Source organism: Erwinia sp. BNK-24-b (assembly GCF_047456155.1).
Classification (GTDB): Bacteria; Pseudomonadota; Gammaproteobacteria; order Enterobacterales; family Enterobacteriaceae; genus Erwinia; species Erwinia phyllosphaerae.
On record NZ_CP179901.1, the window covers coordinates 2,067,390 to 2,528,762 of the forward strand.

398 protein-coding genes, 3 tRNA genes, 1 other RNA gene, 6 pseudogenes, 1 riboswitch and 1 other annotated feature (2 of these 410 running past the window's edge) are annotated in these 461,373 nt (G+C 54.4%); of the genes and pseudogenes, 188 read left to right on the forward strand and 220 right to left on the reverse strand.

The genetic code is table 11. The annotated features are described in order from the left end of the window. Positions 1–170: the beginning of a glycoside hydrolase family 19 protein gene (locus ACMGGR_RS09260; protein WP_414148710.1), read on the reverse strand. It extends 415 nt beyond the left edge of the window; only the first 170 of its 585 coding nucleotides appear in the window; the start codon lies at positions 168–170; the stop codon falls past the left edge of the window. Between the two features lie 430 nt (positions 171–600). On the opposite strand from ACMGGR_RS09260, the gene ACMGGR_RS09265 reads away from it, so the two are divergent. Continuing rightward, entirely contained in the window at positions 601–705 is a 105-nt protein-coding gene (locus tag ACMGGR_RS09265) for a phage holin family protein (protein WP_414148711.1), read from the forward strand. Positions 706–716: 11 nt separating this feature from the next. Here the strand turns inward: ACMGGR_RS09265 and ACMGGR_RS09270 are convergent. The 4 genes and pseudogenes from ACMGGR_RS09270 to ACMGGR_RS09285 all read right to left on the reverse strand — a co-directional run. After that, positions 717–1,683: pseudogene (locus ACMGGR_RS09270) on the reverse strand (IS3 family transposase); the annotation flags it as partial. Positions 1,684–2,283: 600 nt separating this feature from the next. Then, positions 2,284–2,979: a hypothetical protein gene (locus tag ACMGGR_RS09275; RefSeq protein ID WP_414148712.1), complete on the reverse strand. Its 696-nt coding sequence runs from the start codon at positions 2,977–2,979 to the stop codon at positions 2,284–2,286. Positions 2,980–3,132: 153 nt separating this feature from the next. Continuing rightward, positions 3,133–3,711 carry a tyrosine-type recombinase/integrase gene (locus ACMGGR_RS09280; protein ID WP_414148938.1) on the reverse strand — a complete coding sequence of 193 codons (579 nt, stop codon included), beginning with the start codon at positions 3,709–3,711 and terminating at the stop codon, positions 3,133–3,135. A 51-nt stretch (positions 3,712–3,762) separates the two neighbouring features. After that, positions 3,763–4,002: pseudogene (locus ACMGGR_RS09285) on the reverse strand (phage integrase central domain-containing protein); the annotation flags it as partial. A gap of 81 nt (positions 4,003–4,083) precedes the next feature. Between ACMGGR_RS09285 and hrpA the strand changes: the two are divergent. Beyond that, positions 4,084–7,980 carry an ATP-dependent RNA helicase HrpA gene (gene hrpA / locus ACMGGR_RS09290; RefSeq protein ID WP_414148713.1) on the forward strand — a complete coding sequence of 1,299 codons (3,897 nt, stop codon included), beginning with the start codon at positions 4,084–4,086 and terminating at the stop codon, positions 7,978–7,980. Between the two features lie 135 nt (positions 7,981–8,115). On the opposite strand, the gene ACMGGR_RS09295 is transcribed toward hrpA, so the two are convergent. The 6 genes from ACMGGR_RS09295 to ydfG form a co-directional block, all read right to left on the reverse strand. Beyond that, the gene (locus tag ACMGGR_RS09295) at positions 8,116–8,790 is read right to left on the reverse strand and encodes a hypothetical protein (protein ID WP_414148714.1); all 675 of its coding nucleotides are present in this window, start codon (positions 8,788–8,790) and stop codon (positions 8,116–8,118) included. Between the two features lie 396 nt (positions 8,791–9,186). Then, positions 9,187–9,987 carry a trypsin-like serine peptidase gene (locus ACMGGR_RS09300; RefSeq protein WP_414148715.1) on the reverse strand — a complete coding sequence of 267 codons (801 nt, stop codon included), beginning with the start codon at positions 9,985–9,987 and terminating at the stop codon, positions 9,187–9,189. Between the two features lie 260 nt (positions 9,988–10,247). Further along, entirely contained in the window at positions 10,248–10,769 is a 522-nt protein-coding gene (gene asr, locus ACMGGR_RS09305; RefSeq protein ID WP_246759754.1) for an acid resistance repetitive basic protein Asr, read from the reverse strand. A 160-nt stretch (positions 10,770–10,929) separates the two neighbouring features. Continuing rightward, positions 10,930–12,417 (reverse strand): carboxypeptidase M32, encoded by a 1,488-nt coding sequence (locus ACMGGR_RS09310; protein WP_414148716.1) that lies wholly within the window; start codon positions 12,415–12,417, stop codon positions 10,930–10,932. Positions 12,418–12,445: 28 nt separating this feature from the next. Next, positions 12,446–13,747 (reverse strand): two-component system sensor histidine kinase RstB, encoded by a 1,302-nt coding sequence (gene rstB, locus ACMGGR_RS09315; RefSeq protein ID WP_246759591.1) that lies wholly within the window; start codon positions 13,745–13,747, stop codon positions 12,446–12,448. A gap of 245 nt (positions 13,748–13,992) precedes the next feature. Further along, positions 13,993–14,739 (reverse strand): bifunctional NADP-dependent 3-hydroxy acid dehydrogenase/3-hydroxypropionate dehydrogenase YdfG, encoded by a 747-nt coding sequence (ydfG, locus tag ACMGGR_RS09320; RefSeq protein WP_246759590.1) that lies wholly within the window; start codon positions 14,737–14,739, stop codon positions 13,993–13,995. Positions 14,740–15,121: 382 nt separating this feature from the next. Here ydfG and guaD point away from each other — a divergent pair, with 382 nt between their 5' ends. From guaD to xdhC, 4 genes are read left to right on the forward strand one after another with little or no spacing between them, the layout of a single operon-like run. Beyond that, positions 15,122–16,468, forward strand: coding sequence for a guanine deaminase (gene guaD / locus ACMGGR_RS09325; protein WP_414148717.1), 1,347 nt, complete (start codon positions 15,122–15,124; stop codon positions 16,466–16,468). Next, on the forward strand, positions 16,449–17,894 hold the full coding sequence (gene xdhA / locus ACMGGR_RS09330; RefSeq protein ID WP_414148718.1) for a xanthine dehydrogenase small subunit: 1,446 nt from the start codon (positions 16,449–16,451) through the stop codon (positions 17,892–17,894). The genes guaD and xdhA overlap by 20 nt, the downstream gene beginning before the upstream one ends. Beyond that, positions 17,884–20,238 (forward strand): xanthine dehydrogenase molybdopterin binding subunit, encoded by a 2,355-nt coding sequence (gene xdhB, locus ACMGGR_RS09335; RefSeq protein ID WP_414148719.1) that lies wholly within the window; start codon positions 17,884–17,886, stop codon positions 20,236–20,238. The genes xdhA and xdhB overlap by 11 nt, the downstream gene beginning before the upstream one ends. After that, positions 20,235–21,014: a xanthine dehydrogenase accessory protein XdhC gene (gene xdhC / locus ACMGGR_RS09340; RefSeq protein WP_246759586.1), complete on the forward strand. Its 780-nt coding sequence runs from the start codon at positions 20,235–20,237 to the stop codon at positions 21,012–21,014. The genes xdhB and xdhC overlap by 4 nt, the downstream gene beginning before the upstream one ends. 12 nt (positions 21,015–21,026) lie before the next feature. Here the strand turns inward: xdhC and ACMGGR_RS09345 are convergent, their stop codons facing one another. Further along, positions 21,027–21,512 (reverse strand): DUF3237 family protein, encoded by a 486-nt coding sequence (locus tag ACMGGR_RS09345; RefSeq protein WP_246759585.1) that lies wholly within the window; start codon positions 21,510–21,512, stop codon positions 21,027–21,029. Between the two features lie 34 nt (positions 21,513–21,546). Continuing rightward, positions 21,547–22,053: a phenolic acid decarboxylase gene (locus tag ACMGGR_RS09350; protein ID WP_246759584.1), complete on the reverse strand. Its 507-nt coding sequence runs from the start codon at positions 22,051–22,053 to the stop codon at positions 21,547–21,549. An 89-nt stretch (positions 22,054–22,142) separates the two neighbouring features. Here ACMGGR_RS09350 and ACMGGR_RS09355 point away from each other — a divergent pair, with 89 nt between their 5' ends. From ACMGGR_RS09355 to bla, 3 genes are read left to right on the forward strand one after another with little or no spacing between them, the layout of a single operon-like run. After that, on the forward strand, positions 22,143–23,003 hold the full coding sequence (locus tag ACMGGR_RS09355; protein WP_414148720.1) for a LysR family transcriptional regulator: 861 nt from the start codon (positions 22,143–22,145) through the stop codon (positions 23,001–23,003). Positions 23,004–23,040: 37 nt separating this feature from the next. Next, positions 23,041–25,083, forward strand: a complete 2,043-nt coding sequence (gene dcp / locus ACMGGR_RS09360; RefSeq protein ID WP_414148721.1) for a peptidyl-dipeptidase Dcp — start codon at positions 23,041–23,043, stop codon at positions 25,081–25,083. Next, the gene (bla, locus tag ACMGGR_RS09365) at positions 25,080–26,000 is read left to right on the forward strand and encodes a class A beta-lactamase (RefSeq protein WP_414148722.1); all 921 of its coding nucleotides are present in this window, start codon (positions 25,080–25,082) and stop codon (positions 25,998–26,000) included. Before dcp ends, bla begins: the two co-directional genes overlap by 4 nt. On the opposite strand, the gene hpxO is transcribed toward bla, so the two are convergent. After that, positions 25,979–27,136 (reverse strand): FAD-dependent urate hydroxylase HpxO, encoded by a 1,158-nt coding sequence (hpxO, locus tag ACMGGR_RS09370; protein WP_414148723.1) that lies wholly within the window; start codon positions 27,134–27,136, stop codon positions 25,979–25,981. The two genes, bla and hpxO, sit on opposite strands and share 22 nt — an antisense overlap. Positions 27,137–27,375: 239 nt before the next feature. Here hpxO and ACMGGR_RS09375 point away from each other — a divergent pair, with 239 nt between their 5' ends. The 3 genes from ACMGGR_RS09375 (at position 27,376) to ACMGGR_RS09385 (ending at position 28,998) form a co-directional block, all read left to right on the forward strand. After that, a complete protein-coding gene (locus ACMGGR_RS09375) occupies positions 27,376–28,011 on the forward strand; it encodes a hypothetical protein (protein ID WP_414148724.1) in 636 nt (211 codons plus the stop codon). 76 nt (positions 28,012–28,087) lie between these two features. Continuing rightward, positions 28,088–28,534 carry a DUF441 domain-containing protein gene (locus ACMGGR_RS09380; protein WP_414148725.1) on the forward strand — a complete coding sequence of 149 codons (447 nt, stop codon included), beginning with the start codon at positions 28,088–28,090 and terminating at the stop codon, positions 28,532–28,534. Between the two features lie 59 nt (positions 28,535–28,593). Further along, entirely contained in the window at positions 28,594–28,998 is a 405-nt protein-coding gene (locus ACMGGR_RS09385; protein ID WP_414148726.1) for a hypothetical protein, read from the forward strand. Here the strand turns inward: ACMGGR_RS09385 and ACMGGR_RS09390 are convergent, their stop codons facing one another. Continuing rightward, the gene (locus tag ACMGGR_RS09390) at positions 28,999–29,913 is read right to left on the reverse strand and encodes a TIM barrel protein (RefSeq protein WP_414148727.1); all 915 of its coding nucleotides are present in this window, start codon (positions 29,911–29,913) and stop codon (positions 28,999–29,001) included. It lies immediately after the preceding gene. Positions 29,914–29,952: 39 nt separating this feature from the next. Further along, entirely contained in the window at positions 29,953–30,978 is a 1,026-nt protein-coding gene (locus ACMGGR_RS09395) for a LacI family DNA-binding transcriptional regulator (RefSeq protein ID WP_414148728.1), read from the reverse strand. Between the two features lie 228 nt (positions 30,979–31,206). Here ACMGGR_RS09395 and ACMGGR_RS09400 point away from each other — a divergent pair, with 228 nt between their 5' ends. From ACMGGR_RS09400 to ACMGGR_RS09415, 4 genes are all read left to right on the forward strand, one after another. After that, on the forward strand, positions 31,207–32,382 hold the full coding sequence (locus ACMGGR_RS09400; protein WP_414148729.1) for a Gfo/Idh/MocA family protein: 1,176 nt from the start codon (positions 31,207–31,209) through the stop codon (positions 32,380–32,382). Between the two features lie 288 nt (positions 32,383–32,670). Next, positions 32,671–33,039: a putative holin gene (locus tag ACMGGR_RS09405; RefSeq protein WP_414148730.1), complete on the forward strand. Its 369-nt coding sequence runs from the start codon at positions 32,671–32,673 to the stop codon at positions 33,037–33,039. Next, on the forward strand, positions 33,036–33,338 hold the full coding sequence (locus ACMGGR_RS09410; RefSeq protein ID WP_414148731.1) for a phage holin family protein: 303 nt from the start codon (positions 33,036–33,038) through the stop codon (positions 33,336–33,338). Before ACMGGR_RS09405 ends, ACMGGR_RS09410 begins: the two co-directional genes overlap by 4 nt. Positions 33,339–33,421: 83 nt before the next feature. Then, entirely contained in the window at positions 33,422–34,309 is an 888-nt protein-coding gene (locus ACMGGR_RS09415; protein ID WP_414148732.1) for an N-acetylmuramoyl-L-alanine amidase, read from the forward strand. A gap of 194 nt (positions 34,310–34,503) precedes the next feature. Here ACMGGR_RS09415 and ACMGGR_RS09420 read toward each other — a convergent pair whose 3' ends face one another. Beyond that, the gene (locus ACMGGR_RS09420; RefSeq protein WP_414148733.1) at positions 34,504–35,778 is read right to left on the reverse strand and encodes a Glu/Leu/Phe/Val family dehydrogenase; all 1,275 of its coding nucleotides are present in this window, start codon (positions 35,776–35,778) and stop codon (positions 34,504–34,506) included. Between the two features lie 480 nt (positions 35,779–36,258). Between ACMGGR_RS09420 and eptB the strand changes: the two genes are divergently transcribed. Together eptB and fabV are read left to right on the forward strand one after the other, a co-directional pair. Further along, positions 36,259–37,917, forward strand: coding sequence for a kdo(2)-lipid A phosphoethanolamine 7''-transferase (gene eptB, locus ACMGGR_RS09425; RefSeq protein WP_414148734.1), 1,659 nt, complete (start codon positions 36,259–36,261; stop codon positions 37,915–37,917). A 211-nt stretch (positions 37,918–38,128) separates the two neighbouring features. After that, the gene (gene fabV, locus ACMGGR_RS09430) at positions 38,129–39,325 is read left to right on the forward strand and encodes an enoyl-ACP reductase FabV (protein ID WP_246759562.1); all 1,197 of its coding nucleotides are present in this window, start codon (positions 38,129–38,131) and stop codon (positions 39,323–39,325) included. A 162-nt stretch (positions 39,326–39,487) separates the two neighbouring features. On the opposite strand, the gene ACMGGR_RS09435 is transcribed toward fabV, so the two are convergent. Beyond that, entirely contained in the window at positions 39,488–40,945 is a 1,458-nt protein-coding gene (locus ACMGGR_RS09435; RefSeq protein WP_246759561.1) for a pyridoxal phosphate-dependent decarboxylase family protein, read from the reverse strand. Positions 40,946–40,949: 4 nt separating this feature from the next. Continuing rightward, on the reverse strand, positions 40,950–42,341 hold the full coding sequence (locus ACMGGR_RS09440; protein ID WP_246759559.1) for a diaminobutyrate--2-oxoglutarate transaminase: 1,392 nt from the start codon (positions 42,339–42,341) through the stop codon (positions 40,950–40,952). A gap of 577 nt (positions 42,342–42,918) precedes the next feature. Here ACMGGR_RS09440 and ACMGGR_RS09445 point away from each other — a divergent pair. Together ACMGGR_RS09445 and ACMGGR_RS09450 are read left to right on the forward strand one after the other, a co-directional pair. Beyond that, complete coding sequence (locus ACMGGR_RS09445; protein WP_414148735.1) at positions 42,919–43,392, forward strand: hypothetical protein; 474 nt, start codon at positions 42,919–42,921, stop codon at positions 43,390–43,392. Positions 43,393–43,498: 106 nt separating this feature from the next. Further along, a complete protein-coding gene (locus tag ACMGGR_RS09450) occupies positions 43,499–44,386 on the forward strand; it encodes a benzoate transporter (protein WP_414148736.1) in 888 nt (295 codons plus the stop codon). Between the two features lie 34 nt (positions 44,387–44,420). Here ACMGGR_RS09450 and ACMGGR_RS09455 read toward each other — a convergent pair whose 3' ends face one another. The 3 genes from ACMGGR_RS09455 to ACMGGR_RS09465 all read right to left on the reverse strand — a co-directional run bounded on the left by ACMGGR_RS09455 (position 44,421) and on the right by ACMGGR_RS09465 (position 46,075). Continuing rightward, positions 44,421–45,167 carry an SDR family oxidoreductase gene (locus ACMGGR_RS09455; RefSeq protein WP_414148737.1) on the reverse strand — a complete coding sequence of 249 codons (747 nt, stop codon included), beginning with the start codon at positions 45,165–45,167 and terminating at the stop codon, positions 44,421–44,423. After that, positions 45,164–45,568, reverse strand: coding sequence for a cupin domain-containing protein (locus ACMGGR_RS09460; protein WP_414148738.1), 405 nt, complete (start codon positions 45,566–45,568; stop codon positions 45,164–45,166). Before ACMGGR_RS09460 ends, ACMGGR_RS09455 begins: the two co-directional genes overlap by 4 nt. A 129-nt stretch (positions 45,569–45,697) precedes the next feature. Beyond that, entirely contained in the window at positions 45,698–46,075 is a 378-nt protein-coding gene (locus ACMGGR_RS09465; RefSeq protein ID WP_414148739.1) for a hypothetical protein, read from the reverse strand. A gap of 330 nt (positions 46,076–46,405) precedes the next feature. On the opposite strand from ACMGGR_RS09465, the gene ACMGGR_RS09470 reads away from it, so the two are divergent. Together ACMGGR_RS09470 and ACMGGR_RS09475 are read left to right on the forward strand one after the other, a co-directional pair. Then, the gene (locus ACMGGR_RS09470) at positions 46,406–48,472 is read left to right on the forward strand and encodes an FUSC family protein (protein ID WP_414148740.1); all 2,067 of its coding nucleotides are present in this window, start codon (positions 46,406–46,408) and stop codon (positions 48,470–48,472) included. Between the two features lie 328 nt (positions 48,473–48,800). Continuing rightward, a complete protein-coding gene (locus tag ACMGGR_RS09475) occupies positions 48,801–49,757 on the forward strand; it encodes a D-2-hydroxyacid dehydrogenase family protein (protein WP_414148741.1) in 957 nt (318 codons plus the stop codon). Here ACMGGR_RS09475 and ACMGGR_RS09480 read toward each other — a convergent pair. After that, positions 49,752–51,068: a D-serine ammonia-lyase gene (locus ACMGGR_RS09480; protein ID WP_414148742.1), complete on the reverse strand. Its 1,317-nt coding sequence runs from the start codon at positions 51,066–51,068 to the stop codon at positions 49,752–49,754. The genes ACMGGR_RS09475 and ACMGGR_RS09480 overlap by 6 nt on opposite strands. An 87-nt stretch (positions 51,069–51,155) precedes the next feature. Here ACMGGR_RS09480 and ACMGGR_RS09485 point away from each other — a divergent pair, with 87 nt between their 5' ends. Continuing rightward, positions 51,156–51,713 carry a YtfJ family protein gene (locus ACMGGR_RS09485; protein WP_246759547.1) on the forward strand — a complete coding sequence of 186 codons (558 nt, stop codon included), beginning with the start codon at positions 51,156–51,158 and terminating at the stop codon, positions 51,711–51,713. Positions 51,714–51,726: 13 nt separating this feature from the next. Here the strand turns inward: ACMGGR_RS09485 and ACMGGR_RS09490 are convergent, their stop codons facing one another. Then, positions 51,727–52,635 carry an AraC family transcriptional regulator gene (locus ACMGGR_RS09490; protein WP_414148743.1) on the reverse strand — a complete coding sequence of 303 codons (909 nt, stop codon included), beginning with the start codon at positions 52,633–52,635 and terminating at the stop codon, positions 51,727–51,729. Positions 52,636–52,755: 120 nt separating this feature from the next. Here ACMGGR_RS09490 and ACMGGR_RS09495 point away from each other — a divergent pair, with 120 nt between their 5' ends. The 7 genes from ACMGGR_RS09495 (at position 52,756) to crtB (ending at position 60,813) form a co-directional block, all read left to right on the forward strand. Then, positions 52,756–53,652, forward strand: coding sequence for an SDR family oxidoreductase (locus ACMGGR_RS09495; protein WP_414148744.1), 897 nt, complete (start codon positions 52,756–52,758; stop codon positions 53,650–53,652). A 316-nt stretch (positions 53,653–53,968) separates the two neighbouring features. Beyond that, positions 53,969–54,871, forward strand: coding sequence for a polyprenyl synthetase family protein (locus ACMGGR_RS09500; protein ID WP_414148939.1), 903 nt, complete (start codon positions 53,969–53,971; stop codon positions 54,869–54,871). A 21-nt stretch (positions 54,872–54,892) separates the two neighbouring features. Continuing rightward, the gene (gene fni / locus ACMGGR_RS09505; RefSeq protein ID WP_246759544.1) at positions 54,893–55,936 is read left to right on the forward strand and encodes a type 2 isopentenyl-diphosphate Delta-isomerase; all 1,044 of its coding nucleotides are present in this window, start codon (positions 54,893–54,895) and stop codon (positions 55,934–55,936) included. After that, positions 55,933–57,204 (forward strand): glycosyltransferase, encoded by a 1,272-nt coding sequence (locus tag ACMGGR_RS09510; RefSeq protein WP_246759543.1) that lies wholly within the window; start codon positions 55,933–55,935, stop codon positions 57,202–57,204. The genes fni and ACMGGR_RS09510 overlap by 4 nt, the downstream gene beginning before the upstream one ends. Continuing rightward, entirely contained in the window at positions 57,201–58,364 is a 1,164-nt protein-coding gene (gene crtY, locus ACMGGR_RS09515) for a lycopene beta-cyclase CrtY (RefSeq protein WP_414148745.1), read from the forward strand. Before ACMGGR_RS09510 ends, crtY begins: the two co-directional genes overlap by 4 nt. After that, on the forward strand, positions 58,364–59,845 hold the full coding sequence (locus ACMGGR_RS09520) for a phytoene desaturase (protein WP_414148746.1): 1,482 nt from the start codon (positions 58,364–58,366) through the stop codon (positions 59,843–59,845). Before crtY ends, ACMGGR_RS09520 begins: the two co-directional genes overlap by 1 nt. Further along, positions 59,842–60,813, forward strand: coding sequence for a 15-cis-phytoene synthase CrtB (crtB, locus tag ACMGGR_RS09525; RefSeq protein ID WP_414148747.1), 972 nt, complete (start codon positions 59,842–59,844; stop codon positions 60,811–60,813). Before ACMGGR_RS09520 ends, crtB begins: the two co-directional genes overlap by 4 nt. Here the strand turns inward: crtB and ACMGGR_RS09530 are convergent. After that, positions 60,704–61,243, reverse strand: a complete 540-nt coding sequence (locus tag ACMGGR_RS09530) for a sterol desaturase family protein (RefSeq protein WP_414148748.1) — start codon at positions 61,241–61,243, stop codon at positions 60,704–60,706. The two genes, crtB and ACMGGR_RS09530, sit on opposite strands and share 110 nt — an antisense overlap. Positions 61,244–61,291: 48 nt before the next feature. Then, positions 61,292–62,152: a putrescine utilization regulator PtrR gene (gene ptrR, locus ACMGGR_RS09535; RefSeq protein ID WP_246759538.1), complete on the reverse strand. Its 861-nt coding sequence runs from the start codon at positions 62,150–62,152 to the stop codon at positions 61,292–61,294. Between the two features lie 122 nt (positions 62,153–62,274). On the opposite strand from ptrR, the gene ACMGGR_RS09540 reads away from it, so the two are divergent. Further along, positions 62,275–63,666 carry an NAD-dependent succinate-semialdehyde dehydrogenase gene (locus ACMGGR_RS09540; RefSeq protein ID WP_414148749.1) on the forward strand — a complete coding sequence of 464 codons (1,392 nt, stop codon included), beginning with the start codon at positions 62,275–62,277 and terminating at the stop codon, positions 63,664–63,666. Positions 63,667–63,861: 195 nt separating this feature from the next. Here ACMGGR_RS09540 and rstA read toward each other — a convergent pair whose 3' ends face one another. Continuing rightward, positions 63,862–64,590 carry a two-component system response regulator RstA gene (gene rstA / locus ACMGGR_RS09545; RefSeq protein WP_246759536.1) on the reverse strand — a complete coding sequence of 243 codons (729 nt, stop codon included), beginning with the start codon at positions 64,588–64,590 and terminating at the stop codon, positions 63,862–63,864. A 178-nt stretch (positions 64,591–64,768) separates the two neighbouring features. Between rstA and ACMGGR_RS09550 the strand changes: the two genes are divergently transcribed. Continuing rightward, positions 64,769–65,182 carry a hypothetical protein gene (locus ACMGGR_RS09550; RefSeq protein ID WP_414148750.1) on the forward strand — a complete coding sequence of 138 codons (414 nt, stop codon included), beginning with the start codon at positions 64,769–64,771 and terminating at the stop codon, positions 65,180–65,182. Here ACMGGR_RS09550 and ACMGGR_RS09555 read toward each other — a convergent pair. Together ACMGGR_RS09555 and ydgH are read right to left on the reverse strand one after the other, a co-directional pair. Further along, on the reverse strand, positions 65,179–66,570 hold the full coding sequence (locus ACMGGR_RS09555; RefSeq protein ID WP_414148751.1) for an amino acid permease: 1,392 nt from the start codon (positions 66,568–66,570) through the stop codon (positions 65,179–65,181). The two genes, ACMGGR_RS09550 and ACMGGR_RS09555, sit on opposite strands and share 4 nt — an antisense overlap. A gap of 223 nt (positions 66,571–66,793) precedes the next feature. Then, entirely contained in the window at positions 66,794–67,744 is a 951-nt protein-coding gene (gene ydgH / locus ACMGGR_RS09560; RefSeq protein WP_246759532.1) for a DUF1471 family protein YdgH, read from the reverse strand. Positions 67,745–68,255: 511 nt separating this feature from the next. Between ydgH and pntA the strand changes: the two genes are divergently transcribed. Further along, on the forward strand, positions 68,256–69,788 hold the full coding sequence (gene pntA / locus ACMGGR_RS09565) for a Re/Si-specific NAD(P)(+) transhydrogenase subunit alpha (RefSeq protein WP_414148752.1): 1,533 nt from the start codon (positions 68,256–68,258) through the stop codon (positions 69,786–69,788). Between the two features lie 10 nt (positions 69,789–69,798). Further along, the gene (gene pntB, locus ACMGGR_RS09570) at positions 69,799–71,187 is read left to right on the forward strand and encodes a Re/Si-specific NAD(P)(+) transhydrogenase subunit beta (RefSeq protein WP_414148753.1); all 1,389 of its coding nucleotides are present in this window, start codon (positions 69,799–69,801) and stop codon (positions 71,185–71,187) included. A gap of 68 nt (positions 71,188–71,255) precedes the next feature. On the opposite strand, the gene uspE is transcribed toward pntB, so the two are convergent. The 5 genes from uspE to dalD form a co-directional block, all read right to left on the reverse strand. After that, positions 71,256–72,206 carry a universal stress protein UspE gene (gene uspE, locus ACMGGR_RS09575; RefSeq protein WP_246759528.1) on the reverse strand — a complete coding sequence of 317 codons (951 nt, stop codon included), beginning with the start codon at positions 72,204–72,206 and terminating at the stop codon, positions 71,256–71,258. Between the two features lie 192 nt (positions 72,207–72,398). Next, positions 72,399–73,154 (reverse strand): FNR family transcription factor, encoded by a 756-nt coding sequence (locus ACMGGR_RS09580; RefSeq protein ID WP_246759527.1) that lies wholly within the window; start codon positions 73,152–73,154, stop codon positions 72,399–72,401. Between the two features lie 140 nt (positions 73,155–73,294). Continuing rightward, positions 73,295–74,593: an MFS transporter gene (locus tag ACMGGR_RS09585; RefSeq protein ID WP_246759526.1), complete on the reverse strand. Its 1,299-nt coding sequence runs from the start codon at positions 74,591–74,593 to the stop codon at positions 73,295–73,297. 52 nt (positions 74,594–74,645) lie between these two features. Then, complete coding sequence (gene xylB, locus ACMGGR_RS09590; protein WP_414148940.1) at positions 74,646–76,109, reverse strand: xylulokinase; 1,464 nt, start codon at positions 76,107–76,109, stop codon at positions 74,646–74,648. Between the two features lie 10 nt (positions 76,110–76,119). Continuing rightward, positions 76,120–77,514: a D-arabinitol 4-dehydrogenase gene (gene dalD, locus ACMGGR_RS09595; protein ID WP_246759525.1), complete on the reverse strand. Its 1,395-nt coding sequence runs from the start codon at positions 77,512–77,514 to the stop codon at positions 76,120–76,122. Between the two features lie 170 nt (positions 77,515–77,684). On the opposite strand from dalD, the gene ACMGGR_RS09600 reads away from it, so the two are divergent. Together ACMGGR_RS09600 and smrA are read left to right on the forward strand one after the other, a co-directional pair. Next, entirely contained in the window at positions 77,685–78,638 is a 954-nt protein-coding gene (locus tag ACMGGR_RS09600) for a sugar-binding transcriptional regulator (RefSeq protein ID WP_246759748.1), read from the forward strand. 87 nt (positions 78,639–78,725) lie between these two features. After that, positions 78,726–79,292 (forward strand): DNA endonuclease SmrA, encoded by a 567-nt coding sequence (gene smrA / locus ACMGGR_RS09605; RefSeq protein WP_246759746.1) that lies wholly within the window; start codon positions 78,726–78,728, stop codon positions 79,290–79,292. On the opposite strand, the gene ACMGGR_RS09610 is transcribed toward smrA, so the two are convergent. Beyond that, complete coding sequence (locus ACMGGR_RS09610) at positions 79,289–80,212, reverse strand: LysR substrate-binding domain-containing protein (RefSeq protein ID WP_246759523.1); 924 nt, start codon at positions 80,210–80,212, stop codon at positions 79,289–79,291. The genes smrA and ACMGGR_RS09610 overlap by 4 nt on opposite strands. A gap of 311 nt (positions 80,213–80,523) precedes the next feature. Between ACMGGR_RS09610 and ACMGGR_RS09615 the strand changes: the two genes are divergently transcribed. From ACMGGR_RS09615 to ACMGGR_RS09625, 3 genes are all read left to right on the forward strand, one after another. Beyond that, a complete protein-coding gene (locus tag ACMGGR_RS09615) occupies positions 80,524–81,852 on the forward strand; it encodes an MFS transporter (RefSeq protein ID WP_246759522.1) in 1,329 nt (442 codons plus the stop codon). A gap of 221 nt (positions 81,853–82,073) precedes the next feature. Continuing rightward, positions 82,074–83,603: a carboxylesterase/lipase family protein gene (locus ACMGGR_RS09620; RefSeq protein ID WP_414148754.1), complete on the forward strand. Its 1,530-nt coding sequence runs from the start codon at positions 82,074–82,076 to the stop codon at positions 83,601–83,603. Positions 83,604–83,808: 205 nt separating this feature from the next. Next, on the forward strand, positions 83,809–85,464 hold the full coding sequence (locus tag ACMGGR_RS09625; protein WP_414148755.1) for a methyl-accepting chemotaxis protein: 1,656 nt from the start codon (positions 83,809–83,811) through the stop codon (positions 85,462–85,464). Positions 85,465–85,592: 128 nt separating this feature from the next. Here the strand turns inward: ACMGGR_RS09625 and pepT are convergent, their stop codons facing one another. Both pepT and ACMGGR_RS09635 read right to left on the reverse strand, forming a co-directional pair. Next, positions 85,593–86,825, reverse strand: a complete 1,233-nt coding sequence (gene pepT / locus ACMGGR_RS09630; protein ID WP_414148756.1) for a peptidase T — start codon at positions 86,823–86,825, stop codon at positions 85,593–85,595. A gap of 33 nt (positions 86,826–86,858) precedes the next feature. Beyond that, the gene (locus ACMGGR_RS09635; RefSeq protein ID WP_414148757.1) at positions 86,859–87,038 is read right to left on the reverse strand and encodes a DUF2158 domain-containing protein; all 180 of its coding nucleotides are present in this window, start codon (positions 87,036–87,038) and stop codon (positions 86,859–86,861) included. A gap of 122 nt (positions 87,039–87,160) precedes the next feature. Here ACMGGR_RS09635 and ACMGGR_RS09640 point away from each other — a divergent pair, with 122 nt between their 5' ends. Next, the gene (locus ACMGGR_RS09640) at positions 87,161–87,589 is read left to right on the forward strand and encodes an OsmC family protein (protein ID WP_414148758.1); all 429 of its coding nucleotides are present in this window, start codon (positions 87,161–87,163) and stop codon (positions 87,587–87,589) included. A 136-nt stretch (positions 87,590–87,725) separates the two neighbouring features. Then, positions 87,726–89,318: an ABC transporter substrate-binding protein gene (locus ACMGGR_RS09645; protein ID WP_246759515.1), complete on the forward strand. Its 1,593-nt coding sequence runs from the start codon at positions 87,726–87,728 to the stop codon at positions 89,316–89,318. A 27-nt stretch (positions 89,319–89,345) separates the two neighbouring features. Here ACMGGR_RS09645 and ACMGGR_RS09650 read toward each other — a convergent pair whose 3' ends face one another. Beyond that, positions 89,346–90,281 carry a LysR family transcriptional regulator gene (locus ACMGGR_RS09650; protein ID WP_414148759.1) on the reverse strand — a complete coding sequence of 312 codons (936 nt, stop codon included), beginning with the start codon at positions 90,279–90,281 and terminating at the stop codon, positions 89,346–89,348. Positions 90,282–90,434: 153 nt separating this feature from the next. On the opposite strand from ACMGGR_RS09650, the gene ACMGGR_RS09655 reads away from it, so the two are divergent. Together ACMGGR_RS09655 and ACMGGR_RS09660 are read left to right on the forward strand one after the other, a co-directional pair. Next, positions 90,435–91,865, forward strand: a complete 1,431-nt coding sequence (locus ACMGGR_RS09655) for a M20 family metallopeptidase (RefSeq protein WP_414148760.1) — start codon at positions 90,435–90,437, stop codon at positions 91,863–91,865. Then, the gene (locus ACMGGR_RS09660; RefSeq protein ID WP_246759511.1) at positions 91,862–93,139 is read left to right on the forward strand and encodes an MFS transporter; all 1,278 of its coding nucleotides are present in this window, start codon (positions 91,862–91,864) and stop codon (positions 93,137–93,139) included. Before ACMGGR_RS09655 ends, ACMGGR_RS09660 begins: the two co-directional genes overlap by 4 nt. A 106-nt stretch (positions 93,140–93,245) precedes the next feature. Here the strand turns inward: ACMGGR_RS09660 and aldA are convergent, their stop codons facing one another. Then, a complete protein-coding gene (aldA, locus tag ACMGGR_RS09665) occupies positions 93,246–94,685 on the reverse strand; it encodes an aldehyde dehydrogenase (protein ID WP_414148761.1) in 1,440 nt (479 codons plus the stop codon). 351 nt (positions 94,686–95,036) lie between these two features. On the opposite strand from aldA, the gene rhaT reads away from it, so the two are divergent. Beyond that, a complete protein-coding gene (gene rhaT, locus ACMGGR_RS09670; RefSeq protein WP_414148762.1) occupies positions 95,037–96,071 on the forward strand; it encodes an L-rhamnose/proton symporter RhaT in 1,035 nt (344 codons plus the stop codon). 29 nt (positions 96,072–96,100) lie between these two features. Here rhaT and rhaR read toward each other — a convergent pair whose 3' ends face one another. Then, positions 96,101–96,955 (reverse strand): HTH-type transcriptional activator RhaR, encoded by an 855-nt coding sequence (gene rhaR / locus ACMGGR_RS09675; protein WP_414148763.1) that lies wholly within the window; start codon positions 96,953–96,955, stop codon positions 96,101–96,103. 8 nt (positions 96,956–96,963) lie between these two features. Then, on the reverse strand, positions 96,964–97,791 hold the full coding sequence (rhaS, locus tag ACMGGR_RS09680) for an HTH-type transcriptional activator RhaS (protein WP_414148764.1): 828 nt from the start codon (positions 97,789–97,791) through the stop codon (positions 96,964–96,966). 297 nt (positions 97,792–98,088) lie between these two features. Here rhaS and rhaB point away from each other — a divergent pair, with 297 nt between their 5' ends. From rhaB to rhaM, 4 genes are read left to right on the forward strand one after another with little or no spacing between them, the layout of a single operon-like run. After that, positions 98,089–99,558, forward strand: a complete 1,470-nt coding sequence (gene rhaB / locus ACMGGR_RS09685; RefSeq protein ID WP_414148765.1) for a rhamnulokinase — start codon at positions 98,089–98,091, stop codon at positions 99,556–99,558. Further along, complete coding sequence (locus tag ACMGGR_RS09690) at positions 99,555–100,811, forward strand: L-rhamnose isomerase (protein WP_414148766.1); 1,257 nt, start codon at positions 99,555–99,557, stop codon at positions 100,809–100,811. The genes rhaB and ACMGGR_RS09690 overlap by 4 nt, the downstream gene beginning before the upstream one ends. Before the next feature lie 9 nt (positions 100,812–100,820). Then, complete coding sequence (rhaD, locus tag ACMGGR_RS09695) at positions 100,821–101,663, forward strand: rhamnulose-1-phosphate aldolase (RefSeq protein ID WP_246759504.1); 843 nt, start codon at positions 100,821–100,823, stop codon at positions 101,661–101,663. Continuing rightward, positions 101,653–101,967 (forward strand): L-rhamnose mutarotase, encoded by a 315-nt coding sequence (gene rhaM / locus ACMGGR_RS09700; RefSeq protein ID WP_414148941.1) that lies wholly within the window; start codon positions 101,653–101,655, stop codon positions 101,965–101,967. The genes rhaD and rhaM overlap by 11 nt, the downstream gene beginning before the upstream one ends. Positions 101,968–102,000: 33 nt before the next feature. Here rhaM and ACMGGR_RS09705 read toward each other — a convergent pair whose 3' ends face one another. After that, a complete protein-coding gene (locus ACMGGR_RS09705; protein WP_246759503.1) occupies positions 102,001–103,182 on the reverse strand; it encodes a sugar transporter in 1,182 nt (393 codons plus the stop codon). Between the two features lie 286 nt (positions 103,183–103,468). After that, the gene (locus tag ACMGGR_RS09710) at positions 103,469–104,026 is read right to left on the reverse strand and encodes a flavin reductase family protein (RefSeq protein ID WP_246759502.1); all 558 of its coding nucleotides are present in this window, start codon (positions 104,024–104,026) and stop codon (positions 103,469–103,471) included. Between the two features lie 146 nt (positions 104,027–104,172). Between ACMGGR_RS09710 and ACMGGR_RS09715 the strand changes: the two genes are divergently transcribed. The 5 genes from ACMGGR_RS09715 (at position 104,173) to ACMGGR_RS09735 (ending at position 110,575) form a co-directional block, all read left to right on the forward strand. Further along, positions 104,173–105,045, forward strand: coding sequence for an NAD(P)-dependent oxidoreductase (locus ACMGGR_RS09715; RefSeq protein WP_414148767.1), 873 nt, complete (start codon positions 104,173–104,175; stop codon positions 105,043–105,045). A gap of 213 nt (positions 105,046–105,258) precedes the next feature. Beyond that, on the forward strand, positions 105,259–105,741 hold the full coding sequence (locus tag ACMGGR_RS09720; protein WP_246759500.1) for an RrF2 family transcriptional regulator: 483 nt from the start codon (positions 105,259–105,261) through the stop codon (positions 105,739–105,741). A 307-nt stretch (positions 105,742–106,048) separates the two neighbouring features. Then, positions 106,049–106,384, forward strand: coding sequence for a helix-turn-helix domain-containing protein (locus ACMGGR_RS09725; protein ID WP_246759499.1), 336 nt, complete (start codon positions 106,049–106,051; stop codon positions 106,382–106,384). Between the two features lie 165 nt (positions 106,385–106,549). Next, complete coding sequence (locus ACMGGR_RS09730; protein ID WP_246759497.1) at positions 106,550–107,569, forward strand: AI-2E family transporter; 1,020 nt, start codon at positions 106,550–106,552, stop codon at positions 107,567–107,569. Between the two features lie 444 nt (positions 107,570–108,013). Further along, complete coding sequence (locus ACMGGR_RS09735; protein ID WP_414148768.1) at positions 108,014–110,575, forward strand: putative mucin/carbohydrate-binding domain-containing protein; 2,562 nt, start codon at positions 108,014–108,016, stop codon at positions 110,573–110,575. A gap of 143 nt (positions 110,576–110,718) precedes the next feature. Here ACMGGR_RS09735 and ACMGGR_RS09740 read toward each other — a convergent pair whose 3' ends face one another. From ACMGGR_RS09740 to ACMGGR_RS09750, 3 genes are read right to left on the reverse strand one after another with little or no spacing between them, the layout of a single operon-like run. Further along, positions 110,719–113,103, reverse strand: a complete 2,385-nt coding sequence (locus ACMGGR_RS09740) for a virulence factor SrfC family protein (protein ID WP_414148769.1) — start codon at positions 113,101–113,103, stop codon at positions 110,719–110,721. Continuing rightward, a complete protein-coding gene (locus tag ACMGGR_RS09745; protein ID WP_414148942.1) occupies positions 113,100–116,084 on the reverse strand; it encodes a virulence factor SrfB in 2,985 nt (994 codons plus the stop codon). Before ACMGGR_RS09745 ends, ACMGGR_RS09740 begins: the two co-directional genes overlap by 4 nt. Further along, on the reverse strand, positions 116,084–117,529 hold the full coding sequence (locus ACMGGR_RS09750) for an SrfA family protein (RefSeq protein ID WP_414148770.1): 1,446 nt from the start codon (positions 117,527–117,529) through the stop codon (positions 116,084–116,086). Before ACMGGR_RS09750 ends, ACMGGR_RS09745 begins: the two co-directional genes overlap by 1 nt. A gap of 437 nt (positions 117,530–117,966) precedes the next feature. Between ACMGGR_RS09750 and ahr the strand changes: the two genes are divergently transcribed. Next, on the forward strand, positions 117,967–118,983 hold the full coding sequence (gene ahr, locus ACMGGR_RS09755; RefSeq protein WP_414148771.1) for an NADPH-dependent aldehyde reductase Ahr: 1,017 nt from the start codon (positions 117,967–117,969) through the stop codon (positions 118,981–118,983). A 152-nt stretch (positions 118,984–119,135) separates the two neighbouring features. Here the strand turns inward: ahr and ACMGGR_RS09760 are convergent, their stop codons facing one another. Next, positions 119,136–119,594: a hypothetical protein gene (locus ACMGGR_RS09760; protein ID WP_246759492.1), complete on the reverse strand. Its 459-nt coding sequence runs from the start codon at positions 119,592–119,594 to the stop codon at positions 119,136–119,138. A gap of 290 nt (positions 119,595–119,884) precedes the next feature. Beyond that, complete coding sequence (locus ACMGGR_RS09765) at positions 119,885–121,069, reverse strand: CynX/NimT family MFS transporter (protein WP_414148772.1); 1,185 nt, start codon at positions 121,067–121,069, stop codon at positions 119,885–119,887. 400 nt (positions 121,070–121,469) lie between these two features. Here ACMGGR_RS09765 and fhuE (ACMGGR_RS09770) point away from each other — a divergent pair, with 400 nt between their 5' ends. Together fhuE (ACMGGR_RS09770) and ACMGGR_RS09775 are read left to right on the forward strand one after the other, a co-directional pair. Continuing rightward, positions 121,470–123,662: a ferric-rhodotorulic acid/ferric-coprogen receptor FhuE gene (fhuE, locus tag ACMGGR_RS09770; protein ID WP_414148773.1), complete on the forward strand. Its 2,193-nt coding sequence runs from the start codon at positions 121,470–121,472 to the stop codon at positions 123,660–123,662. 427 nt (positions 123,663–124,089) lie between these two features. Continuing rightward, the gene (locus ACMGGR_RS09775) at positions 124,090–124,551 is read left to right on the forward strand and encodes a PHP domain-containing protein (RefSeq protein ID WP_414148774.1); all 462 of its coding nucleotides are present in this window, start codon (positions 124,090–124,092) and stop codon (positions 124,549–124,551) included. A 40-nt stretch (positions 124,552–124,591) separates the two neighbouring features. On the opposite strand, the gene fhuE (ACMGGR_RS09780) is transcribed toward ACMGGR_RS09775, so the two are convergent. Continuing rightward, a complete protein-coding gene (gene fhuE / locus ACMGGR_RS09780; RefSeq protein WP_414148775.1) occupies positions 124,592–126,754 on the reverse strand; it encodes a ferric-rhodotorulic acid/ferric-coprogen receptor FhuE in 2,163 nt (720 codons plus the stop codon). Positions 126,755–127,061: 307 nt separating this feature from the next. On the opposite strand from fhuE (ACMGGR_RS09780), the gene ACMGGR_RS09785 reads away from it, so the two are divergent. Next, positions 127,062–128,132 carry a YncE family protein gene (locus ACMGGR_RS09785; protein WP_414148776.1) on the forward strand — a complete coding sequence of 357 codons (1,071 nt, stop codon included), beginning with the start codon at positions 127,062–127,064 and terminating at the stop codon, positions 128,130–128,132. A gap of 93 nt (positions 128,133–128,225) precedes the next feature. On the opposite strand, the gene ACMGGR_RS09790 is transcribed toward ACMGGR_RS09785, so the two are convergent. Next, complete coding sequence (locus tag ACMGGR_RS09790; protein WP_246759484.1) at positions 128,226–128,972, reverse strand: SDR family NAD(P)-dependent oxidoreductase; 747 nt, start codon at positions 128,970–128,972, stop codon at positions 128,226–128,228. A gap of 131 nt (positions 128,973–129,103) precedes the next feature. Here ACMGGR_RS09790 and ACMGGR_RS09795 point away from each other — a divergent pair, with 131 nt between their 5' ends. Together ACMGGR_RS09795 and ACMGGR_RS09800 are read left to right on the forward strand one after the other, a co-directional pair. Then, a complete protein-coding gene (locus ACMGGR_RS09795) occupies positions 129,104–130,018 on the forward strand; it encodes a LysR family transcriptional regulator (RefSeq protein ID WP_414148777.1) in 915 nt (304 codons plus the stop codon). Positions 130,019–130,296: 278 nt separating this feature from the next. Continuing rightward, the gene (locus tag ACMGGR_RS09800; RefSeq protein ID WP_414148778.1) at positions 130,297–131,541 is read left to right on the forward strand and encodes an aromatic amino acid transporter; all 1,245 of its coding nucleotides are present in this window, start codon (positions 130,297–130,299) and stop codon (positions 131,539–131,541) included. A gap of 65 nt (positions 131,542–131,606) precedes the next feature. Here the strand turns inward: ACMGGR_RS09800 and ACMGGR_RS09805 are convergent, their stop codons facing one another. The 4 genes from ACMGGR_RS09805 to ACMGGR_RS09820 form a co-directional block, all read right to left on the reverse strand. Beyond that, a complete protein-coding gene (locus ACMGGR_RS09805; protein ID WP_414148779.1) occupies positions 131,607–133,271 on the reverse strand; it encodes a DUF2534 family protein in 1,665 nt (554 codons plus the stop codon). A gap of 141 nt (positions 133,272–133,412) precedes the next feature. Next, positions 133,413–133,847 (reverse strand): DUF2946 domain-containing protein, encoded by a 435-nt coding sequence (locus ACMGGR_RS09810; RefSeq protein WP_414148780.1) that lies wholly within the window; start codon positions 133,845–133,847, stop codon positions 133,413–133,415. Between the two features lie 159 nt (positions 133,848–134,006). Then, positions 134,007–135,149 carry an acyltransferase family protein gene (locus ACMGGR_RS09815; RefSeq protein WP_414148781.1) on the reverse strand — a complete coding sequence of 381 codons (1,143 nt, stop codon included), beginning with the start codon at positions 135,147–135,149 and terminating at the stop codon, positions 134,007–134,009. A gap of 620 nt (positions 135,150–135,769) precedes the next feature. After that, positions 135,770–137,098 carry an aspartate aminotransferase family protein gene (locus ACMGGR_RS09820; RefSeq protein WP_414148782.1) on the reverse strand — a complete coding sequence of 443 codons (1,329 nt, stop codon included), beginning with the start codon at positions 137,096–137,098 and terminating at the stop codon, positions 135,770–135,772. A 98-nt stretch (positions 137,099–137,196) separates the two neighbouring features. Here ACMGGR_RS09820 and ACMGGR_RS09825 point away from each other — a divergent pair, with 98 nt between their 5' ends. Further along, positions 137,197–138,099, forward strand: a complete 903-nt coding sequence (locus ACMGGR_RS09825) for a LysR family transcriptional regulator (RefSeq protein WP_414148783.1) — start codon at positions 137,197–137,199, stop codon at positions 138,097–138,099. Positions 138,100–138,130: 31 nt separating this feature from the next. On the opposite strand, the pseudogene ACMGGR_RS09830 reads toward ACMGGR_RS09825, so the two are convergent. Together ACMGGR_RS09830 and ACMGGR_RS09835 are read right to left on the reverse strand one after the other, a co-directional pair. Then, a pseudogene (locus ACMGGR_RS09830) lies at positions 138,131–138,517 on the reverse strand (DeoR family transcriptional regulator); the annotation flags it as partial. Beyond that, the gene (locus tag ACMGGR_RS09835; RefSeq protein WP_414148784.1) at positions 138,518–139,444 is read right to left on the reverse strand and encodes a LysR family transcriptional regulator; all 927 of its coding nucleotides are present in this window, start codon (positions 139,442–139,444) and stop codon (positions 138,518–138,520) included. 123 nt (positions 139,445–139,567) lie between these two features. On the opposite strand from ACMGGR_RS09835, the gene ACMGGR_RS09840 reads away from it, so the two are divergent. Both ACMGGR_RS09840 and ACMGGR_RS09845 read left to right on the forward strand, forming a co-directional pair. Next, positions 139,568–140,944 (forward strand): MFS transporter, encoded by a 1,377-nt coding sequence (locus ACMGGR_RS09840; protein WP_414148785.1) that lies wholly within the window; start codon positions 139,568–139,570, stop codon positions 140,942–140,944. Beyond that, the gene (locus ACMGGR_RS09845; protein ID WP_414148786.1) at positions 140,941–141,339 is read left to right on the forward strand and encodes a DUF4440 domain-containing protein; all 399 of its coding nucleotides are present in this window, start codon (positions 140,941–140,943) and stop codon (positions 141,337–141,339) included. Before ACMGGR_RS09840 ends, ACMGGR_RS09845 begins: the two co-directional genes overlap by 4 nt. A 4-nt stretch (positions 141,340–141,343) precedes the next feature. On the opposite strand, the gene ACMGGR_RS09850 is transcribed toward ACMGGR_RS09845, so the two are convergent. After that, entirely contained in the window at positions 141,344–141,751 is a 408-nt protein-coding gene (locus tag ACMGGR_RS09850; protein ID WP_414148787.1) for a RidA family protein, read from the reverse strand. A gap of 145 nt (positions 141,752–141,896) precedes the next feature. Here ACMGGR_RS09850 and ACMGGR_RS09855 point away from each other — a divergent pair, with 145 nt between their 5' ends. After that, positions 141,897–142,490, forward strand: a complete 594-nt coding sequence (locus ACMGGR_RS09855; RefSeq protein ID WP_414148788.1) for a TetR/AcrR family transcriptional regulator — start codon at positions 141,897–141,899, stop codon at positions 142,488–142,490. A 91-nt stretch (positions 142,491–142,581) separates the two neighbouring features. Here ACMGGR_RS09855 and nudI read toward each other — a convergent pair whose 3' ends face one another. The 6 genes from nudI to ACMGGR_RS09885 form a co-directional block, all read right to left on the reverse strand. Continuing rightward, positions 142,582–143,007, reverse strand: a complete 426-nt coding sequence (gene nudI, locus ACMGGR_RS09860) for a nucleoside triphosphatase NudI (RefSeq protein ID WP_414148789.1) — start codon at positions 143,005–143,007, stop codon at positions 142,582–142,584. 1 nt (position 143,008) lies between these two features. After that, entirely contained in the window at positions 143,009–143,716 is a 708-nt protein-coding gene (locus ACMGGR_RS09865; protein ID WP_414148790.1) for a deoxynucleoside kinase, read from the reverse strand. Beyond that, a complete protein-coding gene (locus ACMGGR_RS09870; protein WP_414148791.1) occupies positions 143,713–144,579 on the reverse strand; it encodes a radical SAM protein in 867 nt (288 codons plus the stop codon). Before ACMGGR_RS09870 ends, ACMGGR_RS09865 begins: the two co-directional genes overlap by 4 nt. A 490-nt stretch (positions 144,580–145,069) precedes the next feature. Then, complete coding sequence (locus ACMGGR_RS09875; RefSeq protein ID WP_246759464.1) at positions 145,070–146,449, reverse strand: sugar porter family MFS transporter; 1,380 nt, start codon at positions 146,447–146,449, stop codon at positions 145,070–145,072. Positions 146,450–146,609: 160 nt separating this feature from the next. Then, complete coding sequence (locus ACMGGR_RS09880; RefSeq protein ID WP_414148792.1) at positions 146,610–146,900, reverse strand: VF530 family DNA-binding protein; 291 nt, start codon at positions 146,898–146,900, stop codon at positions 146,610–146,612. Between the two features lie 119 nt (positions 146,901–147,019). Further along, positions 147,020–148,228, reverse strand: coding sequence for a pyridoxal phosphate-dependent aminotransferase (locus tag ACMGGR_RS09885; protein WP_246759462.1), 1,209 nt, complete (start codon positions 148,226–148,228; stop codon positions 147,020–147,022). A 68-nt stretch (positions 148,229–148,296) separates the two neighbouring features. On the opposite strand from ACMGGR_RS09885, the gene ACMGGR_RS09890 reads away from it, so the two are divergent. After that, positions 148,297–149,352 carry a glutamine amidotransferase-related protein gene (locus tag ACMGGR_RS09890; RefSeq protein ID WP_414148793.1) on the forward strand — a complete coding sequence of 352 codons (1,056 nt, stop codon included), beginning with the start codon at positions 148,297–148,299 and terminating at the stop codon, positions 149,350–149,352. On the opposite strand, the gene ACMGGR_RS09895 is transcribed toward ACMGGR_RS09890, so the two are convergent. The 7 genes from ACMGGR_RS09895 to ACMGGR_RS09925 are packed head-to-tail and all read right to left on the reverse strand — an operon-like array spanning position 149,321 to position 155,961. Then, positions 149,321–150,259 (reverse strand): dihydrodipicolinate synthase family protein, encoded by a 939-nt coding sequence (locus ACMGGR_RS09895; RefSeq protein ID WP_414148794.1) that lies wholly within the window; start codon positions 150,257–150,259, stop codon positions 149,321–149,323. The genes ACMGGR_RS09890 and ACMGGR_RS09895 overlap by 32 nt on opposite strands. Before the next feature lie 9 nt (positions 150,260–150,268). Then, positions 150,269–151,438, reverse strand: coding sequence for a M24 family metallopeptidase (locus ACMGGR_RS09900; protein WP_414148795.1), 1,170 nt, complete (start codon positions 151,436–151,438; stop codon positions 150,269–150,271). Then, positions 151,422–152,525, reverse strand: coding sequence for a mandelate racemase/muconate lactonizing enzyme family protein (locus tag ACMGGR_RS09905; protein ID WP_246759457.1), 1,104 nt, complete (start codon positions 152,523–152,525; stop codon positions 151,422–151,424). Before ACMGGR_RS09905 ends, ACMGGR_RS09900 begins: the two co-directional genes overlap by 17 nt. Further along, a complete protein-coding gene (locus ACMGGR_RS09910) occupies positions 152,522–153,697 on the reverse strand; it encodes a M20 family metallopeptidase (protein WP_414148796.1) in 1,176 nt (391 codons plus the stop codon). Before ACMGGR_RS09910 ends, ACMGGR_RS09905 begins: the two co-directional genes overlap by 4 nt. Positions 153,698–153,710: 13 nt before the next feature. After that, a complete protein-coding gene (locus tag ACMGGR_RS09915; protein ID WP_281434551.1) occupies positions 153,711–154,457 on the reverse strand; it encodes an amino acid ABC transporter ATP-binding protein in 747 nt (248 codons plus the stop codon). Beyond that, a complete protein-coding gene (locus ACMGGR_RS09920) occupies positions 154,454–155,188 on the reverse strand; it encodes an amino acid ABC transporter permease (RefSeq protein WP_414148797.1) in 735 nt (244 codons plus the stop codon). The genes ACMGGR_RS09915 and ACMGGR_RS09920 overlap by 4 nt, the downstream gene beginning before the upstream one ends. 20 nt (positions 155,189–155,208) lie before the next feature. After that, positions 155,209–155,961 carry an ABC transporter substrate-binding protein gene (locus tag ACMGGR_RS09925; protein WP_414148943.1) on the reverse strand — a complete coding sequence of 251 codons (753 nt, stop codon included), beginning with the start codon at positions 155,959–155,961 and terminating at the stop codon, positions 155,209–155,211. A 248-nt stretch (positions 155,962–156,209) separates the two neighbouring features. On the opposite strand from ACMGGR_RS09925, the gene ACMGGR_RS09930 reads away from it, so the two are divergent. Together ACMGGR_RS09930 and ACMGGR_RS09935 are read left to right on the forward strand one after the other, a co-directional pair. After that, the gene (locus ACMGGR_RS09930) at positions 156,210–157,106 is read left to right on the forward strand and encodes a GntR family transcriptional regulator (RefSeq protein WP_414148798.1); all 897 of its coding nucleotides are present in this window, start codon (positions 156,210–156,212) and stop codon (positions 157,104–157,106) included. A 52-nt stretch (positions 157,107–157,158) separates the two neighbouring features. Beyond that, entirely contained in the window at positions 157,159–157,944 is a 786-nt protein-coding gene (locus tag ACMGGR_RS09935) for an SDR family oxidoreductase (RefSeq protein ID WP_414148799.1), read from the forward strand. A gap of 53 nt (positions 157,945–157,997) precedes the next feature. Here the strand turns inward: ACMGGR_RS09935 and ACMGGR_RS09940 are convergent, their stop codons facing one another. From ACMGGR_RS09940 to ACMGGR_RS09955, 4 genes and pseudogenes are all read right to left on the reverse strand, one after another. Next, positions 157,998–159,326 (reverse strand): NAD(P)/FAD-dependent oxidoreductase, encoded by a 1,329-nt coding sequence (locus ACMGGR_RS09940; RefSeq protein ID WP_246759451.1) that lies wholly within the window; start codon positions 159,324–159,326, stop codon positions 157,998–158,000. Positions 159,327–159,354: 28 nt separating this feature from the next. Continuing rightward, positions 159,355–159,474 (reverse strand): cupin domain-containing protein, encoded by a 120-nt coding sequence (locus ACMGGR_RS09945; RefSeq protein WP_414148944.1) that lies wholly within the window; start codon positions 159,472–159,474, stop codon positions 159,355–159,357. A gap of 314 nt (positions 159,475–159,788) precedes the next feature. Continuing rightward, positions 159,789–160,010, reverse strand: a pseudogene (locus ACMGGR_RS09950) (helix-turn-helix domain-containing protein); the annotation flags it as partial. Continuing rightward, positions 159,995–160,759, reverse strand: coding sequence for an ABC transporter substrate-binding protein (locus ACMGGR_RS09955; protein WP_246759449.1), 765 nt, complete (start codon positions 160,757–160,759; stop codon positions 159,995–159,997). The gene ACMGGR_RS09955 and the pseudogene ACMGGR_RS09950, both read right to left, overlap by 16 nt. 285 nt (positions 160,760–161,044) lie before the next feature. Here ACMGGR_RS09955 and ACMGGR_RS09960 point away from each other — a divergent pair, with 285 nt between their 5' ends. The 7 genes from ACMGGR_RS09960 (at position 161,045) to ACMGGR_RS09990 (ending at position 167,724) form a co-directional block, all read left to right on the forward strand. Continuing rightward, entirely contained in the window at positions 161,045–161,695 is a 651-nt protein-coding gene (locus ACMGGR_RS09960) for an amino acid ABC transporter permease (RefSeq protein ID WP_246759448.1), read from the forward strand. A gap of 1 nt (position 161,696) precedes the next feature. Beyond that, positions 161,697–162,464: an amino acid ABC transporter ATP-binding protein gene (locus tag ACMGGR_RS09965; protein ID WP_246759447.1), complete on the forward strand. Its 768-nt coding sequence runs from the start codon at positions 161,697–161,699 to the stop codon at positions 162,462–162,464. A 392-nt stretch (positions 162,465–162,856) separates the two neighbouring features. Then, entirely contained in the window at positions 162,857–164,143 is a 1,287-nt protein-coding gene (locus tag ACMGGR_RS09970; protein ID WP_246759446.1) for a methyl-accepting chemotaxis protein, read from the forward strand. A gap of 313 nt (positions 164,144–164,456) precedes the next feature. After that, the gene (locus tag ACMGGR_RS09975; protein ID WP_414148800.1) at positions 164,457–165,464 is read left to right on the forward strand and encodes an isopenicillin N synthase family dioxygenase; all 1,008 of its coding nucleotides are present in this window, start codon (positions 164,457–164,459) and stop codon (positions 165,462–165,464) included. 25 nt (positions 165,465–165,489) lie between these two features. Further along, positions 165,490–166,290, forward strand: a complete 801-nt coding sequence (locus ACMGGR_RS09980) for a MetQ/NlpA family ABC transporter substrate-binding protein (RefSeq protein ID WP_414148801.1) — start codon at positions 165,490–165,492, stop codon at positions 166,288–166,290. Beyond that, entirely contained in the window at positions 166,283–167,068 is a 786-nt protein-coding gene (locus tag ACMGGR_RS09985) for a methionine ABC transporter ATP-binding protein (protein ID WP_414148802.1), read from the forward strand. The genes ACMGGR_RS09980 and ACMGGR_RS09985 overlap by 8 nt, the downstream gene beginning before the upstream one ends. After that, a complete protein-coding gene (locus tag ACMGGR_RS09990) occupies positions 167,056–167,724 on the forward strand; it encodes a methionine ABC transporter permease (protein ID WP_414148803.1) in 669 nt (222 codons plus the stop codon). Before ACMGGR_RS09985 ends, ACMGGR_RS09990 begins: the two co-directional genes overlap by 13 nt. 52 nt (positions 167,725–167,776) lie before the next feature. Here the strand turns inward: ACMGGR_RS09990 and ACMGGR_RS09995 are convergent, their stop codons facing one another. From ACMGGR_RS09995 to ltnD, 5 genes are all read right to left on the reverse strand, one after another. Then, positions 167,777–169,132 carry a GntP family transporter gene (locus ACMGGR_RS09995; protein ID WP_246759440.1) on the reverse strand — a complete coding sequence of 452 codons (1,356 nt, stop codon included), beginning with the start codon at positions 169,130–169,132 and terminating at the stop codon, positions 167,777–167,779. A gap of 76 nt (positions 169,133–169,208) precedes the next feature. After that, complete coding sequence (locus ACMGGR_RS10000; protein ID WP_414148804.1) at positions 169,209–169,994, reverse strand: HPr family phosphocarrier protein; 786 nt, start codon at positions 169,992–169,994, stop codon at positions 169,209–169,211. Next, on the reverse strand, positions 169,994–170,620 hold the full coding sequence (locus tag ACMGGR_RS10005) for an aldolase (protein ID WP_414148945.1): 627 nt from the start codon (positions 170,618–170,620) through the stop codon (positions 169,994–169,996). Before ACMGGR_RS10005 ends, ACMGGR_RS10000 begins: the two co-directional genes overlap by 1 nt. Further along, positions 170,620–171,876, reverse strand: coding sequence for a 3-oxo-tetronate kinase (gene otnK / locus ACMGGR_RS10010; RefSeq protein ID WP_414148805.1), 1,257 nt, complete (start codon positions 171,874–171,876; stop codon positions 170,620–170,622). The genes ACMGGR_RS10005 and otnK (ACMGGR_RS10010) overlap by 1 nt, the downstream gene beginning before the upstream one ends. Then, positions 171,873–172,778, reverse strand: coding sequence for an L-threonate dehydrogenase (ltnD, locus tag ACMGGR_RS10015; protein WP_246759437.1), 906 nt, complete (start codon positions 172,776–172,778; stop codon positions 171,873–171,875). Before ltnD ends, otnK (ACMGGR_RS10010) begins: the two co-directional genes overlap by 4 nt. A 245-nt stretch (positions 172,779–173,023) precedes the next feature. Here ltnD and ygbI point away from each other — a divergent pair, with 245 nt between their 5' ends. After that, entirely contained in the window at positions 173,024–173,785 is a 762-nt protein-coding gene (gene ygbI, locus ACMGGR_RS10020) for a DNA-binding transcriptional repressor YgbI (RefSeq protein ID WP_414148806.1), read from the forward strand. Positions 173,786–173,825: 40 nt separating this feature from the next. On the opposite strand, the gene ACMGGR_RS10025 is transcribed toward ygbI, so the two are convergent. Then, complete coding sequence (locus tag ACMGGR_RS10025; protein ID WP_414148807.1) at positions 173,826–174,449, reverse strand: hypothetical protein; 624 nt, start codon at positions 174,447–174,449, stop codon at positions 173,826–173,828. Between the two features lie 210 nt (positions 174,450–174,659). On the opposite strand from ACMGGR_RS10025, the gene treZ reads away from it, so the two are divergent. The 3 genes from treZ to mqo all read left to right on the forward strand — a co-directional run bounded on the left by treZ (position 174,660) and on the right by mqo (position 180,910). After that, positions 174,660–176,441, forward strand: coding sequence for a malto-oligosyltrehalose trehalohydrolase (gene treZ, locus ACMGGR_RS10030; protein WP_414148808.1), 1,782 nt, complete (start codon positions 174,660–174,662; stop codon positions 176,439–176,441). Beyond that, positions 176,438–178,939, forward strand: a complete 2,502-nt coding sequence (gene treY, locus ACMGGR_RS10035; protein ID WP_414148809.1) for a malto-oligosyltrehalose synthase — start codon at positions 176,438–176,440, stop codon at positions 178,937–178,939. Before treZ ends, treY begins: the two co-directional genes overlap by 4 nt. A 318-nt stretch (positions 178,940–179,257) precedes the next feature. Continuing rightward, on the forward strand, positions 179,258–180,910 hold the full coding sequence (gene mqo, locus ACMGGR_RS10040; RefSeq protein WP_246759431.1) for a malate dehydrogenase (quinone): 1,653 nt from the start codon (positions 179,258–179,260) through the stop codon (positions 180,908–180,910). A 133-nt stretch (positions 180,911–181,043) separates the two neighbouring features. On the opposite strand, the gene ACMGGR_RS10045 is transcribed toward mqo, so the two are convergent. The 18 genes from ACMGGR_RS10045 to tssB all read right to left on the reverse strand — a co-directional run bounded on the left by ACMGGR_RS10045 (position 181,044) and on the right by tssB (position 202,621). After that, the gene (locus tag ACMGGR_RS10045; RefSeq protein WP_414148810.1) at positions 181,044–183,365 is read right to left on the reverse strand and encodes an FdhF/YdeP family oxidoreductase; all 2,322 of its coding nucleotides are present in this window, start codon (positions 183,363–183,365) and stop codon (positions 181,044–181,046) included. Between the two features lie 98 nt (positions 183,366–183,463). Further along, a complete protein-coding gene (locus tag ACMGGR_RS10050) occupies positions 183,464–184,549 on the reverse strand; it encodes a VasL domain-containing protein (RefSeq protein ID WP_414148811.1) in 1,086 nt (361 codons plus the stop codon). Further along, complete coding sequence (gene tssH, locus ACMGGR_RS10055; protein ID WP_414148812.1) at positions 184,542–187,082, reverse strand: type VI secretion system ATPase TssH; 2,541 nt, start codon at positions 187,080–187,082, stop codon at positions 184,542–184,544. Before tssH ends, ACMGGR_RS10050 begins: the two co-directional genes overlap by 8 nt. Then, positions 187,079–188,098 (reverse strand): hypothetical protein, encoded by a 1,020-nt coding sequence (locus ACMGGR_RS10060; RefSeq protein WP_414148813.1) that lies wholly within the window; start codon positions 188,096–188,098, stop codon positions 187,079–187,081. Before ACMGGR_RS10060 ends, tssH begins: the two co-directional genes overlap by 4 nt. Positions 188,099–188,155: 57 nt before the next feature. Next, a complete protein-coding gene (locus ACMGGR_RS10065) occupies positions 188,156–190,279 on the reverse strand; it encodes a type VI secretion protein IcmF/TssM N-terminal domain-containing protein (RefSeq protein WP_414148814.1) in 2,124 nt (707 codons plus the stop codon). 193 nt (positions 190,280–190,472) lie between these two features. Continuing rightward, the gene (locus tag ACMGGR_RS10070; protein WP_414148815.1) at positions 190,473–191,096 is read right to left on the reverse strand and encodes a DotU family type IV/VI secretion system protein; all 624 of its coding nucleotides are present in this window, start codon (positions 191,094–191,096) and stop codon (positions 190,473–190,475) included. Then, positions 191,093–192,484 carry a type VI secretion system baseplate subunit TssK gene (gene tssK, locus ACMGGR_RS10075; protein ID WP_414148816.1) on the reverse strand — a complete coding sequence of 464 codons (1,392 nt, stop codon included), beginning with the start codon at positions 192,482–192,484 and terminating at the stop codon, positions 191,093–191,095. The genes ACMGGR_RS10070 and tssK overlap by 4 nt, the downstream gene beginning before the upstream one ends. Continuing rightward, complete coding sequence (gene tssJ / locus ACMGGR_RS10080) at positions 192,484–193,050, reverse strand: type VI secretion system lipoprotein TssJ (protein WP_414148817.1); 567 nt, start codon at positions 193,048–193,050, stop codon at positions 192,484–192,486. Before tssJ ends, tssK begins: the two co-directional genes overlap by 1 nt. Beyond that, entirely contained in the window at positions 193,047–194,111 is a 1,065-nt protein-coding gene (gene tssA / locus ACMGGR_RS10085; RefSeq protein WP_414148818.1) for a type VI secretion system protein TssA, read from the reverse strand. Before tssA ends, tssJ begins: the two co-directional genes overlap by 4 nt. A 10-nt stretch (positions 194,112–194,121) precedes the next feature. Next, positions 194,122–194,421: a PAAR domain-containing protein gene (locus ACMGGR_RS10090; protein WP_414148819.1), complete on the reverse strand. Its 300-nt coding sequence runs from the start codon at positions 194,419–194,421 to the stop codon at positions 194,122–194,124. Beyond that, positions 194,421–194,918 carry a DUF6931 family protein gene (locus ACMGGR_RS10095; RefSeq protein WP_414148820.1) on the reverse strand — a complete coding sequence of 166 codons (498 nt, stop codon included), beginning with the start codon at positions 194,916–194,918 and terminating at the stop codon, positions 194,421–194,423. Before ACMGGR_RS10095 ends, ACMGGR_RS10090 begins: the two co-directional genes overlap by 1 nt. 10 nt (positions 194,919–194,928) lie before the next feature. Beyond that, on the reverse strand, positions 194,929–196,911 hold the full coding sequence (locus tag ACMGGR_RS10100) for a type VI secretion system Vgr family protein (protein WP_414148821.1): 1,983 nt from the start codon (positions 196,909–196,911) through the stop codon (positions 194,929–194,931). Continuing rightward, positions 196,902–197,852, reverse strand: coding sequence for a type VI secretion system baseplate subunit TssG (gene tssG, locus ACMGGR_RS10105; RefSeq protein WP_414148822.1), 951 nt, complete (start codon positions 197,850–197,852; stop codon positions 196,902–196,904). The genes ACMGGR_RS10100 and tssG overlap by 10 nt, the downstream gene beginning before the upstream one ends. Beyond that, a complete protein-coding gene (gene tssF, locus ACMGGR_RS10110) occupies positions 197,843–199,645 on the reverse strand; it encodes a type VI secretion system baseplate subunit TssF (protein ID WP_414148823.1) in 1,803 nt (600 codons plus the stop codon). The genes tssG and tssF overlap by 10 nt, the downstream gene beginning before the upstream one ends. Before the next feature lie 11 nt (positions 199,646–199,656). Next, complete coding sequence (locus ACMGGR_RS10115; protein ID WP_414148824.1) at positions 199,657–200,061, reverse strand: GPW/gp25 family protein; 405 nt, start codon at positions 200,059–200,061, stop codon at positions 199,657–199,659. Between the two features lie 29 nt (positions 200,062–200,090). After that, positions 200,091–200,585 carry an Hcp family type VI secretion system effector gene (locus ACMGGR_RS10120; RefSeq protein WP_414148825.1) on the reverse strand — a complete coding sequence of 165 codons (495 nt, stop codon included), beginning with the start codon at positions 200,583–200,585 and terminating at the stop codon, positions 200,091–200,093. Between the two features lie 69 nt (positions 200,586–200,654). Beyond that, positions 200,655–202,133: a type VI secretion system contractile sheath large subunit gene (tssC, locus tag ACMGGR_RS10125; RefSeq protein ID WP_246759412.1), complete on the reverse strand. Its 1,479-nt coding sequence runs from the start codon at positions 202,131–202,133 to the stop codon at positions 200,655–200,657. After that, the gene (gene tssB / locus ACMGGR_RS10130; RefSeq protein WP_246759411.1) at positions 202,133–202,621 is read right to left on the reverse strand and encodes a type VI secretion system contractile sheath small subunit; all 489 of its coding nucleotides are present in this window, start codon (positions 202,619–202,621) and stop codon (positions 202,133–202,135) included. The genes tssC and tssB overlap by 1 nt, the downstream gene beginning before the upstream one ends. A gap of 525 nt (positions 202,622–203,146) precedes the next feature. After that, positions 203,147–203,249, forward strand: a riboswitch (TPP riboswitch). A 56-nt stretch (positions 203,250–203,305) separates the two neighbouring features. Here tssB and tenA point away from each other — a divergent pair. The 5 genes from tenA to ACMGGR_RS10155 all read left to right on the forward strand — a co-directional run bounded on the left by tenA (position 203,306) and on the right by ACMGGR_RS10155 (position 207,716). Beyond that, on the forward strand, positions 203,306–203,983 hold the full coding sequence (gene tenA, locus ACMGGR_RS10135) for a thiaminase II (RefSeq protein WP_246759410.1): 678 nt from the start codon (positions 203,306–203,308) through the stop codon (positions 203,981–203,983). Next, positions 203,980–204,699, forward strand: coding sequence for an ABC transporter ATP-binding protein (locus tag ACMGGR_RS10140; protein WP_414148826.1), 720 nt, complete (start codon positions 203,980–203,982; stop codon positions 204,697–204,699). Before tenA ends, ACMGGR_RS10140 begins: the two co-directional genes overlap by 4 nt. Beyond that, on the forward strand, positions 204,696–205,442 hold the full coding sequence (locus tag ACMGGR_RS10145; RefSeq protein WP_414148827.1) for an ABC transporter permease: 747 nt from the start codon (positions 204,696–204,698) through the stop codon (positions 205,440–205,442). Before ACMGGR_RS10140 ends, ACMGGR_RS10145 begins: the two co-directional genes overlap by 4 nt. A gap of 18 nt (positions 205,443–205,460) precedes the next feature. Next, positions 205,461–206,396 (forward strand): ABC transporter substrate-binding protein, encoded by a 936-nt coding sequence (locus tag ACMGGR_RS10150; RefSeq protein ID WP_414148946.1) that lies wholly within the window; start codon positions 205,461–205,463, stop codon positions 206,394–206,396. Positions 206,397–206,498: 102 nt separating this feature from the next. Continuing rightward, on the forward strand, positions 206,499–207,716 hold the full coding sequence (locus ACMGGR_RS10155; RefSeq protein WP_414148947.1) for a diguanylate phosphodiesterase: 1,218 nt from the start codon (positions 206,499–206,501) through the stop codon (positions 207,714–207,716). A 67-nt stretch (positions 207,717–207,783) separates the two neighbouring features. Here the strand turns inward: ACMGGR_RS10155 and ACMGGR_RS10160 are convergent, their stop codons facing one another. Both ACMGGR_RS10160 and ACMGGR_RS10165 read right to left on the reverse strand, forming a co-directional pair. After that, positions 207,784–208,755 (reverse strand): Rpn family recombination-promoting nuclease/putative transposase, encoded by a 972-nt coding sequence (locus tag ACMGGR_RS10160; protein ID WP_246759405.1) that lies wholly within the window; start codon positions 208,753–208,755, stop codon positions 207,784–207,786. 228 nt (positions 208,756–208,983) lie between these two features. Continuing rightward, positions 208,984–209,757 (reverse strand): ABC transporter ATP-binding protein, encoded by a 774-nt coding sequence (locus ACMGGR_RS10165; protein ID WP_414148828.1) that lies wholly within the window; start codon positions 209,755–209,757, stop codon positions 208,984–208,986. Between the two features lie 193 nt (positions 209,758–209,950). Between ACMGGR_RS10165 and ACMGGR_RS10170 the strand changes: the two genes are divergently transcribed. Both ACMGGR_RS10170 and ACMGGR_RS10175 read left to right on the forward strand, forming a co-directional pair. Further along, positions 209,951–210,955, forward strand: coding sequence for an ABC transporter permease (locus ACMGGR_RS10170; RefSeq protein ID WP_414148829.1), 1,005 nt, complete (start codon positions 209,951–209,953; stop codon positions 210,953–210,955). A gap of 48 nt (positions 210,956–211,003) precedes the next feature. Beyond that, on the forward strand, positions 211,004–212,053 hold the full coding sequence (locus tag ACMGGR_RS10175; protein ID WP_414148830.1) for a PLP-dependent cysteine synthase family protein: 1,050 nt from the start codon (positions 211,004–211,006) through the stop codon (positions 212,051–212,053). Between the two features lie 69 nt (positions 212,054–212,122). Here ACMGGR_RS10175 and ACMGGR_RS10180 read toward each other — a convergent pair whose 3' ends face one another. Further along, a complete protein-coding gene (locus ACMGGR_RS10180; RefSeq protein ID WP_246759398.1) occupies positions 212,123–213,178 on the reverse strand; it encodes an ABC transporter substrate-binding protein in 1,056 nt (351 codons plus the stop codon). 215 nt (positions 213,179–213,393) lie between these two features. On the opposite strand from ACMGGR_RS10180, the gene ACMGGR_RS10185 reads away from it, so the two are divergent. Beyond that, entirely contained in the window at positions 213,394–214,611 is a 1,218-nt protein-coding gene (locus ACMGGR_RS10185) for an acyl-CoA dehydrogenase family protein (protein WP_414148831.1), read from the forward strand. A 5-nt stretch (positions 214,612–214,616) separates the two neighbouring features. On the opposite strand, the gene ACMGGR_RS10190 is transcribed toward ACMGGR_RS10185, so the two are convergent. Continuing rightward, the gene (locus ACMGGR_RS10190; RefSeq protein ID WP_414148832.1) at positions 214,617–214,787 is read right to left on the reverse strand and encodes a hypothetical protein; all 171 of its coding nucleotides are present in this window, start codon (positions 214,785–214,787) and stop codon (positions 214,617–214,619) included. A 474-nt stretch (positions 214,788–215,261) separates the two neighbouring features. Between ACMGGR_RS10190 and ACMGGR_RS10195 the strand changes: the two genes are divergently transcribed. Then, positions 215,262–215,579 carry a DUF1471 domain-containing protein gene (locus ACMGGR_RS10195; RefSeq protein ID WP_246759395.1) on the forward strand — a complete coding sequence of 106 codons (318 nt, stop codon included), beginning with the start codon at positions 215,262–215,264 and terminating at the stop codon, positions 215,577–215,579. A 335-nt stretch (positions 215,580–215,914) separates the two neighbouring features. Beyond that, positions 215,915–217,069 carry an amidohydrolase gene (locus ACMGGR_RS10200; protein ID WP_414148833.1) on the forward strand — a complete coding sequence of 385 codons (1,155 nt, stop codon included), beginning with the start codon at positions 215,915–215,917 and terminating at the stop codon, positions 217,067–217,069. A gap of 78 nt (positions 217,070–217,147) precedes the next feature. Here ACMGGR_RS10200 and ACMGGR_RS10205 read toward each other — a convergent pair whose 3' ends face one another. After that, complete coding sequence (locus ACMGGR_RS10205; protein ID WP_414148834.1) at positions 217,148–218,041, reverse strand: dihydrodipicolinate synthase family protein; 894 nt, start codon at positions 218,039–218,041, stop codon at positions 217,148–217,150. A gap of 36 nt (positions 218,042–218,077) precedes the next feature. Continuing rightward, positions 218,078–218,965, reverse strand: a complete 888-nt coding sequence (locus ACMGGR_RS10210) for a DMT family transporter (RefSeq protein WP_414148835.1) — start codon at positions 218,963–218,965, stop codon at positions 218,078–218,080. Between the two features lie 99 nt (positions 218,966–219,064). Between ACMGGR_RS10210 and ACMGGR_RS10215 the strand changes: the two are divergent. From ACMGGR_RS10215 to ACMGGR_RS10255, 9 genes and pseudogenes are all read left to right on the forward strand, one after another. Next, positions 219,065–220,402: pseudogene (locus ACMGGR_RS10215) on the forward strand (PLP-dependent aminotransferase family protein). A gap of 105 nt (positions 220,403–220,507) precedes the next feature. Next, entirely contained in the window at positions 220,508–222,595 is a 2,088-nt protein-coding gene (locus tag ACMGGR_RS10220; RefSeq protein ID WP_414148836.1) for a TonB-dependent receptor, read from the forward strand. Positions 222,596–222,710: 115 nt separating this feature from the next. Beyond that, positions 222,711–223,691, forward strand: coding sequence for an Rpn family recombination-promoting nuclease/putative transposase (locus tag ACMGGR_RS10225; RefSeq protein WP_414148837.1), 981 nt, complete (start codon positions 222,711–222,713; stop codon positions 223,689–223,691). A 155-nt stretch (positions 223,692–223,846) separates the two neighbouring features. Continuing rightward, complete coding sequence (locus tag ACMGGR_RS10230) at positions 223,847–224,410, forward strand: peroxiredoxin (protein WP_414148838.1); 564 nt, start codon at positions 223,847–223,849, stop codon at positions 224,408–224,410. 80 nt (positions 224,411–224,490) lie between these two features. After that, entirely contained in the window at positions 224,491–225,723 is a 1,233-nt protein-coding gene (locus tag ACMGGR_RS10235) for a protein-disulfide reductase DsbD family protein (RefSeq protein WP_414148839.1), read from the forward strand. Positions 225,724–225,763: 40 nt separating this feature from the next. Continuing rightward, positions 225,764–226,312: a sigma-70 family RNA polymerase sigma factor gene (locus ACMGGR_RS10240; protein WP_246759386.1), complete on the forward strand. Its 549-nt coding sequence runs from the start codon at positions 225,764–225,766 to the stop codon at positions 226,310–226,312. Continuing rightward, on the forward strand, positions 226,299–226,934 hold the full coding sequence (locus ACMGGR_RS10245) for a DUF1109 domain-containing protein (protein WP_246759385.1): 636 nt from the start codon (positions 226,299–226,301) through the stop codon (positions 226,932–226,934). The genes ACMGGR_RS10240 and ACMGGR_RS10245 overlap by 14 nt, the downstream gene beginning before the upstream one ends. A gap of 218 nt (positions 226,935–227,152) precedes the next feature. Then, the gene (locus ACMGGR_RS10250) at positions 227,153–227,512 is read left to right on the forward strand and encodes a DUF6404 family protein (RefSeq protein WP_246759383.1); all 360 of its coding nucleotides are present in this window, start codon (positions 227,153–227,155) and stop codon (positions 227,510–227,512) included. Between the two features lie 291 nt (positions 227,513–227,803). Further along, on the forward strand, positions 227,804–228,790 hold the full coding sequence (locus tag ACMGGR_RS10255) for a LysR family transcriptional regulator (RefSeq protein ID WP_414148840.1): 987 nt from the start codon (positions 227,804–227,806) through the stop codon (positions 228,788–228,790). Here the strand turns inward: ACMGGR_RS10255 and ACMGGR_RS10260 are convergent. Continuing rightward, entirely contained in the window at positions 228,787–229,719 is a 933-nt protein-coding gene (locus ACMGGR_RS10260; protein ID WP_414148841.1) for an ABC transporter substrate-binding protein, read from the reverse strand. The two genes, ACMGGR_RS10255 and ACMGGR_RS10260, sit on opposite strands and share 4 nt — an antisense overlap. A gap of 843 nt (positions 229,720–230,562) precedes the next feature. Between ACMGGR_RS10260 and ACMGGR_RS10265 the strand changes: the two genes are divergently transcribed. Continuing rightward, a complete protein-coding gene (locus ACMGGR_RS10265; RefSeq protein ID WP_414148842.1) occupies positions 230,563–231,858 on the forward strand; it encodes a glycoside hydrolase family 10 protein in 1,296 nt (431 codons plus the stop codon). Between the two features lie 200 nt (positions 231,859–232,058). Here the strand turns inward: ACMGGR_RS10265 and ACMGGR_RS10270 are convergent, their stop codons facing one another. After that, positions 232,059–233,081, reverse strand: a complete 1,023-nt coding sequence (locus ACMGGR_RS10270) for an LLM class flavin-dependent oxidoreductase (protein ID WP_246759379.1) — start codon at positions 233,079–233,081, stop codon at positions 232,059–232,061. A gap of 2 nt (positions 233,082–233,083) precedes the next feature. Beyond that, the gene (locus ACMGGR_RS10275; protein WP_414148948.1) at positions 233,084–233,434 is read right to left on the reverse strand and encodes a cupin domain-containing protein; all 351 of its coding nucleotides are present in this window, start codon (positions 233,432–233,434) and stop codon (positions 233,084–233,086) included. A 199-nt stretch (positions 233,435–233,633) separates the two neighbouring features. Between ACMGGR_RS10275 and ACMGGR_RS10280 the strand changes: the two genes are divergently transcribed. Continuing rightward, the gene (locus ACMGGR_RS10280) at positions 233,634–234,419 is read left to right on the forward strand and encodes an OBAP family protein (protein WP_414148949.1); all 786 of its coding nucleotides are present in this window, start codon (positions 233,634–233,636) and stop codon (positions 234,417–234,419) included. A gap of 64 nt (positions 234,420–234,483) precedes the next feature. On the opposite strand, the gene ACMGGR_RS10285 is transcribed toward ACMGGR_RS10280, so the two are convergent. The 4 genes from ACMGGR_RS10285 to ACMGGR_RS10300 all read right to left on the reverse strand — a co-directional run bounded on the left by ACMGGR_RS10285 (position 234,484) and on the right by ACMGGR_RS10300 (position 239,530). Next, positions 234,484–235,443 carry a UV damage endonuclease UvsE gene (locus ACMGGR_RS10285; protein ID WP_414148843.1) on the reverse strand — a complete coding sequence of 320 codons (960 nt, stop codon included), beginning with the start codon at positions 235,441–235,443 and terminating at the stop codon, positions 234,484–234,486. Between the two features lie 270 nt (positions 235,444–235,713). Next, a complete protein-coding gene (locus tag ACMGGR_RS10290; protein WP_246759376.1) occupies positions 235,714–237,024 on the reverse strand; it encodes a c-type cytochrome in 1,311 nt (436 codons plus the stop codon). A gap of 1 nt (position 237,025) precedes the next feature. Next, entirely contained in the window at positions 237,026–238,798 is a 1,773-nt protein-coding gene (locus ACMGGR_RS10295) for a GMC family oxidoreductase (RefSeq protein ID WP_414148844.1), read from the reverse strand. Between the two features lie 15 nt (positions 238,799–238,813). Next, positions 238,814–239,530, reverse strand: coding sequence for a gluconate 2-dehydrogenase subunit 3 family protein (locus tag ACMGGR_RS10300; RefSeq protein WP_246759374.1), 717 nt, complete (start codon positions 239,528–239,530; stop codon positions 238,814–238,816). Positions 239,531–239,937: 407 nt separating this feature from the next. Here ACMGGR_RS10300 and ACMGGR_RS10305 point away from each other — a divergent pair, with 407 nt between their 5' ends. The 4 genes from ACMGGR_RS10305 (at position 239,938) to ACMGGR_RS10320 (ending at position 245,464) form a co-directional block, all read left to right on the forward strand. Further along, positions 239,938–240,966, forward strand: a complete 1,029-nt coding sequence (locus tag ACMGGR_RS10305; RefSeq protein ID WP_246759373.1) for a LacI family DNA-binding transcriptional regulator — start codon at positions 239,938–239,940, stop codon at positions 240,964–240,966. Positions 240,967–241,099: 133 nt separating this feature from the next. After that, positions 241,100–241,327 (forward strand): helix-turn-helix domain-containing protein, encoded by a 228-nt coding sequence (locus ACMGGR_RS10310; protein ID WP_246759371.1) that lies wholly within the window; start codon positions 241,100–241,102, stop codon positions 241,325–241,327. 171 nt (positions 241,328–241,498) lie between these two features. Next, positions 241,499–243,316 carry a glycoside hydrolase family 15 protein gene (locus tag ACMGGR_RS10315; protein WP_414148845.1) on the forward strand — a complete coding sequence of 606 codons (1,818 nt, stop codon included), beginning with the start codon at positions 241,499–241,501 and terminating at the stop codon, positions 243,314–243,316. Between the two features lie 9 nt (positions 243,317–243,325). Then, on the forward strand, positions 243,326–245,464 hold the full coding sequence (locus ACMGGR_RS10320; protein WP_414148846.1) for a beta-glucosidase: 2,139 nt from the start codon (positions 243,326–243,328) through the stop codon (positions 245,462–245,464). 102 nt (positions 245,465–245,566) lie between these two features. Here the strand turns inward: ACMGGR_RS10320 and ACMGGR_RS10325 are convergent, their stop codons facing one another. After that, complete coding sequence (locus ACMGGR_RS10325; RefSeq protein ID WP_414148847.1) at positions 245,567–245,977, reverse strand: Exc2 family lipoprotein; 411 nt, start codon at positions 245,975–245,977, stop codon at positions 245,567–245,569. Positions 245,978–246,291: 314 nt separating this feature from the next. Between ACMGGR_RS10325 and ACMGGR_RS10330 the strand changes: the two genes are divergently transcribed. Then, entirely contained in the window at positions 246,292–247,239 is a 948-nt protein-coding gene (locus ACMGGR_RS10330; protein WP_246759367.1) for a sulfonate ABC transporter substrate-binding protein, read from the forward strand. 245 nt (positions 247,240–247,484) lie between these two features. On the opposite strand, the gene ACMGGR_RS10335 is transcribed toward ACMGGR_RS10330, so the two are convergent. Together ACMGGR_RS10335 and ACMGGR_RS10340 are read right to left on the reverse strand one after the other, a co-directional pair. After that, positions 247,485–248,804, reverse strand: a complete 1,320-nt coding sequence (locus tag ACMGGR_RS10335; protein WP_414148848.1) for an LLM class flavin-dependent oxidoreductase — start codon at positions 248,802–248,804, stop codon at positions 247,485–247,487. A gap of 9 nt (positions 248,805–248,813) precedes the next feature. Further along, positions 248,814–249,788 (reverse strand): MsnO8 family LLM class oxidoreductase, encoded by a 975-nt coding sequence (locus ACMGGR_RS10340; protein ID WP_414148849.1) that lies wholly within the window; start codon positions 249,786–249,788, stop codon positions 248,814–248,816. Positions 249,789–250,018: 230 nt separating this feature from the next. On the opposite strand from ACMGGR_RS10340, the gene ACMGGR_RS10345 reads away from it, so the two are divergent. Genes ACMGGR_RS10345 through ACMGGR_RS10370 form a run of 6 tightly spaced genes read left to right on the forward strand, consistent with a single transcriptional unit; the run spans position 250,019 to position 255,462 of the window. Continuing rightward, positions 250,019–250,939 carry an ABC transporter substrate-binding protein gene (locus ACMGGR_RS10345; RefSeq protein WP_414148850.1) on the forward strand — a complete coding sequence of 307 codons (921 nt, stop codon included), beginning with the start codon at positions 250,019–250,021 and terminating at the stop codon, positions 250,937–250,939. 15 nt (positions 250,940–250,954) lie between these two features. Continuing rightward, complete coding sequence (locus ACMGGR_RS10350; protein ID WP_246759362.1) at positions 250,955–251,464, forward strand: GNAT family N-acetyltransferase; 510 nt, start codon at positions 250,955–250,957, stop codon at positions 251,462–251,464. Positions 251,465–251,472: 8 nt separating this feature from the next. After that, positions 251,473–252,420, forward strand: coding sequence for an amino acid ABC transporter permease (locus tag ACMGGR_RS10355; protein WP_414148851.1), 948 nt, complete (start codon positions 251,473–251,475; stop codon positions 252,418–252,420). Next, entirely contained in the window at positions 252,420–253,229 is an 810-nt protein-coding gene (locus ACMGGR_RS10360) for an amino acid ABC transporter ATP-binding protein (protein ID WP_414148852.1), read from the forward strand. Before ACMGGR_RS10355 ends, ACMGGR_RS10360 begins: the two co-directional genes overlap by 1 nt. 9 nt (positions 253,230–253,238) lie before the next feature. Next, a complete protein-coding gene (locus tag ACMGGR_RS10365; protein WP_414148853.1) occupies positions 253,239–254,390 on the forward strand; it encodes an amidohydrolase in 1,152 nt (383 codons plus the stop codon). Between the two features lie 34 nt (positions 254,391–254,424). Further along, positions 254,425–255,462, forward strand: a complete 1,038-nt coding sequence (locus ACMGGR_RS10370) for an ABC transporter substrate-binding protein (RefSeq protein ID WP_414148854.1) — start codon at positions 254,425–254,427, stop codon at positions 255,460–255,462. A 37-nt stretch (positions 255,463–255,499) separates the two neighbouring features. Here the strand turns inward: ACMGGR_RS10370 and ACMGGR_RS10375 are convergent, their stop codons facing one another. Then, on the reverse strand, positions 255,500–256,105 hold the full coding sequence (locus tag ACMGGR_RS10375) for a helix-turn-helix domain-containing protein (RefSeq protein WP_246759356.1): 606 nt from the start codon (positions 256,103–256,105) through the stop codon (positions 255,500–255,502). A gap of 43 nt (positions 256,106–256,148) precedes the next feature. Between ACMGGR_RS10375 and ACMGGR_RS10380 the strand changes: the two genes are divergently transcribed. The 3 genes from ACMGGR_RS10380 (at position 256,149) to ACMGGR_RS10390 (ending at position 258,026) form a co-directional block, all read left to right on the forward strand. Then, positions 256,149–256,844, forward strand: a complete 696-nt coding sequence (locus tag ACMGGR_RS10380; protein ID WP_246759355.1) for a B3/4 domain-containing protein — start codon at positions 256,149–256,151, stop codon at positions 256,842–256,844. A 42-nt stretch (positions 256,845–256,886) separates the two neighbouring features. Then, on the forward strand, positions 256,887–257,570 hold the full coding sequence (locus tag ACMGGR_RS10385) for a helix-turn-helix transcriptional regulator (protein WP_246759354.1): 684 nt from the start codon (positions 256,887–256,889) through the stop codon (positions 257,568–257,570). 87 nt (positions 257,571–257,657) lie between these two features. Beyond that, a complete protein-coding gene (locus ACMGGR_RS10390) occupies positions 257,658–258,026 on the forward strand; it encodes a drug:proton antiporter (RefSeq protein WP_246759353.1) in 369 nt (122 codons plus the stop codon). A gap of 63 nt (positions 258,027–258,089) precedes the next feature. On the opposite strand, the gene ACMGGR_RS10395 is transcribed toward ACMGGR_RS10390, so the two are convergent. From ACMGGR_RS10395 to ACMGGR_RS10405, 3 genes are read right to left on the reverse strand one after another with little or no spacing between them, the layout of a single operon-like run. Next, positions 258,090–258,902 (reverse strand): MetQ/NlpA family ABC transporter substrate-binding protein, encoded by an 813-nt coding sequence (locus tag ACMGGR_RS10395; protein ID WP_246759352.1) that lies wholly within the window; start codon positions 258,900–258,902, stop codon positions 258,090–258,092. An 18-nt stretch (positions 258,903–258,920) separates the two neighbouring features. Then, entirely contained in the window at positions 258,921–259,589 is a 669-nt protein-coding gene (locus ACMGGR_RS10400; protein WP_246759351.1) for a methionine ABC transporter permease, read from the reverse strand. Then, positions 259,582–260,604 (reverse strand): methionine ABC transporter ATP-binding protein, encoded by a 1,023-nt coding sequence (locus ACMGGR_RS10405; RefSeq protein ID WP_246759350.1) that lies wholly within the window; start codon positions 260,602–260,604, stop codon positions 259,582–259,584. Before ACMGGR_RS10405 ends, ACMGGR_RS10400 begins: the two co-directional genes overlap by 8 nt. Positions 260,605–261,218: 614 nt before the next feature. Here ACMGGR_RS10405 and ACMGGR_RS10410 point away from each other — a divergent pair. After that, complete coding sequence (locus ACMGGR_RS10410; protein WP_414148855.1) at positions 261,219–263,621, forward strand: membrane-bound PQQ-dependent dehydrogenase, glucose/quinate/shikimate family; 2,403 nt, start codon at positions 261,219–261,221, stop codon at positions 263,619–263,621. A 384-nt stretch (positions 263,622–264,005) separates the two neighbouring features. On the opposite strand, the gene ACMGGR_RS10415 is transcribed toward ACMGGR_RS10410, so the two are convergent. Both ACMGGR_RS10415 and ACMGGR_RS10420 read right to left on the reverse strand, forming a co-directional pair. Further along, entirely contained in the window at positions 264,006–264,245 is a 240-nt protein-coding gene (locus ACMGGR_RS10415) for a hypothetical protein (RefSeq protein ID WP_414148856.1), read from the reverse strand. Between the two features lie 601 nt (positions 264,246–264,846). Further along, entirely contained in the window at positions 264,847–265,020 is a 174-nt protein-coding gene (locus ACMGGR_RS10420; RefSeq protein WP_246759345.1) for a general stress protein, read from the reverse strand. Positions 265,021–265,640: 620 nt separating this feature from the next. Here ACMGGR_RS10420 and ACMGGR_RS10425 point away from each other — a divergent pair. Continuing rightward, positions 265,641–265,964: a hypothetical protein gene (locus ACMGGR_RS10425; RefSeq protein ID WP_414148857.1), complete on the forward strand. Its 324-nt coding sequence runs from the start codon at positions 265,641–265,643 to the stop codon at positions 265,962–265,964. A gap of 96 nt (positions 265,965–266,060) precedes the next feature. After that, positions 266,061–266,561, forward strand: a complete 501-nt coding sequence (locus ACMGGR_RS10430) for a CinA family protein (protein WP_414148858.1) — start codon at positions 266,061–266,063, stop codon at positions 266,559–266,561. A gap of 135 nt (positions 266,562–266,696) precedes the next feature. Here ACMGGR_RS10430 and ACMGGR_RS10435 read toward each other — a convergent pair whose 3' ends face one another. The 3 genes from ACMGGR_RS10435 to ACMGGR_RS10445 all read right to left on the reverse strand — a co-directional run bounded on the left by ACMGGR_RS10435 (position 266,697) and on the right by ACMGGR_RS10445 (position 268,900). Further along, positions 266,697–267,092 (reverse strand): YgiW/YdeI family stress tolerance OB fold protein, encoded by a 396-nt coding sequence (locus ACMGGR_RS10435; protein WP_246759342.1) that lies wholly within the window; start codon positions 267,090–267,092, stop codon positions 266,697–266,699. Positions 267,093–267,190: 98 nt separating this feature from the next. Then, positions 267,191–267,400: a DUF2767 family protein gene (locus tag ACMGGR_RS10440; RefSeq protein WP_246759341.1), complete on the reverse strand. Its 210-nt coding sequence runs from the start codon at positions 267,398–267,400 to the stop codon at positions 267,191–267,193. Positions 267,401–267,586: 186 nt separating this feature from the next. Then, positions 267,587–268,900, reverse strand: coding sequence for a CitMHS family transporter (locus ACMGGR_RS10445; protein ID WP_246759340.1), 1,314 nt, complete (start codon positions 268,898–268,900; stop codon positions 267,587–267,589). Between the two features lie 452 nt (positions 268,901–269,352). On the opposite strand from ACMGGR_RS10445, the gene ACMGGR_RS10450 reads away from it, so the two are divergent. Together ACMGGR_RS10450 and ACMGGR_RS10455 are read left to right on the forward strand one after the other, a co-directional pair. Continuing rightward, positions 269,353–270,900: a methyl-accepting chemotaxis protein gene (locus ACMGGR_RS10450; protein WP_246759338.1), complete on the forward strand. Its 1,548-nt coding sequence runs from the start codon at positions 269,353–269,355 to the stop codon at positions 270,898–270,900. Between the two features lie 87 nt (positions 270,901–270,987). Then, positions 270,988–272,949 (forward strand): methyl-accepting chemotaxis protein, encoded by a 1,962-nt coding sequence (locus ACMGGR_RS10455; protein WP_414148859.1) that lies wholly within the window; start codon positions 270,988–270,990, stop codon positions 272,947–272,949. 75 nt (positions 272,950–273,024) lie between these two features. On the opposite strand, the gene ACMGGR_RS10460 is transcribed toward ACMGGR_RS10455, so the two are convergent. Both ACMGGR_RS10460 and ACMGGR_RS10465 read right to left on the reverse strand, forming a co-directional pair. Beyond that, positions 273,025–273,228 carry a hypothetical protein gene (locus tag ACMGGR_RS10460; protein WP_414148860.1) on the reverse strand — a complete coding sequence of 68 codons (204 nt, stop codon included), beginning with the start codon at positions 273,226–273,228 and terminating at the stop codon, positions 273,025–273,027. Next, a complete protein-coding gene (locus tag ACMGGR_RS10465) occupies positions 273,212–273,688 on the reverse strand; it encodes a hypothetical protein (protein ID WP_414148861.1) in 477 nt (158 codons plus the stop codon). Before ACMGGR_RS10465 ends, ACMGGR_RS10460 begins: the two co-directional genes overlap by 17 nt. Positions 273,689–273,984: 296 nt before the next feature. Here ACMGGR_RS10465 and kdpF point away from each other — a divergent pair, with 296 nt between their 5' ends. From kdpF to ACMGGR_RS10500, 7 genes are all read left to right on the forward strand, one after another. After that, entirely contained in the window at positions 273,985–274,074 is a 90-nt protein-coding gene (gene kdpF, locus ACMGGR_RS10470) for a K(+)-transporting ATPase subunit F (RefSeq protein ID WP_246759334.1), read from the forward strand. Then, a complete protein-coding gene (gene kdpA / locus ACMGGR_RS10475) occupies positions 274,074–275,759 on the forward strand; it encodes a potassium-transporting ATPase subunit KdpA (protein WP_414148862.1) in 1,686 nt (561 codons plus the stop codon). Before kdpF ends, kdpA begins: the two co-directional genes overlap by 1 nt. Continuing rightward, the gene (gene kdpB, locus ACMGGR_RS10480) at positions 275,756–277,789 is read left to right on the forward strand and encodes a potassium-transporting ATPase subunit KdpB (protein WP_414148863.1); all 2,034 of its coding nucleotides are present in this window, start codon (positions 275,756–275,758) and stop codon (positions 277,787–277,789) included. Before kdpA ends, kdpB begins: the two co-directional genes overlap by 4 nt. 10 nt (positions 277,790–277,799) lie before the next feature. After that, positions 277,800–278,372 (forward strand): potassium-transporting ATPase subunit KdpC, encoded by a 573-nt coding sequence (gene kdpC / locus ACMGGR_RS10485; RefSeq protein ID WP_414148864.1) that lies wholly within the window; start codon positions 277,800–277,802, stop codon positions 278,370–278,372. Positions 278,373–278,381: 9 nt separating this feature from the next. Next, positions 278,382–281,045 carry a two-component system sensor histidine kinase KdpD gene (gene kdpD / locus ACMGGR_RS10490; RefSeq protein WP_414148865.1) on the forward strand — a complete coding sequence of 888 codons (2,664 nt, stop codon included), beginning with the start codon at positions 278,382–278,384 and terminating at the stop codon, positions 281,043–281,045. After that, entirely contained in the window at positions 281,042–281,716 is a 675-nt protein-coding gene (kdpE, locus tag ACMGGR_RS10495; protein WP_414148866.1) for a two-component system response regulator KdpE, read from the forward strand. Before kdpD ends, kdpE begins: the two co-directional genes overlap by 4 nt. Before the next feature lie 137 nt (positions 281,717–281,853). Further along, complete coding sequence (locus ACMGGR_RS10500) at positions 281,854–282,534, forward strand: ATP-dependent Clp protease proteolytic subunit (protein ID WP_414148867.1); 681 nt, start codon at positions 281,854–281,856, stop codon at positions 282,532–282,534. 392 nt (positions 282,535–282,926) lie between these two features. On the opposite strand, the gene ACMGGR_RS10505 is transcribed toward ACMGGR_RS10500, so the two are convergent. Further along, positions 282,927–284,714 carry a glycoside hydrolase family 3 N-terminal domain-containing protein gene (locus tag ACMGGR_RS10505; RefSeq protein WP_414148868.1) on the reverse strand — a complete coding sequence of 596 codons (1,788 nt, stop codon included), beginning with the start codon at positions 284,712–284,714 and terminating at the stop codon, positions 282,927–282,929. Positions 284,715–285,450: 736 nt separating this feature from the next. Between ACMGGR_RS10505 and ACMGGR_RS10510 the strand changes: the two genes are divergently transcribed. Beyond that, positions 285,451–286,344: an SDR family oxidoreductase gene (locus ACMGGR_RS10510; RefSeq protein WP_246759325.1), complete on the forward strand. Its 894-nt coding sequence runs from the start codon at positions 285,451–285,453 to the stop codon at positions 286,342–286,344. Between the two features lie 90 nt (positions 286,345–286,434). Here the strand turns inward: ACMGGR_RS10510 and otnK (ACMGGR_RS10515) are convergent, their stop codons facing one another. Together otnK (ACMGGR_RS10515) and ACMGGR_RS10520 are read right to left on the reverse strand one after the other, a co-directional pair. After that, positions 286,435–287,730: a 3-oxo-tetronate kinase gene (otnK, locus tag ACMGGR_RS10515; RefSeq protein WP_414148869.1), complete on the reverse strand. Its 1,296-nt coding sequence runs from the start codon at positions 287,728–287,730 to the stop codon at positions 286,435–286,437. A 3-nt stretch (positions 287,731–287,733) separates the two neighbouring features. After that, positions 287,734–288,396, reverse strand: coding sequence for an aspartate/glutamate racemase family protein (locus ACMGGR_RS10520; RefSeq protein ID WP_246759323.1), 663 nt, complete (start codon positions 288,394–288,396; stop codon positions 287,734–287,736). A gap of 254 nt (positions 288,397–288,650) precedes the next feature. Between ACMGGR_RS10520 and ACMGGR_RS10525 the strand changes: the two genes are divergently transcribed. Together ACMGGR_RS10525 and ACMGGR_RS10530 are read left to right on the forward strand one after the other, a co-directional pair. Then, the gene (locus ACMGGR_RS10525; RefSeq protein WP_246759322.1) at positions 288,651–289,886 is read left to right on the forward strand and encodes an alpha-hydroxy acid oxidase; all 1,236 of its coding nucleotides are present in this window, start codon (positions 288,651–288,653) and stop codon (positions 289,884–289,886) included. Between the two features lie 12 nt (positions 289,887–289,898). Continuing rightward, positions 289,899–290,597 (forward strand): molybdate ABC transporter substrate-binding protein, encoded by a 699-nt coding sequence (locus ACMGGR_RS10530; protein ID WP_414148870.1) that lies wholly within the window; start codon positions 289,899–289,901, stop codon positions 290,595–290,597. Here the strand turns inward: ACMGGR_RS10530 and ACMGGR_RS10535 are convergent, their stop codons facing one another. Next, entirely contained in the window at positions 290,598–291,635 is a 1,038-nt protein-coding gene (locus tag ACMGGR_RS10535) for a LacI family DNA-binding transcriptional regulator (protein ID WP_414148871.1), read from the reverse strand. A 214-nt stretch (positions 291,636–291,849) separates the two neighbouring features. On the opposite strand from ACMGGR_RS10535, the gene ACMGGR_RS10540 reads away from it, so the two are divergent. From ACMGGR_RS10540 to ACMGGR_RS10575, 8 genes are all read left to right on the forward strand, one after another. After that, the gene (locus ACMGGR_RS10540; RefSeq protein ID WP_246759318.1) at positions 291,850–293,160 is read left to right on the forward strand and encodes an MFS transporter; all 1,311 of its coding nucleotides are present in this window, start codon (positions 291,850–291,852) and stop codon (positions 293,158–293,160) included. Between the two features lie 22 nt (positions 293,161–293,182). Then, positions 293,183–293,815, forward strand: a complete 633-nt coding sequence (locus ACMGGR_RS10545) for an aldolase (RefSeq protein ID WP_414148872.1) — start codon at positions 293,183–293,185, stop codon at positions 293,813–293,815. 31 nt (positions 293,816–293,846) lie between these two features. Continuing rightward, positions 293,847–294,986, forward strand: coding sequence for a lactonase family protein (locus ACMGGR_RS10550; protein ID WP_414148873.1), 1,140 nt, complete (start codon positions 293,847–293,849; stop codon positions 294,984–294,986). Between the two features lie 51 nt (positions 294,987–295,037). After that, positions 295,038–295,748, forward strand: a complete 711-nt coding sequence (locus ACMGGR_RS10555) for a hypothetical protein (protein ID WP_246759315.1) — start codon at positions 295,038–295,040, stop codon at positions 295,746–295,748. A 174-nt stretch (positions 295,749–295,922) separates the two neighbouring features. Next, complete coding sequence (locus ACMGGR_RS10560; protein ID WP_414148950.1) at positions 295,923–297,287, forward strand: c-type cytochrome; 1,365 nt, start codon at positions 295,923–295,925, stop codon at positions 297,285–297,287. Further along, positions 297,274–297,786, forward strand: a complete 513-nt coding sequence (locus tag ACMGGR_RS10565) for a sorbitol dehydrogenase family protein (protein ID WP_246759314.1) — start codon at positions 297,274–297,276, stop codon at positions 297,784–297,786. Before ACMGGR_RS10560 ends, ACMGGR_RS10565 begins: the two co-directional genes overlap by 14 nt. Further along, the gene (locus ACMGGR_RS10570) at positions 297,783–299,414 is read left to right on the forward strand and encodes a GMC family oxidoreductase (protein ID WP_246759313.1); all 1,632 of its coding nucleotides are present in this window, start codon (positions 297,783–297,785) and stop codon (positions 299,412–299,414) included. Before ACMGGR_RS10565 ends, ACMGGR_RS10570 begins: the two co-directional genes overlap by 4 nt. 277 nt (positions 299,415–299,691) lie before the next feature. Then, positions 299,692–300,402 carry a hypothetical protein gene (locus tag ACMGGR_RS10575; RefSeq protein WP_414148874.1) on the forward strand — a complete coding sequence of 237 codons (711 nt, stop codon included), beginning with the start codon at positions 299,692–299,694 and terminating at the stop codon, positions 300,400–300,402. Between the two features lie 157 nt (positions 300,403–300,559). Here the strand turns inward: ACMGGR_RS10575 and ACMGGR_RS10580 are convergent, their stop codons facing one another. The 10 genes from ACMGGR_RS10580 to ACMGGR_RS10625 all read right to left on the reverse strand — a co-directional run bounded on the left by ACMGGR_RS10580 (position 300,560) and on the right by ACMGGR_RS10625 (position 312,597). Then, on the reverse strand, positions 300,560–302,932 hold the full coding sequence (locus tag ACMGGR_RS10580) for a membrane-bound PQQ-dependent dehydrogenase, glucose/quinate/shikimate family (RefSeq protein WP_414148875.1): 2,373 nt from the start codon (positions 302,930–302,932) through the stop codon (positions 300,560–300,562). A 359-nt stretch (positions 302,933–303,291) separates the two neighbouring features. Continuing rightward, positions 303,292–304,443, reverse strand: coding sequence for a glycosyltransferase family 4 protein (locus tag ACMGGR_RS10585; RefSeq protein ID WP_246759276.1), 1,152 nt, complete (start codon positions 304,441–304,443; stop codon positions 303,292–303,294). A gap of 980 nt (positions 304,444–305,423) precedes the next feature. Then, complete coding sequence (locus tag ACMGGR_RS10590) at positions 305,424–307,076, reverse strand: methyl-accepting chemotaxis protein (protein WP_246759275.1); 1,653 nt, start codon at positions 307,074–307,076, stop codon at positions 305,424–305,426. 124 nt (positions 307,077–307,200) lie between these two features. Then, positions 307,201–307,731, reverse strand: a complete 531-nt coding sequence (locus ACMGGR_RS10595; RefSeq protein ID WP_246759274.1) for a PadR family transcriptional regulator — start codon at positions 307,729–307,731, stop codon at positions 307,201–307,203. 67 nt (positions 307,732–307,798) lie between these two features. Next, positions 307,799–308,578, reverse strand: a complete 780-nt coding sequence (locus tag ACMGGR_RS10600; protein ID WP_246759273.1) for a siderophore-interacting protein — start codon at positions 308,576–308,578, stop codon at positions 307,799–307,801. A 250-nt stretch (positions 308,579–308,828) separates the two neighbouring features. After that, positions 308,829–310,145, reverse strand: a complete 1,317-nt coding sequence (locus ACMGGR_RS10605) for a PQQ-dependent sugar dehydrogenase (protein ID WP_414148876.1) — start codon at positions 310,143–310,145, stop codon at positions 308,829–308,831. A 9-nt stretch (positions 310,146–310,154) separates the two neighbouring features. Then, on the reverse strand, positions 310,155–310,580 hold the full coding sequence (locus tag ACMGGR_RS10610; protein ID WP_414148877.1) for a DUF2231 domain-containing protein: 426 nt from the start codon (positions 310,578–310,580) through the stop codon (positions 310,155–310,157). A gap of 187 nt (positions 310,581–310,767) precedes the next feature. After that, a complete protein-coding gene (locus ACMGGR_RS10615; RefSeq protein ID WP_414148878.1) occupies positions 310,768–311,487 on the reverse strand; it encodes a GNAT family N-acetyltransferase in 720 nt (239 codons plus the stop codon). Between the two features lie 63 nt (positions 311,488–311,550). Further along, positions 311,551–311,973: a thiol-disulfide oxidoreductase DCC family protein gene (locus ACMGGR_RS10620; RefSeq protein WP_246759268.1), complete on the reverse strand. Its 423-nt coding sequence runs from the start codon at positions 311,971–311,973 to the stop codon at positions 311,551–311,553. Positions 311,974–312,270: 297 nt separating this feature from the next. Continuing rightward, positions 312,271–312,597 (reverse strand): YnfA family protein, encoded by a 327-nt coding sequence (locus ACMGGR_RS10625; RefSeq protein WP_414148951.1) that lies wholly within the window; start codon positions 312,595–312,597, stop codon positions 312,271–312,273. A 127-nt stretch (positions 312,598–312,724) separates the two neighbouring features. Here ACMGGR_RS10625 and ACMGGR_RS10630 point away from each other — a divergent pair, with 127 nt between their 5' ends. Continuing rightward, positions 312,725–313,075, forward strand: coding sequence for a DUF1283 family protein (locus ACMGGR_RS10630; RefSeq protein ID WP_414148879.1), 351 nt, complete (start codon positions 312,725–312,727; stop codon positions 313,073–313,075). A gap of 52 nt (positions 313,076–313,127) precedes the next feature. After that, complete coding sequence (locus ACMGGR_RS10635; protein ID WP_246759266.1) at positions 313,128–313,424, forward strand: DUF1161 domain-containing protein; 297 nt, start codon at positions 313,128–313,130, stop codon at positions 313,422–313,424. Between the two features lie 46 nt (positions 313,425–313,470). On the opposite strand, the gene ACMGGR_RS10640 is transcribed toward ACMGGR_RS10635, so the two are convergent. The 4 genes from ACMGGR_RS10640 to ACMGGR_RS10655 form a co-directional block, all read right to left on the reverse strand. Next, entirely contained in the window at positions 313,471–314,925 is a 1,455-nt protein-coding gene (locus ACMGGR_RS10640; RefSeq protein WP_414148880.1) for an MDR family MFS transporter, read from the reverse strand. Positions 314,926–315,083: 158 nt separating this feature from the next. Beyond that, complete coding sequence (gene bioD, locus ACMGGR_RS10645) at positions 315,084–315,749, reverse strand: dethiobiotin synthase (protein ID WP_246759264.1); 666 nt, start codon at positions 315,747–315,749, stop codon at positions 315,084–315,086. A gap of 127 nt (positions 315,750–315,876) precedes the next feature. Beyond that, positions 315,877–317,094 (reverse strand): ROK family protein, encoded by a 1,218-nt coding sequence (locus tag ACMGGR_RS10650; protein ID WP_414148952.1) that lies wholly within the window; start codon positions 317,092–317,094, stop codon positions 315,877–315,879. Between the two features lie 123 nt (positions 317,095–317,217). Continuing rightward, positions 317,218–318,117 carry a LysR family transcriptional regulator gene (locus ACMGGR_RS10655; RefSeq protein WP_246759263.1) on the reverse strand — a complete coding sequence of 300 codons (900 nt, stop codon included), beginning with the start codon at positions 318,115–318,117 and terminating at the stop codon, positions 317,218–317,220. A gap of 98 nt (positions 318,118–318,215) precedes the next feature. On the opposite strand from ACMGGR_RS10655, the gene ACMGGR_RS10660 reads away from it, so the two are divergent. Continuing rightward, positions 318,216–319,457: an MFS transporter gene (locus tag ACMGGR_RS10660; RefSeq protein WP_414148881.1), complete on the forward strand. Its 1,242-nt coding sequence runs from the start codon at positions 318,216–318,218 to the stop codon at positions 319,455–319,457. 122 nt (positions 319,458–319,579) lie between these two features. Here the strand turns inward: ACMGGR_RS10660 and msrA are convergent, their stop codons facing one another. Continuing rightward, positions 319,580–320,110 (reverse strand): peptide-methionine (S)-S-oxide reductase MsrA, encoded by a 531-nt coding sequence (gene msrA / locus ACMGGR_RS10665; protein WP_246759261.1) that lies wholly within the window; start codon positions 320,108–320,110, stop codon positions 319,580–319,582. A 387-nt stretch (positions 320,111–320,497) separates the two neighbouring features. Between msrA and ACMGGR_RS10670 the strand changes: the two genes are divergently transcribed. Further along, positions 320,498–322,537 carry a choline transporter gene (locus ACMGGR_RS10670; RefSeq protein ID WP_246759260.1) on the forward strand — a complete coding sequence of 680 codons (2,040 nt, stop codon included), beginning with the start codon at positions 320,498–320,500 and terminating at the stop codon, positions 322,535–322,537. Between the two features lie 17 nt (positions 322,538–322,554). Here ACMGGR_RS10670 and ACMGGR_RS10675 read toward each other — a convergent pair whose 3' ends face one another. Continuing rightward, positions 322,555–323,634 (reverse strand): AbrB family transcriptional regulator, encoded by a 1,080-nt coding sequence (locus ACMGGR_RS10675; protein WP_246759259.1) that lies wholly within the window; start codon positions 323,632–323,634, stop codon positions 322,555–322,557. A gap of 683 nt (positions 323,635–324,317) precedes the next feature. On the opposite strand from ACMGGR_RS10675, the gene ACMGGR_RS10680 reads away from it, so the two are divergent. Both ACMGGR_RS10680 and tus read left to right on the forward strand, forming a co-directional pair. Further along, positions 324,318–324,719 (forward strand): H-NS family nucleoid-associated regulatory protein, encoded by a 402-nt coding sequence (locus tag ACMGGR_RS10680; protein WP_246759257.1) that lies wholly within the window; start codon positions 324,318–324,320, stop codon positions 324,717–324,719. Between the two features lie 141 nt (positions 324,720–324,860). Beyond that, positions 324,861–325,790: a DNA replication terminus site-binding protein gene (gene tus / locus ACMGGR_RS10685; RefSeq protein WP_246759255.1), complete on the forward strand. Its 930-nt coding sequence runs from the start codon at positions 324,861–324,863 to the stop codon at positions 325,788–325,790. Between the two features lie 55 nt (positions 325,791–325,845). On the opposite strand, the gene fumC is transcribed toward tus, so the two are convergent. After that, positions 325,846–327,243 carry a class II fumarate hydratase gene (gene fumC / locus ACMGGR_RS10690; RefSeq protein ID WP_246759254.1) on the reverse strand — a complete coding sequence of 466 codons (1,398 nt, stop codon included), beginning with the start codon at positions 327,241–327,243 and terminating at the stop codon, positions 325,846–325,848. Between the two features lie 276 nt (positions 327,244–327,519). Here fumC and ACMGGR_RS10695 point away from each other — a divergent pair, with 276 nt between their 5' ends. Both ACMGGR_RS10695 and add read left to right on the forward strand, forming a co-directional pair. Beyond that, positions 327,520–329,085, forward strand: a complete 1,566-nt coding sequence (locus ACMGGR_RS10695; protein ID WP_414148882.1) for a YdgA family protein — start codon at positions 327,520–327,522, stop codon at positions 329,083–329,085. A 207-nt stretch (positions 329,086–329,292) separates the two neighbouring features. After that, complete coding sequence (gene add, locus ACMGGR_RS10700) at positions 329,293–330,291, forward strand: adenosine deaminase (RefSeq protein ID WP_414148883.1); 999 nt, start codon at positions 329,293–329,295, stop codon at positions 330,289–330,291. 92 nt (positions 330,292–330,383) lie between these two features. On the opposite strand, the gene ACMGGR_RS10705 is transcribed toward add, so the two are convergent. From ACMGGR_RS10705 to ACMGGR_RS10725, 5 genes are all read right to left on the reverse strand, one after another. Then, on the reverse strand, positions 330,384–331,424 hold the full coding sequence (locus tag ACMGGR_RS10705) for an oxidoreductase (RefSeq protein WP_414148884.1): 1,041 nt from the start codon (positions 331,422–331,424) through the stop codon (positions 330,384–330,386). 86 nt (positions 331,425–331,510) lie between these two features. Continuing rightward, positions 331,511–332,422, reverse strand: coding sequence for an arabinose operon transcriptional regulator AraC (gene araC / locus ACMGGR_RS10710; RefSeq protein WP_246759246.1), 912 nt, complete (start codon positions 332,420–332,422; stop codon positions 331,511–331,513). A gap of 9 nt (positions 332,423–332,431) precedes the next feature. Beyond that, the gene (gene araH / locus ACMGGR_RS10715; RefSeq protein ID WP_246759245.1) at positions 332,432–333,409 is read right to left on the reverse strand and encodes an L-arabinose ABC transporter permease AraH; all 978 of its coding nucleotides are present in this window, start codon (positions 333,407–333,409) and stop codon (positions 332,432–332,434) included. Between the two features lie 14 nt (positions 333,410–333,423). Then, positions 333,424–334,938: an L-arabinose ABC transporter ATP-binding protein AraG gene (araG, locus tag ACMGGR_RS10720; protein WP_414148885.1), complete on the reverse strand. Its 1,515-nt coding sequence runs from the start codon at positions 334,936–334,938 to the stop codon at positions 333,424–333,426. Between the two features lie 51 nt (positions 334,939–334,989). After that, positions 334,990–335,973: an arabinose ABC transporter substrate-binding protein gene (locus ACMGGR_RS10725; RefSeq protein ID WP_414148886.1), complete on the reverse strand. Its 984-nt coding sequence runs from the start codon at positions 335,971–335,973 to the stop codon at positions 334,990–334,992. A 351-nt stretch (positions 335,974–336,324) separates the two neighbouring features. Here ACMGGR_RS10725 and ACMGGR_RS10730 point away from each other — a divergent pair, with 351 nt between their 5' ends. Together ACMGGR_RS10730 and araA are read left to right on the forward strand one after the other, a co-directional pair. Then, positions 336,325–338,007: a ribulokinase gene (locus ACMGGR_RS10730; RefSeq protein WP_246759241.1), complete on the forward strand. Its 1,683-nt coding sequence runs from the start codon at positions 336,325–336,327 to the stop codon at positions 338,005–338,007. Between the two features lie 9 nt (positions 338,008–338,016). Beyond that, a complete protein-coding gene (gene araA, locus ACMGGR_RS10735; RefSeq protein WP_246759240.1) occupies positions 338,017–339,522 on the forward strand; it encodes an L-arabinose isomerase in 1,506 nt (501 codons plus the stop codon). Positions 339,523–339,740: 218 nt separating this feature from the next. Here the strand turns inward: araA and yjfF are convergent, their stop codons facing one another. Genes yjfF through ytfQ form a run of 4 tightly spaced genes read right to left on the reverse strand, consistent with a single transcriptional unit; the run spans position 339,741 to position 344,244 of the window. After that, positions 339,741–340,724, reverse strand: coding sequence for a galactofuranose ABC transporter, permease protein YjfF (gene yjfF / locus ACMGGR_RS10740; protein ID WP_246759239.1), 984 nt, complete (start codon positions 340,722–340,724; stop codon positions 339,741–339,743). Next, on the reverse strand, positions 340,721–341,725 hold the full coding sequence (gene ytfT, locus ACMGGR_RS10745) for a galactofuranose ABC transporter, ATP-binding protein YtfT (protein WP_246759238.1): 1,005 nt from the start codon (positions 341,723–341,725) through the stop codon (positions 340,721–340,723). Before ytfT ends, yjfF begins: the two co-directional genes overlap by 4 nt. Next, positions 341,718–343,238, reverse strand: a complete 1,521-nt coding sequence (locus tag ACMGGR_RS10750) for a sugar ABC transporter ATP-binding protein (protein WP_246759237.1) — start codon at positions 343,236–343,238, stop codon at positions 341,718–341,720. The genes ytfT and ACMGGR_RS10750 overlap by 8 nt, the downstream gene beginning before the upstream one ends. A gap of 49 nt (positions 343,239–343,287) precedes the next feature. Further along, positions 343,288–344,244 (reverse strand): galactofuranose ABC transporter, galactofuranose-binding protein YtfQ, encoded by a 957-nt coding sequence (gene ytfQ / locus ACMGGR_RS10755; protein ID WP_246759236.1) that lies wholly within the window; start codon positions 344,242–344,244, stop codon positions 343,288–343,290. A 524-nt stretch (positions 344,245–344,768) separates the two neighbouring features. On the opposite strand from ytfQ, the gene ydgT reads away from it, so the two are divergent. The 14 genes from ydgT to ACMGGR_RS10825 all read left to right on the forward strand — a co-directional run bounded on the left by ydgT (position 344,769) and on the right by ACMGGR_RS10825 (position 360,133). After that, complete coding sequence (gene ydgT, locus ACMGGR_RS10760; protein WP_246759234.1) at positions 344,769–344,984, forward strand: transcription modulator YdgT; 216 nt, start codon at positions 344,769–344,771, stop codon at positions 344,982–344,984. A gap of 382 nt (positions 344,985–345,366) precedes the next feature. Continuing rightward, complete coding sequence (gene rsxA, locus ACMGGR_RS10765) at positions 345,367–345,948, forward strand: electron transport complex subunit RsxA (protein ID WP_246759233.1); 582 nt, start codon at positions 345,367–345,369, stop codon at positions 345,946–345,948. After that, on the forward strand, positions 345,948–346,523 hold the full coding sequence (rsxB, locus tag ACMGGR_RS10770; protein WP_246759232.1) for an electron transport complex subunit RsxB: 576 nt from the start codon (positions 345,948–345,950) through the stop codon (positions 346,521–346,523). Before rsxA ends, rsxB begins: the two co-directional genes overlap by 1 nt. Next, on the forward strand, positions 346,516–349,338 hold the full coding sequence (rsxC, locus tag ACMGGR_RS10775; RefSeq protein WP_414146822.1) for an electron transport complex subunit RsxC: 2,823 nt from the start codon (positions 346,516–346,518) through the stop codon (positions 349,336–349,338). Before rsxB ends, rsxC begins: the two co-directional genes overlap by 8 nt. Next, positions 349,339–350,400, forward strand: coding sequence for an electron transport complex subunit RsxD (rsxD, locus tag ACMGGR_RS10780; RefSeq protein WP_246759229.1), 1,062 nt, complete (start codon positions 349,339–349,341; stop codon positions 350,398–350,400). It begins immediately after the preceding gene. After that, on the forward strand, positions 350,400–351,029 hold the full coding sequence (gene rsxG / locus ACMGGR_RS10785) for an electron transport complex subunit RsxG (RefSeq protein ID WP_246759228.1): 630 nt from the start codon (positions 350,400–350,402) through the stop codon (positions 351,027–351,029). The genes rsxD and rsxG overlap by 1 nt, the downstream gene beginning before the upstream one ends. Continuing rightward, complete coding sequence (locus ACMGGR_RS10790; protein WP_414146823.1) at positions 351,022–351,717, forward strand: electron transport complex subunit E; 696 nt, start codon at positions 351,022–351,024, stop codon at positions 351,715–351,717. Before rsxG ends, ACMGGR_RS10790 begins: the two co-directional genes overlap by 8 nt. Further along, positions 351,714–352,346, forward strand: coding sequence for an endonuclease III (nth, locus tag ACMGGR_RS10795; protein WP_246759226.1), 633 nt, complete (start codon positions 351,714–351,716; stop codon positions 352,344–352,346). Before ACMGGR_RS10790 ends, nth begins: the two co-directional genes overlap by 4 nt. Positions 352,347–352,439: 93 nt before the next feature. Beyond that, positions 352,440–353,357, forward strand: coding sequence for an aminoimidazole riboside kinase (locus ACMGGR_RS10800; RefSeq protein WP_414146824.1), 918 nt, complete (start codon positions 352,440–352,442; stop codon positions 353,355–353,357). A 116-nt stretch (positions 353,358–353,473) separates the two neighbouring features. Next, positions 353,474–355,060, forward strand: coding sequence for a carbohydrate porin (locus ACMGGR_RS10805; protein ID WP_414146825.1), 1,587 nt, complete (start codon positions 353,474–353,476; stop codon positions 355,058–355,060). A 28-nt stretch (positions 355,061–355,088) separates the two neighbouring features. Beyond that, positions 355,089–356,462 (forward strand): sucrose-specific PTS transporter subunit IIBC, encoded by a 1,374-nt coding sequence (locus ACMGGR_RS10810; protein WP_414146826.1) that lies wholly within the window; start codon positions 355,089–355,091, stop codon positions 356,460–356,462. Continuing rightward, positions 356,459–357,859 carry a sucrose-6-phosphate hydrolase gene (locus ACMGGR_RS10815; RefSeq protein WP_414146827.1) on the forward strand — a complete coding sequence of 467 codons (1,401 nt, stop codon included), beginning with the start codon at positions 356,459–356,461 and terminating at the stop codon, positions 357,857–357,859. Before ACMGGR_RS10810 ends, ACMGGR_RS10815 begins: the two co-directional genes overlap by 4 nt. A gap of 28 nt (positions 357,860–357,887) precedes the next feature. Next, complete coding sequence (locus ACMGGR_RS10820; protein ID WP_246759221.1) at positions 357,888–358,892, forward strand: substrate-binding domain-containing protein; 1,005 nt, start codon at positions 357,888–357,890, stop codon at positions 358,890–358,892. 74 nt (positions 358,893–358,966) lie between these two features. Continuing rightward, a complete protein-coding gene (locus ACMGGR_RS10825) occupies positions 358,967–360,133 on the forward strand; it encodes an MFS transporter (protein WP_414146828.1) in 1,167 nt (388 codons plus the stop codon). 12 nt (positions 360,134–360,145) lie between these two features. On the opposite strand, the gene ACMGGR_RS10830 is transcribed toward ACMGGR_RS10825, so the two are convergent. The 12 genes from ACMGGR_RS10830 to ssuD form a co-directional block, all read right to left on the reverse strand. Beyond that, positions 360,146–360,796, reverse strand: coding sequence for a methionine ABC transporter permease (locus ACMGGR_RS10830; protein ID WP_246759219.1), 651 nt, complete (start codon positions 360,794–360,796; stop codon positions 360,146–360,148). After that, entirely contained in the window at positions 360,780–361,856 is a 1,077-nt protein-coding gene (locus tag ACMGGR_RS10835; protein ID WP_414146829.1) for a methionine ABC transporter ATP-binding protein, read from the reverse strand. The genes ACMGGR_RS10830 and ACMGGR_RS10835 overlap by 17 nt, the downstream gene beginning before the upstream one ends. Then, positions 361,856–362,647 carry a MetQ/NlpA family ABC transporter substrate-binding protein gene (locus ACMGGR_RS10840; RefSeq protein WP_414146830.1) on the reverse strand — a complete coding sequence of 264 codons (792 nt, stop codon included), beginning with the start codon at positions 362,645–362,647 and terminating at the stop codon, positions 361,856–361,858. The genes ACMGGR_RS10835 and ACMGGR_RS10840 overlap by 1 nt, the downstream gene beginning before the upstream one ends. After that, entirely contained in the window at positions 362,644–364,020 is a 1,377-nt protein-coding gene (locus tag ACMGGR_RS10845; RefSeq protein ID WP_414146831.1) for an LLM class flavin-dependent oxidoreductase, read from the reverse strand. Before ACMGGR_RS10845 ends, ACMGGR_RS10840 begins: the two co-directional genes overlap by 4 nt. Continuing rightward, the gene (locus ACMGGR_RS10850) at positions 364,017–365,213 is read right to left on the reverse strand and encodes an SfnB family sulfur acquisition oxidoreductase (RefSeq protein WP_414146832.1); all 1,197 of its coding nucleotides are present in this window, start codon (positions 365,211–365,213) and stop codon (positions 364,017–364,019) included. Before ACMGGR_RS10850 ends, ACMGGR_RS10845 begins: the two co-directional genes overlap by 4 nt. 10 nt (positions 365,214–365,223) lie before the next feature. Beyond that, positions 365,224–366,429 carry an SfnB family sulfur acquisition oxidoreductase gene (locus tag ACMGGR_RS10855; RefSeq protein ID WP_414146833.1) on the reverse strand — a complete coding sequence of 402 codons (1,206 nt, stop codon included), beginning with the start codon at positions 366,427–366,429 and terminating at the stop codon, positions 365,224–365,226. A gap of 17 nt (positions 366,430–366,446) precedes the next feature. After that, positions 366,447–367,649, reverse strand: a complete 1,203-nt coding sequence (locus ACMGGR_RS10860) for an acyl-CoA dehydrogenase family protein (RefSeq protein WP_414146834.1) — start codon at positions 367,647–367,649, stop codon at positions 366,447–366,449. Beyond that, on the reverse strand, positions 367,642–369,093 hold the full coding sequence (locus ACMGGR_RS10865; RefSeq protein WP_414146835.1) for an MFS transporter: 1,452 nt from the start codon (positions 369,091–369,093) through the stop codon (positions 367,642–367,644). The genes ACMGGR_RS10860 and ACMGGR_RS10865 overlap by 8 nt, the downstream gene beginning before the upstream one ends. Positions 369,094–369,408: 315 nt before the next feature. Beyond that, positions 369,409–370,815: an LLM class flavin-dependent oxidoreductase gene (locus ACMGGR_RS10870; protein ID WP_414146836.1), complete on the reverse strand. Its 1,407-nt coding sequence runs from the start codon at positions 370,813–370,815 to the stop codon at positions 369,409–369,411. 101 nt (positions 370,816–370,916) lie between these two features. After that, complete coding sequence (locus tag ACMGGR_RS10875) at positions 370,917–372,326, reverse strand: FAD/NAD(P)-binding protein (protein ID WP_414146837.1); 1,410 nt, start codon at positions 372,324–372,326, stop codon at positions 370,917–370,919. Beyond that, the gene (gene sfnG / locus ACMGGR_RS10880) at positions 372,319–373,395 is read right to left on the reverse strand and encodes a dimethylsulfone monooxygenase SfnG (protein WP_414148953.1); all 1,077 of its coding nucleotides are present in this window, start codon (positions 373,393–373,395) and stop codon (positions 372,319–372,321) included. The genes ACMGGR_RS10875 and sfnG overlap by 8 nt, the downstream gene beginning before the upstream one ends. Before the next feature lie 25 nt (positions 373,396–373,420). Next, positions 373,421–374,578: an FMNH2-dependent alkanesulfonate monooxygenase gene (gene ssuD, locus ACMGGR_RS10885; RefSeq protein WP_246759208.1), complete on the reverse strand. Its 1,158-nt coding sequence runs from the start codon at positions 374,576–374,578 to the stop codon at positions 373,421–373,423. A gap of 271 nt (positions 374,579–374,849) precedes the next feature. On the opposite strand from ssuD, the gene ACMGGR_RS10890 reads away from it, so the two are divergent. Continuing rightward, on the forward strand, positions 374,850–376,754 hold the full coding sequence (locus ACMGGR_RS10890) for an aliphatic sulfonate ABC transporter substrate-binding protein (protein WP_414146838.1): 1,905 nt from the start codon (positions 374,850–374,852) through the stop codon (positions 376,752–376,754). A 12-nt stretch (positions 376,755–376,766) separates the two neighbouring features. Here the strand turns inward: ACMGGR_RS10890 and ACMGGR_RS10895 are convergent, their stop codons facing one another. The 5 genes from ACMGGR_RS10895 to ACMGGR_RS10915 all read right to left on the reverse strand — a co-directional run bounded on the left by ACMGGR_RS10895 (position 376,767) and on the right by ACMGGR_RS10915 (position 383,571). Next, complete coding sequence (locus tag ACMGGR_RS10895; RefSeq protein ID WP_414146839.1) at positions 376,767–377,516, reverse strand: IclR family transcriptional regulator; 750 nt, start codon at positions 377,514–377,516, stop codon at positions 376,767–376,769. 319 nt (positions 377,517–377,835) lie between these two features. Further along, positions 377,836–379,524, reverse strand: a complete 1,689-nt coding sequence (gene betA, locus ACMGGR_RS10900) for a choline dehydrogenase (protein ID WP_414146840.1) — start codon at positions 379,522–379,524, stop codon at positions 377,836–377,838. Between the two features lie 61 nt (positions 379,525–379,585). Next, on the reverse strand, positions 379,586–381,043 hold the full coding sequence (betB, locus tag ACMGGR_RS10905; protein WP_246759305.1) for a betaine-aldehyde dehydrogenase: 1,458 nt from the start codon (positions 381,041–381,043) through the stop codon (positions 379,586–379,588). 25 nt (positions 381,044–381,068) lie between these two features. After that, positions 381,069–381,665 carry a transcriptional regulator BetI gene (gene betI, locus ACMGGR_RS10910; RefSeq protein ID WP_246759199.1) on the reverse strand — a complete coding sequence of 199 codons (597 nt, stop codon included), beginning with the start codon at positions 381,663–381,665 and terminating at the stop codon, positions 381,069–381,071. Between the two features lie 454 nt (positions 381,666–382,119). Next, on the reverse strand, positions 382,120–383,571 hold the full coding sequence (locus tag ACMGGR_RS10915; protein ID WP_414146841.1) for a flagellin: 1,452 nt from the start codon (positions 383,569–383,571) through the stop codon (positions 382,120–382,122). A 626-nt stretch (positions 383,572–384,197) separates the two neighbouring features. On the opposite strand from ACMGGR_RS10915, the gene dtpA reads away from it, so the two are divergent. After that, positions 384,198–385,661 (forward strand): dipeptide/tripeptide permease DtpA, encoded by a 1,464-nt coding sequence (gene dtpA / locus ACMGGR_RS10920; RefSeq protein ID WP_246759197.1) that lies wholly within the window; start codon positions 384,198–384,200, stop codon positions 385,659–385,661. Between the two features lie 116 nt (positions 385,662–385,777). Here the strand turns inward: dtpA and ACMGGR_RS10925 are convergent, their stop codons facing one another. Both ACMGGR_RS10925 and ACMGGR_RS10930 read right to left on the reverse strand, forming a co-directional pair. Further along, a complete protein-coding gene (locus ACMGGR_RS10925) occupies positions 385,778–386,656 on the reverse strand; it encodes a pyridoxamine 5'-phosphate oxidase family protein (RefSeq protein ID WP_414146842.1) in 879 nt (292 codons plus the stop codon). Positions 386,657–386,658: 2 nt separating this feature from the next. Then, entirely contained in the window at positions 386,659–387,273 is a 615-nt protein-coding gene (locus ACMGGR_RS10930) for a glutathione S-transferase (RefSeq protein WP_246759194.1), read from the reverse strand. Between the two features lie 95 nt (positions 387,274–387,368). On the opposite strand from ACMGGR_RS10930, the gene ACMGGR_RS10935 reads away from it, so the two are divergent. The 3 genes from ACMGGR_RS10935 (at position 387,369) to ACMGGR_RS10945 (ending at position 389,806) form a co-directional block, all read left to right on the forward strand. Continuing rightward, positions 387,369–388,298, forward strand: coding sequence for a LysR family transcriptional regulator (locus ACMGGR_RS10935; protein ID WP_414146843.1), 930 nt, complete (start codon positions 387,369–387,371; stop codon positions 388,296–388,298). Between the two features lie 87 nt (positions 388,299–388,385). After that, positions 388,386–388,991 (forward strand): glutathione transferase GstA, encoded by a 606-nt coding sequence (gene gstA / locus ACMGGR_RS10940; protein ID WP_246759192.1) that lies wholly within the window; start codon positions 388,386–388,388, stop codon positions 388,989–388,991. Positions 388,992–389,065: 74 nt separating this feature from the next. Then, positions 389,066–389,806: a nitroreductase family protein gene (locus tag ACMGGR_RS10945; RefSeq protein ID WP_414146844.1), complete on the forward strand. Its 741-nt coding sequence runs from the start codon at positions 389,066–389,068 to the stop codon at positions 389,804–389,806. 31 nt (positions 389,807–389,837) lie between these two features. Here the strand turns inward: ACMGGR_RS10945 and pdxY are convergent, their stop codons facing one another. From pdxY to anmK, 5 genes are all read right to left on the reverse strand, one after another. Beyond that, the gene (gene pdxY / locus ACMGGR_RS10950; RefSeq protein ID WP_414146845.1) at positions 389,838–390,698 is read right to left on the reverse strand and encodes a pyridoxal kinase PdxY; all 861 of its coding nucleotides are present in this window, start codon (positions 390,696–390,698) and stop codon (positions 389,838–389,840) included. Positions 390,699–390,832: 134 nt separating this feature from the next. Then, complete coding sequence (tyrS, locus tag ACMGGR_RS10955) at positions 390,833–392,107, reverse strand: tyrosine--tRNA ligase (protein WP_246759187.1); 1,275 nt, start codon at positions 392,105–392,107, stop codon at positions 390,833–390,835. Between the two features lie 134 nt (positions 392,108–392,241). Beyond that, on the reverse strand, positions 392,242–392,895 hold the full coding sequence (pdxH, locus tag ACMGGR_RS10960; RefSeq protein WP_246759186.1) for a pyridoxamine 5'-phosphate oxidase: 654 nt from the start codon (positions 392,893–392,895) through the stop codon (positions 392,242–392,244). 61 nt (positions 392,896–392,956) lie between these two features. Beyond that, a complete protein-coding gene (locus ACMGGR_RS10965; protein WP_414146846.1) occupies positions 392,957–393,265 on the reverse strand; it encodes an MliC family protein in 309 nt (102 codons plus the stop codon). 9 nt (positions 393,266–393,274) lie between these two features. Further along, positions 393,275–394,396: an anhydro-N-acetylmuramic acid kinase gene (gene anmK, locus ACMGGR_RS10970; RefSeq protein WP_414146847.1), complete on the reverse strand. Its 1,122-nt coding sequence runs from the start codon at positions 394,394–394,396 to the stop codon at positions 393,275–393,277. A gap of 273 nt (positions 394,397–394,669) precedes the next feature. Here anmK and slyB point away from each other — a divergent pair, with 273 nt between their 5' ends. Then, positions 394,670–395,137 (forward strand): outer membrane lipoprotein SlyB, encoded by a 468-nt coding sequence (gene slyB, locus ACMGGR_RS10975; protein WP_246759304.1) that lies wholly within the window; start codon positions 394,670–394,672, stop codon positions 395,135–395,137. A 30-nt stretch (positions 395,138–395,167) separates the two neighbouring features. Here the strand turns inward: slyB and slyA are convergent, their stop codons facing one another. Next, complete coding sequence (gene slyA, locus ACMGGR_RS10980; protein ID WP_414146848.1) at positions 395,168–395,605, reverse strand: transcriptional regulator SlyA; 438 nt, start codon at positions 395,603–395,605, stop codon at positions 395,168–395,170. 149 nt (positions 395,606–395,754) lie between these two features. Here slyA and ACMGGR_RS10985 point away from each other — a divergent pair, with 149 nt between their 5' ends. Genes ACMGGR_RS10985 through ACMGGR_RS10995 form a run of 3 tightly spaced genes read left to right on the forward strand, consistent with a single transcriptional unit; the run spans position 395,755 to position 398,833 of the window. Next, positions 395,755–395,994, forward strand: coding sequence for a DUF1656 domain-containing protein (locus ACMGGR_RS10985; protein ID WP_414146849.1), 240 nt, complete (start codon positions 395,755–395,757; stop codon positions 395,992–395,994). Then, positions 395,991–396,848 (forward strand): HlyD family secretion protein, encoded by an 858-nt coding sequence (locus ACMGGR_RS10990; RefSeq protein ID WP_246759179.1) that lies wholly within the window; start codon positions 395,991–395,993, stop codon positions 396,846–396,848. Before ACMGGR_RS10985 ends, ACMGGR_RS10990 begins: the two co-directional genes overlap by 4 nt. Beyond that, positions 396,845–398,833, forward strand: a complete 1,989-nt coding sequence (locus tag ACMGGR_RS10995; protein WP_246759178.1) for an FUSC family protein — start codon at positions 396,845–396,847, stop codon at positions 398,831–398,833. Before ACMGGR_RS10990 ends, ACMGGR_RS10995 begins: the two co-directional genes overlap by 4 nt. A 35-nt stretch (positions 398,834–398,868) precedes the next feature. Here ACMGGR_RS10995 and ACMGGR_RS11000 read toward each other — a convergent pair whose 3' ends face one another. Then, positions 398,869–399,108 carry a DUF1289 domain-containing protein gene (locus tag ACMGGR_RS11000; RefSeq protein ID WP_246759177.1) on the reverse strand — a complete coding sequence of 80 codons (240 nt, stop codon included), beginning with the start codon at positions 399,106–399,108 and terminating at the stop codon, positions 398,869–398,871. Positions 399,109–399,239: 131 nt separating this feature from the next. Between ACMGGR_RS11000 and ACMGGR_RS11005 the strand changes: the two genes are divergently transcribed. The 4 genes from ACMGGR_RS11005 to rnt all read left to right on the forward strand — a co-directional run bounded on the left by ACMGGR_RS11005 (position 399,240) and on the right by rnt (position 402,642). Next, the gene (locus tag ACMGGR_RS11005; protein WP_246759176.1) at positions 399,240–399,875 is read left to right on the forward strand and encodes a phosphoethanolamine transferase domain-containing protein; all 636 of its coding nucleotides are present in this window, start codon (positions 399,240–399,242) and stop codon (positions 399,873–399,875) included. A 253-nt stretch (positions 399,876–400,128) separates the two neighbouring features. Next, entirely contained in the window at positions 400,129–401,229 is a 1,101-nt protein-coding gene (locus ACMGGR_RS11010; protein ID WP_246759175.1) for an alkene reductase, read from the forward strand. Between the two features lie 191 nt (positions 401,230–401,420). Beyond that, the gene (gloA, locus tag ACMGGR_RS11015; RefSeq protein ID WP_246759174.1) at positions 401,421–401,828 is read left to right on the forward strand and encodes a lactoylglutathione lyase; all 408 of its coding nucleotides are present in this window, start codon (positions 401,421–401,423) and stop codon (positions 401,826–401,828) included. A 163-nt stretch (positions 401,829–401,991) separates the two neighbouring features. After that, positions 401,992–402,642, forward strand: coding sequence for a ribonuclease T (rnt, locus tag ACMGGR_RS11020; protein WP_414146850.1), 651 nt, complete (start codon positions 401,992–401,994; stop codon positions 402,640–402,642). 60 nt (positions 402,643–402,702) lie between these two features. Here the strand turns inward: rnt and ACMGGR_RS11025 are convergent, their stop codons facing one another. Beyond that, positions 402,703–403,041, reverse strand: a complete 339-nt coding sequence (locus ACMGGR_RS11025) for a Grx4 family monothiol glutaredoxin (protein ID WP_246759171.1) — start codon at positions 403,039–403,041, stop codon at positions 402,703–402,705. A gap of 369 nt (positions 403,042–403,410) precedes the next feature. Between ACMGGR_RS11025 and ACMGGR_RS11030 the strand changes: the two genes are divergently transcribed. Next, positions 403,411–404,235, forward strand: a complete 825-nt coding sequence (locus ACMGGR_RS11030) for a C40 family peptidase (RefSeq protein WP_281434544.1) — start codon at positions 403,411–403,413, stop codon at positions 404,233–404,235. A 344-nt stretch (positions 404,236–404,579) separates the two neighbouring features. Continuing rightward, on the forward strand, positions 404,580–405,605 hold the full coding sequence (gene purR, locus ACMGGR_RS11035; protein ID WP_246759167.1) for an HTH-type transcriptional repressor PurR: 1,026 nt from the start codon (positions 404,580–404,582) through the stop codon (positions 405,603–405,605). 30 nt (positions 405,606–405,635) lie between these two features. On the opposite strand, the gene punR is transcribed toward purR, so the two are convergent. After that, the gene (gene punR, locus ACMGGR_RS11040; RefSeq protein WP_414146851.1) at positions 405,636–406,544 is read right to left on the reverse strand and encodes a DNA-binding transcriptional activator PunR; all 909 of its coding nucleotides are present in this window, start codon (positions 406,542–406,544) and stop codon (positions 405,636–405,638) included. Positions 406,545–406,660: 116 nt separating this feature from the next. On the opposite strand from punR, the gene punC reads away from it, so the two are divergent. After that, on the forward strand, positions 406,661–407,848 hold the full coding sequence (gene punC, locus ACMGGR_RS11045; RefSeq protein ID WP_246759165.1) for a purine nucleoside transporter PunC: 1,188 nt from the start codon (positions 406,661–406,663) through the stop codon (positions 407,846–407,848). A gap of 291 nt (positions 407,849–408,139) precedes the next feature. Next, positions 408,140–409,288 (forward strand): cyclopropane fatty acyl phospholipid synthase, encoded by a 1,149-nt coding sequence (gene cfa / locus ACMGGR_RS11050; protein ID WP_246759164.1) that lies wholly within the window; start codon positions 408,140–408,142, stop codon positions 409,286–409,288. 135 nt (positions 409,289–409,423) lie between these two features. Here the strand turns inward: cfa and ACMGGR_RS11055 are convergent, their stop codons facing one another. Continuing rightward, positions 409,424–410,083 (reverse strand): riboflavin synthase subunit alpha, encoded by a 660-nt coding sequence (locus tag ACMGGR_RS11055; RefSeq protein WP_414146852.1) that lies wholly within the window; start codon positions 410,081–410,083, stop codon positions 409,424–409,426. A 94-nt stretch (positions 410,084–410,177) separates the two neighbouring features. Between ACMGGR_RS11055 and ACMGGR_RS11060 the strand changes: the two genes are divergently transcribed. From ACMGGR_RS11060 to ACMGGR_RS11085, 6 genes are all read left to right on the forward strand, one after another. Then, positions 410,178–411,551 (forward strand): MATE family efflux transporter, encoded by a 1,374-nt coding sequence (locus tag ACMGGR_RS11060; protein WP_246759162.1) that lies wholly within the window; start codon positions 410,178–410,180, stop codon positions 411,549–411,551. Positions 411,552–411,694: 143 nt separating this feature from the next. Further along, positions 411,695–411,771: transfer RNA gene (locus tag ACMGGR_RS11065), tRNA-Val, on the forward strand. A 4-nt stretch (positions 411,772–411,775) separates the two neighbouring features. Beyond that, a tRNA-Val gene (locus tag ACMGGR_RS11070) sits at positions 411,776–411,852 on the forward strand. Positions 411,853–411,856: 4 nt separating this feature from the next. Beyond that, a tRNA-Val gene (locus ACMGGR_RS11075) sits at positions 411,857–411,933 on the forward strand. Between the two features lie 585 nt (positions 411,934–412,518). Next, positions 412,519–413,931 (forward strand): pyruvate kinase PykF, encoded by a 1,413-nt coding sequence (pykF, locus tag ACMGGR_RS11080; RefSeq protein WP_414146853.1) that lies wholly within the window; start codon positions 412,519–412,521, stop codon positions 413,929–413,931. A gap of 305 nt (positions 413,932–414,236) precedes the next feature. After that, positions 414,237–414,473, forward strand: coding sequence for a major outer membrane lipoprotein (locus tag ACMGGR_RS11085; RefSeq protein WP_016169824.1), 237 nt, complete (start codon positions 414,237–414,239; stop codon positions 414,471–414,473). A 132-nt stretch (positions 414,474–414,605) separates the two neighbouring features. Here the strand turns inward: ACMGGR_RS11085 and ACMGGR_RS11090 are convergent, their stop codons facing one another. The 7 genes from ACMGGR_RS11090 to sufA form a co-directional block, all read right to left on the reverse strand. Next, positions 414,606–415,559, reverse strand: coding sequence for a L,D-transpeptidase family protein (locus ACMGGR_RS11090; RefSeq protein WP_414146854.1), 954 nt, complete (start codon positions 415,557–415,559; stop codon positions 414,606–414,608). 69 nt (positions 415,560–415,628) lie between these two features. Further along, entirely contained in the window at positions 415,629–416,051 is a 423-nt protein-coding gene (gene sufE, locus ACMGGR_RS11095) for a cysteine desulfuration protein SufE (protein ID WP_246759158.1), read from the reverse strand. Positions 416,052–416,073: 22 nt separating this feature from the next. Next, positions 416,074–417,297 (reverse strand): cysteine desulfurase SufS, encoded by a 1,224-nt coding sequence (sufS, locus tag ACMGGR_RS11100; protein ID WP_414146855.1) that lies wholly within the window; start codon positions 417,295–417,297, stop codon positions 416,074–416,076. Continuing rightward, positions 417,294–418,577, reverse strand: a complete 1,284-nt coding sequence (gene sufD / locus ACMGGR_RS11105) for a Fe-S cluster assembly protein SufD (protein WP_246759156.1) — start codon at positions 418,575–418,577, stop codon at positions 417,294–417,296. Before sufD ends, sufS begins: the two co-directional genes overlap by 4 nt. Continuing rightward, positions 418,552–419,298 carry a Fe-S cluster assembly ATPase SufC gene (gene sufC, locus ACMGGR_RS11110; protein WP_246759154.1) on the reverse strand — a complete coding sequence of 249 codons (747 nt, stop codon included), beginning with the start codon at positions 419,296–419,298 and terminating at the stop codon, positions 418,552–418,554. The genes sufD and sufC overlap by 26 nt, the downstream gene beginning before the upstream one ends. A gap of 55 nt (positions 419,299–419,353) precedes the next feature. Next, positions 419,354–420,847 (reverse strand): Fe-S cluster assembly protein SufB, encoded by a 1,494-nt coding sequence (sufB, locus tag ACMGGR_RS11115; RefSeq protein ID WP_246759153.1) that lies wholly within the window; start codon positions 420,845–420,847, stop codon positions 419,354–419,356. 5 nt (positions 420,848–420,852) lie between these two features. Beyond that, entirely contained in the window at positions 420,853–421,227 is a 375-nt protein-coding gene (gene sufA / locus ACMGGR_RS11120) for a Fe-S cluster assembly scaffold SufA (protein WP_246759152.1), read from the reverse strand. Between the two features lie 391 nt (positions 421,228–421,618). On the opposite strand from sufA, the gene ACMGGR_RS11125 reads away from it, so the two are divergent. Next, positions 421,619–422,023 (forward strand): hypothetical protein, encoded by a 405-nt coding sequence (locus ACMGGR_RS11125; protein ID WP_414146856.1) that lies wholly within the window; start codon positions 421,619–421,621, stop codon positions 422,021–422,023. A gap of 69 nt (positions 422,024–422,092) precedes the next feature. On the opposite strand, the gene ACMGGR_RS11130 is transcribed toward ACMGGR_RS11125, so the two are convergent. Continuing rightward, positions 422,093–425,146 (reverse strand): FAD-binding and (Fe-S)-binding domain-containing protein, encoded by a 3,054-nt coding sequence (locus ACMGGR_RS11130; RefSeq protein ID WP_414146857.1) that lies wholly within the window; start codon positions 425,144–425,146, stop codon positions 422,093–422,095. A 211-nt stretch (positions 425,147–425,357) separates the two neighbouring features. Here ACMGGR_RS11130 and ydiK point away from each other — a divergent pair, with 211 nt between their 5' ends. Then, the gene (gene ydiK / locus ACMGGR_RS11135; protein ID WP_246759149.1) at positions 425,358–426,476 is read left to right on the forward strand and encodes an AI-2E family transporter YdiK; all 1,119 of its coding nucleotides are present in this window, start codon (positions 425,358–425,360) and stop codon (positions 426,474–426,476) included. Between the two features lie 252 nt (positions 426,477–426,728). Further along, positions 426,729–426,841: antisense sRNA RprA (gene rprA, locus ACMGGR_RS11140), an RNA gene on the forward strand. Positions 426,842–426,900: 59 nt separating this feature from the next. Here rprA and ppsA read toward each other — a convergent pair. Further along, on the reverse strand, positions 426,901–429,282 hold the full coding sequence (gene ppsA, locus ACMGGR_RS11145; RefSeq protein WP_414146858.1) for a phosphoenolpyruvate synthase: 2,382 nt from the start codon (positions 429,280–429,282) through the stop codon (positions 426,901–426,903). Positions 429,283–429,749: 467 nt separating this feature from the next. Between ppsA and ACMGGR_RS11150 the strand changes: the two genes are divergently transcribed. Together ACMGGR_RS11150 and ACMGGR_RS11155 are read left to right on the forward strand one after the other, a co-directional pair. Further along, positions 429,750–430,580 carry a pyruvate, water dikinase regulatory protein gene (locus tag ACMGGR_RS11150; protein ID WP_246759147.1) on the forward strand — a complete coding sequence of 277 codons (831 nt, stop codon included), beginning with the start codon at positions 429,750–429,752 and terminating at the stop codon, positions 430,578–430,580. 164 nt (positions 430,581–430,744) lie between these two features. Further along, positions 430,745–431,791 carry a 3-deoxy-7-phosphoheptulonate synthase gene (locus ACMGGR_RS11155; protein ID WP_414146859.1) on the forward strand — a complete coding sequence of 349 codons (1,047 nt, stop codon included), beginning with the start codon at positions 430,745–430,747 and terminating at the stop codon, positions 431,789–431,791. 97 nt (positions 431,792–431,888) lie between these two features. Here ACMGGR_RS11155 and ACMGGR_RS11160 read toward each other — a convergent pair whose 3' ends face one another. The 13 genes from ACMGGR_RS11160 to thrS all read right to left on the reverse strand — a co-directional run bounded on the left by ACMGGR_RS11160 (position 431,889) and on the right by thrS (position 444,606). Next, positions 431,889–433,328, reverse strand: coding sequence for a protein adenylyltransferase SelO (locus ACMGGR_RS11160; RefSeq protein WP_414146860.1), 1,440 nt, complete (start codon positions 433,326–433,328; stop codon positions 431,889–431,891). A gap of 91 nt (positions 433,329–433,419) precedes the next feature. Then, positions 433,420–434,169, reverse strand: a complete 750-nt coding sequence (locus ACMGGR_RS11165) for an EAL domain-containing protein (protein WP_414146861.1) — start codon at positions 434,167–434,169, stop codon at positions 433,420–433,422. Positions 434,170–434,533: 364 nt separating this feature from the next. Further along, entirely contained in the window at positions 434,534–434,992 is a 459-nt protein-coding gene (locus tag ACMGGR_RS11170) for a C40 family peptidase (RefSeq protein ID WP_414146862.1), read from the reverse strand. A 52-nt stretch (positions 434,993–435,044) separates the two neighbouring features. Beyond that, positions 435,045–435,779, reverse strand: coding sequence for a vitamin B12 ABC transporter ATP-binding protein BtuD (gene btuD / locus ACMGGR_RS11175; RefSeq protein WP_414146863.1), 735 nt, complete (start codon positions 435,777–435,779; stop codon positions 435,045–435,047). Beyond that, on the reverse strand, positions 435,780–436,325 hold the full coding sequence (locus ACMGGR_RS11180; protein ID WP_414146864.1) for a glutathione peroxidase: 546 nt from the start codon (positions 436,323–436,325) through the stop codon (positions 435,780–435,782). Positions 436,326–436,366: 41 nt separating this feature from the next. Next, positions 436,367–437,350, reverse strand: coding sequence for a vitamin B12 ABC transporter permease BtuC (gene btuC / locus ACMGGR_RS11185; protein WP_414146865.1), 984 nt, complete (start codon positions 437,348–437,350; stop codon positions 436,367–436,369). Positions 437,351–437,423: 73 nt separating this feature from the next. Further along, the gene (gene ihfA, locus ACMGGR_RS11190; RefSeq protein ID WP_004157378.1) at positions 437,424–437,723 is read right to left on the reverse strand and encodes an integration host factor subunit alpha; all 300 of its coding nucleotides are present in this window, start codon (positions 437,721–437,723) and stop codon (positions 437,424–437,426) included. 4 nt (positions 437,724–437,727) lie between these two features. Further along, the gene (gene pheT / locus ACMGGR_RS11195) at positions 437,728–440,115 is read right to left on the reverse strand and encodes a phenylalanine--tRNA ligase subunit beta (protein WP_414146866.1); all 2,388 of its coding nucleotides are present in this window, start codon (positions 440,113–440,115) and stop codon (positions 437,728–437,730) included. Between the two features lie 15 nt (positions 440,116–440,130). Then, positions 440,131–441,114, reverse strand: coding sequence for a phenylalanine--tRNA ligase subunit alpha (gene pheS / locus ACMGGR_RS11200; protein WP_246759135.1), 984 nt, complete (start codon positions 441,112–441,114; stop codon positions 440,131–440,133). A gap of 78 nt (positions 441,115–441,192) precedes the next feature. After that, positions 441,193–441,317 (reverse strand) — a sequence feature (Phe leader region). 118 nt (positions 441,318–441,435) lie between these two features. After that, the gene (rplT, locus tag ACMGGR_RS11205) at positions 441,436–441,792 is read right to left on the reverse strand and encodes a 50S ribosomal protein L20 (RefSeq protein ID WP_246759134.1); all 357 of its coding nucleotides are present in this window, start codon (positions 441,790–441,792) and stop codon (positions 441,436–441,438) included. Between the two features lie 39 nt (positions 441,793–441,831). Beyond that, on the reverse strand, positions 441,832–442,029 hold the full coding sequence (gene rpmI, locus ACMGGR_RS11210; protein ID WP_010275699.1) for a 50S ribosomal protein L35: 198 nt from the start codon (positions 442,027–442,029) through the stop codon (positions 441,832–441,834). Between the two features lie 93 nt (positions 442,030–442,122). Beyond that, complete coding sequence (gene infC / locus ACMGGR_RS11215) at positions 442,123–442,674, reverse strand: translation initiation factor IF-3 (RefSeq protein WP_246759303.1); 552 nt, start codon at positions 442,672–442,674, stop codon at positions 442,123–442,125. A gap of 3 nt (positions 442,675–442,677) precedes the next feature. Continuing rightward, a complete protein-coding gene (thrS, locus tag ACMGGR_RS11220) occupies positions 442,678–444,606 on the reverse strand; it encodes a threonine--tRNA ligase (protein WP_246759133.1) in 1,929 nt (642 codons plus the stop codon). 416 nt (positions 444,607–445,022) lie between these two features. On the opposite strand from thrS, the gene ACMGGR_RS11225 reads away from it, so the two are divergent. Beyond that, complete coding sequence (locus ACMGGR_RS11225) at positions 445,023–445,382, forward strand: DUF6404 family protein (protein ID WP_414146867.1); 360 nt, start codon at positions 445,023–445,025, stop codon at positions 445,380–445,382. A gap of 1,026 nt (positions 445,383–446,408) precedes the next feature. On the opposite strand, the gene ACMGGR_RS11230 is transcribed toward ACMGGR_RS11225, so the two are convergent. The 14 genes and pseudogenes from ACMGGR_RS11230 to ACMGGR_RS11295 form a co-directional block, all read right to left on the reverse strand. Next, a complete protein-coding gene (locus ACMGGR_RS11230) occupies positions 446,409–447,113 on the reverse strand; it encodes a hypothetical protein (protein ID WP_414146868.1) in 705 nt (234 codons plus the stop codon). Further along, positions 447,114–449,336: a GDSL-type esterase/lipase family protein gene (locus tag ACMGGR_RS11235; protein ID WP_414146869.1), complete on the reverse strand. Its 2,223-nt coding sequence runs from the start codon at positions 449,334–449,336 to the stop codon at positions 447,114–447,116. An 18-nt stretch (positions 449,337–449,354) separates the two neighbouring features. Then, on the reverse strand, positions 449,355–450,632 hold the full coding sequence (locus ACMGGR_RS11240; RefSeq protein WP_414146870.1) for a tail fiber domain-containing protein: 1,278 nt from the start codon (positions 450,630–450,632) through the stop codon (positions 449,355–449,357). Positions 450,633–450,694: 62 nt separating this feature from the next. Continuing rightward, positions 450,695–450,922: a phage exclusion lipoprotein Cor gene (gene cor / locus ACMGGR_RS11245; protein ID WP_414146871.1), complete on the reverse strand. Its 228-nt coding sequence runs from the start codon at positions 450,920–450,922 to the stop codon at positions 450,695–450,697. A gap of 84 nt (positions 450,923–451,006) precedes the next feature. After that, positions 451,007–451,684: a hypothetical protein gene (locus ACMGGR_RS11250; protein ID WP_414146872.1), complete on the reverse strand. Its 678-nt coding sequence runs from the start codon at positions 451,682–451,684 to the stop codon at positions 451,007–451,009. Continuing rightward, a complete protein-coding gene (locus ACMGGR_RS11255) occupies positions 451,684–451,995 on the reverse strand; it encodes a hypothetical protein (RefSeq protein ID WP_414146873.1) in 312 nt (103 codons plus the stop codon). Before ACMGGR_RS11255 ends, ACMGGR_RS11250 begins: the two co-directional genes overlap by 1 nt. Continuing rightward, positions 451,995–455,192 (reverse strand): host specificity protein J, encoded by a 3,198-nt coding sequence (locus tag ACMGGR_RS11260; protein WP_414146874.1) that lies wholly within the window; start codon positions 455,190–455,192, stop codon positions 451,995–451,997. The genes ACMGGR_RS11255 and ACMGGR_RS11260 overlap by 1 nt, the downstream gene beginning before the upstream one ends. Positions 455,193–455,244: 52 nt before the next feature. After that, positions 455,245–455,889: a tail assembly protein gene (locus ACMGGR_RS11265; protein WP_414146875.1), complete on the reverse strand. Its 645-nt coding sequence runs from the start codon at positions 455,887–455,889 to the stop codon at positions 455,245–455,247. Next, positions 455,882–456,601 carry a C40 family peptidase gene (locus ACMGGR_RS11270; protein WP_414146876.1) on the reverse strand — a complete coding sequence of 240 codons (720 nt, stop codon included), beginning with the start codon at positions 456,599–456,601 and terminating at the stop codon, positions 455,882–455,884. The genes ACMGGR_RS11265 and ACMGGR_RS11270 overlap by 8 nt, the downstream gene beginning before the upstream one ends. A gap of 2 nt (positions 456,602–456,603) precedes the next feature. After that, complete coding sequence (locus ACMGGR_RS11275; RefSeq protein WP_414146877.1) at positions 456,604–457,341, reverse strand: phage minor tail protein L; 738 nt, start codon at positions 457,339–457,341, stop codon at positions 456,604–456,606. Positions 457,342–457,392: 51 nt separating this feature from the next. After that, entirely contained in the window at positions 457,393–457,734 is a 342-nt protein-coding gene (locus ACMGGR_RS11280) for a phage tail protein (RefSeq protein WP_414146878.1), read from the reverse strand. Between the two features lie 13 nt (positions 457,735–457,747). Then, positions 457,748–461,037, reverse strand: a pseudogene (locus ACMGGR_RS11285) (phage tail tape measure protein). Positions 461,038–461,059: 22 nt separating this feature from the next. Next, on the reverse strand, positions 461,060–461,329 hold the full coding sequence (locus tag ACMGGR_RS11290) for a DUF4035 domain-containing protein (protein ID WP_414146879.1): 270 nt from the start codon (positions 461,327–461,329) through the stop codon (positions 461,060–461,062). A gap of 23 nt (positions 461,330–461,352) precedes the next feature. After that, positions 461,353–461,373 carry the final stretch of a phage tail assembly chaperone gene (locus ACMGGR_RS11295; RefSeq protein ID WP_414146880.1) on the reverse strand. It continues 372 nt past the right edge of the window, so only the last 21 of its 393 coding nucleotides appear in the window; its start codon lies beyond the right edge, outside the window; its stop codon occupies positions 461,353–461,355.

Consider the following 461,373-nt stretch of genomic DNA (forward strand, 5'->3'; position numbering starts at 1 on the left):
GCAAGAAAGTGTGCTATTCGGAGATCAGTGTTGATCTTATAAAAATTGAACCAACGATCTATAGGGGTTGCCAGAGCAGCCATATTGCTTTTTTGAATATTCAAAAGGCTTTTATTACTCAGGTAATGCTGAGAAATTTTCCATAAAAAATGAGGGGTAATGTTGAACACTTATACGTTCCCTGGAGCTATGCCATAGTCTGATTTGTTATAAATGTGTATCGTTTGTGAAAGCTAAGGATAATTCATTAAGAAAAAAATCACAAAAACAAAAAATGTAACTTTATCCGAAAATGGACTGGGTTGTTTAAATAATGTTCGCTTTATGAGAGTGATACTTGACGCACTAACCTCAATATATGCGCTAATCAGTATTGGCTTTAAAAGCAATGCGATTGAAAACCCCAGGCGGTAATCAATAAGGGTTTATTAAAGGCTCCCTTCGATGGGCCTTTTTTATTCCTCTTTTAACACAACCCCCGCTCAGGGAGATGGAGCTATGAAAATGCCAAATCGTGATCCCAGCACTTACGGCCTGCTGGCTTGGGCGCTGATCCTTGCTATGTCAATCTGGGGCGGCCTGGTGAAATAAATCGTCGAGGTGCGCCGGAACAATCAGGCGTGGAGCTGGGTAGCAGCACTGGCCCAGGTTGTTGTATCCGGGTTCGCTGGGCTAATCGGTGGCCTGCTCGCGATAGAGTTGTAAGCATACCCGTTTTAGTTCCGCGCACTTTTTGAGACTTCCGTGTTTTCAGCCATCAGCCGGTACTCTTCCGGCGTCAGGTTGTTTAGCGATTCGTGAGGGCGTTCGCTGTTATATTCCCTCAGCCAGCGCTCTGTGATTTCCCGGGCCCCATTCAGTGTTCTTAACAGGTAAAAATCCAGGATTTCTGTCCGGTACGTCCGGTTAAACCGTTCGATGAAGGCATTCTGTGTCGGCTTGTCAGGCTTGATAAATTCCAGTAACACACCCTGTTCTTCAGCCCACTGTGCCAGCGTCAGTGAGACCAGTTCTGGTCCGTTGTCCATCCGCATTTTCAGCGGGTAGTCACGGTTTGCTACGATCCGCTCCAGTACCCGGACAACACGTTGAGCCGGGATATTCAGGTCGATTTCTGTCGCCAGGACTTCCCGGTTAAAATCATCCACCACATTGGAGGTCCGAAAACGCCTTCCACAGGCCAGTGCATCATGCATAAAATCTATGACCAGCTTTGGTTTAACGCTTCCGGCGTTACCAGTGGCGCCGGGTTACGCACGGGCAGACGCTGCTTTCCCTTGCGACGAAAATTCAGTTTCAGCAGGCAGTATATCCGGTGAATACGCTTATGGTTCCAGGTGTTACCCTGCCTGCGCAGCAACCGGAAAAGCTTCTTAAAACCGTATTGCGGATAGCGCTCTGCCAGTTCAGTCAACGCCAGGAGCACCGGTTCGTCGCGCCGGGTATCGGGCTGATAAAAATACACCGTCCTGCTTAGCGATAATGTCCTGCACGCCTGGCGGATGCTCATGGCAAATTGTGCCGTCAGATAGCTGACGAGCTCCCGCTTTATCGCTGGTTTTAAAGCTTTTTTTCGATAACGTCTTTCAGGGCCCGACATTCAAGGCTGAGATCGGCAAACATCTGTTTGAGACGACGATTTTCGTCCTCAAGGTCTTTCATCTTTTTAATATCAGAGGCTTCAGTACGGTAATGATCTGGTGCCCGGTGAATCGGGCTTTGCGCATGGCGATCTCCTCAGGGGACATAATCAGTATGTCGGAAGATCTCTAAAAGTGAATGGTTCGGATTACAGGGATACTTACAGGGTGATAGTGAGGGGATTAGTAACGAGCAACTTTCTTATTATTCGGTGGTGTAATTAATCGACAATAAGGGAAGGGTTATGGAAACGGATTTCACAGAACAGGCGTGTGACGCTGTATGCATGCTACTGGGCGAGGCGGTTTATCAGCTTGTGGCGACAGGGAAACCGGTTACGAACGAGGGTTTGGTAGTAGCAATAGGGGAACTTTCAGGCGACAAACCGGACTTAGCAGAAGATTTCGCGCTACAGCTATTAAAGTAGCACCAGGCCCGGCTTGTGCCGGGCTTATTTTTTTCTACGCGGGTAAAATATACTTACGCAAATAATAAAAATGAGATAACAGACGGTAGAACCCCATGCATAAGAAGGCCATAAATTTATAGCTATACAAAAGAAAAGAAATACACTAATAAATGGCAGGTAAATTCCGAAAATATCATATAGAAAATCACGCCACCAGTTGATAAATATTTTTTTCATCTCCCAATCAACCTCAATATTCGCTGAGCTATATCATAATCTGTTTGTATTTTTGCATTATCAATAGACGAGTTTCTGGTTAGATCTTCAATTAAAAAATATAACATTTCCAGGTCAATATTATAAAGGCTGGCATAATAGATAAAGTTTCTTTGCTTTAATCTTTCAGCAGCCTCGCTTGCAATCTGTACATATCCATAGAATCCTAATCCAGTAACCCCAGTAGAAACACCCTTAGTTAGAAAACTATTTAGCGTAGCTCGCATAGCGAAACTAGAGTAAATTGCTCTGGTTATCGTGTAGCTAAATGACTTGTTAGTAAGTGAATTTGTGGCATAGGCCGCACTAAATTTAAAAAGATAACGTTCGATATTTCTAATTCTCTCTAATGATAGATTGTTTGTAAAGGTATCAACGTAAACCTCTATCATCTTAAATAATACATCATCCCCTTTAACTAGTAGAGTTAAAACTTTTCCAAAGCGTACATCTTCAATTTTCATGCGGTCGCAAACATCTTGATAATTTTTAAAAAAGCAGGATGAATACCAACTTAATCTCTCAGCACCTTTATATATAATGTTGGCGTGCTTGATTGATTGCTTTGCCACCTCATTAACGCTTTTATCAAGAATGGTAGCCAGATATTTTTCTGCTTCCAATTTTTTTAAAATCAATGTGTTGTATGACATATTCACTCTCCATGTGTCAGGGCGGCTAACCGGGCCATAATGCAGATCAGGAAGGTATGGCTTACCGATTAGGCATACATAATATGCATTTAGCTGTACGTTAAGTAAACACATTATTGCTATGCGTAACGTTTTAACTCATGCTTACTACTGTTAACTAGTTAATCGCTGGCGTAATTCATCTTCATCGTGCTTTTCATCAAGCCAGTCTGCCCACCACTGCATGATCTCTCGGCGCGTACTCAGATATTTTGCATGATTATAGATACCACGAGTTTCTCTTATGACGTGCGCCAGCTGGACTTCAATCGCATCATGATGCCATTTATATTCGTTCATTACGGTGCTGAACTGATGGCGAAAACCATGCCCGCAAGTGAGTCCCTTAAAGCCTGTTTTAGTGATTACTCCAAGGATGATGTTACCACTAACGGGATTATGTTTTTTTGATTTACCGGGAAACACCAGTTCATACTGACCTGTTAGAGGTTTAAGCGAGTTCAGCAGAGTAATAGTCTGGCTGGACATGGGAACAACGTGAAGTCTGCGCCCCTTCATTACTGCGGGGTCAATCTGTATTAATCGATTATCAAAGTCTACATTATCCCATCGCAATGTACGAAGTTCTATAGTTCGCATCGCCGTATATTGTAAAAGCTGTGTAGCTCTTTTGTGTAAGAAACTGCCATCAAATTTGTTAAGTGCTCTGTTAAATTCGTGGATTCGCTCCATTGGCAGAAAAGGATGATTTTTTCTTGAATATCCTGCTAAGGCGCCTACAAGGTCTGGTGCCGGATTGAATTTGGCCCTGCCAGTTACTATTGCATAGCTAAAAACCTCCCCGCATCGGCGCAACGCTTTTTCAGCAGTTGCCATCGCTCCCCTGGCTTCAATATCCCTGATTGCGTTGAGTAGAACCATCGGCTCAATTTCAACCATGCGCAAATGCCCTATAGCTGGCAGAATATCCTTTTCAAACAAGCATGACATTTCATATCTATACCTGGGCGCCCAGGTTTGAGATTTATGTGTGCTACAATACGCAAAATTTTTAACATAACTTTATTTTTTCTGCCAGCCTGCTGGCGATTAGCGAGCTTCTTTATGTCTGATATACCCCATTCGCCCCTGACGACGCTCATTCCGCGCCTCAATACGCTGATGCTCAGAGATCGCCAGCGGCTGCAAAAACGTCTGCACGGCGCGAAAAAAGTCAAAAATCCCGCAGCCCAGCAGGCTATTGCGCAAGAGCTGGACAACGAGATTACCGTTGCCGAGCAGCGTGTTGCCCGACGCCGCGCGGCCGTACCGACCATCCGCTATCCGGAAAATCTGCCGGTCAGCCAGAAAAAACAGGAAATAGCCGACGCTATCCGCGATCACCAGGTCGTGATTGTTGCGGGCGAAACCGGCTCGGGGAAAACCACGCAGCTCCCTAAAATCTGCATGGAGCTGGGCCGAGGCATTACCGGGCTGATAGGGCATACGCAGCCGCGCCGCCTGGCAGCGAGAACGGTTGCTGACCGTATTGCTGATGAGCTGGAAACCACGCTCGGCGGCTGCATTGGCTACAAGGTACGTTTTAACGATCAGGTCAGCGAAACCACGCAGGTCAAGCTAATGACCGACGGTATTCTGCTGGCGGAAATTCAGCAGGATCGCCTGCTGATGCAGTATGACACCATCATTATCGATGAAGCGCACGAGCGCAGTCTGAATATCGACTTTCTGCTGGGCTACCTGCGGGAGCTGCTGCCGCGCCGTCCGGATCTGAAAGTAGTCATTACTTCCGCCACCATCGATCCGCAGCGCTTTTCGCGTCATTTCCACAACGCGCCGGTTATTGAAGTGTCTGGCCGTACTTATCCGGTTGAAGTGCGTTATCGGCCGATTGTAGAAGACGCGGACGATACGGAGCGCGATCAGCTACAGGCAATTTTTGATGCAGTGGATGAATTGGGGCAGGAGAGCCGTGGCGATATCCTGATCTTTATGAGCGGCGAAAGGGAAATCCGCGACACGGCCGACGCGCTAAATCGTCGCGATCTGCCGCACACGGAAATCCTGCCGCTGTACGCACGTCTTTCCAACGCCGAGCAAAACCGCGTGTTTCAGTCGCACAGCGGCAGACGTATCGTGCTGGCCACTAACGTGGCGGAAACCTCGCTGACCGTACCCGGCATCAAATACGTGATCGATCCGGGTACGGCGCGTATCAGCCGCTACAGCTTCCGCACCAAGGTACAGCGCCTGCCGATTGAACCGGTTTCTCAGGCATCGGCAAACCAGCGTAAAGGACGCTGCGGACGCGTATCCGAAGGGATCTGTATTCGCCTTTATTCAGAAGAAGATTTTCTGAGCCGTCCGGAGTTTACCGATCCGGAAATTCTGCGTACCAATCTGGCCTCGGTTATTTTGCAGATGACCGCGCTGGGGCTTGGCGATATTGGCGCTTTTCCTTTTGTCGAAGCGCCGGACAAGCGCAATATTCAGGATGGCGTCAGGCTGCTGGAAGAGCTGGGCGCGATTACGCTGGATAATGAGCACTACAAGTTAACGCCTTCTGGCCGCTCGCTTGCTCAGCTGCCGGTCGATCCACGCCTGGCGAAAATGGTGCTGGAAGCGCAGACGTACGCCTGTACGCGTGAGGTCATGATTATCACGGCGGCGCTGTCTATTCAGGATCCGCGCGAACGTCCGGTAGAAAAGCAGCAGGCTTCCGACGAAAAACACCGGCGCTTTGCCGATAAAGAGTCGGACTTCCTCTCTTTTGTAAACCTGTGGGACTATTTGCAGGAGCAGCAAAAGGCGCTGTCGTCCAGCCAGTTCCGCCGCCTGTGCAAAACCGACTATCTCAACTATCTGCGCGTACGTGAGTGGCAGGATATTTACACTCAGCTTCGTCAGGTCGTGCGCGAGCTGGGGATTCCACTAAACAGCGAACCGGCAGATTTCAGAGGCGTGCATACCGCGCTGCTGACCGGTTTACTGTCGCATATTGGCCAGAAAGATGCTGATAAACAAGAATATACCGGCGCGCGCAACGCCAGGTTTTCTATTTTCCCTGGCTCCGGCCTGTTTAAAAAGCCGCCGAAATGGACCATTGTTGCCGAACTGGTCGAAACCAGCCGCCTGTGGGGCCGCATCGCGGCACGCATTGAACCTGACTGGATCGAGCCGCTGGCGCAGCATTTAATCAAGCGCAGCTACAGCGAACCGCACTGGGAAAAAGGCCAGGGCGCGGTGATGGCCAGTGAAAAAGTGACGCTGTACGGCTTGCCGATCGTGGCGGCGCGTAAGGTCAACTATGGTTCGATTGATCCTGCACTATCGCGTGAGCTTTTTATTCGTCATGCGCTGGTTGAAGGCGACTGGCAGACGCGTCATGCTTTCTTCCGCGCTAACCTCAAACTGCGTGAAGAAGTCGAAGAGCTGGAGCACAAGTCGCGCCGTCGCGATATTCTGGTCGATGACGAAACGCTGTTTACCTTCTACGACGAGCGTATCCCGCACGAGGTCGTCTCCGCGCGGCATTTCGATAGCTGGTGGAAAAAGGCCAGCCGCGAACAGCCAGAGCTGCTGAACTTTGCTAAAGAGATGCTGATTCGCCAGGGCGCGGAAAACGTCAGCAAGCTGGACTATCCCAACTTCTGGCAGCAAAACAACCTCAAGCTGAAGCTCAGCTACCAGTTTGAGCCGGGTACGGATGCGGATGGCGTTACGGTACATATTCCCTTGCCTTTGCTTAATCAGGTCGAAGAAAAAGGTTTTGAATGGCAAATCCCTGGCGTGCGCCGCGAGCTGATTATCGCGTTAATTAAATCCTTGCCTAAGCCGTTACGCCGTAACTTTGTTCCGGCCCCCAACTATGCCGAGGCCTTCCTGGCGCGCGCCGTGCCGCTGGAGCTGCCGCTGGTAGAATCGCTGGAGCGCGAGTTTCGTCGCATGAGCGGCGTGACCATCGAGCGCGAAGCCTGGCAGTGGGATCAGGTGCCCGATCATCTTAAAATGACCTTCCGCGTAGTGGATGAACACAACCGCAAGCTGGCCGAAGGACGCGACCTTAACGCCCTGAAAGAGCAGCTGAAAGCCAAAGTGCAGGAAACGCTATCGCTGGTGGCCGATGATGGCCTGGAGCAGAGCGGCCTGCATATCTGGAGCTTTGGCAATCTGCCGGATCATTTTGAGCAGAAGCGCGGTAGCTATAGCGTGAAGGCCTGGCCTGCGCTGGTAGATGAAAAAGAGAGCGTAGCGATTCGACTGTTTGATTCCGAACACGAACAGAAAAAAGCGATGTGGCGCGGCCTGCGCAGGCTACTGCTGCTGAATATTCCTTCGCCAATTAAATACCTGCATGAAAAACTGCCGAATAAAGCCAAGCTGGGACTTTATTTTAACCCTTACGGCAAGGTGCTGGATTTAATCGATGACTGCATCGCCTGCGGCGTGGATAAGCTGATAGCGGAATTTGGCGGCCCAACCTGGCAGGAAGAGGGTTTCCAGCAGCTGCATGAAAAAGTTCGCGCGGAACTGAATGAAACCGTGGTAGACATTGCCAAAAAAGTGGAGCAGATCCTGACGGCCGTATTTAACATCAACAAGCGGCTGAAAGGGCGCGTGGATATGACGATGGCGCTGGCGCTTTCCGACATTAAAGCGCAGATGAACGGTCTGGTCTATCGCGGTTTTGTCACCGGCAACGGCTGGCACAAACTTGCCGATACGCTGCGCTATCTGCAGGCGATTGAGCGACGACTGGAGAAATTACCGGCCGATCCGCACAGCGATCGTGCCAGGATGGTAAAAGTAGAGAAAATTCAGCAGGCCTGGCAAAGCTGGTATAACAAGCTGCCGCCGGTACGCCGTGATGATGCAGATGTGCAGGAGGTTCGCTGGATGCTTGAAGAGCTTCGCGTCAGCTATTTTGCCCAGCAGCTGGGCACGCCTTATCCGGTATCGGAAAAACGTATTCAGCAGGCGATGGATGAGATTGTGGATTAGCTTATCTTAATACACATTGATACTTACAATGGTTGTAAAAACAGGATTAAAGTATGCAGCGTAATTTTTGCATACTTTAATCAGGAGAATGAACGAGACGTCGTTTTAAGTTCATTCGCGAATTTGGCCGGAGTATCAAACGGGTTTCAGATTATAAAGACGTAACTGAGCGTGGTCTGCTGGGTTACGTCTACTTATAAACATACCACTGCCTTTCTGTCCTCTAATTAACAAGAAGGTTATTTGCATTTCAATTTCACTTTTGTATCGATCTACACACAAAACTTTGAAATCTTCAGTAATGATATTATTAATTTTACCGGCTGCAATAAATTTTATCTCCCCAGAAGTGTTAATATAAATAGATAATGTATTGTTTTTAGAGTCAGTCGATACCATTTTTAACGGTAATTTTTCTCTCCTGGCAGTTTCCCAATAATTTATTGAGTCTAAAATATCAACCATCAGGCCTTGATGCAGGATTGTAGAAAGTAAAGGGAGATGTTCATCCAGCCAGCCAGCATTGAGTTGCTGCGCGGTCAAAATAAATTTCTCTAAGCTTAATTCTTTACTGTAAGGCACACATACAGGCTGTCCATTTATAAAATAATTTATTCTGTTTAAATCGCATTTCATCGCTTCATTGATTTCGCCGGATGAATAGTTGAAGCTACTTTCAGAAATAGTCTTTTTAAGACGACGCTCAAAAGATTCGAAGAATTGCACCTGGTTAACAGGAGCATTTAATGTTATATTTCCGTCCCACTTAAAAGGCTGGGGGGGCGTGCTGTTTCGGAATGGTTTAAACAAAATTCCCTCTCTTTTAAATATTTGCTCAAGTCGAAATTTTTATAATCATATATTGGTTTGGCGCTGCTGTAAAAATGCTATAAGCAAGATGTGGTGATAATTGCTTAATTCACCTTATACCGTGTAGGTTATGAGAAAAGTAATGGTGGTTCTGGTTTATTTACTATATCTGGTGAAAGAGTGGAAATAAAATTTAAAATAAATTTAATTCTCTTAATTAAGATGCTGTACAGCCAGGAGAGGATTGCCGATTTTCTCTGTTTATTATTTCAGATAAAAATGGATGGTGTGATATAAAAAAGGGAGCTGATTCGTACTCCAGTTAGCAACTGCCTGGCTGGAGTACGATAGTGTGCCGACAAGCTTAAGCTGTGCCGTAAAAACATTTACCGATCATCATTGCGCCAGCGCTTCCAGATTATCGCGAAAGGCGGTAACGGCAATCGCCCGATTGTCGGCTTCGTAGCGATCTTTTGCCGCCGGCGCTGAACTCTGCACGCCAATCAGCTGCCAGCCGTTATCGCTTTTTAACAGCAGCGGTGAACCGCTGTCGCCTGGCAACGTATCACACTGGTGCGACAAGACGTTTTTCTGTGCCCATCCCGTGATCAGGCAGTTAGTGTGTGAGTAAAGCGTATCCAGGTGATCCTCGGGATAGCCGGCCTGGGTCACGCGACGCTGCTGCGTTTTCAGCGCGGCGGTTAATTCGCTGCGGCTGCCGTCAAACAGCGGTACGGGCGTAATGCCGGAAGGAGGGTTATGCAGAATAACCAGGCCGTAGTCATAAGGCGCGGCAGAAGAAGGCACGATCCAGCCGTCGCCGTCAGCCTTGAGTTTTTTGCCTAAAGCGGGATCGACTCGCGTTTCTACATCATGAATTTCATAGCGCCAGTTGCCGTTATGGGCAATAAAGCGTATCGCAATAACCTTATCGATCTTGCCGGGCGGTGCCAGCAGACAGTGTCCGGCGGTCAGGGCCAGATGGGGAGAAATCAGCGTGGCGCTGCACAGATTGCCGCTGGCGGTTTCCAGCTGGCCAATGGCTTCCCACGGCTGGCTTGCTGTTTCGGTTACCGGCTGGCGATCGTCCTTGCCAAAAAATAGCGTGGTGACGTCCCGGGCGCTTTCAGCATCATCAGCGTGGCTACAAAATGAAAAAGCTAAACATCCTATTAAAAAAACAGCTTTCAGGCGCATATCTCTCTCTGAGTGGAGGATTTTAAGGACGGTGCAGGGGGTAATAACCCAGTAACTATAGACGGATAGTGCTAAAAGGGAAGTTCAGACTGCGCCAGTTACAGGTAAAAACTGAAGGCGATCAGGCCACAGATGATCATAAAACCCAGGATAATTTCGAATAAATAGCGCCGCACCATCATTCGATACTCCAGAAAAGAAACACCCGGACGTACCGGGTGTTTGTGTTAACAGACTAAGGTGAAGGCCCGTTTAAACTCTTATTTAGCAGCTTTCTTAGCGGCTTTTTTGTGGTGCAGTTTTTTAGCAGCCTGTGCTTTCTGTGCAGCAGGTTTTTTGTGGTGCACTTTTTTAGCAGCCTGAGCTTTCTGCGCTACGGCTTTCTTGTGGTGCACTTTTTTAGCAGCCTGAGCTTTCTGTGCAGCGGCTTTCTTGTGGTGCACTTTTTTAGCAGCCTGAGCTTTCTGTGCAGCGGCTTTCTTGTGGTGTACTTTTTTAGCAGCCTGAGCTTTCTGTGCAGCGGCTTTCTTGTGGTGTACTTTTTTAGCAGCCTGAGCTTTCTGCGCTACAGGTTTTTTAGCTGCTTTTTTGTGCTTTTTGGCAGCCTGCGCTTTCTGAGCCGCTTTTTTATGTGCTTTGTGATGCTTGGCAGCATGAGCTGGCGCAGCGGTAGTAGTAGCAGCTGGTGCAGTAGTGGCTGGCGCGGCGGTGGTTTCAGCAGCGAAAGCAACTGAAGAGATACCCATAGCAGCGGCTACAACCAGAGCGAATAATTTTTTCATTGCAAAACCCTCAAAGTTTATTTTCATTGTCAGCCCACTGCGGGGCCGGTGAAGAGACTATAAGGGAACGGCGCACGGCTTTCCGTGAGTGATTGGTATCGGCGTGTTACCGATTGTACAAAGGCCCGCTACATAACGGAGCGGGCCTGACGGGACGGGATCAGTCGGCCAGGTAGCGGCTTTCTAAATGCTGACGGAAAAAGGCCGGATTAAGTGCCTCACCCGTAGCGTTTTCAATGAGTTGGCTTGTGCTGAAGCGGCTACCGTGCTGCCAGATATTCTGCTGTAGCCAGTCGAAGATCGGCTGCAAATTGCCTTCACGCAGCTCGCTCTGAACCTGCGGCAGCGCCTTTTTCACGCTCTGAAAAAGTTGCGCCGCGTACATTGCGCCCAGCGTATAGGTAGGAAAATAGCCAAAGGCACCGTCGGTCCAGTGGATATCCTGCATGCAGCCGTCGCGATAATTGCCGCTGGTATCCAGCCCCAGCAATGCCTGCATTTTTTCCTGCCACAGCGCCGGGATGTCGTCCACTTCGATGTCGCCTTCGATCAGCGCGCGTTCAATCTCATAACGTAAGATAATATGCGCCGGATAGCTTACCTCATCCGCATCAACGCGGATCAGGCCTGGCTTAACGCGCTGGTTGAGCGCGATAAAGTTCGCCTCTTCCAGCGCGGGCTGGTCGCCCATCAACGTTTTTACCTGCGGCAGCAGCAGGCTCAGGAACTCCCGGCTGCGACCCAGCTGTTTTTCAAAAAACAGGCTTTGCGACTCGTGAATGGCCGTTGAGCGGGCCAGCGCGACGGGTTGACCAGCCCACTGCTTTGGCAGGTTTTGCTCGTAGCAGGCGTGACCGGTTTCATGGATGACGCCCATCATCGCGCTGATAAATTCGTTGGCATTGTAACGCGTGGTAATACGAACATCTTCCGGCACGCCGCCGCAGAAAGGATGCGCGCTGACGTCCAGACGACCGGCGTTAAAATCGAAGTTCAGCAGCTTCATCAGCGTCTGGCCCAGCTGCTTTTGCGACTCAATGGCAAAAGGTCCAACAGGCACGTCAACAGGCTGTCTGGCCTGCTTTTCAACAATGCGGTTCAGCAGCGAAGGCAGCCACTCTTTCAGCTCGCCAAACGTGGCATCCAGCTTAGCGCTGGTCATTCCCGGCTCGTAAAGATCCAGTAGCGCATCATAACGCGAGCAGCCGTTCGCCTGCGCACGTAGCTCCGCTTCCTGGCGGCTCAGCCTGACTACTTCTTTCAGATTAGCGGCAAAACCCTGCCAGTCATTGGCCGGGCGCTGCTCCCGCCAGGCGTGTTCGCAGCGGGAACCGACGATGGATTTCTCTTCGACCAGCGAAGCCGGGAGCAGCGCGGCCTGCTGATAAGCACGGCGCATCTCTAGCAGGTTTGCCTGCTCAACATCATTCAGATTCTCGCTGGCGGCCGCCTCCAGCCACTGCGCCACTTTTTTATCGGTCAGAATTTCATGTTTAAGTACGCTCAGCTCGGCCAGCGCCGCGCCGCGTGCGCTGCTGCCGCCTGGCGGCATCATGGTCATCATATCCCAGCCGGTAATCGCGGAAAGATGGCTAAAGCGGGAAAGCCGGGTAAATGTGCGGGTCAAATCTGCATAAGCGGATGACATAGTGATCCTTTACGTTGTCGTGGCGCCGTCAGGCAGCGCGGGGAGAAGATAAGGGTAAATCAACCGGCCAGCAAAAGCGAACGCTGGCGCCGCCCAGCGGGCTGGTATCAATCAGTACATAGCCGCCAAAGGCCTGCGCCACGGAATGAACAATTGCCAGCCCAAGCCCGCAGCCGCCGGTTGCGCGATCGCGGCTGGGATCCAGACGGACAAAAGGCTCAAATACGCGCTCGCGCTCGGCTTGCGGAATGCCGGGGCCGTCGTCTTCAACCTGTAGGCAGGCCGTATTGCCATCAAACCAGAGTCCAACACGCAGGCGCCGGTCGGCATAGCGCAGCGCATTATTCACCAGATTATCCAGCACGCGCTCCATCAGTCGGGTATCCGCCACGCCCATGTTTTGCCGTTGTGGCGTATCCAGCTCGACGGTAAAGTCAGGATGCACCGAGCGGATATCATCCAGCCTTTCGCTCAGCCACGCGGCCAGATCCAGCGACTGCAGGTTCAGGTCGACTTTCGGCCTGTCCAGGCGGGCATAGGTCAGTAGCTCTTCAATCAGCGACTCCAGCTGACCAATGTCCCGGTTCAGCGCGGCGGCTTCGCTGTCGGTAAGGTTGTCGCTCATCTCCAGCCGGTAGCGCAGACGCACCAGCGGCGTTCTCAGCTCGTGCGCGATGCCGTCAATCAGCTGTTTTTTGCTGACGACCAGCGTATTGATGTTATCGGCCATCTGGTTAAAGGCAACGCCAAGCCGAAACAGGCTGGAGGCGCTGTCAAAGTGAATACGCTCGTCCAGATGCCCCTGACCAAAACGCTGCGCGGCCGACTCCAGCCGCAGCATCTCTTTCCAGTGGGGCCGCATCCAGATAAACACCGGCAGCGCCAGCGATATACCGATAAAAGCCAGCAGCACGATATCCAGAATGCGCATTTCATGCAGAAAAAAGAGGTAGGGGATAGGCCCGACGGCCAGCACATAGTGACTGCGCGGAATATGCTGTAAAAAGGTGTATTCGTCGTCCAGCGCGACAATACCACCAGCGCGTAAACGGCGCATAGTGGCGGGGTCGAGCTGATACTTGCTCATCGGCTCTATATGCAGCTTAAAAGAGAGATTAAGATCCAGGTTATCGATGGTCTTATCCCAGTCGCGCGGAGGAATTTCACGTAGTTCGCTGCGCATTAAATAAAGCGAGCTTTTCATCAGGTCATCCATTGACTCACGACCAGCGCGTTCGGCGGTGAATTTATAGACCAGCCCAACCAGCATCGCCATCACCAGAAAGCAAACGAACAGCAGCAGATAAAACTGAATAAAAAGCTTTCGCATGAATTGTTACCTGAAATCAATAAATTAACTATCCTGCCCTGGACATCAGGCGCACAGTTCCCAAAATTCTCACATTGATATGTTCTTATATCACTTAAGCAAGTATTGATTTTAAAAAAATTTAGAGGTGACGCAGGCAGCGGCTGGAGCGGGGCAGCATTAAAACAGCTAACTACAACATTCTGGAATTTAAAGCTGATGGCAACCCTTCACCATCAGCTTGTAACCTGCAAAAAAGCGTAGTCTTACGCCTTGTGCACTTTCAGTCCGGCTACCGTCTGGGCAACCGGCATCATCTCCAGCGTATTGATGTTTACGTGTTTCGGCAGCGTAGCAACCCACCAGACCGCTTCGGTAACGTCTTCGGCGGTTAACGGCTCGGTGCCGTCATATACGCTGTCTGCTTTAGCATCATCGCCTTTAAAACGAACGTTAGAAAACTCTGTTCCGCCTACCAGGCCCGGCTCGATATCGGTCACGCGCAGTGCCGTGCCGTGCAGATCCGTGCGCAGGTTCAGGCTGAACTGGCGTACAAAAGCCTTGGTAGCACCATAAACGTTGCCGCCCTGATAAGGCCACAGACCGGCAATGGAACCCAGGTTAATAATATGGCCGACATTGCGTTCCACCATGGCGGGCAGTACGGCGCGAGTCATATAGACCAGGCCTTTATTATTGGTATCGATCATCGCATCCCAGTCATCCACGCTGGCTTTATGCGCCGGTTCAATACCTAACGCCAGTCCCGCATTGTTAACCAGCACGTCGATATTGCGCCATTCCGTCGGCAGCTGCGCCAGCGCTTCTTCAATGGCGGCGCGGTTGCGCACGTCAAGCTGCAACGTATAAAGGTTAGCGCCCAGCTCTTCTTTCAGCTTTTTCAGACGCTCTTCACGGCGACCGGTAGCGATTACCTTATGGCCTTCAGCAATAAAACGACGGGTAATGCTTTCGCCGAAACCGGCAGTGGCTCCAGTAACAAATACAATCATCTCACTGTTCCTCAACGCTTTTTGGGTTTAAACCACCATAACATCTCGGTGCCGTGCTGATAAGTCGGATTAATTCTGATTAATAACTTAATCTGCACAATGTTGGCGCGTCCTGCGGCAAGGTTGCCTGAAAAGGGTGCAGGCAGAAATGACTGGCAGAAAGTAAAAAGTAAAAAAGGCGCTGAAAAATGGCAGGCAAACGATTGCTAATTTTTGCAATCGTTTGCGCATACGATTGCGACTCTTTATGAACGTGTATTTGCGCGCTCTTTATTTAATTCATTGAAAATAAAGCAATATTTATATGTTCCCGACCTGGCATAACAATTGCTATTTATTTCTATAATTAATTGTCAGCCGTCCGTCGATAAAAGGAAGCGCTATGTTACCCACCTTTACCCGTGCCGTGCGCGGCAGCTTTTTTGATATTACCGCGACGGTTAGCGATCCGCAGCAGCTGGCTGAACGGGCTCGCTATATTGAAGACGGATTACTGCTGCTGAACGAAGGAAAAATTGTTTCGCTACAGGCCTGGGAAGAGGGGCGTCACCAGCTGGGCGATGAAACGGCGGTAGTCGACTATCGCGGTAAGCTTATCGTTCCGGGCTTTGTTGATTGTCACATTCACTACCCGCAAACGGAAATGATAGGCGCGTACGGCGAACAGCTGCTCGAATGGCTGCAGCAATATACTTTCCCGGTTGAAAGTCAGTATCACTGCCCGCTGCATGCGGCAAAGATGTCCGCCTTCTTTTTACATCAGCTGTTGAGCAACGGCACCACAACCGCGCTGGTATTTGGAACGGTGCATCCCCAGTCCGTAGATGCCTTATTCAGCGCGGCAGAGGGGCTGGGCATGCGGCTGATTGCCGGCAAGGTGATGATGGACAGGCACGCGCCGGATTATCTCACCGAAACGCCGGAACAGAGCTATCAGCAAACGCGTGAGCTGATTGAACGCTGGCATAACCGTGGCCGCCTCAGCTATGCGCTGACGCCGCGTTTTGCGCCAACGTCTTCTCCCGAGCTGCTGCAAAAAGTTCAGCAGCTCAAAAAAGAGTATCCCGATACATGGCTGCATACCCATCTGAGCGAGAACCCGCAGGAGGTCGCCTGGGTAAAAGCGCTTTTCCCGGAGCGCAGCGGCTATCTGGATGTTTATCACCATTATCAGCTGACCGGACGGCGCAGCCTGTTTGCCCACTGCATTCATCTGGAAGAAGAGGAGTGGGACTGCCTGCACGATACCGACTCTTCCGTAGCGTTTTGCCCGACCTCCAATCTGTTTTTAGGCAGCGGGCTGTTCAAATTAAACCACTGTTGGGAAAAAAACGTGAAGATGGGCATAGGAACAGATGTGGGGGCCGGAACAACTTTTAACATGCTGCAAACCCTGGGCGAGGCATACAAGGTCGGCCAGCTCCAGCACTATAAAATGGCGGCCAGCGAAGCTTTTTATCACGCCACGCTGGGCGGCGCGCAGGCGTTGGATCTGCATCAGCAGATCGGCAATTTCAATCCGGGTAAAGAGGCCGATTTTGTGGTGCTCGATCCCGCTGTTTCCGCACTGCAAAAAATGCGCTGCGCCAACAGCCGTGACATCTGGGAAAAGCTTTTTGTATTAATGACGCTGGGCGACGATCGCAATATCGCCAGCACCTGGGTAAACGGCAAACGCGTCTGGCAACAGCATAACGAGGAGAAAGCACATGATTCAGTTTTTGCTTAACCAGACGTTGATTAGCGAAACCTCGCTCGATCCCGACACTACGGTACTGAACTATTTGCGCCAGAACAAACGGCGCTGCGGCACGAAAGAGGGCTGCGCCTCCGGCGATTGCGGGGCCTGCACCGTGACGCTGGGACGTGTTGAGGACGGGAAGATGGTCTACGAAACCGCCAACAGCTGCATCACCTTTGTCAGCAGCCTGCAGGGCAAGCAGTTGATTACGGTAGAAGATTTGCCGCAGAACGGTGAACTGCACGGCGTACAGCAGGCGATGGTTGATTGCCACGCTTCGCAGTGCGGGTTTTGTACGCCAGGTTTTGTTATGTCGCTGTTTACGCTGCAAAAGAACAGTGATGGCTGGCAGCAAAAAACGGCGGAGCAGGCGCTGGCGGGCAATCTCTGCCGCTGCACAGGCTATCGGCCAATTGTTGATGCGGCACGTCAGGCTTGTCGGCAGCCGCAGCAGGATGCTTTTACGCAAAATGAAGCGCAAACGGTTCAGCGTTTAAACGCGCTGCAAAATCAAGAAATACAGGAGATAGCGCTCAACGGTAAGCGCTGCCTGTTACCAAAAACGTCTGAACAGCTGGCAACGTTACTGGCCGAACATCCGCAGGCGAAGCTGCTGGCGGGCGGCACCGATCTGGCGCTTCAGGTTACGCAGCACTACAAGTCGCTGCCGCTGGTTATTTCCCTGGAGCAGATAACGGAACTGAAAGCGTGCCACATTGGTGATAAAGAGATAACGCTGGGCGCGGGCGCTTCGCTCCACCATTGCTATCAGATTCTGCAACGCCATATACCTGCCTTTGCGGAGATGCTGGAGCGCTTCGCTTCTTTACAGATTCGCTATCGCGGCACGCTGGGCGGCAATATTGCTAACGGTTCGCCAATCGGTGATACGCCGCCGATGCTGCTGGCGTTAGATGCTGCGCTTGAGCTGCAGTCGGGCAGTAAGATTCGTCGCCTGCCGCTGCAAAGCTTTTTCCTGGGCTACCGTAAAACGGCGCTGCTGCCCGGCGAATTTATCCGCGCTATCGTGATTCCTGAGGTGACAGCGTCACAACATTTTCAGGCATGGAAAGTTTCCAAACGGCTGGAAGATGATATTTCGGCCATTTTTGCTGCTTTCATGCTGGAACGGGACAGCGACGGCATCGTTACCAGGGCGCGTATTGCTTTTGGCGGCATGGCGGCAATTCCTAAAAGAGCGACCAGATGTGAACAGCAGCTGGTTGGCCAGCCCCTGACCACCACCTCACTGGAGCTGGCCTGCCGCGCGCTGGAACAGGACTTTACGCCGCTGAGCGATTTTCGCGCCAGCGCAGGCTACCGCATGCAGGTTGCCAAAAATTTGCTGCGCCGCTATTACGTTTCGCTTGCCGATAAATCCACGCTGTTGGAGGTAGCAACCTATGTCCAGTAATCGTCCTGTAGTCGCGGAAGAGGTGATCGCCAGGCAATACGCCGAAGGCATTCAAAGCGGCGTTGGCAAAAGCAACAAGCACGAAAGCGCGGCAAAACATGTTTCCGGCGAGGCGCTCTACATTGATGACAGGCTTGAGCTGCCGGGCATGCTGCACCTTTGTCCACGGCTCAGCGAACATGCGCACGCCCGCATTATCAGTATTGATACGCAGCCTTGCTACAGCGTTCCCGGCGTGGTTAGCGTACTGACCTGGCAAAGCGTGCCGGGAGAAGGCGATATTGGCCCGCTCGAGCCGGGCGATCCGCTCATGGCAAAGGATCTCGTTGAGTATGCCGGACAGGTGATTCTGGCCGTCGCGGCTGAAACGCCGCAGGCCGCGCGGCAGGCGGCAGAGTTGGCGGTAATTGAATATGAACTGCTGACGCCAATGCTGGACGTCAAAGAGGCGCTGGAAAAAGAGCATTTTGTGCAGCAGCCCCACGTTCACCAGCGCGGAGACGTTCAGGTCGCGCTGGCCCGTGCCGATCGCCGTCTGCAGGGCGAATTTCATATTGGCGGCCAGGAACACTTTTATCTGGAAACGCAAATCGCGCTGGTGGTGCCCGGTGAGGATCGTTCGCTACAGGTCTTTTCTTCTACGCAAAACCCGACGGAGGTGCAGAAGCTGGTGGCCTCGGTGATGGGTCTCACCATGAACAAAGTCACCATTGATATGCGGCGCATGGGCGGCGGCTTTGGCGGCAAAGAGACGCAGGCGGCTGGCGTAGCCTGTTTATGTGCGGTCGCGGCGCAGCAGACGGGCAGACCGGTAAAAATGCGTCTGGCTCGCCGTGACGATATGCGGATTACCGGTAAGCGACATCCTTTTTATATCCGTTATGACGTGGGCGTTGATAAAGAAGGGCGTTTCAGCGGCGTAAAAATCGAGCTGGCTGGAAACTGCGGCTACTCGCTGGATCTCTCCGGTTCTATTGTCGATCGAGCCATGTTTCATGCCGACAACGCCTACTACCTGGGCGATGCGCTGATCGTCGGCTATCGCTGCCGTACTAACACGGCATCTAATACGGCCTATCGTGGCTTTGGTGGGCCGCAGGGAATGGTGGCGATTGAGCAGATCATGGATCACATCGCGCGCGAGCTGAACCTCGACCCGCTGGAGGTGCGCAAACGCAACTACTACGGCAAAGAAACCCGCAACGTTACGCATTATCATCAGCAGGTTGAGGGAAATCTGCTGGATGAAATGACCGCACAGCTGGAAGCAAGCGCGGATTATGTGGCGCGGCGCGAAGCGATTACTGCTTTTAACCGCAGCAGCCCGTTCCTGAAGCGTGGCCTGGCGCTGACGCCGGTTAAATTCGGCATCTCTTTTACTTCCAGCTTTCTTAACCAGGCGGGTGCGCTGATCCTGATCTATACCGACGGCACCGTGCAGCTCAATCACGGCGGCACGGAGATGGGCCAGGGGCTGAATACCAAAGTCGCTCAGGTAGTCGCGGAAGTGCTGCAAATCGACGTGGATCAGATTCAGATCACCGCTACCGATACCGGAAAAGTGCCGAATACCTCGCCGACCGCGGCTTCAAGCGGTGCCGATTTAAACGGCAAGGCAGCGCAAAACGCGGCGCAGATCCTGCGCGACAGGCTAACGGAAATGCTTTGTCGCCTGCACAACTGTCCGGCGGAGCAGGTCAGCTTCAGCAACGGCATCGTTAAAGTTGCCGAAAAGCACTTCACCTTTCCGGACGTGGCGCAAATGGCGTGGCTTAACCAGGTCCCGCTGTCGGCCACCGGTTATTACAAAGTGCCGGGTATCCATTACGATCGCGAAGCGGGGCGCGGCACGCCGTTTTATTACTACGCTTTTGGCGCGGCCTGTTCAGAAGTCATCATTGATACCTTAACCGGCGAGTATCGCCTGCTGCGCGCCGATATCTTGCACGATGTTGGCGCATCGCTGAACCCGGCCATTGATATCGGCCAGGTGGAAGGCGGTTTTGTGCAGGGCGTTGGCTGGCTGACCTGCGAAGAGCTGGTGTGGAACGCGCAGGGCCGCCTGATGACCGATGGCCCCGCCAGCTACAAAATCCCGGCGATTGGCGACGTACCGGCGGACCTGCGCGTCACGCTGGTGGAAAACCGTAAAAATCCCAAAGAGACGGTTTTTCACTCAAAAGCCGTTGGCGAGCCGCCGTTTATGTTAGGGATTTCCGCGTGGTGCGCGCTACAGGATGCGGTTGCCAGCGTCAAAGACTATCAGCAGCATCCGCTGCTGGACGCGCCAGCCACGCCGGAAAGAGTGTTCTGGGGCGTGGAGAAGTTGAGGGAAAGCGTATGAGTCCTGACGACTGGATTACGGTGCTGGCGGCTCTGAGAGAAAAGCGCCAGCCTTGCGTGCTGCTCACCGTGCTGGAAGAAAAAGGCTCGGTACCACGCGATCGCGGCAGCAAAATGGTGGTGACGGAGGAAAAAAGCTTTCTCACCATCGGCGGCGGCCATCTGGAATATCAGTGCATTGCCATTGCGCGTGAGATGCTGAAAACCCATAGCTGCGAGCCGCGCAGCGAGCATTTTAATCTGGGGGCGCGGCTGGGGCAGTGCTGCGGCGGCATGACCACCGTCCTGTTTGAGCCGCTAATCCAGGCGCAGCCGCAAATTGCGGTGTTTGGCGCGGGCCACGTGGGGCAGGCGCTGGTCAATCTGCTGGCAACGTTACCCTGTCACGTTTTTTGGGTAGACGAGCGCCAGGAGCAGTTTTCCAGCGTCCCGGCTGGCGTCACGCTTTGCTGTCAGGAAGATCCCTGCGACCAGGTCAAGCTGATGCCGCCACAGAGCTACTACGTGGTGATGACCCATCATCATCCGCGCGACCTGGCGCTGTGCGAGGCGATTCTCAAGCGCGGTGACTATCACTACTTCGGCGTTATCGGCTCGCAGACCAAGCGACAGCGCTTTGACTATCGGCTGGCGGGCAAAGGCTTTAGCCCGCAGCAGCTGGCAACCATGCGTTGCCCGATTGGCCTGCCGGATGTAAAAGGCAAACTGCCTGCGGAAATTGCGGTGGCGGTGGCGGGAGAAATCATCGCCAGCTACAGCCAGGAACGGCCAGCGTAGGCTGGCCGGATTTCAGGTCACGCGATAGAAATTAAGGGTCACGCCGTGCTGCGTGCGCTGGCCGGTGCTGATAAAGATTGACTCTTTTAGCCAGTTCAGGCGCGCATCATAAATTTCAAACTGCGGGACGGTGCGGAAATAGAGCTCCTGAGGCGCAATCGCATCGAAAAAACGCATATTTTCGCCAAACAGATCTTTCCTGAAGGCTTCCGGAACGCGACGAATACCGTTGTTTTCTATATAGACCTTGCCCTGATCGGTTTGCAGCGCATAGCGAGCCGACAGACGACACAGTCCATCCGGCTCGATAATCTGGCTGTCGATACCGCCGGGCATCACTTCCCCCGTCAGCCTGCCGCTGACCACGCCCTGGTTGATGGGGATTAGCTGTCGCTTGCCGCTTTCGCGACTGTTTTCGACCACAATCGGCTGTTCCACCACCACCTTCACCGAAAAGCTGAATTCCAGTTCCGGCCTGACTTCATCCTTTGTCTCCACAACACCCCCTCGCGCTTATCCGTCTCTCTCTGATTTATTTCAGATTATCAGGAAAGTTGTCCGGCAGCTCGCTTGCCGCGCAGGCAATGACGCTCTCGTTATCCCGGCCGCAGTCGCGGACAAAAGTGATAGTGGCAAATTCGTCGATCACCTCGGTCGGATAAGCCGGGCCGGCGGCGCGATAGCTTTCCATCTCGGCAATATGGTCATTCTGATAGCAGACGGTTTTCTGCGGGGTATCGATTACCCAGCGCGGGAAGAAGATGGTGCCATGGAACAGGCGATCGCCCAGGTTAACGGCAAGGCTAACGTCGGTGCCGGTCGGCTCGGTCCAGGAAATTTTATAGATATCTTTGCCCAGTCGAACGATATAAGCCCGCTGATCTTTTACCCATCGATTGCCCACCAGCCCACTGTGAATACGATAATCCAGCGTCTGCTCGTTCTTCACATAAATTTCGTAATTCCAGCCGTTGTCATAGGTATAAACCAGGTGTTTACCGACAAAATTGCTCAGATCGTGTTTATCAAAAGTCATCATTTCCTCCTGTTTTTTCTAAAGCTATCAGTTAACTTTTTCGATAAAAAGCGCTACTTTTAGATGAAACCTATCGAAAAATTACATCAATCATGCTGAAAACGACGCTGGAGCAGTGGGAGCTACTGGCAAAGGTTATTGAACTGGGTAGCTTCGCCCGTGCAGGAGAGGCGACCAGCCGTAGCCAGTCTTCGGTAAGCTACAATCTTGCTCTCCTGCAAGAGCGGCTTGGCGTCGCGCTGCTGGAGCCGCAAGGGCGTAAAACTGTCCTGACGCCTGCGGGCGAGCAGATGCTGACGCGGGTACGGCCGCTGCTGAAGGATTTTTACCATCTGGAAGCGCACGCTGCCTTACTGAAAGATGGCGTACGCACGCGGCTGGATCTGATGGTCGATACGATTTTCCCGCGTGAGCGCCTGTTTGCCGCGCTAAAGCAGTTTCAGCAGCAGCATCCCCATACTCAGGTTCGGCTGACCGAAGTACTGGAGAGCGCCAGTAGCGATACGGCTGAAGCAGACGTCATGGTGCTGACGCGCCGTCAGGATCTTATGGGGCGGGGCGAATGGTTAATGAATATCGATTTTGTGGCCGTAGCGCACAGCGACCATCCGCTTCAGCAGCAGGCAGAATCACTAAGCGAGGAGAGGCTGGCCGCGTATCCGTTGATTTGCATCGCCGGACGTGAAGCCAGAGCCGACGACGCCAGCTCGGCGTTTGCGGAGTGCTGGACGTTCTCTACTATTGAAACGGCGATAGAAGCCGTGGTCAGTCAGGTCGGCTACGGCTGGCTGCCGGAGGAGAGGATAAAATCTTATCTGGCTGACGGAACGCTGAAAATTCTTCCCATGACGCATGGCGTCAGACGTGCTACACCCTTACATCTGATCGTGAAAAAAGGTCTTGCCGATCGCCAGCTGCAGACGCTGACTACCTTGCTCAGACAAAACGGCTAACGATGCGCTCGTGCCGAATCCATTAAGGAGAAATGCTATGCAAAATCCCTTCAGCCAACCCAGTTCGCTGCCGTTTCAGGCCCCCCCTTTTGATCAAATTACCGAAGCGGATTACCGTCCCGCGCTGGAAGAAGGTATACGGCAAAAGCGGGAAGAAGTGGAACGCATTGCCACCAACCCGGAGTCGCCCACCTTTGCTAACAGCTATCAGGCGCTGGAACAGTGTGGACAGCTGTTAAAACGCGTTGAAAGCGTTTTTAACGGTATGACCTCAGCCAATACCAGCGATGGATTACAGCAGCTGGATGAGGAGATGTCGCCAAAGCTGAGGGCGCTGGAGGATGATATCCGGCTTAACGGGCAGCTTTTTGCACGTCTGGACAGCGTCTATCAACAGCGTGAAAGTCTGGGGCTGGACAGCGAATCGCTACGGCTGGTAGAGGTGACCTGGCAGGCATTTCAGCTTTCCGGCGCCAGCCTGAATGATGATCAAAAGGCGCAGCTGAAGGTGTTAAATCAGCAGGCCGCCACGCTCACCACGCAGTTCACCAACAAGCTGCTGGCCGCTACCAAAGCGGGCGGACTGGTGGTCGAAGAGCAGGCCGCGCTGGCGGGCCTGAGTGATGCAGAGCTGGCGGCGGCGGCCGAAGCGGCCAAAGAAAAAGGGCTGCAAAACCAGTGGCTGATCGTATTGCAAAACACCACGCAGCAGCCCGATCTGCAAACGCTCAGCAATCGCGACACCAGAGAGGCGCTGTTTAACGCCGCCTGGAACCGCACGCAAAAAGGCGATGCCAACGACACGCGCACGCTGATTGCGCAGCTGGCCAGCATTCGGGCACGTCAGGCTAAGCTGCTGGGTTTTGCCAGCTATGCCGAATGGAAACTTCAGGACCAGATGGCGAAAACGCCGCAGGCCGCGCTCGACTTTATGCGCGAGATCGTACCGGCGGCCACCGCACGCGCCGGTCGTGAAGCGGCGGATATTCAGGCGGTGATCGATCGGCAGCAGGGCGGTTTTACTCTTCAGCCCTGGGACTGGCTCTTTTATGCTGAACAGGTGCGTAAAGCCAGTTACGATCTGGATGAAGGCCAGATCAGGCCGTACTTTGAAATCACCAACGTGCTGGAAAACGGCGTCTTCTGGGCCGCAACGCAGCTTTACGGCATCACTTTTAAAGCCCGCAGCGATATCCCGGTTTATCATCCTGACGTGCGCGTCTACGAAGTAACGGACGTCAACGGTGAACCGCTGGCGCTGTTTTACACCGACTACTTCAAGCGCGATAACAAAGCAGGCGGCGCCTGGATGAGTAACTTCGTCGACCAGTCAGCATTACTCAGCACCAAACCCGTTATCTATAATGTTTGTAACTTTCCGAAGCCCGTGGCGGGCCAGCCAGCCCTGCTCGCCTGGGACGATGTGATCACCATGTTCCACGAATTCGGCCACGCGCTGCACGGCATGTTCGCCGATCAGCGTTATCCGAGCCTGTCCGGTACCGCAACACCGCGCGACTTTGTAGAGTTTCCTTCGCAGTTTAACGAACACTGGGCGAGCAATACGCAGGTGTTCAAAAACTTCGCCCGTCACTATCAGAGCGGCGAGCCAATGCCCACCGAGCTGCACGATAAAATCATTAACGCCAACAAATTTAATAAAGGTTATGACATGACCGAGCTGCTGGCGGCGGCGCTGCTGGATATGCGCTGGCACAGCCTTGCCGCCGAGCAGCCGGAGCAGGACGTGGCGAGTTTTGAACAGCAGGCGCTGGCGGCAGAAAAGGTTAATCTGCCTGCCGTTCCGCCGCGCTACCGCTCAAGCTACTTCCAGCACATCTGGGGCGGCGGCTATGCCGCGGGCTACTACGCCTATCTCTGGACGCAGATGCTGGCGGATGATGGCTTTGAATGGTTTGAGGAGCATGGCGGCCTGACGCGCGAAAACGGCCAGATTTTCCGTGAAAAAATTCTCTCACGTGGCAACAGCGAAGATCTCAAAGCGCTGTACGCGCGCTGGCGTGGCCGGGATCCGGAAATTGAAGCGATGCTGATCAACCGGGGATTAAAAGAGGAATGAGTGTTTCTTTGCAACGTCGACGGCTGCTGTTAGCAGCCGTGCTTTCGCCGCTGGCGACCAGCCTGTTGCCCTTTACGGCGCGGGCAGAAACGGCCAGCCTGCACCAGCAGCTGTCTCAGCTGGAAAAGACAGCCAACGGACGCCTTGGGCTGGCTTTACTGGATAGCGGAAACGGTAAGATTTTGCAGTATCGCGGTGAGGAGCGTTTTCCCCTGTGCAGCACCTTTAAAGTGCTGGCTGTTGCAGCCGTATTGCATAAGTGCGCCATACGGCCAGAACTGCTGCAAAAGCGGCTGCGCTGGCAGGCGACGGAGGAGCTGGCATGGATGCCGGTGACCGCTAAACATCGCGCAACGGGAATGACGGTGGCGGAACTTTGCGCCGCCGCTTTGCAATACAGCGATAACCTGGCAGCGAACCTGCTGTTAAAAGAGCTGCATGGCCCGGCCGGACTGACGACTTTTCTGCGGCAAAAAGGTGACAGCGTCACGCAGCTGGACAGAAATGAACCAGAACTCAACACGGCGATACCAAATGACCCGCGCGATACCAGTACGCCGTTGCAGATGATGCACAATCTGGCGCGGCTGGCGCTGAGTGATGGAAACCGGACGGGGAACGCTCTGGAGCTGGCAACCGAACAGCGCCAGCAGCTTACAAGGTGGCTAAAAGGTAACACCACGGGTAAAAAAGCGATTGCCGCCAGCGTGCCTGCGAACTGGATCACGGGCGACAAAACCGGCAGCGGCGATTACGGCACCACCAACGATATTGCCGTGCTGTGGCGTCCGGCTGCACCGCCGCTGGTTTTAGCGCTCTATTTTACGCAGCACGAGAAAGCGGCAAAATCCCGTCAGGACGTGCTGGCAAGCGCCACGGCTATCGCGCTTGCCGCTTACGCCAGCGGCCCGCCCTGAATGGTATCCAGCATGCCGTGGATGATGCGTTCGCCGGTCTCGCTGCTCAGCTCCTGATACCACTGGCGGGTTACCGCCATCTCTTTTCCGTGCGTCACGTCGCAGCGTTTGCGCGCTTTTAAGACCAGATCTTTCACTCGTTCAGCGCGCTTGTGCTGGTAGCGTAACAGGGCATCTTCGATACCCAGCGAATTGGTTTGCAGCGCGTGCGCCAGTACTACGGCATCCTCCATTGCCGCGCAGCCACCCTGGCCGATATCCGGCGTGGTACTGTGCGCCGCATCGCCCAGTAGCGCCACGCGGCCTTTAACCAGCTGAGCAAAAGGTTCGATATCGTGGATCTCAATTCGATTGGTCGTTTCCGGATCGATCTGTTCGATAAGCTTTTGCACCGGCGCGGCCCAGCCGCTGAAATAGCGCTGTAAATCTGCGCGGAGAGTCGTGCGATCTTCCGCCAGCCCTGGAGGCAGCGGCACGTCAAAAAAGAAGTAGAACCGATTACCGGCAACCGGCATCAGCGAAACGCGTTTGCCTTCGCCCACAAAGGTTGTCCACTGGCTGGCAGGGGCAATGGTTTCATCAATCGTCACCAGCCCGTTCCAGTTAACATAGCCCGCATAGCGCCGCTCAACCTTTTCACCCAGCACATAAGGACGGATGGCCGAATGCGTACCGTCACAGGCAATCAGTAAATCACCTCGCGCCTCGCTGCCGTCGGTAAAGTATGCCGTTACGCCGTGAGCGTCTTGCTCTACGCTGGCAACGCGCTTACCAAACTGCACGTCAGCCCGGCCATAGCCATCCAGCAGCATCGCCTGCAATTCGGCCCGCGCAACGGGATAAGGATACTCACCGGCTTCGTTTACCAGCGGTTGCAGGCTGAACTGCGTTAGCACGCTGCCAGACTGAAAATCGCAATAGGCCATCGAGCGCATCTGGCCGCCCAGCGCCCGCAGCGGCTCTTTCATCCCCAGATAGTTAAGGCATTTTACGCCGTTAGGCCAGATGGAGATCGCGGCACCAACCGGTTTTATCTCTTTAACCGCCTCAAAAACCTCGGTTTCAATACCGCAACGCTTTAACGCGATCGCCGTACACATGCCACCAATACCTGCGCCAATGATTATCGCTTTCATCTGTTTCTCCTTGAGCTTTATCACTGGTGCTGCAACTTTTGTACCAGGAATAAATAACCGGAGAGCGGCGTGAAACGGGTAATCGGCACGCGGTGAAACAATAGTTTCTTCCCGAGCCTGCCTCATAGTGAGGCATTGCACTTTTTTGGTGAGCAAGCTGAAGCCGCCGGGTTAAAAAGTTGGCAATATCAGGAAGAATTTGCCACAGTGATCGCAAATCTGTTTCCGGAGAACGCAACATGGCAACGATAGCCTGTCTGCATGCGGCAGAAAGTAATATAGCCCGCTTTGAGGATGCGCTTCAGCAGCTCGATTTTGATGAAATTCAGCTGCTGCATCGCGTGGAAGATAAACTGCTGAGCGAAGTCATCGAGGCGGGCGAGGTCAGCGAAGAGATGACGGCTGCGGTGCGCGCTATTATTGGCGAGATGGCGCAGCATGCTGACGCCGTTATCATTACCTGCACCACGTTGGGCGCGGCTGCGCTGGATACAAAGGCGTTCAGCAAACCCGTTATTCGCGTGGATGCGGCGCTGGCCAAAGCGGCTTCCCACTATCAGGGCGCGGTGCTGGTGCTCTGTACGGCACACTCAACGCTGGCCATGACCACTCGCGTCTTTGAGGCTTTTATTCCCGGCAGTCGGCTGGCGGTGGAGCTGGTGCCGCGCGCCTGGGCCTGTTTTAACCAGAACGATATTGTCGGTTATCACCAGCAAATTGCCGGGTATATCCAGCAGCGCCATGAGTGCGCGCTGGGCTGTATTGTGCTGGCGCAAAGCTCTATGGCGGGCGCAGAAAAATATATCAATACCACGCTGTCGGTGCTGACCGGCCCGCAAACCAGCCTGCAGGCCGCTATCGACGCAATTTTTTAAACGCGTAAACAGAAAAAAACCAGACCGCAACGGCAAAGCGTTTTAAGATGTAGCCTTTTCCTTACAGGAAAACACTATGTTCGATTTGACGTTGTTTATTCTGCTGTTTCTGGCGGCTCTCAGCTATTTCAGCCACAACCTTACCGTTGCCATGGCGCTGCTCGCGCTGATTGTGGTACGCATGACGCCGCTTAATACGCTGTTTCCCTGGATAGAAAAGCAGGGCGTTACCGTTGGCATCGTGATTCTGACCATCGGCGTTATGGCCCCCATCGCCAGCGGCGCGCTGCCAACCAGTACGCTACTGCACTCTTTTATGAACTGGAAATCGCTGCTGGCTATCGCGGTAGGGATATTCGTGTCCTGGGTAGGCGGCCGCGGCGTCAGCCTGATGAGTTCGCAACCTACTATCGTCGGCGGTTTGCTGATTGGCACCATTATTGGCGTTTCGCTGTTTCGCGGCGTGCCGGTCGGGCCACTGATTGCGGCCGGGCTGGTTTCGCTGTTTCTCGGCAAAATGTAGCGGCTCGCTGGCCGCTTCCCTGCTATGATTGCGCTCTTTTTTTTCGCCAGGAGAAACCGGTGAGCAATAAGCAGGACAAGCGCAACAAGCGCGCCAAACTCAAAGCTAAACAGGCTAATAACGCTCGTGCGCGCGGTAAGCAGCTCGATGCGGTCGGGCGCAGTAGCTACATCGCCACGCCGGAAATGGTCGAGCTGTTTACCGGTCTGCCTCCGCTAAGTGAAGATGGCGCCATGCCTTTCGTCGCTGACGTTTATCGCTGGTGCGACGAAGAGTATGGTTTTGACGGCAGCGATGCAGAAAACGAAAAGCTGCAGGTTGCGGCGCTGTGCGTGCTCTATATCCACTGGCGCACCAGCGAAGGGGCAACTTCGCTGATGCAGAATGAGATGATTACGGCTGCCATCCGCCTGACGGAAGAAAACGAGATGTTCAACGCGGAATATCAGGCCGCCGCCCTTTGATTAAAAGCCCACGCTGCGCAGATAACGCAGGCTGGCGGTAACGTCAGCCAGGCTTCCCGCCACGTCGCGCGGATCCCGCTCTTGCTCAATGGTTATCCAGCCGTGCCAGTTCAGCTCGGCAAGCAGGGCTTTAATCGCCGGGTAATCGATAGCGCCCGTACCCAATGGGCACATCACGCCTGCCGCGCAGGCGCTGAAAAAATCCAGATCTCCGGCAATTGCAGCGTCATAAACGCTTTTGTTTACATCTTTAAAGTGCAGGTAGTCCAGGCGTGCAGCATGACGTCGTAGCCAGCTGACCGGATCCAGTCCGGCGTAATAAAGATGGCCGGTATCCAGACAAAGACCGGCTTCTTCGGCAGGAATAGCCTGCGCCAGCCGGTCAATCTCGTCGCCGAATTCGATAAATCCACCGGCATGCGGATGGATCACCGGCCGCACGCCATATTCGTGCCGGGCGATGCGGCTCAGTTCACGGATATGACCAATCATGCGCTGCCAGTCTGTTTCATCCAGCCGTTTTGCCCGCTCGGACTGGCCTGCCCAGCGGGCGCGTTCCGCGTCGCCAAAATCGATAATCACCAGATAGGGCGGCGGCACTGCACCTTCGGCCACGGCAACCGGCACCTTTTGCAGGTTAGCGCAAATAGCGTGCGTCATGGCTACCATGGCGGGAAAATTGGCTTCCGATACCAGATCGTCGAATAGCGTACCCGCCACCAGCGACAGTTCGTGGCTTTCCAGCGTCTGCCGCAGGATGTCCGCATCGGTCGGCAGATAGCGCCACGGCCCCAGTTCAATGCTGTGATAGCCAGCCTGACGCGCCTCGCGCAAAACTTTCTCCCACGGCGGCAGGTAAGGATTGTTCGGGTCGTCTACTCCCCAGCTACAAGGTGCATTCGCTATTGCGTACATGGCAATTCCTCCAGGTTTGATGGTGATGTGCGCCCGGGATTAGCGACGCAAATGGGACTGCCTGAGCCGCAGCAGATCCTGATGCTCTGTGGGCTGGATTGTTGCGTCTGAAGTCAGGCGATGGATCGCATCTTCCAGCATGGCGCGAAGCGGCTGGGCGTGCGTGGTTAACTGATAGCGAGGCGAGGCGGCAAGTTCAATATCGTCATAGCCGACAATCCCCGGATGATGTCCCGGTGCCAGTGCGGCCAGGGCGTCCAGCGCGCCGACAGCCAGAATATCGTTTTCGCAAAACAGCGCATCCAGCCAGTGGACCTGGGGAGTTTGTGTGAGATAGTCGCTGAAAGCACGCTCGCCGCTGGCGCGGTTATAGTGATTGGCTTTGAGTAAGACAATATCCTGCTGCGGCACGCCGGATTCACGCAGGCGGTCGCAGTAGCCTTCGTAGCGCAGGAGCTGCGTCGATTCCGTGTCCGGGCCCTTCATATAGCCAAATTTTTGATAACCCTGCTGATGTAAAAGCATGGCCGTTTGACGGCCAGCCTGATAGCCATCGGTGTTGATCGTCTGGATATAGGGATTGTCGTCATTGCGGCAAAGCTGTACCAGCGGGATTTGATGAATATCGCGTGCCAGCGCTATCAGCCTGTCGCTAAGCAGCGTGCCTAAAAACAACAGGCCATCGACCTGGAGCTGATCGGCCATGGTCAGCATCGCTTCTTCCGAGCCTTGCGTGCTGATATTGAGCAGCAGCGCCGTATAGCCCTGGCGCTGAAGCAGGCTGGTCGCCTCATCAAGCAAGGTCAGCAGGTTGGGATTTTGCATCTCGTCTACCATGACGCCGATCAGCCCTGAATTTTGGCGGGCCAGCCCTCTGGCCAACAGGTTAGGGCGATAGCCTAGCTGCTTAGCCGCCTGCTGCACGCGGGCCAGCGCCTGTGCCGAGATTGACGCGCCGTCGGTAAAGGCGCGTGAAACTGTCCATTTAGACACGCCGGCCAGCTGGGCCACGTCGCTGGCGGTAATCTTGCGGGATGAGGGCTGCGGGGGTGATTTTTCGTTCATGCTGGTGACCGCTAACAGGAAAACCCTGAGTGTAATGCATAAAATGTTCCGTGTAATGCAACCGGTTGCAAAAATTATTATTGTTGTGATCTCGCGGGTAAAAAAGCGTTAGATCAATTTGACGCAGGAGCAGATCTCTCTGAAAGTCTCCTCAGCTTCACGCTATTACCAAAAAATTTGCAACCGGTTGCAATGCCGGTCCCCGATAATACTGAACACGAGGTAGCTATGGTAAATGGAGAGAGAAAAATCGCGCGCCCGTTACGTTGGGCAATGGTTGGCGGCGGCAGGCTAAGCCAGGTGGGCTATAAGCATCGCAGCGGTGCATTACGCGATAACACGGCTTTTCAGCTGGTGGCGGGCGCGTTTGATATTGATGCTGAACGCGGTCGCGATTTTGGCGTAAACATTGGCGTGGAAGCCGGGCGCTGCTATGACAATTACCAGCAGCTTTTTATGCATGAAGCGCAGCGTGCCGACGGAATCGAAGTGGTCACAGTCGCCACGCCTAACGGCACGCATTATGAAATCACCAAAGCGGCCCTGGAAGCTGGCCTGCACGTAATTTGCGAGAAGCCGCTTTTCTTTAGCAGTCAGGAGGCGAAAGAAATTAAAGCGCTGTCGGCAGAGAAGGGACGTATTGTCGGCGTAACCTATGGTTATTCAGGTCATCAGATGCTGCTACAGATGCGGCAGATGATTGCCAGCGGCGATATTGGCGAGGTGCGTATGGTCGAAATGCAGTATACGCACGGCTTCAGCGCCAGCGACAACGCGGACAAGTTTGAGGCGCAAAAGTGGCGTGTCGATCCGCAAATTGCCGGGCCAAGCTTTGTGCTGGGCGATCTCTCCACCCATACTTTTTATATTTCGCAGCTGGTTTTACCCGAGCTAAAACTGAAGTCGCTTCTCTGTGACCGGCAAAGCTTTATTCCTTCGCGCGCGCCACTGGAAGACAACGCCATGGTGCTGATGCACTACCACGGTGGCGCGGTGGGCAGAATGTGGACGTCGTCGATTAATGCAGGCTGTATGAATGCCCAGCAGATCCGCGTGATAGGATCTAAGGCAAGCTTGCAATGGGCAGACTATCAGCCGAACGAACTGAAATATGAGGTGCAGAATCAGCCCGCGCAGTTACTCCATCACGGCATGCCCTACCTGAGTGAAACAGCGCTGACGGACGATCGCCTGGGGGCACTTCATACGGAAGGATTAACGGATGCCTGGTCCAATATTTATCTCAGGTTCGCACTGGCTATAGATGCTAAAAACCGAGGTGACGAAGCAGGCCTGGCCACGCTTATTTATCCGGATATTAATGCCGGACTGGAAGGGGTGCGCTGGGTAGAGAACTGTGTCCGTTCCGCCGATGGCGGGGCCGTCTGGGTTAATTATGAGTAAATGCTTTGTTGCGTGTGGTAAAAAAATGAAAGCGTTTTATTAAAACCAGTAAAATAATAACAGACGACCGGCAGCGGGTTTCTCCGTGCCGGTTTTTATTTGCTTGCGAAATAAATTTTCAGGCATATTAATCCTTTTGCTTAAGAAGATAGCCATTATTTTTAAGAACAGGATGCTTTAATATGATACCTTTCGTTTTATTGCGGATAACGATAATTTATCTGGCTGCCCTGTTTTAAAAGCATAAAATTAATGAGTCCTTCCCAATGGATATAACAAGAGGTGACTATGGATAGTGCTGCGCCACAAGCAAACCTGGGCACGGAAGATATTGGCATAGGGCTGTATGGCTTATTAAGCCACCTTGACAGCACAACGCTTACGGGAGCCATTGCCGGAGCCGTGGTGTTTGTTATATCGGCTAACGATTTTCACTGGTTAAAGCGCTTGCTGCTGGGTTCAGTGGCGCTGGTAAGCGGCTATATCTGCGCGCCTGAAGCCACCGGACTGATAAAAGCCCTCTTGCCAGCGGGGAGTGAAGTTCATAACGGAGTTGGCGCGGTGTTTTCGGCCGCGATGATAGTCAGAATACTGCTGGCCGCCAGTGGAAAAGAGGGAATCGCATTTTTGTCTCGTTTCAGGGGAGTAAATAAATGACGCGGATGGATGGCATATTGCTGAGCGTTAATGCAGTAATCTGCACCATAATAGCCATTAAGTTAATTATTTTCGAAAGGAAAAAGTTCAATTATGCTCACAGCTGGTTCTTTGCAGTTGTCACCTATATGCTGATCCTTAGCAATGCCGCGATAGTGATGCGCATTTTGACCGGAGAGGTCAGGCATATTGACTGGAGCTGCGTGGTTAATAATCTTTTTATCTGTATTGCGCTTCTTACGCTCAGAGGCAACGTTCGCCCATTTTTTGGTAAGCACAGCGAGAACACAAAGGAATAACAGAGTGGCGATTCCGTTTTGCGTTGGGTAAAACCTGAACGCATATAATCGAGACTGTCTTATAGGGGCAATAAGGAAATACGATGAGAAAATATAAAGGGAAATCTGTACGACTAAAAACAGCAATAGCGTCTGCCATATTAATCCTTGCCGGGTGTTCAGGCTCAAACGTGGCAACGGAAGCAGCAAAAAGCATGAGCGATCGAGGCGACTATTATGCCGATAATGCAATTTCAGCCGTTAGCCAGGACAGCCGTGCAAAATTTCTTATTCTGCATTATACGGTTGAAAACGATGTCGACTCGCTGAAAACCTTATCAAAAAAGGGCGTCAGCGCGCACTATCTGGTCACTACCTTGCCTGAAAGCTATAAAGGAAAACCCGTGGTGACGCAGCTTGTCCCTGAAGATCGCAGAGCGTGGCATGCGGGCGTCAGCAGCTGGCAGGAACGAACCAGTCTTAACGACAGCTCCATCGGTATTGAAATCGTGAATAAAGGATTTACCGATAACAATGGCGTAAGAAGCTGGTACCCCTACACGGAAAGCCAGGTTGAGGCCCTTATCCGGCTAACGAAAGATATTGTAAAACGCCACGACATTAAGCCAAATTACGTGCTGGGACACAGCGACATTGCGCCATTAAGAAAACAGGACCCGGGCAAACTCTTCCCGTGGCAGCGCCTGGCTGAAAAAGGCGTTGGCGCATGGCCTGATGCCGAAACGGTCAATAAATATCTTGCCGGACGATCGCCGGAAGCGGCGGCTGATGTGCTTACTCTGCAAAAAACGTTAAGCAGGTATGGCTATAGCGGCATTCCGCTGACGGGGATTTTTGATAAGGCCACCCAAACAACTATTGCCGCGTTTCAGATGCATTTTCGGCCAGCCAATATAAGCGGCCAGGCGGATGCGCAGACGGAAGCGATTGCCAAAGCGCTGGTAGAAAAGTATATCGATAACCCGTCTTAGCCAGCGCGCCGGTTATTTAATCGCCGGGCAGGGGTAACGATTCTGTTCAGGATGCCTTGCACTGTAAAAAAACGCCGTTTTTAACAAGCGGCGTTTTTTGTATGGAACTCAGGCGCGGCCGGTAACGATTGCACGTCACGATACAGCAACGTTGTGTTGCTTACCGGCCATTGTTCCTTGTTAAGACTAACGAGCTAGCCCGGATAAATACCGCGATCTTTGCGCGCCATCAGAATACGCTCGCAGGCCACGATATAGGCAGCGGTACGCAGGCTGCACTCTTTTTCACGCGCCTTTTCCCAGATATGAATCATCGCCTCGGACATAATCTTGTCCATACGCTCGTTGATTTCGCTTTCGCTCCAGAAAAAGCTGGCCATATCCTGAACCCATTCAAAATAGCTGACCGTTACGCCGCCCGCGTTACAGATAACGTCAGGCACCACGGTAATGCCGCGCGATGCCAGCATATCGTCCGCATCCGGATAGGTTGGCCCGTTGGCGCCTTCCAGAACCAGCTTACAGCTAAGTTTTTCCGCGCGTTCGCGCGTAATCTGGCCTTCCAGCGCGGCAGGGATCAGGATATCCATCTGCACCTGCCAGAACTCCTCACTGCCAATTTCGCGCGCGCCGCTGAAGCCAGCAATCTTCTTATGCGCGTTTTGCCATTCGGTTAAGGCGACGAGGTCAATCCCTTCAGGATTATAAAGCGTAGCGGAGTGATCCTGTATAGCCACCACCATCGCGCCCGCGTCGACAAACAGACGAGCAGCTTCGCTACCTACGTTGCCGAAACCCTGAACCGCAATCCTGGCGCCGTCCGTTTCAATATTTAGCCGACGGGCGACTTCTCGTCCGGTAATGTAGACGCCGCGTCCGGTCGCTTTTTCTCGCCCCAGCGAACCGCCAAGGTGCACGGGCTTGCCGGTCACGACGCCGGTAATGGTCGTGCCCTGGTTCATGGAGTAGGTATCCATCATCCAGGCCATCACTTTCGCATTGGTGCCAACATCCGGAGCCGGAATATCTTTTTGCGGCCCGATAATTAAACCGATTTCGCTGGTGTAGCGGCGAGTCAGGCGCTCCAGCTCGCCTTCGGAAAGCTTAAAGGGATCGACGCGGATCCCGCCTTTCGCACCGCCATAGGGAAGGTTAACGGCCGCGCATTTGACGGTCATCCAGGCCGAGAGCGCCATAACCTCATTGAGATCTACATCAGGATGATAACGAACGCCGCCTTTGCCTGGCCCGCGCGACAGGTTGTGCTGCACGCGAAACCCTTCAAAATGGCGAATTGTGCCGTCATCCATCTGCAACGGGATATCGACGATGAGCGCGCGTTTGGGACGACGCAGTGTATCAACCCAGCGGCTTAATTCGCCCAGATAAGGCGCAACGCGATCGATCTGCTGCAAGTAGGTGGACCAGGCGGTACCAGGGTTTGCTGAAGCGTAAGATAGCTTATCCATATCAATGCCTTCCTGACAGTGAGAAATGCTAAGAAATATTGAGGGAGCCAGTGCTTATGACCGGAACGCGGAATAATCTAACATTATCGGATTGTTTTTAATTAATTAAATTATTGTTAAAAACCGCCGGTTACGGCGAGCCGATGCGAATAAACCGCATAAATAATTAATGTTTTATAGCGAAGATTAAAAAGGCGTTGTTGCTGTCGCATAACTATTCACCTTTCATGAATAGGGGTTTTTTGCCTTTATTTATCAAAAGTTTGAAAGCGATCAACTTTTCAATTTGCAGGCACGAAACGAACGCGCGCCGCCAGATTTATCGAAAAATCCACTTTTTGTTACATTATAACGTGATGTTTTTCAGTGCCAACGGTAAACTTACGCTTCTTTACCTTGTCCTAGCTGTTCTCACCTGAAAAATGAGACAGCCGGTTTGACCGGAGATGACCTTCACCTTTCACCATAACGACGAGACAGATGAAAAAACTGCTTTTTTTGACGCAATATCGGGTTTGCTGCTTTATCGCTTTTTACCTGGGGATTTTATTAAACCTGCCTGTTTTCCTTCGCCGCCTTCACCATCTTCACTCTGATGCGGCCCTGTCCGTCACGATCGAAATCGTCGCGGCTTTTGCTCTGGTTATGTTTACCACGCTGCTGGCCTCGATGGCCGGTCGGCTGCTGTTCCGCATTCTGACCTCGCTGCTGGTAGTGTTTTCCGTTGCGGCCAGCTATTACATGATCTTTTTTAACGTGGATATTGGCTACGGTATTATTGCTGCCGTCGTGACCCCCGACAGCTTCGATCTCTCAAAAGAGTCGGTAGGGTTAAACTTTGTTTTCTGGCTGGTTCTGGTCAGCCTGCTGCCCCTGTTAATTCTGTGGCTGGCACCGCTGCCGGAAGCGGCATTGCACAGACGTAACCGTGGGGCAATGGCGCGCAGAGCGGGCGTAATGATTGCCGCCGGACTCTGCTGCTGGCTGCCGCTAAAGGTGATGGGCGAACATCAGGATAATCTCGACCGTCAGCAAAACCGCATGATGGCCAGCTATGGTGGCGTAGTGGCCGGCACCTATTCGCCATCCAACTGGCTGTCGGGCATGGGGCTGTTAGCTTACAGCAGCTGGAGCCAGGCGGAAGACAGCCGTAATCTGTTCGATCCTGCCGCGCACTTTACCTACACGCCGCCAAAGGATGCCGACAGCCTGTATATCGTTTTTGTGATTGGCGAAAGCGCGCGACGCGATCACATGGGCGTTTACGGCTATGAGCGTGACAACACGCCTTATCTGGATAAAGAAACCAATCTGGCCGCGCTACAGGGCTACTCCTGCGATACCTCAACCAAGCTTTCGCTACGCTGCATGTTTGTGCGGGAAGGCGGCGCGTCCGAAGCGCCGGAAAGAACGTTAAAAGAGATGAACGTTTTCTCCGTCCTGAAAAAGCAGGGCTTTTCCTCGGAGCTCTTCTCTATGCAGAGCGAGGCGTGGTTCTACAACAAAGCGCTGGCCGATGACTATGCGCTGCGCGAAACCATTCAGTCGGAAAAACGCAACGTCGGCAAACCGATTGACGATATGGCGCTGGTTGCCGAACTGAAAGATTCTATTGAGCGTCATCCGCAGGGCAAGCACCTGATCATTCTGCATACCAAAGGCTCACACTATCTTTATACCGAACGTTATCCGCGTTCTTTTGCCCGCTATCAGCCGGAATGTATGGGAATTGATGACAACTGTTCCACGCAGCAGATGATCAACTCCTATGACAATAGCCTGCTCTATACCGATTACGTGCTTGAGCAGGTCTTTAACCAGCTGCGCAACCGTAATGCCATCGTCTTTTACGCCTCCGATCATGGCGAATCGATTTCGCAAAATATGCATTTCCACGGCACGCCGCGTAATCAGGCACCGATGGCGCAGCGCACGGTACCGATTATGGTATGGGCATCAGATAAGTTTTTACAGCATCCCGATCATGCTGCCGCCTTTAATCAGCTCAGGGAAATGGCAAAAGATAAAACGCCGGTTTTCCACGAAAAACTGTATGACAGCGTGCTGGGCTGTGCCGGTTTTACCTCGCCGAACGGCGGGATTAACGAGCTGCGTAACTGGTGTCACGTGAAGTCTTAGCAATAAAGGCCAGGGAGACAGGTTCTCCCTGGCTATCTCCCGGCCAAAAAATGTTTCAGCCTGGCCGTCGCCGTGTTATTACGCATAAATTATGCGCAAAGCGGTCGTGTTAAAAGCGCCCGAAGACAATAAGCGACTGCCAACTTTGCCTGAAGCGCCACAAGCAGGTATTCTACTGCCCATATTTAATAAGGCAGTGATTGAGGTCGACATGATTATTAAACCACGCATTCGTGGCTTCATCTGTGTTACCGCCCATCCGGCGGGTTGTAAGGCTAACGTAAAAAACCAGATTGATTACGTTACGCGTCAGGGCAAAATTGCCAACGGCCCGAAAAAAGTGCTGGTGATTGGTGCTTCCACCGGTTACGGCCTGGCGGCGCGTATCTCTGCTGCTTTTGGCTGCGAAGCCGACACGCTGGGCGTGTTCTTCGAGCGCGCGGGTGAAGAAACCAAACCGGCTACCGCTGGCTGGTATAACTCTGCGGCTTTTGAAGAGTTTGCGGAAGAAAAAGGCCTGTATGCGAAAAGCATCAACGGCGACGCCTATTCTGATGAAGTTAAGCAAAAGACTATTGAGCTGATCAAACAGGATCTGGGTCAGGTTGACCTGGTCGTGTACAGCCTGGCCGCGCCGCGCCGTACCCATCCAAAAACCGGCGAAGTATTTAACTCTACGCTGAAGCCAGTGGGTAAGACCCTGACCACGCGCGGCCTGAACACCGATAAAGAAACCATCACCGATATCACGCTGGAGCCTGCTTCTCAGGAAGAGATCGACGGCACCGTAGCGGTAATGGGCGGCGAAGACTGGCAGATGTGGATTGACGATCTGAAAGCGGCAGGCGTCCTGGCTGACGGCGCGAAAACCACCGCCTTCACCTATCTGGGCGAGAAGATCACTCACGATATTTACTGGAACGGTTCTATCGGCGAAGCCAAGAAAGATCTGGATAAGCGCGTGCTGAATATCCGTGAAACGCTGGCTGAAAAGGGCGGCGACGCGCGCGTTTCCGTACTGAAAGCCGTGGTGACCCAGGCGAGCTCCGCTATTCCGGTAATGCCGCTTTACCTGTCACTGCTGTTTAAAGTCATGAAGCAAAAAGGCACGCACGAAGGCTGCATCGAGCAGGTCTACGGCCTGTTTAAAGATAGCCTGTACGGCGCTTCACCGATTCTGGACGAAACGGGCCGCCTGCGTGCGGACTATAAAGAGCTGCAGCCAGAAGTGCAGGACGAAGTGGTTAAGCTGTGGCCGACCGTCACCAACGAAAACCTCAACGAACTGACCGATTTCGTCGGCTATAAAGCTGAGTTTATGCACCTGTTCGGCTTTGGCCTGAACGGCGTAGACTATGACGCTGATGTGAACCCGGACGTGAAAATCAAAAATCTGGTACAGATGTAATCATCTGACCAGGAGTATTTAAAAGGCGTCCTGCGGGGCGCTTTTTTTTTGCTGTTCTCGCTATGCAACTCAGGTCGCCAGGCTGCGGGAAAACGCGCTGAGGATAGTTAATAAAAAAGCCGGTAATTTTCATTACCGGCTTTTTCGTTCTCGCAAAGAAAATTACGCGAGTGATTCAGCGGTGCGCTCAACCAGCGCCAGCAGAAGCTTGATATCTTCCAGCGTAACGGTTGGGTTCAACAGCGTCATCTTCAGGCAGGTTATGCCGTTGTGCTCGGTCACGCCGACGTTGGCACGACCGGAGTCCAGCAGCGCATCACCAATTTTCTGGTTAAGCAGGGCAATCGCCGCATCGTCACCTTGTTGTGGACGGAAGCGGAACAGCACGCTCGCCAGCTGTGGCTCCATCACCAGCTCCAGCGATGGCTGGGCGGTCACGTAAGCCGCAACCTGTTGCGCCAGCGTCACGCCGTGGTCGATGATTTCGGCATACTGCTTCTGGCCCAGCGCTTCCAGACCCATCCACATTTTCAGCGCGTCGAAACGGCGGGTAGTCTGTAGCGATTTAGACACCAGGTTTGGCACGCCAGCCGCTTCGTCGAACTCGGAGTTCAGGTAAGCCGCCTGGTAGCGCATCAGCTCGTAGTGACGCGCTTCCTTCAGCAGGAAGGCGCCGCAGCTGATGGTCTGGAAGAACTGCTTGTGGAAATCCAGGGTAATGGAGTCCACCAGTTCAATGCCGTCCAGATAGTCACGATATTTTTCCGAAAGCAGCAGTGCGCCGCCCCATGCTGCATCAACGTGCAGCCAGGTTTCATACTCTGCAGCAATTTTTGCAATCGCGCGCAGCGGATCGATAGCGCCTGCGTCGGTGGTGCCAGCCGTTGCGACAATCGCCAGAACCTGCTCGCCGTTGGCTTTCGCCTGCGACAGCTTCTCGGTCAGATCGTTAACGTCCATGCGCGCAAAGTTATCGGTTTTCACCAGCGTGACGGAGCGGTAGCCCAGACCCATCAGCGCCATGTTCTTCTGCACGGAGAAATGCGCGTTTTCAGAGCAGAATACCTTAATCTTGCTCAAATCGCCCGGCAGGCCATCCTGCTGTACCGAATGCCCCAGACGCGCGAAGAAAGCGTCGCGCGCCAGCATCAGGCCCATCAGGTTACTTTGCGTACCGCCGCTGGTGAAAACGCCAGCGTCACCGGCCTGGTAGCCAACCTGAGCGCGCAGCCATTCGATCAGCTTCATCTCAATGATGGTGGCCGACGGGCTTTGATCCCAGGAGTCCATGCTCTGGTTGGTGGCGTTGATCAGGACTTCCGCCGCCTGGCTAATCACCAGGCTTGGGCAGTGCAGATGCGCCACGCACTGCGGGTGATGCACCGACAGGCTGTCTTTCAGGAAGTATTCGATCGCGCGCTCAATGGCGGCCTGGTTGCCCAGGCCCTCCGCATTGAAATCCAGCGAGATGCGCTCGCGCAGCTCGGCAACGCTTTTGCCCTGATACATTTCAGGCTGCTGCAGCCACTGCACGACGGCCTGGCTGGTTTGCTCAATAGCCTGCTGGTAGGCTTCGGTGCTCTGCGCCGAAGCTGCCAGAATAGGGTTGGACCTGGACATCAACTTACTCCGCAGAAACAGGTTTAACGCCGGCAGCCACCATGGCGCCTTCAAATTTATCCAGGAACACGCCCAGCTCTTCTTTGCTGATCAGCAGTGAAGGCAGCAGACGCAGCACGCAGCCGTGACGACCGCCGCGCTCCAGGATCAGACCCGCTTCGAAGCATTTTTTCTGCAGCAGGGCAGAAAGCGCGCCATCGGCAGGGTAGCAACCCATGTGGTCCTGTGGCTGATCTGGCTTCACAATTTCAATACCCAGCATCAGGCCCAGGCCGCGAATGTGGCCGATAACCGGATAACGTTTTTGCAGCTCGGCCAGCTGGCCTTTCAGCCACTCGCCTTTTTCAGCAACGCTGGCTGCGATGTTGTTATCTTTCAGGTGGCGCAGCGTGGTCAGGCCGGTAGCCATTGCCAGCTGGTTACCACGGAAGGTACCGGTATGGTGACCTGGTTCCCAGGCGTCAAACTGCTTCTTGATACCCAGTACGGCCAGTGGCAGACCACCGCCTACAGCTTTAGACATCACGATGATGTCTGGCTCAATGCCCGCATGTTCAAAGGCGAAGAACTTACCGGTACGCGCGAAGCCAGCCTGCACTTCGTCCAGGATCAGCAGAATGCCGTGTTCCTGAGTCACTTTACGGATGCGCTGCAGCCACTCGACCGGAGCCGGGTTCACGCCGCCTTCGCCCTGAACCGCTTCCAGAATAACGGCCGCAGGTTTACGCACGCCGCTTTCCACGTCGTTGATCAGGTTTTCAAAGTAGTAAGCCAGCGCGTCTTCACCCGCTTTACCGCCGATGCCCAGCGGGCAGCGGTACAGATGTGGGTAAGGCATAAACTGAACTTCCGGCATCATGCCGTTAACCGCTTCTTTTGGCGACAGGTTGCCCGTAACCGCCAGCGCGCCGTGGGTCATGCCGTGATAACCGCCGGAGAAGCTGATCACGCCGGTACGGCCGGTGTATTTTTTCGCCAGCTTCAGCGCGGCTTCGACTGCATCCGCACCGGAAGGGCCGGTAAACTGCAGGCAGTACTCTTTGCCCTGGCCCGGCAGTAAAGAGAGCAGGTAAGCGGAAAACTCGTCTTTTAACGGCGTTGTCAGGTCAAGCGTATGTAACGGCAAGCCACTGGTAATGACATTTTGGATGCTCTGCAGCATATCAGGGTGGTTGTGGCCCAGCGCCAGCGTACCTGCACCGGCAAGGCAATCAAGATATTGATTATTCTCAACATCTGTAATCCATACACCCTGTGCTTTAGCAATGGCGAACGGCAGTTTGCGCGGATAGCTCCTGACATTCGATTCATATTCAGCCTGTCTGGCCAAAAACGCTTCATTGTTTCCTGATGAATTCGCAGCAAAATTATCAATACGGACTTTATCCGTCATCATATCTCTCCTACAACCAGGGGTGTTGATAACGCCGTGGTTGAATAAGTTGAATAAAAAGTTATGCGCTGTAAAAAAGCGCGGCCAATATAGGACTTTTCAGCCCGCGACTCAATGATTAATTTTGTTAAGATTTACTTACTATTTTCCTTTAATAATCAATAAGTTGTTGATTTTGTGAGCGACAGCAAAGCTGTCATTGCTTTAACAATTCAACAACAAAGCACAAAAAAGGCCGGTTTTTGTCGTGTGGCCACTGCCAAAGCCTTTAATGGCACAGGTTAAGCGCTACCTGTTAAACCCAAATAAGCGCTGACTAATGGCAAATTTAAGCGCAGCGGGAAAAGCGACAGGCATTAATTAAGCTTAGTGATAAAATGGCCCGTTTAATAACCGCTTCGCTTTAAATATCTGTCGGGATTAATCTTAAAAAAAGGCCAGCCTTTAAAGCTAACCTGCTGTTTTTAATTATAGCCCACCCTGACACCGCGTGATAATAAAACAATTTTCTCGCTCCGAGCTAAATCATAGTCTGTACTCAGGGTAGCTATTCTTTTCTTTCCATCAGCAGGGGATAAGTATGAGCAATCTGTTAAATATTAAGGCTGATGAAATCCTTACTCTTTTCCGTAAGCATTTCCCTGAACTTCCTGATGATATGGAGCAGAAAATTAGCGCCATTCTGACCACCGAGCCGCCGCCAGAGCTGAACACGGAAATTTCCCTTTCTGAAACAGAGCAGCCACAGACGCTGCGCTGCGCCATCATTGAAGGCTATAACAACGTTTGCCGCGGCAGCCTCGAACCAGAAACCCTACCGCACCATCTGGCCAGTACCGGCACGATTGCCAGCGCGGATTACGACAGGTTGTTTAGCGATACTCGTCATCTGTTTGTGGCTGCGAACCTTGCCCTGACCGGCGTGCTTTTTTATGACGACGCGCAGCAAGACCTGCTGGGGATCTATACCGGCTCTGCCATTGCCTCCGACGATCTTTTTTCTTTTACGCTTAAAGGCGACTGGGATAGCGCGGGTGATCCAAAGGAGCGTTAGTCACACTTTTTATTTTTTCCTTACATAAAACGGCTGAAATATTGCGTGACTGTTACAAATTCTGTTAAATTATGGCCCTGTTTTTTTTAACATGGATGCTGGCGCCTTGATTTACGACTGCTTTTTATACTATGACGAAGATATGCTGCTGGAAATTCGGCTGAATACCTTGCATAAATACGTCGACAAATTCGTTATCGTTGAGTCGCTTTATACCTTTACCGGTAAAAAACGAGAGCGCCTGCATTTTGATATTGAAAAATTTTCGCATTTTAAAGAGCAAATTATCTATGTTGTTAACGATCGTAAGCCGAAAATTCATCAACAGGCTTTTCTTTCAAATGGTTCAACAGTAAACGCTGGTGAAACCGATCCATGGTTCAACGAAGCTTATGCACGTAACTTTATTATGCAGGGGCTGGTCGACGCAAAAGATGATGACATTATTATAGTGTCTGATGTTGATGAGATCCCGCATCCTGATGCGATTAAGCAGTTTGGCCGCTGGCATCTTTGCACCACGATTTACCAAAATTTTTATAATTTTAAATTTAATTTACAGGTAATGAATGACAACGGCACTCCCCGGTTATGCAAGCTGCCGAAAATGGTGACGTACAGGAATTTAAAAGGATTTTTTCTTGCGCAGCCCGAGCTGCTAAGAAACGTGAAACGTAAAGGAACCCCGATCCGAGATAGCTGGCTACGCTGGACCTTACTAAAATACTGCACCAAAGTGGTTAAAAACGGCGGCTGGCATTTTTCCTGGGTAATGACGGATGCGCGGATTAGTGAAAAAATGTCGACTATTTCCCATACCGAACACGACCTGCCGGAGTTTAATAATCCGGATCATATTCGCCGCTGCGTAGAAAACAATATTGATATCTGGAACCGTCCCAGAAAAATGAGAATTGTTCCTGTTAATGAACATGAGCTACCCGCGTGGCTGGTGGAGAACAAGAACCGTTTTCTGGAATTTATAAAAGAGTAAGCGGGGCAGGTAAAGACCTGCACCGCATCAAAAATCAGTGTGGCTGGCTGGTGGGGCGATAAAGGATTTCGTTAATATCTACTTCTGCTGGCTGGTTGATAGCAAACTCGACCACGCGCGCAAAAGAGTCGGCGGGAACGGCGTGGGTTTTATAAAAATCCTGCATACGCGTACTAATCTCTTTATCCGAAATATGGTTGGTCAGCTCGGTCGCTACTGCGCCAGGCGAGATAATCGTAGTGCGCAGGTTCCACTCTTTCACTTCCGAGCGCAGTCCCTCACTGATAGCGCGGACGGCATGCTTGGTCGCGCAGTAAACCGATCCGGACGGCGTAACCTTATGGCCGGCTACGGAAGAAACATTAATAATATGACCGCTTTTCTGCGCCTGCATAAAAGGCAGCGCGGCGGCGATACCGTACAGCGTGCCTTTAATGTTGACGTCAATCATATTCTCCCATTCATCCGTTTTCAGACTGTCCAGCCGCGACTGCTGCATCAGGCCTGCATTGTTCAGCAGCACATCTATACGGCCAAACTTATCAACGGCGGTTTTGACCAGCGCTATCACCTGCTGCTTGTTCGTCACGTCGGTAGTGACCGCCAGCGCTTTGCCGCCGTTGCTTTCCAGCTCTGCCACCAGCTTTGCCAGCCGATCGGCACGGCGTGCGCCCAGCACCACTGTTGCACCCAGCGCGCTCAGATGCCGCGCGGTCACTTCGCCCAGGCCGCTACTGGCACCGGTAATCACAATGACTTTTCCTGCCACGTTATTGCTCATGCTTTTTCTCCGTATTGTTCATCGGTGACTTTTTCCAGCCATTCCACAACCTTGCCATCCTGGGCTTCCTGAATAGCGATATGAGTCAGCGCAGTCGTTGTGCTTGCGCCATGCCAGTGCTTTTCGAAAGGCGGGATCCACACCACATCACCGGGACGGATTTCACGAGCTGGCTCACCCCAGGTTTGTACATAGCCAAATCCGCTCGTCACAATGAGCGTCTGCCCAAGCGGATGCGTATGCCAGGCGGTACGTGCACCAGGTTCAAACGTTACGCTACCGCCGCTGGCACGAGCAGGCTCACTGGCGGGGAAAAGGGGATCGATGCGCACAGTACCGGTAAACCAGTCCGCCGGACCGGCATAAGAAGCCCGTGAGCCGCATTGATAGATATCAGTCATAATTTGCCCTTGCATAGGAAGACCTGAACGCTGCGTCCGCAGCCAGGCAGAATGTACTGATAGAAGGTTAGTTGAAAAAGAGAGGTTGATTAAGCCCGTCAGACTAAACGGGCTGAGGAGTGAGGTAGATTAATTGCGCGCTTTTTCGGCTGATGACCATGCAAAGTTGCCGCGTAATGCAAACAGCAGTCCCGCCGCTAAGATAAGCGCAGCGGCAACAGCAGCAAAACCCGGCGAAGCCAGAAACGCTAACAGCGCTACCGGTGCCGAAGGATGGTCATCGGTGGTGGTGCCGGTTTGCCATGCCGCCAGGCAGTAAAAAATCGGCATAACCGCGACTGCTACCCATAAAATATGCAGGATATGGGCGATGCGCCAGGAAAGTGCGACGGGAATCTTAAAAATATTTAATCTTAAAAGCCAGAATGCCACCCCGCCAGCGGCCAACAGAAAGAAGGTGTGGAGCAGGGACATAAAAAGCATAACGCCGTGCATAGCATGTGTCATAAGAAGTATCCTTCAAAAAAGTAACGAAAGCAGACTAATAAGCATAGTCGTTGAATGGTTATTATTGAGAAGAATTTCTTACTAATTATCCTGACTTAAGCAGAACATGATGCGTAAAAAGCAATACCGCACAAAAGGCGATAATTTTTCTGCTTAAAATACAACCAGTTTGCGCGTTTCAGGCCGCTTTTAAGGCGTTTTTAAACAAGTTTATTATGTTAATCATTTAGTTAGGTCATTAATAATTTGTAGTACTAATTGACGGGCGCGCATAACGGGCTTCTGGCAGGATACGCATCCACGCAGTGTGCATCTGGTTTAAAAATTTCCATGAAGTGGTTTACCAAAAACGCGGTACTCTTCTCCGCTAAAACCTGTCTGGCCGCCTTTCTGGCACTTTATATCGCACTTGAGCTCAATTTTGAAAAACCCGCCTGGTCTCTGACAACCGTCTTTGTGGCATCGCAGCTCTATAGCGCGTCAACGATCTCCAAGTCAGTATTTCGCCTGATGGGCACGCTGCTTGGCGGGCTGTTTATCTTTCTGATTTATCCGGAAACGGTGCAGTATCCGCTCCTGTTCAGCCTGTGCGTCTCGTTATGGGTTGCGGTATGCCTTTATCTTTCTTTGCACGACCGCACGCCCAAAAGCTATGTCTTTATGCTGGCCGGCTACAGCGCTGCGATTATGGGATTTCCCGGCGTGGTATCACCTTTTTCGATCACCGACATCGTCGTGTCACGCATAGAAGAGATTACCCTGGCCATAATCTGTAGCAGCCTGGTACACCAGCTGATCCTGCCGGTATCAATGAAAAGCCTGCTGGAGCAGAGCGTCAGCATCTGGTATCAGAATGGCCGGAAACTGTGCGCCGAGCTGATTACCGTGCTGCCAAAGGATAAGTCGCTGGAGCGGGAAGATATTCTGATCCAGATGGCTAATTTTCCGCTAAACGTCGAAACGTTGATTACCCACTGCGTGTATGAAGGTGACGCGGCGCGAAAACTGATCCGGCTGGTCAGCGTGCAGTATCAGCACCTTTCTTATTTGATCCCCACGCTGACCGCGATTGAAGCGCGGCTGGGCGTGCTGAGCGAACAGCAAATTCGCTTTCCGCAATGCGTGGCGGATGTTTTTAGCGAGTTTCTGGTGTGGCTGAACGGTGGGGAAACCAGCGAACCGGTGGTCATGCAGCAGCGACTTAGCGCAACGCAGGCGCAGCTAAAGCAGATTTGGCAAAGTGGGGAGCTATCGACCGAAGAGAGCATTTTGCTGATTGGGCTGCTGGAGCGGCTGGCGGACTTTGTGCGTATTGCGGGCGCTTATCACAGCGTTAGCGTGCTGGTCAGCGATCTTTCCGGCGATACCAGCCTGGCGAAAGATACGCGAGCGCATCGCCATATTGATAAAGGTTTGCTGCTGCTGTCGGCCACGACGGCTTTTCTGGCGACGTTTATCTCCTGCCTGTTCTGGATTGGCAGCGGCTGGGCAGACGGCGCCACCGCGCCCATGATGGCGGCGATTGTCGCTTCGTTCTTTGCCGGTATGGATACGCCGCTGGTGCCGATGAAGCGCTTTATTAAGGGCGTGGTAATTGCACTGGCGATCAGCCTGTTTTATATCGCTTTCCTCATCCCGCAGGCGAATACTTTTGAAGCGCTGTTGCTTTGCCTGACGCCGGGACTGCTGCTGCTTGGTCTGGTGATTGCCAGACCGTCGACCAATCTGATCGGCATCAGCGTGGCGACGCAGATCCCCGCTTTTCTGGGCATGAGCCACCATTTTACGCCTAATCTGACCTCGCTGATTAATACGGCGATTTCATCGATGGTGGGAATTATCGTGGCGGTGGCTATTACCGCAATTATCCGTAATAAGCGTCCAGCCTGGACGGCCAAACGCGCGCTGCGCACGGGGCTGCGCGATCTGCTGCGGCTGGTGAAGGAAATTGAACGTAACGGCTCTTCGCTGCTGGCACGTCAGCAGTTTATCGCCCGCACCCTGGACCGCGTAAATATTATTCTGCCCAGAACGCGGCTCGATCCGCATCCTGACCTGCTGTCGGGCGGTAACCTGCTAACGGAGGCCTGGCTGGGCGCAAACTGTTATGACTACTACGCTCGGCAGCGGCAAATACTGGAAAAGTACAGCATCGATAGCGGGCAAATGTTTCACGAGCTGGGCCTGTATCTGAAGCGGCGTATGAAATCGCTGCAAACTCAGCCGCATAAAGATCTGCAGGACGAGCTGGACCTGCTGCTGCTCAGGCTGGAAGCCCTGGCGAGACAGGATGAAGCCGTGTTTGCACCGCTATTTTATCTGTTTAATATTCGTCTGTCGCTCTACCCATTACAGCGCTGGCCGGATAAATCGCTGCTGATTACTATCAGGCGCTAATCGCTAATAGAGCAGGTCCAGCTGCTCAGGCTCATTGATTAGTTACGATAGCGGGCGTTATCGGCATGACAGAAAAAGCTGGCAGTTAAGATAAGCAGAGAAAGGCTAAGGGTTGCGAGCCGCATTCAACATCCTTTTAGTTGGTTATCGCAGGGTTTTAAACGTCAGGCCTGATTTTATAAGTACGGAAAGCTAACCCAAAGTAAAAATATTTGCCGGGCCAGCATACAGCAGCGGCAAGACGTTTTAGCCACAAAATCAGTTTGCCGCAGCAGGATTGCACTACGCTTGTCTTTGCAAAGTCCAGTCGACTGAAAGAGGAAAAGCTATGGCGGGTAAATGCATCATTCTTGACGATTACCAGAACGTTGCGACAAAAATGGCCGACTGGCAGACGCTGGACAAATCCCTGACGATTGAGTGCCTGCATCATCATCTCCGCGATCGCCACCAGTTAGTCGAGGCTCTACAGCAGGCAGTGGTTATCGTTGTCATGCGCGAACGTACCGTTATTGACCGCGAACTGTTGGCTCAGCTTCCCGGCTTGCGGCTGATCGTCACCAGCGGGATGCGCAATGCGGCTATTGATATTGCGGCGGCGAAAGAGAAGGGCATCACCGTCTGCGGCACCGCCAGCGGCAGCGAACCACCGGCGGAGCTGACCTGGAGCCTGCTGCTGGCGCTGGCAAAAAATCTGCTGCCCGAACAGCATAATCTGACCGGTAATGGCCCGTGGCAGTCTTCGCTCGGCACTACGCTGGCCGGAAAAAACATCGGGATTATCGGACTGGGCAAAATTGGCCAGAGGATTGCCCGCTACGCGCAGGCTTTTGAGATGAACGTTTACGCCTGGAGCCCTCATCTTACCGCGCAGCGTGCGCAGGAAGCGGGCGTAACTTTCGTGGCGGAAAAATCGGCGTTGCTGGCCCAAAGTGACTTCGTCACGCTGCATCTGGTCTGCGCGCCTGCCACGCAGGGGATTATTGGCTGGAACGATCTGCAACAGATGAAGCCCTCGGCTTACCTGATTAATACTTCACGTGCGGCGCTGATCGAGCAGGGCGCGCTGCTGCGGGCGCTGGAAAATAACGTTATCGCTGGCGCGGCGGTGGACGTCTTTGAAGAGGAGCCGCTGGCAGCGGACTCCCCGTATCGTCAGTCTCATCATCTGCTGGCAACGCCGCACCTGGGCTACGTTAGCGACAGTAACTACCGCACTTATTTTACTCAGGCGATTGAAGATATTAACGGCTGGCTCGCCGGGAAACCGGTGCGGGAGCTATAGCGCGCGTCGGCCTTCTGCCAGATAAGCCTGCATCTCTTCTTCCGGCACCATGCCACCGCCCGTGGCCCAGACCAGGTGCGTGGCCTGCGCCATTTGGTCTGGCGTCAGCCCGTGTTTTAGCTGCCAGGTCTGGCTGGAACATATGCGCATCGGCCCGGCCATTCCGGCCAGCGCGGATGGCTCCAGCTGAATATTTTCGCTGCGATCCAGCGCGGCGAGCATTCTGTACATCGTCTTGTCGCTAAGCGTATAGCAACCGTCAATCAGCTTTGCCATCGCCCGCCCCACAAAACCGGAGGCACGACCGACGGCAAGGCCATCCGCCGCCGTTTTATTATCAATACCGATATCCGTGACGGCAATAGCGTCGTGCAGCCCTGTACTCATGCCCAGCAGCATGCAGGGAGAATGGGTCGGCTCGGCAAAAAAACAGTGCACGCTATCGCCAAAGGCGAGCTTCAGGCCGAAAGCGACGCCGCCGGGGCCTCCGCCCACGCCGCACGGCAGGTAAACAAACAGCGGGTGCGCGTCGTCTACCTTAATCTTCAGTTCGTTAAACTGCGCGCGCAGACGTAGTCCGGCCACGGCATAACCTAAAAACAGCGTGCGGGAATTTTCATCATCAATGAAAAAGCAGTGGGGATCGCTTTCGGCCGCGCGGCGTCCTTGCGCCACGGCAACGCCATAATCCTCTTGATACTCAACAACCTTAACGCCGTGGGATCGCAACTTCTCCTTTTTCCACTGGCGCGCGTCAGCGGACATATGCACGGTCACGTCAAAGCCTAGCTTTGCGCTAATGATGCCGATAGAGAGGCCCAGATTGCCGGTAGAACCGACGGCAATGCGCCGCTGGCTAAAAAATGCTTTACAACGGGAAGTGAGCAGCACGCTGTAATCGTCATTTCTGGCGATCAAACCAGCGTCAATCGCCAGTTTTTCTGCATGCGTCAGCACTTCATAAATACCGCCGCGCGCTTTAATTGAACCGGAAATGGGCAAATGGCTGTCTTTCTTCAGCCATAAAGCGCCGGTAAGCGGCTGCTTATCCTCTTCTTCCAGCCACCGCTGCATGGCGGGAATGGCAACGGTCGGCGATTCGATGATCCCGTGCGCGGCGGCAGTTTCCGGAAAAGCCTTAGCCAGCAGCGGAGCGAAACGCTCAAGTCTTGCTGCGGCCTCGTTAACGTCAGCCAGCGACAGGCTAACCAGCGCTAAACCTTCTTCGGCGCTGGCAGCGTCAGGGTTCAGCCAGAATGTTTCATTAAGCGTTTGCAGTTGCAGAACAACGGGGTGATCAAGGGCCGCCATAAGATCTCTTTTTGTAAAAATGAGGTAAGTCATTATTTGCAGGATACACTCTGTAAGCCAGCCGGACACTATGCCAACGGAGAAACAATGCGCCTTGCTTCCTTATTACTGCTGTTGGTCAGTCTTGACGTCTCAGCCAGCAATTTTGTTATTAATCAGCGCGTGCCGCCAGTCGGCGTCGGCGTACAGGGCGAACTGCTTGTTAATCACCATACCCTTTCAACACGGCCCTGGAATAGCGCGCAGCTACACGGCAAAATTCGCGTTTTGCTGCATATGGCAGGCAGAATTTCAGCAAAAGATGAAAACGCCGCGCTGATTGAGATGTTAAGCAAAGCCGATTTGCCGCATGACCGCTATCAGACTACCACTATTGTTAATACCGACGACGCTATCCCGGGTAGCGCAATCTTTGTTCGCGCCAGCCTGAAATCGGCCAAAGAGGCGTCGCCCTGGGCGCAGTTTATTATCGACGGTCAGGGCAGCGTCAAAAAAGCCTGGCAGCTTAAAGCGGGCGGCTCGGCGGTCGTGGTGCTGGACAGCCAGGGGAAGGTACGCTTCGCCCATGAGGGCGCATTAACCGCGGCTGAAAATCAGCAGGTAATGGCGCTATTAAAGACGCTGCTGGAGGAAGGCGTTTCCTGAACAAAGAGCAATCTCATTTTTTTCTGGCACATAATTGCCCCGGCGAACAGCCGATAACGCGTTTAAACGCCTTTGCAAACGCGCTTTCTGATTCATAACCCGATGAGAGTGAAATCTGTTGAATAGAATCGCCTGAATTTTGTAAGCGGTCACAGGCCAGCAGCATTCTCCACTGAGTGAGATAGTCGATGGGGGCCGTGCCTACCGTCACCTTAAAATGTTTTGCAAACGCCGAGCGAGACATTCCTGCCTGACCAGCAAGTTTTTCCAGCGTCCACCTGTAGCCGGGCTGGTCGTGAATACAGGCCAGCGCGGCGCTCAGCTGCTTATCCCGCAGAGCAAAAAGCCAGCCCACGCCCGTGCCGGGAGTGTCGTTGATATGCAGTCGTAAAGCCTGAATCAACAGCATAAAAGCCAGCTGCTGCATAATCAGCCCGTTGCCAGGCTGGGCGGTTTGCACCTCCTGCACCATGCGATCGAGCGCCCAGCGCATAGCGGCTTTATCGGCTTCTTTACGAATATGTACCACCGGCGGCAGCGAGCTTAACAACATGCTGGCAGGGCGGCCAGCCAGAAGAAAATGGCCGCCGACCAGAAAGCAGCCGGGGTTTTTATGCATGTTTACCGCTATATCTGTCACCATCGACGTGCGGACCTGCTGAAAGTCCACGGGTTCCGACATCAAGTCTGTTGCCAGCCGGAAAGGTGGGCCGGGCGGCAACAGATAACAATCTCCCGCGGTAAGCCGCAGCGGTTCGGTAACGCCCTCAACCGATAGCCAACACTCTCCAGATACCACGGCGTAACATTTAATCCCGTCATGGAACGGCCACTGAACGGCTGATCCCTGAGGCAGCAGGACGCCGCCAGACGCATAGCTTTCAGGCTTCAGCAACGATAGCAACTGCGAGAGCGGATCCATAATCACTCCGGACGATCGGACATAAAACAGCGACTTTACAACATAGATCGTATCCAATAAAGCCAATACAGTGGCGGTTCAATAAGGCCGTAGCGATCGCTACTTTCTGAGGGTTCTGTTATGCGTATTTTTCTTACCGGCGCGACCGGATTTATCGGTACAGAGATTGTCAGCCAGCTACTGGCGGCCGGGCATCAGGTCGTCGGGCTGACCAGAAGCCAGCAGGGTGCTGACGGGTTAAAAGCAGCAGGCGCCGAGGCACATTTTGGCGATATTGAAGATGTTGATAGTTTGCGGCGGGGGGCGGAGGCATGCGATGGGATAATCCATACCGCATTTAACCACGACTTTTCTACCTTCGTGGCGAACTGTGAGCAGGACAGGCTGGTTATTCAGGCCCTGGGCGACGCGTTAAAAGGCTCGCAGCGGCCTTTAATCATTACTTCAGGCGTGGGGATGGGGGCGGCAGGGCCAAATCAGCTGGCCGTGGAGGATCATTTTAATCCTGCGCATCCTAATCCACGTAAAGCCTCAGAACTGGCAGGCGAGGCTGCGTTACAGAAAGGCATCAACGTTGCTACGGTTCGTCTTGCACAGGTGCATAACCCGATTAAGCAAGGACTTATCACGCCATTAATTGATGTCGCCCGGCAGAAGGGTATTTCAGCCTGGGTTGAAGAGGGGCAGAACCGCTGGTCCGCTGTCCATCTCCGCGACGCGGCACGGCTTTATGTGCTGGCTCTGGAAAAAAACAATCCGGGAAGTCGATATCATGCTGTTGCAGAAGAAGGCGTTACGCTGCGGCAGATTGCCGAAACGATTGGGCATGTTTTAAATCTTCCCGTCACGCGCCTTGACGCTGTCGAAGCCTCTGCACATTTTGGCTGGATGAGTAGATTTGTTGCACACGATATGTCTGCGTCAAGCCTATTGACCCGGGAACGTCTTGCGTGGCGGCCGACAGGGCCGGGACTGCTTGCCGACCTTGAGCAACTCCCGCCGATAACGCGCAATTAAGATACGCTACCTCGCCAGCGTCTTTTTTTATCTTTATGTTTTTTAACATGAAAACAGGGAAGCACTCTGGCGAGTATTAACATCCTGAAAACGCCGTCTCAAAGGTAATTTATTGTTTAATGGTTAAATTTCCATAATTTCTGTCTTTTTGTTAAGGATAATCTAGGCTTAACTGAAACAACGTTAGTTTTCACGAGTAAAACCGCTCTCGACCGGCCTGTTGCGCTGCGCCGGGCGAAGCAAGCCAGAAAGGCTTTACGGCAACGGCGACCTCTCTTTTTTACTCGTTATGATGGGAAAACCAGTGACGGCAACCATGACCAACGCTAAAGAATTATTGAGTCAGGAAAGCGAACTGCGCGCGTTGCGTGATGCGCTACATCGTCGGCTCGACCAGCTGATACCCGCTGGTGGCGAGCGCGATCGGGTCAGCGCGGCAATGCGTGAAGGCGCGCTGGCACCGGGCAAGCGCATTCGTCCCTTGCTGCTGATGCTGGCGGCTTGCGATCTCGGCTGCGACAAAAACCATCCGGGCCTGCTCGATCTTGCCTGTGCTGTGGAAATGGTGCATGCCGCCTCGCTGGTGCTGGACGATATCCCCTGTATGGATAACGCGGCGCTGCGCCGTGGCCGACCTACCATCCATCGCCAGTTCGGGCAGGATGTGGCGATCCTTGCGGCAGTGGCACTGCTCAGCAACGCTTTTGGCGTAGTGGCCGCTGCCGAAGGGCTGTCCGATGCCTGTCGAGCCCAGGCCGTAGCGGAGCTTTCCGCTGCCGTTGGGCTACAGGGGCTGGTTCAGGGGCAGTTCCGCGATCTGAATGAAGGCAACGTAGCGCGCAGTGAAGAAGCGATAGCCGATACTAACGAGCTGAAAACCAGCATGTTGTTCAGCGCAACGCTGCAAATGGCGGCGCTGGCGGCAGACGCATCGCCTGAGATACGCCAGAAGCTCGGCTTTTTCGCCCGCGATTTGGGACAGGCCTTTCAGCTGCTCGACGATTTAGCAGACGGTCACAGCGGTACAGGTAAAGATCTTAATAAGGATGAAGGCAAATCGACGCTGGTAGCCCTGCTGGGGGTTGAAGCAGTACAGCAGCGCCTGCATGCGCATCTGCACAGTGCCGATCAGCATCTCTCATGGGCCTGCCAGCACGGTCTGGCAACGCGCCGCTTTATGCATAGCTGGTTCAGTCAGCAGCTGGCAACCTTTAGCTGATTGTTGAAATGCGGAGAGTGAATGAAGGACGCGAACCTTGTACAGCGTAAGAACGATCATCTTGATATTGTCCTCAACCCGGCGCTCAACGTGCCTAAAGCCCGAACGGGGTTTGAACACTGGCACTTTGAGCACTGCGCGCTGCCAGAGCTGGACCTGGACGGCATCGATCTCAGCAGCACGCTGTTTGGTAAAAAGCTGCAGGCTCCGCTGCTGATTAGTTCGATGACCGGGGGGGCCGCTCGCGCTCGCCATATCAATCGACATCTGGCACAAACCGCCCAGCAGTTAGGGCTGGCGATGGGCGTTGGCTCGCAGCGCGTGGCGCTGGAAAGCGAGGCCAGCTTTGGCCTGAACAGCGAGCTGCGGGAAATTGCACCCGATATCCCTTTATTAGCTAATCTGGGCGCGGCGCAAATTCGCGGCGCGCGCGGGCTGGACTATGCCCGGCGTGCGGTCGAGATGATCCATGCCGACGCGCTTATCGTGCATCTCAATCCCTTACAGGAAGCCCTGCAAACCGGCGGCGATCGCGACTGGCGCGGCGTGCTTGATGCTATTGGCCAGCTGGTTAAACGGCTTACGGTGCCGGTAGTGATCAAAGAAGTCGGCGCAGGGATTTCAACTAACGTGGCGCGGCAACTGAGCGAAGCCGGTGTTGCCATGATTGACGTGGCGGGCGCTGGCGGCACCAGCTGGGCGGCGGTCGAAGCGGAAAGGGCGGAACATCCTGCGCAGCGGCGTATTGCGATGGCCTTTGCCGACTGGGGCATTCCTACATCTGAAACGCTACGCGCTATTCATACCGGGTTACCCGCGATGCCGTTGATTGCTTCCGGCGGCATTGCCGATGGCATTGATGCGGCTAAAGCGCTGGCGCTGGGAGCTAGCCTGGTTGGCCAGGCGGCCGCCGTGCTTAACAGCGCTAGCGCGTCAGCCGAGGCAGCCGTTGAGCATTTTCGTACCTTAATCGAACAGCTACGCATCGTCTGTTTCTGCACCGGTAGCGCCAACCTTAGCGAGCTTCGTCAGGCAAAACTGCACTATACCAGGAGCGAGGGATGAGTCACTACGCGGTGATCGCGCCGCCGCTTTACAGCCACTGGTATGCTTTACAGGCGCTGGCGCAGGAGCTGATTGAGCGCGGTCATCAGGTGACCTTTATTCATCAGGCCGAAGCGGCCGAGCTGCTCAACGATAAGCGTATCGCTTTTTATGCCGTCGGCGCGGCTTCGCATCCGCCCGGCTCGCTGGCCCGCACGTTAAAACTTGCCGCCAGGCCCGCCGGTTTTTCGCTGCTGGCGCTGATAAAAGATATGTCCCGCACCACCGAGATGCTGTGCCGTGAACTACCCGCGGTGCTGGACAAGCTCAACGTTGATGGATTAATCGTGGATCAGATGGAAGCCGCTGGCGGCCTGGTCGCCGAAGCGCTAGCGCTACCTTTTGTCTCGGTAGCCTGCGCGCTGCCGGTTAATCGCGAAGAAGGACTACCGCTGCCGGTAATGCCTTTCTCTTACGGCACGGACGAGGCGGCGCAAAAACGCTTTCGTACCAGCCAGCGCATTTATGACTGGATAATGCGCAGCCACGGACGCGTGATTGCCCGCAACGCCGCAAAATTTGGCCTGCCGCCGCGCCAGAGCCTGCACGAGTGCCTTTCGCCGCTGGCGCAAATCAGCCAGACAGTGCCTGCCCTCGATCTTCCTCGTCGACATCTGCCTGCGCATTTCTACCAGGTTGGGCCGCTGCGCCCCGGGAAAACGGAAGATCGCTTCTGGCCGCTGTGGTCAGCGCGGCCTTTTGTCTTTGCTTCGCTGGGCACGCTGCAGGGACACCGTTTTCGGCTGTTTAAAACTATCGCTCGCGCCTGTAGCCGTCTGCACGTACAGCTTCTGATTGCCCACTGCGGCGGTTTATCTGCCAAACAGGAAGCGGAGTTAAAAGCCTGCGGCGCTTACTGGGTAACAGACTTTGCCGATCAGCTTAGCGTGCTACAGCAGGCCAACGCGGTCATTACCCACGGCGGATTAAATACCGTTGCGGATGCCGTCAGTACATCAACCCCCGTACTGGTCGTACCAATCGCTTTCGATCAGCCCGGAGTGGCGGCGCGCGTGGCGTGGAACGGCCTTGGCCGTCGCGTTTCCCGTTTCGCCAGCAGCAAAAAAATGGCGCAGAATCTGGCGCTGCTGCTGCACAACCAGGACAATTCATCCGCCATGCAGACGGCGCAAAACCAGCTGCGGCAGGCGGGCGGCGCGCCGAAGGCGGCAGATATTGTGGAGCAGGCACTGGCCGCAAAGGCCTTCAGGCCTGGAGCGGCGGGATGAAAAAATGGGATCTCATTCTGGTCGGCGGCGGCCTGGCTAATGGACTGATCGCCTGGCGGCTACAGCAGCAGCAGCCTTCGTTAAACGTGCTGGTGCTGGAAGCGGGCGAGCGGGCAGGCGGCAATCACACCTGGTCCTTTCATCAGCACGATTTAACGTCAGAGCAACATGAATGGCTGCGGCCAATGGTGGCGCATCGCTGGCAGGGTTACGACGTGCGTTTCCCGCGCTTTCGGCGCACGCTGCCCGGTGACTACCTGAGCGTGACGGCGGAAAGCTTTGCTGCACCGCTGGAAAAGGCATTAGGAAACAAGCTGCAAACGCTGATTAAAGTGAGCAAGGTCGGCGTGCAGAGCGTGACGCTAAGCGATGGCCGGACGCTGCATGCCCGAGCGGTTATTGACGGACGAGGCTATCAGCCCAGCCCTTATTTAACCGTCGGCCTGCAGGCATTTTTAGGCCAGCAGTGGCAGCTGGCGGAGCCGCACGGGCTGACGCGGCCGATCCTGATGGATGCCACGGTAGACCAGCAGCAAAGCTACCGTTTTGTCTACACGCTGCCGCTTTCTGCCGATACGCTGCTGATTGAAGATACCCACTATCAGGACAGCAGCGTGCTGGACAGCGAAATGGCGCGGCAGCGCATCGCCGATTATGCACAGGCGCAGGGCTGGAAGCTGGCACATTTACAGCGCGAGGAGCAGGGAAGCCTGCCGATTACGTTGCAGGGGCAGCCAAAAGCGTTTCGCCAGCAGCAGGGCGAACGCATTTATAGCGGCCTGCGTGCCGGATTGTTTCATGCGACAACCGGCTATTCACTGCCGCTGGCGGCAACGCTGGCTGATAAAATCGCCGCTACGCCCTTAACCTCGCACCGACAGCTGCAAGAGCTGATAGCGCAGTTTGCCGCCCGCGAGTGGCAGCGCCAGCGATTCTTTCGCATACTCAACCGCATGTTATTTCTTGCCGGTCGCCCGGAACGGCGCTGGCAGGTTATGCAGCGTTTTTATCAGCTGGACGACGGGCTGATCGCCAGGTTTTACGCCGGCCGTCTCAAACCTACAGATATGGCACGGATCCTTACAGGCAAGCCCCCGGTACCGGTCGGCGAGGCATTGCTGGCCGTGCTCAAAAAAACTCCCCGGCTGCGAGCTTTCTGATGAAAAAAACAATTGTAATTGGTGCCGGTATCGGCGGCCTGGCTTTGGCTATCCGTCTTCAGGCCGCGGGCATTCCCGTGCTGCTGCTGGAAGCGCGCGACAAGCCCGGCGGCCGCGCTTATGTCTATCACGATCGGGGGTTTACCTTTGATGCAGGCCCAACGGTGATTACCGACCCGTCGGCAATCGAAGAACTGTTTACGCTGGGCGGGAGACGTACCGCCGAGTTTATCGATATGCTGCCGGTCAAACCTTTCTATCGGCTGTGCTGGGACTCTGGCGAAGTCATGGATTACGACAACGATCAGCAGGAGTTAGAAGAGCAGATCGCCCGTTTCAATCCTGACGACGTGGCGGGCTATCGTCGCTTTCACGCCTACTCGCGCGAGGTGTTTAAAGAGGGTTACCTGAAGCTTGGCAGCGTACCTTTTCTTTCCGTGCGCGATATGGCCCGCGCCGCGCCACAGCTGGTGCGGTTACAGGCCTGGAACAGCGTTTACAGCATGGTGTCAAAGTTTATTAAAGATGAGCACTTGCGCCAGGCTTTCTCCTTTCATTCGCTGCTGGTCGGCGGTAATCCTTTTGCCGCCTCGTCTATTTACACCTTGATCCATGCGCTGGAGCGCCAGTGGGGCGTCTGGTTTGCCCGCGGCGGTACCGGCGCAATGGTTCAGGGGCTGGTAAGGCTTTTTCGCGAGCTGGGCGGCGAAATCGAGCTAAACACGCCGGTCAGTAAGCTGGAAACGGAAGGCGATCGTATTACCGCAGTACGCACCGCGGACGGGCGGCGTATTGAAGTGGAAGCCGTGGCCTCTAATGCTGACGTAGTGCAAACCTATGACAAGCTGCTTGGTCACCATCCGCACGGCGCAGCGCAGGCCAAAGCGCTCAAGCGTAAAAGCATGAGTAATTCTCTGTTCGTTATCTACTTTGGGCTGAACAATCCGCACAGCCAGCTGGCGCACCATACGGTCTGCTTTGGGCCGCGCTATAAAGAACTGATTGAGGATATCTTTCATCACGACAAGCTGGCTGATGACTTCTCGCTTTATCTGCATTCGCCCTGCGTCACCGACCCATCTCTGGCGCCGCCAGGCTGCGGTAGCTTTTACGTGCTGGCACCGGTACCTAACCTGGGCGTGGCCGATATCGACTGGGAAGTGGAAGGGCCAAAGCTGAAAGATCGTATTTTTGCCTATCTGGAAGAGCACTATATGCCGGGCCTGCGCGAGCAGCTGGTGATGGAAAAAATCTTCACGCCGTTTGATTTTCGTGACGAGCTGGGCGCGCATCTGGGTTCCGCTTTTTCCGTTGAACCGCTGCTGACGCAGAGCGCCTGGTTCCGCCCGCACAACCGCGACAGCAAAATAAAAAATCTCTACCTGGTCGGCGCGGGGACGCATCCTGGCGCGGGCATTCCGGGCGTGATTGCTTCTGCCAAAGTGACCGCCAGCCTGATCCTGGAGGATATTATACGATGAACGAGCCGTTGCTCAGTCACGCCACGGAAACAATGGCGGTGGGGTCCAAAAGCTTTGCGACGGCGGCGAAGCTGTTCGATCCGGCAACCCGCCGCAGCGCGCTGATGCTCTATGCCTGGTGTCGCCACTGCGATGATGTGATTGACGACCAGCAGTTAGGTTTCAGACAGGAAAACAGCGCGCAGACCACGCCAGAAGCACGACTGCAAATGTTAAAGGCGCTGACTATTCGCGCCTGTATGGGCGAGTCGATGAGCGATCCGGCCTTTGCCGCTTTTCAGGAAGTGGCTCTGGCACACGCTATCCCGCAGCAGCAGGCGTTCGATCATCTGGAAGGTTACGCCATGGACGTGCGCGGCGACCTCTATTACAGCCTGGATGATACTTTGCGCTACTGCTATCACGTTGCAGGCGTGGTTGGCCTGATGATGGCGCGGGTGATGGGCGTGCGCGATGAGGCGGTACTGGATCGCGCCTGTGATTTAGGGCTGGCTTTTCAGTTGACCAATATCGCTCGTGATATCGTTGAGGATGCCCAAACCGGTCGCTGCTACCTGCCGATCCACTGGCTGGAAGAAGAGGGGCTGACGTTGAAAAACTATGCTGAGCCAGTCAACCGTGAACGGCTGGCGCGCGTGGCCGAGCGGCTGGTGGCGGCCGCTGAACCTTACTATCTTTCGGCGGATGCCGGGCTGGCGGGCCTGCCGCTGCGTTCGGCCTGGGCTATTGCCACCGCGCGCGGCGTCTATCGGGAAATTGGCGTAAAGGTTCGCAAAGCGGGAACCGCCGCCTGGGAGCGGCGGCAGGGCACCAGCAAGGCAGAAAAGCTGGGCCTGCTGGCGGCGGGAGGATGCAAGGCTATCGCTTCACGACTGGCTGCGTCTGCTCCGCCTCGTCCTGCGGCGCTGTGGCAGCGTCCGCGCGCTTACGACGGCCATGTCGCTGGCGCAGCGTTGCCTGAAGTTTAGCGACCGGCGGCGCATAGAGAAAACCAAAAGAGACGCAGCCTTCGCGGCCGCGTACGGCATGATGCAGCCGGTGCGCTATATACAAACGTTTCAGATAGCCTTTGCGCGGCACATAGCGGAACGGCCAGCGCTGGTGAACCAGACCATCGTGCACCATAAAATAGAGCAGGCCGTATGCCGTCATGCCCGCGCCGATCCATTGTAAAGGCCAGTAGCCGATGCTTCCCAGATAAATCAGCACGACAGAAAGCACCGCAAAGACGACGGCGTAAAGATCGTTGACTTCAAACCAGCCTTTGCGCGGTTCATGGTGGGAGAGGTGCCAGCCCCAACCCCAGCCGTGCATAATATATTTATGCGAAAGCGCGGCGATAAGCTCCATCGCGGCAATAGTTCCCAGCACGATCAATGTGTTGTACAGCCACAGCATAATTTTTTCCATCTTGCTAACAGGTGGCTTAAGCGTAGTTCAGCACGCTTACTCCTGCACTTCTAACAGGTTTACCAGCGCTCGTAGATTGGCCGAGCCGCCGCCCTTGCGCCAGATTAGCCAGATGGCCAGCTTGCCCATGCTATCCGCCAGCGGCCAGGCGCTGACGCTGTCTTTGCCCGGCATATTTTCCAGCATGCTTTTGGGTACCAGCGCCAGTCCGGCTCCGGCGCTAACGCAGGCCAGGATGCCGTGGTAGGACTCCATCTCAAAAATTTTGCCCGGCGCGGCGTTTTCACGAGCAAACCAGTTTTCGAACAGGCGACGGTAGGAGCAGTTAGCGCGAAAAGCGTAAATGGTCGCGCCGGAAATGGCTTTGGCGCTGGTAACGGGTGGATGGTTCAGCGAGGAGATCAGCACCAGCTCTTCGGCAAAAACGGCAATGCCTTCCAGCTGCGGATGTTTCGGCGGCCCGTCAATAAAGATGGCGCTGTAGTTGCCGGCCAGCAGCCCATCGATCATCTCGCCGGAAGGGCCGGTTGAAAGACCCAGCTCCACCTCAGGCCAGCTCTGATGGTAACGCGCAATCAAGGGAGGAAGCCGAACGGCGGCGGTGCTTTCAATTGAGCCAAGCGTAAAAACGCCTGCCGGATGCTGGCTGGAAACCTGGATACGCGCTTCTTCGGTCAGCGCCAGAATGCGCTGGGCGTAATCGAGCAGCGTGCGGCCTGCATCGGTGATATGCAGCCGCAGCTTTTCCCGGCTAAACAGTTCCGTGCCCAGCTCTTCCTCCAGCTGGCGCAGGCGCGTGGAAATATTAGAAGGAACGCGGTGCAGCTTTCCGGCGGCGGCAGTAACACTTCCTTCTTCAGCAATAGCGCGGAAAACTTCCAGCTGGGTCAGATCCATGTACATTCTCTTTTTGAGCAGGATATTTTCATTATTATTCATTTTTCAGGAAAGGTGTGCAAGGCTATGATGTTACCAACAACGAACAACACGCTAAGCGAAAACGCTTTACAGGAGAATTTATGACGATTTCATCTGCTGCTCAGGCGGGCGCTGTTTCCCGCAATCCTTTTACCGGCGAAATTATTCGTCAGACGCCGTTTGCCACAGCGGCTGAAGTAGAAACCGCGCTGGCACAGACCGACCGTGCGTTTCAGGACTGGCGTCATAGCGACATCCATACCCGCAGCCAGCTGTTGCAGAACGTTGCTGGCAGCCTGCGTAAACACGCCCGCGCGCTGGCGGAAATGATGACCGACGAAATGGGTAAGCCGATTACCCAGAGCCTGGCCGAAGTAGAAAAAAGCGCGCGTTTGTGTGAATGGTATGCAGAGCAAGGCCCGGCGTTTCTTGCGCCAGAAGCCACCATGGTTGAGAACGAAAAAGCTTACGTTAACTATCTGCCGATTGGCGCAATCCTGGCCGTGATGCCGTGGAACTTCCCGGTATGGCAGGTCCTGCGCGGTGCCGTGCCGATTATCATGGCGGGTAACAGCTATCTGCTGAAGCCAGCGCCGAGCATTATGGGTAGCGCGCTGTTGTTGCAGTCGGTGCTGGCGGAAGCTGGCGTGGCGGAAGGGCTGTTTAAAGTTCTGAATGCGGATAACGATGCGGTCGCTACCCTCATTAAGGATCGTCGTATCGCAGCCGTAACCCTGACCGGCAGCGTGCGGGCTGGCGGAGCTATTGCGGCGCTGGCCGGGGCGGCAGTGAAAAAAAGCGTGCTGGAGCTGGGTGGTTCCGATGCCTTTATCGTGCTGGCCGATGCTGATATCGACGCAGCGGTTAAAGGCGCGGTTGCGGGGCGCTTTATGAACGGCGGCCAGGTTTGTCTGGCGGCGAAGCGTATTATTGTTGAAGAGAGCGTGTTTGCCGAGTTCCGCGATAAATTTGTGGCGGCAGTAAAAGAGATGGTGGTTGGCGATCCGCGTGATGAAGCGACCTATATTGGCCCGATGGCGCGTTACGATCTGCGTGACGAGCTGGATACGCAGGTGCAGGCAACCATTGCCGAGGGCGCGGAATGTTTGCTGGGTGGTCATGTGATTGAGGGTACAGCGAACTTTTATGCACCAACCGTGCTGAGCAACGTGAAGCCAGGCATGACCAGCTTTAAGCAGGAGCTGTTTGGCCCGGTGGCTTCATTGATCGTGGCGAAAGATGCGGACGATGCCATTGCCATGGCGAACGATTCCGAGTTCGGTCTGGGCGGTAGCCTGTGGAGTAAGGATCTGCCGAAGGCGCGGAGGCTGGCTGCAAGAGTGGAAACCGGCGGTATGTTTATCAATACGCCGAGCTTCTCCGATCCGCGTGTGCCGATTGGCGGGGTAAAACAGAGCGGTTACGGTCGCGAGCTGTCCCACTTTGGCATTCGGGAATTTACTAACGCGCAGACGGTGTGGGTCGAGTCCTGATTTAAACTGTCGTACGGTTTGCATGTGCTTAACCCCTTCCAGTGGAAGGGGTTTTTTGTTTGTGGGGAAAGTTGTGGTGCGATCGGCGTAAAGCATCAAGGGCAGCTCGAAATACGGACTCGCCGTGAAATCGTCTCTTATGGCTCGGTTGGCGCGTCCATGCGCCAAACCATAAAGCCACATCCCGATCGCAGCTTACGTTTCCCAGGCATGGGGCGCGAATAAATAGCCCTTGTTGCGGATAGTTTTAATCCGGTAAGGCTCGGTAGCGCTATCCAGCAGCTTTTTGCGTAGCCGCGAGATTGCCACGTCGATGCTGCGATCCATTCCGTCATAACTAACGCCGCGCAGCGTTTTCAGCAGGGCGTCACGGTTCAGGATAGAACCAGCATGCGTTGCCAGCTCCCACAGTAAATCGAAATCGGCCGTAGATAAGGCGATAATCTCACCGGACAGCGTGACCTGGCGGTTAACCGGATCGACCGAAAGCGTGCCGAAGCGCAGCGCTTTTTGCGCACTGACGCTGGCGGTCACAGGGGCTTCTTCGCCGCTCTGCGTGGCGGCCTGACGTAGATGGAGCCGCAGGCGAGCGAGCAGCACCGCAGGCGGCGTGGTTTTTAAAATATAATCGTTAGCGCCCATCTCCAGCGATAAAATATGGTTCATATCGCTGTCCAGCGAGGTTAGCAGCACGATAGGGCCTTTCCACTGCTGGCTGGTACGCAGATCGCGGCAGAGCGTCATCCCGTCTTTTCCCGGCAGCATAATATCCAGCATCACCAGGTCGGGCATGGTCGCTTTGATGACTTCTTCGGCACGGTCGCCGCGGCTTTCAACAATAACTTCAATATCATGACGGCTCAGATAGGCGGCAATCAGTTCGCCAACATCCTGATCGTCCTCGACGAATACGATTTTATTCATAGCCACATTTTTCAACGAAGGAAAAACAAGATTACCGAATGTTTACGCGAACTACTATGAGTTCGGGCTAAATAACTCTCGATGTATAGTATAAATGGCGTAAAATATGCCATTATGTTCATCAGGGTTGTTACCTGACGGCATAGCGCGTTGTTTAACGGAGAAAGGAGAGAAAAGGGTGACTGATAAAGAGCTGGCTTTGAAGGAAAGGGATAGCTATATCTGTCTGAATTACATTGATTTTCTCTCGTCATCCTGCAAAAAACGCTGGAGCTTTGTTGACGCTATTTACGGCGTAATGCCTATCTTTGGCATGGTGACTAAAAACTCGCCGGATCTGCCGACCGCCCCTTCAGAAAGACTCAAAGCGCTGGCGCTTCAGATTATTTCTACCCAGGTCAGCGACGAGATAAATATTGCCCGATTGATAACGCTTGCTGAACAACAGCATATCGAACGCTTTGAAATTTTGCTGCCTTACCCGCTTTCGCAGCAGCAGCTTGACGTGATTCGCGAAGAGTACGTCAAGCCGCTGACGCTGGAGCAGCATGACGACCGTCTGGCCGTCAGCATGTTAGCCTTTTCCCACTAGCGCAGCAGTAGCCACATTGCCGGGCCGGAACCGGCAATTAGCGCCGCCATACCCATCTTTTCTATGCCGTTAAGCTTGCCACTTCCCTGGTTTTTGCGACGCGCCCATAAAAACAGCAGCATGCCCGGCGCATAAAGCACCACAGAAAGCAGCAGATGCAGCGGGCCGGAAGCGTACAGCAGCCACAGGCCATAAGCGCTGGCGCCCAGTGCAATGACCAGCGCGCCTGGCTTATTCATCTTGCGCGCGACCTTAAACAGATAGGCGCCAACCAGGAAATAGGGCACCAGCACCATTTCCGAGGCGATAGTCAGCAGCGTATTGTAATCGGAGCCGGTCAGCCAAATCATAATCAGACAGGCCTGCACGCTAAGATTGGTCAGCCACAGTGAAGCAGAAGGCGCGCCGCGCTCGTTCTGTCTGGCAAGCGAGCGCGGAAAGGTACCGTGTTCGGCAGCCAGCATTGGCACTTCTGCCGCCATAATCGTCCAGCTAAGGTAAGCGCCGCTGACGGAAACGATCAGGCCCAGCGCAATCACTACGTCTCCCCATGAACCAATCAGGCGATCCAGCAAACCCGCCATAGAAGGATTGCGCATCTGCGCCAGTTCCGCTCTTGGCACAATGCCCAGCGACAGCAGCGTAACCAGCAGATAGACAATCAGCGCGGCGGCCACGGCCAAAAGCGTTGCGCTACCCACATCTTTTTTATTGCGCGCGCGCGCCGAAACCACTACTGCGCCTTCGACACCAATAAAGACCCACAGGGTGATTAACATGGTGTTTTTAACCTGTTCCCAGACCGGCACGCCCAGCTCAACACCGGAAAAATCGAAGCGGAAACGGTCGAGGTTAAAGGCGGCAATAGCCAGCACGATAAACAGGCCCAGCGGCACCAGCTTGCCCAAAGTGGCCACCAGATTGATGCTCGCCGCCGTCTGTACGCCGCGCAGCACCAGCCAGTGTACCAGCCAGAGCAGGACGGAAGCGCCCAGAACCGCCTGCCAGGTATTACCGTTGCCGAAAACAACGTGCCCCGGTGAATCGGTGAAAAAGCTCAGGGCGGAAAACACGATCACCAGATAAGACACGTTGGCAATGACCGCGCACAGCCAGTAGCCCCAGGCGGAGCAGAAACCTGTCAGCTCGCCAAATCCGGCGCGCGCATAGGTAAAAATACCGCCGTCGAGTTCCGGTTTAAGACGGGTTAACAGCAACAGCGCCAGTGACAGCATAATGATGCCGACGCCGGTAATGGCCCAGCCAATCAGCAGCGCAGCCGGACCGGCAACCAGCGCCATATTCTGCGGCAGGCTGAAAACGCCTGCGCCAAGCATTGAACTCAGTACCAGCGCCGTCAGGGCGGTAAGACCTAATTTTTTGTCCAAAAAAGCATCCCAAAACCAGAATAAAAAACCATGACAGGGTGAGTTGTTCGCAATTTGTACGCCTGCGACGTCCCAATTCGAAAAGATCTCCTGAAACCGGCGGCGATTTTACGGAGTGATATGGTGAGATGCAATGCGTAACAGGGCGAAAAGTGATTGGCTATGCAAAGAAAGGCGGGGTGTTATGCAAGGAGGAGACGGCCGAACGCCGTCTCCGTGCTGCTTACTTAAACAGATCGGCAGAGACGGTCAGGTTGCCGCCGCTCTGGTTAGACCACTGACGGGTAATGTGATAATACTTCGCGCCTTTCTCAATGGCGGCGCGGCCGACGGCATCAGACACTTCCGTTGGCGTGCCGAAGTGACCGGTAAAGGTCACGCTGTCAAACGGCTGCATCTGCGCAGCGGTAACTGCGCTGACTTCCTGCACGCTTTTGCCTTCCGGCGTTCTGACCGTATAGCGCTGGCCAGTGGAGGACTGCGTCTCAAAGAAACGGCCAACTTTCGCGTCCGGCGTTTCGGAAGAGGCTACGCCCGGGATCTGCACGGTTTTCGCTGCTGCGCCACCTGCGGCCAGGGCTGCTTTACCTGCCTGCGAATCCGCCGGGATCAGATCCGGTGACTGCACCTTGCGTTCTTTGGCATCGGCCTTGTAGATATAGGCGGTGATGTACTGGTTGCCGCCGCTGTTGGCGTCAATCTGGCGAATAATAAAGAACGAGGCCGCGCCTTTCTCTGCGGCTTTTTTAGTGATGGCGTCGTTAACATCCGGCTGGCTATGGTAGAAACCGCTAATGGAAACCGTATCGAACGGCTCCAGCTTATAGGCTTCCCCTTTAGTCAGCTCGCGCACGCCGTTGATCACGCGGTCTTCATGCTTTGGCGCTGGCGGCGCATCGTCCCGATAGAGATCGGCGACCACGCGCCAGTTACCGCTGTTACCATTGCTGTCGTTAATGCCCTGTACGTAATAAGCCTTAGCCCCCAGCTCGTCAGCACGTTTTGATATGGCGTCGTTTGCGTCGCCAATGGCGTTAAAACGGCCGGTAATACTGATGCGATCAAAGGGTTTCAGCGATGCCGCTTTTTCGGGCGTCAGTTCCTGAGCCGCATAAGCGGAGAGAGAAGTCAGTGACAACAGGGCTGATGCCAGAATGGTATTCTTAAGCTTCATAAAAATAATCCTTCGCCTTGCGCAAAAAATGAGTACAAAAACGTGCTGGACTCTTGATGTGTAACAGATTAGCTGTCGATTATTGCATGTAATAATGGTTTCTGTCTCAGCCATTTTACGCCCCGTCCGGCAGGACAAAGCGCCACGGCGCGTCAGGTTATTAAAGAAATGTTAAATCATGCGCCTGGCGCTGGCTTTACCACTTAAGCCACTAAATATTATCGATAATAGGATTAAGAGATTGTTAAATTTGGACTTTTATTGCGAAAGTATCACTGCTTTAATCCCTTTTCTTAGCGAATTATTCTCGGGCAGTAGCCGGATAAACGCTTAAAATCATATTTTTGCCAGACGTATCGAACTTTTCAGATATAAAACTGCAAAATGGCCCGGTAACAGTAGTATGGCAGCGCTGTTTTCAGTAGGTTATAGGGCAGACAGATAAAGGGTAAAGGGCCTGGCCTTTTGCCATATAAACGGGATCATCTCACCTCTGATGAAAGGGAATACTATGCTGATTGGAATTACCAAAGAGCGGTTGCCCAACGAAACGCGAGTCGCCGCGACGCCGAAAACGGTTGAGCAGCTGCTGGCGCTGGGCTTCAGCGTGGCGGTCGAGCAGGGCGCAGGCAAGCTGGCCAGCTTTGATGACGCGGCTTATGCTGCCGCAGGGGCCACGCTGGTGGATAACGCTGCCGTCTGGCAGGCGGATATTGTGTTAAAGGTTAACGCACCGCTGGACGATGAAATCGACCTGGCGCGTGAGGGCACAACGCTGGTCAGCTTTATCTGGCCTGCGCAAAACCCGGCGCTGCTGGAAAAGCTGGCGGCACGCAAAATTACCGTGATGTCGATGGATGCGGTGCCGCGTATTTCCCGTGCGCAGTCGCTGGATGCGTTAAGCTCCATGGCCAATATCGCTGGCTATCGCGCTATCGTTGAGGCCGCTCACGAGTTTGGCCGCTTCTTTACCGGTCAGATTACCGCCGCGGGTAAAGTACCGCCGGCAAAAGTGATGGTAATTGGCGCGGGCGTCGCCGGTCTGGCTGCTATCGGCGCGGCCAACAGCCTTGGCGCTATCGTACGTGCCTTTGATACCCGCCCGGAAGTGAAAGAACAAGTGCAGAGCATGGGCGCGGAGTTCCTCGAGCTGGACTTTGAAGAGGAAGCGGGCAGCGGCGACGGCTATGCCAAAGTGATGTCCGAAGCCTTTATCAAGGCCGAGATGGCGCTGTTCGCTGCCCAGGCGCAGGAAGTGGATATCATTGTCACTACCGCCCTGATCCCCGGCAAACCGGCACCAAAGCTGATCACCGCCGAGATGGTGGCTTCGATGAAGCCGGGCAGCGTGATTGTCGATCTGGCGGCGCAAACCGGCGGCAACTGTGAGCTAACCGTAGCGGACAAGGTCACCACCACCGAAAACGGCGTAAAAATCATTGGCTACACCGATTTGCCGGGCCGTCTGCCAACGCAATCCTCCCAGCTCTACGGCACCAATCTGGTCAACCTTTTAAAACTGCTCTGCAAAGAGAAAAACGGCGAAATCACTATCGACTTTGACGATGTGGTGATCCGTGGCGTTACCGTCATTCGCGACGGCGAGATTACCTGGCCTGCGCCGCCTATCCAGGTTTCTGCAGCGCCGAAAGCCGCTCCGGCAGCGGCAAAAGCGCCCGAAAAAGCACCGGAAAAACCTGCTTCGCCGTGGCGTAAGTACGCGCTGTTCGCGCTGGCGATTATCCTGTTCGGCTGGCTGGCTAACGTCGCGCCGCCCGCTTTCCTGACGCACTTTACCGTTTTTGCGCTCTCCTGCGTGGTGGGTTACTACGTGGTCTGGAACGTCAGCCATGCGCTGCATACGCCGCTGATGTCGGTCACCAATGCCATCTCCGGCATTATCGTGGTCGGCGCGGTGCTGCAAATGGGTCACGGCGGCTGGGTGAGCTTCTTCTCCTTTGTTGCCGTGCTGATAGCCAGCATCAATATTTTTGGTGGCTTCACCGTAACTCAGCGCATGCTGAAAATGTTTCGTAAGAACTGAGGGATAATCAATGTCTGGCGGATTAGTGACTGCAGCATACATTGTTGCCGCAATTCTTTTTATTTGCAGCCTTGCGGGGCTGTCGAAACATGAAACTTCTAAACAAGGCAATCTGTTTGGCATCAGCGGCATGACCATCGCGCTGCTGGCAACCATGATGGGGCCTGACAGCAGCAAAATCGGCTGGGTGCTGGTGGCCATGGTCATCGGTGGCGCTATCGGTATTCGTCTGGCGAAAAAGGTTGAGATGACCGAAATGCCGGAGCTGGTGGCGGTTCTGCACAGCTTTGTGGGGCTTGCCGCTGTTCTGGTTGGCTACAACAGCTATATCGATCACGTGCCGGGTACAGATGTGGTGATGGAAAACATCCATCTGACCGAGGTCTTTATCGGCGTGTTCATTGGTGCCGTGACCTTCGCCGGCTCGCTGGTCGCCTGGGGCAAACTGTGCGGGAAAATCTCTTCTCGACCGCTGGCGTTGCCGCATCGCCACAAGCTTAATCTGCTGGCGCTGGTGGTGTCGCTGTGCCTGCTGATTATCTTTGTACGTACCGAAAGCGTGGGCGCACAGGTCTTTGCGCTGCTGCTGATGACCGTTATCGCGCTGGCGTTTGGCTGGCATCTGGTGGCTTCTATCGGCGGTGCAGATATGCCGGTCGTAGTTTCAATGCTTAACTCCTACTCGGGCTGGGCAGCGGCAGCGGCTGGTTTTATGCTCGGCAACGATCTGCTGATTGTGACCGGCGCGCTGGTGGGGTCAAGCGGCGCAATTCTGTCTTACATTATGTGTAAGGCGATGAATCGCTCCTTTGTCAGCGTGATTGCCGGTGGTTTCGGTACGGACAGCAGCTCTGGCGGCGAAGAAGCAGAGCAGGGCGAGCACCGCGAAATTGACGTGCAGGGCACGGCCGAGATGCTGAGAAATTCCAGCAGCGTCATTATTACCCCCGGCTATGGCATGGCGGTAGCGCAGGCGCAGTATCCGGTTGCGGAAATCACCGAGAAGCTGCGTGCAAAAGGCATTAAGGTGCGTTTCGGCATCCATCCCGTCGCCGGACGTCTGCCTGGCCACATGAACGTCCTGCTGGCTGAGGCGCGGGTGCCTTACGATATCGTGCTGGAAATGGACGAAATCAACGATGACTTTAGCGAGACGGATACCGTGCTGGTGATTGGCGCTAACGACACCGTTAACCCGGCGGCACAGGAAGATCCGCGTAGTCCGATCGCGGGCATGCCGGTGCTGGAAGTCTGGAAAGCGCAAAACGTGGTGGTGTTTAAGCGTTCAATGAATACCGGCTACGCTGGTGTACAGAACCCGCTGTTCTTCCGCGAGAACACGCAGATGCTGTTCGGTGATGCGAAAGCGACCGTAGATGCGATTCTGAAAGCGCTGTAGTCGTTGAATTTTTAGCGACGCAATAAAAAGGCCGGGATTTCCCGGCCTTTATTGTTCATGACCTCTGGCTAATCCTCTTCGTCTGTATCCAGCTCAATCGGCGAGACAAACCCTTCCGGCTTGATGGCCAGCAGATCGCAGCGCAGATGGTCAATAACCTGCTCAGCCGTATTACCGAGGAAGGCAGCCGAGAGGCCGGTACGGCCAATGGTGCCTAATACCACGACACCCGCGTCAAGCTGCTCGGCCAGGTTTGGAATGACCTCTTCCGGCAAGCCTTTATCAACATGGGTGTATTTTTCGTCGATACTGAATTTTTGCCGCAGCGCCTTCATCGCCAGCAGATGCTGCCCGCGAATAGCGTCGTTATAGACGCCGGGATCGAAATCCGGCAGTTCAATGGCGATATTGATTGGGGTAATGGGATAGGCACCGACCAGATGCACCTCAGTGTGGTTTACCTGTTCGGCCAGTTCCAGCGTCTCTTTCACCAGCAGCGTGTTAAGCGGATCGTGATGCGGTTCTTCGCTGGCCAGGTTCACCGCCACAACGGCTTTGCCGCCTTCCGGCCACGGCTGGTCTTTAACCATCCACACCGGGCAAGGGCATTTACGCAACAGGTGCCAGTCAGTCGGCGTAAACACCACCGCCTGCAACCTGTCGTGCTGGTGCGCCATCTTCAGCAGCAGATCGTAACCGCCATCCAGCACTTCCTGAATAATTGCTTCATAGGGGCGATTATGCCAGACCACTTTGATATTGATGTTAATGCCCGCGGCAAGATAGGCTTTAGCCTGTTCGCGGATCCATTCGGTACGCTGGCTGACCACGCCTTTACGCATGGTCACCCGTTCATCAGGCGACAGTAACGTCGTCATTTCATATGAAAAATCATAGATTGGCAGAAATGCCGTGATCTGACCACCGAGACGCTGATTGAGATAGACAGCACGGCGCAGCGCTGGCTGGTCGTCCTGTTGCGCGTCGATCGCCACAAGAATGTTTTGATACTTAGCCATAACGGATCCTCCTACGCTGAGTAGCTTAAAAGATAGCCCAATCATCGTCCGGAAAAAAGAAAAAAGTTATTGCCAGATCAACCTTTTAACAAATACGGCGGCGGGACTGCGTGGACAGCAGAAGAAGCGTCATTAAAAGCGCAACATATAAAGGACGTGAGGAAAGGCCGGACAAAGCCGGCCAGCTAAAAATCAGGCGATAGCGCGGCTTTGACCGGCAAGCTGCGACAGGACCTCATGATTTTCAATGGTGATGTACTTGCCTTTTACCGCCAGCATGCCGCTTTTCTGGAAGCGGCCCAGCAGGCGGCTGATGGTTTCTACCGTCAGGCCTAAGTAGTTGCCGATATCGCCCCGGGTCATGGTCAGACGGAACTCGCGCGGGGAAAAGCCGCGCTCGCCAAAGCGGCGCGATAGCCCATAGATAAAGGCCGCCAGCCGCTCTTCGGCATTTTTCTTTGACAGCAGCAGGATCATCTCCTGGTCGCCCTTAATTTCGCCGCTCATCAGGCGCATCATCTGCTGGCGCAGGCTGGGCATTTTACCAGAAAGGTCATCAAGAGTTTCAAAAGGGATCTCGCAGACCATTGCGGTCTCCAGCGCCTGCGAGAAGCTGGGGTGCTCGCCCACGCTGATGGCGTCGAAGCCTACCAGGTCGCCAGCCAGGTGAAAACCGGTAATCTGCTCGTCACCCTGTTCGGTGATGGTATAGCTCTTAATGCTCCCGGAGCGAATGGCGTAGAGCGACTTTAGCTCATCGCCTGCTTTAAACAGCGTCTGGCCCTTTTGGATAGGTTTTTTGCGCTCGATAATATTGTCCAGCTGATCGAGTTCATGCTCGTTCAGCGTGAAAGGAATACAGAGCTGACTGATGCTGCAATCCTGACAATGAATGGCACAACCGCCAGACTGGATACGTCTGTTGATAACACGCTTTTCCGGGATCATAGTGTTGGCTCGAGTGATTATTGATTGAGGTCAATTTTAACATTTTTTGCGCGATGAAGGGAACTCATGCGGAGAAATTTAGCCACATAAAAAACAGGGATGTCACTTTTGGTGACCTCCCGTTTATAAAGCGTCAAAAATCAAACTGGCGTTTTATCTGATGTCGCGGGCTTCGTAGCGTAGTGATTGATCCTTTTTTCTGCTACTTTTCTGGAAGGTTGCTCTACCCGAATAATCAGCGTTAACACGCCCGCAACGAGGTAGAGCGCAGTGTAGGTCCAGACCACGCCTTTGATGTCAAAAAAAGGTAAAACCAGTGAAGCAATAGCGGGCGCGAGGAAGTTACTCAGCCCTGCTGACAGGTTATAAATCGAGATTGCTGCCCCTTTATGCTTTGGCTCTAGTACCGGGAATACCGCTGTCATAGGCACAAAGGCGGCAACGGTAATCCCCAGCATAACGGCTGGCACCAGCGCGACCCAAAAGTTATGCCCAAAGGTTACCGGCAGATAATAAAAGGCCAGGCTGGAGAGCGCGCAGCCCAGGCAGCCAAACCAGCGTACCTGACGGATCCAGCCGATATATTCTCCCAGCACGCCCCACATAATATTGGTAAAAATGGTGACGAAAAAGAACACCGCCCAGATTTGCAGCCACTCCGACATGCTGAAACCTAACCGGCCAACGAACAGCATTGGCATCACCACCGCAAAGCCAAACAGCGAAAGCGTGTTGATAATGCGGATCATGCAGGCGAGAAAAATATTACGGTTGGTAAAAAGAATGGTAACGGCACGCGATAGCTCGGTCATTTTTTCACGGGTCGAAAGCTGCGCTTTTTCACTTTCGCCGCCGACATTACGTAACAGGAACATCGCCATCAGGCCGCCAGCGGCAACCCAGGCAATGGCAAACCACAAGGTGCCGGTTTCACCCATCCACGGGATGGTAAAGCTGGGCAAATAGCTGCCCACACAGCCAATGCCAATGGAATACATGGCCCAGAACCAGCCCATAGCCGAAGAAAGCTGCTGTTTGGGAACGTTTTGCACCACCAGCATCACAAAAGAGTAGATAAACAGCGGATAGGCGAGACCGCGAATGCCGTAAAACAGCAGCATCAGCGGATAGTTGCGCAGGCCCAGTCCCAACGTCATAAACAGGACATGCATAACTACCCACAGTATGAAGCCGATACGCATTGCGCGCTGCGGCGTGATAATTTCCGCTACCACGCCAGAGCTCCATGCGGCCAGCGCCGCCGCGCCGCCATAAAGCGTAAACACCAGAGCGGATTGCGAAGGGGTGAAACCGAGATCGGTAATATGTTTTGACAGGAAGGCCATTTCAAAGCCGTCCCCGCTCATAAATACGGCGATGGCGATATAGCCCCAGAGTAAAGGCAAGGGGAGGCCGAACCAGTTAGTGGCTGATTTCATCATAATTCCTCTGTTGTCAGGTAACGGACGCCCGATGCGCCCGGTTTATGTCTCAGAAAGCGCCGCGCGCTTCTCGCTGCTGTTGATAAAGCAGCCGGAAATAATCGAGCCGCCGCTGTAGCTGGTGATGGCGAGTCGCGTCAGGCAGGTAGCGTTTGAGGACGGCCGGTTTTTGACAGACCTGCTGCGGCTCGCCGCCATCGGCCAGCCAGCCCAGGCGTGCCGCACCCAGCGCACCACCGGTTTCTCCTCCCTGGTGGGTCACGATGGGTAAATCGAGCGTGTCCGCAATCAGCTGCGCCCAGAAGGCACTGCGTGCGCCGCCGCCGGTCAGGGAGCAGCAGTCCAGTTCCGTCCCCGCCTCGTTCAGCGCTTTCAGGCCGTCTGCCAGCCCAAAGGCAACGCCCTCCAGCACGGCATAGGCAAGCGCGGCGCGCTGCGTGGACAAAGTCAGATGATGAAAAGATCCACTGGCCTGCGGATCGTTATGCGGCGTGCGTTCGCCAGCCAGATAGGGCAGAAACAGCGGTGCGGTACGCTGCGCCTCTTCGCTTAAAGCAGCCACTTCCGCCAGCAATTCGCTTTCAGACGCGTTAAGCAGTTCGCAAAGCCAGCGCAGGCAGGAGGCAGCCGACAGCATTACGCTCATCTGATGCCAGCGTGCGGGCAGTGCATGGCAGAAAGCATGAACGGCTGAAGCCGGCGCAGGACGAAAGCGATCGTTGACGGCAAACAGCACGCCGGAGGTACCCAGTGAAATAAAGGCATCGCCGGGTTCAACCGCGCCCAGCCCAACCGCGCTGGCCGCGTTATCGCCACCGCCGCCCGCAATAATAATGCCTTCCGGCAGGCCCCAGCGGTGCGCAACGTCGCTTTGCAGTTTGCCTGCGGGCTGCGAACCTTCCGTTAAGCGCGGCATCTGATCTCTGGTCAGGCCACAGGCTGCCAGCAGGCTGTCTGACCAGTCACGACGCGCAACATCAAGCCAGAGCGTCCCGGCGGCGTCCGACATGTCGGCGATTTTTTCTCCGGACATACGCCAGCGCAGATAGTCCTTGGGCAATAACACCGTGGCGATGCGGGCAAAAATCTCTGGTTCATAACGCGCTACCCACAGCAGTTTCGGTGCCGTGAAGCCGGGCATAGCGAGATTGCCGGAGACACTGTGTAAATCGCTGGCTTGTTCAGTGAGTTCGCTGCACTCCGCCGCGCTGCGGGTATCGTTCCATAAAATGCAGGGGCGCAGCACCTGATGGTGGCTATCCATCAGGACGGCACCGTGCATCTGGCCAGAAAGCCCGATAGCGCGAATAGCAGACCAGCGCTCGCCCAACGTCTGGCGCAGCTCACCAATAGTCTGCTCAAGGGCCTGCCACCAGTCCTGCGGCGCTTGCTCCGCCCAGTGAGGATGCGGGCGCTGCACGCTCAGCTTTGCGCTACAGGTTGCCACGATTTCGCCTTCGGCAAGCACCAGCGCTTTAAGTTCAGAGGTGCCAAGATCGATACCCAGATACATATCTTGCTCCTTATTCATTTACCGGCTGCGGCACTTTTGCCCACTGGCCCAGCGCAGAAACGGTTTCGGTCAATAGCGCGGCAAACCTGGCGTCTTTAGCCAGCGGGCCAAACAGCGTCTCGTTAGCGGCATAGTTTGCCAGGGCGTCTGGCTTCGCCATTACGGCGTGCCAGCCTGCAGCGTCCAGCGCGCCGTCCTGGTAAGCGTACGGAAGTTCGTCCTGATGCCAGCGCTGCAAAAAGAGAAAGAACAGGGCAGGAAGAACGGCGGTTGCCCGTGGGATATCGCCGCGCGCATAGCTTTCTGTCAGGGTCGGCGTAATAAATCCGGGGATCTTGGAGAGGCCATCCGCCGCGACGCGTTGATTAGTGTCGCGGATAAAAGGGTTGGCGAAGCGCGCCAGCACGACGTCGCGATACTCCTGCAAATCGAGCGGGCTGGGCGAAAGCGAAGGGATCACGTCCTGAGTAACATACTCCCAGGCCATCTCTTTGATTTCCTGCGTGCGGGTGCTCTGATGAATAAAGTCCTGCCCGACCAGGGTTCCGGCCCAGGCGATGCAGCTATGGCTGGCATTCAGGATGCGAATTTTCGCCTCTTCCCACGGCAGGACAGAATCGACCAGGGTGACGCCCACCTTTTCCAGCGCCGGACGGCCTGCGGCAAAGTCATCTTCCACCACCCACTGAATAAAAGCCTCGCCCATCACCGGTGCGCTGTCTGCAAAACCGGTTGCGGCCAGCACGCGCGGGGCAATATCGGCTGTAGGACGCGGCGTAATACGATCGACCATCGTATCAGGGGATTTCGTCTGCTCAGCTACCCACGCCAGCAGCTTTTCGTCGCCGCACAACTGCAAAAAGGCCAGAAAAGCCTGACGAAAGCGTTCGCCGTTATGCCGCAGGTTATCGCAGCTCAATAGCGTAACCGGATCGCCATGCGCTTCAACTCGCGCCTGCAAAATACGCCTGAGTGCTCCGTAAAGCGTACGCGTCTCGCCGTTTATATCGGCCTTGATATCCGCATGTTGCTGATCGAGTTGGTGCTCGCTGTCCAGGTAGTAGCCGCTTTCGGTAACGGTGAAGGCGATAACCCGCGTTGCCGTCTCTGCGCCTCTGGCCGTCAGCGCCTTCAGCTCCGCGTCCCAGGGAACAATATGTTTGATCGAGGTGATTTTTTCATACTCGCGCTCGCCTTCAGGCGTGACGGTCTCCAGCACGTACTCGCCGTTTTGCGCGGCAAGGGCCGTCAGTAAAGGCACCGCGTCGTTACGAATGTTGCTAAGGGCAATTTCCCAGCGCGTATCGCCCTGCTGTAACAGACGGTGCAGATACCAGGCCTGATGCGCGCGGTGGAAAGATCCTGCACCGATGTGCAGCCAGACTGAGGCAGAAGAAGCGGTCATGGTGGTCTCCAGTATTTGGGCTTTTGCTCTTTGTTAGGGCTTTTGCTTGAGTGTGTTACAGCCTGGTGAAATTACGCGCGACTGTCTGCGGGAGCGATCACAAAATTTGCTTTTGCTCGGCGGTCGGGCAATTATTCACAGTAAGCTGTGCAAAACAGATGGGCAGGATGATGAGCAAGCACGACAGAAAGTTAGATCAGGCAGCGCGGGCGGCCTGGATGTATTACGTTGCCGGTGAAACCCAGCACGATATTGCCGACAAGCTTGGCGTTTCTCGCCAGGTGGCGCAGCGGCTGGTGGCGCTGGCCACAGAGCAGGGGCTGGTCAGCGTGGCCGTCAATCATCCGGTAGCGGAATGCATGACGCTGGCGCAACAGCTACAGCAGCGCTTTGGCCTGGCGCTTTGCCAGGTTGTCCCTTCTGAGGGGGTAGAAGCCGTCGGACTGCAGCAGATGATCGCCGTGGCGGGCGCGGAAGTTATGGCGCAAACGCTAAAAAATCCACAGGCACAGATTATCGCTGTCGGCTCCGGCAGAACATTACGCGCAACCATTAGCGAGCTGCCGGAGTTTGAGCGGCCGCAGCACAGCTGCGTCTCGCTAATAGGCGCTATCGCCAGCGATGGTTCCTGTACCCGTTACGACGTGCCGTTATGGATGGCGGAAAAAACCCAGGGGCGCTATTTTATTCTGCCCGCGCCGCTTTATGCCGACAGCGCCGCAGACCGCGATCTCTGGTGCAATCATCGTATCTACCGCACCGTGACGGAAAAAGCGGCGCAGGCTGACGTAATGTTTGTGGGCATCGGTCAGGTTGCGCCAGGCTGCCCGCTTAATGCGGACGGTTTTATCAGCGACGCGGAGGTGGCCACATTAATGTCGCAGCAGGTAGCAGCAGAAATGATCGGTCACTTTATCGATAAGAAGGGGGAACGGGCAGCAAGCGAGCTGGACGAGCGTCTGACCAGCGTCAGGCTGACGGCGCATACCCGGCGGCAGATTGTTGCCTTCGCGGGCGGCCACGAGAAGCACCAGGCTATAGCCGCCGTATTAAAGGGCGGCTGGATCAGCGGCCTGGTGACGGATGAAGCCAGCGCGCGTTTTGCGCTGCAACAGGAAGAATAGCGTTTAACCCCGGTGAATTTTTGCCAGACCAGCCCGGTGGAGATACCATTACATCATTATCTATGCTGCCACCGGGGAATTCGCATGATGAACTTTAACGATGAAGACCTGTTCAAAGACGCGATGGAAGACGTCACGCCGCTGAAGGACTGTAGCAATATTCTGTGGCTAAAATCCCCTTCCACCAAATCCCCACGCCAGCGTCAGGAAGAGTTGCAGCTGGATAATCCGCTGACCAGCGGTTTTTTAACGATTATTCCGCGTGAAGTGCCGCTGGAATATAAAGCCGAGGGGATCCAGCAGGGCGTGCTGGATAAGCTGCGCCTGGGCAAGTACCAGCCGAACGCCAGCCTGAATCTTCTGCGGCAGCCGGTCGAAACCTGCCGCCAGTCCTTATACAGCTTTATGTTGCAGGCAGAGCATGAAAACTTTCGTAATCTGCTGATTATTCACGGCAAGGGTAAAGAAGATGATGCGCACGCTAATATCGTGCGCAGCTATCTGGCGCGCTGGCTTCAGCAGTTTGAGCAGGTACAGGCGTTTTGCAGCGCCCAGCCGCATCATGGCGGCAGCGGGGCCTGCTACGTGGCGTTAAGAAAAAGCGAACAGGCGCGGGCAGAAAACCGTGAGCGCCATGCCAAACGCAGCCGCTAGCCGGAGTGCGACTTACGGGTCACGGCCATTAGCAGCTCCGCGCTGCGGCTGAGGGGAGAACCGGAGCGGGTAATAATGCCTACCGGTTCGCCTGCGCCATGTGAAGCAATGGGTAAAGCCGCCAGAGCGTTATGCAATAAATCTTCTTTAATAGCGCCGGACGGCACAAACCAGACGTAGTTACAGCGCATGGCCAACTGGCGCGCCAGCGAAGTGGCTGAGGTTTCCACCAGCGTATCGGGCAGCTGACAGCCGTGTTCCTTTAGCATTGCATCGGCAATCCGTCTGGGGGCCGTGCCTTCCGGTGATATTACCACTGGCCAGGTCAGCGCGCGCGACAGGGTGACGTTGTCACTTAACAGCGGGTGTTGGGGATGGACGACCAGCCGTAAAGACTCCAGAAAAAGCAGCTCATAATTCAGCCCGGTCATCATGGTGGCGTCGGCCATGCGGCCAATGCCCACTTCAAATTCGCCCGCCCGCAGCCCGGCAATCAGAACGTTATTGTGCAGCGTGGCAACCTGTACCACGGTTCTTGGCTGCTGCTGGTGAAAGCGTTCGAGGATAGAAGGGAGCATGCCAAGCGCCACCGTAGTCAGTACGCCTATGCGCAATACGGCGGGATCCTTTTCGGCGACGGGACTGAGCGACTGGCCCGCGTGGTTAAGCGCATCCAGAATACGCACCGCGTGAGTCATAAACTGTTCACCAGCGGTAGTAAGCTGGGCACCCAGGCGGCCTCGCTCAAACAGCCTGGCACCGGTCATCTCTTCCAGCTCGTTTAGCGTTTTCGATAACGCTGGCTGACTAAGCGACAGCACTTCGGCGGCGCGCCCCAGCGTACCTTGCTGGGCCACGGCGACAAAAGTATGTAAATGACGCAGACGAATGCGCTGATTAAACAGATAATTTTTTTCCATAATCCAGCGTAGCCAGCAAGGCTATTGTCAGGCAAGCCCCGCTCAAGATAATTGTTAACCTTATTGCAAAATTTAATTAACATTAACCCGCTTTTCCATTACTTTCCGTTGGGCTATTGCCTGCCCGATATCAGTTTTTCTGATAAAAGCCCCCATTTTCCTTGCGGATGCTTGCTTTTTCCGTGAAATTCGCTACAGAAAAGCAACTATTTTGCTGGGTCAACCGCATGGCAATCCGTTATGATAACCGACACTTTTTTTTCGGAATCGATGCCAGCCTGTGAAAAAAACGCTGGCCATGGAGCGCTAACGTGGAGAGTATCGCTGCGACAGACGTGCGTGCCTTAATTAACGAAGGCGGCATTACTCGCTATCAGCAACGTATTATTGCCCTGTGTTTTGCCGTGGTTGCCATGGACGGCATGGATATCGCCCTGATGGGCTTTATTGCGCCAGCGCTAAAGGCAACCTGGGGCGTCAGTACCCAACAGCTGGGCGCGGTGATCAGCGCCGCGCTGATTGGCCTCGCGCTGGGGGCGATGTTTGCTGGCCCGCTGGCCGACCGCTTTGGACGCCGCGTAATTATTATCAGCAGCGTCTTTTTCTTTGGCCTGCTGACGCTGGCGACCGCCTTTTCACAAAGCGTCGATCAAATGCTGCTGTTCCGCTTTCTTACCGGGCTGGGTCTGGGCGCGGCGATGCCCAACGTCGGTACGCTGGTGGCGGAATATTCTCCTGAACGCAAACGCGCCTTTATTATTACGGTGGTTTTTTGCGGCTTTACCTTTGGTGCGGCCGGCGGGGGGTTTGCGGCTTCGTGGCTTATCCCTAATCTGGGCTGGCACTCCGTGCTGGTGGTCGGCGGACTCCTGCCGCTGCTGATTGTCCCGATGTTACTGAAATGGCTACCCGAATCCGTGCGCTTCCTGCTGTCGCGTCAGGCGCCCGTGGAGCAAATTCGGCGCATCGTCGAAAAAATGGCGCCGGGCCAGCTACCGCAGGGTAGCCGTTTTGCTATGGATGAAAAAGCGCAGCGGCACGGGGCGGTAAAGCTGGTGCTGACGCGTCCTTATCTCTCCGGCAGCGTTCTGCTGTGGGGCAGCTATTTTATGGGGCTGTTCCTGGTGTACCTGATCGGCAGCTGGCTTCCGTCATTAGTCAAAGACATGGGGATGACGGTAACTCAGGCGGCGCTGGTGACGGCAATGTACCAGGCGGGCGGCACGATTGGTTCCCTGTTTGCCGGCTGGATAATGGATCGCTTTAATGCCAACCTGGCGCTGGCCGCCATCTACTTTACGGGGGCGATTGCCACAGTAGCGATAGGCTATGCGCCCGCAGATACGCTGATTTTAGGTACGGTGGCTTTCTGCAGCGGTTTTTGCCTTAACGGTGCCAATACGGGCATGAATGCGCTGTCCGCCAGCTATTATCCTACCCATGCGCGTGCGACGGGGTCGAGCTGGATGCACGGCGTAGGGCGGATAGGGGCCATTCTCAGCGCTTTTGCCGGTGCGCAAATGTTAGCGATGGGCTGGCATATTACGGAAGTCTTCTCCAGCCTGGCTATTCCGGCCGTGCTGACTTCGCTGATGCTGGTTGCCAAGTTCCGTTACGGTCATTGCCGCTCGCAGCAGTAGCATCACTTCTTAATTTCCCCACGCCTGCTGGCTTTTCGACAAGGGCCAGCAGGCGCAGCGCTTTATCCCACGCCGCTTTTCCCGGCCAGTAACCAGGCGGGTCTTATTTTCTCTCCTCTCAATCGTTAAGAAATCGTAAGCATTTTCTGTAAATTAAGCGCGCCAGTGGACAGAAATTGCGCCAGTGCAAATAATGAGGGCAGACTCTTCAGGACGCAGCGATGAAAAACGAACGTGTGGTGAGGATCAGGACAGCAGAAGGAACGGTACGCGGAAGTGTAGAAAAGGACGTGTTTGTTTTCAGGGGAATACCCTATGCCGCACCACCCACGGGCACCAGGCGCTGGCAGCCGCCAAAACCGGTGCCGCCGTGGCAGGATGAAAGGGATGCAACAGCCTGGGGCGCGGCCATCTGGCAAAACCGGCAATACTGCATGGCCGTCGGCGGCGGCGACCCCGGCGCGTTCAGCGAAGACTGCCTCTATCTGAATATCTGGACGCCGGAAACGGCACCCGCAAGACCGCTGCCGGTTATGGTCTGGATTCACGGAGGTGGCTTTACCATCGGCGCAGGCGGCCTTGCGCCCTATATTGGTCAGCCGCTGGCCGCGCAAGGCGTGATCGTGGTCACGCTTAACTATCGTTTAGGCCACCTGGGCTTTTTTGCCCATCCGGCGCTGGATAAAGAGTATCCGCCTGGCGAAGTGGTCAATAACTTTGCGCTACTCGATCAGATAGCCGCGCTGCAGTGGATACAGCGCAATATTGCCGCTTTTGGCGGCGATCGCCATAACGTGACTATCTTTGGCGAATCCTCCGGCGCGCGCAGCGTACTGTCGCTGTTTGCCTCGCCGCTTTCCGTTGGCCTGTTTCACAAGGGCATTGCGCAGAGTCCTTATGCGTTGCCTGATATTCCGCGGGAAAAGGCGCTGGAGAACGGCATAAAAATCGCTCGTCATTTTAATCTTGCTGACGCCACGGCAGAACAGCTGCGCGCTTTGCCGGCGGATGCCTTTTGGCCGCTGGATACTTCGCTGGCCAACGGCCCGGTAGCCATTGCGGGTGACAGAGTGCTGCCGCTGCCGGTGCTTACCGTTTTTAACAGCGTCAGGCAGCATAAGCTGCCGCTGATGATTGGCAGTAACAGTGATGAAGCCAGCGTGCTTAACTACTTTGGCGTCGAACCGGCGGCGATTATCAAACAGCTGCGTAACACGCAGCGAATCGGCATCCGCATGAAGATGATCCGTCTGCTGTATGATGGCATCTATGACGATGCAAAGCTGGGAAGGCAGGTCGCTCGCGACATGACCTTCACCGCGATGGGCTATATCGCCGCGCTGTCACAGTATCGCAATGGCGTACCGGCCTGGCGCTACTACTTTGATTACGTTTCGGAAAACTCCCGCGATCTTTATCCCGATGGTACCTGGCACGGCAATGAAATTCCCTACACGCTAAACACGCTGGATGAGCTGAGCGAGCAGATGGGCAAGCGTCCTTTCACCGCTACCGATCGCGAATTCGCGCAAAAGGTCAGCGGCTACTGGGTGAACTTTGCCCGTTACGCCAGCGTTTTCTCACAACAGCTGGAAGGCGAGATTAACTGGCCCGCATGGCAACCGCGCGCGGATAACGTGATGCGCTTTGGTGAAACGGGCCCCGTCCTTAAGCTTGAAAAAAACTTTATGCGCAGGCGAATGCAGCTTTTCCGCCTGTTAATGAAGGGAATGGTGCGGTTAAGAAAATAAGTTTTTAACAAAATAGTTTCATTTAGCGACCGGCGTTTAATAAAAAAGCGTTACAGAGCAAAAGGTTAAGGTGGTGTTATTTTTGTAACATCCTGAATTAATAAGAAAATAACTATTCATGTTCCCGCCAGCGATGCCGATAACTCAGTCAGACGTCCACCTCTCAGGACGAGCCAACTGATTCTCACATCGTTACGGAGTAGTTATGAATGTGCTAAAAAACTTTACCATTCGCAGCGTTATGCTGTGGAGTCTCGGCCTTTTTTGTCTGTTGTGGACGGCAGTCGGTATCTATAGCGTTTGCGCACTGAACTCGGTGGGTAAAGGCAATGAGGTCGATCGTCAGCTGGTTAACCAGATGACGACGCTCAGTAAAGGTAACGATCAATATTTTCGTTTTATTACCCGCCTGACCCGCGCCGTTGAGTCACGTCAGGCAAACAGCCCGACGGCCGCAGCCGATATGGCTTCCGTGCAAAAAGCGCTGGATAACATGACGAAATTGCTGGCGGATTTTAAAGCTGAAGCGCCGGGCCCGATGGAAGCCAGTTATGCCAACGCGGTAATTGAAAGCTGGCAGAAGCTGCTGGATGAAGGCGTTCTGCCGCAGATGCGCCTGGCGCAGCAGCCGGTACTGGACGATTTTCGTCGCCATGCCGCTAACGTTACGCCGCCGCTTAGCCGTGCCTTTGGTGCCAGCGTCGATAAATTTAACGCGGCGGCAGGCGACAAGCTTGATGCCACGCGCGTCACCGTCGATCATCTGACCAATATGACCAAGGTAATTATCGTTATTGCGGTCATTGCGGGCCTGCTGATTTTGCTGTTTACCGACCGTTATCTGGTGAAAATGCTGGTTCGTCCGCTCGACGGCATGCGTGAGCATTTCCGCCGTATTGCCGAAGGCGATCTCAGCCACCCGCTGGAGGACATTGGTCGTAACTGCGTCGGTAGACTGGTTCCGCTGTTACGGGCCATGCAGGACAGCCTGCGTGAAGCCGTTAGCGCTATTCGTAGCGGCACCGATAATATCTATCGTGGCGCGGCGGAAATTTCTTCCGGCAACAACGATCTCTCTTCCCGTACCGAGCAGCAGGCTGCGGCGCTGGAACAAACGGCGGCCAGTATGGAACAGCTGACGGCCACGGTGAAATTTAACGCCGACAACGCCCGTCAGGCCAGCGACCTGGCGCAAAGCGCCTCTTCAACGGCCAGCAAAGGCGGCAAGCTGGTCAATGACGTGGTGAATACCATGCAGGGTATTTCCGGTAGTTCACAGAAAATTGCGGAGATCACCAGCGTCATTAACAGCATCGCCTTCCAGACCAACATTCTGGCACTCAACGCTGCAGTAGAAGCGGCGCGTGCTGGCGAGCAGGGCCGTGGTTTTGCCGTGGTGGCCAGCGAAGTCCGTAATCTGGCGCAGCGCAGCGCAGGCGCAGCCAAAGAGATCGAAACGCTGATTGCGGATTCCGTTACGCGCGTTAACCAGGGCTCTAAGCTGGTGAATGAGGCGGGCAGCACGATGGACGATATGCTGAAGGCCGTGGCTGAAGTGGTCGAAATCATGAAGCAGATTGCGTCCGCTTCTGAAGAGCAGAGCAAAGGCATCTCGCAAATTGGTACGGCGATTACGGAAATGGATAGCGTGACGCAGCAGAACGCCTCGCTGGTGGAAGAAGTTTCCACCGCCGCCAGCGCGCTTGAACGCCAGACCGAAGAGCTGACGCTGTCCGTCTCTAAATTCCGCCTGTCACCATCAAGCGCCAGTCCGTCGCCGGCACCTTACAAAGCTGCCCCTGCGGCCAGACCGGTAGCGGCAAAAGCCACGGCCTCTGCCGATGACTGGGTTTCTTTTTAAGCGGGAAAATTGATCTGAAGCGCCGCTACCCGGCGCTTCATATTGCTGCTGTTCACCCGCCTGAACGCGATCTGATGTTTAAATGTCAGTTTGCTAAAGACCTCAAGCGCCGCTACCCGGCGCTTTTTTTATGCCTGAGACGCGGCCAGCAGGCACAGTTCCCGGGCAACCTGATAAGACTTTATAAAAGAGGAAACTGGCAAAAACTCAAAGCGTGAATGGAAATTATGCGCGCCGGTAAAGAAATTGGGCGTCAGTAATCCTTTGGCCGACAGCGCTGCGCCATCGGTGCCGCCACGCATTGGCGTAATTTTGGGAACGATATCCAGCTTTTCCAGCGCGCTCAGCAGCAGATCGATTGCCCGCCGATCTTCGCCAATAGCGTTGCTGATATTACTGTAGATATCGCTAAGGGTGACCTCGACCTTGCCGGTTGGATACTGACTGGTAATCAGCGAAGCGACTTCAGCAATCTGCTGTTTTCGGCGGCCAAAACTGGCCAGGTCAAAGTCGCGGACGGACGCTTTCAGGCGGGCTTCGCTGGCGTTGCCCGTCATCTCATTAAACCAGGTATAGCCCTCTCGTCCGGCGGTATGTTCTGGCGTCTGCTGGCGATCGAAGTGGCTGATAAAATCCCAGGCCATCAGTAGCGGATTGACCAGCACGCCTTTTCCCGACATGGGATGGGCAGGCACGCCTTTAAAAACGATCTCCGCCGCCGCCGCGTTAAAATTCTCGAAAACGACTTCGCCCAGCTCGCAGCAGTCAATGGTATAAGCAAAGTCCACGTTAAACCGTTTCTCGAGATCCAGCGCTTTGGCGCCGCGCAGGCCGATTTCCTCATCGGGTACAAAAGCCACCACGATATCGCCATGATCGCCTTTAAGATTTTCCAGCAGCGTCATCACCACGGTAACCGCGGCTTTATTATCCGCGCCTAAGACGCTGGTGCCGTCGCTGAAAAGGATCTCTTCGTTCTGATAAGGAACAATTTCAGGGTGGTCAGCCACCCGCAGCCAGATATCCTGCTGCGGATTAAGGCAAAGATCCTGCCCTTCAAAGCGCAGCAGCTGCGGATGAATATGGGGAGAAAGCCCAACGTCAACCGTATCGATATGGGTAATAAAGCCGATGCGCGGTGCGCCGGCGCGGGTGCCGGGCAGGGTGGCCGTGACGGTGGCGCAGTCGTCAATCACCACATCCTGAAGCTGCATGGCGCGCAGTTCGGCTGCCAGCAGAGCCGCCATTTCGTGCTGGCCTGGCGTGCTGGGCAGGCTGGTTGCGGCCGCATCGCTCTGGCTGGTGACGGCAAGATAGCGAAAAAAACGGTGGGTAAGCTGGCTGGCCAGTTGCTGATCCATTTTTGCTCCTTTTTACGTGGGTGCTTTTTAAGATCAGCAGACGCCGAAATCACCATCTTCGTGATAAAGATTGACCGAGCTGGCAGGGACTTCAATCTCTTTTTGCTCTACGTCATCTACCCTGGCGCAATACAGCGTTTCGCCTTTAACCTGTAACACAACCATTTTGGGCCCGCCGGTTTTACTTTGCACAACGTCGTCAGTTTTAAACATAGGTTTCTCCTCTTTGCCTTTTTATTAATGGTCAGTAACTAAGCATTTGCAAGCCGGTCGCCAGCAAACCGCTGAAAAGCCACTATACTCAAGGCACACCACAAGTAAACGGGAGGATATTAATGACTATTCATAAGAAAGGTCAGGCACACTGGGAAGGCGATATTAAAAAGGGTAAAGGTACCATCAGCACCGAAAGCGGCGCGCTGAAAGAGCAGCCTTACGGTTTTAATACCCGCTTTGAAGGCAAGCCTGGCACCAACCCGGAAGAACTGATTGGCGCGGCGCACGCTGCCTGTTTCTCGATGGCGCTGTCGTTAATGTTAGGTAACGCAGGTTACGTACCGGAAAGCATTGATACCACCGCAGATGTCTCGCTTGATAAAGCGGGCGACGGTTTTAAAATCACTAAAATTGCGCTGCAAAGCCAGATTAAACTACCGGGCGCGGACAGCGCTAAGTTTGATGAAATTATTAATCAGGCCAAGGCCGGTTGTCCGGTGTCCCAGCTGATGAACGCGGAAATTACGCTGGACTATAAGCTAAACTGATTTCTTGCCATTCTACCCTGCCGTCTGGCAGGGTATTATCTTTGCCAATCCACTCATCCTGATTAAATATAAAAGCAAGCGACCACGTTCTGCGGAAAAAGGTGGGCTGCTCCTCTTTTAAACTCAGGAGAAGGCAATGAAGCAAAGGGCATTGAAAGGAATGATTGCGGCTTTGATAGCCACAGCGAGCATGAGTGCAGCAGCAAAAACGCTGGTGTATTGTTCGGAAGGTTCGCCAGAAAATTTTAATCCTCAGCTTTATACGTCGGGTACCAGCGTTGATGCCAGCGCGGTAACGATCTATAACCGCCTGGTCGACTTCAGGAACGGCACCACAGAACTTATCCCGAGCCTGGCCGAAAGCTGGGATATTAGCGCCGACGGCACGGTTTATACTTTTCACTTACGCAAGGGCGTAAAGTTCCAGAGTAATAAAGATTTCCACCCTACGCGTAATTTCAATGCCGATGACGTCATTTTCTCTTTTATGCGCCAGAAAGATCCGCACAATCCCTACCATAATATCTCCAACGGCACCTACGCTAATTTCGACAGCCTCCAGTTTGGTTCGCTGATCAAGAATATTGAAAAGCTGGATGATAATACGGTGCGTTTTACGCTGGCCCACGCCGAAGCGCCGTTCCTTGCCGATCTGGCCTGGTATTTCGCCTCTATTCTCTCGGCGGAATATGCCGATAATATGCTTAAAGCGGGAACGCCGGAAAAAGTCGACAGAGAGCCTGTCGGCACGGGGCCGTTTGCGCTGGTGCAGTATCAGAAAGACGCGCGCATTCTTTACCGGGCTTTTCCGGATTACTGGCAAGGCAAAGCGAAGCTGGACAGGCTGGTTTTTGCTATCACGCCGGATGCCTCGGTGCGCTTTGCCAAACTGGAAAAAAACGAATGTCAGGTTATGCCTTTTCCTAATCCTGCCGATCTGCCGCGGATGAAAGCCAACCCCAACCTGGTGGTGATGCAGAAAGCGGGGCTGAATACCGGTTTTCTGGCTTTTAATACGCAAAAAGCGCCGCTGGATAACGTGATTGTACGGCGGGCGTTGACGATGGCTATCAACAAGCCAGCCATCATGCAGGCTATTTTTCAGGAAACGGGCACCGTTGCTAAAAACCTGCTGCCGCCAGATGTCTGGAGCGCCGACGGTGAACTCAAGGATTACGGGTACGATCCCGATAAGGCCAAAGCTCTGCTGCAGCAGGCCGGTATTGCCAAAGGCACCACCATCGATCTCTGGGCGATGCCGGTGCAAAGACCTTACAACCCGAACGCGCGCCGGATGGCGGAAATGATTCAGGCCGACTGGCAAAAGGTGGGTATCAACGCGCGCATTGTTACCTATGAATGGGGTGAATATCTTAAGCGGGTAAAAGAGGGCGATCATCAGGCAGCGCTGATGGGCTGGACGACCGCAACGGGCGATCCGGACAATTTCTTCGGCCCGCTGTTTAGCTGTACCGCGGCTGAAGGCGGCTCGAATTCTTCAAAGTGGTGTTACAAGCCCTTTGACCAGCTGATTAGCCAGGCGCGGGCCGAGCAGGATCATCATCGGCGAGTCGAGCTTTATCGCCAGGCGCAGCAGATAATGCATGACCAGGCGCCAGCGGTGATGATTGCGCACTCGACAATTTTTGAGCCGGTACGCAAAGAGGTCATCGGCTATCAAATCGATCCTTTCGGTAAACATGATTTTTATCAGGTCGATCTGAAATAGGCTTATCGAAAGACTAACCGGCAGCCCTTATGAAAGTGAAGGCTGCTGGTTTTCCGGATCTTCCGCCGTTACCGCTTTCTCCAACTGCTCACAAACAAACTGAAGAAAAAGATTCAGCGCCGCCGAGCGCTGGCGGCCTGCGACCGTTTGCACCTGTAGCGTACGCTGCGTCAGCCGATCGACGCCTGCCGAACGCAGCGCCAGGCCAGAATCATCATGGTGATACAGCACGCTAAACCGGCTGCACAGCGTAACGGCTAACGGGTTTTGCTGTAAAAAAGCGTACAGCGTGCTGAAGTTATTGCAGGTCAGCACCGGCTCAATAAAGATACCGTTCATCTGGCAGGAGAGATCGAAAAGCTGTCGAACCGTGGTGCCGCTATCGGGTAGCGCCATCGGGTAGGCGGAGAGATCTTTCAGCTGCGCGGGCCTTTGCGCCAGAGGATGATCTCTACGCATCACCAGCAGAACGGGCGCGGGCCACGACCCCATCACTTCAACCCCCTGTTCGGGATGCAGGCTAAACTGCAAAGCGACGTCACATTCTCCCTGATGCAAAGTTTCCGCTACTTCCTGAGTGCTTCCTACAATCACTTTAAAGCTGACCGCAGGATAAAGCTGGCGAAACTGCGAGCAAAGCGTAGGCAGCAGGCTAAAAGCCATGCCGTCGGTACAGGCCACCCGCAGCGCCGTGCGCCGTATCGCTTTTAAGCCCTTAATTTCCGCCCGCGCCTGTTCCATACCCAGCAGGCTACGCCGCACGTGGCTTTCAAAAATCTTCCCGGCTTCATTAAGCGTCATGCCGCGCGCGTGGCGCTCAAACAAAGGCGCGCCTATCTCCGCTTCGAGCCGCTGAATCTGGCGGCTGATGGCGGAAACGGCCACAAACAGCTGCTGACTGGCGGCGCTAAGCGAACCGGTACTGGCAACGGCCAGAAAATAACGAACTTCAGGACTCAGCATTGATCTGCCCTTATCTGGTGCATGCCGCTTAATTGTGCAACGGTGCTTTGCTTTAAAAGCAAAGAGGCTTTGATATTTTTATAATTGTGGCAAAGGAGGATTTTAGCTTAGATGGTTGCCATAACAACATAAATGGCAAACACAGGGGATCTTATGTCTATCAACGAAGTATTAACGCGGGCGGATGCCTGGTTTGACAGCGGCGAGTTCAAACAAATTCTGGCACGTCGCATCGCTATTCGTTCCGAAAGCCAGCGTGACGACCGCGAAAGCGAGATCCAGCGCTACCTGCACGAGGAGATTGCTCCGGCCATGCAGGCACTGGGTTTTGCACTGACAGAGATTGCCAACCCCCAGGCTCCGCTGCGGCCGTTTTTGCTGGCGACGCGTATTGAAAATAGCGCGTTGCCGACGTTGCTGTGTTATGGCCATGGCGATGTAGTGTTTGGTGATGATGAAAACTGGCGCGCAGGCCTGGATCCCTGGCAGCTCAGGGAGGAGGGCGATCGCTGGTATGGTCGCGGCAGCGCCGATAATAAAGGGCAGCACGCCGTGAACATCGCCGCACTGGAGCAAATTTTTGCGGCGCGAGGCGGCTCGCTGGGGTTCAACTGCAAGTTTCTGTTTGAGATGGGCGAAGAGATTGGCTCACCGGGCCTGGCACAAATTTGCCGTGAAAATCCGCAGCTGCTGGGCGCGGATATTTTTATCGCCTCAGACGGCCCGAGGCTAAGTGCAGAGCAGCCTACGCTGTTTTTAGGATCGCGCGGTGCGGTAAACGTCCGGTTAAGCATTGAGGCGCGGGATCGCGATTATCACTCCGGCAACTGGGGCGGGCTGCTTTCCAACCCCGGCACGCAGCTGGCTAATGCCGTTGCCAGCCTGGTCAACCAGCACGGTCAGCTTCAGGTCAGCGCGCTCAAACCTCCGGCGCTGACTGAAGAGGTGCGCACCATCCTCGGCGAAATTGTTTTACCGCCGGACGCCACAGGGCCGCAAATTGATGCGGAGTGGGGCGAAGCGGGCCTGACGCCGGTTGAACGCCTGTATGGCTGGAACACGCTGGAGGTTCTCTCTTTTTTAACCGGCAATCCGGCGCGCCCGATGAATGCGATACCGGGCAGCGCGACGGCCGTTTGCCAGCTGCGTTTTGTGCCGGGAACCGACTGGGAAAATATTGCCGACCATCTGACGGCACACCTTGGCGAACGCGGTTTTCATCAGGTGAAGGTCGAGATGCTGCGCGGCACGCCTGCAACCAGACTCGATCCCGGTAATCCGCTGGTAGGCTGGGCGCTGGAAGCCATGCAGCAGGCCAGCGAAAAAAAACCGGCGCTATTACCCAACCTGGGCGGTTCACTGCCTAACGACGTCTTTGCACATATTTTAAATCTGCCGACGCTTTGGGTGCCGCATTCTTACCCGGCCTGCGGTCAGCATGCGGCCGACGAGCATCTGTTGATATCAATCGCGCGCGAGGGCCTGCAAATCATGACGCGCCTGCTGTGGGAGCTGGGCGAAAAGGGCAGCGAGCTGCTTGCCAGCCATCGTCACTATCAGCAGCAAAAAGGGGCCAGGCCATGAGCGCCGTTATCGAACGCCAGGCCACCGCCACCGTGCCCAGCCTTTACAAAACGCTGTTTGCTACCTGTATCGGCAACGCGCTGGAGTGGTTTGATATCGCGGTTTACGGTTTTTTCGCCAGCTATATCGCCCACGCTTTTTTCCCGGTTGCCGATCCTTCCGTCTCGCTATTGCTAACCTTTGGCAGTTTCGGCGTTTCGTTTTTGATTCGGCCGCTGGGCGCGATTGTGTTAGGTGCTTATGCCGACCGCGTGGGCCGTAAAAAAGCGTTGCTAATGTCGATTTCGCTGATGATGCTGGGCGGTGCCATTATCGTATTTATGCCCGCTTACAGCACTATCGGCCTGGCCGCGCCGGTAATGATCCTGTTAGCGCGCCTGATTCAGGGCTTTTCTGCCGGTGGCGAGTTTGGCAGCTCCACGGCTTTTCTGGTAGAGCATTTCCCACAGCGCCGCGCCTTTATCGCCAGCTGGCAGTTTGCCACGCAGGGGGCCAGTACGCTGATGGCGTCGGCTTTTGGCTTGGGCTTAACGCACTATTTAACCGAAGCGCAAACCGAGGCGTGGGGCTGGCGCATCCCTTTTGCTTTTGGTCTGCTGATCGGGCCGGTCGGGCTTTACATCCGTCGGCACGTCCATGAGCCAGCCAGCTTCGTTGCCAGAGAAAAGGTGCATTCGCCGTTAAAGCATCTGGTCGCCAGGCAAAAAAGTTTGATGCTGTTGGCGATTGGCCTGATGATTATTTCTACCGGCATCAATTATATGCTGAACTATGTGCCCACTTACGCCACCAAAACGCTGCATTTACCCGGCTCGGCCGCCTTCAGCGCCACGCTACTGGCGGGGATCATCTTAACGCTTGTCACGCCCGTAATGGGGCTGTGGTCGGAAAAGGTCGGCCGAAAACCGCTGATGTGGGGATCGTTAATCCTGTTGCTGTTAACCATTTACCCGGCTTTTGCGCTGGTGGTTAATCATCCTACGCCGGGAAGGCTGCTGATACTGGTAGGCTGGATGGCGCTATTAAAATCAATTTACTTTTCAACCGTGCCGTCGATGATGGCGGATCTGTTTCCCATCACCACGCGAGCCAGCGGAATGGCTATTAGTTACAACATTGCTGTAACGGTGTTTGGCGGTTTTGCACCGTTGATCTGTACATTGCTTATCAGCGCCACCGGCAGCAGCCTGGCACCGGGCTATTACCTGATGATGCTGGCATTGATTAGCGGAGTCGCGCTGTTGAAAAGTCAGCGGCGCTTACAGGAGCCATAAGTAGGGCGCATCGTTTGAAAAACGTGTAGCCGCCTGTCCCACACTATTTCAGCATGGAACAGGCGGCTCTTAATTCGTCAGCCGTAACGCCACCCGGGACGCTGGCTTAGTGAGCCTGCAAATAAACGACGTGCGTTTGCAGATATTCTTCCAGCCCGTGGCGGCCATCGGCACCGCCGATCCCAGATTTGCGCCAGCCCGCATGAAAACCCTGCATGGCTTCAAAATTTTCCCGGTTAACGTAAGTTTCGCCAAACCTGAGTTTTTTCAGCGCCTGCATAGCGGTGTTTAAATTCTCGGTAAACAGGGAAGAGGTCAGACCGTATTCGCTGTCGTTTGCCAGAGCGATAGCTTCGTCCAGCGTGCGGAAAGCGATAACCGGCAGGACTGGCCCAAAGGTTTCCTGCTGGACGATAGCCATTTCCTGGTGAACGTTGGTCAATAAGGTGGGTTCGAAAAAGAAGCCACGGCTGTCTTTACGCTTGCCGCCGGTCACTACGGTCGCGCCTTGCTGCACGGCCAGGGCAACCTTATCCTCCAGTCGTTTCAGCGCGTCAGCAGAAATCAGCGGCCCCATATCGACCGTCTCGTGCAGGGCCGGATCGCCGCTGGTGACGGCCAGAAAAGCGGCGGTAAGGCGCTGGACCACTTCATCGTAAACGCCTTCCTGCACGTAAAGGCGCTCGGTGCAGTTACAGACCTGACCGGTATTGATCATGCGTGAAGCCACAATGGCCTTTACCGCCAGATCCAGATCGGCGTCGTTCATCACAATAGCGGGCGCCTTGCCGCCCAGCTCCAGCGACACTTTAGTGACGTTTTTCGCGGCCGTCTCCAGCGTGGCAATCCCGGCACCGACGCTGCCCGTCAGGCTGACCATGCCGACTTCCGGACTGGCGGCCAGTGCCTGGCCTACTTCTGGGCCAAAGCCGGTAACCAGATTAAAGACGCCGGCCGGTAGGCCAATCTGGTGAGCGATATCGGCAAAAATCATGGCGTTAGCGGGCGTTAATTCGCTTGGCTTAATGACGATAGTGTTGCCGGTCAGCAGCGCCGGGGCGGCTTTGCGCGCAATCAGGAAGAAAGGAAAGTTCCACGGCAAAATGCCTGCCGTTACGCCGATAGCCTTTTTGAACACCATAATGGTTTCGTCGGCGCGATCGCTCTGGAGAATTTCACCCTCATAGCGACGCGCCCATTCAGCCATGTAGTCCAGATAATCTGCGGTAAACAGCACTTCTGTCTTGGCCAGCGGCTGCGTTTTTCCTCCTTCCGCCACAATTATTGCCGTAATTTCTGCCGCGCGGCTACGTATGCCTGCGGCAAGCTGACGTAGCCAGCTGCCTCGCTGCACGGCCGGCAATGCCTCCCAGCCCGGCTGAGCGATTTTAGCGGCGGCAATAGCGCGTTCGGCATCTTCTTTACTGCCTTGCGGGATCTGGTAAAGCGTCTCCTCCGTGGCGGGATTAATCACGTCGATCCAGCGACCGCTCTGGTTTTCAATAAATTGACCGTCTACATAGCAAAGGTACTGGCGCAGGGACATAGTCGCTTCTCCGGAGGTTATTTTGATTTTAAGTTAACAGGATGTTGCGTGTATGCTGCTGCAACGGCACGGCAACTGCCTTTCTGTGAAGGTCAGCGGGCGGTGAAAAGTGGCAAAAAAACCAGCATCGGGACAATGAAGCAACCCGGAAAGGTCGGGCGAGGCAGCGCTAAGGTGCTTTATTACGGCTGGTTTTAAGGTGAACGCGAGAAGAAAAGATATCTGTGATCGCAAACAGGATAAGACGCTGAATTTTGCCATTTTAAGACCGGGCAGGGCAGCCAGGCTAAGGTGGGGTTGAAAGCTTCCTTCGTAGACTCAAGCCTTAACCCCTATGAAGGAAAACAATAAATGAGCCAACTCATCTTTTCAGGCATTCTCTGGCATCTGGTCGGCGCGGCCAGTGCAGCCTGCTTTTATGCTCCCTTTAAAAAAGTACGTCACTGGTCATGGGAAACGATGTGGTCCGTCGGCGGCGTAATGTCGTGGATTATCCTGCCGTGGGCGGTCAGCGCCGCGCTCTTGCCAAACTTCTGGGCTTTCTACAGCTCCTTTTCCCTTGCCCAGCTGCTGCCGGTTTTCCTGTTCGGCGCGATGTGGGGGATCGGTAACATTAACTACGGTCTGACTATGCGCTATCTGGGGATGTCGATGGGCATTGGCATCGCGATTGGCATCACGCTGGTGGTCGGTACGCTGATGACGCCGCTGCTGCAGGGCCGTTTTGTCGAGCTGTTTAGCTCAACCGGCGGCAGGCTAACGCTGCTGGGCGTGCTGGTGGCGCTGGTGGGCGTGACTATTGTGTCCCGCGCGGGCCTGCTGAAAGAGCGCGCAATGGGGATTACGGCCGAAGAGTTCAACCTGAAAAAAGGTTTGCTGCTGGCCGTTTTCTGCGGCGTTTTTTCTGCCGGGATGTCTTTTGCGATGAACGCCGCTAAACCTATGCAGGATGCGGCGCTGGCGCTGGGCGTCAACCCGCTCTATTCGGCGCTGCCGAGCTATGTTGTCATCATGGGCGGCGGCGCACTGGTTAACCTCGGCTTCTGCTTTATCCGTCTGGCAACCAAATCAACGCTTTCTGCCAGGGCGGATTTTTCCGTGGGCAAATCATTGCTTATCAGCAACGTCCTGCTTTCGCTGCTTGGCGGCACCATGTGGTATCTGCAATTCTTCTTCTACGCATGGGGTCACGCGCGTATCCCGGCGCAGTATGACTTTATCAGCTGGATGCTGCACATGAGTTTTTATGTCCTGTGTGGCGGACTGGTGGGGTTACTGCTGAAAGAGTGGAAAAATGCAGGAAAGCGTCCCGTCAGCGTGCTGTGCGGCGGCTGCTTTGTGATTATTCTTGCTGCCAATATCGTTGGCCTGGGCATGATGTTCTGATGCATAAAGCCACGGAATGTGGCTCTGCCTTATAGCGTCATCGTTTTCCGCTGCCTGTGCTGTTCAAACTGCTGGCGGAAAGCGCTGGGCGTCAGCCCGGTTTCACGGGTAAACACCACCGAAAAATAGTTGCTGTCATCAAAACCGCATAGCGCAGCGACGTCGCCAATCAGGGAAGGCGTGCTGCGCAGCAGAAATTTGGCCCTGCACATGCGAAGCTGCCGTATATACTGGCCGGGCATCATGCCGGTTTGCTGGCGAAACAGCTGCTTGAGCGCGCGTTCAGACAGCTGATGCTGACGACAAAACTCCGCTAAATCAAAATGGCTGGCCAGCTGCCCCTGAATGGCCGACATCAGTAAGTCCAGCTGTTCGCCTTCCGGCAGCTGCCACGCTTCGTTAGCCGCATAGCGATGGCGCTGCAAAATCATCAGCAGTTGTAAAAATAGCGCTTCCGACAGCTGGCGCGAGAGCCTGTCGCTTTTCGTGCTTTCCTGCGTCAGCTGTTGAATTACGCTGCGCGCCAGCGCCATTCCTCGCGTGGTTACACGCCACGCGGCGCTTTCCTGCGGCAAAAACTGTGACCAGTCCACGCCAAGCCGGAAGCGTTCGGGGCAGTAGATGATATTGTCCAGCACCAGGTTATTGACCGATTCGTAGCTGTGGCAATCTTCCGGCCTGATATAAAACAGATCGCCGCAGGTAATGAGCCAGGGACGATCGTTCATAATGTGCAGGCCGTTACCGCGCCAGACAATCACCAGTTCGCTGAACTCGTGGATATGCGATGGAAAAGTTTGCTGCGGTGCGCGGTCGGCGACGGCGACCGGCAGCAGTTCAGACGGAAAATAGTCGGTCTTTGCCAGACAAAGCGGCTTGCTCACGTTGCACCTCACAGATCATTTTGCCTGATGGTACGCGGAGATAAGCCAAATTCACGCTTAAAGAGGGTGGAAAAGTGATTGCTGTCACCAAAACCGCAGTGGTAAGCGATGTCGGTGATGCGCATCTCGCTGTGGCGTAACAGATGTCGCGCCTGCAGCAGGCGTAAGCGGTTCAGATAGCGCTGCGGCGTGCTGCCCGTTTGCTGCTTCAGCTGGCGATGCAGGGTACGCAGCGACAGCGAAAACTTATCCGCCAGCGCCTCCCAGTCAATTTCCTCGCTATAGTGTTCTGCCAGCCAGTCCAGCAGGCCGCGCATGCGGCCATCCTGATCGTCGCCCGGCTGTTCGCTGCATCCGCGACGAAGCAGCACCAGCAGCTGCATAAAACGAAGTTCCTGCTCTGCCCGCGCTTCCACAGGCGAAGGCTCAGCAGAAAGCTCCAGTCCTTTAATCAACGTTTTAGCCTGCTCCATCACCCGGGTGCCGATGCGCCAGTGAGAAGGGTAGTTACCATTTTTTTCTTGCGGCAGCAGCGACTGAAAATTGGTGATAAAGCGGAAAGCTTCCGGCCCGCGGTACAGCACGTTAGTCAGGATTAGCTGTTCCGTTTTTTCATACATGTGGCGGTCGTGATTACGCACGAAGCAGACGCAACCGCCGCACAGCGTGCGGGGTTCGCCATTAAAAATATGGATACCGGCACCCTGTTCGACCAGCACGATTTCATGGAAATCTTCGTGGTGGTGTTCAGGAAAAGCGCTCTGCGGCAGCCGCGGTTCTATCGCGACGGGCAGGCCGCCGACGGGGAAAAAGTCCACGCTGTGTAATATGGTCATTATCCACTCTCCTGCTAACTTTCCGGGCAGTCTACCGCCGCCTTCTCTGCGCCTGCCTTAATTTTTCGACATTAAAACGCACCGATGCCGCTTATTTTTCAAGAATATGCGTGGATTAGACGGGAATTGCGCCATGCGTCACATCCCCGTCCGACAGCAGCAAACGGGGATTTGTGAGCTGCTTCACGTTCACCTTTGCGGGATTGCCAGCAGGCTCCGGGCGCTGGCACTGGCAGGAAGGCGCCGAAAACAGCGGCTTTTAGACTGGAAGCCTGAAACTGACAGGAAGCCAAAGCCATGAGCATGAACTGTGTTGCCATTGATCTGGGCGCATCCAGCGGACGCGTGATGCTGGCCCATTTTGATGCCGAAAGCGGCAAACTGAGGCTGGATGAGGTCGCGCGCTGCGTAAACCATCTGGTGGTGAAGGAAGAGCGGCAGTGCTGGGATGTCGACGCGCTGGAAAGCTTTATCCTGGACTCGTTAAACAAGCTTCAGCTTAAGGGGATCGCCGCCGACAGCATCGGAATTGATACCTGGGGTGTGGATTATGTTCTGCTGGATAGTCAGGGCCAGCGCATCGGGCTGCCGGTTGCCTATCGCGATGATCGTACCTGGGGTTTGATGCAAAAAGCCGCCTCAGAACTGGGCCGTGAGGCTATTTACCAACGCACCGCTATCCAGTTTTTACCCTTTAATACGCTTTATCAGCTCCGCGCGCTGTGCGACGGACAGCCCGAATGGCTGAAGGATGTCCGTCACGCTTTGCTGATCCCGGACTACTTCCACTATCGCCTTACCGGCAAGCTTAACTGGGAATACACCAACGCCACCACCACGCAACTGCTGAATATCAACAGCAGCAACTGGGACGAATCGCTGCTGCGGTGGACAGGGGCCGATCCTGCCTGGTTTGGTAAACCTTCCGCGCCGGGCCGCAAAGTGGGCGACTGGCAAAGCGCATCCGGCACTGCCATACCCGTTATTGCTGTTGCGACGCACGACACGGCCAGCGCCGTATTGGCCGCGCCGGTTATGCAAGCGGATGTCGCATGGCTGAGCTCTGGTACCTGGTCGCTAATGGGATTTGAGAGCCCGCACCCCTTTAACGATGCAGCGGCGCTGGCCGCCAATATCACCAATGAGGGCGGCGCGGAAGGGCGCTACCGCGTTCTGAAAAACATTATGGGCCTGTGGTTGCTGCAGCGGATCTGCGGCGAGCTGGATATCACCGATCTGGCCGCGCTGGTAAAAGACGCCGGGGCTGAGCCAGCCTGTCGTTCGCTGATCAATCCCAACGACGAACGCTTTATCAACCCGGTCAATATGGTACGCGAAATTCAGGATGCCTGCGCCGCACAAGGCATGCCGACGCCAGCGACGGCCAGCGCGCTTGCACGCTGCATTTTCGACAGCCTGGCGCTCTACTATCGCTTTGTGCTGGAAGAGCTAACGGAAGTCCGCGGCAGGCCGTTCAGCCAGCTGCATATCGTTGGCGGCGGCTGTCAGAATCCGCTGCTGAACCAGCTTTGCGCCAACGCCTGCGGCATTCCGGTTATCGCCGGTCCGGTCGAAGCCTCCACGCTTGGCAATATTGGCAGCCAGCTGATTGCCCACGGCTGCGTGCGGGACGTGCCGCATTTCCGCCAGCTAGTCGCCCAAAACTTTCCTTTAACAACTTTTACTCCCCACTTCAGTGACGCATACAGCCGCAGCTGGCCACTTTTTCAGTCACTGACCCACACCGCTAAGGAGCTATGCGTATGACCCGAACAATAGAGCAAGCGTTTGAACTGGCAAGGATGCGTTTTGCGGAAATCGGCGTGAATGTCGATGCCGCAATGGCCCGGCTGGACAAACTGCCTGTTTCCATGCACTGCTGGCAGGGAGACGATGTTCGCGGTTTCGAAAACCCGCAGGGTGCGTTGACCGGCGGCATTCAGGCGACGGGAAATTATCCGGGACGAGCCAGAAACGCCACGGAGCTGCGTGCCGATCTTGAACAGGCTTTGTCGCTGATCCCCGGCCCCAAAAGGCTAAATCTTCACGCTATTTATCTGGAAAGCGATACGCTGGTAGGGCGTAACGAAATCGAACCCCGGCACTTTGCTAACTGGGTAGAATGGGCGAAAACCAACGGGCTGGGACTGGATTTCAATCCTTCCTGTTTTTCGCATCCGCTAAGCGAGAACGGTTTTACGCTTGCCTGCGCCAACGACGAAATTCGCCAGTTCTGGATCGATCACTGCAAGGCCAGCCGCAAGGTTTCCGCCTGGTTCGGCGAACAGCTGGGCACGCCTTCCGTGATGAATATCTGGATCCCGGACGGCATGAAAGATCTGCCTATCGACCGCTTCGCGCCTCGCCTGCGCCTGCTGAACTCGCTGGATGAAATCATCAGCGAAAAACTCAGTCCCGCACACCATATCGATGCGGTAGAAAGCAAACTGTTCGGCATCGGCGCGGAAAGCTATACCGCAGGCTCCAATGAATTCTACTTTGGCTATGCCGCCAGCCGCCAGACGGCGCTTTGCCTGGATGCCGGTCATTTTCATCCAACCGAAACCATCTCCGACAAAATCTCCACCGCCATGCTTTATGTACCAAGGCTGCTGCTGCACGTTACGCGCCCGGTACGCTGGGACAGCGATCACGTTGTGCTGCTGGATGATGAAACGCAGGCCATCGCCCATGAGATCGTGCGCCAGCAGCTATTCGATAAAGTGCATATCGGTCTCGACTTCTTTGATGCTTCAATCAACCGTATTGCCGCCTGGGTTATCGGCACGCGCAACGCCAAAAAAGCGCTGCTGCGCGCGCTGCTGGAGCCGGTAGAACAACTGAAAACGCTGGAGCAGGAAGGCGACTTTACCGCCCGCCTGGCTCTGCTGGAAGAACATAAGTCGCTGCCGTGGCAGGCGGTTTGGGAAGCGTATTGCCTGCGCCACGATGTCCCCGCAGATGCCAGCTGGCTTGAAGATGTACGCCATTACGAAAAACAGACTCTCAGCAAACGCTAAGGATGCAATATGCAACATATTCTGACTTCATGGTTCGTCCAGGGAATGGTCAAAGCCACCGCTGACATGTGGCTGAAAGGATGGGACGAGCGCAACGGCGGCAACGTCAGTTATCGCCTGCTGGAGGAAGAAGTCCAACCGTTTGCGCAGGACTTTTACCCTGAGCCGCGAACGGTTGAGCTGACTCAGCCCGCCCCTGAACTGGCTAACTGCTGGTTTCTGGTGACGGGTTCCGGCAAGTTCTTCCGCAATGTGCAGCTGGATCCGGCGGACAGCCTGGCGCTGCTGCGCGTCAGCAATGACGGCAGCGCCTACAGCATCTACTGGGGCCTGGCCAACGGCGGTTTGCCTACTTCCGAGCTGGCTTCGCATTTCCAGTCCCACAGCGTAAGAATGAAGGTCACTAACGGTGCCGATCGCGTCATCATGCACTGCCATGCGACTAACTTTATGTCATTGAGCTACGTGGTCGAGCTGGATCCTGCGCTGTTTACGCGTCTGCTGTGGGAAGGCAGCACGGAATGTCTGGTCGTGTTCCCGGACGGTGTTGGGATTGTGCCGTGGATGGTGCCCGGCACGGATGAAATCGGTGAGGCAACGGCGCAACAAATGGCCTCGCACAGCCTGGTGATGTGGCCTTTCCACGGTATTTTTGGGGCCGGGCCGACGCTGGATGAAACCTTCGGCCTGATCGATACCGCCGAGAAATCTTCGGAAGTGGTGGTTAAAGTGCTGTCGATGGGCGGCATGCGTCAGAGCATCACTACCGCAGAGCTGGTGGCGTTGGGCAAACGTTTTAACGTTAAGCCGTGGCAGGCGGCGCTGGATGCAGGCCACCCCTATGTTGCGTAAAGCTTTTGTTATGCAGGTGCATCCCGATAAGCATCAGGAATACCAGCAGCGGCACAATCCCATCTGGCCCGAACTGGCGCAGACGCTGAAAGAGCACGGCGCACACCACTACAGCATTTTTCTGGATGCGTCGCGCAATCTGCTGTTTGCCACGGTAGAAATTGAGTCAGAAGCGCGCTGGAATGCCATCGCCAGTACCGAGGTCTGCCAGCGCTGGTGGCGATCGATGTGCGAACTGATGCCCGCAAACCCGGACTCAAGTCCGGTTAGCGAGGAGCTAAAAGAAGTTTTTTATCTGCAATAAAGAATAAGGCTCATCATGCGATGAGCCTTATTCTTAGTTAATACGTAGCTGCGGATAGCGCTTCATGCTCCATGCGCACCACGCCAGCGCCAGCAAACCGATAGCGCCGCCCGCATAGCCGATATACTCCATGCCGAGAAAGAGACTGACCTGATTGCCCAACAGCGCGCCTGCGCCAATACCCAGGTTATAAATCCCCGACATCAGCGACATGGCCACATCGGTGGCATCCGGGGCCAGCGTCAGTACCCGTACCTGCACCGCCAGGCCAATAATCATCATCGCCATCCCCCAAATCACGCAGAGCGTTGAAATGGCCAGGCTGTTTGTCGCGGCCACAAACAGCGCCAGCATGCAGGCCGAAACCAGCGTAATAGCGCCGAGCAGGAACAGGGCGGGAAACTTATTGCCTAGCGAGCTAAACAACAGGCTGCCAATAATGCCCGCCGCGCCAAAAATCAGCAGCAAAAAGGTGGTGAAATTGCCGCCCATGGTCGCCACTACCTGCAGGAAGGGCTCGATATAACTGTAGGCGGTATAGTGTGCGGTCACGATAGTCACGATCAGCAGATACAGCGAAACCAGAGCAGGGCGTCTGAACAGCATCGGCACGCTTTTCAGCGAGCCGGTATGCTCGCTGGGCAGTTTTGGCAGCAGTCTGGCCAGCGTTAACATCGTTATCAGCGCCACTGCGCCAATCACGCCAAAAGTGATGCGCCAGCCAAGATATTGCCCAATCAGGCGGCCAATCGGCAAGCCCAGCACCATGGCCAGCGCGGTGCCGGTCGCCAGCATACTCAGCGCCTGGGTCTTCTTGCCCGCTGGCGCGACGCGAATCGCAAGGGAAGCGGTGATTGACCAGAAAATTGCGTGCGACAGCGCGATACCGATGCGAGAAACCACCAGAATATTAAAGCTCCACGCAAAGGATGAAAGCACGTGACTGGCGATAAACAGCAGAAAGATAGCGATTAACAGAAAGCGCCGCTCCACCTGGCGCGTCAGCAGCATCATCGGCAGAGACATCAATGCCACAACCCAGGCATAAATTGTCAGCATCAGCCCGACCTGTGCCGTGCGCATAGAGAAGCTGGCGGCAATATCAGAAAGCAGGCCCACCGGCGCGAATTCGGTAGTGTTAAAAATAAACGCGGCGATGGCCAGCATCACGACGCGTAGCCATGCGGTCTTACGTGAAACGGTAGTTGATTGCATCAGAATTAAGGACTTGTTGTTAGAGAGACTCTTCGCCAGGCGAAACCAGGAATACGTATTGTGTTTTATTTATCCGGCAGATGACATCAAAAAGCGGCGTTTATTGCTAAATCAGAACAATCAGCGCGACCAGCTCGACTTTCCTCTCTGGGTTGTTGATTTAAGAGCAAAACATCTGTCGGCTGCTGAGTATAACGCTATTTATCGGATGCGCCAGATTTGTTGATTCGCCCCTCTGCTTTGTGACGCTGTCACTTATTATCCCCGGCAAACGCAGCGGCGGTCATTAAAGCATGTCAGGCCGAAATTGCGAGCGGCGGCTCAGGTGTTTGCCGGAGAGCATAAACTCGCCGTCGCCGCAGTAGTGCACCGTTTCCGGATGCCGGGGCGAAGGCGCGACGTGCGCTTTGACCACTTCAAAAACAAAGAAATTAAGCTTATTTACCAGCGAGTCGTCGTAAATCCGGCACTCAAAGCAGGCATGGCAGGCCGTCAGCAGCGGGGCGGCTACCTTGATAGCGGGTTCTGTCGCCAGAGAAAATTGCTCAAATTTATCCGTTTCTTCGCCGCTACAGTTGCCGATAGCGACTACCGTATCCAGCAAATCTGAGGTCGGCAGATTAATCACGCACTCGCGGCTTTTTTTGATCAGCGCATGGCTATGGTTTCCCGCCGAAATCATACAGCCAATCAGCGAGGGCGAAAATTCCAGAACGGTATGCCAGCCCAGCGTCATGACATCCTTTTCTGCACCGTATGCGGACGACACCAGCACCACCGGGCCAGGCTCAAGAAAATGACGAACGTTGTGTACGGGAAAGTCGGCTTTTCTGGCTTGATTCATCGCTTACTCCTGCAAATATTCATACCTTTTTACGTAATCTTTAGTGTAATCGCTGCGCGAAAATACACATTTGTCCTCACATTGCGCTACCCTGGAAGTTGACGGCGGCACGGGTCGCCATTCTGTTTAATCAAAAGGATACCAATATGAATCAACGTCCCTCTGTAGCGGTATTGGGATTGGGCGCGATGGGCCATGCTTTCGCCGCCAACCTGCTGAAAAACGGTTTTGACACCTGGGGATGGAACCGTACCAAAGCGCGAGGTGAGGATTTGCAAAGCGCCGGACTGCAACTGGCCGATACGCCAGAGGAGGCCGTCAAACAGGCTGACGTGGTGATCAGTATGCTGGCCAATGCAGAAATCACTCAGGAGGTATTGCAGAAGGCTCAGGCAGAACTGAAACAGGGCGCGGTGGTTGTGCAGATGGGCACCATTGGCGTGGAAGCCACGGAAAAGCTGATAGCGGATTTTGCCGAACAGCGTCCGGATATTGTGTTCCTTGACGCGCCCGTGTCCGGCACCAAAGCGCCAGCGGAAAATGCGCAGATTTTAATCCTGGCCAGCGGCGATCGTGAGCGGGCGGAAAAGGTTGAAGCTGTGTTCGCTGCGATTTCGAAAGGGGCCAAATGGTTAGGTAAAGCCGGTGCGGCTTCGCGCATGAAGCTGGTGGTGAACGCCTGGCTAATCTCAATGGTGCAGGGCCTGGCGGAAAGTACGCAAATGGCGGAAGAGTTTGGCTTCACCCCCGATCAGTTCTGGGATGTGCTGGACGGCGGCCCGCTGGCCGTACCTTATGCGAAATCGAAGCTGGGTATGATCAAAGAAGATGAATACGAGCCGCAAATGCACCTGACATGGGCAGTGAAGGATGCCAGGCTGGCGCTTGCCGCCGCCGAAAAAAGCCATCTTCCCGGTCTGCAGCAGATCGCTGGCCTGTGGCAGGAAGCCGTTGATGCGGGATATGGTGAGAAGGATTTGTCAGTGATTTATCGTTACCTGAGCGATAAAAAGCAGTAAAAACAGCATAAAAACCGGAAAACAGAGAGGAATAATCCCTCTGTTTTTCAGGGTTATAGCGTAAATAGCAGGAAGTGCTTAACGCTATTCTTCTAAAATGCAACACTATTTGTTATATTAATTATCTCTGTACTTTTATAGTTGACTGATTTTTAATGCTTTTTATCACCACCGCTGAAACGGTGAGGTATCGCTAAAAGCAAGGATCTGAACATGCTTGATATTCGTTTTCCTACGGCCTTACAAATGGTGCTCTGCGTGGCCCAGGCGGAGCGGGAAGGTAAACGCAGCACCAGCAAAATTCTGGCTACGGGCCTTGAAGCTAACCCCAGCTTTGTCCGTAAAATGATGGTGCCGCTGACCCGCGACGGCATTATCGTATCGACATTAGGCAGGGCCGGGACTATCCGGCTGGGCCGTCCGGCGGAAGAGATCACGCTTTGTGATATCTACACTTCCGTACTGGAAGATAAGCCGCTGCTGGCAGGCCGTCCGGAAGTGCCGGCGCGCTGCCTGGTCAGCGCCAATACCTGCTGGTTCTTTAAGGAGCTGGCCCATGAGGCCGAGCAGGCTTCGCTTAGCGTTCTGGCTAAGCGTACCGTAGCCGACGCGCTGCGCGAAATTTACGAGCGCGACCGGCGCTATCCGGAAGGAAGCTGTGAAGCCATGAAGGCGCATGAAAATGCCGATACGTAACAATAAGGCAAAGCGCAAACGGGCCGGGCAAACTTCTGTCCGGCTTTTTTGTTTCTACAGCATTGATGGTTTCTTCTGGTTCGAAAGCGGTAAGAACGCCTGGCGTTAGCCTACGCCGCTCTCCCTGTTTTTTGATACTGCTCGTGAGCATCCTGCGTAAACCAATCGCATTTAATGCAACAATTAAACTTGCATTAAGCGGGCAGGTGCTTTACCGTAAATAAGTGCACTCATTAAAGTTACCTTTTACCCCGCGCGGCGGAAGAGGTCAACAACAAGAGCAGGTTAAAATTCTAAGGGGAAGACAATGAGCCATGACGATTTTATCAGCGATCTGGTAACGTGGATTGATACACATATTGAAGGCAAGATGGATTTGGATACCGTAGCCCGCCGCGCAGGCTATTCCAAATGGCATCTGCAGCGCATGTTTAAACAGCATACCGGTCATGCGCTGGGCGAATATATCCGCGCACGTCGTTTGAAAAAATCCGCTGAGCGCCTGGCGAAGGGCGGTGAACCTATTCTGGACGTGGCTATCTCATTTGGATTCGATTCCCAGCAGTCTTTCAACCGCAGCTTTAAGCGTCAGTTCGGCCAGTCTCCGGGCGCATGGCGCCGTCAGGTTCAGGTTAGCGCCTGAATTCGCTGCGACAGCGGGCGTAACGGCCCGCCGTAGCCGCTGTAAAAACACCCGATAACGCTATTTTCACTCAACAGGTGGGGTAAATCGCACCTGAAAGTGGGCAAGGGATTGTATACTGTCTGAATTGTAATGCTTTTTGGCGTCTGACAGACAGGAATCCCCATGGAGTTACGGAATTTCAAAAAACAGAATATGTGCGAAGCCGTCAGCTATCTGCTGATTTTTTTTGCGCTAATGCTTATTTTCCCTTTGCGCCTGCTGCCTTGTTTCCTGGCCGGATTTATCGTATATGAAACCATTCTGGCGTTAACACCGTGGGTGGGACGTCTGGTGAAGGGCCCGCTGGCCCGCTGGATCACTATTTTTTTCCTGGCGGTTATCATCGTGCTGGCGCTGGCTGCCGGTATCACCAAGCTTATCGGCTTTCTCCTGCATGATTTTCATAGCACGGCAGCTTTTCACGCGGCGGCCAGCAAGCTGCTGGAAGATGCGCAGAATACGCTCTCGCCGGTTGTCGCCCGCTACCTGCCAGCGGATATCGATGAATTGCAGCATCAGGCGATGGCCTGGCTGCGTGAGCATCTGATTATCGTACAGACGCTGGGCCGCACCGCCGCGCATACCGTGGCAACAATGCTGATAGGCATGCTGCTGGGCGCTATTATTTCATTGCGCATCAGCGACAGCGATAATAACGATGCGCCGCTCAAGCAGGCATTATTACGACGCCTGTCGCGGCTGGCCGCGTCTTTCCACGATGTCGTTTTTGCACAAATCAAAGTGGCGCTGGTTAACACGCTGCTGACCTGCGGCTTTTTATATGCCATTTTGCCGATGTTTGGGCTGCATTTTCCCTTCGCCAAAACGGTTATCGTTCTGACCTTTATCGCCGGACTGCTGCCGGTTATCGGCAACCTGATCTCCAATACGGTGATTTTGCTGATCGGGCTTTCCATCTCGCTGCAGGCGGCGCTGATCGCGCTGATTTTCCTGATCCTGGTACACAAGCTGGAATACTTTATCAATGCACGAATTTTCGGCACCCGCATTAATGCCAAAACCTGGGAAATCCTGCTGGCGATGCTGGTGTTTGAATCCGCGTTTGGCCTGGCGGGCGTGGTCGCCGCCCCGGTGTTCTATGCTTATCTGAAGAGCGAGTTGCGCCACGCGCGGCTGATCTGATCCCGACAAGCTCTTTTAGTCAAACCTGACGGCTCCTCACGGAGCCGTTTAAACTTCAGCCTGTAAACTGCCGGTAACGCTTCCTGAAGGACCTGAAATAAGGTGCTATCAAAACTATTGCAATGGCCGTTCGCTGCCAGTTCACATTATTTTATCTCAAAAATTATTTTCCCGATGCTGGTTTATCAGGAAAGATGAGGCTTTCAGGTAAATAGCGCCAGAAAATATGGTGTAAAGCCGTGGTGCGATATTAACTTTTGATAGTGTTTATTTACGACCAATCTTGGGCGTTTTATTTCAAGCGGACAAATAATTAAACGAACCCTCTCTTTACATTTCGTAATAAGATTAATTTTTGGATCTTCCTTACCAATAATTACGATGTGTCCCTTCCTTATTTACTGTTAGCATTTTTCCGCTACAAAAATAATCTATAGAGAGGGAATGATGGCAACGGTAACGAAAAGCAAACAGCTTTATACGCTGCAAAGACCAACATGGTTTGAGGCGGCGAATCTGAATATGGGCATACGGCATGACAGACAGCATCTGGGCATTATTCTGGCTAAAGGCCAGACTATCCGCATCCGCCAGAACAACCCGCTGGCGGGACCGGTAAATTTACGTTTGATGAATGATTACTGTGGTACGGAAATTTCCGCAGCGGTTGGCAATGCCTGGGTAACGTGCACGGCAAGCGCTGCGTCTGTTCCCTTTATCGATACGCTCTATGACAGATCTGAGCCGATTATTGAGTTTCAATATGACGATTCGGCTAAAACTTTACCCGTGTTTAACTCTGGCGATAGTGAGAGTGATTTCTTTAAACTGTGGGATAGCCAAAGCGCTGAATTTGCGCTAATTGAATCACCTTATATTAATTTATTAGTCCCTGCTGTTGACAAACAAGCTTTAAGAACGCTCTACGCAACCAATCCCGTCGAGGAATTGATTAAGGTTTATAACGAACTGTTTGAGTTTTATAATGACATCGCCGGCATCTCGTTTAACGCTGAAAGCGCAACAGATCGTAATATACCAAGCCGATATTTTGCCAGAGCCGATAAAAACGGGGCAGGCGGCGGTTATTACGGTTTAAACTGGATAGCTGAAAGTACGGCTTCAATTGCGGGTTTTTATCTGGATTGCAATCAGTACAAGGAATTAGGCTGGGGTGGGCTGCATGAGATTGCCCATGGTTACCAGGGCCATTTTATGAATGAAAGCGTTTCTGAAGTCTGGAACAATATTTATTGTGCCTGGTACCAGCATACCAGAATGGGCGAGCGGCAATATAAAGAGGGCTGGCTCTATGGCCGTCAAAGCGTCATTGAGGGGCGAATTAACGACGCGATCAAAAACAATACGCCGCTAAATTCGCTGGATGTTGCCTGCCGACTCTACTTTTATATGCAGCTGATACATAAAGGCGGGATCGAGTGTTTTACCCACTTTAACCAGCGCTATCGCCAGCTGGCAAATACTGACGGTTTTATAGCTTCAAACTATGTTTTGCCAGACCTGCTGTCAGAAAGTTTTATGACCGGTGAAAAGGGTGTTGACGTTACGCCTTATATGCAGCTGCTGGGCTTACCGATTACCGAAAGGCAGTGCATGATGAATCAGTTCAGCGGTAAGAAGGCCGTTTATCCGCTCAACCAGCTGGTGAGTGCAAGCCAGGTAAGTTCCGTGCAGTCGCAGCTGCGCTTGCAAAGTCCACTTACGCTGGTGGATTGCCAGCAGCTGAAGAGCACGGGGCTCAAAAGCACAATGACGCTGTCGTTTACCCTCGACGACTTTGCTCAAATCCGTGGCGAAACGCTGGCGCTGCTGGATGGCGCAACTGTCGTCCGCCAGCTGAAAATTACCAGCCAGCAGGTGACGCTCAGCGATATGCCCATCGGCGTATACGCGTTACGTCTGCCAACCGGGAAAAGTAAAAAATATACGCCGCAGATCAATTACCTGGTAGTCAAAACCGACAGCAAGCTACAACAGATAAGCTTTACACGTAAAGCGGCACCGGCCGTGATAAATCAGACGCTGACTTTTTTAGGCATCTCCGATAAGGCGTTTGGGGCCGCTACTGTGGAATACCAGAACAGCCGTATCCATGTACAGCTAACCGATGAAACGCCTCACTCTTATTTTCCAAATGAAAATTATGTTGAGATAATTATTCGCAATAAAAGCAATGCTGAGCGCTACAGGAAGTTAATCAAGGGTACGAATAACACCATGTTTTCAGACCTGATTGACTTTACGCTAGGCGATACAATAGAAATTATCCATCAGGAACCTTCGCGCTTACGCGTTTCCTCTGCCAGTAATGACATGGTTGATACCAGTAGCAAAAGCAACGTCTATGAAATTACCGCCTGGGGCCTGAGAAACAAGCGGACAAACAACGATCCGAAGAGTGACCTAGTGGCAAGAATTGATGCCGCGGCGCAGGTCGTTGCGCGCAATGTAGCGATGGTAGAGGCCGATTACGCCACCCTGAAAGACGATCTGTATCTGGCGATAATGGCTCTGGATAACCCTCAACGCGATACGTTACGCGCGCAATATTACCTTTACCTGTCGGCACATAATACGCTGTCGGACGATCCAGGTGAGCCGATAGAGCCGGTTGAACCCGTAGAGCCGGAAACGCCGGATGAGCCAGTAGAACCAGAAACGCCGGATGAGCCAGTAGAACCAGAAACGCCGGATGAGCCAGTAGAACCGGAAACGCCGGATAAGCCAGTAGAGCCGGAAACGCCGGATGAGCCAGTAGAGCCGGAAACGCCGGATGAGCCAGTAGAACCGGAAACGCCGGATGAACCTGTAGAGCCGGAAGCGCCATATCCTGCCTGGTCGGCAACCAAAACCTACAGTACCTACGGTGAAAAAGTAACGTATAAGAGAAAGGTTTACCGCCAGAACTTCTATTCAATCAATAAAGCGCCAGATACCAATTCTGCGCCTTTTGGCGAGCCATGGGTTTATCTGAACGACTATTGACTGGCTGTTTAGCCAACGCTAAAAGCGATGTTTAAACGGGGAGGAACAGGCAAAAAAATCCCGGCTTATCGCCGGGATTTTTCCCTGTAGCTTTGCCATTCGCTGGCATAAGGATTAACGGCTGTCGACAAAGCGGCGCTGCGTTAGCCAAGCTGTTTTAAGATAGCCGCAAGCTGCTCGCGGTGTTCGGCATCAATCTCACGAGCGGCAGAATAGCCTGCGTTGAGCATAATGGTTTCATTCAGCCCTACCAGCCAGTCATAGATATACCAGGCCGCATAGTTATTCGGCTTCAGCGACAGGCGGGTGAGGCGCTGGGTTGGCCCAAGACTCGCCGCCTGCGTTTCCGGGCGGGCAAAAATTTTCTGTCCGCGATTAATTTTGCTGTCCGGACGTTCGGCTTCGGGCAGATGTTGAAAGCCTAGCCACGCGACGAAGTCACCTAGCACGCTTAGCGCACGGGAAACCTGGCGATCTGCCAGCAGCTCGGCAGGCGTATTGGCCGCATCCTGATCGGTCAGGATCTTCACCAGCGCGTCTTCAATGTTCAGGCGAATACTGGCGGTGGCCAGCTCTTCCGTCAGCATTTCCAGCGTAGGGCGCGTGACCCCTAACAGCTCCAGCAAGGCGGCCTGTTCAGGCAGCTGCACCAGCAGATTAATCCAGTAACGGTAAACCAGCTGCGCAAAGCCCGCTTCTGCCTCTTCATCCTGCGTATCCTGCGGAAGGGTCTGCAAAGCAGGCAGCGGCTCGTTGCTTAACAGATCGATGCTGATGCCAATACCAAAAGGATCTTCTTCCGTCAGCGCAAATTCTTCGCTGGCGCGTCGCTCGGCAGGATGCTGCTGCTGCATAAAAAGATGGCGCAGCGTCTCGCGCGTTGGCAATAGCCGCTCCAGCAGTTCACCATGCACGCCGGTTCTGGCCTGTAGAGCCTTCAGCAAACTTTCCGCAATACGCAGGCGAGCCTGCGGCTCCTCTTTTTCGGCGGCCAGATACCAGCGGCCCAGAAGGTTGTCGCTCAGCTCGCGGCGGATTTCGTTAAGCTGCTCCTGCAAACGCGCCGTTTTACCTTCGCGCTTGACTTCGGTCGTCAGCCAGCCCGCCATACGCTTGACGCCTTTATCGTCCATTGCCAGCATGGTCCCCCAGGTGTCGCCCGGATTACCTACGAAACGCTGGACGGCGGCATCGTGATTCTGACCGCGGGTAATGCGCTGGTCGAAGGGCGTCAACGCCCAGATCAGTCCTGGCTTGCGTCCGTTGCGCAGCTGGGTGTTTTCGCCCTGGGTCTGTTTTACCCAGTTATCCAGCACGCGGCCCACGGTTTGCGCATCGGCACGCTGGCCGGAAGCATTACAAACCATCAGCAGATCGACATCCTGCCTTTCGGCGGCGCGGGTCAGCAGAAAAGGGCGTTTGGCAGTGGTAAATGCCAGCGCCAGTTCATGGTAAGGATCGTCCGGCAATATTGACGGCTCTTCAAAACCCGGATAATCGAGCAGATCAACCTGTTCGAACAGGTTTTCTCTCGGCGCGCTGTAAAATGGCAACAGCACTTCACGGCTAAGCAGGTTCAGCTCGCCCAGCGCCAGCGTGACCGGTTTCAGGCTGCGGCCGTTATGCTGCGGCACCACCTGAATCACCCGGTCGGAAGAGGCGTTAAAATAGCGCAGGCTGCTGCTGTTCAGCACGCTAAGCCCGGCATCGTCAATGACGGTAATCGGTGCCAGCACGCGACGCACGTTAGAGAGATGATGCAGCACGTGCGCCAGCTGGCGATAAAGCGCGGAAAGCTCGCGATCTTCGTTCCACAGCAGCGAAAAAAGCCGGGCGCGATCGTCCACGCCTAAAAACGGCGCAAGCTCCACGGCCTGCGGCCAGAAATGGCTTTCCAGCGCCTTGCTGCGGCAAACCTGCGCGTTATTCAGACGCTGCCAGAGCGCCACCACGTTATGACTGTTCATGCCGTCAACGGGCTGCGGCTGACGGAACACGGCAACGTTTCTCATGCGCTCGGCGATCTGCTGCTCGTCCATTACCGGTTTGCCGCTGCGCTTTGCCCAGATATCGGCGATGACGCCGACAATCTCTTCCTCACTCATTAGCGCCAGCTGCACGGGCCACTCGTTATCCGTACGGGTTTGCTGGCCGCTAAATCGCATCACCAGCGTTGCACTCTGCTGCTGAGGGTTGAGCTGGGAATAGTCGAAGGTTGCATTGCCGATCGCCAGCTCCATACGGCCTTTTTCACTGGCGGCCAGCGCGGCAATCAGCCACGCTTTGCCCGCCTGGGCCAGGCCAAAAAAGCCAACTGCACACTCTTTGCCCGAGGCTTCAATTAGCCAGCTGGCCTTGTTGTGCTGAGACTGAAGCCTGGTGCGCAGACGGTCTGCTTCCATATCAAGGCGCGGCGCATTCTGGCGAGCGCTCTCCAGCCACAGCAGTGACCGGTCGATGCCTTTTACCACGCTCTCCAGTTTTTTGCCGAACTGTCCCGACAGCTGTTTAGGCGTCAATGCTTTCATTTCTTGTATACGCTCCCACTGTCAATCCAGTAATGGGTCAGGCCTGAGCCGCTGCTGGCCAGAGTATTAAGTTTTAACCGCAGATGCTCCAGCGGAACGCGGCTGCCGTCGTCCAGCGTCGCCTCGGCAATTTCAAATCGTTCCGGTCCGAATTCACCCTCGGTTTTTGCCACTGCCAGCCTGATTTTCAGCACCTTGTCCCCGGCAACGCTGCGCGCCAGCTGTGGATCGGCAATGGACAGCGTATACAGTGGCGAAGCGGGCCAGCGATCGTTATCGAGCTGGCGGAAGCCTAAAGTTAGCGCACCGCGAACCTGAAAACGCTCGCGCGAGTCCAGCTTGAAGCGCTCGTCGTCCAGATCGATATCGGCGTACCAGACGTTTTCAGCGCTGAGCGCGCCGTTGCCGTCCAGCATGCCCAGATAGCGAATAGTGGAGTAAGGCTGGAAATCGCCCGCCTTAAACCAGAAGTTAGCCAGCCTTAAATCCAGCGACAGCAGGCACAGCATGGCACCCACTGCGGCGGTAGATTTCGGATTTTCAATACGGCCCTGTTTGTTAAAAGGATACCAGTCGTTGGTATGATAGCCATCCAGCGAAAGGATACGGCTGACCGGCAGCGGTTGCAGATGGCGGAACAGCGCCTGCACGCCAGGAAAACGCGAAGGACGACCCGTCAGCAGCAGGACGTCGCAGTCGTAAACGGCGACCACTTCCGACATCGAGCGCAGGCTTTGCGTAATATTCATGCGTGGCGACAGGAACTCGGCGTGCAGCTTGCCGAGCTTAACCACCAGCGGCACGCGTAAAATATCGAAAGCTTCCGCTTCGTTCGGCAACTCGCGCTGAATTTCACGGTTGATATACTCTAACAGCTTCTGCGTGGGTGCCTGCGCCAGCAGCTCTTCAAACCGCGCATCCACTTCGGCATTCAGCTCCAGCGGGTCGAATCTTTCGTAGGCTTCGAGGATCGCCTGGCCGACCGGAATAAAAATCTGCAGCGTAATCTGCTGGCGCAGCGTCGAGTGCCCGTCAAGCCTGCCTTCGTGGCCAAACAGCCGCGTCATCACGCCTTCCGGATTAACCATGCCCGCTTCTTTAAACGCGTGTTGCAGCGCGGGCAGCACGTAAAGCTGAATGACGTCCAGCAGGATATCGTCACCGGCCAGCTTAAAGCCCTCGCGGAACAGCAGGCGCGGCATGATTTTAACGTTGTTGCCGACGCCATCATCCAGGCGGTATTGGGTAATCGCCAGATCGGTGGTGCCGCCGCCGATGTCGATGGAGGCAATGCGCAGCGTTTTACCCACGGGTTCATCCGGCGCGCGAACGCGATCCGGACGCGCCATGCTGATAAAAAAGGCTTCGGCGCGACCGCCAAAGTTCACCTGGGTTTCGTTATAGAGATAGACCATTTGCCCGCAGGTGGCCTCGTCCCATTCCATCTGCACTTCCGGCACCGGCACACTGCTTTTCGCTTTGTCTTTGGCGCTGGTAAAATCGTCGTCGGCCGGGTGCCAGCCCATGGCTTTCCAGACCAGGGCAATCGCCTCCATCATGCGACGGCGAAAAATCTCGCGCTCGGGCTTGGGCATCGCGGACGGCAACGTCAGAATAATATTGCGTAGCTGACGCGGCGCGCTGCTGTGCAACATTTTCTGGCGCTGCGTTGCGCTATTCATTTGCATCAGCGCCTGTGCCAACAGTTCGCCGAGCATAAAGGTCATTACGGAGCTGCGGCTGTACTGCGGGGAAAACACCGGCAGCCTCTCTTCCAGCGGCTGATTGTAAAGCGGCTCGCCTTCATCGTTAACCAGGTTGGTCAGCGGCGCGGCGGTAGCCAGCGGCTCCTGTGCGGCGTTGCCTGGCGTACGGCTAAAGCGCCAGCCTGGCGTATAGGCTTCTTCATCCCACAGATAGCGGCGCGGGCTGGAGATGCCGGTTGCGCCTTCGGTGCCCAGTCGCTGCAGAGCCAGATGGCTGGCCTCGCGACCGACGCGCGTAATAGATGGCCAGATAAAAGCGTCATCGCGACCGCTTTCCACCGAGAAATTTTGCTTGCCGAAAGTGGCCTGCGCAAACTCTACGCGACTTTCAAACAGTTCGTTGTAAAGGTACTGCGGTGAAGTCAGATCGCGTAGCTGTAGCTCATAGGTATGCTTCAGGCCGTGGTGATCGTCTACGTGATCTTCAACCATGATGCCGCAGGTGTGCGAGTTGCCCACGTCCAGAATCAAATCAACGGGAATAGCGGGTTCCTGTAGGGTGGCCGCGCTGATTTTCAGTTCCGGCAGCGCCAGCTGGTGGCCGAGCATGTGCAAAATGTTCAGATAATGCGCCTGGTACTCGAACTCACGCAGTGCGGTACGAATGTTTACCTGCGGACGCTGTTCGACCGTGGTGGCCTGCTGGCTAAAAACTTCCCGCAGCCAGCCGTCAATCCACGTGTGGTCGAGAAATTCGCCCAGCTCGTTGCTGCGGTAAGCCAGCGCGAAACTGACGCCATTTTTCACGTCGCTCTCGTTCAGCGCCAGCGTTTCATCTTCGCCTTCGGCCCAGGTGCGGGTTTCAAACGCCAGGCAAATACGGTGCGTTTTGCCGTTTTGATCCGGGCTATCCAGCTCGACAATCTGCACGCGCGCCCAATTATCGGGGCCGCCAATAAAAGTGCGCGGCGGATTAAAACGTAAAAAAGGCAGCGGCAGCCAGACGCCGTTCAATAATGCCAGCGACTGCGACAGCGGAAAACTGAACTCAGGCTTGACCACTTCCGGCATGCCGCCCACGGCGATGGGCAGCAGATACTTGCCGGTTTGCGCATTAAAATTCAGGCGCAGCAGCGGGCCGTTAGCCGTCTGGCGCACAAATTTTCCGGGCAGATCGTTCTCTGGATCCGGCGTCAGGGCAAAATCGAGAAACTGAATGCCGCTGTTTTGAATCAGCGTCATCGTCGGTTTTAAATCAGCGATAGTCGCCAGCATCATTGTTTACTCTCGCGCTTCATCGTCATCGGTAATACGGTTTCGGCATCGTACTGGCCGTTACAGGCGGCGGCCGTGCCTTCGGCACCCTGAACGCAAACCAGTTCCGGCATTTTGTAACGTGACCCGTCGCTGCATTTCGCTCTGGTACGGCTGTTAATCACCAGGTTGCCGGATTTCATCAGGCCGGCATAAACATCCACGCGGCAGACGGTACCGTCGCCCTGGGTCATTTGCGCCTGGCCTTTACCATTGCGCAGTTGATAGCGCAGCACGGGTGGCTTGCCGGTCAACGGCGTTTTAATGCCGACAATCACACGCCAGTTACCGTTAAGGAAACGTGTGGAGCCAATTTTCACGGCGTCAGCTGGCAGCACTAAATCATCTTTTCCGGCCGGAACAGCAGGTTGTTCGGCAACGGCTGGTGCTGCTGCTGGCGTTTCGGTTACCGGCTCCTCGGCTGGTTTATTTGCCGTGGAAGCAGCAGCAACGGTGGCTGGCGTTACCGGAAGCTTAGTGGCCTGATGCGCCACAGAGGCTGTTTCCTGTAGCGGCGCGGCAGATGGCTTAGCCATTTCCTGCGGCGCGGATGCGGATTCTTTTACCGGTTCGGCTGGCGTCGGCGTTGGCTGCGGGTTAGTTACCGCAGCGGAAGAAGCGGGCTTCTGCTCCGGAGTAGAGAAAGAGTTTTTCATCTGCACACCAAAAACAACCAGCAGCGCGGCGGCAGGGACTATCCAGCCATAGCGCAGAAGATTGCGTTTGACAGAACTATTTTTGACCGGTGCAGGCTCTGGCTTAGCGGGTTCGGGCGTAACCTCAGCTTTAGTTTCCGGCTCGGGTTGCGGGGGCACTTCCGGCGCAACGGGCTCCGGCTCGGGCTGATAAGCCGCAATGGCAGGCGAGGCGGTTACCAGCGGCGCGACGGCAGTCATTTTCGATAGCGTCAACGGCAGCTCTTCTTCCACCGCACGCAGGCAATCCAGCGGATCCTGCTGCGTCTTTTTATCCAGGCTAACAAATCCCCAGAAGGTCAGTACCGGCTTGCCGCCAACCAGATAAACAAAGTTCTGATCGGGGAACTGCAGCGCCTTGGCCAGCAGTGCGCCAAATCGTTTCTGACTGGTTTTTTCGGACTGCTGCGCGCGCTGGCAGATCTCCGCAACCGTCTGCTGACAGGCAATAAGATGATTTAATGCATGAGTACGGGCGCTGTCGCTGGCGGCGGCCCAGGAGGTGATTTTGCCGGAAACGGGCGAGTACCAGTCCAGGCGATCGCCAGCATCGTTGGGTTGAGGAATAGCCAGGCAGTCAGCAATCTGCTGCTGCTTGCGCAGGCGCAGCGTCTCGCGCAGCTGCAGGGCTGACAGGTAAACGGGTTGACCGTTCTCGCCCAGAGGCAGAACCGCGTCCAGGCTTCCGCTGCGTAGAAATTGTTTAGCCACTAAATCAGACCTTTTTAGTCAGGATTCAATAAGTTTTAATCCAAATTTCTATTTACTGTAGTCGAGTGGCCTTAAATCAAATGCGAAAATAAGAGGGTAAAGCGGGGTTTGCTTACGCCATGAAGCGGCAAAAAGTCAGGAACACATTAAAATCAAAGGAAAAATGGCGAAATTTCAGGCAGCGGAAAAAACTTACCTCTAATTTTCAAAATTGCGGGCCGCCAGAACTTTTGTGACTAATATCCTATTCAGGCCAAAAGGTTACGGCATACGCCGACAGGCTTTCGTCAGGCTGGGTTAATAACAGGCAGATTGCAGAAGGTCTGAGCAGAATTTACATCCTGATACACTCCTCAACGGTGATGGCCCATTTCGCTGCCAGGGTGTTCTCGCAGCTTTGCTAAACTCAGACGGTTATTGAAATCTGAGGTAGAAGAATGAAAATTAAAAGTTACGCAGCAATGGAAGCCGGCAAGGCGCTGGAACTGTATGAATATGACGCGGCTGAGCTGAGCGCGGAAGAAGTCGAAGTAACAGTGGAATACTGCGGCGTATGCCATTCCGACCTGTCGATGATCGATAACGAATGGGGTATCTCACACTATCCGACCATTGCAGGCCACGAAGTCATTGGTCGCGTATCGGCACTGGGCGAAGCGGCAAAAACCAAAGGGCTGTCGATAGGGCAGCGCGTGGGCATTGGCTGGACGGCCAAAAGCTGCCAGCACTGTGATGCCTGCATCAATGGCGAGCAGGTTAACTGTGAGCAAGGCTCTGTCCCAACCATCCTGAACAACGGTGGCTTCGCCGAGAAGCTGCGCGCCGACTGGCAATGGGTTATCCCGCTGCCGGAAAGCCTGGATGCCTCAACGGCGGGCCCGCTCCTGTGCGGCGGCATCACCGTATTTAAACCATTACTGATGAGCAACATCACGGCGACCAGCCGTGTGGGCGTTATCGGTATCGGCGGCCTGGGCCATATCGCCATCAAAATCCTGCGCGCGATGGGTGCAGAAGTAGTTGCTTTCAGCTCAACGCCGGATAAAAAGCAGTCCATTCTGGAAATGGGTGCGGACGAAGTGGTTAACAGCCGCGATGCGGAAGAGCTGAAAAAGCAGGCTGGGCGTTTCGATTTGATCCTCAGCACCGTCGCGGTCGATCTGGACTGGAAACCTTACTTTGACGCGCTGGCACCAAAAGGTAAATTCCATACCGTGGGTGCCGTAATGAAGCCGTTTGAAGTATCTGCGTTTCAGCTGATTATGGGCGACAAAGCGTTGACCGGTTCTTCTACCGGATCGCCGGGCCAGCTGCGTTCGCTGCTGAAACTGGCTTCGCGCCGCGATATTGCGCCGAAAGTAGAATATTTCCCCATGTCGAAAATTAACGATGCGCTGGATCATGTCCGCGCCGGTAAAGCTAATTACCGTGTGGTCTTGAAAGCGGATTTCTGATTTATCGCTACGGAATTTTCTAAGCCCTGGCTTTTAAAGCAGGGCTTTTTTTGCAAGGAAAGCAGCCCGATCTCCCCCGCGTAATAAGTACGATATGATTAAAAAGGCGATCGCATCGATCGCCTTTTTTTCGTTAACTCTTTAGCGAACGGTTAACCCTGTTTCGCATCGGTCTCGGTAAACGCCGGTTTGTTTTTGGCCGTGGAATAGGCAACCTGTTTTACCTTATCCGGTGCAGTTGTCACCTTCACTGCCGGGATAGTCACGCGGCCAAAGCCGAGCAGGGTAGGGACGTAGCCACCCACCTGGTGCTCGCCAGCCGGCAGGTGAAGCTGCAGGCTCTGACCACGGATCAGCGCGCCCGCATCTTTACCGTCGACGGTAACGTAAACAGGGGATCCATCGTCGGTGCGGCTAATCTCGTGCGACACGTTGACCTGAGTCGGTCCAGTCGAAAAGTCTTCCGCTGAAATCTCTGCCGGGCCCTTAAATAAATTAGCGGCCGAAGCGGTGATTGACGACGTGGATGCCGGCTCGTCTTTTTTATGGGCGGCGCAGCCGGTCAGGGTTATGGCGGCCATCGCAACGGCCAGGGTGAAACGACAGATCATTATACCTCACTCTACAAGCGGCTTTTAATACGCTATTTTAGCGCCTCCAGGTCGTCAAAAACAGTCAGGTCTCATCTTAAAAATGTTTCCACGCGTTATTTCGCATGGATTGCGTAAGGGGGAGATGTTTCACGTGATTCAGTATTGTGGTGTAGCAATGCTGCACTTTAGTTACATCATACTAAATAGACTAACGGTAAAAGTAACCTTTAACATTGGCGATAGAATTGGCCAATCAGCAAAAAATGCACCGGCCTCTGTTTTCGCTACCCAAAAGGAGCGGGCGGGCGTCAGCCAATCGTCCGATTTCTGCCTGCCAGCGGCGCAATAAATACCTGGAGCAGGCTCATTGCTATCAGTACCAGCAATGGAGTTGACCAGTTATTAAAGTGCTCATGGATCATGCCAAAAGCCAGCGGGCCCAGCGCGGCCAGCCCATAGCCTACGCACTGGCCCATGCCGGAAAGCTGCGAAGCCTGCCGATGATCGCCGGAGCGTAAACCAAACAGCGAAAGGCAGATTACCATTGAGGCACCTGCGCCAAGCCCGGCCGTTATCAACCACAGTATGGCCAGTGCCGGAAAACAATAGAGACCACCCAGCCCGATAAAAATAGCCAGCGAAGCCAGAAACCCGATGATGCGCTGATCGGACAGCTTTTTTAACGCGACCATACAGCTCAGGTTCGAAACCACGGCAACAATCTGATAAACAAACAGCAGCCAGCCTGCAGACAGCTGGCTAAAACCCTGTGCCTCAGCCCAGGGCGTAAACCAGGCGATAAGCGTATAGAACACCATTGACTGCAATGCCATAAACAGCGATACCTGCCAGCCCAGCGCGGAACGCCATGGCGACCGTAGTCGGGAAGCGGCATTTTTATTATTGCTCGCGCCTCGGGAATATTTTAATAGCGGTAGCCAGGCTACTAACGCCACTACAGCCGGGAGCAACCATATGCCCAGCGACAAAATCCAGCCGGTTTTCGTTGCCTGGGCCAGCGGAACGGCAACCCCTGAAGCCAGGCTAGCAGTCACGGCCATCACGCCAGCATAAAGGCCAATATAGCGTGCGGTATGCCCGGCAAAATCTCTTTTGATCAACGGCGGTAGCAATACGTTAGCCGCCGCAATACCTGCGCTTAACAACAGCGTCCCCAGCCACAGACCCGTTACGCCGCTGCCCACACGCAGTAGCGATCCCAGCATAATCAGCCAGACGGCATACCAGAGCGTTTTCTCCAGGCCAAAGCGGTTACCAGCCCAGGCTGCGGGCGGCGCAAGCAGGGCGAACATCATAAGCGGAATAAAATTGAGCAGGCCAGCAGCGCTGGCAGACAGGTTAAACGTGGCGCGAATATCTTCCAGCACCGGCCCGATTGCCGTTAGCGGCGCGCGCAGACTGGCAGCGGTGGTGAGCAATACAAACAGGAAAAAACCAGAACGGGCAAAAAGAGAGCGTGGGTTCATAAGCATTAAATATCGCACCGGAGCAGGCACGGCCTGCTGAAAGTGCGTTGGTTGACGTTAACGCTTACGCAACAAAGCCGGGCTTTGCTGTCTGGACGTTATGTTAACGGCGTTGGCCGCCAAAAGTAAAGGCTAACGACAAAGTCATAACAACCCAACGTAAGAGGAGCCGGTCAGGCCATTTTTTTACGTTGCGCATCATCTCCATACATGACTTACAAAATCCTGAAAAGGTCATTAATAGTCTTTTACATGTTAAATAAAAAAAATTATAGTTCTCATTCTCATTTGTATACAGCCGTTTCATAGCGCTTAAAAAGCGACCTGTGGCGGCGTTCCGCAGTGCATCACAACAGTGGCTGAACAGCGTTGCCTGTTCATAAAAAACATAAAGATCGAGGTCAGGATGTCTTTTGCACAACGTTTTAACAGGGAAAAGGGCGCTGCCCGTATCAATACTTCTTATACGGTCGTTGCCGCACTGGTCGCGCTGGCCATTCATATCCCGCAGGCTCACGCGGCGGATGCAGCGAAAGAACAAACGCTGACGGTTAGCGGCACCGCCGAGAGTGCTGACAGTACGGCAGCAACGGATTACAGCGTCCCCGTGACTAATGCGGGAACCAAAATGTCGCTGACTTCCCGTGACATTCCTCAGTCGATAAGCATCACCAGTAAACAGCGTATGGAAGATCAGCAGCTGCAATCGCTGGGCGACGTGCTGAACAATACGACTGGCGTTATGGAAAACGTAGCGGATATGGATCGCCGCACCTATTACTCACGCGGTTTCCTGATTGATAACTACATGGTCGACGGCATCCCGACCACCTTTCAGGGACAGTGGAACCTGGGCGATGCGCAGTCAGATACGGCTCTTTATGAACGCGTGGAGGTGGTGCGTGGCGCAACCGGCCTGATGACCGGCGCGGGCAACCCATCTGCCTCCGTTAACATGGTACGCAAGCACGCCGACAGTAAAGAGTTCACCTGTAACGTATCGGCGACTTACGGCAGCTGGAATAAGCAGCGCTACGTCGCCGATCTCTCTGCGCCGTTAAGCGAATCCGGCAACGTGCGCGGCCGCCTCGTGGCTGGCTATCAGGATAATGACAGCTTTGTTGAGCGTTATAGCGCAGAGAAGAAATTCTTCTACGGCGTGGTTGATGCCGATTTGACGGACTCGACCACGCTTTCTGTCGGCTATGAGTTTCAACAAACCAATGCCGACAGCCCAACCTGGGGCGGCCTGCCGCGCTGGTACACGGACGGCAGCGCAACCAGCTATCGTCGCGGCTTTAACACCGCGCCGGACTGGGCCTATAACGATAAAGAAAGCAAAAAGCTGTTCGTTAACCTGAAGCAGAACTTTGACAACGGCTGGCAGCTCACGCTGAACGGCACCCATAACGAAACCTTCCTCGACAGCCGCCAGCTCTATATCAGCGGCTACTTTGATAAAAACACCGGGGCTGGCGTATCGCCATACGCTGATTATCCCGTCGTCGGCGGCACCGGTTACAACACAGGCAAGCGCAAGGTCGACTCTGTTGATACATTCGCCAGCGGGCCTTATCAGCTGTTTGGTCGCCAGCATGAGTTAATGGCAGGCGTGAGCTACAGCAAACAGCAAAATACCTATTACGGTACCTTTGCCAATATCACGCCTGAAGAGCTGGGCGATTTCAATGCTTATAACGGCCAGTATCCCGAAACGGACTGGGGCGAACGCTCGCTGTCGCAGCGTGACGTTACTCGCCAGAAGTCTGCCTATCTCGCCACTCGCGTGACGCTGGCCGATCCGCTGCATCTGATCCTGGGCGCACGCTATACGCGCTGGAGTACCGATACGCTTACGGACAATATTGAAAAGAACAACATTACGCCTTATGGCGGACTCATTTACGATATCAATGAAAACTGGTCGGCCTATGCCAGCTATACCTCGGTTTTCCAGCCGCAGTCCTATCGTGACGTCAACGGTAGCTATCTGGCGCCGGTTGTCGGGAAAAACTATGAGGCTGGCCTGAAGTCAGACTGGATGAACAGCCGCCTGACCACGACGCTGGCCGTGTTCCGTATTGAACAGGATAACGTGGCGGAAAGCACGGGCCGCAGCGTTGCGGGTTCAACCGATACCGCCTACGTAGGTAAGAACGGAACGGTAAGCCGTGGCGTCGAGTTTGAAGTAAACGGCGCGTTAACCGACAACTGGCAGATGACCGTCGGCGGCACGCGTTATATTGCTGAAGACAGCGAAGGCGAAGCGGTTAACCCGCAACTGCCGCGTACCCAGCTGAAGCTTTTCACCAGCTATCGTCTGCCAATGCTGCAACAGCTGACCGTGGGCGGCGGCGTCAACTGGCAAACCAAGGTTTGGGATGAGGTTGGCGCACCGGAAGGCAATGGCACCTGGCATGCAGAGCAGGGCAGCTATGCGCTGGTTAACCTGTTTGGCCGTTATCAGGTAACGAAACAGCTAACCATTCAGGGTAACCTGAATAACCTGTTCGACAAAGAATATGACACTAATATCGGCAACTATATTGTCTATGGCGAACCGCGTAATTTCTCGCTGACCGCCAGCTATAGCTTCTGATTTCGCTGGCCTGCATGAATAGCGCCTGAGGGCGCTATTTTTTTCGAGAAAAATCAAGCGTCATTCTGAGTAAGGGAAACTGTTATATATTAAAGTTACTTTTAACGCTTATTGGCATTGATTTCTTAAAGGTATAAAAACTACCAGTAGCCAGTATTTAAGGGCTTTTTGAAGTGACTTTTCTGTCAACCTGAGAAGTTAATTTCTAACCGCTACCAGTGCAATACGAACTTCAGAATCTCACTTTCCAGCACTTCTCATACCTCATTCTAAAGTCTTAGACTCTTTTTAATTGTTTCACCCAATGGGGAAATATAAATAAATAGTGTGACCTGATTAATATAAATCAATAACTGACCATATATAATAAAGTGTATCAATGGTGTTGGGGTCGTTATAAAAATATTATCATGGGCGGAGGCTTAAAATGGATAAAATTGATTTGCACATTCACTCATCTTATAGCGATGATGCGGATTTTCCTGTGGGCGAAGTTGTCGATATTGCCAGGGAAAATGATTTGGCAATCATTTCAATTACCGATCATAACTCATCACAATCAGCATCAGATGGCGTAAAATTTTGTTCAGACAGAAACATAGGGTTCATAACTGGCATTGAAATAGATTGCTCTTTCAACAAACGAAACTTTCATCTGTTGGGCTATGGTTATAACAAAGATACGCGTGACTTCCACTATATTCAAAGCGAATTTATAAGAAAGCAAAAAGAAGCTATGCCTGTGAAAATAAAACGACTAAAAGATATGGGGTTCTTTTTAGAAGAAGATTTTCTCTATGAAAATATCAAGGGTGCCGTTCCTCAAGAATATAGCAATAAGGAATTAATAAGTATAAGGCAATTCATCGATCGAGTAAGAGTTTACTGACGGAGACAGAGAAATCCCGGCCAGCGGCCGGGACAGCTAATCAAAAATTATAAGAAACATTCACTTCATAATTACGCGGTGCGCCATAAACCACCGAATCGCTCAGCCAGGTATAATAGGTGCGATCGAAAAGGTTGTTGACGTTGGCCTGTACCGCCAGCTGCTTCGTAACCTGATAGCGTGCAAACAGATTAGCCAGTGGGTAGCTGCTTTGATACAGGCGTTTGGTTTCTCCATCTGGTGCGGTCGCGTCCTGGAACGTACGGTTTTGCCAGTTAACGCCGCCGCCCACGGTCAGCTGCTGCAGCATCGGCAGGCGATAGCGCGTAAACAGTTTCAGCTGCGTTTGCGGCATCTGGCTGTTATAACGACCCGTCGAATCCGTTGCCACAAAGCGCGTTGCCCCAAAGGTCATCTGTAAATTATCCGTGACCGCGCCGTTCAGCTCAAATTCCGCGCCTTTACTGGTCGCGCCTTTGGTGGCGACGTAAGCCTGCTCGCTGGAGTTATTGACATAATTGTCGCCGTCGCTCTCGGCTGCGTTTTCCTGCTCGATACGGAATACCGCGATAGTGGCGGTCAGACGACCATCGTCCCAGGCGGATTTCAGCCCGGTTTCATAGCTTTTACCGGTAACCGGTGCCAGATAGGCGCCGCTTTTAGTGCGGTAGGTCTGCGGCTGGAAAATGGAGGTGTAGCTGGCATAGGCTGACCAGGTATCATTAATGTCATACACCAGGCCACCGTATGGCGTGACGTTATTCTTTTTCTCGTTGCCGCTGCTGCCCATGGTGCTCCACTGGGTATAGCGTGCGCCAACAATCAGCGACAGCGGATCGGCCAGGGAGAAGCGTGCTGCGCTGTAAACTGCTTTTTGCCGGACTACATCGTCCGCATTCTGATACCAGTCACCCCATTCCGGTTCGGCTACGTCGCCGTCCCAGCTATCGTGGAAGCTGCCCATCTGGCCTTCGTCATAAGCACCATCCGAGCTATAGGTAGCATTATGTTGACGGCTGTAGCTCACGCCGGCCACCATCTCATGCTGGCGGCCAAACAGTTCAAACGGGCCGCTGGCATAGGTATCAATCGAATCCAGCTTGCGCTTGCCCCTGTCCTTGCTGCCAATACCTAAGGTACCTTCGCCCGTTTGCTCATCCGGTGCGTCTGACAGATAGAGTAATTTGTCGTTAAAGGTTTCTTCACCATGTGTACCGTTGACGCGGAACGTCCAGCCGTTATCAAAGTTGTGCGTAACGTTAGCAAACACCTTACGAGAAGTGACGTTGTAACGCGTCCAGTCTGCTGCATCACTGGTGTTACGGCTGTAGTGGGTGCGTGTGCCGTTGCTGTACCAGGTGGGCAGGCCGCCCCAGGTAGGGTTGCCGGTATTGGTTTGCTGATAGTCATAGCCCAGCGAAACCGTCGTGCTGTCGTTCAGGTCAGCGTCAATAACGCCGTACAGGAATTTCTTCGTTTTGTGGTAGCGATCCAGCCAGCTGTCCTGATCCTGATAGCCCGCTATTACCCGGCCGCGCACGTTGCCGGATTCGCTCAGCGGGCCGGAAACATCCATGACATAACGCTGCTTGTTCCAGCTGCCATAGCTGGCGGAAACGTTGCCGGTAAAATCCTTGCTGTCGGCATGCTTGCGCACCATGTTAACGGAAGCCGCCGGACTGCCCGCGCCGGTCATCAGGCCGGTGGCACCACGGACGACCTCGATACGATCGTAAATTGCCGTATCTTCCGCTGCGTCGCCAAAGTTCCAGGCATCGCCAGCTGTCGTGGGGATATCGTCATAGGTAAAGCTGGTAATCTGAAAACCGCGGGAATAGTAAGCCGAACGTTCGCTGTCATAAGATTCCGACGCGATGCCGGTGGTGTTATCCAGCACCTCGCTGACCGACTGAAGATTCTGATCCTGCATTCGCTGCTTGCTGACCACGCTAAGCGATTGCGGCACGTCGCGCGGCGTCATCAACATTTTGGTTCCGGCCCGCGTAGTTTTAACGCTGTAATCCTGTTGCTCGTTACCGTCGCTGGCAGTGGTCGCGTCAACCACCATATCCTGCTCGGCTGCCTTGTTGGTTTCTGCGGCAACAGCAGGATTGAACTGAGCATGAATCGCCAGCGCCAGCAGCGAGACGGTAAATGTTTTTATCGGCGCACGCGCGCCGTTTTCCCTGCGATTAAAAGACATAAAGTTCTCGAATAGGCATTTCTTGTTATTGTCCTGAAGAGGACGCGCATTCTCGACGACCCGGCCAAAAAAGCTTATTAACAGGCAAGAGGGGATCGCAGTGAGAATGTTAATGATAAGTATTTGCTTTTAACGAGTCTCTTGCTGTATGCGCCACAAAGTGTAACAACTTGTTAATTTCTCCGGGCAATCGGCAGCGCAGCGCCTTGCCGCATAGCGCATGCAGATTTACTTCGCGCATGCTAATGCGTATGATTCTCATTCTTTTTATCGGCTATGCGCCGTTTATCCATTGATGGAGTGCTGCATGAAATCTTTACGTCCGGCCGCCCTGGCGGTTGTTGTTGCTCTGGGGCTGGCTGGCTGCCAGGCACCTGCTAAAAAACCTGAAGCCCCGGTCAACACTGCCGCAGCGGCAACGCCAAACACCCAGCTCAACCAGCGCGAGTTAGGTGACGGCCTGTATGAAATGGCCTGGACGCCAAAAGCGCTCTACGTTGCCAGCGCGCAGTCTTTCAAAGACGTTAACGGCGGGGTGCTTTATCGTCTTGACCCGACCACGCTGGCGACAACTGGCGAAACCCATACCGATCTGAAGAACTTTGGCATGGCTGCCGATCCGGATGGCAAGGTGTTTTACACCACGAACTCGCTGGATGGCGGTATCTCGAAAGTGGATGCGCAGAGCGGTAAGGTGCTGGAACGCCTGAAATTTAGCGAAAAAGGCAAAGATGGTTCGCCTTATGGCGCGCGTGAGATCCTGTGGCATGAAGGGCAGCTTTACATCGGCGGCGTTGGCGAGCCTGGCGTAATCTGGGTAGTGAATGCCAACACCATGAAGCTGGTTAAAACCATTAAAAATGCAGGTAAGTGGGTAACCGGCATTATCTGGTCCCCGGTCACCGATCGCATTTATGCGGCCAACGGCGGCGGCGAAGTGCTGGTTATCAATCCGCATAATCATAAAATCGAAAAACGCTGGACGGCTGGCGACGGCAAAGAGTATCTGCTGCTGAATATGGCAGAAGATCCGGCAACAGGCCGCCTGTTTGTCACCGATAATTCCAAAGCTAAAACCACGCTGGTGTTCGATGAGCGCAGCGGAAAAGTGATTAAGCGTATTGAAGGCGATGCGCTGGGCATAAAATTCAACGCGAAGCGCAATGAAATCTACATCAGCCAGCGCGAAGCGAAGAAAGTGCTGCAGCTTGACGCCACCAGCTACGCGGTGAAAAACAGCTGGTCGTTCGACAGTAACCCGAACAGCCTGCTGGTTTCGCCAGATGGGCAGACGCTGTACGTCACCGTTAAGCAAGCCTTTAATAAAGATGATTCCACCAAAGGCAAAGACAGCGTGGTACGTATTGCGCTGAAATAAGCACAGGGCTGCCAGCAGATTATAACGACGGCCTTTACGCCGTCGTTTTTATATGTGAAAGCTCTATCGCCAGGGAAGAATTCTCCCACGGCGTTACACCTGCGCCATGCCGCCATCAACAAACAGCTCGGTTGCGTTAATAAAGCTGGCAGCGTCGGAGGCCAGAAAAGCCACGACTTTAGCAATTTCCTGCGGTTCGCCCAGACGGCCCAGCGGCACCTGCGCGGCCAGATAGTCAAATAATCCCTGACGTTCCTCTTCGCTGGCCAGACCGCCAAGGCCTGGCGTTTTCACCGGGCCAGGGCTGACAACGTTGATCCGGATGCCGCGATCTTTCACGTCAAGCGCCCACGAGCGCGCAAAGTTTCTGACCGCCGCTTTGCTGGCGCTATAAACGCTGAAGCCTGCCGTACCCTGGACGGAAGTGGTGGAAGCCGTCAGAATGACCGACGCGCCATCTTTTAACAGCGGCAGCGCTTTTTGCACCGTAAACAGCACGCCACGCACGTTAGTACCGAATATGCGATCGAAATGCTCTTCGGTGATCGCGCCCAGCGCCTGCATATCGCCGCCGCCCGCATTGGCAAACAGAATATCAAGGCGTCCTGCGCTTTTGGCTATTTGCGCGTAGACCGTATCCAGATCGGCAAGGACAGAGGCATCGGCCCGAATACCTGTTGCCGCCGCACCAATAGCCTCAACGGCAGCATCCAGTTCCGGCTGGCGACGGCCAGTAATAAATACTTTCGCGCCCTGAGCGGCCAGTTCATGTGCCGCTGCCAGACCAATACCCGATGTGCCGCCGGTAACCAGTGCGATTTTGCCATTAAGTGAAGTCATTTTTTCTCTCCGATAGGGCCCGGCGTATCCGGGCATGAATTCACTGTAGCGGCACGCCATTTGTTGATAAATACTGTAAAATGGAAATGACTATTCACAGCCATGTATAATTAACGATACCGGAGTGATGTATGGATCAGCTGGCAGCAATCAGAGCTTTTGCGCGCGTAGTGGAAGCAGGGAACTTTACGCGCGCGGCCGACTCGCTCTCTATGCCTAATGCGACGCTAAGTAAACTGGTGCAGGAGCTGGAAGCGCATCTGCATATCCGCCTGCTACAGCGCACGACCAGACGCGTTACGGTGACGCCAGAAGGGCAGGAATACTATGAGAAAACCGCCCGCATCCTCAAAGATCTGGAAGATATCGATACCTCTTTCAACGCCGTACGCGGTCAGCCGCACGGGCATTTACGTATTGACGTTGGCGGATCGACCGCGCGCGATGTACTGATCCCAATGCTGCCCGATTTTATGGCGCGTTATCCGGATATTCGTATCGACCTGGGCGTGTCCGATCGCAGCGTCGATTTAATCGGCGATAGCGTTGACTGCGTTATTCGCGGAGGCCCGCTTTCAGATTCTTCGTTGATTGCCCGCCAGATCGGTTTTGCGACGTTAATTACCTGTGCCACGCCACAATATCTGAAGCTTTTTGGTGTACCGGCTTACCCGCAGGAGTTAAGTAATGGGCACCGGCTGGTCAGCTATCTTTCTTCGCAAAGCGGCCGGGGTTTTCCGTTTCGCTTCCAAAAAGATGGTGAAAAGCTGGAAATTAAAACTGAACATCGCCTGGGCATAAACGAAAGCAATGCGCATCTGGCAGCGGCGCTGGCCGGGTTAGGCATTGTGCAAACCTTTACCTATGCCGCCAGAAGCGCGCTAAAAAAGGGCCAGCTTGTGGAAATATTAAAAGAGTGGCGGCCGGCGGCTTATCCTTTTCACCTGGTTTATCCACAAACTCGTCACGTTACGCATCGCCTGCGCGTCTTTATTGACTGGCTGGTTGAAAAGTTTCCGGCACGTGTTGCCGACGCGGATGATTAATATTTAACCATCAGGTTGCGAGCCGGGCCGAAGAATATATAAGGTGTTATCCGACTAATCCGCAGAGGGAAGTATTGAATAAAACTAACTGATAAAAAGCAAAGTCTGAAAATTTCCGGGGATATATAAAGAGCAATTTGAATTTTGCTCAACAATAAGCACCGCGATCCGTTTTCTGCCATCTGATAAAACGGCAGTAATACGAAATTATATCAGGTGATAGCGCGGCAATTGCTTTAGAATCGCCGGCACTCTGTCATTTGTTTAGCTGGGAAATTATGAAGGATAGTGCATTGCAACGTCGGCCTTCCGTTTGGTGGGGCGCGATGATCATTTGCGGTACCGTGGTTGGCGCAGGAATGTTTACGCTGCCGGTGGTGATGGCGGGCGCATGGTATGGCTGGTCGTTGCTGATCCTGCTGGTAAGCTGGTTTTGTATGCTGCTGTCAGGGCTGCTTTTTGCCCGGGCCAGCCAGCATTATCCGCTGGGCGCGGGTTTTGATACCATCACGCGCGACCTGCTGGGACGGGCCTGGGCAGCCATCAACGGCGTGAGCATTCTGTTTGTTCTCGGCATCCTTACCTATGCCTATATTTCTGCCAGCGGGCCGGTTTATCAAAGCTCGCTCAATCGCGCTGGCCTGCATCTTTCCGTGGCGGAAGCGAAAATCATTCTGACGCTGTGCGTAGCGGTAGTGGTCTGGCTGGGTACGAAAGGCGTAAGTCGGCTTATGACGTTTTGCGTGCTGGCAAAAATTTTGCTGCTGGTGACGCTCTTTGGCGGACTGTTGACGCAGCTGAATCTTTCCACGCTGCTGAACAGCGGCGTATCAGGGCAATCCTACTGGCCCTATACGCTTGCGGTGCTGCCGTTTTGTCTCGCTTCTTTTGGCTATCACGGCAACATCAGCGGACTGATTAGCTATTACGTCGGCGATAAAAAGCAGGTCAATCGCGCGCTGATACTGGGCACCTTTATGGCGCTGGTGATCTATCTGTTCTGGATGACCGGCACAATGGGAAATCTGCCGCGCGCTTCGTTTCCCGCCATTATTGGCGCTGGCGGCGATATCGAAGCGTTAATGTCCGCGCTACGCCACTACCTGCACGTTAGCGCGCTGGCGTTTTTAATGGATCTCTTTTCGCATTTTGCGGTGATCTGTTCTTTCCTTGGCGTAACGGCGGGGCTGTTTGATTTTATTGCGGACCGGCTGAAGATGGCCGACACGCGTGCGGGCCGTTTCAAAACCGCTTGCCTGACGTTTTTACCTGCTTTGTGCGCCTCTCTCTGGTTTCCCAACGGTTTTATCGCGGCGATCGGCTTTGCCGGACTGTTCGCCACGCTGTGGGCCGTCTTCGTTCCTGCCTTGCTGGCGTTAAAAGCGCAGCACAAATTCGCCGATCCCACCGTGCATACTGGCAGACAAAACGCCGCTATTGCGCTGGTTATGCTGTTTGGCGTGCTTAACGTCCTTGCATGGTTCCTTAGCTGGCTGGGCTGGCTACCGGTTTTTCAGGGGTAAAAGATAAAAGCCCGGTTTTCGACCGGGCTTTTAGACTGCGCTATTTGGCTTTTTGCAGTAAAACCTTAGCGCCGCCCGGCGTCGTTTTCTCCCAGAAACCAGTACCACAGCGGAATGGAAAGCAGACCGGTAAAGACCATGGAGTAAACGGCGATCATAAAGAGCTGCGTCACCAACATTTCTGCCGACCAGTGGTGCAGAGGAATATGATATTCGTCGATAGCGCCGCCAATCATTGTTTTACACATCACCGTCAACGCAATTGCCAGAACGACAAGAACCGCCGCGATAAACTGTTTTTTCTCTTTCCGCATCACGGAAGATGTTTTCATAGCGTTAAACCCTTGCTTCATTCGCTGTGCGTGGCGCTGCCCGCGTACAACATCAATTAATAAAAAGACGAGCAGGCTAAGGCCCATCACCGGTAGCGCATAGCCGAGCAGCAGTGCCGCCAGCCCGCTGACGATTTTACCCGTCGGCGAAACGGCCTGCCAGGCTGCCAGCAGCGTTTGGGCAGAGGCCGTCACGGCGGGACGGCGCAGCCACCATAACCGATAGCCCAGCACGATCATTACACACAAACCCAGCCCGAACGCCGCCAGAATCAGCTGGTTCGGCAGGCCAAACAGCACGCCCATATGCGCATCTACGCCCCAGCGGGTCAGTTTCGCCACCAGCGGGAAAGAGGCAAACTGCACCCGGTCAACAATGCCAAAGCCATGCGGATCGACCGAAACGGCATCCACGCGAGTCGGCCAGCTGCGGTCGATCTCGCTTACCGTCCAGGCCTTACCAGCGGCTTTAGGCTGACGCAGTTCAACTTTCGCTGCGGTAATGCCGTTAGCTCTTGCCGTCTGCAATACCCGGTCCCAGTCGCCGTTCGCCGGATTCATTGCCGCTGCCGAAGTATGCGCCCCCATTGCGGACATATCCATAGCGGCATGATCTGCATGGGGATCGGGTCGTGCATCAGAAGAGGCGTTCAACGAAGTATTGACCTGCGGCGTCAGCCAGTTAAGCTCGCTGCGCATCTTATCGATATTGCTGCCTGCCCACTGCGACCATGTCAGGCCGGTTACGGAAAAGAACACCAGCCCGCCCAGCAACACCAGGCCCAGCGTAATGTGCCAGTGACGCGTAACGGCAAATTTCCCAGCCGGCTTTTTATTACGGCGAGAACGCTTTCCGGCCCACAGCGCGACGCCGCCGAGTGCGGCAACCCACAGCCACGAGGCCGCCAGCTCGCTGTAAACACGGCCTGGGTCGCCCAGCAATAGCCCACGATGCAGCTGATCCAGCCACATTCTCAGCGGCAGCACGCCGGAAGTGCCGTAGACCGTCATATCACCTTTAACCCGTAGCGTATAAGGATCGATAAACACCGAACGGGATTCAGAAGCGCCCAGCGCCGGATCGATAAACTGCACGCGCGTGGTTTCCGTTTCGCCAGCGGCGGGACGCACGGCATAGATCCTGACCCTTTCCCCCGCGTGGTGACGCGCCGCATCGATTTGCGCCGACAAGGGTTTCGCTATCCCCTCTGGTTGCGCCGTCAGGGCATCGGCATAGAGGGCATTCTCAATTTGCGGCGTCAGGACATATAGCGTCCCGGTAAGCGCGGCGACAAAAATAAAAGGAGCAATAAAAAGGCCGATATAGAAATGCAGGCGACGAACAAGATTCATTACCGCGCCCGTGACAGGGGCAGTATTTACGGCATGAGATGACATAAAATTTCCGGTCTACTGTTAAAAATGATGGCGCTTTATGCAGGTGAGGGCCTTATTTAAGGCGAAGCAAACCCTGCGCAAAGCACATATTTATTTTCAAAGGTTATCGCTATACAACCAGGCGATGGCCAGGGAAATAAATTAACAGACGGGTGGGGCACGCGGCTGAGAAACGCCGGGAAATAACCTGACGGGCGCGACGGGAACATAGCGAACGAGCCGGGAGCGGGAAACAGTGAACAGCAGCAGAATAACGGCAAGGACAAGCCATATCAGCACCGGGAAATGCACCAGCAGCTGGCAGTAGCCGCAGGCAATATCGTCCATGGTTCCCATGCCTTCGGACATCGCCGGAGCTTGATGCATGGCGGAACGATCGCCGTCATCCGGCATGCCGTGATGCGCTGGCGCCATATTCATTCCCGGCATCACCATTTCAGCCGCGGTTCCCTCCAGGGCTATCTGCCTGTGCTCCAGCGTCCTGGATACCCAAGGCGCGATAAACAGCAGCATAATTGCCAGAAAGGCAATCAGGGCTGGTATACGGCGTTGAGACAGGCGATGCAGCGTTGGCAAAGGGGGGATTCCAGTGCAGAAAAAAGAGAGCTTAACAACTTTTACCGCAAATGTTAAAAAGTTATTCGCGCCGTTTAAGCTGGAGTCATCGTAAAGCGACTAAAAACCAGAAGCTTCCGTGCTTCTTTGGCCCGCGCCTTCCATAGCGCGAGAGGTGCACTATGCCTTAGACGGTTGTGGCCTTGGGGCAAGAACAGCTTTGCCCATGCGGATCCCGCTTTTCTCAACAAAATTATAGAGAAGGGTGGAGATCAGATAGACAGGTGGAATAACCAGCAGGCAAACGATGGCAAAACGTACCGATGGCGCATAGTGAATCAGGTTCCAGTTTTGCAGCAGCAGCGCGATCGCCGGGATAACAATCAGCAAATGAAGCAGGTAAACCGAGTAAGAAACGTCGCCCAGCCAGGCGTTAAAACGGTTATTAAGCATTTTACGTGGCCACCAGATTAACGATGCCATTTTGCCGCCTTCCGGATATTTCCACAGTACCAGCGCCATGCCTAAAATCATCAGCACATCCATAGGGATTTGATACTTCATCATCCCCAGGCCAATCACAAAACTCGCCGCCGGGCCAGCCTGCGCCAGAAGGATAAAGAGCAGAGACTTTCTGCGCACGGCCTCGGCCAGCAGCATGCCGGAAATAAAGATATTGAGCTTAATCAGAATCAGCGACGGCATGCTGAACGCTTCGTAATAATTATGGAAAACAAACCTGCCGATGCAGCACAGCACCATAATAGCCAGCAGGCTTTTGCCATAACCAAAACGCGCCGTTATTAACATAATAAAGGGGAACAGCAGATAGAACTGCATCTCCAGCCCAATGCTCCAGTCAGGCAGCACGGTATTAAAAGCATAATGGGGCAGAAAACCATAAACAAAGGTCACATGATTGACAATGTTGGCTAAAGACTGGTCGGAATAGCGTGATGCTTCAGTAGCCGTTTTGGGGAAAAACTGCGAGATAATATCTCTCATTTCGCCAAACCACGGGCCTGCCGCTATAGCGACAATCAGCAAAATATAGTAAAGCGGCGCAATGCGAAAAAATCGACGTAACCAGAATTTTTTAATGGTTGTGGCGTGATCCCAGGGCTCTACATCCCGACGTTCGATATAGTTTTTTGCCATTAAATAGCCGGAAAGAAGAATAAACAAATCGACGCCAATGCCCGGTGACGAAATAAGGGGAATATGACAATCCGCCAGGATACAGATATGTCCCAGCAGAACCCAGAGTGAAGCCAGCCCTCTCAGGCCTTCCAGCTCCTTTGACCAACCGCGCGATGTTGCCATCTTAATCCTCCAGTGCAGCTTTTTGTAAACGATGTGCGGGCGGAGGGTAAAGGATTTGTAAGCGCATTAATATCGGATAACTGACTTAAGTGGAAATTATAGGAATATACTCAATCCCTTATCAGGGCTAATGCTGTGAGATAAATCAAATTAACAGATGATGCCGCACATTGATAAAAATATCATATTAATCAATAGATTAACAATTGACAGCCCGGCTGTTCGGCCTGAGTCATCCATCGATATGAAGCGGATCTGATGTTTTGTGGCGGGGAAAAGCTTATAAAAGCAGAAAAGCTAAAGTGACCGTTTTGGCAGAGGAGAAGCGCGTATATGAAGAGGCCACTAAAAATTATGCTGGCCATTCTGGTGATATGCGTAATGGGCTTTTTTTAGGGCGTGCAATATCTCAGCATGGAATTCGCTAACGGTGCTTACCTGGAAAAAAGTGAGTATAAAAAAACAGAAAGGTGCAATATCAATCGGGGCTGCTGGATCGGCAAAGATCCTAATATAACAATATCGGTGGGTATTGATGAAAACCTGAACGCCATTCGTGTTGCGATGGTCGATAAAACGGGGTAAACGGGCTATCGATAGCGATAGCCCAGAAATCTACTTTAACTGATATGGTGTAGCGCTTCGCCCACGGCGTCAAACAGGCGATCCAGCTCGGCCGGTTCGGTGTTGAACATTGGGCCAAACTGCAGCGTATCGCCGCCAAAACGTACGTAAAAACCGGCTTTCCACAGCGCCATACCGGCATCAAATGGCCGGATGGTGGCGTCGCCGTCGCGCGGGGCCAACTGAATAGCACCCACCAGCCCGCAGTTGCGAATATCAACAACGTTTGGACAATTTTGCAGGCCGTGCAGGGTGCGCTCAAAATGCGGAGCCAGCGCCGCCGACCGCTCGATCAATGATTCTTCCTCCAGCAGATTTAGCGTTGCCAGACCTGCTGCGCAGGCGACAGGATGCGCGGAATAGGTATAGCCGTGACTGAATTCTACCGCGTGTTCCGGCAGCGACTGCGCCATAAAAGTCTGATAAATTTCGCTGCTGGCGACCACGCCACCCAGCGGGATCGCACCGTTGGTCACCTGTTTGGCAAAGTTAAGGATATCCGGCGTCACGCCAAAATAGTCCGCGCCGCTCCAGCGACCCATACGGCCAAAACCGCTAATCACTTCATCAAAAATCAGCAGGATGTTGTGCTGCGTGCATATCTCGCGCAGCCGCTGCAAATAGCCCTGCGGCGGAATAATTGCACCCGCAGATCCGGAAAGCGGCTCGACGATCAGCGCGGCAATATTCGAGGCGTCATGCAGCTCAATCAGCTTGAGCATCTCATCAGCCAGCGCGACGCCACCAGTTTCCGCCATGCCGCGCGTAAAGGCCATGCCTGGCTGTAGCGTATGCGGAATGTGGTCGACATCCATAAACTGACCAAACATCTTACGGTTTCCGCCGATACCGCCAAGGCTGGTGCCCGCGATATTCACGCCGTGATAGCCACGCGCACGGCCAATCAGTTTGGTTTTGGCGGGCTGGCCTTTGATCCGCCAGTAGGCGCGGGCCATTTTGACCGCCGTGTCTGCCGATTCAGAACCGGAACCGGTAAAAAATACATGATTAAGATCGCCCGGCATTTTCTGTGCGATTTTATCTGCCAGCTGGAAAGAGAGCGGATGGCCATACTGAAAGCCCGGTGAATAATCCAGCGTGCCCAGCTGGCGAGAAACGGCGCTCTGAATGTCGCTGCGCGTATGCCCGGCACCGCAGGTCCACAGGCCGGAAAGGCTGTCAAAAATCTGGCGGCCTTTATCATCGGTCAGCCAGCGGCCTTCGGCAGCAACGATAAAGCGCGGATCGCGCTGAAAATTTCGGTTGGCGCTAAAAGGCATCCAGTGCGCCTGCAAATTCAGCTCGGCAGTATTGACTTGGGACATGATATTTCCTCCAGACGGTGTGTTAAGAGTTTGCATTCATCCGTTGGGTAAGTTAAATGCTAATTAACTAACATTTACTTGTGGAAAAACTCACCTGAATGAAAACCAAATCATTAGCGCAGGTAACGGACTTTGACCTGAAGCTGTTACGAATTTTTAAAACAGTAGCTGACTGCGGCAGCTTTTCCGCAGCGGAAAGCCTGCTGGGCATTACGCGTTCCGCTATCAGTCTGCACATGAGCGATCTGGAAAAACGGCTCGGCATGCGCTTATGCCAGCGAGGGCGGTCAGGGTTTGCCTTAACCGATGAAGGAAGGGAAATCCTTCGCCATAGCGAGACGCTGACGGCCGCGGTTGAAACTTTTCGTCAGCAGGTGAACCAGATGCACAAGCAGCTGCGCGGCGAATTTAACATCGGCATCATTAACAACCTGGTGACGCAGCCGATGATGAAAATCACCCATGCGCTGGAACGGCTACGTGAAAAGGGGCCGGATATTCGCCTGAACCTTAGCATGACCACCGCCGCAGAAATTGAGCGTGGCCTGCTGGATGGACGCCTGCATGTGGGTGCTCTGCCGCTGACCTCACCGATTTCAGGTCTGGAATATCAGACGCTTTATGACGAAAAATCATATCTTTACTGCAGCAACAAGCACCCGCTTTTTGACAGGGATGGCGAACCTGATGACGACCAGCTTATCCACTACGATGCGATTGCGCCGTCTTTTCGCATGACGGCTGAAACCATCGGTATGCATCAGATGCTGCACTGCACCGCAACGGCGTCTGACCGCGAGGGCATTGCGTTTTTGATCCTCACCGGCCGCTTCGTAGGCTTTCTTCCCGATCACTATGCCAGCCAGTGGACCGAGAAAAAGATGATGAGGGCCATCGCGCCTCAGCGTTTGTTTTACAACAGCAATATTGCCGTCGTCACGCATAAGGGTCGCCGTTCTAATACCATCCTTGATCTTTTTCTACAGGCACTTGCCGTCTGATTGCGCTTAATCCGGGCTTTTTTACCTCTGTTTAAAGCACCGTAATGTGTTGACTGGTCAGTAACTGGTGCATTTCGTCATCCAGATCGCAATCAACTACCAGGGTACTGGCTAAAGCGAGCTCACCGATGGCGAAAGCCGAGGCAGAGTTGATCTTTTCCTGCGAAGCCATCACCACCGTTTCTGCGGCTCTTTCCGATAAGGCTCTTTTCACACAGGCTTCTTCGTAATTTCCGGTCGTGAACCCGGCGCTCTTGTGCACGCCGGTGACGCCCATAAAAAAGAGGTCGGCATTGATTCTGCGAATAGATTCGGTCATTGCAGCGCCGACCGTTACCACGGAATGCTTATAAAGCTGGCCGCCAATAATAATGACGTCGACCAGAGGCAGATTAAGATGCGAAATTCCCGGCCATGGCTACAACGGTAGTGTTGTCTCCTCATCCGGGTTTTTTATACGGCTTTGCAAAAAATCGATAAACAATCGCACCTTTTTGGGAACGTGACGCGTATTAGGGTAGAGCGCATAAATGCCCTGGCGAGGAAACCGGTAATCAGGAAGAAGCTTAACCAGATCGCCTTTAGCAATATCATCCTGCACCAGCCAGGCGGGCAACAAGGCTACACCAGCGCCATTCCGGACAAACGCCAACAGCGAAGCGGCGCTATCCGCCATCAGCTCTGCCGGGTGGCTTACTTTGAAAAGGAAGTTATTGCCTGCGGGCGTCAGAATCTGCCAGCTTAAAGGCGTTGTCAGGCGACTATGGGCAATCCAGCGCGCGGACTGAAGCCGTTCCGGATCGTCTACTATCCCATCCGGGTGCCGCGCTAAAAAGCTCTTTGCAGCAACGGGAAAAATATCAAAACTGTCGATAAGTCTGGCATGGTGAGTTGAGTCGGCCAGCTGACCAAGACGAATCGCTACATCTAAACGTTCTGCTATCAGATCGTCATTTCTGGATGAGGAAATATGCTGGATACGCAGTTGTGGATGAAGGCTGGTAAAAGCGGCAAGGGCGGGGACAACGACCTGAGCGCCATATTCTGGCGTAGTAGTGATACGCAGTGTACCGCTCAGGCCTGAATGATCGCCACGTACGTCATCGAACACTCTTTCTGCATCCTGAAGAAGCTGCAAACATTGCAGATAAAAGCGCTCGCCGGTATCGGTGACGGCAACTTTACGGGTGCTACGCGTCAGTAACGATACGCCAAGCTCTTCTTCCAGCTGTTTGATATTAAAACTGACGACGGCTCTGGTCATACCCAGCGTCTGGGCTGCGCCCGTAAAGCTCCGCGCTTTTACCACGGCCACAAACATCTCCAGCCGCTGCATATTTAACATAATTCTTTTATCCTGCTGATTATTGTCAAAATAAGTTTGACAGTATAGCGACAAAAAGGGGATTTATCGCCGGTTTTTCATTCCCTATACTGCGGCCATAATATTGTTTCTTATGGAAAAAGCATGAATTATCGAATGCGTGTTGCCACGATTTATCTGCTGGGGTTCTTTATCGATTTGGTTAACATGTTTATCGCTAACGTGGCTTATCCTGACATAAGTCACTACTTTTCTGCCTCGGTAAGCCAGCTGGCCTGGATAAGCAACGGTTACGTTTTGGGGCTGACGCTGGTAATCCCGCTCAGCAGCTGGCTGGCGAAGCGTATCGGCACGAAACGCCTGTTTATGCTTTCGCTGGTTATTTTTATTATCGCTATCATTGGCGTAAGTAGCGCTGCCTCAACAGAGCAGCTGATTAGCTGGCGAGTGATACAGGGATTAGGTGGCGGCCTGTTAATTCCGGCAGGACAAACAATGACGTATGCTCTTTATCACAGCGACGAAAGAGCGAAGCTTTCCGCTGCGGTGATGCTGGTGGGGCTGCTGGCTCCGGCACTGTCGCCGGCTATTGGCGGCATGCTTGCCGACAGCCTTAGCTGGCGCTGGGTGTTTTTAGTCAGTCTGCCGGTGGCTTTTATCACATTACTGCTGGCGGGCCGCTGGCTAAAGCCGGATCGGCAAAACAGAAGGGCTACACGGCTTGACCTTAGCGGGCTGATTTCCAGCTGCTCGGCCTTGACGCTTATTTTATTGGGGCTGACCGCTTTGGGAGAAGATGCGTCAGGCAAAGCAGCGCTGTTGCTGGTGGGCGGAATAGCGCTGGCGTCATTCTATACGTACGGCGCCTTACGTAAGCCCGAGCCATTACTGAATATACGACTCATTAAAGAGCCTGTGCTGCAAACGGCCATGTTGATCTACCAGTTTATTCCCGGCGTGTTTACCGGGGTAAACCTGATTACCATGCTTTATCTACAAAACCAGCTTGGTATGTCAGCAGCCAGTGCTGGCGCAATGATGTTTCCCTGGGCGGCAGCGGCCTTTGTTGCTATCAGCCTGACCGGAAAAAAGTTTAACAGCACAGGGCCGCGCCGGTTATTTATTAGCGGCAGCCTGGTGCAAGGGGCAGGTATAGCCTTGCTGACACAAATCGACAGCGCCAGCGACAATGTGATTGTTGGTGCTGCTTTTGTTTTGATGGGGTTCGGCAGTAGCTTATGCAGCAGCACGGCGCAGAGTTCAGCCTTTATTGCAATAAACAGCAGAGATCTGGCTGACGCCAGCGCTTTATGGAACATCAACCGCCAGCTCAGCTTTTGCTTTGGCGTGACGCTTATCGGTCTGTTGCTCAATGTGTTTTTAAATTCGGGTCTTGCGCCAGGGCAGGCTTATCGACTCTGTTTTATTTTAGCGGCCGCCAGCGTGGTCATTCCCATTATGTTCAGCTTTCGCCTCGCCAGGCGCAGCGGGCGTTACGCAATCAATCAGGAGAAACGATGAATATCTATTTTCAGGAAATATTAGACGCTCACCAGCTTATCCGTCGCTGGCTGGGCGACGCCAGTACGCCTGATGCCGTTTGTGAAAATCTGCTGGCTCGCTTTAGTCCAGCTTATTCCATGGTGACGCCAGGCGGCACGCAGCTTAACTACGCCACGTTGTGCACTTTTTTTCGTACGCAACGTGGCGCAAAAGCCGGATTAGAAATTGAGATTGAGAACATGCAGATTATTGCTGAAAGCAGCGCAGGTGCAACGGTAACTTATCAGGAAAGACAGCAGCTTCCCGGTCAGCCTGGCACACTGCGTTTCTCAACTGCTGTTTTTGAAACGGGAAGTGAAGGGCAGGTGAGATGGCGTCATCTGCATGAAACATCCGGGATATTAACTTTATAAATCATTATTTTTGCAGCGATTCCGCGGGGATACGTGCAATAACCTTGATTTCAAAATCGAATCCAGCCAGCCAGGTAACGCCAACAGCGGTCCAGTTTGGGTAAGGGGGATGCGGGAAAATTGACTGCTTCACCTGCATGATGACGGGAAACTGGTTTTCTGGATCGGTATGAAAAGTTGTGACGTCAATCAGGTCGTCAAACGTACATCCAGCCGCGGCAAGAGTCGCACTCAGATTGTCAAAAGCCAGCTGCACCTGGGCAGCAAAATCTGGCTCTGGCGTGCCATCCGCGCGGCTGCCGACCTGACCGGAAACAAACAGCATATCGCCTGAACGGATCGCGGCAGAATAGCCGTGCTCCTCATAAAGAGCATGGCGGTTAGCGGGGAAAACGGGTTTGCGTTGGGTCACAGGAGTACCTTTTTGTGTATATCGGTTAAAATTCAGACAGCAAGGCGCTTGCAAATCATCTAATATACGTCGCGTATGTGTAATTATTATGGCATACGCGCCGTATGTCAATTGAGATACGCAGCGTATGTAAAAAGAGAGAGCTATGACTGCCAAACGCCGCGTCGAGATGATGCAAGAAAACCGTTCCAAAATGATCGCTGCAGCACGTAAATCCTTCGCTGATAAGGGATTTGCTGGGGCATCCATGGATGAACTGACCGCAAATGTAGGTCTGACACGAGGGGCGCTATATCACAGCTTCGGTGATAAGAAAGGACTGCTCGCTGCGGTCGTTGCGCAAATAGACGGCGAGATGGCACAGCGCGCGAAAGCGGCTGCGGCCACTATCGACGATGACTGGCAAAGAATGCTGGCTGAAGGCGTTGCCTATATAAAGATGGCGCTTGAACCGGAAGTGAGACGCATTGTTCTGCTTGATGGTCCGGCTTTTCTTGGCGATCCCACACAATGGCCCAGCCAGGGCAGTTGCCTCGAATCTACTCGTCAGACTTTGGAAAAGATGAGTGAACGCAACATACTTAAAGAAGTAGATGTGAAAGCCGCTGCCCATCTGTTAAATAGCGCAGCGCTAAATGCAGCATTGCTGGTAGCAGCCAGTGAGGATCCGCAGCAGACGCTGCCACAGGTCATTAAAGTGTTTACGCTCCTGGCAAGCGGATTGCGTAATGAGTCCTGACAAGCCTCATTTCAGAAGATGCTCAAAGATGTTCTTATGCAAGAAAGATTTGCCGAATGTTATCCCCAGCCTTAAAGCCGGGGATAACCCTTCAAATGAGTCCTTTTTGGGTGAAAGTGATGCGGGTTGCTTCATTTAAATCCATGCTATTTAAAGTTTCAGGTGGTACCCAGATAATTTCCTGAAATTCTTCGTTAAATGTGATATCCCGATTACTACTAACGCAATCAAAAATAAGGTAAACCATATAAATATCTTCGGTGGTACCATCTGGAAACGTTTTAGTACGAATATCATCACGAAAAGTCCACGGCTTGATATCAGTAATAAGTAGTTGATCGCCTAACTCTTCCATGATTTCGCGCCTGAGAGCGGCTTCCATTGTTTCCCCTGGTTCCATACCTCCACCAGGCAGAGCCCACTGGCCCGGGAAAACGCCACGATCGGAAGCCATTTTACAGAGTAGAAGCTCACCGTCATTTTGTATAACAGGGCAGACGATTATTCTCTGACGCATCTTACCTCCTTAACAACATTGCTTTCTGGATTACCATATCAGAAAAGGAATCAATCTTATCAGGATGATTACAAGTCATCACCCGTTGGCGAAGATATTCCGGGAGATTATCAATAAAATGCTGGTATTCTGCATGCCAACCTTTTATCCATTTTACTTTCGTATCCTCGTTAATAAACTCACGGGGTCGGATACCATACTTTTCGTCATTCTGGAGATGGGTGAGGGAATAATTTACAGGGTAATCAATAAAAACTATAATATCAGGCTCGATTAGCAAATCGTTGATTCTTTCCCAAAGATTAATATATGATTTATACTGAGTTTTGCTAATGTATTCAGCCTTAAACATAAAATTGATAAAAATATAATCTTCCAGATGAGAACGTTCCATTACCAGGTTGAAACCCTTGCCCAACCAGGATTTAATGATAAGTGCGCGCTGAATCATGAAGTTGAGTTGAATAAGATACCCATAGTTAGCCGTATCATCGAATAAATAAGGAAGAAAGGGGTGATGAATGCTTTTTTCGTCTATAGCGATAGTATGTGAATCCTCGTTAAATAAACGTGCAGACAACCGCTTCAGAAGAGTACTTTTACCTACTCCTGTGTTTCCAGAAAGGCATATGTAAATAGGAGCTCGTACCTTATTACATTCTTTTTTATCTGCTGACCATGGTTCCATATAAAGATAGTTATATCTCATGATGTAAATTCCCTTTCCTCAAGCCAGAATCGGTTTTCCTCACACCTTTTCATTATTTCATTGTTTCCTAAAATAGATCTTGCAATTTCTTCAGGGGAATCTGTTAACATATTTCCCAAGAGAGTGTAGTTTTCACCATCAGGAATAATGATGTCAAAATTTGGCTCCATAATAACGTTGGCTTTGTCCCTTTCTTTGAACGTTGCCCAGCTAATGGGCATGTATGGATGTCGTTTTTTCAGTACGTCCATTTTAGATATGAATAAATCTGTACTAATTTCTAATTTGTCTCTTTTTTCTTTACCTACCCCTAGTGGACAGAATTGGTAAAATCGCCAGGCCTGTATATTACAGGGGAGACTTTCAACCCAGCGAACAATATCACTCAACAAATTAACATTTGATTGCGAAACTACTGTGGTGAGCTTTATATTTATACGGTTATTATTACCAGCAAGCCATGTTAGTATACTTTCAATAACTCTATGCTGATTACCCATTTTATTACTACGAATATTGGTATTTACATGCCTGTCAATCCCGTCGATTGGCATTCCTACCCAGTCCAGCACCGAATTTAACCGCTCATGATCTATAATGAAGCGGTGTCCGACCGTGGAGAGATAGGTCATAAAGCCCATTTGTTTTGCATATTCAATTAGCTTAATGTAGTCCGTTCTGGATGTCGGTTCGCCGCCAGTAAAACCTATACGACGGAAACCCATTTTATACATACGTTCAATGACGTTAAGGGCACTTGATAGAGAAGAATCTTTTATGCCAGGGTTGCGAAAACACAGATTACATCCGAGGTTACAATGTGACGTTATTCTGAAATCAAGAAGCAGGTTGCTAATATCCATTACTAGTTCCTTTAGCCGTTGAATTTAATATCCATACCCATAATAAAAAAGTGGGTATAACTCCACCATACGCTCACGCTGGGCATGTTTAAAGCTTAAATGTTGTATGGTTTTTGTATGTTCTCAGATCCACTTAGCAGCAACGCATAACGGCTTCCGGTTCAGGCTGCCTTTATGACAAAGGTGCGCATAATGTATATTATGTTAAATGAGGTATGGATGTGCAGGAGTAGCTTTAGCACTTACCACGAATCCACTACGTTGAGCCAAATCCGCCAGGCTTAGCCCCATCCCCTGCTAACTCCTGTCGCTACGGCAACACGTAAACAAAACTCGTCCAGCGCTGATCCTTGCTGTACTTTAACAAAAGCAGCCTGTTCTTCTTCCCGGCGCTAACAAAAACGATCGCGCTACGTGAAATCTGTTGCATCAGCAAGGGCTGAGCCTTGCAGAATTCACGTAGCGTTGTCTCTTCAGTATGCTGGCAACATCAGGAGCCGATATCCCGTAACGCCTTTCCTTTCATAAGGTTACGTTCAATATGCTCCAGCGTGACGTGTTTGGTTTCCGGTACCAGCCAGATGGTCAGCAGGATAAACACAAGGTTTAGCGCGCCGTAGAACCAGAACGTATTGGCGTTGCCCAACTTTTCCAGCATGGTCAGGAACGTTGCGCCAACAATCATGTTTCCTACCCAGTTGGTAGTTGTAGATGCCGTGATGCCAAAGTCACGCCCTTTCAGCGGCTGGATTTCAGAGCACAGCAGCCACACTACCGGACCAGCAGCCATTGCAAAACCAACAATAAAGATCAGCAGCATCGCAATAGCGAAATACTTACGGAAATCGGTTTCGACCCCGAGATGCAGTAACGTGCCTAAAACGCCCATCCCAATCGCCATAACCAGGAAACTGGTCGTCAGCATAGGTTTACGTCCCCAGCGGTCGACCAGACCAATGGCAATTAAGGTTGCCAGCACGTTGACCAGTCCGACAATCACGGTTCCCCACATTTGCTCGCTGGTGCTGGAGAAACCGGCGATGCCAAAAATTTTTGGCGCGTAATACATGACGATGTTCATGCCGGTAAATTGCTGCATCAGCTGTAGCAACATTCCCAGCCACACCGCACGGCGAAAGTTGCTGTTGTTTCTGAACAACGACCAGCCGTGTTGTTTAACCATCAGGCTTTCACGGATTTCGTCCAGCTCCTGCTTTGCCTGCTCGCTGGTATTGCGCAAACGATCGAGCACGCGCTGCGCCTCGTTAAAACGCCCGTGCGAAGCCAGCCAGCGCGGACTGTTGGGAAGAAACAGTACGCCAACAAACAGGATCCCTGCCGGAATAGCAATAACACCCAGCATCCAGCGCCAGCTGCCGCTGTAGCTGAAGGCGGTATCAGACAGATAAGCCACCACGATGCCGGTCGTCAGCATCAGCTGATACATAGAGATCATGGAGCCGCGAATGCGTTCCGGCGCAATTTCTGCCAGGTACAAAGGCGCGGTATAGGATGCCACGCCCACGGCCAGGCCAAGCAGAACGCGGGAGAAAATCAGCGACTCCACGTCCGGCGACAGCGCCGACCATAGCGAGCCGATAATAAACAGCGTGGCTCCGGCCAGCATACTTTTCTTGCGGCCCAGCTTTGATGACATCCAGCCCGCGGCCAGTGCACCAATGGCGGCACCAAACATCATCGAACTGACTACCCATTCCTGCTCGTGATTACTGATATGCAAATCTTTCGCTAAAAAAGGCAGCGCGCCTGCAATAACGCCAATATCAAGCCCAAACAGCAGGCCCGAAAGCGCCGCCATCATACAGACGAACCACGTAAATTTATTCCCTGAAACTTTATTGGCTTTCATGCCGTCTCTCCTCGCCCTAAGTCAACTTTCATCAAGAATTTTAACTTTATGTAAATAAGCGAGATTTCGATGCGTTACCGGTCACATTTCAGATACACCACGTTACGCGCATCAGCGGATCATGCGGGGTCGATCACAGATAAACGTGCCCTTTTCTGCTTTATTCCTCCCTTTTCCCTTTCCAGTTGGCCCACGGGTGGTCGACAGAAGGTTCAGGTTTGGCGGGCACGGCATCGCTCAGCGATGCAATATAGAGTGCCTCGACTTCTGCACGCGCCCACGGCGTACGGCGCAAAAACTTCAGGCTGGATTTAACGCTGGGATCGCTTTTAAAACAGTTGATATTGACGCGTTTACCCATCTCATCCCAGCCGTAGCGTGCGACGAGTGCGTTAATAATGGCTTCCAGGGTGACGCCATGCAGCGGATCTTTTGAACCAGGATTACTCATTCTTTTTCTCTCAGCAAAAATAATGGCGTTACCATACTGGCTGACGTACTCAGGTGCAAACCGGGAGTGTTTACGGAAAGGAATAATCTTTTACAGGCCGCTTTTTCACGGCCTGTCTCTTAAGCAAGTTTTGCTAAAGATGCCTGCAAACGCAGGCATGCCTGAGCCAGCAAATCATCCGCTACCGCATAGGCAATCCGCAAATAGCCCGGCGCGCCAAAGGCCGAGCCGTGCAGTACCGCTACCTGTGCATCCTGCAGCAGCCAGCTGGCCAGCGCCTGATCGTTCAACAATATTTCTCCCTGGGGCGTCTCGCGGCCCAACAGTTTCTGGCAATTAGCAAAGATATAAAATGCACCCTGTGGCGCGCTGGCGCTTAATCCACTGCCGTCGGCAATCATTGCCAGTACCTTCCGACGCCGGCGATCCAGTATTTCAAGCCAGCCCTGAAGAAATTCCGCAGGCTGTTGCAAGGCGACGATTGCGGCAGCCTGGGAAATACTGCTCGGATTGGAAGTGCTTTGCGATTGCAGAATCTGCATAGCGTCAATTAGCCAGGTCGGCCCTGCCGCGTAGCCAAGACGCCAGCCGGTCATCGCATGGCTTTTCGATACCCCATTTACCGTTAGCGTGCGCTCGGCCAGCTGCGGTGCAACCTGAGCAAAAGTTCTGAACGGCGTCTGGTCATAGCGCAGCGGCTCGTAGATATCATCCGCCATAATCAGCACATTCGGATGATCGGACAGCACATCTGCCAGCGCCCGTAACTCTTGTTCGCTGTAGACCGCGCCGGTTGGATTGCCCGGCGAGTTGAGAATCACCCAGCGCGTGGCGGGCGTTAACGCCGCGGCCAGCTGTTCCGGACGCAGTTTCCAGCCGTGCCGCTCTTCGCAGGAAACCATCACCGGTTCGCCTTCCGCCAGGGTGACCATATCCGGATAGGAAACCCAGTATGGCGCGGGAATAATAACCTGCTGACCGACATCCAGCGTGGCAAGCATCGCGTTGAAAATCAGCTGCTTAGCACCGCTTCCCGCAATAACCTGTTCCGGAGAAAAATGAAGCTGATTGTCACGCGCAAACTTGCTGATAATCGCAGCTTTGAGTTCACGCGTGCCTGCTACCGCCGTGTATTTCGTCTGCTTTTGCACAATGGCGGCGATCCCTGCATAGCTAATCGCCTCCGGGGTAGCGAAATCCAGCTCTCCCTCGCCCAGGTTAATCACTTGTTTACCTTCCGCCTCCAGTGCGCGTACCCGATCGGAAATGGCGGCGGTTGGCGAAGGCCGCACTCGCTGCATACGTCTGGCCAGTTGCTGACTATTCATAAATCCTCTTTTGTATTTATTGATTCAACCAATACAATTAATGTCCCAACAACAGCAGGAAAATTGCCGTGTTACCTACTTTCATTCTCGATGATGCTCGCGTTCCGGCGCGCTTCGGTCTGCTCGCCAGCCTGTGGGCGAACCGGCATGCACTGCCGTTATGGAGCCTGCGCCCGAGCTTTCCGGACGATTTTCCCGATAGCTATCAGCACGTGGCGCAGGCTGGCTATTGCGTAACCAGTGGCCTGTATCGCAGCGATACTTTGCAGCACGAGGTCAGCGACGTCGATCGGCTGCCGACTCGTGATGCGGTCATCGTGCTGGCGCTTGCCGATGCGGCAAGGGTTGCGCATCTGCCCGGCCCCCGGTTGTACAGCCATTCGAACAACCTTCCTTTATATTTGCAGGAAGGTGAAGCTACGCTGCTCGAGCACAATACCAGCCATCCGCTGCCCGATGGCCATGTGCTGCGAATCGGGCTAATTGCGCGTGAGCATGATCAGCGCGACGCTTATCCGGCTACTCTTGATGCCTTAAACACGGCCGCGGCCAGGCTGAATTTATCGCTCGATATCCGTTTTTTTTCGCCTGGCGAGCTGTCCACGGATTTGCACGAACTCGACGAAGTACAAGGCGTGGTGCTGCCGGGCGGCGCTTCAATGGCGGCGGTTGCGGGGCAAATTGCTGTTGCGCATGCCAGCTGGCAACGTAACATCCCCACTCTTGGCCTGTGCCTGGGTATGCAAAGCATGTGCACCGCTGCGTTACAACGTCACGCCGGGTTTGAGCAGGCAATGCTGGCGGAAGTGGCTCCGGAGGCGCCGATTCACAGCTTCATTCCCTTTGCCGATCGCTGCCATCGCTGCGGTTTGCTGCCCTTTCCTGCCGCCGCACCGTTTAACCGGATGCCCTATAACCATCGCTACCGTTTTAATCCGGCTTTGCTGCCGTTGCTGCTGGCCAGCGGCGTGCAGATCACTGCGCAAACCGAGGACATCATCGAAGGTATTTCCCTGCCCGACTGCCGTTTCTGGCAAGGTGTTCAGGGACATCCGGAACTGCTGTCGCGTCCGGATGCCCCGCACCCGCTATTTATGGCGTTTTTACAGGCGCTGCCAGGGTAACGCCGCTGCGCTTGTTGCTGGCCAGCCGTTGCATCACGCTGGTCAGTTCCGTAAGCGCCTCTTCGGTGATGGGCCGTAGCGGCGCACGTACCGTACCGCCGTTGAAGCCGCGTAGCGCCATCGCCGCTTTTACCAGTTGCGGCTGACCGTGCTGACGTGCCAGCGTGCGGTAATCAAACCACAGCTGATGCAAATCGCGCGCGGTGGCGGCGTCTCCCTGCTCCAGCGCCCGATAGGTAGCAAGGATCAGTTCCGGTAAAGCGCCGCTGTTGGTGGTGCTGATGCCGTCAAAACCGGCCATCATCGGGCCGAGAAAAGCCAGATCGGAGGCGCAGAACAGCCGCAGCTTGCCGCGTAACCGATTAGCGATCTGGTCAATGGCGGTTGGATTAAGATCGCCCTGTTTAATGCCTACCACGCCCGGGATCTCCGCCAGCTTTTCCAGCAGTGCCGGTGATAGCGTGATGCCAATGCCCGGCGCGTTATAAACCAGGATGCCGGTTTTAGACAGCGGTGCCATTTCCCGGAAAAAGGCAAGGATCTGCGAGTCGGTGATTTCACTGACGAACGGTGCCGTTACCATCGGCAGGCCGCCGAGATCGCCTGCCAGCCGGGTCAGTTCACGTGCATCACGCGGATCGGAACTGGCGCTGCACAGCATGACGGCGACGCGATCCTGCACGCGCTCCATAACCGCGTTAAACAGCTCGCGGCGTTCGGCCAGCGACATTACGGGAAATTCACCGTAGGTGCCGCCAATCAGCAAACCGTCGTAGCCAAGCCCGATCGCGCGCTCAATATTTTCGTACAGCGCCGGGAAGTCGATCTCGCCCGCGGCGGTAAACGGCGTCACGGTGATGTTGAAAATGCCGCGCAGGCGTTCACGACATTCGTTGATATCTTTCATCTGTTTTCCTTATAAAAGTGTTAAAGGGCGAGCCAGGGTACCGAGCTGGCGATAGCCAGTTTCGGTCACGACAACGGTTTCGCTGACGCCGACGGTAAATTCGCCATAGATGCGCAACGCAGGCGGAATGTGAAAGGTCATGCCCGGCTGTAGCTCGGTAGTCACGCCGCTGTAGAGGCTGAGAATGCCGCCTTCGCCCCAGTCCGGCGCAAAGGAAACGCCGATAGAGTAGCCGGTACGTTTTTTGAAGTTATCGGTGAAGCCCGCGCGATCGATGACCCGCTGACAGGCGATATGCGGTTCCGCACAGGTTGCACCCGGACGAATCGCATCCAGCGCGGCCTGTAAAGCTTCCTGGCATACCTTCTCCATTTCCAGCGCAATCGCCGGTGGTCGGCCAATCCACGCCGAACGCATCAACGCTGCATGGTAGCGATCGTGCGAGGCGGCCATTTCCAGGAATACCGGGTCGTTATCCTGCATCACTCGCCGACGCCAGGTGCCGTGCGGCACGCCGCTGCGTGGGCCGCTGGAGACCAGCGGTTCCATGCCGACATATTCCGAACCGGCAGCAATTGCCGTGCCCATCATGGCAGAAACAAGCGCATTTTCATCGGCCCCGGTGCGGATTGCGGCCATACCGGCCCGCATACCGGCATCGACATAGCGTGCGGCGGCGGCGATCTTCTCTACTTCTGCGGCAGACTTCACGGCACGCAGTGGCTCAATAACTCCGGCGGTATCGGCAATGTTGCCAAGCTGGCTTTGCAGCGCTTCGTATACTGCAACCGGCAGGAACCAGCCGCGTTTATCCAGCCCGATACGCTTATTCAGCCAGCCGCGCTGTTGCAGCATGCCGACAAGAAAGTCGACCGGATTGTCACCGTCCTGATAGATAGCGGCGTCGGCAATATAGGTGTTGGCGATAAAGTTAAAATATTCGAGCTGGCGAATAACAAACACCGGCTCCCCTTCGACCGGCAACAGCAGCGCCTGAAAGGTGTAATAGCCCGGCGTTTGCTGGCCGGTCAGCCAGAAAATATTTTCCGGGCCGGTGACGATCATCACATCCACGCCCGCCGCGTTGAGACGTTCACGCGTGCGATGGATGCGTCCGGCGTACTCTTCCTGATGAAAGGCGGACTCGCTGCCCTGAATAACGTTATTCAGCTGTTGCATGACTAAACTCCTGGAGGAAAATGGCGCGCGCGGCATCGAAATGCACGCCCAGGCCGTGAGAATCAGTAACGAAAATTTCGCCGTGTTGATAGGTTAAGCCGCTGACCGGATCGTCGATCAGGCCGTCTGCGCCATACAGTTCGGCAAACGCGGGCCGCAGCACACGGCACAGTTGCAGAGCCGCTGCCGTCGCGGCATGCCCTTCATTCATCTGGCCGATCATAAAAGGAATGCCCGCCGCCTGGAGACGCTGTGCCGCCGCAAAGGTTGGCGCAATGCCGCCAAGCTTGACCAGTTTGAGATGGCCCCACAGCGCGCCGTTAGCGGTAATCAGCCGTTCAATGGCCGCCGGGCTGTTGAGGCTTTCATCCAGCATAATGGGTACGCCGTATTCGCTGAGCTGTGCCAGCAAACCATCGTCCGCCACCGCCAGCGGCTGCTCGACATAGCTCAGGCCAAGCTCGCGCAACAGCGGGAAAACAGAGTGAGCCTGCTGAAGCGACCACTGGCCGTTGACGTCAATAGCCAGCGAAACGGTGTCGTCAAACGCGTCACGAAGCTTCTGCAAACGTGCCAGATCGGTAGCGATATCCGCTACGCCGGTACGCAGTTTCAGGTGGGTAAAGCCGCGCCTGACGTAGCCTTCCGCCTGTGCCAACATTTCCGCTTCGCTGGCCCAGAACAGCGTCTGGTTAGTACGAAATGCAGGTGTGGAAGCTGGTGCGCCCAGCCAGTGCGCCAGCGTGGAACCCGCGCGCTTTGCCAACAGATCGTGCAGCGCCATATCGATCAGCATGCGCGTTGGGGCCAGCAGCGTGGAATCAACGGTATGCACGCCTGAGAGCATGACCTGCGGCGGCAGCGACCAGTCCTGGCGCGCCAGCGTCTCAGTAACATTATCCAGCACCTGCTCGACGCTGTAGCCATGCAGATACTGAATATTCAGCCGGACTTCGCCGATACCTTCAAAGCGGCCATCGTCCAGCTGTAGCCACAGCGTATCCAGCGCGTTAACCGCACCCGAAGCGGCGGTATGCAAAGTCACCCCGTCGTAGTGCAGACTGCCGCGCCACAAAGTTGCTTTCACGCTGATTTCTCCTGCGGCAGCATCGCCAGCGCGATATCAAGATAGATGGCGGCGGCGGCGATAAACTCTTCTACCGGCACGAACTCATCCGGCTTATGCGCTACGGCCAGGCTACCGGGGCCAATGACCACGCCTTTTGCGCCCAGCGTACGGAAATGCACCAGGTCGCAACCACCCTGAAAGCCAAACGGGCCGGGTTCACTCTGCCCGTGACGATGACAGGCTGCCAGGCTGTGCTGCACAATCGCTTCGCCGCTGTCGGTTTCGGTTGCGCCGCCGGTAGTCGGCTGCCAGGCGATGATTTCAGCCTCGACGCCGGATGCAGCCTGCGCATGGTCAAGCAGCTGTTGCAGCTCTGCTTTCACGACGGCTTCATCTTCCCCAGGCACCATGCGGCGATCGAGCAGCAGTTCGCAGCTGTCCGGCACCACGTTGTCGGCGTGGCCGCCGTGGATACGCGTTACCGTCAGGCTGGCGTTACCGACCAAAGCGTGACAGCGGCAGCGCACCTGTTGCTGATGCGATTGTTCAATCAGGCCCAGCAGTTTCGCCGACTGATAGATGGCATTAACGCCCAGCTCTGGCGTGCCGGAGTGCGCGGTCACGCCTTTCACTCTGACGCGCGGTCGCAGACTGCCTTTATGCGCCGAGAAAGTTGCGTTGGAAGTGGGTTCACCAATCACCGCAAAATCAATCGTAGGCGGGGCATCTTTGACGTAGAATTTTGCGCCCTCGCTGGCGACCTCTTCATCAGCGGTGAAGACGCCCATTAGCGTACCGGACCAGGCGTGACGCAGCGCCGCCAGCTGGCGTAATGCTTCGACCATCGCGACCAGCGGCCCTTTAGCATCGCACGCGCCGCGTCCGTATAGCCGCCCTTCACGCTCGGTCAGCGTAAAAGGATCGCTGCTCCAGCCGCCGCCAGCCGGTACGGTATCCAGATGGGTATTAAAGGCAAAAACGGGGCCTTGACCATTTTTCAGCACCGCAATCACGTTGGTACGTCCCGGCGCATATTCGCTGAACGAAAGATCGAAACCCGCGTCGCGCAGCCAGCCCGCCACGCATTCGGCAGCCTGGCGCTCCTGTCCCGGTGGGTTTTCAGTGTTAATAGCAACCAGCATCGCGAGATCGCGCTTCATGCGTACGCTGTCAATCGGGTAAGTCGTCATAGCTACTCCGCAATCAGTGAAGGATTTGGTCGAGAAAACGCCTGGCGCGCTCGCTGACCTGGCCGGTAAAAAAATCGTCGGCGCTGGCGCGTTCAAGGATCTCGCCCTCTTCCATAAACAAAATTTGATTGGCCGCGCGGCGTGCGAAGCCCATTTCGTGCGTCACGACCATGCTGGTCATGCCTTCAGCACTCAGCTCGGCCATGACGTCGAGGACTTCGCGGATCATTTCCGGATCGAGCGCCGAGGTCGGTTCGTCATACAGCATCAGCTCCGGCTTCATCGCCAGCGCACGAGCAATCGCCACGCGCTGCTGTTGCCCGCCGGAAAGCTCATCGGGGAAATGGTCAGCGCGATCCGGCATACGTACCTTTGCCAGCAACATTTCCGCCTGTTTACGCGCGTCGATGCGGTTCACGCCCAGCACCGTCATCGGTGCCAGCATGATGTTTTCCGCCGCGGTCAGATGAGAAAACAGCTCGTAGTTTTGAAATACCATGCCAATACGCTGACGCAGCAGAGGCGGCGGGACTTCGCCACGGCTGATATTTTGCTGCGTAAAAAACACATCTCCGCTGTCGGCGGGCGACAGAAGATTGACGCAGCGCAACAGCGTCGACTTGCCAGAGCCGGAGGGGCCAATCAGCACCACGGTTTCACCGCGCTGCACGCTGAGCGAGCAGTTTTTCAGTACCTGCTGCCGCCCAAAGCTTTTGTCGATGCCGATCATCTCCAGCAGGCGATTTTTCTTATCGTTCATGACAGGTCTCCTGCGGCTTTCCCCGGTTTCGCCAGCTTGCCCTGGCGCGAGCGGACTTTTTGAAATTTGCTGCGGCGCATTTTTGGATCCAGCGAGCGCTCCAGCCATGACTGGAAGACCATAAACAGACTGGTCAGCAGCAGGTAATAAATGCCCGCGGCACAGAGCGCTTCGAAGTAGCGAAAGCTGGCGCTGGCGGTCTGATTCGCGACCAGCAAAAGCTCCTGTACGGCAATCACCGAGACCAGCGCGCTGGACTTCAGCATGCTGATCATCTGGTTACCCATCGGCGGCAGGACAATGCGCGCCGCCTGCGGCAGCACGATTTTGCGCATGATCTGCGAATTGGTCATGCCTAACGCCATTCCCGCGGTGCGCTGCCCGCTTTTTACCGCCTGCAAACCGGAGCGCAAAATCTCGGCCATATAGGCACCTTCATTGAGTGAAAGCGCCATCACGGCACAGGTAAATGCGGAAAAGCGCAGACCGAAACCGGGCAACACGTTGTAAACAAAGATGATCTGGAACAGCACGGGCGTACCGCGAAAGAGCCACAGGTAAACGAACGCCAGTCCTTTACCGGCACGGAATGGCGCTTCCTGTAATAGCGCCAGCACCAGTCCCAGCACCACGCCGCACAACAGCGAGCACAGTGTGATAAGCAGCGTCATCCATGCGCCTTGCAGGAACTCGGGTGAGATGACGTACTGCCACATTAAATCGATCGACATAGCTTTCTCCGGTCAGCAGGTTAAAAAAGGGCAACGGAGGCCGGGAAATTCCATTTCTCAATCAGTTGCCGGTAGGTGCCGTCTTTCACCAGGCTTTGCAGCCCTTTCTCCAGCTGTGCTTTGGTTTCGCTATCGCCTTTACGTACCGCGAAGGCGATATGGGTGTCTGCTTCAAACTCTGCGCCTGCCGCTTCGAACAGGCCGGGTTTTTCACTAAACAGCGCTACGGCGCCCGGCGTGGAAAGAAATTCAGCATCAGCACGGCCCTGTGCAACGGCGACGGCAGAATCGGTCGCCGCTGGAAAGGTCAGCACGTTGATAGCGGTCTTTTTGGCCGCGAGGCACTTCTGGTTGTCAGCACGCGCCTGGCTCTCTTCAATGCCGCCCAGCGTTACCGCTACGTTTTTGCCGCACAGAGACAGATCGCGTCCGGTAATGCCTTCCGGGTTACCCTTGCGCACAACCACGCGGCTGCCGATTTTCAGATACGGCACAAAGTCCACCTGGGAAGCGCGGGTTGGATTGACGTACATTGCCGAGTTAATGATGTCGAGACGTTTACTTTGCAGCGCCGGAATCAGCCCTTTGAACTCCATCGGCATCGGAGCCGGTTGCAGGTCGATAGCTTTACTGAGCGCGGTAATCAGGTCGATATCAAACCCGGTCAGCTTGCCGTCCTTAACAAACTCAAACGGCATAAAGGTGGCGGCGGTGCCATAGGTTAGCTTGCCGGCCTCAACGCCTGCCGGAGCCGCCTCGCTGGCAAATGGCATAGCGGCAAGGGTGGAAACCACGCCCAATAAGCGAAACATGCGCAGGGAATTACTCATCATCTGGCTCTCCTGGTTTGAGTTAAATTGATTTTTTTGAATCAAAAAATACAATAATGAAAATGGAAAATTGCTCCCTTCTGGTGCATCCTGCCCGGTCACTGTGCAACTTTTGCCTGGTATCGCGGCAATCTGCAGTACGTGTTATTGTATATTTAGCTCACAATAATACTTTCAGAGAATCCTTCCCTATGCAGACTGACTCTTCTGCCAGCCGCCGCCGCATCGCGCGTCGACTGCTTGACCTTATCTTTGAAGCAAGATTCGATCCAGGTCACCATTTACGTGAACAACATCTGGCCGACGCCCTTGGCGTTTCGCGTACGCCAGTGCGTGCCGGACTGCTGGAACTTACCCGGCTTGGCGCGGTAGAGGCACGGCCCAATCAGGGCTTCTTTATGCTGAAAAGCGTTGAAGAGCTGCGGCACCTTGAGATAGAGCCGCCCCAGAGCAACGATCAGACGCTGTATGAACTGCTGGTGCGCGATCGCATTGCTGGCGTCCTGGCGGAATCGTTCACCCAGACAGAAATCAGCCAGCGCTATGATGTGGATCGCGGCGTGCTGACGCGTACGCTGGTAAAGCTGTCGGAAGATGGCTTAATCGCGCGTAATGCCGGGCACGGCTGGCGTTTTCAGCAGACGCTTAATTCCACGGTGGCGCTGCGCAACAGCTACGGTTTTCGGCTGATGATTGAGCCTGCGGCGCTGCTTAGCCCGCAGCTGCGCGTCGATCGCCAGCTGTTAAAGCGTCTACGCGCGCAGCATTTGCGGTTAATTACCCATACGGATATTACTCAGGTTCCGGCGAAGGAAATTTTCGAAACCGACGCGGCATTCCATGAAGTCCTGGCCGAGGCCAGCGGCAACCTTTTTGTACTACAGGCGATTGTGCAGCAGAATCGCCTGCGCCGCCTGCTGGAGTTCGGCAGCTATCACAATAAGCGTCGTGTTAAGGAATGGTGCGAAGAGCATGTCGCCATCATTGATGCACTGCGCGAAAACGATGTGCAGCGGGCCGCAAATTTAATGACCGCGCACCTGCAATCCGCCTTCGATCAGGTGCACATCCGTAAACCCGGTGCATAGTCGGCACCGTTTTTGCACATTCAGATCCTGAAAATACAATCAGGAGAAAAGAATGGATTTGCAAATAGAAGGTCGGGTGGCGCTGGTATGCGGTGCTGGCAGCGGATTAGGTCAGGCGATGGCCGTTGCGCTGGCGCAGGAAGGATGCCGGGTGGCGGTTACCGGGCGGAACATGGAAAAACTGCTGGCAACGGTTGCGTTGATCGAAACCCAGGGCGGCGAAGCGCAGGCTTTTCAGCTGGATCTGGCCGCGCCGCAAACTTTTGATGCGGTGCTCAACGCTATTCGCCTGCACTGGGGCGATGTGGATATTCTGGTGAACAACTCAGGCGGGCCGCCGCCTGCTCAGGCCCAGGGGACGGAGAGTGCCGTCTGGCAGCAGCAGTTTTCCGTGATGGTGGCGTCGCTTATTCAACTGGCCGACAAGGTATTGCCCGCTATGCGCCAGCGAGGCTGGGGACGGATTATTACGTCAACCTCCTCCGGGGTTATCGCGCCGATAGCTAACCTGGCGTTGTCTAACGCGCTGCGGATGAGCCTGCTCGGCTGGTCAAAAACGCTGGCGGCAGAGGTTGCGGCAGACGGGATCACCGTCAATGTGCTGGTGCCCGGACGCATCGCCACCGATCGCGTTAGCCAGCTGGATGCTATCAAGGCTACGCGCGAAAACAGTAGCGCCGAAGAGGTCGCGAACAAAAGCCGCCAGGCTATTCCTGCCGGACGCTACGGCGAAGCGCGAGAGTATGGCGCTACCGCAGCCTTTCTGGCTGGTCAACCTGCCAGCTATATCACCGGCAGCGTGATCCGCGTGGATGGTGGTTTGATCGGTTCTGTTTAAGTGACAAGGCGGGAAAGGTTTTATCTTTCCCGCCTGTTTTATGCACGGGCGCTTTACATCATCTGTGGTTCACGTATGGCATTGCCTTTGGCAAAACGCGCCAGGCGATAAGGCGTAACATCGGTAAACGGCTGGTGGTTGTTAACCAGCTGCGCACAGAGCATACCCGCGCCGGGGCCAATGCCAAACCCGTGCCCGCTAAAGCCCGAGGCAATAAATAAGCCGGGCAACGTCGCCATTTCATCAATGATCGGCACCAGATCCGGTGTGGTATCAATCCAGCCGCCCCACGCATGATCGACCGCAATCCCTTTCAATGCCGGAAAAGCAGTGACCAGCGTGCGCAGCGCATTATCCACAATCTGCTGCTCCGGATTGGGATCGAGCACGCGGATTTTTTCAAATGGCGATACCGCATCAACGGACCAGCGGCCTGCCGCTTCCGGCCCGTTAAAAAAAGAGCCGTTGAGACGAATCTTTAGCTTTTTGGCGATTTTGCTGCGGTACATCGGGTAAAACTTCGCGGCGTAGCGGATGTTTTGCGGCGCCAGGTCGAGCCTGCCCAGTCCGGGAACGGCGACGGTATAGCTCCCATCCAGCCTGCGGCGTATGCAGAGTTCCGGTATGCTCAGGCAGCCTTTGATCACTTCCGGTGCGGCCGTGGTTTTAAAGGCGGTACCAAGGATGTTAGCGCTGGGCAGGTCAATACCGTACTGCTTACAGAAACGTGAGCTCCACGCGCCGCCACAGCAGATTACCCGGTTTGCCCGCACGCGTCCGCGTTCGCTCCAGACGCCGGTTATTCTGCCGGCACTGATATCCAGGCCCCGTACGGCGCACTGCTGATGGATGGAAGCACCAAGTTTTTGTGCGCCGGTAGCAATGGCCGGGGCGGCCAGGCCTGGCTCCGCGCGTCCATCCGTTGGCGACCAGACGCCACCCGTCCAGCGCGTGCCGTTTCCCAGCCGCTCCTGCGCTTCTTTAGCCGAAAGCAGATGACTGGTAAAACCCACCTGTTTTGCCTGCTTCCCCCACTTTTCCCAGCGCGCCACGTCTGCTTCGTTTTGCGAGCCGTACAAAATGCCGCTGCGGCGAAAGCCAAGATCCATGCCGATCTCACTACCCAGCTCTTCCCAGCGTTGCAGACTGCGCATGGCCAGCGGCAGCTCATAGAGATCGCGGTTTTGCTGTCTTACCCAGCCCCAGTTGCGCCCGGACTGCTCGCCGCCGATAACGCCTTTTTCAAGCAGCGCGACGGTCACCCCCTGCTTCGCCAGCTCATAAGCCACCGACGTACCGATAATGCCGCCGCCGATGATAATGACATCAACCTGTTCGGGTAACGTGGGGCTGTCGATAACGCTGTTAATTTTTATGCGCATAGAGAAAACCTTTTAAATGACAGAGTATTCAAAGATGCTGCCCGGGCGAAATATGCATGATCCACAGCACCCTGACGTCGTTATCCGTATGGTTAAAAATAGTGTGCGGCAGATGGCTTTTAAACTGAAAGCTGTCGCCGGTTGCCAGGGAGAGCGTTTCCCCCCGACTTCCAGCGTCAGCTCGCCTTCAATCACGAGGCCGGCCTTCTCTCCCTGACCAATCAGCATCTCGTCGGAGCGAACGCCGGGCGGAATGCGGATATACATAAACTGCATATCATGATCGCCCGAAGGCGACAGCATCTCTTTGGCAATGCCACGCTTGCCCACATTAAAGTGCGGCCTTTCCTCACGCCGACGTACATAGTGCTCAGCGCCGCGCAATAAGAAGCGATCCTCTTCCAGAAAGGCCGACAGCGGTACTTTTAGCACGAGCCGGAGCTGCTCCAGCATCCGCACGGTGGGATTGGTCAGGTTCCGCTCTATCTGGCTGATAGCGCCAGCAGAAACGTTTGCCAGCAGCGCCAGCTCGGTAATGGTCAGCTTGCGCGCTTTACGCAGCGTTTTCAGGCGCGATCCGATATCCGTTTCGGCGATGTCTTGCTCCGCCTTGTTTACTGCTCCTTTTTTCACAGGCTGTTCCTTTGCTATCGCGCCTGCCGTGCGGCTCACGGCATTCCCCACTTGGTTTTAATGGTCTGCAGCGTCCCGTCCTGTTTCATGGACGTTAAGGCGCTGTTAATCTCCGCCAGAAGTTTATCGTTGCCCTTTTTGACGCCGAACGCCATCGGTGAAACATGTTCCGGACGGTAGCCTTCAACAACATGCATTCCTTTCATCCCGCCCGCCTTTTGCTGGGCCATGAGGATAGGATAATCATTCATGCCCGCTGCGATACGCCCCAGCGACAGATCGCGCGTCATATCCGCCGGACTGTCGTAAACCTTAACCTCTTTGGCGATGCCGCTCTGCATCAGGCTTTGCGTATAGTCCGTGCCTGCCATAGAGCCAACGACCTCCCCCTTGAGATCTTGCCAGGAGTGATAAGGTTTCTTGTTGTCGTCACGCACGACCAGGCCCGCGCCGAAAGCGGTTACTTCCTGCGAAAAGCCAATGCGTTTGGCACGTTCAGGGGTAGGCGTCATGCCCGCCACAATCATGTCGATCTTTCCGGCAATCACCGACTGGATGAGAGTGGCGAACGGTACGGCGGTAAAATTGACGCCCAGATGCTGACGTTTCGCGACTTCTGCCGCCACGTCAGGCATAAAGCCTTCAATTTTTCCGTTTTGTGTGTTCAGAAAAGTGGTCGGTGCGCTGGAAGGTGGCGAACCGGCCGTCAGCATCGCCGCCTGCGTTTGCGCGGCAAAAGCTGTCGTCAACATCATCGTCAGAGAGAGATTTAAAAAGAGTTTGCTACGGGCAAAGGACATAATTCACTCCTGTATCAGTCAGAAAAGGGCGAACGGTGTTTTCACTATAATGAAATTAACGCGGCAGCTGTCAATATTTAATTTTAAATCACCTCAATTTATTTATAATTGATTAACTCTCCTTTTCATTGAGCGCGCAGCAATAATAAATGCTTATGCCGGTAATAACTATTCGCTATCTTTGTCGTCATGGTAATTATTGACAAGGCTTCGCCATTAAAGATATTCATTATAATGAAATTCCCCGCCCCGATCTGCGTTGCGCGGCCTGATGAGGAGCTTAAGATGGACTGGAGCAGCATTCATACCTATCTGCCCTTTTTGCTTAAAGGGGCCGAAATGACAATTGTTATCACGCTATTATCACTGGTCATCAGCACCCCGCTGGGTCTGTTATTTGCGGCGGCAAAAATGTGCCCATGGAAAATTATTTCCTGGCCCGTTGCGGTAATTATTAACATTACGCGTGGCCTGCCGATGATCGTGGTGCTTTTTTATATTTACTTTGTATTTCCTGATATTGGCATCACGCTGAGTTCTTTTCAGGCCAGCGTGACGGGTATCGCCTTCTGTTTTTCGACCTATATCGCAGAAATTTTTCGATCCGGGATTGAATCCGTCGATCGCGGCCAGCTTGAGGCAGCGCGCTCCATGGGGATGAGTTTCACTAAGGCTATGCGCCGCATCATTCTGCCGCAGGCTTTTCATGTTGCGTTGCCGCCTTACAGCAACACGCTATTGATGATGCTGAAGGATTCCGCGCTTGCCTCAACCATCGCCGTAACGGAAATGACCCGTCAGGGGCAGCTTATCGCCGCCTCTACCTTTGATAACACCACTGTGTATACCCTGGTGGCCATGCTTTATCTGCTGTTGTGTATGCCACTAATGGCCCTGACCAAAAAGCTGGAAAAACGCCAGATTAAAGGAGCCTGAGATGATTGAGATCCGCGACGTACATAAAAAATTTGGGCGAGTTGAAGTGCTAAAAGGCGTCAGCTTCAGCGTTGAGCCTGGCGAAGTGGTTTGCCTGATCGGACCGTCAGGCTCTGGTAAATCGACGATTTTACGCTGCATTAATGGCCTGGAAACCTACGAAGGCGGAGAGATTGAAGTGCTGGGCCAGCGCGTGAACAATCGCCATAAAAACATTAACGATTTGCGTCGGCAGATCGGCATGGTCTTTCAGCGCTTTAACCTTTTTCCGCATCGTAGCGTGCTGGAAAACGTGATGGAAGGTGCTATCCACGTTAACGGCGAGCCGCGCAGCCAGGCTGAAAAGCGCGCCAAATCCCTGCTGGCACTGGTCGGTCTGGCGGATAAGGTTAACGCATGGCCGGGGCAGCTCTCTGGTGGGCAGCAGCAGCGCGTGGCGATTGCGCGCACGCTGGCGTTACAGCCGAAGGCAATCCTGTTTGATGAACCTACTTCTGCCCTCGACCCGGAACTGGTTGGTGAAGTGCTTCAGGTAATGCGTAACCTGGCGGATGAAGGCATGACGATGATTGTGGTGACGCATGAGATGCAGTTTGCTCGCCAGGTTGCCGATCGCGTCTGCTTTTTACACAGTGGGCAGATAGTAGAGCAAGGCCCCGCTGAGCAGATCCTGTTGCAGCCTCGGGAAGCGCGGACTCAGGATTTCCTGCGGCGCGTGCTGGGCGATACGGATACACGATGCTGCGCACAATGCCGTGCTGCATTTTAGCACCGTGCCACTGGCGGCCTTTTGCTCCGTCAGGCTTTAGCCTGTGTAATCAATCATCTGAATAACCTGCCTTACGGACGCGTTTACACGCGGTCACACATTTACATATTTCTCTCAAACTTTTGGTTTTTTTGCCGATATCTGGAATATGGACGGGCTTATTGGCCTGTCCCTTTATTTTTTATACATCAGGTAAGTTAAAGACAGTTCCCGGCCCGCGCACCCGAATGCGTAAAGAGAGGCTGTCATCCGTACGCGGATGATAAAGCGTCCACAGCCGGAGAAATTATGCGGCCCGTCAGGGTTACTGTACAAATTCAGCTGTCGTGGCTCAGAGCGAAAAGCTGCCCGTCGTTGAATCAATGAGAGAGTGATAACTTCCTGAGGTTTCTATGTTTGGTGTGAAAAAATCGAATCTTTCTCTGCCTTTATCCAAAGGCAACGGCATCGTTAAGGATATCAATGCCATTAAACAACATGTGGCATGGATTGAATTTTTGCCTGATGGAGAGATTCTCAGCGCCAATCAGCAGTTTCTGGATGTGACGGGCTATTCGCTCAGTGAGATTCAGGGTAAGCACCATCGGATCTTCTGCGATCCGGAATATTGCCGCACGGCTGCCTACAGCAGTTTTTGGCAGACGCTGGCTACCGGCGAATCGGTGACGGGCATTTTTGAGCGCTTTAGCAAAAACCATCAGCGTTTCTATCTTAGTGCCACCTACTTCCCGGTCTGCGACGATAAAGGCAAGGTTTATAAGGTTATCAAGATCGCTACTGATATCACCGAGCGCCACCAGGAGCTGGAGAGTAAAGAAGCCGTGATTACCGCCCTGGATCGTTCGATGGCGGTTATCGAATTCACCACCGACGGTAAAATTATTACTGCAAACAATAATTTTCTGACCCATATGGGCTATGCGTTATCTGATATTGTCGGGCAGCACCATCGCATTTTCTGCTATGACACCTTCTATCGTGAAAATCCCGACTTCTGGCAGAAAATCAGCAAGGGACAGCACTTTGTGGGCCGCTTTGAACGCAAAACCGCCAGCGGCGAACGTATCTGGCTCGAAGCCAGCTATAACCCGGTTTATGATGCCGATGGCAGAGTCTGCAAAGTCATCAAAATTGCTTCTGATATTACTGCACGCGTTGAGGCAGCCAAACGCGTGGCGGATATTGCGGTCACCACTTCGGAAGAAACGTCGCAAATTACCCATAATGCCAATGAAGTCCTGGATGAAACCGTACGCAATTCCGGGCTGGTTTCCGGTCAGGTAACCACCGCGGCGGCGATTGGCGAGCAGCTGAACGCGTCGGCAAAAAGTATCCGAGAAGTCGTTGAAACTATTAACGTCATTGCTTCACAAACCAATATCCTGGCGCTGAACGCAGCGATAGAATCAGCCCGTGCTGGCGAGGCCGGACGCGGATTTAGCGTAGTGGCGGCGGAAGTTCGCCGTCTGGCTGCCTCCACCGCCACCGCTACGCAAAAAATTACCTCTGTGGTAGAGGTCAATACGCAGTTGATTCAGCAAATGCACGAGCAGCTGGATGCGGTAAAACAGTTTGTGGTTTCCGAACAGGACAAAATTAGCGAGCTTTCGCGCAGCCTGCGGGAAATCAACAGCGGTGTGCATCAGTTTGTCAGCGTGATCCATCGGCTGGATGTCTAACAACCGGAACGGGGGAGCGCTAAGGCTCCCCTTGCCTTCCGGGCGACATAAACATCTTTAATCCTGCTAAGCCTGATATTTATTTGCCAATGCAGATGTAACCTTTGTTTATATGATTTGATGTTGTATGTTGTAACTATAAGCACCCGTGCTCGATAAGAAGTCGCTCTATTTTTTATCCAGAGTGAGTGCGTCCTTTCTCTTATCCCCCTCAGCTAATGCGCTTTCTGCAATTTCACAGTGATTTTAGTTAGTAGCCATCCATCATCATCGCTGGCAGGGTTTTGATATCTGATAAAAAAAGGTATCACCTATGTCCGCTTCACCAACGCTCTCTTTACCCGTCATAGATTGCGCCGGATTACGGGAAAGCAGCCCGCTGCGCCACGCTACCCTGAATAAGCTTAATGAAGCGGCGCGCGAAACCGGCTTCTTTTATTTGATTAACCACGGTATTGAACAGGGCTTGCTGGATGATGTGCAACGTGTTGCGCATCAGTTTTTCGCCTTGCCAGAGCAGGAAAAGTGGCAGGTCAGAATGGAGAATTCGCCGCATTTTCGTGGTTATAACGTTGCCGGTTCAGAAATTACCCGTAACGCACCGGATTATCGTGAGCAGTTCGATATCGGCGCAGATCGGCCACCGCTCCCCGTTGACCCTGCTCTCCCCTGGCAACGTTTACAAGGGCCTAACCAGTGGCCTGACGCGCTGCCGGAACTCAAGGTGGTGATAACTCGCTGGCAGCAGCAGATGAATCAGGTAGCGCTGACGCTATTAAGAGCATTTGCTGAATCCTTGCAGCTGCCAGCCACGGCTTTCGATCCGCTATACGGCGAGCTGCCTAACGAGCATGTGAAGCTGATCCGCTATCCCGGTCAGCCAACGGAAGGTACACGTCAGGGAGTAGGTTCGCATAAAGACTCCGGTTTTCTCAGTTTCTTGTTGCAGGATAAGCAGCGTGGTCTACAGGTGGAAGTCCAGCCTAATCGCTGGGTAGATGCGCTGCCTCTGCCCGGTTCGCTGGTCGTAAATATTGGCGAACTACTGGAGCTGGCTACCAATGGTTATCTGCGCGCGACCGTGCACCGTGTGCTCTCGCCGCCGCCCGGTACTGAGCGACTTTCCATTGCCTTTTTCCTGGGGGCCGAGCTCAGCGCTACGGTACCCGTTTATCCATTGCCGCCAGAACTCGCCCAGCTGGCACACGGCCCGGCGAGCGATCCGCTCAATCCTTTGCTGCGTGACGTTGGATTTAATTATCTGAAAGGACGACTACGTTCTCATCCAGACGTTGCCCGGCGTTTTTATGCCGATCTTTAATTCCATCCGAAAAAGGGAGCATTAAATGCGTAAATCTGCACTATTTTTGGCCGGGCTGTCTCTGTTGGTCTCACATTCGCTGCTGGCCGCCCCGCTACGCGTTGCTGCCGATCCGGTACCCCATGCCGAAATACTCAATTATGTGAAGAAAATAGATCCGGGGCTTGATTTGAACATCGTCGAGCTTACCAGCGGCGTAAATGCGAATGAACTGCTGGCGGCTGGCGATGTCGAGGCGAATTATTTTCAGCACCTGCCCTATTTGCATGACCAGGAAAAAGCGTTGCATAAAGAATTTGTCGTGGCGGCAGCTGTACACATTGAACCGCTGGGCATTTATTCTCACAAGTTCAAAACGCTGAATGACTTGCCGCAGGCAGCAACGATTGCCGTGCCCAATAATGTTACAAATCTGAGTCGGGCGCTTTGGTTACTGCAAGACCAGGGACTGATTAAGCTGAACGGCACTCGCTCCGCCGAGTCTACGCTGGTCACGCCAGCCGATATCAGCAGCAACCCGAAAAAAATCAAAATTATCGAGGTGGAATCACCGCAAATTCCCCGCTCGCTTGATGATGTAGATGCAGCAGTGATCAACGGCAACTACGCGCTGGAAGCGGGACTGGAACCGGCGAAAGATGCGCTGGGTCTGGAGGTCGCACTGCATAATCCTTATGCAAACCTGCTGGTCACGACGCCTGAGCTGGCAAAAGATCCTCGTATTTTACGCCTCGCCAAAGATCTGACCTCGCCTCAGGTTGCCAGCTTCATTCGCCAGCAATACCACGGTTCGGTGATACCTGCTACGGATAAGCGACATGATTAAAATTGAAAAGCTCACTAAAAGTTACCCGGGCGCTTCGTCTCCCGCCCTGAACAACGTTTCTCTGACCATCCCTCAGGGTGAAATCTTCGGTATCCTTGGCCGTAGCGGTGCCGGGAAAAGTACGCTGCTGCGTTCACTGAATCTGCTGGAACGTCCTTCTTCAGGACATATCTGGATTGATGGGCAGGATATCACTGCGCTCGCACCCGGCCAGTTACGCCGTCAGCGCCAGCAAATGGGTATGATATTTCAGCATTTCAATCTGCTTCATTCGCGCACGGTTGCGGAGAATATCCAGCTGGCGCTGGATATTGCCGGTATCCCGGCCGCCCGGCGTCGGCTGCGGGTAGTGCAATTGCTGGAACGCGTGGGACTGGCCGACAAAGCAAACGCCTGGCCTTCACAGCTTTCCGGCGGCCAAAAACAACGTGTGGGCATTGCACGTGCGCTAGCCGCTGAACCACGTTATTTGCTATGCGATGAAGCGACCAGTGCGCTTGATCCAGAAACAACACTCGCTATCCTGGATTTACTGGTCGAACTGCAGCAGGATTTGGCTATCACCGTAGTGGTGATTACGCACGACATGGCCGTAGTAAAAAGAGTCTGCCACGGCGCAGCGCTATTGGATAAAGGGGAACTGATTGAAAGCGGCAGTCTGGCAAACATTATGGCCAACCCTCGTTCATCCTTGCGACAGCTGCTGATTGAGGACGGTGAGACCGAGCGCATTTTTATGCAAAAATATAGCGTGGGACAGACAAAATGCGTGGCGTAGCATGGGCGAGCTTTCAGGAATTAATGGTTAACGCTACGCTTGAGACGCTTTATATGGTGTCAATAGCCGCGCTGTTTACCACATTAATTGGTTTGCCTGTTGGCGTTGCGCTGTTTGTCTGCCGCCAGCAGGGGCTTTTTCCTAACCGTGCCGTCTCTGGTGTATTAAACGCGCTGGTCAATATTGGACGAGCGTTACCCTTCGTGGTGTTACTGATTATCGCCATCCCTTTCACACGTTTGCTCGTTGGCACTACGCTGGGTAGCACTGCCGCTATCGTGCCGGTGACGCTTGGTGCTTTTCCCTTCTTTGCCAGGATCGTTGAAAGCGCACTGGCAGAGGTTGATAACGGCCGCGTGGAGGCTGTCGTATCGATGGGCGGCACCAGCTGGCACATTATTAGCCGGGTGCTGTTGCCAGAAGCGTTACCAGCACTGCTTGCTGGCGTCACGTTGACCATCGTGATGTTGATCGGTTTTTCTGCCATGGCGGGCGTTATTGGCGGCGGCGGGCTGGGTGATTTGGCGATCCGCTATGGCTATCAGCGTTTTGATAATCAAATTATGGTAGCCACGGTTGTTGTTTTGCTGCTGCTGGTGTTTCTGGTACAAAAGTCGGGCGATATGCTGGTTCGCCGCCTGGCCCACCGTCGCTAAACGCCTCAGGCCAGCCAGCCCGTATCTGCTCCGGCTGGCCTGAATCACTCTCTTACACCAGCGCCCAAATCAGCCAGATTAGCGCAAAGCCGGTCAGGCCCATAATGGTGGTCAGCACGGTCCAGGTTTTCAGTCCGTCGGCTACCGACAAGCCAAGATAGCGCGTTACTACCCAAAAGCCTGCATCGTTAACGTGCGACAGCCCTAACGAGCCAAAACAGGCGGCCAGCGTAACTAACACGCGCTGGATGTCACCTGCTCCGCCAACAGCAGAAGTAAGTAAACCGCTGGTCGTCAGAATCGCTACGGTAGCAGAGCCCTGTGATGCACGCAGCGCCAGCGACAGAATAAACGCGGCCGGAACCAGCGGCAGATGGAGCGTTTCCAGCGCGGTTGCCAAAGCTTTACCCACGCCGGATTCCACCAGCACTTTACCGAACGCGCCGCCCGCTCCGGCTACCAGAATCACGCTTGCCGAGCCGGGGATCGCCCGGCCAGTCAGATCTTCCAGCTTATCCTTGCTCCAGCCGCGACGTACGCCCAGCAGCCACGCGGCCAGTCCAAGCGCAATCAGTAACGCAATTGGCGGCGTGCCGATAACCATCATGATTTTGCGCAGCACGCTCTCTTCCGCCAGCAGCGAATGCGCCAGCGTCCCCAGAACGATTAACGCGATAGGTACGATGATCAGGCCGGAAATGGTGAGCGCGCCCGGCGGTGCAGGTTCGTTCTTCTTCTCTGTGCCTTCCGGCTTCGCCATCTGTAAGCTTTCCAGCACCTCTACCGAAAGCTGGTAGCGACGCTTATTCATTACTTTCGCCACATAGTAGCCCACCACGCTGACCGGTACGGAAATCACCAGGCCCAGCAGCATCAGCCAGCCCATATCGCTATGCAGAATGCCCGCCGCCGCCGCTGGCCCCGGATGAGTAGGCAGTGCCACATGCACAGTTAGCATCACGCCCGCCATCGGCAGGCCAAACTTTATCGGCGAAACGCGGGCAACTTTGGTAAAGCCATAAATCAGCGGGATCACGATAATAAAGCCGACTTCAAAAAATACCGGGATCCCGAGAATAAACGCCGCCATCGTCAGCGCCGCAACGGTACGCTTCAGGCCCAGCGTTTTGCTGAAGCGCTGGGCCAGCGACTCCGCGCCGCCGGAAGCTTCGATAACCGCGCCCAGCATAGCGCCCAGCACGATAATAATGGCGATATGGCCAAGCAGGCTGCCCATCCCGCTCATAATCACTTCCATGATTTTTTCGGACGGAATACCGGTAGCCACCGCGACCAGCAGACTGACAATCAATAGCGCAACAAACGGATGGACTTTGGCTTTAATAACCAGCAGCAGCAAAATAACAATGCTGGCGGTCGCGATAGCTAACAGCAAAGCGGTGGACATAGTAAGCCTCGGATAGTTTTTATCTTTTTATCGGGAGGGTGCAGGTAAAGCCGGTGCCACAGCACCGGAAACAGGATCAGGCATGTTTAGCCCAGGGTTTAAACCAGCCAAGGCCTTCCAGCGTACCGTTGCGCGGAATATATTCGCAGCCGATCCAGCCGTCGTAGCCCACTTCGTCCAGCAGGTTAAACAACCATGGATAGTTGATTTCGCCTTCATCAGGTTCGTGTCGGTCTGGCGCAGAGGCAATCTGCACATGACGATAGCGACCGACATTGTCGCGGATTAGCTGACTAAGGTTGCCGTCAACCAGCTGCGCGTGAAAAAGATCGAGCTGCGTAAAGACGTTTGGCCGATCGATTTGCTGCATCATCTCCAGCGTCTGATGCTGACTGGCATAGAGGTAGTTTGGTTTGATCTTCGGGCCAAGCGCCTCCAGCAAGATATTGATGCCGTGTGGTGCAAAACGATCTGCTGCATAGTGAATATTGCTGATAAAAGTATCCACGTAGGCCTGACGATCCATCCCTTCCTGTACCACACCGGCCATGATATGGACCTGCGGCACGTTCAGCGCCAGCGCGTATTCCAGCGCGCTGTCAATATCTGCCCGTGCATCCGCTTCACGGCCCGGAATGGCGCTAACGCCCCACTCACCGGCCTGAACGTTACGCGCCGCCGTATTAAACAGCACCAGCTTAAGCTGATTATCATCCAGCAGTTGTTTCAGCTGCGCCGCGGGATAGTCATAAGGAAACAGAAACTCTACCGCTGTAAAACCGGCGCTAGCCGCAGCGGCAAAGCGCTCCAGAAAAGGCACTTCGTTAAACTGGGTAGACAAATTTGCGGCAAACTTCGGCATTATCGACTCCTTAATTCTGTAACTTCGGCATCGCTGAGGTAACGAATGGAGCGATCGCCAAGCGTAAAAATCAGACGAGCCGTTTCTTCCAGCTCTTCCGTGTTATCGGCCGCTTCCCGCAGTGATTTCCCGACGACGACCGAGCCGTGGTTAGCCAGCAAAAAGCCGCGATAGCGACCGGCCAGCTTAGCCAGATCTTCCGCCAGGCGCATATCGCCAGGTTTGTAATAAGGCACCACAGGTACATCACCGACGCGCATCACCACGTAAGGCGTGAAGGGACGAATGCAGTTCTGCTTATCCAGCCCTTGCAGACAGGAAAGCGCGGTAAGGTAGTGGCTGTGCAGATGGACTACCGCTTTACACTCAGGATCGTTTAGATAGAGCGCGCGATGAAAAGCGATCTCTTTAGAAGGTTTATCACCGGAAAGCCATTCGCCTTCCGGCGTCACTTTCGACAGACGGTCACCATCCAGTTCGCCCAGACAAGAGCCGGTAGGCGTGGCCAACAGATTGCCGTCTTCTAGCAGCAGGGAAAGGTTACCCGCCGAGCCGGTTGCATAGCCGCGTGTAAAAAATGAAGCGCCCAGCTTTACCATCTCCTGCCGTGCTTGCTGTTCAGTCATCATGAAAACTCCTGTGCACGGCGAAAGAACTGTTCGTCACCGAAGTTGCCTGACTTCAGCGCCAGCGATAACGGCTGGTGGATATCGCGCACCCACGGAACGCCGGGCGAAATGGTCGGCCCAATATGAAAAGCGGTTACCTCAAGGCTTTGCGCCACCACGCCGGACGTTTCGCCGCCCGCTACGATAAAGCGCTGCCAGCCACGCGCTTTAAGTTCACGAGTAACCAGCGCGAACAACTCTTCCACCGCTGCGCTACTACGCTGTGCGCCATATTTCTGCTGAATAGCCTGTAACTGTTGCGCGTCGGCAGTGGCATAAAGCAGCGGGGCCAGCGGCTGGTCACTGTTATCAGCCACCCAGTCGCATAGCTGCCCTGCATACGCCTGCACATTCTCCAGACAGCGCGTCACCTCCACTTCACAAGATGGTGCCAGCTGGCGATAAGCGTTAACCTGCCGGTTAGTCATTTGCGAACAGGAACCGGAGATAATGATTGCGCGATCGCCACGCGGCCGCCCTTTTGTTTCGGCATCTTCTTGCGTAGCGGATGTTGCCCACTGCCGCGCCAGTCCTGTCGCCAGCCCGGAACCGCCGGTCACCAGACGCATATCGCGCAGCGCTTCGCCCTGGACGAGTAAATGCTGCTCGTTAAGCGCATCCAGCACCACGTAATTCACACCCTGACTGGCAAGCTCATTCAGTTTTGTACGGATAGCCTCCGCGCCTTGATCCTGTACCGCAGCGGCAATCAGGCCCGCTTTCCCCTGCGATTGTCGCTCCATCAGACGCAGCAGGTTGCTGTCCGTCATCGGCGTAACAGGATGGTGACGCATACCGGAATCTGACAGCAGCTGCTCGCCGACAAACAGATGGCCCAGATAAACGGTTCGGCCGTTTACCGGCAGCGCCGGACAAATAACCGTTTGCGTTTCGCCAAGCTCAGCCAGCAGCGCGTCGGTTACCGGGCCGATATTGCCCTGTTCCGTACTGTCAAAGGTTGAGCAATATTTAAAGTAAAAACGATCGCAGCCCTGCTCCTGTAGCCAGCGCAGCGCGGCCAGCGACAGGTCGATGGCCTGATCCACCGGACAGGAGCGGGATTTCAGGCTGACCACGATTGCCTGCGCGCCCGGCGTCTCCTGCTGCTGAGGCACGCCGTTGAACTGAATAGTCGCCAGCCCGTTTTGCACCAGAAAACTGGCGATATCGGTCGCGCCGGTGAAGTCGTCGGCGATAACACCTAAACGCGTCATGCTTGCTCCTTGCCTTCCGGCAGCGTGATACCGCTAAAAATTTTGATCACTGCGCTATCGTCTTCCCGGCCATAGCCTGCGTTGCTGGCTTCGGTAAACATATTCAGCGCGGTTGAAGCCAGCGGCAGCGGGAAATGCAGTGATTTTGCCGTTTCGCTGACCAGGTTGAGGTCTTTAACAAAAATATCGACGGCAGATTTTGGACTGTAGTCACCATCCACAACGTGCCGCATGCGGTTTTCAAACATCCATGAATTGCCTGCCGCGTTGGTGACAACGTCATACATCGTCTCCAGCGGGATACCGGCACGGGCCGCCAGCGCCATCGCTTCTGCGCCCACTGCGATATGCACGCCGGCCAGCAGCTGATGAATAATTTTTACGGTAGAACCTAACCCGATTTCGCTACCTACGCGATAGACTTTGGCGGCAACCGCATCCAGCACCGGCTGTAAACGTTCAAATGCGGCGTCGCTGCCGGAGGCCATGACCGTCATATCACCGGTAGCCGCTTTTGCCGCACCGCCGGAAACTGGCGCGTCCAGCATCAGCAGCTGGTGCTGCGCTAATTTCTGCTCAATCTGCTGCGCATCCCGGGCGGAGATAGTTGAAGACACCATCACCACCGTGCCCGGCTTCAGTTTCGCGGCCAGGCCGTTATCGCCGAACAGGATTGCGTTCACCTGAGCGGCATTTACCACCAGCAGCAGCACGGCTTCAAGGTTACCGACAAAGCTGTCGGCAGACGTCTGCGCATCACGTGCGCCAGCCTGACGCAGCGTTTCCAGCGCGGCGGGATTGAGATCTACTCCCCAGGTATTCAGACCTGCACGAATGCACGACGTCGCCGCGCCCATACCCATAGAACCTAAACCAATCACACAAACGTTTGAAAGTGGCACGCTGGCCTCCGGTGTTAAATTAAGTGATTATTTGTTCGATGTTGTTAATCTTGCCAGCCTGGCTGCTGAATAAATGTGCCACGCATCACAAAAATGATTCTGCGTGTGATAGCGAACAAATTTTCACATCCGCACCAGTCCTGAAACGGCACGCGTTTCGCCACGCTACGCACGCTTTTTTTTATTCGCCTGCTGCTGCATTTCCATTACAATGTGAAAAATTGATAAATTTCACAGGAGTGATTGTGATCCCGGTCGAACGACATCAACAGATCCTGGCGCTGGTTGCCGAGCGCGGCGTAGTGAGCTTTAGTGAACTGACGGAACGGCTCGGCGTTTCCCATATGACCATTCGCCGTGATGTACAGAAACTGGAAGAACAAGGCGCGCTTCTTTCCGTCTCAGGGGGCGTACGCTCTGCTGAAAGGCTGGCATCGGAACCTTCGCATCTGACCAAAACTGCCCTGTACAATGCGGAAAAGAATGCGATTGGCCGTTATGCCGCACAGCAGATCCCGCGCAACAGCTGTATCTATATTGATGCAGGAACAACGACGCTGGCGCTGGCGCGTGAGCTGGTTGACAGAGAAGATCTGCTGGTGGTGACCAATGACTTTATGGTGGCTAATCTGCTGATGGAATCCAGCGGCTGCCGAATTATTCATACCGGCGGTACGGTCTGCCGTGAGAATCGCTCCTGCGTAGGTGAAAATGCCGCACGCAGCCTGCGCAATCTGGCGATCGACATCGCCTTTATCTCCGCCTCCTGCTGGGGGCCGCGCGGGCTTTTTACGCCGGACGAAGATAAAGTGACGGTGAAACAAACAGTCTGTGAGGTAAGCAGCAAACGCGTGCTGCTTAGTGACAGCTCCAAATTCAATAAAATTGCTACCTTTCTGGCGCTGCCGCTGAACTGCTTTGACAGCATTATCACCGATACCCAGCTTGGTAAAGCGGCCCAGGAAGCGCTGGGCGATGGAAGCTGGACGCTGGTCCTTGCGCCCTGAAGGGCCGCCCTGGCACCCTCAAAAGAAGCGGTTTACTCTCTTAGCGGACGATGCCCCTTCTTTTTTGTAAGAAGCGGTCTATTTCCTTTGCTAACTCTAAGGTATTTGCAGGCATCTGGCAGGGTCTGTCATGTGTAAAAAAACCTTTTTGCTGACCGCTTCCTGCAATCAAAACATTCGCGGCAAATCGTGAGCAATTATTAGTGAAAATCTTAAATTTATTTACCGATGCAAATTCATTAATATATTGTTCCATGCTGATAATATTCAGACCGCCGATATAAACCACATTTGACATTTTTATTGTATCTTTCCAGCCGGTCGATTCCCTGTATATTATATCCACCAGCTGTTCATGACATAAATCACCATAGTATACCACCCCATCGCCATATGCCGAAACAATACTCCAGGTATCTCTCTCGCAAAATATTATTGCACTATGCCTTGCTTTACAATAAGTTAACAGGGCGACATTTTTCCCTGATGAAGACATTTTATTTATCACCTCCGTAATGCGCTCACAGGTATTACTGTCAGGGTGTATCCTGTGCTTATGGTGGAAAAATGAAGAAACATAGCATCGCAAACCGCGTAATGCTTTATGTTTCTTAATGTCATCCGGCGTTTTATTATGCTTTAATGTATAAGAATTCTTTTTCAAATCTATTTCCCGCTGCGTGTGTCGCTTAAATATAAAAAAGGACGTTTGATATTATTCGACTCAGGTGGAAACAGGTTGATTAGCATCAAGCTTCAGTGCGTTGCCCCACAGAGGCAACGCTCCCCGCGCAATAGTCTATGATTTCATCAAAAGCTTGCATCGCCGGAAAGGCCGCGCGGTGCCTCACGCTGTGATAAACGAGGCTATGGAATGGGATCAACATTTAGCAAAACCTGGGGCGCGGAGTACGTGGCCGCCGACACGGTCCGTTTTCGTTTATGGGCAACGGGACAACAAAGCGTAAAGCTACGGCTCGCTGGCCACGATCGCGAGATGACCCGGGATGAAGACGGCTGGTTCACAGCAGAAATAAGCGGCATTGCGCCGGGCACCGAGTATAACTTTGTGCTTCCTGACGGCATGGTGATACCCGATCCGGCCTCGCGTGGCCAGAAAGCGGATGTTAATGGCCCCTCGTTAGTCATTAACCCGGAAAGTTATAGCTGGCAGCACCCGTGGCAAGGTCGCGCGTGGGAAGAGTCCGTCGTTTATGAAATGCATATCGGCACCTTCACGCCGGAAGGCACTTTTAAGGCTGCCATTGAGAAATTACCTTATCTGGCCGGGCTTGGCGTTACGATGCTGGAAGTGCTGCCCGTCTCGCAGTTTGGTGGCAATCGTGGCTGGGGTTACGATGGCGTGCTGCTTTACGCACCGCATTCCGTCTACGGCACGCCGGATGACTTTAAAGCCTTTATTGACGCCGCGCACGGTCATGGCCTGTCGGTGGTACTGGATATCGTGCTCAACCACTTCGGACCGGAAGGCAACTATCTGCCGCTGCTGTCGCCCGACTTTTTCCATAAGGAGCGCGTCACGCCCTGGGGAGCGGGTATCGCTTACGATGTCGCAGCGGCCCGCCAATATATTGTGGAAGCCCCGCTCTACTGGCTAAAAGAGTTCAACCTGGACGGCCTGCGCTTTGACGCTATCGATCAGATTGAAGATATTTCAGCAAAACACGCGCTGATTGAAATCGCCGAGCGCATCCGCAGCGAAATTACCGACCGGCCAGCGCACCTGACCACCGAAGACAGCCGCAACGTCATTTTCCTGCATCCGCGTAAGGAAGACGGTTCTGCGCCGTTGTTTACCGGCGAATGGAATGATGATTTTCATAACGCTATACACGTTTTCGCGACTGGCGAAACGCATGCCTACTATCAGGACTTTGCCAGAGAGCCGGAAAAACTGATTGCCCGTATCCTGACGGAAGGTTTTGCTTATCAGGGCGAAGTCTCGGCGCAGTCCGGCGAAAAACGCGGCGTAGCCAGCGCGGGCCAGCCGCCGGTCGCCTTCGTCGATTTTATCCAGAATCACGATCAGGTCGGTAACCGCGCGCAGGGGGAAAGGCTGATTCAGCTCGCCGGTGCCGAACGTACCAGAGTGTTGCTGGCCACGCTGCTGTGCTCGCCGCATATTCCGCTGCTGTTTATGGGCGAAGAATATGGCGAAACCAACCCTTTCCTGTTCTTCACTGACTTCCATGGCGATCTTGCCAGAGCGGTACGCGAAGGCCGGGCCAGAGAGTTTCAGGGCCATGCGGGACATGAAGATGAAAGCGTGCCCGATCCGAACGCGGAAAACACTTTTCGTCTCTCAAAGCTGGACTGGAACAAACTGCAAAGCGAAGAAGGCAAGGCCTGGCTGGCCTTCAGTAAAAGCCTGTTGACGCTGCGCCAGCAACATATCGTTCCGCTGCTGGCAAACGCTGGCGGCCACAGCGGTAAGGTAATTAATACCGCGCCGGGCTTCTTCGCCGTCAGCTGGACTTTCCCCGATGGTACGCTTTCTCTTGCGCTGAATATCGGTGAAAAAACGCAGCCGCAGCCTGAATTGCCGGGCGAGACTCTGTTCAGCTGGCCGCAGGAAGCTAAAGAGCTGGTGCAAAATTCTATTATTGTTCGTCTTGCCACGAGAGAGCCAAAGTGAATATTCCCGCAGCGACCTACCGCATTCAGTTTCGTAACGGTATGACCTTTGATCGTGCCGCCGCGCTGGTGCCTTATCTTAAGGCGCTTGGCATCAGTCATCTTTATGCTTCACCCATCTTTACGGCGCTTTCCGGCTCCACGCACGGGTACGATGTCACCGACGCCAACGAGATCGACCCCGCCATCGGTGGCCGTCAGGGCTTTGAGCGCATGGTAAAAGCCCTGAAGGACGCCGGGCTGGGCCTGATTTTAGATATTGTGCCAAACCATATGGCTTCTTCGCTGGAAAACGCCTGGTGGCGCGACGTGGTTGAGTATGGTGAAAAAAGCCGTTACGCCCGTTACTTTGATATCGACTGGTCGCGCCGCCTGACGCTGCCGTTCCTTGGCGATGACTTTGCCACCGAGCTGGAAAATGGTGCGATCACCGTTCGGCCCGATCCGCAAACCGGCAAACCGGCGCTGGCCTATTACGAAACGTTTTATCCACTGACGCCCGACAGCTGGCAGGGTCGTGAAGAAGAAGTGCTTCAGCTGACCGACAGCGCAAAAATAGCGGAGCTGCACGAGCAGCAGCCCTATCAGCTGATGAGCTGGCGTGACGCGCCGCGCGATCTTTCTTATCGCCGCTTTTTTGAAATAACCGGGCTGGCTGGCGTGCGGGTTGAAGACGAAGCCGTGTTCAACAATGCGCATCGTCTGGCGCTAGAGCTGGTGCATTCCGGGGCGGTTGACGGGCTGCGTCTCGATCACGTCGACGGCCTTGCCGATCCCAAAGGGTATCTGGAGCGTTTACGTCAGGCCGTGGGCCCAAATTGCTACCTTACGGTCGAAAAAATTCTGGCCAAAGATGAGCAGCTGCCGGCGGACTGGCCCGTTTCCGGCACCACCGGCTACGAGTTTATCGCCACCCTGGCGGAAGCGCTGGTGGATGGCGACAAAATCCGGACGCTGCGCAAAACCTATGAAGAGATTCTGGGCAAGCCGGTAGATGTCGATGCCGAACTGCGCGCGGCCAAAATGTTGATGGCGACGCGCAATTTTGCCGGAGAAGCAAACAGGCTATTACAGCTGGCGCTTTCCATTGCCCGTCGCGATAACGAAAGCACGGATGAAAAAGCCTTGCTCTCAGCGCTGCGTGAGCTGCTGGTGGCCTTCCCTGTTTATCGTACCTATGGTACAGCCGAAGGGTTACCGGCGGCCGATGCCGATCTTCTGCTGAAAGTCGTGGAAAAAGTACAGACGGCCGATGGTGAAACGCTGGGCTTCCTGACGCGCGTGCTGGCTGGCGAAGTTTCAGCGGCGGCACAGCAGGAAGCCGCCGTTTTCCGTACGCGCTTCCAGCAGCTGACCGGGCCGCTGATGGCAAAATCGGTCGAAGACACGCTGTTCTTCCGTTTGCATCTTGCGCTGGCGCTGAACGAAGTGGGTGCCGAACCGATGCCGGATACCTTTTCGCTGGCACGCTTCCATGCGGAAATGCAAACGCGACTGGAACGGCAGCCGGATGGGCTTTCCGGCACCACCACCCACGATACCAAGCGCGGCGAAGATGCCCGCGCACGGCTTTATACGCTGACCGAAGCGCCGGAGAAGTGGGCTGAACACGTTAACCGCTGGCGGCAGATGAATCACGTTAAGGTGATGAAACTGACGGACGGCCCGGCGCCTAAACCGGCGGTAGAATGGATGCTGTATCAGGCGCTGGCCGGCGTCTGGCCACCTCAGCTTCAGCCCGATGACGCCGCAGGATTAAAAGCGCTGGAGGAGCGATTCCTGGGCTTTGTCGAGAAAGCGCTACGCGAAGCGAAGCTGCGTACAGACTGGGCAGACAGCAACGAAATTTACGAGAATGCCGTGCTGGACTATGTGCGTCACCTGCTCTCGCCGGAAAATAAGGCTTTTCTGCTGGATTTCACATCGGCGCTACAGCCGTTTATTCACGCGGGCCTGGTTAACGGCCTTGCCCAGACAGCCATAAAGCTGACGGCGCCTGGCGTGCCGGATATTTATCAGGGAAGCGAAACGCTGGATTTCAGCCTTGTCGATCCTGACAACCGTCGCGAACCCGATTTCGCCGCGCTGGAGAAGTTGCTGCAAGATACCGCATCCGTAGACTTCAGCCGCGAAGAGCACTGGCTGGATGGCCGTTTGAAGCAGCATATTATTGCCAGCGTGCTGCCTTTACGTCATCAGCAGCCGGAACTGTTTCGCAAAGGCGCTTATCTGCCGCTGGCGGTAAGCGGCATCCGAGCTAAGAGCGTGGTGGCGTATGCGCGAACGGGTGATGATGCCGCGTTAATCGTTATTACGCCAAGGCTTGTGCTGGATTTAATGCAGCAAGGCCACTGGAAGGATACCGACATCGCGTTACCGTCACAGCTTGCCCATCGCCGCTATTACAATGTTATCAGCGGCGAAGAGCTGGCGCTGGAAAGCAGCATTAATTTGAACGGTCTCGACTGCCGCTCGCCGCTGATTTTGCTTAGCCGTTAACTCAGACGCCGGTCTTTGCAGACCGGCATCATTTTACCGTACGTCCGGCCCCGCTTTTTGCCTTTCAACATAGCGAAGTAATTTAACAATACCGCCCTCTGTAGTTATTGCTGGCATCCGTGCGCAGAGCGTGAAAGCGCTATTGTTGGTAAGTTATGTAACAGTCAACCCACCAGTCGCCCGTCATTTGTAACTAAATTAACTTAAATATGACATTTTTTAGTTTTGTAACTAAAAACAGGTGCCATTCGGCATAACAATATTTTAATATTTACAACCACTTTTTAACTAATGTCAAATTCCGACTTGTGACCTGCCATGAATAAATCAAAAAAGCTTCTTACATCGCTTTCGCTGTCAACTTTACTGATTTCTTCAGCGATCCACGCTGAAACTACACCAGAGAAAACCGACGTCCTGCTGATCGGCGGCGGCATCATGAGCGCCTCGCTGGGTACGATGCTGGAAGACGTGCAGCCAGACTGGAAACAGATCATGGTGGAAAAACTGGATGCCGTGGCGCTTGAGTCTTCCAACGGCTGGAACAACGCCGGTACTGGCCACTCTGCCAACATGGAACTGAACTATACGCCTGAGCGCGCCGACGGGACTATCGACGTCAGCAAAGCACTGGAAATCAATGAAGCCTTTATGATTTCCCGCCAGTTCTGGACTTCTCAGGTGAAAAGCGGCGTGCTGAACAACCCGCACTCTTTCATTAACTCGACGCCACACATGAGCTTTGTCTGGGGCGACGACAACGTTAACTATCTCAGCAAGCGCTACGCCGCGCTGCAAAAAACCACCCTGTTCCAGGGCATGAAATTCTCTACCGATCAGGATCAGATCAAGCAGTGGGCACCGCTGATTATCGAAGGCCGCGATCCTAAGCAGAAAGTTGCCGCGACCTGGACGCCAGTCGGCACCGACGTAAACTACGGTGAAATCACTCGTCAGCTGACCGCCAGCCTACAGAAAAACAGCAACTTTAAGCTGGAAACGTCGTCAGAAGTGACCGATTTCAAACGTAACGGCGACAACTCCTGGCACGTCACGATCAAAGACGTGAAAAACGGCAGCGAGCGCGCTATCGACGCGAAATATGTCTTTATCGGCGCTGGCGGCGGCGCGCTGAAGCTGTTACAGAAAACCGGTATTCCGGAAGCAGACAACTATGCGGGCTTCCCGGTTGGCGGTTCGTTCCTGGTCACTGAAAACCCGGCCATTACCAGCCGTCACCTGGAAAAAGTTTACGGTCAGGCTTCCGTAGGCGCGCCGCCAATGTCCGTACCGCATCTGGATGCGCGTAACCTGGACGGTAAGCGTGTAGTGCTGTTTGGGCCGTTCGCGACCTTCTCTACCAAATTCCTGAAAAACGGTTCGCTGTTCGATCTGCTGGGCACCACTACCACCAGCAACTTTATGCCGATGACGCACGTTGGCCTGGATAACTTTGACCTGGTGAAATACCTGATCGGTCAGGTTATGCTGAGCGACGACGACCGTTTCGCTTCGCTGAAAGAGTACTATCCGGACGCGAAGAAAGAAGACTGGAAGCTGATTCAGGCAGGTCAACGCGTACAGATTATCAAGAAGGACGCGGATAAAGGCGGCGTGCTGAAGCTGGGAACGGAAATCGTTACCGACCAGCAGAAAACCGTTGCGGCCCTGCTTGGCGCCTCGCCGGGTGCTTCTACCGCGGCCCCTATCGCTATTAACGTGATGAAGAAGCTGTTCCCGGAGCAGTTTAACTCACCTGAGTGGCAGGAAAAGATCCATAAAGTTGTGCCGACTTACGGCCAGACGCTGAACGGCAACACCGCGCTGACGCAGAAAGTCTGGGATGACACGGCAGAAACCTTACAGCTGACCAAACCACCGGTCATCAACATGCCTGCTCAGGAACCTGCACAGTCAACCATTACCGGCCAGGCGGAGAAAACCCCGGCCAAACACGATATGGCGCTGTAAGCTTCGCTTTATACGTGAGAAAGCTAAAAATAAAGGGCGGCTGGTAGCCGCCCTTTTTCTTTTGCACCCGCGCCTGAAACGAGCTCCCTGTATAGAAAACGTTCCGCCCAACAACGCGGTTACCTCTGTTCCCTTAGCGTAGCGTCCCCGACGTTTCCGTTGCCTCTGCATGCTCCAGCACAATCGGAATGCTTTTATAGGCAGGGATCCCGCTTTCGGTGTCAAAGCTGTCCAGCGGCACCATCACGTTAGCTTCCGGATAGTAGGCGGCGACCGAACCCGGTGCCATGTCGTACACCACTATCGTCAGGTTATCCAGCCGTCGCGAAGTTTTGTTGCCGTCCGGATCGAGCGCAACCATATTTACCTTATCCCCCACGCGCAGCTGGCGGCTTTCCGCCTCTTCAGCAGAGATAAACAGAACATCTCGCCTGCCGGTAACCCCACGATAGCGGTCGTTTAAACCATAGAGCGTCGTGTTGTACTGGTCGTGGCTGCGCAGCGTGGTCAGCACCAGATCGTGGCATTTCAGCGAGCGAGGATCTTCATTGATGCCCTGCATCACCTTAAACTCCGCCCGTCCGGATGGCGTCAGCCATTTACGTTCGGACGCCGCGTTATAAAGCCTAAAACCACCCGGTTGCAGGATATTGCGATTAAAGTCCTTAAACGCCGGAAATACTGCTTCAATGGCTTCGCGAATAAAACTGTAATCGCCGATCATTCTGTCCCAGTTCACCTTAGTGTCAGGCAGCGTTGCCTTCGCCAGCCCGGCCACGATAGCGGGTTCTGACTTCAGCCATGGCGAGGCGGGTTTCAGCGATCCGCGGGAAGCATGCACCATTGACATAGAATCTTCGACGGTGACGCTTTGTTCGCCAGAAGCCTGTCGGTCAATTTCGGTACGGCCAAGCACCGGCAGCAGATAGTTGTGTTTACCCAGCAGCAGATGTGAACGGTTCAGCTTGGTCGCCATATGCACGACCAGGTCGAGCTTGCGCATCGCTGCGAACGTCTGCTGCGGATCGGAGATAGCCTCCGCCAGGTTACCGCCGAGGCAAAGCAGCGCTTTCGAACGACCGTCGCGAATCGCCTGAATCGCCTGCACGGCACCGTGACCATGGTGCTGTGGCGGCTTAAAGCCGAAGACCTTCTCAAGGCTGTCCAGCAGCGTCTGCGGCGGAATTTCGGTAATGCCGACGGTACGATCGCCCTGCACGTTAGAATGACCGCGCAGCGGGCAAATTCCGGCGCCTTTTTTCCCGATATTGCCGCGCATCAGCAGCAGGTTAGCAATCTGCTGAACGTTTTGCGTGCCGTACTGATGCTGCGTAATCCCCATGCCGTAGCAGATAATGGTTCTCTCAGAAGCGGCATAGAGGCGCGCAATTTTTTGAATTTCTTCAAACGACATCCCGGAAACTTTGAAGATATGCTGCCAGTCGGTGCTCTCCAGATCGGCTTTTAGCGCTTCAAAGTCCTGCGTGTGCTCATTGATAAACGCTTCATCCAGCACGCCAGGCTGACCGGCTGCCAGTGCTTTATCGTGCATGCTAAGCAGGCATTTCATGACGCCTTTCAGCATCGCCGCATCGCCACCTACCCGCACTTTATAGTAGGTGGAAGCCAGCTCGGTGGAGCTGAGCGAAAGCATTTCAACCGGGCTTTGCGGCGAGGTGAAACGTTCCAGACCACGCTCGCGCAGCGGGTTAATTGCGACGATAGTTGCGCCACGCTTAGAGACTTCCCGTAGCGTGCCCAGCATCCTTGGATGGTTGGTGCCGGGATTGTGGCCAATGCAGATAACCAGATCGCAATGGTCAAAATCTTCCAGCTCAATGGTACCTTTACCGATGCCGATTGACTGCGGCAGGCCCACGCTGGTCGGCTCGTGGCACATGTTGGAACAGTCCGGGAAGTTATTGGTGCCGTATTCGCGCGCAAAGAGCTGCCACAGGAAGGCCGCTTCGTTGGAAGCCCTGCCGGATGTATAAAACTCCACGCTGTCCGGATCGTCATAGCTTTGCAGCTTTTCGCCTATTTCACGAAAGGCGGTTTCCCATTCGATGGGCTGATAAGTGTCGGTTGCCGCATCATATTTCATGGGATGCGTCAGGCGGCCTTCGCCTTCCAGCTCAAAAGCGTTGCGGTGCCACAGTTCACTGACGGTATGGGCAGAGAAAAATTCGGGCGTGGTGCGCTTGCTGGTGGCTTCCCAGGAGACGGCCTTCGCGCCATTTTCACAAAATTCGAAAGAGGAGCCGTGGCGAGGATCGGGCCATGCACAGCCCGGACAGTCAAACCCCTGCGGCTGGTTAACTTTAAAAAGCGCAATGACATCCTGCTTTACAGACATCTGGCCACGCAGCGCGTCGGCAACGGCTTTCAGTGCACCCCAGCCGCCGGCTGAACCGCCATAGGGCGCAATACCGATTGTTTTATTTTCCTGTTTCATACCACTCCGCGTCACATTTGCTTAATCCAGCTTTTAGCTTAGAACAGGCTCCGGCGGTTGCGCGGTAACAAATGTAAGGCAATCTGTTTGTCGACAACTTACGAAGGACTTGCACTGTTTTCCTGTGCCAGTAGTTGTTGCTGTCTGAGCAAATAGAACGCGGTCAGCGCATCCAGACGCTCTGCTATCTGTTGCAGCTGGGCCAGGGATCCTGCCTGTTGCAACAACTGCTCCGGCAGCGGCCCGGCGCTTTCCAGTTCGCGACGCAAAGTCCAGGAGATGCTTTTCAGTTCTGAAATGGTGAGATAACTTCCCTTTCGCTGTTCTGCGGCCAGAAGCTGCGCATCCAGCTCATCCAGCCTGGCGAGAACCCGACCGTAACCTGCCGTAGAAGGCAGGCTGGCCGCTCTCTCCTGTAACAATTGTTGCCACCGCTGGCTGGCTTCATTGTTTGGCCAGATCAGCGCCGGGCGCTGAACAAGCGCATTGTCCTGTAGCCCCTTCACGGGTTTATGCATTAGCGTAACGGTCAGCAACGTTATCGCTACGCCGCTGGCCGCACCGGCAAGAGACCAGACCAGGGCGTCACGTCGTCGTCGAGGCTTGCTGGCATCCTCTTTTATCGCTGGCTGTTCAGGTTGCACGGCTGGCGCGGCTTCCGCCGCAGGCCGCTGCCCTCGAATTTGCAGAAAGTAGTGAATGTTGCGCAAAGCATGGCGACAGCGGGCGTTGGCTTTCTCTGCCTGTGCCTGAAGCTGCGCAATATCCTGGGCAATCAGCTTAAGTTCGTCGCCTGCAACCTCGCTTTCCAGCGTGTAAATACGGGTAACGACATGGCTGTTAAACCACTCCAGCAGCAAGACACGCATGTCATCACCCGCAGGCCAGCAGCTTCTGCCGTCCGGCTCACTCCAGGCCCAGACCAGCAGAGATAAAGCCTGGGCCAGCCCTTGCCAGCCATGCTGCTGTAAATTAATCAGGCAAAACCAGCAGCCGCTTTGCAGGTCAAACCCGTAGTGGCGAAGATGCTGCTGGTACGTTTTTTCCAGCGCCTGCCAGTCTTTTTCGCCAGACGGGAGCCGATCCGGCGTATTCATTACCTCGCTTAGCGCCAGAAAAGCTCTGCTCCTTCGCGGATCGTTGCCGTTGATCCTTAACGTTTTTTTATTGAAAAGCTCATTCATCCTTGCCCCTTTTTGCACGCTTATTCAGGACCAGCCGCTGCCCGGAAACCGTTGCGCGAAGATGCAGGTCATCATCGCCTGCACTGAGCACCCGATCGGTGAGTAACGGCAACAGTTCTCTCGCCAGCACCGCATCAATGTCGCGCGCTCCGCTCTGCTGAACGTGGCAACGATCGGCCACATAGCTGATGACGCTACGGCTATAGCTCAGCGAGCGATGGCGGCGGGCACCGGCGAAGCGCTGGCAAAGTTTGCCCAGCTTAAGCTCAATAATCCGCTTCAGCGTTTCACCCTGTAATGGCAGGCAGGGAAGCAAAGTGAGTCGGCCCATCAGCGCAGGACGAAACACGCGTTCAAACTCAGGGCGAATAAGTCTGGTGAGCGCCACGCTATCCTGGTTATCCGGTGCGGCCATCAGCAGCTCGCTTCCCAGGTTGCTGGTTAAAATAATCAGCGTGTTACGGAAATTTATTTTTTGCCCTTCGCTGTCTTCAATCATGCCCTTATCAAAAATCTGATAAAACAGCTCCATGACGTCCGGATGGGCCTTTTCCGCTTCGTCCAGCAGCACCACGCTATAAGGCTGACGGCGCACCGCCTCGGTCAGTACGCCTCCCTGACCGTAGCCCACGTAACCCGGAGGCGATCCCTTGAGTCCTGCGACCGAATGCGCTTCCTGATATTCAGACATATTTATGGCGATCATATTGCTCCTGCCGCCATACAGCAGATCGGCCAGCGCCAGCGCCGTTTCTGTTTTCCCCACGCCTGACGGCCCGGCAAGCATAAATACGCCACAAGGTTTTTCCGGGTCGCCCAAATCGGCTTTACTAATACGGATCTGCTGCACGATGGACTCGATAACGTGCGATTGCCCGATAACGCGCTGTTCAAGCTGCGCCGTCAGGCAGTCGAGCTGTTGCGACGCTTTGCCGAGCATATTTTTGGCCGGGATCCCTGTCCAGCCGGTTATGATCTCCGCCACGCAAGGCGGATCGACCCGTTCGTACACCAGCGTGCTGTCCTGATGCATTGCCGTCAGCTGCTGGCGCAGGCTGCGTTTTTCTGTTTGATCTTCACAGGCGAGGATCTGCCTGACCAGCTCGTGCTGGTTTTGCCAGATGGGTGCCAGCGCGGCCAGATCTTGCCTTATTTGCGCCTCGTGTTCTGCAAGCTCATCAAGCCGCGTCGCGCTTTGCGGCTCGTCGGCGATACTCTGACGTTCCAGCGCGATGTTGTGCAGCAGGGTATTAAGATTTTCAATTTCCGGCGGTTGATGGCACTGCGATAGCGACACTCTGGCGCAGGCCGTATCCAGCAGGCTTATAGCCTTGTCGGGAAGCTGCCTTCCGGTGATATAACGCTGCGACAGCTCTACCGCCGCGACAATAGCGCTGTCCGGTATCGGTACGCCGTGATGCTGGCTGATGCGGCCCGCCAGAGAACGCAACATGGTGATGGCCGTTGGCGTATCCGGCTCTTCAACCTGAATACGCTGAAAACGCCGCGCCAGCGCGGCATCTTTTTCAAAGTACTTTTTATATTCAGCCCACGTGGTGGCCCCAATCAGACGAATTTCGCCACGCGCCAGCGCCGGTTTTAACAGGTTGGCCGCATCATTCTGTCCAGCCTGCCCGCCCGCACCAATCAGCATGTGGGCTTCATCGACAAATAAAATAACCGGTGAAGCATAAGCCCTTACTTCTTTCAGTACGGCCTGCAGGCGCTTTTCAAATTCGCCCTTCACGCTGGCACCCGCCTGCAGTAACGTTAAGTCCAGCGCCAGTACCGCCATATTTTGCAGCCGTGGCGGCACATTGCCGCTAACGATAAGCTGGGCGAGGCCTTCTACCAGCGCGGTTTTACCGACGCCAGGATCGCCAACCAGTACCGGGTTATTCTGCCGACGACGCAACAGCACATCGGTCATCTGGCGAATTTCATATTCGCGCCCCGATACCGGATCGAGCTTTCCTTCACGCGCGCGCTCGGTAAGGTTGTGGGTATATTTTTTTAACGCCGTATTCTCCTGAGATGCATTGACGGCAATCTGACCGACGCCGGTGCTTTTCGCGGCGGCAGAGAGCAGCTCGTCGGCCAGCTCAGCATCGCATTGCAGGGCCGTGCTCATAGCCTGCGCCTGTGCAAAGGCATGATCGGATCTGTGGGCCAGCAGGCAGGCAATAAAAGCGGAGGCGGCAAGCCGCTCGTGCTGCCAGACAACGCTGGCATGCAGCCAGGCCATTTCCAGATAGTTAACTAATGAGAGCGAAAAAACCGGCCCGCTGGTGTTACCACGACGCTGCTGTTGCAGCGTAAGCTGCAGCGCGTCAACCAGCCGATCGCCGCGCAGTCCGGCTTTAAGGCAAAGCTCCTCGACCAGCACAGGCTGCGCCGCAAGGGTGCTAAGCAACAGATGTTCAATGCCGACCTCATGGTGGTTATGGCTAACGGCCAGGCTGACCGCAGCATCCAGACACTGGCGGCCATCGCTGGTAAGTAATTCGACAATTTTCTTCAGATAGTGACTCATGGTGTTTCCTGGCGAACAGAGGAGAAAGAGTGCTGGTGACAAGCTGCAATGGTCACCGGCAAAGCGGATAAATCTTCTTTTTGGTTTTCATCATCAAAAGTTTCTTGAGCAAGATCGTACCGATCGGTGACGTTGTCACGTAAAGCCTGCGCCGTTTCCTGCCATTGCTGCCAGAGATCTAATACTTCATCCAGCGGCCCGGCCTGGTAGCGCACCAGCACGGTATGAATGTTTTGCGCCCGTAAAAAATCGGCCTGCTCAGGAAAGTCATCGGCACTGTAGCTATGCTGCCCATTGGCGATAGCGTTTAAAAATTCCGGCCATGCGCCGTCGCCTTTATAGTGATAAGCAAGCTGAAAGCCGGGGAATTTGATAGTTTGCGTGACCCGCTGACAATGGCCGGGACGCCAGAGAAAAGTCGCCCGGTCGCTGAAATTCATACTGTCCAGCGACCATTGTCGATCGCCGCAGAAGAGCGTCAGCGTGGTGCCTGTCGGCATCAGACGTGCGCCGCCGGGAATAGTCGCCGGCAGGCTTTGTAACGTCAGTTCGGCCGAGCGGGCCTCCAGCGCCGCCTGTTCTTCTTTTAACACTTGCTGTTGTTCCCGCAGCCGCGACAGCCTTGCATCCAGCTGGAGAGACTGACGTTCAGGCAGCGCCAGCAGATCATCGGGTCGTAGCATTTCGTTGACTAACAGTAAAAACGAGGGGGTCAGCGGCACCTGCTGTTCTGCATAAGTCCCGCTTGTCACCCCGCGACTGTCGGCTACCAGCACCTCTTTCGCCGGGCCACGCATAAAGGCTGACAGGTAAAGCCGGGAACGGTCTTGCAGTTCATCGTACGACAAGCGCGACTTCAGCTTATCGAGCGGCCAAAGCACGGTTTTTTCCCACTGCTGCTGTAGCCAACAGCCGGTTTGCTGCATGGCATGCGCCACCAGCAGCCGCTCTTCCAGTGCATACAGAAGCCAGAACCTGTCGGTAGCCGGGTCAGCAATCAGGAGTTCTTTGCGCAAGTTGTTTTGCGGCAGGCGAAGCGCCCGCAATGGGTTTTCGGCCTTGTCTGTAGCACTCTAGAAAAGTCCTGCCGTCAGGAGTGTGTTTGCAGGCGCACCCAGCGCAGCAGACACGGCAAGCTGAGCGCTTTTGCGCCAGGCATGCCAGGCCTCCACTTGCGCAATGGAAATCCCTGGACTGGCTTGCGGTCCGGTGATCTTTTGACGCAGCTCGCTTTCCAGCAGGCTTTTCTGCCGCAGCCATTTTTGCAATTTCGCCGTGGTCTGCACCTTACTCAGCCGACGAAGCTGCCTCAGCCAGGGCGCGGCCTCCTGCGCGCTGATATCGCTAAGCTGCTGTTCTGCAAGGGTAACAAAGCGCAGCGCTGGCCCTTTTTCATCACCAATCGCCAGCAGGATATCTGTCCATTGCCCGGCGCTATAAAAAGGGATTGCCTGTCGGGACAGCTCAACCATAAATTTCTGCCAGGCCGCCTGTCTCAGCGCGTTATAGTGCTGTTCAAACTTGTCCAGCGCGGGAAGCCGTTCACCCGCCGCCATGCGGATTTGCTCCAGCCAGGCCTGCAGCTGCTGGCGTCCCTGCACTGTCCAGCTACTTTCAATAACTATCGCATTCGTAGTTGCGGGTAAAAAATCCGCCAGGCGAATAGCCGGTAGCTCAGCGACGGGAGCAAGCAGCCACTGCCATTGCGGATCGCGATTAACCAACAGCTGCAACAGCTGACGCAGATGCTGAAGCTGCGCGGCGCCCTGTGGCCCGTTCAGTAAAGCACGCTGTACAATAAGGCTATGTGTGGGTGAGAGCGGACCAGAGCTTGCAAACATCGTCAGCGAAGGTAAAACCGGCGCAAGAGAAGCCAGCGGAGCGTTGTTACGCATCGCTTGTTTGCTGGCTATCGCCTCAGCCAGCGCGATAATCAGCTTGCGCTGTTGTTCGGCACTGGCTTTGTCAAACAAGGACGTGTACTGCTCTGTCGCTTCGTTAATATCAATGGGCCGTACAGCAGCGGCAACCACAAGCTTTTCTGCAAGACGCTGCTGATGATGGCTGAGCACCATACGGAACGGCAAATAGCGGAAACGATCGGCACTGGCCTCGATGCGCAAAAGTTGGCTAACGTCATCCTTCAGGCTGTTGCTGTCGCCAGTAATCAGCTGTAGCGTACTGCCAGCGCTGGCCAGTAACAGTGTCAGCACCAAAGCGGTAGCGGCCAGGCCTCCCCAGCGGGCATAGCGTCGGTAGTAACCGCTGTATACCGGCTCCCGCTGCTGGCTTAATTCAGGTATCAGCGTCAGCAGTTCATCCATAAAGTAACCGCGCAGGCGGTTTGGGCCGTCCGGCAGCGCGGCGGTAAACCAGATTCCTGCCAGCTGCCCTGACGCTGAGAAGGAGTCCGTGGCGCAAAGCGTGGCGACATAACGCTGCACGGGCTGCTGCAGGCGCATCATTTCCTCAGGAAACGCCAGCAGATCGGGCAGGCTTTCATCGGCAACCTGCCCCGACAAGTGACCGAGACGCGCTCTGTCCAGCCCCTCTTTAAGCGGCAGAAACAGCGAATCCAGCAGGCCCGGGTCTTTCTCGTCTGGCAGCGGTGACTGCCGCCAGTGGCGTCCCAACGCCTGCTGTTGCTGTAGCGTAGAAAGTTTTTTTACCCATGAGCTAAAACCAGCAAGCCCATCGCAACCAGTCACGATCACATAAACCGGCAGTCTCCTTTGTAACTTTTTCAATAGCGGTGCCAGCTGCATCCGTACCAGCTGGGCCAGCCTTTCCGGCTGCGGCTCGCCGCAGAACAGCTCCCCGGCGGAAACCGTCACGACGATACCGGCGGGCGTAGGTGCCGAACGAAGCCAATCCACCAGGCGCGGCCAGCTGGTCGCTAACGGATTGCCAGCAATCAGAAAGCGGCTGGATAGCTCCAGAAAAGCCGCGTGACGAAAGTGCCACCATCGCACCGTGCGCGTGGGCAGCACGTTGTTTTCGAGGTTGTCCAGACACTGCGCCATGCCGGCGTGGGTCATCAGCGTTGATTTACCGCTGGCGGAGCCGGTTAATATCAGCCAGGGAAGCTGTTTTTTCTTATAAACCCGCTTTACCAGGTGCAGGCCTTTCTTCCACTGCCCAAACAGCAGGTGTTCCGTGCGGGTAAACGCGTGCCGGGGCAGTAGCTTACCGAGCAATTTTTTTTCATTAACAACCGTTAGCGCTGCTCGAATTAAAAAGAACAGGCAAAGGATCACAATAAAGAAAAGCCAGAGCAACGCTGCTTTAAGCAGGCCCTTTCCAGACCAGAGCGCAAAATAAAAGCAAAGAGAAAAAAGCAGGCACAGAAAAAAAGCCCACGCTAATAAACAGAGTGCTTTTTTCAAAAGATCAGACTCCCTTCAACAGATATAAGCCTGACATCACCATTATCAGGTAAATAAAAATAACGCTGCCCGCGAGAACGGGCTTGTTCAGAAAAAAAGCATAACGCGTCAGGCGTGACTCACCTTCGCTGGCGGTAACATTTATCAGTCGGGTTGCGCCGGCGTCTTGCCACTCCTCAGGAAAACAGTCACACTCTGCCGCAATGCGCTGTTGCAACAGGTTTTTATCTTGCCAGGCATAGATGCCTTTAAACCCCAGCAACAGGCAAAAAAGATAAACCTGGCGCAGCGGCCAGTTTTTTTTATTGATTTTTTCAAGGCGGGAAAAAAACTCACTGCCGCCAATGGCCGTATCAAATAATCGCGTTTGCAGAAGATTCCTTCGCCAGCTGTCAATCCATTCTGGCGATGACTGCAATACCAGCTCATCAAACCAAACCACCACGGCAAAACAGGCACTGCGGCAATCACCCTGAGCAAAATATTGCTCAGCCGCAGCCATGGAGCGGGAAATATCCGTCATTATCTGCTGCTGGAAAAGAGTAAATTCAGGATGTTTTTCCGGCGCTAATTTAAAACTTACGCCCGTTTTAAAAACCGGCAAATAGTAGTTCAGTAACGATTTCATTCGCCCTCCATACAGACAAGCTGTACCAGCAAATCATCAGGCATATCGGGGGAGTAAAAGGCGATGCTGCGGTTCGTTTCGACCTGCTGCCAGAGTTCGCCATCGCGCCGGATAAAATAGCAGGCGGTATCGTTACGGTTTGGCACGCCATGAGGGATTTCCGCGCAGCGCGTAATCGGAATACCCGGTAGCGCATGCTGGATGAGATCGTCAATGGCTTCTCGTGCAGCAAGCTTGAAATTGCCCGTCTGGCTGAATCGTTTATCATCAAAAGCAATCTGCGAGGATCGCAGCATCAGCAAAATTTGGCCTTTTTTACCTGCTGCGACCTCTTCCAGCGTGCTGCTGTAAATGCCTTTTTCGTGACCCAGCCTGATATAAGTGTTGTTTTCCAGTACCAGATCGTTGATCAGCGCAAGCAACGTCTGCCGCACGCGGCTGAAGCTATGACAAAGCTGATAGTGATCGTAGCGCAGCGCTGCGTGCTCTTCTCCCCGCCATTCTCCCAGGCAGGAGCAGCTGTCGCTGAAAGAAGAGAGATCGCCCGTCAGCTGGCAAAGCAGGTTGTAGATTTGCCACGGATGAACCTGCTGCGCCTCAATATAGTTTTTTAATATCGGCAGCGCCCGGTTCAGTGAACGGATGGCGAGCAGCTGGATTAGCTGATTACCGCTTTCACGGCGGCTATTGAGATGCGCGGTGCGCTTATACTCCTCCAGCTTTTTGGTGCGGGCGCTAATTTCAAAATAGAGTGAATCGATCAGGTAGGCGAGCGTGGGCGATCCGCGTAGCGTAACGGCCGGGGCCGAAAAGTCGGGATCGCAAATCACTTTTTCACCGTCGTGGCTGAGACGGATCAGCGGCAGATATTCGCAGTCCACCGCGCTCTCTTTTTCCGCATCCGTCAGCAGCTGCACGTTATAGCTCAGCCGGGTGACTGCCGCGTCGGGCGCGTGATCGTAAACATCCTTCATCATCGTGGCTTCGCCACCGCTCAGCCAGCGCGTACCGGCACGTTCGCCCTCCTTTCCCGGCAGGGTTACGTTGCGATGCACGGGATCAAAACGCTTCAGGGCCAGCCAGAAGGTCAGCGGCCGATCGCGATGTTGCCACAGGTCGCGGAAGTCCCTTTTTGCTATCTGACAGTTGCCCGGATACTGTAGATAATCGCCGCCAGGCATCAAAAACCGAAGATTATCAACGCTCAGGACGGCGTCTTCCAGCGCCACGCTATTTATAGCCACCTCGATAATCCCCACGTTATAGGGTCGGGCCAGCTGGTTGTAGCGGGCGTGCAGCCAGGCATTATGCAGGTCTAAGGACTGAAAATGCTGTGGCTGTAAATAAAGGCCTGAGTGCCAGTAAATTTGCTGCTGTTCCGGATACATTACTGCTCCTTGCCGTGGCCCGCCGGGCTGATTATTTCATTACGCAGAATGCTGCGGCTGCCCAACGTGACAGAAACGGTAAGCGGCAAGAGTTCGGCATGCTTCACTTTTTGCCACCAGCCCGTGGTGTAAATGCGCTCGGGAAGAGTAAAAGTGACGGCGTGCTGCCTGTTGGGAAACGGGTAATAGCCTGCGACCAGCGCAATATGTCGGGCGTTCATTACCCTGTCGATATGCAAGGTGGCGGTCTGGCCCGGCATCATGACGTAGCGGTCAATGTTCAGCAGAGCCTCACCGGCATCGGAGCCCATAAACAGCCCTTTCAGCGTGGCGGGGTTTTCCAGTACCTTATGTAAGGCTGGTTCATCTGCTGCTTGCAGAACCAGAACGGTACAGCTGGTGGCCAGCTCGTTAACCTTATTTAAATCGGGGCGAGCGTTTAGCTTTATCGTAATAGCACTGCTGGCAAAAACGGCGTCTGCGACCGGCGGCGTAGGCTCCGGCTTACTGGCACAGCCGGACAGCGCCAGCAGCAGTAAAAGGTTCAGCGGGAAGTTAATGCTCATTCTTTTTCCGGCCCGGTTAAAACGTTATGAATAGTTTGCAGCGTGCTGTCGTCCCGCAGCATCTCCTCTAACCATTCGGTCAGCGTCATATTTGCCCAGCGCGCCGCCCGCTCCATCAAAAAAGGAACGGGACTGGAAGGCTCCGTCTGGCGAAAAAAATGGGCGATGGTTAACATTTGTGTGATAGCAAGATCGCGAGACATTTTCTGGCTGGCAACGCTCCCGGCCAGCGGTACCGCGCGATTCTCTTCACCGCTGGCAGCCAGTACGTTCTGCTGCATGATGTCGTCAATGTCAGCGTCATCGGTAACGGGGGCAACATGCTTATAGAGTCGTCCCGTCAGCGCCTGTAACTCTTCAAGGATCTGGCACATGTGCGGCATGGCGGCGTGTTCCAGCCTGCCGACATGCTGATAACTGGCGATAAAATGGTGCAGCCCATCATCAAGCTGGTGAAGATCTGCATCCAGCGCGGCAATCTTTTCCGGCGAAAGCTGGCTTACCCACCGCTGGTAATTCTCCATCGTATAATCATCATCATCCTCCTCGTCACTTGCCTCTTTCAGCGTCATCAGATGCTCGTGGGCCAGGACCTTCTGCCAGTACTCGAGCGAGCTTTCTGGCTTTTCCAGCAGTGGTCTGGTGACCAGCATTTGCGCCAGCTGCCGGTCCAGCCGACTGAAAATAGCGTGGCGTATCGCCATGTTATCCTCGCTGTTTTCCGGCCAGCCGCTCTCCCAGTAGCCTTCGATAAAACGCGCTAAAAAGTAAAAGCCGCGCGCCGCACCGGCAATCCCGTTTTGTTGCGCCAGCCCTTCAACCAGCCAGCAGGCCACCTGCATATCCTTGCTGCTGTCGCGCAACACCTGGCTGCTGAGCCTGATAACTTTTGGCCAGTCCGCCTTACGCAAGGTGGTGCTCCACTCATCCTGCGGTAAATAATCGGGATCGCTTTCGCGCGCCTGGCGAATGTCTTCGTATACCTGCTCGTATTCAACATTTATCCCTGCCGGCGCACTGCCCGAAACGGGGGCCAACAGTAAATCCAAATCGTTATTCATTAGCGGTCCATCAGGAGATCAGTACGGTTGGGCAGCCAGCGACAATGGTGCCGCCGTGCGCACAGCTATCGCCCATGCGGGCTGCGGGTTTGCCACCGATAAGCACCTTAGCGCTTCCGGCAACAACGCTATCGGGCGGCCCAACGCAAACCGCGGCCGATCCCATACCCGCTGCCGGTACACCGCCTATCAGCACGGTCGGCGACGCCGGGGCGAGAATGGGCCCGCCGACGTGTGGAATGGGCGGGACGCCTGGCGTCATCATGGGGCAAACGTGCATATCGCCGACTCTGGCTGCAGGAAGTCCCATTACGCTACCTCCATGTTATAGCCACGGGAAAAAAGCAGTTTTGCCCCTGCAACCGGTGGATTATCTGCGGCAAGTGAAACGCTGAGTAGTTTGACTGCGGTGCACAACATTAGCGGCGCAAGGTGCTTTTCGGCATAGACCGGTTCGCATTCCGGTGGCGTCAGGCTGCCGTCCATCCAGAACAGCGCCAGGCCGATGGCGCCCAGAGGCGTCGCAAAACCTAACGATTCAGCCTGCTCAAAAATATGACGGCGAGCAGCATCATTGCGCTCCTTCAGCCAGCCGCGAATAGCGTTGACGCAGATCTGCTCTTCGCTATCTGCGCTATCCACAATAATGGGCAAGACTTTTTCGAGCAGCTCTTGTACAGGCACATTCTCAACCCAGTATGCCAGCGCATCTTCCCAGCGCCGGGCCGAAAGCAGCACGGCAATGTTTCCTTTAAAACCGGCCGCATGCTCAAGGAGAGCAAGCCCTCCGGGTGATATCATCGTCATCACGCTCTCCTTAACCAATCATGACCACGCCGCCTTTGACCTGAGTCATGCCGCTTCCTTTCACCGTGACCATAGCTCCCCCAAGCTCCGCCGTGCCTTTGCCTTCGATTTTGAGTACGGTGCCGCTCAGCGTAATGCCCGCGGGCGTAATAGATATCTTGTTACTGCCGACTTTTAACTCGATGGACTGCGTTGATTCAATCACGCAGCTTTTGTCTGCTTTAACGGTGCTGCCGCCGCCGCTAACGTTCAGACTATGATTGCCGCCGCTCAGGCTCTCTTTCTGGTTGCCTTTCACCTCCAGGCTGTAGTCCCCCTTCTCCAGCTTCAGGACCATCTTTCCTTGCTTGATCTCGGTCGAGAGATTCCCCTGTTCGAGCGTCAGCTGATGGTTTCCCTGACATAGCGTCAGGCTTTCATCGCCCTTGCTGATCTCCGTAGTACGGCCCGCACCGATAGTGTTTTTGACCTCGTTAGCGATTTCTGCGATCAGATCGTTTTTGATCTTTAACAGCAGATCTTTTTGCGAAACGATCAGCAGCTTTTCCTCACCTTTGCTGTCATCAAAGCGCAACTGATGTCCCTCTTCTGCATTGCCGTCCAGGGAACTACGTGAGATGAAGCCGGCCTGGTTTTTCTCCTGCGGTAGCGCCAGAGGCGGCTGGTTTTTGCCGTTGTAAACCGTGCCGGTCACCACCGGGTAATCCGGATTACCGTGTATAAAACCGATCAGCACTTCGCTGCCGATGCGCGGAATAAACAATGCCCCAAAGCCGCTGCCGCTCCAGGGCTGAGATACGCGAACCCAGCAGGAGCTGCTGTCGTCATAGTTGTTATCAGCGTCCCAGGGAAACTGAATTTTGATGCGGCCATATTTATCGGTATGAATCTCTTCTGCCGCCGGGCCCACCACGGTCGCGGTAAGCACGCCAGCGATTTGCGGCACGGGCGTCTGGCAAGGTGGACGCCAGGTCAGCGAGCTGTGAAAAACCGTGGCGTGACAGTGCAGTCTGTGGGTCTGGTTTTCCAGATTATTGCTGACCGACAGCCAAAGGCTGCTGATGTTGAATTCGCCGTTGACAGAGGGATGTCCGACCGGGGAGATTTTTTCACCGCAGCTCAGCCACCAGGCCTGAAGCTGGACTTCGCTGTGCTGGGTTTGCGCCTCAAGCTGTTCCATCTTCAAACGTGCGGCGGCCTGCAGCTCATCGCGTTTGCTCAAACCATGGGCATCAATAAAGCTGACGCCGTCAACGCCGTTTTTATTGCCCTGGCATTCGCCCTCTACCGCTTTTGCCTGCTCGACATTAAAAGATTTGTACTGTACACAAGCCGCCGTTAGCGACATTGCGCCTTTCCAGCTAAGGATACCGCCGTTATTCTCGCTCCCTGCGAGTTGATGCCAGGGCAATGCGGCGATGGCCGCGGCGTGATGGCCGGAGGGGTGATCGACCAGAATTAAGGTATGTTGGCTGGCCGTATGGCTGAAGAAGTAATAGATCCCTTCCGATTCCAGTAAGCGGCTGATAAAAGCAAAATCGGATTCACGATATTGAATACAATATTCGCGGGGCTGATAGCTTGCCTGCAGGCGTAGCTCAATATTTTTAATATTATTGCGGCGCAATATCTGGCAAACCAGGTCGGGCACGCTGATATGCTGAAACACGGCCAGATTACAGCCATGCTGCAGCAATGCTAAATGCGGCTGTAGCGTTGCGCTATACAAACAGGCCGCCTCATCATCGGTAACCATCGCCAGATCGGTAAGCACACCATGCAGATAACGGGTCTGGTTGCCTTCGCCGATCTGACAAGCCAGTTCGGTGCCTAAAAGCGCTTTAGTCTCTTCCAGCGACAAGGCGGAATAAAAACTGATTCGCCACTGATAAGGCGTTGCAAGCCGCTCTTCTCCTTCCGCAGAGAGAATGACCAGTGACTGTGCCTTAGCGCTGCAAAAGCGCAGAAAACGATCTTTTGCCATTAATGACATTTTTGCTCCTTTTCCTGCCAGGCAGGTAAGCGAATACGGTGATAGCCTGCGCCAGGCTGGCCCAGGCAGAGATCCCGTCCGAGTTGTCCGTTTCCCGGCCCGATGCTGTTTTGCCTTCCACCTTCAATCAGCACGTCGATAATAATTTTCAGTCCCGGACCGACGTAGTCCCGGATGCTCTGCCACAGACTGTTGTAGCGGTCACCTTCCGGTAAAAACCTGTCCGCATCGCGTAGCGGTCCCAGCGTGACGGTGAAGCTGGCCGCCATATCCAGACACACCCTGCCGATCATCGGGGCCTGCCCCAGCGTTTGCTCAGGACGGCCCAGGCAGCAGCACTGCTCTGGCGACATTTCTTGCCAGCCACCGGTAAAAGGCGTCACGCTGACCGGCACGGCATAACGCGTGCTTAGCCAGTTTTCCAGATGAACCAGCGAACGCAGCGGATTAGCAAAAAAACCGGCAAAGGCCTCCTGCTGAAGCGTTGGCGCAGACTGCATAACGCCAGCCAGCCCGCGGATCGCTTCGCTTAACGGCAGCCGATCGCTGTTTTCGTAGCTCGCGCAAAAGTGATATTTCAGCCAGGCCTGATAACGCAGCTGGTACAGGCGGTTATTGAACATATCCAGGAAGGCTTTAGCCGCCGTGTCGCCGTAGCGGTAATAACGTCCGATCAGCCATTCGGTATAAACCGCAGGCAATGCGCCCAGCGCGCCAGTCAGTCCGTGAACCTGCACTTCAACCTGCCACAGACCATCCACTGTTTTCGTTATTGCGCCTGTTTCACCTTCCGGCGCATCCAGCGACAGCGGCGACGTAAACCAGAGGCGGCTTTTTAGTGCCGCCAGGCGTTGCGAACCTGCACCGGGAGAAAGCTGGCGTAACATCAGGCGCACCTGCTGGCAAAAGTGGTGCTTACATAAGACCTGGCTTAAATCCACGAAAGCCTCCCTGCACGTACGGGCCAGCAGCGCCGGAAATCTTCATGATGTTCGATAGTGGTAATGACTTTAGAAAAGCTATTGACCGGCGCGTAGAGAGCCAGGAAATGCTCAATAAAACGGCAAAACAGGAAATATCCCAGCTCATCCGCTGCCGCTCGGTAGAAAGTAACTTCGATTTCAATCCCACGGGCCAGCGATCGCGGATCGTGACTGATTAGCCGAGCCATCACCGGCGTAACTTCTATCTGCTTAATCAGGTCAATGAGCCGATCGTTATCGGGATTGGCACCGGCGCTGTAGAGCGACAGCGTTTCTTTCAGCACCGCTACGCCGTTTGGACCGCTGATCAGCATATGGTTGAGTGATAAATGTGAAATTAACCGCCAGCGCGAAGCCTGCTTTAACGGCCGGGGAACAGAAAGCGTAGGCCGGGTTAAGGCGACAATTTTAACTGCCGCCACCGGCAGTTCAGCATCAAAATCGCCCTGCGGATGTCCATTTTTCATGCTGGCGGGAATATCCTGGTCATAACAGGTTAATTCCAGCCCAATTAAATCGCTTTGCGGCGCAAGCGGACGCTCGCTGCGGTCGGAAAAGGCGATAAACATTGCCGAAGCTTCGCCTCTGTTCGTCAACGTCTGACGCTGGATGCTTTGCCAGAAAATGTCTGGTTCCCTGTCGCTGGCAGAACGATCCAGGCCATATAACGGTGCGATGCGTCGAGGCAGACTTTCATTGCCCTCTTTATGCATGGCGGAAACGTTATCGATTGACCACACGGCAACTTTATCGGCACAGCGTACATCGGGAATAACGGGATATTCAGCATTCTGTAGATGCGGAATAATCGGTTCAGCACGCAAGGAGAAAAGGTTGACGGCTGGCGTACAGTGCAGGCGGAAAAAGGTTTTATCGATAGCGGGCGCAATGTTTTCTGGCTTGTGGCGCATCGCGTCCTGGCGAAAGCGAAATGACAGCGTTATCGTTTCCTGATTGCCGGCAGAGAAACCAGAGGGTAACCTGAAATCCAGAAAATGAAATTTTTGCGGATATAAAAAATAGTCCTGCAATAATGTATAAACCGGTGAAATGCCCGGATCGGCTTCAAGAATACCCTCGCCTTTTTGAAAACCCACGGGCTGAATATCCGCCGCGCCAAGTGGAAAATAACGCTCAGCACACAGCAAAGAAAAATGCTCTACGCCATCGCACAGCAGACTATAAAGAAGGCTGACGGCCATATTGCCGCCATGCAAAAAAAGACGAAAAGAGGATGCGTTAAAAGTTGCGCCGGGCCAGACTTTAAGACGCAGCGTCAGATGCCACTGCATAGTATGGGTATCATACTGTAACGCCGCCGCTTCGGTCGTTAGCGGTTGCAGCATAACGGGATATAACGTTTTAAAACGACAGGTGTGGCCGCTCGTATCACGTGAATACAACAGGGTTCCGGCGGCTAGCTCGCTACCGGTTTTCAGACCGCTGGTTTTGCTGTCCGCGTTCATTTGCACAATACAGACAGACGGCCAGGGACGAAGAAACTGCGGAGCCAGGGCGGTTAAAAGCGCTTCCGTTACCTCCGGCATATCCTCATCCAGCTTCTGCTGAATTTGCGCGGTCACTAACGCAAAAGATTCAATGATGCGTTCAACGTGAGGATCTTCAGAATAGCCGCCGGACAAACCAAGCCTGCGCGCAATCTTCGGAAAATGGCTGGCAAAGCGTTCACCATATTTGCGCAGATAGCTCAGTTCGTTTTGATAATACGAAAGCAGTTTTTTCGCCAGCATCTTTCTTCCTGTTATGCACGTATTGAAAAGTTGCCGAGCAGATCGTCCCACTCAAGAGGTAAGTAAACGCCGTCACCATTCATTTCTGCAGTAATAATAAAAACGCTACAGCCCTGGTTTTCATCTCCCTGAGTTACGGAAATATTTTTAAACCTTGGTTCAAAAAGCCGTAGCGTTTTAAGCAGACGGGCCTGCATTATTGCAACACGTTCTGTTTTTGACAGGCCATCAGGGAAAATATCGCTAATACCATAATTAATGACTGAACGGCACACTTCAGGCAAATCATTGACGTGATAATCACGCGGGCGGCTCGATAAAAGCATCAGGATTTCTTCTGCTAAATCCAGCTTTGGACCGGATTCATGCGTACTCTGATTTTTAGGATCGTTATCCGCCAGCATACTTAACAACATAGAATGCCTTTTGTGCCCTCAGCCGTTAATTATAATGAAGTATTCGCTACGCGGTCCCAGCCTACAGGTCCCTGCTTGCCAATCTTACCGTCTGATTTTGCCATGTTGGTTTCATATTTAATGGTGCCGTAGGCAAAAACCAGTGACTCAGAACCTGTTCTTCCCGTATTTCCCACGTCAATGTTGTGAGAGCATATAACACAATTTTCAATGGTAATACGCATGCTTTCACTGCGTTTCTCATTGATTACCTCGGTGTGTACAAATACAATCTTTTTAATATTTGTACCTTTAGGGACACTGGTAAAAAAGGAAGTAGACGTCGCATCAATCCCTTTACTGATGCTGATTGGCGAAAAATAAGGGTTACTCCCCTTCATTTGACCACTGGCCGTCTCAATATTAGATTCATTCATTGACTGAATGCTGAAGTTTTCAATAACAATCCACTCTTTGTAATCCTTATCGCTACAAGATCCTTTAATACCGTCAACCTGCATAAATAAATGATTAACTTCTGACATCGCATTTTCCTTTTAAAGATTATTAACTACCTGCGGACAGGGATACGGATACTACCTGATTAAAACAGTTTAACCGCCAGCGGAAGCAGGCAACTCTGCAACCAGACGAAGAGACATGCCCAAACCTTCCAGCTGGAAATGGGGACGCAGATAAGCGATTGCTCGATAAGTTCCCGGACTGCCAGGCACTTCAACCACGTCTATTCTGGCTTCGCGTAATGGATGGCTGGCTTTAATATTCATACCAACATTGTCAGAACCAACAACATACTGGTTTATCCAGGTTTGTAAAAATTGCTGACATTCCGTTCGGGACATAAAGCTCCCCACTTTATCCCTTACTATTGCTTTTAAGTAATGGGCAAAGCGTGAAGTGGTTAAAATATACTGAAGCTGGCTTGAAAGACGCGCATTAGCGTTTGCCAGATCGGAATCATATTTGCGCGGTTTGTTAGCCGACTGTACGGCAAAGAAAGCAGCGTAATCGGTTCCTTTGCAGTAAACCAACGGAATGAAACCTAACTCCGCCAGCTCTTTTTCCCGGCGGTCGGAAATAGCGACCTCCGTCGGACAGTGGGTAATTTTTTCTCCGGTACGGGAAACATAATTATAAACCGGCATGGACTTCACCAGGCCACCGCCTTCTACGCCGCGAATCGCCGCTGACCAGCCATACTCTTCAAAGGCGCAAACAATGCGGCCCGCCAGTTCGTAGGCGGCATTTACCCAAAGATAGCTGGCTCCCTGACTCTCTTCATCAATTCGCTCCTCAAAACAAAACGTTTCAACCGGCGTAGTTTTAGCCCCGTAAGGCAGTCGTCCGATAACACGAGGCAGCGTAAGTCCGACGTAGCGAGCATCATCGCTTTGCCGGAAAGAACGCCAGCGAATATAGTCCGAAGTATCAAACATTTTGCCAAGATCGCGCGGACGAGGCATCTCCTGGAAGGAGTTCATGCCAAACATGCCGCTGGAAACCGCCGTCAGAAAAGGAGCATGGGCGGCTGCCGCCACGTGTGAAATTTGCTCCAGCAGATAGAGATCTTCCGGCATGGCATCAAATTCAAAATCACCGACAAAAGCCGAATAAGGTTCGCCGCCAAAGGTACCGTACTCGCTTTCGTAAATACTTTTAAATAAAACGGACTGGTCGAAATCTGAAGCTGTTTTGAAATCCTTAAGTAGCTCCTTTTTTGAACAGTTAAATAAGCGGATACGCGTATTTTCCGTTACGCTGGTTTGTACCAGCTTATGTAAGCCACGCCAGGAAGACTCCAGTTTTTGGAACGCGCTGTGCTGCATAATCTTGCTGATCTGCGCCGACAATATGTCATCAATGGCTGCAATACGGCTTTCAATGCTGCCAACCAGATCGTTACTGACAATCACGGCGCCTGAAGCAACTTCCGTCAAAAAGCTATCAAGCTGCGTTTTCAATTTATCGCGGTCAGCTTCACGGCGAACGGCCTGGGTACGGTCGATAATTTGATCGAGATAATCGGCATTGCCCGCAGCAGCGGCGCTTTCCTGCATTTCCTGAACGCTCATTACTCTTGTCCTTCTTTATTATCCAGGTTTTCCGGTTGCTCTGCCGCCCGGCTCGCCAACAATTCCGCCAGCTGTTCCTTCAGGCGATCGTTGCTGGCCGTACGGTTGCGTAAATCGCTTAATTGCTCACGCAGCGCCAGTAATTTCCTGAGAGGTTCAACCTGCATGGCAACGCTTTCCGGAGAGAAGTCTTCCATTGAATTAATATTAAGCGCGACGGCGAGCTTGCCTTCCTGGTCATTAAGTTCATTATCCACCAGCATTTCCAGACTTAACGTCATGCCAGCCATCACCTCGTCAAAATTATCTTTATCAATATGAACAAATCGCCGGTCACGCAGCGGTGTTTCATCCTGCGAAAACTCGCCAACGACACCAATCACCAGCGGCAGCTCTTTTTGCGATTGCGCGCCGCCAGTTTCTACGTCATAGGTGATTTGCACTCGCGGAGGCCGTGCTTTTCCCAGTTTATGTTGGGTGTTATCCATTTTCTTTTTTCCAGATATGAGTTGATGGCAAATGTCTGGCCGGATAATTGCTAATGCCGCGCGAGAATCTGTGCAACACTGAATCCCGAAGCACAGAAACGACAATATTTTTTATTGTCTGCTTTAATCTCCGGCCTCTGGCTTTCCAGCCAGCTGAAACGCAGTTGTATTACTGCCTGGGTGATATCTATTGTGGTATTAGCTTCTTTGAAAAGAGGGTTAATGTCTATAATTTTAATCTTTAGCTTTATAATTTAAATGAAGTTTTTATTTTCTGATATTTTCAATACGACTTAAGATAGCGATTATATTTAATTAAAAAATTAAACGCGCATACTTATAAAGACAAAAATAACTTCAGCCCGATCGTCACAGCATAACTTAAAATCTTACAGCCTTTTCTTTATTATCTTTTAAGCACATCAGTGAAAATTTAATTAATATTTTTTCCTGCGCGGACATTATCGCAAAGCTTGCCCTCTTTGTGGCGCTGCGTTGTAAATCAAAAGTAAATGACGTATAACACTCACCACCGAGGGGTGTCCTTTAACGGGCTGAGATGGCGCAAGCCGAACCCTTTGAACCTGATCTGGGTCATGCCAGCGAAGGGACGGACTGGTCTCCACATCGCCAGACAACGCCTGTTCCCGCGCCTGCCCGGATCTCCATGTTTAAGGAGGTTCCGTGGATTTATACCAACGATTACGCCAGCAGGCTGGTGCTCACTGGCAGCACTATGTCGCTCATCCTTTCCTCCGTCAGCTGGCTGACGGCACGCTTCCCGCCACCGCGTTTCGCCGCTATCTGTCTCAGGATTATCTGTTTCTCATCCACTTTGCGCGCGCTTATGCTTTGCTGGCCAGTAAATGCCATTCGCTACCCGAACTGCGTGCTGCCAGCCGTTCTCTTAATGCCATTATTAGCGAGCTGCCCTTACATGTAAGCTATTGTGCGAGCTGGGGAATTCCTGAGGAAGAAATGGCGCAGGAAACCGAAGCGCCGGAAACGCTTAACTACACCCGTTATGTGCTTGATATCGGCCATTCTGGTGATGCGCTAGAGCTACTTACCGCGCTGCTACCCTGCGTGGCGGGCTATGCAGAGATCGGCGCTGGTTTACTGAACGACAAAAAAACCGTCCTTATTGATAATCCTTATGCGCCATGGATTAAGAATTATGGCGACGTCGAGTATCTGAACGGCGTACAGGCCTCGCTGGCGCTGTTTGAGAAACTGGCCGTTGAGCGTGGAGGGGAAAGCCGCTTTCCGGCGCTGGCAGAGATTTTTACCACGGCAACCCGTCTGGAAGCGGCGTTCTGGCAAATGGGCCTGAACGCCTGCGCTTCGCCGGAGCAGCCATGACGCCCGGCATCATCGTAAACGACCTTAGCTTGGCCTTTGCAGGGAAAACCGTCTTTAGCAATCTGAATTTTACTGTCGCTGGCGGAAGTTTCGTGTCGCTGCTGGGTGCCAGCGGCGTGGGAAAAACCAGTCTGCTGCGGGTAATAGCCGGACTCACCGCGCCAACAGCCGGAACGGTCATGGGTAGCGACGGTCAGCCCATTGTTAAACGCATTGGCTGGATGGGGCAAAAAGATCTGCTCTATCCATGGCTGAACGTTATCGATAACGTGACCGTGGGCGCACGTCTGCGCGGTGAAAAAGCCGATCGGCAATGGGCTGAGCATTTGCTGGAGCGCGTAGGCCTGGCAAACCTTCACCACGCCCGACCCGCGACGCTTTCCGGCGGAATGCGCCAGCGGGCCGCGATCGCCCGCACGCTGTATGAGCGCAGGCCAGTTGTGCTGATGGATGAGCCTTTTTCCTCACTGGATGCCATTACCCGGGCTGCCGTTCAGGAGTTGGCTGTCGAGCTTCTCGCGCAGCATACCGTTCTGCTAATTACGCACGATCCTGCCGAAGCCTGTCGACTCAGCCATCGCCTGCTGGTGCTTTCCACCTCCGGCCTTAACGAGGTACCACTGAGCGCCGACGAACTCCCCCGTTCACTTGATAATCCTGCTTTATTACAAAGTCAGGCCGCGCTTATGCAGCAGTTAACAGAGACGACCAGATGAAAGCCTCATTGCGTCGCACCCTGACGGTATTCGTCGGCTTGATAACCCTGTGGTGGCTGATCACGCTCGGCACTATTCCCGCTTTTTTACTGCCTTCGCCAGCCTCCGTGGCCCGGGCGCTATGGATTAATCGGGACTATCTGGCTTATCACACCATGACTACCGCAGCGGAGATCGCCTGCGGCATGGCAGTGGGCGTCGCCCTTGGCTCTCTGCTGGCGTTATTAATGATCTTCTCGCCTCGTCTGCAGCGCTGGCTAATGCCGCTGGTGTTAACCAGCCAGGCCATCCCCGTCTTTGCACTCGCGCCGCTGTTGGTACTCTGGTTCGGTTTTGGTATGAGCGCCAAAATAGTAATGGCCGTGCTGGTGATTTTTTTTCCGGTCACCTCTGCCTTTTTTGACGGCTTGCGGCGGGTCAGCCAGGACTACCTCGATCTGGCCAGCACCATGGGCGCTTCCCGCTGGGCGATACTGCGCCATGTCCGACTCATGGCGGCACTACCCGCTTTCGGTTCCGGCTTGCGCATGGCCGCGGCGGTAGCGCCGATTGGTGCCATTATTGGCGAATGGGTAGGCTCCGCGCAGGGGCTGGGTTTTGTGATGCTGAATGCCAATGCTCGTATGCAAAGCGATCTCTGCTTTGCGGCGCTGCTGATTTTGATTGTGATGACGCTTTCGCTTTGGGCGGCAACGGATGCTTTACTGCGGCGGCTGATTGACTGGACGCCCGAACATAATTAAACGCTAAGGGAAACAATGATGAAAAAAATCGTTCTGTCTTTACTATTGCCCGGTTTCGCGTGCATCGCTCAGGCAAACGCGGCGGAAAAACTCACGCTAATGCTCGACTGGTACGTTAATCCCGACCATGCACCGATTATGGTCGCACAGCAAATCGGAGCTTTTAAAGCTCAGGGGCTGGATATTGATATTATACCGCCCTCGGATCCGGCCTTGCCGCCCCGGTTGGTGGTAGCGCATAAGGCCGATCTTGCCGTTACCTATCAGCCGCAGCTGCATTTTTTTGCCGAGCAGGGACTGGGGCTGGTACGAGTAGCAACATTAATAAACTCACCGCTTAATACGTTGATGACGCTGGATAAAAATGTTCACTCACTGGCAGATCTTAAAGGAAAATCCGTGGGTTACTCCGTAAGCGGCATTGAACAAGCTACGCTCGCCACTATGCTTGAGCACGAGCACCTGAAAGCAGACGACGTAAAGCTGGTGAACGTAAATTTCCAGCTAACCAGCGCGCTGCTGACGGGCAAAGTCGATGCGGTAATTGGCGGCTACCGCAATATAGAAGCACTGGAGGTAAAGTTACAGGGTCACGAACCGCATGTGTTTAACGTAGAAGATTATGGTGTGCCGGCCTACGACGAGCTGATTATCGTTGCAAGGCGTGATGAGGTCGCAAGGCCCGCGATCAAAAAGTTTCTGGCAGCTTTAAAGGAAGGTAGCGACTATTTGCAGGCGCATCCGCAGGAGAGCTGGCTGGCTTTTGCCAAAGCGCACCCTGAACTTGATACCGAGCTAAACAGACAGGCATGGGTGAAAACACTACCGCTGTTTGCCCGCGATCCGGCCCGTCTGAATCGGCAGCGCTATCAGCACTATGAGCAGTTTCTGTTTACCAACAGGCTGATCAAGAAAATCACGCCGGTTGATGACTATACGGCTGAAATTCAGTGAGTATTTGCACTGACTTTACCGTTGATTTGAAAATACGCTGGACAACCCTGCAAACTCTTCTGGTAAGGTATGCAACAATTAGCACATATTCTGGAAACCTCGATGCTGTCAACAATCATCTATCGTAGCCATATCTCTGATGAAGTCCCTCTGAAGACGCTGGCGAAGCTGGCAGTTGAGGCCAATAAAGTCAACGAATCGCACAACGTTACCGGTATTTTGCTGTTTAACGGCACGCACTTCTTTCAGCTACTGGAAGGACCAGAAGACGCCGTGCTCGCAATCTATGACGGTATTTGCCGCGATCCGCGCCATCACAACCTGGTTGAACTCATGCGCGATTACGCTCCGGCCCGCCGCTTCGGCAACGTAGGCATGGAGCTTTTCGATCTGCGTGAGTATGACCAGGCGAAAGTGCTACAGGCCGTGCTGGATAAAGGAACTTCAAAATATCAGCTAACTTATGATGACCGGGCTCTGCAATTTTTACGCGTTTTCGCTGAAGCGACGGAAAGGGAAAATTATTTTGAAATCCCGCCTGGTGATGCCTGGGAGTTTATCGCCGAAAGCAGCAAAAAGAGCCTGAAAGAAGCCGTTGCGGCCACGGATGATTACAGCTTCGTCTTTCAGCCTATTATCGACCCGCTCTCTCGTCAGGTAGTATCACTGGAAGCCATGATGCAGCCTGCCAGCGGCGTTTCATCGTCTGAGTATCTGGCGCAACTTCCGCGTGAAGAACGCTATGAAGTCGATCTTAAGTCGAAGAAACTGGCTTTCGCGCTGGCGAAAAAATTGGGCATTGATGGTCTGACGCTGTCAATCAATCTGCTGCCGATGTCGCTGGTAGTAGTGCCAGAAGCGGTCGATTTCCTGCTGCAGGAGATCCACGCTAACGGTCTGGTACCGGAACAAATTGTGGTTGAAGTAACGGAAAATGGCGCAATTGCCCGCGCCGACGAGTTTGCCGCCGCCATCAGGAAGCTAAAAGCCTCCGGTATTAGCCTCGCCATTGACGACTTTGGCGCTGGCTCTGCTGGCCTGCTGCTGCTGGCGCAGTTTCAGCCGGACAAAATTAAAATTGACCGCAATATCATCCATGATGTGCATAAAAGCGGCCCGAAGCAGGCTATCGTCCAGGCTATTCTTAAGTGCTGCTCTTCCCTGCAAATTACCGTGATTGCCGAAGGCGTAACGAAACCGGAAGAGTGGATGTGGCTGGAGTCAGCAGGCGTCTGTCACTTCCAGGGGGCATTATTTGCCGCACCGGAGCTGAACGGTATTCCTGCGGTCGCCTGGCCTGAAAAGGTTGAAGCCTGGTAGAGTATGAAGTCGGTATTCCAGAAGATGCCAACGGGCGGCAGCATCAGGCCGCCCGTTGGCTGCGTAGCTAATGACAGATCTGCTGCAGATCTTGCTCGGACAGGCCGGTTAATTCTCTCACCGCAGCGATTTCGAAGCCCTTAGCCAGCATGTTGCGGGCAATTTTCGCGCTGGCTTCGCGCTCGCCAAGCTGGACGCCTTGTTCGCGTCCTTTCTCTATGCCCTGAACCATGCCCTGAGCCATGCCTTCCGCCATGCCTTTTTTCAGGCCCTGTTCCCGGCCTATCTGCTCCAGTCTTTTTGCCATTGTCATCAGTTCATCCTTATGCTGCGGCATTTGCCGTGCCAGTTCGTGAATAAAGCCTTTCACATTCGGCGTTTCCCCCGCCTGAAGCATATAGTTTATCAGTGCAGTTAACTGTTGTCCGGTAATAAATTCCGACAGTAATAGCGTGATCAGGCGATCTTTTAACTCCTGCATATCACGCTGTCGAATGTGCTTTTGCAAATATGTCAGCACGGCCATAGTGCGATGCTTCATGATTTCATCATCAGAGATAGTCGTGATATCGACAAGAGGAAAAGCGCCACCGTACAGGCGGGCGGCCAGCTCGGGTTCGCTAAACAGATCCAGCCAGTTCAGGCTATAAGGATAAGGGCTTTTCCCTCCCTGATAAAACAGTACGGGCACTACCAGCGGTAAAAAGTCATGCCCGCTATCCAGATGGCGTTGCATTGCGGCAACAGAATAACGCATCAGGCGAAAAGCCATTAACTTATCCGGCTTGCTCTGGTGCTCAATCAGAACGTAAATATAGCCATCGCCTTTCGTCGTACGTAACGAATAGAGCACATCGCTATAGTAAGGCCGCAAATCCTCCTCAATGAAGCTGCCTGACTCCAGCTTTAACGTATTGAGGTCGCAGATTTTCAGCAGGTCAGGCTGAAGATGTAATTCAAGAAAATCTCGCGCGGTTTGCGGGTGCGAAAGAAACGTTTTAAACACCGCGTCGTGCGGCGTAGGGGTACTGGTTTTCATCGTGGGCCTTCCTGTGCCTTGGTTATTATCAACGACCAGATGCTGACACAGAAAAGAGCGGCGATCAATAAATTTTACTTATACATCAACACGTTAAATGAACAGGTTATTGCACAGAACGGCCGTTCCCCTTTGCGTGACGAGAGCAAATAGTACGCGTAAAGAGGCATCGAACGTCATAAAACAGATCCAGGTAATGCCGCCAGCATATTTCCTGGCTGAAATGCCCTACGCCACCGCACGGTCATGCTCTAATAGCGCCAGAATACGACTGCGTAATGCAATAAGCAGGGCATCATCGCGGCGACGTGGGTAAGCCGAATTGACGGTAATAATATCCAGCACGCGTGCCGGGCGTGGACTAAAGACCACCACGCGGTTCGCCATGATCAGCGCTTCCTCGACGTCGTGCGTCACCATTAGCGTGGTGAAACGTTTTTCCTGCCATAAATCGACAATTTCCTGCTGCATGCGCAGGCGCGTTAATGAATCCAGCTTACCCAGCGGCTCATCAAGTATCAGCAGGCGCGGATGGTTAATTAAGGCCCGAGCCAGCGCAGCGCGCTGCGCCATACCGCCGGAGAGCTGGTGCGGCCATGCACGGGCAAACTCGCGCAGCCCAACACGGTCGAGCATGGCATGAATTTGCCCTTCTGCCGCTTTTTTGCTTTCGCCACGAATTTGTAATCCCAGCCCCACATTGTCGTAAACCGTACGCCACGGATAAAGCGTCGGATCCTGGAAAACCACCACGCGTGAAGGATGCGGCGCGGTTATAGCCTGGCCTTCTTCGACCAGCGCGCCGGTTGCCGGTTGCTCCAGGCCTGCCAGCAGGCGCAGTAGCGTGGATTTACCGCAGCCGGATGGCCCCAGCAATGCGACAAATTCACCTGCCTCCACCTGCAAATTAATATTTTCCAGTACGGCAAGTTCACTGCCTTCTAAAGTGAAATGGTGACTGACATTTTCAATGGCAATATTGACGCCAACGTCTTTACTCATGGTTTTATCCTCCTTAAAACCTGCAATTTATACTCATAAATAACACGCAGCGATAAAAGGAAATATGCGAATAGCGGCAACCAATTTCGCTAAAAGACATAAGTAAATACTGCATGAACTCATACGCATTTGTTATTTGGCCGTATGAAGCCTCTTTGCGATAGTGCCATAAAATTCGGGCAGGGAGACAAGCATGGCCAGTGAAGTTCTGTTATTACGCCGTTCTGGCGCCGCGCGTCGTATTGCGCCTGCGCTGTGGGGAGCAATATTTTTCTGGTGGGCGCTGGTCGCGCTGATGGTTATCGTACCGGATAAGCCGCAAGGTTTTGCCGCACCACGCTTTGTACAACAAACCCACGAGCTTTTTGCTGGCCTGGCTACGCTGCTTAGCGTACTGGCACTGGGTTCCAGCCTGACGCCAAATCTGGCCGTGTGGCAGCCGCTAAAACGCAGCGGGCGTTGGCTAATTGCGCTGGCGATATTGATCGGTCTTTGGGAATACGTTACCGCCAAGCTGGCGCTGCTGCCCGCTCCCTTCTTTGCTCCACCTCGCGCGCTGATAGAAGCTTACGCGACCGACTGGCCGCGGCTGCTGGACAGCGTACTTAATTCTCTTCGCCTGCTGGCGTTCGGTTTTCTGTTTGGCAGCCTGGCGGGATTTATCACCGGTGTGGCGATTGGCTGGTCGCGCGGTTTAGGTTACTGGGTTCATCCGGTCCTGCGGTTTCTTGGCCCGGTGCCCTCTACCGCACTGCTACCGCTGTCGCTCTATTTCTTCCCTTCGAGCTTTTCCGCCGCAATATTTCTGATTGCGCTGGCAACCTGGTTTCCGGTAACGGTATTGACCTGGTCAGGCGTGTCCAGCGTGGATAATCGCTATTACGACGTGGCGAGAACGCTGGGCGCAAATTCACTGTTTCTGGTTCTGCGCGTGGCCGTGCCCGCTTCGCTACCGCATCTGTTTGTCGGGCTGTTTATGGGACTGGGTGCTTCCTTCTCCGTGCTGGTTGCGGCAGAGATGATGGGCGTGAAGTCCGGGCTTGGCTGGTATTTGCAGTGGGCGCAAGGTTGGGCAGCTTACGCCAATATGTATGCCGCATTGATTGTCATGGCCGTGCTGTTCTCGTCGCTGATTACGCTGCTGTTTATTTTGCGTGACCGTACGCTCGCCTGGCAGCGCAACGCGGTGAAATGGTAATTCCCTTTCTTGTGGGCAGACCGCCCGCCTTTTTTAGAGGTATCGCTTATGGCCGCATCTATCTATGGCTCGATTGCTGAACTGATCGGCCAGACGCCGCTGTTACGCCTGTCGCGCTTTAGCCAGCAACAACATCTTGAGGCTGACTTAATCGGCAAGCTTGAGTTGTTTAATCCTAACCACAGCGTAAAAGACCGAATTGCGCTGGCCATGATTGAACAGGCTGAACGCGATGGCCTGCTTAAGCCTGGCGATATTATTGCCGAAACCACCAGTGGCAATACCGGTATTGGCGTGGCGGCATTTGCGGCGGCCAAAGGCTACCGTTTTCGCGTTTATATTAACGATTTTGTCAGCATTGAACGCAGCAAAATCATTCAGGCTTACGGTGCCGAAGTCGTACCTTTCAGCACCGTGCCGGGCTTTGCCGAGTTCTATGAGGCCAGCGATGGCGACTTTGTTGCCGGCACGCGCTGGCTGGTTGCCCAGGTAACAGAGGCCGAACCGCACGTTCATTTTTTGCAGCAGCTACAAAACCCGGCAAACCCACGGATACACGAACTGACCACCGGGCCAGAAATCTGGCGTGATACCGACGGTGAACTGGATATTTTTGTCGCGTCCGTCGGTACTGGCGGCACGCTTTCCGGCACCGGCCGCTATCTGAAAGCGCAAAATCCGGCGATCCGCATTGTGGCAGTGGAACCGGGAGTTGATTCGCAGCCGAGCGAGCGGCAGCCGGAGCCGCTGGAAATAACCGGCGTCCACGCCTTCAGTAATCAGCCGCCAGAACGCGTTCCGCCTAATCTGGATGCGCAGATCTGTGATGAAGTTATTGCAGTGGAAACCTGGCAGGCTTATCAGTCAGCACGGCAGTTTGCGCTGGCGGAAGGCGTACTGGTTGGCGACTCTTCCGGTGCGGTGCTCTGGGCCGGGCAACAGCTGGCGGCAAGGCCAGAAAATCACGGTAAGCGGATTGTTCTGCTGCTGGCCGACGGCGGCGCAAACTACCTTTCCACCGATCTGTTTAACCATCAGCGGCCTGTGGAAGAGCTGAAAAATGCCACCGCTGTGCAAACCTCTCAGCAGCTTTTATAACCCTTTCCTGATGATTAGTCTGGCGCATCCATGCGCCAGACCTTCCATTACTGCCTGACTGAACAGCTGTTACACCAGCACATCCGCAGTAATGCCTTTGGCAAACAGCAGCGGGTCGGTTTCCGGGCGCAGCACGTTAATGGCTTTCAGGTCATGTGCGTAAATATCAATCTCTTTTACAAAAGCTTCGCCCACCGAATAGTGGCCATGCGTATGCGTTTTCAACACGCTGGCTATCTCCTGTGGATTTGTATTGAGCGCTTTACTGTTAAATTCCTGGCCGATCGCGTCAGGATGCTGAGCAGCAAAGGCGTGCGCCTGCAAAATAGCGTGGGTGATGGCCGCCGCTACTTCCGGCCTGTCGCGAATTAAGCTGCCGCGTGCGCCAATAACGCAGCAGCTAAGGTGCGCGTAGGTATCGGAAAGATTAGTAGCAACCTCACGATAGCCCGGCTGCTGCGTCAATCGCCACATCACCGGATCCGACCCGCTCGCTGCCTGTATTTCTCCTTTTTTTAGCACCATCGGCAGTAAATCCTGCGGATAAACGCGCCAGCTAACATCGCTATTGGGATCGAGACCGTGCCGCTTTAATAACAGCGAAAAAAAGTTCTTATCTGCGCCAGCCATATCGGTGACGCCAATTGTTCTACCTTTCAGCGCCTCCAGCGTAGCGGGGCCGTTATCAAGCGTTACCAGCCGCATACAGCCGCCGTGCGTGCCGGCGGTAAGCTTCACGTCAAATCCCTGCTCCAGCGCCTTGAGCCAGCGTAGCGCCATGCCAACCGCCGCTTCCGCTTTGCCGGTGGCGATAGCCTCCAGCAGTAATTCGGTGGAATTGCCAAAATTCACAAACTCCACGTCAAGATTGTGCGCTTTAAAAAACTGATGTTGGTCAGCTACGATAACGGGCGCGAGGCAAATAGCGTTCAGGTTAACCGCAAGCCGCACTTTTGTTGGCTGCGCCAAAGCCCATTTTCCCGCCCCGCCCTGTACTAAATCGCGCGGCATCGTCATATCCGGCATCGCATTTGCAAACAGAGCCGGAGAAAATGCGCCTGTCGCCAGAGCGGCGGCAGAATAATGAAGAAACCGACGACGTGATAAACCTGAATATAGAGTCACACTACCCCCTGAAATAAATATTCTTTTTAAAAAAATAAGGAATGAGGCGAAAGCTGAGTAATAGTAATTAACACGGTAACCGGTCGGTAAACTATGCCGATTTCGTCTGAAGATATCTGCTTTATTGCTTTTACATTAGAGGACCAACAATGAAAAATCATGGCAGTCAAAAACGTGCTGGCGCGTAGTTATCGCGCATTAACTGGAGAAAGAATATGGCGCTTACGCTATTTCTGGATGAGCTTTTGCCTGCTGTTAGTCAGGCGCTGGCGGAAAATGCGGCAGAGGTCGACCGGCTGGGCAAATTTCCCTGGCGCAATTTTGCTCTGTTGCATCAGCACGGTTTGTTAAGCCGCGCCCTGCCCGTTGCCGCCAGCGGCTTTGGAAGCAGTCTGGCAGAATGCCGCGCTATTATCAGCGCTATCGCGCAAAGCGAGCCGTCCACCGCGCTGATTCTGGTCATGCAGTATCTTAACTCACGCCGTCTTGATAAGAATTCTGGCTGGCCTACCGCCGTTTATGAGCGTGTCGCACGAAGCGTGCGGGAGGATGGCGCGCTGATTAATGCTTTACGCGTGGAGCCAGAGCTTGGTACACCAGCACGCGGCGGCCTGCCAAAAACCATAGCGCGTAGAGAGGTTGACGGCTGGCGCATCAGCGGTGAAAAAATTTACTCTACCGGCAGCGTTGGCCTGAGCTGGTTTCTGGTCTGGGCGCGCAGCGATGATACCGACCCGCTGGTGGGTAGCTATCTGGTACCCGCTTCCGCCCCCGGCATCCGCATTGTTGAGGAATGGGATCATCTTGGTATGCGCGCCACCTGTAGCCATCGCGTAGTGCTGGAGGACGTCTGGATCCCTCGGGAAAATGCCGTCAAGGTAAGCCCATGGAGTGAGCCACGCCCGACGCCCGATGATGAAGATATTTTGTGGACAAACGTGCTTCTTGCGGCGCTCTACGATGCTATTGCACGTGCGGCCCAGCGCTGGTTAATTACCTTTTTACACCAGCGTACGCCTGCAAACCTGGGACAACCGCTGGCGACCTTGCCGCGCTTTCAGGAACTGGTCGGCCAGATCGAGACGCTGCTGTTCACCAGCCAGACAATGCTGGATGGAGCGCAAGCTGGCCTGATTTCCGCAGAAGACGCCCCAAAGTTAAAGCAGGTTGTAACGAACAACGCTATTCGCAGCGTTGAGCTAATGGTGAAGCATATTGGTAACCACGCGTTAACACGTGCGAACCCGCTCGAACGACACTTACGCAATGTATTGTGCGGCCGCATTCATACGCCGCAGGATGACGCTGTTTTCACGGGTGCCGGAAAAAAGGCGTTGGCCGCACATTACGACAATGAATTAAAGTATTCCATAACTGCATCATCTTCCCTCGCTCCGGATGGGTTGCCCACCAGCGCGCTAAAACAGCCATAGCATTTTCAAATTAAGCGGCTCGCCATAATCGCAAAGGCATACAGAGCAATAGCAATAATGCTGATACAGGTACCGCAGGAAATTGCACGCGCTGAACGGCTCGTCTTAATATCCTGCGTCGTTTTGCCGATAAACCAGCCCATGATTAAATAGAGAAGCGGGAAAAAAATAGTCACTGCTTTTCCTTAAGATTATTTTTATAACCGAGGCTATGCCCTTTGATGCTGGACCGATCAACAAGATATGCAAAGGATAAGTTTGACTCTGCATCAGATAGCAGCAGTCAGCGATCGGGCCAGCGATAACCAGAGTAAAAACCTGTAAAAAACCGACCAGTCCACGGGCATTTCTTATATATCATTAATGTAAAATAAATGTAAACACCCTATCAGGCAACATCTTCAGCCGCATAGAAATATCAAAACTTCTACAAATGTAATCAAATGCGATATTTTCCCCTTCTCGCCTTTCAAATGTGACTGAAGTTTTCTTCGGGCCGAATTAGCAGTAAAAGCTAAAAGCCCGGGCGCAAAAAGGTATTTTATTACCTCGTGGTTGTTACTTTTATTTAACAACTGATGATAATTATCAACAAGCGAACCGGCCAGCCGCGTCAGCCGGGACGGTTTCTATTCATGAGGAGTGAAACGATGAAAGCACTGGTTCAGGATGTTTTATCTATATTTTCACCTAAGTCGATCGAGCCGGTACTGGTTCGTTCCGGGCTGTCTCATCGTGAAAAAGCCTCAATCCAGCCTGTAGGTATTATGTCTGTCAGCTGGGCGACTTCGCTCGAAGAGCTGCACGATGCGCTGGTTCAAAAGGCACTAGCCGCAGGTGCCGTCGGCTACCACATCACTAACGTGGAATCTCATAAGCCAGGCAACGATGAGCAGTCAGTACTCGCTGCCACCGCCACACTTTATAATATTAATGACAGTCTGGCTTATGATGACTGGCCGCTTTAATCATTCCGAACATTGTCACCTTTAATTACCCAGGCATTGCCCATTTTTAAAGGCGCGCCAGCAAGGAATTTTGATTTTCTATGCCGTTGCCAAACGCAGCGGCACGTTTATCCCTGACAAAGCTTCAGGAAAAACGATTTTATCTGCATAAAGCTGTTGTTGCTTTGCCCCCTTCAGCCATACAAAAAGCAGATCCCTCGCCATTGTGGCTGACAATCCTCTAAGTTACTTTTTTAATTACCTTTTTCGCACAAGGTTTACTGGAATGCAGATATAGCTCTTTCATTAATCCTGATAGCATCCTTATTATCAAAGCCTGTCTCAGGATCAAAACTATGACTAAACATATTCCACAACTAACGGCCTATCTGCGTGAAGTTCGTCACCATCTGCACCGTTTTCCTGAACTTTCTAATCAGGAATTTGCCACTACGGCTTATCTTCGTGAACAGCTGGCGCGAGAAGATATTGCCATCCTGGATCTACAGTTGGCTACTGGCCTGGTGGCGGAAATTACCGGCGGTAAACCCGGTCCACTGGTGGTGCTGCGCGCCGATATCGATGCCCTTCCTATTGAAGAACAGTCCGGCGTGGCGTTTAGTTCGCAAAATCCAGGCGTCATGCACGCCTGCGGCCATGATTTTCATGCATCGGCCGCGTTGGGTGCGGCAATTTTTCTTCAGCGGCAGCGCGCAGAACTGGCAGGACGAGTACGTATTCTGTTTCAGCCTGCCGAAGAAAATGGCAACGGCGCGCCAGCGGTACTGGCAAGCGGCGCGTTACAGAATGCCAGCGTCATATTCGGTCTGCATAACGACCCGGGTTTACCCGTTGGCGTAGTCGGCAGTAAAGCAGGCGCGTTAACGGCAGGCGTCGATCGCTTTGCTATTCGTATTAAAGGCACCGGCACTCACGCCGCGCGTCCTCATGAAGGTAACGATCCTATTATCATTGCCGGACAGCTTATCGCCTCACTGCAAACGCTTATTGCGCGTAATCTGCCTTCCGATCAAAACGCGGTGGTATCCATAACCCAGGTTCATAGCGGCACAACCTGGAACGTCATTCCCGAGGAAGCCTGGCTGGAAGGCACCGTGCGTACCTTTAATGCGGCAAGCCGGGATCTTCTGGAAAAACGACTGCGCCAGCTACTGGACGGCCTGGCTATCTCCTTTAACGCCTCTGTAACGCTCGACTGGCAGGCCGGGCCACCTTCCGTATATAACGATGAACGCTGGGCCGCTTTTGCTCTTGAGCAGGCCAGCGCCAGCGGGCTGGAGGCGCGAACGGTAGAAGCCAGCCCAATCGGGGAAGATTTTGCCTTTTACCAACAGCAGGTTCCCGGCGCTTTTGTCATGGTTGGCTCTGGCGGCCCGTGGCCTTTGCACCATCCCCAGTTCCGCGTTGACGATGAGGCGCTGTTACCTGCGGCTCTCTATCTGGCAAACCTGGCGCTGGCAGCGAGTACGAAGCTGGCATCTGCGGCATAAAAAACGATCTGATAAAGCTTGCAAATGGCGCAGAGAAATCCGCGCCATTATCTGTACAGGTGTCCCCAACGCAGGCCGTTAATCGATCCAGTTAAGATCGCTTATCATCCGCTCTACCTGCTTCCTTTCTTCTCCGCTTATCGTCCGCAGGGGAAACGGCAATGAAGGCGAAGAGATGGTGCCCATAAGCTCTGCCATGGTGGCGATCGTTCTGAGGCTACCGTGACGACGGAAGAAATCCCATAGCGGACTAAGGGCAGCATCATGCTCAAGCGTTGCTTCTTCATCCCCCGACAGGGCCGTTTTTGCCAGCGCCAGAGAAAAATGTGGGAAAAGCCCACCGAGCACGGAATACCAGCCTTCACAGCCAGCAAGCAATCCATGCAGCGCCTGGGTATCGCCGCTGATTCCCAGGCTTACGCCTTCAGGCAGGTTATCTTTCAGTTTTGTGATTCTTGCTGCGGCTTCGGAAGGAACCGGCGAGAGCGCGCCGAGTTTGATTGCCCCCGTGCCCGGAAGATGGGATAAGGCGATTAGCAGCTCGTCGGTAAATTGAAAGCCAGTGGTGATGGCATTGTCATAAATACAGAGAGGCACCGACAGCTCGCGCATTATACGCTCATAGAGATCGTAAACTTCCTCGCTATTTAACCGCTGGTAAGAGACCGGTGCGAGAAGAACCGCGCTAACGCCAGCCTTCTGAGCATCCTCTGCCAGCTTTAGCACCTCTTCGCTCCGTACTGCGCCAATGCTGGTCATCACCGGAATGCCTGCGGCGGTCTGTACCGCCAGTTGCGTTGTGCGATAACGCTGTTGACGCGTCAGATAAGCGTAGCTTCCCGTTGAACCCAGCGCGCCAATGGAATCAACACCTGCATCGACCAGGCGGTCAAGGAGTGTAATAAACGATTTTTCATCAACTTCTCCATTTATCATGGGCGTAAGAGGAAAAGCGCTAAGACCTTTAAACATGATTATTCCTTTAGTAGAACAGCGTAACAGGTGAATTTAACGGGCAAATTTGCGTGAGCCTGCCACGCACAAAATGACGCCAAACGTGGTTGCTACCGTTAACGAACTGACGGCTTCGTGCAAAAACAGCGCAGAAAGTGCCAGGCCTGAAAACGGCTGTAATAGCTGCAACTGGCTAACGGTCGCGACCCCGCCTTTCGCCAGTGCTTTGTACCAGAAAATAAAGCCAATCAGCATGCTGAAAAGTGAAACGTAGCCGAGCGCTATCCAGGCGGGAAGACCGACATTATTCAATGCTGGCGGTAAGGTAATGAAAGAGGCAATCAGCATAAGAGGCAGCGAACCAACCAACGCCCAGCCGATTACCGGCCATCCGCCCAGTTTCCGCGACAGCCTGGCGCCTTCTGCATAACCAAGGCCGCAGACCGCTACGGCTGTCAGCATCAATATATCTCCCGTAAAAGATAACGACACATTTTGCGTCAGCGCAAATCCGACGACCAACAGGCTACCTGTACAGGAAAAAATCCAGAATGCCACAGGCAGCCTTTCACCTCCTCTTATTACGCCAAAAATGGCCGTTATCAGCGGGAGAAGCCCTAAATAAACCATAGAATGCGCAGATGTCTCATGCTGTAGTGCCATTGCACTAAGCAACGGGAAGCCAATGATTACGCCAAAGGAGACAATACTCAGTGAAAAAATCTGCGAGGTCGCAGGACGCTTTTCCCGTAAGCCGATAACCAGAAACAATGCTAAAACCCCCGCAATGGAGGCCCTGGTAAAGGTTAAAAAAAATGGGTCGATAGCCAGCACGGCCACGCGCGTAGCCGGTAAAGAGCCGCTGAAGATGACAACGCCGAACAGACCGTTTAACCAACAAGATAACGGCGTTGACGTGGTGAGTTTCTTGCCAGCTACCATGAGCTTCTCCCGAACAGAATAAGTGAACGTCTTTGTCTTGACCGCTCGCATCATAAACGGCAGGATTTATGACAATCAAAATATTGTCATGGATACATTTTGAAAGCGCGATATAAAACTATTGTCGACAGGTATGCCGATGCGATTCGTGACGGTAGCCTTTTACCCGGCACGCGTTTGCCGACCCATCGTGCCCTTTCCGCTGAAAATCACATTTCGCTGGCAACGGCCACGCGTGTTTACGCTGAACTTGAATCAATGGGTTTGACCAGTGGGGAAACCGGTCGCGGTACATTTGTCAGGGAAATTTCGCTGCTGCCTGGACTGGGGATCGATCAGGTTGTCATCTCCGCGGATATTGTTGATCTCAATTTTAATTATCCGGCTCTGCCGCAACAGGCTGATATGCTGCGTTAGGCGCTGCGTCATTTAAGCACCTCCGGCGATATCGAATCGCTGCTACGCTATCAGCCGCATGCAGGAAAACTGAGCGAGCGTGAGGCAATAGCCTCCTGGCTTTCTGGCATGGGATTTACACCATCTGCAGAAAATGTATTGATCGTAAATGGCGCACAGCATGGCCTTGCGATAACAGTGATGGGGCTTCTTAAACCAGGAGATGTTATTGCCGTTGATGCCTTGACCTATCCTGGCTTTAAGGCGCTGGCAGATTTATATCGGCTAGAGCTGGCTCCCGTACCCGTTACGCCATCAGGACCAGATTTTGAGGCACTGCGGCAGCTTTGTCAGTGCAGACACGTGCGCGCAATTTACACTATGCCAACGCTGCATAATCCACTCGGCTGGGTACTTAATAATACCCAGCGGCACAAGTTGGTAAAGATTGCCAGGCGGCACGACCTTCTAATTATTGAGGATGCTGCTTACGCTTACCAGGTTCGCAACGCACCTTCGCCGCTGGCTTTTATCGCGCCAGAAAGAACGGTTTACGTAACCGGCTTCGCCAAAAATATTGCGACGGGTCTCAGGGTTGGTGCTGTTGTCTCCCCAGCGCCCTTCCGGCAATCACTGGAGCATGCGATCAGGGCAACTACCTGGAATACACCTTCTGTAATGACGTCAATTGTATGCGGCTGGCTACAGGATGGCACAGTTAAAAGGCTGGAAGGACTTAAACGTCGGGAGGCGCGCCGGCGTCAGGCTGTAGCACGAGAGCTATTAAGCCCGCTCAAGTTTATAAGCCATCCCGGAGCCTGGTTCCTCTGGCTTCCTTTACCAGAAGAAATAAGAGCCGAAAATATCGTCCGTAAACTGGCAGAGGAAGGCATCTCGGTCTCTACGGCTGAACCGTTTTGCACTACGCAAAATGTCCCTCATGCAATACGGCTTGCGCTGGGCTCGGTGAGTACGGAGAAGCTGCGGCTCGCGCTGATAAAAATCAGGGAAGTTATTGAATACGAGCGGGATCTTTATTGATAATAGAGATAATAATGATATTCATTATCGTTTAGTTGCGGTTTAGATAGCGTTGTCTATTGTTACCATCCGTTAACAACGATAACTTTAAAACGGAAAATAATAGTGAATATCAACGCAATCACCCTGGCGCTTCTTTCAACCTTTACCGCCTCTGCTTTCGCCCAGGATGATATGGTGGTTACAGCCAGCGGCTATGAACAAAAGCTTACTCATGCGCCTGCTTCCGTTTCCGTCATTAATGACAAAGAGCTGCAGGAGAAAAATTATACTGACCTGGGTCAGGCATTAAGCGGTGTAGAAGGTGTTGACGTGCGTGGCGGAACCGGTAAAACCGGCGGGCTGGATATCAGTATTCGCGGTATGCCAGGCAGCTATACGCTAATTCTGATTGACGGCGTGCGCCAGAATGCCAGTGCAGACGCCACGCCAAACGGATTTGATACGTTAAATACGGCCATGATGCCGCCGCTATCGGCTATTGACCATATAGAAGTTATTCGCGGCCCCATGTCTACGCTTTATGGCTCAGATGCGATGGGCGGCGTAATTAATATCATTACCAGAAAAAATACGAACGCCTGGCACGGCGGTTTGAATCTCTCTCATTCCGTGCAGGAACACAGCAAATGGGGCGATAGCTCTACGCTTGGCTTTAATACCAGCGGACCGTTAATCGATAAAAAGCTGAGTCTGGCTTTGCGGGGCAATATTCAGCATACGCAGGGTTCCAGCGTTACCAGTCTTAGCGATAGCGGCAGCAATACGCGCATACCCTATCCGACCAGAACGGAGAATTACACTCTTGGCGGTCGTCTTAACTACCAAACCAGCGAACAAAATACGTTATGGATTGACGGTGAAGTTTCTCGTCAAACCTATGACAACAGAAATGGCCAGCTTGGGCCAGTTGGCACCAGCGGCGGTGGCTATCGCAATGAACTTCGCTATCAGCGCAACAAAGTAGTTATAGGTCATGATACCGATTTAACTTTTGGTCGCTGGAGCTCCAGCCTGTCATGGGCAGAAACGGAAAATAAAGGCCGTATTCTGACGCCTCGTACTCTATCAAGCGCTAATCAGAACCTGAGCGGTAAAGATCGTATATTGAAAAATACGAATACGATTCTGGATACCAGTCTGGTCACGCCGCTGAACGAAGATCATCTGTTGCAGGTTGGCGGACAATACTGGGACGCGCGGTTAAAAGACGGCGTCGTTCTGGCCAACAGCGGTGAAACCTTTCAGCAGCAAACCTGGGCGCTATTTGCCGAGGACGACTGGCAGCTGCTGGATCCGCTATCGTTAACCTGGGGCGCGCGTTATGAAAAACATGATAGCTTCAGCGGTCATATCAGCCCGCGCGCTTACCTGGTATGGAGTATTAACGACGACTGGACGATGAAAGGCGGCGTGAGTACCGGCTATAAAACGCCTTCGCTCAGCCAGTTACATAACGGCGTCAGCGGCGTTGCAGGCAACGGTTTGGTTACCACTATTGGTAATCCAGACCTTAAACCGGAAACGAGCGTCAATTATGAAACAGGTCTCTACTATGATAATCGTGACGGCGTTAAGGCGAACGTTACTGGTTTTATCAATGATTATCGTAATGCGATTGAATCAGAGGCAATTGATGATTCAACAAATTCTTATCGCAATGTTGGTAAAGCGATTACGCAGGGGATTGAGCTGGCGACTTCACTGCCGCTGGCGGCCAATGTCGCCCTTAATCTGAATTACACCTATACCGATAGCAAACAGCGCGGCGGCGATAACCCGGGAGCGCCATTAACTAACACTGCGCGTCAAATGGCTAATGCTCGCCTGAACTGGAACATGACGCAAGATTTGAGTAGCTGGATGGCAGTGGAATACCATGGTAAAACCCCAAGGTATACCACCAGCTATAATAATTTGAGCGCAATTGAAAAAGTTGTGGCGGACGAGCGCGGCACTTATCTCAAAGCATGGACGGTTGTTAACATGGGCGCATCGTTGAAACTCACGTCACAGCTGACGCTTAACGGCACCATTAATAATGTACTGGACAAAGACTTTTCTAAAGTATCGCTGTACCGCGCGGGTAGTAGTTCGATTTACGCTGGCGATTATTTTCAGACGCTTGCGTCTACCACAGGATATATAACGCCCGGGCGGAATTACTGGCTGTCGCTGAATTACACATTCTGATATGAGTCATCATAGGTTTTAACCTATTTTGTGAAGCTTTTAAAACTTTTCAGCCTGATTTTTCCATAAAATCCCTCTGTCCTTAATTATTGCCTGGATGGCAAGGAAAATACGTATGGAAACAGAGGGAACTCATCACGGAAGTCAGATCGTCACGCCGCACGATTCTGTGTTTAAACAATTTTTGACGCACCCGGAAACTGCCCGCGATTTTTTGCAGATACACCTGCCGCCAAAGCTACAGGCTATTTGCGATCTCACCACGCTTAAACTGGAGTCGGGCAGTTTTGTTGAAGAAAGTTTGCGGCCCTATTACAGCGACGTGCTTTACAGCCTGAAAACGTCGGAGGGAGACGGCTTTATTCACGTGCTGATTGAACATCAGTCTTCGCCGGATGAACATATGGCTTTTCGACTGTTGCGTTATGCGATAGCGTCAATGCAGCGCCATATAGACGCCGGATATAAAAAACTACCGCTGGTCATTCCAATTCTGTTTTATGCCGGTAAGCGAAGTCCGTACCCCTATTCTACCTGCTGGCTGGATAGCTTCGTCAATCCGGCTCTGGCCGAAGAGCTTTACGCAGGGCCTTTCCTTCTGGTAGACGTCTCCGTTATTCCCGATGATGAGATTATGCATCATCGCAGTATGGCAGCACTGACACTGTTACAAAAACATATTTACCAGCGCGATATGACCAAATTTGTGGATAGGCTTGCGATAATATTAAACGCCGGGCAGTTAACGAGACAGCAAATGCTTTCATTGTTAGAATACCTGGTGCTTATGGGAGAAACCCCAAATGCATACGCCTTTGTCAACAGACTGGCACAGCAGGTGCCAAAGCATAAGGAGGAACTGATGACTATTGCACAACAGCTTGAGCGTAGAGGGATGGAAACAGGCTTAGCAAAAGGTATTCAGCAAGGGATGGAAAAAGGCATCGAAAAAGGCATTGAACAAGGGCTGGTCAAAGGCCATATCGAAGGTCGTCTGGACGTGGCTCGTAGCCTGTTAAAAATGGGTATCTCACGCGAAACCGTGCTGGAAGCTACCCGCCTGACGGAAGAAGAGCTGGCACAGATTCACCATTAATTGCCCCGCCTGCCTCCGGGAAACCGGGGGCAAAAAAGAAATCGCAATAAAAACCCAAATTATTTTTTTACGGGACCGAAACTTTTGCCACGCATTCGGCGAACTTCTCATTGAACGAATAAAATTACTGTACTCGTCGCCTAATGGAGAAATGAATGCGTATGAAAAAAAATCTGAAAACTTTGGCTGCTGCAACTCTTCTGGCTCTCAGTCTGCCCGCCACCAGCGCCTTCGCTGCGCTTCAGATCGGCGAAAAAGCGCCCGACTTCCAGCTTTCAGCCTCGCTGGCCGGAAAAGCGACCACTTTTTCACTACAGCAGGCGTTACAGAAAGGTCCGGTAGTACTTTATTTCTTCCCGGCGGCATTTAGCGCAGGCTGTACGCTGGAAGCACACGATTTTGCCGAAGCTACCGATGAATTTAAAAAACAAGGCGCGACCGTGATCGGCGTAACGGCCGGCAATACCGATCAGATTGCTAAATTCTCGCAGCTTGAATGTCGTGATAAGTTTACCGTCGCGGCCGATCCGGGTGCCAAAGTCGCTGCCGAATATAAAAACACGCTGCAAATGAAAGGGAAAACTTATTCTGACCGCACCTCCTATGTAATTGCGCCAGACGGCAAAATTCTTCTTAGCTATACCGATAAAAATCCGGATGCCCACATTCAAAAAGCAATGGACGCGGTAAAAAAATATCGCCAGGCCAATCCGGCTTGATTTGAATCCGTCAGGCTTATAATGCTGACCGCTTCGCCGGTCGGCATTTTCCGCAATCTTTTTAATCAGGCAGGTTTATTATGTTGACTGCTATTGCTGCCGCCTTTCTGGGCGGTATCATTCTTAACCTGATGCCGTGTGTATTTCCGGTTATTTCACTTAAGGCGCTGAGTCTGATCCGCCATCATGATAAAACTGCCCATGCCCGCGCTGAAGGCCTGGCGTTTCTGTTTGGGGTAGTGGTAACAATGGTTGTGCTGGCAGGCGCGCTGCTGCTTGCCCGTGCTGGCGGCACGTCGGTCGGCTGGGGGTTCCAGCTACAGTCGCCGTTGGTTATTGCTTTGCTGATCCTGGTGATGCTCGCGTCGGCACTGAATCTGCTGGGCCTCTTCGAATTTGGCCTTTTTGCCCAGCGAATCGGCGGCGTGGGCAGTCAACGAGACGGCCTGGTCGGTTCTGCGTTGACCGGCGCTTTAGCCATCATCGTTGCCACGCCGTGCAGCGCGCCATTTATGGCCAGCGCCATCGGTTATGCGCTTACCCAACCGCCTGCCATCAGCCTGGTAATCTTTATTTCTCTGGCGTTAGGGTTTGCGGCACCTTTTACCCTGATTGCTTTTTTCCCGATTCTGGCACGCGTGCTGCCTGCGCCCGGAGCCTGGATGAACACGCTGAAACATGGTCTGGCGTTCCCGATGCTCGGTGCGGTTGGCTGGCTGATTTGGGTGCTGGAGCGTCAGGCAGGTTCAGCTGCGCTGGCGGCCATTCTGGCCTGCTGCCTGCTGTTAAGTTTTTCCGCATGGCTGTATGGCATGGCGCAAAAACGCCGTATGATGGGCAAACGCCACCTGGCTTTACATGTTGCTACCATAGCTTTTCTGCTGCCGGTACTGGTACCGCTGGCAAACCTTAAAGCTACCTCCGGTTCACCGGAAACAGCAGAAGCTGTAACGGCCGCGGTGGCGGTCGCCTGGACCCCGCAAAACGTGGATGCCATTAAAGGCCAGGGTAAACCGATTCTGGTGAATTTTACCGCATCGTGGTGCATTACCTGTCAGGTTAACGATCGTACTTCACTGTCAACACAGGCGGTTAAGGCGGCGATGGCGCGTACCAATACCATTTATATGGTAGCGGATTCCACCAAATATAATCCTGATGTCGAGCAGGCACTGAGCGATTTCGGCCGTGGTGGCCTGCCGTTATATGTGGTTTACCCGGCTAACGGCGGCAAGCCAACGGTGCTGCCGCAGGTTTTAACACCGCAAATCGTTATTGCCGCGCTTGATCGCGCAACCGGAAAAAAAACGTGAACAGACAACGTGACTCTCTTTGCCATGCTTTACACAGATAATGACCGGCGCTGAAGCAAACGAACGCTGGCCCGCGCTGATGGCCCGTGCGCAGGCTGGCGATCGACAAGCTTATAACCAGCTTCTGAAAGCGATGGTGCCAGCCATTCGGGCTTTTGCGCGTAAAAAAATCAGTGATGAAGCGCTGATCGATGATGTCGTGCAGGAGACGCTACTGGCAATTCATCGCGTGCGGCATACCTACGATCCCCAGCGTCCGATGCTGCCGTGGGTAGCAGCCATTACTTCTGCCAGGGCAATTGATGCTTTACGGCAGCGCGGTCGAAACCAGGAAGTTCAGGACGACTTTGCGCTGAATTTGCATCCTGCCAGAAACGACGATTCAGATAGCCAGGCTGAAATAACAGGTTACCTGGAAAGTTTACCGGCGCGCCAGCGCGAGATTGTGGAAACAGTTCACCTGCGCGAGCAAAGTCTGGCGCAGGCGGCAGCGGAAACTAACCTGTCCGTTGCCGCCGTTAAATCCCTTTTGCATCGTGCGATGCTTAACCTTCGTAAATATGGAAGCGGTAATCATGAGAAATCATGACCAGTTTATAGACCGGCTCAGCGCATCCGCGCAGCCGGTAAAGCGTCTCTGGCCAACGACCTGGCGCGTTATTGCGTGGGTGGCGGCCGTGCTGCCGAGCGGCATGCTAAGCAGTTGGGCTCTCCATGGCCGGTTCACCGACTGGTCCCAGCCGGGCGCCTTGTCCGCGCTGGTTACGCTCCTGCTGGCTTTTATTATTGGCAGCGGTGCTATTGCCGCTGCGTTTACTTTAAGCATAGCGGGCCGCCAGCCTGCCAGCCTGAAATGGTCTTTATGGCTGTCGCTGGCCTGGCTGATACTCAACCTGAATAATATGTCATTTACCAGCTCGCCTGCGGGTTCGCATCAGTTCGGCGAAGGCATTCACTGCTACCTGTTTATGCTTTCCGCTGGCTTACCGATGGTGGTGATTTCTCTTATCGGCCTGCGGCGCTCGCGTTCACTCTGGCCTGCAAAAAGTTTGGCGCTGGCAGGATGTGGCATAGCCTTTATGTCTTCTATGCTGCTTTCGTTATGCCACGACACACATCTTCATCTGCTCGATTTTGCCATGCACCTGGCGGCGGGCGTAACCCTGATTGTGGTTACCATACTGACAGGGCGTCGCTGGATTCGGCTTTAAACAACCTTTATAAAAAGGCGAGCGGCACGATGCGCTTGCCGGTTCGCTTGTTACCGATGGCTGTCTCTGCTTTTACCTGCATGAATCATTCACAGGATTTTTCTGACGGTAAAATAAGCACGCCTGTTTCATTAAATTTCCAAATAAATCCGAAAAAAATAATTTTTCCTTCCCTTCCGTTATAATTACGCTACAGGAAAAAAGAGGGGGATGCCCAAATGACTAAGGACCCAATTTTTGAACGTAAAAAAAACCGCGCGATAGAGATCATGGCGGGAAAAGGCATGTGGCGCAGCAATTACGCCCCGCCGTGCCATGTGTTCTTATGGAAAATGGGCATCCACGTTCCACCGCCGCCTTTTTCTCATTTCTGGACGAACTTTTTCAGCTTTGCCGCTATCTATACGCCATTCTGGGGCGCGGTAATGTGGTTTATTTTCTGGAAATCCCAGGGTGAAAGCGCTATTTACGCTCTGGTAACAGCCGGGATTGCCGGTTTTGTTTTTGGCATCGCGATGGCCGCTTTCCAGCGCTGGCGGAAAAAAGCCAACGACCTTCCGGAATGGGAGCAGCTGTAATATAACCGCGTATAAAGTTGATTGCGGACGTTTTTGCCGTAAGCACGGTATAGCATTCAACAACTCCCTGAAATGGCCGCGCCTGCGGCCATTTACCAACGTATAGCACAACCCTGAAATTGAGTATCCTCCTCCTCCTTAAAACACTCCGTTACGGTAACTCCATGCGCAGCAGAGCCTTTGGGATACCGTGCGTAGCAATATCATTTTATCACGGTAAGGTTTTTAACCTGTTGACATAGCAGAGAGTTTTAGAGAACATTGAATTTTACTCAACCATGAGTATTCGTTGTGACAACTCATTCCGCAGCCCACCTTTCCCGTAGCGATCTAGCTGATTTAAATGCCTTTCGCGCGGTTGAGCGTCAGCGCAGCTTTACTAAAGCGGCCGTAGAGCTTGGCATTACCACTTCTGCCCTTAGCCATGCCATACGTAATCTTGAAACGCGCCTTGGCGTCAGGCTATTGAACAGGACCAGCCGCACCGTTTCACCCACGGAAGCGGGAGCAAGCCTGGCCTTGCGGCTGAATATTGGTTTCAGAGAAATCAGTGAAGCGCTGGATAACGTTAACCACTTACGCGTTCGCCCTGCCGGCCGCCTGCGTCTTAACGTACAAAGGGATGGCGCAAGCCTGATTATTGCGCGTTATTTACCTGAATTTTTACGGCGGTATCCTGAAATGGAGGTCGACATTAGCGTTAGCGACCACATGACCGATAGCGTAACGGAAGGCTTTGACGCAGATATTCGTTCTGGCAGTAACATGCCGGGAAATATGGTGGCGATAAAGCTGGAGAAAGCATGGAGAAGAGTTGCAGTCGCTTCGCCCCGATATCTTTATTACCACTCGCAGCCTGAACAACCAGAAGATTTGAGAACCCACGCCTGTATTCGGCTACGTACGGGCCAGGGCATTATTCGTAAATGGCACTTCAGCAAAGACGGCGAGCGCCGGATTATTGATGTACCGGGGCAGATCTGCGTCAATGACGCGACGCTGGCGATAGCGCTGGCTCTTGCCGGAACGGGCATCGCATGGTGTCTTGAACAACAAGTTTCTCAGCATCTGGCCGAAGGAAGCTTGCGTACCGTTCTTTCCGACTGGTCGCCGGTTGAACCTGCCCTGCATTTGTACTATCCCGGAAACCGGGCAATGCCACAGGGACTAAGCGAATTAATCGAGCTGCTGCGTGAAGAAACAGATACCGGGGAAAGACATTTACAGCAGCTTTGCAGTAAAACGCTGCCTTTCCCCGTTTTTTCCGGCTCTTTTTAATCAGCCGTTTTAATTGCTACGCCACGATAAAAGGTAGGTTCAACCTGCAAAGGGCTGGCGATTAGACCCTGCTGGTGATAAAAATCGGCCGTAGCCTGCTGCTGGGCTATCGTTTCCCGATCGATAGCCTGCCAGTGCGATTTTCTGCGGCCAAAGGCAAGTTTGACCGCCTGCTGAGGGAAACCGATAATCTTTGCCAGTACCAGGGAATAAGCATCGGGACTGGCATAGGCCTGCCGCTCTGCCCGAGACAGCCGATTAACATAATCCTGCAGGGCTTGCCGTTTTTTATCATCGCCAAGCGCGCTATCGGTAGCGGCCAGAAAGCTGTTGCCCGATATCAGCCCTCGTCCATTTATCAGCACGCGCCCCGTGCCGGAAGTTTCCGCCAGCGCGGTATAAGGATCCCAGGTTGCCCAGGCATCGATTGCGCCACTTGCTAAAGCAATTTTCGCATCGCCGGGCGTTAAATAGCGAAAATGAACCCGATCCGCTTTAACCCCTGCCTGCTCCAGCGCCTTCAAAGCAATAAAATGCCCAATCGAACCGCGACCGGTGCCAATACTTTTGCCTTTTAAATCGCCAGCGGTTTTTAACGGAGAGTCTTTATTCACTACTATCGCGGTACCAACCGGATCGGATTTATCTACGGCAATGGCTTTTACCCGGGAACCCGCTGCGATTGAAAACAGTAGCGGTGCATCACCTATAATACCCGCATCGACGGCACCCGCATTGAGCGCTTCCGCCAGCGGCGCGGCGGCAGGAAATTCGGTCCACTCAATACGGTAAGGTAAATTATTCAGTAGCCCTGCAGCCTCCAGCTGGGCATGCATATTGCCTTTTTGATCGGCGATTTTTAACACTACACTATCATCCGCCTGCACCACCCAACTTGCCGCCAACAGCACCAATACCGCTCTTATCACAATCTATTCCTCTGAATAATGATTCAACTCTACGCGCGCCACTTCATCCGGCATGCTGAATTAAAAGTAAATTACGAGCCAAGCCTGCCTGGACAGCTTCTTTTACGAACTACATATAAAATCCCGTACAAACATTATCTTATTATTTTAATCAATGTTAAGCGGATTAATTATGCTGATAACTGCTTACCATATCTAAATAACGTTTTACCGGACGGAAATGCTTACCCTTTATTTCTCTTTTTTTAGCCACTTAATTGCCTAAAAAGCCGTTTTTTGGAAGAATGCACAACAATGAGAGCGGCCGCAGCTGTTTTGTCCATATGACGTCATCAACCTTGCTAACAGACCCTGATACTTACGCTTTAACCAATTATTTATATTTATAATCAATTGCTTAACAGGTAAGCTAGCTTACCAAAAGCATGGTCGTTATTTTGACCATCACAACCTGATGCCCAACCATCTTATCCACAGAAAATGGGGATTACCTGTGTATAAAAAAGTATAAATCTGCCGATGCGTACTTACCGTTGCGCTGAAACGCACTAATTTTATGGTAGATTTTGTCAGAAAGGCACGCGGGTCGAGTAAGCGAAGCGAAAAAATGGGCGTAGCAAGGGGCTGGAAGAAAATAGTGACCATGCCAGCGTTGACAGGCATCGATACGTAAGGGTTTTGTTATGCCATTTAGCACGCAATTTTTGATTAAACGGCTGGCGAACAATCCTTGTTGCGAAACTAAAGGTTTGTTGTATTACACTATGCCGCGCTGGTAGAAAAATACCGTTTAGTGAACAAGGATTTTAATTAAAGGAGCTGTGGATGCAGTCAGGAAGAACAATGAACGGTTGGTTACTGGCAGTAATTTGCTCGCTGGGTCTGGCCAGCTGTTCACATAAGCAGGAGCCCGAGATAAGGCATCAGCTGGTGCCGGTAGTAAAGAAACCGATAACAGAACCCATAGTTACGGAACCCATGCGGGGGATCTGGCTGGCTACGGTATCCAGACTCGACTGGCCGCCGCAGGCCTCTCTTCAGGCATCATCAGAAACCGAGCGAATCCGTCTACAAAAGGAATCTTTGATAAAGGCACTGGATGAGCTGAAGGAGAGCGGAATTAACACTCTGTTCTTTCAGGTGAAGCCGGATGGCACGGCATTGTGGCACTCCGCTATTTTGCCCTGGTCAGATATGCTGACGGGCGTTATCGGCGCAGATCCCGGTTATGATCCTTTAGCTTTTGTGCTGCAAGAGGCGCACCGCCGTGGAATTAAGGTACATGCATGGCTTAATCCTTACCGGGTTTCGATGAATACAAAGCCAGAAACAGTCAGGGCGCTGCACGCTACCCTTTCCTCATCGCCAGCCAGCGTGTTTGTGCTACATCCTGACTGGATACGCACGGCCAGCGATCGCTTTGTTCTCGACCCGGGATTGCCTGAAGTACGCGACTGGATTACGAACGTTGTCACCGAGCTGGTGAATAATTACGATATTGATGGCGTGCAGTTTGATGATTATTTCTATTACGAAACGCCCGACTCCCCGCTAAAAGATAACGCTACCTGGCGACAATATGGCAGCGGATTCGCCGACAAGGCCAGTTGGCGAAGAAATAACACGCTATTACTGGTCAAACAAATTTCTGCCGCAATTAAAAAATTAAAACCGAATATTGAATTTGGTATCAGCCCGGCAGGCGTCTGGCGTAATAAGGGTGAGGATCCGCTTGGCTCTGCTACCCGAGGTGGCACAGCTTATGATGCGTCTTACGCCGATACACGTCAGTGGGTAAAGCTGGGGCTGCTGGATTATATCGCCCCCCAGCTTTACTGGCCGGTCGCCAGGAAAATTGTTCGCTATGACGTGCTGGCCCACTGGTGGGCAGATGTGGTGAAAAATACCGATACCAAATTATATATCGGTATCGCCCTGTATAAGATTGGTATGCCTTCAGCCGCTGAACCGGACTGGACGATTGCAGGTGGCGTACCTGAACTGCAGAGGCAACTGGACATTAACGATGCCTTGCCAGAAGTGAAAGGTACCATTCTTTTTCGCCAGGGCTTTCTGAATCAGCCGCAAACGGCCGAAGCAGTACACTATCTTCAGAACCGCTGGCGCCCGAAAAAATAGTTCCCTTTCAGGCCCTTAACCGGGCCTGTCTCCCCTTCCCTTTCGGTCAGAGGTCACCAGAATTTTCCTGCTGAGCCATAAAATAACCGTTGCCGAAATTCAGGATGTTATTTTAACTTATCGCATGTTGTAACTATTACTAGTTACAGAAACAGGAAACCGAAAGCCTCTGCGGTTTCCTGTTTTATAGCGTGAGTCGACTAGCGCCAGCCCAGTTCTGGTGCGACGTGCTTCAGAATTGCTTCCAGAACGTGCGCACAGTAATCCACGCCAAGCTGGTTAGGTATGGTCAACAGCAGCGTATCTGCTTCGGCGATGGCTTCATCTTTCGCCAGCTGCTCAATCAGCCTGGACGGTTCCGCCGCATAGCTGCGCCCAAAAATCGCGCGCGTTTTTTCGTCCAGATAACCAATCTGATCGCCGCCCTGCCCGCTACCGCCAAACCATGCGCGATCCTGCTCGTTAACCAGAGCAAAAATGCTGCGGCTGACCGAAACCCGCGGCTGATGCTGATGCCCTGCCTCTTGCCAGGCCGCACGATAAGCGCGGATCTGCTTTGCCTGCTGAATATGGAAAGGCTCGCCGGTTTCATCATCTTTCAGCGTGGAGCTTTGCAGATTCATCCCCAGCTTCGCCGCCCAAACGGCCGTGGCGTCAGAACCCGATCCCCACCAGATGCGCTCGCGCAATCCCTGAGAAAAAGGCTCTGGCCTTAATAAACCCGGCGGGTTAGGAAACATTGGCTGCGGATTCGGCTTTGCAAAACCTTCACCACGCAGCACTTCCAGCAACGCTTCGGTATGCCGCCGGCCCATGTCCGCGTCGCTCTCGCCTTCTTGCGGGTTATAGCCAAAATAGCGCCAGCCCTCAATCACCTGCTCAGGTGAACCTCGACTGATGCCTAACTGCAGTCGCCCACCGCTAATCAGGTCGGCTACGCTCGCCTCTTCCGCCATATAAAGCGGGTTCTCATAGCGCATATCGATAACGCCAGTGCCGATTTCAATTTTGCTGGTGCGAGCAGCGACCGCCGCTAATAGCGGGAAAGGCGCGCTAAGCTGGCGGGCAAAGTGGTGTATGCGAAAATAAGCGCCATCCGCGCCCAGTTCTTCCGCCGCAACGGCCAGTTCGATTGATTGCAGCAGCGCGTCTGCCGCCGAACGCGTGGCTGACTGGGCGGAAGGCGTCCAGTGTCCGAAAGAGAGAAAACCAATTTTTTTCATTATTAAAACTCCGAGGGTTCGCCCGGCAGCGGTTCAGAAAGCGGCATACCTTCCGCACCCGCATAAAAGATAACCATCTCCGCCGCCTGCTCTGTGGTGTAGCCGCGATGGATATCGCCTGTGGATTCGTTTAGCGCTTCGCCAGCGCTGACGAGGTGCTTCCTGCCCGTTTCTCGATCCTCAACGGTCAGCTCGCCAGAGAGAAGATAAGCGATATTAGGCATCGGATGCGAGTGCCACGGTAAGAAAGAATGTGGCGGTATGGTCATTTTCATTAGCGTCAGCTGCGGCTTTCCTTCGGGATACGCCTCGTAGGGCGTACCGTTCCAGGCCTCGCTGGTTTGCAGCAGCATTGAAGATTCAATCTCTTGCCTGGATTTATTGTGTTCCGACACGTTACCTCCTTTATATAAGACTGCAAAACAGTATAGGTTCTGGCGCAGTAAGTTGACGAGATTACGCCTTCTTCCATGACGAATTCATCGTCAGCTGCCAGGCTGTTGTTACTATTTTGTATCAGTACGACACAATTTCAGACAACCTGGAGTCATGATGAAAGGAACTTTACCTCTGCTGGCGCTGCTGCTGTGCGGCTGCGGCGCACATAATTCCCCTTCCAAAGTTACCGCGCCTGGCGCACCCACCTCTACGCAAAAGCAATTGCTGGATACCGGCGCGGCAGCGCTACAATCCCGGCCGCCCATTGACGCCATTAATGCTTATCTGGATGGTTTTCACTTTTACAATGGCGATCATAATGGCCAGATGGAAGCGCACCACTACGTGACTATTTTAAACGATGATGTGATGCAGGCGGTTATTTATGATGGCAATACCCGTGATGCAAAACTTATGGGCGTTGAATATATCATCAGCGAAAGGCTGTTTAAGACGCTGCCGCCGGAAGAGAAAAAGTACTGGCACAGTCATCAGTATGAGGTGAAATCAGGCACGCTGATAGCGCCCGGCCTGCCGCCGGTTGCGGAGAAAGCGCTGATGAAGCGTATCGTTAATACCTACGGCAAAACCTGGCATACATGGCATACGGATCGCGACAAAACGCTGCCGCTCGGCATTCCGGCGCTGATGATGGGCTTTACCGCCGATGGGAAGATGGATCCGCGTTTGCTAACCGATCGCGATAAGCGCTTTGATGTGGATAGCAAAAAAATTCGGGAATCGCGCAAAGATATTATTGCGCATCCGGTGGCGGCCGGTGCCAATGCCTGGGAAAAAGGTGACACCGTACAGTTAAAAAGCGTTAAAGGCGGGGGCGATATTGCACACGGAGAGACGCGTTTTACCACTTCGGAGCAGACCCGTAGCGGCAAGCTCTGAATGATACGCTGGCCATTAGAAATAGTGGCCAGCGCTGAGGATTATTAAAGAGATCCACCCGCCATTAAAGTTTCTTCCCGGCATGCTGATAAAGTTTATCTCTGGCCAGGTTTTTCATTTTTACTTCACACATAATATCGAAATCGCGAAAAGACAAAGCCCAGTCGTTCAGCGTGTCGTTAAAATAGTAATCAGAATGCGCGCGCAGTTTGGTCCGCGCTACGCTTAATTCACGTTGATCGGGAAATCCCGTCTCAGGAATAATACCTTCCTGCGAGACGGAATAGTGTAATACCGGGCGAACGCCGCGCCAGGAAGCGATGATTTGCGCAATGCGCGGATCGTCCGGCTTGATAAACTCATTCTCTTTTACCCAATGGTGATGAATATCCAGCACTATCGGACAGAGATCTTTTGCCTGTAAAACATCATCCAGTGAACAGGATATTTCATCGTTTTCCACCGTCAGCATATTTTTAGCCTGCGGGCTAAGCTGCTGGAAAGCGGCTTTAAAACCTTCAAAGCCCCCTTTGCCATTCATATGGATATTGATTTTGAAATCCTGAAAATGCTTACCGTACCCCATCAGGCTGGCGCACAAGGCGTGGTATTCCACATCTTCAATAGCGCGCTCTACCACCAGCGGATTATCGGACGCCAGCACGGAATATTGGCCGGGATGGAAAGAGAGTCTGATAGCATTATCCCTGGCAAAGTCGCCACACTTTTTAAACAGCGGATACAGATCCGGCAAAAACGCTTCGTACAGTTCCCCGGCTTCCGGGACCGTATATAAAGGCAGCAGATCGCTTCCCAGACGCATCATTCTCAACGCCTCCGGCTGCTGCTGCAGCGCTTCCAGCGTCAGATAAAGATGGTTTAAATTATTATGCGAAATCTCGCTGATAAGCCTGAGCCGCTCTTCTTTATTCAGGCTCAAAAATCGGGTGCGCGTGGTGGCTCTGAATGGAAAAGGCTGTTTAGCATCAGCGTTAAAAAATTTACAAGCAAAGCCCAGTTTCATGATTTCTCCTGTTGATACACCAGTATTGAGTGTAACAACTCACGGAGAATTTGCGGGCCGAAGCCCGCCGGACGCGCGGTTTTTCGCCAGCCTTCAACGCCTCAGGCGTCTTTATCAGCTGCTTAGTAATAGCAAGGGCTGCTCGAACAGGCGGACAGTTTGGCGCATGATTGCTTCACCGAGCCGTCAGGAATGATTTTACAACGAGTCCCTGTTTCGAGCTGCCCTTGATGTCTTACGCCAGGCCCACAGTAACTTTCAACGTCGCCCTCAATGCGCTGGCATCTGCGCTGGCATATTTAATACTTTCCGTTTTCCAGCCACGGCTTCCGGTTTTACCACCGATGCCGCATTGCCCCAGCTGTTACGCAGATATGTCGCCGCGGCTGCTACCTGCTCGTCCGACAGCTTCCACGCAAACGCCGGCATCGCGCCGCTGGTCGGGTTGCCCTCGGTCACCGCGCCGCGCCCGCCCTGCAGGATGGTAGAAATGATTGAAGAGGCATCTTCCGCCTGCAACCCAGGGTTTCCGGCAAGGCTGGCGGCCAGATTCGGAATACCTTTTCCGTCGCTGTTATGACATGCCGCACAGTTGGCAGAGTAGACGTTCGCGCCCATCTTCATTTGCGCATCGTCAGCCGCCAGCGGCTGAGGTTTTTGCGTCCCTGAATCTGGCTGCGACTTCAGGTAAACCGCTATCGCCTGCAGATCTTCCCTCGTCAAATGCTGCGTCGAATTGGTTACCGCCTCTGCCATGGGCCCGGAAGCGACAGCGACATGGTTGCTGCCCAGCTTAAGGTAATCGGTAATCTGATCGACACTCCAGCCGCCAATGCCGGTATACCTGTTGGACGTAATATCCGGCGCATGCCACTCTGACAGGTTACTGCCCTGTAGCCAGGCATCACGGTCGCCGCCAAGCAGGTTTTTCGGCGTATGGCAGGCACCGCAGTGTTCCAGTCCTTCGACCAGATAAGCGCCGCGATTCCACTGTGCCGAACGGCCCGCATCAGGCTTAAAGCCGCTGTTCTTATAAAACAGCAGGTTCCAGCCCATCATTGCCAGACGAATGTTATATGGAAAGCCCAGATCGGTTTCCGGCACCGCATAGTGAACCGGCTTAACAGAACGCATATACATCCACAGATCGTGCATGTCCCGGTCGCTGACCTTTACATAGGCGTTATAAGGCATAGCAGGATAAAGATTCTCGCCCTCTTTGCCCTTTCCGTGGCGCACGGCGCGATAGAAATCACGCTCGGTCCAGTTGCCGATCCCCGTTTCCTTATCCGGCGTAATGTTACTGGCGAAAATGCCGCCAAAAGGCGTACTGATTGCGTAGCCTCCGGCAAACGCATCTTTACTTTCCGGTGCCGTATGGCAGGCAACACAGTCACCGGCAATAGCGATATACTTCCCACGCGCCACTGCGTCAGCATCGGCCGCGCCCGGCGGCTGGCTGGTCAACGTCTGGTTATCTGCCACATCATCCGCACTGGCGTCCCCGTTCTGCCACAGCAGGCCGGCCGCCACGGCAGCGGCGATAAACGCCACGCCGCCCAGCATTGTTGTCTTTTTCATCTCACACCTTTACCAGCGGGCCTGGATTTTTCAAATACTGTTCAATAATCGCTTTTGCCGTCCACAGGCTTAGCGCGCCTATGGTGCCCGTCGGGTTGTAGCCCGCGTTGTTTGGGAACGAGGAAGCGCCCAGCACAAACAGATTGTGCATGTCCCAGCTCTGCTGATAGCGATTCAGTACGCTGGTTTTCGGATCGGTGCCCATGACCGCGCCGCCGATGGTATGGTCGCTGGCGAAGTTATACGGCGAATAGTTGCCGGAGGCGGAATTGGTGCCGATCACCGTTTTGGCGCCCATCGCTTTACCCAGCTCCACGCTTTTCTCTTCGATAAACTTCGCGGAACGGCGGTCGTTCTCGTTGTAATCGAAGGTCACGCGCAGCAGCGGATTACCGTTGTCATCAACGTATTCCGGATCCAGGTCCAGGTAGTAATCTTCATGAGAAAAACTGGTTCCCTGGCCAAAAATGAAGGTGCCGTTCTGGAAAGCATGCGTATAGGCTTTTTTCCACTCTTTGCCCCAGCGCGGCGTACCTGGCGGCAGCACGTCGGCGTTACCGATCGGACGAGCCCCGCGTGCTACTACCAGAATGCCCGCGCCGCCGATAAAGCCCATACCGCTATGGTCAAAGTTGTCGCCGTTGAAATCGTCAACCTGCTGAGAAAGCGCACCGGCACCGATATACTGATTCAGATACTCATTTTCAAAAAACAGACTTGCACCAGAAACGGTCTGGAAACTGTAGGCACGTCCTACCACGCCGGTTTTGCTCACCGGATCGTAAGGCTTGCCGATTTTAGAAAGCAGCAGCAGGCGCACGTTCTGCATCTGGAAAGCGGACAGCACCACAATATCGGCTGGCTGCTCCCACTCTTTTTTATTACGATCGATATAGGTTACGCCCGTTACCGTTTTGCCATCTTCCGCTTTATTGACGCGCACGACCGCAGAATCGGTCAGCACGGTAAAGTTTTCACGCTGCATCAGCGCCGGAATGACGCAGGCGTTCGGGCTGGATTTGGAAAAGTTGCCGCAGCCGTAATAAAGGCAGTAGCCACAATAGGTACAGGGCCCCATCCGCACGCCAAGCGGATTGACGTAGGCGCGGGAAGCCTGCCCGGCCGGTACCATAAAAGGATGCTGGCCGAGGGATTTAGCCGCGTCGCGGAAAATATCCGTCAGGCGCATGCTTTCCAGCGGCGGTAGCGGGTAATCACTGCTGCGGTTGCCTTCAAACGGGTTACCGTCCGGCACGACCTCGCCGTTTAGCTTGCCCGCTTTTCCGGAAACGCCGGCGATTTTTTCAAAGCGATCGTAGAAAGGCTCCAGCTCGTCATAGGTGACGCCCCAGTCCTGTAGGATTAACCCTTCGGCAATCTGTTGTTTACCGTAGCGCTCGACGGTCTGGCTATAGGGCTGAAAGTCCCATGGCGTAAAGCGCCATGCCATACCTGCCCAGTGCGTACCGGAGCCGCCAACGTTGTAACCCAGCTCGTTCAGGTTCCAGTCGCGGGTCGGTAGCGCTTGCTGAGTACGATTATTACGGAAAGTAGTGGTTTCTACGGCAGGGGGCAGTAGCATGCTGCGGCGAGTATCCCAGCGCAGTTCATCTGTATCTACAGAAGGCGGGAAATCGGTCGCGGTTTCAAACCACGGGCCGCGCTCAATGGCTACCACATTTAATCCGGCGCGGGTCAGCTCTTCAGCGATCAAAGAGCCGCACCAGCCCAGGCCGACGATAACAACATCAGCTTTTGGACGTACATTATTCATTTATTAACTCTTAATTCAGAGGGTGTTATCAATCAGGCTGGTGGGAATAATATTCAGCTTCTTGCCTTTCTTGCTCAGCATGTCGCGGAAATCATAGCGCGCGCCGGGAAAGCCGATCATCTTCCAGCTGGTCATCTCTTTATTTCCGCCGTAAATCGGATCGGAAAGAAAACCTTCCCGAACGTTTTGCAGCAGCAGTTCAAAAAAGACTTTAGTATCCACCTCTTTTCCCATATCGAACTTGTCCGCTTCCATCGCGTGCAGAACGGTTTCCTGCATATCCGGCGCAAGATCGATAAAGTTTTTGCCGTACTGCTTTTGCGTTGCGCTATCCAGAGCAGCAAGCCCCTGACGATAACGTTCCGCAGGCGTCAGCGGTGACTGCGTCCCCTGTTCCGGCGTTCCTTTGACAAAGCGCCCAAGCCGATAAAGCGCGGCGGCACGACCGTAATCACCGGCCAGCTGCCTGTCGATAAAGGTAGCGCAGCCCGCATCCTTTCCGCTCAGGCTGCTTTCGTCTGCAGGAATAAAGCGTTCAGCAATAGCGCCCACGGTAGCGAACTCGTGCGGAGTAAAGTATTGCAGGCCGCCCTGTTTTGGCGGGGTTGGCGGAGTATGAACTTTGCCCGGCTGCCACGGTTGGCCGCCGCTAATCACCTCGGCCTGTGCGCGAGGTATAGATGAGGCTACGCCCAGCGCAACCACTGAGGTAAGGAACTCTCTTCTTTTCATAAATTCCCTGCGGATAAGTTGATCACATTGCGATATCGTTTTTAGAATAATTTTTTTTGATAATTGCTTAATGTAATTATCAAATCAGAGGCTTTTTGTTTACACGACAAGAATGTATTTAATAAATAATTAACATCGGCGGCAGGATAATTTTTTGCAGCAGCCCAGAAAAGGATTGCGTTGATGGTTTTACATCATATTAAGATGAGCGTCTTATTTTTCAGCAAAGCGTCGTTTTCTTCACCGTAATAGCGCAAAGAACCGCGCCCTGCCTGCATTCCGTCCGGTGCGTTAGTGACAATAAACGGAGTCCGCTTCCGGTTTTTTCCAGCTTGCCAGAAGCGTCAGGCTGCGCATACTATGCCGCCGTCCGCAGCGTGCGGACAGGAACCGCTGATGGGTGGACGATGAAGAAGTTAACATTACAGATGCTGGCCGAGCTGGCGGGCGTTGGCGTTGCCACCGTCGATCGGGTACTCAACGATCGTGGCGGCGTATCGCCTGCTACCACGCGCAAAGTTTTACAAGCTGCGCGTGAGGCTGGCCTGAAGCGGCTATTACCGGAAGAGTATCGCCAGCCCTGGCAAATTGAGGTCTTTCTCAGCGGCAATCCCTCTTTTTTCTTCGATACGCTGGCCAGCGATTTCTCTACGGTAGCAAGCCAGCTGGGCTATCAGCGCCTGACGCTACACCGTACCTATATCGCAGAATCACAGCCTGAAAGGCTGGCGCAGCGTATGATGGACGCCTGTGAAAACCGCGACGGCCTGATTGTTTTTGGGCACGATTATCCGGCGATCCACGATGCGCTGGCCTGCTGCCGTGCCAAAGGCGTACCGGTAATCACGTTAGCAACCGATATTCCGCAGGCGCAGCGCCTTTGTCATGTTGGTATCGATCAGTATCAGGCAGGCAGAACCGCAGGTTTGCTGATGAGTAAATCGCTGCACGACGCCGGAGAAGTCATTATGCTTAGCGGCCGTATTGATTATCGCGCCCATCGCCAGCGTATTGAAGGCTTTCGCCAGGCTATGGCGCAACGCGCGCCGCAAATTCAGTTGAAAGAAGTGCTTTCCGGCCACGATCGGCGCGAAGTTATTCGCGTTTTGTTTGAACAGGCATTGCGTAAAACGCAAAACGTGGTGGGTATTTATAATACGGGGGTCGGCAATAGCGAAATTAAAGCTTTGCTACAACGTCATAATTTACGCAGCACGGTTATTACGCACGAACTTTATTCTGTCACCCGGCAGATGCTTCAGGCCGATATGGTTTCTTATACCCTTGATCAGAATGCGCCCGCGCATGCAAGACTGGCGCTGGATTTATTACTTCGTCATCTTGAAGTAGGTTATCAGCCCGATCTTTATCAGGATGGTAACGTCGCTTTTAAAATTATTACCGCTGAAAATATGGGTACATTTTCTGCAATGTAAAATAAACTGTTGTAACAATATAAAAAGCCCACCCTTACCAGGAATAGTCTTAAAAAAGTAACAGAGCTTTTAAATCAGCCGGTTATTATATAAATTCGGGAATAATCTGACCGTAAAAACTGGAGGAACGCCCTTGCAAGACGGTCTGCTCATCAGCGTTGGCGAACGCGTTCGCCTCTATCGTAAACGTAAACAGCTGAGCCAGGTTGCTCTCAGCGAACGCAGCGGCATTGATCGAACCTACCTCAGCGATATTGAAAACGGCAAACGGAATATCAGCCTGCTGACGCTAAATAATCTGGCTAATGCGCTGGATGTCCCGATTGAAATGTTAGTTTCTCGTCCGCCTGTGGTGTTTTAACGGCCAGCTTTGTTCTGCGGAAATTCTTATTTTTGCTCCTTTACGGCCTTTCATTCTTTAACGCATTCTTCTCCTTCCCTGCGTAACGCCAAACTTTACCTATACTTTTCAGTCAGCAGCCTGATTAATCGATTCAGGCTACGTCTTTCCATATATAACAAGGGACGTTGAGTGAAAAATAAAACCTATCATTCCCCCGTGCGCAAAGAAGGTTTTGCTGGTCTGGGCGACTATGCCGCCATCGGTGAAGGACGATCTGTTGCCTTAATTGCGCCAGACGGTTCTATTGACTGGTGGTGTGCGCCTAACCTTGATTCGCCACCGCTTTTCGATCGTATTCTGGATCCCGGGATCGGTGGCTTTTTTCAGCTGGAACCTGAGGACGACTACAGCGTTAAGCGTCATTATCGCGAAGACAGTAACGTGCTGGAAACGGTTTTTACTACCGAAACCGGCTCGGTGCGGCTCACTGAATCGCTGAACAGTTCGGCGGCCGGGCGTCTGCCCTGGAGCGAGCTGGCACGTCGCATTGACGGCATTGATGGCAAAGTTAAGCTGAAGCTGCATCTTAAGCTTGGTACCGTAGCGGAAACCCGTTCGCCATGGGCAGCAGATACGAATCAGGGTACGGTTTTTCATATTGGCGATCTGATGACCATGCTGCGTACCAGCGAGGACGTTAAGATTACCCATCGTTCCGATGAAGCTATCAGCGGCCGGTTAACCACCTCGCCCGGTTCACATTCGATGGTGGCGCTGCTGGCAAGCGAGAAAGAGCCGCTGGCCGTGCCTAATCTGGCCGACATCGACGACAGGATTGAAACCAGCCATGCCGCCTGGCGCGACTGGGTTGGTCACCTCTCTTATAAAGGTCTTTTTACGCCGCATGTAAAACGTTCCGCCCTGTCACTCAAGTTCCTCTGGTATTCACCAACCGGCGCGCTGGCTGCGGCGGCAACCACCTCACTGCCCGAAGGTATTGGCGGCGAAAAAAATTACGACTACCGCTATGCCTGGGTACGCGACGCCTGCCTGATTATTAAATCCTTCGTCTATCTTGGCGCACTGGAGGATTGTAAAGCCGCCTTCTCGTGGCTGACCCACACCATTATTCGCCACGGCGTCAAACTGCGCGCCTGCTACACGCTCGAAGGTGACGTAGTGCCGGAAGAGACTTATTTGCCGCTGCGTGGCTATGAGGATTCGCTGCCCGTACGCGTGGGTAATAATGCGCGCGATCAGGTTCAGCTCAGTATGTACGGCGACATGCTCGCCACCGCGCTCCTGTTTATCGAAGCGGGTCACGTGCTGGATATCGCCACCTCGCGCATGCTTGGCGAGCTGGCAAACTGCTGCGCCGACAGCTGGCGCCAGAAGGATTCCGGCATCTGGGAACTGCCGGAAGAGCAGCACTATACCCATTCGAAAATGGCCTGCTGGCTGGCGCTGGATCGGGCCGTAGCGATGGCCGATGGCAAACATATCGAACCGACCTGGGTTGATCGCTGGCAGCGCGAGCGCGATCGAATCCGCGACTGGATTGAAGACCACTGCTGGTCCGAAGAGCGCCAGGCCTATCTGTTTTATGTCGGCAGTGACGACCGGCTGGATGCCTCGCTGGCGCTGGTGCACCACTACGGTAATACCGTAAACCCTAAACGCATGCTGGCAACCTATGACGCCATTCATCGCGAGCTGGGCCACAATAGCGCCATGCTCTATCGCTACAGCGGCGTAGAGCAGGAGGAAAGTACTTTTGTCGCCTGCTCGTTCTGGCTGGTGGAAGCCTGGGCCTCAATGGGCGAAACCAAAAAGGCCGAAGCGGCGATGAATGAAATTCTGGAAGGCATCTGCGATCGCGGCAACGTCGAAATCTTCAATGAAATGTTTGATACGCGTACGGGCAGCTGGCGCGGTAATTTGCCGCAGGGGCTGAGCCATCTTGCGCTGGTCTGCGCGGCGCAGGCTTTGACTGTCGCTAACGAATAAGGAGGTTCTGTGAGCAATAAACCATTAAACCTGACGCCGGACGAACGGGCCGAACTCGTTCTGCAGGCGATGACCACCGAGGAAAAATTCGCCTGGCTTTCGGGACCGATGGCGATCCCTCTGGGCGACGAGCCGCTGCCGGAAGGCGCTATCGGTTCAGCCGCTTACTACCCTGCCATTCCCCGCCTGGGCATCCCCGCGATGCAGCAGTCGGACGCCAGTCTTGGCGTTTCGGCGTTGGGCAACATACGTCCCGGCGATAATGCGACCGCGCTGGCTTCCGGCCTGCTGCTGGCCGCAACCTTTAACCCGCAAATGGCTGAAGAAACCGGGAAGCTGGTTGGACGCGAAGCCTTTGCTAAAGGTTTTAACGTACAGCTTGCCGGTGGCGCGAACCTGATCCGGGAACCGCGCGGCGGCAGAAACTTTGAATATCTTTCCGAAGATCCCTTGCTGACCGGCATCATGGCCGGGCACTCCGTGCGCGGTATCCAGTCTGAGCACGTGGTATCGACCGTTAAGCACTTCGCGGTCAACGCGCAGGAAACCGGCCGCGTGGTGGTCAGTTCAGATCTCAGCGAGGCGGCAATGCGTGAGTCCGACCTGCTGGCGTTTGAAATCGCCCTGGAGATTGGTCAGGCTGGCGCAGTGATGCCGGGATATAACCTGGTGAACGGCACGTGGGCGTCGGAAAACGACTTTCTGCTGAATAAAGTACTGAAAGGCGACTGGGGCTATCAGGGCTGGGTAATGTCCGACTGGGGCGCTACGCACTCGGCGGCCAAAGCCGCGCTGGCGGGACTGGACGTACAGTCGGGCGCCAATCTGGATAAGCAAGCCTGGTTTGATAAACCGCTGCGCGAGGCGGTGGCATCCGGAGAAGTGCCTCAGGCCCGCATCGATGATATGGTGCGGCGCATCTTACGCAGCCTGTTTGCCGTGGGCGCAATCGACTATCCCGCCAGACCGGGCGGAGATATTGATTATATGGCACATCGGCTGCAGGCACAGCGCGAAGCGGAACAGGGAATTGTACTGCTGAAAAACGCCCGGGCACTGCCGCTGCCCAAAGGTGCCAAACGGCTACTGGTGGTGGGAGCCCACGCTGACGCTGGCGTACTGGCCGGAGGCGGCTCCTCTTCCGTGACGCCTGTAGGTAGCCTCCGTTTGCCTGGCGTTGATTTTATGGGAATTGCTACCGATAAAATTTATCATCCTTCGTCCCCTCTGCACGCAATCCGCGCGGAATCAGGCGCGGCAGAGGTCGACTACGCCAGCGGCGAAGACGTCAGAAAAGTGACCGAGCTGGCACAAAAAGCCGATGCGGTTATTTTCTTTGCCGAAGAGTGGCGTTCCGAAGCGCTTGACGCTGAGGGGCTGGCGTTAAGCGACGAGCAAAACCAGCTGATTAGCAAGCTGGCCGCCGTTAATAAAAACACGGTCGTCGTTCTGGAAACCGGCGGCCCGGTAACGATGCCGTGGCTTGACGAAGTGGCGGCGGTACTGGCCGCCTGGTATCCCGGCTCTGGCGGTGCTGAAGCGATTGCTGGCGTGCTGTTTGGGCGCGTCAATCCATCAGGTCGCCTGCCGGTAAGCTTCCCCGCCAGCGAACAGCAGCTGCCCAATCCTGAACAGCTGGATCCTGCTACGACCACCTCAATGCCTGGCGTACCGGTTAAAGGCGATATCGTGCATATCAATTATGATATTGAAGGCTCGGACGTGGGCTATCGCTGGTATTCGCGCACTCAGCAACCCCCCCTGTTCCCATTCGGCTTTGGTCTGAGCTATACCACTTTTGACTGGCGCGATCTCAAGGTGACGCGGAATGCAGCAGCAATCGAAGCGTCGCTCACCGTTACCAATTCCGGCGAGCGTGGCGGTGCCGATGTGGTACAGCTTTATATTCAGCCAAAAAACAAAGCGTATGTGCCGCGACTGGTCGCTTTTGCGCGCACGGAGCTGGCTCCGGGCGAAAGCCGGGTGGTGACGCTAACGCTGGAGCCAAAAGTGATTGCCTGTTGGGATACGACGCAATCCGCCTGGCAAATTGCCCAGGGCGACTATGACATCGTTGCCGGCCGCCATGCGGAAGATGTTCGCCTGCAGGCTGACCTGACGCTGGCGGCGCAGCAGTTCAGTTATTGAGCCGCCCTGAAAACACCTTCTGACGCCGAAGCGTGTCTTTGACCCCTTCCCGTCAATATTGTGATAAATATTGACGGGCTTAACCTCATGCCGTCAGGCAGCCTATGGTCGCCCTTCATAACCGTCCCGATAAACAGACGCCATTGCCTCCGTCAGAATTTTACGTTCCAGCGCTGGCTTATCCGCACTGTAGACCTGCTGCAGGAATCGATGCTTGACCGTTTCCTCCGGGAATTTTTCCGGGTCGAGATAGCTGGCTACCTTCTCTTCCATTTGTGCCCTCGATAAACCCGCGGCACGATCTTTTACCCCCTGATCGTAGACGATTTGCAGGCATGGACGCATCTGGCGAATGCTGTCAGCCAGCAGCAGACGGGTATGGGGATCGAAGTTAGCTTCAGAGAGCTGATGCGCGACGTGGACCGCGTGCCGATCGACGCTGCTTTGTGGGGCACAGGCGTTTAAAAACAGCACCAGCAGACAGAGCCATAAATAGGGTAAAATCATTTTCATTATTCCTTCCTTGTTTAATTATTCCTTGTTTTTCAGCGAACCGATTTAAATAAATACCGTCGCTGAGTCTTATTATTTCATCTGTTTCGCACGCCTGGCCTGTTGATTTTGGTTAAAATGTGAGCTCTCTCGATAATTTTATTTACCCTGGTCCTGTTTGCTGAAGGTAAGCCGCTGCTTTTATCTATGAGCTGAAAATAGCAACGGCAACGGTCCGCATAACATTTTCAGCTAAGTTTATGCCTTTTACTCGCTAAGCCAATGCGTAACGATTTGCTATGTTGCCCTGACTGATTTTATTTACGGGGAAAAGCATGAAAAATTATCTTGTTAGCGGCGTTGCCGCTTTGGTACTTGCGGCTATTGCTCAACCGGCGCTGGCAGAAACTCAGCCGGAGACCGTCAATATTGGCTATCAAAAGGCCAATATTTTTGCCCTGCTGAAATATCGCGGCACGCTGGACAGCGAATTTAAAAAACAGGGAATCAGCGTGCGCTGGGTAGAATTTCCCGCCGGGCCGCAAATGCTGGAAGGATTAAACGTGGGCAGTATCGATCTGGCCGCTACGGGTGACGCGCCACCCGCCTTTGCTCAGGCCGCACAGGCCGATCTGGTTTATCTGGGGCATTCGCCTGCCAATCCACAAACGGAAGCTATTGTGGTGCCGCAGAATTCAACAATTAACACCGTGGCCGATCTGAAAGGCAAACGCGTGGCGTTAAATAAGGGTTCGGACGTTAATTACCTGCTGATCGCCGCGCTGGAAAAAGCGGGATTAAGCTATAAAGATATCAAGCCGGTCTACCTGCCGCCAGCCGACGCCCGTGCGGCCTTTCAGCGCGGCGCGGTCGATGCCTGGGTTATCTGGGATCCCTATTATGCCGAAGTTGAAACCAATGCTAAGGCCCGGCTGGTAAAAAATGCTGAAGGTCTGGTGCCGCACTACACCTTCTACCTTGCCAGTCGTAAATTTGCGGAAGCACACCCGCAAACGGCGGAAAAAGTATTAACCGAGTTGGGCACGCTGAGCGACTGGGCCAATAAAAACCCGCAGGAAACGGCAAAAATCTTGTCCGCCTCTACGGGCCTGCCGCAGCCTGTCTGGCAGCGAGCGATTGCCAGAATGCCCTTTGGCGCAGAAAGAATGACGCCGGAAGTGTTTAAAGAGCAGCAGGCGCTGGCCGATAAGTTCACGCAAATCGGGCTGCTGCCGGTAAAAATAAACGTTAACAGCGCCACCTGGTCGCTGGATAAAAAATAAACTCGTTTACCATTTCAAGACCAGTCGATAGCGTCAGTACTGACTACCCTGGCATAAACTCCAGGTGACAGTGTCACTTATAGCGTTCGCTTTCTGGTTCCGACCTGCATCATGGACGATGCAAATGACTGTTCACAGGCTATCGCCCCAGGACAAGGATTCACGCCAGCACGCCCGGGGATCAACAGCAATAGCAGCGGGCGGCGCAAGGCCACCCGTGATGTTTTTTGATGCACGGCGTGCCGTTATTTAACTTCAGCGAGTTCCGGCGCTTGTACCGCATAGCGGTTAGCTTTAAACGGAATGCCTAAGCGAGCACGCAGCGTTTTTTCGTCTGACGGTTGCCAGTAGCCGCGTTCCGCCAGCACGGGCAGCACGTAGCGCGTAAAGTCGTTAAATGCCTCAACCAGTACCGGCCCGCTGATGATAAAGCCGCTCGCGCCGCCCTGTTCTACCCAGGTGATCAGCGCGTCGGCAACCTGTTCCGGCGTGCCAAAAAATTCCCCGCGCGGTAACGTGGTTTCATAAGCAATCTGGCGCAGCGTCAGGTTGCCTTCCCGCGCGCGGCGCTTGATGCTGTCGGTAGTGGAACGGAACGTATTTTGCCCCAGCTCACCGATTTCCGGAAACGGTCCATCAGGATCGTACTGGCTAAAGTCGTGATGATCGAAGAAACGGCCTAAATAGGCCAGCACGTCATCCAGCGAGAGCAGCGACAGCAGATGCTGATATTTCGTTTCGGCCTCTTCTGGCGTCCTGCCGATTATCGGACTGATGCCCGGGAAAATAGCCGCCGGATCGCGGCCGTTGCTGGCTGCGCGCAGCTTGCGTGCGTAGGTTTGCGCTTCTGCCAGCGCCCGCGCGTTGGTAAAGACCGCATCGGCGGATCTCCCGGCCAGCTCAATTCCTGTATCGGAGGCGCCCGCCTGAAAAATAACCGGCTGGCCCTGTGGTGAACGCTGAATATTTAGCGGACCATCGACCGAGAAAAATTTGCCGTGATGGTTGAGCTTATGCAGTTTGGCAGCGTCAAAGAACACGCCGCTGTCGCGATCGCGGACAAAAGCATCATCCTCCCAGGAATCCCACAGGCCCTGCACCACGTTGATATACTCTTCGGCGATTTCATAACGCAGCGAATGCGCAGGATGAACCTTGCCAAAGTTTTTTGCCGACCCCTCCAGCGGCGAGGTCACCACGTTCCAGCCCGCACGACCGCCGCTGATATTGTCCAGGGTTGCCAGCTGACGGGCAACGGTAAAGGGATCGCTGTAAGAGGTCGAGATGGTTCCGGCCAGCCCTATCTGCTGCGTCACCGAGGCCAGCGCCGACAGCAGCGCGATCGGCTCAAAACGGTTAAGAAAATGGGGCAGCGATTTTCCATTGATATGCAGACCGTCGGCGACAAAAACAAAATCGAAACCGGCCGCTTCTGCACGCTGTGCTAAATCGGTAAAGTAGCGAAAATTGACGCTGGCATCGACTGGCGCGCTGGCGTGACGCCAGGAATTCATATGGCCGCCCGCGCCTTGCAGCATCAGGCCAAACTTAATGGATTTGCTCATTCGATCTCCTTATTGCTGGCCTGCCAGCAGAGTAATGGAACGCAGACGCCGATCGGGATTATTTAGCGGCGTATGCAGAATAAATTCATCCACGTTCAGGCTTTGATGCAGCGCGGCCAGCTTCTGGTGAACCGTTTCGGCGGTGCCGTGCAGCACGTTCAGCGCCTGTTTTTCGATGCGGTAATCGACCGCGCCCGCCTGACGCACAAAGGCCTGCGCCTGCGCTTCGCTGCCGACGGTAACGTGTCTGTCGCCAAGGATGACGCGGTAGTTGTGCTGCTCGGCCAACAGCGAGGCGGCCTCCTGTTGCGTATCCGCCGCCACCGCCGCCAGGCTAATCAGCGCCTTGCCCTTGCCATACTCCTGAAAGGTCAGCACCGCTTCGCGCATCGTCTGTTCATCAGCGTTGATAAAACCGGCGTACACAAAATTCCAGCCCAGCTGCGCAGCCAGCCTGGCGCTTTCCGGGCTGGCACCCAGTAAAAAACGCTGCGGCTGATGGGGCGGCACCGGAAGCGCTCTGGCCACTTCGCCAGCAGACGGAGACGCGGCGGCGTTCAGATAGTCGGTTAATTCCGCCAGCTGCGAGACGAAGTCTTTTTTCCCGGCCAGCGCACCCTGTAAGGCTTTAGTCGACAGCGGTAATCCGCCCGGCGCTTTGCCGACGCCCAGGTCAACACGGTCATCAGCCAGCGACGCCAGCAGATGAAAGTTTTCCGCCACCTTATACGGGCTGTAATGTTGCAGCATCACGCCGCCGGAGCCGATGCGCAGACGGCGGGTATGCGCCAGTAGCCAGGCTATCAGCACTTCCGGCGAGCTGCCCGCCAGACGCTCGTTGTCGTGATGTTCTGAAACCCACAGCCGCCGATAGCCAAGCCGTTCCGCCTCGCGGGCAAAAGCCAGCGTGGCCGCCAGTGCGGCCTGCGGCGTTTGTCCTTCCGCGACCGGACTTTGATCTAAAAGACTTAATTGATAAGGCATAATAAATTCCCTCTGGATGCTTACAGCGAGAATTTCATATAAAAACGGCAGGGCTAAATATTAAATACAGCTTTGCATTTGCATTATTTAATATTAGAAAGAAAATTATCGCTCCTTTTAATCTCGCCATAATCAATTGTTATTTCCCGCTATCTTTATTTGTTTTTGCTGTTTTACTTCAATTCCGCCATCCGCAATAGTGCACAAAAAACACATCGCAGGGAAAAAGGATGAATAGCAACCGCTTAACCACGCTGGCATTTTTGCTGGGCCTTAGCCTGAGCGCGCAGGCCGCGCCGGGTATCGACTTGATTGCCAATGAAAAACCTGTTCATGCCCCGTTAAATCCGCAGGCGGCTTCCCTGATCCCGGCTGATTATAAATTTGTGACGCCCGGCACGCTGACGGTGGCTACGGCGGTATTAGGCAGCGCGCCGCCGTTTGGCCTGTTTGCGCGCGATAATAAAACGGTGATTGGTAGCGAAGCGGATATTGCTCGCCTGGTAGCGGATGGACTGGGATTAAAAGTGAAAATTGTTCCGGCCGCCTGGGAAGACTGGCCGCTTGGCGTGACTTCCGGAAAATATGACGCGGCTATTTATAATATTACCGTGACTAAAGATCGCAAAGCGCGCTATGACTTTGCCACCTATCGTAAAGATAACATCGGTTTTTACGTTAAAAGCACCAGCAAAATTACCAAAATAGATTCCGCACCGGATATCGCCGGGAAGCGCATTATTGTTGGCTCCGGCACTAACCAGGAAGCGATTTTACTGGAGTGGGATAAAGAAAACCGCGCTAAAGGCCTCGCCGCCGTGCAGCCTCTTTATGTCACCGACGATGCTGCCGCCACGCTGGCTCTTCAGTCCGGACGTGCCGACGCCGCTTTCGTTCCTAACCCAACCGGCGCCTATAAAGCCAAGCTCACCGGCCGAACCAAACTGGTTGGCGTGGTGGCGGGCGGCTGGCCAAAAACCGCTAACGTCGCCGTGACGCTGAAGAAGGACGGCGGCCTGGTGCAGGCCGTGCAGGCTTCGCTGAACAGTGCTATCGCCAACGGCAGCTATGCCCAGGTGCTGGAACGCTGGGGCGAGAGCGTCGATAAAATTGAACGTTCAGAAATCAACCCGCCGGGCCTCGGCGACTGATTTCGGGAGCAGCAGATGATTGAAGATACCTTTATCCATACCACGCCGACCGACCCGCTCATTGAGCCAATTATTGATGGCTTATTCCAGGAATATCGTGACCGCTATGGCGACTATTTTGGCGAGCAGGAAGAGGAACCACTGGATCTCTATGCACCACCGCATGGCGCTTTTATCGTACTGTTGCGCCATGAAACCCCCATTGCGATGGGTGCCTTCAAGCGTTACAACGTCACTACTGCCGAACTGAAACGTATCTGGACGCACCGCAGCATGCGCCGTCAGGGTCTTGCGCAAAGAGTGCTGGCGGAACTTGAGAGGCTGGCCACGCTGCAAGGTTATGAATCGGTATTTCTGACTACCGGCTTTCGCCAGCCGGAAGCGGTCAGGCTTTATCTGTCGCACGGCTACCAGCCGCAGTTTGACACCAGTGTCGATCCGGAACGCTATTCACAACCGCCTTTCGATGGTCGCTTACCTTTTACCAAAACGCTGCTCAGGCAGCCGGTTAAACGCAGCGCGTAAGGAAAGCGATGAGAAATCCCGATTATGATGCAGGCCGCGCTGAACCTCACGTCCACGCCGAGCACGCTACCTTAAGAGTTGTTCCGGCACGCTATCCGTGGCGACTGGTGGGCGCGCTGTTTGCGCTGTTTATCATTGCCGGAATTGTGCAGTCAGTTGCCACCAATCCGCGCTGGGAATGGAACGTATTCGCCCAGTGGTTTTTCGATCCGGCTATTTTAAGCGGGCTAGGCAAAACGCTGCTGCTAACGCTTTTTGGCACGCTGTTTGGTTCGGTTCTTGGCACCGGCCTGGCGCTGGCACGGCTCTCCAAATCCTGGCTATTAAAGACGCTGGCCTGGGCCTATATCTGGCTGTTTCGCTCACTGCCGCTGCTGCTGGTTCTGATTATTCTGTATAACTTCTCTTACCTGTACGATAGCCTGTCGCTGGGTATTCCTTTTACTTCTCTGGTGTTCTTTACCCACAGTACCACCGACCTGCTGGATCAGTTTTCGGTTGCCGTACTGGGGCTGTCGCTGGTTCAGGCGGCCTATACCGCGGAGATTATTCGCGGTGGTATCGCCGGGGTCGATCCAGGCCAGCATGAAGCGGCTGCCGCGCTGGGATTGCCACCGCATCGTCGTACTTTCCGCATTATTCTTCCCCAGGCGTTGCGTGCAATCTTGCCGACCGGCTTTAACGAGGTGATTAGCCTGGCTAAAGGCACTTCAATTGTTTACGTGCTGTCGATGCCGGAACTGTTTTATACCGTTCAGGTTATCTATAACCGTACGCAGCAGGTTATTCCACTGCTGATGGTCGCCAGCATCTGGTATCTGCTGATCACCACCGTGTTATCCGTGCTGCAACACTATGTCGAACACTATTTTTCGCGCGGCGTAGTGCGGCAGGTTTGCCCCGCTCGCTTTCCGTTTTTTCGCCGCGCGGTGCCCAACGCTGAAGGAGAATCGTGATGTCAGAAGCGCTTGAGTTATATCCACGTACCGCATCGGCACAGGCCAGCGTGGGAAAAATTGAGATCGCCAATATCAGCAAGCGTTACGGCGCGTTTACCGCGCTGGACGACGTTAGCCTGACTATCGAACCCGGCACGGTAACGGTGATCCTCGGCCCTTCCGGCTCCGGTAAGTCAACGTTACTGCGCACCATTAATCATCTGGAGCGCGTCGATGAAGGCTTTATTCAAATTGATGGCGACTATGTCGGCTACCGTCGTAAAGGCAACAAACTGTATGAGTTAAAAGAGCGGGCGATTCTGAAACAGCGCATTCAGGTTGGCTACGTGTTTCAGAATTTCAACCTGTTCCCGCATATGACCGTGCTGGATAACATTATTGAAGCCCCCATTGTTCACGGGCTGCTGACGCGGCGTGAGGCTATCAACAGAGCTTTTGAGCTGCTGGATACCGTTGGCCTGCGTGAAAAAGCGCACGCGTGGCCGCGCCAGCTCTCCGGCGGCCAGCAGCAGCGTATCGCTATCGCCCGCGCGCTGGCGCTGAACCCTAAAGTCATGCTGTTTGATGAGCCAACTTCCGCGCTGGATCCGGAGCTGGTTGGCGAGGTGCTGGAAGTGATTAAAAAACTGGCCAACTCCGGCGTCACGCTGGTGGTGGTCACGCATGAAATCGGCTTTGCCAGACAGGTTGCCGACCGCGTGGTGTTTATGGTCGACGGCAAAATTGTTGAAAGCGGTAGCGCCGATCGGGTGCTGAATCGCCCTGGTCACCAACGTACAAAACGCTTTCTGGAACGCGTCCTGTAGGAGGAAAAGATGGATTTTGAGCAGCAGTTAATTGCCTGGCGGCGGGAACTCCATCAGCATCCGGAGCTGTCCGACAGGGAATTTGCCACGACGGCCCGGATCCGCCAATGGCTACAGCAGGAAAACGTTCGCGAAATCGATTTTGGTCTGAAAACGGGCGTAGTGGCAGAAATGGGTTCAGGTGAACCGCTGATCGCGCTGCGTGCCGATATTGACGCGCTCCCTGTCGAGGAAGCCGTTTCCTCATCGTTTAAATCGGTCAATACCGGTGTGATGCATGCCTGCGGCCACGATTTACATACTTCCGTTATGCTGGGCGCGGCACGCCTGTTGAAGGCCAAAGAGCAATCGCTACCGGGCCGCGTGCGCATTCTGTTTCAGCCTGCCGAAGAGATTTTTACCGGGGCTAAACAGGTGCTGGCCGCTGGCGCATTAAAAGGCGTGCAGGCCATTTTCGGTATGCATAACGCACCTGATACGCCGCTCGGTACGCTGCGCACGCGCGGCGGCGCTTTTTATGCCAACGTAGACCGCTTTACCATTCAGGTTACCGGAAAAGGCGCGCACGCGGCTCGTCCGCAGGAAGGCATTGATACTATCGTCACTGCCAGCGCCATCGTTACCGCACTGCAAACCCTGCCCAGCCGTACCTACAGCTCGCTGGAATCAGTAGTGGTCAGTGTTACGCGCATCAGCGGCGGCAATACCTGGAACGTGCTGCCGCAGTCCGTTGAGCTGGAAGGCACGGTACGCACCCACAATGATGCTATTCGCCAGCATATTCAGCCACAGATGCGCCAGCTTATTGCAGGCGTGGCCGCCTCAATGGGCGCAGAAGCGGAGCTTATCTGGCAGGCTGGCCCGCCCGTGCTAAACAATACGCCGGAATGGGCAGAATTTTGCCTGCAGGCGGCGGTAGAAAGCGGCTACCACGTTGAGCCCATCGGACCGCAAATGGGTGGCGAAGATTTTGCCTTCTATTTGCAGCAGATCCCGGGCGCTTTCGTCAGTATCGGCAGCGCCAGTCACTATGGCCTGCATCATCCGGGCTTTGCGCCAGATGAAGCCATCCTTGCGCCTGCCGCTCATTATTTCAGTGAATTAGCCGTGCGCGCGCTGGAAAAAGTTTCTGCTTCCGAGCGACAGCCTGTCACGGTTTAGCGCTCTTTATCATCGGCAACACAAGGAATTAACCATGGCCGACGCTTTTTTCTCACGCCGTTCCTTTCTGCAAAAAACAGGGCTAATCATGGCCGGCACGGTGCTCGCTCCAGCCTTTTCTCTCCGGGCGGCCGAGAGCGACAAATTAACAACCGTCAAGCTTGCCTGGGGACAAACCGCCGTTTGCCAGGCGCCCATTTCCGTAGCGCTAAAACAGGGCTTCTTTAAAAAATATGGCCTGAACGTCGAACCGGTGAATTTTAGCGGGCCAACCGATGCGCTATTGCAGGCCATTGCGACCGGCCAGGCAGATGGCGGCATCGGCATGGCGCTGCGCTGGCTTAAGCCGCTGGAACAAGGCTTCGATGTCGATCTGACCGTTGGCACACACGGCGGCTGTATGCGGCTGCTGGCCCCCTCTTCAGCCGGTATCAACAGCGTGCAAGACCTGGTGGGAAAAAGCGTGGCGGTCACCGATCAGGCCAGCCCGATCCGCAATTTCTTTGCTATTAAGCTGGCAAAATTGGGTATCGATCCTGATAAGCAGGTGAACTGGCTACAGTATCCCGCCGACCTGTTTGGCGAAGCGCTGCGTAAAGGCGAAGTTCAGGCGCTGGCAACGGACGATCCGCAAGGCTGGCTGATCAAGCATCGTGACGGCCTGATTGAAGTGGATAATAACCTCAATGATGACTACCGTCAGATGACCTGCTGCGTGCTTGGCCTGCGTGGATCGCTGGTGCGCGATAATCCTGAAGTAGCCCGGGCCATTACTCAGGCGATTGTGGATGCCCAGCAGTGGACGGCCGATAACCCGGCGGAAACGGCGAAGATCTTTGCGCCTTTCGTGCCGGGCCAGGTGCCGATTGCTGATATCACCGCCATGCTTCGCGAACACACGCATCAGCACCATTCCACCGGCGAGCAGCTGCGTAAAGAAGTTGCCGTCTACGTTGACGAGCTGAAAACCATCAACGTTATCCGCCCGGATACCAATGCCCGCCTGTTTGCCCAACACTATGTACCGGACCTGCTGCCTTCATCACATTCACAACATCATGCTATGGGCTAACGACTTTAAAGCCGTTAGCGCTAAAAAACGAACGCGTTTAACTGCGGTGCAGCTCCGCAACGGACATAGTGAAAATCAGGGTCTCTACGCCCTGATTGGCATAATGGTGCGCCGTGTCCGTTCTGGCGACCGCCGAGCAACCCGCTTTAATTGTCAGTATAGCGCTTTGGGTTTGCAGGCTTAGCGTGCCCTTTTCCACATGCAGCAGTTCCAGCGTTCCCACCGGATGTCCCGGCGAGGCAAAAAGTTCACCGGGATACATTTCCCAGCGCCACAGCTCGATCATATCCGGTCCGCTGGTGCCGGCCAGCAGCCGCGCCGATCCGCCTTTTTCGCCTTGCCATAGTGTCGGTATCTCTTCGCTGGCAATCAGCCATGCAGAAGGTGAATCGGTCACGTTAACGATATCTGCTACCGACAAACCAAGTGCAGCCGCAATTTTACACAGAATGGCGATGCTGGGATTTGCCGTGCCCTTTTCTGTCTCCACCAGCATCCCCTTACTGACCCCCGCCCGGCGAGCAAGCTCGTCCAGCGAAAGCTTTTGCGCTTTACGGTGGGTTTTAATGCTGCGGGAAACGGCGGCGCTAACGCTGTGCAGATCGGCCCCCGCCTCGGTCGTTTTATTGACTTTTTTGGTCATTGGTCACTACTATAGGATAAATTAGTCACTAAAGGATTATGGAATGTTTACAGTTACGCCGTCAATCGATCCCGCTGTCGCCGAACTGGCTCCCGGGTTTCGTGCCTTAAGTATTGTGGTAGAAGCCGCGCCGGTCTCTCGTCCGCAAGTGGCCGCCGAGTTTCTCGCGCTTGCCTGCGGTGCGGTTACTGCCGATAGCATTCCCTGGGCCGAAGCCCATCTGGCAGACTGGTCATCAACCTTTAAAAAGTTTGGTGCTAAGCCAAAACGCACCCCCTGTTCCGCCGAAGCGTTGCGTAAGCGCGTGCAGCGCGACGGTACGCTGGCGGCTATCGATCCCGTTGTCGATCTCTACAACGCCATTAGCCTTCGCTATGCGATTCCGGTTGGTGGTGAAAACTTTGCCGCCTATATCGGCCAGCCACGGCTGCTTCTTGCCGACGGCAGCGAACCGTTTGATACCCAGAAAGAGGGAAATATTGTCTGTGAATCGCCCGAACCTGGCGAAGTTATCTGGCGCGACGATCGAGGCGTGACCTGCCGTCGCTGGAACTGGCGTCAGGGTATCAGAACCCGGCTGGATGCCAACGCGCAACGGATGTGGTTTATTCTGGAAAGCCTGCCGTCGATGCCGTTGGAAGCGTTGCAGGAAGCGGGTAACGAACTGATTCGCGGTCTGGAATTGATGATGCCCGGCGTCAAAACGACAAAAAACCTGCTCGGTTTTGGCGTGCCTTAATGTAAGTTAAGCCTCGCAATTCACACAAAAGAAGCGAACGCGATGAACCGTACCGAACGTTTATTGACCCTGATTCAACTCCTGCGCAACCATCGCTATCCGGTCACGGCAGCCTTTCTGGCGGAAAAGCTGGACGTTAACGTTCGAACGCTTTATCGCGATATCGCCAGCCTGAAACAGCAAGGTGCCTGTATTGAAGGGGAAGCAGGCATGGGCTATGTGCTGCGTGAAGATTACCTGCTGCCGCCGCTGATGTTTACCCGTATGGAGATCGAAGCGCTGATGCTTGGCCTTCACTGGGTACAAAAGCGTAGCGATACGGAATTAACGGCGGCGGCCAGCGCTGCGCTGGCAAAAATCCATAGCGTTATTCCTGCCTCGCTAAAACCTGCCATTGAGAATCAGGCGTTGCTGGTCGGCCCCGCAGAACGCTTCTTTCCGCAAACGCATCTGGCCGAACTGCGTCGGGCTATCCGCCAGTGTAATAAAGTTGAAATAGCCTATGAAAATCTCCAGGGAGATTGCTCCACCCGCATTATCTGGCCCATCGCGCTGGGTTATTTCGATACCGTGCGCCTGCTGGCGGCCTGGTGCGAACGTCGTCAGCAGCTGCGGCATTTTCGTACTGACCGCATCCGCCAGCTGTCGATATTACCGGAGCGCTATCCCCGTCAGCATCATGAACTGCTGATGGCATGGAAAAAGCAGCAGCAAATAACCACCTGACGTGAGAAAGGCGTAAGGCTACTGACAGAAACTGTCACTCGATAATTTTATAGTGCAGAAAACTACTTAACCCCGAAAGGAAAAAAGATGATTTCTGCCACTATGACCATCCTGTACGTTGCTAATCCCGTTAAAAGCGCACGCTTCTATGCCGACCTTTTTCATCTTCAGCACGAAGAAGCTTTTCCCACCTTTTGTCAGATAACCCTGCCAGGCGGCTTTCAGTTGGGACTGTGGTCAAAATACACCGCCGAGCCGCTGGCTCCGCAGAGGCAGGAAAGTTCTGGCGAGCTGTTTATTACGGCAGGCAGTAGACAAGAGGTTGATGACACTTTTATCGAATGGGGAAACAAGCTGGTTACGATGATTCAAAAGCCGGTTGCGCTGGATTTTGGCTATACCTTTGTGGCTATCGATCCCGATGGGCAGCGGATTCGGGTTTGTTGTCTGGAATAAAAGTGCGTTAAAGATAACGCGGGCAGGATAAAAAAGGCCGGTTTCCCGGCCTTTTTAAAACAATCAGTTATTAACCGGGATCACCGCGCCTTTATATTTGGTGCGGATCCAGTCCTGAATCTGTTTAGAGTGCAGTACGGTTACCAGCGCTTTAATATCCGGCTTGTTCTCATCGCCGCGATGCACGGTAATGATGTTGGCATACGGGTTGTTCTCACCGCTCTCTACTGCGATAGGATCTTTTACCGGATCCAGACCCGCATCAATGGCGTAGTTAGCGTTAATCACCACCGCGTCGCCTTCGTCGTTGTTATACATCTGCGGCAGCAGAGCGCCTTCGACGTTCGCCAGGAACTTCAGGTGTTTCGGGTTTTCAACGATATCGCTGATACGCGCGTCAACTTTGCTTACGCCAGGCTTCAGCTTGATCACGCCTGCTTTCTCAAAGATAGAGAGGATACGGCCTTCTTCAGCTACCGCGTCGCGCATAATGACCTTGCCGTTTTGCGGCAGGTCTTTCAGCGACTTGTATTTCTTAGAGTAGATACCGATTGGCTCGATGTGGATAGCGCCCGCGCTGACAAAGTCGTAGCTCTTGTCGTCAGCGTGATCTTTCAGCACGCTGTTAAGATACGGCACGTGCTGGAAATAGTTGGCGTCGATATCGTGGCTGGCCAGCGCGGTATTTGGCAGGATGTAGTCCTGGAAAGGTTTAATCTCCAGATCGATGCCCTGCTTAGCCAGAATCGGCTTCGCCTGCTCCAGAATTTCCGCGTGCGGCACGTTAGATGCGCCAACGGTTAGGGTATCAGCCCATGCGCTCAGGCTCAGTGCGCCCAGCGTTGCCGCAGCCAGCAGCGTCAGTGTTTTTTTCATTATTTAATCCTTCAAGTGTTAGCGTTTATCGAGCCGTGTTGTGATGAAATCGCCCAGAAACTGAATAATAAAAACGATGACCAGGATCATAACCGTCGCCACCAGCGTAACGTCGCTGTGGTTACGCTGGAAACCTTCCAGATAAGCCAGGTTCCCCAGACCGCCTGCACCAATAACGCCAGCCATTGCGCTGTAGCTGACCAGCGCGATCAGGGTTACCGTAATACCGGAAACCAGCGCCGGAGAAGATTCCGGCAGCAGAACGCGGAAAATCAGCGTGCTGAGCCGTGCGCCCATCGAGCGAGAGGCCTCAATAACGCCTTTATCCACTTCACGCAGCCCAATTTCCACCAGACGCGCATAAAATGGCGCCGCGCCAACAATCAGCGCCGGGAGCGCCGCGTTCGCACCCAGGATGGTGCCGATCAGCGTTTTGGTGAACGGAATCAGTAATACGATCAGGATAATAAAAGGAATAGAGCGGAAAACGTTTACCAGCACCGAGATCACGGAATAGACCGCGCGGTTCTGAAACAGTCCACCGCGCGCGGTCAGGAACAGCGCCAGGCCAAAAATAATCCCCAGCACAAAAGTTGCCACGCCGGACCACGCGGTCATGTACAGGGTTTCGCAGGTTGCGTCCCAAAGCTGGTCCAGCTTCAGGTGTGGAAAAAGAGTCTCAATCATGAACCACCTCGGTCGTAATGGCGTGGGCGTGTAAATCGGCCAGGATAGCTGTCAGCCTGTCGCCGCTGGCGGCAACCTGTAACCACAGCTCGCCAAAGGTGCCGTTGGTGGTTTGCGTCATCTTGCCGTGCAGGATATTAAACGGCAGTCCGTACTTAAGCGTCAGCGCGCCAACAATCGGCTGCTGCGTGTTCTGACCCACAAAGGTCAGCTTCAGCACGCTGCCCGCCGCACGGTCGATCAGCTCAGGATTGAAAGGCGTATCGGCGTTGCTGTATTCCGTCGTCTGCTTAACAAACTGGCGGGTGATCGGCTGCTGCGGATGGGTAAATACCGACAGCACTTCGCCCTCTTCCACAATTTTGCCCGCTTCCATTACCGCCACGCGATGACAAATTTTGCGCACCACGTGCATCTCGTGCGTGATCAGCACAATAGTCAGCTGCAGCTTGCGGTTGATATCCAGCAGCAGATCGAGGATAGCGTCGGTCGTTTGCGGATCCAGCGCTGACGTTGCTTCATCGCACAGCAGAACTTCCGGGTTATTCGCCAGCGCGCGAGCGATGCCGACGCGCTGCTTCTGTCCGCCGCTGAGCTGAGCAGGATAAGCGTTTTCTTTACCTTTCAGGCCAACCAGCTCAATCAGTTCCTGCACCCGCGTTTTAATTGCGGCTTTTGGCGCACCGGCAATCTGTAGCGAAAACGCGATGTTTTCGCTGACGGTACGCGACCAGAGCAGGTTAAAGTGCTGAAACACCATGCTGATCTTTAACCGCGCCTGACGCAGAGCTTCGCCTTTGGCCTGCGCGATATCTTTATTGGCAATGACCACGCTGCCGGAGGTCGGTTTTTCTAAGCCGTTCAGCAGGCGAATAAGCGTGCTTTTGCCCGCGCCGCTGTAGCCAATAATGCCGTAGATCTGACCTTGCGCCACCTGCAGGTTGACGTTATCAACCGCCGTCACAGGGCCAGTAGCGGCATCAAAGGTTTTGGAAACATTACGCAAGACTATCATTTGTCGCCTGTTTTTTCCCGTGTTGTTCAGCCTTTAGCTGAGTAATAAACTGACTATTTTTTAATATATTATTGGTGAAGCGTATAATACGTGATGCGGGTTAGCCCGTCCCGGATTGTGCAAGATTCAAATCTCATGACATATAACCAAAAGGAATTGATTAGAAGTCTCCTGCCAAAAGTGGCGCTAACCGACGCGCAATGTTACCAGTAAATCGTTTGCTTTGTAGGTTATTGCCATCCGGACGGCTATCAGTTGGGCAGAAATGCGTCATAAGTGGCTTAAATGCCGAAAAAACCGCCACGTAAGTGCTCAGGGTGCTGACTTACAGGCAATGTCGCTATGAAGATAATCTTTGTAGTGCAGACGGCGCGGCTGAACAAATGGCGTTCGGCCATAAATGCTCATCTTGACTGCATCCACGCCCGCCACCATTCACTCTCTATCAACGGCCTTTAACGTACCGTAAAATTTTGAGACAATAATCTTTACAGAATATCTTATTGATTTTTAGCTATTTTTTTTCAAAAACCCGACTATTTGCCGCCACGTAACTTTGCAAATCTTTTCACGCTATATCCTTGATTTACCTGTAACTCATTAAATAAGACGCTATGCAAAAAAATTCATGGTTTTCGTGGCCATCCGTTACCGGGGTTGTGGTCGGCCTGTTTGGGCTGGCCTTTCTGATCCTCGGCGGCTGGCTGGCGGCGCTGGGCGGCACGCCCTGGTATATAGTTTTTGGTGCCGGTTTCTTCCTGAGCGGCATTTTTATGGTTAAACGCCGCCCTGCTGGCCTGTGGCTTTATCTGATTTCCTTCCTTATCTGCGTAGCCTGGTCACTGTATGAAGTCGGTATGGACGGCTGGAAACTGATGCCGCGTCTGTTTGCGCTTGCCGTGCTGGGCGTCTGGTGCAGTATGCCGTGGATTGTTCGTCCGGTTATGCATGGACAACGCCGTGCCGCAACCCTCGCCGGCATTGTTTATTTGCTCGCCATCGTTGGCATTTTCTGGTCTGGCTGGCACGTTACCGCCACTCGTTTTGTGCATCACGAAGCCGTACCGCAAGCAACCGGCACAGCAACAGCGGATACCAGTAACGACTGGCTGCATTACGGCCGTACGACCGAAGGCCAGCGCTTTTCGCCGCTAACGCAGCTTACGCCCGCCAATGTCAGCAAGCTTCAGCCCGCCTGGCAGTTCCATACCGGCGACACCATGCGTAAAGGTGAAGACAAAGCGGGCCGTGAGTTCAGCTTTGAAGTCACGCCGATTAAGGTAAACAACACTCTCTTTATCTGTACGCCGCACCGTGAAGTGATAGCGCTTGACGCCACCACCGGCAAACAGCGCTGGAAGTTCGATCCTAAAGTCGATACTTCGGCTAATGAATACCTCGCCTGTCGTGGCGTGGCCTACAGCAAGGCGATAGATGACGCCACCTGTCCGGAAAAAATCATCACCACCACCAGCAATGCGCGGATGGTGGCGCTGAATGCGCAGACCGGTGAGCCTTGTGCTTCCTTTGGCGATAAGGGCTACGTGAGCCTGACCGATCATATGGGCCAGGTGCCACCGGGCTTCCACTTTATTACCTCGCAGCCGATGGTGATGGATGGCCGAATTGTGCTGGGCGGCTGGATTTATGATAATCAAACCACCGGCGAACCGTCCGGCGTGGTGCGGGCTTATGACGTAAACAGCGGCCAACTTTCCTGGGCATGGGATTTAGGCAGGACGCCGCAAAATGCACCGCTGAAGCCGGGCGAAGAGTACACGCACGGCACGCCAAACGGCTGGGGCACCTATACGGCTGATGAAAAGCTGGGGCTGATCTACATTCCGCTGGGCAACGCAACGCCGGACTATTACGGTGGCAAACGTCGTCCGTTTGACGAGAAGTACTCCACTTCGCTGGTGGCGCTGGATATCCACACCGGCCAGGAGCGCTGGCATTTCCAGACCGTGCACCATGACGTATGGGACTTTGATTTACCGATTGGCCCGACGCTGGTAGACCTGCCGGGTAAAAACGGCGAAACCGTGCCGGCGCTGGTGCAGACCACTAAAATGGGTCAGCTGTTCCTGCTGGATCGCCGCACCGGAAAACCGCTGGCGCAGGTTAATGAGAAACCAGTTCCGACTTCGCCTTCCCTGCCCGGCGAGCACCTTTCCCCCACCCAGCCAGACTCTGTCGGCATGCCGAACCTTTCGCCGCCGAACCTGAAAGACACCGATATGTGGGGTGCCACGCCAGTCGATCAGCTGGTGTGCCGTATTCAATTTCATCGCTATCGCTATCGCTATCAGGGGCAGTATACGCCGCCAGCCGAAGGTACCTCTATCGCCTATCCCGCTTTTGACGGCGTGATGGACTGGTATGGCGCATCGGTAGATCCAGAGCGTCACCTGCTGATTGCCAATACCAGCTACATTCCTTTTCTTATGGAGATGATGACGCACGATAAGGCTATCAAACAGGGGTTAATGAAGCAGTGGGCTGGCTGGGCCAGCGGGCAGTCCTATCCAAAACCTAAAGAGTTTGCTGTCGGCCCGCAGTATGGCACCGGCTGGGCTGCGGTAGTCAAACCCTGGCTGACCGCACTGGGCGCGCCTTGTAGCGCACCGCCGTGGGGCAAGCTGGTGGCTATCGATCTTAACAGCCGTAAAATCGCCTGGGAAAGACCAGCGGGCACCACACGGAATATGAATATCTTCGGCACGCATACCAACGCCCCGCTGCCGACCGGTATCTTTATGATGGGTGGCAATATTATTACCCGTAGCGGCCTGATCTTTATGGGCGCAACGGCGGATAATTACCTGCGCGCCTTTGACGAAGCAACCGGCAAGGAGCTGTGGAAAGCGAAGCTTCCTGCGGGCGGCCAGGCAACGCCAATTACCTATACTGGCAAAGATGGCCGTCAGTATGTGGTCATTGCTGCGGGCGGTCATGGTGGCCTTGGCACCACCTCGGGCGATGCGCTGGTCGCCTATGCGCTCCCGAAAAGCTGATTATTAATCAGGGTGAAGCTTCCCGATGGAGAGCTTAGCTTCGCAGGCTGACCGCGCATGTTGTCTTAGGTCAGCCTGTAATAAACCCGAAATGCAGTAGTAACTAAAACCTCACTTTTTACGTGAGGTTTTAGTTTTCAAAGGGGGATAAAGCAGAATTGCTCATAAACCGCACAACAAATTTTTGCAGCTAATGCCAAACGCTACCGATAGTAAGTTTAGCGGACGACATAAGCTATACGAAACCTACTGCGCCTGCAGGCAGGCAGGCAGGCAGGCAGGCAGGCAGGCAGGCAGGCAGGCAGGCAGGATGTTGTAGCGGCTCTGGCAAGAAGACAAGATGACTGGCTGCTATAGCCTGCTTTTTCAGGTATAGCCTGGCTGTTACTCAACGTGATGCTGGTCTTTGTCGTCAAGCGGTGTTTTACGCGTGTGCCTGAGCATTTCGACATGACGGGCGAAGTCTTCATGCACCTCGGCGCTTTGCAGGTTTACCGAGGCGGCACCATCTTCATCAATCAGTATCCGCTCGCCATCATCCTTCGCTTCCTGCATATCGTTCCGCGACATTACGTTCAACAACCTCTCCGGGCTGGCAAACAGGCTGGCGATCATTTTCAGCATTCTGTGCTCCTTGTTTCAGGGCCTGATAGTTGCCCATATTTCCTCGCGCTCTGCTCTGCGCACTTAATAGCATGCGAAGTATAGCGTAACCTGGCGAAAACGAAGCGGCGGAGGCCGGGCGCTAACCCAAGGGCTGCCCGGGTAAAGTGCGTTCAGGAGAAAGAGTAAAGCAGGCTACAGCGTCGGTCATACAGAAAGAATTAAGCATGCAACAGAGCAAGTCATGCAACAAGAATTAAGCATGCAACGGAGCAAGTCATGCAAAAAAATTAAGCATGCAGCAGAGTGAGTTATGCAAAAATTAAGCATGCAATAGAGTAAGTTATGCAAAAAAAATTAAGCACGTAACAGAGTAAGTGATGCATAAATAGTGAAACATGTGACAGAGCAAGCCATGCAGGAAGAGCGAAGCATGCAACAGAGCGGATTCTGTAGAAAGAGTGTGTCGAATCGAAGAAGTAAGCCGGATAGCAAATGTGAACGAGCAGACGAATCAGGCCAGGAAAATGTGGCAGAAAACGTTGAGGGAAACCTCTTAACCGTCATCGCGTGAGAGTCACGCGATGACGGTGAGCCTGCCCGCTGGCAGGCGCTTTACTCTTTAGCTGCGATGGCTCTTCTCGCCACCTTTTTTACCGGCTTCAGACGCTTTTTCACGGTCATTTTTGAAATTACCGCTACCGCTGCTCTGTCCGCCTTTTTTACCAGCTTCTGACGCCTTTTCACGATCTTCAGAAAAATTACCCGAATTTGAATTACCACGATGCTGAGTCATACATATGTCCTCTTCGTGTTAAATAAACCCACTGATTTCTTTTAAAATAAATCCCACAGGGAGTTAAATATCAGTGAACGTCTTGCGTATTTAAATCTAGCAGTCGCGCTTATAAATGCAAGGAAACGGCAGAAGAAATATAAGAAAAAATTATCTCCACCCAACCCATTGATAAGTATCATATTAATGGAATAAAATCACATGGAGACTATTTTATTAATACAGGCAAACTCTAATTTGTTGCTTTATATATTAGCTGAATAACTATTTGCTTAAATAAAGATTAAGGAGAGCAAGCGCTGCCGCTTCGTTATAACCCCTTGCCGCTTCGTCATTTTTTTATTTCCTGCGTTTTTTAGGCAGTTCAGGCAGCGTAATTAAGGCCATAGAAATGTTTTCAGAAATTTCCTGAAACTGATAAAAACCTCACAAACAGCTGGACTTGATTAACGTCTTCTTACACTATCTTCGCCATACCGCATGCTGGCCTCTGGCCAGCCGAACAACGACTTTTGCTCTTTTTCACCGGCTTTGCCGGCTTGCTCCAGGGAATAGCGACGCTGACCTCGGCATTTATTGCTTTGAGGCCAGTCCCTTAACTGTGCAGAAGCTGGTGAAGCATGGATAAAGAGCGCTTTTTTACCCTGATGGGCAAATGGCCTAAAATCCGGTTTACAGACCTTTGTCTGATTCCTTCTGGAAATACTGGTAAACCCTACCCCGAACTCTATGTGCGCGATAGCGCCGATCCCCCCTGCTGGCTTTTTGTAGGCTCCGTGCCTGTCGAGGAGAGTGAAGCGGCGCTTGCCCGTTACAGCGTCTGGCTAGCAGAATTTCAGCGAAATTATGGGTTTCCGTCACGCGAGCTACAGGAAACCGAGATTTTTCTGCCTGAAGAATGGCTTAGCCTGGAGCCGAGGAAAACGGCGGGATTGGTTACCTGAAGCGCATTTTGCCCTATACCCGCCAGGGATATCAGAAAAATTTATCTATACTTTTTGCGTACGCTGAACTCATCAAGACCAAGTGGGGGGATTTGAGTGAATAAGGAACTGGTAAATGCAGCCGAAAAGCTCGGCGAACTATTGCGAGAAAAAAACGTTTGCGTTGCCGCAGCCGAGTCCTGTACTTCTGGCCTGGTCAGCTCCGCTTTAGGGGCGGCAGGCGACAGCAGCAGCTATTTCACCAGCGGATTCGTAACCTACACGAACAGCGCCAAGCACCGCATTCTGCACGTTAGCGATAAAACGCTACGGGTCCATACAGCAGTCAGCGAGGCCACCGCTCGGGAAATGGCGACGGGGGCAAAAGAGGTATCAGGTGAGGCCGTCAGTATAGCGGTGACCGGCTATGCCGGCCCTGACGGCGGCGAAGACGGCACGCCGGCCGGTACCGTCTGGTTTGGCTGGGGCTTGCCTGACGCGAAAGTTTACAGCTTGCAGCGCCATTTTACCGGCGACTGTGAAGAGGTCGTCAACCAGGCCGCCCTTTTTGCTTTAGAGCATCTCACAGAACTGCTGGGCGGCAATAATTGCCAGTAACAGAAAATGTTTTCACAGATGACAAGGCGTCTATGTTCCAGACTGTTGCCCCAAAATTAAGGCGAACCCGAAGGTTCGCCTTTTAGCTTTAAGCAAAAACCGATGACGGCCTTAAACCGCCCTCTTATGCCCCGATCAAGGATCGCCGATCTCTTTCACTGCCACTTCGGTATGCTTGCCTTTGTGTTTCACATAACCGCTGACGCGAATCAAATCTTTGGCATCATATTTTTTCCCGCCCCAGGCGGTATCGGGGATCACCAGGTTAATCTTTCCTGATTTATCCTGGAAGGCATAGGTATTACCCGCCACCTTCTTAATGACGTTACCTTCCAGCGTCACCCACGACCCATCTTTTAGCGCATGGATCTGTTTAATCTGGCTCTCGTTAGTATCTTCAGAACCTTTATAACCCGCATCCTGCTTGTGCGGCGGCGGCGGCGTCTCTCCCGCTTTAAAACCACCTTTATCTTCTGCCATTACGTTCAGGCTCAGGGCAAGCAGTGCGGCCAGCGTAAGCACTTTTTTCATCGTAACTCCTTTCTACATGACAATCCGATTAAACCTTTCATGAGATAAGCCTGGCAGAAAGCAGCCAATTTTCTGGTAATAAATGAAAAAAATTGAAATTAATCAGGTTTTATCAACCGGATAGCGTGCTCCAGAACCTTCTGTTCATCGCGATCCGCATCGGTACGATCGTGGCGTGTTCTGACCAGCAGCTCCGCCAGCACGTCCCGGCTGGTGTTATAGCCGCTTTCCGACAGCACGATAGCCGCATCGCCAATTACCCGACAGACTTCGTCATAATACTCTTCACTTAATACGTCACGTTTCATAGCGCCTCGCTGAATTTTACCTTCGTGGTTCCCTTAGCAGAAGAAAACCAATCAAAAGTATTGCGCCGGTGAAGCAATGCCGCCATCTGCCAGCCTGACTGCGCCTGCATGGTGTGAGGCAGATCACATCTTCAGCTGGCGATAGCGGAGGCCGTTATTTAAATAACGGCTTCACAACCATAAAACTCAGCGATTATAGAAAGGGAAAGCGCCGAAAAGTAAGCCCCCGGCCAGCAGAGCCATACTGACCAGAATCCCCCATTTGATGGCAAAGCGCTGGTGATCGCCAATATCCACTTTTGCCAGCCCTACCAGCAGGTAGACCGAGGGCACCAGCGGACTGAGCAGGTGAAAAGGCTGGCCGATAATCGAAGCGCGGGCAATTTCTTCTGCCGAGATACCATAGTTTGCCGCCGTCTGGGCAATAACCGGCAGAATGCCAAAATAGAAGGCATCGTTAGACATAAAAAAGGTAAAAGGCAGGCTAACCAGCGCGGTAAACACGGCCAGATAAGGGCCGAAACTGTGAGGGATAATCGCCAGCAGGCTTTTCGCCATCGCATCCACCATGCCGGTCCCGGACAGAATGCCCGTAAAAATACCGGCGGCAAAAATCAGCGATGTTACCGCCAGTACGTTGCCCGCATGCGTATTGATGCGCGCTTTCTGCTGCTCCAGCGACGGATAGTTCAGCATCACCGCTATCGCAAAAGCGAGCATAAACAGAATCTGAATTGGCATCAGCCCAATGACTAACAGCACCAGCAGTACCGTTGTCAAAATAAAGTTAGGCCAGAACATTTTTGGCCGCCGGTTGGCTGCGCACTCTTGCGCATCGCCCAGTCCCAGCTCAATATTTTCCAGATGCTGGCTATCAAGCTTGATCACGCCCAGCCGTTTGCGCTCGCGCAGGCCAAACAGTACTGCCATACCCACCAGCGTCATACAGCCAAGAAACATGGCTGGCAGCATGGGAATAAAAATATCCAGCGCATCGATCCGCAACGCGGCAGCCGCGCGCGCCGTTGGCCCGCCCCACGGCGACAGATTCATAATGCCGCTGGCCAGATTCACCAGGCAAGTCATCGCCAGCACGTTCATCCCCAGCTTGCGGTACAACGGTAAAAAAGCCGCCACGGCAATCATATAGGTAGTGGAACTGTCGCCGTCCAGTGAAACCAGCAGCGTCAGGATTGCCGTTCCCACCAGTACCTTAAGCGGATCGCCACGCACAATTTTCAGGATAAAACGTACCAGCGGATCGAACAGGCCGGCATCAATCATCAGACCAAAATAGAGGATAGAAAAAGTCAGCATCACTCCTGTCGGCGCCAGCGCTTTTACGCCGTTCAGCATCATTTCCCCGAGACCGTGATAAAAACCTGCCGCCAGCGCAAACACCGTCGGCACGATGATCAACGCAATCAGCGCCGACATACGTTTGGTCATAATCAGGTACATAAAGCAGGTTACCATCGCAAAACCCAGTATGGTCAGCACATTACTTCCCCTCTTGCGGATGCTCATAAAATCTGCCGACCTGGTTACCATCAGTAAAAGTTATCGGTCAGACGTAATAAGATGTAAAAACAAACGGCTTCTGTTACTTCCTTATCAGGTAACGCCTTGTTTTAAGGCTCTACCCTGTAAAACCTGATAATAATCTGTAATAAAATTTCATCATTTTTTTAACAAAGAAGGGTGATGTGGATCGGCTTTCTACGTCGCCAGAGCCCGTTATTGTGATAAGGATCAACAGCGACGTCGTTAACCCCGTAACGCCCTCCCAGCTCATCCGTGTTAAACCCCCTCTGCGACGGCGTCATCGTTGCTTAAATCCCTGATAATACGTAATACGCAATATATTCTTCTGCTTAACACGCCGTCTGGCTAAATCTTTGCCGCAATATGCCGATAGACAAGGCATCAAATCCCCTTTTAAGGTTCTTAAGATGTCGTTAAAAAGATCATCACTGCTGGTGCTCTCATTCCTGTTTGTGATTTTTTTCGCCAGCATGATTGCCAACGTCTGGCTGCTGACGCGCAGCAATACGTCGCTTGATGCGGTGAATAAAGAGATTCGTGTTGTGCTTTCCATCATCGACCCTATCAACCACAGCCGAACGCTGCGCGTGCGTTTGATGGAATATATGAAAACGATGGAAAACAGCGGCAACCTGCAGTCTGAACAGACTATGAGCGGGCTAAACGAGGTGCTGGGCAAAGCGGATAAAGCTTTCCAGGCTTATCTGGCCGCGCCAAAACTGGCTGACGAGGCTGGCCTGGCTGATGAATACCGCACCACTTATGAAGCCTATCGCCATCAGGGTATCGATCCGATGATGGACGCCGCCAGGGCAAACGATCAGCAACGCTTTAAGGCGCAGATTCCTGTTGTGATTAGTCTCGACAGGCAATATGAAATCGTGCTCGACAAGGTGCTGGCGCTGCATGAGCAGTATGCAAAACGCCTGAACAGCGAAGCACAAGAGCATTTTACCTTCGGTATTGGTCTGATTATCGCGTTTGGCGTGCTGTTTCTGGTGGTCATCGCGGGCGTGCTGCTGTTCCTGAAACGCTATGTGCTTAGCCCGCTCGACAGCGCCAAAACGCACTGCAGCCAGATTGCCCAGGGCATTCTGGATACGCCGGTGCCGGTGCAGGCCTCCTCCCGCAGTGAAATTCAGGATCTGATGCGCACTATGGAGCAGATGCGCCGTTCGCTGACCGACATTATTAGCCAGGTACGTAACTCTACACTGACCGTGGCCCATGCTTCGCAGGAGATTGCGGCAGGTAACGTTGATCTCGCATCCCGTACCGAACAGCAGGCGGCCGCGCTAACGCAAACCGCTGCCAGTATGGAAGAGCTGGGCGCAACGGTTAAGCAGAACACTGAAAACGTCTTTGAAGCCAGCCGCCTGACCAGCGAAGCGGTGAAAAATGCCAAAACCGGTGAACAGGTCGCGGAACAGGTTATCGTCACCATGGGGCTGATTAACAACAGCTCGAAGAAGATCGAAGACATTACCGGCGTGATCAACAGCATCGCTTTCCAGACCAATATCCTGGCGCTGAACGCGGCGGTAGAAGCGGCGCGCGCAGGCGAACAGGGACGCGGCTTTGCCGTCGTTGCTGGTGAAGTTCGCAACCTGGCGCAGCGCAGCGCCGTGGCGGCCAAAGAGATCGAAAACCTGATTGCCGAATCGGTCATTAATATCAAAGCGGGTTCGCAACAGGTCAGCCGTACGGGCGAAGCCATTGGCGCAATTATCGCCTCTGTTAGCCAGGTTGACGTACTGATGGAACATATCTCTACGGCCTCTGACGAGCAGAGTCGCGGTATCAGCCAGATTGAACAGGCTGTCACCGAGATGGACAGCGTGACCCAGCAAAACTCGGCGCTGGTGCAGGAGTCGGCAGCGGCTTCCGCCTCGCTGGAGGAGCAGGTTCATCACCTTAACCATTCGGTTTCCACTTTCCGCCTTGCCGACGCTTAATTTTACCTGCCCCGGCAGAGCATCGCCGGGTACTGACTATAACAACAGGCTCCGCTCGTCACGGGCCATCTATTTTAAGAGACCACCATGGCTAAACTGTCTGATTTCTGGAACGCTCTGATTCCGAAAAGAATCAATCCACTGGCTGCCCGACCAGTCAGTAAAACCTATGACTGCCGCGAGCTGCCAACCTCTTTTGGCAAGCTGGGCGCGGGTGCGGGAAAAGGCCTGATGATGGTCTTTGTCCCGCCTGAAGCCAACTTCGCCAAAGTGAATGATGCCTGGCAAAAGCTGAGCGCGCCCGGTCGTACCGTTATGGCTATTTCCTCTACCGGCGCGCTTTGTGCGCAGAAAGGCCGCTCCGCCTACTGCGCTACCAATGGCCCGCAGGGAAGCTGGCTGTGGCTGCCGGAACAGATCGTCGCCCGTCATGAGGTGCATATCATTGACCTGCAGGCCCCGCGCGGCGCGGGCGTCAGCCAGCGTATTGCCGGGATCCGCGCTCAGCTCGACCGCCTGCAGGTCAGTATGCCGCTTTCCGCAGAGCAGACGTTTGCCATGATTTATTGCGATGGTCTTTCCTCTTCAGAAGGCTTTTTAATGCAGGCCTGGTATGACAGCGGGCGCTTCCCTTGCCTGGCCATTGGCGGTTCAGCCGGTGGACGCACCGATTTCCAGGATACCTGGATGGCGACGGGTAACCAGCTGCTGCAAAACAAAGCGGTCATCGTTTTCTGCCAGATGGCGAAAGGGAAATCCTTTGCACCCTTTAAAAGCCAGAACTTCCAGCCCACTTCGCAAAGCTGGCTGGTGGCGGAAGCCGATCCGGTCGCACGTACGGTAAACTCTTTGTTTGACGCTAAGGGCCGCCAGCAGCCGGTCACTAAAGTTCTGGCAGAATACCTGCGCTGCCAGCCGGAACAGCTGGAGCAAAAGCTCAAGGGTAAAACTTTTGGCGTGAAGGTCGCGGACGAATATTTTATCCGTTCTGTTGCCAAAATCGATGCGGATAGCCTGTCGTTCTTCTGTGACCTGGAGTTCGGCGATCGCCTTTACCTGCTGGAAGCGGGCGATTTTGTTGCCGCCACGCGTAAAGACTGGGATAAGTTTGTGGCGAAACAAGGGAAACCTGTGGGTCTGCTGCTCAATGACTGTCTGCTGCGCCGACTGAACAACCCGGAAAGCCTGCCTGCGGCGGAACTGTTCGACGGCGTACCGGCTGCCGGTTTCTCCAGCTTTGGCGAAATTTTTGGCGTGCCGATCAACCAGACGCTTTCCGCCCTCGCCTTCTTCGACCATGACGTTAAGGCTATGAGCCGCTTTCCTATTGAGTATGCGGACTACGCGGGGCATTACGCCCAGCGCTCTCTGCGCCGCTGGGAAGCGTTACATACGCTACAAACAGAAGTTATTGATAAGGTTATCGACTATCAGCAGGAGATCAGTCCGGTTATTAAAACCTTCCCGCTGCTGGAAAAAGCCACCAGCCGTCAGAGCGAAGCGCTGGATATGGCCGGGATCAATATTGGTGAAATTGGCGATGCGGCTACGGTGACGCTACAGGCGCAAGACGAGCTGGGCTGGGAAATCGGCGAGCTGGAGAAGATCTCGCACGGCATTACGCAGATCACCAGCGGTATCAGCACCATTGCAGACCAGACTAACCTGCTGGCGCTGAACGCAGCGGTAGAAGCGGCACGCGCCGGTTCAGCCGGACGCGGCTTTGCCGTGGTGGCGGAAGAAGTTCGTCGCCTGGCCCGCTCGTCGAAAGAGCAGGCTGACGCCACCCGTGCCAGCATCAACGAAACGGTCGCCACCATCGCACGGATTAAAAAAACGGCGTCTAAAACCGTTGCGACTACCGAAGATATGGCGCAAAAAAGCCTTTCCGCTCGCGGCCAGATTGCAACCCTCAGCGAGCAAAACAGCGCCGAACGTAACGGCATGGCAGAGAATATCGATCGGTTAAAGAACGCCGCCGACGGTATGGATGCGATGCACAGAGCCGTCGCGCAGCTGACGGTTCTTCAGGAGCTGGTTCGTTCTTGATGCGTTAAGGATGAGATGACCGCGTATCAGGTTATGATATGGGATATGAAAAAGGCCGCGTAGCGGCCTTTTAAATCAGGAATTATGCAGATTTAATCGTCGTGGACGCAGCGCTAACGTAGAAACATTTTCTCCCGTACGCCCAACACCGCCCGCTTTCACAGCAGCAGACAGCGCTATCATCCCTTCCCGACGCTCAGCAAGCGCAATGCGTAATATATCATCACGCGTTAACCCGTTGGCGGTTACAGGAACTACCTTTTCAAGTTTCAAGGACATAGATTGAGTACTCCTTCCAGGATTCATTGTAATGATAACCCAGTGATAATGAATATTCGCGCATAATTTCATCATAGAGCTTACCCAGACCGGGTCGCGTGGGAATAGCCACAATCGCATGGGGATGCAAATGTTGAACAAAATGCTGTATTGCGCTTCCAATACCAGCGACCAGCAACTCATACAGTTCATCCAGGGTATAACTCATAGAAGCATCTTTACCAAATCGATCGACAACCTTGTGTAATTTGTTAAGAGGAAAAAAGTCCGTCAGGTAAAAATTATGTCGAATATCATTTACATGATACTGGTCGATAAAAATCCCGTGCAGACCAGGTGGAAGGTGATGGATACGAACAACATACTGGTTTTGCTCGCCTGATGCTTTAGTAACGTCGACCAGATAAAAATATCCAGGCAGATTGCCAGGCGGCTGATAAGTATTAACATTTATCTTCAAAGAGGGCTCTCCATTTCCCTGAGTTAATTTTGTCCGATAATAACACCGCGTGATTGTAATGGCTTTCCCTGTCTTTTAGATCGGACGGATTTCAAAGGATATTATCTGCAAGCCAGAATGATTTACTCCCCCTGCTGCTGGCCAGGCATATTGGTTTTATTCCGACAATCTGAGGCCGTGTTTCAATTTCACCCCGCATTTTTATACTTTTTTTATATTCCCTCCTTTTATTTTTACAACATCTTTGCAGCCCGATTTTTACACTCGCCGGATGGTTTCTAATAATGAGGTGAACCGTGAGTGCTGAAGTAATCATCGGCGTCCTGCTGGTAGTAACGCTGCTGGCCTATCTGATTTATGCCCTGATTTATGCGGAGGCCTTCTGATGGCGGCTTCCGCATTTTTACTGGTGGCCAGTTATCTGCTGCTGCTGTTGCTGCTGGCCTGGCCGCTGGGACGGCTTATCGCCCGGCTGGTGGACGTCAGGCCGCTGCCGCTGCTGGGCCTTATTGAAGCCGCTATCTGGCGCATAGCTGGCCTGCGCGGTGAGATGCGCTGGCAAACTTATCTGCTGGCTGTTCTGTTGTTTAACGCGCTGGGTTTTCTGCTGCTGCTGGCTATTTTGCTTTTTCAGGGGAACCTTCCGCTCAATCCACAGCATTTTCCCGGTCTGAAGTGGGACCTGGCTCTGAATACCGCCGTTTCGTTTATCACTAACACCGACTGGCAGGCCTATGCGGGTGAGTCGACGCTAAGTTATTTCAGCCAGATGGCCGGACTTACGGTACAAAACTTCTTTTCGGCCGCCAGCGGCATTGCCGTTGCTTTTGCGTTGATGCGCGCCTTCTCGCGCCAGTCGGCCACTACGCTGGGCAACGCCTGGCAAGATCTGGTGCGCATTACGCTGTGGTTGCTGTTGCCGCTTTCGCTGCTGTTTGCGCTACTGCTTATTCAGCAAGGCGTTATCCAGAATTTTTCTGCCTATCTTTCCTTCACCAGCATTGAAGGCGCACGCCAGCAGTTGCCAATGGGGCCGGTGGCTTCGCAGGAGGCGATTAAACTGCTGGGCACTAACGGCGGCGGCTTCTTTAACGCCAACTCTGCTCATCCTTTTGAAAACCCGACAGATATTAGCAACATTATGCAGATGCTGGCGATTCTGCTGATCCCTGCCGCGCTCTGCTTTGCCTTTGGCAGAGTGGTGAAGGATATACGCCAGGGCAAGGCGATCCTCGCGGCCATGACCATTATTTTTGTTGTTTGCGCCGCCGCCATCTTCTGGGCCGAAAGTCAGGGCAATACGGCGCTGGCCCAGGCTGGCGCGGTAAATATCAACATGGAAGGGAAAGAGAGCCGCTTTGGCATTCTTGCCAGCGCTTTTTATGCCGTTGTGACCACGGCGGCCTCCTGCGGTGCGGTCAACGCCATGCACGATTCGCTGACCGCGCTGGGTGGCCTGCTGCCGATGTGGCTGATGCAGACTGGCGAAGTGGTGTTTGGCGGCGTTGGCTCCGGCCTTTACGGCATGCTGCTGTTTGTCCTTCTGGCGGTATTTATTGCCGGACTAATGATTGGCCGTACGCCGGAGTATCTGGGCAAAAAGATCGACGTCCGCGAAATGAAAATGACGGCGCTGGCGATCCTGGTCACGCCCGCGCTGGTGCTGTGCGGCAGCGCGCTGGCGATGATGACCACTGAGGGGCGTGCGGGCATGCTCAACCCCGGCGCGCACGGCTTCAGCGAAGTGCTCTACGCCCTTTCCTCTGCCGCCAACAACAACGGCAGCGCCTTTGGTGGGTTGTCTGCCAACACACCGTTCTGGAACCTGCTGCTAGCGTTCTGCATGCTGGCCGGCCGTTTTCTGGTGATTGTTCCCGTGATGGCGCTGGCCGGCTCGCTGGCCGCGAAAAAACATCAGCCCGTGGGCGCCGGTACGCTGCCCACGCACGGCCCGCTGTTTATCGGGCTATTGGTTGGCACCGTGCTTTTAACGGGCGCGCTGACTTTTATTCCCGCGCTGGCTTCAGGCCCGATTGCGGATCACCTGCTGAATACGGAGATTGTTCGATGAGTCGTCAACCAAAGGCGCTGCCTGAACCTGCGATGCTGCGCCGGGAGCTGTTTGATGCGCTGCGTAAGCTCGACCCGCGCGCGCAGTGGCGAAATCCGGTGATGTTTATCGTCTGGATCGGTAGCGTATTGACCACGCTGCTGGCCGTGGCTATGGCCTGCGGCATGGCTGGCGACGCCGTTTTCACCGCCGCCGTCAGCGTATGGCTCTGGTTTACCGTGTTGTTTGCCTGCTTTGCCGAAGCGCTGGCGGAAGGCCGCAGTAAAGCGCAGGCCAGCAGCCTGAAGAGCGTGCAAAAAACCTCGTTTGCCCGTCGCTTAAAGGAGGGCCGCCATGACGCCCCTTCTGAACAGGTTGCCGCCAGCGATCTGCGTAAAGGTGACATCGTGCTGGCCAGCGCGGGCGAAATTATTCCCTGCGACGGCGAGGTTATAGAAGGTGGCGCATCCGTTGATGAAAGCGCGATCACCGGCGAATCGGCTCCCGTGATACGCGAGTCCGGCGGCGATTTTGCTTCGGTGACGGGCGGCACGCGCATTCTCTCCGACTGGCTGGTCATTCGCTGCACCGCTAACCCCGGCGAAACCTTTCTGGACCGCATGATCGCGATGGTCGAAGGAGCCAACCGCCGTAAAACGCCTAACGAAATCGCGCTGACTATTTTGCTGATTGCGCTGACGGTGGTCTTTCTGCTGGCAACGGCAACGCTATGGCCTTTTTCCGGCTGGAGCGGAACGCCGGTCAACGTCACGGTGCTGATTGCGCTGCTGGTTTGCCTGATTCCCACCACTATCGGCGGCCTGCTGTCGGCTATCGGCGTGGCCGGAATGAGCCGCATGCTCGGCGCTAACGTTATCGCTACCAGCGGTCGCGCGGTGGAAGCGGCAGGCGATGTGGATATTCTGCTGCTGGACAAGACCGGCACCATTACGTTGGGCAATCGCCAGGCCTCCGACTTCTTTCCCGCGTCAGGCGTGGAAGAGCGACAGCTGGCCGATGCGGCCCAGCTGGCCTCGCTGGCGGATGAAACGCCGGAAGGCCGCAGTATCGTCATCCTGGCGAAACAGCGCTTTGCGCTGCGTGAACGCAACCTGGAGCAGCTACAGGCTACTTTTATCCCCTTTACGGCTCAAACGCGTATGAGCGGTATTAACCTGCCGGAGCGCAGCATTCGTAAAGGATCGGCGGACGCTATTCGCCGCCACGTTACCGCTAACGACGCCTCCTTTCCGGCAGAAATTGACGAGCTGGTTGAGCGCGTTGCCAGCCAGGGCGGTACGCCGCTGGTGGTGGCGGAAAATTGCCGCGTGCTGGGCGTTATTGCTCTGCGGGATATTGTTAAAGGCGGCATTCGGGAGCGCTTTGCCGAACTGCGCAAAATGGGTATCCGTACCGTGATGATCACGGGCGATAATCCGCTGACCGCAGCCGCTATCGCCGCCGAAGCAGGCGTGGATGATTTCCTGGCCGAGGCCACGCCGGAAGCAAAGCTGGCGCTAATCCGCCAGTATCAGGCCGAAGGTCGGCTGGTCGCGATGACCGGCGACGGCACCAACGATGCCCCGGCGCTGGCGCAGGCGGACGTGGCGGTAGCGATGAACTCCGGTACGCAAGCCGCCAGGGAAGCGGGCAACATGGTCGATCTGGACTCCAGCCCGACCAAGCTTATCGAAGTGGTGCATATCGGCAAACAGATGCTGATGACGCGCGGTTCGCTGACGACCTTCAGCCTTGCCAACGACGTAGCAAAATACTTTGCCATTATTCCGGCGGCGTTTACCGCCAGCTACCCACAGTTCGCGGCGCTGAACGTGATGCATTTGCACTCACCCTCCTCGGCTATCCTGAGCGCGGTGATCTTTAACGCGCTGATCATTATCTTCCTGATCCCGCTGGCGCTTAAAGGCGTCAGCTATAAACCGCTTAGCGCCGCTGCGCTACTGCGCCGTAACCTGGCAATTTACGGTCTGGGTGGTCTGGTGGTGCCGTTTGTCGGCATTAAACTTATCGATCTGCTGCTACAGCTATAGGGAGTTTTCCATGACGCAATTACGTCCTGCATTGATGGTTATGCTGTTGCTGGTGCTGCTGACTGGCGGACTCTATCCGCTGCTTACCACCCAGTTGGGCCAGTGGTTTTTTCCGTATCAGGCTGGCGGCTCTTTGCTGGAGCAGCACGGCATTCGCGGCTCGAGCCTGCTCGGCCAGGCCTTCAGCGAAGCGAAATATTTTCACGGCCGCCCTTCTGTTACCGCCGATAGCCCGTATAATCCGCTGGCAAGCGGCGGCAGTAATTTATCCGTCGGCAATCCGGCGCTGAACAGAATGATTGCCGAACGCGTCGCCCGCGCCCGCCAGGAGAATCCGGATGCCGTTGGTCGCGTACCGGCCGACCTCGTGACCGCTTCCGCCAGCGGGCTGGATAACGGTATCTCGCCTGAAGCGGCTCGCTGGCAGGCGGCGCGCGTGGCGCAGAGCCGTCAGCTGACGCCAGAGACACTTAACGGCCTGATCGCCGCCCATACCCACTATCCTTTGTTCAGCTTCAGCGGCCAGCCTTTTGTCAACGTAGCCGAGCTGAATCTGGCGCTGGATACGCTCCAGGCAAAATAAGGAACCGGCATGGCTGATACGCTCCGCCCCAATCCCGACAGGCTATTGCTACAGACCGAGCGCCAGCGCGGCAGGCTAAAAATTTTCTTTGGCGCCTGCGCTGGCGTAGGGAAAACCTGGGCAATGTTACAGGAAGCGCAGCGTCTGCGAGCGCAACAGCTGGACGTGTTAATCGGCGTAGTGGAAACCCATGGCCGCCAGGAAACGGCGGCGTTGCTTCAGGGTCTGCCCCACCTGCCCGCCCGGCAGCACCTGTACCGTGACCGCGTGCTGGAAGAGTTTGACCTTGATGCGGCGCTGGCTCGCCATCCTGCGGTGATGTTGATGGATGAACTGGCGCACAGCAACGCACCCGGTTCTCGTCATCCCAAACGCTGGCAGGATGTGGAAGAGCTACTGGCCGCCGGGATTGACGTGCTGACTACCGTTAATGTTCAGCACCTGGAAAGCCTCAACGATGTGGTCAACGGCGTAACCGGCATTCAGGTTCGGGAAACCTTGCCCGATCCGGTTTTCGATGCGGCAGATGAAGTTATCCTGGTCGATTTACCGCCGGACGATCTGCTGCTGCGTCTTAAGCAGGGCAAAGTCTACAGCGGCGAACGCGCCGACAAGGCCGCCGAAAATTTCTTTCGCAAAGGAAATCTTATCGCCTTGCGCGAGCTGGCTTTGCGGCGAACTGCCGAACGGGTAGATAACCAGATGCAGGCCTGGCGCGATGAGCGCGTGCAGGACAAAGTGTGGCATACGCGAGATGCCATTTTACTCTGCGTCAGCCATAGCCAGGGCAATGAAAAGCTGGTGCGTACGGCGGCGCGACTTGCCGCGAAGTTGGGCAGCGAATGGCATGCGGTTTGCGTTGAAACCCCTGGCTGGCGGCGTTCGAGACACCAGCGCAGCAACGCGCTTGATGCGCTGAAGCTGGCCCGCCAGCTCGGTGCGGAAAGCGCCGTGCTGGCCGATACCTCTGCGGACAAGGCGATAACGCGTTACGCACGCGAGCATAATCTTGGCAAAGTCGTTATCGGGCGCGGCGGCACACGCTGGTTCGAACTTTCGCTGGCCGAACGGCTGGCGTCCCGCGCGCCCGAGCTGGATTTGATCGTCGTTGCACCCGGCGAGAAAACGGTCGATTCGTCCGGCTTAAAAAATACCGCAAGCACGGCCCAGAAATGGCAGGAAGGGATCCGCGGCTGTCTGCTGGCGGTGCTGCTCTGCGCGTTAATAACCTTTGTCGCCAGCCGGTGGCTATCCGCCTTCGACCCCGCCAACCTGGTAATGCTCTATCTGCTGGCGGTAGTGATTGTGGCGCTGCTGGCCGGTCGCTGGCCATCGGTATTTGCTTCGCTGATCAACGTGGCCAGTTTCGATCTCTTTTTTGTCTCGCCAAAAGGCACGCTGGCCGTATCTGACGCACAGTATCTGCTTACCTTCGGCGTGATGCTAAGCATCGGCCTGATTGTAGGGAACCTGACGGCGGGCGTGCGCTATCAGGCCCGCATCGCCCGCCATCGGGAACGACGCACCTGGCAACTTTATGAACTTTCCAGCTCGCTGGCGAAAGCGCGTGCGCCGCAGGCTATCGCCACGGCAAGCCAGAAGGCTATCTATACCCTCTTTCAGGCCACCAGCGAACTGCTACTGCCTGATGAACATGACCGTTTAGTGCCGCAATCGCCGCCTTCCGATCTGCAATGGGATGAGGGTATTGTCCGCTGGAGCTATGAGCATGGTCAGCCAGCCGGGGCGGGAACCGACACCCTGCCCGGCGTCTCTTATCAAATCTTGCCGCTGCGTGCGGAGGGAAAGACCTTTGGCGTGCTGGTGATTGAACTGAAAAGGCAGCCGCAGCTGATCCCGGAACAGATACGGCTGCTGGATACAGTTATCCTGCTGACCGCCAGCGCGCTGGAGCGATTACAGCTCACCGCCAGCGAAGAGCAGGCGCGCATGACCGGTGAACGTGAACAGCTGCGCCATTCGCTGCTGGCGGCGCTCTCACACGATTTACGTACGCCGCTGACCGTACTGTTTGGCCAGGCGGAAATTTTGACGCTGGACTTGGCCGCTGAAGGCTCTGTTCACGCCAGACAGGCCAGCGAGATCCGTCAGTACGTGCTGAGGCTGACGCGCCTGGTTAACAATCTACTGGATATGGCACGCCTGCAAACGGGCGGCATCTATTTGCGCAAGGAGTGGCTAACGCTTGAAGAGATGCTGGGCAGCGCGCTGGCGACGCTGGATCCGGGCCGCAGCAGCCATAACATTGAACTGGAGATGCCCGACCCGCTGGCGCTGATCCACGTTGACGGGCCGCTGTTTGAGCGTGTTTTACTGAATCTGCTGGAGAACGCGCTGAAATACGCCGGGCCACAGGCCAGCGTGGGTATCAGAGGCTATACCCGCGCGGGCGAGATGCAGATTGAGGTGTGGGACAGCGGCCCCGGCCTGCCGCCGGGACAGGAACAGGCGCTGTTTGCAAAATTCTCGCGGGGCGATAAGGAATCCGCGATCCCTGGCGTCGGGCTGGGGCTGGCAATTTGTCAGGCAATCGTAGAAGTACACAACGGCACTATTGTCGCGCATAATCGACCCGAGGGCGGCGCCAGCTTTGTGGTTACGCTGCCGCAGGAGCCGCTACCGGAGTTTGCCAGCCCAGGTGAAGAACTGTGACAACCATTGTAATTATTGAAGATGAAAAAGAGATAAGCCGTTTTCTGCGCATCGCGCTGGAAAATGACGAGATGCGCGTCGTTGAAGCGCCGACCCTGCAGCGTGGCCTGCTGGAAGCCGCCACCCGCAAACCCGATCTGGTCATTCTTGATTTAGGCTTGCCGGATGGCGACGGCCTGACTTTTATCCGGGAATTCCGTCAGTGGAGCCAGCGGCCAGTGATTGTTCTGTCTGCCCGCAGTGACGAACAGGATAAAATTGCCGCGCTGGACGCTGGCGCAGATGACTATTTGAGTAAACCTTTCGGCATTGGCGAGTTGCAGGCCAGGCTACGCGCGGCGCTGCGCCGCACGTTTTCCGATACGCAGGACCCGCTTTATACTTTCTCCGATGTGCAGGTTGACCTGGCCGCACGGCGTATTACTCGCGCCGGGCAGGTGCTACATTTAACACCGACCGAATTCAGGCTGCTAACCGTCTTGTTAAATAATCATGGCAAAGTGTTGACCCAGCGCCAGCTATTATTACAGGTCTGGGGACCTAACGCGTCCGAACACAGCCACTACCTGCGTATTTATATGGGCCATTTAAGGCAGAAGCTGGAAACCGATCCGGCAAGGCCGCGCCATTTACTTACGGAAACAGGCATAGGCTATCGCTTTATGCTTTAGCATCACCTGCTATTGTTACCCACAGCAATACAAAGAAAAAATAATATTGGCTCGCCATCACACTTTATATTAACGCTTCAATGCTACTCTTTTGCACCCGAAACTGGATGCTAAAAAAGAAGTCTTTAAGGATTAATATGAAATGGAAAACAACCATAGCGACCATCTCCGGCCTTATCCTCACTTTTACCTCCGTCGCCAACGCGGCACTTTCCTTCTCGCAACGAACGGATATTAAACCTGCCAAATTTACGCACGCCCGAATAATTTTCAACGGTTCCATCGAAGCCGATAACTCTCTGGAGCTGATTGAGTCGCTTGAAAAACTGAACCACAACTATCCGGCGCTCAAGGATATTACCCTTTACATCAATAGCTATGGCGGCGACATGGACAGTGGCTATATGCTTTTTCAGGCCGTTAAAAGTTCCGCTATTCCAGTTGTTACCGTAAACCTGTCAATGACGGCCTCCGCCGCCACGCTGATGTACTGTGCAGCAAAGCAGCGTCTCGTGATGCCTGCTGCTATGTTTTTACTCCACCCGGCTTCGGTAGAAAATATCAACCGGCAGTATTTGAAACCTGATGAGCTTGCGCGATTAAAAGAAATGAACGATCGGAGCAACCAGCTGTTCAAAAGCGTTTATAAGAAGTGTACTAATTTAAGCGATAGCGAAACAGATGCTTTGGTTTACAGCGAATCGTCAAGCGTCCTGTTAAATGCCAGACAGGCTATAGCAAAGAAAATGGCTACCGGCATCACGGACGTTTTAAAACAGGCAGATATTTCGCTCACCATTAGCGATGAAAAAAAATAACTCTACGTTCAGATAAGGATAACTGAATGAAATGCTTCTTTTCCGTCATAGTGTTTACCCCTTGGCTGTTTTCCGGCTGCGCTATAGAAAATTTTAAGCCGGAAAGCGTACGGCCAGGCTCTCCACCTTCTCAGCCAGTCATTAACGCCAAACCCAGCAAGCAGCAGCGTGAAGCTATTATGTCGGGCGGAAAGCCGGACTGGAGCGAAGTAACCATCCCTGGCAGATCGCGACCGCTTAAAAAGTAATATCTGGCACTAAACAATCGCCGATTCGGGTAGCCGGATAACGCTGTAGCGCGCTCCGGCTTGCCGTACCTGCCGAAGAGGACAGCCTGTTTAACGTATAACCCTAAAGAGGACAGGCTGTTTAACGTATAACAAAGCGTATCCTTATAGCTTGTGCTGATGCTCCCAGCCGAGCCCATATCCTCGTGGGAAAGCCACGGTGCCACTGCCGGTTGCTGCATCCCATTCTTTCCACACGGTAACGGGCAGCCTGCCCTGCGGCTCGCGCTTTCCCGTCAGGATTTCAGCCAGCGAACGCATGGCCGGGCCGCGCCAGACGCCGTTATCCAGTCCATAGAAAGAATAAACCGCCAGCGCGGCATCCACTCGATCGGCATAGTTAGCGATATCGTAAGGCGCGCGTAGCGAAAGATGGACGCATTTTTTGTGCTGTTCCGCAGCGTAATTCAGCCAGCCGGACACGCCGTTACCGCCCGCGTTGATACGATCGGCACTGGCTTCAACCGGCGTATAGCTGGTTGACAGCGTGCCAAACAGAAAGACGTCACACCTCGCGATTTGCGCTCTGATATTCGCCTCGTTCAGGCTGCTGAAGTCCGCTGCCGTCACCTGATAACCCTGTTCAGCCATGACGGCAGCAATGCCTGCGCCTTGCTCCTGCGCGGGCGTAAGAATAAAGCAGCGCTGCGTCGGCTTTAGCGGCAGGGCTGCTTGCTTATTGATTACCAGCGTAATAGCGCCATCGGCGATCTGCTTCTCCAGCTCGCGACCCTTATTGCCATCAACGCCCCGCGACGTTTTTTCATCCGCCAGCAGGCCATAATGCTGCTTTAAGGTCAAAATCCTCTCAACGGAACGGTCAATCTCCGCCTCGCTAATCACGCCTTCATGTACTTTTTTTATCACGCTGGCGATTAACGCCGTCAGGTTTTTTGCCTGCTGAGACGACGTCACGCTCACGGGCATGAGAGCGATATCCACCCCTGCGGCAAAAACCTTCAGCAGCGCGTCCTGCTGATTAAAATTATCTGCGATCGCTCCCATGTTCAGCGCATCAGAAACGGTTACCCCTTGAAAACCCAGCTGGTCGCGCAGGATAACGGTTTGAATCTCTCTGGACATGGTGGCCGGAACAATAATTTTCTCGCCGTTCTGGTTTGTGACCAGATTGTTATCAAGCGCCGGATACTGGATATGCGCCGTCATAATCATATCCGGCGGCGTAGCAGACGCTATCGCCTGTCTGTAAGGGGCAATATCAATAGCCAGTGCGTCTTCCCGGCTGCGGTTGACCCGCGGTAGTGAAGTATGGGAATCGGTTGCGGTATCGCCGTGGCCGGGGAAATGTTTATAAGCCACCATTAACTGCTGCTGCTGCATGCCCGCAGCTACCTGCTGTGCCAGCGCAGTTACCTGTGACACACTATCACCGAAGGCGCGCACGTTGATAACCGGATTAGCAGGATTGCTGTTCACGTCCGCTACCGGCGCAAAATTGGTATTAATATGCAGCGACAGCATATCCCGGGCCATACAGGCTCCCTGCTCAAATGCCAGTTTTTTCTCTGTACAGCCCTGCACAGCGGCCAGCGCCATATTACCGGGAAAGGAAGCGTAGTCGCTGCGAGGCAAACGAAAAACGGCACCGCCTTCGTTATCGGTTGCAATAAACAGCCGGATCGCGCCAGCTGTTTTTAACGCGGCATACCAACCGGTAAGCGTGGCTATTTGTTGTTTATTTATCAGGTTATCGGCAAACAGAATGATGCCACCGATATGATGATCAAGAAGAATAGCGGCGATATCCGCTTCCGGTTGCGTCATTGCTATCGGCACGTGAGCGGATGCGTTCCAGCAACGAAAATCCAACATTATTTTTTGTCCCAGCTTCTCTTCCAGGGACATAGCCTGCACTCTTTCTTTAATATTCATTTCCGCTATCCTTTTCATTTAGCAACCATCCTCCAGCAGCCAGCATGGAAGAAGTCATCCGGTTATTTAATAATGATTCTCTTTTACATAAAATTGCGCTACCGTTCGATAAACCCACCTGCAAACGCTAACATTGCTGGCGAAATAAATTAATATAAAATTAAATCAATAAGTACAAACAGCATATAAAGTGAAGAAACCAAAATAACCAGCGAAGGGATAATACCAAATAAACCCTTGATTCTGAATGTTAATCTTTTGATATCCAGACAACAAAAAGCCAGTAGCGTTAACGCTATAACTAACGTAAGAATAACAATGGTCAGCGGTAAAAGGAACGCGTCACTGTAGGTTATGTTATTCAACACACTAAATATCGCAACAAAATGAACAATAAGATTAAGCCAACTTAACAAAATAGTGAGTGAGCGCGCAGCGGCGTCGTCAAACCCCGGGTTATCCCTTTTTTTGCAATCATACATTTTTAACCTGGAAAACCTGTCTTTAGCAAAAAGTTAATAATAGTTAATAGCGGGTTGCCATTAGTGAAATATAAGAATTTTTTTATTTTAGGTTTACTAATCCGGCGGGGATATTACCAGAAAACGTTACTTTAAAAATATAAATTACAGCAAAAACATTTTTTCCCTTTTGATTTTTTTCGTTGTCTAACGTGACAACCATCACATTTGTGCCAGGCTTGTTGAGTGAATTAACCAAGATGAAGGAGCACATCATGAGCGAACAAACAAAAAAATCGTTACTGACCGTTGATTATCCGGCACCTCCGTTCCAGGAACAGCCGCAGCAGGCTCCAGGTCTTGCCAGTAAAATGATCCCACAGCCCGATCATGGTGAAAAAACCTATCGTGGCTCCGGCCGCTTGCAGGGTCGTAAAGCGCTGATCACCGGTGGTGACTCGGGTATCGGCCGTGCGGTGGCTATTGCCTATGCCCGTGAGGGTGCCGACGTAGCTATTGGCTATCTGCCTGAAGAAGAATCAGATGCGGCGGAAGTGATTAAGCTGATTGAAGCAGAAGGTCGTAAAGCCGTTGCGTTGCCGGGCGATATCCGTTCCGAAGAGTTTTGTAAGAAGCTGGTCAGCGATGCCGTAAGCCAGCTGGGCGGCCTTGATATTCTGGTGAATAACGCCGGACGCCAGCAGTACAACGAATCGATCCGTACCCTGAGCACGGAAGATTTTGACGCTACGTTTAAAACCAACGTTTATGCGCTGTTCTGGATCACTAAAGCAGCCGTAGATCATATTCCACGCGGCGGCGCTATCATCAATACCTCTTCCGTACAGGCTTATAGCCCAAGCGCTATCCTGCTGGACTATGCGCAGACCAAAGCTTCTATTGCCGCCTTTACTAAAGCGCTGGCGCAGCAGCTGGGTGAAGAAGGTATTCGTGTTAACGCCGTAGCGCCAGGTCCATACTGGACGCCGCTGCAGTCCAGCGGTGGTCAGCCACAGGAAAAAGTGAAACAGTTCGGCGGTACTGCTCCGCTTGGCCGTCCTGGCCAGCCAGCCGAAATCGCTCCACTGTATGTAACCCTTGCTTCGACTGAAAACAGCTACTCTTCTGGTCAGGTATGGTGTTCCGATGGTGGTACCGGCACGCTGTAATTTAGCGTAGCTGCATACCCTATTGCTTTAGATTTATAAGCAGTTTGAAACCCCCGGCTTGCCGGGGGTTTATTTTTGGTTATCTGCTAACTATGCCTGATTTATAACGGCAGAACGTTCTGCGCTCCCCCGCAGCGCTTCTACCGCGCGTGCAAAAAAGTCTTTTTCACCAAAATTTCCCGACTTTAGCGCTAGCGCCAGCGGCTTATCGCCTGGTGAGACCATCGCCGGTACGCCAGTATCAATTTCTTTGCCAATCATTAACGCAACCAAACCTAACGCGCTGACCACCGCACCCGACGTTTCACCGCCGCCAACCACGATACGGCGCGTGCCCTCGGCCACCAGTTTTTGCGCCGTCTTGCCAAACAGGTTGTCCAGCGCCTCAGCCACCTTTTCACGGCCATACTGTTGCTGAATGCTCTGTACGGCAGCCGGATCGCCAGATGAGTAAACCAGCGGCGCGTTACCCTGATGTTGATGAATAAAAGCGGTTAGCTGCTCCGGCCCGACGTTGCCTTCCAGTACGTCTCTGACCTCAATTTTCATGACCGGATGGGCTTTTTGATGCTCAAGGATCTGTTGCCGGGTTGCGCCGGAACAGCTGCCAACCAGAATGGCTTCAGGCCCTTCAATAAGCGGCGCACGGGCTTGTTCGCCAGAGGCTCGTCGCTGCGCAATAAAATTATGGGGAAGCGCCAGCGCAATTCCTGACCCGCCGGTAACCAGCCTGGCGCCCTTACAGGCCCGCCCAATCGTCGTAAGATCGTGCTCGCTAATGGCATCAACCACCAGCAAAGTACGCACCGGCTGATCATTAAGCACTTTTTGCAGCGCGGCACTGCCAGCAACCACCGTTTGCCACGGAATATGCGCAACGCGATTGACGCTTTGCCGTTGCAGTACGCGCCGCACGTCCGCATCCTTCATTGGTGTTAGTGGATGATGTTCCATCCCGGATTCGCTAAGCAGGCGATCCTGCACAAACAGATGTCCCTGATACAGCGTACGGCCCAGAGCCGGGAAAGCCGGGCAGATGACCACACTCTGTACCGCCAGCAACTCGGCCAGCGCATCCGTCACCGGGCCAATATTGCCGCTGTCGGTAGAGTCAAACGTGGAGCAGTATTTGAAAACGATCTGTTCACAGCCCTGCTCCAGCAGCCAGCGACAGGCGGCCAGCGCCTGCTCAACCGCGCTGCTGGCCGGAATTGAGCGGCTTTTAAGCGCGATAACGCCTGCTTCAACGTCGGCTGCTGCGGGTTCACAGGGAATACCCGCATACTGTGTGGTTTGCAGGCCGCCCTCGCCGGGCAAGCCTTTTGCCAACGTTACGGCAATATCGCTGGCACCGGTAAAATCATCTGCTATTACGCCAATCAACATAGCTTACCCCTTTGTAGCCAGCACGCTGGCCTTCATTCTTTTTACCGCCGCGTGCGGCGCGGTCAGTACCGGAATATCAACCAGCTGGCGCACGCTGGCCGCCGCGCGCGAGGTAGAGAAATGGGCCAGCATAATGACATCACAATGCTTCAGCTCACGCGCGCGGGCTGCAACCAGACGGTTATGGCTTTCTGCATCACCTTTCTTCAGCAGATCGATAGCGTCGGCCACCAGCAGCGTGGTGAGTTTTGCCGGTGAGCCGTGCTGTGCAACATAGTCGTTAAACTCCTCGGTCATGGTTTCCACCGCCGGGCCAAAGGTTGCGAGCATGCCGATATTTTTCCCCTGGGCTACCGCCTCCATAAACATCGCTTCATTTGGTTTATGTACGGCAATCGGCAGCGTCTGTGCCAGTTGGTCAATGGCTGGCCCAAAAGCGGAACAGGTCACCAGAATACCCTGTGCCTGCATTTCATAGCCGTAGCGGCCCAGCCTGACAAAACGATCGATCATCCCCTCAGAGAGCGTGCTCTCTTTCGCACGATCCAGAGAGAGCCCGTCATCCAGCAGGTTAACGGTTTCGGCCTCGGGCCAGACCTCGCTGAAGGCGGTATGAATAGGCGCCATCGCTACCGGCGTGGCGTGGAGTAATACAATTCTGCTCATCCTGATCTCCTGAAAGGCATATGCCCGATGAAGTTCAGCAAACGGGCTGAACGGTTATACTCAAATGTAAGGGCTTACAAATGCGGTTGTAAAGTGAAGTTGATCACAGAAAACCGTTCTGTGCTGGCCGAACTGTTATTGAAATGTTAGAAGGTATTAGCCATGATTGAAAGCGCTTACAAAATAAAGTGCGTTATTCGTCATGCTTATTCATGGCGCTGTGTGTTAACCCCTCTACGGAAGCGAGAACGCCTATGACTTCACCTGTTGATTCTTCTTCACTGCACGCCATACCCGGCGCGGCACCGACCGTGGGGAATCCCGCGTTGAAAAAAGTACCGCGTCATTTTCGCGATCTGCTGGCGCTGGACGATTTTGAACGTCATGCTCGTCGCCGGCTGCCGGAGATGATCTACCAGTACGTAGCTGGCGGCGTCGAAACGGGACGCGGTATCGCGGGTAATTTTGAAGCCTACCGTCAGTACACTTTTGTCCCGCGCATGTTCCGCGACGTTTCAGGCCGCGATCAGCACACCACGCTGTTTGGCCACGCTTATCACCATCCTTTTGGCGTTGCCCCGCTCGGCGGCGCTTCTTTTGTCGCCTATCAGGCGGATATTGCACTGGCAAAAGCGGCAAAAGCCATGAACGTCCCGATGATCCTTAGCGCCTCTTCGCTGGTAAAACTGGAAGATGTCCACGCGGCCAATCCTGACGCCTGGTTTCAGGCCTATCTGGCGGGCGATCAGCCGCGTATCGATCGCCTGCTGGATCGCGTTGCCGCCGCGGGTTACAGGACGCTGGTGGTCACTGGCGACACGCCAATGCTGGGCAACCGCGAACACAATACCCGCAGCGGCTTCAGCATGCCGATTAAGATCACGCCTAAAGTCGCACTGCAAAGCGCAATGAACCCGCGCTGGCTATTGGGCACGGTGGCGCAAACTTTCCTGCGTCACGGCGCGCCACACTTTGAAAATACCGATGCGGAACGTGGCCCGCCGATGATGTCGAGCAAAGTACGCAATACCAACGCGCGTGACAAACTCAGCTGGAAACATGTCGAGGCGATTCGCAAAAAATGGAAGGGAAACCTGGTCGTTAAAGGGCTGATGTCGCCGGAGGATGCCTTTATCGCTCGTGATTTGGGCGCGGACGCGGTGATTCTTTCTAACCACGGCGGACGCCAGCTTGATCACACCGTGCCGCCGCTGGTGACGCTCCCTGAAATCGCAGCGAAAAAAGGATCGATGAAGGTCATCATCGATAGCGGCATCCGGCGCGGTACTGACGTAATGAAAGCGATGGCGCTGGGTGCGGACTTCGTTTTTCTGGGCAGGCCTTTTTTGTATGGCGCGGTCATTGGCGGCCAGGCTGGCGTGGAACACGCCATGCATATTCTACGTGACGAGATCGATCGCGATCTGGCGCTGATTGGCGTGCGAACGCCGGGCGAACTCGATGCCAGCTACCTACGAAAAATAAGCTAAAAGGAAAACGTGATGAAAGAGAGTACACTCCGCCTGTTTAGCGTACTGGCGATACGCGCGCCCTTTATCGGGCTGGAAAAAAACTGGCAAAGCACACACGGCAACCTGCCGCTGGCTATCGACTGGAATCCGACCTCCGTGATTGAGAAAAAGATTGCCGCAGGTGAAACGGCGGATGCCGTAATCGTGACTGCTGAAGCGATGGACAAACTGATTGCAGGGGGTTATGTCGCGGCCAGCAGCCGGGTTGAGCTGGTGGACTCGCCGCTGGGGCTGGCCATGCTGCGCGATGCCGCCGCGCCCGATATCAGCAACGTGGCCGCTTTTAAGCAGGCATTGCTACAGGCAAAATCCGTGGCCTACTCGCTGGGCGGCGCAAGCGGCATCTATTTTCAAAAGCTGTTGAAAGAATTGGCTATTGAGCAGGAGATCAACGCGCGCGCCACTACCATTAACGAAGGTTTCACTGCCGCTCAGCTGCTGGATGGAACAGCGGATATTGCCGTGCAGCAGATAAGCGAACTGCTGATGGTCGAAGGCATCAAAGTCATCGGCCCGCTGCCGGAAGGCGCGCAGAAAATACTCTCTTTTTCCGGCGGCGTCTTTACCCGGGCAGCAAGGCCACAGCAGGCTGCCGCCCTGCTCGATTTTCTGCGTTCGCCGGAAGCGATGCAGGCTTTTAACGCCTGGGGGCTGACGGCGCGCGTTTGATTAGCGGATGGCGGCACGGGGCGCAGAGCCGGTGCTGCCACGCACGATCAGTTCCGGTTGCAGCAGCGTCTGCCGCGCGGCGGGCTCGCCATTGAGCGTGGCCAGCAGATAGTCGGCGGCAATCTCGCCAATACGATCCAGCTCCACCCGCATGGTGGTCAGAGGATGTTCCAGATGTTCGGCATATTCATAGTCGTTGAAGCCGGTAATCGAAATATCGCCAGGGATACGCAGATAGCGCTCGCTGGCCGCACGCATCGCTCCAAACGCCAGCAGATCGTTACCGCAGATAACCGCCGTCGGCGGATGCGGCCCGTCCAGCAGCCGGAACATCGCCTGACGCGCCTGGTTCATGGTAAACGCGCAGTTAATGAGATTGGCTTCATGCAGGTTTAGCCCGGCTGCTGCCAGCGCCTGCCGCGTGCCGGTCAGGCGATCCGAAACGCGATCGTTTGATGGCGGCGTACCGACAATCACGCCAAACGTTTTATGACCCAGCGCCAGCAAATGCGACGTTAACACGCCTGCGGCCTGCTCGTTATCGTAGCCTACGCCAGGGTAGCGCTCATCCACGGAAAACGTCTGTATACAGGGAATAGCCTGCTGCTCAATCCGCTCCCACAGGCGCGGATGGTGGCTGTTGCCCACCAGCATCAGCGCATCAATACCGTACTCCACCAGCTTGTTGACTTCTTTCAGCTCGGTATCGGGATCAAAATCTGAATTTGCCAGCAGCATGGTATAGCCAGACTGGTGGATTTTCTGCTGGAAGGCGGCCAGCGGGCGGGAAAAGGTTTCCGTCGCCAGCGTTGGCACCACTGCGCCAATAGACATACTACGGCGCGAAGCCAGTGTGCGGGCAGCCCGGTTAATCACATAGCCCAGCTCTTCACAGGCTCGTTCTACCGCCTCCCGGCGCGACTGGCGCACCGTGGCGCTGCCGTTCAGCACTCTTGATACCGTGGCGGTGGATACGCCCGCCAGAAGGGCAACATCTTCCAGCGATACGCGGCCAGACAGCGCAGGCTTATCGGACATCTTCAGACTCCAGAGTGAAATTAGTGATACCGCCCACAAAATTCGCAGACAGATAAAAAGCCAAATTGAAAGCGCTTACTTTTTACTTGACTGAATTTTGTAATCGCTTACTTTTAACATCATATTATCAGAAACCGCAGAAATTTTACCAAACCATAACAATCGCCCGGACCTTGCCGTCCGGAAAAGCATCGGGATAATAAAGGAATTCAGTATGCGTAGATACCCACGAATCCGCTGGCTGATGATAGCGTTCTGCTTTTTTGCTATCGCCATCAACTATATCGATCGTATTAATCTGGCTATTGCCGCGCCCCATATTAAAAAAGATCTTGGCCTGGATGACACCAGCATGGGGCTGATTTTAGGCGCTTTTTTCTGGACCTATGCGTTAATGCAGATCCCCGCGGGTCGGCTGATTGACCGGATGGGCGCGCGCGCTGGTCTGGCCATTGCCGTTGGCTGGTGGTCGCTGTTCACCGTCTTTACCGCCTTTGGTCGGGGCTTCACCTCTATATTCCTCTCGCGCCTGATGCTGGGGCTGGGCGAGTCGGGCGGTAATCCGGGCTGTGCAAAAGTGGTCTACTCCTGGTTTGCGAAAAAAGAGCGAGCTACCGCCAGCGGTATTTTTGATGCCGGGCCGCGCGCGGGCAGCGCCCTTGCCCTGCCGCTGGTCGGCTGGCTAATCAGCACCTGGGGATGGGAAACCTCTTTTGTCGTCACCGGCGCGTTAGGCCTGGTCTGGGTAGCCATCTGGCTGCTGTTCTACCGCGAACCGGAAAAAATGAAAAATGTGCAGGAGGATGAGCGTCAAAACCTGCTGGCCGACCGTGGTGCGCAAGCGCAGGGTAAAGGCGAAAAGGTTAATATTCTCGGCCTGTTCCGCTACCGCACAGTATGGGGAATGATGATTGGCTTTTTTTGCATGAACTTTGCCACCTACTTTTTTGTGACCTGGTTCCCGACCTATCTGACCATGGCGCACGGCTTCTCGCTAAAAGAGCTGGGCACGCTGGGCGCTATTCCCGCGCTGATGGGTATTCCCGGCAGTCTGCTGGGCGGTATCACCTCGGACTGGCTCTATCGCAAAGGTTTCTCGCTTACCACGGCCCGCAAATCCTGTTTAATTGCCGGGATGCTGCTCTCCTCCGTGATCGCCTTTGCGGCCTTTACCAATAGCGTCGCGCTGATCCTGACGCTTTTCTCACTGACCTACGCTGGTCTGGCCTTCACCGCCGCCAATATCTGGACGTTGCCGGCGGATGTCGCGCCCCATTCAGGCTATGTCGGCACGCTCGGCGGCATCCAGAATTTCGCCGGTAATCTGGCCGGTATCGTTACCGCTTCCTTTACCGGCCTGATGCTGACCCTCAGCCACGGCTCTTTCGTGGTACCGCTGCTGGTGGCCGGCGGTATCTGCCTGTTCGGCGCGCTTAACTTCATGTTCATAATGGGTAAAGTTGAGCCGCTGGCGATCAAAGAAGTGAATACGATTGGCGCAGCCGCTGCCGATTCTGATGTTTAACGCGAGTAAGCCGGAGAGAAAAATGGAACAACAGCTACGCGAAGAGATCTGTCAGGCGGGCCAGAGCCTGTATGCACGAGGCTATACCGTCGGCACCGCCGGAAATATCAGTGCCCGCCTGGAGGATGGCTGGCTGATTACGCCAACCGACGCCTGTCTGGGACGGTTGCAACCACAGCAGATTGCCAAGGTCAGCCGCACGGGCGAGTGGCTGTCCGGCGATAAGCCATCCAAAACGCTGCTGCTGCACCGCCAGGTTTACGATCGTAATCCGCAAGTTCACGCTGTGGTGCATACTCATTCCACCAACCTGGTGGGATTGACGCTGGAAGGCGTCTGGCAAGCAGACAGTATCCTTCCGCCGATCACCCCTTACCAGGTGATGAAAGTGGGTCGCATTCCGCTGATTGGCTATTGCCGGCCCGGCGCACCGGAGGTTGCACAACAGGTCGCCACGCTGGCCTGCGAAGTTCGCGGCGTCATGCTCGAACGGCTTGGCCCGGTGGTCTGGGGGGCTTCTGTATTGACCGCCTGTTTTGCGCTGGAAGAGCTGGAGGAGACCGCCAGGCTATGGCGGCAGGCGGTAAGCAAACCCCAGCCGCTGGCGGATAGCGATGTAGCGGAACTTTGCGAGGTCTTTTCCACCCGCTGGTAACAAACTTCTCTCCCCTACAAAGGAAATAATAATGAAAAAAATCTGTGGCATGCTGCTCTCGCTGGCGGCTTTGGCAGGCTCGGCAGAGGCGCAAAGCCTGGTCTATGTCTCTAACGCCGACAGCGGCACCGTTACCGGCTACCAGCTGGATAAAAGCAAAAAAGCGCTGGTGCCGATTGGCAGCTTTCCAGCTGGTGCAAAAGCAATGTCTTCCGTGGTTTCACCCGATAAAAAAATGCTGTATGTCTCCGTGCGCAGCAAACCTTATAGCGTCGTGGCATATCATATTCAGCCCGACGGGCAGCTGGTCAAAGCCAGCCAGTCGCCGCTGCCGGAAAGCATGGCTTACCTTTCTACCGACAGACAGGGACATTTTTTACTGAGCGCGTCCTACGGCGGCGATCTGTTTAGCATCAACCGCATTGATAGCGACGGTAAAGTTGAAGCCAAACCGGTGCAGATTGTCCATACCGGTAAACGCGCGCATGCGATTCAGGTCGATCCCTCTAACCACTTCCTGTTTGTCACTTTATTGGGTGCCGATCAGCTTTTGCAGTATCGCTTTGATGCGGCCAGTGGCAAGGTAACGCCAAACGATCCGCCGTTTGTAAATATTCAAAGCGAAGCCGCAACCGGCCCACGACACTTTGTTATTGCGCCCAATACCGATAAACAGGGTAAACGCAGCGTCTATATTTTGACGGAGATGGCGGGCAACATCAGCCAGCTGACGCTCAACGCTAACGGCACCACGACGCCAGCTGCCGTAGTCAATTCCGTTTCGCCACAGGAAGATATGCAGCGTGGTGAAGCACGACCGTTAACCGGCGATGACGATTTGCCGCCTTCGCACAAGCCGCGTATCTGGCAGGCGGATATCCATCTCACCCCGGACGGGCGTTTCCTTTACTCGACGGAGCGCACCAGCAGTACCCTTTCCTCTTTTTCCGTCAGCCCGGACGATGGGCATCTGACCTGGCTGAGCAGCATTAAAACAGAGCAGCAGCCGCGCGGCTTTGCCATTGATAACAGCGGTCAGTTTCTGATTGAGTCCGGACAAAAATCAACGCAGCTTTCCCTTTATACCATTGATAAATCAACCGGCGCGCTGTCGCTGGCGGGCCGCTATCCCACCGGAAAAGGCGCTAACTGGGTGACGCTGGTGGAGTAATTTAATGCCGGGCCGGATGGCCCGGCCTGGCAGGCAATAACTGGAGACTTTATGAAACGCACACACCCCCTACTTTCCGTGCTCTGTGCCACGGGCCTGTTCACGCTTGCGGCTTCCCCTGCGGTCAGCGCGGCGGAAAAAGTGGTCGCAACTAATCTGGAGCCGCTGCATCACGTCATCCTGGAAAACCAGTACGTTACCGTCATGCGCGTAATGATCCGTCCGGGCCAGTCCACGCTGTTCCATGAACAGCATCTTGACTATGTGAACACCCATATCGACGGCAGCCTGGTACGCAGCGCCTATCCCGATAAACCGGCTAAAGATTCCGAGATGAAAAGCGGCAACGTGAAGTTTGGCGCGCATCAGGATAAGTCCGAAACCGATAAAGTCACCAATACCGGCACCACACTGAATCATCAGGTCGCTTTTGAAATCAAGCAGCATGGCCCGCAAAACTTCGGCGGCGCGTCTCGTCCCGCTAATGCCGCCTTCCAGCAGGTGCTGGATCAAAAAACGGTCAAAGGCTGGAAGGTTACGCTGCAACCGGGCGAAAGTACCACGCTCTACACCCAACACGGACCTGGCGTACGGGTTTTCTTTACCGAAGGCCGCCTGCTGACCTCGATTCCCGGCCAGCCGAACCGCAATAAAGAAGTCTGGCTGCATCGCGGCGATGCCGTACTGACCCAGCCAGGCGAAGTCGAGTTGACCAACGGTGGTGAAACGCCGCTGATTTTCAACGATTACGAACTGCTTTAAGGCCAGCCCCGTAGATTAAGCGCCGGACTTATCACTGTTACTCTTACAGGCCGCCTGCCAGCGGGCGGCCCGCCCGGGATTTACCCATGGATGCGGCTTTTTACATTATAAAAATAACTTTTCCTTTATTTTACAGGAGCATGTCAAGTGAGACGCTATTGTCGATCCTGGACGATGAGCCTGATCCTTATGACCGGAATGGCGTCCGCTACCTCGCCTGATTCCGCTGATAAAGATCTTATCGCCGCGGGAAAATATCTGGCTACGGCTGCCGACTGTGGTGCCTGCCATAGCTCGCCTCTTCAGGGCGCCCCCATGGCCGGCGGCTACGGCATCCATTCTCCGCTGGGCACTATCTATGCCAGCAATATCACGCCTTCGAAACGTTATGGCATTGGCGATTACAGCGAACAGGAATTTGCGCGCGCGGTCAGGGAAGGCATTGATAAGCATGGTCATCATCTTTACCCGGCTATGCCTTATACCGCCTATAACAAAATTAGCGATAAGGATATTCATGCGCTTTATCGCTATTTTATGCAGGGCGTCGCGCCGGTGGACGTTGCCGCGCCGCAAACGCATCTGCCTTTTCCGTTCAGCATTCGCGCTTCTATGGCGGTCTGGAATCTGCTGTTCGCTGACGACCAGCGCTTTGTGCCTGCAACGGGCAAATCGGCTGAGGTTAATCGTGGAGATTACCTGGTTAATGCGCTGGCGCACTGCGATACCTGCCACACACCGCGTAATTTTCTGATGGCTCAGCAAAACGATCGCGCTTTTTCCGGTAGCAGCCTGGGCAGCTGGTACGCGCCCAATATTACGCCAGCACAAAACGGCATCGGCAGCTGGAGCAGCGCCGAGCTGGTGCAGTATCTGAAAACCGGCCATATCGCGAAAGCTCAGGCCGCCGGGCCAATGGCGGAAGCCGTTGAGCACAGTTTCCAGTACCTGAGCAATACGGATATCCAGGCAATGGTCGCTTACCTGCGCCAGTTACCGGTCGTCAACACCGACAGTGCCCGGCCACGCGATGGTTTTGGCCAGGCCTCCGATGCCGAACAGCGGCTACGCGGACAGACGGCAGAAACGGACGCAGGCTGGCAGGTGTTCAGCGGCAGCTGCGCCAACTGCCACCAGCCCGAAGGTCAGGGCAATACGCGCTACCCCTCTCTGTTTCATAACAGTGCTACCGGTGCCGGGCAGCCCGACAACCTGGTTGCCGCTATTTTATTTGGCGTGCAGCGTACGGTTAATGGCGAGAGCGTAGCCATGCCTGCTTTTGGCCCGGACGCCGATTTCGCCAACCGGCTAAGCGATCGGCAGATTGCCGACGTCAGCAACTACGTCCTGAAGAATTTTGGTAATCCGGCCGTTACCGTTACCGCTGAACGCGTCAAAAAACTGCGCGAAGGTGGTGATACGCCGTTGCTGATTAAGCTAACGCAACCCTCCGTGCTGATTTCTTTCGCTGTCATCATTGTGATAGCGCCAGGCATCCTCTTTATCCGCCGAAAAAGGAGGCTATATGCAGCCAGATAACCTGAGCCGTCGCCGCTTACTTAAAGGCATGGCGGCGCTGTCGGTAAGCGCCCTCTGCGCCACCTTATTCCCCGGACGGCTGGCCGCTCAACCCGTGGCATCTGCGGATTTTACAGCCGTTTCTGAGTTTCTGGTCAGCCGTGCCGTCAGTGCGGTACTCAGCCAGCGTTATTACGCCGCCTTAGCGCATCACCACGCTGATTTTCCGCAGCGACTGGCGGCACTGGCAGATTATCTGCGCGCGCAACGTTTCCCGCATGTTGATGACTTTTTGCAGGCGACAGCCATGGCATCGCCCTTGTTCCAGACCGCCTCGCTGATTATCGGCAGCTGGTATACGGGCGTGGTCGGCGACGGTGCCAACAGCGAGCTGATCGCCTACGCCGACGCGCTGATGTATCAACCTACGCGCGGCATTCTGGTCGTGCCCACTTATGGCAGCGGCCCGGATTCCTGGGGCAACAATCCCGACACACACCCTTCAGGGAGGTCAGTATGAAAGTGGATGCAGATGTGATTGTTATTGGTTCTGGCGTCATGGGTGGACTGGTCGCCACGCAGCTGGCAAAAGCGGGAAAATCAGTGATTATTGTGGAAGCCGGGCCGCGTATCAAACGACAGGATATTGTTGAACGCTTTCGCAACTCGCCTTTTAAGATGTCCCTGACCAATATGAAACTGCAGGGCGTTGGCTCGCCCTATCCCGACCTGCCGCACGTGCCCTCTACCTATGGCGACTATCTTCAGCAAAGCGGCCCGGTAAAATATCCTACAAAATATCTGCGCGTAGTGGGCGGCACAACCTGGCATTTTGGTTCCGCTTTATGGCGCATGATCCCAAACGATTTCAAACTGCAAAGTCTGTATGGCCGTGGTCGCGACTGGCCTTTTGGCTATGAGGAGCTTGAACCCTGGTATGGCAAAGCGGAGCAGGAGTTGGGGGTTTCCGGCATGGATGGTCAGGATGAAAGCGGACACGGCGGCGAAGCCTGGCCACCGCGCTCAACGCCGTTTCCGATGAAAGGTCTGGAGCCGAGCTATCTGTTTAAAAGGCTCTCTGAACTCCTGGGCAAAGGCGGCTATAACCCGGTAATGGAGCCTAACGGCCGGGCAACGCGTCCTTATGGCCAGCGCCCGGCGTGCGCTGGCAACAATAACTGCAACCCGGTCTGCCCGATTGCCGCTAAATATGATGGCTCAATGCATATTGATGAGGCAGAAAGGCACGGCGCAAGATTACTGGATAATTCGGTGGTTTATAAAATTGAAGCGGACGACAGCGGGAAAATTAGCGGCATCTGGTATCGCAAACCCGACGGTTCTGACCATCATCTGACCGCTAACTATTTTGTGCTGGCTGCCTACGGCATTGAGTCGCCCAAGCTGCTGCTCATGTCCAGCTCTGAACGCTATCCCCGCGGCGTGGCGAATGGTTCCGATCAGGTGGGCCGCAATCTGATGGGCCATACCGGTATCAGCATGAACGTCATGATGAACGAAGACGTCTGGCCTGGCCAGGGACCTACCGAACTGCTGGTATATCTGAATAATCGCGATGGTGATTTCCGCAAAGATTTCCCCAGTTATAAAATTAAGGTACGTAATACAGTACCGACTGCGGATTATGCCGCTTCATTAATTGCCAAAGGCGTATTGGGTTCCAGGCTGGATGAGCAATTAAAGCTGATGTCAGCCCGATCGCTTAATTTTGCCATCGACTTTGAAACATTACCTTTAGCAGAAAACCGCATTATCCCCAGTAAAAATAAAAAAGATGCGATAGGCCTTCCGGTACCGGAAATCTATTATAGCGTAACCGATTACTGGCATGCCGGGAAAGCTCAGGGGTTAAGAGACTTTGATAATTTCGCTCAATTGCTAAATGCAAAAATATCAAAAATTGATACGAGCTATCAGGATCGACAGCATATTATGGGTACCACGATTATGGGTGACAACCCGAGAGATTCGGTCGTTAACCGTCATTGCCAGAGCCACGATCACCCTAACCTGTTTATCGCCGGAACCAGCGTGATGCCCTCCGCATCCTGCATGAATCCTACGCTTACCGGCGCGGCGTTAAGCCTGCGGCTTGCTGACTATATGCTGAAAACAGTTAAAGTTTGATGTTACGCATTAGCGTTATCGCTATTCATTTCGGCAGGCGAATTTTTGCCTGCCTTTTTGTTATTCTCTTTTATTTTTATTACGCGTTCGCCTGGTATAATTATGCGATGCATCTCTGAAAAAAAATGCAACTTACATAAAACTAATGCCAGGCTGGAACGAGCTTCAAATACTCGAAAATAAACCCCCGTTTTCATGCCGCGATCGTTCTTTTCCTGTTTTTTTTCTCACCGCAGCGGCGTAATATCAGCCGCAAGGAAGAAATGGAGTGTTGTCTATGTACCAGGAAAAAAGTCTGCAAAGAAACATGCCGCCCTTTTCTGGCCAGGAATTTATCGACAGGGCTAATAGCGTCAACGGGAGAGTAGCGCAAATGGATAAAAGGATTAACCGTTTTGAACGGCTTGCACAGGATACGCATCAGATAAAGATCGATCTGGCCGTCCTGACCACTCGCTTTGATTCACTGGATAGTCGGGCGGATACCTTTGCAACCAGAAACGATGTCGTTGAGCTGACGGCGCGTCTGGATAACTGCACGACGAAAAGCGATGTTAATGAGCTGGCGGCGCGTCTGGATAACTGCGCGACAAAAAGCGATTTTAATGAGCTGGCGGCGCGTCTGGATAATTGCGCGACAAAAAGCGATTTCACTGAGCTGGCGACACGTCTGGATAACTGCGCGACAAAAAGCGATTTCGCTGAGCTGGCGGCGCGTCTGGATAATTGCGCTACCATCGCTGCCTCAGCTGAACAGAGCGCGCGTATCGATGCACTGAATGTCCGGGCAGACACCTTTGCGACCAAAAGCGACCTTCTTAAGCTGGAGCTGACTACGCGTGAAGAAGTTAGCGCGGTCAAAAATGAAGTTATGTCTTTACGGGTTGAGCTCTATAAGGGACTAAGAAATCAGATTGTATGGTCAACGGCAAGCATGTTTACCGTAGCGGGTCTTAGCCTTGCAGCCGCAAAAATGCTTTTTCCCTGACGCCTTAACCAACGGTGACAGATGCTACAAAACCGTAACCTCACGGCTTTCATACTTAAAAACGTTATAAAGGTCTTAAACGTCTTAAACGTCTTAAACGTCTTAAACGTCTTAAACGTCTTAACAGCGGACGGCATCCTGCCGCCCGCTGCAAGGTTTACTTCAGGCGATAAGCAATAACGCTATCCCCCTCTTTGGTGCCTAACGAGCCGTGACCGCCCGCTGCGATAATAACGTACTGCTTATTATCAGCACCCATGTAGGTGGCAGGCGTTGCCTGACCGCCCGCTGGCAGCTCGGTTTGCCACAGCAGCTTGCCGCTGTTGATATCGTAAGCGCGGAAGAAGTTATCCGCCGTTGCGCCATGAAACACCAAATCGCCAGCCGTAGTCAGCGGGCCACCGTGCGCGACCATCCCCATCGGGAAACCAATTGGGAAGCGGCCCGGCAGGAAGGTGGTATTCAGGTTTTTGGTCGTGCCAACCCGGCGCAGCCAGGCGGTTTTGCCAGTGGTCAGATCGACGCCAACCATGCGTCCCCACGGTGGTGCAATGCAGGGAATACCCAGGCCAGAGGCAAACTGCTGGATATGAATCGCATAGTCGCCTTCAAAGTTCTCATTCCAGTAAGGCGTACCGTCTTTGGTGAACAGGCGCTTATCCTCGGTCTGAGGGGTGCGCTTAATCAGGTTATATTTGTAGGCCAAACGAACCGGTGCGGCGATTAGGATCTGCCGTTCAGGATCGACGGCTACGGAGCCCCAGTTAAAGACGCCGATATTGCCAGGGAACACGATGGTGCCGCCCTCGGTAGATGGCGTCCACGGGTTACCGTCATAGCGCATTGATTTAAACGTAATCCGGCACGCCATCTGGTCAAACGGCGTCAGGCCCCACATCGATTTTTCCTTCAGCGGCTCCGGAATAAAGTTCAGCGCGGAAACAGGCTGGGTTGGCGAGAAGGTTTCACCCGGCACGCCGCCTTGAGTAGAAACATCCTGCTGATTAACAGGATAGACAGGCTGACCGGTTAGTCGGTTCAGAACGAACAGGTTACCGGTTTTGGTCGGCAGAATAACCACCGGCTGGCGGCTACCCTGATAATCAATATCCAGCAGCGAAGGCTGCGAAGGGTTATCACGGTCCCACAGATCGTTCCTGGACGACTGGAAGCGCCATTTAAAGGTGCCTGTTTTTAAGTCCAGCGCGACCAGCGTGTCGCGGAATTTCTCGGTATTGCTGTTCGCATCGCGTTGACGGCCAAGCTCGTCCGGCGAGGCGTTACCAAAAGGCACGTAAACCAGACCATTTTTCAGATCGGCACTCAGGGTACCCCAGGCAACCGGCGTATCCTGCGGATAGGTTTTACCTGCTGGCAGCGGTCGGGTGTCCTGCGGATTGGCAGGATCGAAGTTCCATACCAGCTGGCCGGTGGTAACGTCATAAGCCCGAATGACGCCGGAAGGATTGCCGCTGTTATAGCCGTTATCCATTACCGAGCCACCAACGATAACCAGATTACCTGCCACCAGTGGCGCAGCCGTCTGCATCAGCGCGTGCGGGCGAATATTCCCCATACCGGCGCGTAAATCGACAATACCGTGGGTGCCGAAATCCTGGCACGGTTTGCCGCTGTCAGCGTCCAGCGCGACCAGTTTTGCATCCGTAGTCGCGTTAAAGATACGTTTCCGGCAGTAGGCTGGCGCGTTGGCAGAGGATGCTGTAGCCGCGCTATCCGGCGCATAATAGCTCACGCCGCGACAGGTCTGATGCTGCTGTAAATAAGAACGATCTTTAGCTGGCTGATATTTCCATTTCAGCTCGCCCGTTTCAGGATTAAGCGCGTGCACTTCGTTATGCGGCGTACAGAAATATACGGTGTTATTTACTTTTAATGGCGTAGCTTCAAACGTGTACTCCGTTGCGTCCTTATCATTTTGCAGATCGCCCGTGTGATAAGTCCACGCCACTTCCAGATTGCTCACGTTATCGCTGGTAATCTGCTTGAGATCGGAAAAACGCAGCCCGTTAGCCGTGCCGCCATAGGCAGTCCAGTCGTTGCCGGCTACGCTGGTTTCAACCGGGCTACGTTTATTGCTCAGCGTGCCTTCCTGCGGCAACGGATCGTAAAAGGTTAATCCGATAACGATGGCGATAATAACGATAACCGTGGTGCCCAAAAAGGGATGGAAGCTGGCGGGTTTCGCCGGGTTATGCGCCCTGGACAACGGACGAACAATCCAGGGTAGCGCCAGCCAGACACCGATCAGGCCAATAATATCGCCACGCGGTATCCACTGCCATTTATCAAGCCCGACCTCATACAGCGTCCAGCCGACCACCAGCCACATCAGAATGGCGTAAATGGACAAGGCGATTTGTTTCTTTTTGTACAGCGCCACGGCCGTAAGCAGTAAGCCAATAGCCATGACGACATAAAACGGTGAGCCGCCTAATAGCAGCAGTTTTCCACCCATGTAAAGCATAGCGAGGCCAATAATCGCTATAACGATACTCGTTAATTTTGTCATTTTAGTCTCTCGAATTAGACAACGGATTGTGAACTTCTTTTATCAATTACAATTTAACAACATAAAATTAACTAATTTTTACATGAAAAAAAAGAGCATTTAATTTATGTATTTTGGGTGATTATTTCGGGAAGAAAGAGTCAGGCCGCGAATATCCATCAGGAGAGCCAGAAAAACAGAATAAGCGCGTGGAAATAGCGGCCAGAAGGCAGAATAAGCGTAAGAAGTGACGGGTTAAAAACGCATGGCGACCGTGAACAAGCATGCACAATGGCGGCACGCCGGAAAGAGAGAATAAAACAAACGGCCAGGCATACGAATGTACGCCTGGTCATTGGCTCATGCAGATGTCTGACGATTTACTTATTGTAAAGCGCTCTCAGTTTGTCCTGATAGACTTCTACGTCATGTTCGTTTTTGATTCTGGCGATAGAGGCGTTGGCTTTATCAACGATCTGCTCTGGGTTCTGAATAATATCCTCGATGATGGCTTTCATCTGGTCGACAGTCTTTCTACGCACCGAATCACGCTGTTCGAAAGAGGTGACCGCATAATCACAGTCTTCGTTTAGCTCATGCTTAACCAGCCAGCCTGCCTCTTGCGGATTGATCTCCGGCAGCGCACGCACGTTGGTGGTGATAACCGGGCAACCACAGGACTGCATCTCCAGGACGGAGAAACCGTATGTCTCAGCCCATGTCGGTAAAAGACCGACATCCGCTTCCTGCAACAGCTGCATAACTTTATCGTTAGGCATAACGCTATGATGATCAAAAAGAGAGTAACGCGCGATAGCGGCCTCTGTTTCTCTGGCAAAAGCCGCGTCGTCCTGATATTTACCAAAGGCATAGTTATTGGTTTTATTGAGATCGCCAATTAACGTTACCTTGATCTGCTCCGGACGAATTTTTTTCTCGTTCAGCAGCTCATCAAAAGCACGGACTATCTCTCCGCCGCCCTTACGATAAAAATCACGTCCTACAAAGACAAAGTGAACAGGATTTGCAGCGTTGCGCGGCTTGCGTTCTTCTACATAGAGCTTCTGCGGGGGGTGTAACACCACCAGCTTTTCGCGCAGCGTACGTAAAAGCTCCGGATTATCCTGAAACAGCTTCATTTCCAGGTTATAAGCCGCACCGGAAAGCGCAATCAGCGCCAGGCAGTTTTTTTGCATCAGCGCGGCTGAATGACGTTTCAGCCTTGCGTCAAAGCTGTCGTCGCTGGCATTTTTCCTTGGCAGGATACGCGGCAACTCGGTTTCGAAAGTGACTACCCACTTACGATCCGTAATAGCTATCTCGTTGAAAACGTGGAATATATCAATATTTTTTTCCTGTGAGCCCATCAGCGGACGAAACAGAAAAATCTTATTCTTTTTAAAAAACTTCATATTCAGAAGATTAATATAAGAGTAAATATTCTTCTTTTTGAAGTTCACGTATTCCACGCCAGCATCAACAATTATTGTTCTTTTTTCTGGATAGTTATCGTTTGATACGCCGACTCTCATACCGCTACCTCATAGAAATTAATGCTAACTGCACTGAGTAATGTTATTAAAATTCAAATTTGCCCTGGTCTTCATTCCATGATGCCCCGGTACTCCACCACATCAGCTCCAGCAAGTAAATACAGACATATTCTTAATATGCGCCAGTGTGGGGTAAAAGGTTTAACCCTTATCGAAAGACACAGCAGGAAAAGTTAATATAACGTTAAAATTTGGAAATAAATTGCTACGGTTTCATTATTAAATTTGGTATCAATTTATTAAATAAATTAACACCATTAGCAATGATTACTTACAATGGACGCCTGGTTTGTCGCTAGCTTGAGCCACAAAGCCAGTAAATACGGCATCCCTGGCGGAAATCGATAAAAAAGCGTACGATAACAGGCCAAAAAGCAGGGCCATTTTTTATCAGGCAAAAGTAAACGAATAGTTAAAATAAAAGCCATTCCAGGCGAAATGCTTAACGATAGCTAATATAATACGCAGCAAATTTTTCAGCGGTAAAATCCTTTTTTTATGCAAGGTTTCAACTATTAATTAGTTCAGTAGCATTAATGAGTTACCGAACGTATCAACGCCGCTCTTTTTATTAAAAAAAGCAGAAAGAAACGCGCATTTGTAATTAAGATATATCTGTTTTTACCGGCTAGATCTTTTGCGTTTTAAATAGGTCTAAAAACAGCCCGAAGGTTAAAAACCCGCTTAATTGAATAAGAAATATCCTATTAAGAAAGCACCTGCAATCAATTCGAACAGGCGCTAAGGCCTTTCGGACAGAGCCAGTTTTCACCAGACGCCGGATCAGAAACTATATGGAAGAAAGTGAAAGGGAGTTAACCGTGCTGCGCGAATTACGCGATTGGCCCTGGGCCGAAAGCTTTGCAAAGGTTTCAAAGCGGTTCGTTACGGTGAAAAGTAGCCCGACAGTAAGTCGGGCCTGAAGCTTATCTGGCTTTTAGTTTTACCGTCAGGGAACGTCAGAAGGTTTCCCAGTTATCCAGCCCAGCCACCGCTGGTGTACGGGCTGGCAATTTCCTGGCAACCTGCGGACGGGCGTTCTCCGGGCTATGCGAACCAACACGGAATACCGCAACAGCGGCATTGAGCCTGGCGGCCTGCTCCTCCAGCGTGGTTGCAGCGGCCGAAGATTGCTGCACCAGCGCGGCATTCTGCTGCGTCACCTGATCCAGTTCCGATACGGCAAGGCCAACCTGATCGATGCCGCGGCTCTGCTCCTCCGAAGCCGAAGAGATCTCATCCATAATATCGCGAACCTGCTGCACCGAGCTGAGAATGCCCTGCATTGATTCTTCAGCCTGCCCGGCCAGTCGCGATCCGTTTTCCACCCGTGAGGAAGATTCGGCAATCAGCGCGTTAATATCTTTTGCGGCAACGGCGCTGCGCTGCGCCAGGCTGCGCACTTCTCCCGCTACCACGGCAAAGCCACGGCCGTTTTCACCGGCTCGCGCAGCCTCAACCGCTGCGTTCAGCGCCAGGATATTGGTCTGAAAAGCGATGCTCTCGATCACGCCGGTAATTTCAGCGATTTTTTTCGAACTCTCCTGCAGGCCGAAAATGCTTTTAATGACGCCATCGACGATAGTACTGCCCTTCTCTGCCGTCTGCGCGGCCGAAAGCGCCAGCCTGGCCGCCTGATGAGAGTTATCCGCGTTCTGCTTCACGGTAGCGGTAATTTGCTCCATGCTGGCCGCCGTCTGCTCCAGCGAAGCGGCCTGCTCTTCAGTACGGGAAGAGAGGTCGTTATTGCCCGTGGCAATTTCACTGACGCCGGAAAGAATAGTATCCGCGCCATGACGTACGTTACCGACGGTTTTTGCCAGCGACTGCTGCATCACAGCCAGGCCAGAGAGCAGGTGGCCCATTTCATTGCGCGCGCTGCTGTCGACAGCAATTCGCTCAGTTAAATCGCCTTTCTCAATGGTATTAATATGCTCCAGCGCACGATTCAGCGGCTGAATAAGGACGCTTTTAATCACCGACCAGCTCACCAGAATACAGGCGATAACAACCAGCATAATGGTGCCGATGAGCCACAGCATGTTGCCAAATACCCGCTGGCTTTCTGCCGAGGTATCTTTTGCCAGCTGGCTTACCGCCGCGCGCCAGCGATCGTAGTCGCCCTGCATAATTTGTTGATTATTGGCAACGTTAATGGTGAACAGGCCCGGCATATCACGGCGAGAAGCGATATCCATCAGCTGCGTCAGCTGTCCGGCATAGACCTGATAGCTTTTGGCCAGCCGCTCGTTAAGCGCCGGATTAAGACCGGGAATGGTCGGCCCGGACTGATATTTTTTAAAGTCGCGATCGGCTAATGCCAGCTGCTCTTTGCCATGCTGCACCATACTGCCGACAACGCCGCTGGTCGGCCCTTCCTTCTGCAGCCAGATAAGTACACGGTTGACGTCTGCGCGCGCGGCATTGAGCTCATACCAGGCATTGGTCAGCGCGGTAACCTGGTCGCTGGCGGTAGAAGCGCTTTCAAAGCTGTCTTTATTATGACCGAGTGCGTTCAGAAAAAGGATGCCAGCAACAAGCTGTAGCGCGCCAAAGGCGATAATAGTGCTGAGCAAAAACGAGGAGGTTTTGATACGAGTAAAGACGGACATAGCCACACCTGATTATTGATTCAGAAGTGTCTTGTATCGGCAGAGTTACCGGTAACATTAGTAGAATTTGATGGCACTGCGCTTTTGAAGGTGCGTTAAGGATGGAAGGGGCCAGCGCCTGGCGTTAACTGCGCTCTATTTTGCGAGCGGCCTCGTCCAGCGCGTCAATAATATCGTAAAGGGTTTGCTGAGGAAGACTGGCCTGAGAAAGCCGCGTATTCAGCGCCGTACGCATATTGTTAACGGCGCGTTCAACCTCCGGAAGGCTGCGGTTATTGACCAGCACCGCCATCGAACCGAGCCGGCCGATAATGGTTTGCAGATTGGGTTGATATTCAGCCAGCTGGCGCTGGCCTTCTGCCGTCAGGCTATAAGCTTTACGTGACGCCTGCGCATCGCGTATTTCAATGCACTCCATCTCTTCCAGCAGCGTCAGGTTGGGATAGATAATGCCGGGACTTGGCGTATATTCGCCTCGGGAAAGCTCTTCAATTGATTTGATCAGCTCATAACCATGCGCGGCACCCTGCGCAATAAAATGCAGCAGCAGCAGACGGACATCGCTGGCATCCAGCATTTTTTCACGGCGTTTTTTACGCATACCGCACGCGGCCCCGCCAGGAAAGTCACGTTGAGAAGAGTGCTGAGGTTTCATTATCCGTCCGGGCCGCTGTTTTTTGGGAAAAGGATAGTAAGGTAGCGTTAGCGAAAATACAACCTGACTACTTATGGTGCCAGTAGGCTACCGCGCGGACATAGTCTGCATCGCGCTCGCGTTGGGTAATAAAGTAGTCGCTCAGCTCTTTTACCGCCGCGCCCTCGCCCGTTAGCCAGATAAAATAGTCTTCATCAGGCAGGGTAATTTCCTGCAGCTGTGCAATCAGACCAGTAACGCTTTCACGCATTTTGCCACTGCCCAGCCAGTGAACCTCTACGCCCTGTAGATCGTCAAGGTAAGCCTGACCAACGCTTTCATCAACGAAAGCAAAAAGCTTGATATGGCGGTCAGAAAGCGTGGACAGACGGCGCTTAAACGCGGGCAGTCCGGTTTCATCGCAAACGTAAAGCTGAAAAGCATACTCTTCCGGCACAATCAGCGAACCGCGTGGACCGCCGATAGCTAACCTGTCACCGGGGTGCGCGGTGGCGGCCCAGTCGCTGGCGACACCAGCTTCATGTACGTAAAAATCCACCGTCAGGCGCTGTTTTTCAGCGTCAAAACAGAGCGGCGTATAGTCACGCGACAGTGGACGAATACCGTCTTTCCACACGATACCCTCTTCGGTCACTTGCGGCAGGTAAAGCTCACCCGTGGCAGGATCGGGGAAAAAGACTTTGATATGGTCGTCAAAACCTGGCGAGTTAAATCCCACCAGCGCTTCGCCGCCAAATTCGATACGGTAAAAACTTTTGGCGATGCAGGTTTTGGCGATCACTTCCAGCGGGCGAAAACGCAGCTCATTTTTGACGCGATACGGCGCGCGAGCTTTTTTCTCGGTCAAAACAATTCTCCTGACGGGGGATACCCGTAATAGACATCGAAAGCACTTTTAACGACATAAAATATATCTATGATATATTTTCACCGCAAGCGGATTTTGCTGTTAGCGCTAAAACGGCACAAATCGTACACGCCAAAGATTAAGGAAACATAAGGACTCGCGGCAGTGATGACCTGCAAAACCGACAAAAAAAACCGCCTGGCTTCTGCACAGGCGGTAAAGGCAATGAGGAATGGTGCGGCGAACGACGTTATGGCGCATCCGCACGGGTGACGCGCCAGACTACGTTTGCGCCATCATCAGCAAACATTAGCCCACCCTGCTTGTCCTCTGTCAGGCCAACAGGTAAACCGCGTACGCTTTCCTTGTCGTCCGTTAAAAAGCCGGTCACCACAGGGAGCGGTTGTCCCTCCGGCTTGCCGTTGCGAAACGCTACCCAGACAACCTGGTAACCGTTTAGCGGTTCGCGGTTCCAGCTACCATGCTCGCTGATAAAAGCGCCGCCGCGATATTTGTCGGGCAGGCCGTTGCCGGTATAGAACCACAAACCCAGCGGCGCAACGTGCGAACTTAACGCATAGTCAGGGCGAACAGCTTTTTTGACCAAATCTGGCCGCTGCGGCTGCGCGCGTTCGTCCACGTGCTGGCCGTAATAGCTGTATGGCCAGCCGTAAAAAGCGCCCTCCTGCACCGAGGTCAAATAGTCCGGCACTAGATCTGCGCCAATCTCGTCGCGTTCATTAACAACCGCCCACAGCTTACCGGTTTGCGGCTCCCACTGCAGGCCAGTTGGGTTACGCAGTCCGCTGGCATAAATGCGGCTGGCGCCCGTTGCCGCATCAACTTCCAGGATATCGGCCCGGCGATATTCGGCGCCGATGCCGTTTTCGGTAATATTACTGTTGGAACCGACGCCGACGTAGAGCTTGCTACCGTCCTTGCTGGCCAGCAGGGATTTTGTCCAGTGATGATTAATCGGGCCGCCAGGCAGGTCGGCCAGCTCCGTACCGGGATCGGTAATTTTGGTCGCGCCGCTTTCATAGTGGTATTTCATCAGTGAGTCAGCGTTAGCGACGTAGAGCGTATCGCCCACCAGCTGAACGCCAAACGGCGAACGCAAATGACTTAAGAACGGATATTTTTGCCAGCTTTTACCGTCGCTGCTTCTTAACAACGTAATCCGATTGCCGCCGGGGCTGCTCTTACCGGAGGCGTCTTTAATAAGATCGGTAACCAGTTCTTTGGGCTGGCTGGTGGGGGCTTTCGGACCGCTGGCCTCCACTACCAGGATATCGCCGTTAGGCAGTGTATAAAGCTGACGCGGATGCAGCAGGCCGTCCGCAACTTTCTCAATCTTTAGCCCTTCGGCTACCCTGGGTTTTTCATTTTCTTTCCACGGCGTACCGCCCGGCACCTTCATCGGCGGTATCAGGAAATTTTTAGCGGCTGGCAGTTCAGGATTAGCGCCAGTTTGCTTTGCGGGATCGATCTTTGCGCCGTCATCACAGCCGCTCAGCAGTAAAGATACCGCAACGGCCAACAGCGACAGCGTTGATGAAGTTTTCATAACTCCTCCTTAAGCGGTGCGGTCGCGCACGGCAAGCTGTACATTAGCGAACAGCATCAAAATCACCGCCAGCGTAGATAAAATGACGCCAGCAGGCACCACGGCGTAAGCATCCCGGCTATGGATAAAGGCATTAAAAATCTCCAGAACCATCGCCAGCAGGTATGCCCAAAAATGCACTTTAACCGCCGAACCCTGCGGATAAGAAACGCCAACCCAAACCTGCACCAGATTGATTAGTCGCGGAAGAATGGCGATAACCAGGCCAATGGAGATTAGCCAGCTGGCAGCGCGCGTCCATAAAATTTCAGTGCTGGAAACGTAGATGAGGTCAAAGATCCAACCGGCGACGAAAAAGCCGAGCGGAACGGGATGGAGTAAAGAGTAAATGGCCACCGCAAAAGTTGAATGGCGGGATGTTGCCTGGGATGTCATTGAACGGCTCCTTAAACAGGGTAAACGTACGCGGCACCAGAACACCGTCCACGCAGACTGTAAAAGGTTAGTAAATTTAATAACATCTTGTTTGAAAATATGAAGAAAAATAAACAAGGTGGTCAGCGGGCCACCCTGCTGTGGGTCTTACTGCCTTTGCGGTGGCAGGTTTTTTACGCTTACCTTGTTAGCGGTCAGCTCCCTGCTGACGTAACACGCTCAGCGACTGGCGCTGCGTTCCGTGCTCATCAAAGTTACTTTCAGCCAGCCAGCGCACGAAAGCCTGACGCAAAGTAGGCCATTCGCTATCGATAATGGAAAACCATGCCGTGTCGCGAGTGCGGCCTTTATACACAATTGCCTGGCGAAAAAGCCCTTCATAGCTGAACCCCAGACGTTCTGCCGCCCGGCGCGACAGAACATGCAGGCTGTCGCACTTCCATTCGTAACGGCGGTAGCCAAGCTGCTCAAACACATAGCGCATCAGCAAAAAGTGGCTTTCCGTCGCGGCGGCCGTACGTTTTAATGCGGGAGAAAAAGTAACGTGACCCACTTCCAGCACGCCGTGGGCAGGCTCAATACGCATTAGCGCCAGCGTTCCCACCGCCTGGCCGCTTTGCCTGTCGATAACGGCGAAATGTAGCGGATCGCGGCTGGCTTCGGCCTGAGCAAGATAAGCCCGGAACCCCTCGTCTGTAAAAGGGCCGGAAAACAGATAGGTCCAGTCCCGGCCATCTTCCGCTTTACGCCATGCGGTCAGCAGCTCGTCACCGTGCCGCAGGCTCTCCAGCGGTTCCAGTCGACAAAAACGTCCCTGCAATGTAACGCGTTCAGGGTAAGAGCGCGGCGTCCAGTCCGGCAACGGCTCGCCAACCGGCTGTTGATACTCATTCAGTCTGACGGACACAGTTCATCTCCTTTACCAACGTGAACTGACATCCTGAATGAAAAGAGGAGATGAAACCAGCGCTTACTCTCTGTCAATAAACCGTCCCGGATAATCCGCCTGCGGCTTCTGGCAGGCATCAAAGCGGCCGAACAGCCTGTAGCGGTTTTTAGCAATGAGGTTATAGCAGCGGTCGCTGATAAATTTTGGGAAAAAACGCAGCACGGAGAACGCCCGCCACGGCCACGGCATCTCTTTCATTACCCTGAAAATCGCTTCGGCGCGCAGGTAAACCTGTCCGCGATCGAGCAGCACAATAGTGTTGATTTCATCCGGCGACATCCCGGCGGCTTCAAGCAGTGCTTTACCTTTGCTGGTCTGCACTGCGGCCAGACGTACGCTGCGGGTTTTGTCGTAGCGGAGAAGAAAATTGACCCAGCCGTTGCAAAGTTTGCAAACGCCATCGTAAAGCACGATACGCTGGTCAGAGGGAATGTTATCAGCCATCGGTCTACCCATATTCGCCACAAGCACCTGCGTCGGTAAAAGGTACGCAGGAAGAGTTAACAGCTTAGCCTGGTTGCACAAAAGCGAGGCCTGCTCCATCCCCGCGCGGTTTACAGGCTGGTCATGGAGATGGATAAAGTGGTGGTCACGCCTGCTCCGTGCGCGCACGGTTTATAGCCGATCAGGATAGTCAAATAGCTGCGGGCGCTGGCCTGCTCCGTGCGCGCACGGTTTATAGCTGGCTCATTAACCGGTCATCATCTTTAGCTGGCTGATATATCCGATCGTTGCCCGGTATTATCCTCTTCCCCAGCCCGCAACGATAATCAACATGCCGCAAAAAGCGACGGCCGCACCGATCCAGTCGTAGTGGCTTAACTTCACGCCATCAACAAAACGCAGCCACAGCAGCGCCGTCACCACATACACGCCGCCATAGGCCGCATAGACGCGGCCGCTGGCTGCCGGATGCAACGTCAGCAGCCAGACAAACAGCGCCAGACTGACTGCTGCGGGCAGCAACAGCAGAACCGACGCCCCTTTCTTCAGCCACAGCCAGGGAAGAAAACAGCCGATAATTTCAGCCAGCGCCGTCAGAAAAAAGAGCATCACGGTCTTGAGCAGCATATTTCCTCTCTGCTGGTTAAACGACGCCATAAGTCAGGTAGTTAGCCCACCGGCGCAGATGATATACTAGTTGCTGCGTTCGACGCAGCCATGCGGCTGTAAATGGTTATTTGAGGAGCAAAAGATGAAGAACACCTGGCAACAACAGTTGAGCAAGGCCGCTCTGCCGCTGGTCCTTTTTGGCGCGCTTTTTTCCTTTCAGCATCATGCCCAGGCAAAAACGGACAGGCTGATTATCCAGGATGGCGACAGCGCCCTGACCAACGAGCAGGCGCGTCAGCAAAAAGAGCAGTGGGATGAGAACAGACGTTTGCGCCTTAAAATGAACCAGCGCGACGAGAAAAATTTCGACAAAGGCGATCGTGCAATCGATACGCGCGATGCCTGTGACCAGAGCCTGAACGTTAACGCTTACTGGGAACCTAATACGCTGCGCTGCCTTGACCGCCGTACCGGTCGCCCCGTTATGCCGTGATAAAAAATCGCTGCTATAATCAGGATAATTTTCAGGACAAAAGGAAAGGATGATGAAAGCGATGAAGTGGATATTACCTGCACTGATTATTGCCGCGCCTCTGGCGGCACAAGCTTCCTGTGAAACGGTAAAAGCGGATATTAACCAGAAAATTATTAATAACGGCGTGCCTGCTTCCGGCTTTACGCTGGATATCGTGCCTAACGATCAGGCCGATAAGGCTGGCGGTCAGGTTGTTGGACACTGTGACAACGACACGCAGAAGATCGTTTACAAGCGCGGTCAGGCTGACGACAGTGAAACGGTGCCCGCCAGCGCAGGAACGTCACAGGATGCGCCTTCATCCTGATAAAAAAGGGCCGCTTTTGCGGCCTTTTTTGTTATTCCAGCCGGGGTTATTCCGGCCTTTTCTTTGGCATCATCCAGGCAACCGCCAGGCTGGTAAAAGCCACCCCTACCGAAACGGCAAATACCCAGTGCAGCGAGGCAGCCACTTCATTCAACAGCTGATGTAAGCCTTGTCCGCTTAATGCTTCCCGCTGGTCTTGTGACATAAGCTGCTGTACCGGGTCGCTATGCCCCGGCAGCCGTACCATCAGGTTATAGTTCAGGACGGCACCCATGATAGCGGTTCCCAGAGCGGAACCCAGCAGCCGACTGAACATGACCGAGGCGGTACAAATTCCCCGAACCGAGAATTCCGCGCTGTTTTGCACCGCTATCAAAAAAGTGGTGCTGGTCATCCCCATTCCGCAACCAATGATGAAAGCCGCGCCGCCTGCCTGCCAGATGGAGCTGTCGGTTTGCAGCGTTAACAGCAGCGCGGTCCCTGCCACCAGCAGCAGTGAACCCAGCTGTGCGGTAAAACGGTAAGAAGTGCGCAGCATCAGCCTGCCGCTTAATGTACTGGCCAGCGGCCAGCCGATAGACATCATCGCCAGCGCGCTGCCCGCCTGCAGCGGCGTTCCGCCGCTTACCCCCTGGATCCACGTTGGCAGAAACGCGCTGATCCCCATCATTGCCGCGCCAATAATCAGATTGCCCGCGTTACCCGCACTGATTGTCCGGTTCTGCCACAGCACCAGCGGAAACAGCGGCTCTGACGATCGTTTTTCATGTCTTACCAGCGCATAGCCGCTCAGCAGAGCAATAAAGGGCAACACGATAGCCCAGTAACCCAGCGCCTGGGCCTGTAGAAGCGCCGTGAGCAGCGCGCCGAGCGTTAACATCAGCAGGCCGCTGCTGGCAAGATTGAGCTGCTGCCGCTTTTCGCTACGCGATTCCGGGAACCAGCGCGCCAGCAACAACATTGAGATCAGCCCAATGGGTACGTTAACCCAGAAAACCAGCGCCCAGTTAAAATGCGCGACCAGCCAGGCACCGGTTAATGGCCCAACGATGGCCGCCACGCCCCAGACGCTGGAAAGCCAGCCCTGAATAGCGGCGCGCTCTTTTGGCGAATAGACATCGGCAATGATAGTAGAGGTCAGCGGCATAATCGCGCCAGCGCCCAGCCCCTGCAGCGCGCGAAACAGGATCAGCCAGCTCATCTGCCTGGCGAAACCGCAAAGCACGGAGCCAATCAGAAAAAGCAAAGTGCCAATAAAGAATACCCGTTTACGGCCCCATAAGTCCGCCAGCCTGCCGTACAGCGGTACGCTCACCGCCTGGGTCAGCAAATAGACGGAAAAGACCCAGCCAAACTGGGAAAAGCCGCCCAGCTCGGCAATGATGGTTGGCATAGCCGTAGCGACAATCGTTACTTCAATGGCGGCCATAAACATCGCCAGCATTACGGCGATAAGGATCCAGTGGCGATGACTCGCTCCGGTTTGCGCTGTCTCTGTCATAGTGCTCCCTGTTGCAATTCTTCTTATTCTGGCCTGGATTGCGGGCGGAAGTTTCCTGATTGTGCGCTGAAGAGTCAAAAAGTTTCAGAACAGGCTGGCGTAACGAGAAGAATGAGGGAAAAACGAGCGGCAGCATGGGCTTGCCGCCGACAGAAGAATTAGCGCAGCGTACTCAAATCAAGGTAGTGCGCCAGCTCTCTTTGTTCGGGCCTGGGCAGATAGGGAAATTCGCCTAACAGCGGAGCAGGAATTTTCTGGCTCAGCACGTCGATAATTTCCGCATAGTGGGCCAGCCCCGGATTAATACGGTTTGCCACCCATCCCAACAGCGGCAGTCCGTCATTGATGATGGCCTGCGCCGTCAATAGCGCATGGCTGACGCACCCCAGCTTAATGCCCACCACCAGCACTACCGGCAGCTGTTCATCTACGGCCCAGGCCGACAGCGGGCGCAGATCGTTCATCAGGCTCTGCCAGCCACCGGTTCCCTCTACCACTACGGCATCAACCTGTTCGGAAAGCGTCCGCAGGTGAGCGCTCAATACCGGATAGTCGATCACCACATCACGACTGGTGCTGATCTCATCATCCACCAGGGTGAGAGGATTGATCGCGGAATAAGGAAGAGTCACCGATGAAGAAGCCTGCAGAACGAGCGCGTCTTTGTTGCGCAGCCCCTCCTCCGTTTGCTGGCTACCCTTCGCGACAGGCTTAAAGCCGGCAACGCGTTTGCCGCCTTCGGACAGCTTTTGCAAAAGCGCGCGGCTGACCACTGTTTTGCCTACTTCCGTATCGGTACCAGTGACGAATAAACGCTGTAACATAGCCTCTCCACGCTCCAGTTGTTGCGATAATTTATAAACAATAATTAACAATTAAGACGCAACATCTTAGAAGAGCGGCCAGGGATGAGGCTTGCGTTAGCGCAAGGTTTTGGCAATAAGGGCCTGTTCAGCCCTGTAACAGTTTGACCAGCAGCGTACCGTTATACAGCGCATCTTTGACCAGCGCCGCGCCCGGCATAGTGCCCTGGTTATAGAATTGCGTGGAGGCAATGGCCACCTGGTGACCATAAACCGGCAGCGACTGGCGACGTACGCAGTCGGCAATCGCAGGATAAAGAATGTCGCTGGCGCGATTGAGCGGCGAGCCAATCACGATTTTTTCCGGATTAAATAAATTAACCATAATGGCCAGAATACGGCCTACATGATGACCCACGCCGGTAATAATATCTTTAGCTAACGGATCGCCCGCCAGCGCCGCATCACAAAGCGACGAAATCGTCAGGGGCTGCTGATGCAAAAGACAATCCGGCGCGGCCTGCATTTTTTGCGCGGCCAGTTCCAGCACGCTTTCCATGCTGGCAACCGTTTCCAGGCAACCATGGTTGCCGCAGTAGCACTGTTTCCCCCAGGGCTCTACCTGCGTGTGGCCAATCTCTACCAGCGTACTGCCGCCGCCGTGCAGCAGCCTGCCGTCCGTAATCACGCCTGCGCCAACGTTATGGTCAATCACTACCTGGATAACATCATTAAGATCGCGTGAAGCGCCAAACAGGGCCTCGGCCATGGTCCAGGCACAAATATCGTGTTGAATAAATACCGGCAGGCCGGTACGCGCTGAAAGCGCCTCGCTTAACGGCATATCGCTGACGGAATAGAACGGCATCCGATGCACAATGCCCCGTTCAGCGTTCAGAATGCCCGGCAACGTAATGGCAATAGCCGTCAGCCGCTCCAGCTTTTGCTGATGGCGGATGAAAAACTGGTCAACTTCGCTAATAAGACGGGGTAAAAGCGGGTCTGGATGGTCTACGGGCAGCGGGCGCACCTCTTCCACCACCAGATGGCTGCTCAGATCGCGCAGCGCCAGCGTTATCTCGCCGTTGCCAATTCGTGCAGAAAGATAGTGCCAGGCCTTGCTGTCGACAATCAGTCCGACCGCCGGTCTGCCCCGGCTTCCGGCTTCCTGAAATTCAGTTTCCTGAACCAGGTGGGCATCCAGCATTTCACGCACTATTTTAGTAATGCTGGCTGGCGCAAGCTGCGCCTTTTTTGACAACGCAATACGTGATATTGGGCCGTATCTGTCAATCAGGCGATAGACAGCGCCCGCATTCGTCTGTTTAATCTGGTCAATATGGCCAGGCTGGCTCTCCGCTATCACCTTTGTACCTTTATTTTCACGCTGCAAAATAAATCTTTAACCATGGTGAAACAGTTCCGCTGATGCGTCAACGCTTTGATTTTTAGTGTGATTAACTGCACATAACAATCTATATTTTCTTGCTTATTTTTCAGAGTTGGTTCTGAGCATCAATGCCAGCATGTGTTGGGTCAGTGCGCTCAGCTCGCCGCCCTTTTTCCAGACCAGCCAGACCTCGGACCAGGCATCCTCCTCCTCCAGCGCCAGCCAGCTAAGCTGCTCCAGACGCGCTCGCCGAAAGGAGGCTGGCAGAATGGAGACGCCCAGGCCAGTCGCCACCAGCCCCAGAATAGTCATCGCCTCGCCCACTTCCTGGGCAATATCAGGCCGCACGGCATAGCGCTCCAGCAGCGCCAGAATTTCGCTGTACAGCGCGGTCCCCACCTGCGGGTCAAAAAAGACGAAAGGTTCCGACGCCAGTTCGCTAACGGAGATGGTGCCGCGCTGCGCAAGACGATGCGCATGATGAACAACGGCATAAAGCGGTTCACGCAGCATAAGCTGGTGGCTTAACGTTTCCGGGAGAGGTGTATTGCGCATCACGCCAAGATCCAGCCGTCCTTCATTTAAAGGAGCCAGCTGCTGGCGGGTATTTATTTCCTGCATCTGAATATGTACGTCAGGATAGCGTTGCCGAAAGGTAAAAAGCGCATCGGATACCGTGGTAATAAAAGGCGCTGACGAGGTAAAGCCAATTCTTAGCGCACCCTCTTCTCCCCGATGAAGCCTTGCCGCTCTGGCTGCTGCCGCCGCCACGTCCTGCATAATCTGCCGCGCATCCTGTAGAAACTGCTTACCCGCAGGCGTTAACTGCACGCTACGGTTAGTCCGGGCGAAAAGCCGTGCGCCAATTTGTTGCTCAAGACTTTGAATTTGCTGGCTAAGCGGTGGCTGAGAAATGGCCAGCCGCTGCGCTGCCCGCCCAAAGTGCAGCTCTTCCGCTACGGCAATAAAATAGCGCAAATGGCGAAGCTCGATATTCATATCTTAAAAGTATCATTCAAGATTATTAATAGATTAGACAACATACTCTTGTTTACATAAAGTTAACAACATGTTTTTCATAGCAGAAAGGATAAGCAGTGAATACCTCTTCGCGGGTTGCCGTACCGGATAAAAGTCTTGAAACCCCTCAGTCTGGCAGCAGCCATATCAAACGCGGCACGCCACAGTTTATGCGCGTTACGCTGGCTCTTTTTTCTGCGGGCCTGGCGACTTTCGCGCTGCTTTACTGTGTGCAGCCTGTTTTACCGGTGTTGTCGCAGGAGTTTGGCGTTTCACCCGCGACCAGTAGCCTTTCGCTTTCCGTCGCCACCGGCATGCTGGCCCTGGGGCTACTGGTGACAGGGCCGCTTTCAGATGCGATTGGCCGCAAAAGAGTGATGGTGACGGCGCTGATGCTGGCATCTTTATTCACGCTACTTTCCGCTACGATGACCAGCTGGCACGGTATTCTGCTGATGCGGGCATTAATTGGCCTGTCGCTAAGCGGCGTAGCCGCCGTAGGCATGACCTATCTGAGCGAGGAGATTCATCCCAGCGTGACCGCGTTTTCGATGGGCCTCTATATCAGCGGTAACTCTATCGGCGGTATGAGCGGTCGTCTACTGAGTGGCGTGATCACTGACTATACCAGCTGGCGCATTGCGATAACGGCTATCGGCTGTTTTGCCCTGGCATCGGCGCTGATGTTCTGGAAAATATTGCCCCCTTCCCGCAACTTTCGCCCCGCCTCGTTAAAGCCGCGTAGCCTGGCGATTAACTTTCGCCTGCACTGGCGCGACAGCGGCCTGCCGTTGCTGTTTGCCGAAGGTTTTCTGCTGATGGGCGCTTTTGTCACCCTGTTTAACTATATTGGCTATCGCCTGCTTTCGCCGCCGTGGTCGCTCAGCCAGGCTGTGGTAGGACTACTTTCTGTGGTCTATCTGACCGGGTCGTGGAGTTCGCCCAAGGCAGGGGCGATGACGGCAAAATATGGCCGCTCCGCCGTGCTGCTATTTTCTACGGCGATAATGATAGTGGGCGTAGTCATTACGCTGTTCAGCTCGCTATGGCTGATTTTTCCCGGAATGATGCTGTTTACCGCCGGTTTTTTTGCCGCGCACGCGGTCGCCAGCGGCTGGATTGGCCCACGCGCCAGACGCGCCAAGGGCCAGGCTTCTTCGCTCTATTTATTTAGCTACTATCTGGGATCGAGTCTGGCAGGGACGCTGGGCGGCTTTTTCTGGCATAGCTTCGGCTGGCACGGCATCACCGCCTTTATCGTGATGCTGCTGGGACTGGCGCTGATAGCAGGATGGCGGTTACGTAGTAAAAAGCTGTAAAAGTGGGACGGCGACGCAGAAGCCTCACTGCCTTACATTGCTACTACAGCGCCTTTAAAGCCAAAGTTGCAATCGACAGCGGATAAAAAAAGCGGGCTCCAGGCCCGCTTTTAAAACACTACTTATTTAGTCTGGCTGGCGTAGCGTTTACGCAGCTTTTGCAGTTTCGGTGGGATAACCGCCATGCAGTAACGGTTCTCCTGTCCTTCGCCTTCCCAGTAGTTCTGGTGATAATCTTCCGCCGGATACCATTCGCTGGCACCTTCAATTGTCGTTACCACCGGCTCGTTCAGCTCTGCCTGAGCGCGTGCGATTGCCGCTTTCGCTTCTACCGCCTGCGCTTCGTTCAGCGGGAAAATTGCCGAACGGTACTGCGTACCAATATCGTTGCCCTGACGGTTCAACTGCGTCGGATCGTGCGTGGCAAAGCTGATGTCCAGCAGTTCGCCATAGCTGATTTTTTCCGGATCGAAACCCAGGCGAATCGCTTCCGCATGGCCGGTTTCACCCGTGCAAACCTGCTTATAGGTTGGATGGGCAACATGGCCGCCGATATACCCGCTTTCCACGGACTCCACACCATTAATCTGTTTAAAAACCGCTTCGGTGCACCAAAAGCAGCCGCCGGCGATAATTGCATATTCGGTCATCATTATTCCTCATTCTCGATGCGAGATCCGGTAATCATTGCAGCATAAGTTTTTCATTAATGCTACGCGCTTGCCGCTCTCCCAATTAACTTTTCATGCGCAAATAAATAAACCACAAAAACTGTAAGACTTAATTCCGCAACACCGATGCTACAATTATTTTTAATTGAATGCTCAATCAATAAAAACTATGATGCTAAGCTCATTTTTTAACACAAACGCTACGGAGGCGAGAACATCACTTTTTAAAACTGTAAAATCAGTATGATAAATGACTCCCGGTCTTTTCCCCAGTGTAGTTAGCGGATATGCGGCGGACGTTTCCCAGTATGCGCTAAGGCACGCTTTGCGAAAATCGGGTTTATTTCTGAGCTATTTTTCGGAGAATCTATGCCGACCACTGAAATACCAGCAAAGCCGCAAAAAGACACCATTAATCCGGTGGTCTTTTACACCTCTGCCGCCCTGATCCTGGTTTTTACTGTCACCACGATCTTTTTCACCGACCTGTCCGATCGCTGGATAAACAATACGCTTGAATGGGTTTCTAACACCTTCGGCTGGTATTACCTGCTGGCCGCAACCGTGTATATCGTCTTTGTGGTGCTGATTGCCGCCTCGCGCTTTGGCTCAATCAAACTGGGGCCGGAACAATCTAAACCTGAATTCAGCCTGATGAGCTGGGCCGCCATGTTGTTTGCGGCCGGTATCGGTATCGACCTGATGTTTTTCTCGGTTGCTGAACCCGTCACGCAGTATATGATGCCGCCAGAAGGTCACGGGCAGACCATGGAAGCCGCGCGTCAGGCAATGGTCTGGACGCTGTTCCACTACGGGCTGACCGGCTGGGCCATGTACGCCCTGATGGGTATCGCGCTTGGCTACTTCAGCTATCGTTACGGCCTGCCGCTGACTATTCGCTCCGCGCTCTATCCTATCTTTGGCAAACGTATCAATGGCGCAATTGGCCATTCCGTAGATATCGCTGCCGTTGTCGGAACGATTTTTGGTATCGCCACCACGCTCGGTATTGGCGTGGTGCAGCTTAACTATGGGCTAAAAGTCCTGTTCCACGTGCCGGAAGGCTTAACGGCGCAGGCTGCGCTGATTGCGCTTTCGGTGATTATGGCCACAATTTCGGTGACCTCAGGCGTCAATAAAGGCATCCGTATTCTGTCGGAGCTAAACGTCCTGCTGGCGCTGGGCCTGATTCTGTTCGTTCTGTTTATGGGTAATACCAGCTTCCTGCTTAACGCGCTGGTGCTTAACGTCGGCGACTACATCAATCGCTTTATGGGCATGACGCTGAACAGCTTCGCTTTCGATCGTCCGACCGAATGGATGAACAACTGGACGCTGTTCTTCTGGGCCTGGTGGGTTGCCTGGTCACCGTTTGTTGGCCTGTTCCTGGCACGTATCTCACGTGGCCGTACCATTCGCCAGTTTGTCGTAGGAACGCTGACAATTCCGTTTATCTTTACGCTGCTGTGGCTGTCGATCTTTGGTAACAGCGCGCTGTATGAAATCATTCACGGCAATACCGCGCTCGCCCAGGAAACGCTGGCGCATCCGGAACGCGGCTTCTATAGCCTGCTGGCGCAGTACCCGGCCTTTACCTTCAGCGCTTCGGTAGCCACCATTACCGGCCTGTTGTTCTATGTGACCTCGGCGGATTCCGGTTCGCTGGTGCTGGGCAACTTTACTTCAAAGCTGAGCGACATCAATAACGATGCGCCTAACTGGCTGCGTATCTTCTGGTCGCTGGCCATTGGCCTGCTGACCCTGGGTATGTTGATGGTCAATGGCGTCACGGCGCTGCAAAAAACCACGGTAATTATGGGCCTGCCCTTTAGCTTCGTGATTTTCTTCGTGATGGCAGGCCTTTATAAGTCGCTGCGCGTTGAAGATCACCGTCGAGCCAGTACTATTGTCAGCACGCCGCCTGCCCCGGTTTCCCGCGAAGATCGCCTGAACTGGAAACAGCGTATTTCGCGCGTAATGAATTATCCGGGCAGCACGCACACTAAAAAGATGCTGGATAACGTTTGCCGACCGGCAATGGAAGAAGTGGCCCTTGAGCTGGAACGCCGTGGCGCGAAAGTACAGGTTAGCGAACGGCCGCCGCTGGAAGATGAGCGTCTGAACCATCTTGAAATGGTGGTTAACCTGGGCGATGAGCAGAGCTTCCTTTATCAGATCTGGCCGCAGCGTTATTCCGTTCCGGCATTTACCTATCGCGCCCGCAGCGGCAAGTCAGACTATTTCCGTCTGGAGACTTTCCTGCTGGAAGGCACCCAGGGGAACGATTTGATGGATTACACCAAAGAGCAGATCATTAATGACATTCTTGACCAGTACGAACGTCATTTAACATTCCTGCATATCCATCGCGAAGCGCCGGGCAGTACGATGCCATTCCCGGAAGTCTGATCCCTCTGAGCCGGATATTAATCCGGCTTTTTCCCCTCTTCTTTTTGCTCCGCTGTATTATGCACCCGTTTAGCCACCCACTTTGCCAATAGCGGCCCGGTTAATAACACCACGATAAAGCGCCCGGTTTGCATTGACATCACAAATGAGAGATCGACATGGCTTGAGGCGGCGATAATGGCCACGGAGTCGGCACCACCTGGGCTGGTTGCCAGATAAGCCGTTAGTGGATCGACACCGGCAAAGCGCACCAGTAAAAAAGCCAGACCGCAGCAAACGGCTACCAGACTAAATATGGACAGCAGAAGCCGGGGTAACGCTTTAGCCGCATAAGCCAGGATAGCGCGATTAAAACGCAGCCCAATACTCCAGCCGATAATGGCATAGGCGACCATTAACAATGCCTGCGGCAATTCCAGCTTCAGCCAATGCATATTTTGCGCAATAAGTCCGCCAGCCAACGTTAATAATAGCGCGCCAGCAGGCAGACGCAGTAGCCGGCTTATTCCAACACAGCAAAGAATAAGGGCCAGCGTGAACGCGAAAGAGGGCCAGTCAACCGGCTGCATAATAGCGAAACTGGAAGGCGCAGCAGAGGTGACTGGCGTCCAGATGCGCGCCACCAGCGTGGCCAGCACGGCGACGATAACCACGCGCATATATTGCATAAAGGCGACCAGCCTGACATCAGCACCATAACTTTCTGCCATCAGCGTCATTGCCGTGGCCGCACCGGGCGACGATCCCCAAATAGCGGTAGAGCCGGGTAATACCTGCCAGCGAGTAAGCAGCCAGCCAGAGAGCGTACTGGCAATAATCACTGAGCAAATAGTTGCGGCAAAAAGTAGTCCATTGCTGGCTATTTCAGAAAATACCGTGGGCGGCATAGAGCGGGCAATCATGCACCCTACTACGCCCTGCGCCAGGTAAAATAAAGGGCGAGGAATAACCAGGGGCTTATCACGAGCGGCAAACATTATCGCCACCAGCATCGGCCCCAGCAGCAGTGCGGCGGGCAGGTGAAACTGTTCAAGACCAATAACAACAAGCGCAGAAAACAGAATCAGCCCCGTCCAGCGCAAACCGGCGATTTTCATTATTAACTCCTGGATAATTAGCCCTTCTATTCTGGCACAGCAACAGGTCACTCACAAAAGTGGGTCCTTTAACATCCTGAAGAAAAAGCATTTTTAGTACGTTATTACCGCAACCTTCGTGGCGTAATAATGCTCGGGCTAACCGCAACGCTACGCTGGTTTTAATAGTATGTTGTAACTATATACCGACATCTGTAACGCCTTCTTCTTACTGTTATCTTTACCCGGCACGCCTGCCATTAATAAGTTCCCCGGATAACGACAAAAAAAATCCTACAAACGGCTAAAGAAACGCTTAATGATTTTCTTACTTAAACTTTATTGAGTTTGTACATGTCAGGTGTTAATGGATGGAATAGTCTGCTTCGTCATCTGAAAAAATGCGGCAGCGTAAAAAGTGAAGATAAGTTATAACCCGACAGCTTTCGCTGAATTTATCATCGCCATCGACAGAGCGGCATGCATTTGTCAATTTAAAGGTCGCACATTAAGCTAAGATTTTTCTCATTGATAAGAAATATATAGGCTGGCGCCCGGCATTATTTTGCAAAAAAAAAGAAAAAGTCTCTCAATAAACAATTTTTTTCAGATTTACTGTTTTGCACTACTGCATTTCTATGTACACTGTTCTACGATACATACACCGATAATTTTTAAACTAACTCAACGCTACGGATTCCTTTATGAGCGAAACTCTGAAAGTATTAAATAACATTCGAACTCTTCGTGCGCAGGCTCGTGAAGTTTCTTTATCTGAACTGGAAGAGATGCTGGAAAAACTCGAAGCGGTGGTTAACGAACGCCGTGACGCCGAAGCCGCTATCGCTTCTGAAATCAAAGAAAAAGAAGAGAAGCTGGCTAAATATCGTCAGATGCTGCTGGACGACGGTATCGATTTAAGCGAGCTGACCGCTGCTGAAAATAACTCTGGCAAATCCCGTGCTAAGCGCGCGCCACGCCCTGCTAAATATCAATACACCGATGAAAACGGCGAAACGAAATCCTGGACTGGCCAGGGTCGTACGCCAGCGGTGATTAAGCAGGCGCTGGATCAGGGTAAAAAACTGGAAGATTTTCTGATCTAAATCTTCAGCCACGCCGAACTCTCGGCGTGGTCGTTTTTTATTTCCCTCTCTTCTTGCCGCTCGTTTTGTTTATTTCCGCTTACTTCTCTCGCGCTTTTTCTTCTGCTACGATTACAGGTATGTTGTAATTAAGGATGATGTATGAGCCGCTACGAAGCCGTTGAAAACCTTCATCGTACCGCCGGAGATCTGCAGGCCGCTCTGAACGAGCTGACTAGCCGACTGGCTGCGCAGCGTCTACTGGCCGCGCGCGTGTTTGAACTTCCGCTTATTCAAAAAGGTCAGGAGCACGATCCGGTAACTGAAATTGCCGTCGTGCAGCATCTTGCTAAACCCGCTCTTGCAATGGCGCTTGCCCACTACGGCCGTCTTTATATGCAGCATCAGTCAGAAACCGTCAGCACTAAAGCTGCGGTACGCCTGCCTGGCGCAATCTGCCTGGAAGCCACGCCGCAGGAAGCCGAAGCGATCCAGCAGCAGGTAAGCCTGGTGAATACGCTTAAGCAACGGCTGGAGCAGATTATTACCGTTGAATCAGGCGTGCCCAGCGAAGAGCGCTTTGAATTTGTTCACAGCCATTTGCGCGGGCTTATTACGCTTAATGCTTACCGTTCCGTAACCTTGCTTGACGCGCCCGACTCCGTACGTTTTGGCTGGGCAAATAAGCACATTATTAAAAATGTCAGCCGTGATGAGATTATCGATAAGCTGAAAAAAAGCCTGCGCGCCGGACGAGCGATGGCTCCCTGGACCCGCGAACAGTGGGGTGAAAAATTGCAGGATGAAATAGCCATGCTTAATTCGCTTCCCGCTACGGCTAAGCTAAAAATTAAGCGGCCCGTTAAGGTTCAGCCGATTGCCCGCGTATGGAATAAGCAGCAGCAAAAACAAACTCAGCTTGCCTGCCCTTCTCCTTTATTGGTGCTTTGCCAGGATGCTTTATCCGTGCCTAAGCTGGGGGAATTATTAAATTACGATGCAGGTAAAGTTGTGCATCGTTTTAAGCCGGAAGCGGCCAGGCTTTTTTCGCTTATTCCCCGCCTGCATCTCTACAGTGACCGACTGGCCTGACGCAGAACAAAAAAAAGAGCGGCCAGAACGCCGCTCTTTTTCTTTTTTGGCAGGATTACGATTTCATACTGCCAACCATATCTTCCGGACGTACCCAGCGGTCAAACTCTTCTTCGTTAAGATAGCCCAGCTTCAGCGCCGAAGCTTTTAGCGTCAAACCTTCCTTATGCGCTTTCTTAGCAATTTCGGCCGCTTTATCGTAGCCGATATGGGTATTTAACGCCGTCACCAGCATCAGTGACTCATTAAGCAGTTGTGAAATACGATCGTGGTTCGGTTCAATACCTACCGCACAATGATGATTAAAACTGTCCATCCCGTCGGCCAGCATACGCACGGACTGCAGGAAATTATGAATAATCATCGGGCGATAAACGTTCAGTTCAAAATTACCGGAAGCGCCACCCATATTGACGGCGACGTCATTGCCCATCACCTGGCAACACAGCATGGTCATTGCTTCACACTGCGTCGGGTTAACTTTACCCGGCATAATTGAGCTACCCGGCTCATTTTCAGGAATAGATATTTCGCCAATACCACAGCGGGGGCCGGAAGAGAGCCAGCGCACGTCGTTAGCAATTTTCATTAATGAAGCCGCCAGGCCTTTTAGTGCCCCGTGAGCATGAACCAGCGCGTCACAGGTCGCCAGCGCTTCAAACTTGTTTGGCGAAGTAACAAAAGGCTGGCTGGTCAGTTCCGCCAGCTCTTTTGCCACGCGTACAGCATATTCAGGATGTGTATTCAGGCCTGTACCTACAGCCGTACCGCCCAGCGCCAGTTCTGCAACGTGCGGAATACTCTGCTCAATATGGATCAGGTTATGCTTCAGCATGGCTACCCAGCCTGAAATTTCCTGGCCCAGCGTCAGCGGCGTCGCATCCTGAAGATGTGTACGGCCAATTTTAACGATGTCCTTAAACGCTTCAGCTTTCTCATCCAGCGTTTTCTGCAGTACCTGCAGCTGTGGGATCAGATGCTCTTTCAGTGCAATGACGGCGGCAACGTGCATGGCGGTAGGAAAAACGTCGTTTGAGCTTTGGCTCTTGTTAACGTCATCATTAGGGTGCACCAGACGCGACATGCCGCGCTCGCCGCCCAGAATTTCGCTGGCGCGGTTAGCCAATACTTCATTCATATTCATATTGGTTTGCGTGCCGGAACCGGTCTGCCAGATTGCCAGCGGGAACTCTGCGGTATGTTTGTTGGCCAGCACTTCATCGGCGGCCTGAATAATCGCCTGAGCGCGCTCGTTCGGCAGCAGCGCCAGATCGCTGTTTACCTTTGCCGCAGCACGCTTGGTCAACGCCAGCGCGTGTACCAGCTCAACAGGCATTTTTTCGCTGGAGATACGGAAATGTTCCAGCGAGCGCTGCGTCTGTGCGCCCCAAAGTTTATCAGCCGGAACGTCGATGGAACCCATTGAATCTTTTTCAATGCGGTTGGCGGCCATATCTTTCTCCTTTAATGGTTAATTAAACCCGCTTGCCCATCCGGGCAGTGATTGTGGGCTACAGTATGACATACAATAATTTAACATTTAACGCGCCGGGCGTCCTTACCCCATTTCACCCTTTCGCGTTACCCGCGTCGTAAATCAGATTACGGCTGACGCCGACAGCCGCAGTTGCTATCATAATTAACCTGTTAAACTTAAAACGCTTTTATAGCCGGATTGGGCTGGATGCTGTTATTGGCATCGCTGACTTACAAAAGGACGACTTTACAGATGAAGAAAACAAAAATAGCCGTGGGCGTCATTGTCGCCCTGGGCGTAATTTGGACCGGAACCGCCTGGTTTACCGGTAAACAGCTGGAAAAGAATATGGATCAGCTGGTGCAAAACGCGAATACGCAAATGAATGCGCTAGCGCCAGACAGCCGGCTTAAGCTGAGCTATCAGGACTGGCATCGCGGCGTGTTCAGCAGCACCGTTCGTCTGGTTCTGCAGTCCAGCTCACAAACGGAAGATAATGCGTTACTGAAGCCAGGCCAGAGCGTGGTCTTTAACGAAAAAATCGACCATGGCCCTTTCCCTTTCGCACAGCTGAAAAAGTTTAATCTGATCCCCTCTCTGGCCTCAGTGCACACCCAGCTGGAAAATACCGATGCGGTACAAAAACTGTTTGCCATGACCAAAGGCCAGTCGGTCATCCAGGCCGATACGCGCGTGGGCTATAGCGGTGCGACCGCTTCCGCCATTGCGCTGCTGCCGATGGATTATAACAACGCGCAGACCGGCGAACGTTTTGCTTCCAATGGCGGCACCGTTCACATCAAAGCGGATAAAAATGGCGATAAGGTCGATTACGACGGCAACCTGGACAGCCTGGTGTTAACGGCTCGCAACCAGCTCAACATCCCGATTATGTTTACCGTTAACGGACTGAAAATCAGCGGCGATACCCACCTGAACGCGCAGGGCCTGCGCATCGGCGATCAGGGCCTTGACCTGCAAAAATTCACCGTCTCCGCCAATGGTCAGCAGGCCGTGGTGATGGAAGGAATCAATGGAAAATCGTCCTTTGACACCGTGAAAGATCTGGTTTCCGGCAATATCGATTACACGCTGAACGCCCTGAAAATTCAGGATCAGAATTTTGGTCAGGTTAAGCTGGGGCTCAAGCTTTCCCAGTTTGATGCCAACGGCATGAAGGCGTTCTCCGACAACTATAATCGTCAGGTTCAGGCGGTGATTAACGAGCCGGGCTTTGCCAGCAACCCACTGCTTTATCAGCAGCGCATCCACGACATATTAAGCGCTAACCTGCCGCTGCTGTTAAAAGGTAATCCGGTTGTTACCATTGCGCCACTGAGCTGGAAAAACGATAAGGGTGAAAGCAGTTTCAACCTTTCCGTTCACTTTAAAGATCCGGCCGCAGGTGCCGCGCAGCCGCAAACCGTGACGCAGGCGGTTGATAACGTGCTGAAGACGCTGGACGGTAAGCTATCTGTTTCTATGCCGATGGCAACAGAGGTCATGACCCGCGTGGCAATGGCGGAAGGCTATAAGCAGGACGTAGGCGCTAAGCTTGCCGATCAGCAGGTGAAAGGCGTGGCCGCGATGGGGCAGATGTTCCGCCTGACTAAGCAGGAGGACAACAATATCGTTACCAGCCTGCAGTACGCTTCTGGCCAGGTGACGATGAACGGCGAAAAAATGACGCTTGAGCAGTTCCTGGGCCGCTATATGCTGGGCGGTGAGGCACAGGCGCCAGCGCCGACTCCAGCTCCTGCTCCAGCTCCTGCTCCAGCTCCAGCTCCAGCTCCGGCTCCAGCTCCAGCTCAGCAGTAAATTTTCCCTCTGCATAAACTGCAACCGGCAGGCGACAAGGTGTTACGTCCCTCGCCGGTGCAGTTTTTTAACCTCTTAAACGCCATTCCTTCTCTCTTTCAGGATAAATAGTCACCGATTAACCCGCCTGTTGCGCAATTCGCTGGCGGAGTTGCGCAAAATGTTTTTATACTACTCTGCACTTTAACCACGACAGAGTGCACCGACATGATTGATTCCCGCATCCCCCTTACCGATATCCACCGTCATCTCGACGGCAACATTCGTGCACAAACCATTCTTGATTTAGGCCGTGAATTTAACCTGACGCTGCCCGCCACCACGCTGGAAACGCTCAGGCCGCACGTTCAGGTAATGAAAAACGAGCCGGATCTGGTCAGCTTTTTGCAGAAACTCGACTGGGGCGTCAAGGTGCTTGGCTCACTGGACGCCTGCCGCCGCGTGGCGCAGGAAAACGTCGAGGATGCTGCCCGCGCCGGTATTCACTATGCCGAACTGCGCTTCTCGCCGGGCTATATGGCGATGACCCACAACCTGCCGATCGCGGGCGTGGTGGAAGCGGTGATTGATGGCGTCCGCGCCGGTTGCGAAAAGCATAATATTACCGTGCGCCTGATTGGCATTATGAGCCGTACCTTTGGCGAAGAGGCCTGCTTACTGGAGCTGGAAGCGCTGCTGGCACACCGCGAAGGGATCACCGCGCTGGATCTGGCCGGTGACGAGCTGGGCTTTCCCGGCAGCCAGTTCCTGAGCCACTTCACCCGCGCGCGCGATGCCGGTTTGCGCATTACCGTACACGCTGGCGAAGCCGCAGGCCCGGAAAGCATCTGGCAGGCGATCCACGAGCTGGGTGCAGAACGTATCGGTCACGGCGTCAAGGCGGTGGAAGATGCGAAGCTGATGGATTATCTGGCCGACAAGCAGATTGGTATTGAATCCTGCCTCACGTCAAATATTCAGACCAGCACCGTCTCTTCACTGCCGCATCATCCGCTGGCAACCTTCCTTGATCACGGCATCCTGGCCACGATCAACACGGACGATCCGGCCGTACAGGGCATTGAGATTGGGCATGAATATAAGATTGCCGCGCCGCAGGCGGGCCTCAGCCAGCAGCAGATCCGCACCGCACAGGAAAACGGTCTGAAAATTGCTTTCTTAAGCGAAGCAGAAAAAGCGGCGATTCGCGCCAGCGTCGCGGCCTGACGGCTATTAACAGCCCATGGCTGAGTTGCCAGGGCTAACGCGTTTCGGGTTTGTCAATCGTCCAGAGTGCCCGACCACGGTCGGGCACTCTTCTATTTCAGTGACAGCGTCTGGCGCTTTTCTGCCGATTGCAGCCCCAGCTCAATCAGTTCCATTACCTGAATCGCCTCCTGCGCCGTGACCGGGTTTCCGCCGTCGCCATTAATCGCATCGCGAATACCGGCGTAATAGGCCGGATAATTGCCTGGCGTAGTCAGCAGCGTCTCTTCCGCCATCATCTCGCCGTTTGCCAGCGTGACCACGCCGTCGCGCATATCGTAGCCCCACTCTTCCTGCGGCGGACGCGCGCCTGCCTTCAGGCTATCCTCCTGCGGATCCAGACCAAATTTCACATAGCTGCCGCGCGTGCCGTGAACCTGATAGCGCGGCGACTCGGCGGCGACCAGCATACTGGCATGCAGCACGACGCGACGTTTTGGATAGGTCAGCACGGCGTGAAAATAGTCGGTGGTTTGCGCGCCGGGACGCAGTTCCGCCATATCCACGTTAATTGCCACCGGCGAGCCGAATAGCTGTAAAGCCTGATCGATTAAATGTGGCGCTAAATCGTACCAGATACCGCTGCCTGCGCCTTTCTGCTCGCGCCAGCGGTTGCGCACTTCAGGACGGAAGCGATCGAAGTGCGATTCAAAATAGCGGATTTCGCCCAGCGTGCCCTCGTTCAGCAGCGCTTTTAAGGTCAGGAAATCGCTGTCCCAGCGACGGTTGTGGAAGACCGACAGCAGCAGCCCCTTCGCCGTCGCCAGCGCTTCCAGCTCGCGCGCCTGTGACAACGTCACGGTGAACGGCTTGTCTACCACCACGTGTTTGCCCGCGTTTAGGGCGGCTTTCGCCAGTGGAAAATGCGTGTCGTTTGGTGTGGGGATAACAATAAGCTGGATCGAGGGGTCGTCGAACAGCGCCTGCGGATCGGCCACCACGGTAGCAGCAGGCCAGTCGGCGTGTACCTTGCCAGCGTCGCTGCTGGAAATGGCCGTCAGCTCCAGGCCCGGCGTCCCGTTAATCAACGGCGCGTGAAAAGTTTTGCTGGCAAAGCCGTAGCCGACCAGGCCAGTACGAATAGTGTCGTTCATTGCAGCTCCTTTTGTCTTTACCCGATTGATTTAAGACGATCGACCGGGTAAGGACAAGCCGGATTGTGCTGAATGTTAAAAGATAGTTACTGACTGGCGCGCAGCAGATCCCAGCTTTCGCGAGTCACCAGCGTATCGGCATCCAGCGAACGGCGGCGGAAATCACTGGGGCTGACGCCCACGCGCTTGCGGAACACGCGGGAGAAATAGAGCTGATCGTCATAGCCCACAATACGTCCTACGGTCGCGATAGGCTCCTGGGTGGTTTGCAGCAGTAGCCTGGCGCGGATAATGCGCTGGTCTTCACGCCAGCGCAGCAGGTTGATGCCCATCTGCTCGCGAAAAAGATGCGCCAGCCGCGAAGGCGACAAGCAGACGTGGTTCGCCACCTCGTCGATTTTCAGCTCGCCCGCCAGGTTGTTAGTGACGTACTGGCAGGCTTCGATAATGCGCGGATCGCGAATTTGCTGATGCGAGCGCGGATCTTCTTCTACCGCGCGCAGCAGCAGCCTTTCCAGCAGGTTCATCGCCAGCTCCTCGGCAAAACGCTTGCCGGAAGTGTGCGTCTGCTCGATGGTGGTAAACAGCCGCTCAAACTCTCCCCAAAGCCGCTCCGGTAGCCGGAGCCTGCCCACGCCCTGCACTTCGTCCTGCCAGACCAGCCAGCTGCTCCAGTAGGCGCGTGGCCGAAAGTAGATCCAGCGATGGTGCCAGCAGTCGCTCTGCGGTGAACGGCCATAATAGTGTGAGGTTTTTGGCTGAAACAGCAGCAGATCGCCAGGTTCGCATTCAAATGCCGCATCGCCGCTGAAAACCTGGCCGCGCCCGCGAATAGTCAGGTTAATAATGTAGCCTTTCATCCCGCTGGGGCGGTCGATAAAAAAGTCGAGCGGATCGCCAGCGTTGATCGGCGTGAGTCCCGCGACCAGCCAGGCATTAAACGGATAGCCGGGCAGCAGCGGATTGGGCTGCGCAACGGGCGCCAGACGATGATACATAACGCCTCCTCAGGCCGTTTTGGCTTTTTGTTTGTAGCGGTCGAAAATCACCGCCGCTAACAGTATCAGACCACGTACCACATATTGTGAAAACGGCGAGATATTCAGTAAATTCATGGCGTTTTCTACCGTGCCGAGGATCAGGACGCCTGCGACAACATAGGAGATTTTGCCGATGCCGCCCTTCAGCGAAACGCCGCCCAGCACGCAGGCAGAGATAACGATTAGCTCATAGCCCAGCGAGGTCATCGGCTGGCCGCTGGTCATGCGTGAAGCCAGAATAATCCCGGCGGCCGCCGAAACCAGCCCGGAAAGAATAAAGATAATAATGCGCGTGCGCACCACCGGCACGCCAGCCAGCCGCGCCGCTTCTTCGTTACCGCCAATAGCCAGCGTGTTGCGGCCAAAGGTGGTTCTGTTCAGCAAAAAGCCAAAGATGAGCATAGTGCCGATGGTCAGCCAGACCGGCGCAGGCACGCCCAGCCAGTTAGCATAGCCCAGCGCGAAAAAGCGCTCGTCCTCAATGCCCACGGCTTTACCGTCAGAGAAAATATAGGCCAGGCCACGCACGATCTGCATGGTTGCCAGCGTGGTGATCAGCGCATTAATCTTAAGCTTCGCAATCACAAAACCGTTGATAAAACCGCAGGCCACACCGAGCAGCAGCCCGGCCGCGATGCCGATCCACAGGCTTTCGGTCATATTAATAACCACGGCGGTAGTGACGCCCGCGCAGGCAATAACCGAAGCCACGGAGAGATCGAAATCCCCGGAGGCCAGGCAAAACAGCATACCGCAGGCGACCATGCCGGACATCGACATCGCCAGGCCCAGCCCTTTCATATTAATCAGCGTGCCAAAGTTTGGCACAAAGAGAGTACAGCCGATAAACAGCACGGCGAACACCACCAGCATGCCGAAGTTATCCCAGATGCGGCCCAGGTTAACGCGCTTTGCTGGCGGCGGAGCGGAAGAGGTCATAGACATGGTTACTCCTTAGATTAAGCGGCAGCGGTATGCTGAGTGGTTTTTGGCATGGCAAGCCCCAGCGTCAGGGCTTCGGTCGCTTCGTCATGGCTGAGCTCGCCGGCAATGGCACCCTCGCGCATCACCAGGATACGGTCGGCCAGCCCCATGACTTCCGGCAGATCGCTGGAGGCGAACAGCACGGCAATGCCCTTCTCCGCCAGCGCATAGATCAACCGGTAAATTTCATTTTTCGCGCCGACGTCGATGCCGCGCGTCGGCTCATCCAGCAGGATCACCTTCATCTCTTCCGACAGCCAGCGTCCCAGGATTGCCTTCTGCTGGTTACCGCCGGACAGGTTCATAATCAGCTGATCGGCGGAAGGCGTCTTGATATTAAGCGAGCGGATATGGCTGGCGGCGTTGTTACTTTCCCACTGGTTATTAATCAGGCAGCCTGCCGTCAAATTGTTACGACGAGCGCTGATATTGATATTGTCTCGCACGGAATGCACCGGGATGATGCCGTCCGCTTTACGATCTTCCGGGCAAAGCAGTACTCCGGCGCGAATAGCGTCAGAAGGCTCACGGATAGTCAGCGCCTGGCCATCCAGCCGCACGGTGCCGTCGCTGATGCGCGTGGCGCCAAACAGCCCTTTCAGCAGTTCGCTACGTCCCGCCCCAACCAGCCCGAAAAGCCCGACGATTTCACCCGCGCGTACTTCCAGCGAAACAGGCGTACGCACGCCTTTCGCCTGCACGTTATCCAGCTCAAGACGCACTTCACCGGTTTTTCTCGGCGCGTAGCCGTAGATATCGCCAATATCGCGTCCGACCATGGCCGCCACCAGCTGGTCATGGCTGGTTGACGCCACGTCCTGGAAAGTACGCACGTAGCGGCCGTCTTTAAATACGGTGATGGCGTCGCTAAGCGCAAAAATCTCTTCCATACGGTGCGAAACGTACAGCACCACCTTTCCTTCATCCCGCAGCTGGCGAATAACGCGAAACAGATGCTCAATTTCGCGGGCGGAGAGCGAACTGGTCGGTTCGTCAAACGCAATAACTTTGGCATTTCTTGCCAGCGCTTTGGCGATCTCGACCATCTGCCACTGGCCCAGCGACAGCGACTTCAGCGGCGTATCGGGGTTGATATCCATCCCTAAATTTTTCAGCTGGAGACCGGCTTCGTAACGCAGCAATGAACGGTTCACAAAGCCCGCGCGCTGCGGCAGCTGCCCGAGATAGATGTTTTCCGCTATCGACATTTCCGGCACCAGATGCAGTTCCTGGTAGATGATAGCGACGCCCGCGTTCAGCGCGTCGAGCGTATTGTTAAAGTTAACCGGCTGGCCTTTCAGGCGGATTTCGCCGCTGGTTGGCTGATAGCTGCCGCTAAGGATTTTCAGCAGCGTCGATTTTCCCGCGCCGTTTTCGCCCATCAGCGCGTGAATTTGTCCGGCCTCACAGTCGAAACTGATATCCGTCAACGCCTTTACGCCGGGAAAGCTTTTGGCAATGCCGTGAAAGCTCAGATACGGAGATGGCATGGTTGTTACTCCGACAAGGGTTGCGTTGGGGCCGCGCACGGCCCTGCTCTGCTACATCAGGCCTTTTTTAGCCAGCTCGGTTTTAAAGTTGTCGCGGGTGATTAACACCACGTCGGTCACTTCGGTGAACTTCGGCGGCTCGGCGTCTTTGGTTACCCAGTTGTAGAGCATCTGGATACTTTTATAACCGTGCACGTCCGGGCTTGGCAGCAATGAACCATAGAAGCCGGTTGCCTGGCCTTTTGACAGTTCGCTAATCGCATCCACCCCGTTAATGCCAATGCCGATAACGTCCGGCGCTTTAAAGCCCTGGCCTTCAGTCGCACGCACGCCGCCCAGCACGGTGTTATCGTTCATGCCGACAATCAGCCAGTGTTTTACCTGCGGATGCTGAACCAGCAGCGAGTTACCGGCATCAAAAGCGCCGGGAATGTCGTTTGATTTGGTCGGGACTTTATAGATTTGTGCCGCCGGGAAGCCTGCCGCTTTCAGCGCGTCCATCGAGCCGGAGGTACGGCGACGGGCGGTGTCCAGCTCGTCGGCCGTAATCGCCATTACGCCGGTATCTTTCGCTTCCCAGCCGCGCTTTTTCATCTCCTTATAGAGTTCCTGGCCCTGACGCTCGCCGATTTTTGTCGCCGCCATCATCACCAGCGGCACGGTATCCATCGGCTTGCCTTTGGCGGTGACAAACTGATCGTCCACGGCGATAACCTTGAGATCGTAGCTACGTGCTTTAGCAACGATAGCGGAGCCCAGTTTGGGATCGGGCGTGCAGATAACAAAACCTTTCGCGCCGCTGGCCGCCAGACTATCGATAGCGTTCAGGGTTTTTTCGCCGTCGGGAACAGCAATTTTAATTACCTCAAACCCCATTTCTTTGCCCGCTTTATCGGCAAATTTCCATTCGGTCTGGAACCAGGGTTCTTCCGGCTGCTTTACCAGAAACCCCAGTTTCATCGTGTCGGCAATAGCTGAATGTGACATAACGGCGGCGAGGCCTGCGATGGCTAACGCCTGAGTGATTTTGTGCATGAGGCTCTCCGGCTCAGTGCCCGCTTTTTAGCGGTTTAGTGTAAACGGTATCAGTAACGGCTTACGGCTTAGAAACGCCAGTATGTACAGCGCGACAACATCTTATCTGCGCCGGGTAGCGCTAGTTGTATAGCGAAAAAGAGGGAGAAATAGAGAGCGTTATCACACCCTGAGTTATTAGCAGATTGATCCATATATTTAGCAAATTTAACACAAATCAAACATTTGAAGCCGGTCACAAATCGCCAGCTAACGACAGAAAAGTACATATTTGCAGCGGGCATAGCCTAACCCCCTGGCCAGCCGATTTCTTAGGGTAGTCATAACATTGTTGACCGCCTGGAGAGAAAAATGCAGTTGGAAGCCATCACCATAGGTCTGGACTTTGGCAGTGATTCGGTGCGCGCGCTGGCCGTAGAGTGTGCCAGCGGCAAAGAGCTGCAAACCGGCGTGGTTGCCTACCCGCGCTGGCAGGCCGGACATTATTGCCAGAGCCGTCTTAACCAGTTCCGCCACCATCCGCAGGACTATATTGACGCTTTTGAGCAGGCCATTCGTGACGTTGTCACTAAATTAACTCCCGCACAGCGTGCCAGCGTTGTTGGTATCGGCGTCGATTCCACCGGCTCAACACCCGCGCCGATTGATCGTGACGGCAATGTGCTGGCGCTGCGCCCTGAGTTCAGCGAAAACCCCAACGCCATGTTCGTCTTGTGGAAAGATCACACGGCAATAAAAGAAGCGGAGGAGATAACTGCCCTGTGCCACAGCGGAAAATTTGAGGACTATTCGCGCTTTATCGGCGGCATCTACTCTTCTGAATGGTTTTGGGCAAAAATCCTGCACGTCAGCCGTGAAGATCGTGCGGTACGCGAAGCGGCAGTTTCATGGGTAGAACTTTGTGACTGGGTACCGGCTTTGCTTAGCGGCACCACCAAACCTGAAGCCATTCGCCGGGGCCGCTGCGCCGCCGGTCATAAATCACTGTGGCATCCCGCCTGGGGTGGCCTGCCTGGCGCGGAATTTTTCAACGCGCTGGACCCGGTACTGACGGAACATCTTGATACCCCCATGTTCACGGAAACCTGGACGGCCGAGCAGCCCGTTGGCCAGATTACCGCTGACTGGGCGGCACGCCTTGGCCTGCCGACTACCGTCATGATCTCCGGCGGCGAGTTCGACTGTCATATGGGCGCGGTCGGCGCTGGCGCAACGCCTTATACGCTGGTGAAAGTCATCGGCACTTCTACCTGCGACATCCTGATTGCCGACGTCGAACGCGTTGGCGATCGCGCTATTGAAGGGATCTGCGGTCAGGTTAACGGCAGCGTCGTGCCGGACATGATCGGTCTGGAGGCGGGCCAGTCGGCCTTTGGCGATATGTATGCCTGGTTCAGCCGTCTGCTTAGCTGGCCGCTGGTGCAGGCCGCCGCGCAGCAGCCGCATTTGCAGCAGGAGCTGCAAAACGTGCAGAAAAATTTACTTAACGAGCTGACCAAAGCTTGGGCAGCCGATCCGCAGTTAGACCATTTGCCGGTAGTGCTCGACTGGTTTAACGGTCGCCGCACCCCTTTCGCTAACCAGCGCCTCCAGGGTGTGATTACCGATTTAAATCTGGGTACCGATGCGCCGACGCTGTTTGGCGGCTTTATCGCCGCGACCGCCTTTGGCGCACGCGCCATTATGGAATGTTTTGAGCGTCAGTCTATTCCGGTAGAAAACATCCTGACGCTGGGCGGTATTGCCCGTAAGTCCCCGGCCATCATGCAGGTTTGCTGCGACGTGATGAACCGCCCGCTGGATATCGTCACCTCAGATGAATGCTGTGCGCTTGGCGCCGCCATTTTTGCCGCCGTGGCCGCTGGCGTCTATGCCGACGTACCCGCCGCCCAGCAAAAAATGGCCAGCCCGATTGCCGTTACGCTGCAGCCTGACGCCAGCCGCGTCGAGCGCTATCAGCAGCTCTATCAGCGTTACCTTCAATGGTGCGAAGTGGCCGAACCGCAGTTCGCCCCGCGCCAGCTCAACAGTTAAGGAGAAATTATGGCTCAGCTCAACGCGCTCAGCGTCTGGTTTGTTATTGGTACTCAGCATCTGTACGGCGCGGAAACGCTTCGTCAGGTGGAGCAGCACGCACAGCAGGTAGTGGACGGGCTTAACCAGCAAGGCAATCTGCCTTTCCGGCTACAGCTGAAGCCGCTGGTAAAAAGCCCGGACGAGGCGCTGGCGCTCTGCCGCGAGGCCAATTATGCCGAAGAGTGCCTGGGGATTATTACCTGGCTGCACACCTTTTCGCCCGCCAAAATGTGGATTGGCGGCCTGTCGGTGCTGAACAAGCCGCTGTTGCAGTTCCATACCCAGTTTAACGCGGAGATCCCGTGGGACAGCATGGATATGGACTTTATGAACCTGAACCAGACGGCGCACGGCGGCCGGGAGTTCGGCTTTATCGGCGCGCGGATGCGGCTGCCACACAGCGTCATTACCGGCCACTGGCAGGACAAAACCGCGCAAGAGCGCATAGGTAAATGGATGCGCGCCGCCGCCGCTAAACAGGCCAGCGCACAGCTGAAGGTTGCCCGCTTTGGCGATAACATGCGGGAAGTGGCGGTAACGGAAGGTGATAAGGTAGCGGCGCAGATTCAGTTTGGCTACGCCGTCAACGGCTGGGGCGTGGGCGATCTGGTTGAGGTCATTAACGGCATCAGCGATGGCGACGTCAACGCTCTGGTCGATGAATATGAAAGCCTGTACGACTTCACGCCTGCGGCCGCGGTTAACGGCGATAAGCGGCAGAACGTGCTGGATGCGGCCAAAATTGAGCTGGGCCTGAAAAGCTTTTTACAGGCTGAAGGCTGCATGGCGTTTACGACCAACTTCCAGACCCTGCACGGCATGACGCAGCTGCCGGGCCTGGCGGTACAGCGCCTGATGGGCCAGGGCTACGGCTTTGCCGGTGAAGGCGACTGGAAAACCGCCGCGCTGCTGCATATTTTCAAAGTAATGGCGACCGGCTTACCGGGCGGTACCTCTTTTATGGAGGATTACACCTATCACTTCTCGCCAGGTAACGAGCTGGTGCTGGGATCGCACATGCTGGAGGTTTGCCCTTCTATCGCCCGCGAAGCGCGTCCACTGATTGATGTACAGTATCTGGGCATCGGCGGCAAAGCGGATCCGGCACGCATGATTTTCTCTACGCCAGCCGGCCGCGCGGTAAACGCCAGCGTTATCGACATGGGCGACCGCTTCCGCCTGCTGGTCAACGCGGTGGACGCGGTGGAACAGCCGCAGCCGCTGCCTAAACTGCCGGTTGCCCGTGCACTGTGGCGCGCGCAGCCATCGCTGGCTACCGCCTCAGAAGCCTGGATTTTGGGCGGCGGCGCGCACCATACGGTATTCAGCCAGGCCCTGACGGTGGACGATATGCGCCAGTATGGTGAAATGCACGGTATCGAAGTGGTAGTGATTGATGAAGAAACCACGCTGCACGGCTTCAAAGACGCGCTGCGCTGGAACGAGGCTTATTACCGGCTGAATCAGCGTTAGACGCGGGTTCGAACAGACGGAAGCTGCCGCGGTTAACGCGGCGGCTTAGTTTGCTAAAGAAGTTTGAGCCTCATGCTATAACACCGCAGCCATAGAAATCCCCCCATTACGCTTCTTTCTTTCATTCCCGTATTAAAGATACTGACGAGAATGACCTTCTTCTTATTATCTCGGGCAAGTAAAACTGCCGAAGGCAAAGCCGAATATAAAATTTCGCGCTAGCCCAGACGTCTTACCGGTGCGTTCTGCTGGCGATCCCAGATTACCGTAAAGAGTTTTTGCAGCGCGATAAAGGCGAACAGCAGAATGCCGATGGCAATTTTGGTCCACCAGGAGCTGAGCGTGCCGTCAAAGTTGATCCAGGTCTGGATCAGTCCCTGAATCAATACTCCGAACAGCGTACCGAGTACCGTACCCACCCCGCCGGAAAGCAGCGTGCCGCCGATAACGACCGAAGCGATGGCGTCCAGCTCTACGCCCATGCCCGCCAGCGCGTACCCGGCCGAGGTATAGACAGAAAAAACAATACCCGCCAGCGTTGCCAGCGCCGAGGAAAGCATATAGATGCGTATCGTGGTGCTGCGCGTCGAAATGCCCATCAGCCGTGCAGAAGTCGTATTGCCGCCAATAGCATAAACCTGATTGCCAAAGCGGGTACGGTGTGCCAGAACCATGCCCACGATCACCACCAGCAGCATGATGACAGCCAGCAGGCTAAGCCGCCCCCCGCCGGGAATTTTCCAGGCCAGCGAGGAGAGCGTCCCGTAGAGCGGATGGTCGATCGGCACCGAGCTTTCCGACACCAGATAGCTGCTGCCGCGCAGAAAAAACATTCCGGCCAGGGTGATAATAAAAGCCGGTATTTTCAGCGCGTCAATCAGCCAGCCCATCAGCGCGCCGAAGGCCGATCCCATCACCATCACCAGCGCAAAGGCCAGCCAGGGATCGAGATGAAAATCACCGATAGCGCGTGCCAGAAAGACGCCGGTAAAAGCGATCACCGCGCCTACCGACAGGTCGATGCCGCCGGACAGGATCACAAAAGTCATGCCGACGGCGATAATGCCCAGAAAAGCATTATCGGTCAGGATATTGGCGATAACGCGTGTGGAAGCAAAACCGGCATACTGCGTCAGGCAAAACAGATAGCCCGCTGCAAAAACCAGCAGCGTAATGGTTAACGGCAAATGGCGTTTAATCACGGGCGGCCTCGTTTAAAAAGTTGTAGAAAAGCAGGCGACTGGATCAGCAGCACGGCCATGACCACCACGGCTTTGACTACCTGATTCAGCTCTGGCGGAAAGCCGGAAAGCAAAATGCCGGTATTCATCGCCTGAATAATCAGCGCGCCGAGCAGCGACAGCAGCAGATTAAAGCGGCCGCCCATCAGGGAGGCGCCGCCAATAACCACCGCCAGGATGGCATCCAGCTCCAGCCACAGTCCGGCGTTATTGGCATCCGCGCCGCGAATATCCGCCGCCACTATCAGACCGGCCACCGCCGCACACAGTCCGCTAATCAAATAGGTCGTCATCACGACGGCCCAGCCGTTGACGCCAGCATTGCGGGCAGCGCGCAGGTTGATCCCGACCGCTTCGATAAACAGGCCAAGCGCCGTTTTTCGCACCAGCAGCCAGACCAGCAGCACCATCGCCAGCGTCAGCCACACCGGCACCGGCATCAGCGCAAGCGTGCCGCTGCCCAGCGTGGCCAGCGCCGCATTGTCAAAGGTGACAATCTGTCCCTGGGTAATCAGCTGCGCAATGCCGCGCCCCGCCACCATCAGGATCAGCGTTGCCACAAAAGGCTGGATCTTCAGCAGCGCCACCAGCACGCCGTTCCATAAACCACACAGCAGGCCGCTGCCTAAGGTAGCCAGAATGATAGTCGCCAGGCCGTGGCCGGAAACCGCCAGCGTGGCCGCCGTTGCGCCAGCAATCGCCATTACCGCGCCGACCGAAAGATCGATGCCGCCCGTGGCGATAACCAGCGTCATGCCTATTGACAGCAACGCCACCGGCGCCGCGCGGTTAAGAATATCGATGGGGCTACCGAACAATCTGCCGTCCTGTAAATGCACGGCAAAAAAGTTATGGGCCACCAGGCTGTCGACAATCAGCACCAGAACCAGTGCGGCAATCTGCGGCATTCCCGGTAATCTTTTCCGTCCGGCACTCTTTTTCATTAGCTGCGTCTCAAGCATTTGCGCCTCCCGCCGCTATGGCTTTCACCACGGCCGAAACCGAAAGCGATGCCAGCGGAATTTCCGTTATCTGGCGACGGTCGCGCAGGATAATTACCCTGTCCGCGTAGCCAACCAGCTCTTCCAGTTCGGAAGAGATCACCAGCAGCGCCAGGCCATCGGCGCAGAGCGTTTCAATCAGGCGAATAATTTCGGCATGCGCGCCCACGTCAATGCCGCGGGTTGGCTCGTCGAGGATCAAAAACTGCGGTTTGGTCACCAGCCAGCGCGACAGCAGCACCTTCTGCTGATTGCCGCCGGAAAGCAGTTCAACCGGCTGCCCGGCGTGCGGCGTGCGGATGCCTAAGCTTTTGATATAGCGGTCGGCTATCTGCTGCTGCTCTCGTTTGCTAATCGGCCTCAGCCAGCCGCGCTGCGCCTGAAGCGCCAGAATAATATTTTCCTGTACGGAGGCCGCGCCGATAATGCCGTCGGTTTTACGATCCTCCGGGCAAAAGCCCATACCGGCGCGCGAAGCCTGCGCGGGCGTGCGGATGGCGCGTTTTTTTCCGCGAATAAAAGCGCTGCCGCTGTCGGCGCTCTTAATGCCAAACAGCAGTTCTGCGGTTTCCGTACGGCCAGACCCCAGTAAACCGGCCAGGCCCACGGCTTCCCCCGGACGAACGCTAAGGCTGAAAGGCTCTATCGTCCCTTTTCTGCCGTAGTCTTTGAATTCCACCACCGGCTGGTCACTTTTTAAAGTGCTGCCCGCACGCTGTAGCGCTGTCTCCAGCAGTTCACGTCCCAGCATCAGCTTAATCAGTTCAATTTGCGGCAGATCGTGGGTTTCACGCGTGGCGATAAACTGGCCGTTGCGTAATACGGTAATGCGGTCGCTGATTTTATAAACCTGATCCAGAAAGTGGGTGACAAAAATCAGCCCCATGCCGCGCGCTTTAAGCTGACGCATCAGCGTAAACAGCATTTCTACCTCGCTGGCGTCCAGACTGGCGGTTGGCTCATCCAGGATCAGGATTTGCGCCGACAGGTCGACCGCGCGGCAGATAGCGATAATCTGCTGCATGGCGACCGAATAGTGGCCAAGCGGCCGCGTCACGTCCAGCTCAAAGCCGTAATTGCGCAACAGCTCACGGGCATTTTTAACGAGCGTACGGCGATCGATCATCCCCAGCCGTCGCGGTTCCCGGCCGATAAACAGGTTATCCGCCACCGACATATTGGGCAGTAAGTTCACTTCCTGATAAACGGTGCCGATACCGGCGCGCTGGGCTTCAGCCGTGCTGTGCGGATCGATAGCCTTACCGGCCAGCGAAAGCGTCCCGGCATCGCGTCGGTAAACGCCGGTCAGTACTTTAATTAGCGTTGATTTTCCCGCGCCGTTTTCGCCCAGCAGCGCCATGATTTCGCCGCTTTGCACAGAAAGCGAAACGTTATCAAGCGCCTTAACGCCGGGAAAGCTTTTACTTAAACCGCTGATGCTGAGCAGCGGCGCAGAGAGAGAAGAGATGGTCATGTTGCGGCCTCGCCGAAGAGAAACCGCCCGGCCAGCGGGCGGCAGATGATCAGTAGCCCATGCCCTTTTTCTTATCCAGCTGCGCCTGCGCGTCGGCCGGAAGGAAAAGTCTCGATTCGGTTTTAATGATTTTTGGCGGCATGGTGCCGTCTTTGCGGAATTTATCCAGCGCGTCAAAGGCCGGGCCGGCCATATCTGGCGTCAGCTCAACGTTGGCATTGGCTTCACCGGCCAGCATGGCTTTATAAATATCCGGTACGCCGTCGATAGAGCCGGTAAGAATATCTTTACCCGGTTTTAATCCGGCTTCTTTAATAGCCTGAATCGCGCCGATGGCCATATCGTCATTATGGGCATAAACCATGCAGATATTTTTGCCGTTATTTTCCGCCTTGATAAAGCTTTCCATCACCTCTTTACCTTTGCTGCGGGTAAAATCGCCTGACTGTGAGCGGACAATTTTAATACCGGGCGCATTACTGATAGCTTCGGCAAAACCTTTTTTACGATCTATTGCTACGCTGGCACCCACGGTTCCCTGCAGCTCTACGACGTTACAGGGTTTGCCCGCGCGCTCTTTCACCAGCCAGTCGCCTATCAGCTTGCCTTCCAGCACGTTATCCGCCGTCACCACGGACATATAGAGCGATTTATCTTTGACCACGATGGCGCGGTCCAGCAAAAAGACCGGGATCTTTGCTTCCTTCGCCTCTTCCAGCACCGGCTCCCACCCTGTCTGCACTACTGGCGCAATAAAAATAGCGTCGACCCCCTGAGCAATAAAGGATCGTACAGCTTTAATCTGGTTTTCCTGTTTTTGCTGGCCGTCGGCGATCTTCAACGTAATACCGCGCTTTTGCGCCTCGCTTTTCGCCATGCTGGTTTCCGCCGCGCGCCAGCCCGATTCTGAACCTACCTGAGAAAAGCCCACCGTCAGGCTTTCCGCCAGGGCGGTGCCGCTCAGCGTTGCGCCGATAAGCGTGGTTAAAAGTAAACGTTTCCACATAATGTCTGTTCCTCTGACGGGCGTTATTAACCGGAGTGTGTTTCCGGCTAATCGTGGCTCAGCCGCAAAAAAACATTTTCGACAATGCTCACAAAACTTAGCAAATAAAGGCGCTTATAAAATTCTCATTGCGCGAAGCGTTTGAAGAATATGGATAAAACCTCTGCGGCCGCTGGCCCTTCTTGTTAAATAAATGTAATAAACATAAGCGCTTATCGCTCGGCAATATGAAAGCGATTACAAGCAATGGGTGACTATCTGTCACGGCGGATAAGCGGGGACGGCAGAAAGCAAAATGCTAATTTGTGAGCCGGAACACATTAAATGCAACCAACAATTAACATTGCTTCCATTCGATAACAATTGACGGGTAAATGATATTTAAAGTCGACAAAAGCGGGTATGAAAATACGGAAATACCTTACTCTTTATTCTGAATTTACTGCTATTTTGCATTTTCTACTATAGACAGCATGCCGCCTGGTCATATACTAAAACCTCGTAATTCTTACATAATGGCAACCATGACAGTTCAAGATTATCTGTTGAAATTTCGCAAAGTGAGTTCTCTGGATACGCTGGAGAAACTTTTTGACCATCTCAATTATTCCCTGACGGACAGTAAAGAGATTATGGATATGTATCGCGCCGCCGACCATCGCCGTGCTGAACTGGCATCCGGTGGCCGTCTGTTCGATCTTGGCTGCGTGCCAAAATCCGTCTGGCATTATGTGGTTTAAATTTTTCTCTCCTGACTCTGCTCCAGACAAACCGGTTTTCTGCAACGCCGGGCCGTTCCCTGGCCCTCACGCTTAAAAATCCGCGGTATTTTTTTATTCAGGCGGGCTGCCTGCTGTTGCGGCTCGCCTGGCCGACGTCCCGCCACCCGTTTCGGTTTTCTGCCTGAACCTTCAGTGACTTCTCAATTCATTACCTATCGACAAAACAAAACCTGATGCATGGGATGACCGCTGCACGGCGCTGCTTCCTCGCTTTTAAGGTTTAAAAGTAAACAAAGATTTAATCCCCTGTGCGGTCACTGCCCCGTCAGGGCGCGCTGATGTTGTCCTCAGGCCGCGAATGACCGATAATAAGCGGCTTCTCTTTTTTTCAGGCGTAGACATGACCAACTATCTGCTTCTTTTTATCGGTACAGTGCTGGTGAATAACTTCGTTCTGGTGAAGTTTCTCGGCCTCTGTCCCTTTATGGGCGTTTCCAAAAAACTGGAAACGGCGATTGGCATGGGACTCGCCACCACGTTTGTGATCACCCTGGCCTCGATCTGCGCATGGCTGGTGAATCACCTGATCCTGCTGCCGCTCGACCTGGTTTACCTGCGTACGATGGCCTATATCCTGGTGATTGCTGTTGTCGTGCAGTTCACCGAGATGGTGGTACGTAAAACCAGCCCGGATCTCTATCGCCTGCTGGGAATTTTCCTGCCGCTGATCACCACCAACTGCGCCGTGCTAGGCGTGCCGCTGCTGAGCGTCAACCTGAACCATACCTTTTTGCAGGCCGCGCTTTACGGCTTCAGCGCTTCACTGGGCTTTTCACTGGTGATGGTGCTGTTTGCCGGTATCCGCGAACGGCTGGTGCTGGCCGACGTGCCCGCACCGTTTAAAGGCTCCTCTATCGCGCTGGTAACCGCCGGGCTAATGGCGCTGGCGTTTATGGGCTTTAGCGGTCTGGTGAAATTCTGATGAGCGCCGTCTGGATTGCTATTGCCGTATTAAGCGTGCTGGGCCTGATTTTTGGTGGCCTGCTTGGCTACGCCTCGCGCCGTTTTAAGGTAGAAGAAGACCCCATTGTCGAGCAGATCGACGCCATTTTACCGCAGAGCCAGTGCGGCCAGTGCGGCTATCCGGGCTGCCGTCCCTATGCCGACGCGGTAGGCAACAACGGCGAGCAAATCAACAAGTGCGCGCCGGGTGGCGAACAGACCATGCTGAAGCTGGCCGCGCTGCTGAACGTTGAGCCACAGCCGCTGGGCGACGAAGCCGCGCGCGAGCCGGAGCGCAAGGTCGCCTGGATCGACGAAGAAAACTGTATTGGCTGCACCAAGTGCATCCAGGCCTGTCCTGTGGACGCTATCGTTGGCGCGACCCGCGCTATGCATACCGTGTTAAGCGACGTTTGCACAGGCTGCGATCTGTGCGTTGCGCCCTGCCCGACCGACTGCATTGAGATGCGTCCCGTTGCCGTCACCACGGCCAACTGGAAGTGGGATCTACAGGCCATCCCGGTCAAAGTCATTTCTGTGGAAAGCCATGCGTAATCTGTTCAAGCTGTTTAAAAAAGAGAAGCTGTGGGATTTTCAGGGCGGTATCCATCCGCCTGAGATGAAAACCCAGTCTAACGGCGTGCCGCTGCGCCAGCTGCCGCTGCCTGCCCGGTTTATTATTCCGCTTAAGCAGCATATTGGCCATGAAGGTGAAATCCTGGTTAAGCCGGGCGATAAAGTGCTGCGCGGTCAGCCGCTGACCTTTGGTCGTGGCCGGATGCTACCGGTGCATGCGCCTTCTTCCGGTACCGTTGAAGACATTGCGCCACACATGACGGCGCATCCTTCCGCCCTGTCGGAGATGTGTATTTTTATCTCGCCCGATGGTGAAGATCGCTGGATTGAGAAAAGCCCGCAGGCCGACTACCGCAGTCTTCCTCGTGCGGAAATCGTAGAACGCATTCATCAGGCTGGCGTAGCGGGTCTGGGCGGTGCGGGTTTCCCTACCGCCACCAAACTGAAAGGCGGCCTGCGCGGCGTCAAGACTTTGATTATTAACGCGGCGGAATGTGAACCCTACATCACCGCCGACGATCGCCTGATGCAGGACTGTGCAGAAGAAGTGCTTGAAGGCAGCCGCATCCTTGGCTGGGTTTTGCAGTCCGAGCGCGTATTGATTGGCATTGAAGATAACAAGCCAGAAGCGATCGCCGCGCTGAAGAAAGCATTGGGCAGCGCGCAGGATCTGCAGATTCGCGTGATCCCCACTAAATATCCTTCCGGGGGCGCAAAGCAGCTGACGCAAATCCTTACCGGCCTGGAAGTGCCGCACGGCGGGCGTTCAACGGATATTGGCGTTCTGATGCAGAACGTCGGTACCGCTTACGCCGTAAAGCGCGCCATTATTGATGGCGAGCCGCTTACCGAGCGTGTGGTTACGCTGACCGGCGAGTCCGTGAAAAAGCCCGGCAACGTCTGGGGACGTATCGGCACGCCAATCAGTCACCTGCTGCGCCAGGCCGAGTTTACGCCAGCACAGGGACAGATGGTGGTGATGGGCGGCCCGCTGATGGGCTTTACGCTGCCCACGCTGGATGTCCCGGTGGTGAAAATTACCAACTGCATTCTGGCCCCTTCCGCCAGCGAAATGGGCAATAGCGAAGAAGAGAAATCCTGTATTCGCTGTAGCGCCTGCGCCGATGCCTGCCCGGCCGCACTGCTGCCGCAGCAGCTTTACTGGTATAGCCGCGGCGGCGATCACGATAAGGCGCGCGAGCACAATATCAACGATTGTATTGAGTGCGGTGCCTGTGCTTACGTCTGCCCAAGCAATATTCCGCTGGTACAGTATTACCGGCAGGAAAAAGCGGAGATCCGCGCTATTGACCTGGAAGCGGAGCGTACTGCTCAGGCAAAAGCGCGTTTTGAGGCGCGCCAGGCTCGTCTTGAGCGTGAGAAGCAGGCGCGCGAAGCGCGTCACCAGCAGGCGAAACGCACTGTTGGCCAGCGCGACCAGGGCGAAATTGACGCCGCGCTGGAGCGGGTAAAAGCGAAGCAGACAGCCAGTCCGGCGGCTGACGCTCAGGAAGCCGACAGCGCCGCAGCGGTTGCGCAACGTGAAGCGCGCCACGCGCTGGCCCGAGCGCATCAGGCAGAGACGCAGTCTGAAACCGAACCCGCTACGCGTCAGGCGGAAGATCCGCGCAAAGCGGCTGTGGAAGCCGCCATCGCGCGGGCTAAGGCGAAGAAGGCCGCTGCGCCAGTGGAAGCAGCAGCCGAAGCACAGGCGGCGACACCAGACGCACCGGCCAGCGCGCCTGCTGACCCGCGTAAAGCGGCTGTCGAAGCCGCCATTGCGCGAGCTAAGGCGAAGAAAGCGGCAGCGGCAAACGCTGCGCCAGCTGCGGCCGAAGCGGAAGCGCCAGCCGAAGCACAGGCGGCGGCACCAGACGCATCGGCCAGCGCGTCTGCTGACCCGCGTAAAGCGGCTGTCGAAGCGGCTATCGCGCGGGCTAAGGCGAAGAAAGCGGCGGCGGCAAATGCAGCGCCAGCGGCGACCGAAGCGGAAGCAGCAGCTGAAGCACAGGCGGCGGCACCAGACGCATCGGCCAGCGCGCCTGCTGACCCGCGTAAAGCGGCTGTCGAAGCCGCCATTGCGCGAGCCAAGGCGAAGAAAGCGGCAGCAGCAGCGGCAAACGCTGCGCCAGCGGCGACCGAAGCGGAAGCGCCAGCCGAAGCACAGGCGGCAACACCAGACGCATCGGCCAGCGCGCCTGTCGACCCGCGTAAAGCAGCTGTCGAAGCCGCCATTGCACGGGCTAAGGCGAAGAAAGCGGCGGCGGCGGCAAACGCTGCGCCAGCGGCGACCGAAGCGGAAGCAGCAGCTGAAGCACAGGCGGCGGCACCAGACGCATCGGCCAGCGCGCCTGCTGACCCGCGTAAAGCAGCTGTCGAAGCGGCTATCGCGCGAGCCAAGGCGAAGAAAGCGGCAGCAGCAGCGGCAAACGCTGCGCCAGCGGCGACCGAAGCGGAAGCAGCAGCCGAAGTGAAGGCGGCGGCACCAGCCGCACCGGCCAGCGCGCCTGCTGACCCGCGTAAAGCGGCTGTCGAAGCCGCCATCGCGCGGGCTAAGGCGAAGAAAGCGGCAGCAGCAGCGGCAAATGTTGCGCCAGCTGCGGCCGAAGCGGAAGCGCCAGCCGAAGAACAGGCGACGGCATCAGCCGAAGCACAAGCGGCGACAGCAGCCGAAACGGCCAGCCCGGAACATATACCTTCGTCAGAGCATGACGATCCCCGCAAAGCGGCAGTGGCGGCGGCCATCGCTCGCGTTAAAGCGCGCAAGGCGCAGCATTCTACGCAAGAGGATTAAATGGCTTTTCGCATCGCTAGTTCGCCCTACACTCATAACCGCCGCAGCACCAGCACCATCATGCTGCTGGTGCTGGTCGCGGCCATTCCGGGGCTGGCCGCCCAGTGTTACTTTTTTGGCTGGGGCACGCTGATTCAGGTTGCTATTGCCGCCGTCGCGGGCCTCGCTTCCGAAGCGGCCATCCTGAAGCTGCGTAATCTGCCGCTGGGTAAAACGCTGGGCGACAATTCCGCTCTGCTGACCGCGCTGCTGCTGGGTATCAGTATTCCGCCGCTGGCCCCCTGGTGGGTTATCGTTGTCGGTACCGTGTTTGCCGTCGTCATCTCTAAACAGCTTTACGGCGGCCTTGGGCAGAATCCGTTTAATCCGGCCATGGTTGGCTATGTAGTACTGCTGATCTCTTTCCCCGTACAGATGACCAGCTGGCTGCCGCCTGATTCGCTTCAGTCCATCACGCCCAACTTTTTTGACTCGCTGAACATGATCTTCCATGGCATAACGCTCGACGGTCACAGCATGCAGCAGCTGCAAACCGGCATTGATGGCGTCAGCCAGGCCACGCCGCTGGATACCTTTAAAACCGGGCTGCGCGCCGGACACAGCGCGCAGCAGCTGCTGGCCCAGCCAGTCTACAGCGGCGTCATTGCCGGACTGGGCTGGCAGTGGGTCAACGTTGGCTATCTGCTCGGCGGCCTGTTTTTACTGTTTACCCGCAGCATCCGCTGGCATATTCCGGTCAGCATGCTGGCAGCGCTGGCGCTCTTTGCCACCGTGGGCTGGTTCTTTTCACCAGAAAGCCTGGTTTCGCCTGCTATCCATCTGTTTTCCGGCGCAACCATGCTGGGAGCCTTCTTTATCGCGACCGATCCAGTAACGGCCTCTACTACCAATAAAGGCCGCCTGCTTTATGGCGCGCTGATTGGCCTGCTGGTGTGGCTGATCCGCAGCTTTGGCGGCTATCCGGACGGCGTGGCTTTTGCGGTGCTGCTGGCCAATATCACCGTGCCGCTGATCGATTACTACACGCAGCCGCGCGTTTACGGCCATCGTAAGGAGAAGTGATGCTGGATGCGATTCGTAAAAACGGCGTAACGCTGGCGGTGTTTGCTGCCGTGACCACCGGTTTGACGGCGGTCATTAATACCGTTACCAAACCGACTATTGAACATCAAACGGCGGTACAGCAAAAAGTCCTGTTAGATCAGGTTGTGCCGCCAGAGCTGTATAATAATCACATTCAGCAAGAGTGCTACCTGGTGACCAGTCCGGCGTTAGGTAGCGGCGTTCACCACCTTTATCTGGCGCGTAAAGATGATAAGCCAGTGGCGGCAGCGGTTGAGACAACCGCGCCCGACGGCTATTCTGGTGCTATCCAGATGATTGTCGGCGCGGATTTTAGCGGCAAAGTGCTGGGCGTACGCGTGGTTGAACACCATGAAACGCCGGGCCTCGGCGATAAAATTGAGCTGCGTATTTCTGACTGGATTGAAAGCTTCAGCGGCGTAAAGCTGCATGGTAAAGATGATCCGCACTTTGCGGTAAAAAAAGACGGCGGCGATTTCGATCAGTTTACGGGGGCGACCATCACCCCGCGCGCGGTAGTCAACGCTGCAAAACGCGCTACGCTGTTTGCTGAAACCTTGCCGGCGCAGCTCGCCTCGCTGCCAACCTGTGGAGACTCCAATGAGTGAAGCAAAAACCCTGCTAATCGGCGGGCTATGGAAAAATAACTCGGCGCTGGTACAGCTGCTGGGCCTTTGTCCGCTGCTGGCGGTGACCTCGACCGCCACCAACGCGCTGGGCCTGGGCCTGGCGACCACCATGGTGTTGACCTGCACCAACAGCGCCATTTCCGCCTCGCGCCGCTGGGTGCCGGCCGATATCCGTATTCCGATTTACGTGATGATTATCGCTGCCGTGGTGAGCTGTGTGCAGATGCTGATCAACGCCTATGCTTACGGGCTGTACCAGTCGTTAGGCATCTTCATCCCGCTGATTGTGACCAACTGCATCGTGGTAGGCCGCGCCGAGGCGGTAGCCTCGCGCAGCAGCGTGCCTTTGTCCGCGCTGGACGGCCTGGCTATTGGCCTTGGCGCCACCAGCGTGATGGTAGTGCTGGGATCGCTGCGTGAAATCATCGGCAACGGCACCATCTTCAACGGTGCCGATCAGCTGCTTGGCCCGTGGGCAAAAGTGCTGCGTATCCAGGTGGTGCATTTTGATTCACCAATGCTGTTGGCTATGCTGCCGCCGGGCGCGTTTATCGGTCTGGGCATGCTGCTGGCCGCCAAATATATGATCGATAAGAAAATGAAGTCGCGTGCGGCTTCTAAAGCAGCTCAGGAAAGCCTGCCGAAGGGAGAACCGAGTACGCTGTGAACAAGGAAAAGCGCCACGAAATTTTAGTCCGGCTGCGCGATAACAATCCGCATCCCACCACGGAACTGGTCTATACCTCACCTTTTGAACTGCTGATCTCCGTGCTGCTTTCCGCGCAGGCCACGGACGTCAGCGTCAATAAGGCGACGGCAAAGCTCTATCCGGTCGCCAACACGCCCGCCGCTATTTTGCAGCTGGGCGTGGACGGCGTGAAGGAGTACATCAAAACCATCGGCCTGTTTAACAGCAAGGCGGAAAACGTTATCAAAACCTGCCGTATTCTGCTGGAGCAGCACGGCGGCGAGGTGCCGGAAGATCGCGCCGCGCTGGAAGCGCTGCCTGGCGTAGGCCGCAAAACGGCTAATGTGGTGCTGAATACGGCGTTTGGCTGGCCGACTATCGCCGTCGATACCCATATTTTCCGCGTCTGTAATCGGACGAATTTTGCGCCCGGTAAGAATGTCGAGCAGGTTGAAGAGAAGCTCCTGAAAGTGGTGCCGAAAGAGTTCAAGGTCGATTGCCACCACTGGTTTATTCTGCATGGCCGCTACACCTGTATCGCCCGCAAGCCGCGCTGCGGCTCCTGCCTGATTGAAGATCTGTGCGAGTATCGCGAAAAAACGGATTAGGCTGCGCAACGGCTGCCCCGTTTTTTCAGCCATCGGAGATTGCCAATTTCGCTAAAGCGGTTTAGCTTACCGTAACTATTTACGGGAGGCGCAATGAAGAGAGTCTGGGTTTTAGGTGATGCGGTGATTGATTTACTGCCGGAAAGCGACGGCCTGCTGCGGCAGTGTCCCGGCGGTGCACCGGCGAATGTTGCGGTTGGCGTAGCGCGCCTGGGTGGTAACAGCGGTTTTATTGGCCGGGTGGGCGGAGACCCTTTTGGCGCGTTTTTACAACAGCAGCTGCAGGAAGAGCAGGTTGATATCAGTTTTATGCGCCAGCTACCGGCACAGCGTACCTCTACGGTGGTGGTCGGCCTCGATCGGCAAGGCGAACGAACCTTTACCTTTATGGTGCGCCCTTCTGCCGATCTTTTTTTAACGGAGCAAGACCTTCCTGATTTTTCTCACGGCGAAGCCCTGCACTTTTGCTCTATCGCCCTCAGCGCCGAACCTTCACGCAGCGCGGCATTCAGCGCCGTTGAACGCATTCATGCTGCCGGGGGCTGGGTAAGTTTCGACCCTAACCTGCGCGAGGATTTTTGGTCCGATCGGCAAGAAATGCAGCGGATAATGGACAAAGTGCTTAGCGTAGCGGACGTGATCAAGCTTTCTCTGGATGAGTTACAGCTGCTGACCGGCGAACAGCAAACCGACACGGCGCTGGCGGCCTTTAGTTCGCGTTTTCGTCCGGCGCTGCTGCTGATCACGCTGGGTCGCGAAGGCGTTATCGTCTGGCATAAGGGAAAAACCACGCATTTTAGCGCCTCTCCGGTTGAGGTGGTTGATACCACGGGCGCAGGCGATGCCTTTGTCGCCGGATTGCTGACGGGCTTAATGCGTGAGAAAGCCCCTCTGCAACCGGAAAACCTGACTGACGTGATTGGCCTGGCGCAGCAGTGCGGCGCGCTGGCGGTGACGGCAAAAGGGGCGATGACGGCCCTGCCGCGCGTTGAGCAGCTGGAAAAGTGCTAAGCAGTTCACATTTACTTAACAGCAAAGCAGAAACTGATTGAAAGCGCGGAGTCAGTTTCTCTATTCTCCTGATCGAACCGGTTTAGCTAAACGGGCAATCCTCTGGAGAATAACTAATGAAAGTCACCCCTCTTGCGCTGGCCGTCGTGGCGGCGCTGTCGGTTTCCGGGCAAAGTATGGCGGAAACCGACCTCAGCACCATTGAAAAACGACTAAATCAGCTTGAAGCACGCGTGAAAAAAGCGGAAACGCGGGCAGACCGGGCAGAAAAACGCGCTCGGCTGGCGGAAGAACGGCTGGCACAGGCGCAGCCAGCCGTAGCCGCACCCTCTGCTTCAGCCCCTTCTTCGGCGCAAACCTCAGCTCAGGTAGCATTACCCACTGGCCCACAACCACCGGTTGCGCCTTCAGCAGAAAAACAGCGGGCCAAGGCTGCCGCTAAACCGGTTTCAGAGAAGACGCTGGCAGACGGCTTTGAATTTCACGCCTATGCCCGTTCCGGCCTCATTATGAATGATTCCGCTTCCTCAACCCAAAGCGGCCCTTACCTGACGCCAGCGGGCGAAACGGGCGGCGCGGTCGGTCGTCTGGGCAATGAAAACAATACTTACGTCGAAGTTAACCTTGAACATAAAACAGAGCTGGCAAACGGTGCGACCACGCGCTTCAAGGTCATGCTGGCTGATGGACAGAGCGACTATAACGACTGGACGGCAGACAGCAGCGATCTCAACATTCGTCAGGCCTTCGTTGAACTGGGTAATCTGCCCACCTTTACCGGCATGTTTGATAACACCACGCTGTGGGCCGGTAAGCGTTTTGACCGCGACAACTTTGATATTCACTGGCTTGATTCCGACGTTGTGTTTCTGGCCGGAACCGGCGGCGGGATTTATGACCTGCACTGGTCAGAAAACGTCAAAAGCAACTTCTCTGTATATGGCCGTAACTTTGGCGATATCGAAACTCTCGATAACACCATTCAGAACTACATCGCTACGGCCAACACCTTTAGCGGCCCTTTGCAGTTCATGCTCAGCGGGCTGCGCGCCAAAGATAATGACCAGCGGATCAACAGCGCGGCACGTAGCGATAACGCGGGCGACAGCGGCGTTCACGCCATGCTTGCCTGGCACGGCGACAGCTTCTACGGCCTGCGTGAAGGCCAGTCGAAAACCGCGCTGCTCTATGGTCATGGCCTGGGCGCGGAAGTGAAAGGTATCGGCTCAGACGGTAACCTGACGGGCAGCGCCAATACGTGGCGGCTGGCTTCCTACGGCATGACGCCGTTGAATAAAACCTGGAGCCTTGCACCCGCGCTGCTCGCCCAACAGAGTAAAGATCGCTATATCCAGGGCGACGACTATCGCTGGGTAACCGCCAACGCCCGCGTTCTGCAACAAATCAACGAGAACTTTATGCTGGCCTACGAGGGCAGCTATCAGTATATGGATCTCAATCCTGAAGGCTTCAAAAGCCGACAAAACGTTAGCGGCGGTTTCTACAAGCTGACCTTCGCGCCCACCTTCAAGCCCGGCGATATCGGCGAATTTTTAAGCCGACCGGAAATCCGCTTCTTTGTCAGCTGGATGGACTGGGATCGCGCGTTAGACCGCTACGCCAGCGATGACGCTTTCGGCACCAGCGGCTTTACCGCCGGCGGCGAATGGAATTTTGGCGTTCAAATGGAAACCTGGTTCTGATCGAGAACCTTTTAACCCGGGGTATAAAATGAATTTTGATAAAATTGCCAGCGCGCTACTGCCGCTGCTTGGCGGTAAAGAAAATATTGCTTCCGCCGCGCACTGTGCCACGCGCCTCAGACTGGTGCTGGTTGACGACAGCCTTGCGGATAAAAAAGCGATCGGCGAGCTGGAAGGCGTAAAAGGCTGTTTCCAGAATGCGGGTCAGATGCAGGTCATTTTTGGCAGCGGCATCGTTAATAAAGTGCATGCTGCTTTTATTCAGATCGCCGGTGCCAGCGAAGCCAGTAAAAGCGAGGCAGCAGCGGTGGCGGCCCGTAAACTGAATCCGGCGCAGCGCATCGCCCGGCTGCTGTCCAATATTTTTGTGCCGATCATTCCCGCCATCGTTGCTTCCGGCGTGCTGATGGGCCTGCTGGGCATGATGAAAACCTATGGCTGGGTAAATGCAGGCAGCGCGCTGTTTGTGATGCTGGATATGTTCAGCTCGGCGGCCTTTATCATTTTACCTGTTCTGATTGGCTTTACCGCCGCGCGTGAATTTGGCGGCAATCCTTATCTGGGGGCAACGCTGGGCGGCATCCTTACCCATCCGGCGTTAACCAATGCCTGGGGCGTGGCGGGTGGCGTAAAAACCATGAGCTTATTCGGGCTGGATATCGCGATGGTCGGCTATCAGGGAACCGTTTTCCCGGTGCTGCTCGCGGTCTGGTTTATGAGCATGCTGGAAAAAAGATTGCGGCGAATGGTGCCGAACGCGCTGGATATTATCGTTACGCCATTTTTAACGGTGATTATTTCCGGCTTTGTGGCGATGCTGATCATCGGCCCGGCCGGACGCGCGCTGGGCGACGGTATCTCGCTGGTGCTGAGCACGCTGATCGCCCATGCGGGCTGGCTGGCCGGGCTGCTGTTTGGCGGACTTTATTCGGTGATTGTGATTTCCGGCGTTCACCACAGTTTTCATGCTATCGAAGCTGGCCTGCTGGGCAATCCCCATATTGGCGTTAACTTTTTGCTACCCATCTGGTCGATGGCAAATATCGCTCAGGCCGGTGCCTGCCTGGCCGTGTGGTTTAAAACCCGCGACGTTAAAATTCGCAGCATCGTCCTGCCCTCCGCGCTATCCGGCATGCTGGGCATTACCGAAGCGGCCATTTTTGGCGTAAACCTTCGTTTTATGAAGCCCTTTATCGCCGGTATTGTCGGTGGGTCAGTCGGCGGCGCTTTTGTCGTGCTAATGCACGTGGGCATGACGGCGGTTGGCCTGACCGCCCTGCCCGGCATGGCGATTGTACAGCCCGGCTCGCTGCTCTCCTATATCATCGGCATGGTTCTTGCCTTCAGCGTCGCTTTTACGCTGTCGCTGCTGTTGAAATATAACGTTGAGGAAAAAGCATGACGGAAGCGCAACTGCTTAACCGCGCGCTGCAAGCGGTAATGAACCGCCATACGGGCGAAGATCCGCATCGTCCGGCTTGGCATCTTTCGCCTCAGGTCGGCCTGATGAACGATCCCAACGGCTTTATCCAGCTTGCCGGCGTCTGGCACCTTTTTTATCAGTGGAATCCGCTGGCCTGCGCGCACGGAGCAAAGTTCTGGGGACACTGGCGCTCGGATAACCTGCTCGACTGGAGCCACGAGCCGCTGGCGCTGGCTCCCGCTGAGGCCTATGAAACGCACGGCTGCTATTCCGGCTCGGCAGTATCAGATAACGGCACCCTCTCCCTTATTTATACCGGCAACGTTAAATTTAAGGATGGCCGCACCGCCTGGCAATGCCTGGCAAGGATCAACGCCGCAGGTGAGGTAACGAAAGCCGGTCCGGTAATCAGTCTGCCGGAGGGGTATAGCGGGCACGTTCGCGATCCCAAAGTCTGGCGACATAACGATGTCTGGTACATGGTGCTGGGCGCGCAGAATCTGGCCCGGCAGGGCAAAGTACTGCTTTATCGCGGGCAGACGCTACAGGAATGGACGCTGCTGGGCGATATGGCGGGCGCACATCTTAACGGCCTGGCGGATTTTGGCTATATGTGGGAGTGTCCGGATCTTTTTCCGCTGGATGACAAAGAAGTACTGGTAGTGTGCCCACAGGGGCTGGCCGCGCAGGAGAAAGCATGGCTGAACACTTACCAGAGCGGCTATTTTATCGGCAGGCTGGACTATGAGGCGGCCAGCTTCAGGCATGGCGACTTTGCGGAACTGGACCACGGCTTTGAGTTTTACGCGCCGCAAACCACGCTAAGCGACGACGGACGCAGGATGCTGGTGGGCTGGATGGGCGTGCCGGATGAGGATGAGTTTTATCAGCCGACTATCAGCCAGGGCTGGATCCATACCATGACCTGCCTGCGTGAGCTGACGCTGGAACAGGGCAGGCTACGACAGCGTCCGGCCAGAGAGCTACAGCAGCTACGCCAGCAGCATGCTGGTTTACAGAACGTGGCCGCTTTGCTGCCTGAGCTGGCGATAAGCCAGGCGGAACTCAAAATAACCCCGACAGGAAACTGGTCAGCCTGCTTCGGCAACCTGCTCTGGCTACGGTGCAGTGAAGAAGGTCTTCAGCTTAGCCGACGGAACCGGCGCAGCGGCGAGACCGAGCACCGCTACTGGCAAGGTAAGGTTGTGGCGTTAGAGATTCTTTGCGATCGTTCGAGCATTGAAATTTTTATTAACGATGGCGAAGGCGTGATGTCGGCGCGCTATTTTCCCGCTGGCCCACCCACGGTGGTCTGGCACGGAGAGGCCACGCTAAGCGTTGATTACTGGCAACTCAGGTCGTGCATGGTAGTATAACGCGCTCAGCCATCACCGTGAAAAGACCGTGAATAAGCCTAAACGCGTAACCATCAACGATATCGCCAGCATGGCCGGCGTCTCTAAGTCCACCGCCAGCCTGGTGCTTAACGGCCGGGGAAAAGAGCTGCGCGTCGCGGAAGCAACTCGCCTGCGGGTAACCGAAATTGCCCGCATGGCGAACTATCAACCCAGCATCCACGCCCGCGCCCTTAATGCCTCCCGCAGTCATACCCTTGGGCTGGTGGTGCCGGAAATGGCGAACCACGGTTTTGCCACTTTTGCCTATGCGCTGGAAACGCTGTGCCGCGACGCGGGCCTGCAGCTGCTGATCGCCTGCACCGATGAGAACAGCAGCCAGGAAACGCTGGCGGTGAATAATCTGATCCAGCGTCAGGTCGACGGGCTGATTGTCGCTTCCAGCCAGCTTAACGACAACGAATATCAGCAGCTCACTAAGCAGCTGCCGGTGCTGCTGTTTGACCGCCATCTGGGCGAATCGGCCCTGCCGTTAGTGATTTCAGAATCCATCGACTCCACGACAAAACTGGTTGAGCCGATAGCCCGTGAAGTGAGCGAATTCTACTTCTTCGGCGGCCAGCCGCGCATTTCCCCTACGCGCGACAGGCTGGCGGGTTTTCGTCAGGGGTTGCGGCAGGCGGGGCTGGAGGAAAAGCCGGAGTGGATAATGCACGGTCACTACAACGCCAGCTCGGGTTATGAGATGTTTGCCGAACTGGTCATGCGGCTGGGTCGCCTGCCGGAAGCGCTCTACTGCGCGGCCTGCGGTCTTCAGGAAGGCGTCTTACGCTATCTCAGCCAGCATCATTTGCTGGCTGAACCGATCAGGCTATGCAGCTTTGACGATCACTATCTCTATGACGCGCTGTCGGTAAAAATCGATACGGTAATGCAGGATAATCGCCAGCTCGCCTGGTGCTGTTTTGAAACCATGACCGCGCTTATCGACGGCAAGCCGCTGGAAAAACCGCAAATTTATCTGCCTGCGCAGGTGAAACGACGGGCGAAGTAAGCGTGAACCGTGTCGGCAAGTTTTAGCTATAGTAAATCCATCTCTGTTCCACTGATTCTGGAGTATTGCTGCCCATGCCCGACTACGCCGACACGCTGAAGGAAAACGCCACCAGAGAAACGCCCGCCAGGCGTGAGCAAAACGCCACGCGAATTATGTTTTTTGTGGCGGGCTTCGCCACCGCTGGCTGGTCCGCGCTGGTGCCCTTCGCCAAAATGAATACCGGGGTTAACGACGGGACGCTGGGGATGCTGCTGCTCTGCCTGGGGGTCGGCGCGCTGGTAGCGATGCCGCTGACCGGCTATCTGACAACCCGCTTTGGCTGCCGGGCGGTAATGACTCTCGCCACGCTGGCTTTCTGCCTGATGCTGCCTTTGCTGGCGATCCTGCCCAGCCCCGCGCTACTGGCGCTGGTGCTGCTGATTTTTGGCATGGGCGTAGGCACCACCGACTGCGCGATGAACGTGCAGGCGATCCTGGTAGAAAAAGCCGCGCCGGTGCCGATGATGTCCGGCTTTCATGGTTTTTACAGCCTTGGCGGCATTGCGGGCGCGGGTGCGGTCAGCGGCATGATGTCGAGCGGCCTGACGCCGTTCGGGGCCAGCATGGTTGCGGCTATCTTTTCGCTGCTGCTGTTGGCTTACAGCTTTCGTGGTCTGCTTACCTGGGCTAATCCGCCGGAAGGCCCGGCCTTTGCCTTGCCAAAAGGCGCGGTGTTGACCATTGGCGCCATCTGTTTTGCCGTATTCCTGGCGGAAGGCACGGTGCTGGACTGGAGTGCAGTGTTCCTGACTGAACATCGCGCCATGCCGGAAACCCTGGGCGGGCTGGGCTTTGCCTTTTTTGCTACCGCGATGACCGTTGGCCGCCTGACCGGCGACCGCATCGTCGCGCGCTTTGGCCGTGAAAAAGTGGTGTTGCTGGGGGCGCTGACTGCCGCTGCCGGTCTGGCGCTGCCGGTAGTAATCCCTTCCTGGCAGTTCGCGCTGGTCGGCTACCTGCTGATCGGTATCGGCTGCGCCAACATCGTGCCGGTGATGTTTACCGCCATTGGCCGTCAGAAAAGTATGCCGCAGGCCACGGCCGTGCCTGCCATGACCACGCTGGGCTATATCGGCGTGCTGGCTGGCCCCGCCAGTATCGGCTTTATCGCCCACGTCAGCTCGCTGCCCATCGCCTTTCTGATGGTGACCGCGCTGCTGCTGGCGGTGGCGCTGCTGTCACGGCGGGTCAGCATGTAGCCCCTTCCGAACCTAACGGCGATTCAGCCTTTTAGAGAGGCGGTCGCCGCAAAACTGCAGCACCGTGACCAGCGCCACCAGCACCACAATCACCGTAACCATTACCTGGGTATCAAAACGCTGATAGCCATAGCGATAAGCCAGGTCGCCCAGCCCACCTGCCCCGATAGCACCCGCCATCGCGGAAGCGTTGATCATGGTAACCAGCGTGATGGTAAACCCGCTGATAATGCCCGGCCGGGCTTCCGGCAGCAGAACGTGCCAGATAATATGCCAGCGGCGAAAGCCCATCGCCTGCGCAGCCTCGACTAACCCTTTGTCCACCTCGCGCAGGCTGACTTCGGCAATGCGCGCAAAAAACGGCGTGGCCGCCATCGTCAGCGGCACCACGGCTGCCCAGACGCCATAGCTGGTGCCGACAATCAGTCGGGTAAAAGGGATCAGCGCCACCATCAGGATTAAAAAAGGCACCGAGCGAAACAGGTTAACCCCCCAGCCCAACACGCGGTTGAGCAACGGGCTGGCGAACAAATTTTTCCGGTCGGTGATCACCAGCACCACCGCCAGCGGCAGGCCAAGCAACAGCGCCGCCAGCGACGAAGCGCCGACCATCATCAGCGTCTCCTGCACGCCCTGCCATAAACGCTCAATTTGCAGTGACATAGCCCAATACCTCCACGCGATCGGCCAGCTGTGCCGGAATTTTTTCTACTCTGAACGGGCTGCTGTCAGTCTTGCCCAGCAGCACCAGACGGCCGATTTGCCTGCCCTGAATCCACTCCAGCGTGCTTTCAACCAGCGTCAGCTCGTCGCCCAGCAGCGCGCTTAGCTTTGCCAGCTGCGGCAGTGCACCGCCGCCGCGATAGCCCAGGCTGATTAAAGGTCGCGATTGCCCGGAAAGCGGCTGTGCGGTCAGACGGCCCGGTAGCGCGACCGTTTCCCTGCCCGGATTCAGCAGCTGGCGCGTGGTCTCGTGCTGCGGATCGCCATAAACCTGCCAGACCGGCCCCTGCTCTACAACCTCGCCTTTATCCAGCACCGCAACCTGATGGCAGAGATCGTGGATCACCGCCATTTCATGGGTAATCAGCACGATAGTAATCCCCTTTTGCCGGTTGATTTCGCGCAGCAGCGCCAGCACCGAACGGGTCGTTTCCGGATCCAGCGCCGAGGTCGCCTCGTCGCACAGCAGCAACCGCGGATCGTGCACCAGCGCGCGGGCGATGCCGACGCGCTGCTTCTGGCCGCCGGAAAGCTGCGCGGGCCAGGCCGTCGCTTTTTCAGTCAGCCCGACCAGCGCCAGCAGCTCGTCGGCTTTTTGCCGCCGCTGCGCCTTTGGTACGCCCGCGACCCGCATCGGTAACTCTATATTTTCCCTGACCGTTTTCGCCGACAGCAAATTAAAGTGCTGGAAAATCATGCCGCTACTGCGTCGCCAGTTCACCAGCTCGCTTTCCGTCAGGCTGCCGATATCCACGCCGTCAATCACCACGCTGCCCGCCGTCGGCTCTTCCAGCCGATTAAGGCAGCGGATCAGCGAAGATTTGCCCGCGCCGCTGCGGCCAATGATGCCGAAGATGGTGCCGCGCTCAATTTGCAGCGTAACCTGATGCAGCGCGTCAACCTGCTGGCCCGGATAGCGCTTGCTCAGCGCGGTGACCCTGACGTGCTCATCCACCGCCGGCTGCGGCGCTTCCTCCTGCGGCCAGTTTAGCATCGCCATCACTGACGCCAGCCCGGCTGATAAAGCTTGCCGTAGAAGCGGTCAAGGCTGGCGCGAACGACCGGCGAGTGCTGATAAATCGCGACAAATTTTTCCAGGCGCGGATCGTTCTGATGTCCGTCGCGGATGACGAACTGAATAACGTACTCGGGATGCTCAAGGCCATCAAATAGCAGCGCCTTATTGGGATCGATAACGTCCGAAGCGCGCAGGTAGTGCGGATAGCCCTGCGCCAGATCCACCTCTTCCAGCGAGCGCGACAGCTGCACCGCTTCCACCTCAAGAATTTTCAGATGTTTTGGATTCGCCACAATGTCATCTACCGTCGACTTCAGTCCCGCGCCCGGCCGGAGCTGAATCAGCTTCGCTTTCTGGAGCAACAGCAGGCCGCGCGCGCCGTTAATCGGATCGTTAGCAATGGCAACGGTGCCGCCGTCCGGGATCTGCGTCAGGCTGCCGTGTTTTAGCGAATAAAGCCCCACGTTGTTAATAATGGCTGGCGCATAGCTCACCAGATGAAAACCGCCCTGCTGGTTAGCGTTATCCAGAAACGGTTGGTGCTGGAACAGATTGACGTCGATATCGCCGTTTTCGACGCTGACGTTGGGCGCTGTCCAGTCGCTGAACTCGATCAGCTTAACCTCAAGCCCCTGTTTTTTTGCTTCCGCTACCGCCGTTTCCAGCGGCGGCGCGAAGGCTGAAGTGGTGCCCACCTTCAACGGCCCGCTGTAGTCTGCGGCGGCGGCCAGCGTGGACAGGCCCAGCAGGCCAGCCAGAATCAGTGCTTTCATCGTTTGTCCTTATGGTGAGAGGCAGCATCCACGCGCCAGCGAGCCGCCGGATGGCGCTGCGGCAGGCGGGAACCGCCGAAAAGTTTACTTCTGAGCGGGCCGGGCTGATAGGCCGTTTTGTAGCGTCCGCGCTGTTGCAGCTCCGGCACCACCAGCTCAATAAAATCGAGATAGCTTTGCGGGTTGAGGATGCGGGTCAGGTTGAAGCCGTCAATATCCGCCTCGTCCAGCCAGCGGATTAGCTCGTCCGCCACCTGTGAGGGATCGCCAACAATGACCGTATAGCGGCCGCCCAGCGCGTGCTGCTCCAGCAGCTGCCGCCGCGTCCAGCCGTCATAGGCTTTGCTGACCGATTCAATAGCGCGCGTGGCGCCACCACCAATCGGTTCGTCCAGCGCGAACTGCGCCAGATCGACGCCGATCGAGCTGGAGAAGTGGGCGATCCCGGCCTCCGGGCTGGCGTAACGCAGGTACTCGCGGTATTTCTCCTGCGCTTCTCGGGCCGTGGCCGCGACGATAACCGAAATACCCATAAATATTTTGATGTCATCCGGCTGGCGACCTGCCGCTGTCGCTGCCTGCCGTAATCTTTCTGACTGCGCCCGCATCGCCTGCGGCGTACTGCCGTTAACAAAGGTGCATTCCGCATGGCGAGCGGCAAAATCAATCCCGCGCGCCGAGCTTCCGGCCTGAAACAGCAGCGGCGTGCGCTGGGGCGAAGGCTGTGACAGATGATAGCCATCCAGCTGATAAAACTCGCCGTGATGGTGTATCGGATGAATTCTGGCGGCGTCGGCATACCGGCGACGCTCCCGATCGTTGACGACGGCATCCTCCTCCCAGCTCCCTTCCCACAGCTGATAGCTGACGTCGAGAAACTCGTCGGCGCGATCGTAGCGGCGATCGTGTGCCAGCAGCTCGCGCTCGCCCGTGGCTCTGGCCGCGCTGTCCAGATAGCCGGTCACGATATTCCAGCCGATACGGCCTTTGGTCAGATGATCCAGCGTGGAGAAACGTCGGGCAAAGGCATAGGGCGTTTCGTAGCTGAGATTGGCGGTGACGCCAAAACCCAGGTGATCGGTCACGCTGGCCATCGCCGAAACCAGCATCAGCGGATCGTTGACCGGCAACTGAATCGCTTCGCTGGCGGTCAGCATAATGCCCTGCTGGTAGACGTCGTAAACGCCAATAATGTCGGCAATAAACAGCCCGTCAAACAGCCCTTTTTCCAGCGTTTTTGCCAGCTCCAGCCAGTAGCCGAGGTCGTTAAAGTCCGTTGAGCGATCGTCGGGATGCGTCCACATGCCGTGGTGGATATGGCCAACGCAGTTCATATTGAAGGCGTTAAGCAGGATCTTTTTGGCCGGTTTCATATCGTTCCCCTGCGCGGCGGCAGCACGCCGTTCAGAACATAGTTGCCGATAGCCGGATATTTCCAGCGCACCGGATCGTGCAGCGTATGCGTGCGGGCATTGCGCCAGTGGCGGTCAAGGTTGTGCTCAGTCAGCGCGGCACGGGTGCCGGAAAGCTCAAACAGCAAATTGGCCGCCGCCAGCGAACACTCGGTGGTCCAGGCTCTGGCTGCGGCAACCTTGATGGATGCTGCGGCCACGCGCTGTGCGTCCGGCTGCTGCTGCGCCTCGTCCGTCGCATAACCCGCCTCTTCCAGCAGCGCTTCGCCTGCCTGCAGACGCGCCGCCATCTGCCCTACGCGGTCAATCAGCAGCGGATCGTCGCTGGCTTTCTCTACGCCCGAGTCCGGCCACGGCCTTGCCCTGGTACGAATAAAATCGAGCATGTCGTTAAACGCCGCGCGCGCAATACCCTGATCGATAGCGGCGTGCATAATCTGCGCCACCGGCCCAACCGTGGTTGGCCGCTCAAAAGCGCTTTGAAAAGGCACGATATCCACTTCCTCGACGCTGACATCCTTAAACGTCACCGTGCCGCTGCCGGTCGTGCGTTGCCCAAATCCGCGCCAGTCATCGCTGACGTCAGCCTGCTGGCGCGGCACAAACACCAGCTGTTCTTTGCCTGCGGCATCGCGCGCGGCGGTGGGAATGCGATCGGCAAACAGCGCGCCGGTAGCGTAAGATTTTTGACCGTTGAGCCGCCAGCCGTTGCCGTCGTGCAGGATTGATGTAGAGCGAAGATGCGCGGCCTGCGTGCGAAATTCCGCCAGCGCGTTGCCCAGATGAACGCCCTGCAATACCTCCTGATAAAGGCGCTGCTGTTGCTGTTCGCTACCGTTCACGCGCAGGACTTCCAGCGCATAGAAGTGGTTTTGCGGGATTTGACCGATGGCGGCATCCGCTTCGCTGAGAATAGCGATAACCTGTGCCAGAACGCTGGTCGATACCGCCGCGCCACCGAAGCGGGCTGGAACGGTAATCGCGCCCAGACCGGAGGCGAACAGCGTCACCAGCTCCTCATGGGGAAGCTGCCGTTCGCGGTCGCGTTGGGACGACTGTTCGCGGAAATGCTGCGCCAGCTCGCGGGCGACGGCAAGCGCCTGGGCCGCAGAAACCAGTCTGGCGGCGGGCCGTTTAGGGGTTACCTGACTCATGACTTCTTCCTTAAATCCAGGCATGGCGCGCCGGGAAGATCGCATTAAGGTAATAGTTGCCGATAGCGTGATATTTCCAGCGCACCGGATCGTGTAGCGTATGGGTACGGGCGTTGCGCCAGTGGCGGTCAAGGTTGTGTTCGCTTAACGTGGCGCGGCTGCCGCCCCATTCCAGCAGTTTTTCGCTGACCGTTAAGGCGGCGCTCGTCGTCAACACTTTCGCCTCTGCGACGGCGATGGAAGCTCGTGCGGCGGTAGCCCCCTCCAGCGGCTGCAGCGCGACCTCATCCAGCGTGGTAGCGGCCCGGCGCAGCAGCGCTTCCGCTGCCTGTAACGCCGTCCAGACACGCCCTACATCCGCCAGCAGTTGCGCGTCGTCGGCGTTACGCTCCACGCCTGCATCAACCCACGGACGCGAATGAAGACGGATAAATTCACAGGCTTCGGTAAAGGCACCGCTGGCGATCCCGGCATCGATAGCCGTCTGGATCAGTTGCGACACGGGGCCGCGCAGTGAAGGTTTATCCGCCGAAGGTAGCTGCACCACCCGCGCCGGATCGACCGGCACAGCGGTCAGACGCACCGTGCCGCTGGCCGTGGTGCGCTGCCCCATTCCCGTCCAGTCGTCAACGATCTCCAGCCCCGGCGCGGTACGTGGCATAAACGCCATCACCGCTTCGCCCTTGTCATCAACGGCGGTGGTTACCACGATGTCGGCGAAAAGCGCCCCCGTGGAATAGAACTTTTCACCGGTTAAAAACAGCCCGTCCACGCGTCTGGCAAGGCGCGCCTGCACGTCGCGGGTATGACGGGTATGCTTCTCAGGGCCGCCGTTACCTAACCTCTTGCCTGCCACTATTTCTGCAAACAGCGCCCGCTGCTGCTCTGGCGTGGCGGCATCGCGGAGAAACTGAATAAGGCCAAAATGATTTTGCGGAATTTGCCCCAGCGACGGATCGGCGGCGGAGATCAGCCGAAAAACTTCCGCCACGGTGCGGTACGGCAGCCCACCGCCGCCGAATTCACGAGGTATGGAAATGCTGCCCAGCCCGCTGCGGCTGAACAGCGCCAGCGCTTCCAGCGGATAGCGGCGCTCTCTGTCGCGATGTGCGGCATCGGGTAACGCCAGTGCCGCCACCTCCCTGGCTGCGGCCAGCGCGTGCGCTTCGCTGGTTATCACCCCCGCTGGCGCCCGGTCATTTTCAGACACGCTCATACTTTGCTCCTGCGGCTTCAGCCGCCGTTACCGATCTGCCAGATAAAGGTTGGATCGTTGCCGTTCACTTCCCAGTCGCCGACGTTGCGTGCCTTATAGATAACGGGATTGTGTGAGGCTACGGTGCGGGCGTTGCGCCAGTGACGATCCAGCGCTTTACTGACGCGGGTATCGGAAGCGCCCAGCGCGTTAAACAGCTCGGTAGCGGCACGCGGCACCAGCTCGCTGGCGATAACCTGCGCCTTAGCCGCTTCCAGCTCGGCCTGAATATTGGCCTCATGCAGCTGCTCTTCGCTAACGTTCAGCCAGCGCGCGTCAAAAGCCTTTTGTAACGACAGGCTGGCCCGCTGTACTGCGGCTTCCACCGCAAATACCTGGCTGGAAATTTGCCCGACAACCTGTAGAACCTGCGCGTCCTGTTTGACCAGCGGCGCGTTGCCGTGGCTGTAGATCCTTTTACGCTGCGCCACGGCCTGCGACACGTCGCGGGTTACCGCGCGGCCAATGCCCACCAGCACCGATAAGAGAACGTGCTGATAGAAAGCGGTTTGATAGCGAAAGCGTTCGCTGAAGTCATAAACGTTTTCCTGTTCAACCGTCGCCTGGCGAAAGCGCGTGGTGCCGCTGCCGGTCAAGCGTTGCCCAAAGCCGTCCCAGTCGTCGTCGCGCTCCACGCCCTGCTGATGCGTGTTGACCAGCGCAATGACGTCGCGGCCGTTGTCGGTGCGCTGCGCGTACACATCAATCCAGTCGGCGTAAAGCGTGCCGGTGCTGTAAAACTTTTCGCCGTCAAGCAGCCAGCCTTGCGCCGCGGGCGAGACTTTTGTTAAGACTTCGCCCAGCTTCAGATTGCCGATTTCGCTCCAGCCGCTGCCGACCAGCTCACCGTCTGCAAAGCGGCGGAACCAGCGGCGGCGCGATTCGCTGTCCGGCTGGTTAAGCCGGTCTTCGACAAAGGCAAAGTGCGCGCGCAGCGCCTGCGGCAGATTTGAGTCCGCCTCGGCCAGCTCGCTCAGCAGTTGAAACAGCTCCGGCAGCGTCGCGCCCAGGCCACCCTCTTCACGCGGGATGCGTAAAGAGCCAAAACCCGCCTCTTTCAGCCAGCGAACCGGCTCGTATGCCAGTTCACGCTGTCGTTCACGCCCGACGGCACCTTCGGCAATACGGGCAAAAATCGGGCGGAAACGCGCCGCCAGCGCAGCATAAGTAGATTCAGACATGCGGTTCTCCGGATGTAGCGTTATCGTCGATGTCCTGACGCGTCGGTTCAAACCGCACGATAATCAGGAAGAAAATGGGAATGAGGGCCGCCAGCGAGACGATCCAGAACATATTGGTGCCAAAAGAGGCCTGCAGGATTGGCAGGATAAACAGCGCCAGCGCGCTGCCGATACCCGACAGCGAACGGCCAAAGCCGACGCCGGTGGCGCGGATATGCGTGGGATAAGAGAGCGCCGGATAGATCATCATTTGCGCCCCCGGCCCGAAGCCTTCGGCAAACAGCCACAGGCCGAGCATCAGGATGGCGAAGACCACGCCAGCGACCGCCTGTGGATGTCCCACCAGTGCCAGGGAGATCAGCGCAATAAACTGCAGGGCGAAACCGGCAATCGCCACGTGACGCGACGGAAATTTCCACGCCAGCCGCATGCCCAGCAGCCCACCGGTAAAGGCGAACAGCGCGTTTAAGCCCAGTGAAGCGGAGATGGTTTCAAAGACGCCCGCGCCGAGAAACTGCGCCAGAATAGACGGCAGGAAAAAGGCGATAGCCGTGTATTCAAACGAGATACAAACGTTCATTACTGCCGTAACCAGCGTGCGCTCGCGGTAAGGCTTTTGAAACAGAACGCGAAAGCTAACCTTTGGCGGTGCTTTCGGTTTCTCTGCGGGTTTTTCTTCGTGCGCGGTAATGCCGTAAGAGTCACGCAGGATCCTGACCGCGCCGCTCAGATCGCCCTGGTTAGCGGCCCAGAGTGGCGATTCATTCATAAACTTGCTGCGTACCGCAATAATCAGCAGCGCCGGCACCGCACCAAACAGCAGCGAAGCGCGCCACAGCCAGTCGATATGCTCTTTCGGCAGCAGAAAATAGAGCGCGAAAATGATAAAAAAGCAGGCCGACGAGGCCGCGTACCACATTGGGCACCAGGCGGCCAGCCGCGCGGCCTTATTGCCCTTACCGCTGAACTTAGAGAACTCGGCCAGATAGGCCATCGCCACGGGCAGATCGATGCCCACGCCTATCCCCATCAGAAACCGGGCGCCAATCAATACCCAGACGTTTGGCGCAAAGCCAGCCACAATCGCCGAGACCACAAAAAACAGCATATCGGCCATAAACACCGAGTAGCGGCCATACTTGTCGGTCAGCCAGCCGCCGACCAGGTTGCCGATAATGGTGCCGAGCATGATTGACGACGTGACCAGTCCGGTGAGCGTCGGCGTCAGGCCAAACTCTTTTACCACGTCATCAATCCCGTAAGAGAGCGTGGTGAGATCGTACGCGTCCAGAAAAACGCCGCCCAGCGCCAGAAACACGATCCAGCGCGCGTAGCTGTTTTTGTTGCCTCTGCTGTTGATTAATTGCGCCACGTCGCTGACCGAGCGTACCGGTGCCGATAGCGGCGGCGACGTGATGTCGTCGTCCAGGTTAATTGAGCTCATTATTGCCTCGTTATTTTGCAGGTGTTCGCCTGTTATAAGACGAAACCAAATGATGTCAAAACAACAAAAAATTCCGCCTAAATGCCTTTTTATTCAATTGGTTGTAGTGTTTTTCAGACAGCAGAAAATGCCAGAGCGGCGCACGGCTACCCCGGTAAAGGCTATTAACTGACGAAACAGAAATAGCGCGGCGCGGACAACGTGACAGCGTCACTTACCGGCCGCACTACGCCTTCTTCGATTTTAAGTACGTTACCCTTCTGCGCCCGTAGCCTGGCTTTGCCAGCGCCCGTTTTGCCTTCGCTGCGCCAAAGCTTATTCGGTGGCAAACGCGTTTTCGGCGATGGCCGTTTGCCCGTGGCGGCGATAGCCCGTTCCCGGATGCGGTTCACTCAGGCGCGGTCCCTGACCAAAAAGCTTGTCACGCAGCGTGCCGGGCTGATACTCCTGCTTGTAGACGCCGCGCTTTTGCAGTTCAGGAACCAGCAGCTCGACCACATCGCTAAAGGTTTCGTGCGTGACGGCATAGGCCAGGTTAAAGCCGTCGACGTCGGTTTCCTCTACCCAGCTTTGCAGCTCGTCGGCCACCGTGGTCGCGCTACCCACCAGCAGCGGCCCGAAACCGCCAATACCGACCCAGTCCGCCAGCGCCTGCACCGTCCACTGTTTGTCAGGATCGGCCGTAGAAAAGGTCTCTACCGCCGACTGAATGGCATTGGTATGCAGATGCTTCAGTACCTGTTCAGGCTGATACTGACCAAAATCGATGCCCGTCCAGCCGGAAATCAACGCCAGCGCGCCTTCATAGCTGACGTAGCTTTTATACTCCTGCCATTTGGCCTGCGCGGCCTTATCCGTTTCTCCCACAATCACCGTTTGCAGATTAAAAATCAGTACGCTGCGCGGATCGCGTCCCGCCTCGGCTGCCCGACGGCGAATATCCGCCACCGTTTTCTTCAGCAGCACTTTTGACGGCGCGGCGACAAAGACGCATTCGGCATGTTCGGCGGCAAACTGTTTACCCCGGCTGGACGCGCCAGCCTGATAGAGCACTGGCGTACGCTGCGGCGACGGCTCACACAGGTGAATACCCGGCACCTGGAAGAAGGTTCCCTGATGATTGATGGGATGAATTTTGCCGGGATCGCTAAAGATACGCCGCTCGCGGTCGCGCAGGACGGCCCCCTCTTCCCAGCTTCCCTCCAGCAGCTTATAAACGACCTGTAAGTACTCATCGGCATAGTCGTAGCGGGCATCGTGGTCGGTTTGCGCCTGAAAACCGATATTACGCGCGCCGCTCTCCAGATAAGAGGTCACGATATTCCAGCCGATACGCCCTTTGGTCAGGTGATCGAGCGTGGAGAGACGACGGGCAAAGGGATAAGGATGTTCAAAAGAGAGCGAGGCGGTCAGGCCAAAGCCCAGATGTTCCGTAACCAGCGCCATCGGCGTAATCAGCGCCAGCGGATCGTTGACCGGCACCTGAGTCGCATGGCGAATGGCGGCGTCGTTATTGCCATTCAGCACATCGTAAACGCCGAGGACGTCGGCAATAAATAAGCCGTCGAATTTCCCCTTCTCCAGCAGGCGGGCTAAATCCGTCCAGTAGGCTAAGTCTTTATATTGCCAGGAGCGGTCGCGCGGATGCGCCCACAGGCCGGGCGACTGATGGCCCACACAGTTCATATCAAAAGCGTTCAGTCGAATTTCACGTTGCGGCATAGCGGTCTCCATAGCCGTCACTTGCGGGCGTAACGGCATTGATGCAGATAAAGCGCGGCCTGTCGGCAATAGCTATTGCCGACGGATCCGCGATTGAAGTATTAACGGGAAGCGTGCAGTGAAGGACAACATCGCGGCACCGGCGGCGATGTGTTAAGCAACTTTTCAGCCAGCGCTTCGGCATGTTCCGCCACCTGCGGCAGGCCCATCAGTTCGCCAAAGCGCCCACGCGCCGCCGGGCCGACGACGTGCAGATGCGGGTTGGCCGTGCCGCTGCGGTTCAGGGTTTGCGACCGCGCGTCAACCAGAATGCCCAGCCCCAGCGGATCGGCCTGAATAAGCCCCTCGGCGGCCAGCTGGCCCAGCAGGCTGTCGCTGCTCAGCAGTGAACCGTGCGCCGGGCCGGTGGTAACAATCAGTTTATCGACGACGAGGGTGGTTGCCGTACCTTTACGCGGCTGTAGCCTCAGCGCAATTTCTGCACCTTCGCTGTTGGCCGCTACCAGCCTTGCCGCCAGCACGCGCAGTTGACCGCTGTGCTGCCCCTCTTCCAGCGCTTTGCTGACCTGCGGGGCGATTCGATAGCGATGTACGTCCCACCACGGACGCAGGTGGCGTAAAAAACGCCGCTGCTCTTTTAAGGCCATTTGCTGCCAGATTTGCTGGCCATGAAAGCGAATATCGTCCAGCACCAGCTGCCACGGCACGCCTTCTTCTGCCGCCTGCGCTACCTCTTGCCTTACGCGTCGTAGCCAGCCGCGAGCGGTTACTGGCATGTGGTGATAATCAAGCGGACGGGCGTCATAGTCGCCGCTGACGTTATTGCGTGGCAGCTGGCCACGGCGTGAAAAAGCGGTTATCGGGCCACGATGACCCTGTAGCTGAAGAGAGGCGACCACATCGGCCATCGTCAGGCCAGAGCCAATAATAGCGACGCGATCTTCACTGCCCACTTTCGCCAGCGCCTGCGGCAGCCACGGATTGGCGATCAGGCCCGGATGCTCCGCCAGCGCCTGCTGCACGAGGCGCGGCAAGGCGGGCGGCGGATGGCTGATTGCCAGTACGACCTCGTCTGCCCGGTAAGCGCGTCCTGCTGCCGTCAGAATTTGGCCTTCCCGCAGCGCCACGGCGCGATCCTGAACGTGAACCAGCCTGACCTGCAAACGGGCGGCTTCGGCAAACTGCTCTGCCACATAAGCCCCAAACTGCGCACGCTGCGGATAAAGCTTGCCGTCCTGCCAGCGGCTTGCCGCATCATTCTGATAAGCGGCAGAAGCGCGATACCAGCGTTCAAAGTCGCCTTCCTGCGCGGCACAAAGCTGCATGCGCGAGGCCGGAACGTTAATGCGGTGTGCCGGATCCTGCGTGCTATAGGCAACGCCCTGTCCCAACTGCGCGCGCGGTTCAATCACCGTGACCGTCAGGCCTGCGGCTCCCTGGCGTGCAAGGTGGATTGCCAGCGCCGTGCCGGTAAAGCCGCCGCCGATAATCACAATATGCCGCTCAGCCATGGTGCAGCTCCGGCTGCATCTGCCGCTCCAGTTCGCGTACCAGCGGGATCACTTCGCGGCCAAAGAATTCCACCTCTTCCTGAAAATGCAGGAAGCCCAGCAGCATGAGATCGACCCCCGCGTGCTTCATGGCGATGATCCTTTCGGCTATCTGCTGCGGCGTGCCGATCAGATTGGTTTTGAAACCGTCGTTGTATTGCACCAGATCTTCCAGCGTGGAGCGTGCCCAGTTACCTTCGCCTTCCGGCGAGGCGCTGCCCGCATTTTTCACTTCATGCTGAAAGCCTTTTACCGCGTCGGGGTTCGCGTGATCCAGAATCTCCTGTAATACCTGCTGCGCTTCCTGCTCGCTTTGCCGGGCAATGACAAAGCCGTTGACGCCGATTTTAACCCGGTGCCGGTTCTCTTTGGCTTTCTGCTGAATGTCCTGCACCTGCTGGCGAACGCCCTCCAGCGTGTTGCCGTTGGTGAAGTACCAGTCGGAAACCCGTGCGGCCATATCACGCGCGGCACGCGAGCTGCCGCCCTGGAAGATTTCCGGCTGCGGCATCAGCGGCTTTGGCTTTAGCGAGTAGTCGCGGTAGCGGTAGAAGTCGCCGGCAAAGCTGAAGCTCTCCTCCTGCCAGATACCGCGCAGGCAGCGAATAAACTCTTCGGAACGCAGATAGCGCTCTTCATGATCCAGCCAGGGTTCGCCAATCGCTTTAAATTCGCCGCGAAACCAGCCGCTGACGATGTTGACCGCGATGCGGGCATTGCTCAGATGGCTGATGGTCGCAATCTGTTTGGCGGCAAGCGTTGGATTCCACGGGCCGGGCAAAATAGCGGCAATGACCTTCAGCCTTTCCGTCGCGCCCAGCAGCGCCTGGGAGAAGGTGACGGATTCGTGCTGATTGTCCGCGCCATAACCCGCGGTAAAACGGATTTGCGTTAAGGCGTAGTCAAATCCCGCCTGCTCCGCAATACGCGCCAGCTTGCGGTTATAATCAAAATCCCAGCCGGTGCGCTGCGGGATCTGGCTGATCACCAGACCACCCGACACGTTGGGTACCCAGTAGGCGAACTGCATCGGTTGCTTTGGCACGCTGCGCTCCTTAACTCTTTTTAGCCGGACGACGATCGCCGCCGATAGTTTCACCAAACGGCCCGGTATTGACCGTACGCTGGCGTGTTTTCTCGCCTTCCGTCTGCAACAAAGGCATCACCAGCTCGGCAAAGCGGTGCGCCTCTTCCAGGTGGGGATAGCCAGAGAAGATAAAGTTTTCAATGCCTAGCGCCTGGTATTCGCGAATGCGCTCGACTATCTGCTGAGGACTGCCGACCAGCGCCGTGCCCGCGCCGCCGCGTACCAGCCCGACACCTGCCCATAAGTTTGGCGCAATGCGCAGATCTTCGCGAGAGCCCTTGTGCAGCGCGCTCATCCGCGCCTGGCCGGTAGAGTCCATGCGCGCAAAAATTTTCTGGGCGCTGGCAATGGTTTCGTCATCCAGATGCGCGATCAGGCGATCGGCGGCGGCCCAGGCTTCCTCTTCCGTTTCGCGTACGATGACGTGCAGACGGATGCCATAGCTCAGCTGACGGCCACGCTGCTCCGCGCGCTGGCGCACTACGGCCAGCTTTTCCGCGACCTGCGCCACCGGCTCGCCCCAGGTCAGATAGCTGTCGATCTGGTTGGCCGCGACATCAATAGCCTCGTCAGACGAGCCGCCAAAATAGAGCGGTGGCCCGTTTTCCTGTACGGGCGGAAACAGCACCTCCGCGCCTTCAACATGGATATGCTCGCCTGCAAAATCGACTTTTTCACCTTTCAGCAGCCGCGAATAGACTTCCAGGAATTCGCGCGTTACCTGATAACGCTCGGCATGGCTGAGAAAAATGCCGTCGCCTTTGTTTTCGACCGGATCGCCGCCCGTTACAACGTTGATCAGCAGACGACCTTCCGACAGGCGATCCAGCGTGGCGGCCATGCGTGCCGCCAGCGTCGGCGGTTGTAAACCTGGCCGTACGGCCACCAGATAGCGCAGCCGTTTAGTGATGGGTGCCAGCGCCGACGCCACCAGCCATGAGTCTTCACAGCTTTTTCCGGTAGGGATTAACACACCATAGAAACCCAGGTTATCAGCGGCCAGCGCGACCTGCTGCAAATAGGGCAAATCGACGGCGCGTCCGCCCTCTGCTGTTCCCAGGTAGCGGCCATCACCGTGCGTGGGTAGAAACCAAAACAGCTTTAGATTTTCCTGCGAGGCGCTCATTCTCACTTTCCTTATAACGTTATCTTAATTTATTCATTAGCGGCATTATCTTTGGTTATATAGACATGTGCAGGAAGCGTGCCAGGCGGGCGGGCTTTTTAAATTCTTTAAAATCAACAAGATAATTTTTTCGGGGACAAACCTGATTGCTGCGAATGCAGCAACTACTGTCAGTCACCTGCTGCATTTGCAGCAGCGGGCAGGAAAGGACTCTCGTCACTGCTAACCAGCAAGGTTATGTTAGCGGCAGAGACTTTTACCGGAGAAAGCTATGTCCAGTTCCGTTGCCGATTTAATCGACCCCGCTTCCGTCGCGTTTAAAGACGTGCTGGATCGCCTTGCGCCCGGCGATGCCACGGTGCTGATCACAGGCGAAACCGGTACGGGGAAAGAGGTAGTGGCGCGCTACCTGCACCAGCACAGCCCAAGGCGCGATCGCCCTTTTCTGGCGGTAAACTGTGGCGCGCTGACGGAGAGCCTGGCGGAATCAGAACTGTTTGGTCACGAGAAAGGCGCGTTTACCGGCGCGACCAGCCAGCAGCAGGGCTGGTTTGAGGCGGCCGAGGGCGGCACGCTGCTGTTAGATGAAATCGGCGAGCTGAGCCTGCCGCTACAGGTCAAGCTGCTGCGCGTATTGCAGGAGCGGGAAATTACTCGCGTCGGTTCCCATCGTGCGGTTAGCGTTGACGTGCGGGTAATTGCAGCGACCCATGTCAATCTTACCGGTGCCATCCGGGAAAAACGTTTTCGGGAAGATCTCTATTACCGTCTTAACGTCGCGGAAGTGACGCTGCCGCCGCTGCGCCAGCGTAGCCAGGATATTCCGCTGCTGGCTAACCATTTTCTGACGCTCTATGCCCGCCGTCTTGGCCGCCCGCAGCTGCGCCTTAGCGAAGAGGCGATGGCGGCGCTGGTCGCCTGGCGCTGGCCCGGCAATATCCGCGAGCTGGAAAATACGCTGCATAATGCCGTGTTGTTGAGTCAGCAAACGCTGATTACCGCCGACCAGCTGCGCCTTAGCTCGCCTGTCGAAGCGCTGCCGCAGGCGGAAAATTCGCTGGACAGATTTTTGCGTCAGCACCTGCAACAGCATAGCGGGCCGGTTTATCAGGAAGTTATGGATGCGCTGGTGCGTCACGCTTTTGAGCAGTGCCAGCATAATCAGCTACAAACGGCGGCGCTGCTGGGTATCAGCCGCAATACTTTGCGCACTCATCTGGGGCATCTGGGCCTGATTAAGCCGCGCCGCAGCCTGCCGACAGGCCGCTCTTCCGCACGGGAAGCCGCACCCGCGGGCGAGCGCGAGCTGCGCATCGGCTACCAGAAGTTTGGCAATCTGGGCATTTTAAAAGCGCGCCAGACGCTGGAAACGCTGTTTATGCATCAGGGCGTGAGCGTGCTCTGGTGCGAGTTTCCTGCCGGGCCGCAGCTGCTGCACGCGCTGGATAACCATGAGATTGACTTTGGCACCACGGGCGAAGTGCCGCCGCTGTTCGCCCAGGCAAACCATTCGCCGCTGCGCTATGTGGCTTATGAACCCGCCGCGCCGCAGAGCGTGGCTTTGCTGGTGGCCGCCGACAGCGCTATCCAGACGATTGCCGATCTAAAAGGTAAACGTATTGCGGTGAATAAAGGCTCCAACGTGCATTATCTGCTGTTGCAGATTCTGGACGAAGCGGGCCTGTCGCTGGACGACGTGCGCATCGTTTACGCGCCGCCGAAATATCCTTTAACGCCCAGCGATCGTCACGCCGTCGATGCCTGGATGATGTGGGATCCGTTGCTTAGCGAGGCGGAGCGCGAGCGCGATTTACGGGTGATCGCCAGCGGCACGGGTCGGGTCAACAACCATCAGTTTTACCTGGCGCACCGCGATCTTATCGCGCGTTCTGACGATTTATTGCAGACGCTGCTGGGCGCGCTGGAACAGACCGGACGCTATATCGATACCCGCCGCGACGAGGCCGCCGCCCTGCTCTCGGCCGAGCTGGGCCTGTCGCACGCTTCGCTGGCGCATGCCTTAACGCGCCGCAGCCATCAGACACGGCGGATGGATTTAGCTATCGTGCGCCAACAGCAGGCTATCGCTGACCGCTTCTTCGCGCTGGGCCTGCTGCCGCGTGCCATTAATGTACGCGATGCGGTAACGGTTTATAACTCTGTAGAGCTGGTCTGAGCCGCCTTTGCGTCAGCCAGCCAGCAGCGCTTCCGTTTCGGCTTTGCACTGCAACAGCGCGGAAAGCAGATGGTCAAACTCTTCGTCAAAGCGTATCGCCGGCACGGCCAGGGAAATCGCGTAATGCTCGTTCACTCTGGTTTTGATATAAACGCCGAGGCCGCAGACCCCGCGTGCATGCTCTTCGCGATCAATGGCGTAGTGACTGGCGCGCACCTGCTCAACGCCCTGCAAAATGGCGGGCAGCGTGCGGAGCGTTTGTTCGGTACGGAGATCGAGATGCCCGGCGAGCATCTCGCTGATTTGCTGGTTGCTTAACTGCGCCAGGATCGCCTTGCCATGCGCGGTACAATGACAGGGAAAGGCGGTACCTACGGCGGAAACCACGCGCAGTTCCCGATCGGAGACAAACTGGCTGACCGACACCGCATGGCTGCCCCGCCAGACGCAAAGATCGACCGTTTCGCGGGTGCGTCGCCCCAGCGCTTCCATTGCCGGACGGGAAAGCGCAATGACATCGGTATGGGCCGACGCCGCCAGCCGTGCCAGTGCCGGGCCAAGCTTCACCTCCCCCGCGCTTACGATCAGCAGCTGCTGGCTTTCCAGCGAGGCTACCAGGCGGTGAACGGTAGTGCGCGGTAGCTCTACCTGCCGGGACAGCGCGGAAATAGTCATTCCGGCGGGCTGATGTTCCAGCGCGCGCAGCAGCGTTGCCGCGCGGGCAATAACCTGGGAACCGTTGTTTTCGCGATCGGTGCTCATGAGTAGCCTGTAGGTTATGACAGTAACCGGCCTCATTATCCACATAGTGGACAGCTTGAACAGAGGATAGCGGTGACATCAGGCAGGCTATAGAAAATGAGTGGTTAAAACGAAGTTTGAATAACACTGGCATGATGAAGGGTAAAGCGGTAACGGATATTACCGTGGGCGAGTAAATATCGGTCCTGAAGTAACATAAAAGCTGACCACGCCGGACAATAGCGGCGTGGTCAGTTAGTTAATCAGCTCAAAGCACGGCCTTTATCGACAGGCGCTTGCCATGATAAAGGCAAGGGTTTCCGTTCCCCTGGTCAGGCTATCAGGCTACGCCTTCTTCCTGCGCCTGCTCCGCTTCGGCTTTTTCACGCTGTAGTCGATAATAATCCGCTTTGGACGGGGCCAGCGGCGTACGGCCACGGATTAGATCGGCCATTTTTTCTGCAATCATCACCGTTGGCGCATTCAGGTTACCGGTCGTGATCTGCGGCATAATAGAAGCATCCACTACACGCAGGTTCTGCATACCGTGTACGCGCCCTTCTGCATCGACCACCGCCATTTCGTCGTTACCCATCGCGCAGCTGCCGCAAGGATGATAGGCCGTTTCCGCATGATCGCGGACGAAGGCGTCGATCTGCTCGTCGCTCTGCACTGCCGCACCAGGCTGAATCTCTTCGCCACAGTATTCTGCCAGCGCAGGCTGACGCATAATTTCGCGCGTATGGCGCACCGCGTGGCGAAACTCTTCCCAGTCACGCTCTTCCGACATGTAGTTAAAGAAGATCGACGGCGCGGCGTAAGGATGCTTCGAGGTCAGCTTAACGCGGCCACGGCTGCGTGAGCGCATGGGGCCAACGTGGGCCTGGAAACCGTGCTCCTTAACCGGGCTGCTGCCGTTGTAGTTAATGGCAACCGGCAGGAAGTGATACTGCAAGTCTGGCCAGTCCGGCTGGTCGTCGCTGCGAATAAAGCCGCCCGCTTCAAACTGGTTGCTGGCACCGATACCCGTGCCGTTAAACAGCCATTCTGCACCAATCGCCGGCTGGTTCCACCACTGGAGCGACGGATAGAGGCTAACGGGCTTTTTGCAGCGGAACTGCATATACACTTCCAGGTGATCCTGAAGATTGCGGCCCACGCCCGGTAAGGCATGGACTACCGGGATATCCAGCTCGCGTAACCACTCTTCCGGGCCAACGCCAGAGCGTTGCAATACCTGCGGTGAGGCGATGGCACCCGCACACAGCAGGACTTCACGCGTGGCCGTTGCCCGCTCTTCTTTGCCGCCGCGCAGCCAGCAGACGCCCACGGCGGTTTTGCCCTCAAACAGAATACGGTCGGTTTGCGCATGGGTGACGATGGTCAGGTTTGAACGCTGTTTCGCCACGTCCAGATAGCCGCGTGCGGTACTGGAACGACGGCCTTTTGGCGTCACTGTTCGGTCCATCGGGCCAAAACCATCCTGGCGATAGCCGTTCATATCGTCAGTCTCGTGGTGACCGGCCTGCTTTGCCGCGTCGATAAAGGCGCGGAACAGCGGGTTATTGCCCTTCTTCGGCGTGGTGACGCTCAGATACCCTTCGCCGCCGTGATAGTCGTTTTCGCCGATATCGCGTTTCTCAGCCTTGCGGAAATAAGGCAGGCAGTTGAGATAAGACCAGTTTTCCAGCCCCTCTTTTTGCGCCCAGTTATCGTAGTCCATCGCGTTGCCGCGCACGTAGCACATGCCGTTGATCAGCGAAGAGCCACCCAGACCCTTACCACGTCCGCACTCCATGCGGCGATTGTTCATCTTGGGTTCCGGATCCGTTTCATAAGCCCAGTTATAGCGTTTTCCCTGTAGCGGATAAGCTAAAGCGGCTGGCATTTGGGTACGGAAATCCCAGCGGTGATCCTTGCCGCCTGCTTCCAGTAAAAGTACCGATACGTCAGCATCCTCAGTCAGTCGTGTTGCCAGAACGTTGCCGGCAGAGCCAGCGCCAATAATGATATAGTCAAATTTCTGCATTAAACCTCCGGATAGCCGCGGCCTGCGCCGCAGCAAAAAAACAGTGTCGTCATCAGGGCAATCAGAACGCGGACGGATAGTCGCCCATTTCGATCAGCACGGATTTGGTACGCGTATAGTGGTGTAGCGTTTCCAGGCCGTTTTCACGTCCTACGCCAGACTGCTTGTAGCCGCCAACCGGCATTGGCGCAGGCGATTCGCCCCAGCTGTTCACCCAGCAGATGCCCGCTTCCAGCTGATGGATAACGCGGTGCGCGCGATTCAGCGAGGTAGTGAAGACGCCTGCGGCCAGGCCATATTCGGTGTTGTTGGCGCGATCGATAACTTCCTGCTCGTCATCAAACACCAGCACGCTCATCACCGGGCCAAAAATCTCTTCCTGCACAATGCGCATTTCGTCGGAACAGTCGGTGAACACGGTTGGCGCCACAAAGCAGCCCTTCGCCATTTCGCCTTCGGTCAGGCGGAAACCGCCAGCCAGCACGCGTGCGCCCTCGTTTTTACCGATTTCCAGATAAGAGACCACCTTCTGGCAGTGCTCTTCGCTGACCAGCGGGCCGAAATTGGTGTCCGGCAGCGTTGGATCGCCACATTTGATAGCCTCCATTTTTTCCAGCAGGCGCTTTTCAAAATCCGCTTTTAGTGAGCGATGCACGAACACGCGCGTGCCGTTGGTGCAAACCTGACCGCTGCTGTAGAAGTTAGCCATCATCGCGCCATCTACGGCACGTTCCAGCTCGGCATCTTCAAAGACGATCAGCGGCGATTTGCCACCGAGTTCCATGGTGACCGACTTCAGGTTCGCCAGTGCCGCATCCGCCATGACGCGCTTACCGGTATTCACTTCGCCAGTAAAGGAGACTTTAGCGATCTTCGGATGCTGGCTCAGTCCCTGACCGACAGCGCCAGCCCCCTGGACAACGTTGAAAACGCCGTCCGGCAACCCGGCTTCGGTAAAGATTTTTGCCAGCTCCAGCGCGCTGAGCGGCGTGACTTCGCTGGGCTTAAAGATCATTGCGTTGCCGGTAGCCAGCGCAGGCGCGCTTTTCCACATCGCAATCTGAATGGGATAGTTCCAGGCACCGATGCCGGCACAAACGCCCAGGGGTTCTCGGCGGGTATAAACCAGCGCGCTGTCGCGCAGTGGAATCGATTCGCCTTCTACCGCCACGGCCAGGCCCGCATAGTATTCCAGCACGTCTGCGCCCGTGACGATGTCAACCGCTTCGGTTTCGCTGAGCGGTTTACCGGTATCTGCGGTTTCCAGCGCGGCCAGCTCATCGTTACGCTCACGCAGGATCGCTACGGCTTTTAACAGGACACGGCTACGTTCGACCGGCGTATAGCCGCGCCAGATACGCTGGCCCGCTTCTGCACTGGCGACGGCGCGATCGATATCTTGCTGGCTGGCTGAGGTCACTTCTGCCAGCACTTCACCATTGGCGGGATTGATGGTGGTAAACGTTTCGCCATGACCCGCTTCTTCGCGGCCATTGATGTAAAGTCCACGGCGTTGCATATCGGCCATGTCTCCTCCTTCAGGGTTAGGTTGCCGGGGCGGAAAGCCACAGCGCGAGATTTTGATAGCAAAGCTGACGAGCGTCGAAAAGCCCTTGCGCCATCGGCTGCGGGGCCAGCGTCATACGCAGCCACAGCCCGTCGATTAATGCCGCCATGCTGGCGCCTGCCGCACGCGCCGTCTCTTTCGGCAGCGCCCGGGCAAACTGCGCCGTCAGGTTGGCGTGCAGGCGGCGGTCGTTGATGCGCTGCAGCCGCTGCAGATCGGGCTGGTGCAGGCTGCTGCTCCAGAAAGCCAGCCAGGTTTTCAGAACCGGTCCGGCAATCTGCGAGATGTCAAAGTTACCGTCGATGATGGCGCGAATTTGTGCCTGCGGCTCGTCTGCCGCCTGGCGACGATGATGTACCACCGCCACGTACAGATCGGAGAGAATTTGCCGCATGCAGGCGTCCAGCAGGCCATTTTTGTCGCCAAAATAGTGGCTGACAATGCCCGTAGAGACTCCCGCTTCTTTGGCAATCAGCGCCAGGCTGGCATCGGCCAGGCCTACGCGGTCGATAACCGTCAGCGTCGCGTGAATTAACTGCGCCTGACGAATCGCTTTCATTCCAACTTTTGGCATCGCTTCATCGGTTTTAGCTATTGAATGAGGATGATTATAGACATTTTATATTGAACGTTCAATCAAGAAAAAATTTTACGCCGTTGGCACGTGGTCTTTTGCGACAGTCTGAACGCAAAAAACATCCCCATCAGAACGTCAAGATTTCGCCATATTTAATTGAAATATAAGAAATAAGTAAGCCATTGCCGCTTTACACCGGTAAAGAAATTTTTAGCCGCCTGCTGCGCTGGTGTTATCACTGTGAAAATTAAAAATTAAGGCCTGTTGCTTCGAAAAACTGGCGTAACCGCGATGCAAAATATGCAATGCGACCGCCGTTAATCGACAGGATGTGGCCGACAAGAAAACGCCGGAAAGTCGGCAAAACTTTCCGGCGGAGAGGGGTTAAAACGATCGGACGACCCGATAAAAAATGCGCTAAATAAAAGTTAGCGGAGAGAAGCGCAGTCAATCAGTCGCGCAGCAGGGTTAAGACATCCTGGGCTGACTGGTTAGCCATTTTCATTACTGCATTCTGGCCCTGATCTTTGATTTGCGCCCTGGCCAGCTGGCTGGCTTCCTGCGCGTAATCGGCATCCTGAATCCGGCTCTGCGCCGCCTGAGTGGCTATGCTCTGCTGCGACAGCACTGATTTATTTGACTCATAGCGATTCATTTTTGCGCCGTAGTCGGAGCGGTAGCCGCTGACTTTATTCAGTGCCGCATCCAGCGCAGTCATAGAGGTACGGATAGCGCTCGCGGTCAGCAGGCTGGTGTTGTCCAGACCCAGCGTCTTTGTATCAGAAGGCGTTGGCCCCAGCGTGTCCGACTGTACCGGCTGACCATAATTGGCGCTGGTGATCACCTGTAGCGGCTGGCTCTGTTTTGGCGGTACGGCTGGCGTTTCGGTTGGCGTTGGCAGCGATCCCCAGGTCAGATTGCCGCTGAACGACCCGTTACCAACCACGACCACGATCAGATCTTCACTGACGTTGTCGATATTAATCCGCTCCTGTGAATTGCTGGTCAGCGTGCCGTCGTTTTCCGCACCGGTAGTCGCATCCTCATAACGATCGCCGTCGCCGCTATAGGTAATACTCATGCCGTTATAGCTGCTGGTCTCGCTACCGGTCAGCGCCCACGACGATCCTCCTTCATTAAGATCCGTGCTGTCGTAGCTGGCACCGCTGGCAAAGCCATTGCTGGTCGTCAGTACTTTACTGGTTGCCGTGGCGTCATCGGTTACGCCTTTACTTATCCATGTATAGTCCGCATCGCTGCCGTCCACTGGCGTGCCGGCCAGATGCTTGCCGTCACGGGTGAAGAGCTGAAGATCGTCATCCATGCTAAAGGAGTCAATGGTGATAGTGATATTGGTCGCGCCTGCCGGAATATAGGCAAGCGACACAATCCCGGAGGTAAACGAGTAATCCTGCCCGGCCACCGGAAATTTAGTTCCTATGGGCGATACATTGCCTAGCAGCGTGGGCGTCTGTTCGGGCGTGCTGGTCGCCAGCGGGAACTGCCCGAAAATCTCTGTGCCGCTGGCAATGCCGTTGATGCCATTCATTAACTGCTGATATTCCGTATCCAGGCTTTGCCGGTCAGAAACAGACATGGTGCCGTTGGCTGCGCGTACCGCCAGGCTTTTTGCCTTGATCAGCATATCGCTGATATTACCCAGCGCGCTTTCTGCCGTTTGCGCATAGCTGATGGCATCGTTCAGGCCGCGCGTAACGGCGCTGTCCGCATTGATATTGGCCTGCATACGGTTAGCAATCGACATGCCCGCCGCATCGTCGCTGGCTCCATTGATACGTAACCCTGATGAAAGTCTTTCAATAGATTGCGCCAGCAAAGAGGTATTTGCCGAGCGAGCGTTACCTGTTTTAAGAGCAGTATCGTTATTATTGACTGTTAACATTGTTTCTCTGCGCAATTATTGAGGTAAGTGAGATTATCGGCGCGAGGAGGATGCGCTTTAGCGTCAGGAGGAATCTTTACACAGCGTACGCCCGCGCGGATCGGACGCCCTTTTTGTATTTTATCCGTAACAAAAAGTCTGAAGATCGCAGGAAGGAGAAGTTATTTTTTGGAAATTAATATCTGCCGTTCAGCCTGTAAAATCAGCTATTTTACGCAGACTGGCCCAACCAGCGCATCAGAGCCTTATAAAAAACCATTTTCCTTAGCGATTTACGCATAAGCGGCGTTTAATTTTGCTTATCTTTGCTTCTGCAAAACATTATTCCTGAAAAAAGGCCCTGGTGATTAGCTTCATCGCACGAGTAAATTTTATGCGAATAGCAGCCTTATATAATAAACAAATGCGTTACAACAATATTTAATATTGAAAACATACCTATATCCATGAGTAAACACTTGTAAAACGGCCCCTGACGTTATTTGAAAAAACGCTTGCCTGGCAGCAAACAATGGGCGAAATTAACCGCCAATTTTCCAAATTTATAACTATGCGGCTAATGCCCGTCCTGTTCGACGATGACTTATTTTTTTAGTCGAATCAGGAAATTGACTCCAGAGGTATCAGTGTCAACTGCAAACAAACAACCCGATACAGGCAGTATCAACGCGTTTAAACAACCGCGATCTTTTTATCTTATTTTTTCTATCGAACTCTGGGAACGGTTCGGTTATTACGGCCTGCAAGGCATTATGGCGGTGTATCTCGTCAAAATGCTGGGCATGTCGGAAGAGCAGTCTATTACGCTGTTCGCTTCCTTTAGCGCGCTGGTATACGGCCTGATTGCCGTTGGCGGCTGGCTGGGCGATAAGGTGCTGGGCACCAAGCGCGTGATCGTGCTCGGTACGCTGGTGCTGGCGCTGGGCTATGCGCTGGTGGCGTGGTCGGGCCATGATGTCAGCCTGGTTTATATCGGCATGGCGACCATCGCCGTGGGTAACGGCCTGTTTAAGGCTAACCCCTCTTCTCTGCTTTCGACCTGTTATGCCAAGGACGATCCGCGTCTGGATGGTGCCTTCACCATGTACTACATGGCGATTAATATCGGTTCGTTTTTCTCTATGCTGGCGACGCCGTGGCTGGCTGCGCATTACGGCTGGAACGTCGCTTTCTCGCTCTCCTTCGTCGGCATGCTGATCACCCTGGTTAACTTTATGCTGTGCCGTAAATGGGTGAAAGATCACGGCTCTAAACCTGACTTTCAGCCGCTGCATCTGGGCAAACTGCTGGCGACCCTTGCTGGCGTCGCCGTGCTGGTCGTGGTGGCAACCTGGATGCTGCATCACCAGGATATCGCGCGCCTGGTGCTGGCCGCAGTGGCTGTAGGCATCGTTCTGCTGTTCGCTAAAGAGACCTTCGCTTTACAGGGCGCGGCGCGGCGTAAAATGATTGTCGCGTTTCTGCTGATGGTGGAAGCTATCGTCTTCTTCGTGCTGTACATGCAGATGCCCACCTCGCTGAACTTCTTTGCTATCCGCAACGTCGAGCACAGCATCCTGGGGCTGGCCTTCCAGCCGGAACAGTACCAGGCGCTGAATCCGTTCTGGATTATGATTTTCAGCCCGCTGCTGGCGGCAATCTATAACAAAATGGGCGACCGCCTGCCGATGCCGCACAAGTTTGCGGTGGGTATGGTGCTCTGCTCGGTGGCGTTTCTGGTGCTGCCGCTGGGCGCTAAATTTGCCAACGAGCTGGGGATCGTCTCCGTTAGCTGGCTGATCCTGAGCTATGCGCTGCAAAGCGTGGGCGAGCTGATGATCTCCGGCCTGGGTCTGGCGATGGTGGCGCAGCTGGTGCCGCAGCGCCTGATGGGCTTTATTATGGGATCCTGGTTCCTGACCACGGCAGGTGCCGCGATGGTAGCCGGGAAAGTGGCGAACATGATGGCCGTACCGGAAAACATTACCGACCCGCTACAGTCGCTGCACGTTTATGGTGATGTCTTCCTGCAAATCGGTGTCGTGACCGGTGTGATTGCCGTGCTGATGATGCTGACCGCGCCAAAACTCAACCGAATGACGCAGGGTTAATAGCCAGGCCCCAAACTAACAGGGACTAATAAGGGTGACGACTATGTCACCCTTAAAATCGGGGCCTGAGTGCTTTTCGCAAGGAGCAAAAAATGGTCTCTTTGTCCGGCACAAAATCATTTCCTGATAGCCAGCGTAGAGGCGGCAAACTCCACCTCAAGCCCCACGGCGGGTAACAGCTGGCGAATACGTAAAATCCTTTCCGGCTCAATCAGCAAACAGCGCTCGCCTTCGTTTGTATTCTGCCAGTTAATCTCCGCTTTCCCCTGGATATGCAGCGCGTTTCCCTGGTGAAAATCCATAATCAGCAAAGCGCAGCGTGGTTCCAGCAGTAAATTTCCCAGCGTGTTCATATAGCGATTGCCCGCATAGTCAACCATCTGTAGCCTGCCGTTTTTAAGCTCAATAAATCCCGGCAGCCCGCCGCGATGTGAAATATCCGCGCCGCCTGCCTGTTCTCGCTGTACGCGACTGGCAATAAAACAGGTATCCGCGGCGGCAATCAGGTAACGCGCATCGGCATCCAGAGCAGAGAGATATTCCAGTTCCATCAGCCGCTGCGGGTCACTTTCCGCTATGCTTCGCCGCTGGATATAGTTGGCACAGTTGCCGAAGCTCTCCTCTACGGCAAGCGTAACAAACTCTGCCGTCACGCTTGCGATAACGCCGTTTACCCGATTGCGCCGTCGGTTAGAGAAATCCAGCCCTAATCCCCCTGCCCGCATGCCTGGCCTGAGCGGCGGCAGATAAAGAGCGTTATGCAGCGAGGCCGTGGCTATACGCAAATGGCCGTCATCGATGGCCTGCACAAATCCCGGCGCGCCCTGTAGCAGCGCCGCGACGGGATAGCAGTCAGCATCGGCAACGCTAAAAAAGAACTGCTTCAATCCGGCATAAAAGAGACGGTGCTGTTGCGGCATTGTTTTATAGATGGCGGCGCTGTCCGTGCTAAAGCCCGCCAGCCGCTGCGCCATAAGTTCACCGGAATGAAACATTGTTATTCTCCCTGTGGATGCGGCAACGCGGGCAGCGCAATAAAGCCAGCCAGCGATTCAACCTGGCCAAGCCACTGGCGGATTGCCGGATAGTCCAGCGCAATACCGCCCTCCGGCGCGCAGGCGACATAGGCATAGCAGGCCAGATCGGCAAGCGTCGCCTTATCGCCTACCAGCCAGGTTTTGCCCTGCAAATGCGCTTCCATCTGCGGCAGGAATTTTTGCGCCGTTGCGAGGGCCGAATCGTAGTTTTCCGCCACGCCAAACTGCTTTATCAAGCGCGCCGAGGCCACGCCGTAGCGGATCTCGCCTGCGGCTTTCGCCAGCCATTGATGCACCTGCACCTCCAGGTACAGCTCCTTTGGTAACCACTGGCTGTCGGGCGCATAACGTTTGGTCAGCCAGATCAGTATCGCATTGCTGTCGCTGATAACCTGTTCGCCGTCGACCAGCACCGGGATCTGTCCATACGGATTTAGCGCCAGAAATTCGTCGCTTTTTCTGACTTCAGCGCCGGCTTCCCGCCATTCCGCCGTGAGATTCAGCATCGCCAGCAGCAGCCGGACCCGATGGACGTGCCCGGAAAGTTCAGTACCGTAAAGCGTTAGTGTGTTCATGCCTTTCTCCTTGCGTTTCTTTTCAGCATACTCTTGCTGAAAACGGCGTATACGGGCAAAAATAGCAATTCATAATTTCGCTAAGTGGAACAGTGATGGATAAGCTTGATGAGCTGGCGGTCTTTGTTGCCGTGGTGCAGCACGGAAGCCTGGCGGCGGCCGCACGGACGCTCCGGCGTTCACCTGCCGCAGTGACGCGCACGCTGGCCGCGCTGGAAAAACGCTTTGGCAGCCTGTTAATTGAGCGAACCACGCGCCGTCTTGCGCCAACGCCCGCCGGTATGACGCTGTTTGAGCGGGCAAAAAAGCTGCTGGATGAATACCAGCAGGCGCTAAATGCCGTCACCGATAATCAGCTCAGCGGCCAGCTTCGCCTGACCGCCCCGGTCCAGTTTGGCCGCCAGCATATTGCCCCGCTGCTGCTGGCTTTTATGGAGCACTATCCGGATATTCAGATCGAACTTCAGCTTAACGATGGCTATCAGGATCTGATTGAACAAGGGCTGGATATGGCGTTACGCATCGGCCAGCTGCGGGATTCTTCGCTAGTGGCCGTCTCCGTAGGAAGCGTACAGCGCCTGCTGGTCGCCAGTCCTGACTACCTTACCCGCATGGGAACGCCCGGGTCACCGGCGGCCCTGGTCCATCACTCTCTGATAGCCAGCGTTTCGCAGGCTGCCGGTAAAGAGTGGCGTTTTTCTTCCGCTGGCGTGCAGGAACGCGTACGCCTCACTCCCCGGCTGATAGTTAACGAAGTGGAAACACAGCTGCTCGCCGCACGCGCGGGCAAAGGCATTGCGCGACTGCTTTCCTATCAGGTTTATAACGATCTTCAGACGGGGGCGCTGTGCGAAATCTTGCCGGATTATCGTTCCACGGCCGTTCCGGTGCAGCTGGTGAGGCAAAACGTAAAATATATGCCGGCCAGGGTTCGCGCTTTTTGGGATCTGGCTCTCGCCAGGCTGCCAGAGCTCGACTGTTTGCAGACAAATAAACCGCGTAAAAACAAAATTCAGGCGAATTAAGAATATTGCGTACGCGGCAGCGCTGACTTTTTAAGCAGGCGGCACTAAGCTAAAAACATCTTTCGCCGCAAACTCAGGGAGTAAGCCATGAAACTGTTTTATAAGCCCGGCGCCTGTTCGCTTTCCCCGCATATTGTCATGCTGGAAACCGGTCTGGATTTTACGCTGATTAAAGTTGATACCGCTGCGGGCGTTACCGAGCAGCAGGAGAACTACCGTGAAATTAATCCAAAAGGTAAGGTGCCCGCGTTACAGTTCGATGACGGCACGGTGCTGACCGAAGGCGTCGCTATCGTGCAGTATCTGGCCGACCTGAAACCCGACCGGCAGCTTCTTGCCCCGACGGGCACGCTGGCGCGCTATCAAACGCTGGCATGGCTCAACTTTATTTCGGCGGAGCTGCATAAAAGCTTTTCGCCTCTGTTTAAAGAGGCCACGCCGGACGCTTATAAGGCAACGCTGCGCCAGCAGCTGGAGGAAAATTTTCGCTGGGTTGACCACGAGCTGGCGGATAAGCAATGGCTGTCGGGCCTGCACTTTACCGTGGCCGATGCCTATCTGTTTACCGTAATGCGCTGGGCAAAGCTGATTAAACTGGAGCTGTCGGGGCTAACGTCGCTGGAGGCGTGGTTTCAGCGAGCGGCCGCACGGCCGCACGTAGCCGAAGCGCTTGAGTCAGAAGGACTAAGCTAAAACACCCAGCGCATAAGGTGTTAAACCAGCGGATAACAATAATTTATACTCATGGGCTGACAACCGGAGGTTCTATGAGTTCTGTTATTGATATCCTTACCGCCCATAAAAGCGAACGCAGCTTTACCGAGAAGCCTGTTGACGACGCCATTATCGATCGTCTGGTGATGGCCGCTTACCGCGCGCCGACGTCGGTCAACTCGCAGCAGGTATCGCTGGTAGTAACGCGCGGTGCCGAAGCGCGCGGCAAAATCTCCGCTATTGCGGGCGGTCAGCCGTGGATTGCCAAAGCGCCGTTATTTATCACTTTTGTACTGGATATGCACAAAAGCCAGCAGGCTATGGCCGCAATTGATAAAGAGCAGATTGCCCAGCAAAGCATCGAAAGCGTGGTTTCTGGCGCAACGGATATTGGGATTGCGCTTGGCGCAGTGATGACCGCCGCGCGTGCGGAAGGTCTGGGCATCGTGCCTATCGGCGGTATTCGTCGCGATCCGCAGGCAATGATTTCCCTGCTGAAGCTGCCGGAGCTGACTTTCCCGGTTGTGGGTCTGGCGTTGGGCTATGTTGATGTGCCAGCGCATCAGAAACCGCGTCTGCCGCTGGCCACTTTCCGCCACGATGAAGAGTACCGTACGGAAGGATTGCAGCAGAATATTGCGGATTACAATCAGGAGCTGACGCAGCACTGGCAGGCGACTGGCCGTACGGACGGGGAAGACTGGAGCCACAGCGTTGCCGGTTATTACCAGCACGTCTATTTCCCGGAAGTCTTACCCGCGCTGCTGAAGCAGGGCTTTGGCAACGACAAATAGTTAACTGACCGGGCGCAAGCCCGGTCAATATTTACAGCTTTACCGCATCAAAATGCTGCTGCGGATTGGCTATGGCGTCCTGGGCCGCCACCAGCTGCAGTTCATATTCGCCCATCTGGTGCGTGGTCAGCATCACTTCATAAACCGCCGCAGTGATATGCTCCAGCGCGTCCTTCAACGATTTACCGTGCAGCAAATTAACCAGCAGCAGCCCGCTGGTCAAATCCCCCACGCCAACCGGCTGGCGCACGCCAAAGTCCACCAGCGGACGGCTGATATGCCAGGCTTCCTCTGCCGTCACCAGCAACATTTCAAAACGATCGCTGCGCTGCCCCGCCCGCGCCAGATGTTTCACCAGCACAATCTTTGGCCCTTTAGCAATGAGCTCGCGTGCGGTAGCGATAGCCTGCTCGACGCTGCTGACCTCGTGGCCGCTAAGCAGCTCCAGCTCCAGCAGGTTTGGCGCAATGATATCGCTGGCTGGCAGCGCGCTGCGCGCGTGAAACTCCGCTACGCCTGGCGCAACGATGCAGCCTTTTTCCGGATGGCCCATCACCGGATCGCAAAAATACCAGGCGTTCGGATTAGCGTGTTTTACCTGGCGGACGATTTCCAGGATCTGTTCGCCCTGCTCTGCCGAGCCAAGATAGCCACTCAGCACCGCATCGCAGGTTTTCAGGCGGTCGATAGCCGCAATGCCGCTAACGATATCGGTCAGATGGCTGGCCGGCATCACCATGCCGGTCCAGTGACCGTACTGAGTATGGTTAGAAAACTGGACGGTATTCAGCGGCCAAACGTTTGCGCCCAGGCGGCGCATCGGAAATTCCGACGCGCTGTTGCCGGCATGGCCGAAAACGGTATGCGACTGAACGGAGAGAATATTTTTCATGATAACCTTGCCAGGAAAAGAGGAGTGGTGAACACCTTCGCAGGCACAGAGCAATGCTGTCCGACGCGATATCATCGCCGATGGCCGGACAACATCGCGTCCGGCCAGCCTTCATATATTATTCGCCGCAGGAATTATTTCCAGACGATCAGAGAGTAGTTCTTTTTACCGCGACGCAGCAGCGTAAAACGGTCAAACAGGCGGTCCTGTGCTGCGAACGCGTAATCTGCCGCCAGCTGGACGTCGCCGTTGATGCTGACCGCTTTAGACTCAATCAGCTTGCGCGCCTGGCCGCGAGACGGTGCCAGATCGCCATCCACCATCGCCTGCTGCAGATCCTGGCCCTGCTCCAGCTCGATAAACGGCATGCCGTCCTGCGCCAGCTGCTCAAAGTCCGCTTCCGTCATCTCTGCCAAGCTGCCGGAGAACAGGCTTTTGGTGATGCGCTGCGCTGCGGTCAGGCCCTCTTCACCATGCACCAGTCTGGTCACCTGTTCCGCCAGCACGTACTGCGCACGCGGCGCTTTACCGCTGTTTTTGTCTTCTTCTTCCAGCGCGTTGATCTCTTCAATGCTCATAAAGGTGAAGAACTTCAGGAAGCGGTAAACGTCGGCGTCCGCCGTGTTGATCCAGAACTGGTAGAACTTGTACGGGCTGGTTTTCTTGGCGTCCAGCCACACCGCGCCGCCTTCGGTTTTACCGAACTTGGTGCCGTCAGACTTGGTGATCAGCGGTACGGTCAGGCCAAAGACCTGGTTCTGGTGCAGACGACGGGTCAAATCGATACCGGAAGTGATGTTGCCCCACTGGTCGGAACCACCAATCTGCAGCGCCACGCCGTAACGCTCGTTCAGACAGGCAAAGTCGTAGCCCTGCAGCAGGTTGTAGGAGAACTCGGTAAAGGAGATACCCTGGTCGTCACGGTTCAGGCGCTGCTTCACCGCTTCTTTATTGATCATCTGGTTAACGGAGAAGTGCTTGCCAATATCGCGCAGGAAGGTCAGCACGTTCATGCCGCCGAACCAGTCGTAGTTGTTCGCCGCGATAGCGCTGTTGTCGCCGCAGTCGAAATTCAGGAAAGGCGCAACCTGACCGCGGATCTTTTCCACCCACTCGTTAACGGTATCGGCGGTGTTCAGCTTACGTTCGGCCGCTTTAAAGCTGGGATCGCCAATCAGGCCGGTAGCGCCGCCAACCAGCGCCACCGGACGGTGTCCGGCATCCTGAAAGCGCTTCAGGCAGAGAAGCGGGACCAGATGGCCCAAGTGCAAGCTGTCGGCCGTGGGATCGAAGCCGCAATAGAGAGCGATTGGCCCTTGCGCCAGCCGCTCTGCTAACGCTTCCTCATCCGTTACCTGGGCGACCAGGCCACGCTCTTGCAATTGTTTAATCAGGTTACTGCTGCCCATCTGTGACTCCGTGTAAAAAAAGTCTGCACCTTTGCTGGTACACAGCTATCCGCTGGCTAGCGGATGAAAAAAGGGGTATAGAATAAAGCGCTGGCGCACTCTGTGCCAGCGCTTAACGGGATTATTTCACGCAATCAGGGTGCCAGGCGGTCGATTTTCCACGCCTCGCCTTCGCGCTGGTAGAAAAAGCGATCGTGCAGCCGGTGTTCGCCGCCCTGCCAGAACTCCATCGAGTCGATTTTAATCCGGTACCCGCCCCAGAAGCTTGGCAATGGAACTTCACCCTGCTGGAACTTTTGCTTCAGCTCCAGGAATTTGCCTTCCAGTACGCCACGCGCGGAGATGCGGCTCGACTGTTTTGATACCCAGGCACCAATCTGGCTTTCGCGTGGACGACTGTGAAAATACTTTACCACGTCGATCATTGACAGTTTTTCAACGTGGCCCAGTACCATGACCTGCCGCTCCAGCATATGCCAGGGGAAAAGCAGGCTGATGCGCGGATTGTTTTCCAGATGCTGCGCCTTACGGCTGCCAAGGTTGGTGTAAAAAACCATGCCGCGCTCGTCGAAATGCTTCAGCAACACGATGCGCTGATAAGGCTGCCCCTGCTCGTCTACGGTCGCCACGCTCATTGCCGTCGCATCCGGCAGCTGCGCTTCTACGGCCTGGCCAAGCCAGTGCTCGAACAGCGCCAGCGGGTTGGCGGGCAGATCTTTGCGGCGCAGGCCGCCACGGGTATATTCACGGCGCAGATGGGCAATCTGCTGCAGGCTGTCGTCATTCATGAGGGTTTTCCGCTAACAGGGTTAAGGCATTGTGCGCCTGTTTTCAATCATTTTCAACGAGTTAACTGCCGCTCAAGCGGCAGTCGTCAATAATGGTGGCACCGTTGCGCTCGATAAAGGCGGCGTCCCCTTTTGACCAGAAAACGTAGTGGTCATCCGCATAACGCGTGCCGGACGCCGCAGGCTGCTGCTTCAGCGTCAGCGGGTTGCCATCCAGAATAAGATTAACTTCCCGGCGGCTGTTATCAAGCATCACCGTTAACGGCAGCGTACCGCAGCTATAGTGCAACGTTTTAATCTTCTCCGGCTGAGAATGAAACAGACAGCCGCTTAACAACAGCGCGCCGACAACAGGTAAATATTTTTTCATGCTCGCTCCTTAACGATAGCGCGGACTGTTGGCAGGAAAGATAGCACCCAGTACGGAAGCTTCGCGCGCGCCGGTCACGGAAGGCAGATTACCGGTTTCGCAGGAGAGCGTGCGGTAAGCCAGCCAGGCAAACGCCAGCGCCTCCATATCGTCACCGCGAATGCCGATTTCATCAGTTAAGCTGACCTCGGTTCCGGCCAGCAGTGCAGCCAGCCTGGCCATTAACAGCGGATTCTTGCCGCCGCCGCCGCAGACCAGCAGGCGTTCACAGCCGCCGTTCAGCATGACCTGCTGCGCAATAGTGGCTGCCGTCAGCTCCACCAGCGTGGCCTGGATATCCTGCGGCGGCAGGCCGGGAAAGTTCACCAGCTGCCTTTCGATCCACGCCAGATTGAAATACTCTCTGCCGGTCGATTTGGGTGCCGGTAAGGCAAACCACGGATCGGCCAGCATTTGCTGTAACAGCGGATGAATGACCTGGCCGCTACTGCCCCATTCGCCATTTTTATCGTAGGGCTGCTGCTGCTGTAGCCAGATCCACGCGTCCAGCAACATGTTGCCCGGCCCGGTATCATAACCGCCCACCGGCTGGCCAGGGAGCAACAGGGAAAGATTGGCGATGCCGCCAATATTGAGCACCATCCTCTTTTCATGGGGATGCATCAACACGGCCTGATGGAAGGCGGGCACCAGCGGCGCGCCCTGGCCGCCCAGCGCCATATCACGACGGCGAAAGTCGCCCACTACCGTGATGCCGGTCAGCGCGGCTATCTGGTTATTATCGCCGATTTGCAGCGTATTCGGCGCGTCGCCCAGCGGCTCGTGCCAGACGGTTTGTCCATGACAGCCAATGGCGGCGATATCCGCTTTTTCCAGACCTTCGCGGCGAACCAGCGTTTGTACCGCTTCGGCAAACAGCCGCCCCAGCCGGGTATCCAGCTGGCCTAGCTGCGAAAGCGTCAGCGACTGGCCCTGGTTTATCGCCAGTATCGCCTGGCGCAAATCCGGGGGCATTGGATGGCAATAGCTCGCCTGCTGCGCCACTATCTGCTGGTCGATAGCGGCCAGCACCACGTCAACGCCGTCCAGACTGGTGCCGGACATTACCCCGATATAGCGTCCCGATCTCATCAATATGCCTTATCCGCTATGGGAAGAGTAAACCTCGCTACAGCGTCGCAAAAACGGTGTGGCAATGCCATGATTAACTTTGCAATTTTACATGATGAAAGAATTTATATCCGGCTCTTCAGCCGTGGATTTATTCCAGATTTAGTTGGGCTGCGCTATTCTTATAGCAACTTTTTGCCGCAATCAGACGACAGGCATTGCCTGTATCTTATAATCGGGTTATTGATCGCTGCGCAATTGACTGCAGCACACAGAAAAGAAAGGAGTTTGATGATGTTAAAGCGCATGATGATCGTGGCACTGACCGGTGTGACTTTAGCAGGCTGTGCCAACAACAGCACGCTATCGGGCGATGTTTATAGCGCCTCTGAAGCGAAGCAGGTACAGAATGTGACTTACGGTACGCTGGTGGCTGTGCGTCCTGTACAAATTCAGGGCGGCGATGACAGCAACGTGATTGGCGCGATTGGCGGTGCCGTACTTGGCGGCTTTTTGGGTAATACCATTGGCGGCGGTGCAGGACGTGGCCTGGCAACGGCGGCAGGCGCGGTGGCGGGTGGCGTAGCGGGCCAGGGTGTGCAGGGCGCAATGAACAAAACCCAGGGCGTCGAGCTGGAAATCCGTAAGGATGACGGCAACACCATCATGGTCGTCCAGAAACAGGCGGCCAGCCGTTTCGCTGTGGGACAGCGCGTAGCGATGGCTTCCAACGGCAGCCAGGTTACCGTTTCACCACGCTAGGCACAGAAGAACCGGCTGCGGCCGGTTCTTCTACTCATCCCTGCCCTGTAACTCCAGAATATTCTTTTCCAGCCGAGCGATAAGCGTCACCAGCTTTTCAATTTCGCTCTGCGAGATCCCTGCCAGAATATCATCCCGCGTGGCGTCAATAACGTGTTCAACTTCATTGATGACCGGAGCGGCTTCTTGCGTAAGCTTGATGCGTTTAGCGCGGCGATCGCTGGCGCAGGTGGTGCGGGTAATCAGCCCTTTCTCTTCCAGCTGATCCAGCGTGCGTACCAGCGATGGCTGTTCAATGCCAATGGCTTTTGCCAGCTGAATTTGCGACTGCTCCGGCGGCAGTTGATGGATGTTGTGCAGCGTAACCCAGTGAGTCTGCGTCAGCTCCAGCGGCTTAAGGCGCTGGTCAATCAGCGAGCGCCAGATGCGCACCAGTCTTGCAAGGTCCGTTCCTAGTGGGGTATCCAATTTCTTCTCCTTATAATTAGCTTGCTAGCTATCACGCCTCATTCCAGGCTATTCTGCGAGTTTATGGGAGAGATTACAAATCCCATTCTCCTTAAGCGTAATACCAACTGGCTGCTATGCTGTGACAAAGGTAACAAGGAGTGCTTTTCGTGAACAACGCATTTTCGGCTGCTTTATCCCCGCTGACCGACCTGGTCTTTGGCGCTTCGCTCTATTTTCCACCGCTGTTTAAGGCTGTTTTGCTGGGCTTTTTCTGCTGGCTGTTGCTTCATCCGCTGCTGCGCGGCTGGATCTATTCCGGCGAAGTCTGGCATCCCACCCTGCTCGATCTCTCTCTGTTTATTCTCTGCGTCAGCGCTTCGCTGTGGCTGCTTATGGCACTCGTATGAAACTTAGCTCTCTGAAATACTTTTCTACCCTGATCTTTTTTGCCGCAGCGCTGTGCGCGGGCTGGTGGCTGTGGAACTACTATATGCAGTCGCCCTGGACGCGCGATGGTAAAGTGCGTGCCGAGCTGGTGAATATTACGCCGCAGGTTTCCGGCCGCATCGAACAGCTGCTGGTAAAAGATAACCAGTTTGTCACTAAGGGCAGCAAGCTGATGACGCTGGACGCCGAGCCTTACCGTATCGCCGTCCTGAACGCCGAGGCGCAGCTGGCAAAAGCGCAGGCCGATCTGCTGAAAGCGCAGCATGAGTCGCGCCGCAGAGAGAGTTTGCCGCGCAACGTTATCTCCGCAGAGGATCTTGACGCGGCAGAACTGAATACCCGTTCAATGGTGGCCGCGGCCAAAGCGGCGCAGGCCGGGCTGGAACAGGCAAAATGGAACCTTACCCAAACGCAGGTATTTGCGCCAGCCGATGGCTGGATCAGTAACCTGGTGATACGGCCTGGCAACTACGCCACCAGCGGTACGCCGGTCTTTGCGCTGGTCGACAGCCACTCGTTTTACGTAATGGGATACTTTGAAGAAACCAAGCTGCGGCACATTCGTCCTGGTTATCATGCCTCCGTGCGTCTTTACAGCGATAACCGCGTGCTGCAGGGAGAAGTGGAAAGTATTGGCCGGGCCATCTATGACCAGAGCGTGGAAAGCGACAGCTCGTTAATTCCCGACATCAAGCCCAACGTTCCCTGGGTGCGGCTGGCACAACGCGTGCCGGTACGTATCCGTCTGACCGCAGTGCCGCAAGGCCTGCAGCTGGTCGCGGGAACAACCTGTACCCTTTCCATCCAGCCATGAATTTTCAATGGCTTGCCTGGCAGGAGCTGCCCTGGATAAAGGCGACGAGCGGGCAGTGGCGCTATGCGTTGCGCAACGCTATCGCCATGTGCCTGGCCTTAAGTATCGCCTACGCGCTGGATCTGGATGAGCCGTACTGGGCAATGACCTCTGCCGCCGTGGTCAGCTTTCCTACCGTCGGCGGCGTTATCAGTAAAAGCCTGGGCAGAATTGCGGGCAGCCTGCTGGGCGCGGGTGCAGCCTTGCTGATTGCGGGCCATACGCTCAACGAACCCTGGCTATTTGCGCTGACTATCGCCGCCTGGCTGGCCTTTTGCACCTGGATCCAGAACCATTATCAAAATAACGTCGCCTACGCTTTTTCGCTGGCGGGCTATACGGCGGCGATTATCGTTTTTAGTACGGTCAACGTCACGGAGATTAGCGATCTTTGGGACATCACCCAGGCACGCGTTTGCGAAGTTATCACGGGCATTTTCTGCGGTGGGCTGATGATGATGATCCTGCCCAGCACCTCGGACGGGGACGCGCTGATTCGTTCGCTTAAAGAGATGCACGCGCGCCTGTTGGATCACGCCAGCCTGCTGCTGCAACGCGAAACTTCTGACAACGTACGCAGCGCGCATGAAAATGTGATTGGGCAAATACTGACGCTAAACCTGCTGCGTATTCAGGCTTTCTGGAGTCATTACCGCTTTCGCCGCCAGAATAACGTGCTGAACTATGTTCTGCATCAGCAGCTGCGCTTAACCAGCGTTATCTCCAGCCTGCGCCGAATGCTACTTAACTGGCCAGAAGCGCCAGAGTCATTATTTACCGTTCTGCAACAGCTGCTGGCCGAGCTTGCGCGTGACGACAGCGATAAATACCGTCTGGCCCGGCTGCTGGCCAGCGCGGCACCTTCCGATCCCGACGACTATCGCTATCATGCTTTCTGGCACCGGCTGCGCTATTTTTGCTGGCTCTATCTGAATATCAGCCGCTGGCTGCGGCTGTTCGAGCAGGCCGACGCGGAGACTCGCCTGTCGCCCCCTGCCGTTCCCGCGCTGGCCCGTCGCAGCGACAGCGCCGAAGCCAGCTGGAGTGCGCTGCGGACTTTTGCGGTGATTGTGCTGGGCTGCGCTTTTACCATCGCCACACAGTGGGATTCCGGTGCCGCCGCGCTGACGCTCGCCGCTATCAGCTGCGTGCTTTACTCTTCCGTCCCTTCGCCCGTTAGCAGCGTCTCGCTGCTGTTAAAGACGCTGCTGTTGCTTTCGGTATTCAGCTTTCTTATTAAATTTGGCCTGATGGTACAGGTCAGCGTGCTGTGGCAGTTTTTACTGCTGCTGTTTCCGCTGCTGGTCACGCTACAGCTGTTTAAAGTCCAGCAGAAAAAGCGCGCCGCGCTCTGGGGCCAGCTGATTGTCTTTGGCGGCTCTTTCCTGGCGGTGACCAACCCGCCGGCTTACGATTATCAAAGCTTTCTTAACGATAACATCGCCAAGGTTTGCGGCGTGCTGCTGGCCTGGCTGGCCTTTTTGATCCTGCGGCCCAGCTCCGATAAACGACGCGGCCGACGGCATATCCGCGCGCTGCGAAGTGAGTTTCTGGATCAGCTAAGCCGTCGGCCGCAGCTGAGTGAAAGTCGATTTGAATCGCTTATTTACCATCGCGTTAACCAGCTTAACAACAGTCGGGATGAAACGGCGCGTCTCTGGCTGCTGCGCTGGGGAGTCGTCTTGCTCAACTGCTCGCATATCGTCTGGCAGTTGCGCGACTGGCAAAGTGATTCGCCCGCGCTGCTGGCCGTGCGCGAGGCGACGCTGGCAAACCTGCACCGGATTATCAGCGCCAGAGGGGTTCAGCCTGAGGCGCTTGCCGCAACGCTGGCAGAACTTCAAGAAAGTATTGCCACGCTGTCGGCGAAGGCCACGCCGGGTGAAACCGAGCTGGCAGGCATTACGTGGCGGCTCTACTGCTCGCTTTCACAGCTACGGCAATAGCCTGCCGCGCTGGCATCATCACGCAGGCATTCTGGCTAGAATAGCGAAGGCTGCTCGGGCTCATCCGGCTCCACGTTTTTAGCCGCGCGCTGCAAGCGCTGAAAGCGCAGACGACAAAGCCGCAGCACCTCACGCTTTTGCGCATCGCTGAACTTCATCCAGTTGAAACGCTCATCGCGGCTGCGCATACAGCCACGGCAGTAGCCGCGATCGTCGCTCTGGCAAACGCCCCGGCACGGACTGGGAACCGGGAAGAACTCAAGTTGTTCCGCCAACGTGACTCCTTAACAGGTAAAGGATGCGATTAATGGTAGTCTCTTTAGATCGTTGAGTGTCGGTTAAAGTTTCAAAACGGTAACGGCGCTATGCTCATACTTCCGCTTATTGTTGACAATGTGTTATGAAAATGCACGCTTTACGCTGTAACGAAATTGCTTTTAATTTTTATGCCGCCCTCTTTTTTACGTTTGCGCTTAATGCCGTTTTCCTTCTCCACGCCTGGGAAATGCTTCCTTACGTTTCGCTGAAGGATTATATTTTCGCCGCCACGCTACCGCTGGTGTTATTCAGCGCCTTTCTGTTTGTTTTCAGCCTGACGGCGCTGCCGTGGATAAGAAAGCCGTTATTAATCCTGCTGGTAGTCGCCAGCGCGATTGCTAACTATTTTATGTTCAGTTTTGGCCCGGTGATCGACAGCGCGGTTATCCAGAACATGCTGGAAAACGATCTGGAAGACGCGACCGCGCTGTTTAATCTGCGCAGCTTCCTCTGGTTTTCTTTGCCTGGCCTTGTTGCTGCGTTGCTGATTTGCCAGGTGAAAATTGGCACCAGCCACCCCTGGTGGATGAATCTTGCTTTTCGCACCTCGTCGGCCCTGGCGGCGGTGCTGCTCGTTTTGCTGGTTGCCGCTCTGTTTTATAAAAATTACGCTTCGCTGGTGCGTAACAACCCATGCCTAATCGAAATGATTACCCCGGCCAATATTGTCAGCGGTATCCAAAATTACGCCGACGAGCGCTGGCTTAGCGGCGGCCAGCCGTAGTAAATAAAGACTACGCTGCAGGATTTCCGGTGGTCAGAGACACTGTGGATACGGACATTCGAATGTCACAACGAGCGGGACTGTGATCTGACGGCTACGCGCGCGAAACGCATACAGCTACCCGCCCGTAAAGATGATCCGATCGTGCCGCGCGATTTCCGGGAAAGACACATTATCTACTACTATCAACAGTCACTAATTTTGCCTGGCAAGCCCATCCAGCGGTTTGCCGGTCTTTGACCAGGAGTGGCTGATGGAACTGAACAAGCTTTTTACCCCGCTTAAAGTAGGGGCAATTGTTGTGCCTAACCGTATCTTCATGGCACCGCTAACCCGCCTGCGCAGTATTGAGCCTGGCGATATCCCTACGCCGCTGATGGGTGAATACTACCGCCAGCGCGCCAGCGCCGGACTCATTATCACCGAAGCTACCCAGGTTTCTTTCCAGGCCAAAGGGTATGCTGGCGCGCCGGGGCTGCATACCGCCGAACAGATTGCCCGCTGGAAAGAGATAAACGCCGGCATTCATCAGGATGGCGGCCATAGCTCAGTGCAGCTGTGGCATACCGGACGCATTTCCCATAGCAGCCTGCAGCCGGAAGGCAAAGCGCCCGTTTCCGCTTCCGCTATCAATGCCGAAACCCGCACTTCATTGCGTGATGAAAAAGGTCAGGCGATCCGTGAGGCAACTTCTACGCCGCGAGAACTGCGTCCGGATGAGATTGACGACGTGATTAACGATTTTCGCCAGGCGGTGATCAACGCTCGCGAGGCGGATTTCGATCTGGTAGAGCTACATTCCGCACACGGTTATCTGATGCACCAGTTCCTTTCACCAGCCTCCAACCAGCGAACCGACGGCTACGGCGGTAGCGTAGAGAAGCGCACCCGTTTTGCGCTGGAAGTGGTCGATGCGGCCATTGATGGCTGGCACGCCGACAGGATCGGCATCCGCATTTCGCCGCTTGGCCCGTTTAACGGCCTGGACAACGGTGAAGACCAGGAAGCCGCCGCGCTTTACTACATCGGCGAGCTGGCGAAGCGTAATCTCGCTTACCTGCATATTTCTGAGCCGGACTGGGCGGGCGGCAAGCCTTATAGCGACGCTTTTCGCCAGGCCATTCGCGCGGCTTATCCAGGCGTGATTATTGGCGCTGGTGGCTACACGGCTGAAAAAGCGGAAGCGCTAATCGAGAAAGGGCTGATTGATGCCGTCGCCTTTGGCCGCGACTATATCGCCAACCCGGATCTGCCTGAGCGGTTGCAGCAAAACGCCCCGCTGAACGAACAGCGTCCGGCGCTTTTCTACGGCGGCGGCGCGGAAGGCTATACGGACTATCCAACGCTGAAATAGAACACCGGATATCCCGGCAGGCCGGTCTACAGCATCAGGATAAAGCACGCATTTCCTGGTTTCCCGTGGGTTATAGCTGCTATCCTGCTGTGCTGGCCGCTGGGCCACTGTAAATTCCTTCCGCTGACGAGATGAGGAGGAATTCAGGCTATGCTTGTTATCAATTGATAACTTTTTTAAAAGAGGATGTTATGCGCTTACTTCATACCATGCTGCGCGTTGGCGATCTGCAACGCTCCGTAGACTTTTACACCAAAGTGCTGGGTATGCGCCTGCTGCGCACCAGTGAAAATACCGAATACAAATATACGCTGGCTTTTGTAGGCTACACCGAAGAGAGCGATGGTGCAGTGATTGAGCTGACCTATAACTGGGGCGTGGATAAGTATGACCTGGGCGACGCCTATGGACATATCGCGCTGGGCGTGGACGATGTGGCAGCCACCTGCGATCGTATTCGTAACGAAGGCGGTAACGTCACGCGTGAAGCTGGCCCGGTTAAAGGCGGCACTACCGTTATCGCTTTTGTTGAAGATCCAGACGGTTATAAAATCGAGCTGATTGAAAACAAACATGCGGGCAACGGCCTGGGCGCATAAGCGTCGCGCGCTGCTAAAACGACCCGAGGGTATTTTAGCGCTCGCTTTAAGTTTGCCAGCAGTCTGTGGGCGCCGCTAAGGCGCCCTTCTTTCCCCTTCCCCTGCTGCAACTCTTACTGAAATTTGCCATAATACGCGCTCAATTTTCGCCTGTGAGATCCTGATGTCCGAATCGAACGAACTTAACGCCCTCAGCAGCCGTTTTCGCGGTTTTTACCCGGTCGTGATCGATGTTGAAACCGCCGGTTTTGACGCCAAAACTAATGCATTACTGGAAGTTGCTGCCGTTACGCTAAAGATGAACGCCGACGGCTGGCTGGAGAAGGATGAGACGCTCCACTTTCACGTTGAGCCGTTCGAAGGTTCTGTCCTGCAACCCGAGGCGCTGGCTTTTAACGGCATCGATCCTGACAATCCGCTGCGTGGCGCGGTCAGTGAATATGAAGCGTTACACGCTATCTTTAAAGCGGTGCGTAAAGGCATTAAAGATCAGGGCTGCAATCGCGCGGTCATGGTTGCCCACAACGCCACTTTCGATCTGAATTTTATGAATGCGGCTGCGGAACGCGCCGGTCTGAAACGCAATCCTTTCCATCCTTTCGTCACGTTTGATACCGCCGCGCTAAGTGGACTGGTGCTGGGACAAACGGTGCTGGCAAAAGCCTGTACGGCGGCCGGTATGCCTTTTGACAGCAGCCAGGCGCACTCGGCGCTGTATGATACGGTACAGACGGCAGATCTGTTTTGCGAGCTGGTCAACCGCTGGAAACGGCTTGGCGGCTGGCCCCTGCCGGAAGCGGCGGGCGGAGAGTAAAAAAAAGGCCTGGCGTAATGCCAGGCCTTTTTTATCGGGTAACGTCCGTTACCGACAAACTTACTCTGCTGCGTCAGACGGATACTTCTGCGCCGTCTCTTTAATCAGCTGCTGCAGTTCGCCCTGCTGGAACATTTGAATGATAATGTCGCAGCCGCCCACCAGTTCACCGTCTACCCACAGCTGAGGGAAAGTTGGCCAGTTGGCATACTTTGGCAGCTCGGCGCGGATTTCCGGATTCTGCAGGATATCGACATAGGCAAAACGTTCGCCGCAGGCGGAAAGCGCCTGCACGGCCTGGGCAGAAAAGCCGCAGCTTGGCAGTTTAGGCGAGCCTTTCATATACAGCAGAATCGGGTTTTCTGCGATCTGGCGCTCAATCTTCTCAATAGTGCTCATTAATGCCTTCCTCAATCGGCTACTTCGTGTCTGTATAGTGTAGCGAGTCTACGCGTACGATGAAAATGCCATTTTCAGCAGCCTGACGCCATAACCTTGTCGCTACGCTCGGGAAACAAAGCATTAAAATATCATTTCCCGGAGGTTATTACCGCGTTCCTGATAAAATTTATCGGTGCGGTTGTGCAGATAACCAGCTGAAGAGGATAGATTTTACAGCTTTTACCGCTTTGTAATCATTGAAACAAAAAAGGCCTTACTTTTTCATTATGAGTTCGATTAGAATTATCCTAACCGACTGCCGTTGCGCAGTCCCCTGATTAACCAGGCTCTGGCCGCTGGCGGGAGCACAAACTGTTAATGGTAAAGATGCGTTTACTCATCACGCTGTTGATGCTGGCCTTTGCCCAGCTATTTATGACCATGGCGCACGCATCGCCACACGCGGCCGTTAAAGCGGATCACCACAAGGCTAATAGCCCCACGCCTGCCCGCGAAGACGATCGCCGCAAGCGTCGCCCGATAAAAACCACCGCCACCCGTAAAGTTAAAGTTAAAGAAACCAGCAAGGTCAAAGAAAGCAGTAAAGGCAAAGAGACCAGCAGCAAAAAGCCCCGCACTTCCCTGATTAAAAAATATAAGTTGCGCAAACACGAGCAGCAGACCGCCAAAGCTTTACCCCCGAAAAAACGCTACGGTCGCCATCGTGTGACTGAAGAGACAGAAGCCCTGACCAGCGGCAGCGCTTCCTCCCCGCTCAGGCTCAGTAAAGCGCACCGCGCACGCTACCAAAAAGCGCGCGAAACGGCGATGAACAAGCTAATGGATCAGCTGGGCAAGCCTTATTTATGGGGCGGCACCTCGCCAAAAACCGGTTTCGACTGTAGCGGTCTGGTCTGGTATGCCTATAAAGATCTGGTGAAATTTAAAATCCCCCGCACCGCTAATGAGATGTACCACTTAAGGGATGCGGCTTCGATAAAGCGTAACGAGCTGGAAAAAGGCGATCTGGTCTTCTTCCGCATCAACGGGCGCGGCGCGGCCGATCACGTTGGCGTTTATCTGGGCAACGGCAAATTTATCCAGTCGCCCCGCACCGGCAAAGATATTCAGGTTAGCGCGCTTGCCGATGATTACTGGGAACAGCATTACGTGGGGGCAAAACGGGTCATGACGCCTCGCACCATTCGTTAAAAGCTGACGGCTTCGCCAGTGAAAAATCCCCTCTCCGGCTGAACCTGCGTTAAGCAAGGCAGCCGGAGTTGTTTGCCGCAACGGGCGAATTTTGTCGTTTCACCGCCGTAAAAACCTCGTTTTATCCCTTCGCTCTTGTTAGAATCCACGGTTTGTTGCGCAACAGGCCCGCACGCCGGTTTTTTTAGCAGGCAACAGGCCGGTTTCGCCGCCCTTAACTCCCTCCTGATGTAACCATACCGCAACAAATCATGCGTATTTACGTCAGGTTTTTTATCATTCCAGGCAAACGTTTAACAAACCGCTTTTCAGTGACTTACTGAACAGCGCAGGAGTCTTGTTCCATGGCAACCATAAAAGATGTGGCCAAACGCGCCGGTGTCTCTACCACCACGGTGTCCCACGTCATTAATAAAACCCGTTTCGTCGCCGAAGAGACGCGGGAAGCCGTCTGGGCAGCGATCAAAGAGCTGCACTATTCACCCAGCGCCGTGGCCCGCAGCCTGAAGGTCAATAACACCAAAACCATTGGCCTGCTGGCCACCTCCAGCGAAGCGCCCTATTTTGCCGAAATTATTGAGGCCGTTGAACACAGCTGTTTCGCTAAGGGCTATACGCTGATCCTTGGCAACGCGCATAACGACCTGCAAAAGCAGCAGGCTTATCTGTCGATGATGGCGCAAAAGCGCGTCGATGGCCTGCTGGTCATGTGTGCCGAATACCCTGATGAGCTGATAAAAATGCTGGAAGATCATCGCAATATTCCTATGGTGGTGATGGACTGGGGCGAGTCGCGAGGCGATTTTACCGATACGGTTCTGGATAACGCCTTTGAAGGCGGCTATCTGGCAGGACGTTATCTGATCGATCGCGGCCACCGTGATATCGGCGTGATCCCCGGCCACATGGAGCGCAACACTGGCGGTGGCCGCCATGCAGGTTTCCTGAAGGCGCTGGCGGAAGCGGGCATTACTTTACGGGAAGAGTGGCTGGTTCAGGGAGATTTCGAACCGGAGTCAGGCTATCACGCGATGCAGCAGCTGCTGGCACAGAAGCAGCGCCCTACGGCAGTCTTTTGCGGCGGTGACGTGATGGCAATGGGCGCTATTTGTGCCGCTGACGAGATGGGCCTGCGCGTTCCGCAGGATATTTCGGTGATCGGTTATGACAACGTGCGCAACTCGCGTTACTTTACGCCAGCGCTGACCACCGTTCATCAGCCGAAAGAGCGTCTTGGCGCAACGGCCTTTAATATGCTGCTCGACCGTATTACCAGCAAGCGCGAAGAGCCGCAGACTATTGAAGTCCACCCTACGCTGATCGAGCGTCGCTCCGTAGCGGATGGTCCCTTCCTCGACTATCGCCGCTAACCTGTCGGGCGGTATGTTACCGCCCCGTTTTCAGGCTTCCCGCAGCCATTCGCAGTTCAGCGTTTCCGTTTCGCCCAGATAGTCCAGCAGCCAGTGCATGGCGGGCGAAGCCTGCTGTTCTGACCAGCTGACGCAGCAGGGGCTGTCCGGAAAAAGCGGGTCAAGCGTCAGCTCGTGTAGCAAGCCATTTTGTAGCAGAGGCTGCGCCAGATGGCCCGGCACCATCCCGACGCACAGACCGGCCAGCAGGCAGTCAATCGCGCTCTCCCAGTCCGGCACTATCAGCCGCCGCTGATTATCCAGCGTCCACGTAGTTCTTTTTGGCAGCGCGCGCGAGGTATCTTCCAGCACCAGCGAAGGCCATTCGCGTATGTTCTCTTCCGTAACTTTTCCGCTTTGTTGCGCAAGCGGATGGCTCGCCTGCACTACGCAGCGCCAGTTCAATACGCCCATATCGCGAAAGGCAAACCGTCCGCCAACCGGAATTGCCTGAGTAGCACCAATCGCCACATCAACCCGCCCGTCCGCCAGCGCATCCCAGACGCCGTTAAAAACTTCTGATGAAAGATGTAGCTCTATATCGGGAAAGTGACGGTAAAAATCGACCACCAGCTGACGGGTTCGTTCTGCTTTTACAATCCTGTCGACAGCAATATTCAACTGGCCGCGCCAGCCGTTAGCGACCTGCTGGCAGTGGCGGCGTGTGGAAAGCATTTTTTTGATAACAGCACGGCCTTCCTGAATGAAAAGTTCGCCCGCTGCCGTCAGCACGACGTCGCGATGACGTCGTTCAAATAAAGGCACGGCGAGCCACTCTTCCAGCTGCCGTACGGTATAGCTGATAGCAGAAGGCACGCGATGTAGCTCGTTAGCCGCTGCGCTAAAGCTACCCGTTCTGGCTACCGCATCAATCACTTCAAGCGAATGTTCTGACCACATAATCTGCCTGCAAAATTTTTGAACGCAACAGACAAATATTACCGTTTCACAAGCGCTATGGCACTCCTTTACACTCTCGGCCGCCTATTAATTCGGTAAAAAGAGCGAAAGAAGTCATGCCATCGAAAGGATTTTTAATTTATCTCGCGCTGCTGAGCGTGGCAGGTTTTCTTGCCACCGATATGTATCTGCCTGCTTTTGGCGCCATGCAGCAGGATCTGCACACCGAAGCTGGCGCAATTAGCGCCAGCCTGAGCCTCTTTCTGGCAGGTTTTGCCAGCGCGCAGCTGTTCTGGGGGCCGCTTTCCGATCGCATCGGCCGTAAGCCGGTACTGCTGATGGGCCTGAGCCTGTTTGCCGTGAGCTGCGGCGCTATGTGGTGGGTTAATACCACGGTTGTACTGCTGATCCTGCGCTTTTTACAGGCCGTGGGTATCTGTGCCGCCGCCGTGAGCTGGCAGGCACTGGTGATCGACCGTTATCCGGCCGCCAGGGCCAACCGCGTTTTCGCTACTATCATGCCGCTGGTTGCGCTTTCTCCGGCGCTGGCCCCGCTGCTCGGTGCCTGGCTGCTCAATCACTTTTCCTGGCGCGCGATTTTTTTAGCGCTGCTGCTGCTGGCGCTGGCGCTGCTGATCGCCACGCTCTTTATCTCTGCGCCAAAGGCTAAAGCGCATAAAGAAGAAGACAAGATCGGCTTTTTTACCCTGCTGAAATCGCCGGTATGGAGTGGCAACGTGCTGATTTACGGTGCCTGTTCCGCCAGCTTTTTTGCGTGGCTGACCGGTTCCCCGTTTATTCTGGCCGAGTTGGGCATGTCGCCTGGCGATATCGGTCTGAGCTATGTGCCGCAGACGCTGGCCTTTCTGGCCGGTGGCTACGGCTGCCGCGCGCTGCTGAAACATACGGAAGGAGCTTCCCTGCTGCCGTGGCTGCTGGCTATTTATGCCTTGAGCGTGGTCGCCTTTTTTATTGCCGCGCAGATTGATTCGCCGACAACCTGGGCCTTGCTGCTGCCGTTTTGCGGCATGGCGCTGGCTAACGGCGCGATTTATCCTGTCGTCGTAGCAAATGCGCTGCTGCCTTTCCCGCAGGCGAGCGGCAAAGCGGCCGCGCTGCAAAACACCCTCCAGCTTGGCCTGTGCTTTGTAGCCAGCATGCTGGTATCCGGCTTTATCGCTACGCCGCTGGCTACCACTTCGCTGATTATGCTCAGTACTGTCTTTATGACAATTGTTGGCTATATTTTACAGCGGGGACAGGCAGCAAGCGCCTCGCTGGAACAGCTTGAAAGCCATCACTAACTCCCTGAATCCATTTAGTTAGCGTCCTAACAATAAGCCGTTGAATATTGCCTGAGGTGAGCATATACTCATTTTCAGGCAATAAAAAAATAACAAATCTGTATCATTATTTGAGTCCTGACAGGGTTGTCCGGGTGTTCTTTTTCTGTCTTGCATCACCCACTCTGTAGGCTTCAGTTCAATCCTCTGTAACGTCGGATATCAGCGCACTTACCGTGCGTTTTCTCACAATTCTGCGGAAATTGACTATTCTTTTCCCAGATTTCAATCACGAAGGGTGATGGAGAAGCTATGAGTTCATCGTGTATAGAAGAAGTGAGCCTGGAAGAAAATCAGTGGTTTCGGATCACCCAGGAAATGTTGCGCAACGCGGACGTTGAAATCAACGGCAGCCGTCCCTGGGATATTCAGGTCAGCCAACCCGATTTTTTTAAGCGCGTGATGCAGGAAGGTTCGCTTGGCCTTGGCGAAAGCTATATGGACGGCTGGTGGGAATGCGAGCGGCTGGATATGTTTTTTCACCGCGTCCTGAAAGCCAAACTGGATCAGCAACTGCCTCGCCATTTTAAAGATACCCTGCGTATTGCCGCCGCCCGCTTAACCAACCTTCAGTCCCGCAAGCGCGCCTGGATTGTGGGCAAAGAGCATTACGATCTGGGCAACGACCTTTTCACCCTGATGCTTGACCCTTATATGCAGTATTCCTGCGGTTACTGGAAAGAAGCCGAAACGCTGGAGCAGGCGCAGGAAGCTAAATTAAAAATGATCTGCGAAAAGCTGCAGCTGGAGCCAGGCATGTCGCTACTGGATATTGGTTGCGGATGGGGCGGCCTGGCTGCCTATGCAGCGCGCCACTACGGCGTAACGGTGTTCGGCGTCACGATTTCAGCTGAACAGCAAAAGCTGGCTCAGCAGCGCTGCGAAGGCCTGGACGTCACTATTCTGCTACAGGATTACCGCGATCTGGATCGGCAGTTTGACCGCATCGTTTCCGTCGGCATGTTTGAGCACGTTGGCCCGAAAAATTACGCGACCTATTTTGAGGTGGTGGATCGCAACCTCAAGCCGGAAGGTATTTTTCTGCTGCACACTATCGGTGCCAATAAAACGGACGATAACGTCGATCCGTGGATCGATAAATATATTTTCCCGAATGGCTGCCTCCCTTCCGTACGCCATATTGCCGAAGCGCACGAGCCGCATTTTGTTATGGAAGACTGGCATAATTTTGGCGCAGATTACGATTTAACGCTGATGGCCTGGCACCAACGCTTTCTAACCGCGTGGCCACAGCTGGCGGAGAAATATGGCGAGCGCTTTAAACGGATGTTTAGTTACTATCTGAACGCCTGTGCGGGTGCTTTCCGCGCGCGTGATATTCAGCTCTGGCAGGTTGTCTTTACTCATGGTAAAGAAGGCGGACTGCGCGTACCGCATTAAGCTTAAGCGCGCCCGATTTCTGCTGCTGACGAAGATTTATCGATCAAACCGCACCTTATTAAGTTGGCAACACCTTTAAGGTGCGGTTAATTTTGCATTTTGCAGCCCGGCTCAATCCTGCAATAAGCCGTTCTGTTACTCCGCCTGCGGCTGAATTTCTGCTGCTGCCGCCGCCAGCAATGACGCCTCACGCTGTGCCAGCACACGCTCTACGGTTTCTACGATTGCCTGAGTATGCGGATCGATTTCAATATTTACCCTGTCGCCCAGACGCTTGCCGCCCAGCGTGGTTCTTGCCAGCGTTTCAGGGATAAGATGAACGCAAAACTTGCTTTTGGTCACCTCACCTACCGTCAGGCTAATGCCGTCGATGCCGATAAAGCCTTTATGCAGAATATATTTCATCTGCCCCGCGTCCTGCGGTTTAAACCATATTTCGCGGTTATTTTCCGAGGTGATAATTTTGCAAATTTCAGCGGTGGTCATAATATGGCCGGACATTAAGTGACCGCCAATTTCATCGCTGAATTTAGCCGCGCGCTCGACATTGACCACATCGCCGACTTTTAATTCGCCCAGATTAGTAATGCGTAGCGTCTCTTTAACTAAATCAAAACTGATTTTATCGCCGTTGATCTCGGTTACCGTCAGGCAACAGCCATTATGAGAAACGGACGCGCCCAGCTCCAGGCCAGGCAGCATCTCTTCCGGCAGGCTAACGATATGGGTACGGAAATTTGGTTTCTCTTCAATCGCCAGCACCTCTGCGGTGCCTTGCACAATACCGGTAAACATAATTATGACCTCGGTGAATTTTTCGCTATTCTTGTCAGATCTAAAAACTATATCAAATAGTCTTCTTTCCTTCAGTTAAAAAACAGGTGTATACGTGCAGAAGTATCTGACAGAGGCGCGTCAATTGCTGGCGCTGGCAATTCCGGTTATTTTTGCGCAGATTGCGCAAACCGCCATGGGGTTTGTCGATACGGTAATGGCTGGCGACGTCAGCGCAACGGATATGGCTGCTGTAGCGGTAGGGACGTCCATCTGGTTACCCGCTATCCTTTTCGGTCACGGTTTGCTGCTCTCGCTGACGCCCGTAGTGGCGCAGTATAACGGCTCGGGCCGCCGGGACCGCATCGCTTTTCAGGTACGCCAGGCTTACTGGCTGGCCGCTTTTGCCTCGCTGCTGGTCATGGTAGTGCTGTATAACGCCGGATACGTTATCCGCTCTATGCACAATATCGATCCGGTGATGGCGGATAAGGCAGTAGGCTATCTGCATGCGCTGCTGTGGGGCGCGCCGGGCTATCTCTTCTTTCAAACCGCGCGTAACCAGTGCGAAGGGCTGGCTAAAACCAAACCCGGCATGGTGATGGGGTTCCTGGGGCTGCTGGTCAATATTCCGGTTAACTATATTTTTATCTACGGACACTTTGGCATGCCCGCGCTTGGCGGTGTCGGCTGCGGCGTGGCCACGGCATCGGTTTACTGGGTGATGTTTATCGCCATGAAGTTCTGGGTCTCGCGTGCCGGTTCAATGCGCGATATTCGTCTGCCGGATCGGTTCAGCGCGCCGGATGCAAAGGTACTGTGGCGGCTGTTTAATCTTGGCCTGCCCGTTGCGCTGGCGCTCTTTTTTGAAGTCACGCTGTTTGCCGTGGTCGCCCTGCTGGTATCGCCAATGGGCATCGTTGACGTGGCCGGCCACCAGATTGCGCTAAATTTCAGCTCGCTGATGTTCGTATTGCCGCTCTCTTTGGGCGCAGCGACCACTATCCGCGTCGGGTTTCGCCTTGGGCAGGGCTCTACCGAAGCGGCTCGGGTAGCTGCCTGGACGGCGCAAGGTGTCGGTATGTCGCTGTCGCTGCTGACCGCGCTGTTTACGGTAATTTTTCGCGAGCAGATTGCGCTGCTTTATAACCACAATCCGGCCGTCGTTACGCTGGCCGCCCAGCTGATGCTGCTGGCCGCCGTTTATCAGTTTTCCGATTCGGTGCAGGTTATCGGCAGCGGGATCCTGCGCGGCTATAAGGACACTCGCGCCATCTTCTTTATTACCTTTATCGCCTACTGGGTGCTGGGTTTGCCCAGCGGCTATATCCTGGCGCTAACGGACTGGGTCGTTGCACCGATGGGGCCGGCTGGATTCTGGACCGGTTTTATCATTGGCTTAACCTCCAGCGCGGTGATGATGGTCTGGCGTATCCTTCGTTTGCAGCGGCAGCCAGCCGAGCGCCTGCTGACGAGAGCAGCGCGATAAATCCGCAGGTTAGCCTGCAGATGTCTAAAAATGCTGCGCTTCGCACAGTTGCGCAGCAGTCGCGCTGAAATTGTCGATTTCTGCTTGCAAGGCGTCAGGGCTGTCGTTAATATTCGTCCCCGCTGTCGCCCAGATAGCATGATGCGTTCTTAGCTCAGTTGGTTAGAGCACCACCTTGACATGGTGGGGGTCGGAGGTTCGAGTCCTCTAGAACGCACCACAGTGCGTCCGTAGCTCAGTTGGTTAGAGCACCACCTTGACATGGTGGGGGTCGGTGGTTCGAGTCCACTCGGACGCACCATAACGCGTTCTTAGCTCAGTTGGTTAGAGCACCACCTTGACATGGTGGGGGTCGGAGGTTCGAGTCCTCTAGAACGCACCATCGCCTTAGGCTCCTTTTTTCTGTTCGTCTCTGCACCCGTTTATCCCCTTCCTGCTTTACTGTTTACTGTGCATCACGCTTTTTACACCTTATCGCTTCAGTGCCCGTTGCTATACCGCCCGTGACTTATCGCTTTACCACCTGTTGCCCGCCGCTTTGCCGCCCGTTGCTCATTGTCCGACTGGCCGTCATTTTTTGCGCATTAACGCCGCACCCGCCTTTCCTGACTAAGCCTTACCAACGCTTTTTTTGCGCAACAACCTGATCTGGTACAAGCTTTCACGTATCTCAAAATACTTTTTAATTGGTTTTCAACAGGCTGAGTAGCTATAATACGAAACGTTGTTTCACATGAATGGTTTCAGCGTATGGTTGGCCCTTTAGCAAAAACGATATCTGCTTGCGCAACATCACGCTGCGCCCGCGCTGAAACCGCGTTAAAACTTCCTCTGCACGCTTTTTTTCTGTCACCTATCCTTAAGCTGTATCGCAATTCGCCGCTCAGGCAACCATGCTTTTCCGGCGCGCAACACAAACACCGGGATCTCGCTTTATTTCATCCATTAACTTAACAGATGACTCGTCATGAAAAAGACCAAGATTGTTTGTACCATCGGCCCAAAAACCGAATCGGAAGAAATGTTGACTAACCTGCTGGACGCGGGCATGAACGTCATGCGTCTGAACTTTTCCCACGGCGATTATGAAGAACACGGTAAGCGTATCGCTAATCTTCGTAACGTGATTAACAACACCGGCAAGCAGGCCGCTATCCTGCTGGACACCAAAGGCCCGGAAATCCGCACCATGAAGCTGGAAGGCGGCGCGGATGTCTCTCTGAAAGCTGGCCAGACTTTTACCTTTACTACCGACCAGTCAGTTGTTGGCAACAGCGAGCGCGTTGCCGTGACCTACTCTGGCTTTGCTTCTGACCTGGCTATTGGCAACACCGTGCTGGTAGATGACGGCCTGATTGGCCTGGAAGTCACCGAAGTGACCGAAACCACCGTAGTTTGCAAAGTGCTGAACAACGGCGACCTGGGTGAGAACAAAGGCGTTAACCTGCCGGGCGTTTCTATTCAGCTGCCAGCGCTGGCGGAAAAAGACAAGCGCGACCTCATTTTCGGTTGCGAACAGGGCGTAGACTTTGTTGCCGCCTCCTTTATCCGTAAGCGTTCAGACGTGCTGGAAATTCGCGAGCACCTGAAGCAGCACGGCGGCGCCCACATCCAGATCATCTCGAAAATTGAAAACCAGGAAGGCCTGAACAATTTTGATGAGATCCTGGACGCTTCTGACGGCATCATGGTGGCCCGTGGCGACCTGGGCGTGGAAATCCCGGTTGAAGAAGTGATTTTCGCGCAGAAGATGATGATCAAAAAGTGCAACCGCGCTCGCAAAGTCGTGATCACCGCGACGCAGATGCTGGATTCGATGATCAAAAACCCACGCCCTACCCGTGCGGAAGCGGGCGACGTGGCAAACGCCATTCTGGACGGTACGGATGCGGTTATGCTTTCTGGTGAAAGCGCCAAGGGCAAATACCCGCTGGAATCCGTTAGTATTATGGCCACCATCTGCGAACGTACCGACCGCGTGATGAAAAGCCGCATCGACTCGCAGCATGACAACCGTAAAATGCGCATTACCGAAGCGGTATGTCGCGGCGCGGTAGAAACTGCCGAGAAGCTTGAAGCGCCGCTGATTGTGGTCGCTACCGAAGGCGGTAAGTCAGCCAAGTCCGTGCGTAAATATTTCCCTAACGCCACCATCCTTGCGCTGACCACCAATGAGCAGACCGCTCGTCAGCTGATCCTGAGCAAAGGCATTATCACTTCCGTGGTCAAAGAGATCGCTTCTACCGATGATTTTTACCGTATTGGTAAAGAAGCAGCGGTCGCCAGCGGCTACGGTCAGAAAGGCGATGTAGTGGTCATGGTTTCCGGTGCGCTGGTACCGAGCGGAACCACCAATACCGCCTCTGTGCACGTTCTGTAATCGAAGATTACGCCTTGTAGTGAAAAAGCGCCCTGAGTGGCGCTTTTTTTACAACTTTACTAACATGTTTTTGCGAAAATTCTAATCGAAATTAACGATGCAACTTTCTTTGGAGATGCGATAAGCCCGATTGAAATGGTCTGTTTTCGCTAAATTTTTTGGGGTTTTCCAGAAAGACGCTGCATCTTTGAGCGAACGATCAAATTTAAGCACGTTCTCACTAAAAATTTATTCTCATTGGAAAAAACTTTGTGTAATACTTGTAACGCTACATGGAGATTAACTCAATCTAGAGGGTATAAATAATGAATCGTACTAAACTGGTACTGGGCGCGGTAATTCTGGGTTCAACTCTGCTGGCTGGTTGCTCAAGCAACGCTAAAATCGACCAGCTGTCTACCGACGTTCAGACTCTGAACGCGAAAGTTGACCAGCTGAGCAACGACGTGAACGCAATCCGTTCTGACGTTCAGGCTGCTAAAGACGACGCAGCTCGCGCTAACCAGCGTCTGGACAACCAGGCTCACTCTTACCGTAAGTAAGAGTTCTGGTTTGAAAATGGCGCACATTGTGCGCCATTTTTTTTGCCTGTATCTGTTCAGCTTTCCGAAACCCTGTTTAAACGCGCTACAGCACTTCCTGCTGGCCTCCCGCGCGCTTTCCAGCTATCCCCTTCACAACGCTGTAGAAACGCTCCTGATAGCGTCAGAAGGCTTTTTACCACTGCTGACCAGCACCGGCATGCCGGAACGCCTTTTTAGTGCCGCCTCAACCATTTCACTATCGTTTTCGTCGCTATGGATAAACTGCTTAACCTGCGCCGGCAGCGTAATCGGCATGGTTTGCGGATCGTCCTGCTCGCGGTGCGAAAGCGGCTGATGAACCTCTATATAGCGTTTGCCGTCAGGCTCCACCGCATATTTCACGGGCTGATTAATGATCTGTACGCGCGTGTTTTCAGGGACGCTGTTAAACAGGCTTTCGATATCATCCGGCCGCAGGCGTATACAGCCGGAACTGACGCGCATGCCGATGCCGAAATCCGCATTGGTGCCGTGGATCAGGTAGTGGCCTTTGCCGTACGCCAGACGCAGCGCAAACAGCCCCATAGGATTATCCGGCCCGGCCGGTACGGTAATCGGTAAGGTTTTGCCTTCTGCCGCATAGCGCTTGCGGATATTAGGCGTGGGCGTCCAGGTAGGATTGGGGATTTTCTGGCTGATGCGGGTTACCATCGGTGGCGTATTCGCGCCCAGCTGGCCGATGCCGATGGGGTAAACCACTACTTTGTTTTCGCCTTTTGGATAGTAGTAGAGCCGCATCTCGGCAACGTTCACCACTATTCCCTCTCTTTTTGTATCCGGCAGCAGCATTTGCGTGGGTATAACCAGCTGAGAACCCGCCTTCGGCAGCCAGGGATCGGTGCCAGGATTCGCTTCCAGCATGCTTAACAGGCCAGTCTGAAAGCGTGCGGCAATGCTTTCCAGCGGGCGTCCATCGTGCGGCACGGTATAAAGCTGGTTTTCGCCCGTCAGGCGGCTGTCAGCGGCAGGAAGCGGATAGTCGGTGGCGCGGGCAGAGGCCAGTGAAAGGAAAAACAGCAAAGAGGCAAACAGAGGGGTTTTCATCGACGTTTCTCATCAGGGGGTAATACTTCCCGTCTCGCTGACGGGAAGCCTGTCGAGAAGCGGAACAGCTTAGCCGGAAACGCTGGCCTGTGCTTTCTGACGGATAGCGCGGATCATCGCTTCAAGTCCCTGCGAGCGCGACGGCGTAAGATGCTGGGTCAGCGCCAGTTCAGCAAACCACGGGCGCACGTCAAAGTCCAGAATTTCTGCCGGCGTCATTTGCTGATAAAGCACAAACACCACTGCGATCAGCCCTTTCACAATAGCGGCATCGCTGTCGCCCTGAAGCACTACGCGGCCGCTGTCATCCAGGTTCATCACGATCCAGACCTGGCTTTGACAGCCGGAGATGGTGTTTTCCGGCTGATGCAGCGACTCGGGCAGCGCGGGCAGCTTTGCGCCCAGCTCAATCACATACAGATACTTTTCTTCCCAGTTGGCGCAGCGGGAAAAGTTACGTACCAGTCTCTCTTTATCTGGCATTGTCGCCATGCAATTCTCCTTTGCCAGCGGCTTAGCCGCCCAGCAGCATGTGTATACGCGTCAGGCCTGCCGCAAGGCGATCGACCTCTTCTTCGCTATTATACAGGACAAAAGAAGCACGACACATTGCCGGTACGCCATAGTGGTGCATCAGCGGCATAGCGCAGTGATGACCAGTACGAATAGCGATGCCGTAGCGATCGAGGAAGCTGCCCACGTCATAGGCATGATGCTGTCCCAGATTGAAAGCGATAACGCCTGCACGCTCCTGAGGGCCATAAATAACCAGATCGGGCACGGCTGCCAGCTTGTCCAGCGCGTAACGCATCAGCGTCTTCTCGCGTTGGGCAATGGCTTCCAGCCCCAGCTCTTCAACCCAGGCCAACGCCGCACCCAGACCGATGATGCCACCGGTATTAGGCGAACCCGCTTCGAAGCGCCACGGCGCTGCGGCATAGGTGGTGCCCTCGGTGAGGCTGACGGTAGCGATCATCGAGCCGCCCCCTTCCCACGGCGGCATCCGATCCAGCATTGCCTTACGGCCATACAGGATACCGATACCGGATGGGCCATAAATTTTATGGCCGGAGAAGAGGTAAAAGTCGCAGTCCAGATCCTGCACGTCGACTTTTTCGTGCATTACCGCCTGCGCGCCGTCAATCAGCGTCGCGACGCCTGCGGCTTTTGCCTGGGCTACCAGCTCTTTAACCGGGTTAACCGTACCTAGCACGTTGGAAACGTGCGTAACGGCCAGCATGCGCGTACGTTCATCCATCAGCGCTGGCAGCGTTGTCAGATCCAGCTCGCCATTCGCCGTCAGCGGAATAAAACGCACTTCTGCGCCGGTACGCTCGGCAATCATCTGCCATGGCACGATATTGGCGTGGTGTTCCATCTCGGTGATGAGGATGTTGTCGCCGGGCTGCAGCTGGCTACCGCCCCAGCTGCTGGCCACGAGGTTAATCCCCTCGGTGGTACCCTTAACAAACACGATCTCTTCCGGCGAGGCGGCGTTAAGAAAACGCGCGGCGCTGGCGCGCACGTTTTCCATTTCCGTCGTCGCTTCGGCGCTCAGCGTATGGATGCCGCGATGCACCGCCGCATAACCATGCTCGTAGAAACGGCTTTCGGCATCAATAACCGCCTGCGGCTTCTGTGCGCTGGCGGCGCTGTCAAGATAGGCCAGCGGCTGGCCATTCACTTCTCGCGCCAGTACGGGAAAAGCTGCCCTGACGCGCGTCAGGTCAAAACTCATTTAATGCCTCCGGGAAAGCGCTGGGCGATACGCTGCATCACCGCTTCCTTCAGTACTTCATCCGTGATGGCCTCGGTCAGCTCTGCGGCGAAAGCGTAGATAATCATGCGCTGGGCAGACTCTTCGCTAATGCCGCGAGCGCGCAGATAGAACATCTGTTCGTCATCAATACGACCAATAGTCGCACCGTGGCTGCACTTCACGTCGTCCGCATAAATTTCCAGCTGCGGCTTGGTATCCACCTCTGCCAGACGGCCTAACAGCAGGTTGTTGTTGGTCATCTGCCCGTCGGTTTTCAGCGCGTGCTTAGCCACTTTGATATGGCCGTTAAACACCGCGCGCGCTTTATCACGTACGATGGTTTTATGCAGCTGGCGGCTCTGGCAATAACCTTTGTTGTGCTCCAGATAAGTACGGCTGTCGCACACTTCTTTTTCTACTGGCAGCATCAGGCTGTTAATCGACAGATCGCTCCCCTCGCCGTTCAGCTGCACGCTGGTGTTATGGCGTGCCAGACCGCTACCCAGCAGGAAGCTATGGCTCGCCACGCGCGCATCACGCTCAATCACCAGATCGTTATGCGAGAAGTGGTTGCTGCTGGCGTGCTCAAAGCCCAGTTTGTAGTGCGTCAGCTGCGCGTTGTTGCCAACGGTAGCGGTAAAGCGAGCGCCGGTAAAATGCGCGCTGTCGTTCAGGCTAACGTAATGCTCAATAATGGTCGCTTCTGCGCCGTCATCCAGCTGCAGATGGTGGCGATAATGCGAGGTGTTCATCTCTTCCTGCGCGCTACCGCTGCTGATATGCAGCAGATAGACGGCGCGAGCGGCGGACTTGCCGCGCGCCAGATGAATGGTGGTCAACTCTTCCGCCAGGCTTTCCGTCAGGTGCAGGAATACCTCTGGCTGTACCGGCGCGTTAAGCTCACGGCGTCCGGCGGCCTTTGTCACCTGAATATCAAACAGATCCCAGCTGCTGTCGCTGAGCTGCGCGTTGAAGCGCCCGTCGACAAAGACCAGCTTAATGGCGTCGATATTCAGCGCCAGCGCGGCCACGTCTGCGGCCGTCAGCGTAGCGGACGTCGGCAGCACGAAGTTGTGCGCCAGCAGGCTGTCCAGCGGCGTATATTTCCAGTTCTCATGCTTGCGCGTCGGCAGACCTAAGCGCAGCACCTGCTGCCAGTGTTGCTGAGCCTGCAGGGAACGCTGCTCGCCCTGGGTCTCGAACAGGTGATGCCACTGCTGCAGGGCGTTTTCACTACTCCTGTTCGGTAAGCCAGCCATAGCCTTGCTCCTCCAGTTGTTTCACCAGCGAGAAGTCGCCTGACTTGACGATCTTGCCCTGATACAGCACGTGCACGAAATCGGGCTTGATGTAGTCCAGGATGCGCTGGTAGTGGGTAACGATAATAAAGGCGCGTTTGCCGTCGCGCAGCGTGTTAACGCCGTTAGAGACGATTTTCAGCGCATCGATATCCAGTCCGGAGTCGGTTTCATCCAGAATGCAAAGTTCAGGTTCCAGCGCCGCCATCTGCAGAATGTCGTTACGCTTCTTCTCACCGCCGGAGAAGCCGACGTTTACGGAACGGGTCAGCAAATCTTCCGGCATTTTCAGCAGGTGAATTTTGTCTTCGATAAAGTCCTGGAAGTCGAAACGGTCCAGCGACTCCTGGTCACGGTATTTACGCACCGCGTTGACGGCGGTTTGCAGGAAAAACTGGTTGCTGACGCCAGGGATTTCTACCGGATACTGGAAGGCCATAAAGATGCCTTCGCCCGCACGATCTTCCGGAGAAAGCTCCAGCAGATCTTTCCCCTTAAAGGCAACGGAGCCGCCGGTGATTTCATACTCTTCACGGCCAGCCAGCGTGGCGGAAAGCGTACTCTTACCGGAACCGTTCGGGCCCATAATCGCATGCACTTCGCCTGGCTTCACTTCCAGATTCAACCCGCGCAGGATCTCTTTATCTTCGATACTTACCTGTAAATCTTTGATGCTTAACATAATGTTTCCTGGGCAATACCTGTCTGCATTGCGCAAAATGAGTAAGCAGCGGGGATCAGCCCACGCTGTGTTCTAAGCTTATCGCCAGCAGTTTTTGCGCTTCCACCGCAAACTCCAGCGGCAGCTCGGAGAAGACGTCCTTACAAAAGCCGTTAACGATCATTGAGATAGCGTCATCCTCGCTGATACCACGCTGCAGGCAGTAGAACAGCTGATCTTCGCCAATTCTTGAGGTCGTAGCTTCGTGCTCCAGCTGCGCGGTATTGTTGCGCGCTTCCACGTACGGGAAGGTATGCGCGCCGCACTCGGCGCCAATCAGCATGGAGTCGCACTGGGTAAAGTTACGGGCGTTGGTCGCCGTTGGCATAATCTTCACCAGGCCGCGATAGGTGTTCTGGCTTTTACCCGCCGAAATCCCCTTGGAGATAATGGTGGATTTGGTGTTTTTACCAATGTGGATCATCTTGGTGCCGGTATCGGCCTGCTGATGACCGCTGGTCAGCGCCACGGAGAAAAACTCGCCCACGGAGTTGTCGCCACGCAGGATCACGCTTGGATATTTCCAGGTAATCGCCGAACCGGTTTCAGACTGCGTCCATGACATCTTGCTGTTTTCGCCTTCACACAGCGCGCGCTTGGTCACGAAGTTCAGGATGCCGCCTTCCGACTCGCCGCCGGAGAACCAGTTCTGTACCGTAGAATATTTTACTTCCGCGTCTTTGTGGATGATGACTTCCACCACGGCCGCGTGCAGCTGATAGCTGTCGCGCACTGGCGCGGAACAACCTTCGATGTAGCTGACGTAGCTGCCTTCATCGGCAATCAGAATGGTGCGCTCGAACTGGCCGGTTTTTGCCGCGTTGATACGGAAATAGGTCGACAGCTCCATCGGGCAACGCACGCCTTTAGGGATGTAAACAAAGGTCCCGTCCGAGGCGACAGCCGAATTCAGCGCGGCAAAGAAGTTATCATTCGCAGGCACGACGCTGCCCAGATACTGTTTTACCAGCTCCGGATGTTCGTGGATCGCTTCGCCAAACGAGCAGAAAATGATGCCCTGCTCTGCCAGCTTGCCGCGATAGGTCGTGGAAACCGATACCGAGTCAAAAATCGCATCGACCGCCACTTCCTGACCCTCGCGAACCGGCACGCCCAGCTGTTTGAAGGCGTTTTCCACTTCTTCCGTCAGATAGTTTGGTGCTTCTGCGCCGGAGGTCTGCTGTGCGCCAGGCTCGGAAGCGCAGCTGTCGTCGCAGCTGCCGCAGGATGGCGCCGAGTAGTAACTGTAATCCTGATAGTTCAGTGACTTATAGTTAGCTTTCAGCCAGTGTGGCTCTTCCATTTCCAGCCAGGCCGCAAAGGCCTTGAGGCGAAAATCAAGCATCCACTCCGGCTCATTGCGTTTAGCCGAGATCGCGCGCACCACATCTTCATTGATGCCGTGGGCGAACTCTTCGGTTTGCAGCTGAGTGAAGAATCCTTCCTTGTACTTCTGGCGGCTTCCTTCCCAGACCTGCACGTCGTCTGATGTATCAGTATTTCGGGACATAAAATTTACTCAACGCCAAAGCTCTCACCACAGCCACAGGCGTGTTGAGCTTTAGGATTATTAAATTTAAAAATCTGGTTCAGGCCTTCACGTACGAAATCCACTTCGGTTCCGTCGATAAAAGGCATAGCCTGCAGCGGCACGTAAAGATTTGCGCCGTTATGGGTAAACACTAAATCATCTGACGCAGGCTCTTTAATCAAATCCATGGTGTAACCGAATCCGGCGCAGCCGGACGTTTTCACGCCCAGCCGTAACCCCTTCACGTGCGGGTCACTGGCTGCCAGCGCAATGATCTGCTGTGCGGCACTGTCGGTTAGCGTCAGTCCTTTCCAGACGAAGTCGTCGGGAGAAAAAGAAGCGGTTGTTGCTGATGGCATAACATTACCTCGCGAGTCGGTAGCCCTGCGGGCTGATACCCCTATGTTAGTGATAATGATTGTCTCTTCAACCTCTTGTTTTGCAGGGATTAAGGCCAACCGGGTTTTTTCAGGCCTCTTTATTCAGTTTAGACCCTGTGAAGAGGTTTGCGATGTGCGTCGCGCCGTGATTTAACGAAATGGTAACACATTGAAAAGCAGCCAGTAAATATCAGCCGCGCTACGTTAATCAGGAATAATGCTTATTTTAACGCTTTCATCCTTAACGCGTATTGTTATTACCAATTTATTTAAGAGGCCGCATAAATCGATAAATTTTTTTTCGCTGATGTTGAATAATGCGCCAGTTATAATATGATAATGATTATCATTAGCGCGAACAGGACCCATCATGAAGCTGTCGATAAGCGCCTGGCTGCAGCATAAAATTGACGAATACCAGTTTTCCGTCCGCGATATCACCATCGATTATTATATGGCGCAGGCTAAACTCAACCGGTCCGACTGCTCGCTTGAGCAGTTGCGCAAATACAACGATACCTGCCTGGATATGGCAGAGCTTTGCCAGCTAAACGGCGACGACCAGAGCTATCTGCATGCCCTGGGCAGGCTGCATCAGCGTCTGCTGCAGGAATTGGGAAATAATCAGCGCGAACGCCTGTTCCGTATGCAAGCCTGGCAGCTGGCACGCCATACGCTTAGCCGTCTGTGCCATCAGCTGGCGCTGAGCGGCGAGTGGGAAAAGGCAACCCTGCTGCAAAGCGAATTTATGCGCCAGGCTTCATGGATTATGTGAAGGCTGACGCGCTGCAAAGCAAAACGCCACCAGTATACCCTGGTGGCGCTGTGATTTCTGCTGCGTCGTTTAGATCAGTTCCAGCAGCGCCTGTAGCGGATGACGCATGCCGTTGCCTTCTACCCTCTTCACCTGACTGCGGCAGGAGTAGCCGGTCGCCAGACAGCGCTGGCGCGGCAGCTTTTGCAGGGCGGTATGCCAGGAAAGCTCGTAGATACCCAGCGAGTTAGCCAGATTTTTTGCCTCGTGGCCATAGGTGCCCGCCATCCCGCAGCAGCCTACGCTCATGTTTTCCAGCCTGGCGCCGAAGCGAGCGAAGATAGCGGCCCACTGCTGGCTGGAAGCGGGCAGCGCGGTCACTTCCGTACAGTGTCCGAACAGATACCAGGCCTCGCCGCTTTGGGGCACCGCCTGCCTTTCCGGCAACGCCTTTTGCAGCCATTCATGCACCAGCTGCACGTGGAAATCGCCGCGATTATCGCCAAGAATTTCTTTGTATTCATCGCGATAACAAAGCACCAGTGCCGGATCGACGCCGACCATCGGCAGCTGTAGTTTGGCCACGCGATTTAAGAAATCCGCCGTCTTTTGCGCCGTTCTGGCGAAACGCTGCAAAAAGCCTTTGATGTGCTGCGCCTTGCCGTTTGGCGAGAAAGGCAACACTACCGGCTGGAAGCCCAGCTTCTCCACCAGCGCAACAAAATCGCTTACCAGCGAAGCCTCGTAATAGCTGGTGAACGGATCCTGGACAATCAGCACATGACTTGCGCGCTGTTCTGCGCCCATGGCTTCCAGCTGCTCCAGCGTGGTGGTAGTGGCCCGCTGCCCGGCCAGCTGGTTTTTCAGGCTGGGTGAAGAAAGCAGCGGCAGGTCGACCATGCCGATGTGATTTTTACTCAGCTCTCGTACCAGCGGCTGCCGCAGGAAGAAATTGAAAAATTTTGGCGCTTTCGCCATCAGCGGCGCATAGCTTTCCACGCTGGCAACCAGGTGATCGCTGGCGGGACGCAAATAGCGCGTATGGTAGAGCTGCAAAAAGCGAGAGCGGAAGCCGGGCACATCAATTTTAATCGGGCACTGCGTGGAGCACGCCTTGCAGGCCAGACAACCCGACATCGCCTCTTTTACCTCATGCGAGAAGTCATACTCGCCACGCCTGGCGTGCCAGCTGTTGCGGGTTCGCTCAATCATGCCGCGCAGGCTGACTTTCTGCGTCGGCAGGCTTCTTTCCAGCGCCAGCGGATCGACGCCCTGCTCCGCCAGTAGCCGCAGCCATTCACGCGTTAGCGTGGCGCGGCCTTTGGGCGAGTGAATGCGGTTGCCGGTAATTTTCATTGAGGGGCACATCGGGCTGCGTGCGTCAAAATTAAAGCAGAGACCGTTACCGTTACACTCCATTGCACCGCGCCAGTCGCTGCGCACGCTTATCGGGATCTGCCGGTCGAAAGTCCCGCGCTTGACCGCGTCGACTTTCATCATCGGTTCGTCGACGCCAAAAGGCGCGCAGATTTTGCCAGGATTCAGCCGGTTAGCGGGGTCGAAAGCGGCTTTGATGCGGCGCAAATCGTTGAACAGCTCTTCACCAAAAAAGGCCGGACTGTACTCCGCACGGAAGCCTTTCCCGTGTTCTCCCCACAGCAATCCGCCGTAGCGCGCCGTCAAGGCCACCACCTCGTCGGAAATTTGCTTCATCAACATTTCCTGCTGCGGATCGCACATATCCAGCGCTGGCCGCACATGCAGAACGCCAGCATCTACATGGCCAAACATGCCGTAGCTCAGGTTATGGCTATCCAGCAGCTGACGAAATTCAACGATATAGTCCGCCAGATGCTGCGGCGGTACGCAGGTATCCTCAACAAAAGGAATCGGCTTGGCGCGCCCTTTGGCATTTCCCAGCAGCCCTACGGCTTTTTTGCGCATCGCGTAGATGCGTTCAATGCCGCTAATATCGTCACACAGCTGATAGCCAATTACGCCTGCCTGCTGCTCCGCCATCAGCGTTTCCAGCCGCTGGCAAAGCGAGGCGACCTGCCCATCAATCAGCGCCCGGTCATCTCCGGCAAACTCCACGATATTCAGGCCGAGCATGTCACGATCCGGCACGTCGGTGATTAATTCGCTGACCGAGTGCCAGACGATATCTTCCCGCGCCAGGTTCAGCACTTTTGAATCGACGGTTTCCACCGACAGCGCCTGCGCTTCCACCATAAAAGGCGCGCTGCGCAGAGCGGAATCGAACGAGTCATATTTGATGTTGACCAGGCGGCGCACTTTAGGGATGGGCGTAATGTTTAACCGCGCTTCGGTGATAAAGGCCAGCGTGCCTTCTGCGCCACACAGCAGCCGGGTAAGATCGACCTGCTCCAGGTCGTCGCTAATAACGTGGCGCAAATCGTAACCGGTAAGAAAACGATTGAGCTCAGGGAACTTGTCGATAATCAGCTGGCGACGATCGCGGCAGCGTTCCAGCACCGTGCGGTAAATTTCCCCTTCCCGCGTCTGTTCTTTAGCCAGCGTCTCAGCCAGGGCAACCGGAACGGCGCGCGTATCCAGCATATCGCCGCCGATCAGCACGGCGCGCAATCCCAGAACGTGATCGGAAGTTTTCCCATAGACCAGCGAACCTTGCCCGGAGGCATCCGTATTGATCATGCCGCCAAGCGTGGCGCGGTTACTGGTTGAAAGCTCGGGGGAGAAAAAATAGCCAAGAGGTTTCAGCGCGGCGTTAAGCTGGTCTTTTATCACGCCGGCCTCGACTTTTACCCATCCCTGTTCAACATTGATCTCAAGAATGCGGTTCATGTAGCGGGACATATCCACCACGATACCCTGATTCAGCGACTGGCCGTTGGTGCCGGTGCCGCCACCGCGAGGCGTAAATATCAGGCTTTGATAGCGCTCTTCGCCTGCCAGCCTGGCGACCAGCGCCACGTCTGCCGTAGAACGTGGAAAGATAACCGCATCAGGTAACAGCTGATAGATGCTGTTGTCGGTGGACATGGTAAGGCGGTCGGCGTAGCTGGTGGCGGTATCGCCGGTAAAACCCTGTTGCTCTAACGTCTGCAAAAACTTCAGCACCAGTTGAACGAGGCCCGGCGCCTGAGAAATCTGTGGGATCATTATCTTGTAACCAGGTTGTGTTTGAAGGGTATCCTTTGCTCTTTGTCATGGTTTTATCACATTTTTTTGTCACCTGTCGCGATTTTAGGCAGGTGAAAAGAATAACGTGCCGTTTCCATTAAAAATGCGTTTAATACGTCAGGTTGAAAATGGTTGGCGCACTTCGCCACTATTCTCCGGTTGCTCATTTTATTGAGGTTAATGGCCATACATGAAGAACACGCAAAATGGATGGGATATGTTACAGGTTATCTTTTCTATCCTGTTTATTACCCTGCTTATCGTCGTCAGCCTGTGGGTGGTCCAGCCGTTTGTGCTGGGGTTTGCCTGGGCGAGCATGGTGGTGATCGCCACCTGGCCGCTGATGCTGAAAATTCAGGGCTGGCTGTGGGGGCGGCGCTCGCTGGCGGTTATCGTGATGACGCTGCTGCTGATGCTGCTGTTTGTTATCCCGATAGCCCTGCTGGTGAACAGCCTGATTGAAAACAGCGGCCCGCTGATCGCCTGGGCGACGTCCGGCCACCTGATGCTGCCGGAAATGCTCTGGCTGCACGATATTCCGCTGGTGGGCAGAAAGCTCTCTTCCGCCTATCGCCATCTGGTTGCCGGCGGCGGCGCAGCGATGATGACCAGCATTCAGCCTTATATCGGCCGCACCAGCGTCTTTCTGTTTGCCCAGGCCGGACACTTTGGCCGTTTTATGCTGCATTTGGGTTTAATGTTACTGTTCAGCGTGCTGCTCTACTGGCGTGGTGAACAGGTCGGTTTTGGCATCCGCCATTTCGCTTATCGTCTGGGCCATCGCCGTGGCGATGCCGTCGTGCTGCTTGCCGGTCAGGCGATCCGTGCCGTAGCGCTGGGCGTGGTGGTCACCGCTCTGGTCCAGGGCGTGCTTGGCGGTATCGGCCTGGCTATTTCCGGTATTCCTTATGCCACCGTCCTGACGGTAGTGATGATCCTTTCCTGCCTGGTACAGCTGGGGCCGCTGGTAGTGCTGGTTCCGGCCATTATCTGGCTTTACTGGAGCGGCGATAATACCTGGGCTACCGTGCTGCTGATATGGAGCTGCGTCGTAGGCACGCTGGATAGCGTCTTGCGGCCGATGCTGATCCGCATGGGTGCGGATTTGCCGATGATTCTGATCCTCTGTGGCGTGATTGGCGGGCTGGTGGCTTTTGGCATGATCGGCCTGTTTATCGGGCCGGTAGTGCTGGCGGTTTCTTATCGTCTGGTGTCTGTCTGGACGCATGAAGCGCCCGCTCCGCAGGAAGATCCCGAAGAGGTTGTTGAAGAACTTGCTGATATAGAACAGGAAAACTCAGCAAACTAATCTTTTTACGCGGTCAGTTAACCTGACCGCGTAATCCCGCCAAAAAATCCCTTTTGCGTGAAAGATGCCTTTGTTTAGCAACTTTTATCCTTTTCGCGCTGGCCGTCCCCTTTTCTCTCGTCCTTAAGAACAATTGATTAAGATAAATACACATATTCTGCATTACACCTGTTAACCGTCTCAAAAAATATTACCTCCCTTAAACTAATAAGAGGATTCTTAAAGACTCACTTCACGGCTGAGAATAGTATATCGGTTATGTTTAGCAGCAACGCGCTGATTTATAAACAACCTTTTCCCCTGAGTGACATAAAGAATTGCTGTGTGTAGTCTTTGCCCATCCCATGTGATGGGCTTTTTTTTATATGTACAAAAGCAAAAAGGCCGGATAAACCGGCCTTTTTATATAAGAACTTATGAATAGTTACGCTTTTTTCAGTTCGCCCAGGCTTAGCCAGGTTTGCACCACCGTATCCGGATTAAGCGACAGGCTATCGATTCCTTCTTCCATCAGCCAGGCCGCAAAATCTTCGTGATCTGACGGCCCCTGGCCACAGATACCGACATACTTATTGGCCTTTTTGGCGGCGCGAATCGCCATCGACAGCAGCGCTTTAACCGCGTCGTTACGCTCATCGAACAGTGCTGAGACGACGCCGGAATCCCTGTCCAGACCAAGCGCCAGCTGCGTCATATCATTAGAACCAATAGAGAAGCCGTCAAAATAGTGCAGGAACTCGTCCGCCAGCAGTGCGTTGGAAGGGATCTCGCACATCATAATGATCTTCAGGCCATTCTCGCCGCGTTTCAGCCCCTGACTTTCCAGCTCCTCAACCACTGCTTTCGCCTGCGCAACGGTACGTACAAACGGCACCATGATTTCAACATTGGTCAGGCCCATTTCGTTACGCACGCGTTTCACCGCTGCGCACTCCAGTGCAAAACAGTCGCGGAAGCTGTCAGCAACGTAGCGGCCTGCACCACGGAAGCCCAGCATCGGGTTTTCCTCTTCCGGCTCGTAGCGCTCGCCACCTACCAGGTTGGCATACTCGTTAGTTTTAAAATCTGACAGACGCACGATAACCCGTTTTGGCGCAAACGCAGCGCCCAGCGTGGCGATGCCTTCCGTCAGGCGCGCGATATAAAACTCAACCGGATCGTCAAAGCCTTTCATCATGCCGCGGATCTGCTGCTGCAGCTCTGGCGTTTGCTGGTCAAACTCCAGCAGCGCTTTAGGATGCACGCCAATCATGCGGTTGATGATGAATTCCAGTCGCGCCAGCCCGACGCCTTCGTTAGGCAAACAGGCGAAATCAAAAGCCCTGTCCGGATTTCCGACGTTCATCATGATTTTCAGCGGCAGCTGCGGCATTTCATCAACCTGAGAGCTTTTTACCTCAAAGTCGAGTAAATCATCATAAACGTAGCCGGTGTCGCCCTCTGCGCAGGAGACCGTGACCTTGTGGCCCTCTTGCAGCCGTTCAGTCGCGTCACCACAGCCCACCACGGCTGGAATGCCCAGCTCGCGCGCGATAATAGCCGCATGACAGGTTCTGCCGCCGCGATTGGTGATAATCGCAGAGGCTTTTTTCATGATCGGTTCCCAGTCGGGATCGGTCATATCCGTCACCAGCACGTCGCCTTTCTGGATGCGGTTCATTTCGCTGATATCGTGAATGACCTTCACCACGCCTGCGCCGATGCGGTGCCCGATAGCGCGCCCTTCCACCACGATGTTGCCTTTGCCCTGTAGCGTATAACGCTCCATGACCTGGCCGTTAGAACGCACCGTTTCGGGACGTGCCTGAACGATAAAGAGCTTGCCGGTGTGGCCATCTTTCGCCCACTCGATATCCATCGGCCGCTGGTAATGTTTTTCAATCTGCATGGCCTGCGCGGCCAGCGCCTCGACTTCTTCATTGCTCAGGCAGAAACGATCGCGTTCCGCTTCCGGTACATCCTCGATTTTGACCTGCTCACCGTGCGTTTGAGAATCGGTATAGACCATGCGAATTTTCTTCGAACCCATCGTACGGCGCACGATAGCGGGACGGCCCGCGGCGAGCGTCGGCTTATGGACATAAAATTCATCCGGATTGACCGCGCCCTGTACCACCATCTCACCCAGGCCGAAGGCGGCGGTAATAAATACGACCTGATCGAAGCCCGATTCGGTATCAATGGTAAACATGACGCCCGCGGTGCCGACATCAGAACGCACCATGCGCTGTACCCCAGCCGAGAGCGCTACGCCACGGTGGTCGTATCCCTGATGAACGCGATAGGAAATGGCGCGGTCGTTAAACAGCGAGGCGTAAACGTGCTTTACCGCGATCAGAACGGCGTCAAATCCCTGCACGTTAAGAAACGTTTCCTGCTGGCCGGCGAAAGAGGCATCCGGCATATCTTCTGCCGTCGCAGAGGAGCGCACGGCAAAAGAGGCTTCGGCATCGTCTGCCGAAAGCTGCTGATACGCCTCGCGAATGGCCTGCTCCAGTTCTGGCTGGAAAGGCGTTTCCACAATCCACTGGCGGATCTGCTGACCTGCCTTCGCCAGTTCGTCAACATCGTCAATATCGGTTTTGTCTAACAGCGCATATATCCGCTGACTGACGCCGCTTTGATCGAGGAACTGATTGAATGCATCGGCCGTTGTGGCAAAACCGTCAGGAACGGAAACGCCAAGCGATGACAAATTAGTGATCATTTCACCCAGAGAAGCATTTTTGCCCCCCACCCGATCAACATCGTTCATGCCAAGCTGGTTATACCAGAGCACAAGCGGCAGTTCGCCTATATTGGACATTGAAGCAATCCTTTTGTGATGTAATTAAGAAGCACAGGGTCGTGCATTTCTGAGCCTGGCATATTCCGCTTCAGGAAAGAAACTGTTGAATCGTTCAAGCTTAATAAAAAGCTACTTTTAAGAAAATTCCGCGCAGAAAAATTTAATTGAAAAGGAAAGCCAAATAAATAACACATTGATTTTAAACAATAAAAAATGCATTCAAACTTAGAGCAACCTTCGCGTTATTATTAATTCTTTTTCAGCATGCTTTTTTGCTTAACATGGGTTTTTGGGAATGGAAAAAGGGAACGCAATTTCATTATGGCTATTTTTCCTTTCGCCGACCATTATAGCCGACTTTATTCTACTTTTTATTTCATTTTATTTTATTTTGGCGATTTCATTTTGTTTCGCAAAAGCTATTACCGTTTGCTTTACTGTGACTATCTAATTTAGTCTGAAAAGCACAGCCACCAGGAGAAAACATGGATATCAGCGAACGTAGTGTTTTTTATATCTCGGACGGCACGGCTATTACCGCCGAGGTGCTGGGCCACGCCGTGCTTTCCCAGTTTCCCGTGGCCATCAACAGCGTCACGTTGCCCTTTGTTGAAAACGTGCAGCGTGCCCAGGCGGTAAAAGCGCAGATTAATGCGCTTTATCAGAAAAGCGGCCTGCGTCCTCTGGTGTTTATCTCTATCGTAACGCCAGAAATCCGCGAAATAATCTTGCAGAGCGAGGGGTTCTGTCAGGATATCGTGCAGTCTCTGGTTGCGCCGTTGCAGCAGGAGCTTGGGCTTGCTCCTGCCCCGGTCGCTAACCGCACGCACGGCCTGACAGCCAGTAACCTGGGTAAATATGACGCCCGTATCGCTGCCATAGACTATACGCTGGCGCACGACGACGGCATTTCGCTGCGTGGGCTGGAAGATGCACAGGTTATCCTGCTGGGGGTTTCGCGCTGTGGCAAAACACCGACCAGCCTCTATCTGGCCATGCAGTTTGGTATCCGCGCGGCCAACTATCCTTTTATTGCCGACGATATGGATAACCTCAAGCTGCCGCCAGCGCTGCGCCCTTTCCAGCACAAACTGTTTGGCCTGACTATCGATCCCGAACGTCTGGCCGCCATTCGCCAGGAAAGAGCGGAAAATACTCGCTATGCCTCCATGCGCCAGTGCCGGCTGGAAGTGGGTGAAGTAGAGGCGCTGTTCCGTACTCATCAAATTCGTTATCTCAACAGCACCAACTACTCCGTTGAGGAGATAGCCACCAAAATTCTCGACATCACGGGGCTGACTCGCCGAATGTATTGAGCGACAGAAAATTTTTGATCCCGCTTGTGAAACAGTGATATTTATCCCGAAACGCCCGGCAGACGGGCGTTTAAGGTTGAAACGATCGCCCCGTCAGGTTTATTGTGATCGCCATCACTTCCCGGTACTCCTGCCGTCGCGAAGATAAGATTTCAGAGAGCTTTATGAATAAGACAGATGAACTGCGGACCGCGCGCATCGAGAGCCTGATTACGCCTGATGAACTGGCGCAGCGGCATCCGATAACGCCAGAAATTGCCGCTAACGTTACCGACTGCCGCAAGCGCGTGGCACGTATCCTTGCTGGTGAAGATCGTCGCCTGCTGGTCGTTATTGGCCCTTGTTCGCTGCACGACCCCGCTGCTGCTTTAGACTATGCCGCAAAATTAAATGCGCTGCGCCAGCAGCATCACTCCCGGCTTGAGATTGTGATGCGGGCCTATTTTGAAAAACCGCGCACCGTAGTGGGCTGGAAAGGGTTAATCTCCGATCCCGACCTGGACGGTAGCTTTCGGGTCAATCACGGTCTGGAAACAGCACGCAAGCTACTGCTGGAGATCAACAGGCTTGGTATGCCAACCGCCACCGAGTTCCTGGACATGGTAGTCGGCCAGTTTATTGCAGATCTCATCAGTTGGGGAGCGATAGGCGCTCGCACCACGGAAAGCCAGATCCATCGAGAGATGGCTTCCGCGCTCTCTTGTCCGGTTGGTTTTAAAAACGGGACGGATGGCAATATCCAGATCGCCGTTGATGCGATCCGCGCCGCACGCGCCAGCCATATGTTTCTTTCACCGGACAAGCATGGCCAGATGACGATTTATCAGACCAGCGGCAATCCTTCCGGACACGTCATTATGCGCGGCGGTAAACAGCCGAACTATCATGCGGAAGACATCGCCGCAGCGGCGGCAAGCCTGCGCGAACACAATCTGCCGGAACGGCTGGTTATTGACTTCAGCCACGGTAACTGCCTGAAACAGCATCGCCTGCAGAAAGAGGTTGCCGCCTCGGTCGCGCAGCAAATCCGGAAAGGTTCGCAGGCGATTGCAGGCGTAATGATTGAAAGTTTCCTGAAGGAAGGAACACAGAAAGTCCAGTCCGGTACGCCGTTGCAATACGGCCAGTCGATTACCGATCCGTGCCTGGGCTGGGACGACAGCGAGGAAGTCCTGGCGCTGCTGGCAGATGCCGTGGCAACGCGGTTCTGACGAGTAAAGCGGCGCTGCCGCTTTACACCGTTTATGCAGCAGCATTTACAGCAGCAGCCCGCTGGCGCTGACTGCCTCTACTGTTCCCGCAGAGATCTTAGCTTGAACAGCTCACCTCAAGTTTTTTGCCCCAGTCCGGCGGCCGACGCATTAAATCAGCGAACTCCGGTGCGTCATCAAAAGGCCGCGACAGCGCCTGATGCAGACGGGTAAGCACGCTGATATCATCCTTCTCCGCCTGTTCAATCGCCTGCTGTGCCAGATAGTTCCTTAAAATGATGGCGGGATTCACCTGCTTCATCTTTTGCTGGCGCACCGCATCGTCGCCCTCTTCCTGCAACAGACGCTGGCGATAAACGTTGTACCAGCTGTCAAAGGCCTCGCGATCGATAAACTCGTCCCGCAGCGGCGAGCGCGACTGCTGCTGCTCCGTGTCGCAAAGCAGACGAAACGTCAACGTATAGTCGCTGCCCTCTTTCGTCATCAGCGACAGCAGCCCGGTCAGAATATCGTTATCATCTTTACTCTGGGTCATCAGCCCCAGCTTTGCGCGCATCTGCGCTCCCCAACAGCGCATCAGCTCCGGTTCATATTCCGCCAGCGCCTGCTTCAGCTGCGTGGTATCCAGCAGCCCGGACAGCGAATGCGCCAGCCGATTCAGATTCCATAGCCCAACCACAGGCTGATTATCAAAGCTATAGCGGCCCTGATAATCGGAATGGTTACAGATAAAGTCCGGCTTATAATCATCCAGAAAACCGTACGGCCCGTAATCCAGCGTCATCCCCAGCACCGACATGTTGTCCGTATTCATCACCCCGTGCGCAAAACCAATGCTCTGCCAGTGCGCAATCAGCCTGGCCGTGCGCTTAACCACATCGCTAAACCAGAGCAGGTAGCGATCCGCTTCATTTTGCAGCTCCGGCCAGTGGTGGCGAATCAAATAGTCAGCCAGCTCCCGCACCTTTTCAGGCTGCTGTGCGTAAAAGAAATGCTCAAAATGGCCGAAACGAGCATGGCTTTCCGCCACGCGTAGCAGCATCGCACCGCGTTCAGTAGTCTCACGCTGCACAGGTTGATCGCTGGTCACGACCGTCAGCGCGCGCGAGGTCGGCACGCCAAGATGGTACATTGCTTCAGAGGCAAGAAATTCACGTAGCGAAGAGCGCAGCACGGCACGACCATCGCCCATGCGCGAGTAAGGCGTCAGACCGGCACCCTTCAGATGCCAGTCCATTTTACGACCGTCGGCCAACTGCTGCTCGCCCAGCAAAATGCCGCGCCCGTCACCTAACTGACCTGCCCAGACGCCAAACTGATGCCCGCTATAAACCTGAGCCAGCGGCTGCATTCCCGGCAACAGCTCTTCGCCGCTCCAGACGGCGGTTTTGTCAGCGCGGAACCAGCTCTCGTCCAGCCCCAGCTCCTGAGCCAGCGAGGCGCTGTGATAAAGCAGACGTGGGTTTTTTAACGGCGTAGGTTTCAGAGCGGTGTAAAATCCTGCCAGCTCGTTATGCCAGGTATTATTGAAGTGCATGCGGTCCCCTTAAAATTTACTGGCACCCGCTTTGCGCTTGCGGTACCGGCTTTAAGTGTAAACCGCCTGCGCACAAGGGAACACGGATTTGTTAAGGGGTTATTGCTGAATCGGTCATTAACTCTTTAGGCGGCACCACCAGCGTGGTCAGAGACTCTTCGGTTACCGGGGAAAACAACGCGCTCTGGATCCCATCAAACTGATATTGACTAACCTTTTCCAGCCCGGTCAGGTCGTCCACGCCCTGCACGATAACCTGCTGACAGTGTGGCTTAATATGTTCCAGTATGGAGTTGATAAAAGGACGGAAAGAGAGGCGGTTAATATTATGCTGAATAAAACCCTTGTCGAGTTTTATACGAGAAAAGAGATTGTCGTATACCGCTTTTGATGGCGCTTTACCCGCGCCGTAATTTGCTAAAGATAAATCGAACCTTTCGCTTAGCGCCATCAGGCCCGGATTGTCTTTCCCCAGTTTTAAATCCGTAAAGCTCTCGGTAATTTCCAGCTCCAGCCAGCAGAGCGCATCCAGTTTACGGCTTAAAAACTCGCTTTCCAGGATAGTCTGTGCCAGTAACTCATCTATTTTTAGCGTAACTTTTACTTTTTGCTGACAGAAAAAGTCGAGATGTCTTTCAATACTGTTAATCTGATTTTGTAATAGAACAATGCGCTGTTCCTTACAGAGCTGCGGCAGCAGCAGCTCCTGTGGGATCGCCACGTTCGCCGTGCTGTGGGAAAACTGCGTCAGCAGCTCGACAGCGATAAGCTGCCCGCCGAAGCAGTAAATCGGGTTGAATGACGTGTAACTTTTATAATCCGCTTCCAGATGGATATTCATTCTTATTCAGCCATGATGAAGTTGTCATCCGCGCAGGCACATGGCGATGACAACGCCAGGGTTAAAGACGACCGCAGCAGAATAGCTCGGGTAAAGCCCACGCAACTAACTTAACCTAGCACATATTTTTTAAAAAAGATGCTGTGATATTAAATCACATTTAAATAGCGGCAAATCCCTTTAAACCGTTTCTTTAACCTTCCTTTACAAAATTCGACAAGGGAAAAGCCAGGCCAGCTATTTATAAAGACTTTCTATAATTACCTTGCTAAGCAATAGCGGTGCCTGCCACCGCTTATATAAATCAACTTATGGATAAATAAGCTTTTTTGTGGCGGCCATCCCGTACATAATTTCCCACCGGTTAAATACGTCTTGCCTGCCAGAAAACCTTTTTCCAGTAAACGTTATTCAGCGAGGAACGGATAACGCCCTGACTGGTTGAGGCGTGAATAAACCTGTCGTCAGTATCGTAAATCCCTACATGCAAACCATTTTCCCCGGCTCCCGTTTTGAAAAACAGGAGATCGCCCGGCAGCAAATCTTTTTTGCTGATGCGCGTGCCCATTTCGGTCTGCGCGATGGTGGTACGCGGCAGCTGAAGGTTAAAGCGGTCGCGAAAAGTCAGATAGACAAAACCGGAGCAGTCAACGCCATTACGTCCCAGACCGCCATAGCGGTAAGGCGTGCCGTGCCACTTGCCAAGCTGTGCATTTAGCTGGGCGATCACGGTAATAGAGTCAGAAAGACGACTGTTCGGCGGCGGCGCGTGGCTGCTACAGCCCGCCAGCAAAATCGCAATCAACAAAAGTCCGTAGCGCATAACATGCTTCCTTTAATCATTGCCACTACCGAAAGCCACCCTGACCGGTTGGTTAATTAAACGTGGTCAGGAGTTCCCGACCGTTTGCAGAAATTTTTGTAAAAGGCACGCCATAGACAGCAGAAAGGCGTTCTGGCTGCAGCACTTCTCTGGCTGTACCTTGCTGTAAAAGCCCGCCTTCTTTCATTAGCCAGACGCGCTGAGCGTGGTGCAGGGAATGGTTCACATCATGTCCGCTCATCACCACCGTCAAACCTTTTGCCACCCATGCCGCAAGACAGCGATCGAACGCGGCCTGCTGCGCCAGGTCCAGACCGGTTAGCGGCTCATCGAGCAAGAGCAACGCGCCCTCCGGTTGCGCCATCTGGCAAAGCACGGCGGCCAGACGTACACGCTGCCACTCACCGCCGGAAAGCTGGCCAGGCGCGCATGACAGCTTATCCAGCAGCTGAAAGGTTTCACACAGCGTCAGCAATGCTTCTTCGCTCTCGTCGTTTATCTGGTGCATTTTCAGATAGTGCCAGACCGGCATACTCCCGGCCGCCATCTGCTGCTGAGCCAGATACGCCCGGTGCCTTGCTAGCGCGTAACCCGCCCATGCAGCCAGCGGCTTACCGAGAAAGCAAATCTCGCCTTCTGACTTAATCATCCCAGACAGAACCGCCAACAGCGAGCTTTTCCCTGCCCCGTTTGGGCCAAGCAGGTGGATCAGTTCGCCCTGGCCAACCTGAGCCGTAAAGGGCTGAAGGCGTCGCGCTACGGCAACGCCCTTGCAGCTCAGCAGCATCTATTTTGCCAGCGCCGCTTTAATGCTTTCCATTACGATAGGGTCTTCCGGCGTCATATTCGGAGAGAAACGTTGCACCACGGTCCCGTCGCGGCCAATCAGGAACTTTTCAAAATTCCATAAAATATCGCCCGGTTCTTTTGGCCCACGACCTTTACTGAGCATTTTTTCCAGAAAACCGCTCTCTTCCGGCTCGACGGCTTCCGGCCTGGCGGCAACCAGCTGCTGGTACAAAGGATGACGCTGCGGGCCGTTGACTTCGATTTTACTGAACATCGGGAAGGTCACGCCATAGGTGGTACTGCAAAATGTTTTGATCTCTTCTTCACTGCCCGGCTCCTGTCCCAGAAACGCATTGCAGGGGAAACCCAATACGGAAAAACCGCGATCGGACCAGGCTTTATGAATGTTCTCTAACTGTTCATATTGCGGCGTCAGGCCACATTTTGAAGCCACATTAACCACCAGCAGCACCTGGCCTTGCCAGTTTGCCAGGGTAGTGGCTTCACCATCCAGCGTGACCAGTTCTGTATCGTAAATACTCATTGGTTTTTCCTGTTTCAGTAGAGAGAAAAGCTGACCGATGGTCAGGCTCGATTGCGTAAAAGTAGCCAGATAAAAACCGGCGCGCCAAGCGTTGCCGTCACTACGCCAATCGGTAATTCTGCCGCAGCGATGGCGGTGCGTGCAAGAATGTCCGCCGCCAACAGGACGCCGCCGCCGGCCAGCGCGCAGGCCGGTAACAGCATACGATGATCGTTAATATTGTTCAGGCGCAAAATATGCGGTACAACCAGGCCGATAAATCCGATGGCCCCGGCCATCGCCACGCTGACGCCGGTCAGCCAGCCGGTAGCCAGTACCAGCACATTGCGCCACAGCAGCAGCGGCAGGCCCAGCTGACGGGCGGACGTCTCGCCCAGCGCCAGCAGGTTCAACACGCGCCACTGGCAGCAGAGCCAGACCAGCACCGGCAGTAGCGCAATCATCAGCCAGCCGTAGCGCCAGTCAACGCCGCTAAAGCCGCCCATCATCCAGTACATCAGCTGGCGTAAATCCAGACTGGAGCTGAAATAGACGGCCCAGGTCATTACCGCGCTACAGATAATGCCTAAGGCGACGCCTGCCAGCAACAGTCGGCTACTGGAGAGCGAACGGCGAGAAAAGCGAAGCAGGATAAAGGTAATCAACAGCGCGCCTGCGATGGCAAAAACGCTGACGGGCCATAAGCCTGACAGACCGGCGAAGATGCTCAGCACCAGCCCGACACCGGCACCGTTCGCTACCCCAAGCAAACCGGGTTCGGCCAGCGGGTTTTCAAACAGCGCCTGCATAATTGCACCGGTAACCGCCAGCGAAGCGCCCACCAGCACTACCGCCAGCGTACGCGGTAAGCGCAGCTGCCAGATAAAGAGCTGATTCTGTCCGGCAAACCAGCTTTGCGGCCATAGCCAGCGATCGCCGGCACAAAGGCTCAGTAAAACCATTAACAAACAGAAAGCCGCCAGTGCGGCCAGCCAGCGGCGCTGATGCCGATGAGCCTGCGCCACCTGTTGTGCAAGCGGGGTCATAAATCTTTTCCAGAACAGCCCAAAATTCAGGGATAAAAAAGGCCGCATTAAGCGGCCTTTTGTAGAGCATCGATTAGTCTTCTTTCGGCGTAGCGTTCTCGACCCGGCTTTTCAGCTTCTGACCAGGACGGAAAGTTACCACACGACGCGCCGTAATCGGAATATCTTCGCCGGTCTTGGGGTTACGTCCCGGACGTTGATTTTTGTCGCGAAGGTCGAAGTTGCCAAATCCTGACAGTTTCACCTGTTCACCGTTTTCCAAAGCACGTCGTACCTCTTCAAAAAACAGTTCTACCAGCTCTTTGGCATCCCGTTTGCTAAGCCCAAGCTTTTCAAACAGGTATTCAGACATCTCAGCTTTTGTAAGCGCCATAGGTTCAATCCCTCAAGGTTGCCTGGAATCGCTCTTTTAACGCCGCAACACATTTGGCGACGGTTGCAGCGATCTCCTCTTCTTCGAGTGTCCGGCCGGTATCTTGCAAAATCAGGCTGATAGCAAGGCTCTTAAAACCTTCATTAACACCCTTACCGCGGTACACATCAAACAAGTTTACGCCAACTACCTGATTTACGCCAACTTTCTTACATTCGGCGATAATATCTGCTGCGGGCACGTTTTCAGCCACCAGCACAGCGATATCACGACGGTTTGCCGGGAAGCGTGAAACCTCGCTCGCTTCAGGCAGGACGCGGTCTGACACCTTGTCCCATTCCAGTTCAAAGACCACGGTACGGCCGTTAAGATCCAGTTTCCGCTCAAGTTCCGGATGAACAACGCCCAGGTAACCGATACGCCGATCCTGCAAATAAATTCCGGCGCTCTGTCCCGGATGCAGCGCCGTATGAGCCTCAGCGCGGAACTCAATTTCGCTCAGTTTGCCTGTCAGATCGAGTACGGACTCTAAATCACCTTTTAAATCATAGAAGTCAACTGCCTGACGCGCCAGATCCCAGTGTTCCTCATAGCGAGCGCCGCTGATCACGCCCGCCAGCATAACATCCTGCCGGATACCGAGGTTTGCCTGTGTATCAGGCACAAAGCGTAAGCCGCTTTCAAACAGGCGCACGCGGCTCTGCTGACGATTCTGATTGTAAACCACCGCAGACAGCAGGCCGGTCCACAAAGAAAGACGCATTGCAGACATCTCAACGGAGATAGGGCTTGGCAGCACCAGGTTTTCTTCGCCCGGATGCAGCAGCGCCTGCACTTTAGGATCGACAAAGCTATAGGTAATCGCTTCCTGATAACCTTTGTCTACCAGCATCGCCTTCACGCGCTTCAGCGACAGATTAGCTTCGCGGTGCGAAGTCATAATCAGTCCCGCCTGAACCGGCACGTCAGGAATATTGTTGTAGCCGTATACGCGGGCAACTTCTTCCACCAGATCTTCTTCGATTTGCATATCGAAACGCCAGGCTGGTGCCACCGCCTGCCAGAAACCCTCACCTTCACTGACTTCACAGCCCAGACGGCGCAGAATGTCGCTGACTTCGCTATCGGCAATAACGTGACCAATCAGGCGATCCAGCTTTTCCCGGCGCAGCGTGATGGTTGCACGGACTGGCAGCGCTTCCTGATGAGTCTGGTCGATAACCGGGCCAGCTTCGCCGCCGCAGATATCCAGCAGCAGACGCGTAGCGCGCTCGATGGCTTTATATTGCAGCTGGAAGTCAACGCCGCGCTCATAGCGATGCGAGGCATCAGTATGCAGACCGTGACGGCGCGCGCGGCCGGTGATGGAAAGCGGGCTAAAGAAGGCGCACTCAAACAGCACGTTGGTGGTTTCTTCATTGACGCCGGAATGTTCGCCGCCAAAGATGCCGCCCATTGCCAGCGCTTTATGATGATCGGCAATCACTAAGGTGTCGGCGTTCAGCTTCGCCTCTGTGCCGTCAAGCAGCGTCAGCGTTTCGCCCTCTTCCGCCATGCGCACAATGATGCCACCGTCGAGACGGTCAAGATCGAAGGCGTGCATTGGCTGACCGAGCTCAAGCAGCACGTAGTTGGTAACATCCACCACTGGATCGATTGAGCGGATACCGCAGCGGCGCAGCTTCTCTTTCATCCACAGCGGCGTGGCGGCTTTAACATTGATGCCTTTAATAACGCGTCCCAGATAACGTGGGCAGGCCTCAACCGCATCAACGCGGATGGGAAAAGTGTCCTGAACAGATGCGGTTACCGGCTCAATCACCGGCTCAACCAGATCCATTTTATTCAATACCGCAACGTCGCGCGCGATACCGATAATACCCAGGCAGTCTGCGCGGTTAGGCGTTACGCTGATTTCAATGGTGCTGTCGTCAAGCTTGAGGTATTCACGAATGTCGGTGCCAACGGCGGCGTCCAGCGGCAGTTCAATAATGCCGTTATGATCGTCAGAAATACCCAGCTCGGAATAAGAACAAAGCATGCCTTCTGAAGGCTCGCCGCGCAGCTTGGCCGCTTTGATTTTAAAGTCGCCCGGCAGAACCGCGCCAACCGTCGCTACGGCCACCTTCAGGCCCTGACGGCAGTTTGGCGCGCCGCAGACGATGTCCAGCAGGCGATCGCCGCCGACATTAATTTTTGTTACGCGCAGTTTGTCCGCGTTAGGATGCTGGCCGCATTCTACAACTTCGCCCACCACCACGCCGTGAAAAGCGCCGGCCACGGCTTCTACGCCGTCCACTTCCAGACCGGCCATGGTAATTTGTTCGCTAAGTGCTGCACTGTCTATGGCTGGGCTAACCCACTCACGTAACCAGAGTTCGCTGAATTTCATCGGTGTTGCCCGCCCTTATTTAAACTGTTTGAGGAAACGTAAATCATTTTCAAAGAAAGCGCGCAGATCGGTCACGCCATAGCGCAGCATAGTCAGACGCTCCATACCCATGCCGAAAGCGAAGCCGGAGTAAACTTCCGGATCGATGCCGACGTTGCGCAGCACGTTCGGATGCACCATGCCGCAGCCCAATACTTCCAGCCACTTGCCGTTTTTACCCATAACGTCCACTTCCGCAGAGGGTTCGGTGAACGGGAAGTAGGAAGGACGGAAACGGATCTGCAAATCTTCTTCAAAGAAGTTGCGCAGGAAGTCGTGCAGCGTGCCTTTCAGGTTGGTAAAGCTGATATTTTTATCAACGATCAGGCCTTCCATCTGGTGGAACATTGGCGTATGCGTCTGATCGTAGTCGTTACGGTAAACGCGGCCTGGCGCGATAATGCGGATTGGCGGCTGCTGGTTTTTCATGGTGCGGATCTGCACGCCGGAAGTCTGCGTACGTAACAGACGCGTGGCATCGAACCAGAACGTATCGTGATCGGCACGTGCAGGATGGTGGCCAGGAATATTCAGCGCGTCGAAATTATGATAGTCATCTTCGATTTCCGGTCCGGTTTCCACGGCAAAGCCCAGCTCGCCAAAAAACGTTTCGATGCGATCGATAGTCCGCGTGACCGGATGCAGGCCGCCGTTTTCGATACGGCGTCCCGGCAGAGAAACATCAATCGTCTCCTGCGCCAGTCGGGCATTCATTTCAGCAGATTCCAGCTCGTTTTTACGTGCGTTCAGCGCTTCCTGAACCTGCTGTTTCGCTTCGTTAATAACCGCGCCCGCCGCAGGACGATCTTCCGTTGGCAGATCGCGCAACGTGGTCATTTGCAGCGTTAACTGCCCTTTTTTACCCAGAAATTCAACGCGTACCGTTTCTAACGCGGCAACATCGTGTGCATTCTTAATGGCCGCTTGCGCGTTCGCCACCAGTTCTGCGAGATGTGACATGCTTTCCTCTTCTTCCAGCCGCCGTGGCCGGTCTGTTTTTATATGGGGACGACCCCGTCCTGGACAGGACGCGCCAGAAATAAAAAAGCCTCCACGAGGGAGGCTTTTAGCGCGATTTTTCGTTTCTTTTCTTTGCGCACAAGCCCCCGATGTTCAGGTGCTAAAGTAAAAAAAGAAGCGGAAATTCGCGGTCATGATGCGTTACCTTGTCGCCGGGCTGCTTAGCTGTGGCCCTATTGAAAAGCGCATGGACAAAAATGTCAATCTTTTGCTGTGGTTACAAAAATAAAAGAGGGAGACCAGCTCCCTCTTTCACCTGACTTACGCCAGAGCTGTTTTCGCTTTTTCGACCAGGGCAGTAAATGCCACTTTGTCGAATACGGCGATGTCAGCCAGAATCTTACGGTCGATTTCGATCGAAGCCTTTTTCAGGCCATTGATGAAACGGCTGTAAGAAATACCGTTAGTGCGTGCCGCTGCGTTGATACGCGCGATCCACAGCTGACGGAACTGACGCTTACGCTGACGACGGTCACGGTAAGCATACTGACCAGCTTTGATAACAGCCTGGAAAGCAACGCGGTAAACACGAGAACGTGCACCGTAGTAGCCTTTAGCTTGTTTTAAGATTTTTTTGTGACGTGCGCGAGCAACTACACCACGTTTTACACGAGCCATTTAGCTCTCCTGTTTAATATTCTGTTTAAAAAAAATGACTTATGCGTATGGCAGGCAGGCAATAACCAGACCCAGATCGCCTTTGGACACCAGGCCTTTCGGACGCAGGTGACGCTTACGCTTGGTAGATTTTTTGGTCAGAATATGACGCAGGTTTGCGTGTTTACGCTTGAAGCCGCCAGAGGCGGTCTTCTTGAAGCGCTTGGCCGCGCCACGTACAGTTTTAATCTTTGGCATTTAAAAACATCCACTTCGCATTGTTAATAAAATAAAACAGGCAGGCGAACAGCGATCTGACGGCACGCCGCCGAATCGCTGTCACTTTAGGGCCTACTGTTTCTTCTTAGGAGCGAGCACCATGATCATCTGGCGACCTTCAATCTTCGAAGGGAAGGATTCGACAATCGCCAGCTCCATGTCTTCGCACAGGTCTTTACGGATGCGGTAAAGCATTTCCATACCGACCTGCTGGTGAGCCATTTCACGACCGCGAAAACGCAGCGTGATTTTAGCTTTATCACCTTCTTCCAGAAAGCGAATCAGGTTGCGTAGTTTTACCTGATAGTCGCCATCATCGGTACCAGGACGGAATTTAATTTCCTTAACCTGGATAATCTTTTGCTTTTTCTTCTGTTCTTTAGAAGATTTGCTTTTCTCGTAGAGGAACTTGCCGTAATCCATGATACGGCAAACGGGCGGCTCGGCGTTAGGGCTGATTTCTACTAAATCAACGCCTGCTTCCTCAGCTTTTTCCAAAGCCTCATTCAGACTGACAATACCAATCTGCTCGCCATCGACGCCAGTCAGACGAACCTCAGTGGCGCGGATTTCTCTGTTAATGCGATTAGGACGCGCCGGTTGAACTCGTTTTCCGCCTTTAATACCTTATTCCTCCAGTTGATGAAGATTGCGACTGCGGATTTCATCCTGCAGTTTCGCGATCGCTTCGTTTACGTCCATGCTGCCCAGGTCTTTACCACGGCGGGTGCGAACGGCAACCTTGCCTGCTTCCACCTCTTTATCACCACAGACCAACATATAGGGGACACGACGTAACGTGTGCTCGCGGATTTTAAAGCCAATCTTCTCGTTTCTCAAGTCCGCTTTTACACGAATGCCCGCATTCTGAAGTTTTTGGGTCAATTCTGCAACATATTCGGACTGACCATCGGTGATATTCATCACCACCACTTGTACAGGAGCCAGCCAGGTTGGGAAGAAACCGGCATACTCTTCGGTTAAAATACCGATAAAGCGCTCCACTGAACCCAGAATAGCGCGGTGAATCATCACCGGCACCTGACGTTCATTATTTTCACCCACGTAGGAGGCGCTCAGGCGGCCCGGCAGCGAGAAGTCCAGCTGAACGGTGCCACACTGCCATGCGCGATCCAGACAGTCATGCAGGGTAAATTCAATTTTAGGGCCGTAGAAGGCACCCTCGCCCGGCTGATACTCGAACGGGATATCGTTCTCTTTCAGCGCGGCAGCCAGGTCGGCTTCTGCACGATCCCACTGTTCATCAGACCCGATGCGTTTGGCCGGACGGGTAGACAGCTTCACCACGATTTTTTCAAAACCGAAAGTGCTGTACATGTCATACACCATGCGGATACAGCTGTTTACTTCCGTTCTTACCTGCTCTTCCGTACAGAAGATATGGGCATCGTCCTGAGTAAAGCCGCGTACGCGCATCAGGCCATGCAGCGCGCCAGATGGCTCGTTACGATGACAGCTACCAAATTCGGCCATGCGCAACGGCAGGTCGCGGTAGGATTTTAGACCCTGATTGAAAATTTGCACGTGACCAGGGCAATTCATTGGCTTGATGCAGTATTCACGGTTCTCGGAAGAAGTGGTGAACATCGCTTCTTTGTAGTTTTCCCAGTGGCCCGTTTTTTCCCACAGCACGCGGTCCATCATCAGCGGACCTTTCACTTCCTGATAGTTATATTCAGTCAGCTTGCTGCGCACAAAAACTTCCAGCTCGCGGAAAATCGTCCAGCCATCGTTATGCCAGAACACCATGCCCGGCGCTTCTTCCTGCATATGATACAGGTCAAGCTGCTTGCCAATCTTGCGGTGGTCGCGCTTGGCTGCTTCTTCCAGACGCTGTAAATAGGCCGCCAGCTGCTTTTTATCTGCCCATGCGGTGCCATAAATACGCTGCAGCATTTTATTGTTGCTGTCTCCGCGCCAGTAGGCGCCGGAAATTTTCTGCAGCTTAAAATGGTGGCAGAAGCGCATATTAGGAACGTGCGGGCCACGGCACATATCCACGTACTCTTCGTGATGATAGAGGCCGGGACGATCGTCGTGGCTAATGTTTTCATCAAGAATGGTCATTTTGTAGCTTTCGCCACGCGCGGCAAAAGCATCGCGTGCTTCCTGCCAGCTAACCTTCTTCTTGATAACGTCGTAATTCGTTTCGGCCAGCTGGTGCATGCGCTTTTCCAGCAGCTCGATATCTTCCTGTGTCAGGGTACGATCGATATCAACATCATAATAGAAACCGTTGTCGATAACCGGACCAATAGCCATTTTCGTGTCAGGCCAAAGCTGCTTGATGGCGTGTCCCAGCAGGTGAGCGCAGGAGTGGCGAATAATTTCCAGACCGGCTTCATCTTTGGCAGTAATGATGGCGACGTTCGCATCTTCGGTGATGGGATCAACCGCATCCACCAGCTCGCCGTTAACACGGCCTGCGATACAGGCTTTAGCCAGACCCGGACCGATGTCCTGGGCTATCTCCATCACGCTGACGGCGTGGTCAAAAGTACGCTGACTTCCATCAGGAAGTGTAATTACTGGCATGCTAAATCCTTACCTGCAGTGGTAACCCATACGCAAGGCTACATACAAAAGTTAGTTTTGTGTTATAAATCAAGTAGTTGCCACTTCAAATTAACTCACATTTGTCAATTTGGTACACAACTTGGTACACATGTTCAAAAGTGTCTTTCGGGAAGAAACCTTTGAAGGACTAGTATCTTACACCTGGTAGCAACAAATTGCACGATGGAGTGATAGAAACAACTTGCTGTCCTGCTTTCCTGAATGGGCAGGTAAAGGGTTAATATCTCTTAATTTGGCATATAGATAAAAGGCGTTAACGATTTTCGGGAACAACTTTCATTAGCACACTTCGTAAAAATTCCGAAAAATATGGTTGCTGGTAATCCGCAACACTACAATTAAATAACAATAGTAAATTATAGGGGATTATGACTATGAAAAATAATCTAACCTTTGAACGTAAAAAAAACCGCGCGATCGCCATTATGAATAAAAAGGGTATGTGGCCTAGTCTCTATGCGCCCCCCTGCCACATGTTTTTATGGAAAATGGGCGTCCGTGTAACCCCACCGCCGTTCTCTCCTTTTTGGACTAATTTCCTTTGCTTTACGGGTGTAAATACTCCGTTCTGGGGCATAGTTATGTGGATCGTTTTCTGGAAAGCAAAGCAGGAAGATCTTTTTTCTGCAGCAGTGATAATTCTTAGCGTTGGGATTGTTTTCGGGCTCTTCATGGCCGTTTTAGAGACTTGGCGAGGTAAAGTTAACCACCTTCCAGCATGGAGTGAAGTTTAGCCCGCCTTTTTGCTGCCCTCGATATCCTCTACCTAGCCCACAATTTCTTGTGGGCTTTTAACTTAGGCAATTCCGGATCCATTTAACTGCGATGCTGTTTCTTACCGCCTCATCTACGTTTTGCGAAAAAGAACGTATGGTTAGTAGTGTAAGTATGTTTGCTGGAGTTACCTCAGCATTTTTTTCAAGCAATCCCCGTACTGCTGATCCAACTGTATGCTCAATATCTACCATTTTATCAGTATTTCCAAAGGTCATTTTAACCTCACGATTTCTGGGTAAATGCGTAAATTTATAATCTCTTAGTAAAATTTTTGCAATCTTCAGAACCTGTATGGTGAGGACGTTACTCTTGTAACGAATTTTGCTCACTAGCAGGCCATTTTTTGTCTTTAAAAGACATTTATCTTTGCTTCTTGCTTGATAAGAATCAATATTTTTTCCGGTAGCACCGTTATTATATAGTCTATAAAACAACGATATCCGCTACCATTTTGCCCGCATTTCCATGCGGGCTTTTTTATACCTATCATCTTTAAGGCAATGACGTTGCTATAAGTTCTATAGTTACAATTTTCACAGCTGGAGACCCAAGATTAGAGTTTTTCAAATTCCTTACAGAACTGGACATATACTCATGGTAAAGTTCTTAAGCTACACATGGAGATGATTACGAGTGTGGTACGAGAGTAAGGTGATTTACCTCCCGGCTTTGCGGTCGGGTTTTTTTTATGTCCATCTTTTTATCATACGTTTCGTGCGCATTTCAGGGTAGAAAATAAATCCCCCTATCATTCTTTATCAAAACCTGTATGTTGAGTCAGCTCATCTATAAATGAGCTAACATTTTGGATTCCCCGAAGCGAACTTTGCCTGTGTAACGCAGGCTTTTTTGTTGTCAACCTCATCAAATATCTGAATATTCCTTCTCTCAGACCGATGAGAAAAGCCACCTTCGCGTGGGCTTTTTTTATGCCCGCAACATGCTCCTCTATCCTTAGAGATAAAATCTTGGATTTAAGATAATTAGATGGTGATGCCGCGACGCTGAGCGATCGCCACCGCTTTTGCAAGCAGCGCCGCAACGGTCGCCTGGTCGTACTCTTTGTTGTAGAAGCCAAGCAACGCGATCTGGCCGGTAAATCCGCCGTGGTTCGGAACATCGACCGATGTCGGGTAGCCGTTGACGTAAAACGGCAGCGCGGATTTATTGCGCGTCGTGCCGGTCGTCGTTACGCTGGTACCGTCCGGACTCCATTGGGCAATTTTGCTGGAGCTGACCGTAAAGGCCCGCGCCACCCAGCTATCAGTGTACGAGGCGTTAATGCTCCTCACTGCCGTCGTGGTGCCGCCGGTGGCTACTTGAAACAGATCTTGCCCTGCCGCAGAGGTGGCCACGCGAAGGCCGGTATACGGCGCAGCGGATGGCGACAGGTTCGCTATCGCGTTGCAGATCTGGCCGGAAACCTCTTTCAGGTTCCACACTGCGATAATGGTCATCGCGTCCACTTCATAAACCGGTGTCGTGATAACGCCGGTCGCGTCGTTCGTGCAGACCGCGCCCAGGCTGTTAAAGGTCGTGCTGGTCACCAGCGGACCAGCCTTCCCCGATGCGTCAGTCTTATCCAGCATGCCGTACAGGCCCATCACGTCATCATTCAGCATTGCCACCAGCGGATCCAGATACGGCAGGTTGCTGTTGTTCACCACGCCATTCAAAATAATTCTCATTTAAATCTCCATTAACTGAAAAAGCGCGATTTGCGCCAGCGACATTGCCGTTGCGTTGAGCACCACGGTTACCGCGGTAACGCCGGTCGGTACTGTGAACTCCTTATAGAAATAGCCAAATCCATCCGTTTCTTTGTACCAGCGCTTGATGCCCGCCAGATACTGCGTACCGGTCGCGGAACTTCCGGCCACGATATAAATCGCGTTTTGGGTAGCGGCAGTCATCTTCACCCGCACGCCAAATGCCAGGCTCTGTCTCGCCGTTACCGCGATAGTCATGCTGTAGTTGGCTGCAGCGGTGATGTTCCAGACGTTGCCGGAAACTGTGGAGTCAGTACCCAACGTTGTTGTGCCGGCGGTAATTACCGTCCATCCATCCGGAGCTGTGCCACTGGCCGATGTCAGAAACAGCGGGTTGGTTATCAGGTTCGTGCTGGCCGCTGGCGTCGTGTTGCTTACCGCCATGCGCGGGTTAACGTTAAGCACCCACGGCCCCATAGCATTAACCAGGGCTGTCGCCATTGCCTTCGCACCGGTAGAAGTCGGGTGCGAGGCGTCATAATTCCAGCCGCTGTACCATTCGCCCGTGAGCGGATCGGTTGTGGCCTTGTGAAAATCCACAAACGGTAGCTGGTTGGCTTCCGCATAGGCCCGGATAAACTCGTTAATCTGGTAGCGCAGCAGGTTCTGCGCGTCGGTGTTACCGCTCTGCGCGGGCATGCTGCACAGCACCGGCGTAATCCCCGCTTTTCGCAGCGTCAGATAAATGCTTTGCAGGTCAGCGGCTGTCTGGGCATAGGTATAACTCTGCACCACGTTATTCCGGCCAGCAAGTACGACGCAGAACGTCGGCGCGGCGGCAACGGCATTCGGTACGTGCGTCGCCAGAATCTGGTCGGCACGGTAGCCGCCGGTGGCAGAAATCCCGGCGTACTTAATGCGCCCGTCGCTCATCATCTCGGCCCAAATGGGCCAGCCCTGCTGGCAGACGCAAGGTGCTTCATTGCGCGAGGTATTGTTGTACTGGCCGGACGTGGTTTCGGTAAACGCAGTGATCGAATCGCCGATGTAGAAAAAGTCGTTATTCAGCAGCCCGGTTTTATTCTTCAGCGGAAAACCGAGATATTCTTGCTGGCCCGTACCCTCTTTCCAGCCGTGAATAATGCGACCCTGCGAATCCGTGATTGCCATCAGATAACCGCTGACGCCGGACATATTAAGCTGAGCGCCACCGTCGTACTGAAGCGTTTTGGATTCCAGCGCGCCAGCCGTTACCGTGTCGCCCGTTACCGCTGTGGCCGCCAGGCTGTCAGTCGTGACGGTTGGCGAAGTCACGCCGCCCGGCATAGTGAACTTTCCGGCCGTATCCATCGTCAGCACGCCCTTTCCGTCCGAGTCCATTATCTCGAACGGATTCACGCTGTCCGCTGTCGTGTTCAGGCCGCCGGTGCGCGCCGCGACCGCCTCAGAAGCCGCCTGGGCTTTGGTAACAGCAGATACGCCCGGCGCATCGGCAATCGCTACCGCTGTACCGGCATTGTTCCGGTAGTAGATGAAGGCTGTATCCGATCCGGTTCCCTGCGCCACGGAGAAAGAATCACCGCTCGCTGTTTTCGCCAGCCCGGTAGCGATATCCGGCATTACGCCAGCTGTGGTGATCAGCTCCTTCGCCGCACTGCTGGCGGTCAACGCTTCATCGCGCGCCGCCGCCGCATCGCTGGCCGCCGTTCCTGCTGTATCTGCATGCGCCCGGGCCTCAAGAACCGCTGCCGTGGCCGCATCCTTATCCGCCGTCACGCCCTGCGCCGCTGCTGAAGCCTCTTTTGCCGCCGCCGCCGCGCCATCTGCGCTGGTACGCACCTCGCCGGATACGCTGGTCACGTTGTTGTGAATGTTGCGGATAGCGTTATAGATTACCGGATCGGCTAATACCGGTTCGCCATAGAGGATGTAGTCGTTCAGGCTTCCCGGCGCGCTGCCTTCCTGCAGATTGAACTGGCCCAGCGTCTGCCGCCCGCCGCGCGTGAATTCGATGGTCGCGCTGTATCCGCCTGGCAGAAGTGAAAACGAGTAGTTGCCATCAGCATCAGTCACAACACTGACGGTCTGGTTTTTGAGAACGGATGCAGAATTAACGGTGCTGGTTAGCGTGATGCGAGTTCCGGCCAGCACTGCGCCAAGCGGATCGGTTAGTACGCCAGAAATAACGACAGGCTCTGCCATTTGAATTACCCTTTAATTTTATTGGTCGAGGCCGTCTATAGCTTTCATGCGCTTTTGCAGTTCGGCTATAACAGAGTTCTGGCTTTCGATTAACGTCTGCTGAACCTGAACGGCCTGGGCAAGTTTCGCTATCATTGGGATGTGGTTCAAATAATACGCATCGGAATTATTCGGATCGGCTTCGATATCGTAATCTTCAGGCAGACCAACGCCGCTAACACATTCGGGGGATACTGCTACAAGGTCGTTTGCGATAAAACCAAGCTGCAGAGATGTTTCCGGAACAATACCGCGCGCTTTCATTTTAAAATCAGCAGGACGCCACTGTAGAACTTCCTCAAGACCTTTGGCCGCGTCTTCACGATATGCAATATCTTTTTTAAGCTCTTTATCCGAGCTACTGGTCATAGTCACAAAACCTACACTCGAACTGTCAATGTAGGATTGTAATTGCCCGCCTGTCCAATAAAAGTTAAATGAGTTACCCCCTGCCGCTCCTGTTGTTCCTGCTTGAGTTCTATATCCTATAGATGCGTAAAAAGGACCGCCTTCTGCAATCAAATAGTTTGTCGTTCCTGATGTTGCACCACGTATAGCCATCTGATTATTTGACCCGAAATATAATCGACTAAGCAACATTGCCATACCATTGGCACCGTAAAAGGACAGAACACCGTTTTTATCATTGATCAGGCGGACGTTGTAATCATCAGTGGTGTTGTTGAAGTGAAAATCAATATAAGGTGTCGCGCTCGATAGCTCCATTCCACCAAAAGTTACAGCAGATGATGCCCCTAACTTAAGGTTTGTACGAGCTGCTGCTACGTCTGCTAAATCTGCCAAGTTTTGACTTTTGTCCATTTTTGCAGATAAAAAGTTTGTTATTGTAGCTAGAGAGTTTGTGATTGAGCTCCACGCAGGGCCGCTATAAGTAGTACCGTCAGGCAACTTAACTGTGATAGTTCCCGATCCGGAAAATACCTGCTGCCAGTTGGCTTTGTCCTGAATCATGCCCGTAATAATTTTCGACATGTTATTCATAGCCTGCTGGGTAATCGCAGTCTGTAGCGTCGCTGGCACCGCATACCAGGCCAGTCCACTGCTGGTTGGGCCGGTAAATGGCGCAACGATTGTCAGAGACGTGTCTGATACGATCGTTGACACAATCAATGTGTAGGGAACACCGCCCACAATAACGCCGAGAAAATCTCCGGTTTTAAATTCGGTGGTGAACACCGTGCTGGTACCGGTTACTGTTGCTGATCCGTTCGTTAGTGCGATAGTGCCTGCTGGCATAGTTTTCTCCGGACAATAAAAAACCCGGCGCAGTGGCCGGGTCTGAAAATTTAGGATTGGCTTTATTTATCGCATGTTGAGCTGATAAAGTTGTTTTTTGAAACCCACCGCCAGTTAAAGGGGTTCCCGGCGTAATATTGCGTCTGGCTTGCCTGTTTGCGGATACCGTAAATTGCTACTGTAGTTTCCTGTCCACCGATATTTGCAGTAGCTGAACATTGTCGCGGTGGAAGAGTCTGGCAGCCCGATATTAACAGCGCCATTAACAATGGAATAAATGATTTAAGCATTATGCCCCCTGAGATATACGCGAAATATTAAAACATAAATAAGGTACATACAATTAGATAAAACGATCGTTTTAATTCAATTGATTAATACTTACCCATATCTGCAGATAATACCCTCGTCTTAAAATTGGTATAAGTCGCATTTTGCAAGCCCTCCGACGCGGTATCAGCCGGAATAGCTCTTATTCTCGTTGTGGAGCCATTAAAATAGGCTGATGTATAATAATTAGCTGCATAAGGCCTTACCTGCCCGCCGGCGCTGACCGTTCCCGTTAGCGCACCAAGAATCGAAGGCGCAACAGCAAAATTTCCGCTCATTGTTACATCGGTATTGAAGCCAGCGGAGTCAGCTCCCTCCATACCCACAGGATTGATTCCCCGCAATACTCTGGTTTCGTTAGTGATAACACATCTGCCCTGTGCGTCCCATATCGCTACGCCCCATTTTGGCGGTGTCTGATACTGATAACCAAAGATATAAACATTCAGCCTGAACGTACTGGCCCCTTTGCATGAAGCGTATATCCTCCATGTTGAAGTGGAGGAGTCAAATGTATACCAGAAATAAACGTTATCATCAGGAGAATTGACAAAAACAAATCTCACCGCACCATCATTCGGGTGTATTTCCTGAGAGGTTACGGTGCCACCATTCAGGTTCATGGTATATGTCTGTGCGCTTATCAGACAAAGGGGCATTGTGTCATCAATATAAAACGGAACTCCAGCGGAGTCAGTGAGCATCGCTCCCCATGTTGACATTATTTCCTCACGTAAACTAAAAAATTGCCACCCAGAGCCGGTTGTGTTCCGGCAGAAAAATCACTGTCTGGCACCGGGCTAATCGTCAGCGTTCCGCCTGATATTGACACTCTGCGCCGCGATGAAGTTAATGTACCGCTTGACGGCTGAAACAGGTAATCGAGCGAATATCCGGAAGGAAGTGATACAGAATAACTTCCCGATTGCTGCCCGGAACTGACAGAAAAATAACCTTTCACCAGAACGCGAACGAGGCCTGTATTATTATCATACCCGCTGGCGTCCCACGTTCTTATTCCCCATTCAGCCATTAAAAGACCCCGGTAATCAGACCAATTTGCACCCTGAGCACACCATTTTCATCACGAATACTGTCGGTCACGTTTGTGGATTTTTTCGCACCGTTACCGGAAGAACCATAGTTTTCAAAGGTGCCTCCTTTATCCAGTTTCCAGCCTGATACGTTCTGAACGTAATTGTTTGACTGAATATAATTGCCAATCATTGCATTGGTTATCCATCCCTCACCAATAAAGGCCTGGTTAATCAGTGTCTGTCCGTCTTTGATAACGAAAGGCGAATAGTAATTCCCGCTGCTGCCGCTGATAACCACAAACTGGTTAGCATTCACCGCCAGGCGTGTATCCACAGACGAGCCATTGATAGTGACGGCTACAGACAGGCCCGCATCATAGTTCGCGCCCCCGTACCGCAGACCCGTTTTCAGCGTGTATATTGCCGACCCGCCTGACGCGTCCGCATAGGCCGTAAACTTCTGCTGCAGCGCGGCCTGCGTCTCTGCATACTGCGCCACCACGTCCGTTTCCAGCTGAGCGACAGAGCTTTCTGCATCTGCCGCCACCTTCTGCGCCTGAAGAATACCGGCGCGGTTATCTCCGTACGTTGCCCACTGCTGGTTAACCGTTTCATAAGTGGCCAGCATATTTTGTAGCAGCACTTCCGGGTCAGTCTCTACCTTTGCAAGGAGCGCCTTTCCGTCCTCAGCCGTCAGGAACTTCTCAGTAATATCACCAAGCAGTACGGTGGCGTCAACGGAAGACATCCCGCCCACAAATTCTGTCCAGTCTCCTGTATTGCCGATCCGGTCAACCAGGCGTGCGCGATACCAGTGGCGTACGCCCGCAGGCATTGGCCCGTGCTGATAGCTCACTCCAGGGTATGGCACATAAGCAAGCATCAGCGGATTCTGGCCGTCGGCAGTGGTGGCCTGCTGGATTTCGGTGTAGGCCGTGTCACCGGAACCGTCCGGGAATGCCCAGGTAATGTCGATCGCCCAGACCACGTCATCGGTGGCCTTCAGGCTGACCGGCGTTCCGGGTTTACCGATCTTGCCGTTAAGCGTGGTGGAATCCGCATAACCCCAAGGAGATGACACGTCCATAGCATTAACTGAACGTACGCGGACGTCATAAACACCGGCATAAATTCCCTGAATGGTGAAGCCCTGAGAACTGACCTGCCCCACATTTACCCAGTCGCCGTTATCCTTACGCCACTGAGCAGTATAGCGGATGGCGTTGTCAGCCCTGTCCCACGTCACCTGCATGGAGGCCACGGTAAGGCCCTGAGCAACGTGATCAACTTCGGTGATGATGATATTTTTCGGAGCCTGCATTACGCCAGGTGGCGTAATAGTAATAGGCGCAGAGTCGATCTTTACGCCGTCATCAATGTAGCGGTATTTATTCGGATCGTGCTGCACGCCGGATACGGTAAAAGTACCATCATCCCCGGACGCGATGGAGGTCACGCGAAAATACTGAATAGCCAGGTTATCGCTGTCGATGGCCCATACCGCGCCCGCCACCAGCGTCTGGCTGTAGGCCGTGCTGACGCGAAACGTCTTTTTATCGTCGCTCACTGCAGCAATAGTGCGCGTCTGGGCGGTACCGTCCGGCAAGTTCAAAATAAGCCTGTCACCGGCGGCATAGTCGGCGGCCCGGTCAAGCGTGATGCTCAGGCCACTCACGGCGCTGACGCGCCCGCCGTTCGGTTTTCCTGCGCGGTACGGATCGGCAACGCCAATAATTTCAGCCGGCAGTGGAATATAACCGTCCAGCCCGACGCCAAAAGAGATGGTGCCATCTTTGGCATTGGAGAGGATAGCCCAGCGCCCGCGCCGGTGCGCTTCGCTTTGCGAGGTGCAGCCGATGGCCGTCAGCGACGTTTCGTTAACGCTGTAGCGCCTGACAAGATCGGTATCGTAAACGCCCTCAACCGTATCTGAATAATGGTTTTGAGGATCAGACCAGGATACCTGACAGGACGTATAGCGGTTTTTATAGGTGCCGCCAGCGTACGTGAAAAGGCCATCGATAACGTTCGCTGCATGGTAAACAAAATCCACGTCATCCTGCGGTACGTCTGCCTTTACGAAGATCTGGTCGTTGCCCCAGAACGTGATGCCACGAAATATTGCCGCAATGTCTTTCAGGACGTTATAGGCATCCTCCTGGCTCTGAATGTAAACGTTGCAGGTAAACCGAGGTTCGTTACCGCCTGCGCCGTTCGGTACCATCTCATCGCAGTACTGCGCAATCGCGTACAGCTCCCATTTGTCGATCATGGTCGCATCAACACGGTTACCCATGCCGTAAATTTCATCCAGCACCAGGTCGTAAAAAATCCACGCCGGATTATTGCTGTACGCCCAGCGAAAATCACCCGACCAGGTGCCAGAATAGCTGCGCGTATTCGGGTCGTAGGTGGTTGGTACGCGAATCAGCTTGCCCTTTGGCTTGCAGGTCGTTTTCGGTACGCTGCCGTTAAACTGGCTGGAGTCCAGTTCCATGTACAACAGCGCGGTATTGGGATAGCGCAGCTTGCTGTCAATAACCTCCGCCACGGAATAAACGCTGAAGGCATTAACCAGTTTTGTCGAGGTGGAATCAGCCGTGATACGGCGCACGCGGACCGACCAGCCGGACGTTGCGGCAGGTAAATCAACACGGTGGTCGCGCTGGTATTCAGAAGTCGTTTTGCCGTCAAACGTGGCGTTAACCACGTTCTGCCAGGCCCCGCCATCGGTCGACAGGTCAATAGCGTACTGCGTGACGGTGCCAACCATATCGCCGTTATCTTTGTACTGATACTGCGCAGGCAGGCTCAGCTTTATGCGTACTGCATCCAGATTCAAATCGGTGAACTGATGTACCCAGGGCGAAGCGGCTTTAACCTGTACGCTGACACCCAGTTCGTTATCGATTTCCGGCAACCCCTGAATGTATGTCTGATCCTGCGTGCCGTTGCGGTATTCCCACTTAACACCTGTAAAATTATATGACCCGTCATCATTGGCCAGCGGAGTATCGTCGAGAAAAATCTGCTGTGCGGTCAGCTCGCCCTGTATTTCCCCTTCGGAGATTGCCAGCAACATTTTCAGCTTTGCCACAGAGAGCAGATCATCCGGCTCTTCAACAGGCGTATGCGCGCTGCTACTGCCGCCCTTACGGCCCTGAATCAGGGTTGCCCCCTGGATAAGTTGCATATTTCACCCATAAAAAAGGCCGCACTATAGCGGCCTGAAGCTGATTAGTTTGTTACTGCTGATCGCTGGAGAAAATGCCCGCGCTGATTATCGCGCCGCCAATTTCGCGCTGACCGTAAAGCAGCGGCACCGGGTAGCCCATTGAAACGGTGTTCACCGGCGCGCCAAAGGCATAGTTCGGCTGGTTATCCGTACTGGAGGAGGAGCCGACATTGTATTTTGGCTGCGGCGTCAGCATGCTGACCACGCCACCGAGCATCATTGACAGGCCCATCCCTGTCAGCGCAGTTGTGGCCAGCGCTGCGCCACCTGCCGCCGCTGCCGCACCGGTCGTCATTCCAAGCGTTGCTCCCCAGGCCGCCAGCGATGCGCCAGCGGTGAAGAACGCGGCAACCAGTGCTACTGCGCCAATTACTACCTGCAATGTCCCGCCACTTTTACGGCCTTCAATAACCGGCATCATCCGGTACTCTTCAGCGCCACGCGACATATCAAACTCTTCCAGCCCAATATTGGCGCCGCCGCTCCAGAACGTGAAGCGCACGCCGTTGAGATGGGCATTTGAGACGTATTTTTTAAATCCCGGCACGGTCGAGCACAGAGCGCGCAGCATTTCCCGCAGGTCTGCAACGTGGTACCGGTGCGTTTTACCAAATTTTTTTGCCAGCGCCCCGCTGAGCGTCATTGTCTTAAGCATCCATTAACTCCTTGCGGCGCACGACGCGCACCGTCCGATCCCGGTAGTATTTTCCATACGGAACGCGCGATGACAGCCCGCCGAAGACGTGATGCAAAATTATATTGTTGCCCAGGTAAACAGCTGCGTGGTTCGTGACCGGCGCGCTGACCTGCATCATCACCATATCGCCAGGGCGCATTTCCTCGCGCGGTACTTCGATAAATCCCTCGGCCTGCCAGTTGTCGTCGTAGCGGTTTTCCCTGCCGTCCTTCCACCACTCATAATCCACTGACCAGTTATTCAGCAGAATGCCGTGCTCCAGCCGGTAATAGTCCATAATCAGCGTCCAGCAGTCGGCATGCCCCAGCACCCAGCTCCGCCCGGCCAGATCCCGATCGCCACGCGGTGAAATAGTGCAGAAATCGCCATCTGGCCAGGACATAATCCCCCACTCCACGCCGGAGTGATCGCACTGGATACGGTCTGTTTCTGACGGTACCAGCTGCACCACGTCCGGGTGAGAATGAACAATCATCAGTACCTCGCCCTGCGCTTCCGCAGCAGCGTAATCGTCTGGCGCCAGCGTAAAGCTTTCCGTCGGCTCTGCTGAAATATTGCGGCACGGCATGTATTCCTGCGACCTCCCGATTTGCACCACCACGCCACAGGCTTCCTTGGGATATTCCGCCTGTACGTGCGAGGTAATGGCATCCATGATTTTTTTCAGCATCGTTATTTCCCCTGAAGGTTTGCCGCCGGGAAGCCGCCAAACGGCAGCGGCTGATCGTCACCGAAGCGCAGTTTGCAGTCGCTAAGGCGACCGCCGCATACGTCCAGCGCCGGGTTATCGGTTGCCGTGCCGTCCTTCAGGAAATAGCGCGTTCCGTTGTAGTCGCATCCCGTTCCTGTGCGGTACCAGCCACGCATACACCAGGTGCAGACCGGCGTGATCTGCCGGGAAGGCAACTGCAGACTCTGCACGTCAAACGGTGAGCACAGCTCAAAATCCACCTGCGCGCGCGTTTCGGTGCTCTTCGCATTCACATAGAAAAGTTGCACGCGCTCTTCTGTTGGCTGAGCGTTAGCATTGCCTGCCGTCCAGTTAGCCGCATCGAGGTATTTCGCCAGCGTGGTGTGAACCTTTACCTTTGCCTTAACCATGTCGTCAAATTGCAGGCACAAAGCGGTAACGTAGTTGCCAACGTTGCCCACAGAAAGCGTCGGCGTCGGTTGTGAACCGGTACTGGACAGCTCCAGCCCTTTCAGCTCATACGGGTACGGGTCATACTGCTTTCCCTGCCAGATAATGGCGGGCAGGTTATCCGCCGCAAAGGCTTTCCAGCCATCAGAAGGTATGTTGTGCGCATGAAACCGCAGTACGTTATCCAGACCAAATTCAGTGCCGTCGATTTCAAGCAGCTGGATAAGCTGGCCCGGCTCCAGTTGCTGTATATCCTGTGTAAAGCTCATATTCAGCCCATAAAAAAAGGCCGCAAGGCCGCCCGGTTACCGGAAAAAAAGTTATGGTGCAAAGGCCTGCTCGAAGACAAACGCAATCTCTGCGAAATTACCGTTGATGAATTTTGGGTTTATCGAATCCGATTTAATGCGGTAAAGCTTTTTCTCGCCCCAGGTATTCGTCCACCAGAAGGAGGTAAGAACGTGGTTTTTAAGGAAGGTACGCAGCGCCAGCATTTCCGCTTTACTGCCGTTACAGGATAAAGACCAGACCTCTACCGCCGTATTTATTCCGGCACTGGCCACCTGTTTATATCCGTCCCCAAACTGTGCCTGAAGAGTGGCTATCGTGAGCGTTTCACTGGCCTGTACCATCGGGCACCAGGTAAATGTATCAATTGTCATAATCACCCGTTTCTTATGAGCGGCCCTGCCGGTAGAGTAACCCGCCAGAAGACATTTCTTTTTTAAGTCGATCGGAAATAGTTGTCTGGATGATGGCCTGTAGCTGCTTCGCCGTGCTGGCCGTATTGGCGTTGCTGACGCCGCCTGCGGAGTCCCCTTGGGTTATATTCACTGGTGCATTAACCTGAATACCTGCCAGGCCATTGCCAGACGCCGTATTAACCCCGGAGGAGAACGCCGCAATTCCCGCACCATTAACAACGCCGCCGTTAGCATAGCCTTTCATCATGCTGTAAAGGTTAGACACGCCGATCCGGTCGGTGGCTTCTTTGGTGAAAACGAACTCGCCCTTATGCACGATGCCCGCCGGATCGTATTTACCACCCGCGCCGGTGAAGCCGCCGCCATCATAAGCGCTGAAGCTTGTCGACAGGCCCATTGCGCCGGTGCTGCCTGTAGCACCCGCCGCGCCAGTTGCCGCGCCACCGATGCCGCTTGCCAGCCCGCTGAATATGCCGGAAAGTGCAGATCCACCCGCAGCCTGGAGTGAATTCACGATGGCCATTTGCAGGGCAACCTTAGAAATCATCTGAAGCACAGACAGCCCCCAGCTTTTCCAGTCGGCTTTACTGCCCGCCAGCCCGGCGGCCATATTATCCAGCGCGCTGTCCATCGTTGAGGTGATGCCCTGCGAAACCGTGCCGGAAATATTGCTTGCACTGTCCAGCCAGTTTTCATAGCCGCGTGAAACGCCATTCAGCCAGCTGGATTCAGCGGCTGCCGTTGCCTGGTACTTTTTATCCAGTGCTTCCAGAGCGGAATTTCGGGCAGCAATGGCCTGCGCGCCTTTATCGGTTTTATCAAAGACGCGCTCAACCTGCTGCTGCTCTCCAAGCCGATCGCGCTGGCGGTCACCCAGGCCTGCCGTGGTCGTGGTTAACGTGGCATCGTCACGGTATTTGCGCGCGGCGTCGGTCAGGTCTTTTAACGCTTCGGTCTGCTCACGCTGCTTCTTAACGTTGGCATCTGCCTTTTGCGTCCAGATCGCCAGCTCAGCGGATGAGGCGCGGATTGCTTTACGCTGCTCGTCTGTCCACTTAACTCCGGCCTGATGTGATGCCGCGTAAAGTTCAGAAGCCTTTTCCCCGTCCGTGGCACGCACTTTCTGCACTTCAACGGCCACGCTGAGATCGGCCATTTTTCGGGAGTACTGTTCTGCCGTCTCCGCCGCTTCCCTTGCTGCTTTCTTCTGAGCATTGGTGGCGGCCGTGTCGTCCTTTTTCGCCTGAGCTGATGCCGCATCCTTTTTTGCAGCCTGGTCTTTGTTATAAACGTACTGTGTATAAAGTGCGCCGGTCAGCTTCAGGTCATCAGCTTCATACTGGTGCTGAACATGTAACTTTTGCAGGCCTGTGAGGCTGGCCAGCTCGTTATCCCGGCGTGCTTTTTCAAGCTCCGTTGCCTGCTTCGGCGTAGCCTTCGCCAGTGAAACAACCGGCCCGGCGTACTGCGGCGGCGTTGCCCCGCCGGTGGCGCTCATCGAACGATTGAGAAGATCGTAAGCGCCTTTCAGAATGGAAACGGCCCCCGCCTGCTCAATGGCCTTTTTCGCGGCCAGGTCGCTCGCATCATTCACCAGCTTTTGTGTCGCCTCGACTTTCGCGGAGGCCAGTTCGCGCTGGTATTCAAGTTTACTGAGCTGATCCGTGGCTTCCTGCTGGCGTTTCGTCAGCTCTTCTGCCGTCATCAGATTATTGATGCGCGCCAGCCAGGGGTGCTCATCGTACTGCTTTTCCATCGACTGCATGCCGCTGAGGCTGTCACGCGTTTTTCTTATCTGGTCATCCAGATCGGCCAAATCTTTTTTCTGGGCGTCCAGCGATCCGCGCGCGTCAGCAGACGTAGCGCGCAGCCCTGCTACCGACATTTGTTGAAGCTTACCGTTTATTGCATCAAGGCTGTCAGCAAATCCCACGGCCTCGTTATGCACCTGCTCCATATGTTGAGACACGCCGTAAAGCGCGGTACCCGCAGCGATAATAACGCCAGGCCAGCCACCAAGAATGCCCAGCACGCCGCTTCCGAGCCGTGACATGACCGAAGCGGTTTCCGTCAGCCGGTCGGCTGCGGCCGAGCGTGCGCTTACCGCTGTGTTTAGCTGAGCCTGCGCAGCGGTAAGCTGGCGCTCTGCGGCAATCTGTGCCTCAATTCCCGCAGCGGCGGCGCGTGCCTGCTGCGCACGATAAACGGCCTGGCGGGCAGTGGCAACGCTGACCTGCGTGCCGCGTATCTGCGCTTCCGCCAGCGCCACCTCGGCTGCGGTATTCGTCAACACCGACGCGGTGGCCGTGGTAACGCTGGAGACCATGTTGCCAAAATAACGCGCCACGCCAAGGCCAACCAGCGCGCCCGCCACGTTTGCCACGGTATCAATATTTTTTGCCAGTCCGTCCAGCACGCCGGACAAAGACGACACGCGCCAACGGCGTTATTGGCACCGCCAACCCATTCCATAAAGGCGTTTTCGACCTTTTGCGCAGAGCCACTGATCGAAGCCGGTAGCGTGTCGAACTCTTTACGCAGCTGCTCAACGTTGGTAAGCAGCGGCACGATTTTATCCGTGGTCAGCTCACCGTTGTTAGCCATGTTACGCAGGCCGCCGATTGTGGTGTGCAGTCCGTCCGCCAGAAACTTGGCAAGACGCCCGCCGTTTTCCATGATGGCGTTAAATTCTTCGCCGCGCAGTACGCCTGACCCCAGCGCCTGGCTGAGCTGCGTGATAACCGAACTGGCTTCCTCTGTACTGGCCCCGGAGAGCTTCAGGGACGTTGCTACCGTTTCGGTAACCTTTGCCACGTCTGCCGACGCATAGCCCGCATCACGCAGGGATGCGGCGATACGGCTATAGAGGTTTGCGTTTGCTTCATAAGACGTACCCGTGCGCTGACTGATGGACATCAGCGTTTTTTGCGAGCTGGCAAAATCATCTGCCGAGGTTGACGCCAGGCGCAGGCGGCCGCTGAGCTGGTTCCAGGTATCGGCGTAGTGGATAAGCTGACTGGTTGCGAACGCACCGGCAAAAGCGCCTGCCATGCCTGATGCCGTGGCGCGAACCGATGCCAGCTGCGAGTTAAGCTCGCCCAGCGAGCGCTGCGTTTCGCGCGTGGCGGCAGCGGCTCGGCGCCCGCCCTGCTCCATCGTTTTGTAATAATCTGAACCCATCCGCGACGCACGCGCAATCTCGGACTGAAACGAACTGGAGTTTGCCGAAATTTTAATAATGAGTTCGCGCAGCGTAGCCATAAATTCCCCTGCTCAGGATGCGCTACGCGGAAAGCGCAGCAAAAAAACCTTCAAGCCCGTCACTTTCTTCCACCGGATCAGGCTCGCGCCACTGGAGCATAACGTCTTCCATTTTGACTTTAGCGCCCTGTGAATTGAGAACGGCAGTTGCCACCTGGGCAGCCTGAATATCGCCGCGCCTGTCGCTAATGGGGTTTGCCCTGTCATATTCAATCCACATCCGGAGTTCGCTGGCGGTCAGCGTCTCTTTCAGCTCATGAAGGGTTCGCCCCAGGCGCAGCGCCAGCGTCATCAGGAAGAAAGTGCCAGGCTCTTTTACTTTGCCTCTGCGGCAGC

Coding starts and splice junctions, on each gene's coding strand:
- ACMGGR_RS10000 (WP_414148804.1), bottom strand. CDS start 169,994: ATGCCGAAGTTTGCCGCAAATTTGTCTACCCAGTTTAACGAAGTGCCT.
- ACMGGR_RS09805 (WP_414148779.1), bottom strand. CDS start 133,271: ATGTCATCTCATGCCGTAAATACTGCCCCTGTCACGGGCGCGGTAATG.
- ACMGGR_RS09925 (WP_414148943.1), bottom strand. CDS start 155,961: ATGCCATTTGCCAGCGAGGCGGCTCCGGCAGGCGTTGAGGCCGGCAAG.
- rhaM (WP_414148941.1), top strand. CDS start 101,653: ATGTTGCGTAAAGCTTTTGTTATGCAGGTGCATCCCGATAAGCATCAG.
- otnK (WP_414148805.1), bottom strand. CDS start 171,876: ATGACGCGTTTAGGTGTTATCGCCGACGACTTCACCGGCGCGACCGAT.
- ACMGGR_RS09980 (WP_414148801.1), top strand. CDS start 165,490: ATGCGTAAATCTGCACTATTTTTGGCCGGGCTGTCTCTGTTGGTCTCA.
- ACMGGR_RS10090 (WP_414148819.1), bottom strand. CDS start 194,421: ATGGGACTTCCTGCAGCCAGAGTCGGCGATATGCACGTTTGCCCCATG.
- araH (WP_246759245.1), bottom strand. CDS start 333,409: ATGTCTATGACCTCTTCCGCTCCGCCGCCAGCAAAGCGCGTTAACCTG.
- ACMGGR_RS09620 (WP_414148754.1), top strand. CDS start 82,074: ATGAAAAACGAACGTGTGGTGAGGATCAGGACAGCAGAAGGAACGGTA.
- ACMGGR_RS10890 (WP_414146838.1), top strand. CDS start 374,850: ATGTCCAGTTCCGTTGCCGATTTAATCGACCCCGCTTCCGTCGCGTTT.
- tyrS (WP_246759187.1), bottom strand. CDS start 392,107: ATGGGCAGCAGTAACCTGATTAAACAATTGCAAGAGCGTGGCCTGGTC.
- ACMGGR_RS10390 (WP_246759353.1), top strand. CDS start 257,658: ATGATTTCTGCCACTATGACCATCCTGTACGTTGCTAATCCCGTTAAA.
- pntB (WP_414148753.1), top strand. CDS start 69,799: ATGTCTGGCGGATTAGTGACTGCAGCATACATTGTTGCCGCAATTCTT.
- pheS (WP_246759135.1), bottom strand. CDS start 441,114: ATGTCACATCTCGCAGAACTGGTGGCGAACGCGCAAGCGGCCATTAAG.
- ACMGGR_RS10460 (WP_414148860.1), bottom strand. CDS start 273,228: ATGTCCTTGAAACTTGAAAAGGTAGTTCCTGTAACCGCCAACGGGTTA.
- ACMGGR_RS10175 (WP_414148830.1), top strand. CDS start 211,004: ATGGCCGCATCTATCTATGGCTCGATTGCTGAACTGATCGGCCAGACG.
- otnK (WP_414148869.1), bottom strand. CDS start 287,730: ATGTTGATTGGCGTAATAGCAGATGATTTTACCGGTGCCAGCGATATT.
- anmK (WP_414146847.1), bottom strand. CDS start 394,396: ATGAGATCGGGACGCTATATCGGGGTAATGTCCGGCACCAGTCTGGAC.
- ACMGGR_RS09825 (WP_414148783.1), top strand. CDS start 137,197: ATGAAAACCAAATCATTAGCGCAGGTAACGGACTTTGACCTGAAGCTG.
- ACMGGR_RS10200 (WP_414148833.1), top strand. CDS start 215,915: ATGACTAAACATATTCCACAACTAACGGCCTATCTGCGTGAAGTTCGT.
- ACMGGR_RS10385 (WP_246759354.1), top strand. CDS start 256,887: ATGAACCGTACCGAACGTTTATTGACCCTGATTCAACTCCTGCGCAAC.
- crtY (WP_414148745.1), top strand. CDS start 57,201: ATGAAAAAATGGGATCTCATTCTGGTCGGCGGCGGCCTGGCTAATGGA.
- ACMGGR_RS10270 (WP_246759379.1), bottom strand. CDS start 233,081: ATGAAAAAAATTGGTTTTCTCTCTTTCGGACACTGGACGCCTTCCGCC.
- ACMGGR_RS10835 (WP_414146829.1), bottom strand. CDS start 361,856: ATGGCGATGCTAAACTGGCCGCAGGAGGAAGCGCCGCAGCCGGCGGTG.
- ACMGGR_RS09600 (WP_246759748.1), top strand. CDS start 77,685: ATGAGCAAGCACGACAGAAAGTTAGATCAGGCAGCGCGGGCGGCCTGG.
- smrA (WP_246759746.1), top strand. CDS start 78,726: ATGAACTTTAACGATGAAGACCTGTTCAAAGACGCGATGGAAGACGTC.
- ACMGGR_RS09785 (WP_414148776.1), top strand. CDS start 127,062: ATGAAATCTTTACGTCCGGCCGCCCTGGCGGTTGTTGTTGCTCTGGGG.
- kdpD (WP_414148865.1), top strand. CDS start 278,382: ATGGCTGATACGCTCCGCCCCAATCCCGACAGGCTATTGCTACAGACC.
- treZ (WP_414148808.1), top strand. CDS start 174,660: ATGGGATCAACATTTAGCAAAACCTGGGGCGCGGAGTACGTGGCCGCC.
- ACMGGR_RS10335 (WP_414148848.1), bottom strand. CDS start 248,804: ATGAGCAAATCCATTAAGTTTGGCCTGATGCTGCAAGGCGCGGGCGGC.
- ACMGGR_RS09760 (WP_246759492.1), bottom strand. CDS start 119,594: ATGATCTGTCGTTTCACCCTGGCCGTTGCGATGGCCGCCATAACCCTG.
- xylB (WP_414148940.1), bottom strand. CDS start 76,109: ATGTATCTGGGTATCGATCTTGGCACCTCTGAACTTAAAGCGCTGGTG.
- cor (WP_414146871.1), bottom strand. CDS start 450,922: ATGCTTAAATCATTTATTCCATTGTTAATGGCGCTGTTAATATCGGGC.
- ACMGGR_RS09815 (WP_414148781.1), bottom strand. CDS start 135,149: ATGGCAACATCGCGCGGTTGGTCAAAGGAGCTGGAAGGCCTGAGAGGG.
- rnt (WP_414146850.1), top strand. CDS start 401,992: ATGTCCGAATCGAACGAACTTAACGCCCTCAGCAGCCGTTTTCGCGGT.
- ssuD (WP_246759208.1), bottom strand. CDS start 374,578: ATGAGCGCCTCGCAGGAAAATCTAAAGCTGTTTTGGTTTCTACCCACG.
- ACMGGR_RS11155 (WP_414146859.1), top strand. CDS start 430,745: ATGAATAAGACAGATGAACTGCGGACCGCGCGCATCGAGAGCCTGATT.
- ACMGGR_RS09275 (WP_414148712.1), bottom strand. CDS start 2,979: ATGTCATACAACACATTGATTTTAAAAAAATTGGAAGCAGAAAAATAT.
- ACMGGR_RS10405 (WP_246759350.1), bottom strand. CDS start 260,604: ATGATAGTCTTGCGTAATGTTTCCAAAACCTTTGATGCCGCTACTGGC.
- ACMGGR_RS11010 (WP_246759175.1), top strand. CDS start 400,129: ATGGAACTGAACAAGCTTTTTACCCCGCTTAAAGTAGGGGCAATTGTT.
- ACMGGR_RS09520 (WP_414148746.1), top strand. CDS start 58,364: ATGAAAAAAACAATTGTAATTGGTGCCGGTATCGGCGGCCTGGCTTTG.
- ACMGGR_RS10895 (WP_414146839.1), bottom strand. CDS start 377,516: ATGAGCACCGATCGCGAAAACAACGGTTCCCAGGTTATTGCCCGCGCG.
- btuC (WP_414146865.1), bottom strand. CDS start 437,350: ATGACCCCGCTTGCACAACAGGTGGCGCAGGCTCATCGGCATCAGCGC.
- ACMGGR_RS11025 (WP_246759171.1), bottom strand. CDS start 403,041: ATGAGCACTATTGAGAAGATTGAGCGCCAGATCGCAGAAAACCCGATT.
- ACMGGR_RS10855 (WP_414146833.1), bottom strand. CDS start 366,429: ATGAGCGTGTCTGAAAATGACCGGGCGCCAGCGGGGGTGATAACCAGC.
- ACMGGR_RS10455 (WP_414148859.1), top strand. CDS start 270,988: ATGGCTAAACTGTCTGATTTCTGGAACGCTCTGATTCCGAAAAGAATC.
- ACMGGR_RS09795 (WP_414148777.1), top strand. CDS start 129,104: ATGGATCAGCTGGCAGCAATCAGAGCTTTTGCGCGCGTAGTGGAAGCA.
- ACMGGR_RS10140 (WP_414148826.1), top strand. CDS start 203,980: ATGACGCCCGGCATCATCGTAAACGACCTTAGCTTGGCCTTTGCAGGG.
- ACMGGR_RS09640 (WP_414148758.1), top strand. CDS start 87,161: ATGACTATTCATAAGAAAGGTCAGGCACACTGGGAAGGCGATATTAAA.
- ACMGGR_RS09390 (WP_414148727.1), bottom strand. CDS start 29,913: ATGTACGCAATAGCGAATGCACCTTGTAGCTGGGGAGTAGACGACCCG.
- ACMGGR_RS10185 (WP_414148831.1), top strand. CDS start 213,394: ATGGCGCTTACGCTATTTCTGGATGAGCTTTTGCCTGCTGTTAGTCAG.
- ahr (WP_414148771.1), top strand. CDS start 117,967: ATGAAAATTAAAAGTTACGCAGCAATGGAAGCCGGCAAGGCGCTGGAA.
- ACMGGR_RS10620 (WP_246759268.1), bottom strand. CDS start 311,973: ATGGCTGATAACATTCCCTCTGACCAGCGTATCGTGCTTTACGATGGC.
- betA (WP_414146840.1), bottom strand. CDS start 379,524: ATGCAGAAATTTGACTATATCATTATTGGCGCTGGCTCTGCCGGCAAC.
- ydfG (WP_246759590.1), bottom strand. CDS start 14,739: ATGATTGTATTTGTTACTGGAGCCACTGCCGGTTTCGGCGAAAGCATT.
- ACMGGR_RS10250 (WP_246759383.1), top strand. CDS start 227,153: ATGACTAAGGACCCAATTTTTGAACGTAAAAAAAACCGCGCGATAGAG.
- ACMGGR_RS10805 (WP_414146825.1), top strand. CDS start 353,474: ATGAAAGTCACCCCTCTTGCGCTGGCCGTCGTGGCGGCGCTGTCGGTT.
- ACMGGR_RS09985 (WP_414148802.1), top strand. CDS start 166,283: ATGATTAAAATTGAAAAGCTCACTAAAAGTTACCCGGGCGCTTCGTCT.
- ACMGGR_RS10425 (WP_414148857.1), top strand. CDS start 265,641: ATGGATAAAGAGCGCTTTTTTACCCTGATGGGCAAATGGCCTAAAATC.
- ACMGGR_RS09845 (WP_414148786.1), top strand. CDS start 140,941: ATGAATATCTATTTTCAGGAAATATTAGACGCTCACCAGCTTATCCGT.
- rhaS (WP_414148764.1), bottom strand. CDS start 97,791: ATGACCATATTACACAGCGTGGACTTTTTCCCCGTCGGCGGCCTGCCC.
- ACMGGR_RS09660 (WP_246759511.1), top strand. CDS start 91,862: ATGAGCGCCGTTATCGAACGCCAGGCCACCGCCACCGTGCCCAGCCTT.
- ytfQ (WP_246759236.1), bottom strand. CDS start 344,244: ATGTGGAAACGTTTACTTTTAACCACGCTTATCGGCGCAACGCTGAGC.
- ACMGGR_RS10395 (WP_246759352.1), bottom strand. CDS start 258,902: ATGAAAAAAACACTGACGCTGCTGGCTGCGGCAACGCTGGGCGCACTG.
- ACMGGR_RS10450 (WP_246759338.1), top strand. CDS start 269,353: ATGTCGTTAAAAAGATCATCACTGCTGGTGCTCTCATTCCTGTTTGTG.
- ACMGGR_RS10565 (WP_246759314.1), top strand. CDS start 297,274: ATGCAGCCAGATAACCTGAGCCGTCGCCGCTTACTTAAAGGCATGGCG.
- ACMGGR_RS10050 (WP_414148811.1), bottom strand. CDS start 184,549: ATGAATGAGCTTTTCAATAAAAAAACGTTAAGGATCAACGGCAACGAT.
- ACMGGR_RS09540 (WP_414148749.1), top strand. CDS start 62,275: ATGACGATTTCATCTGCTGCTCAGGCGGGCGCTGTTTCCCGCAATCCT.
- ACMGGR_RS10595 (WP_246759274.1), bottom strand. CDS start 307,731: ATGAAACCTCAGCACTCTTCTCAACGTGACTTTCCTGGCGGGGCCGCG.
- punR (WP_414146851.1), bottom strand. CDS start 406,544: ATGTGGTCAGAACATTCGCTTGAAGTGATTGATGCGGTAGCCAGAACG.
- ACMGGR_RS09725 (WP_246759499.1), top strand. CDS start 106,049: ATGAGCCATGACGATTTTATCAGCGATCTGGTAACGTGGATTGATACA.
- ACMGGR_RS11165 (WP_414146861.1), bottom strand. CDS start 434,169: ATGAATATCCATCTGGAAGCGGATTATAAAAGTTACACGTCATTCAAC.
- ACMGGR_RS10825 (WP_414146828.1), top strand. CDS start 358,967: ATGCCCGACTACGCCGACACGCTGAAGGAAAACGCCACCAGAGAAACG.
- ACMGGR_RS09885 (WP_246759462.1), bottom strand. CDS start 148,228: ATGAATAGTCAGCAACTGGCCAGACGTATGCAGCGAGTGCGGCCTTCG.
- ACMGGR_RS10830 (WP_246759219.1), bottom strand. CDS start 360,796: ATGTCACTGCAAATTGAGCGTTTATGGCAGGGCGTGCAGGAGACGCTG.
- ACMGGR_RS10575 (WP_414148874.1), top strand. CDS start 299,692: ATGTACCAGGAAAAAAGTCTGCAAAGAAACATGCCGCCCTTTTCTGGC.
- ACMGGR_RS09970 (WP_246759446.1), top strand. CDS start 162,857: ATGTTTGGTGTGAAAAAATCGAATCTTTCTCTGCCTTTATCCAAAGGC.
- ACMGGR_RS09280 (WP_414148938.1), bottom strand. CDS start 3,711: ATGGAGCGAATCCACGAATTTAACAGAGCACTTAACAAATTTGATGGC.
- ACMGGR_RS10560 (WP_414148950.1), top strand. CDS start 295,923: ATGAGCCTGATCCTTATGACCGGAATGGCGTCCGCTACCTCGCCTGAT.
- ACMGGR_RS10500 (WP_414148867.1), top strand. CDS start 281,854: ATGAAATGGAAAACAACCATAGCGACCATCTCCGGCCTTATCCTCACT.
- ACMGGR_RS10095 (WP_414148820.1), bottom strand. CDS start 194,918: ATGACGATGATATCACCCGGAGGGCTTGCTCTCCTTGAGCATGCGGCC.
- ACMGGR_RS09790 (WP_246759484.1), bottom strand. CDS start 128,972: ATGACTTCACTTAATGGCAAAATCGCACTGGTTACCGGCGGCACATCG.
- ACMGGR_RS10045 (WP_414148810.1), bottom strand. CDS start 183,365: ATGAAACAGGAAAATAAAACAATCGGTATTGCGCCCTATGGCGGTTCA.
- ACMGGR_RS09990 (WP_414148803.1), top strand. CDS start 167,056: ATGCGTGGCGTAGCATGGGCGAGCTTTCAGGAATTAATGGTTAACGCT.
- ACMGGR_RS10165 (WP_414148828.1), bottom strand. CDS start 209,757: ATGAGTAAAGACGTTGGCGTCAATATTGCCATTGAAAATGTCAGTCAC.
- ACMGGR_RS09300 (WP_414148715.1), bottom strand. CDS start 9,987: ATGCGCCTGAAAGCTGTTTTTTTAATAGGATGTTTAGCTTTTTCATTT.
- ACMGGR_RS10915 (WP_414146841.1), bottom strand. CDS start 383,571: ATGTTAACAGTCAATAATAACGATACTGCTCTTAAAACAGGTAACGCT.
- tssB (WP_246759411.1), bottom strand. CDS start 202,621: ATGGATAACACCCAACATAAACTGGGAAAAGCACGGCCTCCGCGAGTG.
- rhaD (WP_246759504.1), top strand. CDS start 100,821: ATGCAACATATTCTGACTTCATGGTTCGTCCAGGGAATGGTCAAAGCC.
- ppsA (WP_414146858.1), bottom strand. CDS start 429,282: ATGTCCAATATAGGCGAACTGCCGCTTGTGCTCTGGTATAACCAGCTT.
- ACMGGR_RS09410 (WP_414148731.1), top strand. CDS start 33,036: ATGACGCGGATGGATGGCATATTGCTGAGCGTTAATGCAGTAATCTGC.
- guaD (WP_414148717.1), top strand. CDS start 15,122: ATGTTACCCACCTTTACCCGTGCCGTGCGCGGCAGCTTTTTTGATATT.
- ACMGGR_RS09405 (WP_414148730.1), top strand. CDS start 32,671: ATGGATAGTGCTGCGCCACAAGCAAACCTGGGCACGGAAGATATTGGC.
- eptB (WP_414148734.1), top strand. CDS start 36,259: ATGAAAAAACTGCTTTTTTTGACGCAATATCGGGTTTGCTGCTTTATC.
- ACMGGR_RS10790 (WP_414146823.1), top strand. CDS start 351,022: ATGAGTGAAGCAAAAACCCTGCTAATCGGCGGGCTATGGAAAAATAAC.
- ACMGGR_RS10655 (WP_246759263.1), bottom strand. CDS start 318,117: ATGAATATCGAGCTTCGCCATTTGCGCTATTTTATTGCCGTAGCGGAA.
- msrA (WP_246759261.1), bottom strand. CDS start 320,110: ATGATGACCGAATATGCAATTATCGCCGGCGGCTGCTTTTGGTGCACC.
- ACMGGR_RS09580 (WP_246759527.1), bottom strand. CDS start 73,154: ATGATCCCGGAAAAGCGTGTTATCAACAGACGTATCCAGTCTGGCGGT.
- sufC (WP_246759154.1), bottom strand. CDS start 419,298: ATGTTAAGCATCAAAGATTTACAGGTAAGTATCGAAGATAAAGAGATC.
- ACMGGR_RS10160 (WP_246759405.1), bottom strand. CDS start 208,755: ATGAAAACCAGTACCCCTACGCCGCACGACGCGGTGTTTAAAACGTTT.
- ACMGGR_RS10295 (WP_414148844.1), bottom strand. CDS start 238,798: ATGAATAATGTACGTCCAAAAGCTGATGTTGTTATCGTCGGCCTGGGC.
- ACMGGR_RS10120 (WP_414148825.1), bottom strand. CDS start 200,585: ATGTCAGAAGTTAATCATTTATTTATGCAGGTTGACGGTATTAAAGGA.
- ACMGGR_RS10630 (WP_414148879.1), top strand. CDS start 312,725: ATGAAGAACACCTGGCAACAACAGTTGAGCAAGGCCGCTCTGCCGCTG.
- ACMGGR_RS10380 (WP_246759355.1), top strand. CDS start 256,149: ATGTTTACAGTTACGCCGTCAATCGATCCCGCTGTCGCCGAACTGGCT.
- ihfA (WP_004157378.1), bottom strand. CDS start 437,723: ATGGCGCTTACAAAAGCTGAGATGTCTGAATACCTGTTTGAAAAGCTT.
- araA (WP_246759240.1), top strand. CDS start 338,017: ATGGCTCAGCTCAACGCGCTCAGCGTCTGGTTTGTTATTGGTACTCAG.
- ACMGGR_RS09460 (WP_414148738.1), bottom strand. CDS start 45,568: ATGACTGATATCTATCAATGCGGCTCACGGGCTTCTTATGCCGGTCCG.
- ACMGGR_RS09720 (WP_246759500.1), top strand. CDS start 105,259: ATGCTTGATATTCGTTTTCCTACGGCCTTACAAATGGTGCTCTGCGTG.
- ACMGGR_RS10605 (WP_414148876.1), bottom strand. CDS start 310,145: ATGAAAACTTCATCAACGCTGTCGCTGTTGGCCGTTGCGGTATCTTTA.
- ACMGGR_RS11240 (WP_414146870.1), bottom strand. CDS start 450,632: ATGCCAGCAGGCACTATCGCACTAACGAACGGATCAGCAACAGTAACC.
- ACMGGR_RS10170 (WP_414148829.1), top strand. CDS start 209,951: ATGGCCAGTGAAGTTCTGTTATTACGCCGTTCTGGCGCCGCGCGTCGT.
- ACMGGR_RS10990 (WP_246759179.1), top strand. CDS start 395,991: ATGAAACTTAGCTCTCTGAAATACTTTTCTACCCTGATCTTTTTTGCC.
- pepT (WP_414148756.1), bottom strand. CDS start 86,825: ATGGATCAGCAACTGGCCAGCCAGCTTACCCACCGTTTTTTTCGCTAT.
- ACMGGR_RS10280 (WP_414148949.1), top strand. CDS start 233,634: ATGAAAGGAACTTTACCTCTGCTGGCGCTGCTGCTGTGCGGCTGCGGC.
- ACMGGR_RS10225 (WP_414148837.1), top strand. CDS start 222,711: ATGGAAACAGAGGGAACTCATCACGGAAGTCAGATCGTCACGCCGCAC.
- ACMGGR_RS10590 (WP_246759275.1), bottom strand. CDS start 307,076: ATGTCCGTCTTTACTCGTATCAAAACCTCCTCGTTTTTGCTCAGCACT.
- ACMGGR_RS10800 (WP_414146824.1), top strand. CDS start 352,440: ATGAAGAGAGTCTGGGTTTTAGGTGATGCGGTGATTGATTTACTGCCG.
- ACMGGR_RS11265 (WP_414146875.1), bottom strand. CDS start 455,889: ATGCTTAAGACAATGACGCTCAGCGGGGCGCTGGCAAAAAAATTTGGT.
- ACMGGR_RS10550 (WP_414148873.1), top strand. CDS start 293,847: ATGAAAAAAATCTGTGGCATGCTGCTCTCGCTGGCGGCTTTGGCAGGC.
- rhaT (WP_414148762.1), top strand. CDS start 95,037: ATGAGCCAACTCATCTTTTCAGGCATTCTCTGGCATCTGGTCGGCGCG.
- ACMGGR_RS10875 (WP_414146837.1), bottom strand. CDS start 372,326: ATGGCTGAGCGGCATATTGTGATTATCGGCGGCGGCTTTACCGGCACG.
- ACMGGR_RS11255 (WP_414146873.1), bottom strand. CDS start 451,995: ATGGCTGAATGGGGAATAAGAACGTGGGACGCCAGCGGGTATGATAAT.
- ACMGGR_RS10150 (WP_414148946.1), top strand. CDS start 205,461: ATGAAAAAAATCGTTCTGTCTTTACTATTGCCCGGTTTCGCGTGCATC.
- rsxG (WP_246759228.1), top strand. CDS start 350,400: ATGCTGGATGCGATTCGTAAAAACGGCGTAACGCTGGCGGTGTTTGCT.
- ACMGGR_RS09420 (WP_414148733.1), bottom strand. CDS start 35,778: ATGGATAAGCTATCTTACGCTTCAGCAAACCCTGGTACCGCCTGGTCC.
- rsxD (WP_246759229.1), top strand. CDS start 349,339: ATGGCTTTTCGCATCGCTAGTTCGCCCTACACTCATAACCGCCGCAGC.
- betB (WP_246759305.1), bottom strand. CDS start 381,043: ATGCAACGCCGTGGACTTTACATCAATGGCCGCGAAGAAGCGGGTCAT.
- ACMGGR_RS10635 (WP_246759266.1), top strand. CDS start 313,128: ATGAAAGCGATGAAGTGGATATTACCTGCACTGATTATTGCCGCGCCT.
- ACMGGR_RS10325 (WP_414148847.1), bottom strand. CDS start 245,977: ATGAAAATGATTTTACCCTATTTATGGCTCTGTCTGCTGGTGCTGTTT.
- bioD (WP_246759264.1), bottom strand. CDS start 315,749: ATGTTACAGCGTTTATTCGTCACTGGTACCGATACGGAAGTAGGCAAA.
- ACMGGR_RS09610 (WP_246759523.1), bottom strand. CDS start 80,212: ATGGAAAAAAATTATCTGTTTAATCAGCGCATTCGTCTGCGTCATTTA.
- ACMGGR_RS09880 (WP_414148792.1), bottom strand. CDS start 146,900: ATGAGTAATCCTGGTTCAAAAGATCCGCTGCATGGCGTCACCCTGGAA.
- tssF (WP_414148823.1), bottom strand. CDS start 199,645: ATGCTGGCGAAAAAACTGCTTTCGTATTATCAAAACGAACTGAGCTAT.
- ACMGGR_RS11150 (WP_246759147.1), top strand. CDS start 429,750: ATGGATATCAGCGAACGTAGTGTTTTTTATATCTCGGACGGCACGGCT.
- pntA (WP_414148752.1), top strand. CDS start 68,256: ATGCTGATTGGAATTACCAAAGAGCGGTTGCCCAACGAAACGCGAGTC.
- ACMGGR_RS10865 (WP_414146835.1), bottom strand. CDS start 369,093: ATGAGCTCAATTAACCTGGACGACGACATCACGTCGCCGCCGCTATCG.
- ACMGGR_RS09895 (WP_414148794.1), bottom strand. CDS start 150,259: ATGAAAGATATCAACGAATGTCGTGAACGCCTGCGCGGCATTTTCAAC.
- ACMGGR_RS11170 (WP_414146862.1), bottom strand. CDS start 434,992: ATGCGCTACGGACTTTTGTTGATTGCGATTTTGCTGGCGGGCTGTAGC.
- ACMGGR_RS09740 (WP_414148769.1), bottom strand. CDS start 113,103: ATGAAAGCATTGACGCCTAAACAGCTGTCGGGACAGTTCGGCAAAAAA.
- ACMGGR_RS09510 (WP_246759543.1), top strand. CDS start 55,933: ATGAGTCACTACGCGGTGATCGCGCCGCCGCTTTACAGCCACTGGTAT.
- tssA (WP_414148818.1), bottom strand. CDS start 194,111: ATGAATAACGATTTGGATTTACTGTTGGCCCCCGTTTCGGGCAGTGCG.
- ACMGGR_RS11270 (WP_414146876.1), bottom strand. CDS start 456,601: ATGCTGAAAAAAATCATGGATGCCATTACCTCGCACGTACAGGCGGAA.
- ACMGGR_RS10850 (WP_414146832.1), bottom strand. CDS start 365,213: ATGAGTCAGGTAACCCCTAAACGGCCCGCCGCCAGACTGGTTTCTGCG.
- pheT (WP_414146866.1), bottom strand. CDS start 440,115: ATGAAATTCAGCGAACTCTGGTTACGTGAGTGGGTTAGCCCAGCCATA.
- ACMGGR_RS09955 (WP_246759449.1), bottom strand. CDS start 160,759: ATGTCCTTTGCCCGTAGCAAACTCTTTTTAAATCTCTCTCTGACGATG.
- ACMGGR_RS09870 (WP_414148791.1), bottom strand. CDS start 144,579: ATGGATATTAGCAACCTGCTTCTTGATTTCAGAATAACGTCACATTGT.
- ACMGGR_RS09440 (WP_246759559.1), bottom strand. CDS start 42,341: ATGATGACGGATAAAGTCCGTATTGATAATTTTGCTGCGAATTCATCA.
- uspE (WP_246759528.1), bottom strand. CDS start 72,206: ATGGCTAAGTATCAAAACATTCTTGTGGCGATCGACGCGCAACAGGAC.
- fni (WP_246759544.1), top strand. CDS start 54,893: ATGAAGGACGCGAACCTTGTACAGCGTAAGAACGATCATCTTGATATT.
- nudI (WP_414148789.1), bottom strand. CDS start 143,007: ATGCGTCAGAGAATAATCGTCTGCCCTGTTATACAAAATGACGGTGAG.
- tssJ (WP_414148817.1), bottom strand. CDS start 193,050: ATGAGCATTAACTTCCCGCTGAACCTTTTACTGCTGCTGGCGCTGTCC.
- ACMGGR_RS09445 (WP_414148735.1), top strand. CDS start 42,919: ATGAGCAATCTGTTAAATATTAAGGCTGATGAAATCCTTACTCTTTTC.
- ACMGGR_RS09730 (WP_246759497.1), top strand. CDS start 106,550: ATGGAGTTACGGAATTTCAAAAAACAGAATATGTGCGAAGCCGTCAGC.
- ACMGGR_RS10695 (WP_414148882.1), top strand. CDS start 327,520: ATGAAGAAAACAAAAATAGCCGTGGGCGTCATTGTCGCCCTGGGCGTA.
- tssC (WP_246759412.1), bottom strand. CDS start 202,133: ATGAGCGTTCAGGAAATGCAGGAAAGCGCCGCTGCTGCGGGCAATGCC.
- ACMGGR_RS09865 (WP_414148790.1), bottom strand. CDS start 143,716: ATGAGATATAACTATCTTTATATGGAACCATGGTCAGCAGATAAAAAA.
- ACMGGR_RS10935 (WP_414146843.1), top strand. CDS start 387,369: ATGGATAAGCTTGATGAGCTGGCGGTCTTTGTTGCCGTGGTGCAGCAC.
- ACMGGR_RS09910 (WP_414148796.1), bottom strand. CDS start 153,697: ATGACGACTTACCCGATTGACAGCGTACGCATGAAGCGCGATCTCGCG.
- ACMGGR_RS10240 (WP_246759386.1), top strand. CDS start 225,764: ATGACCGGCGCTGAAGCAAACGAACGCTGGCCCGCGCTGATGGCCCGT.
- ACMGGR_RS10435 (WP_246759342.1), bottom strand. CDS start 267,092: ATGAAAAAAGTGCTTACGCTGGCCGCACTGCTTGCCCTGAGCCTGAAC.
- punC (WP_246759165.1), top strand. CDS start 406,661: ATGCCATCGAAAGGATTTTTAATTTATCTCGCGCTGCTGAGCGTGGCA.
- ACMGGR_RS10340 (WP_414148849.1), bottom strand. CDS start 249,788: ATGCCTTATCAATTAAGTCTTTTAGATCAAAGTCCGGTCGCGGAAGGA.
- ACMGGR_RS11085 (WP_016169824.1), top strand. CDS start 414,237: ATGAATCGTACTAAACTGGTACTGGGCGCGGTAATTCTGGGTTCAACT.
- fhuE (WP_414148773.1), top strand. CDS start 121,470: ATGTCTTTTGCACAACGTTTTAACAGGGAAAAGGGCGCTGCCCGTATC.
- ACMGGR_RS09355 (WP_414148720.1), top strand. CDS start 22,143: ATGCTGAAAACGACGCTGGAGCAGTGGGAGCTACTGGCAAAGGTTATT.
- ACMGGR_RS09380 (WP_414148725.1), top strand. CDS start 28,088: ATGTTCGATTTGACGTTGTTTATTCTGCTGTTTCTGGCGGCTCTCAGC.
- ACMGGR_RS10945 (WP_414146844.1), top strand. CDS start 389,066: ATGAGTTCTGTTATTGATATCCTTACCGCCCATAAAAGCGAACGCAGC.
- ACMGGR_RS11090 (WP_414146854.1), bottom strand. CDS start 415,559: ATGAAAACCCCTCTGTTTGCCTCTTTGCTGTTTTTCCTTTCACTGGCC.
- ACMGGR_RS11055 (WP_414146852.1), bottom strand. CDS start 410,083: ATGTTTACCGGTATTGTGCAAGGCACCGCAGAGGTGCTGGCGATTGAA.
- ACMGGR_RS10925 (WP_414146842.1), bottom strand. CDS start 386,656: ATGTTTCATTCCGGTGAACTTATGGCGCAGCGGCTGGCGGGCTTTAGC.
- ACMGGR_RS09530 (WP_414148748.1), bottom strand. CDS start 61,243: ATGCTGTGGCTGTACAACACATTGATCGTGCTGGGAACTATTGCCGCG.
- ACMGGR_RS09915 (WP_281434551.1), bottom strand. CDS start 154,457: ATGAACGATAAGAAAAATCGCCTGCTGGAGATGATCGGCATCGACAAA.
- pdxY (WP_414146845.1), bottom strand. CDS start 390,698: ATGAAAAATATTCTCTCCGTTCAGTCGCATACCGTTTTCGGCCATGCC.
- ACMGGR_RS10355 (WP_414148851.1), top strand. CDS start 251,473: ATGAGAAATCCCGATTATGATGCAGGCCGCGCTGAACCTCACGTCCAC.
- ACMGGR_RS10545 (WP_414148872.1), top strand. CDS start 293,183: ATGGAACAACAGCTACGCGAAGAGATCTGTCAGGCGGGCCAGAGCCTG.
- cfa (WP_246759164.1), top strand. CDS start 408,140: ATGAGTTCATCGTGTATAGAAGAAGTGAGCCTGGAAGAAAATCAGTGG.
- ACMGGR_RS10300 (WP_246759374.1), bottom strand. CDS start 239,530: ATGAAAAGAAGAGAGTTCCTTACCTCAGTGGTTGCGCTGGGCGTAGCC.
- ACMGGR_RS10675 (WP_246759259.1), bottom strand. CDS start 323,634: ATGAAAATCGCCGGTTTGCGCTGGACGGGGCTGATTCTGTTTTCTGCG.
- rplT (WP_246759134.1), bottom strand. CDS start 441,792: ATGGCTCGTGTAAAACGTGGTGTAGTTGCTCGCGCACGTCACAAAAAA.
- ACMGGR_RS10350 (WP_246759362.1), top strand. CDS start 250,955: ATGATTGAAGATACCTTTATCCATACCACGCCGACCGACCCGCTCATT.
- araC (WP_246759246.1), bottom strand. CDS start 332,422: ATGTATCATCGTCTGGCGCCCGTTGCGCAGCCCAATCCGCTGCTGCCC.
- ydiK (WP_246759149.1), top strand. CDS start 425,358: ATGAAGAACACGCAAAATGGATGGGATATGTTACAGGTTATCTTTTCT.
- ACMGGR_RS11230 (WP_414146868.1), bottom strand. CDS start 447,113: ATGAGAATTATTTTGAATGGCGTGGTGAACAACAGCAACCTGCCGTAT.
- ACMGGR_RS09765 (WP_414148772.1), bottom strand. CDS start 121,069: ATGCTTATGAACCCACGCTCTCTTTTTGCCCGTTCTGGTTTTTTCCTG.
- kdpB (WP_414148863.1), top strand. CDS start 275,756: ATGAGTCGTCAACCAAAGGCGCTGCCTGAACCTGCGATGCTGCGCCGG.
- ACMGGR_RS09500 (WP_414148939.1), top strand. CDS start 53,969: ATGACCAACGCTAAAGAATTATTGAGTCAGGAAAGCGAACTGCGCGCG.
- purR (WP_246759167.1), top strand. CDS start 404,580: ATGGCAACCATAAAAGATGTGGCCAAACGCGCCGGTGTCTCTACCACC.
- rsxB (WP_246759232.1), top strand. CDS start 345,948: ATGAGCGCCGTCTGGATTGCTATTGCCGTATTAAGCGTGCTGGGCCTG.
- ACMGGR_RS09375 (WP_414148724.1), top strand. CDS start 27,376: ATGGCAACGATAGCCTGTCTGCATGCGGCAGAAAGTAATATAGCCCGC.
- sufA (WP_246759152.1), bottom strand. CDS start 421,227: ATGCCATCAGCAACAACCGCTTCTTTTTCTCCCGACGACTTCGTCTGG.
- ACMGGR_RS11125 (WP_414146856.1), top strand. CDS start 421,619: ATGAAGCTGTCGATAAGCGCCTGGCTGCAGCATAAAATTGACGAATAC.
- ACMGGR_RS10860 (WP_414146834.1), bottom strand. CDS start 367,649: ATGTCTGAATCTACTTATGCTGCGCTGGCGGCGCGTTTCCGCCCGATT.
- ACMGGR_RS10505 (WP_414148868.1), bottom strand. CDS start 284,714: ATGAATATTAAAGAAAGAGTGCAGGCTATGTCCCTGGAAGAGAAGCTG.
- dalD (WP_246759525.1), bottom strand. CDS start 77,514: ATGACCGCTTCTTCTGCCTCAGTCTGGCTGCACATCGGTGCAGGATCT.
- ACMGGR_RS11260 (WP_414146874.1), bottom strand. CDS start 455,192: ATGCAACTTATCCAGGGGGCAACCCTGATTCAGGGCCGTAAGGGCGGC.
- ACMGGR_RS10870 (WP_414146836.1), bottom strand. CDS start 370,815: ATGCCGCAACGTGAAATTCGACTGAACGCTTTTGATATGAACTGTGTG.
- ACMGGR_RS10670 (WP_246759260.1), top strand. CDS start 320,498: ATGCCGACCACTGAAATACCAGCAAAGCCGCAAAAAGACACCATTAAT.
- mqo (WP_246759431.1), top strand. CDS start 179,258: ATGAATAAATCAAAAAAGCTTCTTACATCGCTTTCGCTGTCAACTTTA.
- bla (WP_414148722.1), top strand. CDS start 25,080: ATGAGTGTTTCTTTGCAACGTCGACGGCTGCTGTTAGCAGCCGTGCTT.
- ACMGGR_RS10265 (WP_414148842.1), top strand. CDS start 230,563: ATGAACGGTTGGTTACTGGCAGTAATTTGCTCGCTGGGTCTGGCCAGC.
- ACMGGR_RS10730 (WP_246759241.1), top strand. CDS start 336,325: ATGCAGTTGGAAGCCATCACCATAGGTCTGGACTTTGGCAGTGATTCG.
- hpxO (WP_414148723.1), bottom strand. CDS start 27,136: ATGAAAGCGATAATCATTGGCGCAGGTATTGGTGGCATGTGTACGGCG.
- fumC (WP_246759254.1), bottom strand. CDS start 327,243: ATGGCCGCCAACCGCATTGAAAAAGATTCAATGGGTTCCATCGACGTT.
- ACMGGR_RS09350 (WP_246759584.1), bottom strand. CDS start 22,053: ATGATGACTTTTGATAAACACGATCTGAGCAATTTTGTCGGTAAACAC.
- ACMGGR_RS10610 (WP_414148877.1), bottom strand. CDS start 310,580: ATGACATCCCAGGCAACATCCCGCCATTCAACTTTTGCGGTGGCCATT.
- rsxC (WP_414146822.1), top strand. CDS start 346,516: ATGCGTAATCTGTTCAAGCTGTTTAAAAAAGAGAAGCTGTGGGATTTT.
- ACMGGR_RS10815 (WP_414146827.1), top strand. CDS start 356,459: ATGACGGAAGCGCAACTGCTTAACCGCGCGCTGCAAGCGGTAATGAAC.
- ACMGGR_RS10365 (WP_414148853.1), top strand. CDS start 253,239: ATGGATTTTGAGCAGCAGTTAATTGCCTGGCGGCGGGAACTCCATCAG.
- ACMGGR_RS10680 (WP_246759257.1), top strand. CDS start 324,318: ATGAGCGAAACTCTGAAAGTATTAAATAACATTCGAACTCTTCGTGCG.
- ACMGGR_RS10525 (WP_246759322.1), top strand. CDS start 288,651: ATGACTTCACCTGTTGATTCTTCTTCACTGCACGCCATACCCGGCGCG.
- ACMGGR_RS10400 (WP_246759351.1), bottom strand. CDS start 259,589: ATGATTGAGACTCTTTTTCCACACCTGAAGCTGGACCAGCTTTGGGAC.
- ACMGGR_RS09585 (WP_246759526.1), bottom strand. CDS start 74,593: ATGAAATCAGCCACTAACTGGTTCGGCCTCCCCTTGCCTTTACTCTGG.
- sufB (WP_246759153.1), bottom strand. CDS start 420,847: ATGTCCCGAAATACTGATACATCAGACGACGTGCAGGTCTGGGAAGGA.
- ACMGGR_RS09650 (WP_414148759.1), bottom strand. CDS start 90,281: ATGCTGAGTCCTGAAGTTCGTTATTTTCTGGCCGTTGCCAGTACCGGT.
- ACMGGR_RS10100 (WP_414148821.1), bottom strand. CDS start 196,911: ATGTCATTAATGGCAAAAGATCGTTTTCTGCGCTTTTGCAGCGCTAAG.
- ACMGGR_RS09495 (WP_414148744.1), top strand. CDS start 52,756: ATGCGTATTTTTCTTACCGGCGCGACCGGATTTATCGGTACAGAGATT.
- kdpC (WP_414148864.1), top strand. CDS start 277,800: ATGACGCAATTACGTCCTGCATTGATGGTTATGCTGTTGCTGGTGCTG.
- ACMGGR_RS10995 (WP_246759178.1), top strand. CDS start 396,845: ATGAATTTTCAATGGCTTGCCTGGCAGGAGCTGCCCTGGATAAAGGCG.
- ACMGGR_RS09310 (WP_414148716.1), bottom strand. CDS start 12,417: ATGTCATCCGCTTATGCAGATTTGACCCGCACATTTACCCGGCTTTCC.
- fhuE (WP_414148775.1), bottom strand. CDS start 126,754: ATGTCTTTTAATCGCAGGGAAAACGGCGCGCGTGCGCCGATAAAAACA.
- xdhC (WP_246759586.1), top strand. CDS start 20,235: ATGAGTCCTGACGACTGGATTACGGTGCTGGCGGCTCTGAGAGAAAAG.
- ACMGGR_RS09855 (WP_414148788.1), top strand. CDS start 141,897: ATGACTGCCAAACGCCGCGTCGAGATGATGCAAGAAAACCGTTCCAAA.
- ACMGGR_RS09965 (WP_246759447.1), top strand. CDS start 161,697: ATGATTGAGATCCGCGACGTACATAAAAAATTTGGGCGAGTTGAAGTG.
- ACMGGR_RS09960 (WP_246759448.1), top strand. CDS start 161,045: ATGGACTGGAGCAGCATTCATACCTATCTGCCCTTTTTGCTTAAAGGG.
- ACMGGR_RS09480 (WP_414148742.1), bottom strand. CDS start 51,068: ATGGCGGCCCTTGATCACCCCGTTGTTCTGCAACTGCAAACGCTTAAT.
- ACMGGR_RS10810 (WP_414146826.1), top strand. CDS start 355,089: ATGAATTTTGATAAAATTGCCAGCGCGCTACTGCCGCTGCTTGGCGGT.
- ACMGGR_RS09435 (WP_246759561.1), bottom strand. CDS start 40,945: ATGTCCAGGTCCAACCCTATTCTGGCAGCTTCGGCGCAGAGCACCGAA.
- ACMGGR_RS09735 (WP_414148768.1), top strand. CDS start 108,014: ATGATGGCAACGGTAACGAAAAGCAAACAGCTTTATACGCTGCAAAGA.
- rstA (WP_246759536.1), bottom strand. CDS start 64,590: ATGAATAAAATCGTATTCGTCGAGGACGATCAGGATGTTGGCGAACTG.
- hrpA (WP_414148713.1), top strand. CDS start 4,084: ATGTCTGATATACCCCATTCGCCCCTGACGACGCTCATTCCGCGCCTC.
- dcp (WP_414148721.1), top strand. CDS start 23,041: ATGCAAAATCCCTTCAGCCAACCCAGTTCGCTGCCGTTTCAGGCCCCC.
- tssK (WP_414148816.1), bottom strand. CDS start 192,484: ATGTATCCGGAACAGCAGCAAATTTACTGGCACTCAGGCCTTTATTTA.
- ACMGGR_RS11250 (WP_414146872.1), bottom strand. CDS start 451,684: ATGTCAACATGGGGAGCGATGCTCACTGACTCCGCTGGAGTTCCGTTT.
- ACMGGR_RS10585 (WP_246759276.1), bottom strand. CDS start 304,443: ATGAGAGTCGGCGTATCAAACGATAACTATCCAGAAAAAAGAACAATA.
- ACMGGR_RS11030 (WP_281434544.1), top strand. CDS start 403,411: ATGCGTTTACTCATCACGCTGTTGATGCTGGCCTTTGCCCAGCTATTT.
- ACMGGR_RS09875 (WP_246759464.1), bottom strand. CDS start 146,449: ATGAAAGCCAATAAAGTTTCAGGGAATAAATTTACGTGGTTCGTCTGT.
- ptrR (WP_246759538.1), bottom strand. CDS start 62,152: ATGGATCTGACCCAGCTGGAAGTTTTCCGCGCTATTGCTGAAGAAGGA.
- ACMGGR_RS09975 (WP_414148800.1), top strand. CDS start 164,457: ATGTCCGCTTCACCAACGCTCTCTTTACCCGTCATAGATTGCGCCGGA.
- tus (WP_246759255.1), top strand. CDS start 324,861: ATGAGCCGCTACGAAGCCGTTGAAAACCTTCATCGTACCGCCGGAGAT.
- ACMGGR_RS09900 (WP_414148795.1), bottom strand. CDS start 151,438: ATGCAACAGCTGAATAACGTTATTCAGGGCAGCGAGTCCGCCTTTCAT.
- ACMGGR_RS11130 (WP_414146857.1), bottom strand. CDS start 425,146: ATGATCCCACAGATTTCTCAGGCGCCGGGCCTCGTTCAACTGGTGCTG.
- ACMGGR_RS09395 (WP_414148728.1), bottom strand. CDS start 30,978: ATGAACGAAAAATCACCCCCGCAGCCCTCATCCCGCAAGATTACCGCC.
- ACMGGR_RS09710 (WP_246759502.1), bottom strand. CDS start 104,026: ATGAATCAAGCCAGAAAAGCCGACTTTCCCGTACACAACGTTCGTCAT.
- rstB (WP_246759591.1), bottom strand. CDS start 13,747: ATGCGAAAGCTTTTTATTCAGTTTTATCTGCTGCTGTTCGTTTGCTTT.
- ACMGGR_RS09415 (WP_414148732.1), top strand. CDS start 33,422: ATGAGAAAATATAAAGGGAAATCTGTACGACTAAAAACAGCAATAGCG.
- rsxA (WP_246759233.1), top strand. CDS start 345,367: ATGACCAACTATCTGCTTCTTTTTATCGGTACAGTGCTGGTGAATAAC.
- ACMGGR_RS10210 (WP_414148835.1), bottom strand. CDS start 218,965: ATGGTAGCTGGCAAGAAACTCACCACGTCAACGCCGTTATCTTGTTGG.
- ACMGGR_RS09655 (WP_414148760.1), top strand. CDS start 90,435: ATGTCTATCAACGAAGTATTAACGCGGGCGGATGCCTGGTTTGACAGC.
- ACMGGR_RS09470 (WP_414148740.1), top strand. CDS start 46,406: ATGAAGTGGTTTACCAAAAACGCGGTACTCTTCTCCGCTAAAACCTGT.
- asr (WP_246759754.1), bottom strand. CDS start 10,769: ATGAAAAAATTATTCGCTCTGGTTGTAGCCGCTGCTATGGGTATCTCT.
- ACMGGR_RS10410 (WP_414148855.1), top strand. CDS start 261,219: ATGCAAAAAAATTCATGGTTTTCGTGGCCATCCGTTACCGGGGTTGTG.
- ACMGGR_RS10530 (WP_414148870.1), top strand. CDS start 289,899: ATGAAAGAGAGTACACTCCGCCTGTTTAGCGTACTGGCGATACGCGCG.
- ACMGGR_RS10070 (WP_414148815.1), bottom strand. CDS start 191,096: ATGAAATCGTTACTGAACTACTATTTGCCGGTTTTTAAAACGGGCGTA.
- ACMGGR_RS10275 (WP_414148948.1), bottom strand. CDS start 233,434: ATGCTGCTGCAAACCAGCGAGGCCTGGAACGGTACGCCCTACGAGGCG.
- ACMGGR_RS10540 (WP_246759318.1), top strand. CDS start 291,850: ATGCGTAGATACCCACGAATCCGCTGGCTGATGATAGCGTTCTGCTTT.
- ACMGGR_RS10360 (WP_414148852.1), top strand. CDS start 252,420: ATGTCAGAAGCGCTTGAGTTATATCCACGTACCGCATCGGCACAGGCC.
- ACMGGR_RS09800 (WP_414148778.1), top strand. CDS start 130,297: ATGAAGGATAGTGCATTGCAACGTCGGCCTTCCGTTTGGTGGGGCGCG.
- ACMGGR_RS10845 (WP_414146831.1), bottom strand. CDS start 364,020: ATGAAACCGGCCAAAAAGATCCTGCTTAACGCCTTCAATATGAACTGC.
- thrS (WP_246759133.1), bottom strand. CDS start 444,606: ATGCCAGTAATTACACTTCCTGATGGAAGTCAGCGTACTTTTGACCAC.
- ACMGGR_RS09475 (WP_414148741.1), top strand. CDS start 48,801: ATGGCGGGTAAATGCATCATTCTTGACGATTACCAGAACGTTGCGACA.
- ACMGGR_RS09690 (WP_414148766.1), top strand. CDS start 99,555: ATGACCCGAACAATAGAGCAAGCGTTTGAACTGGCAAGGATGCGTTTT.
- rpmI (WP_010275699.1), bottom strand. CDS start 442,029: ATGCCAAAGATTAAAACTGTACGTGGCGCGGCCAAGCGCTTCAAGAAG.
- ACMGGR_RS10145 (WP_414148827.1), top strand. CDS start 204,696: ATGAAAGCCTCATTGCGTCGCACCCTGACGGTATTCGTCGGCTTGATA.
- ACMGGR_RS09940 (WP_246759451.1), bottom strand. CDS start 159,326: ATGCGCATAAAAATTAACAGCGTTATCGACAGCCCCACGTTACCCGAA.
- ACMGGR_RS10535 (WP_414148871.1), bottom strand. CDS start 291,635: ATGTCCGATAAGCCTGCGCTGTCTGGCCGCGTATCGCTGGAAGATGTT.
- rhaB (WP_414148765.1), top strand. CDS start 98,089: ATGAGCATGAACTGTGTTGCCATTGATCTGGGCGCATCCAGCGGACGC.
- add (WP_414148883.1), top strand. CDS start 329,293: ATGATTGATTCCCGCATCCCCCTTACCGATATCCACCGTCATCTCGAC.
- ACMGGR_RS10555 (WP_246759315.1), top strand. CDS start 295,038: ATGAAACGCACACACCCCCTACTTTCCGTGCTCTGTGCCACGGGCCTG.
- sufE (WP_246759158.1), bottom strand. CDS start 416,051: ATGGCGACAATGCCAGATAAAGAGAGACTGGTACGTAACTTTTCCCGC.
- ACMGGR_RS10440 (WP_246759341.1), bottom strand. CDS start 267,400: ATGAAACGTGACGTATTAAGTGAAGAGTATTATGACGAAGTCTGTCGG.
- ACMGGR_RS09465 (WP_414148739.1), bottom strand. CDS start 46,075: ATGACACATGCTATGCACGGCGTTATGCTTTTTATGTCCCTGCTCCAC.
- ACMGGR_RS10305 (WP_246759373.1), top strand. CDS start 239,938: ATGAAGAAGTTAACATTACAGATGCTGGCCGAGCTGGCGGGCGTTGGC.
- ACMGGR_RS11005 (WP_246759176.1), top strand. CDS start 399,240: ATGCACGCTTTACGCTGTAACGAAATTGCTTTTAATTTTTATGCCGCC.
- ACMGGR_RS09625 (WP_414148755.1), top strand. CDS start 83,809: ATGAATGTGCTAAAAAACTTTACCATTCGCAGCGTTATGCTGTGGAGT.
- crtB (WP_414148747.1), top strand. CDS start 59,842: ATGAACGAGCCGTTGCTCAGTCACGCCACGGAAACAATGGCGGTGGGG.
- ACMGGR_RS09935 (WP_414148799.1), top strand. CDS start 157,159: ATGGATTTGCAAATAGAAGGTCGGGTGGCGCTGGTATGCGGTGCTGGC.
- ACMGGR_RS10640 (WP_414148880.1), bottom strand. CDS start 314,925: ATGACAGAGACAGCGCAAACCGGAGCGAGTCATCGCCACTGGATCCTT.
- ACMGGR_RS09485 (WP_246759547.1), top strand. CDS start 51,156: ATGCGCCTTGCTTCCTTATTACTGCTGTTGGTCAGTCTTGACGTCTCA.
- ACMGGR_RS10930 (WP_246759194.1), bottom strand. CDS start 387,273: ATGAACACACTAACGCTTTACGGTACTGAACTTTCCGGGCACGTCCAT.
- ACMGGR_RS10290 (WP_246759376.1), bottom strand. CDS start 237,024: ATGAAAAAGACAACAATGCTGGGCGGCGTGGCGTTTATCGCCGCTGCC.
- ACMGGR_RS09455 (WP_414148737.1), bottom strand. CDS start 45,167: ATGAGCAATAACGTGGCAGGAAAAGTCATTGTGATTACCGGTGCCAGT.
- ACMGGR_RS09995 (WP_246759440.1), bottom strand. CDS start 169,132: ATGTCCACCGCTTTGCTGTTAGCTATCGCGACCGCCAGCATTGTTATT.
- ACMGGR_RS10195 (WP_246759395.1), top strand. CDS start 215,262: ATGAAAGCACTGGTTCAGGATGTTTTATCTATATTTTCACCTAAGTCG.
- ACMGGR_RS10705 (WP_414148884.1), bottom strand. CDS start 331,424: ATGAACGACACTATTCGTACTGGCCTGGTCGGCTACGGCTTTGCCAGC.
- ACMGGR_RS11180 (WP_414146864.1), bottom strand. CDS start 436,325: ATGAGTATTTACGATACAGAACTGGTCACGCTGGATGGTGAAGCCACT.
- araG (WP_414148885.1), bottom strand. CDS start 334,938: ATGCCATCTCCGTATCTGAGCTTTCACGGCATTGCCAAAAGCTTTCCC.
- sufD (WP_246759156.1), bottom strand. CDS start 418,577: ATGGCTGGCTTACCGAACAGGAGTAGTGAAAACGCCCTGCAGCAGTGG.
- ACMGGR_RS10750 (WP_246759237.1), bottom strand. CDS start 343,238: ATGACCATCTCTTCTCTCTCTGCGCCGCTGCTCAGCATCAGCGGTTTA.
- ACMGGR_RS09645 (WP_246759515.1), top strand. CDS start 87,726: ATGAAGCAAAGGGCATTGAAAGGAATGATTGCGGCTTTGATAGCCACA.
- ACMGGR_RS10345 (WP_414148850.1), top strand. CDS start 250,019: ATGAATAGCAACCGCTTAACCACGCTGGCATTTTTGCTGGGCCTTAGC.
- pykF (WP_414146853.1), top strand. CDS start 412,519: ATGAAAAAGACCAAGATTGTTTGTACCATCGGCCCAAAAACCGAATCG.
- aldA (WP_414148761.1), bottom strand. CDS start 94,685: ATGTCCCTGCGCCAGTACCTTTGCTATGTAGACGGTCAATTTATTGAA.
- ydgH (WP_246759532.1), bottom strand. CDS start 67,744: ATGAAGCTTAAGAATACCATTCTGGCATCAGCCCTGTTGTCACTGACT.
- xdhA (WP_414148718.1), top strand. CDS start 16,449: ATGATTCAGTTTTTGCTTAACCAGACGTTGATTAGCGAAACCTCGCTC.
- gstA (WP_246759192.1), top strand. CDS start 388,386: ATGAAACTGTTTTATAAGCCCGGCGCCTGTTCGCTTTCCCCGCATATT.
- btuD (WP_414146863.1), bottom strand. CDS start 435,779: ATGCTGCTGAGCTGCAAGGGCGTTGCCGTAGCGCGACGCCTTCAGCCC.
- kdpA (WP_414148862.1), top strand. CDS start 274,074: ATGGCGGCTTCCGCATTTTTACTGGTGGCCAGTTATCTGCTGCTGCTG.
- ACMGGR_RS09490 (WP_414148743.1), bottom strand. CDS start 52,635: ATGGATCCGCTCTCGCAGTTGCTATCGTTGCTGAAGCCTGAAAGCTAT.
- ACMGGR_RS11275 (WP_414146877.1), bottom strand. CDS start 457,341: ATGAGCTTTACACAGGATATACAGCAACTGGAGCCGGGCCAGCTTATC.
- ACMGGR_RS11160 (WP_414146860.1), bottom strand. CDS start 433,328: ATGCACTTCAATAATACCTGGCATAACGAGCTGGCAGGATTTTACACC.
- ytfT (WP_246759238.1), bottom strand. CDS start 341,725: ATGCTTGAGACGCAGCTAATGAAAAAGAGTGCCGGACGGAAAAGATTA.
- ACMGGR_RS10570 (WP_246759313.1), top strand. CDS start 297,783: ATGAAAGTGGATGCAGATGTGATTGTTATTGGTTCTGGCGTCATGGGT.
- ACMGGR_RS11225 (WP_414146867.1), top strand. CDS start 445,023: ATGAAAAATAATCTAACCTTTGAACGTAAAAAAAACCGCGCGATCGCC.
- ACMGGR_RS10245 (WP_246759385.1), top strand. CDS start 226,299: ATGAGAAATCATGACCAGTTTATAGACCGGCTCAGCGCATCCGCGCAG.
- ACMGGR_RS10725 (WP_414148886.1), bottom strand. CDS start 335,973: ATGCACAAAATCACTCAGGCGTTAGCCATCGCAGGCCTCGCCGCCGTT.
- tssH (WP_414148812.1), bottom strand. CDS start 187,082: ATGAGTCACTATCTGAAGAAAATTGTCGAATTACTTACCAGCGATGGC.
- ACMGGR_RS10370 (WP_414148854.1), top strand. CDS start 254,425: ATGGCCGACGCTTTTTTCTCACGCCGTTCCTTTCTGCAAAAAACAGGG.
- ACMGGR_RS09635 (WP_414148757.1), bottom strand. CDS start 87,038: ATGTTTAAAACTGACGACGTTGTGCAAAGTAAAACCGGCGGGCCCAAA.
- ACMGGR_RS10420 (WP_246759345.1), bottom strand. CDS start 265,020: ATGACTCAGCATCGTGGTAATTCAAATTCGGGTAATTTTTCTGAAGAT.
- gloA (WP_246759174.1), top strand. CDS start 401,421: ATGCGCTTACTTCATACCATGCTGCGCGTTGGCGATCTGCAACGCTCC.
- ACMGGR_RS09920 (WP_414148797.1), bottom strand. CDS start 155,188: ATGTCGATCGATTTAATGTGGCAGTACGTCATCTCACCCGAGTTCCTG.
- ACMGGR_RS11280 (WP_414146878.1), bottom strand. CDS start 457,734: ATGACAATTGATACATTTACCTGGTGCCCGATGGTACAGGCCAGTGAA.
- ACMGGR_RS09820 (WP_414148782.1), bottom strand. CDS start 137,098: ATGTCCCAAGTCAATACTGCCGAGCTGAATTTGCAGGCGCACTGGATG.
- ACMGGR_RS11290 (WP_414146879.1), bottom strand. CDS start 461,329: ATGACGCTGGCGCTGCGCCTGGGGCGAACCCTTCATGAGCTGAAAGAG.
- ACMGGR_RS09835 (WP_414148784.1), bottom strand. CDS start 139,444: ATGTTAAATATGCAGCGGCTGGAGATGTTTGTGGCCGTGGTAAAAGCG.
- ACMGGR_RS10285 (WP_414148843.1), bottom strand. CDS start 235,443: ATGAAACTGGGCTTTGCTTGTAAATTTTTTAACGCTGATGCTAAACAG.
- ydgT (WP_246759234.1), top strand. CDS start 344,769: ATGACAGTTCAAGATTATCTGTTGAAATTTCGCAAAGTGAGTTCTCTG.
- ACMGGR_RS11235 (WP_414146869.1), bottom strand. CDS start 449,336: ATGGCAGAGCCTGTCGTTATTTCTGGCGTACTAACCGATCCGCTTGGC.
- ACMGGR_RS10205 (WP_414148834.1), bottom strand. CDS start 218,041: ATGTTTAAAGGTCTTAGCGCTTTTCCTCTTACGCCCATGATAAATGGA.
- ACMGGR_RS09705 (WP_246759503.1), bottom strand. CDS start 103,182: ATGCAATCAACTACCGTTTCACGTAAGACCGCATGGCTACGCGTCGTG.
- ACMGGR_RS09400 (WP_414148729.1), top strand. CDS start 31,207: ATGGTAAATGGAGAGAGAAAAATCGCGCGCCCGTTACGTTGGGCAATG.
- ACMGGR_RS09745 (WP_414148942.1), bottom strand. CDS start 116,084: ATGCTGGCGACTATCGCTGATTTAAAACCGACGATGACGCTGATTCAA.
- ACMGGR_RS09715 (WP_414148767.1), top strand. CDS start 104,173: ATGAATCAACGTCCCTCTGTAGCGGTATTGGGATTGGGCGCGATGGGC.
- ACMGGR_RS10330 (WP_246759367.1), top strand. CDS start 246,292: ATGAAAAATTATCTTGTTAGCGGCGTTGCCGCTTTGGTACTTGCGGCT.
- ACMGGR_RS10155 (WP_414148947.1), top strand. CDS start 206,499: ATGCTGTCAACAATCATCTATCGTAGCCATATCTCTGATGAAGTCCCT.
- ACMGGR_RS10520 (WP_246759323.1), bottom strand. CDS start 288,396: ATGAGCAGAATTGTATTACTCCACGCCACGCCGGTAGCGATGGCGCCT.
- ACMGGR_RS10415 (WP_414148856.1), bottom strand. CDS start 264,245: ATGCTGAAAATGATCGCCAGCCTGTTTGCCAGCCCGGAGAGGTTGTTG.
- ACMGGR_RS09840 (WP_414148785.1), top strand. CDS start 139,568: ATGAATTATCGAATGCGTGTTGCCACGATTTATCTGCTGGGGTTCTTT.
- xdhB (WP_414148719.1), top strand. CDS start 17,884: ATGTCCAGTAATCGTCCTGTAGTCGCGGAAGAGGTGATCGCCAGGCAA.
- ACMGGR_RS10230 (WP_414148838.1), top strand. CDS start 223,847: ATGCGTATGAAAAAAAATCTGAAAACTTTGGCTGCTGCAACTCTTCTG.
- ACMGGR_RS10115 (WP_414148824.1), bottom strand. CDS start 200,061: ATGTTGTTAAGTATGCTGGCGGATAACGATCCTAAAAATCAGAGTACG.
- pdxH (WP_246759186.1), bottom strand. CDS start 392,895: ATGAATGACGACAGCCTGCAGCAGATTGCCCATCTGCGCCGTGAATAT.
- ACMGGR_RS10375 (WP_246759356.1), bottom strand. CDS start 256,105: ATGACCAAAAAAGTCAATAAAACGACCGAGGCGGGGGCCGATCTGCAC.
- ACMGGR_RS10840 (WP_414146830.1), bottom strand. CDS start 362,647: ATGAAAGCACTGATTCTGGCTGGCCTGCTGGGCCTGTCCACGCTGGCC.
- ACMGGR_RS10580 (WP_414148875.1), bottom strand. CDS start 302,932: ATGACAAAATTAACGAGTATCGTTATAGCGATTATTGGCCTCGCTATG.
- fabV (WP_246759562.1), top strand. CDS start 38,129: ATGATTATTAAACCACGCATTCGTGGCTTCATCTGTGTTACCGCCCAT.
- sfnG (WP_414148953.1), bottom strand. CDS start 373,395: ATGCAGTTCGCCTACTGGGTACCCAACGTGTCGGGTGGTCTGGTGATC.
- sufS (WP_414146855.1), bottom strand. CDS start 417,297: ATGAGTTTTGACCTGACGCGCGTCAGGGCAGCTTTTCCCGTACTGGCG.
- betI (WP_246759199.1), bottom strand. CDS start 381,665: ATGCCAAAAGTTGGAATGAAAGCGATTCGTCAGGCGCAGTTAATTCAC.
- ACMGGR_RS09930 (WP_414148798.1), top strand. CDS start 156,210: ATGCAGACTGACTCTTCTGCCAGCCGCCGCCGCATCGCGCGTCGACTG.
- ACMGGR_RS09775 (WP_414148774.1), top strand. CDS start 124,090: ATGGATAAAATTGATTTGCACATTCACTCATCTTATAGCGATGATGCG.
- ACMGGR_RS10235 (WP_414148839.1), top strand. CDS start 224,491: ATGTTGACTGCTATTGCTGCCGCCTTTCTGGGCGGTATCATTCTTAAC.
- ACMGGR_RS10005 (WP_414148945.1), bottom strand. CDS start 170,620: ATGACTGAACAGCAAGCACGGCAGGAGATGGTAAAGCTGGGCGCTTCA.
- slyB (WP_246759304.1), top strand. CDS start 394,670: ATGTTAAAGCGCATGATGATCGTGGCACTGACCGGTGTGACTTTAGCA.
- ACMGGR_RS10510 (WP_246759325.1), top strand. CDS start 285,451: ATGAGCGAACAAACAAAAAAATCGTTACTGACCGTTGATTATCCGGCA.
- ACMGGR_RS10965 (WP_414146846.1), bottom strand. CDS start 393,265: ATGAAAAAATATTTACCTGTTGTCGGCGCGCTGTTGTTAAGCGGCTGT.